Annotated in this window: 328 protein-coding genes, 5 pseudogenes and 1 riboswitch (2 of these 334 only partly in view); of the genes and pseudogenes, 175 read left to right on the top strand and 158 right to left on the bottom strand. The window is 72.4% G+C overall.

The genetic code is table 11. The annotated features are described in order from the left end of the window. On the top strand, positions 1 to 80 hold the final stretch of the coding sequence (locus WMF33_RS07815; protein WP_437336549.1) for a DUF3829 domain-containing protein. Its footprint begins 1,135 nt before the window's first position; only the last 80 of its 1,215 coding nucleotides appear in the window; its start codon lies off the left edge, out of view; the stop codon is at positions 78 to 80. 92 nt (positions 81 to 172) lie between these two features. On the opposite strand, the gene WMF33_RS07810 is transcribed toward WMF33_RS07815, so the two are convergent. Beyond that, a complete protein-coding gene (locus tag WMF33_RS07810; protein WP_437336548.1) occupies positions 173 to 1,852 on the bottom strand; it encodes a glycogen synthase in 1,680 nt (559 codons plus the stop codon). Between the two features lie 29 nt (positions 1,853 to 1,881). Next, entirely contained in the window at positions 1,882 to 2,760 is an 879-nt protein-coding gene (locus WMF33_RS07805) for a shikimate kinase (RefSeq protein WP_437336547.1), read from the bottom strand. Positions 2,761 to 2,848: 88 nt separating this feature from the next. Here WMF33_RS07805 and boxC point away from each other — a divergent pair, with 88 nt between their 5' ends. Next, positions 2,849 to 4,591: a 2,3-epoxybenzoyl-CoA dihydrolase gene (gene boxC, locus WMF33_RS07800; protein ID WP_437336546.1), complete on the top strand. Its 1,743-nt coding sequence runs from the start codon at positions 2,849 to 2,851 to the stop codon at positions 4,589 to 4,591. Continuing rightward, complete coding sequence (gene boxB, locus WMF33_RS07795) at positions 4,588 to 6,027, top strand: benzoyl-CoA 2,3-epoxidase subunit BoxB (RefSeq protein WP_437336545.1); 1,440 nt, start codon at positions 4,588 to 4,590, stop codon at positions 6,025 to 6,027. The genes boxC and boxB overlap by 4 nt, the downstream gene beginning before the upstream one ends. A 60-nt stretch (positions 6,028 to 6,087) precedes the next feature. Here the strand turns inward: boxB and WMF33_RS07790 are convergent, their stop codons facing one another. Then, a complete protein-coding gene (locus WMF33_RS07790; RefSeq protein WP_437336544.1) occupies positions 6,088 to 6,537 on the bottom strand; it encodes a hypothetical protein in 450 nt (149 codons plus the stop codon). A gap of 79 nt (positions 6,538 to 6,616) precedes the next feature. Here WMF33_RS07790 and WMF33_RS07785 point away from each other — a divergent pair, with 79 nt between their 5' ends. Both WMF33_RS07785 and WMF33_RS07780 read left to right on the top strand, forming a co-directional pair. Further along, complete coding sequence (locus WMF33_RS07785; protein WP_437336543.1) at positions 6,617 to 7,693, top strand: AAA family ATPase; 1,077 nt, start codon at positions 6,617 to 6,619, stop codon at positions 7,691 to 7,693. After that, a complete protein-coding gene (locus WMF33_RS07780) occupies positions 7,693 to 8,325 on the top strand; it encodes a hypothetical protein (protein WP_061623349.1) in 633 nt (210 codons plus the stop codon). Before WMF33_RS07785 ends, WMF33_RS07780 begins: the two co-directional genes overlap by 1 nt. 85 nt (positions 8,326 to 8,410) lie before the next feature. Here the strand turns inward: WMF33_RS07780 and WMF33_RS07775 are convergent, their stop codons facing one another. Next, entirely contained in the window at positions 8,411 to 11,053 is a 2,643-nt protein-coding gene (locus tag WMF33_RS07775; RefSeq protein ID WP_437336542.1) for a HEAT repeat domain-containing protein, read from the bottom strand. Positions 11,054 to 11,194: 141 nt separating this feature from the next. Then, positions 11,195 to 12,298, bottom strand: a complete 1,104-nt coding sequence (locus WMF33_RS07770; protein WP_437336541.1) for a hypothetical protein — start codon at positions 12,296 to 12,298, stop codon at positions 11,195 to 11,197. A gap of 295 nt (positions 12,299 to 12,593) precedes the next feature. Between WMF33_RS07770 and WMF33_RS07765 the strand changes: the two genes are divergently transcribed. Together WMF33_RS07765 and WMF33_RS07760 are read left to right on the top strand one after the other, a co-directional pair. Further along, positions 12,594 to 13,508, top strand: coding sequence for a hypothetical protein (locus WMF33_RS07765; protein WP_437336540.1), 915 nt, complete (start codon positions 12,594 to 12,596; stop codon positions 13,506 to 13,508). Positions 13,509 to 13,688: 180 nt separating this feature from the next. After that, complete coding sequence (locus WMF33_RS07760) at positions 13,689 to 14,597, top strand: hypothetical protein (RefSeq protein WP_437336539.1); 909 nt, start codon at positions 13,689 to 13,691, stop codon at positions 14,595 to 14,597. A 34-nt stretch (positions 14,598 to 14,631) separates the two neighbouring features. On the opposite strand, the gene purS is transcribed toward WMF33_RS07760, so the two are convergent. Both purS and WMF33_RS07750 read right to left on the bottom strand, forming a co-directional pair. Next, complete coding sequence (gene purS, locus WMF33_RS07755; protein ID WP_437336538.1) at positions 14,632 to 14,880, bottom strand: phosphoribosylformylglycinamidine synthase subunit PurS; 249 nt, start codon at positions 14,878 to 14,880, stop codon at positions 14,632 to 14,634. A gap of 62 nt (positions 14,881 to 14,942) precedes the next feature. After that, positions 14,943 to 15,905, bottom strand: a complete 963-nt coding sequence (locus WMF33_RS07750) for a phosphoribosylaminoimidazolesuccinocarboxamide synthase (RefSeq protein ID WP_437336537.1) — start codon at positions 15,903 to 15,905, stop codon at positions 14,943 to 14,945. Between the two features lie 130 nt (positions 15,906 to 16,035). On the opposite strand from WMF33_RS07750, the gene mdh reads away from it, so the two are divergent. Then, positions 16,036 to 16,977 carry a malate dehydrogenase gene (gene mdh / locus WMF33_RS07745; RefSeq protein ID WP_437336536.1) on the top strand — a complete coding sequence of 314 codons (942 nt, stop codon included), beginning with the start codon at positions 16,036 to 16,038 and terminating at the stop codon, positions 16,975 to 16,977. A 182-nt stretch (positions 16,978 to 17,159) separates the two neighbouring features. Here the strand turns inward: mdh and WMF33_RS07740 are convergent, their stop codons facing one another. After that, positions 17,160 to 18,092: a hypothetical protein gene (locus tag WMF33_RS07740; RefSeq protein ID WP_437336535.1), complete on the bottom strand. Its 933-nt coding sequence runs from the start codon at positions 18,090 to 18,092 to the stop codon at positions 17,160 to 17,162. A gap of 503 nt (positions 18,093 to 18,595) precedes the next feature. Here WMF33_RS07740 and WMF33_RS07735 point away from each other — a divergent pair. Next, a complete protein-coding gene (locus WMF33_RS07735; protein WP_437336534.1) occupies positions 18,596 to 19,072 on the top strand; it encodes a GNAT family N-acetyltransferase in 477 nt (158 codons plus the stop codon). 242 nt (positions 19,073 to 19,314) lie between these two features. On the opposite strand, the gene WMF33_RS07730 is transcribed toward WMF33_RS07735, so the two are convergent. Further along, positions 19,315 to 19,785, bottom strand: coding sequence for an NUDIX hydrolase (locus tag WMF33_RS07730; RefSeq protein ID WP_437336533.1), 471 nt, complete (start codon positions 19,783 to 19,785; stop codon positions 19,315 to 19,317). Between the two features lie 404 nt (positions 19,786 to 20,189). Between WMF33_RS07730 and WMF33_RS07725 the strand changes: the two genes are divergently transcribed. The 3 genes from WMF33_RS07725 (at position 20,190) to WMF33_RS07715 (ending at position 26,423) form a co-directional block, all read left to right on the top strand. Then, positions 20,190 to 23,489: a S8 family serine peptidase gene (locus tag WMF33_RS07725; protein ID WP_437336532.1), complete on the top strand. Its 3,300-nt coding sequence runs from the start codon at positions 20,190 to 20,192 to the stop codon at positions 23,487 to 23,489. Between the two features lie 755 nt (positions 23,490 to 24,244). Then, positions 24,245 to 25,204: a hypothetical protein gene (locus tag WMF33_RS07720; RefSeq protein ID WP_437336531.1), complete on the top strand. Its 960-nt coding sequence runs from the start codon at positions 24,245 to 24,247 to the stop codon at positions 25,202 to 25,204. A 286-nt stretch (positions 25,205 to 25,490) separates the two neighbouring features. Further along, positions 25,491 to 26,423, top strand: a complete 933-nt coding sequence (locus WMF33_RS07715) for a hypothetical protein (RefSeq protein ID WP_437336530.1) — start codon at positions 25,491 to 25,493, stop codon at positions 26,421 to 26,423. Positions 26,424 to 26,623: 200 nt separating this feature from the next. Here WMF33_RS07715 and WMF33_RS07710 read toward each other — a convergent pair whose 3' ends face one another. Further along, the gene (locus tag WMF33_RS07710; protein ID WP_437336529.1) at positions 26,624 to 28,105 is read right to left on the bottom strand and encodes a hypothetical protein; all 1,482 of its coding nucleotides are present in this window, start codon (positions 28,103 to 28,105) and stop codon (positions 26,624 to 26,626) included. 149 nt (positions 28,106 to 28,254) lie between these two features. Next, positions 28,255 to 29,445 carry a hypothetical protein gene (locus WMF33_RS07705; protein ID WP_437336528.1) on the bottom strand — a complete coding sequence of 397 codons (1,191 nt, stop codon included), beginning with the start codon at positions 29,443 to 29,445 and terminating at the stop codon, positions 28,255 to 28,257. Positions 29,446 to 29,776: 331 nt separating this feature from the next. Here WMF33_RS07705 and WMF33_RS07700 point away from each other — a divergent pair, with 331 nt between their 5' ends. The 5 genes from WMF33_RS07700 (at position 29,777) to WMF33_RS07680 (ending at position 39,170) form a co-directional block, all read left to right on the top strand. Then, entirely contained in the window at positions 29,777 to 30,853 is a 1,077-nt protein-coding gene (locus tag WMF33_RS07700) for a DUF1566 domain-containing protein (RefSeq protein WP_437336527.1), read from the top strand. A gap of 131 nt (positions 30,854 to 30,984) precedes the next feature. Next, a complete protein-coding gene (locus WMF33_RS07695) occupies positions 30,985 to 33,405 on the top strand; it encodes a type VI secretion system Vgr family protein (RefSeq protein ID WP_437336526.1) in 2,421 nt (806 codons plus the stop codon). Between the two features lie 52 nt (positions 33,406 to 33,457). Continuing rightward, positions 33,458 to 34,468, top strand: a complete 1,011-nt coding sequence (locus tag WMF33_RS07690) for a DUF2169 domain-containing protein (RefSeq protein ID WP_437336525.1) — start codon at positions 33,458 to 33,460, stop codon at positions 34,466 to 34,468. An 18-nt stretch (positions 34,469 to 34,486) separates the two neighbouring features. Further along, entirely contained in the window at positions 34,487 to 38,701 is a 4,215-nt protein-coding gene (locus WMF33_RS07685) for a DUF6531 domain-containing protein (protein WP_437336524.1), read from the top strand. A gap of 16 nt (positions 38,702 to 38,717) precedes the next feature. After that, positions 38,718 to 39,170 (top strand): hypothetical protein, encoded by a 453-nt coding sequence (locus tag WMF33_RS07680; protein ID WP_437336523.1) that lies wholly within the window; start codon positions 38,718 to 38,720, stop codon positions 39,168 to 39,170. 79 nt (positions 39,171 to 39,249) lie between these two features. Here WMF33_RS07680 and WMF33_RS07675 read toward each other — a convergent pair whose 3' ends face one another. Continuing rightward, entirely contained in the window at positions 39,250 to 40,413 is a 1,164-nt protein-coding gene (locus tag WMF33_RS07675) for a DUF2169 domain-containing protein (RefSeq protein ID WP_437336522.1), read from the bottom strand. Positions 40,414 to 40,535: 122 nt separating this feature from the next. On the opposite strand from WMF33_RS07675, the gene WMF33_RS07670 reads away from it, so the two are divergent. Continuing rightward, positions 40,536 to 41,210: a hypothetical protein gene (locus WMF33_RS07670; RefSeq protein WP_437336521.1), complete on the top strand. Its 675-nt coding sequence runs from the start codon at positions 40,536 to 40,538 to the stop codon at positions 41,208 to 41,210. Positions 41,211 to 41,219: 9 nt separating this feature from the next. Here WMF33_RS07670 and WMF33_RS07665 read toward each other — a convergent pair whose 3' ends face one another. From WMF33_RS07665 to WMF33_RS07655, 3 genes are all read right to left on the bottom strand, one after another. After that, on the bottom strand, positions 41,220 to 43,379 hold the full coding sequence (locus WMF33_RS07665) for a DUF2169 family type VI secretion system accessory protein (protein ID WP_437336520.1): 2,160 nt from the start codon (positions 43,377 to 43,379) through the stop codon (positions 41,220 to 41,222). Between the two features lie 63 nt (positions 43,380 to 43,442). After that, positions 43,443 to 44,006 (bottom strand): Uma2 family endonuclease, encoded by a 564-nt coding sequence (locus tag WMF33_RS07660; RefSeq protein ID WP_437336519.1) that lies wholly within the window; start codon positions 44,004 to 44,006, stop codon positions 43,443 to 43,445. A gap of 35 nt (positions 44,007 to 44,041) precedes the next feature. Continuing rightward, positions 44,042 to 44,464, bottom strand: coding sequence for a VOC family protein (locus WMF33_RS07655; RefSeq protein ID WP_437336518.1), 423 nt, complete (start codon positions 44,462 to 44,464; stop codon positions 44,042 to 44,044). A 234-nt stretch (positions 44,465 to 44,698) separates the two neighbouring features. Between WMF33_RS07655 and gpmI the strand changes: the two genes are divergently transcribed. Beyond that, positions 44,699 to 46,330, top strand: a complete 1,632-nt coding sequence (gene gpmI / locus WMF33_RS07650) for a 2,3-bisphosphoglycerate-independent phosphoglycerate mutase (RefSeq protein ID WP_437336517.1) — start codon at positions 44,699 to 44,701, stop codon at positions 46,328 to 46,330. Beyond that, entirely contained in the window at positions 46,331 to 47,785 is a 1,455-nt protein-coding gene (locus WMF33_RS07645) for a serine/threonine protein kinase (protein ID WP_437336516.1), read from the top strand. Between the two features lie 117 nt (positions 47,786 to 47,902). On the opposite strand, the gene WMF33_RS07640 is transcribed toward WMF33_RS07645, so the two are convergent. The 3 genes from WMF33_RS07640 to WMF33_RS07630 form a co-directional block, all read right to left on the bottom strand. Further along, complete coding sequence (locus tag WMF33_RS07640; protein ID WP_437336515.1) at positions 47,903 to 53,191, bottom strand: AAA family ATPase; 5,289 nt, start codon at positions 53,189 to 53,191, stop codon at positions 47,903 to 47,905. Positions 53,192 to 53,317: 126 nt separating this feature from the next. Beyond that, positions 53,318 to 53,671 (bottom strand): YkgJ family cysteine cluster protein, encoded by a 354-nt coding sequence (locus WMF33_RS07635; RefSeq protein WP_061623436.1) that lies wholly within the window; start codon positions 53,669 to 53,671, stop codon positions 53,318 to 53,320. A gap of 53 nt (positions 53,672 to 53,724) precedes the next feature. Next, complete coding sequence (locus WMF33_RS07630) at positions 53,725 to 54,741, bottom strand: peptidylprolyl isomerase (RefSeq protein WP_437336514.1); 1,017 nt, start codon at positions 54,739 to 54,741, stop codon at positions 53,725 to 53,727. A 192-nt stretch (positions 54,742 to 54,933) separates the two neighbouring features. Here WMF33_RS07630 and WMF33_RS07625 point away from each other — a divergent pair, with 192 nt between their 5' ends. Next, positions 54,934 to 57,162, top strand: coding sequence for an NADP-dependent isocitrate dehydrogenase (locus tag WMF33_RS07625; protein WP_437336513.1), 2,229 nt, complete (start codon positions 54,934 to 54,936; stop codon positions 57,160 to 57,162). Between the two features lie 9 nt (positions 57,163 to 57,171). On the opposite strand, the gene WMF33_RS07620 is transcribed toward WMF33_RS07625, so the two are convergent. The 3 genes from WMF33_RS07620 to WMF33_RS07610 form a co-directional block, all read right to left on the bottom strand. Next, complete coding sequence (locus WMF33_RS07620) at positions 57,172 to 57,945, bottom strand: ribonuclease HI (RefSeq protein WP_437336512.1); 774 nt, start codon at positions 57,943 to 57,945, stop codon at positions 57,172 to 57,174. 259 nt (positions 57,946 to 58,204) lie between these two features. Next, positions 58,205 to 60,322: a DUF4215 domain-containing protein gene (locus WMF33_RS07615; RefSeq protein ID WP_437336511.1), complete on the bottom strand. Its 2,118-nt coding sequence runs from the start codon at positions 60,320 to 60,322 to the stop codon at positions 58,205 to 58,207. Between the two features lie 256 nt (positions 60,323 to 60,578). After that, positions 60,579 to 61,013 carry a hypothetical protein gene (locus WMF33_RS07610; RefSeq protein ID WP_437336510.1) on the bottom strand — a complete coding sequence of 145 codons (435 nt, stop codon included), beginning with the start codon at positions 61,011 to 61,013 and terminating at the stop codon, positions 60,579 to 60,581. 524 nt (positions 61,014 to 61,537) lie between these two features. Between WMF33_RS07610 and WMF33_RS07605 the strand changes: the two genes are divergently transcribed. Next, positions 61,538 to 62,005: a hypothetical protein gene (locus WMF33_RS07605; RefSeq protein ID WP_437336509.1), complete on the top strand. Its 468-nt coding sequence runs from the start codon at positions 61,538 to 61,540 to the stop codon at positions 62,003 to 62,005. A gap of 49 nt (positions 62,006 to 62,054) precedes the next feature. On the opposite strand, the gene WMF33_RS07600 is transcribed toward WMF33_RS07605, so the two are convergent. From WMF33_RS07600 to WMF33_RS07560, 9 genes are all read right to left on the bottom strand, one after another. Then, the gene (locus WMF33_RS07600; protein ID WP_437336508.1) at positions 62,055 to 62,615 is read right to left on the bottom strand and encodes a lysophospholipid acyltransferase family protein; all 561 of its coding nucleotides are present in this window, start codon (positions 62,613 to 62,615) and stop codon (positions 62,055 to 62,057) included. Between the two features lie 302 nt (positions 62,616 to 62,917). After that, positions 62,918 to 64,366, bottom strand: a complete 1,449-nt coding sequence (locus WMF33_RS07595; RefSeq protein ID WP_437336507.1) for a GuaB1 family IMP dehydrogenase-related protein — start codon at positions 64,364 to 64,366, stop codon at positions 62,918 to 62,920. Positions 64,367 to 64,421: 55 nt separating this feature from the next. Then, positions 64,422 to 65,747 carry a glycosyltransferase gene (locus tag WMF33_RS07590; RefSeq protein ID WP_437336506.1) on the bottom strand — a complete coding sequence of 442 codons (1,326 nt, stop codon included), beginning with the start codon at positions 65,745 to 65,747 and terminating at the stop codon, positions 64,422 to 64,424. Between the two features lie 42 nt (positions 65,748 to 65,789). Then, on the bottom strand, positions 65,790 to 66,986 hold the full coding sequence (locus WMF33_RS07585) for a glycosyltransferase family 4 protein (protein ID WP_437336505.1): 1,197 nt from the start codon (positions 66,984 to 66,986) through the stop codon (positions 65,790 to 65,792). Then, entirely contained in the window at positions 66,983 to 69,619 is a 2,637-nt protein-coding gene (locus WMF33_RS07580) for an efflux RND transporter permease subunit (RefSeq protein ID WP_437336504.1), read from the bottom strand. The genes WMF33_RS07585 and WMF33_RS07580 overlap by 4 nt, the downstream gene beginning before the upstream one ends. Before the next feature lie 110 nt (positions 69,620 to 69,729). Then, entirely contained in the window at positions 69,730 to 71,319 is a 1,590-nt protein-coding gene (locus WMF33_RS07575) for a glycosyltransferase (RefSeq protein ID WP_437336503.1), read from the bottom strand. A gap of 248 nt (positions 71,320 to 71,567) precedes the next feature. Further along, the gene (locus tag WMF33_RS07570; RefSeq protein ID WP_437336502.1) at positions 71,568 to 72,569 is read right to left on the bottom strand and encodes a glycosyltransferase family protein; all 1,002 of its coding nucleotides are present in this window, start codon (positions 72,567 to 72,569) and stop codon (positions 71,568 to 71,570) included. Positions 72,570 to 72,575: 6 nt separating this feature from the next. Further along, the gene (locus WMF33_RS07565) at positions 72,576 to 72,704 is read right to left on the bottom strand and encodes a hypothetical protein (protein WP_437336501.1); all 129 of its coding nucleotides are present in this window, start codon (positions 72,702 to 72,704) and stop codon (positions 72,576 to 72,578) included. Beyond that, entirely contained in the window at positions 72,701 to 73,306 is a 606-nt protein-coding gene (locus WMF33_RS07560) for a DNA-3-methyladenine glycosylase I (protein ID WP_437336500.1), read from the bottom strand. Before WMF33_RS07560 ends, WMF33_RS07565 begins: the two co-directional genes overlap by 4 nt. Positions 73,307 to 73,530: 224 nt before the next feature. Between WMF33_RS07560 and WMF33_RS07555 the strand changes: the two genes are divergently transcribed. Beyond that, entirely contained in the window at positions 73,531 to 75,039 is a 1,509-nt protein-coding gene (locus tag WMF33_RS07555) for a serine/threonine-protein kinase (RefSeq protein WP_437336499.1), read from the top strand. Positions 75,040 to 75,097: 58 nt separating this feature from the next. On the opposite strand, the gene WMF33_RS07550 is transcribed toward WMF33_RS07555, so the two are convergent. The 3 genes from WMF33_RS07550 to WMF33_RS07540 all read right to left on the bottom strand — a co-directional run bounded on the left by WMF33_RS07550 (position 75,098) and on the right by WMF33_RS07540 (position 79,569). Then, positions 75,098 to 76,387 (bottom strand): glycosyltransferase family 4 protein, encoded by a 1,290-nt coding sequence (locus WMF33_RS07550; protein ID WP_437336498.1) that lies wholly within the window; start codon positions 76,385 to 76,387, stop codon positions 75,098 to 75,100. 283 nt (positions 76,388 to 76,670) lie between these two features. Next, complete coding sequence (locus tag WMF33_RS07545) at positions 76,671 to 78,671, bottom strand: nucleotide-binding protein (protein ID WP_437336497.1); 2,001 nt, start codon at positions 78,669 to 78,671, stop codon at positions 76,671 to 76,673. Position 78,672: 1 nt separating this feature from the next. Then, positions 78,673 to 79,569 carry a hypothetical protein gene (locus WMF33_RS07540; protein ID WP_437336496.1) on the bottom strand — a complete coding sequence of 299 codons (897 nt, stop codon included), beginning with the start codon at positions 79,567 to 79,569 and terminating at the stop codon, positions 78,673 to 78,675. Positions 79,570 to 79,911: 342 nt separating this feature from the next. On the opposite strand from WMF33_RS07540, the gene WMF33_RS07535 reads away from it, so the two are divergent. The 5 genes from WMF33_RS07535 to WMF33_RS07515 all read left to right on the top strand — a co-directional run bounded on the left by WMF33_RS07535 (position 79,912) and on the right by WMF33_RS07515 (position 86,995). Beyond that, entirely contained in the window at positions 79,912 to 81,618 is a 1,707-nt protein-coding gene (locus WMF33_RS07535; RefSeq protein ID WP_437336495.1) for a DUF1592 domain-containing protein, read from the top strand. After that, positions 81,618 to 83,003, top strand: coding sequence for a DUF1552 domain-containing protein (locus WMF33_RS07530; RefSeq protein ID WP_061626811.1), 1,386 nt, complete (start codon positions 81,618 to 81,620; stop codon positions 83,001 to 83,003). Before WMF33_RS07535 ends, WMF33_RS07530 begins: the two co-directional genes overlap by 1 nt. A gap of 184 nt (positions 83,004 to 83,187) precedes the next feature. Continuing rightward, positions 83,188 to 84,822 (top strand): hypothetical protein, encoded by a 1,635-nt coding sequence (locus WMF33_RS07525; protein WP_437336494.1) that lies wholly within the window; start codon positions 83,188 to 83,190, stop codon positions 84,820 to 84,822. A gap of 107 nt (positions 84,823 to 84,929) precedes the next feature. After that, the gene (locus WMF33_RS07520; protein WP_437336493.1) at positions 84,930 to 85,535 is read left to right on the top strand and encodes a hypothetical protein; all 606 of its coding nucleotides are present in this window, start codon (positions 84,930 to 84,932) and stop codon (positions 85,533 to 85,535) included. Positions 85,536 to 85,765: 230 nt separating this feature from the next. Next, positions 85,766 to 86,995, top strand: coding sequence for a flavin-dependent oxidoreductase (locus WMF33_RS07515; RefSeq protein WP_437336492.1), 1,230 nt, complete (start codon positions 85,766 to 85,768; stop codon positions 86,993 to 86,995). An 89-nt stretch (positions 86,996 to 87,084) separates the two neighbouring features. On the opposite strand, the gene WMF33_RS07510 is transcribed toward WMF33_RS07515, so the two are convergent. The 5 genes from WMF33_RS07510 to WMF33_RS07490 form a co-directional block, all read right to left on the bottom strand. Next, entirely contained in the window at positions 87,085 to 87,696 is a 612-nt protein-coding gene (locus tag WMF33_RS07510) for an HAD family hydrolase (protein ID WP_437336491.1), read from the bottom strand. Positions 87,697 to 87,792: 96 nt separating this feature from the next. Then, a complete protein-coding gene (locus WMF33_RS07505) occupies positions 87,793 to 88,320 on the bottom strand; it encodes a hypothetical protein (protein WP_437336490.1) in 528 nt (175 codons plus the stop codon). A 156-nt stretch (positions 88,321 to 88,476) separates the two neighbouring features. Next, entirely contained in the window at positions 88,477 to 89,271 is a 795-nt protein-coding gene (locus WMF33_RS07500) for an alpha/beta fold hydrolase (RefSeq protein ID WP_437336489.1), read from the bottom strand. A 213-nt stretch (positions 89,272 to 89,484) separates the two neighbouring features. Further along, complete coding sequence (locus tag WMF33_RS07495; RefSeq protein ID WP_437336488.1) at positions 89,485 to 90,168, bottom strand: YqiA/YcfP family alpha/beta fold hydrolase; 684 nt, start codon at positions 90,166 to 90,168, stop codon at positions 89,485 to 89,487. Positions 90,169 to 90,239: 71 nt separating this feature from the next. Continuing rightward, positions 90,240 to 91,175 carry an NAD-dependent epimerase/dehydratase family protein gene (locus tag WMF33_RS07490; RefSeq protein WP_437336487.1) on the bottom strand — a complete coding sequence of 312 codons (936 nt, stop codon included), beginning with the start codon at positions 91,173 to 91,175 and terminating at the stop codon, positions 90,240 to 90,242. A gap of 352 nt (positions 91,176 to 91,527) precedes the next feature. Here WMF33_RS07490 and WMF33_RS07485 point away from each other — a divergent pair, with 352 nt between their 5' ends. From WMF33_RS07485 to WMF33_RS07475, 3 genes are all read left to right on the top strand, one after another. Continuing rightward, positions 91,528 to 91,998 carry an N-acetyltransferase family protein gene (locus WMF33_RS07485; protein ID WP_437336486.1) on the top strand — a complete coding sequence of 157 codons (471 nt, stop codon included), beginning with the start codon at positions 91,528 to 91,530 and terminating at the stop codon, positions 91,996 to 91,998. Between the two features lie 184 nt (positions 91,999 to 92,182). Beyond that, entirely contained in the window at positions 92,183 to 92,581 is a 399-nt protein-coding gene (locus WMF33_RS07480; RefSeq protein ID WP_437336485.1) for a PAS domain-containing protein, read from the top strand. A 304-nt stretch (positions 92,582 to 92,885) separates the two neighbouring features. Continuing rightward, a complete protein-coding gene (locus WMF33_RS07475; protein ID WP_437336484.1) occupies positions 92,886 to 94,172 on the top strand; it encodes an MFS transporter in 1,287 nt (428 codons plus the stop codon). Between the two features lie 47 nt (positions 94,173 to 94,219). Here the strand turns inward: WMF33_RS07475 and WMF33_RS07470 are convergent, their stop codons facing one another. The 4 genes from WMF33_RS07470 to WMF33_RS07455 are packed head-to-tail and all read right to left on the bottom strand — an operon-like array spanning position 94,220 to position 98,683. Continuing rightward, positions 94,220 to 95,467 carry an ABC transporter permease gene (locus tag WMF33_RS07470; RefSeq protein ID WP_437336483.1) on the bottom strand — a complete coding sequence of 416 codons (1,248 nt, stop codon included), beginning with the start codon at positions 95,465 to 95,467 and terminating at the stop codon, positions 94,220 to 94,222. Next, positions 95,464 to 96,690 carry an ABC transporter permease gene (locus tag WMF33_RS07465; protein ID WP_061626800.1) on the bottom strand — a complete coding sequence of 409 codons (1,227 nt, stop codon included), beginning with the start codon at positions 96,688 to 96,690 and terminating at the stop codon, positions 95,464 to 95,466. Before WMF33_RS07465 ends, WMF33_RS07470 begins: the two co-directional genes overlap by 4 nt. Beyond that, positions 96,687 to 97,808, bottom strand: a complete 1,122-nt coding sequence (locus WMF33_RS07460) for an efflux RND transporter periplasmic adaptor subunit (protein ID WP_437336482.1) — start codon at positions 97,806 to 97,808, stop codon at positions 96,687 to 96,689. The genes WMF33_RS07465 and WMF33_RS07460 overlap by 4 nt, the downstream gene beginning before the upstream one ends. Beyond that, positions 97,805 to 98,683, bottom strand: coding sequence for an ATP-binding cassette domain-containing protein (locus WMF33_RS07455; RefSeq protein ID WP_437336481.1), 879 nt, complete (start codon positions 98,681 to 98,683; stop codon positions 97,805 to 97,807). The genes WMF33_RS07460 and WMF33_RS07455 overlap by 4 nt, the downstream gene beginning before the upstream one ends. A 342-nt stretch (positions 98,684 to 99,025) precedes the next feature. On the opposite strand from WMF33_RS07455, the gene tssI reads away from it, so the two are divergent. The 5 genes from tssI to WMF33_RS07430 all read left to right on the top strand — a co-directional run bounded on the left by tssI (position 99,026) and on the right by WMF33_RS07430 (position 105,352). After that, positions 99,026 to 101,437 (top strand): type VI secretion system tip protein TssI/VgrG, encoded by a 2,412-nt coding sequence (gene tssI, locus WMF33_RS07450; RefSeq protein WP_437336480.1) that lies wholly within the window; start codon positions 99,026 to 99,028, stop codon positions 101,435 to 101,437. Positions 101,438 to 101,460: 23 nt separating this feature from the next. Then, positions 101,461 to 101,889, top strand: a complete 429-nt coding sequence (locus WMF33_RS07445) for a hypothetical protein (protein ID WP_437336479.1) — start codon at positions 101,461 to 101,463, stop codon at positions 101,887 to 101,889. A 27-nt stretch (positions 101,890 to 101,916) separates the two neighbouring features. Then, on the top strand, positions 101,917 to 102,297 hold the full coding sequence (locus WMF33_RS07440; protein WP_437336478.1) for a PAAR domain-containing protein: 381 nt from the start codon (positions 101,917 to 101,919) through the stop codon (positions 102,295 to 102,297). After that, positions 102,290 to 103,204: a DUF4123 domain-containing protein gene (locus tag WMF33_RS07435; protein ID WP_437336477.1), complete on the top strand. Its 915-nt coding sequence runs from the start codon at positions 102,290 to 102,292 to the stop codon at positions 103,202 to 103,204. Before WMF33_RS07440 ends, WMF33_RS07435 begins: the two co-directional genes overlap by 8 nt. Before the next feature lie 270 nt (positions 103,205 to 103,474). Then, positions 103,475 to 105,352: an alkaline phosphatase D family protein gene (locus tag WMF33_RS07430; protein WP_437336476.1), complete on the top strand. Its 1,878-nt coding sequence runs from the start codon at positions 103,475 to 103,477 to the stop codon at positions 105,350 to 105,352. A gap of 373 nt (positions 105,353 to 105,725) precedes the next feature. On the opposite strand, the gene WMF33_RS07425 is transcribed toward WMF33_RS07430, so the two are convergent. The 3 genes from WMF33_RS07425 to WMF33_RS07415 form a co-directional block, all read right to left on the bottom strand. After that, positions 105,726 to 108,074 carry a DUF2169 domain-containing protein gene (locus tag WMF33_RS07425; RefSeq protein WP_437336475.1) on the bottom strand — a complete coding sequence of 783 codons (2,349 nt, stop codon included), beginning with the start codon at positions 108,072 to 108,074 and terminating at the stop codon, positions 105,726 to 105,728. A gap of 274 nt (positions 108,075 to 108,348) precedes the next feature. Beyond that, positions 108,349 to 108,555 (bottom strand): hypothetical protein, encoded by a 207-nt coding sequence (locus WMF33_RS07420; protein ID WP_437336474.1) that lies wholly within the window; start codon positions 108,553 to 108,555, stop codon positions 108,349 to 108,351. A 103-nt stretch (positions 108,556 to 108,658) separates the two neighbouring features. Further along, positions 108,659 to 108,820, bottom strand: coding sequence for a hypothetical protein (locus WMF33_RS07415; protein ID WP_437336473.1), 162 nt, complete (start codon positions 108,818 to 108,820; stop codon positions 108,659 to 108,661). A 340-nt stretch (positions 108,821 to 109,160) separates the two neighbouring features. Between WMF33_RS07415 and WMF33_RS07410 the strand changes: the two genes are divergently transcribed. The 6 genes from WMF33_RS07410 (at position 109,161) to WMF33_RS07385 (ending at position 116,970) form a co-directional block, all read left to right on the top strand. Beyond that, positions 109,161 to 109,478 carry a hypothetical protein gene (locus tag WMF33_RS07410; protein WP_437336472.1) on the top strand — a complete coding sequence of 106 codons (318 nt, stop codon included), beginning with the start codon at positions 109,161 to 109,163 and terminating at the stop codon, positions 109,476 to 109,478. Positions 109,479 to 109,667: 189 nt separating this feature from the next. Continuing rightward, positions 109,668 to 110,477 (top strand): SDR family NAD(P)-dependent oxidoreductase, encoded by an 810-nt coding sequence (locus WMF33_RS07405; RefSeq protein ID WP_437336471.1) that lies wholly within the window; start codon positions 109,668 to 109,670, stop codon positions 110,475 to 110,477. Positions 110,478 to 110,833: 356 nt separating this feature from the next. Beyond that, the gene (locus WMF33_RS07400) at positions 110,834 to 113,347 is read left to right on the top strand and encodes a TIM-barrel domain-containing protein (protein ID WP_437336470.1); all 2,514 of its coding nucleotides are present in this window, start codon (positions 110,834 to 110,836) and stop codon (positions 113,345 to 113,347) included. A 163-nt stretch (positions 113,348 to 113,510) separates the two neighbouring features. After that, positions 113,511 to 114,359, top strand: coding sequence for an SDR family oxidoreductase (locus WMF33_RS07395; protein ID WP_437336469.1), 849 nt, complete (start codon positions 113,511 to 113,513; stop codon positions 114,357 to 114,359). A gap of 11 nt (positions 114,360 to 114,370) precedes the next feature. Beyond that, on the top strand, positions 114,371 to 116,710 hold the full coding sequence (locus WMF33_RS07390; RefSeq protein WP_437336468.1) for a tetratricopeptide repeat protein: 2,340 nt from the start codon (positions 114,371 to 114,373) through the stop codon (positions 116,708 to 116,710). Continuing rightward, on the top strand, positions 116,707 to 116,970 hold the full coding sequence (locus WMF33_RS07385) for a GIY-YIG nuclease family protein (RefSeq protein WP_437336467.1): 264 nt from the start codon (positions 116,707 to 116,709) through the stop codon (positions 116,968 to 116,970). Before WMF33_RS07390 ends, WMF33_RS07385 begins: the two co-directional genes overlap by 4 nt. Before the next feature lie 123 nt (positions 116,971 to 117,093). Here WMF33_RS07385 and WMF33_RS07380 read toward each other — a convergent pair whose 3' ends face one another. Genes WMF33_RS07380 through WMF33_RS07370 form a run of 3 tightly spaced genes read right to left on the bottom strand, consistent with a single transcriptional unit; the run spans position 117,094 to position 120,973 of the window. Next, positions 117,094 to 118,746 carry a response regulator gene (locus tag WMF33_RS07380; protein WP_437336466.1) on the bottom strand — a complete coding sequence of 551 codons (1,653 nt, stop codon included), beginning with the start codon at positions 118,744 to 118,746 and terminating at the stop codon, positions 117,094 to 117,096. Beyond that, complete coding sequence (locus tag WMF33_RS07375) at positions 118,743 to 119,168, bottom strand: response regulator (protein ID WP_437336465.1); 426 nt, start codon at positions 119,166 to 119,168, stop codon at positions 118,743 to 118,745. Before WMF33_RS07375 ends, WMF33_RS07380 begins: the two co-directional genes overlap by 4 nt. Continuing rightward, positions 119,165 to 120,973, bottom strand: a complete 1,809-nt coding sequence (locus tag WMF33_RS07370) for a sensor histidine kinase (protein ID WP_437336464.1) — start codon at positions 120,971 to 120,973, stop codon at positions 119,165 to 119,167. The genes WMF33_RS07375 and WMF33_RS07370 overlap by 4 nt, the downstream gene beginning before the upstream one ends. A 440-nt stretch (positions 120,974 to 121,413) precedes the next feature. Here WMF33_RS07370 and WMF33_RS07365 point away from each other — a divergent pair, with 440 nt between their 5' ends. Continuing rightward, the gene (locus tag WMF33_RS07365; protein ID WP_437336463.1) at positions 121,414 to 122,892 is read left to right on the top strand and encodes a phytoene desaturase family protein; all 1,479 of its coding nucleotides are present in this window, start codon (positions 121,414 to 121,416) and stop codon (positions 122,890 to 122,892) included. Positions 122,893 to 122,940: 48 nt separating this feature from the next. Here WMF33_RS07365 and WMF33_RS07360 read toward each other — a convergent pair whose 3' ends face one another. Next, on the bottom strand, positions 122,941 to 123,513 hold the full coding sequence (locus WMF33_RS07360; RefSeq protein ID WP_437336462.1) for a hypothetical protein: 573 nt from the start codon (positions 123,511 to 123,513) through the stop codon (positions 122,941 to 122,943). 170 nt (positions 123,514 to 123,683) lie between these two features. On the opposite strand from WMF33_RS07360, the gene WMF33_RS07355 reads away from it, so the two are divergent. Further along, positions 123,684 to 124,268 (top strand): PH domain-containing protein, encoded by a 585-nt coding sequence (locus WMF33_RS07355; RefSeq protein WP_437336461.1) that lies wholly within the window; start codon positions 123,684 to 123,686, stop codon positions 124,266 to 124,268. Positions 124,269 to 124,311: 43 nt separating this feature from the next. Further along, positions 124,312 to 124,530, top strand: coding sequence for a hypothetical protein (locus tag WMF33_RS07350; protein ID WP_020733417.1), 219 nt, complete (start codon positions 124,312 to 124,314; stop codon positions 124,528 to 124,530). Between the two features lie 308 nt (positions 124,531 to 124,838). Here WMF33_RS07350 and WMF33_RS07345 read toward each other — a convergent pair whose 3' ends face one another. Next, entirely contained in the window at positions 124,839 to 125,168 is a 330-nt protein-coding gene (locus WMF33_RS07345) for a DUF2325 domain-containing protein (RefSeq protein ID WP_061629657.1), read from the bottom strand. Between the two features lie 512 nt (positions 125,169 to 125,680). Between WMF33_RS07345 and WMF33_RS07340 the strand changes: the two genes are divergently transcribed. From WMF33_RS07340 to WMF33_RS07305, 8 genes are all read left to right on the top strand, one after another. After that, the gene (locus tag WMF33_RS07340; protein ID WP_437336460.1) at positions 125,681 to 126,688 is read left to right on the top strand and encodes a ferritin-like domain-containing protein; all 1,008 of its coding nucleotides are present in this window, start codon (positions 125,681 to 125,683) and stop codon (positions 126,686 to 126,688) included. Then, positions 126,661 to 127,575 carry a hypothetical protein gene (locus WMF33_RS07335; protein WP_437336459.1) on the top strand — a complete coding sequence of 305 codons (915 nt, stop codon included), beginning with the start codon at positions 126,661 to 126,663 and terminating at the stop codon, positions 127,573 to 127,575. The genes WMF33_RS07340 and WMF33_RS07335 overlap by 28 nt, the downstream gene beginning before the upstream one ends. A 776-nt stretch (positions 127,576 to 128,351) precedes the next feature. Then, positions 128,352 to 130,049: a DNRLRE domain-containing protein gene (locus tag WMF33_RS07330; RefSeq protein WP_437336458.1), complete on the top strand. Its 1,698-nt coding sequence runs from the start codon at positions 128,352 to 128,354 to the stop codon at positions 130,047 to 130,049. Between the two features lie 178 nt (positions 130,050 to 130,227). Then, entirely contained in the window at positions 130,228 to 130,914 is a 687-nt protein-coding gene (locus WMF33_RS07325) for a Vgb family protein (protein ID WP_437336457.1), read from the top strand. A 101-nt stretch (positions 130,915 to 131,015) separates the two neighbouring features. Then, on the top strand, positions 131,016 to 131,675 hold the full coding sequence (locus tag WMF33_RS07320) for a glutathione S-transferase family protein (protein WP_437336456.1): 660 nt from the start codon (positions 131,016 to 131,018) through the stop codon (positions 131,673 to 131,675). A 192-nt stretch (positions 131,676 to 131,867) separates the two neighbouring features. Further along, positions 131,868 to 132,611: a dienelactone hydrolase family protein gene (locus tag WMF33_RS07315; protein ID WP_437336455.1), complete on the top strand. Its 744-nt coding sequence runs from the start codon at positions 131,868 to 131,870 to the stop codon at positions 132,609 to 132,611. Positions 132,612 to 132,699: 88 nt separating this feature from the next. After that, on the top strand, positions 132,700 to 134,184 hold the full coding sequence (locus tag WMF33_RS07310) for a DUF5924 family protein (RefSeq protein ID WP_437336454.1): 1,485 nt from the start codon (positions 132,700 to 132,702) through the stop codon (positions 134,182 to 134,184). Next, a complete protein-coding gene (locus tag WMF33_RS07305) occupies positions 134,181 to 135,008 on the top strand; it encodes a hypothetical protein (protein ID WP_437336453.1) in 828 nt (275 codons plus the stop codon). The genes WMF33_RS07310 and WMF33_RS07305 overlap by 4 nt, the downstream gene beginning before the upstream one ends. 114 nt (positions 135,009 to 135,122) lie before the next feature. Here WMF33_RS07305 and WMF33_RS07300 read toward each other — a convergent pair whose 3' ends face one another. From WMF33_RS07300 to WMF33_RS07285, 4 genes are all read right to left on the bottom strand, one after another. Beyond that, entirely contained in the window at positions 135,123 to 135,902 is a 780-nt protein-coding gene (locus WMF33_RS07300) for a DUF4328 domain-containing protein (protein WP_437336452.1), read from the bottom strand. A gap of 284 nt (positions 135,903 to 136,186) precedes the next feature. Next, positions 136,187 to 137,320: a formimidoylglutamate deiminase gene (locus tag WMF33_RS07295; RefSeq protein WP_437336451.1), complete on the bottom strand. Its 1,134-nt coding sequence runs from the start codon at positions 137,318 to 137,320 to the stop codon at positions 136,187 to 136,189. A gap of 61 nt (positions 137,321 to 137,381) precedes the next feature. Beyond that, positions 137,382 to 138,002, bottom strand: coding sequence for a hypothetical protein (locus WMF33_RS07290; protein ID WP_437336450.1), 621 nt, complete (start codon positions 138,000 to 138,002; stop codon positions 137,382 to 137,384). A 175-nt stretch (positions 138,003 to 138,177) separates the two neighbouring features. Beyond that, the gene (locus tag WMF33_RS07285; protein ID WP_437336449.1) at positions 138,178 to 139,155 is read right to left on the bottom strand and encodes a YegS/Rv2252/BmrU family lipid kinase; all 978 of its coding nucleotides are present in this window, start codon (positions 139,153 to 139,155) and stop codon (positions 138,178 to 138,180) included. 278 nt (positions 139,156 to 139,433) lie between these two features. Between WMF33_RS07285 and WMF33_RS07280 the strand changes: the two genes are divergently transcribed. Beyond that, positions 139,434 to 142,502: a PEP/pyruvate-binding domain-containing protein gene (locus WMF33_RS07280; protein WP_437336448.1), complete on the top strand. Its 3,069-nt coding sequence runs from the start codon at positions 139,434 to 139,436 to the stop codon at positions 142,500 to 142,502. Positions 142,503 to 142,743: 241 nt separating this feature from the next. Next, positions 142,744 to 143,259 (top strand): DUF1993 domain-containing protein, encoded by a 516-nt coding sequence (locus tag WMF33_RS07275; protein ID WP_437336447.1) that lies wholly within the window; start codon positions 142,744 to 142,746, stop codon positions 143,257 to 143,259. Positions 143,260 to 143,348: 89 nt separating this feature from the next. Here the strand turns inward: WMF33_RS07275 and WMF33_RS07270 are convergent, their stop codons facing one another. Then, positions 143,349 to 145,301, bottom strand: coding sequence for a sulfatase-like hydrolase/transferase (locus tag WMF33_RS07270; protein ID WP_437336446.1), 1,953 nt, complete (start codon positions 145,299 to 145,301; stop codon positions 143,349 to 143,351). Positions 145,302 to 145,306: 5 nt separating this feature from the next. Next, positions 145,307 to 147,331 carry a sulfatase-like hydrolase/transferase gene (locus WMF33_RS07265; protein WP_437336445.1) on the bottom strand — a complete coding sequence of 675 codons (2,025 nt, stop codon included), beginning with the start codon at positions 147,329 to 147,331 and terminating at the stop codon, positions 145,307 to 145,309. Positions 147,332 to 147,505: 174 nt separating this feature from the next. Here WMF33_RS07265 and WMF33_RS07260 point away from each other — a divergent pair, with 174 nt between their 5' ends. The 13 genes from WMF33_RS07260 to panD all read left to right on the top strand — a co-directional run bounded on the left by WMF33_RS07260 (position 147,506) and on the right by panD (position 162,778). After that, entirely contained in the window at positions 147,506 to 148,789 is a 1,284-nt protein-coding gene (locus WMF33_RS07260) for a SprT-like domain-containing protein (RefSeq protein WP_437336444.1), read from the top strand. A 170-nt stretch (positions 148,790 to 148,959) separates the two neighbouring features. After that, positions 148,960 to 149,424: an SRPBCC family protein gene (locus WMF33_RS07255; protein WP_061621756.1), complete on the top strand. Its 465-nt coding sequence runs from the start codon at positions 148,960 to 148,962 to the stop codon at positions 149,422 to 149,424. Between the two features lie 272 nt (positions 149,425 to 149,696). Next, complete coding sequence (locus WMF33_RS07250) at positions 149,697 to 150,077, top strand: c-type cytochrome (RefSeq protein ID WP_437336443.1); 381 nt, start codon at positions 149,697 to 149,699, stop codon at positions 150,075 to 150,077. A 237-nt stretch (positions 150,078 to 150,314) separates the two neighbouring features. Then, positions 150,315 to 150,815 carry a hypothetical protein gene (locus tag WMF33_RS07245; protein WP_437336442.1) on the top strand — a complete coding sequence of 167 codons (501 nt, stop codon included), beginning with the start codon at positions 150,315 to 150,317 and terminating at the stop codon, positions 150,813 to 150,815. A gap of 70 nt (positions 150,816 to 150,885) precedes the next feature. Continuing rightward, on the top strand, positions 150,886 to 153,579 hold the full coding sequence (locus WMF33_RS07240; protein ID WP_437336441.1) for a transglycosylase SLT domain-containing protein: 2,694 nt from the start codon (positions 150,886 to 150,888) through the stop codon (positions 153,577 to 153,579). A 131-nt stretch (positions 153,580 to 153,710) separates the two neighbouring features. After that, the gene (locus tag WMF33_RS07235) at positions 153,711 to 155,123 is read left to right on the top strand and encodes a serine/threonine-protein kinase (protein WP_437336440.1); all 1,413 of its coding nucleotides are present in this window, start codon (positions 153,711 to 153,713) and stop codon (positions 155,121 to 155,123) included. Then, positions 155,120 to 156,196, top strand: a complete 1,077-nt coding sequence (locus WMF33_RS07230; protein WP_437336439.1) for a dipeptidase — start codon at positions 155,120 to 155,122, stop codon at positions 156,194 to 156,196. The genes WMF33_RS07235 and WMF33_RS07230 overlap by 4 nt, the downstream gene beginning before the upstream one ends. Positions 156,197 to 156,243: 47 nt before the next feature. Further along, positions 156,244 to 157,347, top strand: coding sequence for a hypothetical protein (locus tag WMF33_RS07225; protein ID WP_437336438.1), 1,104 nt, complete (start codon positions 156,244 to 156,246; stop codon positions 157,345 to 157,347). A 324-nt stretch (positions 157,348 to 157,671) separates the two neighbouring features. Continuing rightward, positions 157,672 to 158,481, top strand: coding sequence for a tachylectin-related carbohydrate-binding protein (locus WMF33_RS07220; protein WP_437336437.1), 810 nt, complete (start codon positions 157,672 to 157,674; stop codon positions 158,479 to 158,481). Between the two features lie 340 nt (positions 158,482 to 158,821). Continuing rightward, the gene (locus tag WMF33_RS07215; RefSeq protein ID WP_437336436.1) at positions 158,822 to 159,367 is read left to right on the top strand and encodes a DUF1232 domain-containing protein; all 546 of its coding nucleotides are present in this window, start codon (positions 158,822 to 158,824) and stop codon (positions 159,365 to 159,367) included. Between the two features lie 112 nt (positions 159,368 to 159,479). Beyond that, on the top strand, positions 159,480 to 160,535 hold the full coding sequence (locus WMF33_RS07210) for a metallophosphoesterase (protein ID WP_437336435.1): 1,056 nt from the start codon (positions 159,480 to 159,482) through the stop codon (positions 160,533 to 160,535). Between the two features lie 448 nt (positions 160,536 to 160,983). Continuing rightward, positions 160,984 to 162,174: a hypothetical protein gene (locus WMF33_RS07205; RefSeq protein WP_437336434.1), complete on the top strand. Its 1,191-nt coding sequence runs from the start codon at positions 160,984 to 160,986 to the stop codon at positions 162,172 to 162,174. Positions 162,175 to 162,328: 154 nt separating this feature from the next. Beyond that, positions 162,329 to 162,778 (top strand): aspartate 1-decarboxylase, encoded by a 450-nt coding sequence (gene panD / locus WMF33_RS07200; RefSeq protein ID WP_437336433.1) that lies wholly within the window; start codon positions 162,329 to 162,331, stop codon positions 162,776 to 162,778. A gap of 35 nt (positions 162,779 to 162,813) precedes the next feature. Here the strand turns inward: panD and WMF33_RS07195 are convergent, their stop codons facing one another. The 7 genes from WMF33_RS07195 to WMF33_RS07165 form a co-directional block, all read right to left on the bottom strand. Then, a complete protein-coding gene (locus WMF33_RS07195; protein WP_437336432.1) occupies positions 162,814 to 164,199 on the bottom strand; it encodes an MATE family efflux transporter in 1,386 nt (461 codons plus the stop codon). Positions 164,200 to 164,578: 379 nt separating this feature from the next. Continuing rightward, positions 164,579 to 166,231 carry a hypothetical protein gene (locus WMF33_RS07190; RefSeq protein WP_437336431.1) on the bottom strand — a complete coding sequence of 551 codons (1,653 nt, stop codon included), beginning with the start codon at positions 166,229 to 166,231 and terminating at the stop codon, positions 164,579 to 164,581. Between the two features lie 5 nt (positions 166,232 to 166,236). Next, complete coding sequence (locus WMF33_RS07185) at positions 166,237 to 168,657, bottom strand: alkaline phosphatase PhoX (protein ID WP_437336430.1); 2,421 nt, start codon at positions 168,655 to 168,657, stop codon at positions 166,237 to 166,239. A 233-nt stretch (positions 168,658 to 168,890) separates the two neighbouring features. Then, positions 168,891 to 169,094 (bottom strand): hypothetical protein, encoded by a 204-nt coding sequence (locus tag WMF33_RS07180; protein ID WP_061626777.1) that lies wholly within the window; start codon positions 169,092 to 169,094, stop codon positions 168,891 to 168,893. A 126-nt stretch (positions 169,095 to 169,220) separates the two neighbouring features. After that, the gene (locus WMF33_RS07175) at positions 169,221 to 171,671 is read right to left on the bottom strand and encodes a sodium-translocating pyrophosphatase (protein ID WP_437336429.1); all 2,451 of its coding nucleotides are present in this window, start codon (positions 171,669 to 171,671) and stop codon (positions 169,221 to 169,223) included. 442 nt (positions 171,672 to 172,113) lie between these two features. Then, the gene (locus WMF33_RS07170; RefSeq protein WP_129573523.1) at positions 172,114 to 173,865 is read right to left on the bottom strand and encodes a serine/threonine-protein kinase; all 1,752 of its coding nucleotides are present in this window, start codon (positions 173,863 to 173,865) and stop codon (positions 172,114 to 172,116) included. Between the two features lie 205 nt (positions 173,866 to 174,070). Then, positions 174,071 to 176,554 (bottom strand): ATP-binding protein, encoded by a 2,484-nt coding sequence (locus WMF33_RS07165; RefSeq protein WP_437336428.1) that lies wholly within the window; start codon positions 176,552 to 176,554, stop codon positions 174,071 to 174,073. 131 nt (positions 176,555 to 176,685) lie between these two features. Here WMF33_RS07165 and WMF33_RS07160 point away from each other — a divergent pair, with 131 nt between their 5' ends. Continuing rightward, positions 176,686 to 177,618, top strand: coding sequence for a MerR family transcriptional regulator (locus WMF33_RS07160; RefSeq protein WP_437336427.1), 933 nt, complete (start codon positions 176,686 to 176,688; stop codon positions 177,616 to 177,618). Positions 177,619 to 177,622: 4 nt separating this feature from the next. On the opposite strand, the gene WMF33_RS07155 is transcribed toward WMF33_RS07160, so the two are convergent. The 4 genes from WMF33_RS07155 to WMF33_RS07140 form a co-directional block, all read right to left on the bottom strand. Then, positions 177,623 to 178,324: a DNA-directed RNA polymerase gene (locus WMF33_RS07155; protein WP_437336426.1), complete on the bottom strand. Its 702-nt coding sequence runs from the start codon at positions 178,322 to 178,324 to the stop codon at positions 177,623 to 177,625. 136 nt (positions 178,325 to 178,460) lie between these two features. Beyond that, positions 178,461 to 179,057, bottom strand: coding sequence for a hypothetical protein (locus WMF33_RS07150; RefSeq protein WP_437336425.1), 597 nt, complete (start codon positions 179,055 to 179,057; stop codon positions 178,461 to 178,463). Positions 179,058 to 179,062: 5 nt separating this feature from the next. Further along, a complete protein-coding gene (locus tag WMF33_RS07145; RefSeq protein ID WP_437336424.1) occupies positions 179,063 to 181,924 on the bottom strand; it encodes an N-6 DNA methylase in 2,862 nt (953 codons plus the stop codon). A 138-nt stretch (positions 181,925 to 182,062) separates the two neighbouring features. After that, on the bottom strand, positions 182,063 to 184,186 hold the full coding sequence (locus WMF33_RS07140; protein WP_437336423.1) for a TonB-dependent receptor: 2,124 nt from the start codon (positions 184,184 to 184,186) through the stop codon (positions 182,063 to 182,065). Between the two features lie 233 nt (positions 184,187 to 184,419). After that, a riboswitch (cobalamin riboswitch) is annotated at positions 184,420 to 184,627 on the bottom strand. Between the two features lie 188 nt (positions 184,628 to 184,815). Here WMF33_RS07140 and typA point away from each other — a divergent pair. Beyond that, positions 184,816 to 186,702 (top strand): translational GTPase TypA, encoded by a 1,887-nt coding sequence (gene typA, locus WMF33_RS07135; RefSeq protein WP_437336422.1) that lies wholly within the window; start codon positions 184,816 to 184,818, stop codon positions 186,700 to 186,702. A gap of 88 nt (positions 186,703 to 186,790) precedes the next feature. Beyond that, the gene (locus tag WMF33_RS07130; protein ID WP_061626770.1) at positions 186,791 to 187,318 is read left to right on the top strand and encodes a hypothetical protein; all 528 of its coding nucleotides are present in this window, start codon (positions 186,791 to 186,793) and stop codon (positions 187,316 to 187,318) included. 12 nt (positions 187,319 to 187,330) lie between these two features. On the opposite strand, the gene WMF33_RS07125 is transcribed toward WMF33_RS07130, so the two are convergent. Continuing rightward, positions 187,331 to 187,978: a substrate-binding domain-containing protein gene (locus WMF33_RS07125; protein WP_437339453.1), complete on the bottom strand. Its 648-nt coding sequence runs from the start codon at positions 187,976 to 187,978 to the stop codon at positions 187,331 to 187,333. 59 nt (positions 187,979 to 188,037) lie between these two features. Between WMF33_RS07125 and WMF33_RS07120 the strand changes: the two genes are divergently transcribed. Continuing rightward, entirely contained in the window at positions 188,038 to 188,754 is a 717-nt protein-coding gene (locus WMF33_RS07120) for a haloacid dehalogenase type II (RefSeq protein WP_437336421.1), read from the top strand. Between the two features lie 45 nt (positions 188,755 to 188,799). Here WMF33_RS07120 and WMF33_RS07115 read toward each other — a convergent pair whose 3' ends face one another. Beyond that, a complete protein-coding gene (locus tag WMF33_RS07115; RefSeq protein ID WP_437336420.1) occupies positions 188,800 to 189,537 on the bottom strand; it encodes a DJ-1/PfpI family protein in 738 nt (245 codons plus the stop codon). 292 nt (positions 189,538 to 189,829) lie between these two features. Here WMF33_RS07115 and WMF33_RS07110 point away from each other — a divergent pair, with 292 nt between their 5' ends. Then, complete coding sequence (locus WMF33_RS07110; RefSeq protein WP_437336419.1) at positions 189,830 to 190,789, top strand: GlxA family transcriptional regulator; 960 nt, start codon at positions 189,830 to 189,832, stop codon at positions 190,787 to 190,789. Positions 190,790 to 191,500: 711 nt separating this feature from the next. Further along, complete coding sequence (locus tag WMF33_RS07105; RefSeq protein WP_437336418.1) at positions 191,501 to 193,015, top strand: FAD-dependent oxidoreductase; 1,515 nt, start codon at positions 191,501 to 191,503, stop codon at positions 193,013 to 193,015. 75 nt (positions 193,016 to 193,090) lie between these two features. Here WMF33_RS07105 and WMF33_RS07100 read toward each other — a convergent pair whose 3' ends face one another. Then, positions 193,091 to 193,702: an acyl-CoA-like ligand-binding transcription factor gene (locus tag WMF33_RS07100; RefSeq protein WP_437336417.1), complete on the bottom strand. Its 612-nt coding sequence runs from the start codon at positions 193,700 to 193,702 to the stop codon at positions 193,091 to 193,093. A gap of 369 nt (positions 193,703 to 194,071) precedes the next feature. Between WMF33_RS07100 and WMF33_RS07095 the strand changes: the two genes are divergently transcribed. Then, positions 194,072 to 194,920, top strand: coding sequence for an SDR family NAD(P)-dependent oxidoreductase (locus WMF33_RS07095; protein ID WP_437336416.1), 849 nt, complete (start codon positions 194,072 to 194,074; stop codon positions 194,918 to 194,920). Between the two features lie 65 nt (positions 194,921 to 194,985). On the opposite strand, the gene WMF33_RS07090 is transcribed toward WMF33_RS07095, so the two are convergent. After that, a complete protein-coding gene (locus WMF33_RS07090) occupies positions 194,986 to 196,128 on the bottom strand; it encodes a serpin family protein (protein WP_437336415.1) in 1,143 nt (380 codons plus the stop codon). Positions 196,129 to 196,672: 544 nt separating this feature from the next. Here WMF33_RS07090 and WMF33_RS07085 point away from each other — a divergent pair. Next, positions 196,673 to 198,853 carry an FAD-binding protein gene (locus WMF33_RS07085; protein ID WP_437336414.1) on the top strand — a complete coding sequence of 727 codons (2,181 nt, stop codon included), beginning with the start codon at positions 196,673 to 196,675 and terminating at the stop codon, positions 198,851 to 198,853. Between the two features lie 34 nt (positions 198,854 to 198,887). On the opposite strand, the gene WMF33_RS07080 is transcribed toward WMF33_RS07085, so the two are convergent. After that, complete coding sequence (locus WMF33_RS07080) at positions 198,888 to 200,000, bottom strand: ABC transporter substrate-binding protein (RefSeq protein WP_437336413.1); 1,113 nt, start codon at positions 199,998 to 200,000, stop codon at positions 198,888 to 198,890. 70 nt (positions 200,001 to 200,070) lie between these two features. Beyond that, a complete protein-coding gene (gene gdhA, locus WMF33_RS07075; RefSeq protein WP_437336412.1) occupies positions 200,071 to 201,420 on the bottom strand; it encodes an NADP-specific glutamate dehydrogenase in 1,350 nt (449 codons plus the stop codon). A gap of 403 nt (positions 201,421 to 201,823) precedes the next feature. Between gdhA and WMF33_RS07070 the strand changes: the two genes are divergently transcribed. Together WMF33_RS07070 and WMF33_RS07065 are read left to right on the top strand one after the other, a co-directional pair. Further along, the gene (locus WMF33_RS07070) at positions 201,824 to 203,263 is read left to right on the top strand and encodes a carotenoid oxygenase family protein (protein ID WP_437336411.1); all 1,440 of its coding nucleotides are present in this window, start codon (positions 201,824 to 201,826) and stop codon (positions 203,261 to 203,263) included. A 103-nt stretch (positions 203,264 to 203,366) separates the two neighbouring features. After that, positions 203,367 to 204,221: a PAS domain-containing protein gene (locus tag WMF33_RS07065; RefSeq protein ID WP_437336410.1), complete on the top strand. Its 855-nt coding sequence runs from the start codon at positions 203,367 to 203,369 to the stop codon at positions 204,219 to 204,221. 92 nt (positions 204,222 to 204,313) lie between these two features. On the opposite strand, the gene WMF33_RS07060 is transcribed toward WMF33_RS07065, so the two are convergent. The 3 genes from WMF33_RS07060 to WMF33_RS07050 all read right to left on the bottom strand — a co-directional run bounded on the left by WMF33_RS07060 (position 204,314) and on the right by WMF33_RS07050 (position 208,733). Beyond that, the gene (locus WMF33_RS07060) at positions 204,314 to 204,988 is read right to left on the bottom strand and encodes a hypothetical protein (RefSeq protein ID WP_437336409.1); all 675 of its coding nucleotides are present in this window, start codon (positions 204,986 to 204,988) and stop codon (positions 204,314 to 204,316) included. An 85-nt stretch (positions 204,989 to 205,073) separates the two neighbouring features. After that, the gene (locus tag WMF33_RS07055; protein ID WP_437336408.1) at positions 205,074 to 205,535 is read right to left on the bottom strand and encodes a hypothetical protein; all 462 of its coding nucleotides are present in this window, start codon (positions 205,533 to 205,535) and stop codon (positions 205,074 to 205,076) included. Positions 205,536 to 205,727: 192 nt separating this feature from the next. Continuing rightward, a complete protein-coding gene (locus WMF33_RS07050) occupies positions 205,728 to 208,733 on the bottom strand; it encodes a CHAT domain-containing tetratricopeptide repeat protein (protein WP_437336407.1) in 3,006 nt (1,001 codons plus the stop codon). Positions 208,734 to 208,834: 101 nt separating this feature from the next. Here WMF33_RS07050 and WMF33_RS07045 point away from each other — a divergent pair, with 101 nt between their 5' ends. Both WMF33_RS07045 and WMF33_RS07040 read left to right on the top strand, forming a co-directional pair. Further along, positions 208,835 to 210,226: a sigma 54-interacting transcriptional regulator gene (locus tag WMF33_RS07045; RefSeq protein WP_437336406.1), complete on the top strand. Its 1,392-nt coding sequence runs from the start codon at positions 208,835 to 208,837 to the stop codon at positions 210,224 to 210,226. Between the two features lie 48 nt (positions 210,227 to 210,274). Then, on the top strand, positions 210,275 to 213,898 hold the full coding sequence (locus WMF33_RS07040; protein ID WP_437336405.1) for a serine/threonine-protein kinase: 3,624 nt from the start codon (positions 210,275 to 210,277) through the stop codon (positions 213,896 to 213,898). Between the two features lie 121 nt (positions 213,899 to 214,019). Here the strand turns inward: WMF33_RS07040 and WMF33_RS07035 are convergent, their stop codons facing one another. Continuing rightward, entirely contained in the window at positions 214,020 to 214,409 is a 390-nt protein-coding gene (locus tag WMF33_RS07035) for a hypothetical protein (RefSeq protein WP_437336404.1), read from the bottom strand. A gap of 280 nt (positions 214,410 to 214,689) precedes the next feature. Between WMF33_RS07035 and WMF33_RS07030 the strand changes: the two genes are divergently transcribed. The 3 genes from WMF33_RS07030 (at position 214,690) to WMF33_RS07020 (ending at position 216,359) form a co-directional block, all read left to right on the top strand. Further along, positions 214,690 to 214,962 carry a hypothetical protein gene (locus WMF33_RS07030; protein WP_437336403.1) on the top strand — a complete coding sequence of 91 codons (273 nt, stop codon included), beginning with the start codon at positions 214,690 to 214,692 and terminating at the stop codon, positions 214,960 to 214,962. A gap of 71 nt (positions 214,963 to 215,033) precedes the next feature. Continuing rightward, the gene (locus WMF33_RS07025) at positions 215,034 to 215,666 is read left to right on the top strand and encodes a hypothetical protein (protein WP_437336402.1); all 633 of its coding nucleotides are present in this window, start codon (positions 215,034 to 215,036) and stop codon (positions 215,664 to 215,666) included. A gap of 189 nt (positions 215,667 to 215,855) precedes the next feature. Beyond that, on the top strand, positions 215,856 to 216,359 hold the full coding sequence (locus WMF33_RS07020; RefSeq protein ID WP_437336401.1) for a hypothetical protein: 504 nt from the start codon (positions 215,856 to 215,858) through the stop codon (positions 216,357 to 216,359). Positions 216,360 to 216,829: 470 nt separating this feature from the next. On the opposite strand, the gene WMF33_RS07015 is transcribed toward WMF33_RS07020, so the two are convergent. Next, positions 216,830 to 217,750 (bottom strand): AraC family transcriptional regulator, encoded by a 921-nt coding sequence (locus WMF33_RS07015; RefSeq protein ID WP_437336400.1) that lies wholly within the window; start codon positions 217,748 to 217,750, stop codon positions 216,830 to 216,832. 70 nt (positions 217,751 to 217,820) lie between these two features. Here WMF33_RS07015 and WMF33_RS07010 point away from each other — a divergent pair, with 70 nt between their 5' ends. The 7 genes and pseudogenes from WMF33_RS07010 to WMF33_RS06980 all read left to right on the top strand — a co-directional run bounded on the left by WMF33_RS07010 (position 217,821) and on the right by WMF33_RS06980 (position 226,501). Further along, positions 217,821 to 218,555 carry an SDR family NAD(P)-dependent oxidoreductase gene (locus WMF33_RS07010; RefSeq protein WP_437336399.1) on the top strand — a complete coding sequence of 245 codons (735 nt, stop codon included), beginning with the start codon at positions 217,821 to 217,823 and terminating at the stop codon, positions 218,553 to 218,555. A gap of 13 nt (positions 218,556 to 218,568) precedes the next feature. Further along, positions 218,569 to 218,710 (top strand): annotated as a pseudogene (locus WMF33_RS07005) (transposase zinc-binding domain-containing protein); the annotation flags it as partial. Positions 218,711 to 219,711: 1,001 nt separating this feature from the next. Further along, positions 219,712 to 220,812: an alpha/beta hydrolase family esterase gene (locus WMF33_RS07000; RefSeq protein WP_437336398.1), complete on the top strand. Its 1,101-nt coding sequence runs from the start codon at positions 219,712 to 219,714 to the stop codon at positions 220,810 to 220,812. A gap of 286 nt (positions 220,813 to 221,098) precedes the next feature. Further along, positions 221,099 to 222,109: an SGNH/GDSL hydrolase family protein gene (locus WMF33_RS06995; RefSeq protein WP_437336397.1), complete on the top strand. Its 1,011-nt coding sequence runs from the start codon at positions 221,099 to 221,101 to the stop codon at positions 222,107 to 222,109. Positions 222,110 to 222,452: 343 nt separating this feature from the next. Next, a complete protein-coding gene (locus WMF33_RS06990) occupies positions 222,453 to 223,514 on the top strand; it encodes a BPSS1187 family protein (RefSeq protein WP_437336396.1) in 1,062 nt (353 codons plus the stop codon). Positions 223,515 to 224,121: 607 nt separating this feature from the next. After that, on the top strand, positions 224,122 to 224,739 hold the full coding sequence (locus WMF33_RS06985; RefSeq protein WP_437336395.1) for a CAP domain-containing protein: 618 nt from the start codon (positions 224,122 to 224,124) through the stop codon (positions 224,737 to 224,739). A 613-nt stretch (positions 224,740 to 225,352) separates the two neighbouring features. After that, positions 225,353 to 226,501 carry a DUF3500 domain-containing protein gene (locus WMF33_RS06980; RefSeq protein WP_437336394.1) on the top strand — a complete coding sequence of 383 codons (1,149 nt, stop codon included), beginning with the start codon at positions 225,353 to 225,355 and terminating at the stop codon, positions 226,499 to 226,501. A gap of 139 nt (positions 226,502 to 226,640) precedes the next feature. Here WMF33_RS06980 and WMF33_RS06975 read toward each other — a convergent pair whose 3' ends face one another. Next, the gene (locus WMF33_RS06975; protein ID WP_437336393.1) at positions 226,641 to 227,594 is read right to left on the bottom strand and encodes a zinc-binding dehydrogenase; all 954 of its coding nucleotides are present in this window, start codon (positions 227,592 to 227,594) and stop codon (positions 226,641 to 226,643) included. 75 nt (positions 227,595 to 227,669) lie between these two features. Here WMF33_RS06975 and WMF33_RS06970 point away from each other — a divergent pair, with 75 nt between their 5' ends. Beyond that, positions 227,670 to 228,695 carry a LysR family transcriptional regulator gene (locus WMF33_RS06970; protein ID WP_437336392.1) on the top strand — a complete coding sequence of 342 codons (1,026 nt, stop codon included), beginning with the start codon at positions 227,670 to 227,672 and terminating at the stop codon, positions 228,693 to 228,695. A 114-nt stretch (positions 228,696 to 228,809) separates the two neighbouring features. On the opposite strand, the gene WMF33_RS06965 is transcribed toward WMF33_RS06970, so the two are convergent. Then, positions 228,810 to 229,379 carry a dihydrofolate reductase family protein gene (locus WMF33_RS06965; RefSeq protein ID WP_437336391.1) on the bottom strand — a complete coding sequence of 190 codons (570 nt, stop codon included), beginning with the start codon at positions 229,377 to 229,379 and terminating at the stop codon, positions 228,810 to 228,812. A gap of 86 nt (positions 229,380 to 229,465) precedes the next feature. On the opposite strand from WMF33_RS06965, the gene WMF33_RS06960 reads away from it, so the two are divergent. Further along, complete coding sequence (locus WMF33_RS06960) at positions 229,466 to 230,086, top strand: winged helix-turn-helix transcriptional regulator (RefSeq protein ID WP_437336390.1); 621 nt, start codon at positions 229,466 to 229,468, stop codon at positions 230,084 to 230,086. A gap of 79 nt (positions 230,087 to 230,165) precedes the next feature. Here WMF33_RS06960 and WMF33_RS06955 read toward each other — a convergent pair whose 3' ends face one another. After that, positions 230,166 to 231,545, bottom strand: a complete 1,380-nt coding sequence (locus tag WMF33_RS06955; protein WP_437336389.1) for a cytochrome P450 — start codon at positions 231,543 to 231,545, stop codon at positions 230,166 to 230,168. Between the two features lie 506 nt (positions 231,546 to 232,051). On the opposite strand from WMF33_RS06955, the gene WMF33_RS06950 reads away from it, so the two are divergent. After that, complete coding sequence (locus tag WMF33_RS06950) at positions 232,052 to 234,580, top strand: catalase (RefSeq protein WP_437336388.1); 2,529 nt, start codon at positions 232,052 to 232,054, stop codon at positions 234,578 to 234,580. A 128-nt stretch (positions 234,581 to 234,708) separates the two neighbouring features. Here the strand turns inward: WMF33_RS06950 and WMF33_RS06945 are convergent. Both WMF33_RS06945 and WMF33_RS06940 read right to left on the bottom strand, forming a co-directional pair. Next, positions 234,709 to 235,269: pseudogene (locus WMF33_RS06945) on the bottom strand (MBL fold metallo-hydrolase); the annotation flags it as partial. Between the two features lie 78 nt (positions 235,270 to 235,347). Continuing rightward, positions 235,348 to 236,946: a glycoside hydrolase family 30 protein gene (locus tag WMF33_RS06940; protein WP_437336387.1), complete on the bottom strand. Its 1,599-nt coding sequence runs from the start codon at positions 236,944 to 236,946 to the stop codon at positions 235,348 to 235,350. A 554-nt stretch (positions 236,947 to 237,500) separates the two neighbouring features. Here WMF33_RS06940 and WMF33_RS06935 point away from each other — a divergent pair. The 4 genes from WMF33_RS06935 (at position 237,501) to WMF33_RS06920 (ending at position 243,659) form a co-directional block, all read left to right on the top strand. Beyond that, the gene (locus WMF33_RS06935; protein ID WP_437336386.1) at positions 237,501 to 238,181 is read left to right on the top strand and encodes a hypothetical protein; all 681 of its coding nucleotides are present in this window, start codon (positions 237,501 to 237,503) and stop codon (positions 238,179 to 238,181) included. Between the two features lie 370 nt (positions 238,182 to 238,551). Next, positions 238,552 to 239,991, top strand: a complete 1,440-nt coding sequence (locus tag WMF33_RS06930) for a DUF5050 domain-containing protein (RefSeq protein ID WP_437336385.1) — start codon at positions 238,552 to 238,554, stop codon at positions 239,989 to 239,991. Positions 239,992 to 240,284: 293 nt separating this feature from the next. After that, complete coding sequence (locus WMF33_RS06925; RefSeq protein WP_437336384.1) at positions 240,285 to 242,339, top strand: sodium-translocating pyrophosphatase; 2,055 nt, start codon at positions 240,285 to 240,287, stop codon at positions 242,337 to 242,339. Between the two features lie 156 nt (positions 242,340 to 242,495). Then, positions 242,496 to 243,659 carry a pyridoxal phosphate-dependent aminotransferase gene (locus tag WMF33_RS06920; protein ID WP_437336383.1) on the top strand — a complete coding sequence of 388 codons (1,164 nt, stop codon included), beginning with the start codon at positions 242,496 to 242,498 and terminating at the stop codon, positions 243,657 to 243,659. 69 nt (positions 243,660 to 243,728) lie between these two features. Here WMF33_RS06920 and WMF33_RS06915 read toward each other — a convergent pair whose 3' ends face one another. Next, the gene (locus tag WMF33_RS06915) at positions 243,729 to 244,211 is read right to left on the bottom strand and encodes a hypothetical protein (RefSeq protein ID WP_437336382.1); all 483 of its coding nucleotides are present in this window, start codon (positions 244,209 to 244,211) and stop codon (positions 243,729 to 243,731) included. A gap of 269 nt (positions 244,212 to 244,480) precedes the next feature. Between WMF33_RS06915 and WMF33_RS06910 the strand changes: the two genes are divergently transcribed. The 7 genes from WMF33_RS06910 to WMF33_RS06880 all read left to right on the top strand — a co-directional run bounded on the left by WMF33_RS06910 (position 244,481) and on the right by WMF33_RS06880 (position 250,326). Continuing rightward, positions 244,481 to 244,975 carry an HD domain-containing protein gene (locus WMF33_RS06910; RefSeq protein WP_437336381.1) on the top strand — a complete coding sequence of 165 codons (495 nt, stop codon included), beginning with the start codon at positions 244,481 to 244,483 and terminating at the stop codon, positions 244,973 to 244,975. After that, positions 244,950 to 245,384, top strand: coding sequence for an RNA polymerase sigma factor (locus WMF33_RS06905; protein ID WP_437336380.1), 435 nt, complete (start codon positions 244,950 to 244,952; stop codon positions 245,382 to 245,384). Before WMF33_RS06910 ends, WMF33_RS06905 begins: the two co-directional genes overlap by 26 nt. Further along, complete coding sequence (locus WMF33_RS06900) at positions 245,381 to 246,223, top strand: nucleotide-binding enzyme (RefSeq protein WP_437336379.1); 843 nt, start codon at positions 245,381 to 245,383, stop codon at positions 246,221 to 246,223. The genes WMF33_RS06905 and WMF33_RS06900 overlap by 4 nt, the downstream gene beginning before the upstream one ends. Before the next feature lie 111 nt (positions 246,224 to 246,334). Then, positions 246,335 to 247,033, top strand: coding sequence for a class I SAM-dependent methyltransferase (locus WMF33_RS06895; protein WP_437336378.1), 699 nt, complete (start codon positions 246,335 to 246,337; stop codon positions 247,031 to 247,033). 107 nt (positions 247,034 to 247,140) lie between these two features. Next, positions 247,141 to 247,983 (top strand): helix-turn-helix domain-containing protein, encoded by an 843-nt coding sequence (locus WMF33_RS06890; protein WP_437336377.1) that lies wholly within the window; start codon positions 247,141 to 247,143, stop codon positions 247,981 to 247,983. A gap of 41 nt (positions 247,984 to 248,024) precedes the next feature. Then, a complete protein-coding gene (locus tag WMF33_RS06885; protein ID WP_437336376.1) occupies positions 248,025 to 249,266 on the top strand; it encodes a methylated-DNA--[protein]-cysteine S-methyltransferase in 1,242 nt (413 codons plus the stop codon). Positions 249,267 to 249,603: 337 nt separating this feature from the next. Beyond that, positions 249,604 to 250,326 carry a glutathione peroxidase gene (locus WMF33_RS06880; protein WP_061622110.1) on the top strand — a complete coding sequence of 241 codons (723 nt, stop codon included), beginning with the start codon at positions 249,604 to 249,606 and terminating at the stop codon, positions 250,324 to 250,326. 44 nt (positions 250,327 to 250,370) lie between these two features. Here the strand turns inward: WMF33_RS06880 and WMF33_RS06875 are convergent, their stop codons facing one another. The 3 genes from WMF33_RS06875 to WMF33_RS06865 form a co-directional block, all read right to left on the bottom strand. Further along, a complete protein-coding gene (locus tag WMF33_RS06875; protein ID WP_437336375.1) occupies positions 250,371 to 251,417 on the bottom strand; it encodes a cytochrome-c peroxidase in 1,047 nt (348 codons plus the stop codon). Then, positions 251,414 to 252,397, bottom strand: coding sequence for an MbnP family protein (locus WMF33_RS06870; protein ID WP_437336374.1), 984 nt, complete (start codon positions 252,395 to 252,397; stop codon positions 251,414 to 251,416). The genes WMF33_RS06875 and WMF33_RS06870 overlap by 4 nt, the downstream gene beginning before the upstream one ends. Before the next feature lie 140 nt (positions 252,398 to 252,537). Further along, positions 252,538 to 254,331: an AMP-dependent synthetase/ligase gene (locus WMF33_RS06865; protein WP_437336373.1), complete on the bottom strand. Its 1,794-nt coding sequence runs from the start codon at positions 254,329 to 254,331 to the stop codon at positions 252,538 to 252,540. A 219-nt stretch (positions 254,332 to 254,550) separates the two neighbouring features. On the opposite strand from WMF33_RS06865, the gene WMF33_RS06860 reads away from it, so the two are divergent. Further along, positions 254,551 to 256,227, top strand: coding sequence for a protein kinase domain-containing protein (locus WMF33_RS06860; RefSeq protein ID WP_437336372.1), 1,677 nt, complete (start codon positions 254,551 to 254,553; stop codon positions 256,225 to 256,227). On the opposite strand, the gene WMF33_RS06855 is transcribed toward WMF33_RS06860, so the two are convergent. After that, positions 256,220 to 260,164, bottom strand: coding sequence for a protein kinase domain-containing protein (locus WMF33_RS06855; protein ID WP_437336371.1), 3,945 nt, complete (start codon positions 260,162 to 260,164; stop codon positions 256,220 to 256,222). The genes WMF33_RS06860 and WMF33_RS06855 overlap by 8 nt on opposite strands. Before the next feature lie 111 nt (positions 260,165 to 260,275). On the opposite strand from WMF33_RS06855, the gene WMF33_RS06850 reads away from it, so the two are divergent. From WMF33_RS06850 to WMF33_RS06840, 3 genes are all read left to right on the top strand, one after another. Further along, the gene (locus tag WMF33_RS06850; RefSeq protein ID WP_437336370.1) at positions 260,276 to 262,123 is read left to right on the top strand and encodes a sigma 54-interacting transcriptional regulator; all 1,848 of its coding nucleotides are present in this window, start codon (positions 260,276 to 260,278) and stop codon (positions 262,121 to 262,123) included. A 183-nt stretch (positions 262,124 to 262,306) separates the two neighbouring features. Further along, entirely contained in the window at positions 262,307 to 262,657 is a 351-nt protein-coding gene (locus WMF33_RS06845) for an ArsR/SmtB family transcription factor (protein WP_437336369.1), read from the top strand. Then, entirely contained in the window at positions 262,654 to 263,139 is a 486-nt protein-coding gene (locus WMF33_RS06840; RefSeq protein WP_437336368.1) for an SRPBCC family protein, read from the top strand. The genes WMF33_RS06845 and WMF33_RS06840 overlap by 4 nt, the downstream gene beginning before the upstream one ends. Positions 263,140 to 263,238: 99 nt before the next feature. Here the strand turns inward: WMF33_RS06840 and WMF33_RS06835 are convergent, their stop codons facing one another. Beyond that, positions 263,239 to 265,605, bottom strand: coding sequence for a LamG-like jellyroll fold domain-containing protein (locus WMF33_RS06835; RefSeq protein WP_437336367.1), 2,367 nt, complete (start codon positions 265,603 to 265,605; stop codon positions 263,239 to 263,241). 929 nt (positions 265,606 to 266,534) lie between these two features. Between WMF33_RS06835 and WMF33_RS06830 the strand changes: the two genes are divergently transcribed. Further along, positions 266,535 to 267,320: an RNA polymerase sigma factor gene (locus WMF33_RS06830; protein WP_437336366.1), complete on the top strand. Its 786-nt coding sequence runs from the start codon at positions 266,535 to 266,537 to the stop codon at positions 267,318 to 267,320. A gap of 83 nt (positions 267,321 to 267,403) precedes the next feature. Beyond that, the gene (locus tag WMF33_RS06825) at positions 267,404 to 267,871 is read left to right on the top strand and encodes a hypothetical protein (RefSeq protein ID WP_437336365.1); all 468 of its coding nucleotides are present in this window, start codon (positions 267,404 to 267,406) and stop codon (positions 267,869 to 267,871) included. 91 nt (positions 267,872 to 267,962) lie between these two features. Here WMF33_RS06825 and WMF33_RS06820 read toward each other — a convergent pair whose 3' ends face one another. Next, entirely contained in the window at positions 267,963 to 268,349 is a 387-nt protein-coding gene (locus WMF33_RS06820; RefSeq protein ID WP_061622015.1) for an NFACT RNA binding domain-containing protein, read from the bottom strand. A 16-nt stretch (positions 268,350 to 268,365) separates the two neighbouring features. Further along, on the bottom strand, positions 268,366 to 269,346 hold the full coding sequence (locus WMF33_RS06815) for a lysophospholipase (RefSeq protein ID WP_437336364.1): 981 nt from the start codon (positions 269,344 to 269,346) through the stop codon (positions 268,366 to 268,368). Between the two features lie 118 nt (positions 269,347 to 269,464). On the opposite strand from WMF33_RS06815, the gene lon reads away from it, so the two are divergent. Beyond that, positions 269,465 to 271,876: an endopeptidase La gene (gene lon / locus WMF33_RS06810; protein ID WP_437336363.1), complete on the top strand. Its 2,412-nt coding sequence runs from the start codon at positions 269,465 to 269,467 to the stop codon at positions 271,874 to 271,876. A 21-nt stretch (positions 271,877 to 271,897) separates the two neighbouring features. On the opposite strand, the gene WMF33_RS06805 is transcribed toward lon, so the two are convergent. Genes WMF33_RS06805 through WMF33_RS06790 form a run of 4 tightly spaced genes read right to left on the bottom strand, consistent with a single transcriptional unit; the run spans position 271,898 to position 276,103 of the window. Continuing rightward, entirely contained in the window at positions 271,898 to 272,659 is a 762-nt protein-coding gene (locus WMF33_RS06805) for a hypothetical protein (RefSeq protein WP_437336362.1), read from the bottom strand. 2 nt (positions 272,660 to 272,661) lie between these two features. Next, on the bottom strand, positions 272,662 to 273,987 hold the full coding sequence (locus WMF33_RS06800; protein ID WP_437336361.1) for a PAAR-like domain-containing protein: 1,326 nt from the start codon (positions 273,985 to 273,987) through the stop codon (positions 272,662 to 272,664). Further along, positions 273,984 to 275,099 carry a 3-oxoacyl-ACP synthase gene (locus WMF33_RS06795; RefSeq protein WP_437336360.1) on the bottom strand — a complete coding sequence of 372 codons (1,116 nt, stop codon included), beginning with the start codon at positions 275,097 to 275,099 and terminating at the stop codon, positions 273,984 to 273,986. The genes WMF33_RS06800 and WMF33_RS06795 overlap by 4 nt, the downstream gene beginning before the upstream one ends. After that, entirely contained in the window at positions 275,081 to 276,103 is a 1,023-nt protein-coding gene (locus tag WMF33_RS06790; protein WP_437336359.1) for a DUF2169 family type VI secretion system accessory protein, read from the bottom strand. Before WMF33_RS06790 ends, WMF33_RS06795 begins: the two co-directional genes overlap by 19 nt. A gap of 139 nt (positions 276,104 to 276,242) precedes the next feature. Here WMF33_RS06790 and WMF33_RS06785 point away from each other — a divergent pair, with 139 nt between their 5' ends. From WMF33_RS06785 to WMF33_RS06765, 5 genes are all read left to right on the top strand, one after another. Continuing rightward, positions 276,243 to 278,405, top strand: a complete 2,163-nt coding sequence (locus WMF33_RS06785) for a type VI secretion system Vgr family protein (protein ID WP_437336358.1) — start codon at positions 276,243 to 276,245, stop codon at positions 278,403 to 278,405. Positions 278,406 to 278,487: 82 nt separating this feature from the next. Continuing rightward, on the top strand, positions 278,488 to 279,801 hold the full coding sequence (locus WMF33_RS06780; protein WP_437336357.1) for a TIGR02270 family protein: 1,314 nt from the start codon (positions 278,488 to 278,490) through the stop codon (positions 279,799 to 279,801). A 176-nt stretch (positions 279,802 to 279,977) separates the two neighbouring features. Then, entirely contained in the window at positions 279,978 to 281,129 is a 1,152-nt protein-coding gene (locus WMF33_RS06775; protein WP_437336356.1) for a hypothetical protein, read from the top strand. Continuing rightward, positions 281,126 to 284,929: a caspase family protein gene (locus tag WMF33_RS06770; protein ID WP_437336355.1), complete on the top strand. Its 3,804-nt coding sequence runs from the start codon at positions 281,126 to 281,128 to the stop codon at positions 284,927 to 284,929. Before WMF33_RS06775 ends, WMF33_RS06770 begins: the two co-directional genes overlap by 4 nt. Further along, complete coding sequence (locus WMF33_RS06765) at positions 284,926 to 286,314, top strand: trypsin-like serine peptidase (protein ID WP_437336354.1); 1,389 nt, start codon at positions 284,926 to 284,928, stop codon at positions 286,312 to 286,314. Before WMF33_RS06770 ends, WMF33_RS06765 begins: the two co-directional genes overlap by 4 nt. Positions 286,315 to 286,433: 119 nt before the next feature. On the opposite strand, the gene WMF33_RS06760 is transcribed toward WMF33_RS06765, so the two are convergent. Beyond that, entirely contained in the window at positions 286,434 to 287,291 is an 858-nt protein-coding gene (locus WMF33_RS06760) for an alpha/beta hydrolase family protein (protein WP_437336353.1), read from the bottom strand. Between the two features lie 1,038 nt (positions 287,292 to 288,329). Here WMF33_RS06760 and WMF33_RS06755 point away from each other — a divergent pair. After that, the gene (locus WMF33_RS06755) at positions 288,330 to 290,033 is read left to right on the top strand and encodes a right-handed parallel beta-helix repeat-containing protein (RefSeq protein ID WP_437336352.1); all 1,704 of its coding nucleotides are present in this window, start codon (positions 288,330 to 288,332) and stop codon (positions 290,031 to 290,033) included. Between the two features lie 20 nt (positions 290,034 to 290,053). Here WMF33_RS06755 and WMF33_RS06750 read toward each other — a convergent pair whose 3' ends face one another. Then, the gene (locus WMF33_RS06750) at positions 290,054 to 291,625 is read right to left on the bottom strand and encodes a glycosyl hydrolase 53 family protein (protein WP_437336351.1); all 1,572 of its coding nucleotides are present in this window, start codon (positions 291,623 to 291,625) and stop codon (positions 290,054 to 290,056) included. Positions 291,626 to 292,590: 965 nt separating this feature from the next. Beyond that, the gene (locus WMF33_RS06745; RefSeq protein ID WP_437336350.1) at positions 292,591 to 295,533 is read right to left on the bottom strand and encodes an SBBP repeat-containing protein; all 2,943 of its coding nucleotides are present in this window, start codon (positions 295,531 to 295,533) and stop codon (positions 292,591 to 292,593) included. 883 nt (positions 295,534 to 296,416) lie between these two features. Between WMF33_RS06745 and WMF33_RS06740 the strand changes: the two genes are divergently transcribed. From WMF33_RS06740 to WMF33_RS06725, 4 genes are all read left to right on the top strand, one after another. After that, positions 296,417 to 296,782: a hypothetical protein gene (locus WMF33_RS06740; protein ID WP_437336349.1), complete on the top strand. Its 366-nt coding sequence runs from the start codon at positions 296,417 to 296,419 to the stop codon at positions 296,780 to 296,782. Between the two features lie 247 nt (positions 296,783 to 297,029). Next, positions 297,030 to 298,280, top strand: a complete 1,251-nt coding sequence (locus WMF33_RS06735) for a DUF2169 domain-containing protein (RefSeq protein ID WP_437336348.1) — start codon at positions 297,030 to 297,032, stop codon at positions 298,278 to 298,280. A 100-nt stretch (positions 298,281 to 298,380) separates the two neighbouring features. Continuing rightward, a complete protein-coding gene (locus WMF33_RS06730; protein ID WP_437336347.1) occupies positions 298,381 to 298,944 on the top strand; it encodes a hypothetical protein in 564 nt (187 codons plus the stop codon). Between the two features lie 17 nt (positions 298,945 to 298,961). Further along, on the top strand, positions 298,962 to 299,750 hold the full coding sequence (locus tag WMF33_RS06725) for a TIGR02996 domain-containing protein (protein ID WP_437336346.1): 789 nt from the start codon (positions 298,962 to 298,964) through the stop codon (positions 299,748 to 299,750). Here WMF33_RS06725 and WMF33_RS06720 read toward each other — a convergent pair whose 3' ends face one another. From WMF33_RS06720 to WMF33_RS06705, 4 genes are all read right to left on the bottom strand, one after another. After that, on the bottom strand, positions 299,751 to 302,201 hold the full coding sequence (locus WMF33_RS06720) for a hypothetical protein (RefSeq protein WP_437336345.1): 2,451 nt from the start codon (positions 302,199 to 302,201) through the stop codon (positions 299,751 to 299,753). 13 nt (positions 302,202 to 302,214) lie between these two features. Next, positions 302,215 to 302,850, bottom strand: a complete 636-nt coding sequence (locus tag WMF33_RS06715) for a peptidoglycan-binding domain-containing protein (RefSeq protein WP_437336344.1) — start codon at positions 302,848 to 302,850, stop codon at positions 302,215 to 302,217. Between the two features lie 202 nt (positions 302,851 to 303,052). After that, positions 303,053 to 303,946 carry an N-acetylmuramoyl-L-alanine amidase family protein gene (locus WMF33_RS06710; RefSeq protein ID WP_437336343.1) on the bottom strand — a complete coding sequence of 298 codons (894 nt, stop codon included), beginning with the start codon at positions 303,944 to 303,946 and terminating at the stop codon, positions 303,053 to 303,055. A 177-nt stretch (positions 303,947 to 304,123) separates the two neighbouring features. After that, positions 304,124 to 305,299: a DNRLRE domain-containing protein gene (locus WMF33_RS06705; protein ID WP_437336342.1), complete on the bottom strand. Its 1,176-nt coding sequence runs from the start codon at positions 305,297 to 305,299 to the stop codon at positions 304,124 to 304,126. An 842-nt stretch (positions 305,300 to 306,141) separates the two neighbouring features. On the opposite strand from WMF33_RS06705, the gene WMF33_RS06700 reads away from it, so the two are divergent. After that, positions 306,142 to 307,077 carry an oxidoreductase gene (locus WMF33_RS06700; RefSeq protein ID WP_437336341.1) on the top strand — a complete coding sequence of 312 codons (936 nt, stop codon included), beginning with the start codon at positions 306,142 to 306,144 and terminating at the stop codon, positions 307,075 to 307,077. A 45-nt stretch (positions 307,078 to 307,122) separates the two neighbouring features. Here WMF33_RS06700 and WMF33_RS06695 read toward each other — a convergent pair whose 3' ends face one another. After that, positions 307,123 to 308,346, bottom strand: a complete 1,224-nt coding sequence (locus WMF33_RS06695) for an MFS transporter (protein WP_437336340.1) — start codon at positions 308,344 to 308,346, stop codon at positions 307,123 to 307,125. A gap of 217 nt (positions 308,347 to 308,563) precedes the next feature. Here WMF33_RS06695 and WMF33_RS06690 point away from each other — a divergent pair, with 217 nt between their 5' ends. Beyond that, a complete protein-coding gene (locus WMF33_RS06690) occupies positions 308,564 to 309,424 on the top strand; it encodes an MBL fold metallo-hydrolase (protein WP_437336339.1) in 861 nt (286 codons plus the stop codon). Between the two features lie 141 nt (positions 309,425 to 309,565). Here the strand turns inward: WMF33_RS06690 and WMF33_RS06685 are convergent, their stop codons facing one another. Further along, a complete protein-coding gene (locus tag WMF33_RS06685; protein WP_437336338.1) occupies positions 309,566 to 310,828 on the bottom strand; it encodes an RCC1 domain-containing protein in 1,263 nt (420 codons plus the stop codon). Positions 310,829 to 311,412: 584 nt separating this feature from the next. Here WMF33_RS06685 and WMF33_RS06680 point away from each other — a divergent pair. Together WMF33_RS06680 and nudC are read left to right on the top strand one after the other, a co-directional pair. Next, positions 311,413 to 312,459, top strand: a complete 1,047-nt coding sequence (locus tag WMF33_RS06680) for an ABC transporter substrate-binding protein (RefSeq protein ID WP_437336337.1) — start codon at positions 311,413 to 311,415, stop codon at positions 312,457 to 312,459. 114 nt (positions 312,460 to 312,573) lie between these two features. Then, positions 312,574 to 313,383, top strand: coding sequence for an NAD(+) diphosphatase (gene nudC, locus WMF33_RS06675; RefSeq protein WP_437336336.1), 810 nt, complete (start codon positions 312,574 to 312,576; stop codon positions 313,381 to 313,383). A gap of 49 nt (positions 313,384 to 313,432) precedes the next feature. On the opposite strand, the gene WMF33_RS06670 is transcribed toward nudC, so the two are convergent. After that, on the bottom strand, positions 313,433 to 314,509 hold the full coding sequence (locus WMF33_RS06670) for an ABC transporter substrate-binding protein (RefSeq protein ID WP_437336335.1): 1,077 nt from the start codon (positions 314,507 to 314,509) through the stop codon (positions 313,433 to 313,435). Between the two features lie 51 nt (positions 314,510 to 314,560). Here WMF33_RS06670 and WMF33_RS06665 point away from each other — a divergent pair, with 51 nt between their 5' ends. Next, positions 314,561 to 315,532 carry a D-2-hydroxyacid dehydrogenase family protein gene (locus WMF33_RS06665; RefSeq protein WP_437336334.1) on the top strand — a complete coding sequence of 324 codons (972 nt, stop codon included), beginning with the start codon at positions 314,561 to 314,563 and terminating at the stop codon, positions 315,530 to 315,532. A gap of 87 nt (positions 315,533 to 315,619) precedes the next feature. Here the strand turns inward: WMF33_RS06665 and WMF33_RS06660 are convergent, their stop codons facing one another. Both WMF33_RS06660 and WMF33_RS06655 read right to left on the bottom strand, forming a co-directional pair. Continuing rightward, positions 315,620 to 316,780 (bottom strand): RCC1 domain-containing protein, encoded by a 1,161-nt coding sequence (locus WMF33_RS06660; protein WP_437336333.1) that lies wholly within the window; start codon positions 316,778 to 316,780, stop codon positions 315,620 to 315,622. A gap of 120 nt (positions 316,781 to 316,900) precedes the next feature. Then, the gene (locus WMF33_RS06655; protein WP_437336332.1) at positions 316,901 to 319,312 is read right to left on the bottom strand and encodes a cellulose binding domain-containing protein; all 2,412 of its coding nucleotides are present in this window, start codon (positions 319,310 to 319,312) and stop codon (positions 316,901 to 316,903) included. Between the two features lie 669 nt (positions 319,313 to 319,981). Between WMF33_RS06655 and WMF33_RS06650 the strand changes: the two genes are divergently transcribed. After that, entirely contained in the window at positions 319,982 to 321,040 is a 1,059-nt protein-coding gene (locus WMF33_RS06650; RefSeq protein WP_437336331.1) for a GH12 family glycosyl hydrolase domain-containing protein, read from the top strand. A gap of 453 nt (positions 321,041 to 321,493) precedes the next feature. Continuing rightward, positions 321,494 to 323,080 carry an SNF2-related protein gene (locus WMF33_RS06645; RefSeq protein WP_437336187.1) on the top strand — a complete coding sequence of 529 codons (1,587 nt, stop codon included), beginning with the start codon at positions 321,494 to 321,496 and terminating at the stop codon, positions 323,078 to 323,080. Between the two features lie 97 nt (positions 323,081 to 323,177). Here the strand turns inward: WMF33_RS06645 and WMF33_RS06640 are convergent, their stop codons facing one another. The 3 genes from WMF33_RS06640 to WMF33_RS06630 all read right to left on the bottom strand — a co-directional run bounded on the left by WMF33_RS06640 (position 323,178) and on the right by WMF33_RS06630 (position 328,705). Beyond that, entirely contained in the window at positions 323,178 to 325,769 is a 2,592-nt protein-coding gene (locus WMF33_RS06640) for an RTX toxin (RefSeq protein WP_437336188.1), read from the bottom strand. A gap of 678 nt (positions 325,770 to 326,447) precedes the next feature. Beyond that, complete coding sequence (locus WMF33_RS06635) at positions 326,448 to 327,515, bottom strand: hypothetical protein (RefSeq protein WP_437336189.1); 1,068 nt, start codon at positions 327,513 to 327,515, stop codon at positions 326,448 to 326,450. A 209-nt stretch (positions 327,516 to 327,724) separates the two neighbouring features. Then, the gene (locus WMF33_RS06630; RefSeq protein WP_437336190.1) at positions 327,725 to 328,705 is read right to left on the bottom strand and encodes a hypothetical protein; all 981 of its coding nucleotides are present in this window, start codon (positions 328,703 to 328,705) and stop codon (positions 327,725 to 327,727) included. Between the two features lie 430 nt (positions 328,706 to 329,135). Here WMF33_RS06630 and WMF33_RS06625 point away from each other — a divergent pair, with 430 nt between their 5' ends. From WMF33_RS06625 to WMF33_RS06610, 4 genes are all read left to right on the top strand, one after another. Further along, complete coding sequence (locus WMF33_RS06625) at positions 329,136 to 329,471, top strand: transcriptional regulator (protein WP_437336191.1); 336 nt, start codon at positions 329,136 to 329,138, stop codon at positions 329,469 to 329,471. After that, on the top strand, positions 329,468 to 330,034 hold the full coding sequence (locus tag WMF33_RS06620; RefSeq protein WP_437336192.1) for an RNA polymerase sigma factor: 567 nt from the start codon (positions 329,468 to 329,470) through the stop codon (positions 330,032 to 330,034). The genes WMF33_RS06625 and WMF33_RS06620 overlap by 4 nt, the downstream gene beginning before the upstream one ends. Continuing rightward, entirely contained in the window at positions 330,031 to 330,351 is a 321-nt protein-coding gene (locus WMF33_RS06615; protein ID WP_437336193.1) for a hypothetical protein, read from the top strand. Before WMF33_RS06620 ends, WMF33_RS06615 begins: the two co-directional genes overlap by 4 nt. A 757-nt stretch (positions 330,352 to 331,108) precedes the next feature. Next, positions 331,109 to 332,698, top strand: a complete 1,590-nt coding sequence (locus tag WMF33_RS06610; RefSeq protein WP_437336194.1) for an IS1182 family transposase — start codon at positions 331,109 to 331,111, stop codon at positions 332,696 to 332,698. 10 nt (positions 332,699 to 332,708) lie between these two features. Here WMF33_RS06610 and WMF33_RS06605 read toward each other — a convergent pair whose 3' ends face one another. The 3 genes from WMF33_RS06605 to WMF33_RS06595 form a co-directional block, all read right to left on the bottom strand. Further along, complete coding sequence (locus WMF33_RS06605; RefSeq protein WP_437336330.1) at positions 332,709 to 333,236, bottom strand: ParA family protein; 528 nt, start codon at positions 333,234 to 333,236, stop codon at positions 332,709 to 332,711. A 464-nt stretch (positions 333,237 to 333,700) separates the two neighbouring features. Then, on the bottom strand, positions 333,701 to 333,922 hold the full coding sequence (locus WMF33_RS06600; RefSeq protein WP_437336329.1) for a hypothetical protein: 222 nt from the start codon (positions 333,920 to 333,922) through the stop codon (positions 333,701 to 333,703). 6 nt (positions 333,923 to 333,928) lie between these two features. Then, entirely contained in the window at positions 333,929 to 334,459 is a 531-nt protein-coding gene (locus WMF33_RS06595; RefSeq protein ID WP_437336328.1) for a hypothetical protein, read from the bottom strand. Positions 334,460 to 334,542: 83 nt separating this feature from the next. Between WMF33_RS06595 and WMF33_RS06590 the strand changes: the two genes are divergently transcribed. Beyond that, positions 334,543 to 334,686 carry a hypothetical protein gene (locus WMF33_RS06590; protein WP_437336327.1) on the top strand — a complete coding sequence of 48 codons (144 nt, stop codon included), beginning with the start codon at positions 334,543 to 334,545 and terminating at the stop codon, positions 334,684 to 334,686. Positions 334,687 to 334,767: 81 nt separating this feature from the next. Here the strand turns inward: WMF33_RS06590 and WMF33_RS06585 are convergent, their stop codons facing one another. The 3 genes from WMF33_RS06585 to WMF33_RS06575 all read right to left on the bottom strand — a co-directional run bounded on the left by WMF33_RS06585 (position 334,768) and on the right by WMF33_RS06575 (position 336,953). Then, positions 334,768 to 334,923 (bottom strand): hypothetical protein, encoded by a 156-nt coding sequence (locus WMF33_RS06585; RefSeq protein ID WP_437336326.1) that lies wholly within the window; start codon positions 334,921 to 334,923, stop codon positions 334,768 to 334,770. Positions 334,924 to 335,113: 190 nt separating this feature from the next. After that, a complete protein-coding gene (locus tag WMF33_RS06580; RefSeq protein WP_437336325.1) occupies positions 335,114 to 335,614 on the bottom strand; it encodes a hypothetical protein in 501 nt (166 codons plus the stop codon). A gap of 205 nt (positions 335,615 to 335,819) precedes the next feature. Then, a complete protein-coding gene (locus WMF33_RS06575) occupies positions 335,820 to 336,953 on the bottom strand; it encodes an IS1 family transposase (protein WP_437339452.1) in 1,134 nt (377 codons plus the stop codon). Between the two features lie 293 nt (positions 336,954 to 337,246). On the opposite strand from WMF33_RS06575, the gene WMF33_RS06570 reads away from it, so the two are divergent. The 5 genes from WMF33_RS06570 (at position 337,247) to WMF33_RS06550 (ending at position 341,311) form a co-directional block, all read left to right on the top strand. Continuing rightward, on the top strand, positions 337,247 to 338,137 hold the full coding sequence (locus WMF33_RS06570) for a hypothetical protein (protein ID WP_437336324.1): 891 nt from the start codon (positions 337,247 to 337,249) through the stop codon (positions 338,135 to 338,137). Positions 338,138 to 338,666: 529 nt separating this feature from the next. After that, positions 338,667 to 339,098, top strand: a complete 432-nt coding sequence (locus tag WMF33_RS06565; protein WP_437336323.1) for a hypothetical protein — start codon at positions 338,667 to 338,669, stop codon at positions 339,096 to 339,098. A gap of 472 nt (positions 339,099 to 339,570) precedes the next feature. Next, positions 339,571 to 340,362: an IS630 family transposase gene (locus WMF33_RS06560; RefSeq protein WP_437336322.1), complete on the top strand. Its 792-nt coding sequence runs from the start codon at positions 339,571 to 339,573 to the stop codon at positions 340,360 to 340,362. A gap of 89 nt (positions 340,363 to 340,451) precedes the next feature. Next, positions 340,452 to 340,799: a hypothetical protein gene (locus tag WMF33_RS06555; protein WP_437336321.1), complete on the top strand. Its 348-nt coding sequence runs from the start codon at positions 340,452 to 340,454 to the stop codon at positions 340,797 to 340,799. 8 nt (positions 340,800 to 340,807) lie between these two features. Further along, the gene (locus WMF33_RS06550) at positions 340,808 to 341,311 is read left to right on the top strand and encodes a hypothetical protein (protein ID WP_437336320.1); all 504 of its coding nucleotides are present in this window, start codon (positions 340,808 to 340,810) and stop codon (positions 341,309 to 341,311) included. A 140-nt stretch (positions 341,312 to 341,451) separates the two neighbouring features. Here the strand turns inward: WMF33_RS06550 and WMF33_RS06545 are convergent, their stop codons facing one another. Continuing rightward, positions 341,452 to 343,920, bottom strand: coding sequence for an ATP-dependent helicase (locus WMF33_RS06545; protein WP_437336319.1), 2,469 nt, complete (start codon positions 343,918 to 343,920; stop codon positions 341,452 to 341,454). A 179-nt stretch (positions 343,921 to 344,099) separates the two neighbouring features. On the opposite strand from WMF33_RS06545, the gene WMF33_RS06540 reads away from it, so the two are divergent. Together WMF33_RS06540 and WMF33_RS06535 are read left to right on the top strand one after the other, a co-directional pair. Continuing rightward, positions 344,100 to 346,583: a D-alanine--D-alanine ligase family protein gene (locus WMF33_RS06540; RefSeq protein ID WP_437336318.1), complete on the top strand. Its 2,484-nt coding sequence runs from the start codon at positions 344,100 to 344,102 to the stop codon at positions 346,581 to 346,583. Next, the gene (locus WMF33_RS06535) at positions 346,580 to 347,782 is read left to right on the top strand and encodes a P1 family peptidase (protein WP_437336317.1); all 1,203 of its coding nucleotides are present in this window, start codon (positions 346,580 to 346,582) and stop codon (positions 347,780 to 347,782) included. Before WMF33_RS06540 ends, WMF33_RS06535 begins: the two co-directional genes overlap by 4 nt. Before the next feature lie 160 nt (positions 347,783 to 347,942). Here the strand turns inward: WMF33_RS06535 and WMF33_RS06530 are convergent, their stop codons facing one another. Next, positions 347,943 to 348,320 carry an STAS/SEC14 domain-containing protein gene (locus tag WMF33_RS06530; protein WP_020733235.1) on the bottom strand — a complete coding sequence of 126 codons (378 nt, stop codon included), beginning with the start codon at positions 348,318 to 348,320 and terminating at the stop codon, positions 347,943 to 347,945. Between the two features lie 337 nt (positions 348,321 to 348,657). Continuing rightward, positions 348,658 to 349,899, bottom strand: coding sequence for a glycosyltransferase (locus WMF33_RS06525; RefSeq protein WP_063823602.1), 1,242 nt, complete (start codon positions 349,897 to 349,899; stop codon positions 348,658 to 348,660). A gap of 259 nt (positions 349,900 to 350,158) precedes the next feature. Here WMF33_RS06525 and WMF33_RS06520 point away from each other — a divergent pair, with 259 nt between their 5' ends. From WMF33_RS06520 to WMF33_RS06500, 5 genes are all read left to right on the top strand, one after another. Further along, the gene (locus WMF33_RS06520; protein ID WP_437336316.1) at positions 350,159 to 351,247 is read left to right on the top strand and encodes a Gfo/Idh/MocA family protein; all 1,089 of its coding nucleotides are present in this window, start codon (positions 350,159 to 350,161) and stop codon (positions 351,245 to 351,247) included. Next, positions 351,244 to 352,254 carry an NAD-dependent epimerase/dehydratase family protein gene (locus tag WMF33_RS06515; RefSeq protein WP_437336315.1) on the top strand — a complete coding sequence of 337 codons (1,011 nt, stop codon included), beginning with the start codon at positions 351,244 to 351,246 and terminating at the stop codon, positions 352,252 to 352,254. Before WMF33_RS06520 ends, WMF33_RS06515 begins: the two co-directional genes overlap by 4 nt. Then, the gene (locus tag WMF33_RS06510) at positions 352,251 to 354,776 is read left to right on the top strand and encodes a hypothetical protein (protein WP_437336314.1); all 2,526 of its coding nucleotides are present in this window, start codon (positions 352,251 to 352,253) and stop codon (positions 354,774 to 354,776) included. The genes WMF33_RS06515 and WMF33_RS06510 overlap by 4 nt, the downstream gene beginning before the upstream one ends. A gap of 73 nt (positions 354,777 to 354,849) precedes the next feature. Beyond that, entirely contained in the window at positions 354,850 to 355,815 is a 966-nt protein-coding gene (locus WMF33_RS06505) for a hypothetical protein (RefSeq protein WP_437336313.1), read from the top strand. A 122-nt stretch (positions 355,816 to 355,937) separates the two neighbouring features. After that, complete coding sequence (locus WMF33_RS06500; protein ID WP_437336312.1) at positions 355,938 to 357,314, top strand: O-antigen ligase family protein; 1,377 nt, start codon at positions 355,938 to 355,940, stop codon at positions 357,312 to 357,314. A gap of 62 nt (positions 357,315 to 357,376) precedes the next feature. On the opposite strand, the gene WMF33_RS06495 is transcribed toward WMF33_RS06500, so the two are convergent. Next, the gene (locus WMF33_RS06495; protein ID WP_044985571.1) at positions 357,377 to 358,108 is read right to left on the bottom strand and encodes a sugar transferase; all 732 of its coding nucleotides are present in this window, start codon (positions 358,106 to 358,108) and stop codon (positions 357,377 to 357,379) included. A gap of 65 nt (positions 358,109 to 358,173) precedes the next feature. Between WMF33_RS06495 and WMF33_RS06490 the strand changes: the two genes are divergently transcribed. From WMF33_RS06490 to WMF33_RS06470, 5 genes are all read left to right on the top strand, one after another. Beyond that, entirely contained in the window at positions 358,174 to 358,761 is a 588-nt protein-coding gene (locus tag WMF33_RS06490; protein WP_148313353.1) for an ATP-binding protein, read from the top strand. Then, the gene (locus WMF33_RS06485) at positions 358,758 to 359,057 is read left to right on the top strand and encodes an STAS domain-containing protein (protein ID WP_044985570.1); all 300 of its coding nucleotides are present in this window, start codon (positions 358,758 to 358,760) and stop codon (positions 359,055 to 359,057) included. Before WMF33_RS06490 ends, WMF33_RS06485 begins: the two co-directional genes overlap by 4 nt. 335 nt (positions 359,058 to 359,392) lie before the next feature. Then, positions 359,393 to 360,949 (top strand): GumC family protein, encoded by a 1,557-nt coding sequence (locus WMF33_RS06480; protein ID WP_061621413.1) that lies wholly within the window; start codon positions 359,393 to 359,395, stop codon positions 360,947 to 360,949. Continuing rightward, positions 360,942 to 362,777, top strand: coding sequence for a CpsD/CapB family tyrosine-protein kinase (locus WMF33_RS06475; RefSeq protein WP_437336311.1), 1,836 nt, complete (start codon positions 360,942 to 360,944; stop codon positions 362,775 to 362,777). Before WMF33_RS06480 ends, WMF33_RS06475 begins: the two co-directional genes overlap by 8 nt. Before the next feature lie 88 nt (positions 362,778 to 362,865). Next, positions 362,866 to 364,242 (top strand): hypothetical protein, encoded by a 1,377-nt coding sequence (locus tag WMF33_RS06470; protein WP_437336310.1) that lies wholly within the window; start codon positions 362,866 to 362,868, stop codon positions 364,240 to 364,242. Positions 364,243 to 364,492: 250 nt separating this feature from the next. Here WMF33_RS06470 and WMF33_RS06465 read toward each other — a convergent pair whose 3' ends face one another. The 4 genes from WMF33_RS06465 to WMF33_RS06450 all read right to left on the bottom strand — a co-directional run bounded on the left by WMF33_RS06465 (position 364,493) and on the right by WMF33_RS06450 (position 370,110). Continuing rightward, positions 364,493 to 366,187 (bottom strand): SpoIIE family protein phosphatase, encoded by a 1,695-nt coding sequence (locus tag WMF33_RS06465; RefSeq protein WP_020733221.1) that lies wholly within the window; start codon positions 366,185 to 366,187, stop codon positions 364,493 to 364,495. Between the two features lie 316 nt (positions 366,188 to 366,503). Next, entirely contained in the window at positions 366,504 to 367,838 is a 1,335-nt protein-coding gene (locus WMF33_RS06460) for a nucleotide sugar dehydrogenase (protein WP_437336309.1), read from the bottom strand. A 185-nt stretch (positions 367,839 to 368,023) separates the two neighbouring features. Then, positions 368,024 to 369,505, bottom strand: a complete 1,482-nt coding sequence (locus tag WMF33_RS06455) for an oligosaccharide flippase family protein (protein WP_437336308.1) — start codon at positions 369,503 to 369,505, stop codon at positions 368,024 to 368,026. Between the two features lie 2 nt (positions 369,506 to 369,507). Beyond that, complete coding sequence (locus WMF33_RS06450; RefSeq protein ID WP_236644468.1) at positions 369,508 to 370,110, bottom strand: polysaccharide biosynthesis/export family protein; 603 nt, start codon at positions 370,108 to 370,110, stop codon at positions 369,508 to 369,510. A gap of 254 nt (positions 370,111 to 370,364) precedes the next feature. On the opposite strand from WMF33_RS06450, the gene WMF33_RS06445 reads away from it, so the two are divergent. From WMF33_RS06445 to WMF33_RS06435, 3 genes are read left to right on the top strand one after another with little or no spacing between them, the layout of a single operon-like run. Continuing rightward, positions 370,365 to 371,585 carry a 3-dehydroquinate synthase gene (locus WMF33_RS06445; RefSeq protein ID WP_437336307.1) on the top strand — a complete coding sequence of 407 codons (1,221 nt, stop codon included), beginning with the start codon at positions 370,365 to 370,367 and terminating at the stop codon, positions 371,583 to 371,585. After that, positions 371,582 to 372,952 (top strand): metabolite traffic protein EboE, encoded by a 1,371-nt coding sequence (gene eboE / locus WMF33_RS06440; RefSeq protein WP_437336306.1) that lies wholly within the window; start codon positions 371,582 to 371,584, stop codon positions 372,950 to 372,952. Before WMF33_RS06445 ends, eboE begins: the two co-directional genes overlap by 4 nt. A 2-nt stretch (positions 372,953 to 372,954) precedes the next feature. Continuing rightward, positions 372,955 to 373,836: a UbiA family prenyltransferase gene (locus WMF33_RS06435; RefSeq protein WP_437336305.1), complete on the top strand. Its 882-nt coding sequence runs from the start codon at positions 372,955 to 372,957 to the stop codon at positions 373,834 to 373,836. A gap of 34 nt (positions 373,837 to 373,870) precedes the next feature. On the opposite strand, the gene WMF33_RS06430 is transcribed toward WMF33_RS06435, so the two are convergent. Genes WMF33_RS06430 through WMF33_RS06420 form a run of 3 tightly spaced genes read right to left on the bottom strand, consistent with a single transcriptional unit; the run spans position 373,871 to position 377,006 of the window. After that, positions 373,871 to 375,244, bottom strand: a complete 1,374-nt coding sequence (locus WMF33_RS06430; protein ID WP_437336304.1) for an alkaline phosphatase family protein — start codon at positions 375,242 to 375,244, stop codon at positions 373,871 to 373,873. A gap of 12 nt (positions 375,245 to 375,256) precedes the next feature. Next, a complete protein-coding gene (locus WMF33_RS06425) occupies positions 375,257 to 376,141 on the bottom strand; it encodes a TatD family hydrolase (RefSeq protein WP_437318375.1) in 885 nt (294 codons plus the stop codon). Positions 376,142 to 376,163: 22 nt separating this feature from the next. Beyond that, positions 376,164 to 377,006, bottom strand: coding sequence for an EboA domain-containing protein (locus tag WMF33_RS06420; protein ID WP_437336303.1), 843 nt, complete (start codon positions 377,004 to 377,006; stop codon positions 376,164 to 376,166). Positions 377,007 to 377,417: 411 nt separating this feature from the next. On the opposite strand from WMF33_RS06420, the gene WMF33_RS06415 reads away from it, so the two are divergent. The 3 genes from WMF33_RS06415 (at position 377,418) to WMF33_RS06405 (ending at position 381,369) form a co-directional block, all read left to right on the top strand. Next, positions 377,418 to 378,527 carry a PQQ-dependent sugar dehydrogenase gene (locus tag WMF33_RS06415; RefSeq protein ID WP_437336302.1) on the top strand — a complete coding sequence of 370 codons (1,110 nt, stop codon included), beginning with the start codon at positions 377,418 to 377,420 and terminating at the stop codon, positions 378,525 to 378,527. A gap of 100 nt (positions 378,528 to 378,627) precedes the next feature. Beyond that, positions 378,628 to 380,463 carry an MYXO-CTERM sorting domain-containing protein gene (locus tag WMF33_RS06410; RefSeq protein ID WP_437336301.1) on the top strand — a complete coding sequence of 612 codons (1,836 nt, stop codon included), beginning with the start codon at positions 378,628 to 378,630 and terminating at the stop codon, positions 380,461 to 380,463. 144 nt (positions 380,464 to 380,607) lie between these two features. Next, entirely contained in the window at positions 380,608 to 381,369 is a 762-nt protein-coding gene (locus tag WMF33_RS06405; RefSeq protein ID WP_437336300.1) for a YdcF family protein, read from the top strand. A 12-nt stretch (positions 381,370 to 381,381) separates the two neighbouring features. Here the strand turns inward: WMF33_RS06405 and WMF33_RS06400 are convergent, their stop codons facing one another. The 3 genes from WMF33_RS06400 to WMF33_RS06390 form a co-directional block, all read right to left on the bottom strand. Next, a complete protein-coding gene (locus WMF33_RS06400; protein WP_437336299.1) occupies positions 381,382 to 382,506 on the bottom strand; it encodes a glycosyltransferase family 2 protein in 1,125 nt (374 codons plus the stop codon). Between the two features lie 144 nt (positions 382,507 to 382,650). After that, on the bottom strand, positions 382,651 to 385,089 hold the full coding sequence (locus WMF33_RS06395; RefSeq protein ID WP_437336298.1) for a peptidylprolyl isomerase: 2,439 nt from the start codon (positions 385,087 to 385,089) through the stop codon (positions 382,651 to 382,653). Between the two features lie 2 nt (positions 385,090 to 385,091). Beyond that, positions 385,092 to 385,637: a YdcF family protein gene (locus tag WMF33_RS06390; protein ID WP_437336297.1), complete on the bottom strand. Its 546-nt coding sequence runs from the start codon at positions 385,635 to 385,637 to the stop codon at positions 385,092 to 385,094. 438 nt (positions 385,638 to 386,075) lie between these two features. Here WMF33_RS06390 and WMF33_RS06385 point away from each other — a divergent pair, with 438 nt between their 5' ends. Beyond that, the gene (locus WMF33_RS06385; protein ID WP_020733205.1) at positions 386,076 to 386,909 is read left to right on the top strand and encodes an MBL fold metallo-hydrolase; all 834 of its coding nucleotides are present in this window, start codon (positions 386,076 to 386,078) and stop codon (positions 386,907 to 386,909) included. A 93-nt stretch (positions 386,910 to 387,002) separates the two neighbouring features. On the opposite strand, the gene WMF33_RS06380 is transcribed toward WMF33_RS06385, so the two are convergent. Continuing rightward, entirely contained in the window at positions 387,003 to 387,830 is an 828-nt protein-coding gene (locus WMF33_RS06380) for a sigma-70 family RNA polymerase sigma factor (protein WP_061621450.1), read from the bottom strand. Positions 387,831 to 388,306: 476 nt separating this feature from the next. Between WMF33_RS06380 and WMF33_RS06375 the strand changes: the two genes are divergently transcribed. Next, complete coding sequence (locus tag WMF33_RS06375) at positions 388,307 to 390,190, top strand: S41 family peptidase (RefSeq protein WP_437336296.1); 1,884 nt, start codon at positions 388,307 to 388,309, stop codon at positions 390,188 to 390,190. A 6-nt stretch (positions 390,191 to 390,196) separates the two neighbouring features. Here WMF33_RS06375 and WMF33_RS06370 read toward each other — a convergent pair whose 3' ends face one another. The 5 genes from WMF33_RS06370 to WMF33_RS06350 all read right to left on the bottom strand — a co-directional run bounded on the left by WMF33_RS06370 (position 390,197) and on the right by WMF33_RS06350 (position 403,825). Next, the gene (locus tag WMF33_RS06370; RefSeq protein WP_437336295.1) at positions 390,197 to 394,411 is read right to left on the bottom strand and encodes a DnaJ domain-containing protein; all 4,215 of its coding nucleotides are present in this window, start codon (positions 394,409 to 394,411) and stop codon (positions 390,197 to 390,199) included. Then, entirely contained in the window at positions 394,408 to 397,233 is a 2,826-nt protein-coding gene (locus tag WMF33_RS06365) for a protein kinase domain-containing protein (RefSeq protein ID WP_437336294.1), read from the bottom strand. The genes WMF33_RS06370 and WMF33_RS06365 overlap by 4 nt, the downstream gene beginning before the upstream one ends. Positions 397,234 to 397,422: 189 nt before the next feature. Beyond that, the gene (locus WMF33_RS06360) at positions 397,423 to 398,373 is read right to left on the bottom strand and encodes a 3D domain-containing protein (RefSeq protein WP_437336293.1); all 951 of its coding nucleotides are present in this window, start codon (positions 398,371 to 398,373) and stop codon (positions 397,423 to 397,425) included. Further along, positions 398,370 to 400,121, bottom strand: coding sequence for a hypothetical protein (locus WMF33_RS06355; protein ID WP_437336292.1), 1,752 nt, complete (start codon positions 400,119 to 400,121; stop codon positions 398,370 to 398,372). Before WMF33_RS06355 ends, WMF33_RS06360 begins: the two co-directional genes overlap by 4 nt. Before the next feature lie 92 nt (positions 400,122 to 400,213). Continuing rightward, positions 400,214 to 403,825 carry a protein kinase domain-containing protein gene (locus WMF33_RS06350; RefSeq protein ID WP_437336291.1) on the bottom strand — a complete coding sequence of 1,204 codons (3,612 nt, stop codon included), beginning with the start codon at positions 403,823 to 403,825 and terminating at the stop codon, positions 400,214 to 400,216. 186 nt (positions 403,826 to 404,011) lie between these two features. Between WMF33_RS06350 and WMF33_RS06345 the strand changes: the two genes are divergently transcribed. The 6 genes from WMF33_RS06345 to WMF33_RS06320 all read left to right on the top strand — a co-directional run bounded on the left by WMF33_RS06345 (position 404,012) and on the right by WMF33_RS06320 (position 414,583). After that, positions 404,012 to 405,154: an SDR family oxidoreductase gene (locus WMF33_RS06345; protein WP_437336290.1), complete on the top strand. Its 1,143-nt coding sequence runs from the start codon at positions 404,012 to 404,014 to the stop codon at positions 405,152 to 405,154. Further along, positions 405,151 to 406,527: a GDSL-type esterase/lipase family protein gene (locus WMF33_RS06340; RefSeq protein ID WP_437336289.1), complete on the top strand. Its 1,377-nt coding sequence runs from the start codon at positions 405,151 to 405,153 to the stop codon at positions 406,525 to 406,527. Before WMF33_RS06345 ends, WMF33_RS06340 begins: the two co-directional genes overlap by 4 nt. Positions 406,528 to 406,660: 133 nt before the next feature. Further along, entirely contained in the window at positions 406,661 to 408,106 is a 1,446-nt protein-coding gene (locus WMF33_RS06335) for a serine/threonine-protein kinase (protein WP_437336288.1), read from the top strand. After that, positions 408,106 to 408,726 carry a tetratricopeptide repeat protein gene (locus WMF33_RS06330; RefSeq protein WP_437336287.1) on the top strand — a complete coding sequence of 207 codons (621 nt, stop codon included), beginning with the start codon at positions 408,106 to 408,108 and terminating at the stop codon, positions 408,724 to 408,726. The genes WMF33_RS06335 and WMF33_RS06330 overlap by 1 nt, the downstream gene beginning before the upstream one ends. A gap of 515 nt (positions 408,727 to 409,241) precedes the next feature. After that, complete coding sequence (locus WMF33_RS06325; RefSeq protein WP_437336286.1) at positions 409,242 to 413,534, top strand: protein kinase domain-containing protein; 4,293 nt, start codon at positions 409,242 to 409,244, stop codon at positions 413,532 to 413,534. A 5-nt stretch (positions 413,535 to 413,539) separates the two neighbouring features. Continuing rightward, the gene (locus tag WMF33_RS06320; RefSeq protein WP_437336285.1) at positions 413,540 to 414,583 is read left to right on the top strand and encodes a tetratricopeptide repeat protein; all 1,044 of its coding nucleotides are present in this window, start codon (positions 413,540 to 413,542) and stop codon (positions 414,581 to 414,583) included. A gap of 96 nt (positions 414,584 to 414,679) precedes the next feature. Here the strand turns inward: WMF33_RS06320 and rpsS are convergent, their stop codons facing one another. The 9 genes from rpsS to rpsL all read right to left on the bottom strand — a co-directional run bounded on the left by rpsS (position 414,680) and on the right by rpsL (position 421,613). Next, on the bottom strand, positions 414,680 to 414,976 hold the full coding sequence (gene rpsS, locus WMF33_RS06315; RefSeq protein ID WP_061621683.1) for a 30S ribosomal protein S19: 297 nt from the start codon (positions 414,974 to 414,976) through the stop codon (positions 414,680 to 414,682). A 2-nt stretch (positions 414,977 to 414,978) separates the two neighbouring features. Next, positions 414,979 to 415,809, bottom strand: a complete 831-nt coding sequence (gene rplB / locus WMF33_RS06310) for a 50S ribosomal protein L2 (RefSeq protein ID WP_129573399.1) — start codon at positions 415,807 to 415,809, stop codon at positions 414,979 to 414,981. Positions 415,810 to 415,811: 2 nt separating this feature from the next. Beyond that, positions 415,812 to 416,108, bottom strand: coding sequence for a 50S ribosomal protein L23 (locus WMF33_RS06305; RefSeq protein WP_020733177.1), 297 nt, complete (start codon positions 416,106 to 416,108; stop codon positions 415,812 to 415,814). Between the two features lie 15 nt (positions 416,109 to 416,123). Next, positions 416,124 to 416,747, bottom strand: a complete 624-nt coding sequence (gene rplD / locus WMF33_RS06300) for a 50S ribosomal protein L4 (protein WP_061621681.1) — start codon at positions 416,745 to 416,747, stop codon at positions 416,124 to 416,126. Between the two features lie 13 nt (positions 416,748 to 416,760). After that, entirely contained in the window at positions 416,761 to 417,072 is a 312-nt protein-coding gene (gene rpsJ / locus WMF33_RS06295; protein WP_012233476.1) for a 30S ribosomal protein S10, read from the bottom strand. A gap of 10 nt (positions 417,073 to 417,082) precedes the next feature. After that, a complete protein-coding gene (tuf, locus tag WMF33_RS06290) occupies positions 417,083 to 418,273 on the bottom strand; it encodes an elongation factor Tu (RefSeq protein WP_020733175.1) in 1,191 nt (396 codons plus the stop codon). Positions 418,274 to 418,282: 9 nt separating this feature from the next. Continuing rightward, positions 418,283 to 420,397, bottom strand: coding sequence for an elongation factor G (fusA, locus tag WMF33_RS06285; RefSeq protein WP_437336284.1), 2,115 nt, complete (start codon positions 420,395 to 420,397; stop codon positions 418,283 to 418,285). Between the two features lie 317 nt (positions 420,398 to 420,714). Continuing rightward, positions 420,715 to 421,185, bottom strand: a complete 471-nt coding sequence (gene rpsG, locus WMF33_RS06280) for a 30S ribosomal protein S7 (RefSeq protein ID WP_012233474.1) — start codon at positions 421,183 to 421,185, stop codon at positions 420,715 to 420,717. 29 nt (positions 421,186 to 421,214) lie between these two features. Further along, positions 421,215 to 421,613, bottom strand: coding sequence for a 30S ribosomal protein S12 (gene rpsL / locus WMF33_RS06275; RefSeq protein ID WP_012233473.1), 399 nt, complete (start codon positions 421,611 to 421,613; stop codon positions 421,215 to 421,217). Positions 421,614 to 422,016: 403 nt separating this feature from the next. Here rpsL and WMF33_RS06270 point away from each other — a divergent pair, with 403 nt between their 5' ends. Both WMF33_RS06270 and WMF33_RS06265 read left to right on the top strand, forming a co-directional pair. After that, entirely contained in the window at positions 422,017 to 422,889 is an 873-nt protein-coding gene (locus tag WMF33_RS06270) for a hypothetical protein (RefSeq protein ID WP_437336283.1), read from the top strand. 31 nt (positions 422,890 to 422,920) lie between these two features. After that, entirely contained in the window at positions 422,921 to 423,874 is a 954-nt protein-coding gene (locus WMF33_RS06265; protein ID WP_437336282.1) for a hypothetical protein, read from the top strand. A gap of 99 nt (positions 423,875 to 423,973) precedes the next feature. On the opposite strand, the gene ppk1 is transcribed toward WMF33_RS06265, so the two are convergent. Continuing rightward, on the bottom strand, positions 423,974 to 426,337 hold the full coding sequence (gene ppk1 / locus WMF33_RS06260; RefSeq protein WP_437336281.1) for a polyphosphate kinase 1: 2,364 nt from the start codon (positions 426,335 to 426,337) through the stop codon (positions 423,974 to 423,976). 43 nt (positions 426,338 to 426,380) lie between these two features. Here ppk1 and panC point away from each other — a divergent pair, with 43 nt between their 5' ends. Then, positions 426,381 to 427,265 (top strand): pantoate--beta-alanine ligase, encoded by an 885-nt coding sequence (panC, locus tag WMF33_RS06255; RefSeq protein WP_437336280.1) that lies wholly within the window; start codon positions 426,381 to 426,383, stop codon positions 427,263 to 427,265. After that, positions 427,266 to 427,970 (top strand): dTMP kinase, encoded by a 705-nt coding sequence (tmk, locus tag WMF33_RS06250; protein WP_437336279.1) that lies wholly within the window; start codon positions 427,266 to 427,268, stop codon positions 427,968 to 427,970. Positions 427,971 to 428,079: 109 nt separating this feature from the next. Here tmk and WMF33_RS06245 read toward each other — a convergent pair whose 3' ends face one another. After that, positions 428,080 to 429,435, bottom strand: a complete 1,356-nt coding sequence (locus WMF33_RS06245) for a hypothetical protein (protein ID WP_437336278.1) — start codon at positions 429,433 to 429,435, stop codon at positions 428,080 to 428,082. 651 nt (positions 429,436 to 430,086) lie between these two features. Here WMF33_RS06245 and WMF33_RS06240 point away from each other — a divergent pair. Then, on the top strand, positions 430,087 to 431,217 hold the full coding sequence (locus WMF33_RS06240) for a vWA domain-containing protein (RefSeq protein WP_437336277.1): 1,131 nt from the start codon (positions 430,087 to 430,089) through the stop codon (positions 431,215 to 431,217). Between the two features lie 84 nt (positions 431,218 to 431,301). Here WMF33_RS06240 and WMF33_RS06235 read toward each other — a convergent pair whose 3' ends face one another. Beyond that, on the bottom strand, positions 431,302 to 432,474 hold the full coding sequence (locus WMF33_RS06235; RefSeq protein WP_437336276.1) for a tetratricopeptide repeat protein: 1,173 nt from the start codon (positions 432,472 to 432,474) through the stop codon (positions 431,302 to 431,304). A 335-nt stretch (positions 432,475 to 432,809) separates the two neighbouring features. Here WMF33_RS06235 and WMF33_RS06230 point away from each other — a divergent pair, with 335 nt between their 5' ends. After that, entirely contained in the window at positions 432,810 to 433,031 is a 222-nt protein-coding gene (locus WMF33_RS06230) for a YdcH family protein (RefSeq protein ID WP_020733166.1), read from the top strand. 361 nt (positions 433,032 to 433,392) lie between these two features. Here WMF33_RS06230 and WMF33_RS06225 read toward each other — a convergent pair whose 3' ends face one another. From WMF33_RS06225 to WMF33_RS06205, 5 genes are all read right to left on the bottom strand, one after another. Then, positions 433,393 to 433,905, bottom strand: a complete 513-nt coding sequence (locus WMF33_RS06225) for a hypothetical protein (RefSeq protein WP_437336275.1) — start codon at positions 433,903 to 433,905, stop codon at positions 433,393 to 433,395. Between the two features lie 154 nt (positions 433,906 to 434,059). Beyond that, complete coding sequence (locus tag WMF33_RS06220; RefSeq protein WP_437336274.1) at positions 434,060 to 435,289, bottom strand: serine/threonine-protein kinase; 1,230 nt, start codon at positions 435,287 to 435,289, stop codon at positions 434,060 to 434,062. Positions 435,290 to 435,328: 39 nt separating this feature from the next. After that, positions 435,329 to 436,729 (bottom strand): serine/threonine-protein kinase, encoded by a 1,401-nt coding sequence (locus tag WMF33_RS06215; RefSeq protein WP_437336273.1) that lies wholly within the window; start codon positions 436,727 to 436,729, stop codon positions 435,329 to 435,331. An 86-nt stretch (positions 436,730 to 436,815) separates the two neighbouring features. Next, positions 436,816 to 438,204 (bottom strand): formylglycine-generating enzyme family protein, encoded by a 1,389-nt coding sequence (locus tag WMF33_RS06210; RefSeq protein ID WP_437336272.1) that lies wholly within the window; start codon positions 438,202 to 438,204, stop codon positions 436,816 to 436,818. Continuing rightward, a complete protein-coding gene (locus tag WMF33_RS06205; RefSeq protein WP_437339451.1) occupies positions 438,201 to 439,613 on the bottom strand; it encodes a formylglycine-generating enzyme family protein in 1,413 nt (470 codons plus the stop codon). The genes WMF33_RS06210 and WMF33_RS06205 overlap by 4 nt, the downstream gene beginning before the upstream one ends. Positions 439,614 to 439,853: 240 nt before the next feature. Between WMF33_RS06205 and WMF33_RS06200 the strand changes: the two genes are divergently transcribed. From WMF33_RS06200 to WMF33_RS06185, 4 genes are all read left to right on the top strand, one after another. Further along, positions 439,854 to 440,807, top strand: a complete 954-nt coding sequence (locus WMF33_RS06200) for a hypothetical protein (RefSeq protein WP_437336271.1) — start codon at positions 439,854 to 439,856, stop codon at positions 440,805 to 440,807. A gap of 26 nt (positions 440,808 to 440,833) precedes the next feature. Then, on the top strand, positions 440,834 to 441,868 hold the full coding sequence (locus WMF33_RS06195) for a PEGA domain-containing protein (RefSeq protein WP_437336270.1): 1,035 nt from the start codon (positions 440,834 to 440,836) through the stop codon (positions 441,866 to 441,868). 220 nt (positions 441,869 to 442,088) lie between these two features. Beyond that, positions 442,089 to 443,459 (top strand): AAA family ATPase, encoded by a 1,371-nt coding sequence (locus tag WMF33_RS06190; RefSeq protein ID WP_437336269.1) that lies wholly within the window; start codon positions 442,089 to 442,091, stop codon positions 443,457 to 443,459. Positions 443,460 to 443,807: 348 nt separating this feature from the next. Then, on the top strand, positions 443,808 to 444,104 hold the full coding sequence (locus WMF33_RS06185; protein WP_437336268.1) for a hypothetical protein: 297 nt from the start codon (positions 443,808 to 443,810) through the stop codon (positions 444,102 to 444,104). Between the two features lie 99 nt (positions 444,105 to 444,203). Here the strand turns inward: WMF33_RS06185 and WMF33_RS06180 are convergent, their stop codons facing one another. The 3 genes and pseudogenes from WMF33_RS06180 to WMF33_RS06170 all read right to left on the bottom strand — a co-directional run. Beyond that, positions 444,204 to 452,126, bottom strand: coding sequence for a beta-ketoacyl synthase N-terminal-like domain-containing protein (locus WMF33_RS06180; protein ID WP_437336267.1), 7,923 nt, complete (start codon positions 452,124 to 452,126; stop codon positions 444,204 to 444,206). An 11-nt stretch (positions 452,127 to 452,137) separates the two neighbouring features. Further along, positions 452,138 to 453,070 carry a polyketide synthase dehydratase domain-containing protein gene (locus WMF33_RS06175; protein WP_437339450.1) on the bottom strand — a complete coding sequence of 311 codons (933 nt, stop codon included), beginning with the start codon at positions 453,068 to 453,070 and terminating at the stop codon, positions 452,138 to 452,140. A 93-nt stretch (positions 453,071 to 453,163) separates the two neighbouring features. Next, a pseudogene (locus WMF33_RS06170) lies at positions 453,164 to 456,013 on the bottom strand (SDR family NAD(P)-dependent oxidoreductase); the annotation flags it as partial. Between the two features lie 898 nt (positions 456,014 to 456,911). Here WMF33_RS06170 and WMF33_RS06165 point away from each other — a divergent pair. Continuing rightward, positions 456,912 to 457,121, top strand: a pseudogene (locus WMF33_RS06165) (hypothetical protein); the annotation flags it as partial. A 206-nt stretch (positions 457,122 to 457,327) separates the two neighbouring features. Here the strand turns inward: WMF33_RS06165 and WMF33_RS06160 are convergent. Together WMF33_RS06160 and WMF33_RS06155 are read right to left on the bottom strand one after the other, a co-directional pair. Continuing rightward, positions 457,328 to 459,910: pseudogene (locus tag WMF33_RS06160) on the bottom strand (beta-ketoacyl synthase N-terminal-like domain-containing protein); the annotation flags it as partial. A gap of 27 nt (positions 459,911 to 459,937) precedes the next feature. Then, on the bottom strand, positions 459,938 to 461,373 hold the 3' portion of the coding sequence (locus WMF33_RS06155) for a PfaD family polyunsaturated fatty acid/polyketide biosynthesis protein (RefSeq protein ID WP_437336266.1). Its footprint extends 214 nt past the window's final position; 1,436 of the gene's 1,650 nt are visible here — the last part of the coding sequence; its start codon lies beyond the right edge, outside the window — the gene reads right to left on this strand; its stop codon occupies positions 459,938 to 459,940.

Below are 461,373 nucleotides of genomic sequence, written 5' to 3'. Positions count from 1 at the left end.
AGGCGGCGACGCGCGAGGCCGCCGGGGCCGCGCAGCCGGCGGCGCCCGCCGCGCCCGCGGCCGAGCCGCAGAAGGAGTAGCGCGCCCCGGGCGGCGCTCCCCGGAAGGGAAGCGCCGCGCGGCCGCGCGGCCGCCGATCGCGCCGCGCCTCCTGTCGGGGACGCGGACGCGATCAGAACGGGCGGCCGGTGCGGCGGGAGATGGCGAGGCGGTAGAGGGCCTCGTACTGCCGCGCCGCCTGCGCCCAGCCGGAGTTCTTCTTCATCGCCCGCAGCTGCATCGTCCGGAAGTAGGCCGGGTCGGCGCGGTAGAGGTGCACCGCCCAGGCGACGGTGTTCCCGAGCGCCATCGACGACATCTCCTCGAACTTGAAGCCCGTGACGTTGTTCTCGACGGTGTCGTCGAGGCCGCCGACGGCGCGCACGACCGGCAGCGTCCCGTAGCGCTGGCTGTAGAGCTGGTTCAGGCCGCAGGGCTCGTAGCGCGACGGCATGAGGAAGAGGTCGGCGCCCGCCTCGATGCGGTGGGCGAGCCCCTCGTTCATGCCCACGTAGACGCGGAAGCGGTCGCTCGAGCCGGCGATCCGCGAGAAGAGGTCCTCGGCCCAGCGCTCGCCGGAGCCGAGGACCACGAGCTGGACGTCGAGCGAGAGGATGTGGTCGAGCGCGCCCGCGAGGATGTCGATCCCCTTCTGGGTGGCCAGGCGGCTGATGAGCCCGAGGAGCGGGACGTCGGGGCGCTCCTCGAGGCCCATCTCGCGCTGGAGCGCCGCCTTGCAGAGGCGCTTGCCGCTCAGGTCCTCGGCCGAGTACGTCGCCGCGATGTGAGGGTCGGTCGCGGGGTTCCAGATCGAATCGTCGATGCCGTTGAGGATGCCGATCACGTCGGTGCCGCGATCCCGGAGCACGCCGTCGAGCCCCTCGCCGCCCTCCCACGTCTGGATCTCCTGCGCGTACCTGGGCGAGACCGTGGAGACGAGCGTGGCGTTGTAGATGCCGGCCTTGAGCAGGTTGATGCTGTCGTACGCCTCCAGGCAGAACCTGTGGAACTGATCCCAGCCGAGCCCCGTCGTGGGGAGCTGGTGCTTGTTGAACCAGCCCTGGTACCCGAGGTTGTGGATCGTCAGCACCGACGCGGCGCGCGCGAGCGGCGACCGGTGCTCGAGGACGTTGAGGTAGAGCGGCACCAGGGAGGTCTGCCAGTCGTGGACGTGGACGACGTCCGGCCAGAAGCCGAGCGCGTGGCACAGCTGCAGCGCGCCGCGCGACAGGAGCGCGTAGCGGGCGAGGTTGTCGCCGAACTCGCCGTGCGCGTCCCCGTAGATGCCGTCGCGATCGTAGAGCACGTCGTGCTCGAGCAGGTAAGCGCGCGGCGCGGGCGCGCCGGGGGTCTCGGGATCGAGGCGCGTCTCCCAGACGGCGGTCCACACCTCGCCCGTGCCGAGCGGGATGCCGAGCGGCTCCGGCAGCCGGCGCGGCATGAAGCGCTCCGCCGGCGCCGGCACGTCCCCGCCCTGCGGAGCGGCGAGCGCCGGCGCGTCGGCCGGCGCGGCGGCCGCCGGCGCGGCATTCGCCGGGGGAGCGGCCTCGACAACGTCGGCCGACGAGCCGGCGGCCGCCGCGGCCACCGCCGGCGCGGCGACCGCCGCGCTGCCCGGAGACTGCTGCTCGGCGCGCTCGATCTGACGGGCGAGGTAACGCTTGGCGACCCGGTAGGCCGGCATCACGACGCGCACGTCGTGGCCCGCCGCGGCGAGCGCGATCGGCAGCGCGCCCGCCACGTCGGCGAGACCGCCGGTCTTGCTGAAGGGGACGCATTCGGACACCACGAAGAGAATTTTCATGCGCGGCATGGACATGGGAGGGGGGAACGCGCCCCCGCTCAAGGCGAGCGCGTCGCGTCCCTTCTACCAGCTTCACGAGCGATCTTGACCACGCGATCGACAGAGCGGGCGAGTCCGAGCGCCGACGTGTCCACCACGAAGTCGGCTTGCTCATAGAGCGCGCGCCGCGCCTGGAAGAGCGCCCGGAGCTCCTTCATGGCGTCGGCCCGGTTGGCCATGGGGCGCGCGTCGCCCTGCTCGACCACGCGCAGCCAGTGGTCCTCGGGCTTCGCCCGCAGCCAGACCGTCACCGCGCAGCGCCGCAGCCGCTCGAAGGTCGCCGGATCGGTCACGAGGCCCCCGCCCGTGGCCATGATCCCGCGCGCGCGGGCGTCGGCGAGCCGCGCGAGCTCCTCGCGCTCCAGGCGACGGTAGTAGGCGTTTCCGTGGATCTCGAACAGGGCCGCGAGGCTCATCCCCGCGCGCGCGGCCACGAGCCCGTCGAGCTCGAGGAAGGGCACCCCGAGCCGCGCCGCGGCGCGGCCGCCGATCGTGGTCTTGCCGGCCCCGCGCAGGCCGAGCAGCGCGACGAGGACCCCGCCCGCCCCCGCCTCGCCGGAGGCCGGGCCGCGCGGCGCCTCCTCCGGGGCGAGCTCGCCCTCCGCGAGCAGCGCCGCGGCCGAGGTGCCGAGCGCGCGGCCGATGTCCTCCAGCTTCACCACGGACACGTTCGCCCGCCCGCTCTCGAGCAGGACCAGGAAGCGCTCGCTCACCCCGGCGAGCTCAGCCAGCTCGCGCAGCGTGAGCGCGAGCTCCTGGCGCCGCTGCCGGAGCCGCCCGGCGAGGTGCGCGAGGATCGGCGGCGCGCCGGCGTCGCCCGCGGCGGCCTCCGGGCCCTGCCCGGGGCGCTCCCGAGGCGATGTCTGACGGGGTGGCATCTCGATACTGCAATATATTTCATGATAAGCGGGTCATCAAGAACTATACTGCTTGACGGAAGCCCGTCGCGGTGGTGGGCTCGTCGGTATGGAAGCGACCACCTCTTCTCCTTCCGCGGCGCCGTCGCCGCAGCCCCGAGCCCGGGAAGAGGGCTCGTCCGCCGACGGCTCGCCCGTCCGCTTCGAGGCGGCGCCGGGCCGGTACCGGCACTGGAAGCTCTCGTTCGAGGGGGCGATCGCGCGCGTCGCTATGGACGTCGACGAGGACGCGCCGATGCGGCCCGGCTACCAGCTGAAGCTGAACAGCTACGATCTCGCGGTCGACATCGAGCTCGCGGACGTCGTGCAGCGGCTGCGCTTCGAGCACCCCGAGGTGAAGGCGGTGGTCGTGACCAGCGCGCAGCCGCGGATCTTCTGCGCGGGCGCGAACATCTACATGCTCGGGTCGTCGTCGCACGCGTTCAAGGTCAACTTCTGCAAGTTCACGAACGAGACGCGGCTCGCGCTGGAGGAGGCGTGCTCCGAGAGCGGGCAGCATTACCTCGCGGCGCTGAACGGCGTCGCGTCGGGCGGCGGCTACGAGCTCGCCCTCGCGTGCGAGGAGATCTTCCTCTGCGACGACGGGAGCAGCGCCGTCTCGTTCCCGGAGACGCCGCTGCTCGCCGTGCTCCCGGGCACGGGGGGGCTCACGCGGCTCGTGGACAAGCGCAAGGTGCGGCGCGATCTCGCGGACGTGTTCTCGACGCTGGCCGAGGGGGTGCGCGGCAAGCGCGCGCAGGAGTGGGGGCTCGTCGATCGCGCGATCCCGAGGAGCCGCTTCGATCAGGCGGTGGCCCAGCGCGCCGCGGAGCTCGCGGCGGCGACGCCGGACCGGCCCGGGCCCGGGGTGACGCTCGCGCCGCTCGAGCCGCGGCGTGTCGACGACGGCGACGTGTCGACCTGCGACTACCGCCACGTCTCGCTGAAGGTCGATCGCGCCGCGCGGACGGCGGAGATCCGCGTGCTCGGGCCGGACGGCGAGGGGCCGTCGGACGCCGCCGGGATGCGCCGGGCGGGCGCGGATCTGTGGGCGCTCCGCGCGTTCCGCGAGCTCGACGACGCGCTCCTCGACCTCCGCTTCAACCACCCCACGGTGGGCCTCGTCCTCCTCCGGACGGCCGGCTCGCCGGACGCGGTGCGGGCCGCGGACGAGGCGCTGTGGGCCGCCCGGGACGACTGGTTCGTCAAGGAGGTCCTGCTCCACATGCGGCGCGTGCTCAAGCGGCTCGACCTCACGGCCCGCAGCGTGTTCGCGCTGGTCGAGCCGGGCTCGTGCTTCGCGGGGAGCCTGTTCGAGCTCGCCCTCGCGGCGGACCGGTCCTACATGCTGGACGGGGGAGACGACGACGCGTCGCGCGCGTCTCCCGCGACGGTCGCGCTGGGCTCGCTCAACTTCGGTCCGCTCGCGATGTCGAACGGGCTGACGCGGCTCGCGTCGCGCTTCCTGGGCGCGCCGGAGCGCGTGGCCGCGCTGAAGGAGCGGACGGGCCTCCTGTCCGCCGAGGAGGCGCTGGAGGAGGGCCTCTGCACCTTCGCGCCGGACGCGATGGACTGGGACGACGAGGTGCGGCTCGCGATCGAGGAGCGCGTGAGCCTGTCGCCCGACGCGCTCACCGGGATGGAGGCGAGCCTGCGCTTCTGCGGGCCGGAGACGATGGAGACGAAGATCTTCTCCCGGCTGTCGGCCTGGCAGAACTGGATCTTCCAGCGCCCGAACGCGGTGGGCCAGCGGGGCGCGCTGACCATGTACGGGCGCCCGGAGCGCCCCGAATTCGACTGGAGGCGGACGTGAGCGCGGTCATCAACTCGGAGCGGATCCCGAACAACGTCGACCTCGCGTCGGACAAGAAGCTCCAGCGCGCCCTCGAGGCGTGGCAGCCGAAGTTCCTCGACTGGTGGCGGGAGACGGGGCCCGAGGGCTTCCAGGCGGACGACATCTACCTGCGCACGGCGATCAGCGTCGACCACGAGGGGTGGGCGCACTTCGACTACGTGAAGATGCCCGAGTACCGCTGGGGCATCTTCCTCGCGGATCGGGTGCCGGACCGGAAGATCGGCTTCGGCGATCACCTGGGCGAGCCGGCGTGGCAGGAGGTGCCCGGGGAGCTCCGGAACATGCTGCGCCGCCTGGTGGTGACGCAGGGGGACACGGAGCCGGCGAGCGTGGAGCAGCAGCGGCTGCTCGGCCAGAGCTGCCCGAGCGTCTACGACCTGCGGAACCTGTTCCAGGTGAACGTCGAGGAGGGGCGGCACCTCTGGGCGATGGTGTACCTCCTGCACAGCCACTTCGGCCGCGACGGGCGGGAAGAGGCGGAGGCGCTCCTGGAGCGGCGGAGCGGCGACCCGGACAAGCCGCGGATCCTGGGCGCCTTCAACGAGCCGTGCACGAACTGGCTCTCGTTCTTCATGTTCACCTACTTCACGGATCGCGACGGCAAGTACCAGCTGCTCGCGCTCGCGGAGAGCGGCTTCGATCCGCTGTCGCGCACGACGCGGTTCATGTTGACCGAGGAGGCGCACCACATGTTCGTCGGCGAGACGGGCCTGCTCCGCGTCGTCCAGCGGACGTGCGAGCTGATGAAGCGCAACAAGAACGAGGACGCGCGCGCCGAGGGCGGCGTCGATCTGCCGACGATGCAGAAGTACCTGAACCTCTGGTACTCGCTGTCGCTCGATCTGTTCGGCGGGGAGATCTCCTCGAACGCCGCGTCCTTCTTCGCCTCGAGCGTGAAGGGCCGCGCGAAGGAGGAGTCGTACGAGGATCACCGGGCCATCGACGGCGTGTACCGGCTCGACGTGCCCGTGGCGGCGGCGGGCGGCGCGGTGGCCGGGTGGCGGCGCGAGGAGGTGCCGCTCCGCAACGCGATGAACGAGGTGCTGCGCGACGAGTACGTGAGCGACTCGCAGCGCGGCATCGACAAGATGAACCGGGTGATCGAGGAGGCGGGCGTGCCGTTCAGGCTGAGGCTGCCGAGCCGGCGGTTCCACCGGAGCTCCGGGATCTACGCGGGGCTCCACTTCGACGTCGACGGCAACCCGCTCTCGAAGGAGGCGTGGGAGCGCCAGCGCGACGCGTGGCTGCCGACCGCGAGCGACGAGGCGTACGTGAAGAGCCTGATGGAGAAGCCGGTGTTCGATCCGAAGCAGATGGCAAACTGGATCGCGGCGCCGGCGAAGGGGCTCAAGGGCAAGCCCGTCGACTTCGAGTACGTGCGGCGCAGCGGCTAGGGCGACCTGCCCGGCCCTCAAGGAGGGCCTACGATCTGCGCGGGAGCGGGGACGATGTCATCAGGGCGCCGCGCCCGCGTCCGGGGGCGGCGCGCCCGAGTCGGCGGGCGGCGGCGGCGCCTTCCTCGGCGGATCGCCGTGCTCGGCGGCGAGCTTCTTCACGAGGGCGTCGAGGAGCACCTGCTCGTGGTACTGCGGCATCGCGGGGAGCTGCACGGCGACGTGCACGCCGGCGCGGCCGTTCACGACCTCGATCGCGCCCTGCGTCGCCCTGCCGCCGCTCTCCGGGCTCCTGTACTCGAAGAGCAAGTAGCCGCTCGCGACGTCCTTCTCGACGATCTTGAAGTCGAGATCGACGCGCACGAGGCGCAGCGCCGTGCCGAAGGTCTGCTCGAATGTGTAGGGCGACGCGTAGGCGACGCTGGCGCTGGCGTGCCGCGCGCCGAGGCCGCCGGCCAGGGGCACGGCCAGCGCGACGAGGAGGACCGCGATCGACGGGAGGCGGCGCATGACCGCGGCGTAGAGGGGCCGGCGACGACGGGCCAAGTTTCTTGCCGGCGCGCGCGCGGGTATGCTGGCGTCGACGTCGATGGACCGACCCTACGTCGAGCAGCTCCGTATCCAGGGCTACGGCTGCGTCCAGGATACGACCCTGGAGCTCACGCCGCTGCACGCGCTCATCGGGCCGAACGACAGCGGCAAGAGCACCGTGCTGCGAGCGCTCCGGACCCTCTCGTCCGTGCTCGAGCGGGCGCTCGGGGCGCCGGCGCCGGACCCGCTCGGGCGCGGCGCCCCGGCGAGCAGGGCGCTCGGCGGCGCCGTGTTCGAGGTGTCGGCGGCGACCACGACGTGGCGCGTGGAGCTCGACGCCGCAGGGCGGGTCCGCTCGACGTCGTTCCCCAGGGACCTGGAGCCCCCCTCGCTGCTCGACGACGCGGACGAGGACGACGACGTGAGCGGCGGTCCGAGCCCCGAGCGCCCCGCCCCGGACATCGTCCAGGCCCTGCGCGGCACGCAGATGCTCCGCTTCGACCCGGACGCGCTGCGGGCCCCGCACCCGCTGATCCCCGACGGGCATCCGCTCTGCTTCGCCGACGAGCGCGGCACCGGCCTGCCGGCCCTCTACGACGCCGTCATCAGCCGCGACCTGTCGGCCTACATCGAGCTGAACGCGGAGCTCACCCGCCTCTTTCCCAGCGTGCGCAGCATCCATCTCGCCAACCCGAGCTCCACCACGAAGGCCATCGGGGTGAAGCTCGAGGGCGGCGCCGTCGTGCCGGCGGCGCTGATGAGCGAGGGGATGCTCTACTACCTCGCGTTCGCGGCGCTGCCGCACCTCGATCCGACGCCCCTGCTCCTCGTCGAGGAGCCCGAGCACGGGCTCCACCCCGCGCGCATCGCCGACGTGATGCGCGCGCTGCGGCTCGTCTCCGAGAAGACCCAGGTCCTCCTCGCGACGCACAGCCCGCTCGTCGTGAACGAGCTCCAGCCCGAGGAGGTCACGGTCATCACCCGCGCCGGCGAGCAGGGGATGAGGGCCACGCGCATCCTGCACACGCCGGGCTTCGAGGACCGGGCGCGGGTGTACGCGCTCGGCGAGCTCTGGCTCAGCTACGCCAACGGCGCGGACGAGGCGCCGCTCCTCGGAGGAGGCGCGCGGCCGTGATGAAGCCGCTCGAGAGGACCCGGGTCTTCCTCGTCGGCGAGGGCGAGAACGAGCTCGGCAGCCGCGCCGGAGCCCCGGCCTACCAGTCGGACAAGCACCCCGGCGTGCTCTTCACGCTGCTCTCGCGCGTCCAGCCGAACGGGTGGGTCGTCGGCGGCGCCCGCGAGTGGAAGAGCATCCGGAAGTACCAGGCGCGCGGCGCGGCCCACGAGGACACGCACCACGTGCTCGGCGCGGCCCTCGACGCGAAGGAGGCCGGGTGCGACGTCCTCGCGTTCTCCCGCGACATCGACCGCGATCCGGCGCGGCGCGAGGCGATCGCCGAGGGCATCCGCCGCGTCTCGTCGAGCCTGTCGTCGCCGCCCGAGGTGATCGGCGGCGTGGCCGCGCCGGCGCTCGAGGGCTGGATCCTCGCGCTCCTCGGCGAGAAGGCGACCGAGGAGCTGTCGCCGCTCCGGGCGCAGGCGATGCTCGCGGCGAAAGGGATGATGCCGGACGACGGCGCCGCCATGGTGCGCGTCGCGGAGGACGCCGACCTCGACGCGGTGCCCCCGGACGCCACGTCGCTCGCGGAGTGGCTCGCGCGCGCCCGCGCGGTGCTGCCGCGGCGGGCCGGCCGCGGCGCGCGATGAGGTGAGCTCCGCGCGGGCGGGCGCTCGACGCCCGATCACCCGCGTCGTGGGTCGCGCCGTCGGCCGTGCGCCCGGCCTGATGGCCTCACCGGCGGCACTGCGGCGCCGCGGCGAGCGCGGCCCTCGCCGTCTCGCGCAGGCCGTGGGGCGTGTCCTTGTCGAGCAGCGGCTTGAGGCGCGCGGGCAGATCGGCCGGGTGCACCGCCCCGAGCGCCGCGAGGGCCGCCGAGCCGAGCCGCTGATCGCGCTCGCCGATCGGCGCCTTCGCCCGCAGCGCGATCCGCGTCCACAGGTCGACCGAGCTCGCGTCGCACATCGCCCCGAGCGCGAGGATCGCGCGCGCGCGCACCTCGACGTCCTCCTCCTTGTCCTCCGCCCGATCGCGCACGGCCTCGATGTGCGCGGTGGCCCGGTGCGCGCCGAGGCCGTCGAGCGCGTGCCGGCGCACCTCGGGCGACGGGTCGGCGAGCGCCCCGACGAGCGCCCGGTCGCCCGCCGGCGTCGCCGGCATCGCGCCGATCGCGAGCGCGGCGCCGCCGCGGATGAACGTCCACGGGTCGGAGGCGAGCCGCGCCGCGAGCGCCTCGGCCGCGCCGGCCGGCAGCTTCGCGCCGGCGGAGGCCGCGCGCGAGAGCGCCACGATCGCCGCCTCGCGCACGCGCACGTCCGCATCGGAGGCCGCCGCGAGCAGGTCCGGCGCGAGGGCCGGCACCTCCGCCGCGACCTCGGCGGCGCGCAGGCGCACGTGCGGGTCCGCGTCCTTCCGGAGCGACGCGCGGAGGTACGCCTCCGCCGGCGCCTCGCCGGCGCGGGCGAGCGCCGCGGCCGGCGCCTGGAGCAGGTAGCGCCGCTCGAAGGGCGCGGGCGCCGCGGAGGCGAGCGCCTGGAACGCCGCGCCGCCGCCCTTCACGCGCCCGAGCGCCGGCCCGAGCGCGCGCAGCAGATCGAGCTGCGCGCCCTCCGGGCGGGCGCGGAGCCGATCGAGCTGCACCTCCTCCTCGACCACGGGCGCGGCCCGCTCGCTCCGCGCCGCCAGCGCGAGCGCGGCCCGGAGATCCCGCCGCGTCGCGCCGCGCGCCCCGGCGAGGGCGTCGAGCAGCGCCGGGATGGCCTCGGCCGGCGCCACGAGCGCGAGCTCGCGGGCCGCCGCCACCTTGGCCGTGGCGGCGCCCCCCTTCACGATCTCCGCGAGCGCCGGCGCGGCCGCGCGCCCGCAGCGGCGGATGCGATCGCGCGCGTGGTGGAGCTCCGGATCGGGCTCGGGCGCCTCTGCGCGAGGGGCGCGCCCTGGCGCGGCAGACGTGGACCGCGCGGCGGCCGCGCCGGACGCGGCCGCCGCCGCGCCGGACGCGAGCCGCGCGGTGAAGAACGGGATCTGCACCGCGCACGGCGCCGTGTCGATCACGCCGCGAGCGAGCTGCTTGCCCGCCGCGTCGAGCTTGTCGTAACCGGCGATCGCCGCGTCGACGGCCTCCGGCCCGCTGCGCGCGAGCAGCGCCGCCGCCGCCCTGGATCGCTCGCCGCCGCCCGCGAGCGCGGCCACGAGCGCCCCCGAGCCCTGCCCGTCGAACGCGGTGCGCGCCGTGATCTCGGCGATCGTGACGCGCACCTCCGGCGCGGATGGCGCGCCGCGGTCGCCCGCGCCCCGCGGCGCGTACGCCTCGTCGAGGACGACGGCGAGGCACGAGGCCCTGATCTCCTCGGGGAGCTTCACCTCGTAGCCGGCGGGCTCCTTGAGCCACGCGTCCTCGGGCAGGCTCACCTGGAAGAGCCGATCGGGCGTCGCCACGAAGAGCGTGCGCGGCGCGGCGCCGCCGTCGACGCCGTCCTGCGGCTTGATGCGCAGGCCGAGGCCCGTGATCCCGACCTCGTCGGCCGACGAGAACGACACGAACTCGCCCCGGCCCGCGCCCGCCTTCCCCTCGGACCACGCGGTCTTCGGGTCGCCGTCGGCGATCTCCGCGAAGCGCTTGCCGACCGCGCTCGAGGCCGCGGTCGGGCGCAGCAGCCGGAAGGCGGGCGCCGCCGCGTCGGCCTCGCGGCGCTCCGCGACAAGCTTGCCCGCGGCGCGGCGCTCCTCCGCCGGGAGGTTCTGGAAGCTCGCCCCCTTGAGCAGCGTCATCGTCCGGGGATCGACCTCGCTCGCGCCGACCAGCGCCGGCCGCCCGCAGATCGTCACATCCTCGCGCAGCTGCCCGACGAGCACGCGGCTGCCGCTGCCGAGCGGCTCCACGACCACCGCGTCGCTCCGCCCCTCGCCGTGCTCCCCGGTCGCGACGCCGGTCCAGCCGCTCCAGAGCACGATCGGCTCCGTCCCCTTCCCGGCGAGCGGCGCGGCGACCAGCATCGCCCAGCTGCCGCCCGCGGCGCCCGGCGCGCTCGCGGGAGCCGGCTTTCCCGCGGCCGGCGCCTCGATCTTCGCGAGGTGCTTGCCGTCGGCCAGCGCGATCGGCACGACGCGCGCGCCGCCGAGCAGCGGCGCGACCTCGGGCGGCACGGCGAGGACCTTGCCGCCGTCGGGCGCGCAAGCGGCTTTCGCGGGACAGGCGCGGGCGGTGATGCCGCCGGGATCGACGCGGACGGCGAGCGCTTGCTGGCCCGCCGCGTGCGGGAGCACCACGGGCGCGACCTGCGCCGCGGCGTTGCCGAGGAGGGTCGAAGAGGCTGCGATCACCCCGACGGCGACGCCGACGCGAGGCCGCCGGGAACGAAACGGCGAACGGCTCATGCGCGCCATCCTAGTCGCCTCGGGCGGCCGAGCTCTCGAGAGTTGAGCGCCTTAAGCGGGGCGCCGCAGCGACCCTGACCGCGCTGCGGCGCGTCGTCCGGTCGGGCCCCCCGCGCTCCGCCGCGGGCCCGCGCGCCCTCGCTACTTCGGCGTCTCGGAGGCGGGGATCCAGAAGCCGCCCTCGTCGGGCGGCGTCATCCCGAGCGCCTTCGGGAGCACGTTCGTCCAGCCCGCGACCGTCTCGAGCAGGTAGATCTCCGCGCCGGCCTCGATCTCGCCGACCGGCTTCTCCTTCTCGTCGCGCCGCGCGCGCACCGGGATCGACCGCGTCGCCTTCACGATCGGCGGCGCCTTGTCGAGCGCGAGCTGCGCGCCGGCCACCGCGGTCGTCGGCGGGATGTACTGGTCCATCATCTCGCCCTTCTTCAGCGCCTCCAGGTCCTTGAGGCGCCCCCAGGCGTCGATCGTGAGGTCGCCCCGCGACATCAGGTGGACGAACCCGTTCTTGGCCTCGGTGCTCCAGAAGAGCTGGGCCGTCCCCTCCAGCATCTTCAGCGTGAAGATCACGTCGCCGTTCGGGCGATCGAACAGCTCGATCGTCGACGTCTTCATCAGGTAGCCGCGGGCGCTGCCGGGGACCTCCATCTTGGCGGGGACGCCGCGCTGCAGCGAGAAGGCGTCGCACGAGGCCGAGGCCCTCGCCGTCTGCCCCTCGGACCCGGAGATCGAGAGCTCCGCGCGCAGCGAGTCGCCCGTGGCCGCGACGAGCTTCACCTTCTGCGCGCTCGAGATCCAGATGTGCCCCTGGATGACCGGGATGTCGCGCGTCGTGTAGACCGCGACGTCCGAGGGCGCGACATAGCCGTCGATCCGCAGCGCCGGCCCGCTGTCCGACGTGCTCAGCCGCGCCCGGCCCGAAGGCGGGTCCGCCGGGATCGCGCTCAGCGTCATCGGGACCAGCGCCCCGGTGAAGTTCGCGATCGTCCGGCCGCCGCTCGGCGCGTCGTAGAGCCGGGCGCCCTTGCCCACCGGCGCCGTCCCCTTCAGCTTGCAGGCGGGCCCCGTCACCACCGGCGCGGCCGCCCCCGCCGCCTGCACCGCCGCGCCCGTCGCCTGCGCGGCCGACACCGCCACCTGAGCGGGCTCTGCCCTCGCCTCGGAGACGGCCGGCGCGCCCGGGAGCCCGGCGCCGCAGAGCATCCCCCCAAGAGCCAGAAGACCAAGTCCCAGAACGTCGCTTCTCATCCACTTCCTCCGACGTACACGGGCAGCCCCGCTCGCGGCGATCCCGGGCGCGGTCCCCTCCTGTCGCGTCTGCCTGAGCCGCCAGCCTCCGCGGCGGCGCACTGCGGGAACGCCCGGGAGCGCCGAGCCATCCCTGCCGTTGGTCGGATCATCCTAGCGGATCATTCAGGGCCCGCCCGAGAAAGGTCCTCCGCCGCAGCGCTTACGCCATTTCGGGTGTATGGAGCAAGGCGCCCGACGCGGCTCGCGCCGGGCAGCCCGGCGGGGCGGTGCCCGCCTCCCCGGAAGCGACGCCATGCACGGATTCGACCTCGCCTTCGCCTCCCCCCGCAAGCTCCCCCGCGCCCGCGATCTGCGCGGCAACGTCGCCGTGCTCGACATCGCCTTCGCCTCCGAGGCGGGGGGCAAGAGCTTCGAGACCGTCACGCTCCCCCTCATCCAGGAGCTCGGGCCGCGGCTCGCCGCCTGGGTCGACCACCACGACAGCGCCCACCACGCGCGCTTCGCGGGAGACCCACGCTTCGTCCTGTCGACAAAGGCCGAGCACGGCGCCTGCCCCGAGATGATCACCCCCGAGGTCGTCGCCCGCGCCGGGCGCGTCGACACCCTCGTCTGCCACGTCGACTTCGACGGCCTCGCCAGCGGCGCCAAGTGGATGCGCGGCGGCGTCGAGCCCTACCCCGGCTGCGACGACGACGCCCGCGCCATCGACACCCGCATCGGCGTCCCGGGGCCCGTGGCCACCCGCATGGACCGCGCCCTCCGCGCCCGCCCCCGCGACCAGGCCCTCTTCGGCCTCATCGTCCGGCACCTCGCGTCCGGCCTCTCCGACCCGTCGCTCTGGACCCCCATCGACGCGGCCGGCGCCGAGCTCGCCGTCATGGAAGCCGAGACCCGCCGGATCGCGCTCCGCTACGAGCGCGTCGAGCCGGGCCTGGTCCTCGTCGACGCCTCCCAGCGAGGCGGGCCCTACGACAAGACCCTGCTCCTCCTCATCGGGCAGGAGCGCGCGCCCATCTCCGTCGTCGTCGACAACGACAGCGTCACCTTCGCCGCCCGCTTCGACAGCGGGGTGAACTTCCTCGAGACCTTCAAGATCTCCGGAGGGATGCCGACCCGCATCTCCCTCCAGCGCTCCAAGCTCAAGGACGCGCTCGTGGCGCTCGGGGTCAAGCCCGCCGACGCCGGCCGGCTCGCCGCGGCCGCCTGACCTTTCTCCGCCCCTCCCCTTCCCCCTCCCCCCCGACTCAACGGCCTCGCCGACATCGTTGACGCTGTGGGCCCCGGCTGCTAGGGGGCGTTTCAGATCTGCAATTTGCAATTCTGCAATGACCGCGTGACCTGAGGCATCACGCCTGCGCCGAGCACGAGGGGTATGGCAGCGAGAAACTTGTCTTCGACGTCGAGCAGCGGTGTCGACGAGCTCCTGTTCCGGAACGACGCTGTTTCGCTCTGTCTCCTGGTCAACCGACGGCACCGGACGCTCCGCATCATCGACTTCCGGGCGGGGCCGACGCCGTCGAAGCGGAACTTCGTCCTATCGGCCGCCAAGCGCGAGGGGGTCGAGAAGATCTTCACCCTGGTCGAGCGCGACGAGGTGCCGACCTGGACCCGCCTCGGGTTCGTCCGGGAAGGCTCGATCCCCGGATTCTACAAGCGCAGCGACGCGTGGATCCTCGGGGCGGTCGTGTCGCAGATGTCCTCGCAGCTCCGCGAGGAGAGCGACGACGAGGAGGGCGCCGAGGGCGAGGACACGGCGGGGTCGCCCGCGGTCCTGCTCGCGGAGCGCACCATCGCCCGCGCGAGGCGGCTGCTCCGGGAGGGCGAGGGGCGGCCGATGCCCGCGATCAAGATCGCGCCGGCGAGCGCCGCCGAGCTGCGTCGCGCGGTCGCGGCGGCGCAGCGGGCCGGGCGGGCGCTCACGGGCTTCGAGCCGTTCGGGCGCGACGCCGTGCGGACGGGCTACGCGCTGTCCGCGCGGGGCGGCTTCACCCTCCACGCGGCGTGGGAGATGCAGTCATGCTTCGGGAACTCGTTCCTCGAGCTCCTCACCTCGCCGCGCCACGAGTCGGAGCGGCTCGCCACGACGGCGGCCATCGGCGCCCTGTGCGAGCGCCTCGTCGAGGAGAAGGCCGTGAGCACGTTCACCTTCGCCCCCGCCGACGACCAGGAGCTGTGCGCCGCCCTGCTCGCGAACGGCTTCCGCCGCTCGGCCGTGCTGGCGCGCCACCTCGTCGTCGGCCGCGCCCGCAAGGACGCGATCCTCTGGGCGAAGAAGCTCGTCGCGCCCGAGGCGTGAGCGCCGCCCGCGGCCGCGCCGCGCGGCGGCGGGGCTACGGCGCGAGCGTGACCTCGTAGTCCTCGATGACGGTGTTCGCCAGCATCTCGTCCGCCATCTTCTTCAGCCGCGCCTCGAGATCGGGCGCGCTGCCGAGCGAGGGGTCGAGCTCGATCTCGATGATCTTGCCCACGCGCACGCCCTTCACGCCCGGGAACCCGAGCGAGGCGAGGGCGCGCTTCACGGCGTCGCCCTGGGGATCGAGGACCTCTTTCTTCAGTCGGACGGTGACGACGGCTTTCACTGGCTTTGCTCCAAGCGCTCTCTGCGCGACGCTAGCACGGGCACGGGCGAGGCCGCGCCCACCTACACTCCCAGGTTGCGCGGGATGCGCACGGCCGGGTCCTCGAGGTCGGGGACGAACGCCGCGCCGGTGATCCGCTCGAACGCCTCGATGTAGCGGCGCGACGCCTCGATCCGGACCTCGTCGGGGATCGGCGGGATCGGCCCGTCGCCCTGGAAGCCGCGCGCGGCGAGCCAGCGGCGCACGTACTCCTTGTCGAACGACTCCGGGTCCTGGCCGGCCGCGAAGCGCTCGTCGTAGGACGAGGCGAACCAGAAGCGGGACGAGTCGGGGGTGTGGATCTCGTCGATGACGACGATGTTCCCGCTCCGGTCCTTGCCGAACTCGTACTTGGTGTCGACGAGGATGAGCCCCTGGTCCGCGCAGAAGCGGGCGCCGTGCTCGAAGAGCGCGAGCGCCATCTCGGCGGCGGCGTCGAAGTCGCGCGGCGCGATCGTCCCGAGGGCGAGGATCTCCTCGCGCGAGGCGGAGAGGTCGTGCCCGCCCTTCGGCGCCTTGGTGCTCGGCGTCAGGATGGGCCGCGGCAGGCGCTCGTTCTTGCGGAGGCCGTCGGGGAGCCGGTGGCCGCAGAAGACGCGCTCGCCGCGCGCGTAGTGCGTCCAGATGCTGGTCGAGGTCACGCCCGTCACGTAGGCGCGCACCACCATCTCGACCGGCAGCGGCGTGCACTCGATCGCCTCGAGGACGTTCGGGTCGGGCTGGGAGATCATGTGGTTCGGCGCGACGCCCCGCGTGCGCTCGAACCAGAACGAGGAGAGCCGGTTCAGCACCTGCCCCTTCAGGGGCAGCGTGCCGAGCACGCGGTCGAAGGCGCTGATGCGGTCGGTGACGACGAGCAGGCGCCGGCCGTCCGGCGTCGTGTAGCAGTCCCGCACCTTGCCCTCGTAGCGGGCGAAGGGGCCCTCGAGCGAGGTGCGCTCGAGCACCCGGCCGAGCGCGGTGCGCAGATCGTCCTCGGTGACCATGGGGCGCGGCTTACCCGGCCTCGCGGGCCGAGTCGACAGGTTTCCGAAGACCCCGGCCGAGTTCCTCCCCCCGCGCCCCGGCCGGGACCCCCGTTGGTCTCCGGCCGGGGGGGTGGTAAAGGGGCCGCCCATGGCAAACCGAAAGAAGATCGCCCTCATCGGCGCCGGGAACATCGGCGGGGAGCTCGCGGCCCTCATCGCGCGCAAGGAGCTCGGGGACGTCGTGCTCTTCGACATCCCCCAGAAGACCGACTTCGCGAAAGGCAAGGCGCTCGACCTCGAGCAGAACGGCGCCGTGCTCGGCTACGACGCGTCCATCAAGGGGACCTCGGACTGGGCCGACTGCGCCGGCGCCGACGTCCTCATCATCACGGCCGGCATCCCGCGCAAGCCGGGCCAGAGCCGCGACGACCTCGTCGCGACGAACCTGCCGATCATCCGCAGCGTGGCGGACGGCGCGAAGCAGCACTGCCCGAACGCGCTGGTGATCGTCATCTCGAACCCGATCGACGCGATGGTCTACGAGTTCAAGCGCCGCACGGGCTTCCCGCGCGAGCGCGTGCTCGGCATGGCGGGCGTGCTCGACAGCGCGCGCTTCCAGCTGTTCCTGGCGCACGAGGCGAACGTGTCGGTGAAGGACGTGCGCGCGATGGTCCTCGGCGGCCACGGCGACGACATGGTGCCCATCCCGTCGGCGTGCACGATCAACGGCGTGCGCGCCACCGAGCTCATCAGCAAGGAGAAGCTCGACGCGCTCATCGCGAGGACCCGCAAGGGCGGCGGCGAGATCGTGCAGCTGATGGGGACGAGCGCTTACTACGCGCCCGCGTCGAGCGCCGTCGTGATGGCCGAGAGCTACCTGCTCGACCAGAAGCGGCTGCTCCCGGCCGCGGCGTACCTCGACGGCGAGTACGGCTACAAGGACATCTACATGGGCGTCCCGGTCGTCATCGGCGGCAAGGGCGTCGAGAAGATCGTCGAGCTGCCGCTGACCGCGGAAGAGAAAGAGATGCTCGCGAAGAGCGCGAAGAGCGTCCAGGGCATCACCGACGTGGTGAAGGCCGCGAGCTGACGCCGGGTCCACGGGCGATCACGGGCTCACGAACGAGGAGAAACCGCGGAGAGCGCAGAAGATACGAAGGACATCGATGAGAGAAAAGCTCTCATCTCTCCCTCTGTGTCCTCTGCGCCTCCGTGGCTCCTCTCTTCTCCTCGCTCCGCAGATCTTCTCCTCACATCCGAGATCTCCGCAGCTCACTCCGCGGCGGGAGCCATCGAGAGCTCCGCGCGCCCGCGCGAGACGTCGCCGACGACGTCGGGCGCCGGGAGCTCCGCCGCCGCGCCGCAGCCGCGCTCGGCGATGTCGCTGATGCGCTGGCAGATCAGGTTCATCATCTGCCAACCCTCGATCAGCGCGCCCCGGAGCGGGGCGATGTCCAGGCCGGGGAGGCTCTTCAGGAGCTCGTACCCGAGCCTGAAGTGCTCCGCGTCCACCTCGGCGTGCGTGGCGAAATAGTCCGAGTCGGGGAAGATCTGCTGGGCGGCGCTGAGGAGGATGTCGGCGCAGCGCTCGATGACGAAGTGGATGAGGACGGTCCGCTCCTCGGTGGACGCCGAGCCCATCCGCTCGATGAACCAGGACGACGCCGCGGCGATGCCCCGATCCCAGGACGGCGAGGACGACGGGCCGTGCATCCGGGCGAGCCGCCGGTTGTGACCGACCTCCTCGGCCAGATGACGCTCGGCGATCGTGATCGCGGCGGGGTGCGACTCGAACACGACCCTGGCACACAGGACCTTCTGGAAGGCGTTCGACCAGATCTGGAGCGCGCCGAGCATCCGTCGCTTCACGTCGTCGCCGAGCGCGCGCTCCGATCGGATGAGCTGCATCAGGGGGCTGCCGGCGAACTCCCGCGCGTGGGCCTCGTTCTCCTCGACGAGGCGATCCAGAGGAGACTCCGATCGATCCGGGGGAGCGCCGCCCGGGGCGGCCGTCGCGCACAGGCACGGCGTGTCCCAGCCGGCGTCCTCTCCCTCGAAGTGGATGGATATCGCGGAGAGCCCGTCCGGCGCCGCGCCCATGAGCCCCTGCAGCCCGCCGGGAGGCACCAGCACGACGTCTCCCGCCTGGACCCTCCGGACCGAGCCTCCGATGACCTCGCCCGAACCGTCGGTGATGACGATCATTCCTTTGCCGGGGAGCTGACGAGGCCTGATCGGCTGACCCGGGGCGAGGCGCACCCATCTCAGGGAGAGGCGGCACGCCTCGGGCAGGAAAGCCGAGAGCTCCTCGTGTTTCCGGATATCCCTGAACAGCCCGAGCAGGGTGCGCTCATCCGCCTTGAGAGACTCTATCGCGGGGATGCTGGCTGTGTTGACTACGCGCATCGACACTGTCCTCCGGATGACTTCGTGATGCGGTGACTCTGCACGGCTTGATCGCTCGTGTCCAGACGACACACGGCCACGAAGCGAATCCCATAGACATAGAGAAGAGAGAGAGCCTGTAGTTCGATTCAACGCCACTTTCTCTCCTGCTCGCGTGCTCGCGCGCCGTGGCCGGTCCGCGAGGATGGTTTTACGCGGCGCGTCGCCGAGCTCCTCGCGGCGAGCGCGTCGCGCGGGCGCCGGGAGCGGGCGGGCGCTGCACGGCGCCCAGCGCCGGCGCGGGATGGGGCAGAATGCCGGGCATGAGTCAGCCGCAGCTCGCACCGACCATCCGCCGCGCCACCGAGGCAGACCTGCCGGCGGTCGTCCAGCTCTTCTCGATCCAGGACGAGGGCATCCTGAAGACGGATCACCCCGGTCCACCGCTCGATCCGCGCTACCGCGAGGCGCTCGCGGCCATCGCGGAGGATCCGAACAACGCGCTGCTCGTCGCCGAGGTCGAGGGGCGCGTCGCCGGCGCATTCCAGCTGACCATCATCCAGCACGTGGCGTACCTCGGGGGACGGGTGGCGCAGGTCGAGAACGTGATCGTGGATCCGAGCCTGCGCAGCCGCGGGATCGGCGAGGCGATGATGCGATGGGCCATCGACGAGGCGCGGCGGCGGGGGTGCTTCCGCGTGCAGCTCACGTCGACCAAGGTGCGGCGGCGGGCGCACCGGTTCTACGAGCGGATCGGCTTCGTGGCGAGCCACGAGGGGATGAAGCTGAAGCTCACGTGAGCTCGTCGGTCGAGCTGGCGGCGGATCAGCCCGGAGCTCAAGGAGCGCATGCAGGGCAAGTCGTGCTTCGACTTCACGACGAGAGAGCCCGCGCTCCTCGACGAGCTCGAGGCGCTCACCGGGCGCTGCTTCGAGCAGTGGATCGGGCGCAGGCGCGCCGCCCCGAGGAGCCGCCCCCGCGAGCAACGCGGGCGCTGCGGCAACAGGGGCGCCGGCTCAGCGGCCTGCCGACGCGCGCCCGCTCACCGCCCGCTCACGAGGAGAGGCTCCCCCTCGGCCCCGAGCAGCGACAAAGGGAACACCTGCGCCCCGGCCAGCACGTCGGCGCAGTACGACTCCGCGTCGGGGCCGCGCAGCGGCAAGGCCCGGAGCTCCTTCAGCGTGACCCACCGCGCCTCGAGCGAGTGCTCGTCCGGCTGGCTCTTCGGCGGCGTGCCGTCCGCAGGGCGCGCGAGGAAGATGACCCGGAAGCGCGACTCGTAGCGGCTCGGGCTGTGCTCGACGCGCAGGATGCCCTCCAGCTCCACCGGGACGCCCGTCTCCTCCAGCGCCTCGCGCCGCGCCGCCTCGGCGAACGTCTCCCCGGGCTCGACGCGGCCCGCCGGCAGATACCAGAGCTGGCCGTGCTTGCGCTCGTGCACCAGCAAGAAGCGCTGCTGGAGCCTCACCAGCACGACGGCGAAGCACCAGGTCGGAATGGGCGTGCGGGACATGATCGCTCCGGCCGACAGCTTATCCGGAAAGGCCGCTCGAAATAAGATGCACGCGCCGCGGCGCAGGGCGGCGCGGCCACGGGCCGCTGCCCCGCGGAGGCGCTCGCCCTCGACGCGGATTCCGCGCGAGGCGAGGTTCTCGGCGCCGCCGTCGCGCTGAAGACGGCGGCGGCCGTGAAATCGAGGCACGAGCGGGCGGCACCGCGTTTGCTCCTACCGCCTGTGACGGAGCGATCGGCGCACGGCTCGACGCCGTGCGCGGAGCGCCGCGTCGGACAACGCATCGCGGGAACCGCCGTGTCGACGCGGCGCCGGCCCGCGTCGCCGCCCGTCGCCCTCGCGGACGCCCCAGCGCCTCTCTGCGCTCTCCGCGAATGCCGAGCTCACCGGAGGAGGAGGAATCCATGCTCAAGCGCCCGTGTTTCAGGTGGATGTCGCTGGCGTGCGGGGCCGTCGCGGCCTGCAGCTCCGGAGGCGGCGAGCGCCGCGGCGACGCGCCGAGCCCGCCGAGCGAGGCGACGTTCTCCCAGGTCGAGCGGCCGCCGAGGCTCGCGCTGCGCCTCGACCGCGTCGTGTACGATGCGGGCGACGCGCTGTCGGCGACGCTCGACCCGGGGGGCGTCGACCTCGGCCCCGGGCCGCTGACGATCGCCCTCGCGGCGCCGGAGACGGGCGACGTGGAGCTCCTCGAGCTCGTCGCCTCGCGCGCCGGCTTCGCCTCGACGGCCCCCCTGCGCGTCCAGGCCGACGGGGGCGGCGCGCTCAACGACGGCGTGCTCAGCGCGTGGCCCGGAAAGCTGTTCTATGCGCAGTACTTCGTCGACAAGACGCGGGCGCCGCAGGGCGCGCTCGAGGAGGACGTGGTCTTCGACTTCGCCTTGCTCGCGGACCCCGCGGCGGCAGCGCCGACCGTCGACGCCGGCGTCGCGATGAGCGACGACGAGGGCCGCGCAGGCGCGAAGCCGAACGGCACCCTGCTCCCCAGGGGAGGGCTGCCCGTGCAGATCGCGACGCGGGAGCTCATCCTCTACCCGGCCGACGGCGACGAGCTCGAGGCGTTCCTGAGGGACACGGGCGGGAGCGTCAAGGCGACGCTCGAGAGCGACGAGGAGGGGGGCCGCGACGCGGTGCTCGTCGAGGTCGACCCGAGCCGCGAGCGGGCCTCGGACGCGGCCGCGCTGCGGGCGCTGCTCGGGGAGGACGATCCGCTGTACGCCAGCGACGCGGGCGCGCTGCAGATCGCCTCGCTCGCCATGAAGCTGCAGCTCGACGGCTACCAGGTGGGGGTGAACCCGCGCTTGCAGCTGCAGGGAGCGCCCGTCATCTCGGCGACGGAGGAGGGGCACCTCACGCACTCGATGAAGATGACCCCGGCGCGAGGCAGCCCGCTGCCCTGCGTGCCGGGGGACGCGAGCCGGCCTTGCGTGGAGAACGTGCCGGCGGTGTGGGCGTTCAACGCGCTGTGGGAGATTGACGAGGAGCGGATCAACGTCGCCGTCCTCGATACGGGGTTCGCGCCGACCGACGATCTCCGCTGGCCGGACCGCGGCGATGTCGTCGCGTGCGACATGACCGCGGGTTGGTTCGGCGGCGTCCGCTGCGGGCCCGGAGCCGCGTGGGGGCCGCCGACCGTCGGCAACAGCTTCTTCGGCAAGCGATCGTGGCACGGGACCGGCGTGGTCGCGACGATCGGAGCGAAGGTGAACAACGGCGTCGGCGCGGCGGGCGTGGCGGGCCAGGTCGCCGTCCCGATGCTCTACAAGTACGACGCGGCCGCGTACGCGTTCGAGATCGGGCGCGGCGTCAGGCTCGCCGTGTCCCAGGGGGCCTCGGTCGTGAACATCAGCGGCGGGTACCCGTGCCGGATCCTCACGAACCTCGGCCCCGACGTCGACATCTGCGCGCCGGAAGGCCGCCTCGGGATCTGCGGCGTCGTCCTGGCGGGAGCGCACGCCGCCGCCGCGGCCACGTGCGCGGCGGCCAGCGCGATCCCGATCGTCGGCGCGATCGCGTGCGCCGCCGCGGTGGGCTCGGCCGCCGTCGCCACCGCGGCCTGCGTCGCGACGCTCTCGTTCGGCGACCTGAAGGGCCCGATCAGCGCCGGCGTCCGCAGCGCGGCCGCCGCGGGCGTCCCCGTGGTGACGATCGCCGGCAACGCGCTGTCGCGCCGGTCGCTCCCCGCGGTGGTGCGCGACCTCGTCGACCTGAGCGACCCGAGGACGGAGCGCTGGGGCATCGTCCCGGCCATGATCCCCGAGGCGATCGTGGCGGGCGCCGTCGGCGCGGGGCTCGACAACGCGGAGTTCTACGGAGACCGCGTCGACATCTGGGCCCCCATCCGCACGGCGTACCTCGCGCCCGAGTGCGTCGACGACATCGACGCTCCGCGGGTGCGCCGCGAGCTCGGCGGCACGAGCGCCGCCGCCCCGTTCATCGCCGGCGTCATCGCCAACATGCAGGCGGCGAACCGCCGCCTGAACCCGCGATCCGAGGGCCTGAGCGCGGCGGAGCGCTCCCGGATCGTCGCGCGCATCAAGGAGATCTTGCTGTCGCCGGACAACACGTTCAGCAACGCCGAGCTCGCGGCGCTCGGCTACGCCGACCAGCCCGATCGGCGCCGCAAGCTGGTGAACCCGCTCGCCGCGGTCATGGCCGCGGCCGACGTGCCGGACGTGGCCGCCCTGGGGTTCTCCGATGCGTCGCTGAACTTCAGCGAGCTCCTCGCGCGGAACGACACCGCCGAGACCGCGACGCCGCTGCCCTTCGGGCGATCGGTCAGCGGGACCATCCTGACGTTGCCGACCGACCGACCGATGACCGCGGCCCCCGACGTCGACTTCTACCGGCTGCAGCTGCCGGCCTCCCCGGCCGCGCCGCAGGAGGTCACGGTGACGCTGGAGATGCCCGACGCGACCGCGTACGGTCATGTGACGATCGTCCAGGGCCGGCTGCTGGCGGTCAGCGCTTCGTCGACGCAGCGCACGTACCGCGTCGTCGCCGAGGCGGGAGAGCGCATCGAGTTCGCCGTGGGGGCGGCGATGGGCGAAGACAACGTCTACAAGGTCACCGCCTCCGCGCCGGTCCCGGCGCGGCCGGTCGGGCGCATCACCCAGCCGGCGAGCGCGGTGGAGGTCTGCGCGAACGAGGAGATGACCTTGATGGCCGAGGTCCTGTTTCCGGGGTTCGGCTCGGTGGTCGTGCCGGACGCGCGGATCCGGTGGCGCGCGAACGGCGCGAGCCACGGGACGGGCAGATCGCTCACGACGTCGTTCGCGGAGGGGACCTCTCGCGTGGAGCTCCTCGCTTACGACGACCCGGCGCCGCTCGACAGCGTGCTCATCTCCGCGAGGACCTGCACGGACGAGCCGCCCGCCGCGAGCATCGTGGCGCCCGCCGGAGACCTGGAGCTCGAGCCGTGGGACGGCTACGACAGCGAGCGCTCCAGGTGGTTCAAGGACGTGACGCTGGTCGGCTCGGCGATGGACATCGAGGACGGCCCCCTAAGCGGCGAGAGCCTGGTCTGGACCACGGACCGGACGAACGATCAGCCGGCGGAGCTCGGGAGGGGGAGCAGCGTGGTCGCGCGGCTGTACTCGGGGGAATGCTTCGGCGACACGCACAGGATCACGCTCCAGGCGATCGACTCCGGAGGAAACCGATCCGCGCCGGCGACGCGCACCGTGACGATCTGGCAGGTGTGCTGATAACCGCAGCAACACGGTCGCCGGCCCACGGAGCGCGCGATCAGCGTCATCCACCGTGGACGGGCGAATCTCGAGGTCGTGGATTTCGGCGGCCCCGAGGTCACGTGAGCGGAGCGCGAGGTGGCGCGGCAGAACCTCACCGCGATGCACATCGACGGAGGCCTTCAGGACGTCGGCTTCCCCTTCGCCGCCTCCGGCGCTCACCCAGCGCCGGACAGTCGTCGATCGCAAGCTGCACAGCATAGCACGTGCGTCGCGCCCGCGCTCGACGGGTTCGTGCGCGCGGAGGCGCGCGTCGTCTCGTGTCTCGTGATCGCCTCGCACCTCGCTCTTCTAGCGCTCCTTCTCCATTCCGGCAGGAGCGCACCTCGTCGGCGGTACCCGATCGCATCGCGGCGCTATGCGGCGCTACGCGGCGCGATGAAAGAGCCCCCGCGCGCCCTTTCGAGGTGAAACGGGTAGTCTCGCAAATCTTCGTATGATATTTGCCATGATGGAGATACTTCTTTGGCACACGTGGGAAGCGAGTTGTCCGCAGCCGATGGCGGGATGCTCCGCATATCGGCATCTCATGTAGGAGACTCTCGCCCAGCATCGCCGAGCTGCTTCGATTCGGCGGGGTTGGCCTGGAAAGGTGCCGTCACACGCTGTCTCGGTTCTTTGCCGCGGCAGCTCGCGTCGCGGCCGCGGCGCTTCACGGTGCGGTGCGCGTCGCCAACGTCGTGACTTGTTGATGCATCTCGGAGAGCGGTGTCATGACCCTGAACAGCATGCTGGCTTTTGCGCGGTGGTCCGGCGGGTGCGCCATCGCGGTGCTCGGGCTTGGGTGTGCCCAGCTCTTCGGCTTCGACAAGAGCTACGGGCTCGGGCTCGATGGCGGAGGCGCGGGCGCGGGAGGTGAAGACAGAGGGGCGGGAGGCGACGGCGGCGGGGGCGCGGGAGGCGAAGGCGCGGGCGCCGGAGGCGAGGGCGCGGGCGCCGGAGGCGAGGGCGCGGGAACCGGAGGCGGAGGCGCGGGGACCGGAGGCGGAGGCGGCGGCGCGGGCGGTGACGGCGGCGGCGGCGGCGCGGGAGCTGGTTGCGTAGAAGAGCCGCCGACGGGCGAACCCATGGACCTGTCGCTGATCGACGATATGGAGGACGGCGACGGCACCATCATCTCCATCGACGATGCCGAGAACCCCCGGCGAGGGGCCTGGTTCGTGGGAAGCGATGGACTCGGCACGCAAGAGCCCGGAAGGAACGAGACGTTCTTCATGACGTCCATCGAACCACCGCGCGGCAGCAGCCTGTCCGCCGCGTATTCCGAGGCGGACGACAAGTTCACCGACTGGGGAGCCCTCTTCGGCTTTCGTCTGAACAGCAATGAGACGGAGACAAATCCGGGCGTCTACGACGCCTCCGAGTTCCGTGGCATCACCTTCTTCGCCCGTGCTGACAGCGGCTCCTCGACGAAGGTGCTCGTGGACGTCGTCGATGTGCAGACCTGGAACAAAGGCGGCGTCTGCACCAAGTGCGACGACCATTTCACCAAGATAGTCACGGTGACGCCTTGCTGGACTCGGTACAAGGTAGCCTTCTCCGAGCTCAAGCAGTCAGGGTGGGGCCAGGTGTTCGCGGCGGTGGATCTGACGAAGGTCTGGGGCATCCAGTTTCGCTTCGGAGCGCGCAGCCCATACAAACTCTGGATCGACGACGTGGCGTTCTACAGATAGGAGCGGAGCGGAACGGCCCGGGGTTCGGCCTCGTTCATCGTCACGGCCAGCGGCGATCGCGCTTCAGGTGCTCGCGCAGCGCGCCTAGAGCGGCCTCGTCCATCGCGCCGACCGACGCCGCGCGCTCCGGGGAGAGCGTCGCGCGCCTCCCGCGCCAGCGCAGACATTACGGTCTGCCTCTTCCCGTCGTGCGCAAATCCGCACCTCATCGTTGACATATTTGGGCCATCCCGTCGTGATTTCCCCTGGCTTAGGCCACCGACGCAGACTAGATGTCTCGTGCGTCATGACCGAGCCCGAAACACCTCCGCGGGAGAGGGTCACCGCCTGGCATCCGATGCTGGTCGCCCTGCTCGAGTTCTACTTGCCCAGCGGCTGGCGGTTGTATCCCGAGTTCCTCCTGAACCGCATGCCCCTCCGGGTGGACATCGTTGTCCTGCGCCTGGCCGTTCAACCTGCTGGAGACGCGCGCAAGCTCCACAGCATCTTCGGTCACCTGCGGCAGCACACGCTCATCGAGCACAAAGGTCCCACCGACGATCTGGAGCCCGAGGACGTGCTGGCCTTGCTCGCCTACGGTGCCCTGTACATGCGGCACAACAAGCTGCTCGACCCGGACGAGCTGTGCCTCATGGCCATCGCCGACCGCATCCCCGCGGGTTTCGTCAGGCAGGTCGAGCGCCTCCGCGGGAGCTTCGCGCCGGTGGGCGGGGGTCTCTGGCGGGGCGAGCTCAACGGCCTCTTGCTCCACGGCGTCGAGACACGCGAGGCCTGCCGGCAAAGCCCCACGGAGCATCTGCTCTACATGTTTTCCCGGGCGTACCTGAAGGGAGCGGGGCAGATCCTGCCGCTGGATCCGGAGGAAGCTCGGGTGTACAATACGCTGTACCAGCAAGTCGAACAGTTCCGGAGGCAGCGGGGCACCATGGCCGTGAAGGACTACGAGCTGGCTCGCCAGAGCTACGAAGAGGTGCTGGAGCAGATGCTCGCGCAGCTGCCGCCAGAGAAGCTCCTGGCGAAGCTGACGCCCGAGCAGCGCCTCGAGGGGCTCACGCCCGAGCAGCGCTTCGAGGGGCTCACGCCCGAGCAGCGCTTCGAGGGGCTCACGCCCGAGCAGCGCTTCGAGGGGCTCACGCCCGAGGAGATCCTGCGCGCGATTCCGCCCGAGGTGCGGGAGTTGATCGCGAAGAAGCTGAGCCGCGGAGAGCCGCAGGAGTAGGCGCCTGCACCGCTCACAAAGCGCGACGCTCGCTTCCAGAGCATGCGCACGACCCGGACATGCGCGCGACCTGCGGCGCGTGAGCCGCCGCAGGCATCCATCGCAGCTACCTGCAAAAACTGCTGGCGGGAAGCTGAAGGAGCCTGACTGAGGCGTCGCGGGGGCGCAGCGCCCATCCGCTCGGTTTCCCGGAGCCCGCTTTACGGCCGCACTGGCCACGCCACGGGCGTCGGCACGAGCCGCGGCTCGTTGGTCCCGTCGCCCAGCTCGCCGTTCCGGTTGTCTCCCCAGCAGAGCATCTCGCCCGTGCGCCTGAGCGCGCAGCTGTGGTCCGCCCCGAGCGCCAGCTCGATCACGTCGGTCAGCTCGAGCGGCTGCGGGGTGAAGGCGGGGTCCTGCGTCCCGTTGCCAAGCTGCCCCTTCGTGTTGTCGCCCCACAGCAGCACTTTCCCGTCGGCCAGCACCGCGCCGGAGTGCCTCGCGCCGAGCGAGAGCCGGCTCACGTCCACGAGATCCGGGATCTCGCGCGGCGCCGCCTCGATGTTCACGGTGCCTGTCCCGAGGCGGAACTGCGCGCCCTCGCCCCAGCAGGAGGCCACGCCGGTCGCCGGCGCGGCGCACGTGTGCAAGGCGCCCGCGGTCGTGATCGCGACGCTGGTGAGGCCCCTGATGGTGCGCGGGACGCTCGACGGCTGGAAGTCGCCGGAGCCGAGCTGACCGCTCTCGTTGTGGCCCCAGCAGCTCATCCGGCGCTCGCCCATCCGCTCGATCATGCCCGCGCAGGTGTGCGAGAGGCCGGCGCTCACCGAGGCCACGTCGTCGAGGACCACGGTGGGCTCGAACTGATCGGCCTCGTCCCCGTACCCGAGCTGACCGGAGCTGCCCTCGCCCCAGCACCAGAGACCGTGCGACGTCGTGACCGCGCAGGTGTGGCTCCCGCCGACGGCGACCTGGGTCGCGCCCGCGAGCTCCTTCGCGCGCACGGGGGAGAGGGCGCTCTTCGCCTCGCCGTCGCCGAGCTGCCCGCTGTTGCCGGCGCCCCAGCACGCCACGGCGCCGTCGGTCAGCACCGCGCAGGTGTGCGAGCGCGCCGACGAGATGCTCGTCGCGACCGTGGCGGCTGCGCCGCCGAGGCCGACGACCTGCCTCGGGCTCGGCCGATCCTGCTGCTGCGTGCCGTCGCCGAGGTTGCCCCAGGTGTTCCTGCCCCAGCACCAGACCGAGCCGTCGCTGAGCACCGCGCAGGTGTAATCCGTGCCGGCCGAGATGTGCTTCGGCACGACGCAGGCGCCCCGCACGCACTGGCCGCTGCACGGCTTCTCGCAGCTGCCGCAATGCGCGAGGCTCGTGAGGAGATCCTCCTCGCAGCCGCTCTCGGGGTCCTTGTCGCAGTCGCCGCGGTCCTCCTCGCACGCCGGCGGCTGGCAGACGCCGTCATGGCAGCTCGGCGTACCGCCGACGGCCGAACAGACGACATCGCACGCGCCGCAGTGCTCCGCGTCCGTCCTCGTGTCGACGCACGTGTCGCCGCACACCTCGCCCCCGCCCGGGCACCCGCCGCCGCTGCCGCCGCTCCCGCCGCTCCCGACACTGGACGTGGATGTTTGTCCCCCTGTCGCCGATCCAGGGCCGCCGTACGCGTCCCATTCTGCGCCGATGATCTGCGCACATCCGGCGGCCACAGAAGCCGCAAAGCCTACCAGAGTCACCGTCGCACGCGAAGCCACCAAGCTTCTGTGGGCCATGGAACACAAGCCTCCAGCACGAGCATTTCGTCGTCAAGAATCAAGCCACGGAAACCCGGAACACCTCATCTGGACACGACGCTGCCCTAGCGCCTCGACGAGGCATAAAGCCTCTGCTGCCGGTCCACCGGATCCAGATCGGACGCGACGTAGAGCGTGCACTCGTCTGGCGAGAGCGACGGCGTCATGACGGCGATCTCCGGCTTGAGGTTCGCCAGCAGCATCCTGGCATTCTCCCCGCTCAGAGGCAGCCCGTCGGCTCCGAGCCGCACGTAGAAGCTCCGCAGCACCGACGCCTCCGCGCAATCGCCCCGCGCGTTGTAGGGCGCCTGGAAGAAGAGCACGCTCCCATCCGGCGTCACCCACGGCGCGAGGTCGTCGCCCTGCGCCGGGCACTGGCCGGGCAGGACGATGTCGAGCTCCTGCGCCTCCGTGTCCTCGGCGAGCTTCGTGAGGAGCCGGCTCGTGATCTGCCCGCCCTCCTGGTGCTTGCTCATGAACCAGTACCGGTAGGGCCAAATGCCGTGGGCCACCGCCACCGAGCGGCTCCCCCCGTCCAGGTTGAGCGCGTCGAACGTCTCCGCCTGGCTCGCCTCGAGCCGGTCCGCGACGAACAGCAGCGGCAGGCTGCCCGGCCCCGCGAGGAGGCGATCGAAGAGCAGCGAGCCCTCGGGGAAGTCCGTGTGCGGCGAGCGCGCGTCGACCGGCAGGAGGAGCGGGCCCGATTCCGGCTGCGGCGAATTGACCGCGGCGCTCGCGATCACCTCGCCCGCCGTCCAGGGCCGCCCCGTCGCCGTGGCGATCTGCGTGTCGCTCGATCCGAACGTGGCCACGTAGACGAGCCGCTGCGTCGCCGCGCCCTCGCCCTCGCCGGGCTCCTCGCGCACGCGCGGGAACGCGGGCTTCGATCCCTCGACCTCGATCGCCGTCGGCGCGCCGAACGACAGCACGCCGCCGCGGTCGGCGCAGCGCACGCACGTCTCGCTGGGCGTGCAGAACTCCCCCGCCTTGCACGCCGCGCAGCCGCCCTCGCCTCCCCCGCCCGACACCGCTGTCGACGACGCGCCACCCCCGGAGCCGCCGTCGCCCGGCGCGCCAGCGGCTCCGCCATCGCCGCCGGTCCCCACCATGCCTCCGGTGTTGTCTCCGCCGCCCCCGCGTCTCGCGTACCCGTCCCAGTCTGCACCGATGACCTGCGCACAACCCACGGCCGCGGAGACCGCAAGCCCGACCAACACCACCGTTGCCCACGCGTCCGTCATCGTCTCGCCAGCCATGGCGCCGGAGCCTCCGGCACCGACGCTCCCGCGGCAAGAAAGTCGACGCCGTAACCGCCGCCGGCTGGCCGGAGCTACGATGGAAGCCTCACCGTTGCCAGGCGCGCAGGGGGCGCACGTCACTGCTCGATGTTGAGCAACTGGCCCGGGCGGCCTTGGTCGATCGCGCAGCGATGGACCAGAATCATCGCGGCAGCGCCAGCGTGGGTTGTACACAGTCACCACTCGTGCCCGCTCACGGCGGCCCCATCCCGCTTCTTGACGCCCGGTGCGCATGGGGTTGACGCTCCACGGGATGTCGAGCGGCATGGTTGCGAGGACGTGTGCGGCGATGACTCTGGTCGGGCTGGCGGCTTTCGCCGTCCTCGGGTGCGCGCAGATCATCGACGCGCGCTGGGATGAGTACGCGACCGGAGAAGACGCCGGCGACACGACTGGGACGAGCGTCAGCAACGGTGCCGCGGGCGCGCATGGCGATGGAGGATCGGGCGCCGGGGGAGGAGCCAGCGGAGGGACGCCCACGGTGCCGGTGACGTGGCCGGACTCGCCGACGAGACGCTGCTCCGACGGGACGATCGTGCTCGAGGCGTGCCCGGAACCGTCGGAGCCCGTCTTCGGACAGGATGGCAACTACGAGATCGCCGTTCCCTCCTACACGGAAGACGATGACACCGTAAAAGACTCGGTGACCGGGCTCACGTGGGAAAAGGTGACGGAGGACGGGATGTTCACGCTACAGGGCGCGATGGAGCACTGCACGACGCTCAGCGTCGATCAGGTCGGCGGCATCGCGAAGTGGCGCCTGCCGACGCGGCGCGAGCTCGTCTCCATCCTGGATTTCGGCCACACCACGGCGTTCCCTGACATCTTCTTCACGAGCCCCCAGGACAGCTTCTACTGGTCCGCGACCGACGTCGCCGACGACGACCACTATGCGTGGGGCGTGCTCGCCGCCGACGCGTCCGTGGGGTTCTTCCGGAAGGACATGTCCGGCGCGCGAGCGCTGTGCGTCGGGGGCGAGGGCGGGGTGGAGTCGCCCGATCTTTCGTTCGGCGAGGAGTGGGTGCTCGATCGGCGGACGGGGCTCGTCTGGGAGCGTCACGCCTCCCTGACCCGCTTCGTCTGGAGCGGCGCGCTCGCCCACTGCGAGGAGCTCACCCTCGCCGGCAAGGGCGACTGGCGGCTGCCGAGCGCGAAGGAGCTGCTCTCGATCGTCGACGATCGACGCTCCGGGCCGGCGCTCGACCCGGAGGCCTTCCCGGGGACGCCGCCCGACGTCTTCTGGTCGTCGACGCCCGCCATCGGCAGCGCCGACAAGGCGATCCTCGTCAACTTCACGATCGGCACATCGCAGGACCACTCGGTCCGCGATCGGCGGCTCACGCGCTGCGTCCGCTCCGACGGGTGAACGCCGATCGCGCCGCACCGCTCTCGGGCCGACGTCGGCCCGGCGAGCGGCAACGCCGTGACTTTGCCCCCAGTTCCAGCCGGCGCCCGGACAGGTTAGGGTGACCCCACCTTCAACGGGAGGTCCGCGCCGTGAACGACGTCGATTTCGCCTTCGCCTGGGAGGGCGCCTCGGAAGCAGCTGGGCCCTGGCGACACCTGCAGGTCGTCGAGCTCCGCGGCAGCGAGGCGATCTCGAGCCTGTACCGCTACGAGCTCACGCTCGCCGCCCACGAGCCGGCCCCGGTCGTGGACCCCGAAGAGCTCATCGGGGCCCGGGCGACCCTGCGCCTCACCACGCACTCCGAGCCGGCCTACCGCGTGGTGCACGGCATCATCACCGAGGCGGAAGAGCTCGCGCCGATCTACGACGGCATGCTCTACCGCGTGGTGCTCTCGCCGCCGCTCGCGCGCTCGATGCATCGCACCCGCTGCCGGATCTTCCTCGAGAAGACGACGCGCCAGATCATCGACGCCGTGCTCCAGGGAGACTCGTCGCTGCACCGCGACGACGGCGCCTCGATCGAGCCCGACGGGGGCGACGCGCTCACCTTCCAGACGGCGCGGGAGCTCTATGCATGGCGGGTGACCGACCCCGCCCGCATCGACGACGTGGCCACGCGGCCCTACTGCGTGCAGTACAACGAGAGCGACCTCGCGTTCGTGTCGCGCCTGCTCGAGGAAGAGGGCATCAGCTACCACTTCGAGCACGGCGACAAGGCGTGCCTCCTCGTCCTCGCCGACGCCGACGGCGGCAGGGCGCGCCTCGCCCCGTTCGCCCCGCTCGGCCCGGGGGTGCTCGGCCGCGAGATCGCCACGATGAAGCTCGGGGCGCGCCTCCGGCCCAAGAAGGTGTCGCTCGTCGACTACAACTGGAAGAAGCCCGCGCTCGACATGGCCGTCACCACGACGGGCCAAGCGGACGGCGAAGACCTCGTCGACCACGAGTACCCGGGGCGGTACCCGGACACGCCCGACCAGGGGCGGCCGCTCGCCCAGGCGAAGCTCGATCGGCTGACCGTGGAGGCGAGCTACGCCGTCGGCGAGGGCACGGCGCGGATGCTCGGCGCAGGCAGCGTGTTCGCGCTGGACCACCCGATGGCGCGGTACGACGGGGAGTACCTGGTGACCCGCGTCGAGTCGCGCGGCGAGCAGCAAGGCACGCTGCCGCCGGAGCTCTCGGGGCGCTTCGCGCTGCAGGGCGTGCCGTTCACGGCGCGGTTCGAGTGCGCGCGGCGCGGCAAGAACGGGAGCGTCGCCGAGTCGCGCTTCCGGCCGGCGCGCGTCACGCCGAAGCCGCGCGTGCAGGGGACGCAGACGGCGTTCGTCACCGCGGAGCCGAGCGCGAAGGGCGCGGAGATCCACGTGGGCGGCCCGCCCGGCGCGGAGATCGGCTGCGTGCGGGTCAAGTTCCACTGGGACCAGGACGCCGAGCGGCTCGCGAAGGAGCCGTCCTCGTGCTGGGTGCGCGTGAACCAGGTGTTCGCCGGCGTCGGCGAGGGCGCGGTGTTCCACCCGCGCGTCGGCGTGGAGGTGATCGTCGACTTCGAGGAGGGCGACCCGGACCGGCCGATCGTCGTGGGCCGCGTCTACAACGGCCAGAACCGCCCGCCGGGCGGCGCGCCGACCGTGAGCACCTTCAAGACGATGACGAGCCCCGGCGGCGGCACCCACAACGAGCTGCGCTTCGACGACACCGCCGGCAGCCAGCAGATCCTGCTGCACACGCCGATGAACTGGAACAGCGAGGTCGGCAACGACCGGAGCGAGCAGGTGGCGGCGAACAGCGGCTCATCCGTGGGCAGCAACCGCAACGAGTCGACCGGCGCGAACCGCAGCACCATGGTCGGCGGGAACAACTCGGAGCTCATCGGCGCGAACGAGTCGACCACCGTCGGCGCGAACCAGAACGTGACCATCGGCGCGAACCAGACGGTCTCCGTCGCGGCGAACCAGACCCTCACCGTCACCGGCAACCAGAGCGCGAGCATCACGGGGAACCAGGAAGAGAAGGTCACCGGCAACCGCTCCGGCGACGTCACCGGCAACGACACGCTCACGGTCACCGGGACCCGGAGCGTGACCGTGACCGGGGCGCAGACGACGTCGTACCTGGCCACCCACGAGGTGAGCGTCGCCGCGAGCCAGAAGATCAACGTCGGCGGCGAGCAGACCGTGGCGGCGACCGGGCCTCAGGGGCTGAAGTCCTCGGCGAGCCAGAAGATCGAGGCGCCGTCGCAGGAGATCAAGGCCGACGGGGTGCAGGCGCTCAAGTCGACGACCCTCGCCGTGAACGCGTCGAGCACGATGAAGGTCGACACGTCGCTCTTCGATGTGAACGGCTCGACGCTGGAGCTGAAGGGCGGTCAGATCCTGATCAAGGGCGGCCAGGTGGTCATCGAGGACGGCGAGATCGCCATCAAGGGCGGCAAGGTCACCGTGAACGGCTCGCCGATCGAGATGGACGGGGGCGGGATGGTCCAGGTGACGGCAGGGCTCATCAAGCTGAACTGACGGAACTGACGGAACTACGGAACTGACGGAACCGACGAGACCGACGGCCGCGATGCGCTTCTCGAACGACACGCCGCTGCCCGCGGCGATGCTCCCGAACGCGGAGCAGGACGACCGGGTGACGGCGATCTTCCTGACCGCGATCACGTACCGGATCGCCGGCGGCCGGCTCGCCCTCGCGCCCGCCCAGCGGCCGCTCCTGCTCGACCCGGCGCTTCCGTACCCGCACGACGGGATGCTCCAGAAGAGCGTCGCGTCGGTGTGCGCGACGGGGTTCGTCTACCCGAGGGAGGGGCGCGCGCGCGAGGCCACGGCGGTGCTGCGGGTGGGCGAGCGCGACGCGGCGATCGTGGCGTACGGGCAGCGCGTGTGGCAGCGCTCGGTCGGCGGAGGGCTCGCGCCGAGCGCGCCGCTCGCGTTCGACCGGGTCGAGATGAGCTGGCGGAACGCCTACGGCGGCGTCGTGCAGGAGCCGGCGCGGGTGGTGTCGCTCGGCGACGACGACGGCGGCGGCGAGGCGTTCGTCCCGGAGCACGAGAGCGGGTATCCGCACAACTTCGAGGGCAAGGGGTTCATCACCGACGCGGCGCGCGCGCAGGACCAGCCGCTGCCGCAGCTGGAGCACCCGGAGCAGCTCATCCGGCGCTGGAACGACCGCCCCGAGCCGGTCTGCTTCGCCCCCTACCCGCTCTGGGGCGGCCTGCGCGCGGCGCACGTGTGGCACGACCAGCAGTTCGACCAGAGCGGCGCGAGCAAGCTGGCGAGCCGAGCGGCGCCACGGACGACGTTCGACGCGATCGCGCCCGGGACGCGGATCGCGCTCGGCGGGATGCGGCCCGGCGGGGAGGCGCTGGTGTTCGAGGCGCCGGCGCCGCCCGTCGCGGTGACGGTGGCCGTGGGCGGCGCGTCCGAGCGGCTCGTGCCGGCGCTCGACGCGGTCGACATCGACGCCGAGGCCGCCGAGGTACGGCTGCTCTGGCGCGCCAGCGTGAGCTACGGCCTGGTGCAGCTGGAGCACCGGCGGGCGCGGCTCGAGGCGACCGAGGCCTTCCCGCGCGGATGACGGAGGCGAGGACCGGACGTGGCGCACAACTTCCACGACATCAACGGCTGGCTGATCGTGGGCCTGGAGATGCACCAGGGGTTCCACATCTTCCCGCCGGCGCCGATGAAGTTCTTGAAGCTCGTGCTCCTGCACCCCTTCACGCTGGGGGACAAGCAGAAGCCGACGGTGCTGTTCAACGGCGTGCCCTCGGTGGCGCACCAGCACGAGCCCAAGTTCCTCTGGCCGCACCTCGGGATCGTCCCGGATCCGCTGGACGCGCTGACGCCGCTCCACATCCTGTTCGGCTCGCACAAGTGCTGGCTGCCGCGCGGCGCGGTGGAGATCTGCGGGGAGAAGGCGACCTGCTGCGTGATCGGCGGGCCGGTGTCGCTCAACGCGGACTGCTGGGACATCGGCCGGTGGCCGACCTCGCTGGTGCTCAACCCGGGGACGGTGCAGACGACGCCGACCTTCGGGGACTTCGCGATGGGGGCGGTGACGCTGGCGATCGACCTGGTGCTCGACCTGCTGTTCGAGGGGGCGGCCAAGATCGCGGGCGGGCTGCTGCTGAAGTTCGGCGGCAAGGTGCTGAAGCCGCTGTTCAAGAAGGGGAAGGACCTCGTCGGCAAGGGGCTGCGGGCAGCGACCAAGCAGATGGGGAAGGCGGGGAAGGCCCTCGGGAAGGGGGCGCGCGCGCTCAAGGGCAAGGCGGCGTCGGCGCTGAAGAACGCGAAGTGCTTCTTCACGGGGCACCCGGTGGACGCCACCTCGGGGACGGTCGTGGACCGCAAGGTGGACCTCTCGCTCCCCGGCGCGATCCCGCTCCTCTGGGAGCGTCATTATTCGTCGGCCCGCGCGCTCGAGCGAACATCGCTGGGGCGGGGCGGGTGGACGCACAGCCTCGAGCAATGGATCGAGGCGGACGAGGAGCGCATCACGCTCCGGGACGAGCAGGGGCGCGACGTCTATTTTCCCCGCATCGCCGCGGGAGAGAGCGCGTTCCACCGGCCGGACCGGCTGACGCTGCGCGCCGAGCAGGGCGGCGGCTTCTCGGTCTACAACCATGCGTCGCGCCTCACGCGACGTTTCGCGCCGGCCGCGCCGCAGGGCAGGGCCTGGCTCCGCGCGATCGAGGACGCCCACGGCAACGCGATCACGCTGGAGGTTGCGGGAGAGCGGCTCCACCGCGTCATCGACACGGCGGGCCGCGAGGTCCGCGTCAAGATGAGCCACGGCGGCCGCATCGCCCGGCTCGAGGTCTGGGCCGAGGGCATCCTCGAGCAGTGGGTCGATTACGCCTACACCAGGATGGGCGAGCTCGCGAGCGCGACCGACGCGCTCGGACACGCCGAGCATTACGGCTACGACGAGGATCATCGCATGGTGAAGACCACGCTGAAGAACGGCGTGAGCTTCTATTATGACTACGATCCCGAGACCGGCTGGTGCAGGAAGACCTGGGGCGACGGCGGGCTGCACACGGTCGAGCTCCGGGTCGATCTGGAGCAGCGGATCACGTGGCTGACCGGCAACGAGGAGCCGCGGATCCTGCGCTGGAACGAGGACGGGATCGTCGTGCGCGAGGAGACGCCGGACGGGATCGTCCTCAGGACCTGCGAGGTGGACGAGGACCAGTACGTGGTCGCCGAGGCGAACGGCGCCGGCGAGGCGACGCGGTACGAATACGATGCGCGGGGGAACAAGATCCAGGAGATCGATCCTGCGGGGAATGTGACCCAGTGGGAGCTCGAGGATGATTTGCCGGTCGTGTGCATCGGGCCCGACGGGCTGGCGACGAGGTACGAACACGACGCCAGCGGGTCGCTGACAGGGGTCGTTTATCCGTCGAGGCAGCGCTATGCGCTGAGCTATGACGAGCGCGGACACCTGCGCGCGATCCGAGGCGATGAAGGGGTGCTCGTGTCGTTCGTGGTGGACCGCCGGCACCTCGTCGTCGAAGAGGTCGACGCGCGCGGCTCGAGGAAGCTGTACGGCTACGACCGGCTGGGGCGCGTCGCATCGCGGACCGACGCGCTCGGCAGGACGAGCAGGGTGACCTACGATCGCCTCGGTCGGCCGCTGGTCGTGCGGTATCCGGACGGAACCGAGACGCAGTCGGGTTACGACGCGCTCGGCAACCTCTGCCGCATCGTCGACGCCCTCGGGCAGACCACGGAGCTGGAGCACGCCGGGACGGGCGTGCTCACCCGGTTCGAGCAGCCCGACGGGCGCGCGTGGTCGTTCAAGTACACCGCCCGAGAGAAGCTCCAGCGCATCACGAACCCGAGAGATGAGGCGTACGAGTTCGCCTACGACGCCGCCGGGAGGGTGACGGAGGAGAGGACCTTTGACGGGCGCGTGCTCCGATACAGCTATTCGGCGGGCGGGCGCCTGACCCGGATCGACTACCCGGACGGGAGCTTCCGGTCGTTTTCTCACGACCCGCTCGGCAAGGTCGTACGGGAGGACGCGACGGACGGCTCGATCCAGTTCGATCGCGATTCCACAGGGCGGCTGCTCGGCGCGGCGGTGGAGCAGGGCGGGGAGCGCATCGTGACCCGCTTTGAACGAGACGCGCTCGGACGGGTCGTGTCGGAAACGCAGGGCGGGGGGACGCTGCGCTACGGGTACGACGCGCTCGGGCGCCGCGTCCAGCGCGTCATGCCCGACGGGGTGACGACGCGGTATGCCTACGACGCGCTCAACGATCTCGTCCATGTGGAGCACGACGGCCATGGGCTCGTCATCGAGCGGGACGCGCTCGGCCGGGAGAAGGCGCGGGGCGACGCGGAGGGGCGCGTCTCGATCCGAAGCCAGTACGACGCGATGGACCGCATCATCGAGCAGCGCGCCGACGTCCGCGCGCCCGGAGGGGGCGCGCCCACGGCGGCGGTGCAGCGACTCTGGCGATACGACCCCCTGGGCCGCGTCGAGCAGGTCAGGGACGGCCGCTGGGGGGCGACGAGCTACCGCCACGACGCGATAGGGCAGCTGATCGAGGCTCGGCGTGGGTCACACCGCGACGTCTTCGAGTACGACGCCGCCGGAGCGGTGTCGATGATGCTGGAGGGGCTCGACCAGAGCGCGCCGGACGCACGACGAGCGACGTGGGAGATCGGGCGGGGAGACCTGCTCCTCCGCACCTGCCGGGCGAGGTATGCCTACGACCGGCGAGGGCGGCGGATCATGAAGGTACAGCAGGGGGAAGGGCAGGAGCCCGAGCGGACGGACTATGCTTGGGACTGCCGTGATCGCCTGCGAGAGGTGCGGCTGCCCTCCGGAGAGAGGGTCGTCTTCAGCTACGACGCCTTCGGGCGGCGGACGCGAAAGGAAGTCTTCGACGCGCGCGGCGATCGGCGGCGCGAGGTGCGCTTTCTGTGGGACGGTGACGTGCTGGCGGCCGACATCGACAGCGAGCAGGGATCCCGCTGCTTCGTCCACGCTCCAGGGACGTTCGTGCCTCTGCTCCAGTCCGAGCGGGGGGAGGTGTTCAGCTATCTCAACGATCACGTCGGCGTGCCCAAGGAGCTGCTCGACGCGAACGGGCGGGTGGCATGGTCGGCGGCGCACTCGGCGTGGGGTCGGGAAATCGAGGCGTTCGCTGGACCGGGGCGCGAGGGCGAGGCCGGCCGAGGGGTGGCGTCGCCGTTCCGCCTCCTGGGGCAGTACGCGGACGAGGAGACGGGGCTCTGCCTCACGAGGTTCCGGTACTTCGACCCGGAGGTGGGGAGGTGGTGCAGTCCGGATCCGTTGGGCCTCGCCGGTGGAGGCGACCCGTTCGGCTTCAACGCGGCGCCGACCTGGGCCGTCGACACGCTGGGGCTGGATCCGACCCCTGAGCAGATCGACCACGCCGTGAAGAACATCCCTGGGCTCACGGAAGATCAGGCGCGTCTGATCATGAACGAATCCTTCAAGCGCAACTCGTCCGCGGTCTTCGGGGGAAGCAGGATACGCGGGAACTTCAGGCCGGACAGCGATCTCGACGTGGGCTTCGGCGGGCTGTCCAAGGCCCAGGCAGGCAAGGTCATCGACAAGGCCAACGAGCTCGGCCCGCTGAGCATCGAGACGACGCGCATCGTCCCGGGGAACGGAACCAGCAACATTCCTGTCATCGAGAGCCCAGAGGAGTTCTTCATGCGAGAAGGCGTCCGTTCCGATCCTGGGCGCGTCGGAGAGCGGTTCGTCCCATCCGGGTACATCGCGTATCATCCCGACGGCAGGATCGTGGACGGCAGGATCAGGTGCTGACGCTGGAGGATGTCACATGAAGCTGCGGTGCTTCGTGAACGGAAACCCCACGGCCTCTGGGTCGCTCACCCGCCGCCCGATGAACTTCGGGCAGGGCTGCCCCGGCCTCCCCGCGCACGTGTACCGGATCGAGGCCGAGACCGGCGGATTCCTTGCTGCGATGCGGAGGGAGCTCGCTCAGCTCCGGGAGGAGCTCATCGAGGATCTTCCTTATGACGCGGAGTCGGAGGAGGTCCGCGCTCTCCAGGCGCTCGACTGGCCCGCCCTGGAGGATCTGTTGCGCCTCGACGCAGGGCTCCTGGAACGAGTCTTGTCCAAGTACCTGATCCAGGAAGTCCTCGACACGCTCCTGCCCCATCGAATCGAGGAGCTGGTGGCTCCTGCCTACGCCATCGACAGCGTGTCGACGTTGCAGATCGACCCGGCGCTCCTGCGACTCGAGGGGATCGCCTACCCGCTGGCCGCCTGATCACCGACGCCCCGGACCCAGCGACCTTCGAGGCGCTCGCGGCGACGCCCCCGTCACCTGCACCGTGAGCCGCGGAGGCTCACCACCGCCCCCACGTCACCCCGAGCTTCGTCTCCGCGAGCTGCTCCTCCGCGATCGGCGCGAGCAGCCGGACCGCCCCGCACCACGTCAGCGACACCGTCCGCCGCTCGCCGTCGATGCGAACGGTCTGCAGCACCGCCTCCGGCGTGAAAATCTTCGGCGCGCCCGGCGGCCGCACCGACAGCGCCGGCGCCTCCCCGGGCAGCGCGAACTGCACCTCCGGCTGCCCCTGCACCAGGTACTTCAGGATCACGAGCTCGTCGCCCCGCAGCCGCTCGGTCGCCAGCCCCGGCGCCGCGCCCTGCGCGAACCGCGGCAGCACCTCGTTCTTCCGGAACGGCCCCCCGAGGTCCGCCCCGTCCGCGAACGCCATCTCCCGGATCGGCTTCGCCGGCGGATCGTGCTCCAGGAAGGCGCCGAGCCCCCGCATGATCCGCGGGTACCAGGTGTGCGCCACCCAGCCGAGCCCGCCCGAGGCCGGCGCGTCGAGCCACGCCCGCGGCGCCTGCACGAAGAAGCGCGACGCCGCGAGCGGATCCCCCGGGTCCTCGATCTGCGGCAGGAGCTCGCCGTCGGCCCGATCCCGGTCCACGTCGAGGAAATACCCCCGCCCGACCTTGTTCCGCGGGTAGGCGAAGACGCCCTCCTCGCGCGGCGAGGGCTCGACCCGCCGCCCCTTGCGGCGCTCGGGCGGGTCGAGCTCGTCGTGGGCGTAGGCGTCGTAGCCGCCGTAGGCCAGGTCCCACGACAGCGGCACGCTCTCGAACGGCGCCGGATCCGGGAAGCGCACCTGCCCCTCGAGCGAGACCTCCACCCGGCGCTCGCCGAGCACCCGCAGCACGCGCGCGCTCCGCCCCGCGGCCACGCCGACCATGAGCTCGCGCACCTTGCCCGGCGCGTGCGCCCGGCCGGTCACCACCACGTCGGTGGCCGGCTTCGGCGGGAACAGGTCCATGTCGTCGCGCAGCGTGCGGTAGCGGTCGTGCGGGTCGGTCTCGATGTCGGGGTCGATGACGACCGGCGCCTGCTCGTCCGCGAGCGTCACCCGGCCGCCCGCGAAGGAGTACGTGCGCTTGGCCACGCAGACCATCCACACCTTGCCGTCGTGGCTCTTCGCGCACCGCACGGTCTGGGTCACACGCGGGGAGGCCTCTGCGCTCATCGGGCTCCTTGCAGGGTCGCGTCCGACGGGTATCTCCGCCCACGCGCGCACGCAAGGGCGAGGTCCGGCGCGCGCTCGCGACTCACCGCGCGCGGCGCCCGACCCTGCGCTACGATGCGGCCGTGACGGACGCGCCCGCCCCTCTCCCCCCGCAGCCTCCCTCGCCGCAGGATCCTGCGCCGGAGGGTCCTCTGCCGCAGGCCGGCGCCCTCGCGCCCGCGCCCGGCGCGGAGCTCGCGCCGCCCGCTCGGGTGGTGCCCCTCGCCTCGGGGCGCTCCATCGAGATCGCCGAGGAGGGCGCCGGCGAGCGGATCCAGATCCGCGCCGCGGCCGGGCAGATCCTTGTCTCCATCCGGATGACCGACGACGGGCCGGTGCTGTCGCTCGCGGGCGCGTCGCTGGAGATCGCCGCCGCGAGGACGCTCTCGCTGTCGTGCGACACGCTGCAGATCCAGGCGGCGCAGGACGCCGCCATCGAGGTGGGCGGGAGCCTGCACGAGCGGGTGCGCGGCAGCGCGGTGCGCGAGGCCGGCCGGAGCGCGCGCACCACGGCGCGCGAGGTGAAGGTCGAGGCGTCGCCCGGCGGCGTGGAGATCCGGGCCAACGACGACGTCGACATCGTCGGCGAGCGGGTGCGGCTCAACTCCGAGGATCCGCCGATGCCGCTGTCCTGGGAGGAGTTCCGCGCGCGCCAGGCGCTCGCGGCCGGCGCGCGCGGCCCCGGGCAGCCCGCCGCGCTGGCCGCCGGCGAGGCGGCGCCGCGCGCGCCGGACGACCGCTCCCGCCCCGGGGGGTGAGCGCCGGGCTCACTCGGCCCGCAGCTTGTCCAGGAGCGCCATCAGCTCGGCGGAGAGCGCCATGTTGCCCGCGGCCTTCTTCGTCCACACCCGCACGATCGGCATCAGCGCCGCCCGCTGGATGGCGAGCGCGTCGAGGACCTCGCCGGCCGCGCCGCGCTCCAGCCCCACCGCGATCCGGGCGTACTCCTCCAGGGCGATCGGGCCGCGGAACGTCTCCACGGCCGCCACGTAGGCGGCGTCGTGCGCGGCGCGCAGCCGTCCGCCGGCGCGCGCGTCCTTGTCCAGGAGGGCCCGGCAGCGGCGCTCCACCGCGTCCCAGGCGCGCTCGCCGAGCCCGTGCGCGCGCAGCACCTCCGGCCGCGGCGCGCGCCGCTCGGCGATCTCGGCCGAGATCGCCGCGAAGCGCTCCACCGGCACGTCCTCCGGTCGCACGGCCGGCTCCGGCGCGGGCGCGGGCGCGGGCGCGGCGAGCGGCGACGGGGGCTCCTTCGCGGGGCCGATCGCCGAGCTCGGCGGCGCGGAGGGCGGCGGCGCGGAGGGCGGCGGCGCGTTCGCCTGCGCCGCGGCCGGAGGCGGCAGCGAGCTCGACAGCCGTTGACCGAAGAGCGGGGGCGGAGAAGGCGGCGGCGCGCTCGACAGCCGCTGACCGAAGAGCGGGGGCGGAGGCGGCGGCGCGCTCGACAGCCGCTGACCGAAGAGCGGGGGCGGAGGCGGCGGCGCGATGCCCGGGTCGGGGACAGGCGCCGCCGCGGCGCGCCCTGCCTGGAACGGCAGCGGCTCCGCAGGCACAGGCACGAGGCCCGCGCTCAGGGTGCCCGGCGTCAGCGTGCGCGGCGCCAGGGTGTCTGCACCCTCGTCGAGGGCGCCAGCCGCCGCGCTCGGCCGCGGCGCGGCGGGCGCCGGCGGGAGCGGCGCCGACGGCCGGTCGCTCGGCGCCGCCCCGGAGGGCCGCGCGGGCGCGCCGCTCCCCTCCCCGGCCGCGCCCTGCGCCGCCGGCGCGAAGGGCAGCGCCGACGGCGAAACGAACGGCAGCACGCCGGAGGAGCCCGCCGCGCTCAGATCCGGCACGAGCGTGCTCACCATCGCCGCCGGCAGAGCTCCGCCCGCCGCCCCGGGCGCGGGCGCGACGGCGTCGCCCCGCTCCGGCGCGCTGGCGGCGACCGCCGGCATCAGCGTCTCCGCCAGCTCCGCCTCGGCCTCCGGCCGCTCCGCGGTCACCACCACCGTCACGTCCTCGGCCGCGTGCCGCAGCGGCACCGCCCCGCGCCACGTCAGCGTGCAGATCCCGCGATCCGCGTCGATCCACAGCGTGTCGCAGCGCAGCCGCATCTCCTGCGGCGCGGCGTCGCCGCGGAGCAGCGACGCGCGCGGGATCACGCCCTCCAGCACGGTCGCGAGCTCGGGGTGCTGCGGGTGCAGGTGCGCGAGGACGAGCCGCTCGCCCGCGGGCAGCTGGTCGAGCTGCTGGTCGGGCGGCGCCGCGTTGAAGTAGCCGGGATCGATGTCCTCCGGCAGCGGCCGCTCCGCCCAGGCGTCGTGGCCGAACGTGGCGGCGTGCCGGCGCAGCCTCGCGGCCCGCTCGGGCCACGAGGGTGCGATCGGCCCGAAGCCCGCGGGCGGCAGCGGCTCCGCCGGGCCGCGGAGCTCGGCGCCGGGCGGCAGGAGGCTCGGCGCCGGCCGGAGCCCGCGCGCGTCGGGCGCCGCGTTCGCGGGGATGCCCACCGGGTTCCAGCCGTCGCGCCCGCGCGCCGCGCGCTCCCACCGGAGCGACGCCCTGTCGAACGGCGCGGCCGCCGTGAGCTGCCCGCCCGCCGTCCACGCGCGCTGGCCGTGCACCTCGATCCGCTTGTCGATCGCGCCGATCGCGAGCCGCGCCACGAGCGAGGCCGCGGGCTCGCCGTGGGGCGCGTGGGCGTGGCCGACCACGAGCACGTCCACGCGGCGCTTGAACGGCGCGAGATCGCTCGCGGCCCACAGGCTCGCCCGGGGGTCGTCGCCCCACGGGACGTCCGCCTCCCACGGCGCCTCCTGCGCGGGCGCGAGGCGCGAGCGCCCCGGCTCGAGCGCGAAGGTCGCCTTGCAGACCACGGTGAGCGCGAAGGCCTCGGGGCGAGGCCGCCAGACGAGGGACGCGACGCGGAGCGGGCAGGTCGAGGAGACGCGCACGCCGGAAGCTTATCGCTCCCGGGCGGCCGGTGACGGCGCGATGCGCCCGGCGCCGCGCCGGCGCTACTCCTGCCAGAGGACGCCGAGCTCGATCTCCACGGCGTCGAACGGCGCCGCGCGCACGGTGACGTCGCCCTCCCACGCGCCCATGCGCGCGAACCGCCCGCCGTCGATGCGGAAGACCTCGAGGCTCCGGCGCCGCGGATCGATGAGCCAGTAGTGCGTCACCAGCTCGCGCGCGTAGATCTCCATCTTGTCGCGGCGGTCGACCGCCTCGGTGGACGGCGAGATCACCTCGCACACCCAGTCGGGCGCGAGGAAGATGGCCGCGTTCCGCATCGGGATCTGCGGCATCCGGTCGCGGCGCCACGCGGCGATGTCGGGGATCACGATGTCCGGATCGGTGCCGAGGTGCAGCTCGGGCTCGACCAGGAGCGCCCACCGGCCGGGCCCCTTGATGCCCCGGCGAAACGGGAGGTAGAGCTCGCCGGCCAGGACCGACGTGACGTTGCGGCAGGACAGGGACGGCCGCGGCGTCGCGTGGAGGACGCCGTTCAGGATCTCCGCCACCTGATTGGGGGGCGTGTCAAGGACATCCTGGTACGTGGCGCGACGACCGTCGGACATGGTCGGAACTTAGCACGCACGCCGCGCGCAGCGGCTCACGTCGCGAAGATCTGACGCGCGTCCTGGAACGACTTGAACTCGAGCGCGTGGCCGCTCGGGTCGACGACGAAGAGCGTCGCCTGCTCCCCCGGCTCGCCGACGAAGCGGATGTGCGGCTCGATCAGGAACGCGACCCCGAGCCCGCGCAGCCGCTCGACCAGCGCGTGCCAGGCGCGCCACTCGAGGATGGCGCCGAAGTGGCGCACCGGCACGTCCTTGCCGTCGACCGGGTTCGTGGGGAGCACGGCGCCGGGCTCATCGACGAGGTGGGCCGAGATCTGGTGGCCGAAGAAGTCGAAATCGATCCACCGGTCGGCCTTGCGGCCGACGCGGCACCCGAGCACGTCGACGTAGAAGCGGCGGGTCGCCTCGAGGTCCGAGACCGGGAAGGCGAGGTGGAACGGCGGGGCCTGGGTCATCGAGGTCCTCCCTGTGCGGCGCCCGCCATCGTAGGGGAGGCGGCGGCCTCGGGACAGGCCCGCCGCCGGGCCGGCGCCGCCCGCCGGCCCCTCCGCGCCGCCGGGCGCCGCCTGCGGGCCTGCCGCCGCCCGCCCCTGGACGCCCCCGGGACCCCGGCCGGGGCGCCCCGGCGCGGGTCGAAAATGCCCGAGCAGCCCCCCGATCGCCGCGGCTTCGTTGTAGATTCCGCCGCCATGAGCGAAGCCGCACCCTCTCCCAGTCAACGCCCCCGCCCGCTCGTCCTCTGTATCCTCGACGGATTCGGCGAGCGCGAAGAAAAGGACCAGAACGCGATCGCCCTCGCGAAGATGCCGAACCTCGACGCGATCAAGCGCGACGCGCAGACGACGCTGATCGGGACGAGCGGCCCCGACGTCGGCCTCCCGGTGGGGCAGATGGGCAACAGCGAGGTCGGCCACCTGAACTTCGGCGCGGGGAGGATCGCGCTGATGGACATCTCGCGCATCGACGTCGCGATCGCCGAGAACAAGCTCGGCTCGAACGAGATCATCGACCGCACGTTCCGCATCGCGCAGGACCGCAAGTGCCGGCTGCACCTGTTCGGCCTCGTCTCGGACGGCGGCGTGCACTCGTCGCTCGATCACTTCTTGGCGCTGTTCAAGCTCGCGAAGTTCCACGAGGTGCCCGTGGTCCTGCACGCGTTCCTCGACGGGCGCGACACGCCGCCGAAGAGCGCGTGGGGGTACGTCGAGAAGGTCCAGGAGGCGCTCGAGGGCGTCGGCGTCATCGGCACCGTGTCGGGCCGGTACTACGCCATGGACCGCGACAAGCGCTGGGACCGCGTGACGAAGGCCTACACGGCGATCGTGCGCGGCGACGCGCCGCGGGCCGACACGGCGTTCGACGCGATCCAGCAGTCGTACGCGCTCGGCAAGACGGACGAGTTCGTCGAGCCCGTCCGCATCGGCGACTACAGCGGCATCAAGGGCGACTTCATGGCCGACTTCGCCTCGAAGGAGGCTCGCTGGGAGTGGTTCGGGGAGGAGGTCGGCCTCTCCGTCAACTTCAGGCCGGACCGCATGCGCGAGATCTCGGCGATGCTCACGCGGCGCAACCTGCCGCCCGAGGTCGAGGAGCTCCTCACCGATCGCGGCAAGCCGGTCTACGCCTTCCAGGAGCACTGCTACAGCTGCATGACCGAGTACGACGCGGCCCTGAAGCTGCCGGTCGCGTTCCCGAAGGACGAGGTCACCGACTCGTTCCCCGAGGTGATCTCCCGCGCCGGGCTCACGCAGCTCCGGTGCGCCGAGACCGAGAAGTACGCGCACGTCACGTACTTCTTCAACGGCGGCCGCGAGGAGACGTTCCCGGGCGAGGATCGGAAGCTCGTGCCCTCCCCGCGCGACGTCGCCACCTACGACAAGAAGCCCGAAATGAGCGCGGCCGGCGTCGCGAGCGAGGTCGTGGCCGCGATCAAGAGCGGGAAGTACGACTTCATCCTCGTGAACTTCGCGAACCCGGACATGGTCGGGCACACGGGCATCCTCGAGGCCGCCATCCACGCCGTCGAGGCGGTCGACAAGGGGATCGGCGACATCGCGGACGCCGTGCGCGAGGCCGGCGGCGCGCTGATGATCACCGCGGACCACGGCAACTGCGAGCAGATGAAGGACGATCAGGGCAACCCCCACACCGCCCACACGCTGAACCCGGTGCCGCTCTACTACCTGAACAAGCACGACGCCGGCGTCGTGCTCCGTTCGGGCGGCCGCATCTGCGACGTGGCGCCGACGATGCTCGAGATCCTCGGCATCCCGCAGCCCGCGGCGATGACGGGGCGCTCGCTCCGCGTTCGACAGCGCTAAGTGGGCGCCGCGGAGAGGCAGCTCGGCCCGTACATCCTGCGCGAGGCCGTCTCGTCGCGGGCGCTCACGGTCACGTACCGGGCCGAGCATGTCGAGCTCGGCCGGGCGGCGCTGATCAAGACGCTGAAGCCCACGGTGTCGGCCGCGAGCGCGTTCGCGGCCGGCCTCGAGCGCGAGGCGAAGATCCTCGCGCGCATCCGGCACCCCAACATCATCGACATCCACGATTTCCAGCGCGACGAGGACCGGATCTGGCTGGTGCTCGAGCCGCTCTCGGGCCCGACGCTCGCGGAGCTGTGCGCGCGCGCCGGCCGCCTCGACGAGGGCGCGGCGGCGGCCATCGCGCTGGAGATCGCGCGCGGCCTCGGGCACGCGCACGAGCGCGGGGTCGTGCACCGCGAGCTGCGCCCGGAGCGCGTCATCGTCACGCCGCCCGGCGGCGTGAAGATCCTGGAGTTCGCGGCGGCGTTCGACGGCCGGCTGCCGTCGCTGCCCGAGCCGTTCGAGGGCAGCGACACGTTCGCGCGGCCCGACTACATGGCGCCGGAGCAGATCCTCGGGGCGGAGACCGGGCCGCAGGCCGACGTGTTCGCGCTCGGCGTGGTCCTGTTCGAGATGCTCGCCGGCGCGCGCCCGTTCGACGAGCCGAAGCAGGAGCCGGCGGACGCGGACGCTGCGCCTTCCGCGTCCCGCGCGTCGCGCGCGCCGCGCGAGCGCGAGGAGGACCGGTGGGCCGAGGGCCGGGCCGTCGCGCACCGCATCCGCAGCGCGCCGCCGCAGCCGCTGCGGGCGCTCGCGCCCGACGTGTCGCGCGGCCTGGAGCGGGTGGTGCTCCGGTGCCTCGAGAAGGAGCCGGAGCAGCGCTACGAGAACGGCCGCGCCGTCGCGGACGCCCTGGCCGAGGAGCTCGCCGAGCGCGGTCACGGGCAGCCGAGGGCGCTCATCGGGAGGGCGCTCGCGGCGGCGAAGCTCGGCGGGGACGAGCTCCCGCCCGCGCACGTGCCGTCCGTCCGCCCGGCCGCCGAGCGGCGCCACGCGCCGTCGCTCGCGCCGGACGCGGTCCGGCTGCTCGGCATCTTCGCGCTGGTCGTCGCGGGCGGCGCGCTCATCGAGCTCGGCTTGCGCGAGCACGGCGCGGTCGGCCCGCCCAGCGCCGAGGCCAGGCAGCCCGGCGCGCCGTCGGAGGGGCGCGGCTACCTGAAGGTGCTCGCCAGGCCGTGGGCGGAGGTCGTCGTCGACGGGGAGCTCGTCGACGTGACGCCGATGGCGCGGTCGATCCCGCTCCAGGCGGGGCGGCACTACGTCACGTTCCGCCACCCGAACGCGCCCGAGGAGAAGCGGACGATCACCGTCTCCGCCGGGCAGACGGTCACGCTCGACGTCAGCATGCGGATCGACCGCAGCGCGCTCGACGCGGGCGCGCCGCCGGTGGAGGACAGGGACGCCTCGCCCTGAGGCGCGGCGCCCGGCGCCCTCGCCGGCGCGGCGCCGGGGGAACCGCCGCGCGGCGCCGGATCGCTCCGGCGCTCGAGCCCGTCGGTCGACCCGCGCTCCTTGCATCGGCGGGAGGCGTCAGCCCGTGCGCTCTTCGGCGCGGCCGTGATGCGCGCTCGACGAGGCTTGCCCGCCGGGCGGCGCGCTCGGGACCTGCCCACGGGCCTCCCGAGGGGGCTCGCGCGGCAGCTCCACGATGAACGTGGCGCCCGCGCCGGGCTCGCTGTCGATCCGGATGCTCCCGCCGAGCGCGTCGACGATGCGCCGCGCGATCCATAGCCCGAGGCCGAGCCCCCCGAAATGGCGCTCCGACACGCCGCGCTCGAACCGCCCGAAGAGGCGCGCCTGCGTCGCGCGGGCGATGCCGGCGCCGCGGTCGCGCACGACGAGCCGGGCCCGGCCGCCGTCGCCCTCGACCCGGACATCGATGGGCTTGCCCTCACCGAACTTGACGGCGTTCGACAGCAGCTTGTCCGCCACCTGCACGAGGCACACGCGATCCCAGAGGCCCACGACCCCGGGCTCCGCGTCGAGGGACAGCGCCGAGCCCGCGTGCTCGAGCGCCGCCGCGTGCTTCGCGGCGACGTCGCGGACCAAGAGCGACAGATCCACCGGCTCCATCAGCATCTCCGGCTCGCCCGCGGCGAGGCGCGCGACGTCGAGGAGATCGTTCGCGAGCCGCTCGAGGCGCCCGATCTGGCGCCCAGCGCGCTCCAGCTTCCTGGCCGCGCGATCGGCCCCCTCGGCCCTCATCCGGCCGGCGCGCGCGTCCCGGAGCAAGGTCTGGACTTCCATCTGGAGCGGCGTGAGCGGCGTCCTCAGCTCGTGCGCGGCGAGCGTGAGGAACGTGTCGCGCGCCCGCACCCCCTCTTCGGCCTGCGCGAGCAGGCGCGTCCGCTCCTCCAGCAGGCGCGTCCGCTCCTCCAGCAGGCGCTCGAGGTCGCCGTAGAGGAACGCGTTCTCCAGCGCGACGGCGGCCTGGGCCGACAGGATCGCCACCACCTCCACGCGCTCGGCCGTGAACGCGCCCGTCACGAGGTCGTTCTCGAGGTACAGCACGCCGCGCAGCGCGCTCCCCGAGAGGACCGGCGCGCACAGCACGGAGCGGGACTGCCGCGACGCCACGTAAGGATCGTCGCGGGTCGCCGGAGACGTGCGCGCGTCCTCGAGGACCACCGGCGCCCGGGTCCGCGCCACCGTGCGCACCACGGACAGGCACGCGCGATCGCCGGCGAGCTCGACGGGCGCGCCCCCCGCGCGGACGGCCCCGCGGGACGGGTCGCCGGCCGCCTCCAGGACGAGCGCGCCCTCCCGCTCGACGAAGAGCGCCCCTCGCTGCGCGCCGGCGTTCTCCATGGCGACGGCGAGGAAGAGCGTCGGGAGCTCGTGGAGCGCCAGGCTGCTCGCGATCGCGCGCGACGCCTTGAAGAGCGACGCCGCGTCGAGCAGGACGGCCGGCGCCTGCGACGTCGTGATCAGCGCGCCCATGGGGGTGTGCATCGGCAGGAGCGTCGCGTGCTGCTGCTCGAGCTGCGCGACCTTGGCCACGGCGCCCCACCGCGCGTAGAGCCGCCGCGCTCGCTCCAGGTAGGCGCGCGCCAGGAAGTCCCTGCCAGCGGCCAGCCAGAAGCGCCCGGCGAGCTCGCACGCGAACGCGGCGTCCTGCACGAACCCGTGCGCCTCCGCCCCGGTGACGGCCTCGTCGTAGAGCCTGGCCGTCGCCCAGGGGTGCTCGCCCTGGATCCCGGACCGCACGGCCTCGATGAGCGCGACGAGGTGCCCGAAGTTCATCGGGGCGTGCCGCGCCGCCTGCCGCAGCCCGGCGAGGATGCCGTCGGCGCGCGCGACGAGCGCGCCGCGCCGCTCCCCCGCCTCTTCCGCGGCGACCATCAGGCAGGCCAGCGCCTCCGGGACCTGCATCCGGGTGAACAGGACGAGCCCGGGCACGGCCGCGAGGTGCGGCTCGATCCACGCGATCTCCTCGAGGACGCCGCGGAAATCGCCGAAGAGGCTGAGCAGGAAGGTGCGATGGAAGGCGATGTAGAACAGGGAGAACGAGTCGCCGGCGGCCTCCAGGCCGGGGCGCGCCGCCTCCGCGTCGAACGCCTCGCCCTTCAGGACCGTCGGCTGCCCGCCCGCCCCCAGGAGGTTCAGCGTGGCCTGCTGGAGGACCCTCAGGTACCGCGCGGTGCGCTCCTGGTGGAGCGGCGCGAAGGAGCGGCGCAGCTCCTCGATCTCCTGCAGGAGCCCGCGGAGCGGCGCGCCGCTGATGTAGCCGTGGATGCAATACCCCATGCCGCAGTGGCTCGCCCACTCGAAATCGCCGTGCGAGAGCCCCTCCTGGTGGCCGAGGCGCAGCGGCGCGAGCGTGTCGCGGAAGTGCGCCGTGCGCGGGTGGATCATGCACTCGAAGAGGTTGACGATCATGGCCGAGAGCTCGCGAGCTCGCAGCCGCGCCATCACCTCCATCGCGAGCCGGCCGAAGCGCGCGCCCCCCTCGGCGTCGCCCTCCAGGACGACGAGGAGGTTGCCGAAAAATACGTACGACTGCGGGGACGACGGCGCGTTGCCGTGCTCGATGGAGAGCCGCACGCCCTCGGTGACGAGGAGCGGGTAATGCGCCGGCGCCACCTGAAAGGCCAGGCCCACGACCTGGCGGATGAGCTGCATGGCGGCGAGGGCGCATGGATCGCGCATGGGTGGCAGCTTCGCGAGCTCCTCCACGCCCTCGCCCGCGAGCCGCTCGCGGATGGCGGAGATGGCGCGCAGCACGTCCTCGACCGCGGGCTTCTCGGGGAATGTGAGCCCGAGCCGCCCGAGCGCGCGGAGGCCCAGGCGCAGGGCTTCCCTGCTCCGGTCCTGCGCTTGCGCGCTGCGGATGCGGAGCCCGTCGACCTCGACCTCCTCGAGGACCGAGGCCGCGTGGGAGGAGAGCGCGGAGACGAGCCGCTCGACGCCGCCGAAATCTCCGATGAGGCAGGCCGCGAGCGCCGTCGCCCGGTACAGCGAGACCGCGAGCTCGCGCGCCCGCGCGAAGCCCTCCTCGCCCAGCACCCGGACGCCCGCGCCGAGCAGGCTCGCGGCCACCTCGAACGACGCCGCGCCGAGGGCCCGCTGGCCGCCGCGCAGGAACAGCCCGGCCACCTCGAGCCGCTCCCCTTCGTCCGCGAGCAGCGCCTCTCCGGCCTTGAGCTGGTCCAGGATCACGAACAGGCGCTCGTCCAGGCGCTCGGCCGGCGTCATGGCGATGAGCCGCCGTCCGAGCTCGAGGTGCACGGCAGGTCGCTCCCGCTCCTCGATGAGCGCGTAGGCCGCCTCCCGGATCCGATCGTGCGCGAACGCGAACGTCGCGCCCGAGGGGTGGCCGGCGGGCGCCCGGAGGCGGAGCGGGATCAGCATCCCGGCCTCCACCGGCTCCCGCAGGTCCGAGAGCGTGTCCTCCGCGGAGGCGCGGCAGACGGCCGCGAGCGTGGCCGCGTCGAACGTATCGCCGAGGCACGCGCCCACGCGCAGCGCGCTCCTCGCGGCCGGCGAGAGCTCGCCGAGCCGCGCGCGGAGCAGCTCGGCGGCGCTCTCCGCCATCGGCGCGGCCTCGACGCGGGCATCGTCCCACGTGAAGGAGGCGGCGGCCGGGTCGAACGTGATGACGCCGTCGCGGAGCAGCCGCTCCAGGAGCTGGCCGATGACGAACGGGTTGCCCCCCGTCTTCCGCGCCACGATCGACGCGAGGGTCCCCACGCGCGAGACCGGGACCCGCAGCGCGTCGGCGACGAGCGCCGCGACGGCGCGCTCGCGGAGCGGCGAGGGCGCGATCGAGGTGACCCTCGCGGCGCCGAGGCGCATGCGCTCCATCGCCGCGGGCAGGGGGTGCCCCGCGGCGAGGTCGTTGTCGCGGTACGCGAGGATCACGCAACAGAAGCGCAGCTCCGGATCGGCGGCGAGCTCGCAGAGCAGGTCGAGCGTCGCGGCGTCCGCCCACTGGAGGTCGTCGAGGAACAGGACCAGCGGACGGCCGTCCCGACACAGCGCGCGCACGAAGTTGCGGAGCACCATCGTCGCGCGGTTGCGCGCCTCCACGGGATCGAGCTCCCGCAGCGGCGGCTGCGGCCCGATCAGCAGCGTCAGCTCGGGCACGAGCGCCGTGACCAGGGCGCCGTTCTCGCCCAGCGCGGACAGGAGCTCCTGCCGCCACGCCGCGACGGCGTCCGGCTCGGCCCCGAGCAGGTGCCGTACGACGCCCTGCAGCGCCTTGGCGAGGACGTCGAACGGCGTCGCGCGCTGGGACCTGTCGCACTTGCCCGCGCCGAACATCCCGCGCTTGCCCGTGATGGGACGCAGCAGCTCGTGGGCCAGCGCCGACTTGCCGATGCCCGGGGGTCCGCCGACGAGGATGACCTCCGCGCGCCCCTCGGCGGTGGCGCGCTCCAAGGCGAGCGCGACGGCCTCGATCTCGTCGTCGCGACCGTACAGCCGGCGGGGGATCGCCAGCCGATCGGGGATGTCGCGCCGGCCGAGCGGGAAGGGCTCGATCCGGTGCGCGCTGCGCCGCGAGTCGACGCACCGGCGGAGGTCCGCCTCGACGCCCCACCCCGTCTGGTAGCGGTCCTGCGGCTCCTTGGCCATCAGGCGGACCACGAGGTCGGACACGACCTCGGGGATCGCGGGGTCGACCTCGCGGGGCGCGACGGGGGCGCACGCCAGGTGGCAATACACGAGCTCGAGCGGGTCGCTCCGCTCGAACGGCCGGCGGCCCGTGAGCATCTCATAGAGCGTCACGCCGAGCGCGTAGAGATCGGCGCGGGCGTCGAGCGGCCGGTTCATGCGCCCCGTCTGCTCGGGCGCCATGTACGCGAGCGTCCCCTCGATCTCGGACGGCTGCGCGAGCTCGGCTTGCTCCAGCGGCAGCTCGCTCGCGACGCCGAAATCGATCAGCTGAACGGCGCCCGTGCGCTCGTTCCACACGACGTTCGACGGATTGACATCCTTGTGAATGACGTGTCGGCGGTGCACCTCGGTCAGCTCGCCCGCGACTGCAGCGCCGATCGCGAGCGCCTCGTCGATCGCGAGCCGCCGCCGAGCGCAGACGCTGGCGACGGAGACGCCGCCGATGTCCGGCATCTCCAGGCACCGCTTGCCGTCGAAGCTGAGGAGCTGAAAGGCGCGCCCCAGGCGGCGGAGCACCGCGGCCTCGTGGTCGGGGCCCTCGCTCTCATCGCTGTAGATCTTGAGGATCACGGAGCGGGCGGCGCGCCCGTCCGTCGGCGCGACCGCACGGAACACGTCGCCCGACCTCGTGCGGGCGACCGCCTCGATCTGCCGGTAGCCGGCGGAATTCAAGGCTTTGACGATCTGAGCTGCGACGTCCATGGCCCACATCCAGGTCGCCCGTCTCGCGCGCGGAGCGCCCTTGCGAGCGGCTGGCGCTCGGCGCGCGAGGGACCTGCGAAGAGGATAGCGACATCGTGGCACCGCGCTGGGCGCCCGCGGCAGGGGCTAGCCGTCCCGTCCGCCGCGCGGCGCAGCGGCGCGCCGCAGCCGATCGAGCGCGATCAGCGGCCGTTCCCGCTTCTCGTGGAGCTCGCCGATGCACGCGCCGCTGCCGCGCTCGAGCGCGCGGCAGCAGTCGGGCCGCACCTCGTAGATCGAGCACAGGAAGCGGCCGCGCTCCGCGTCCAGCGTGAGCGCGGCGCAGCGGCCGTCCTCGACGTGCATGTAGCAGCGGTTGCCGATGAACCGCGTGAGCGCCCGCGCGCGATCGTCCATGCGGTCGTAGTCGCAGCCGAAGACCCGGACGTACTCGGGCAGGGTCGAGAAGCAGCAGGTGCCGCACGCGGTGCACTCGGGCACGCCCGCCTCGCCGCGGCCGCCCGCGCCCGCCGCGCCGCGCGCGCCGCCGCCCGTCAGAGCCGGACCTCCACGTGCGTCCCGCGCTTCAGCTCGTCGAGCCACTTCTGCTTGGCCTTCTGCAGGATCTCTGCCTGCAGCCGCTGGAGGATCTCCGGCCGGGCGGCGTCGAGCGTCGTGAAGCGCGACGGCTGGCGGCTGAGGAGCTTCATCACCACGAACGCGTCGCCCGCGCGCATCGGCCCGACCACGCCGCCCGGCTCGACCGCCATCAGCGCCGCCTCGAGCTCCGGGGCCATCACCTCGCGCTGGCCGCTCGCCGCGGCCTGCGTCCCCTGCGGCGCGCGGACCCCGAGGTCGCCGCCCTCGTCGCGGGTCGCGGTGTCGTCCGAGAACTGCCGCGCGAGCGCCGCGAAGTCCTCGCCCCGCCGCGCGCGGTCGGCGAGCGCCGCCGCGAGCGCGCGCCGCTCCTCGAGCGCCTCGGCGCTCGAGCCGGGCAGGATGCGCAGGACGATCCACGCCGGGTGGTACTCGCGCCGCCGGCGCTCCTCGCGCACCATCCGGTCGTAAGCGGACAGCACGTCCTGCTCGGTGATGCGCACCCGGCCCTTCACCCGTAGCTGCAGCATCTTCCCCTCGAGGATCTGCCGGCGGATCTCGTCGCGGTACTCCTGCTCGGTGAGCCCGGAGCTCGCCCGCGCCATCCGGAACAGCTCCTCGACCGTCGTCTGCTCCGCGGCGGCGATGTTCCGGAAGGCGTTCTCGATCTCGTCGGAGGTGACGCGGATATTGGCCTTCTCGGCGGCCTGGCTCTCGAGCTCCTCTTCCACCATCTTCTGGACGAGCTCGCGAAAGACCTGCGACTCGGCCGCCGCCTGCTGCGGGCCCGGCGGGACCCGGGCCTGGATCTGCAGGAGGAAGGGGCGGGCCCGCTGCCGCAGATCCGAGAGCAGGATGGCGCGATCGCCGACGACCGCGACGATCCGCTCGCTCACGACCGCGTGGGCGAGCGGCGAGGCGAGGGCGGCGGCGGTGATGAGCCCGGCGAGGGCGAGGCGGAGCGGGGCGCGCATCGCGCGGCTCTACCATTTGACCCCGGCCGGTTCCACGCGTTTCCGGCTCGGCGCGGCCCGACATGACGCGCCGCGCCTCGCTCCGGAGCGCGCCGCGAGCGCGCCGCGCCGCGGCTGTCCAGCCTGTTGCCGCAGCGATCCCGGCGCGGTAAGCGGCCGTCAATCCGGGCCCTTTCAACCCTCGAGGAACAAGTGGAAACGCAAAACTCTACCATCATCTACACGAAGACAGACGAGGCGCCGGCCTTGGCCACGTATTCGCTCCTCCCGATCGTCGAGGCGTTCACGAAGGCCGCCGGGGTCCGGGTCGAGACGCGCGACATCTCCCTGGCGGGCCGCATCCTCGCCAACTTCCCGGAGCGCCTGACGGACAAGCAGAAGCTCGGCGACCACCTGGCAGAGCTCGGCGAGCTGGCCAAGACGCCAAACGCCAACATCATCAAACTGCCCAACATCAGCGCCTCCATCCCGCAGCTCGTGGCCGCCATCAAGGAGCTGCAGCAGCAGGGCTACGCCGTGCCGGACTATCCCTCCGAGCCGAAGACGGAGGAGGAGAAGGCGATCAAGGCACGTTACGCCAAGGTGCTCGGCAGCGCCGTGAACCCCGTCCTGCGCGAGGGCAACAGCGATCGCCGCGCCTCGCCCGCCGTCAAGGACTACGCCAAGAAGCACCCGCACTCGATGGGCGCGTGGAGCCGCGACTCGAAGAGCCACGTCGCGCACATGTCGGGCGGCGACTTCTACGGCAGCGAGAGGTCGGTCGTGGTGGACAAGGCGCAGGAGCTGAAGATCGAGCTCGTCGCCGGCGGCAAGACGACCGTGCTCAAGCCGAGCGTCAAGGTGCAGGCGGGCGAGGTCGTCGACGCCAGCGTGATGAGCGCCAAGGCCCTGCGCGCGTTCTACGCCGATCAGGTGGAGGACGCGAAGAAGCAGGGTGTGCTGTTCTCCCTGCACCTCAAGGCCACGATGATGAAGGTCAGCGACCCGATCCTCTTCGGGCACGCCGTCAGCGTGTTTTATGCCGAGGCGCTCGACAAGCACGCGGCCACGCTGGCCAAGGTCGGCTTCGACCCGAACAACGGCATCGGCGACCTGTACAACAAGATCCAGGGCTTGCCGGCAGACGAGAAGGCGAAGATCGAGGCGGACATCAAGGCCGTCTACGAGCGACGCCCGACGCTGGCCATGGTCGACTCCGACCGCGGCATCACCAACCTGCACGTGCCCTCGGACGTGATCATCGACGCCTCGATGCCGGCGGCCATCCGCTCCAGCGGCAAGATGTACGGCACGGACGGCAAGCTCTACGACGCCAAGTTCACGATCCCCGATCGCTCCTACGCCGGCATCTACCAGGCCACGATCGATTTCCACAAGCAGCACGGGGCGTTCGACCCGCGCACGATGGGCAGCTCGCCGAACGTGGGGCTCATGGCGCAGGCGGCGGAGGAGTACGGCTCACACGACAAGACCTTCAAGATCCCCGAGAGCGGCACGGTGCGCGTCGTCGACGCCTCCGGCAACGCCCTGCTGGAGCAGAAGGTCGAAGCTGGCGACATCTTCCGCGCCTGCCAGACGAAGGACATCGCGATCAAGGATTGGGTCAAGCTGGCCGTCGCCCGCGCGCGCGCCACGGGCGCCCCGGCGGTGTTCTGGCTCGACGAGAACCGCGCCCACGACAAGAACCTGATCGCCAAGGTCAAGGCCTACCTGCCCGAGCACGACACCAATGGCCTGGAGCTCCCGATCATGAGCCCGGTGGAGGCGATGAAGTTCACGCTCGGCCGCATGAAGGACGGCAAGGACACCATCAGCGTCACCGGCAACGTGCTGCGCGACTACCTGACGGACCTGTTCCCCATCCTGGAGCTGGGCACCAGCGCCAAGATGCTCTCCATCGTGCCGCTCCTGGCCGGCGGCGGCCTCTACGAGACCGGCGCCGGCGGTTCGGCGCCGAAGCACGTCCAGCAGCTGCAGAAAGAGAACTACCTGCGCTGGGACTCGCTCGGTGAGTTCCTGGCGCTGCAGGTCTCGATCGAGGACCTCGCGAGCAAGACCAACAACGCCAAGGCCAAGGTGCTCGCCAAGGCGCTGGACACGGCGATCGGCCTGTTCCTCGAGAATAACAAGAGCCCGGCGCGCAAGGTCGGCGAGATCGACAACCGCGGCAGCCACTTCTACCTCGCGCTCTACTGGGCGCAGTCCCTCGCCAAGCAGACCGAGGACAAGGAGCTGGCGGCCAAGTTCGGAAAGCTCGCCGCGACGCTGACGGACAACGAGTCCAAGATCAACGACGAGCTGCTCGGCGCGCAGGGTAAACCCGTCGATCTCGGCGGCTACTACCACTTCGACGATCAGAAGACGTTCGCCGCGATGCGGCCCAGCGCCACGCTGAACGCGGCCATCGACGGCTTCTCCTGAGCCGCGCGCTCAGCCAGAGCCGGCAGCGCCGGGGTACACCGTCCGCCGGGACGCGCGCTCGCGGACGGCCTCGCGCGCGAGCGCGTCGGCGCGCTCGTTGAGCAGCACGCCCGCGTGCCCTGGAACGTAAACAAGGCGCGCGCGCGGCCGCGCCGCGAGCGCGTCGCGCAGCGAGGCGATGAGCTCGGCGTTCGCCTTGGCCTTCCACCCCTTCTGGAGCACGCCGATCGAGTACTGGCTGTCGGTGTGGATGACGATGGGCCGCTCCGGCTGGTCCACCTCCTCGAGCGACCGGAGGATCGCGGTCAGCTCCGCGATGTTGTTGGTCGCGGTGCCGAGGTACTCGCTGCGCTCGATCCGCCGGCCGCCGTCGATGATCACCACGCCGAGGCCCGCGGGCCCAGGGTTCCCCGAGCACGCGCCGTCGGCGTAGACGATGACGGCCCCCTCCGGGACAGGCGCCGCGGCGGTCGCCCCTCGCGCCGGCGCCTTGCGCTGCCCGCGCGCCGCCCCGGCCGGCGCCGGAGCGCCTGCGCCCCCTGCCCCGTCGGGCTGTTCGCCGGCGCGCGCCTTCACGACCGCCTCGGCCGGACCGCAGGTGTCGTCGGGCAGCACCTTCGGGTCGACGATGGTCAGGTTGTCCAGGCGGGCCTTGTACCTGCGGCCGTCGTTCGGCTTGTAGCGGATCTCGACGCCGCCCCCTTCCTCCGCGGTCAGGGCGCCGGCGGCATCGGCGCGGGCGTAGACGGTTTGACCTCGAAGCGATGCGCGAACCCAGGGCACGCGCGCACCCTGGCATGAATCGCGGGCCGGCGGTACGGGAGACCCGGCCAGCCGAGCGCGGACGATCGGACCGGACGGGCGAGGCCGGGCGCGGCCGGGCGCGGCCGGGCAACCAACGGCTGCAGCGCGGTGCGAGCCACGCGGCGATCCGCGCGAGCAGCAGCTTCGTGCAGACGGTCCACGCGTCGATCAGCCGGAATAGTTAATATGCCTAACTAAATTTATTGAGCGGGTCCTCGATGCGCTCGCCGCGGCATGGTCACCGCTCGATGCAGAGGGCGATGGACCACGAGTTCAGCCTGCCGGAGTCGGACCCGGCGTCGTCCCCGACCCGGAGCGTCCACGTGCCGCTCGCCGGCCGGGACAGGAACGCCGCGAACGAGGCCTCCGGGCGGAAGCACCCGCGGAACGGCGCCACGCCCGCCGTGACCGGGGTCCTGCACCCCATGTCGAAGAGGGTCCCGCGGTAGTCGTCGCCGGAGCCCCCGTTGTCGCTCGAGACATCGACCCTCGTCCCCGCCGGAGAGGCGAGCGAGATGTCGACGTCCGCGTCGAACGAGTGCGCGATATCGACCTCGAGCGTCACGCGCCGCACCGCGCCGCTCGCGCCGACCGCAAGGACGCTGGCGGCGACCGCGCGATCCGTGACCGTCTTGGGCACGTCCGTGGACGACTCCACCCACAGCACCTGCCCCGGCGAGCAGCCGCCCACGCCGCCATCGCAGCCGGTCGCGCAGTCCGGGTCGTCGCAATCCGTCTCGCCGTCGAGGTCGTTGTCCTCCGCGTCCCCGCAGTTGCGCTCGCTCGAGTAGGTACACACGCTCGGCGTGCCCCGGCACGTGTACCTCGCCTCCACGACGCAGCTCGCGCTGCATCCGTCGCCGCTCGCCGTGTTGGCGTCGTCGCAGCCCTCGACGCCGGCCCGCACGAACCCGTCGCCGCACCGCGCGACGCGGCACGTGATGGGGCAGCCGTCGGTGCTGTCGGTGTCGCCGTCGTCGCACTCCTCGCCGGACCGGATCGCGCCGTCGCCGCACCCTTCGCGGAGGCACCCGGGGCTGCACCCGTCGCCGGCGTTCCGGTTGCCGTCGTCGCACGCCTCGACGCCGGTGCGCACGAACCCGTCGCCGCACGCGGCCGCCGCGCAGCCGGCCGGGCAGGCGTCGGTGTCGCTGGCGTTGGCGTCGTCGCACGCCTCGACGCCGGCCTGCACGAACCCGTCGCCGCACGAGGCCGCCTCGCACGTCGTGAGGCACGCGTCGGTGTTGCTCGCGTTGCCGTCGTCGCACGCCTCGCCGGCGGCGTTGACGACCCCGTCGCCGCACGCGGGCGGCGCGCACGTCCCCGCCGCGCTGCAGACGTGGCTCAGGCAATCGCGCCCGATCGCGCAGCGCATGCCGGCGGCGCACCCGACGCACGCCGGCCCGCCGCAGTCGATGTCCGTCTCCGCGCCGTTCCGCGCGACGTCGGTGCACGACGGGAGGCACGTCGTCCCCGAGCACCGGCCGCCGAGGCAATCGCCGTCCGCCGCGCACGCCTTGCCGGTGGCGCACGGCGGGCACGCCGACCCGCCGCAGTCGACGTCGGTCTCCGCCCCGTTCGTCGCGCCGTCGGTGCACGAGGACGCCCTGCAGCTCCCGTCCCTGCAGATCCCGCTCCGACAGTCCGCGTCGGCGAGGCACGCCGCCGCGTCCGGGCACGGCACGCACGCGGAGCCCCCGCAGTCGACGTCGGTCTCCGCCCCGTTCGTCGCGCCGTCGCCGCAATCGGGCGCCACGCACCTGTTCCCGACGCAGACGTTGCTCAGGCAATCGCCCGGGGCGAGGCACTCGACGCAGGCGCCATTTCCGTCGCAATAGCGCCCTCCGGACGGATCGGCCCCGCCGCACACCGTGGTGGCCGGGGCCGGCGGGTTCTCCGGCGCGCCGGCGACGCAGACGTCGGCCGAGCACGGGTCTCCATCGGAGAAGACGTCCTGCTCGTCCTCGATCTCGATCACGGCGCCCTGCCCGTCGCAGACGCTCTTCTTGCAGTCGCCCGGCACCTGCTCGGCCACGGGCTTTCCCCGCGGCGCCGGGTCGAGGCCGCACCGGCCGCCCTCGCAGGTGCGCCGCCGACACGCGCCGTCGACCCCGGGGCAATCCGCCGCCACGCTGCACGGCGCCCCGCCCGCTCCGCTTTCGCCGCCCGCTCCGCTTTCGCCGCCCTCGCCGCTTCCGCCGGCCCCGCCGCCCTCGCCGCTCCCGCCGCCGGCCCCCGAGCCCGACGGCTCCCGGGGCTGATCGCAGCCGGCGGCCGTGATGGCAGCGGCGATGACGAGCGGCGGCAGGACCCTCGTGAACGGAGCGCTTCTGAAGAGGTCCGCTGGCACTGGCACCTCGATCTCCTCCGCGGCTCGCGGGAACGGCGATGTCCCTTCAAGGCCCGATCCGAGCCTGACGGACTCGCGCGGTCGATCGTCAGCGCACTAGACTGATATGGAATCGAGAGGACGCCAGCGGCCAGACGGCTCAGGAGAGGCCTTATCCAGGGACGTCGCCCGGGACGTCGCATCGGGGGTCCGCGCGGCGCGCGGCGCTCCACTCCCGTCGCGATCCGCGCGGGCGCCAGGCGGCGCCCGTCGAGGGAGATCGCTAGTACTCGACGTCCTGCTTGAAGACGAGCTCCGAAGAGGGCGATTCGGGATTGGGGTTCTGCTCGAGGCTGATGACGAGCTCGAACCGGGTGAGCGGCACGCTCACGTCCTTGAGCTTGCCGGTGCGGGCATCGGCGTCGAAGTTGAGCGCGCCGACCCGCTGCCAGGGGGAGTCGCTGTCCGGGCGCGCCCAGACGACGTAGGCGGAGCTGCTCGAATCGAGGCGCTCGGGCGGCGGGAGGTTCTTCGCGCTGATGTCGAGGCGGGTCATGGCCGCGTCGAAATTGACGTCGGCCACGATCACGGCGTCGGCGCCCGGCGCTTTCCCTATGCCCTGCGGCGTGTAGCGCAGCGGGCCGCCGCAGCCCGCCATCATCGCGCACGCAAACGCCACGACAGCGAGCCGCAGCACCTTGGAAACATATCCTCTCATCTCGGTCGCTCCTCCTTCGTCGCTCTTTTGCGGGCGAAGACGCCTCGCGAGCCGCCGGCACCGGCCGGCGGCCGAGACCGCGGCGGCATCATAGCCGCTTTCGACGGCACCGACGGCGCTCGCCGATGCATCTCGGCGGCCGGACGCGCTGGACGAGCCGGCGGACCCGCTGCGCGGAGCCCCTGGCTCCGCCGCCGCGCCCCCCTGGCTCCGCTCCGCCGCCGCGCGCGCTTCGTCCGCGGCCCCGCCGCCGCGCGCGCTTCGTCCGCGGCCCCGCCGCCGCGCGCGCTTCGTCCGCGGCCCCGCCGCCGCGCGCGCTTCGTCCGCGGCCCCGCCGCCGCGCGCGCCCCGCGGACCCCTCGCGCTCCGCCGGGCCCACCGCGACCGCGGGGCCCGCCCGCCGGGCAGGCGGCGCTCGGCCGCGAGCACGACGCCGGCGGCCGATCCCCGGGATCGGCGAGCGGCGCGGTGCGGACGGATCGCATGGCGAAGCGCCGGCTATCGACTAAAGTCTCGAATTCGAGATGGATTTGGCACACACGCGGCTCGGAGCGCGGGGCGATCGCTGGTCGACCTCGAGGGGGGTCCTGGACATCCGCACGCCCGCGTCCGACGTCGTGACGCGGCGTTTCGAGGGGTACGCGACGCTCGATCTCATCGAGCCGGCGGTCAGGCACCTGGAGACCCTGATCGACTCGGGCCTGCACCCGATCGTGTTCGACGATTTCGAGCTCGGCGCCGGCTACGACAGCGACGTCCGGGCCAAGCTCACGGCGTGGCACCTGCGGAACCCCGGCAAGCTGAAGGAGGTCCACGTCCTCGTGAAGCCGGGGCTCGTCGCCATGGGCGTCACGGTCGCCAACCTCGCCACGGGCGGCCGCTTCAACGTCTACACCGACCGCTCGGCGTTCGAGTGGGCGCTCGCGGGCGTGCTGACCGCGAGGATCACGTCGGGGCCCGCCTCGTCGGCGCGCGTGCCGTCCCTGCGCTGACGAGCGCCCCCGGCGGCGCGCGAACGACCCGCGCGCCGCCGACCCGCGCTCACGGGTGCTGCGCGACCCCGTTCGCCGGGACGTTCCGCGGGCCGAGCGTGATCTCGCTCATCCGGCTCGCGTGCTTTCCCTCGATGCCCTCATAGTACCGGCGAATCGCCGCGATATCGGCCTCGATGTCGCCCGTCGGGTAGAAGACGTGGAGGATCCCGCCGCGCTTCCTGGGGAAATCGAGGTATCCGAGGATGATCGGCACGCCGGCGCCGAGCGCCACATAATAGAAGCCCGTCTTCCAGCGCTTCGTGCGCGAGCGCGTCCCCTCGGGCGCGATGATCAGCTTGAGCTCGTCGTGCTGCTTCAGCACGTCGACCACGGCCGCGACGAGGTTGTTGCGGTCGCGGCGGTCGACGGGGATGCCGCCGAGCCACCGGAAGAAAGGGCCGAACGGCGGCTCGAAGAGCGTGTGCTTGCCGAGCCAGGAGAACTCGAGGTCGAGCACGTAGCTCACCGCGAGCGTGAACGGGAAATCCCAGTTCGAGGTGTGGGGCCAGGCGATCAGCACCGCCTTCGGCGGCAGATCCGTCACGCCCTCGACGCGCCAGCCGAACACGGACAGCCATGTGTGGCCGATGAACCGGCGAATGGCGCGGCGGGTGGCTGAAAGACGCGGTGCAGCGGCGCTCGGCATGGACGACCTCGACGGTAAGCAGCCGGAGATTCGTCGCGAGCCGGGTGGAAGTCACGTCACGCTTCCGTCATCCCGCGCCGCGTGCATCCCGCGCTGCGCCGCGCCGCTCGCATGTGCAGCGCGGCGCGCGCACGGCGCTACGCGCCTCTACGACCGTGACGGAGCGCCGCGCGCGGCGCGCTCATCGCCGCGCGCGGCGCGCTCACCGCCGCTCATCCGCGCGCTCACCGCCGCTCTAGCCCGTGCGGCTTGCCCTCGCCGTAGCCGGCCAGCGTCTGCACGCCGATGACGGCCTTGTCGTGGAGCTCGTCGAGGTTCGCCGCGCCGGCGTAGGTGCACGCCGACTGCACGCCGGTGATCATCTCGATGAGGATGGCGCCGACGCTCTCGCGGCCCTCGTGGATGTAGATGCGCGACGTCGAGATGCCCTCGCGGAAGAAGACCTTCTTGGCGCGCTCGAACGGGTCGAGATCGGCGGTGCGCTCGCTGACGGCGCGGGCGCTCGCCATGCCGTAGTTCTCCTTGTAGAGCAGCCCCTCGCGGTCCTCCATCACGTCGCCCGGGCTCTCGTAGGTGCCGGCGAGGGTCGTCCCGACCATGACGCGCGAGGCGCCGGCGGCGAGGTAGAGCGCCACGTCGCGCGGGTGGCGGACGCCGCCGTCGGCCCAGACGCGCTTGCCGTGGCGGCTGGCCTCGCGGGCGCACACGAGCACCGAGGAGAACGTCGGCCGGCCGGCGCCGGTCTGCATGCGCGTCGTGCACATGGCGCCGGGGCCGACGTTCACCTTCACGATGTCGGCGCCCGCCTCGATGAGGTCGCGCGTGCCCTCCGCCGTGCAGACGTTGCCGGCCACGAGCGGGACGGCGTCGCCGATCGTCCTCCGCACCGCGCGGACCGCCTCGATCATGCGCCGCTGGTGGCCGTGCGCGGTGTCGAGCACGATCGCGGAGACGCCGATCTCGAGCAGACGCGCGGCGCTCTGGGCCGCCTGCGCGGAGATGCCGATCGCCGCCGCGACCATGAGCTCGCCGCGGGCGTCGAGCGTCGGCCGGAGCAGCTCCAGGCGCACGGCGTCGTCGCGGGTCAGCACGCCGTGGAGCCGGCCCTCCTGGTCGAGCACGGGCACCGCCTTCACGCGCGCGTCCTCCATCAGGAGGAACGCCGTGCGGTTCGGCGTGCCCGCCGGGATGGTGATGAGGCGCGACGACATGAGCGCGGACGCGGGCGTGTACTGGTCGCGGTCGCGCAGGTCGGCGTGGGTGACGATGCCGATGGGGCGGCGCTCGTCATCGACCACGACCACCATGTCGTGCGACCGCTTCCGGATGATGCCGTGCACGTCGCGGAGCGTCGCCCGCGGCGAGACCGAGAGCGGCGTGTCGTACCGCGGGTCGGCGCGCTTGATGTGGCCGACGATGCGCTCGACCGTGTCGAGATCCATGTCCTGCGGGAGCACGCCGAGGCCGCCGAAGCGGGCCATCGTCTCGGCCATCCGCTTGCCGGTGACCGCGTTCATGTTCGCCGAGACGATCGGGTGCGAGCCGCCGGGGAAGTCCGTGGGGCGGAGGTCGGTGTCGAGGCGGGAGCCGCCGGCGAAGTACCCGGGGGTCAGGAACACGTCTTCGAGGGCGAGCTCCAGCGACTCGTCACGCTCGGGGTGGAGAAAGCGCATGCACAGCTCCGATCCAGGGTGATGGCGCCGCGAAGGCGGCGCGGCGCGCCGCAGTCTAGTGCTTGCCGGCGGCGCGAGGCGCGTCGGCGAGGACGCGGTCGAGGATCGCGGCGATCCGGGCGGCCGCGGCCTCGGACGAGAGGTCCGGGGGCGGCGGGGCGGGCTCCGGGAGGGCGCCCGTCTCGCGGAAGCGCGCGAGGTGGCGCGCGAGCGCCGCGGCGAGGCCGTCGACGTCGTCGGGCGGCACGCGCGCGTTGTCGCTCCGGTGCGCGAGCAGCTCGTCGATCTCGGGGTTCGCCGCGGCGCTGACGATCGGCATGCCCGACGCGGCGTAGTCGTAGGTCTTCGCGGCGATCCGCAGCACGACGCGCGGGCCCACCAGGGTGAGCAGCACGTGCGCCCGCCGCAGCTCGGCCATCACGTCGCGCTGCGGGATCGGCGGCAGGATCTCGATGTACGGGGTGAGCCCGAGCCGCTCGAAGCGGTCGCGATCGTAGGCGGACGTCCGGCCGATCTGCCGCAGGACGACGTCGCCAGGGGCGAGCCGCTCGCGATCGATCAGCCGCCGCAGCGCGGCCCCGATCGCGTCGGCCGAGGTCTCCTCGCGCAGCGTGCCGAGGTGGAGGATGACGAAAGAGCGCGGCGGCTCCGGCGCGGGGGCCGGCGCGTACAGCGCGAGATCGAAGTGGTTGCGCACGAACGACGACTTCGTCGCGAGCTCGGGGAACCGCGCGCGGTAGGCCTCGAGCGCGTTCCTCGTGTTGAGGATCACGTGGTCGGCGCCCGCGAGCCAGCGGCGCTCGAGGCGCGGCACGAGGGCGCGCCGCGCCCGCTCGGCCAGGCCGGACGGGGGGCCGTTGCCGGTCTCGTGCAGCGACCACGGATCGCGCAGGTCGAAGATGAGCGGCACGCCGAGCGCGCGCTTCACGTGGAGGCCCACCGGGCACGCGGAGAACGGGCCGGCGCTCACCACGACGGCCTGCGCGCCGGCGCGGCGGGCGAGCGCGACGGCCACACGCGCGGCGTGGGGCGCGTGCGGGGTGCAGCGATCGGTGAGCGCCCGGAACGGGCGGAGCCCCACGAGCGGGCCCCCGGGCCCCGGCCGGCGCGGCAAGCGCGCGCGCAGGGCGGCGAACGCGGCCTCCGCGGCGAGCATGGCCGGGTCGAGGAACGCATCGGCGACCTCCACCTCGGGCGGCAGCGCCGCGAGGAGGCCGTCGTCGCGCGCGTCCCCGGGGAAGGTCCCGGACAGGACCACGGGGCGGAAGCCGTGGCGCGGCAGGTGCCGCGCGAGCTTCACCCAGCGGAACGCGCCCACGCTCGTCTGGGGCGCGAAATAGGGCGAGATCAACAGGAACGGGCGCACGGTCGCGGGCTCCATCGCAACGATCCAGGCGCTCGGGCGCTCCGGCGCTCCGGCCGCTCAGCCATCGCGCCCGCCGCCGGCGCGCCCGCCCTGGCCGCGGCCGAGCAGGTCCGCGTACAGCGCGAAGAGCGCGTCGAAGTGCTCGTCGCTCGCGGGCAGCCGCTCGCCCGCGGCGCGGGCCGCCGCGGCGCGCTCGGCCCGGGGGCGCTCCAGCACCCGCTCGATCGCGGCGGCGACCTCGGCGGCCGGGGCGCGCGGCGGGTACGCCTCCGCGGCGCCGGGGCTCACGAAGTCCATGGCCGCGCCGGCCGCGGGGACGACCAGCGGCAGGCCCGAGCAGAGCGCCTCGCCCAGCACGAAGCCGAACGTCTCGGCGGCGCCCCCGTGGACGAACACGTCGGCGCTGGCGAGCAGCGCCGCGTACGTGGCGCGGTCCTTCGCGAAGCCGAGGAAGCTCACCTGCGGCAGGCCGGCCGCGCGCCGCTCGAGCCGCGCCCGCTCGGGCCCGTCGCCCAGCACCGCCAGCGCCACCGGGCGCCGCGCCGCGAGCTCCCGCGCGGCGTCGATCACGAGCGCGACCCGCTTCTCGACGGCGAGCCGGCACGCGACGAGCAGCAGCGCCGCCGAGGGGTCGTCCGCGAACCGCCCGAGCAGGCTCCTCCGCAGCGCGGCGTCGGCGCGCGAGGGGTCGAACGACTCGCGGCGCACGCCGAACGTGACGCGGTGGACGCGCTCGCAGCCGTGCGCGCGGAGCTGTTCGGCGATGAACGTCCCCGGCGCGATCGTCGCGTCGAACCGCCGCGACAGGGCCCGCGGCCAGGCGAACAGCGCGCCCTCCAGGGCGCGGGCGACCGCGCGCGGGCGCAGCCGGTCGAGCAGCGGCGCGGCGTACGTGCTGATCTGGTCGGAGTGGTACACGAACGTGCGGAGCGGGATCCCGCGCGCGGTCGCCGCGACGAGCGCGGCCGTGTACGGCGCGCTCGCCTGCAGCACGTCGGGCGCCTCGCGGCGGATGATCGCGCGGACCGCGCCGAGCCGGAGGAGGGCGTGGTACGTCGGGTCGTAGGGCATCGGCGGGCCGGCCACCCGCACGATGCGCCCCTGCTCGAGCGGCACCACCTCGTCGCGCGGCCCGGGCGCCACGACGACCACCTCGTGGCCGCGCCGGCTCCCCTGGCGCACGAGCTCCTCGAGGTACGACCGCACGCCGCCCCCGCGTGACGAGAAGAACTCCGCGACGTCGAGGATCTTCACGAGTGGTGGCTCCCTCTCCAGAGCAGGCCGCCCTTCCAGGCGCGCTTGAGCGCCCCGGCGCGGTTCATCACGTGGAGCAGCGCCGGCAGGACCAGGAGCGCGGTCGCCACGCACGCGATCTCGCCGCTCACCGCGACCCAGCCGAACGAGTTCAGTGCCTGGTTGTCGGCGAAGACGAGCGACCCGTAGCCCAGCACGGTCGTGTAGCTGCAGAGCGCCACCGGCCCGGCCGAGCGCTTCAGCGCGAGCGCCACGTCGCCGCCGAGCAGGCGCGCGCGATCGAAGACGTTGAACGGGTACTCGCAGCCGATGCCGAAGGTGATCGGGAGCGCGATGAAGTTCAGGAAGTTGATCTTCACGTCGAGCATGGCCATCGCGACCGCCGTCGCGAGCACGCCGAGCACGAGGGCCGACAGCACCGAGAACGCGCCCATCAGGCTGCCGGTCGCGAGCACCACGACGAAGGTGACGGCCAGGAACGACGCCGCCGTCGCCAGCGGGCCGTCGCGCTCCATCGACCGGATCATCTCGGCGAAGACCGTCGGCCGGCTCGCCGTGACCACGTGCGTCCCGTCGGGGAGGACCACGTTGCCGGTCGTGTTCGCCATCCGGAGGAGGTTCTTGCCGTTCGAGAACGAGACGTTGTTCTTGTACTTCACGTAGAACACCGTACCCACGACCCCGTTGTTCTCCTCGAACCGCCGCCGGATGAGGTCGGGCAGATCGTGGGGCGTGATCACGCGCAGGGACTCCGGCGGCCGCATGCTCTGGACGCGCTCCCGATCCTCCGGGGACAGCGACTTCAGCACGCGCGGGGTCAGCCGGTCGCGGATCCGCCCCAGGATCTCGAGCTTCTGGCGCTGCTCCTCGGGCGAGCCGGGCAGGACGTCCGCGATGGTCGCGACGTCGGCCACGAGCTTGCCCTCCGGGTCCTTCGCGTCGTTCGCCAGGATCTGCGCCTTGATGGCCGGCACCTGCTCGGGGGTGTCCGCCAGCATCATCGCGCCCGCGACGTTCATCTTGCCGCCGAACACCTCGGACGCCTTGAGCGACCAGCTCCCCGCGCCCTTCTCCCGCGAGCTCTTCGAGCCGAGGCGCGCGAAGTTGTACTCCCACGGGTCCTTCACGTACGCGGGGAGCTTCCACGCCGAGAGGATCAGGATGAGCGGCGCCACGGCGAGGATCACGACCGGCCAGCGCCTCGTGACCCGGGCGAGCAGCCGCGCCCCGGGCCCGGCGGTGCCCTCGTCCGAGACGCGCGGCGCCGGATCGCGCAGCCAGCGCGGGAGCCTCGCCTGGATGCGCTCGATGGCGACGAGCGTCGCCGGCACGAGCGGCACGATGGACGCCCAGACCATGAGCATCCCGACGAAGCCGATCGTGCCGAACTGGCTGAACCCCCGGAAGTGCGTGATCGTGAGCGAGCCGTACGCGATCGCCGCCACGCACGCCCCGACGAGCTCGGCCCGGAACGCGTTGACGACCGCCTCGCGCCGCGCCTCGTCCGCCGCCATGCCGCGCGCGCGGAAGTCGCGGTACCGGGACAGGAGCACGATCGGGTAGTTGACGCCGTTGCCGACGATGATCGCCCCGAGGAACGCGCCGACCGTGTTCACGTAGCCGTACGTCGCCGTCGCGAACGCGTACCCGGCGCTCGCGCCGAACGCCGTGGGCAGGGCGATCACGATCAGCGACCAGGGCGAGCGGTAATAGAGCGCCACGCCGCCGAGGATCAGCGCGAGGGCGATGACCGTGGCCCACACCGCCTCGCTCACGAGCGACTTCTGCTCGGCGATCGCGTTCGGGATGTCGCCGGCGTACCCGACCTGCATGGCCGGGTGGAACTTCGCCGGCTCGAGGCGCCCGACGAGCGCGGTCACCTCGTCGAAGAGCTGGGCCGCGCTGCGATCGCCCATCCCGGCGCTCCGCGAGACGATGCGGATCGCGACCATGCGCCCGTCGGGCGTGGAGAAGTAGCCGCTCGGGAACTCGTCGATCTTCTTGAGCCGCCGCTGGAGCTCCGCCCACGTGTCGTCGAGCGACAGGCCCTTCTTCGCCGGCGCGCCCGCCGCCTGGCCCTGGCTGGCGGCGCCGCTCGCGCCGCCGCCCTCGCCCGCGTCGAGGTCGTCGATGAGGCCGCTGCGGAGCGCGATCTCGAGCTCGATCGCCTCGTCCGCCTGCTCGAGCTCCCGGACGCCCGCGTAGAGCCACTTGTTCTCGTCGAAGAAGCGGCGCACGTCCTTGGTGCCGGTCTCCACGTAGCGGATGAGCGACGCGGACCCGCACGCGCTCCGGCACGCGTCGTCCGCGCACGCCGCGAGGCAGGCCGCGCGCCGCCGGAGCGGCTCCTCCAGCTGCTCCGAGAGCGCGTCGATGAACCGCTCGTTCGCGCCGCGATCCGGCGACTCGGCGATCACGATGAGCTGCGCGCCGCCGTCCACGCGCTTGGCCTGGCGCTCGTAGGCCATGAACGCCGGGCTGTCGCTCGGCAGGAGCTCGCGGAGCTCCGTGCGCAGCTCGAGCCGCGAAGCGTAACCCCATAGCCCTGCCATGGCGGCGATCGCCAGGCCGATCACGAGCCAGGGACGGCGCCCGCTGAAGTCGACGAGCGCCCCGATCATCCTGAGGAGCATGCGAAAGACACCTCGAGCCGGCGCCGCGCGGAGGGCGGCGCCGGGCCGGTCTTACCACGCGCGCGAGGCGCGCACGGCGGCCAATGGCGAGAACGACCTCACGCGCAGAATCACGCGCAGAACGACGGCTGGATGCCCTTCGGCCGCGGCGCCGCGGCCGGGCGCAGGTGACCGAAGGCGAACAGGCCGCCGGTGAAGCCCACCCACGAGCGGAAGTGCCGGAAAGTCTCCCACCACTGGAGCGCCTTCGGCCCCTCGACGAGCGGCCGGATCCCGGCCTCCCGGGCGTGCTCGCGCGCGTTCACGAAGGCGTTCGCGAGCATCCGCTGCACCACGATCGGCGAGGACCGCTCGCGCGCGCGCTGCGCCGCCGCGCTCCCGAGCCGCGCGGCGGCCTGCGGATCGCGCGCGAGCGCGAGCGCGGCGTTGCCGAACGCGGCGTTCGCCCTGTCCTCCGCGAGCGCCCCGCGGCCGGGATCGAGCAGCAGGCCGTTGTAGCCGCTCTGGATCTGCGAGCTCACGCCCATGCCGTCGGCGAACGCCACCGTCGGGGAGCCGCACCAGAGCGCCTCGCTGAGCACGTTGCCGAACGTCTCGCTCAGCGACGCGTGCAGGAAGGCGGTCGCGTGCCGGTAGTAGTCCGAGATGCGGCTGTACGGCACCTCGCCCGTCATGATGACCCGCCGGGCGACGCCGAGCTCCCGCGCGAGCGCCGCGTACGCCGCGCTGTCGGGCCCGTCGCCGACCAGCGTGAGCGTCGCCTGCGGGTGGTGCGGGGCGATGTGCTCGGCGAAGATGCGGATCAGGCGGTGCTGCGACTTCTCGCGCGTGTGGCGCCCGGCGCAGACGAAGCGCGGGCCGCGCACGTCGAGCCCGCGCTCCTCGAGCAGCGGCGCGTACGGGTCGGGGCCGAGCGGGCGATCGAACACGTCCTCCGGGACCATCCGCGGGATGACGTGGATGGGCACCGCCACCCCCCGTTCGCGCCAGTAGTCGCGCAGGCCCTCGCTCAGCACGACGAGCCCGTCGCCCTGGTTGTAGAGGTCCACGAAGAGCCGCTCCATCGGGGCGCGCAGCGTCTTGTGGAGCACCGTGTGGACCGCGCCGATCCGGGACACGCGCTCGGGCAGGAGCACGTCGTACGCGGCCGCGAGGTGCGTCGTGTTCACGCAGAGCAGCGGGATGCCGCGCATCTTGCGCAGCCAGATGCCGAACTCGACAAGGAGCGTCGTGGTCTGGGCGAAGCAGATGTCGAAATCCCACCGCATCGGATCGAACACGAAGGACTCCAGGGGCATCGGCAGGTGCACCCCCGGATAGGTGCGCAGCGGCAGGCTGGGCAGGGCGACGGTGCCGGGGGGCATCTCGTCGGCCGAGGCGTCCGGATCCCGGGGTCCGATCAGTGTTGCCTGGTGACCACAGGTGTTGAGCGCGCGATACAGGGCCCGCGTCTGGAAGACCGCCCCGTTCGCGTAAGGAATGCGCGTGAAGTCGCTGAGGATGGCGACCTTGAGCGGCCGCCCGTTGGCTCCGGAGAGGGCAGCGAAGGGATTTTCAGGAACAGCCGCCTGCGCCCGGGCGGGGGAATGCCCTCCCCGCGCCGGTCCCGTCGATGGAGTGTGGCGCACCGACGCGATCGCCTCGTGCTGTGCGCGATCGATGCGGTGCTCACCCAGCGGCCGAATTGCATCCATGGTCATCTTCGTTGCTCCTTCGAGAAGCGGCGCAGCCCTTCGTCAACGGCCGACGCGCGCGGCGCGACGGGCGATATGACGTTCGTGTCGCGCTCCTGGCAGCCGTGTCGTCCTGCGCCCGCGAGCGCAGCCTGCTGCTCGCCACAGCAGCGATTCCTCGCCCTCGTCACTCCGAATCGACGGGGACGTTTAGCAAACCTCGTGCCTATCTCACCACCTGCCATCGTCGCGCGAGTGCGAACACGGCGATGCACCTAGGCCATTCGGCGCGCCTCATCAAGCATGGCGAGCACGGCCGAGGGTGCGTCCGGCAGCGAGCCCGCGAGGTCGACGCGCGCGAAGTCGCCTGCGCGGACGCGATCGAAGAAGCGCGCCACGCAGCGCGACGAGAGCGACGCGAACGAGCTCGCGACGGCGACCCCCGCGGCCGCGGCCAGGCTCGCGTTGAGCGCCTGCTCGTGATCGCGCGCTTCGTGGAGGGCGAGCACCGGCTTGCCCGCGAGGACGCACTCGGCGAGCAGGTTGCTCCCGGCCGAGGCCACGACGGCGGACGCGGCGGCGAGGTGGGCGAGGAAATCGCGGCTGTCGAACGGCATCGCCCGCACGCCGGGCACGCGGAGGTCCGGGTCGCCGAACGCGATCACGCGCCGCCCGCCGGCCGCGACGAGCTCGATCGCCGCGCGCGCGTTGCGATCGCGGAAGTAGCAGACGACGGCGCCGGGCTCGACATCCTGCCCCGCGCCCGCGGGCGGCCGCCGCGGCGCCGGGCGCGCGACGATCGTGCGCGGCATCGCCGGCTCGGCGGGCAGGAAATGGACGGCGACCGCGTAGGTCCGCCGGGTGACGGCCCACGTGGTCCGGCGGCAGGCGAGCACCCCGAGGCGCGGCAGCTCCTCGGGCAGGTGGCAGCGCTTGAAGAGGAGGTCGTGGCCGAGCGCGACCGCGGGGATCCCGAGCGCGCGGGCGGCGAGCAGCGAGGGCACGTCGCCGTCGCTCAGGATGGCGTCGGGCCGGAAGTCCGCCTGCTCGACGAGCTCCCTGGCGAGGCGGCGCGGGAGCTCGATCGCGCCCCCGAGGCCGGGGTAGATGGGCCGGACGAGGCGGTGCTCCGGGAGGGCGCCGAGCAGATCCGCCGCCTGGCCGCCGCCGTAGATCCTGAGCTCGTGGCCGCGCTCGCGGAGCGCTCCCGCGATCGCCAGCGCGCGGCTCGCGTGCCCGCGCCCGCGGCCGTGGACGTAGTAGCCGATCTTCGCCACGGGCCCTCAGGGCTCGCGCGGCGCGGCGCCGCGATCGCGCGGGTGATCGCCCATCCGGACGCCGGAGCCGCCCGGCGCCCGGTCGCCATGGTCGTGCTGCCCCTCGGGGACGACGCGCGCGCGCCCCTGCTTCATCGCCGCTTCTTCCCCGCGCCGGCCCGAGCGCCGGCGATGGCCTTCACCTGCTCGTACCGGAAGCAGCTCACGAGGTGATCGTTGACCATCCCGGTCGCCTGCATGAGCGCGTAGCAGATGGTCGAGCCGACGAACTTGAAGCCGCGGCGCGCGAGATCCTTGCTGAGCGCGTCCGAGATCTCCGTCTTCGCCGGGACCTCCGCGAGGGCGCGGAACGCGTTGACCACGGGCGCGCCGCCGACGAAGCCCCAGAGGTACGCGTCGAAGCTGCCGTGCTCGCGCTGCACCTCGAGGAAGCGCTGCGCGTTGACGACGGCCGACGCGACCTTGAGCCGGTTGCGCACGATCCCGGGGTTCGCGAGGAGCTTCTCGACGCGCGCGGGCGTGAAGCGGGCCACGCGGGCCGGGTCGAAGCCCGCGAACGCCTCGCGGTACGCCGCGCGCTTGCGCAGCACGGTGAGCCAGCTGAGCCCCGCCTGCGCGCCCTCGAGGATCAGCATCTCGAAGAGCGCCTGGTCGTCGTGCAGCGGCACGCCCCACTGCTCGTCGTGGTAGGCGACATACTCGGGATCCGCGGTCACCCACGGGCATCGCTCCGGCATCGCGCGGCACTGTAGCAGCTTCCTCTCCGCGCGATTCCGCGCAATCTTGCGCGATCACGCGCGCCGCTCCGCGGGGGCGACGTGCGCTTTGACTCCCCGCCAGCGCGGCGCTCCAATGCGGCCTGCACCCTGGGCCGCGCCGCACCATGAACGCCTCGAGCAGCTCTCATCCGACGGGATCCCAGGGAGCCTCCGGCCCGAGCTCGACGGAGGAGCGCCGCGCGATGGCGCGGGGGCTCCCCACCGCGCTGGTGACCTGGCCCACCTTCGCGGCGCTCGACGTGTTCGTCGTGCTGGCGGTGTTTCCGAGCGCCTCCGTCGCGCGGCTGCTGCTCTACCGGCTGTTCGGCGAGATCATCCTGCTCTGGCTCTACCTGCTCGCGCGGCGCGGGCAGACCTCGGCCGAGCTCCTCGACGCCGCCCACGTGTTCGCGGTCTGGAGCACGGGGGGGCTGATCTCGGTGATGGCGCTGGAGTTCGGGGATCTCACCTGGAACTACATGCACGGGCTGTCGATCGTGATGCTCGTCGACGCGACGATCCTGCCGACGCACTTCACGCGCTCGCTGCGGATGACGCTCCCCGTGGCGCTCAGCTTCCCGATCATCATGGGCGCGGGGGCGTCGCTCGACCCATCGCTCGCGGCGCAGTGGACGTCGCCGCGGTCGCTCGTCGTCTTCGCCTGCAACTACATCTTCGTGCTCGCCACCGCGATCCTCGTGTCGGCGGCGAGCCACGGCCTCTGGTCGGCGCGCCAGCAGGTCTACGAGGCGCGCAAGCTCGGCCGCTACCGGCTCGTGGCGCCGGTCGGCCGGGGCGGGCAGAACGAGGTGTGGCTCGCGTGGGACGAGTCGCTCCGCCGCGACGTGGCGCTGAAGCTGCTCCGCAGCGAGAGCAAGTCCGAGGGCGACGTGCGCAGCTTCGAGCGCGAGGCGCGCGCGACGAGCCGGCTCACGTCGCCGCACACCATCCGGATCTTCGATTTCGGGGCGAGCAGCGACGGCATCTTCTACATCGCGATGGAGCACCTGGCCGGCGCCGACCTGGCCACCCTGGTGCGCGATCACGGCCCGATGCCCCCCTCGCGCGTCGTGCACTTCGCGCGGCAGATCTGCCTCTCGCTGGCGGAGGCGCACGACGCGGGCGTCATCCACCGCGACATCAAGCCGCACAACCTCTACATCACGCGCGTCGGCGACGAGCACGACGTGCTCAAGGTGCTCGACTTCGGGATCGCGAAGCAGGTGACCCTGGAAGGGGACGCGAGCATGACGGACGTCGGCGTGATCAAGGGAACGCCGACCTACATGTCCCCGGAGATGATCTCGGCCGGCGCGGTCGACGCGCGCAGCGACATCTACTCGCTCGGGGTCACGCTCTATTACCTGCTGACGGGGGTGGCCCCGTTCGAGGGCCGGAGCTTCGGCAAGCTCGTCTACTCCCACATGACGATGCCGCCGATCCCGCCGTCGCTGCGCGCGCCGTGGCCGCTCTCGTCGGAGCTGGAGGAGGTGGTGATGCGGTGCCTCGCCAAGCGGCCCGGCGACCGTTACCAGAGCGCGCGCGAGCTGCTCGCGGCGCTCGAGGCGTGCGCGCCGGAGCCGCCCTGGACGCCGGAGGACGCGAGGAGCTTCTGGGCCGCGCGCGCCGCGATGCCTCGCGCCGAGCCGCCGCCCCCGGATCCGGGCCCCACCGTGCGCCTTCGGCCGGACAAGGCCGTGCCGGTGACCTGAGGCGGGCCCGCGCCGAGGCGGGCCCGGCCGCGCGGCCTCCTCGCGCAGCGCGGCCTCCTCAGGCCTGGCTGACCGCGACCTCGGGGAACCGCCGCGAGGCGGGCGGCGGCGCCCAGCGCGTGGACGGAGGGTGCTGCCCGTCGAGCTGGAGCGCCGGGCGCTTCTCGACGATCGCCGGCAGCGGCCGCTCGCCCCGCGCGGCGAGGATCGAGTTGTAGAAGGCGCGGGCGCTCTCGTCCCACCCCTTGCACCCCGAGATCGCCGCGATCCGCTCGGGATCGTACGGCGCGTGCGCCGCGCGCACCATCGCCTGGGCCAGCGCGCGCAGATCGCCGGGCGAGACGAGCTCGCCGAGCTCGGGGCTGCTCAGCACGTCGGGGATGCCCCCGACCCGCGTCGCCACCACGCGGCGGCCGGAGGCGATCGACTCGATCACGACGTTCGGCGTGCCCTCGTGGTGGCTCGGCAGCACCAGCGCATCGCAGGCGGCGACCCAGCGCGCCACCTGGTCGTGCGGCAGGCGCCCCGTCAAGAGGACGCGGTCGCCGAGCCGCTCCGCCGCCGCGCGGCAGGCTTGCTCGTCGGCGCCGCTCCCGACCAGCACGAGGTCGATGTCCGGGTGCGCCGCGGCGATCCGCTCGAAGGCGGCGATCGCGTCGAGCGCGCCCTTGTCGCGGAGCAGGTGGCCGACGTAGAGCAGCATCCGGCGGTCCGCGGCGCGGCCCAGCGCGGCGCGGGCCTCGCCCCGGTCGCGCGGCCGGAACATGGCGCGATCGACGCCGTTCATGACGACATCGATGCGATCGCGCGGGACGCCGAGCGCGTGGACCCCCTCGGCGAGCTGCTTGCTCACGGCGACGACGCGCGTCGCGCGCCGGAGCCCCCACTCCAGCGCGGGCCGCACCGCCGGCTGCTGGGAGAGCACGTCGATGTCCGAGCCGTGCACCTTGACGACGGCCGGGACGCCGAGCAGCTCCGCCAGGCACACCGCGGCGAAGCCGTCCGGGTAGGCGAACGATCCGACGATCACGTCCGGCGCCGGGTGGTGCCGCGCGAGCTCGAAGAGCATCGAGGCCGCGTAGAGCGGGCCGTTGAGGTACGGCGCGACCTTCGGCAGGTACAGGAACCGCGGGTGGCGCACCGGCAATCCCTCGATCACCTCCTCGCGAGGCGCGTTGTCCGCGATTGACCACCTGGAGAACCTGGAGGCCCCCGGAAACCAGGGGATGGTGGCGAAGACGTCGATGTCACAATAACGCGACAGCGCGGCGAACTGCCGCCGGTTGAACGGCGCCTGGCCGGGGTTCATCGCGTTCGGGAAGACCTTGGTGATAAGCAGGATGCGCATACCTCTGCTCCTCCGGACTCGCCCGCAGGCTCGACAGGAGTCCTCCAAATAGGGGGGTGCGCGGCTCGCGCGCGGTCGAGCCACGGTCAGCAGAGAACATGCCACCTCGGAGAAGCTGGAAACGAGGCCGGAATGGCAGCGGCAGGCCCGCGCCAGCGACGAGCGAGCATCCAGCCTGCCTCAGGCGAGGCAATTTTGCACAGGACCGGCTGGGGTCGCCTGCGTGAGACAGTTCAGCAGACACCGGGTTTGTACATCAGGGCGCCAATTTTACAACCCTGGGCTACAGGGAAAGCTTCGTCAGAAACGCATCCCCCTGGCCCGCGCCCGAGAGCGCCCCGTGACCGAAGTTGATCTTTCCGTAGAAGCGGCCGGCGAGCAGCACGCTCGCTCCTGAGCCCGCCGCGACATCCAGGCCGACCTGCGTCTGACCGTCCCCGAACAGCGAGCTGAACAGGTGATCGCCCGCGGGGCCGAGCTTGACCAGGTAAACGTCGGTCTTGCCCCGGCTCGTCAGCAGCCCGCCGCCGAAGTCCGCCGCGCCGAAGAGCGGCCCCGCGAGCATGATGTTGCCGGCGGCGTCCACGTCGGCGCTCGCGCGCGCGCCCGTCTCGAAGTCGGTGAGCAGCTGGTCCTCCGCGTCGCCGAAGCGCCGGCTCAGGACGTGCGCGCCGTCGCTGGAGAGCCGGGCGACGTACAGGTCCCGCCCGCCGGCCGTCGTCAGCCGCCCGCCGCCGAAGTCGATGGTCGACGCGAACGTGCCCGTGAGCACCACGTCGCCCGTCGCCTCGTGAACCGCGACGTCGTGGGCCTCGTCGGCCTCGGCGCCGCCGAACCGGGCGCTCCAGAGGTGGTCGCCCGAGGGGCTGAGCTTGGCCACGAAGACGTCCGAGAGCCCCGCGCTCGCGAGCGGCGCCCCGCCGAGATCGATCGAGCCCGAGAAATGGCCCGCGACGAGCAGGTTGCCGTCCGCGTCGGCCGCGATCGCGTGGGCGTAGTCGTCGCCCTCGTCGCCGGCGCGCAGGGCGAGCAGCGTGCGGCCGTCCCCCGGGGCGAGCCGCAGCACGAAGGCGTCGCGCAGGCCCGCGCTCGTGAGCACGGCGCCGTCGACGTCGACCGCGCCGTGGAAGCCGCCCGCCACGAGGACGTTGCCCGCCGGATCGACGGCGACGCGATCGCAGCGATCCGCGCCGGATCCGCCGATCATCCGGCTCCAGACGTGCTCGCCGCCCGCGTCGAGCTTGACGACGAACACGTCGTCGCCCCCGTGCGACACGAGCACGCCGCCGCCGAGGTCGACGCTGCCGAACGCGCGGCCCGCCACGACGACGTCGCCGGCCGGGTCGACCGCGAGCGCCATCGCGAACTGGTTGCCGTCGCCCGCGAAGCGCTTGCTCCAGAGGTGCGTGCCGAACCTGTCGAACTTCGCCACGTACGCGTCGGCGCCCGTGGCCGTGAGCGGCCCGCCGCCGAAGTCGACCGTGCCCTCCATCTGGCCGGCCACGAACACGTTCCCGTCCGCGTCGACGGCCACGGCGCGGGCGTACTGGCCGTTCGCGTCGCCGAAGGCGCGGCTCCACACCTCCTCGCAGGCGGGCGCGCGCCCGTCGCAGTCCTCGTCCTCGGGCGTGTCGCACGCGTCGAACGCGGGCAGGACCTCGCCCGTGCACGGGCCCCACGACGTGCCCTCGGCGTTGCAGGTGCGGGTGCCGTCCGCGCAGCGCCCGACGCCGCGCGTGTCCTCCGCGCCGGAGTAGCACGCCTCCTGCGCGCCGGGCGCGCACACGCACCCGGGGCAGCCGCAGTCGGGGCCGCTGCACGCGGCCGGCGCGAGCTCCGCGATCCACGCGGCCACGCACGCGAGCTCCTCGGACGAGTACGGCGCCCCGCCGAGCGGCATGCGCGCGCCGCAGGACGGCGCGTCCGTGAGCTTCGCGTAGAGCACGCTCTCCTCCGGCCGGTCGGGGTCGGCGAGCACGCCCGCGCAGCTCTGGGCCGGGCGCCCGGCGACGCGATCGCCGACGCCGAGCGTGACGAGGTCGAGGGCGGCCGCGGGCTCGCCCGGACCGTGGCAGCTCGCGCCGCCGCAGCGCTCGGCGAACACCGAGGGCACGTCGGCGCAGTCGGCCGGCGGGCGGTCGTCGGGCGTCTCGAACCGCGCCTTGTCGTCGATCCTGCCGGGACACCCCGCGAGCAGCGGCAAGGCCGGCGCGGCGAGCGCGGCCGCCGTCCAGAAGCCGCGGCCGAGGCCGGACGCGCCGCGCGCCGCGCGCGCTCCGCGCACCTCAGTACCCATAATAAGCGACCCCCAGGTGAGCGGCGAAGAGCTGATCGAGCGCCCCACCGGCGATGTACGGGTCCCCGGGCTCGGCGTCGAAGTCGTAGAAGAACCGCGCGTACGACGCCCCGGCGCGCGCCTCGAGCCCCGGCGCGAACGGGACGGCGACCGCGACGCGGAGGTCGACGCCGCCGGCGCTGGGCTCGCGGAAATACGACGCGAGCGCGCCCATCGAGAGCGGCGCCTGGTAGCCCGCGCCGGCCTCCAGCGCGACCGGGCCGACAGGGAGGCGGCCGTCCGCGCCGAGGCGCAGGGCGACGTAAGACACCGCCGCCGCGTCGCGCGACGGGTCGCCGGTCGGCGCGACATCGAAGTCGGTCCAGCAGAGTCCGCCGCTCGCGAACAGGACCGGACCAGCCTGCCCGGCCGGGCGGTAACGGCCCTTGAGCCCGGCGTGCAGCCGGCTCAAGGAGGTCGATACGCTCGCTCCCCCGGCGCCCTCCGAGTCGAGGCCGACGGCGCGGGCGTACGAGAGGGCGATCCCGAGATCGCGGAGCACCGGCAAGGCGCTGCGCGCGAGCGGGTACAGCTCCGCTCGGAGCGACGGCATGGGCACGCCGAGCACCTCGTAGGTGCGGAGGTTCTCGGAGAGCAGGTCCGTATAGGACAGCGTACGACCCGCGATCTCGAGATCGACTCCAGCGCTGAAGAGCTCGGTGCCCACGGCGGCCCCCTCGGCGGGTAGAGCGCGCCCCTCGTCGCGCTCCGCCGCCTCGGGGCGGAGCGCCGCCGCGGCCTCGGTGGCGCGCGCGGAAGACGGCGCGGCGAGCGCCGCGAGCGCCGCGCCGAGCAGCGCGGCCGCATGGGAGCGGCGCGCGCGGCGCCGCGATTGCGCGGGAAACACAGGACAGGCGCGCGTTCGCCTCGTTGGCATCGAGCGCGAGCATAGTCGCTCTTCACGTCGCGGGTCGAGCGTCGCTTTCGAGATACCGAGTCGGCGACGCCCCGCGGAGATCCGGGGCAATCCGCCGCGAACCGCGGCGAACCGAGCCCGCGGTAAGGCGAGCGCGCATGGGAGGATCGCATCGGCCCCAAGCTCCCACTTGATTCGCCCCCTCCTCGCGCGGCGCCTATCCTGGAGGAGTGGATTGCCATAGGCTCCCTGGAAGATGGCGAGAGGGCGCGCGCGGCACGGCGGCGCGCGATCCCGCCGTCGGCTCCTCTCCGCGCTCGCTGACGAGGCATCATGGCTGAACCACGAAGTCTCCGCTGGCCCATCGGCCTGCTCCTCCTCGCCTCCTGCACCGGTCAGTACGGCGATTTGCCCGCGCACGACGGCGACGGCGAGGCGACGGCCCCGCTGTGCACCGCGATCGAGCCCGGCGAGTCGCCGCTCCGGCGGATGACCCGCGCGGAGTACGACAACACGATCTTCGATCTCCTCGGCGACGACAGCCGCCCTGCGAGGGACTTCGTGCCTGAAGAGGAGTCGCTCGGCTTCAACAACCAGGCGGCGGCGCTCGTGGTGAGCCCGCTGCTCGCCGAGCAGTACATGACGGCGGCCGAGGGCGTCGCGGCGCGCGCGGTGGGCAAGCTCGTCCGCGAGGCGCCCGCGTGCCTCGAGGCCGCGGCGGGCGAGGCGTGCCGCGGCGAGGTCGCGGCGCTCGTCGCGTCGTTCGGCAAGCGGGCGTTCCGGCGGCCCCTCGCCGACGACGAGATCGCCGACTTCGTCGCGCTCTTCCGGCGCGGCATCGCCCTCGGGGACACCCCCGACGACGCGTCGACCGGCCTCGCGCTGGTCCTCCAGGCGATGCTGCAGTCGCCGCACTTCCTCTACCGGGTCGAGCTCGGCATGCCGGATCCGGTGGAGGACGACGTCGTGCCGCTCACGTCCTACGAGATCGCCTCGCGGCTCTCCTACCTGCTCTGGGGCACGATGCCCGACGGCGCGCTCTTCGCCGCCGCCGAGCGGGGGGCGCTCGGCACCGCCGCGGAGATCGAGGCGCAGGCGCGGCGCATGCTGGAGGACCCGCGGGCGCGCGAGGCCGTGAAGAGCTTCCACCGCCAGTGGCTCGGGCTCGCCAAGATCGACGAGATCGCCGCGGGCGGGAAGGATCCGAAGCTCTACCCCGAGTACAAGGACGAGCTCTTGCCGCTCTTCCAGGCCGAGACCGAGGCGTTCCTGGACCACGCGATCTTCGAGCAGGACGCGAGCGTGAGCGCGCTGTTCACGGCGCCGTACTCGATGATGAACCGGGAGCTCGCCGCGTTCTACGGCGTCGAGGGCGGCCCGAAGGGCGACGCGTTCGAGCGGGTCGAGCTCGATCCGTCGCAGCGCGCCGGCTTCGTGACGCACGCCGGGCTGCTCGCGCTCTACGCGAAGCCGAACCGGTCCTCGCCGGTCCACCGCGGCCGGTTCGTGCGCCAGAGCCTGCTCTGCCAGATCCCGCCGCCGCCGCCGGACGTGGTGCCGGAGCCGCCCATGGTAGACGCGACGAAGACGACCCGCGAGCAGTTCGCCCAGCACGTCTCGGATCCGGGGTGCAAGAGCTGCCACACGCTGCTCGACCCGATCGGGTTCGGCTTCGAGCACTACGACGCGCTCGGCCGCTGGCGCGACGCCGAGAACGGCATCCCCGTCGACGCGAGCGGCGAGCTCACGCAGACCGACATCGACGGCCCGTTCGACGGGGCGGTCGAGCTCGCGCACCGGCTCGCAGAGAGCGAGCAGGTGCGCGCGTGCGTGGTGAAGCAGTGGTTCCGCTTCGGCTACGGCCGCGCCGAGCAGAGCGAGGACAGCTGCAGCCTCGCGCAGGCGACGCAGGCGTTCGAGGCGTCCGGGTACAACATCCGGGCGCTGCTCGTGGCGCTCACCCAGACCGACGCGTTCCGCTACCGGCGCATGATCCGCGCAGCAGGCGCCGCAGAGGGCGGCGCAGAAGGAGAGCCGTGATGAAGCCGTTCCGACTCAGCCGCCGCGCCGTGCTCCGGGGCCTCGGCGGCGCGGCGCTCGCGCTGCCGTTCCTCGAGGTGATGGGCTGCTCGAAGCGGCTCGCCCCCGCGTCGGAGCAGACCGGGCGGGCCGCGTTCGGGGCCGAGTTCCCGAAGCGCTTCGTCGTCATCTACACGCCGAACGGCACCGTCCCGCCGGACTTCTGGCCGACGTCGTCGCAGCTCAAGAACGGCGAGGAGCTGTCGCCCATCCTGGCGCCGCTCAAGGACCACAATGAGGATCTGCTGGTCCTCGGCAACGTGAGCGCGCTGTCGGCCCTCGTGGGGCCGGGCGACGCGCACCAGAAGGGCACGGGGCAGTGCCTGACCGCGCGCCCGATGCAGGAGGGCGATTTCCCCGGCGACGCCGGGCTGTCGTGCGGCTGGGCCGACGGCATCTCGGTCGACCAGGAGATCGCGAACCACATCGGCACGAGGACCAAGTTCCTGTCGCTGGAGCTCGGCGTGCTCGTCTACGGCGCGAACGTGGGCGCGCGCATCGCCTACCGCGGCCCGGCGCAGCCGCTGCCGCCGGAGAACAGCCCTTACGCCGCGTTCGACCGCCTCTTCTCCGATCTGGCGGTCACGCCCGAGACGGCGACCCAGAAGACCGAGCAGCGCAGGGCGGTGCTCGACAAGGTGGCCGCCGACTACAAGCGGCTGCAGAGGCGCCTCGGCGCGGCGGATCAGGAGAAGCTCGCCGGGCACCTCGCGTCGGTGGAGGACATCGCGTCGCGCCTCGACCGCGGCGTGGCGCCGACCTCCGCGGCGTGCGCGCAGCCGGAGCTGACGCCGGACGTCGACCCGGACAAGGTCGCGAGCATGCCCGAGGTCACGAGGCTCCAGCTCGATCTCATGGCGATGGCCCTCGCCTGCGATCTGACGCGCGTGGCGAGCCTCCAGTTCACGAACTCCGCGACGACGAAGGTGCTGAGCTTCCTCGGCCCGGACATCAGCGAGGGCCACCACCCGATGGCGCACAACGGCTACGCCGACCCGGTGAACCGCCAGCGCCTCACGAAGATCAGCCGCTTCTACGCCGAGCAGCTCGCGTACCTCATCGCGAAGCTGAAGAGCATGCCGGAAGGGAACGGCTCGGTCTTCGACAACACGGTGATCTTCTGGACGAACGAGCACGCCGACGGCAATCACCTGCGCCAGAACATCCCTTATGTGCTCGCCGGGAGCGCGGCCGGTCACTTCAAGACGGGCCGCTTCGTCTCCCAGGCGAAGCAGGTCGGGCACAACGACCTGCTCGTGTCGCTGCTCCAGGCGATGGGGGTCGACACCGAGTCGTTCGGCGACCCGAACTACTGCACCGGGCCCCTGAAGGGGCTGACCAGCTGAGGGGCAGAGGCGACGGCGCGCGGAGGGCGCGCGATCCAGGCCCATCTCCCCGGGTCGGTGCGCAGGGACGTCCTGACGGCACGCCGCGAAGCAGGAAGCGGTACGGCGTACGCGCTCGCGCCGCGCGAGGGCTGCTGATATTCGTGGAGGGCTCCCCACCGCGCCGCTCGAAGGAGGCCTCACCTTGTATTGGTCGACACGCACCGGCCGGAAATCCCGGTGGTCGCTCTTCGAGAGCTCCGGGCGTGAAGCGAGCTTCGGGGACTGGTTCGCCGTGTGCTGCGTGCTCGGCTTTCTCGTGCCCGTCGGGGCCGGCCTGGGTTTCGGCTGGTGGGGTGTCCAGGCGATGGCTGCGGCGGTGGATCCCCGCGACCCGGTCCACGCGCTCCGGCGAATCACGCCGGAAGGCGACGGCCATCCGGATCGGGTCTATCTCTCCGGGACGATCGCCAGCGGCGCGGCGGATCCGTTCGCGCTCTGCCTCGCCGTCCGTGAGCGCCCCGACGCGCGGGGGAGCCTCGTCGAGGACTACCGCGGGACGGCCAACGCTGGGGCATCGCTCGTCGCCCATGGCCGCGCCACGCGGATCCTCGGGCCAGTCACCTTCGATCCGATGCACCTGCAGCGCACGCCCGATGCCCCACGTCTGCGGGAGATGCTCTGCGAGATGCCCAGAGGCGGCCGCGTGCTCGCGCAGTGCGTCTCCGCCGGAGATCTCGTCTTCGCGGAGGGGTGCATCGAGGCGTCGCCCGACGGAACAGAGGCCCTGAAGGGATGCGGCGGCGAGCCGGTGATCCTGACGCCGGGGGACGGTACGCCGGCGCCGCGCATCGTTCAGAGGATATTCCATCTCGCAGGGCGCATCTTCGGCTTCTGCGCCGCATGCATCCTGCTGCTCGCCTATGGATGGCGCGTGGTGAGGGCGAGCCCGCTCTTGAAGGCGATGGCGGGCTACGCCGGTCACCGATCGAGCAGCCGCCCCTGGGCCCTTGTCGGGCCTGACCTGCTCGGCGCAACGTCGCTGGGCGTCGGGGTCGTTTGGATGCTCGGGGCGGTCATCGATGGGTCCATGGCCCTTCGACATGGCCTCGTCTGCTCCGCCGTGCTCGCGACCGTCGCTGTCTTCATCGCCTCGGCGAGCGAGCGGCGCCGCGCGCTCCGCGCCGCGGACGCGCTGCTGTCGTCGTCCGCGCGAGCTCCGCTGGTTCAAGCGACCGGCGGCGTCATCTCGCTGGACGTCAACGTCAGAGGCGATCACGCGGTCGAAGCAGGGCTGCTCACCGGCGAGCCCCGCGCCTTCTCGCAGGTCAAGGTCTGCGAGGTCGCTCGATCGAGGACCCGCGCCGGCGCTCGCCTGGCGTGGAGCCAAGCGACGCCGCGCACCGTCGCCTTCGTGCACGCGTCGGGCGAGGGGACGCTGGAGATGGCGGGAGCGGAGGTGGATCTGCGCGCGCTGCGCGGCATCAAGCCGGGCAGGGACGCGCACCGTTCCGGTTGGCCTCGATGTTTCCCGTCCGTCGACCCATCGTCCCGTTACGAGGTCGAGGAGAGCTACATGGAACCGGGAGAGCCGCTCTTCGTCGTCGGCGCGGTGAAGAAGACGGTTCCTTCGGCGCAGGGGGCTGGCTACCGGAAGCACGCCGTTGCTCCCGTCATCGGCCAGGGTGAGGGCGCGCCGCTCCTCGTGTTCGCCGGCACCGGAGCCGACCTGCGCCGCGAGCTGCTCCTGGAAGCGCGGTACCTGAAGGCCGCGATGGCCGTCGCGCTCGTCGCGGGGCTCATCGCCGCTTCGCAGATGTGCTGGCTCGTGCTGCCATGACGGAAGAACCACCCCGCTGCCCTCGGGCAGAGAGAACCCAGGCGGCGGAGCGTCCGCTCGCAGACGCTGTTCCCCCAGCGCTCGCCGGATGGCGATACGATGCGGCGATGACGCTCTCACCTCGACACATTTCCTGGGCGATAGGGACGGTCGCGCTGCTCGTTCACGCCGGGTGCGGCGGCGCGGTGATCATGGACGGCGGCGGAGACGGCGCTGGCGGAGCCGGCGGCGCGGGCTCGACGACGACCGCCTCCGTCGGCCCTTCGCCGACCCCCCACCCGCCGACGCCCGATCCTCCGCCGACGACCTCCGGCAGCCCGGCGCCGGAGGTGAGCGCGATCGTCTACGGCGACGCGACCGTGACCATCCGCATCGCCACCCTCGCCCTGTCTTGCAGCGATCCCGACGCGCGCCCCACGTTCTCGCCCTGCAGCGACTGGTGGAACCTGGAGCTCAGCATGCCCGCGTCGATGCTCGCCGTCGGCGAGGTGGATACGGCGAGCGGCGATTTCACGCTCTACGGGATGTCGTCTCGCGCGGACTGCAGCAGCACCGGGGCAGCCACCGGCGGCGGCGACGTGGGCTTCGGCAGGCTCACCATCACGGCGATCGAGCCGACGTCGGTCACCTTCGATCTCGACGGCGTGAGCGCGCTGTTCGTCGACCAGGACCCGAACGGCCGGTACGTCGCGGCCCGCTGCCCCGCGCGCTAGCGGACGCCAGGACTGCGTCGGCGCGAGCAAGCGCGGCGCGCGCAACACCGTCCCGATCACCGGGGGCACGGTCGCCGGTGGAACGCTCGTCAGCGGCCCGTCGGGTTCGGTGCTCCCCGGGGTGAGAGGACCACCAGCTCCTGGGATCGCGCACGGAGCTGGACGCCGGGTGCGTGCTGTCCTCGAGCGACGGCGAGGTCATCGTGGTAAGAAATCCTACTGGAGGACATATGCAGGTGATCGTTGTGGGCGCCGGCATCGGCGGCCTGGCCGCGGCTCTGGCGCTGCACGCCTCGGGTCATGAGGTGACGGTGTTCGAGTCCACGCCCACCATCCTGCCGCTCGGGGTCGGCATCAACCTCCTGCCCAACGCCGTCGAGGTGCTGGGCGAGCTGGGCCTTGTCGAGGCCCTGTTGGCCCACGGGGTGGCGACCCGCGAGATGCTCTATTTCAACCGCTTCGGCCAGCGCATCTGGGGCGAGCCGCGCGGCCGCTTCGCCGGGCATGCCGCGCCGCAGATCTCCCTGCACCGCGGCGCCCTGCAGGGCGTGCTGTTCGACGCCGTCGTCGAGCGGCTGGGCCCTGACCGGGTGATCTGCGACCGGCGCTTCATCGACCACGAGGAGGGCGGAGGCCGCATCGCGGCGCGCTTCCTCGATCGTGCGGGCGCGGCGTGGGAGGTCCCCGCCGATCTCCTGATCTGCGCCGACGGCATCCACTCTGCGGCGCGCGCCCGCCTCTATCCGGACGAGGGGCCGCCGATCTACGGCGGTCACATCCTGTGGCGGGGGACCAGCCTGGCGGCGCCCTTCCTCACCGGCGCCAGCATGGTCATTGCCGGGCATCGGGACCAGAAGTTCGTCATCTATCCGATTTCCCCACCGGGGCCGGACGGCCGTCAGAGGATCAACTGGGCCGCCGATCTCGCGGTCGCCAAGAACCTGCGACGGGAGGACTGGAACCGGCCGGGCGACCCTGCCGAGTTCCTGCCCAAGTTCGAGGCCTGGCGCTTTGGCTGGCTGGATGTGCCCGGCCTGGTCCGGGACGCCGAGGCGATCTACGAGTTCCCGCTGGTCGACCGCGACCCGGTGCCGCGCTGGAGCCACGGGCGCATGACGCTGCTGGGCGACGCCGCCCATCCCATGTATCCGAACGGCTCCAATGGGGCGAGCCAGGCCATCCTGGACGCCCGCGCCCTGGTCCGCGCGCTCGCAGCCCACGCCGATCCGGTGGAAGCGCTGGCCGCCTACGAGGCCGAGCGCCTGCCCGCCACCGCCGCCATCGTCGCGGCCAATCGCCGCGACGGTCCGGAGCAGTGCCTGCAGATCGCCTATGAGCGCGCGCCCGACGGCTTCGACCGTATCGAGGACGTCTTCGCCCCCGGCGAGCTGGAGGACATCGCCGCCCGCTACAGGGTGCTCACCGGCTTGAAGAGCGCCTCGGAGCCCCTCGTGCGCTGACGAGAGCCCCCGGCGCGCTCGCGGCTCTGGCGGGATTTCTGACCCGAGCTGCTATTGACCGAGAGCCGGTCTCCGAGCGCGCGCATGGATCAAGGATCCGACCGCCCGGCGCGGAGCGCCCGGGGATCGACGAGGACCCACTGCATGCCCGCGGCCCGCGCGGACTCGATCCCGAGCACGGCGTCCTCGAAGACCAGGCATTGCGCCGGCTCGACGCCGAGGCGCGTCGCCGCCGTGAGGAACGGTTCGGGCGACGGCTTGGCCCGCGCATAGTCCTCCGCCGCGACGATCTCGTCGACGTAGCCGCGGAGCCCCAGGAACGCGAGCGTCTTCTCCACCGACACGCGCGGGCTCCCCGAGACGACGGCGCGCTTCGTGCGCGGGGGAGCGTCGCGGAGCGCGGTCACGACCTCGGGCACGCCGCGCACGGCCGGCAGCAGCCGGTGGTACGCCGCTTCCTTCGCCTCGAAGACCTCGGTCACCGGCATCCGTAGCCCGTACTTGCTGTTCAGGCGCTCGACGATCCGCTCGGTCGTCATCCCCGCCCAGCCGTAGAAGTCCTCGTCGGTGAACTCGCATCCATGCGGGGCGAGCGCCTCGAGCCAAGCCTGATGGTGAATCGGCATCGAGTCCGCGATCGTCCCATCGCAATCGAAGAGGTAGGCAGCGAACGACCCGGAGGGGAACACGAGCCCAGGCATGGGTCGCCACCCTACCTCATCAACCTTCTTCTTGCTACTACCATGAGGACGGATCCGACGGCGTTCTTTCTATGATCCGCCTGACCAAACCCTGGTTCAGCTGAAGCGCGCCCGGATCGGCGCGGGGCTCTCGCAGATCGGGCACGCGTCCGTGCGCTCGGCGATCTTGCCGCAGTCCTTGCAGTCGACGCGATAGCCGTGGAACCCGGGGTCGTGCAGCTCGACGCTCGTCTGCGCCTTGTCCGCGCGTTTCCCCTCGTACTTCACGCGCGCCGGCACGAGCGCGATGAAGCGCACCTCGATGTGCTCGCAGCGCGGGCACCGCTCCGGCACGGCGTACGTGTTGGTCGTCGTGAGCCCGCGCGCGAGGCCGCCTTCGGCGTGGCATCGCGGGCAGCGGTCGTCCGTGAACAGGACGTGCCGGCACGCGCCGCACGCGATCTCGTACAGCCCGTCGACGAACATCTCCCCCTTGTAGACCCACTTGACCGGGCCGACAGGCTCGCCCTCCATGAGCGGCACGAGCCCGTCGACATACGAGCGCAGGTTGAGCTGCCGTCCCCCGCACGCGGGACACCCCGCCTCGACCATCTCGGCAAACGCGCGCTCGGAGATCCTGCTCATATGGGCCCCCTTCTAGCACGCCTCGGCGGCGCGCGACCCCGGGGAACGCGTGGCGCCTCGGAGGCGCTCTCCCGGCCGCGTCACGGGCGGCGCCCCCCGCCGGCGAGGCCGCGCGGGCGCCGCCGGCGCTCTCGAATTCCCTGGCTCGCCGTGGCGCTACGGCCGGACGGCCGCCTGCTCGCCCGGCTCGCCGCGCAGGAAGGCCAGCGCCGCGCGGGCGAACGGCTCCTTCCATTCGCCGAAGATGGGCCCGTGTCCGCCGTTCGGCACGACCCACAGGCAGGAGCGCGGGATGGCGCGGAACATCTCCAGGGCGATCTCGGCGGGATAGAGGGGATCGCTGTCGCCGCTCACGATCATCGTCCGCGCGGCAATCGTCGACAGGTAAGGAGGCGTGAAATTCATGTCGTCGTAGCTCTCGGCAAAGCGCCTCGGCTGGCGCCACAGCGCCCGGATCTGCGCGTCGCCGAGCTTGTGGCGGCCCCGCATCTCCTCCCATTCCGCCTCCGATCGGCCCTCGTCAGAGACCTGCCGCATGATCGCCCTGGCCTGCTCGGGGAAGTAGGGAGTTGCGGACACGAGCACCATCGATGCTACGCGTCCCGGCTGCTGCGTGGCCAGGTGCAGCAGGGCTTTGGCGCCGAGGCTGAGGCCCACGGCCCGGAACGTCGTCACCCCGAGGTGGTCGAGGAGGGCGAAGACGTCGAGGGCGCACTGGCGGATGGTCAGAGCGCCGTCCGGGTTTGTCGACCGGCCGTGCCCGCGCAGATCGGGGACGATGACGCGGTGATCGCGCCCCAGCTCGGCGAGGTCGAACACGTGGCCCCAGTCGCCGCCCACCCCGGTGAAGCCGTGGAGCAGCACGAGCGGCAGCCCCTCGCCGCGAAGCTCGTAGTACATGTCGATGCCGTTGACGGACGCGGTCCGCCCGATGGCCTGCGCAGTCTCCATTCGCTCCTCCGATCGCTCGGCCGCGGTCAATCCGCAGCCGGATGCACCGGAGGGATAGGCGAAGCACGCCGCTCTTGATAGCTGTGCCCTTTGCGCATACAATGCGACTCGCCTGACGAGGAAACCGGCGGATCACGCGACGGCGCGATTGGCTGAGCAGACGTTCAGCGCTCCGCGTGACCCGAAGCTGAGATGCCGGGAGGAGCGCGCTCGTCAGCCCTCGAGAAAGCAGCGCAGGAACTCGTCCGCCTCGCTGAGGATGCGCGGAATCGACGCCACGAGCTCGTGGCCGTCGTCCACCTCGACGAGCCGGACATGCCGCTTCCCCGCCGCGAACGTCCGCGAGAGCTCGATGTCCACCACGTCGTCGTTCCGGCCGTGGACGATCAGCGTCGGGACCCGCACGTCGGGCCAGCCGCCCGAGCGGTCATCCACCTCGGCCGCGTCGAGGGCAAACCCATAATCCACCCGGGCTCGCCGCTTCTCGGCGTAATCGTCGACCTCGAGCCACCCCCGCTCCTCCCAGGCCCGATAGGCCTCCTCGCCGAGCCGCCGCCGCCATCGCTCCATGATCCGGAACGCCGGCGCGAGCAGCACCAGCGCGCACACCCGCGCGTCCTCCTCGGCGACGCGGCACGCGGTGAGACCCCCGAGGCTCGATCCCATCACCACCGCCCGCTCGCGCGCTCCGCCGAGCGCCTGCCTCACGGCGTCGATCATCGCGCGGAGGCGCAGGCGCTCGAGCGAGGGCACCCGCAGGTCGAGCCGCTCGACGGCGACCCCGCGCCGCGCGTAGTGCGCGGCGATCTGGACGCCCTTGGTCGAGCTCGGGCCCGAGGCGAAGCCGTGCAGGTAAAGCCAGCGCGGGCCGACGGCGGAGGGCGGTGTCGTGCTCATCGAGGTGCGGAGAGCCTAGGACGGGCGCGCGGCGAGCGGCAAGCCGCGCCGCGCCCTCACGCGCGGGCGCGTCAGAGCCGCGGCAGGTCGAGCGCCCGGATGCCCTCGCGGATGCGAGGGTACTTGAGCTCGAACCCGAGGCGCTTCAGGCGCGTGTTCCTGTGAACCATGTTCGCGCTGAGCTGCCCGGAATAGAACGGCGGGAGGAGCTCCCGGAGCGCGTCCTCGGACAAAAGGCTCACCGTCGGCGGCTTTCCGACCGCCTCGCTCATGTAGTCGACGAAGCGGCTCATCGGGGCGGGCTCGTCGTCCGCCAGGATGACCTCGCGGCCGAGCGCGTCGAGCCGGGCGCCGTCGACCGCCATCAGGAACTCGAGCGCCCTCACGCAATCCTCGATGTGGAGGTAAGGCCAGATGGCGGGCGGATCGCGCAGGACGATCGGCTCGGCCGCCTGGATCGCGCGAAGGCAGTGCTCAACAAACCATGTACCGCGGCCATAGACGCCGCCCGGGAAGGCCGCGACCCAGTCGAGGTCCTGGCCGAGGCCCCGCAGCGCCTGGACCCCGAGCGCATAGGAGGCGCCAAGGCCGGTCGGCCGCCTCGTCGGCACGGTCTCGTCGAGCGAGCCGCCCTCCTCGGTCCGGCCATAATACGAGGAGCCGAACACCACGAGAACCCGCCGCAGCCGGCGCGCGTCGAGCGCGCGGAGGAGGCAACGGTCCATGGCCGAGCGCTCCGACGGGCGGCTGCCGATCGACGGCTGAGCGCAGTGGACGACGTACGCCGCCCGGGCGGCCGCCTCCCGCCAGGCGCCGACCTCGTCGAGGAGATCGCCAAACACCGGCTCACCGCCCGCCGCCCTCACCCGCGCCGCCCCCTCCGCGCTCCGCACCAGCCCTCGCACCGGGCCCCAGGGGCTCCCGGGGCGCGTGAGGTGCTTGATGAGGTTCGAGCCGATAAAGCCGCTGCCCCCGCACACGAACACGCCGTCAGAGCCAGTGGTCATCTCTCCCCCTGAGATGCGGGCGCCGGCGGGGCTCCGAGGCCCGGCGCGCTGCCCATGTGATGCGAAATTACACGGATAGTGGCGGTGGACGCAAGCCGCTCACACGGCGAGGATCGGTGAGGGAGAGGCGGAGAGAAAGGCGAGTGTTCTCCGGTTTATCCAACTCCCTTTCCCAACGTCGAGGCCGGCGCCCACGCCCGGAGCTCGTCATTTTCGTGCGATATATGGCTACCGCCGCGCGCAACCGACGTACAACGGACGCACGATGGCGGCGACGGCCCGGCGACCCCATCGGCGCCGCGCAGCCCTTCCGCTCCGGCGGGGCGATGCGGTATGACGCGCCGGAGACGCCATGATCCGCCCCGCCACCGCCGCCGACGTCCCCACCATCGCCCGCCTCATCCGGATGCTCGCCGAGTACGAGCGGCTCGCGCACGAGGTCGTCTTCGACGAGAAGGCGCTCGCGGCGCACCTCTTCGGCCCGAGGCCCGCGGCGGAGGTCGTCCTGGCCGAGGCGGAGGGGGTCGCGGTCGGCTTCGCCCTCTTCTTCCAGAGCTTCTCCACCTTCCTCGGCAAGCCGGGGATCTACCTCGAAGACCTCTTCGTGCTCCCCGAGCACCGCGGAGCAGGCCACGGCAAGGCCCTCCTCGTGCACCTGGCGAGGCTCGCGGTCGAGCGCGGCTGCGGGCGGTTCGAGTGGTCCGTGCTCGACTGGAACGAGCCCGCCATCGGCTTCTACCGGAAGCTCGGCGCCAGGCCCATGGACGACTGGACCGTCTACCGCCTCACGGGCGAGGCGCTCGCCCAGCTCGCCCAGGGCTGAAGAGCTCGCCGCCCGCCCAGCCCGCCGCGGCGCAGCGACGCTGGACCTCCACGGCCGACGCTCGACCGGGCGCCCCCCTACCCGCCCGACGGAACGATGCGGTCGCGCCGGATGGGCGCGCTCTGCCGTCCCCCCTACGATGGCGAGCATCTGTCGGGGGCAGCGCACGTCGGGAGGTTGTCTGATGCAGTCGCAGGAGGAGTCCGCGTCCGGTGGTGAGTTCGAGTTCGATATCGGAGTGTTCAACCTGGATGAACGCGGCCTCGACGAGCAGCCCTTCGGGATCATCCGACTGAACCGCGAGGGCACGGTGCTCTCCTACAACCTCTACGAGGAACGCCAGGCCCGCCGGAAGCGGCAGGATGTGGTCGGGAAGAACTTCTTCACCGACATCGCCCCCTGCAGCCGGGTCAAGAAGTTCCACGGCCGGTTCCTGGTCGGGGTGGAGCAGCGCGAGCTCAACGCCACCTTCGGCTTCGTGTTCCACTTCCCGCACAAGACACGGCACGTCGACGTCTCGCTGTTCTACAAGGCGGCCGCTCGCCAAGAGGGCGATACGGTCTGGGTCATCATCCGCGGTTGAGCGGCGCGGGCGCGGTTGAGCGGCGCGGCCGCGGTTGAGCGGTGCGGCGCCGGGAGCTGCTCGTGGGGGCGCAGCGGAGCAGCAGCGGCTGCTGCCGGGGCAGCAGCGGCGGCGGAGCCTCGCGTCGATCGCGGCCTGATCGCGCGCACGGCCCTCGAGGCGCGCGCCGTGGCGCGGGTGTTGCTGGAGCGGCGCGTGCTGGTGTCGGTGGCGCGGCTCCCGGGCTCGGTCGCGACATGCGCTGTTGCTCATCGAGCGTGAGCGTGAGTCCCCACGGCCCATCGAGGGTCGCCGCAGGCGTCGAATGTCCTCCAACCAACTCACCGGGCTCGGCGTGCTGCGCCACCGGAGCTTCTCGTTCTACCTCGCGTCGAGGCTGCTCTCCGCGATCGCGGTGCAGATGCAGAGCGTCGCGATCGGCTGGCAGGTCTACGCGCTCACCGGCGACGTCTTCGATCTCGGCCTCATCGGCCTCGCCCAGTTCGCGCCGTTCTTCGCCCTGATCCTCGTCGCCGGGCAGGCGGCGGACCGGTTCGACCGGCGCCGCATCATCACGGTCGGCCTCGGGGTGGAGCTCTTCTGCTCCGTGCTGCTGCTCGCGTTCACGCTGTCGGGCCTCACGGTGGTGTGGCCCGTGTTCGCGGTGCTGGTGCTGTTCGGCAGCGCGCGCGCCTTCATGATGCCGGCGCAGCAGGCGATCCTGATGAACCTGGTGCCGGCCGACAGCTTCGGGAAGGCGGTCGCGATCAGCTCGTCGAGCTTCCATGTCGCCGTCATCGTCGGGCCGACGCTGGGCGGGCTCCTCTACCTCGCCGGGTCGACGATCGTGTACGCGATCGTGGCGGCGCTGCTCCTCGCCTCCCTCCTGCTCATGGGCCTCGCGCGCGCGACCCAGCAGGCCAGGCGGAGCGAGCCGGCGTCGCTCGGCGCGGTGCTGGAGGGGCTGCGCTTCGTGTGGTCGAGGCCGGCCGTGCTCGGCGCGATCTCGCTCGACCTGTTCGCCGTGCTGTTCGGCGGCGCGGTCGCGCTCCTGCCCGCGTACGCGCGCGACGTGCTCCACGCCGGGCCGACCGGCCTCGGCATGCTCCGCACCGCGCCGGCCGTCGGCGCCGCGCTCACCGCGGGCGTCCTCGCCTTCCGGCCGATCACGCGGCACGTCGGCCGCTGGATGTTCGGCGGCGTCGCGGTGTTCGGGCTCGCCACGATCGGCCTCGGGCAGACGCACAGCTTCCCCGCCGCGCTCGTCGCCCTGTTCCTCGTCGGCGCTGGCGACATGGTGAGCGTCTATATCCGCCACATCCTCGTGCAGTTCGAGACGCCGGACGCGATCCGCGGGCGGGTGAGCGCGGTCAACGCGGTGTTCATCGGCGCCTCGAACGAGCTCGGAGAGTTCGAGTCCGGCCTCACCGCCGGCTGGCTCGGCCTGCTCCCCGCCATCCTCCTCGGCGGCGGCGCCACCGTCGTGGTCGCGGCGCTGTGGGCCCTCGGCTTCCCCGTGCTGAGCCGCATGGACCGCTTCCCGCACGCGAAGCGGGATCCCGAGGAGAGCGAAGGCCGGGCCGGGGAGCCGGAGGCCGCCGCGGCGGCGTGAGGGCGGCCGCGGCGCCGCGCGCCTCACGCGTCACCGGGGGGCGAGCGCTACTCCGCGCGGAGCGCCTCGATCGGATCGAGGCGCGCGGCGCGGTAGGCCGGGTAGAAGCCGAACACCACGCCGATCGTGGCCGAGAGGCCGAGGCCGAGGGCGATCGACCAGAGCTCCACGTGGAAGGCCCAGCGGCCGACCACCTGCGCGAGCAGCGCGCCGGCGAGCCACGACAGGCCCACGCCCGAGAGCACGCCGAGCGCGCCCCCGAGCAGCGAGACGGCCGCCGCCTCGCACAGGAACTGCAGCAGGATCGCGCGGGGCGAGGCGCCGACCGCGCGGCGGATGCCGATCTCCCGCGTCCGCTCGGTCACGGTCACCAGCATGATGTTCATGATGTTGATGCCCCCGACGATCAGCGCGACGACGCCGGTGCTGAGCAGCAGCATCTTGATGATGTCGAGGACGAGCGTCTCCTGGGCGTGGCTGTCCTTGTCCTCGATCTTGAAGTTCTTCACCCCGTGGTGGCGGCGCAGGAGCGTCGCGTCGATGACGCCGCGGAGCGCGGCGAGCGGCGAGCGGAAGGCCGCGAGCGGATCCTGCCGCACGTAGATGCGGCCGGTCGTGTGCGCCGGCGCGTACAGCGCGTCGTAGGTCGTCTCCGGGACGAGGACCTTGCGGTTCCAGATGTTCGTGTCGTCCGTGGAGCCGACGATCGGCCGGTCCTCGAGCACGCCGACCACCGTCCACACGTGGCCGTCGGCCGTCATGTGGACCGGCTCGGCCTGCGCGACCCGCGCGGGCGGGCCGCCGAAGAGCTCGGCCCAGACCTCGTGGCCGACGACGCACACGCGCCGCCGCGCCGCGAGATCCGCCTCGCCGAGGAACCGGCCCGCCGCGAGCTCGAGGTCGTAGAGCGCGGGCGCCGCCGGCGCCGCGCTGACGAGCGTGACGCGCTTCTTCTTGCGGCCGGCGCGCGCCTCGGTGGGGCGCGCCGACTCGCTCAGGGCCGAGGCGCCGCCGAGGGCGCGCGACCCGGCGAGCGCGCGGGCGTCGTCCCGCGAGAGGTCGCGCCGGGTGCGCCGCCGGTCCTTGACGCTCACCTCGGCGGGGTGGACCTGGATGAGGTCGGCCTCCACGGCCTGCTGGCTCGCCCGGAGCAGCGCCTCCTCGCCGCCCGCGAGGAGCGAGGCGAGCAGCACGATCGAGCCGGTGCCGATGATGATGCCGAGCAGCGTGAGCGCGGCGCGGGTGCGGTCGGCCACGACCGCGCGCGTCGAGTGGAGGAGGTCGGCGAGCCTCATCGCCGCATCGCCGCCACCGGGTCGAGCCGGCCCGCGCGCCGGGCCGGCAGCCACCCGAACGCCACGCCCACGCCGGAGGAGACGAGGAGCGCCGCGATCACCGCCGTCGTCGAGATCGCGCCGACCCACGCCGGCGTGAAGCGGCGGATGATCGACGAGGCGAGCCCGGCCGCGAGCGCGCCGCCGGCGACCCCGAGCAGGCCGCCCGCGCCCGAGAGCAGCGCCGCCTCGCACAGGAACTGCGCGCTGATGTCGCCCGGCGCCGCCCCGAGCGCCTTGCGGATGCCGATCTCGCGCACGCGCTCGGAGACGCTGACGAGCATCATGTTCATCACGCCCACGCCGCCGATGAGCAGCGCGACGCCGGCGATGAGGCCGACGATCGCCTTCATCGTGGCGAACACCGCCTCGAACTGCTCCATGATGCTGCTGAAATCGTAGAGGGTGAAGTCGTCGACGCCGTGGTGGCGCTCGACGAGGAGCGCGTTGACGATGCGCTTCACCGGGTCGTTGTTGCGGACATCGTCGGTCTTGAGGACGAGGAGCGCCGAGGAGCGCACGTCCTTCTCGACGTCCGCCGCGGTGTCGATGGGCGCGACGAGCAGGTCGTCCCAGCTGAAGCCGAAGTTGAAGCCCATCCGCTCGCTCGCGGCCAGGACGCCGATGACGCGGCAGCGCAGGGCCCCGACCGTGACCCACCGGCCGATCGGGTCGCCGCGCCAGAGCCGCGCGGCGAGCTTGGGGCCGGCGACGCAGACGCGGGCGCGGCGGCGGTCCTCCTCGTCGGAGAAGGCGCGGCCGCGGCCGATGGGCATCCGGAAGGCGTCGAGGAAGCCGCTGTCGGCCGCGACGAGATCGGTGCGGTCCTCGGCGCCCTCGTCGGAGGTGACGTCGCGCGAGCCGAGCATGGCGTAGAGCGTGTGCTCGGCGACGTGGGGGATGCCGCGCGCGAGGTGGTCGCGGTCCTTGCGGGTGAAGCCGGTGACGTACATCGCCTTCTTGCGCTCGGCGCGCACCGGCTCCTTCGGCGCGATGAGGATGAGCCGCGCCCCGCCGAGCTGCTCGATGCCGCGGCTCAGCGTGAGCAGGCCGCCCTCGGCGAGCGAGGTCATGAGCACGATCGCGAAGGCGCCGAGGGTGATGCTGAGGACGGTGAGCATCGACCGCAGCTTGTGCGCCGAGAGCGCCTTCGCGGCGATCGCGAGGTAGACGGCCCACCTCACATCTTGGTCTCGTTCTCGGCCGCGGAGGGCGGGTTGATGAGCACGCGGGCCCCCTCCGGGACGCCGCTCAGGATCTCGACCTCGCGGTCGTTGCGCGCGCCGAGCGCGACCTCGACCTGCTCGGTGGTCGGCTTGCCGTCGGGCCCGTCGACCACGCGCGTGACGAGCTGCTTGCCGCCGTCGGCGGAGACGGCCTCGATCGGCAGGGAGACCACGCCTGGCCGATGGTCGAGCCGGATGCGCACGTCGGCGGTCATGCCGGGCTTGATGAGGCCGTCGACCTGGGAGAGCTCGGCCTCGACCGGGAAGACGTCGACCTCGCGCCCCTCGAGCTTCACCGAGGCGGGCGCGATCTTGGTGACCTTGGCCGCGTACGTCTTGCCGGGCAGGGCGTCGAGCGTCAGGGTCGCCGGCTGTCCTGGGGCGACCTTGGCGACGTCGATCTGGTTGAGGTCCACCTTGACCACGAGCGTCGAGAGGTCGGCCACGGTGAGCAGCGCCTTGCCCTCGAAGGTCGACTGCACCCCCGGGGTGACGACCTCGCCGGGCTCGATGTTGCGCTGGATCACGGTGCCGTCGAGGGGCGAGTAGATCTTCGTGTACCGGAGCTGGTCGCGCGCGGCGCTGAGCGCGACCTCGGCGAGCCGGACGGCGATGGTCTTCTCGGCGAGCTCGTGCTTGGCGAGGTCGAGGTCCTCCGAGGGGGTGACGCTGGCCTCGACGCCGGCGGTCCGCCGCTCGACGACGCGCTTGGCGAAGGCCGCGGCGGCCCTGGCCCGGGCGAGCTCGGCCTCGGCGCGGGCGACCTCGCGCGCGTTGTCGGTCGGGTCGAGCACGAGCAGGAGCTGGTCCTTGGCGATGCGGGCGCCCTCGTCCGCGAGCACCTCGGCGACCTGGCCGGCGACCTTGGATTTGATCTCGACCTTCTCGCGGGCCTCGATGCGGCCGGTCTCGAGGATCTCGACGGCGAGGTCGCCGCGCTTCGCGGTCACGACGAGCGCGGGGTCGATGGGCGGGGGGCCGCCGCTGGCCTTGGCGACGACGACGGCGCCGATCCCGGCGAGCGCCAGGGCGGCGATGAGCCACGGCCAGAGGCGCCGCCGCCGCCGGGCGCTCACGAGGAGCCTCCGGGCGGCGACGAACGTCCAGGAACCGATGACGCCGGTCCAGGAACCGATGACGCCGGTCCAGGAACCGACGACCCCGGTCCAGGAACCGATGACGCCGGTCCAGGAACCGATGACGCCGGTCCAGGAACCGACGACCCCGGTCCAGGAACCGACGACGCCGGGACGTCCACGCGCCGGCCGCGGGGGCCGGTGTCCTCGACGATGGCGCCGTCCCGGAACGTGACGACCCGGGTGGCGTACGCGGCGATCGAGGGGTCGTGGGTGACGACGACGACCGTCATGCCCTGCCCGTGCAGGGCGCAGAAGAGCTCCATGACCTGCTGGGTGGTGGCGGAGTCGAGCGCGCCGGTCGGCTCGTCCGCGAGGAGGAGCGGCGGCTCGTTGACGATGGCGCGGGCGATGGCCACGCGCTGCTGCTGGCCGCCGGAGAGCTGGTTCGGCAGGTGGTGCGACCGGTCCGCGAGCCCGACGCGCGCGAGGGCGCGCGCGGCCCGCTCCCGCCGATCGGCCGGGCGGACGCCGGCGTAGACCATGGGCAGCTCGACGTTGGCGAGGGCGCTGTCGCGCGGCAGGAGGTTGAACGACTGGAAGACGAACCCGATCTTGCGGTTGCGGAGCCGCGCGAGCTCGACCTCGTCGAGCTCCTCGACCGGCTCGTCATCGAGGAGGTACCGGCCGGCGGTCGGCCGGTCGAGCGTGCCGATGACGTTCAGCGTGGTCGACTTGCCCGACCCCGAGGCGCCCATGATGGCGACCATCTCGCCCCGGGAGAGCTCCAGGGAGACGCCGCGGAGCGCCTGCACCTCCACCTCGCCCATCCAGTAGACCTTGGTGATCGCGTCGAGCTTCACGAGTGGAGACATGGGGGTTCTCGGAGGCGGCCGGCGCGACCGTCCCTAGCGGTCGCGGCAGCTCAGCCCGCCTGCGTACGCCTGAGCTTCTACGTCGTGCCGGTCTTGTTGTCTTCCTTCGCAGGCCGCCGCACCGGCGGACGCACCGTGACGTAGGCGAGGGGGAGCAGCGACGCAACCGTGGCGCACCGTGGCGACGCTCGGCCGCCTCGAGGCCACGCCTGCCAGGTACCGTCCCTTGCTTCGCCGGAGGAGGAGCCGGAGGACCGCGCGGGACTGCGATCAGAACGCGCTCGCATCGCGCGATTTCTGGACTCCCACCGGGTTGCGTTTGTGCATAGCATTACGGCTCACATGCTCGAGCTCTCCTTCGAATCGGGCGAGGACTCGCTCTCCGTGCGTCGCTTCGCCGTACGCGAAGCGCTGTCCACGTTGTTCTCCGTGTCGATCGAAGCCTGCTCTCCGAGCGAGGATCTCGATTTCGAAGGAATCGTGGGCAAGGGCGCGTCCTTCAGGATGCGCGATCGTGTTCTGGATGCCGAGGGCGGTCGCCTGTTTCGCGGGATCTGCGCCTCGATGGAGCTGCTGCGGGTCGAGCCGAACGGCCTCTCAACGTACGCGCTGACGATCGTGCCCGCGCTCTGGCTGCTCTCGCAGCGCCGCAATTACCGCGTCTTCCAGCACCGGAGCGTCCCGGAAATCATCAAGGCGATCCTCGCGGAGTGGAACATCGAGGCGGATTGGCGAGTCGATGCGACCCAGCATCCGAAGCTCGAGTACCGCGTCCAGTACGGCGAGAGCGATCTCGACTTCCTGAGCCGACTGAGCGAGGAGGCCGGCATTACCTTCCTCTTCGCCGGGCACAGGGAGCGGAAGGAAGGGCCGCAGCTCGTGTTTTCGGACGATTTGCGCGCGCTCGCGTTGTACGAGCGGAGGACGGTGCCGTTCATGGACGACCCGAGCACGGCCGCGGGAGCGCCGTTCGTCACCGAGGTCCGGCTCAACCAGCAGGTGCGTCCTGGCCGCTTCACCATCCGCGACTTCGACTTCCGGAGGAGCCCCGAGTACCAGCTCTTCGCGGGAGCGGCGAGCGGGACGCCGGAGGCTCGGCTCGAGCAGTATCACTACCTCCCCGGCTCCTTCATGGTAGAGACGGCGGCGCGCGGCGGAAGCACGCCCGTTGCGGATGGCGCGGGTGCGGCGCGTCACGACGAGCGTGCCGGGAAGATCCGCGCCGAGCGCGCGCTGGGGCAGGAGCGGATCTCGCGGCGCGCAGTCACGTTCCGCACCAATGTCGACCTTTCGCCGGGCGAGACCTTCTCGCTGGTGGGCCATCCGAGGGCGGACCTCGCGGCGGACAAGCGGTTGCTCGTTGTCGAGATGTCGATGGAAGGGACCCACGACGGCGAGTGGGTGCGCGCTGGTCGTGCGGTCTTCGTCGGACCGGAGCAGCCTTTCCTCCCGCCGCTCCGGGCGACGAAGCCGCGGATCCACAGCGTGCAGAGCGCGGTGGTGGTCGGGCCCAAGGGGCAAGAGATCCACACGGATGAGTTCGGCCGCGTGCGCGTGCAGTTCCACTGGGATCGCGAGGGGCGCTTCGACGAGCACAGCTCGTGCTGGATCCGCGTCAGCCAGGGCTGGGCTGGCGGCGCGTACGGAATGATGGCCCTCCCCCGCGTCGGGCAGGAGGTGCTGGTCGGGTTCATCGAGGGCGATCCGGATCAGCCGATCGTGGTGGGCCGAGTGTACAACAACACGGCGCGTGTTCCGTACAAGCTGCCCGAGAGCAAGACGGTCAGCACCTGGAAGAGCAGCTCCTCGCCGGGGCTCGAGGGCTCGAACGAGATCATGTTCGAGGACGCGAAGGGCGCGGAGCTCGTCTACATGCAGGCCGAGCGGAACCTCGAGAAGCTGGTCAAGGTGGATGAGGCGGTCACGATCGGCAACAACCGCAGCAAGGTGGTGAAGGCCAATGAGACGATCGCCGTTGGGGGGAGCCGCACGGCGACAATCGGAAATGTGGATGAGGCGGATGTCGGGGTGAGGCATGCGGTCGCCATCTCGGGCGGAGCCGGGGCGACCGGGGTCGAGATGGTCGACCGGCGGATCTCGTGGACGACCGGGGAGGCGACGATCACCCTGGAAGGGCCGAACATCACGCTGGAGGCGGCGGCTGGCATCCTGCTGAAGGCGGCGAGCGATATCGCGCTGGAGGCGGACGCGAACATCACGGCGAGCGCGACCGTGAACCTGACGCTGAAGTCCGGGTCGAAGCTCGTCGTGAGGTCCGAGGGCGGCGACGTGGTGATCCAGGGCGGGCCGATCGTGCGGATCAACCCGGAGGTGGGCGGCAAGCCGTTGCGGGGCGAGGATGGGGTGCCGATCTCGGTGGAGGTGCCGCCCGGGGTCGATCTGGAGGAGGAGATCGAGAAGGCCGAGGAGCACGCTCGCTTCGATCGCGATGCTCCCGCGTGGTTCGCCGAGATGACCAAGCCGGGGGGCGAGTGGGATTACGGCAGGCTCGGCGAGCGGTATGCGGGGTTCAGCAATTTCCACTACGGCGTTATAGGGAAGGCGATGGGACTCCCCGAGGGGGCGCTGCTCCGGCACGCGGGGATGCGCCGGAAGGCGCGCGGCGACGCGAAGCCGGAGTGGGGTGATCCTGGCAACGGCGTGTGGGGCGGCACGTATCCGTATGGGGCCCCGGCCGAGGACCAGGAGATGGTGAAAAAAGGGTTCAAGTACTACGACAACAACTACGCGTAGATTGCACGCGGAAGGGCGAAGAGATGGGGGAGAGCGAAGACAACGAAGAGGACAGGGTGGTCGCGGAGCGCCTTCCCGACCTGGGCGCGTGGGAGTTCTATACGCTCGCGTTCGAGCGCAGCGGCGATACCGTCTGCAAGGTGGCGCTCCGGGCGGGAGCGTTGGAAGGCGTGGAGTACGGTGTTTTCCGCGGCGAGAACGGCGAGCCCAGCGCCACGGGCGCGATCGCGCAGCCGGGGAGTTGGTCGGATGAGGCGCGCGAAGACGCTCTCAAAGAGGTCCTCACCATCTACTCGGGTCAGCTCCCGGAGTTGCGTGGCGGCGTGGTGTTCGACTTCTACGTGGAGCGGGAAGATTACTATGCCATCGGGGACGGCGATGACAACGACGATAATGATGACGACGACGACGACGACGATGATGATGATGACGGCGATGGCGGGGATGCATAACGAACGAATCAGTCCAAGGAGGCGCTAATGCCGGCCGCAGCCCGCGTTGGAGATCAGCACGTCTGTCGCAAGACCGCGCCGGTGGTTCACAAGGGGGGCGAGATCCTCGAGCCGGGCAGCCGGACCGTCTTCATCGGCGAAGCAAACGCCGCCTGCGTCGGTGATAAAGCCTGGTGTGAGGGGGGCGTCTACGACGTCATCGTCACCGGCGAGCCCACCGTGCTCATAGGCGAGCGCGCCGCCGCCCGCCTCGGAGACGCGACCGAGGGCGGCCACGTCACGAGCGGCTGCACCACGGTTCTGATCGGCCCACACCCGATGGTGGAGGTGCTCCGGGAGGCGGCGCGCTCCGGTACCCCATTCTGCGAAAAGATCGTCCGCGTCCGCCTGGAAGAGCGCGATGGTTAACGAGGCCAGCGGGAGCACGATGCGCTTTTCGTCCAAGGACGAGCTCGCGCTTTTGCTTCAACGCCACGAGCCCCTCTATGCGGTTCTCGACGCCGCGCGGAGTCCGCACGTTTTGAAGCTTGTGCACGCTTCCAGCGACGAGGCTAGATCGCTCTACAACGGTCGACGAGGTGAGCAACTCGCTGCAGTGGCGCCGTACCTCGTACGCATGTCGACAGGCTCGCGACAGTTGGAGGAGCTGCTACGGGAAGGCTGGGGGCAAAGCTGGGGTGTGCTCGTCGCATGTGACTCACCCTTCGATGATTTGCGCAGGCATCTTCGGCGCTTCCTTGTGGTGCAGACAGAAGAGAGGCAGGCGCTCTGTTTTCGCTTCTACGATCCGCGCATACTCGCGCCCTTTCTCAACACCGCGACGGAGGAGGAGCGGCGCGCCTTCTTCGGACCGGTGTCTGCGTTTCTGATGGAGGGGCGGAGCGAGGGAACTGTGCTACGGTGGCTACCGGCCGGAGCTCCCACGATGCAGCCGAACGCACCGTGGGAGTTGGCAACGATCCGTGACGCTCAGATGATGGTGTTCTCGCAGAGTCTGTTCGAACGATTCATTGATCGAATGGAAAAGACGATCCAGCTTCGTCTGAAGGCTAGCAGTAATCGGGCGGTCATCTGCGAACAAATCGAGCGCGCGCGCCGCTACGGGATCGTGTCCGAGCGCGGGGTGGAACGCTACCTCATGATTGCATCGATCCTCGGATCGCGATTCGACGTGCGGGTCCCCTGGGCGCGCGCAGTACTGCTGCACGAGGGCACCGATGAGCGACGGAAGCTATGGCGGCTTGAGTGTCGTCTGCGGCGCGCCGACAGTCGAGCCCCATTTCTCGCTGACCACGCGAAGCCCAAGGGCTCGTAGCACGACTGCATCCTGCAGGTATGCAGACAGCGTTCTCTCGTACAACTGATCCAACAACCCCACAACCAACACCGATGCGGCGCAGACAAGCACAACTCATCGATGAAAATCGATAAAGAAACATTGAGCACACTGGGAAATCCGAAAACTAACGCTCCGCGGACAACCCTTCAGCTACGTCTAGGCGCTCATGGTTTTCCGACCCAAAGCTCTGCACCGGGGAGCCCGACGCGCCCAGATGCTTCTAACTGGGCGTTCCCGGCCGGCGTCATGGCTGGAGACGCAGAGCCCCACGGCGTAGTACTGTGGACAAAGTACAGGGGCGCCGGGGCTCTTGAAGTGCGCCTATGGCGCATATGCAGAGACGAACAGGGGAACCCCTGGCAAGAGCCTGTAAGCAATGCAACGACAAATTTCCCTCCAAGGCCTGAGAAAGACAAGCTAAAACATAAAAGCAAATTCGTCCATGTCGAAATAGGCGGACTCGAACCAGGAACGGATTACAAATACATGTTCATCGAGCGCCATGGCAGCGGGCGCACCGTTTCCAGCCCCATCGGTCACTTCCGCACCGCAATCGAACACTCGTCCAATCAGGCCCAACCGGAGCCGGTGACGTTCGGCGGCACATCGTGCACGAGTCAAGTCATGCCGCATGTCCAAAATACGAACCGGAATCTGGAAGCCGCGTACAAGAAGCGCGACGAGTGGAAGATCAGCTTCTTCGTCCACGCTGGCGATCAACTCTACTGCGACGCCCGAACTGAGCCCCCGCCGGACGACATCGCTGATTACCACAAAAGGTACGAGGAGGCATTCTCCAACAACCATGGACGAAAGAGCAGGTCATCCCCAAAGGGCCTCAACGCACTACACAGAGAATTCGGAATGTACACCACGTGGGATGACCACGAGGTAGTCGACAATTGGCAAGGAAAGCATCGGTTCCCTAAAAAGATCGAGAGTATCGCAAAACAACGAGCAATCAACATCGAATCAGCCAACAGATCAATCACCGATGCCGGAAAGGCATCTTTCTTTCAACACCAGCCAATTCGAAACAATCAAGCCAACAACAATCATCAGACACATACACATCGACCGTCTTGCAAGTGTCCCACAGGCGGCAATCAGTCACCAGCAAGAAGCCGGAACAAAAAGAAGATATGGGGGAGCTTTCGCTGGGGAAACACGCTAGAACTCTTCATTCTCGACTGTCGCTCCGAGCGGCGGGTCATAAGAAGCGACAGCGACGAGATAGTTAAAGGGAGATACATCTCAAAGAAACAGATGGAATGGCTAATCAACGGACTCCACAACTCACCAGCCGTCTTCAAGTTCATTCTCAATTCATCACCAATAGGAATATTTCCAAACCGGCGACAGGGAGAGCTTCTACAAAAGGTACTGAATCAGGAGAAATCTCTCCAAAGGGCATTAAAACGGAAGAATCCAGCATCACAAGATCTCAAACGCCTAATCAAACGCCTAATGGCTCCGATTAAAAAAAAGAAAGAGATTCTCTTAAGAAAGAAACTTCTGCCCAAGCGAGAGCAACGACTGCTGCAATTGCTCAACATAGAGCATCGGCGCCTTCGCAAACAGCTGAAGCAACAGCTGTCGTTGCAGGATATGAAGCTGTTACAACAGCAAGCAAAACTGCTGCGGAAGCAGACAAATCTGCTTAGGAAGCGGGCGAGAACACCTGAGAAGTCCGCAAAGGGCGGTGATTACCGCTGGGATGCACCTTGGCTTCGGCGCCAGCGTGAGCGGATCCTTTCAGCAGCGCAGTGCGTTGGCGGAGTCTGTTGGCTTTCAGGCGATCTTCACTATGGGTCCGTCGGAGGGCTCGGCCTGGATTCCGGCCAGTATCCCAATGTGTGCGAGGTGCTGATGGGTCCCGGAGGCCAGGGCATAAGGAAGCGCAAACGGAGGAGACACATCCGCAGCTTTGAGAAACTATGGAGCAACCATTGGAGATTTTCAACACCGAAGGACAATTACGTCATCATTCGAGCCGTCCCAGACCTTATAAATAGAGACAACTCCACGCTCGAGATCCGCTTCTTTCGAAGACACCGCCAGTTATACGGAGAGAAACGTGGATATAATATGAAATTCAAAGAAGAACTTCCACCCCCGCAATAACCGCTCAGGCCACGTTCCAATTATTACAACTCTCTTCGAAGCTGACCACTGACGGCTGTAACATAAGCAGCTCTGAAGTGCCCCAGGCTTCGTATATTACGAATCGCACGCGCTTCGACGCACATAGATCGATCAGTGCTCGATCTTCCGCCCCGCCCCACCTCTGGCGAGCCACCGCGACTTCGTCTCGCCTCGATTTGTGCCGCAGTCAGTGCAATTGATGCCTTGTTACGCAGTTCTATCTAATCACAAAACTGTGGAGGTTCGCTTCGGACGTATGCGCGCGGTTTCTGCTCAAACACGATCGAGCCAGGCTGCTCGCATTCCAACATAAACAGAGACCTGACGCTGCTCCAACGCCGTACCGAGAGCGTCACCTTCGCCCCGGCCTACCGACGACCCGCCCAAGCGCCACCGCCCGCAGCGCGCTCGGGTGCACCTCGAACTGATCAAGCTGCAGCCTCACCTCCACCACCGCCCGCGCCCTGAACCGCTGGAACATCGGCAGCTCCTTCGCGAGCCGCTCCGGCAGGTAGGTCGGAATCGCCTCCCCCGCTCCGGCCCCTCCGCCCCCACCGCCGGGCGTGAGCAGCGCCCGGATCCACGCCTGCCCCAGCACAGTCCGCTTCTGGTAGTGCCGCTGCTCCAGGAGCAGCCGCTCGGTATGCGCCTCCAGGTACCCCGGCGGCAGCCCCCGCGCGGTCTGCACGAACGCCTCCCGGAGCCGCGTCGTGTACCCCTCGAGCCCGGCGCTCCCCTTCTCCAGCCACGGCGACTTGAGCAGCTCGCCGATCGTGTCGCTCTGCTCCTTGAGCCGCTTGTCCCCCGCGGTGAAGGGCGCGACGAGCGCCATCGTCGCCTCCAGCGTCTGCTTCTCGTCGAAGGGGAACTCGAGCGCGCCGTCCACAAGCACGAGCGGCGGCGCGAAGGTGCCGTCCTCCATCGCCGCCGCGAGCTCCTCGGCGAGGCCCGCCACGCCGGCAGGATCGCCACCTCGGAGCACGGCGAGCACGTCGCGGCGGTCCTTCGCCTCCTGCCGCTTCTCGCGTGGCTCTGCGTCGTTGACCTCCTCGTCGCGGGCGCGCGCCTTGACGTCGGCGATGAGCTTCTTCCAGGCTGGGTGCTTGCGGATCCGCGCGACCTGCTCGGGATCGTACCAGAGCAGCTCGATGACGTCCGCCCCCTGCGAGGACGCCTCCGGGCGCGAGGGCGCAGGCGCTGGGATGGCTGCAGGCGCACGGCCCTCGCCTCCCGCAGCCTCTCTCTTCGAGGCACCGCCCCCCCTGCCGGCAGCCGCATCAGCGCCGATCTCCGGCGCGCTCCCCGGAGGCACCCAGGCGCCTATCTTCGGCTTCGGCTTCGGAGCCGCTGGCAGCACAGGCTCGAACGGCCCGAGATCCGGCGCCGCCGGCTGCGCGCTCGCCACGAGCGGTGCAGCTACGGCTTTGCCGAGCACCGCGGCCTCGCCCCACGAGAGCCGTGGCGCCGAGGCCTCCAGGCCGGCGTTGCCCAACGGCACCATCCCTGGCGGCTGAACCGGAGGTGGCGGGAGCAGGGGTGTCGCCTCGGGCTGTGACGGGGCGGGCGGCCGCGCGAAGGGCAGCGGCGAATGCCCGGCGCTCCGCGCAGCCATGCTCTGCGACCTCGGTTCCAGCCGGTGAGCGCCCCACTCGTCCCGTAGATCGACCGTCCCCGTGCCGTCCTTGATCGCGTCGGGCACATAGCGCTTGAGGTCCGCCCATTCGACCGAACGCCCGCGTTCCACGGTCGCAACGAGGATCCTCCCAGGCTGCTCGGGATGTTGCAGCGGGACGACGCCGCGCCAGGTCAGCGTGTAGACCGCGCGATCCGTGTCGATCCAGAGCGTGTCGCAGACCATCTGGATCTCGCGCGCCTCGCTTCCGTCGCCGCGCTCCACGCAGGCGCGCGCGCGAAGGCCAGCCAGCGCGGTCTCGAGCCGCGCATGCTCGCGGTGCAGGTTCTCGAGGACAAGGCGCTCGTCGCCGCGGAGCACCTGGATCTGCTGGTCTGCGGGAGCTGCATTGAACCAGCTGGTGTCGAGATCCTCCGGCATCGGCCGCCGATGCCAGTCCCTCTCTGACCAGGCCGTGCGGTTGACGAGCTTCCTTGCGCGCTCAGGCCAGCTCGGCGCGATGGGCCCGAAACCTACCGGCGGGATCCGCGTGCTCCGATCGCCGAGCCGGAAGCCACGCGGCTGGAGGTTCGGGACCCGCACCAAGCCCTGGGCGTCGAGACGTCCAGGATGACCCACGCCCACTGGGTTCCACGTCTCCGGGCCGCCTGCAGCGCGCTCGTAGCGCAGAGGCATCGAGCTGAACCGCGGGCCCTCGTGGAGCTTGCCCTCCGCGGTCCAGGCACGGTCGCAGTAGATCTCGATCGATTTGTCAACGCTCCCGATGGCGAGCCGCGCGACGAGCGCGTGGACCGGCTCCTTGCGCGGCGCGAACGCGCTGCCGACAAGGAGCACGTCGGCACGAGGCTTGAACGGGACGAGATCGCTCGGCGAATGGAGGCTACGTGCAGGATCGCCGTCCCAGTGCTTGTCGTTGTCGTTCGGGCGCTCCTGCTCGCCCGCGAGCGGAGAGACATCCGGAAGCAGGCTGAACGTGGCCTTGCAGATGACGGTCTGCGCCCAGTCGCCGCGAGAGCGGCGCCAGAGGAGCGAGGCGGTGCAGAGGGGCCCGAGGGCAACGACGTCCATGCGCGGTCCAGAAAGCATCATACTGCCACGGCCGCAGGACCGCGCGCCCATTCTCCGCGCGCCGCGCCGGCGCCGGCCACGCGCTCAACATCGCGCGAATCTCGCCACCGCGCCCTGTCCATCTACCCGACTTGCGTCTACCGCGGTGCATCGCCACGCACCTCACGCTGGACTGCTTCGATGATAAAATTCGGGCAGCTGATGTCTCAGCACCCTTCGGGTCACGCCGGAGGACACCAGCGGCGCTTCGGTGGATCGTGAGCGGACCGCGAGATCACCGCTGCAGCCCCGACGTCTCGACCGGCGCCAGCACGACGGCCCCGACGCCGTACGAGATTTCGCCGAGCTCGACCTCGGCGTGGTCGTCGAGCCGGCCGGCCGTCGTGGGGCCGGCGATGCCGGGGACGACCGGCCGCCCCGACGCGTCCTCCTCGATGCGCGAGCGCACGCCCGCCATGGCGCGCTCGATCGCGCGGCGCACCGAGGCGTCGAGGAGCCCGCGGCGGAAGCCGCGCGCGAGCCAGGCGGCTAACAGGCCGTGGTGCTCTCCTCCAGGTAGATCTCGCCGGGCCGGTTCATGATCGTCACCAGAGGCCGGTCTCCGGATCCTGCGCGTCCAGGATCGAGGCGACCTGCCGCTCGAGCGACGTCGCCACGGCCTCGTCGCGCTCGCCGGCGCGGATGAGCACGTTGCTGAACACGAACAGCGAGTCGATCCAGAGCGTGCGCTCGAACCGCAGCGACACGCCGGTCGCCGCGGCAGCGGTGCCCCCCAGGGGCGCCGTCGAGGAGCCCCCGCATCCCCGAGCGATCCGCGCAGCGAGCACATCGAGCGAGCTGTGCAGAGCCTGTCGCCGCGCACCGGCGCAGGCTGCGTCGAGCGCGCCCGCAGCGGCCTCAGCGTGAGGAACGCGATCGCCGAGTGGTGCAATCCTGCGCGAGCGTCCGCCTGCTGTGGCGGAACGCAACGCGCAGCGAAGAGCGATCGCGCCGGCGGCGGCGAATCCTCGCTGCTGCACGCTTTCCGCTGGGCGGCCTCCCGATTGCATTGCCCCGGCCGCGCTGGGGGGAATCGAGGAGGTTGGAATGGCGAACGAGCAGAAGCAGGGAGTCGGCGCGCAGGGACAGCAGGGCTCGGGCACCCAGGAAGGCCGCACCGAGAGCAGCGTTGTTCCCGACAAGGACTACAACCTGGTCAGCGTGCTCTACCATGCTCTCCAGGGCGCGGAGACCTATTCGAAGTACGTTCAGGACGCGCAGAAGCAGGGTGATCAGGAGCTCGCCTCCTTCTTCAGCGAGGTGCGGCAGGAGGAGCTGCGGCTCGCGGAGCGCGCGAAGCACCTGCTCGGCCAGCGGCTGAGCGGCGGGCGCTCGGGCCAGGGCGGCGCGCGCGGCAGCGCCTGACGCGATCCAGCGGTCGAATCGACGAGGCGCCAAGGACGCTCGGGGAGCACGGTCTTCCTCGGGCGTTCTCGGCGCCTTGTTTTGTCGTCGAATCGTCGAAGCGCGGGAGACGAGCCGTGGCGGGCGCCCGCTCGCAGCGCGCGCCGGAAGCTCGCGCGTGGGAGAGCCTCCGTGGTATGCGCCTGCGCCATGCCCCTCCCCAAGCACCCCCGCGCCGTCATCACCGGCGCCGCCTCGGGCCTCGGCCGCGCGCTCGCCGTCGAGCTCGCGGGCCGTCAGGCGAAGCTGCTCCTCGCCGACCTCAACGAGGAAGGCTCCCGGGAAACGGCGCGCCTCGTCGCCAGCGCCGGAGGCGAGGCGCACGTGGTCCACTGCGACGTGAGCCGCAGCGACGATGTCGCCGCGCTCGTGGGCGAGGCCGATCGCGCCCTCGGCGGCGTCGATCTCGTCGTGAACAACGCGGGTGTGTCCGCGGGCGGGCAGGTCGGCGAGACCCCCCTCGAGGACTGGGCGTGGGTCATGGGCGTCAACCTCTGGGGCGTCATCCACGGCTGCCACGCGTTCGCGCCGCGCTTCAAGGAGCAGAGGAGCGGGCACTTCCTGAACGTCGCCTCCGCCGCCGGCTTCCTCTCCGTGCCAGGCGCCGCCTCGTACTGCGTGACCAAGGCCGGGGTCGTCGCCCTCTCCGAGACGCTGCGGCTCGAGCTCGCCCCGTACGGCGCCGGCGTGACGGTCCTCTGCCCGACCTTCTTCCTGACGAAGATCGTCGAGAGCGGGCGCGGGTTCGATCAAGCCACCCGGGACGCCGTCGTGAAGCTCATGGGGCGCAAGGGCGTCCAGGCCGACTACGTGGCGCGGCGCGCCATCGAGGCGGTCGACGCCGGCCGCCTCTACGCCGTGCCGCACCGCGACGGCCGCTGGTTCTGGCGGCTGAAGCGCGCCGTCCCCGAGCTGCTCCAGGACGTCATCATGCCCCGGCTGGCGCGCAAGGGGCACTGATCCGGAGCGCGCCGGCCACGGCGGGTCGACAAGGCGCAGGTCGGCGAGATCCCGTTCGCGCCGGACCGAGCGCGCATGACGTCGGTGCGACGGTGCTCTGTCCTACCTTCTCCAGGCTCTCGGGGCGAACCGCACGATGGGAGAGCTCGGGGTTTCGAAAATCGATGTGATCCAACTCATGAGATCACCTCGTCTTCCGGAGAACAGGTAAGCGAGAGCGAGCTCGCTCGATAAGCCTTTTCTTCAAGCAATACGGGCGAACACCGGGCGTCGTGGAGCGGCGCTCGCCTCATCGCGCCTCCGGGTCGTCGCGTGTGCGTCGGACCGCGCCGACCTCTGGTATCGTGGCATCTCCTATGCGTTCGCCGCTCCCTCCGCCCCTCGCCCTCATCGCCCTGCTCCTGCCCGCGTGCAGCTCCACGGCGCCTCCGGGGCCCGAGGACAGGCTGCTCCGGTTCGAGTCCCCCGACGCCGCGGTCGAGATCAACACCGCGCCGTTCGCGCTGCGCATCCTCGACGCCGAGGGCAACACCGTGCTCGAGACCGTGAAGGGGGCCGGAGACGGCGCCTACGGCGGCCCCGCGGCCACGACGGACGAGGCCGTCCACCGCACGGGCTTCCTGCCCGGCTGGGACGAGTTCACGCCCATCGAGGGCCCCTGGCGGCGCGCCCCCCACGCGACGGTCCGCGCGGAGCGGAGCGACGGCGCCACGCTCGAGCTCGCGCGCGACGGGCTCTCCCTGACGCTCGACGTGTCGCTGGACGGCCCGCGCGTCCGCCTCGCGCTCGACGCCAGCGAGGCCGAAGCCCAGGCGGAGCCCGGCGCGCTGAACAAGACGAGCCTCTCGTTCGCGCTCCGCCAGGACGAGCACTTCTACGGCCTCGGCGAGCGCTTCGCGACCGTCGATCACCGGGGCCAATCGCTCTACGCGTGGGCCGAGGAGGGCGGCCTCGGCCAGGGCGAAGACGCGCCCGCAGGGCCGGGCAATCCGTATCCGAACGGCCCGTCGATGACCTATTTCCCCGTCCCGTTCTTCCTCTCGAGCCAGGGCTACGGCGTCTACCTCGACACCACGTTCCGGAGCGAGGTCCACCTCGGCAGCGAGGCGAGCGACACGTGGCGGATGGCCGTCGACGCGCCCTCGTTCGCGACCACCATCTACGTGCGATCCGAGCCGCTCGCGGCGATCGCCGATTACACCGAGGACACCGGGCGCCCCCCCGTGCCCGCGCCGTGGGTGTTCGGCCCGCGACGGCGCGTCAACCGAGGATCGATGATCGACGGGGTCGACGAATACCTCCTCATGCGCCAGCGCGACATCCCGATCACCGGGATCGACGACGCCCTCCATTTCCTCCCCGCGCTCTCGCACCTCGGCGTCGAAGACGAGGTCGCGCAATGGACGAGCGACCTGCACGCCGCCGGCTACAAGGTCATGGCCTACAACAACCCGTACATCGCCGAGAACGCGCCGAACGCCGAGGCCGATTACACCTACGCAAAGGACCATGGCTTCCTCGTGAAGGGCCCAGACGGCGAGCCCTCGCTCACCACCTTCATCTCCGGCCAGCTCCTCACGGTGGCCGCGGTCGATCTCACGAACCCCGACGCGGTGGCCTGGTACAAGGACCTCCTGCGCCGCACGCTCGACCTCGGCTACGACGGCTGGATGCACGATTTCGGCGAGTACACGGCGCACGACGCCGTGTTCCACGACGGCCGCCGCGGCGACGAGGTCCACAACGAGTTCCCGGTCCTCTCGGCGCGCGCGGCGCACGAGCTCCTGGAGGAGGAGCGCCCCGGCGATTACCTCTTCTTCGTGCGCTCGGGCTACAGCGGGACCCAGGCCCTCGTGCCCGCCGTCTGGGGCGGCGACGCCGAGGCGACCTTCGACGAGACCCAGGGGCTCCCGTCGGCGGTGCGCGGCGGCCTCAACCTGTCCATGTCGGGCGTGCCCTACTGGGGCAGCGACGTGACCGGATTCAAGTGCATCACCAGCGCCCCCAACGACAAGGAGGTCTTCCTCCGGTGGGTCCAGCTCGGCGCCGCGTCGCCGATCATGATGGAACAGGACGCGTGCTCCAATCCGGTCACGAAGAAGACGAAATGGAAGCTCTGGAACGACCAGGAGACGCAGGACGTCTATGCGAAATACGCCCGCCTGCACACGCGCCTCCTGCCGTATTTCATGACGCTGGCCGAGGAGGCGGCGAACAGCGGTAAGCCGCTCTCGATGCACCCGTTCCTGCTGCACCCGCGCGACCCGGCGGCGTGGTCGATCGACGACGCGTACTACCTGGGCCCGGCCCTCTACGTGGCGCCGGTGGTGCGGCGCGGCGAGACCTCGAGGAAGGCGTGGCTGCCGCCCGGCGCCCAGTATGTCGATCTCGACGATCTCACGGCGTACGCGGGCGGCAGCGAGCAGGTGATCCCGGCGCCGCTCGAGAAGCTGCCGCTCCTGCTCGTCTCGGAGCAGATCCTCCCGCTGCTCGACCCGAGCATCGACACGCTGGCGCCCGCGACCGACCCGTCGGTGGTGACGCTCGAGCAGGTGAGCGACCGGCTCGACGTCCTGGTGGCGCTCCCGCCTGGCGGGCGGGCGCGCCTGACGCTCGCCGACGGCACCACGCTCGAGGCGGCGCGCGGGGCGGAGCAGGGCAACCCGGGCGCCCTCGAGGAGGCGAGCGCGGCCACCATCGAGGCGTGCGCGTCGTGCTTCCTCGCGACCAGCGAGGGCGGCGTGGAGCGCCTCCGCGCGACCTCGAAGCTCGCCGAGAGCTCGGAGATCGCGCTCGAGGACGTCACGCTCACCGCCAAGGGCGGCCCCGCGCGCCGCGTGCGCTGGGACGTGCTCCGGCTCCGGCCGTGAGCGCGCGCGGGGGCGCGCTCGGGGGCGCCGCCGGCCGCGCCGCCGTTCTGCCTGGAACGCCGGGGAACCCCGGGGGAACGCCGGGGAACCCCGGGGGAACGCCGGGGAACCCCGGGACCGCCAGCTTGTGGCGCCGCCCGCTGACCCGTTGTAAACGCGGGGCGTGACCCAGGCGCGCTCGATCTTCGCCCCAGGACTCTTCGCCGATCAGGTCGCCCTCGTCACGGGCGGGGGCAGCGGGATCGGCCTCGCGTGCGCGCGCGAGCTCGCGTCCCTCGGCGCCAGGGTCGCGATCTGCGGCCGCAAGCCCGACAAGCTCGAGGCGGCCGCCAAGGCGCTCGCCGAGGACGGCGTCGCCGAGGCCGACGTGCTCGCCGCGCCCTGCGACATCCGCGAGCCGGAGCAGATCGCCGCCTTCGTCGGCCAGGTCCTCGGGCGCTTCGGCCGGATCGACGTCCTCGTGAACAACGCCGGGGGCCAGTTCCCGAGCCCGGCCATCGACATGACCCCGAAGGGCTGGGAGGCGGTCGTCCGCAACAACCTGAACGGCACCTTCTTCATGACCCGCGAGGTCGCGCAGCGGGCGATGTTCCCGGCCCGGCGCGGCCGCATCGTGAACGTCACCGCGTCGGTGAGCCGCGGCTTCCCGGGCATGGCCCACACCGGCGCCGCGCGCGCCGGCGTCGAGAACCTCACCCGCTCGCTCGCCGTCGAGTGGGCGGCGCACGGCATCCGCATCAACGCCGTCGCCCCCGGCAGCAACATCCGATCGAGCGGCACGTCGCAGTACGGCGACGAGCTCCTCGAGCTCGCGCGGCGCGCCACCCCGCTCAAGCGCCTCGCCACCCCGGAGGAGGTCTCGAGGCTCATCGTCTTCCTCGCGAGCGACCAGAACGACTTCATCACCGGCGCGGTCTACGGGATCGACGGCGGGCAGCCGCTCTGGGGCGACATCTGGTCCATCCCCGAGCCGGGGGGCGCGCCGGGCGCTCCGCCGGACGGCAAAGGCTGAAGGGGCGCGGCGTGACCTACCCGCCCCCGTCCGCCGCCGGCCAGGCCGCACCGGAGCCCACCTCCGGCGCGCTCTCCGACGCCCTGGCGCCGCCGTTCGGGCCGCCGCCGTCCGCGCCCCCCTCCTCCGCGCCGCCGTCGTCCGCGCAGCCGCCGGCCGAGCCGACCACCCTGCTCGGGCGCGTCGCCCGGCGCGTGCGCGACTACTTCCTCGCGCTCGACCCGACCTTCCTGTCCGCGGTCGCGCCGCTCGCCGTGATCGCGGTCATCCTCTTCACGCGCGCCCCGTCGACGAACTACATCTTCGACGAGCAGGAGGCGCTCCTCGCCAACCCGTACGTGAACGCGAAGGGCGGGCTCCGCTTCATCGACGCGATCCACCGCGATTTCTGGGGCCTGCCGCCCGACCGGAGCGTCGGCTCCTACCGCCCGCTGCCGAACTTCCTCTGGCGCACCGTCTGGGCCGTCACCAAGCAGCCGTTCTTCCACCACTTTTACAACGTCCTCTTCCACGCGGCGAACGCCGCGCTGCTCACGTGCGTCACGTTCTGGCTCACGCGCAGGCGCGGGCTCGCCTACCTCGCCGGGCTCATCTTCGTCGGCTGCGCGGTGCTCACCGAGGCGGTGAGCGGCATCGTGGGCATCGCCGACGTGCTCGGGGGCCTCGGCGCGATCGCCGCCCTCGCCGCCCTGGCGCTGCCCGCGTGGGCGATGCCGTTCGGCGTCTTCGCGGCCGTGCTCTTCGGCCTCTTCTCCAAGGAGAGCGCGCTCGTCTGCGTGCCGCTGATCCCGTTCGCCGCCCTGATCGCGGCGCCGCTCACGCACCCGACGCGGCCGGCGCGGCTCGTCCGGTCGCTCCTCGCGCTGCTCGCCGCGGGCGCGGCGTTCGTGCTGTACGTCGAGCTCCGGCGGCGCTGGTTCCCGGCGCCCATGCCGGCCGAGCTCGCGACGCCGCTCCCGGAAGGGACGCCGCTCGCGAAGCGCGCGCTGCACGACCTGCTCGTCTGGTTCCACCAGGCGCCCCTGCCGCGCGATCCGCTCAACAACCCGCTCAGCACCGCGGACACCCCGCACCGGATCGCCGGCGCGCTGCGCGTCTACTGGCGCGGCCTCACCCAGGTCGTGTTCCCGTGGACGCTCAGCGGCGACTACTCGTACCCGCAGGAGCCGGCGCCCGACCGGCTGGTCTTCTTCGGCAGCGTCGCCGGCGCCGCGATGATGGCGCTGCCCCCGCTCGGCTCGCTCGCCCTCTGGATCGCGGCCCTCCGCCGCGAGCACCTCGAGCGGCGCGAGCGGCGCTCGGTGCGCGCCGCCTTCCTTGTCGACGGCGGCCCGGCGACGTCGCGCCGGTGGTCGCTGCTCCTCGCCGGGGCCTTGCTCGCGGGCGCGGCGGCCGCGCTCGCCGCGTACGACTGGCACGTGCTCCGCCCGGCGGGGCGCGTCGCGCCGCTCCGGGCGCTGCCGCTCGTGCTCTGGCCGCTGCCGTTCCTGCCCGCGCTGCTCCTCGGCCTCGGGCTGCTCGTCGAGGGCGGGCGCCCCCTGCCCTGCCCCGCGACCGCGGACCGGAGCGCCTGGGTGCCGCTGCGCCGCGGCTACGCGGGGCTGTGCCTTTTGGCGATCGGGCTGACCTGGGTCGTGGTCAGCTACTTCCCGCACTCGAACATCCCGGTCGTCCTGCCGACGGTGCGCGCCGAGCGCTTCTGGTACTTCCCGGCCATCGGCTCGTCGCTGGTCCTCGCGGTCGCGTTCTCGTGGCTGCACGAGGCGCTCGCGGGCTCGACCCTCGCGCCGCGCAGGCGCTGGTCGTGGCGGGCGTGGCTGACGCCGGCGCTGTTCGCGCTCTTCTTCGGCTTCCAGTGCGCGCAGGCCTACCGGCACGCGATGGACTACCGCAACGATCTCGACTTCTGGGCGGCGACGAAGAAGGCCGTCCCGAACAGCGCCAAGGCGCACCTCAACTACTCGGTCATGAAGGGCGCCCGCGGCGACCTCCCGGCCCGGCTCGCCGAGAGCAAGATCGCGGTGGAGCTCGCCCCGACGTGGCCGATGGCCCACGTGTACACGGGCGACACGCTCTGCCGCATGCACCGCGCCGACGAGGCCTTCCCGCACTACCAGCGCGGCATGGAGCTCGGCCCGAACGAGCTGAGCCTGATCGCGCTCGCGCTGCAGTGCCTGCACGACGAGCAGCGCCTCGCGGCGCACGAGGCGGAGCTCCGGCAGCTCGCGGAGGAGCACCCGGGGACGTGGCTCGCGTACCTCGCGGTCGACACGCTCGACAACGGCGCGAAGCACGGGGGCGTGGACCCGAAATACCGGCCGCGCGGCTACAACGAGGGGCCGAAGGAGTGACCGCGGCCTGGCACGTGTACATCCTGCGCTGCGGCGACGGGTCGCTGTACACGGGCATCGCGCGCGACGTTGCGGCGCGGCTGGCCCAGCACGAGGCCGGGCGCGGGGCGCGGTACACGCGCGGCCGGGGGCCGCTCGCGCTGGTCCACGTGGAGACCGCGGCCGACAAGGGCGAGGCGCTGCGGCGGGAGGCGGCCATCCGGAGGCTCGGGCGCGCGGGGAAAGAGGCGCTCGCGAGGGCGGCGGCCGGTCGAGGCTGAGCCCGCCCGAGACGAGCGGATCTCGAGCCGCCAAGGCGCGAGGGGCGCCAGGAAGAAGACCATCTCTCGGCGCCCTTCGCGTCGTGGCGGCCCATCCCTCGCGCGATCGACGCGATCGGCGTTCTACTCGTCGCCGAGGTCCACCGCGGCGCCGGGGGAGCGCGGACCGGGCGCGGCGCCGTTCCCCTCGGCCTCCACGCGCCAGCCGGACAGATCAGCGACGATGCTCAGGAGGCGCGACGCCGAGACCGGCTTCGGCAGGTGCATCTGATAGCCCTCCAGCATGGCCCGACGGGCGTCCTCGACGCTCGCGTAGGCCGTCAGCGCGATCGCCGGGACGACCCCGCCCTCCTCGGGCGGCAGCTCGCGGATGCGCCGGATGAGCTCGTATCCGTCCATCCCGGGCATCCCGATGTCGCTGAGGAGGAGGCGAGGCCGCGACGCGCGGAGCGCGCGCAGCGCTTCCTCCCCGGACTCGGCGAGGACGACCTCGGCGCCGTGATCCTCCAGGATGTAGCGCACGAGCTCGCGCGCGTCGTCGTCGTCGTCCACGACGAGGACGCGAACACCGTCGAGCTGCACCGCGCCCCCCGCCCGACCTCGCGCGCCGTCGCGCGACGGCGCCTGGCGAAGGGGCAGCGCCACCGTGAAGGTCGCCCCGTTGCCCTCGCCGCCGCTCTCGGCGCTCACCGTCCCTCCATGCAGCTCCACGAGCTGGCGCACGAGCGACAGCCCGAGCCCCAGGCCCCCGTGGACGCGGCGGATGCTGTTGTCCTCCTGTCGAAACCGGTCGAAGACATAGGGGAGAAAGCCGGCGGAGATCCCCTTGCCCGTGTCGCGGACCTGGAGCTGCGCCGCGTTGCCCTCGCGCCTCAGCGTGACCTCCACGCGCCCGCCGGCCGGGGTGAACCGGACCGCGTTGGAGAGCAGGTTCCAGGCGACCTGCTGGAGCCGCGCCGGGTCGCCGGCGATCGCCCCGGTCCGCGGGTCGAGGTGGACGTGAAGCGCGATCTGCCGCGCCAACGCGGCGGGGCGGATGGCGTCGACCGCCGCCTCGACGACGGGCCCCAGATCGACGTCTCTCACGTGCAGCACGAGCTTGCCGGAGCTGAGGTGCGAGACGTCGAGCAGATCCTCGATGAGCTGCGCCTGGGCCCTCGCGTTGCGCTCGATCACCTCGAAGGCTCGCCTCTGGAGCGAGGGCGCGACGCTCTGCGAGCAGAGGAGCTGCGCCCAGCCCAGGATCGCGTTGAGCGGCGTCCGCAGCTCATGCGACAGGGTGGCGAGGAACTCGTCCTTGATCCGGTTGGCCGCCTCGGCCTCGGCCCGCGCCTTCCGCTCCTTGTCGAGCAGCGCGTCGCGCTCCCGCTCGAGCGCGCGCCGCGCGTCCCGCTGCCGTCGCTCGGCCAGCTCCCGCTCGATCGCGGGGACGAGGCGCACCAGGTTCTCCTTGCGAAAATAGTCGTGCGCGCCCGCCTTCATCATCTCGACCGCGATGTCCTCGCCGATGCTGCCCGAGACCACGATGAAGGGGATGTCTCTGCCGCTCCGCTTCACCATCTCCAGCGCGTTCCGCGCGGTGAAGCTCGGGAGGCGGTAATCGGAGAGGATCACGTCCCAGTCCTCCTCCAGCGCGGCGGCGAGCTCTCCTGCGCTCTGGACGCGCCGGAAGGGCTCGCCCGCGTAGCCCCCGCGCAGGAGCTCGGCGCGCACGAGCCGCGCGTCGTCGTCCGAGTCTTCGATGATCAGGACACGAATACGCTTGCGCTCGCTCACGTGGGAGGCTCCTCGTTGAGCGTGAGCCAGTACAGGCCCAGGCTCCGCACCACCTCATGGAAGTCCTCGATATCCATGGGCTTGCAGATGTAGCTGCTCACGCCGGCGTCATAGCAGCGCTCCAGATCGCGCCGCTCCCGCGAGGAGCTCAGGACGACGACCGGCAGGCGCCGCGTCCGCGGGCTCGTGCGGATGCGCTGCAGCACCTGCGCGCCGTCGACCTTGGGCAGCTTGAGGTCGAGGAGGACGACCGCGGGCAGCGCTGGAGGATCGCCCTGCTGCGGGAACAGGTAACGGAGCGCCGCTTCACCGTCCCACACATGGACGATCGGCCTCGTGATCCCGGCCTTGCGGAGCGCGCGCTGGGTCAGGTGCGCGTCGTCCGGATCGTCTTCCACGAGGAGGATAGAGCCATGGCTCATGCGTCACCCGAGCTCGAGGTGCCGAGCGTGAAATAGAGCGTCGCGCCGCGTCCGACCGCGGCGTCGAACCATGCGCGCCCCCCGTGCTTCGCGATCACGCGTTGCACGATCGCCAGGCCGATCCCCGTCCCCTCGAACTCCGACGCGGCGTGGAGCCGCTGGAACGCCCCGAAGAGCTTGTCGGCGTACTCCATGTCGAAGCCCGCGCCGTTGTCGCGGACGAAGTAGGCTCTCCCCGCCCCCGCGCGCTGGGTCACGCCGAACGCTATCTCCGCGCGCGCGGTCTTCGAGGTGAATTTCCACGCGTTCCCCAGGAGGTTCTCGAGCGCCACGCGGATGAGCCTCGGATCGCACAGGTCGACGAGGCCGTCCTCGATCCGCACGTCGACGTCCCTCGTGGGATGGCGGTGGCGCAGCTCGCCGATCACGCCGCGCGCGAGCTCGCTCAGGTCGACCCGCTCGCGGCGGAGCTCCGCCCGGGTGAGGCGCGACAGCGCGAGCAGGTCGTCGATGAGCTGCCCCATCCGCCGCGCCGCGGCGAGGGCGCGCGCCAGGGTGTCGCGCCCCTCCTCGTCGAAGGCGCCGGCGTACTCCTCGTCGAGGATGCGGCAGTAGCCGGCCACCGCGCGCACCGGGGCGCGGAGATCGTGAGAGACCGAATAGCTGAACGCCTCCAGCTCCGAGTTCGCCTGCTGGAGCGCCGTCGTCCGGTCGGCGACGCGCGTCTCCAGCTCGGCGTTGAGGCGCGCGAGCGCGTCGTTGGCCTGGGCCAGCGCGCGCTCCGCCTGCCTCTTCTCGGTCATGTCCTTGGCCACGACGACGCCGAAGCGGACCTCCCCTGCGGGGCCATGCACGGGCGCGGCGCTCGCCAGCATCCAGACCTCGCCGCCGTTGCTCGACGTCGTCACCATCTCCTCGTCGGGGACGACCTCGCCGCGGAGGGCGCGCGAGAGCGGCAGCTCGTCCGGCCGGTAAAGCTGGCCATCGGCGCGGCGGAGCGCGCCGGGCCGCCCTCCGGCGGACGCCTGGCCGGTGAGCCAACCGAGCTCGCCCGTGAGCCCCTTCATGCTCTGGTTGGCGTACACGATCGCCCCCGTCCGGGGCTCCGCGAGCGCGACGCCCACGGGCAGCTGCGCGAGCACCTCGTCGCGCTCGGCGTCGGAGCGGCGCCGCTGCACCGACGTCCTCCACGCCGCGGCGCCGACCGCGAGCGCCAGCCCGAGCGCCGCGCCCGAGCTGCTCACGAGGAACACGGTGACGCGATCGCCCCGGTCCGCCGCGCGCCGCCGGCGCGCGAGCAGCGCCTCCTCCGCGTCGAGGATCTCGCCGACGCGGACGCGGATCTCGTCCATGGTCTGCTTGCCCAGACGGCTGCGCTCGAGGTCGAGCGCGTCCTTTACCCGCCCTTGCCGTCGGAGCTCGATGAGCCTGGCCAGGTTCGCAAACCACCGATCGGTCAGGGCGTCCAGATCGACGAGCGACCGCAGCCGGCCCCCGTCGTGAGCCAGGAGCTCACGGAGGCGGCTCAGCCGGCTCTCCGCCTCGTGAACGCCGGCATGGTATGGCTCCAGGAACTCCTCCTCACCGCTCAACAGATAGCCGCGTTGGCCCGTCTCGGCGTTGACCAGCGAGGTGAGGAGCCTCTGGAGCTCCACCTGGACGTCGGCGGTCCTGCGCACGAGCGCGGTCGATCGAGAGAAGCTGCGAAACGAGAAGAGCGACGAGCACACGAGCACCGCAGCGGCGAGGACGACGACGAGCAGCCAGGGCGTCCTGGCGCTGGAGCGTGAGATCGGTGAGGTCATCGGAAGGTCGGTTTTCCCGCCAAGCGCGCCCGGCTGCGCGCGGTGCTGCCGTCCGAGCCCCGCGTCGCGCCGACCTACCGTCTAGCACCGGATCCGGAGCTCTGGCACCGAGCGAGCCGCACGGAATGCGCAGGGCCCGGCCGGCAGGCTCGGCCGATATCCGGAGTGAAAGGCGCGGTATGGCGAGCTCGACCGTCGGTGAGCGGGCCTGCGGGTGAGCTCGCCAGGGCGTTCTCCTGCGGGTCGCAGGATGGATGAGACAGCATCTCTGCGGTGCGCCAGAGTGGGACGCGCATGGCCGATCCGATCAGGATGGAGGGCTCCGCGCGCCGGAGGGGGCGCGGCCCGAGCGCCTCGGCCGTTCCATGGCCTTTTTCGTTCCCCTTCAGGCCGCGATCGGGTAGCCCACGACCGGCGATGGCGGCCGCGGACTTCGGGTCATGGATGCCGTCGTGATCGGCGCGGGCCCGAACGGGCTCGCCGCGGCCGTCGCGCTGGCCGGGGCCGGCCTCTCGGTGCGCGTCGTCGAGGCGCGCGACACCATCGGCGGGGGCGCGCGCACGGCCGAGCTCACGGGCCCCGGCTTCCGGCACGACGTCTGCTCCGCCATCCACCCCACGGCGGTGATCTCGCCGTTCTTCCGGACGCTGCCGCTCGCGGAGCACGGCGTCGCCTGGATCTACCCCGAGGCGGCGCTCGCCCACCCGCTGCCCGACGGGAGGGCCGCCCTCCTCCACCCCGATCTCGACCGCATGGCGGAGACGCTCGGCGAGGAGGACGCGGCGTCCTGGCGCGGCCTGTTCGCGCCGCTGCTCGCGCACGGCGACGCGCTGTTCGCCGAGCTGCTCCGCCCGCTGCGCATCCCGCCGCGCCACCCGCTCCTGCTCGCGCGGTTCGGCCTCTCCGCCGTCCGCTCCGCGGCGGGGCTCGCGCGCGACACGTTCCGCGGCGACGCGGCGCGCGGGCTGTTCGGCGGCTGCGCGGCGCACGCGTTCCTGCCGCTCGAGGCGCTGTTCTCGGCGTCCTTCGGCCTCGTGCTCGCGCTCGCGGCGCACGCGGCGGGCTGGCCGATGGTGCGCACCGGCTCGCAGGCGCTCATGGACGCGCTGGCCGCCCTCCTGCGCGCGCGCGGCGGCGAGATCGAGACGGGCCGCGCGGTCGCGTCGCTCGACGAGCTGCCCGCGGCGCGCGCCTACCTCTTCGACACGACGCCGGCGGCCATGGCGCGCATCGCGGGCGACCGGCTCCCGGCGGGCTACCGGCGCCGCCTCGAGCGCTTCCGCCACGGCCCCGGCGTGTTCAAGGTCGACTACGCGCTCGACGGCCCCATCCCGTGGAAGGCGGCCGCGGCGGCGCGCGCGGCGACGGTGCACGTGGGCGGCACGCTCGACGAGGTGGCGGCCTCGGAGCGGGCGCTCGCCGGCGACGCGCCCGCGGAGCGCCCCTTCTGCCTCGTGGCGCAGCAGAGCCTGTTCGACGGCACGCGCGCCCCCGCCGGCAAGCACACCGCCTGGGTCTACTGCCACGTGCCGCCCGGCTGCACGGTCGACATGACGGCGCGCATCGAGGCCCAGCTGGAGCGCTTCGCTCCCGGCTTCCGCGATCTCGTGCGCGCGCGCGCCGTCCACACCCCGGCCGCCTTCCAGCGGTACAACGAGAACTACGTCGGCGGCGACATCGCCGGCGGGGCCAACGACTGGATCCAGATCTTCGCGCGCCCCGTCGCGAGCCTCGACCCCTACGCGACGCCCAACCCCGCGATCTACCTCTGCTCCAGCTCGACGCCGCCCGGCGGCGGCGTCCACGGCATGTGCGGCTACCACGCCGCCGCGGCCGCCCTCCGGCGCGTGTTCCAGAGGCCGGCGCCCGCCCTCGCCGCGCCGGCGCCGCAGGCCGCGCTGCCGCCGCGCGGCGGCTGAGGCGCGCCGGACGGGCCGCGCCCGAGCGAGCGCGCCCTCGCGGCGCGGTCACCCCCACGACACGTCGAACTCGCAGGCCTTGGCGCCGCGAAAGCGGCAACGGGTGTGCAGGCAGCGGCCCTCCCGGGCGCCCATGTGGGACATGAGCCGCTCCTGCCATACCGGGATGCCGACCGAGCAGGTGATCGGCCCGGGGCCGCGGTCCGGGAGCCGCGACGCGGTGAGGCGGACCGTGTAGCGCTTCGGGGCGACCTCGCTCGCCTCCATCGTGCCCTCGTCGAAGTAGCGCTCCCAGAGCGAGGCGGACCTGCGCAGCACCGTGGCGGGGGACGCGGCCTTGAGCAGCACGGTAAAGAACCGTTGCAGGTCCTCCTCGGCGATGGCGGCGGCGATGGGCCGGAAGCACTGCGGATGGCCGCCGCCGAACAGCGTCAGGTAGCGGTCGGTGAGGCGGTTCCAGAGGCCTACCGGGTACCAGCCGTGCGGCAGGATGATGCCGCCGACCTGCGCGGCCTCCTGCGGGCTCAGGCCTTCCAGCCACTGTTCCACGCCGGCGGCGCCGTGCTGCGCGGCCACGAAGTTCTTGAACCCCCCCAGCGCGTTGCCCTTGACGTTGCTCATCGAGTCGCTCCACCGGGCGGCCATCGCCAGGCCCGTCGCGTGCCGGGTGCCGCGGATCCTGACGAGGGTCCCGGGCAGATGCAATCGCGTCGGTCGGGCGCTCCGCGGAACCGGCGGGCGTGGTCGTCGGCGCGCTGTCCGCCGGCGGGCGCCGTACTACAATCGCCGGCGTGAAACCGTGCCCCTTCTGCGCGGAGCAGATCCAGGACGCCGCGATCAAGTGCCGCTTCTGCGGCAGCATGCTCGAAGAACGAGCGCCCGCGGCGGCCACGGCCCTGGCCGCGCCGCTCGCCCCCGCGCCGGGCGCGCTCTCCCCTGCGCCCGGCGCGCTCGCCGCGCCGGGCGGGGCGCGCGTCCTCTTCGAGGGGACGCCGAGCTGGAAGGCGTGGTTCTGGTCCTACGTGGCCGCGAGCGTGCTCTCGCTCGTGCTGGTGGGCCTCGTGTGGCTCGGCATCCTGCACTGGAAGCGCAAGAGCCTCCGCTACAAGATCACCGACCGCACGATCGACTATGAGGCCGGCCTGCTCACGCGGCGGGTCGAGACGCTCCAGCTCTGGCGGGTGCACGACCTCGACCTCCGCCAGACGTTCATGGAGCGGCTGCTCGACATCGCCGAGATCCGCGTGTTCACGAAGGACGCGAGCGATCCCGAGCTCGTGATCCGGGGCCTGCCGGCGTCGCGCGAGCTGTTCGAGGCGCTCAAGAACGCGGCGGAGCTCGCGCGCCAGCAGCGCGTGCTCGGGGTCGTGCAGTAGCGCGGCCTTCGCGCGGCGGCGCAGGCCTGATAGGAGCCCATCCATGTCCCCCAGGCGATCCCCGCTCGACGATCTCCCGGATGTGCGCGACGGCCTGACCCGCGCCGAGCGCATCATCCTCTGGAAGCTCTCCGAGCTCGAGCGGGAGTTCGGCGGCCGCAACGTCCCCACGGCCACGCTCTACGGCCGCGTCGTCGAGCACATCGATCTCTCGGTTCCCGAGTTCCAGCGCCTCATGCAGCGCCTCGTCGGCGTGCGCTGAGGGCGCCCCGGAGCGGCTCGGGCCCTTTGTCACCGTGACATGAGAGCTCCCGTGGAAGGCGGGGAGAGCATGCCTCTTGTCTGCCCGCCTCGTGATCGAACCCGACCACATCCACGGGGCGGCCCGGGACAGACATCCACGGGGCGGCCCGGAACAGGCATCCACGGGGCGGCCCGGAACAGGCATCCACGGGGCGGCCCGGAACAGACATGCTGGGGCTCGTCGGGAGGAGACGTGGACAGGGGGAGAGGCGCGCCGCCGGCTCCGCGGCAGAGGGCCGCTGCTCGCCGCGGCGGATCGACGTCGTGTCAGGCGGTCCGCTGCTCGAGGGCGGCGCGCAGCGCGGAGACCGAGGCGCTGCGCAGATAGACGACGGGAGCGCCGTCCGCCGCGAGGGTCTGCATCTGCTCGCGCAGCGCATGCGAGACCATCGTCACCATGATCACGATGAGCGCGATCCTCCCCACGCCGTGGCGCGCCCCCGGGGGCACGCGGTTCTCATAATGGCGCAGTGACCAGCCGTGCTTCTCGACCACATCGCGGTAGCGGCTGGACATGCCGCCGCTGCCCCCGATGACCAGCACCGTCTGCTCCTCGCGCTTCCTGTCGACCGCCTGGGAACGCCTCTGCGCCTTCATGCGATCCCCTGGAGCAAGGCGTAAGCCACGCTCCTCGAGCGGGCATTTCCGCGCAAAACTCACGGTACGGGTCTATTCCCCGGCAAAATGTCGCCGCATCGCGGAGGGCTATGTCATCGTGACATGGCGCGCGCGACGACCGGACGCTGCCCCGCAGTCGCGAGCATCGGGGAATATTCCCGTTCACGGCAGCCCCCCGCCGGCGCGGCCAACGAGGATCCGGAAGACAGGGGACGACCGCGGGCGCCCGCCGAAGCTCCACAGCGCCGCAAGGGCGTCCCTCGGCACAGGACCACCCCACGAGCACCGCGACAGACCTACATACCGTCCCGGTTGCGCGCGGCGGAGGCACCGGCGGGGGGTGGCCAGGCTCGACGGGAAAGATGGCGCAACATGATTAGTTTGTGACACTAACAATCTGCACGCGGGCGCGCTGCGGACACACGCCACGGCGACCCGCCGGCGACCTCGAGCTGTGGTAGGGAGCAGCGCCCCCCCTGCCCTGCCGTGCCATGATGTCTCCCGTCCCGCCCAGCGCCCCGCCTCTGCCTCCGCCGGGCGCCGTCGAGCCGCCTCCGCCGGGCGCCGTCGAGCCGCCTCCGCCGGGCGCCGTCGAGCCGCCTCCGCCGGGCACCGTCCAACGCTGGGCCTGGGATTACGTCCTCGCGACCGATCTCGCGCACAAGCTCGAGCCGCCGCCCGTGCCCTCGGTCTGGGAGCCCGACCCCACGACGCCGCGCCGCATCGCTCGCCCGGGCCGACCCGCCGAGCTGCGCATCTCCGCGCGCGCGTCGAAGAGCCCCGGGCCCGAGGCGCTGCGCAACCCGACGCGACGCGCGCAGCTCTTCCACGCGTTCATGCACCACGAGCTCCAGGCCGCAGAGCTGATGGCCTGGGCGCTGCTCGCCTTCCCGGAGACGCCGCGCGCGTTCCGCGGCGGCCTCGTCCGGATCGCCCTCGACGAGGTGCGCCACATGCGGCTCTACGCGGCCTACCTCGCCGCGATCGGCCACCGCTTCGGCGACTTCCCGGTGCGCGACTGGTTCTGGTCGCGGGTGCCCGCCGCCGCGTCGCCCGCGCAGTTCGTGGCGGTGATGGGGATGGGCCTCGAGGGGGGCAACCTCGACCACACCGCGCGCTTCGCCGAGCGCTTCCGCGCCATCGGCGACGACGAGGGCGCGGCGCTCACCGAGCGGGTCTGCGCCGAGGAGATCCCGCACGTGCGCTTCGGGGTCCGCTGGTTCCGCCGCTTCACCCAGGCGCCGAGCGGCGCCTCGCCCCACGCGCCGGGCGGCGCCTCGCCCAACGCGCCGGTCGGCGCCTCGCCCAACGCGCCGGTCGGCGCCCCGCCCCACCCGCCCGGCGACTTCGAGACGTGGGTCCGCCACATCCCGCCGCCCCTCTCGCCGCTACTCATGCGGGGCGAGCCGATGAACCGCCGCGACCGGAGCCGGTCCGGCCTCTCCGAGCCGTTCCTCGACGCGCTGGCCGCATGGACCGAGCGAGCGCCTGGGTCCTGAACTTCGACGCCGACGAGGAGCTCGCCCGCCCCGCGGGGTACACCCCTCGCGCCGCGGTCGCCGGCCGGGCCCCGGAGCTCGCCGGCCGGGTCGCGGCCCTGCTGCGCCCCGGCGACGTCGTGCTCAGCCCCGACCTCCCCGCGCCGCTGGTGCCGCCTGCGCCGCCCGGCGCCGCGCTCGTCGGCCGCGCGTGGTGCCCCACGCCCCGCGCCCGGCGCCTCCTCGGCCGCGCCGGCGTCCCCCTCGCGGACGCGCCGCCGCTCGAGGTGCTCCGCCGCGTCAACCACCGGAGGTTCTGCGCCGACCTCGGCCAGACGCTGCCCGGCGCGCGCCACGTTGTCACCCTGGCCGAGCTCGAGGCCGCGATCGCCGCGCCCACGCCGACCGGCCACTGGCTGCTCAAGCGGCCGTTCGGCTTCGCCGGGCGCGGCCGCCGCCGGGTCGCCCGCGGCCCCCTGCCGCCCGACGCGCGGCCCTGGGCGGCCGCGTCGCTCGATCCCGCCTCCCCGGACAGCGGCCTGCAGGTCGAGCCCTGGGTCGAGCGCCGCGGCGACTTCTCGCTGCACGGCCACGTCGCCCGCGGCGGCGCGGTCCGCCTCGGCGCCCCGTGCGTCCAGCGCTGCGACGACCGCGGGGCCTACCTCGGCGCCGCGCTCGCCGGCGAGGGCGACCTCGACGGCGACGAGCGCCGGCGGCTCGTCCAGGCCGCGCTCGAGGCGGGCGAGGCGCTCGCCGGCGCGGGCTATTTCGGGCCCTTCGGGATCGACGCCTTCCGCTGGGAGGACGAGCGCGGGCGCCTGCGCTGGAACCCCCGCTGCGAGATCAACGCGCGGTACACGATGGCGTGGGCGATCGGCATGGGCAGCGCCCGGCCCGACCTCGAGTGACCGGCGCGACGGACACGCCGCGCGGAGGCCGCGCCCCGATCCCGACACCGACTCGTTGCACAAGAGGCTGGCCGCTTCCTCTATAGCGGTGCTCCGACGACGAGACGAACCGTCGAGACGCCAAGCGGCGAATCCGGACGGCGGGGCGCCGGCCTCCGCGCGCGACCCCAGCGCCCGGCCGATGATCGCGCGAGAGGAGGGATCGACATGAGTCTTCCGGCAAGGACAGGAGCGCAGCGGCAAGCGCGGCGTCGCGCGAGGAGTGCGGCGGCGCCGCGCCGCCAGGGACGATCGCCTGCGGCAGCTACTTCTGCGACGCGGCGTCCGAATACTGCCAGAGCGTCGAGGATCCTCACGACGAGCTCTTCAAGATGCCGACGCGGAGGACCTGTGAGGAGATACCGACCCCCTGCATGGCAGCGCCGTCCTGCGACTGCCTGGCCGCCCCCGCCGCCGACCCCCGCGAGGGCGATTGCTCCAGCGCGCCGGCCTGCACACGAGGCGAGTCGGGGAGCTTCGCCGTCCGGTGTACAGGAGATCTGTATTGACACGCCGCCGCGCCGAGCACCACGTGCCGGCCTGGCGAGGGTGTCCCACGGGGGCTGGACAGACGTCCTCGGCGGCGCCCTCATGCCACATCGAGCGCCACGCCACATCACGAAAAGGACACCGAATCACCACCAAAACGTTGAGGCTTTATCGAGAGGTCTTCCCGTAATTTGCTCGCGCAACGCCCACATCGAGGCTCGAATCCAGAAGAAGGAAGGCACGCATTCATGCAGAATCCGCGCGCGCGAGATGAATTCCCCGGACACAAGCGAATGACGGCGAGCTGGTCTCGGCTGTCGAAGGGCGTCCTCTGCGCCGCCCTCCCCGTGATCGCGATCGTCAATGCCTGCGGAGCCGAGGGCGAGATCGAGGAGATCTCGGAGGCGCGACAGGCGCTGACCACCGTCTCCTTCCAGCAGGGGTCGCTCCCGAGCTCGTCGTACGCGGGCTCGACCGACGCGACGATCCGGCAGGCCGCCGCCACCACGAATTACGGCGGGGCGACCACGTGCGAGGCCGACGGCGACGACGGCTCGGGCGTGGACAAGTCCTGCCTGCTGAAGTGGACCCTCTCCGGCATCCCCGCGGGGAGCACCGTCCAGTCGGCGTCGATCACCCTCCAGGTCACCGACGGCTCCTCGAATACCTACAACGTCCACGAGGTGAAGCGCTCGTGGGACGAGGCGCAGGTCACCTGGAACAACGCGACCTCCACGACGGCGTGGGCCGCCGCGGGCGCGCTGGGCTCGACCGATCGCGGCAGCCTCGTGGGCAGCGTCACCGGCAGCGCCGGATCGAGGACCATCACCCTGAACGCGGCCGGCGTGGCGCTCGTGCAGGCGTGGGTCGACGGGGCGTCCAACAACGGTATCGCCATCGCGAGCTCGTCGAACACGGACGGCATCGACTTCGCCTCCTCGGAGCACGCCACCGCGGCGCAGCGGCCCAAGCTCACGATCACCTACGGAACGTCGAGCGGCACCGGAAGCTCGACCGACCCGGAGCTCCTCATCGCCTTCATCGGCGACCAGGGGAACAACGGCAACGCGGACGCGGTGCTCCAGCTCATCGAGGACGAGGGCGCCGCGGCGACCATCCACAACGGCGACTTCGACTACGCCGACAACCCGGCGGCGTGGGAGAACCGGATCAACAGCGTCCTCGGCCCGAACTATCCTTATTTCGCCATCATCGGCAACCACGACGCCGCGGCGTGGGGCGGCAGCAGCGGGTACGCCAGCTACATCCAGGCCCGCCACGCGCGCGTGCCGGACATGAACTGCACGGGCGAGCTCGGCGTCAAGGCGACGTGCAACTTCCGCGGGCTGTTCATCGTGCAGTCCTGCATCGGCACCGGCGAGCTCCGCTCGACCTGCGCCGCCAACGCGGCCGATCAGGTGAGCTTCATCCAGGACGCGCTCGCCAATGACAGCTCGATCTGGTCGGTGTGCGCCTGGCACAAGAACCAGCACGACATGCAGGTCGGCGGCAAATCGAACGAGGTGGGCTGGAGCGCCTACCAGGCGTGCATGAACGCCGGCGCGATCGTCGCGACGGGGCACGAGCACTCCTACTCGCGCACGCTGACCCTCACCGACGTCGGCAACGCCTCGACCGGCCACGGCAAGACGGGCGCCTTCAACCTGGTCGAGCTCGGCCCGAACCGGAATTTCGTGTTCGTGTCGGGCCTCGGCGGCGTGGGGATCCGCGATTACGAGGCGGCGAGCCACGACGACGACACGTGGTGGTCGTCGTACTACGCGAGCAACAAGTGGGTGAAGAACGGAACGCTGATGTCCGGCACCGCCGATTACGGCGCCCTGTTCATCCGCTTCAACGTGGGCGGGGACCCGAAGCGCGCGACCGCGTACTTCAAGGACGTGGACGGCCGCCTCGCCGACGAGTTCACGATCCAGGTCCAGTAAGGCGCGGCGCGCCGCGCGCCGGAGCGGCGCCTGCTCGCCGAGGTCGCGGTGCTCGCGCCGCCGCTCGCCAGATTCGCGACAACCTTGTTGCTCCCACGGGCGCTGCCGCTGCGTTAAACCTCTCGTTGCCGGCGGACGGCGCGCGAGCACGCGCCGCGCGGGCGAGGGAGATCCCAGCATGAAGACCACGGAGAACAGGGCGGGCCGGGGGGCGCGCAAGAGCCCGAAGCGCGCGGAGATCGTGCGCGAGTACGGCCCCTTCCCGGGCACGCCGCGCATCCACGGCGTCACCTACGACGGCCAGAACGTCTGGTTCGCCAGGACCGAGAAGCTCGCCGCGATCGACCCGGCGAGCGGAGCGGTCGTGCGCGAGCTCGACGTCGCTGCCCACGCAGGGACCGCCTTCGACGGCGAACATCTCTGGCAGCTCGTCGAAGACCGGATCCAGAAGGTGGACCCGAAGACGGGGCGCGTCGTCGGTAGCATCCCCGCGCCTGCGCAGGGGCGCGACTCGGGCCTGACGTGGGCGGAGGGGACGCTCTGGGTGGGCGAGTACCGGGCGCGCAAGATCCACCAGATCGACGCGAAGACAGGCGCGATCCTGCGGACCATCGAGTCGGATCGGTTCGTCACCGGCGTCTCGTGGGTCGACGGGGAGCTCTGGCACGGCGCCCAGGAGGGCGAAGAGAGCGAGATCCGGCGGGTCGATCCCGGGAGCGGCGAGGTGCTGGACCGGCTGGAGATGCCCGAGGGGGTCGCCGTGACGGGGCTCGAGGGCGATCGCAAGGATCTCTTCTTCTGCGGCGGCGGGACGAGCGGCAAGGTGCGCGCCGTGCGCAGGCCGACCGCCCGCGCCCAGCGCTGACGAGGCTCGTCCTGGGCCCAGCCTGCCCCGCGTCGTTCGGCGCGCGCGTCGCCGCCGGCGCCATCGCCAAGGGACACAACTTCACAGAGGGAAAGAAGCAGATGAACAAGATCACCGTCACGGGATTTCGATGGGCCCCGCCGTTCGCCCAAGGGCTCGTTCGCGACTTGCGCGTGCGCTGGGCGCTGGAGGAGGCAGGGCTTCCCTATGAGGTCAGGCTGATCGACCGCGGGGATCTGAGCTCGCAGGCCTACCGTCAGAAGCACCCCTTCGGGATGGTGCCGGCCTTCGAGGCGGAGGGTCGGTGGCTGTTCGAGTCGGGCGCCATCGTGCATCACATCGCCGCGGAGTCCGAGGCGCTGATGCCCGCCGATCGGGACGGCCGCGCCAACACGGTCACCTGGATGTTCGCCGCGCTCAACACGGTCGAGCCGCCGATCCAGAACCTCTTCGTGATGGACGTGCTGAAGAGCGATGAACCGTGGGCGAAGCTGCGGCGCCCCGGCGCCGTGGATGAGGTGAAAGCTCGGCTGGACGCGCTCTCCGCCTGGCTCGATGGGCGCGACTATCTGGTCGATCGCTTCACCGCGGCCGACGTCCTGATGACGACCGTGCTGAGGCTCATCCGGCACACAGACCTGGTGGCCGGATTTCCCGTGCTCGACGCCTACGTCAAGCGCTGTGAGGCGCGGCCGGCCTTCCAGCTGGCCTTGCGCGAGCAAATGGCGGACTACGCTCGAAACGCTCCGGTCGCGGCCTGAGGCTGCGCGCTGCGCTCGGCCTCGGAGCGCGCGAGCAGCGCCCGCCGGTCCCTGGCGAGCCGCTGGTGCCGCCCCGGCGACCTGCCCACGGCCGGATGCGGGCCGCGGGCTTCCTGACCTGGCGGCGACGGGCGCATCCGGGCTAGAACGCTGGCTCGCTCGAGCTCGCAAGGGACAAGGACAATGCCGCCCATGCCACCCCCGCACATCCACACCGAACGCCTCGATTACACCGAGGGTGAGACGGTCTGCGAGGCGTACGTCGCGCACGACGCCTCGAGCGCCGCGAAGCGGCCCTGCGTCCTCATCGCCCACGCGTGGGCAGGGCTGAACGAGGCCATGCACGAGAAGGCCGTGGAGCTGGCCGGCCTGGGCTACGTCGGCTTCGCGCTCGACGTCTACGGCAAGGGCGTCCGCGGCGGCGAGATGGAGGACAACTCGCGGCTCATGGCGCCCTTCATGGAGGACCGCGGCCTGCTCCGCAGGCGCCTCGAGGCAGGCATCGCGGCGGCCAGACGGCACCCGCTCGCCGACCCCGACCGCATCGCGGCGATCGGATACTGCTTCGGAGGGCTGTGCGCCCTCGACCTGGCGCGGAGCGCGCCGCCGGGCCTGAAGGGCGTGGTGAGCTTCCACGGGCTGCTGCACCCGCCGAACCTGGGACCGCAGGCGCCCATCACGGCCAGCGTGCTCGTGCTCCACGGCTGGGAAGACCCGATGGCGCCGCCCGCCGACGTGCTCGCCCTCGCGCGCGAGCTCACCGAGGCGAAGGCCGACTGGCAGATCCACGCCCACGGCCACGCGATGCACGCGTTCACCTACCCGGGCGCGAACCTCCCGCAGGCAGGCCTCCAGTACGACGCCGCGGCCGCCCGGCGATCGTGGGCGGCGATGCGGAGCTTCCTCGAGGAGGTCCTCGAGCGCCGGTCAGGCTGAGTCGGGCCCGGCGGCCGGCCCCGCGTCGGGCCATGCCTCCCGAGGCGCTCGATGGCAGAGCACCCGTCGGGTACGCTGCGCACCGGACATGAAACAGCCCGCGCCGCGCTCCCCCGACGCCTCGGCCCCCGAGGCCCACGCGAACGCGCCCTCGCGGCCCGCGCCGCCGTCCTCCAACGCCACGACCCTGGTCCAGAAGCCGCGCGTGCCCGACGCCTTCGGGGAGGCGCCGACCATCGTGTACATGCCGAGCGACGAGCCCGGCCGCGCGCCCGACGACGCCGCGCCGCGCGCGCCCGGGGGCGCCGGGGCCGCCGCCGCGCCCGGCGGCCGGGAGCGCGGCGCCATCGACGACGTCACCCTGCGCATGCCGCCCAAGGCCGGCGCCCCGGGCGGGGACCACGACGACCGCACGCTCAAGATGCCCGCGCGGCCGGCACGGGCCACCGCGGAGGACGACGCGCCGACCGTCAAGGCCGAGCCCAAGGCGTCCTTCGTCGACCTCGACGCCGAGGCGCAGGAGGAGGGCCGGCCTCAGGACCTCAAGTCGGCCGCCCGCGCCTTCTTCAAGCGCCACCACAAGAAGCTCTGGTGGCTGCACACCGCCTATGCGCTCAGCCTCGGCGCCTTCGTGGTCGCCTTCGCGCAGAAGGGGTTCCAGCACGCCCGCTTCCTCGCGATCTCGGTCAGCGTCGCCTGGCTGCTCGTGCTCCTGTTCTTCCGGCTCTTCGGCACCGGCGCCCGCCAGGACTTCGCGACCGCGTGGCGCGGCGCCCGGCTGCGCTTCCTCGTGATGACCTATGTCCTGAAGAACCTCTATCAGGGCATGCTCTTCTTCCTCCTCCCGTTCTACTGGAAGAGCGCCAGCCTGGACGCGCCGAACCGGTGGTTCGTCCTCCTCCTCGGCGCCTGCGCGGTGCTCTCGACGCTCGATCTCGTCTTCGACCGCGTGCTCATGCGCTGGAAGACGCTCGCCTCGGTGTTCTACGGGGTGACGCTGTTCGCCTGCCTGAACCTCGTCATCCCCGCGCTCCTCCCCAACACCCGGACGCTCTACACGCTGCTGTCGGCCGCCCTCGTGTCCGTGCTCGGCTTCTGCACGCTTCACCTGCCGTTCGGGGCGCTGTGGAGCCGGGTGGGCCTGGTGTTCCTGGTCATCGCGTCGGCCGCCGGGGTCGGGCTCGCCTACGGCACGCGGGAGATCATCCCGCCGGTGCCGATGCACCTGTCCTCCGCGGCCGTGGGCCCCTCGGTGCTCCCGGACGGCCGCCTGGCCATGTCCGTGAAATCGCTGCACTTTTCCGTGATTCGAGAGCTGCGCGCGGTGACCGACGTGGTGGTGCCGGGCGGCGACGGGGACCGCCTCGTCCACGTGTGGCGGCACGAGGGGCGCGAGATCCTCCGCGCGCCGGAGGAGACGCTGCGGGTGCCTGGCCCGGAGGGCGCGGTGCGGCTCAAGTCGCAGCTCGTGGGCGGGAGCCTGCCGCGGCGCCTGGCCGGGCACTGGACCGTGGATGTCGAGACCGAGGACGGCCAGCTCGTCGGCCGCACCGCGTTCGAGGTGACCGAATGAAGGCGCCGCTCCAGGGCGACCGGGCCGGCGCCGCGCAGCGCGCGCGCTGGGTCGACGTCGGCAACATGGCGAACGGGTTCCTCGTGTTCGGCAACGTCGTCACGGGCTTCATCGCGATCGGCAACGTCGCGCGCGGGTTCATCGCGATCGGCAACGTCGCCGTCGGCGTCATCGCCATCGGCAACGTCGCGTTCGGCGTCGTCGGCGGGTTCGGCGCGACGATCGCGGTCGGCGCCTTCGCCGCCGCGGGCGTGCTCTCCTTCCCGGTGCTCGACGGCGCGGCGGGCGTGGCCAGCGCGACCGATCTGCACCTCATCCTGTCGGTGTTCCCGATCGTGCTCTGGTTCGTCGCGGCGCGCCTCTTCCCGGGGCGACGCGCGCCCCGCCTGGGCCCGAGCCCCGAGCTGACGCCGCTCCGCGCGCTGCTCCGCGGCGAGCGCCCCGACGGCTGGGTCCGCGCGCGCGTCGAGCGTGCCGGCGCGGGCGCGCTCCGGCTCGCGCAGGGCGGCGCGCGGCTCGAGCTGCCGGCGACGCCGGAGGCGCTCGGCGCGGGCGGGGCGCTGCTCCCGGAGGGCGGGAGCGCGCGGCTGTTCGCGTACGTGCGGGCGGAGGAGCACGTGCGCGGCGGCGAGGGCGGCTACCGCGAGGCGCAGCGGCGGGAGCGGGTGCTCACCGTCGCGGATCTGGTGGCGCCGCCGGCGTGGGTCCCGCCGTGGCTCGACGGCGGCGAGGCGCAGTGGTGGCTCTCGCGCGCGTGGAAGGTGGGGGCGATCGCGGCGGCGGTCCTGAGGGCGGCGCAGCTCGTGGCGGGCGCGATGGGGTGAGCGCCCGCCGCCTCGACGCGCGCCGGGCCAGCGCGCCTCGAGCGCACCTGGTCTGCCTGCCGGACGCCCGGCCGTCGCGTGGGCGCGCCAGATCTCAGCCGGGAGGCGCTGGTCCTACGCGGGATCGCCGAAGTCGGTGATCTTCGCCAATTCCCGCCGCAACAGGAGATCGCGCTCCACGAGGAGGCGGTCGAGCTCCTCGTCGGAAGCATACGCCAACCTTCGATGGCGCTCCGCGACCCGGCTGTCGATCGCCCGGACCATGCGCACCGCGAGCCACGCAGCAGCGATCGACGCCACGTCGGACGCAATGAACGCATACCGGGACCGGATGAACTCCGCCACGGTCAGCTGCGGCATGACAGAGGCCAGCCACCCGAGGCCGCGGCTCGCGAGGTAGAGCCCCCACCACGCGCCGAGGGCGGCATGGTGCACCGCGCCCGCCCGCGGGGCGTGCGCCATCTCGACGCGCCGGTAACCACCCTCGCCGTCCAGGAGAGGGCGCGGCGCAGGCTCGGGCACGCCCGCCGGAGCAAGGCCGTCGTGGAGATCCCGCAGCACCCTGTACGGCTGCACCAGGTTCACGACGGGAATGAGGAATGCCACGACCGACTCGGACGGCGTCCAGGAAAAACCCCGCACGGGATCCAGCTCGCCAGCCAGCGCGACAGCCCTGGCGAGCCAGCGCAGGAACAACACGCCCGCAACGATCCCGAACCCCAGCTCGAGCAACCCCCCGGCCTCGCGGAGCGCGTTGGCAAGCTGCCACGTCGACGCCGAGACCTCCGTCGAGCCGAGCAGCACAATGTGCCATGCCCCGACCAGCGCCGTGAACGCCGCCACAGCTCCCATCAAGAGCAGCCCGGCAACCGCCGCACGAGCGCGCCGGCGCACGACGCGGACGTCGCGGCCCCACCCCTCCCGCGCTTCGGCCCAACCGCTCACGATGAGCGAGGCTATCAGCGGAATGCGCCGCATCGCAATGCAAGCGCTGCCTTACGGCAGGCCCTACCCGGCACCCCCTGCCGCCCAGCGAGGTTTGCCGGGCGCGCTCCCGCGCGCCCGCGCGACGGATGCCCGGGAATGGAGCCGATTCGCTCCTCGCGCCGCGTGGCACCAATCCCACACACCTGCATCCGCGTCCCGTCGGCAAACGCGAGCTTCCGTGCCTGCCGACGTCAATCGTCCACGATCGCCGGGCTCCCGCTGTACACCACCGCGTCGAGGAGCCGCTCCTCCCGCACCAGCGCGAGCGCCGGCGCGTCCCGGCGGATCGAGATGCTGCCGCCCGCGTCCGCGAACCCGCACGCCTCCGCCCCGCGCCGCGAGCCGATCTCCCAGAGCGCCTCGGCCGGCGTCCCCTCGCCCTCGCCCCGCAGCGTCACGCGCTTGCCCGTCCGCAGCCGCTCGCCGAGCTCCACGCCCCGCAGGTCCTCGAACGGATCGGTGATCACGTGGCTGTCGATCCCCACGCACAGCCGCACCCCCGCCCCGCGCAGCGCCCCCACGTCGGGCAGCCCGTCGCCGAGGTCGCGCTCGGTCGTGGGGCACAGGCACGCGAACGCCCGCGCCGCGCCGAGGAGCGCCGGCTCGTGCGGCGCGAGGTGCGTCGCGTGCACCGCCACGAAGCGCTCGCTCAGGAGCCCGCGCTCGGCCAGGAGCTCCACGGGGCGCCGGCCCGTCTCGGCGAGGCACGCCTCGATCTCGGCCGGCTGCTCGGCCACGTGCATGTGCACCATGAGCCCGCGCTCCGCGGCGTACCGCGCGATCTCGCCGAGCCACGCCGGGGGCACGGCGCGGACGCTGTGCGGCGCCACCCCGACGCGCACGTCGTCGCAGCCCGCGTAGCGCGCCCGGAGCGCCTCGACGTCCGCGAGCGCGGCGTCGAGCGAGCCGTCCGAGAACCGCCGCTGCGCCCCCTCGGGCGCCCGGCCCGCGCCGGCGCGCGCGTAGACGACCCGGAGGAGCGCGATCCGGAGGCCCTCCGCGCGCGCGGCCTCGATCACCGCGTCCGCGAGCACGGTGCGATCCGCGTAGGGCGCGCCGTCCGGCTGGTGGTGCACGTAGTGGAACTCGCCCACCGTGCGGACGCCCGCGGCGCGGAGCTCGCGATAGGCCACCTTCGAGATCGCGTGAATGGACTCGGGCGTGAGCGACGCCGCGAGCGCGTACATGGCGGTCCGCCACGACCAGAAGTCGTCCGACCCCGACGGCCCCGGCCGCTGCGCCTCCCCGCGCATCCCGCGCTGGAACGCATGGGAGTGGGCGCTCGCCAGCGCCGGCAGCTCGATGGCCCCCGCCGTCAGCCTCATCGCCGCTCGACCTACCACGCCGGGGAGGCCGGCGGAAGGCGCGGCGCCGTCGGGCTGCCGGTCACTCCTCCGGTACCGTGATGAGCGTCAGGCAGTCGAGGCTGAGCTTGCCGCAGGCCGCCATGACCGCATCGGTGTCCCGTTCCTGGTCGTACCACGCCACGGTGAGCGCGCTGCACGCGGGGAGCACGTTGCGAGAGTACTCGCTCATCGCGGCGGCGCACGCGTCGATCTCCGCGATGGTCGCCGTGCACTGCGTGGGCGCGACACAGGGTTGCTCCTCCAGCGCCGCGACGACCTGCGCGACGAGCTGCTCTGCCTGCCGTGGGTCGGCCATGCAGCCCTCGTACTGCTCGGCGCACCTCGCCCGCACCCCGGCGTCGTCGGTCCCGGGATCGTCCCCGAACATCGCGCCCATCACGCCGATCATGCGGCACACGTACTCGACGTCCACGTCGTCGGCGCTGCACTTGCGGTATCCCCTGCACGCCTGCTCGGCCTCCTCGGGCGTGAGCTCATCGACCACCGTCGACGGGTCGAACCCCGAGCACGAGCCCTCGCCGGTCCGCTCACCGCCCGTCGGTTCCTCCGGCGCCGGAGCCCCGTCATCCCCGCAGCCGAGGCCCGAGAGACCACAGGCCAGACACACCCCCACCACCCCCGCCCAGAACGTCGATCGCATGCTTCCAAGCTCCCTTGTAAGGAATCAGGATCAAGCTCCGCCCCACCGGCGAAACCACCTTTCCTTACGCAGGGCCGCTGTCGCTTTCCCCTCGTGTTCCGCGTCACAATGCTGCTGTCGCCGCCGCGGCGGGCGCGCGCGTCGCGACGGCCGCCGCGCCGGCCGCGCGGTCGCCTCAGGCCTTCGGCTCGACCTCGAGCTCGGGCAGCCCTTCCAGCTTCACCTCGACCTCGGCGGCGGGCGGCGGCGCGGGGACCTCCTCGCGGCGGGCGGCCATGACCGTCAGGGCGCGCGGGAAGCACTCGACCGCGAGGGGCGTGGTCCCGACCTCCTCGCCGTCGATGAGCACGCGCTGCGGCGGATCGGTGCTGATGAGGACCCGCCGGGCGGCGAAGAACCCGACGTTGTCGCGCTCGGCCGGCTCGCCGTCGATCGCGGTCCGGAGGAGGTGCAGGCCCGTCGCGACCGCCTCGACCAGCGTCGTCGCCGACACGATGGTGACGTCGAGCCGCCCGTCCTCCGGCGACACGACCGGCGGCCCCTGCGCCAGCACCGTGCGCGCAGGCGCCATGTTCGCGACCGTCACCGCCACCGCCCGGCAGTGGATCCGCTGGTCGTCGGTCACGATCTCGACCCCGAACGGCTCCAGGCTCATCAGCTTCTTCAGCCCGGTGCCGATGTACGCGAGCACCCCCCAGCGCTGCTTGGCGTCCTGCGGGGTCTCGCCCACGGTGTCGGCGTGGAGCCCGACCGCTGACAGCAGGATCATGGTCCGCCCGTTCGCGCGGGCGGCGTCGATGCGCGTCGGCTCGCCGCGGACGAGGACCTCGATGGCCCCCTCCAGGTCGGCCGGGATGCCCAGCGTGAGCGCGATCGAGTTCGCCGTGCCGAGCGGCAGGATGCCCAGGCACGTGTCCGTTCCGAGGAGCGCGGACGCGACGCTCGAGATCGTCCCGTCGCCGCCCGCCGCGATGACCAGGGGGGCGCCCTCCCGGCGCGCCGCCTCGGCGCACGCGGCGGCGCTGCGGTCCGCGCTCGTCTCGTAGACGCTCAGCGCGAACTCGCGCTGGAGCCGCGAAGGAAGCGACTCGACCGCATCCCCGGCGTGGCCAGCAGCAGGGTTGAAGATCAGCGCCGCTCTCCGCTCGGTCATCGCCGTATCCTAGAACGCCGAAGCGGTTGAAACCCCAAGAAAATTCGTCATGGAGCCCGCGGGCCGCCGCGCCGGCGCCGGCGGGGCCGAGGGCGGCGCCGGCGCGCATCGACGCGCCGCCCGCCCGCCCGCTCGGGCGCGCTCCCGGCGGTTGTGCCTGCGTGCGCCATGCGCGCGACACGAACGCCCCGCCGCGCGGCGCGAAGGCGCTCTCGGCAGCACGGTGGCACGACGATTGTACATCGGCGTCTCCCATGAGGTTTCAACGAATCGGTCGAATGGCTTGCCTTGCGCTGGCGCTCCTCGGCGCAGGCACGCTCACCGCGTGCGACGACGGCTCCTCGGGTGGCTCCGGGGGCAGCGGCGCCGCGGGCGGCGGGGACGCCACCGGCGGAGCAGGTGGTACGGGCGGCGAAGGCGGTGACGGCGGTGACGGCGGCGAGGGTGGCGGTGACGGCTACGAGTGGCCCGTCGAGACCTACCCGATCGACATCACCCCGTCCGAGCTCTGGAAGAACCAGATCGAGATCCCCTTCGACCCCTTCGCGGCGTACTCGTCGTACGACGGGCCGACCTGGGTGAAGTTCACCGTGCTGATGCACGACCCCACCAAGGTCTATTACCAGAACAGCAACGAGTACCCGTTTCACGCCGAGTTCGCCACGGAGCGGCTCGACCCGTTCGTCGAGATGACGCTGGACGAGTTCGACCAGGTGTCGCTCTACGAAGAGGGGCAGAAGGCCATCCTCGGCGCGGTGCTCATCTCGCCCTTCGCGGCCACCGAGCCGGAGTACGGCGTCCAGCTGGTCCGTCAGGACGCCTACGATCCCGAGATGGCGCGCGTCGTCCTCGATCTCGTGAAGGACAGCATCGTCGCGCCCGAGGGGACGAAGCCCTTCTATTTCCCGACCTACGAGCAGGCCGAGTCGGCCGCGGCGAACAGCGCGTTCTTCGCGGAGAGCGGGTTCCCCGTGAGCTCGGTCGAGCGATGGTTGAACGGCGACGCGTGCTACTCGACCGGCTGGGCCGTGGGCCGGCTCCGCTATGTCCCGCCGGACATGATCGACGCGGCCTACGCGAGCGGCGATCTCCGGGCCGAGGACATCCTCCTCACCGACTCCGTTCCCGCGGAGGTGCCTTATGTGGCGGGCATCATCTCGCTGTCGCCGTCGACCCCGAACGCGCACACCGCGCTCCTGGCGACGTCGTTCGGCATCCCGTTCGTGTACGTCGGGGACCCGGCCACGGCCGAGCAGGCGAAGGCGCTCGACGGCAAGGAGGTCGCGCTGCGCGCCTCGCTGGAGTGGGGGGTCGTGTGCCGGGCCGCGCTCTTCGACGCTGACGGGAAGCTCGCTCCGGCGGACAAGGAGCAGCTCCTCTCGCTGAAGCGGCCGGGCGATCTCGGGATCCAGCCCAAGGAGCCGCTCGGGGCCTACTCGGGCTCCACCGAGGATCTCGGCCCCGCGGACATCGTCCATTTCGGCGGCAAGGCCGCGAACTTCGGCCTCTTGCGGGACGCCATCCCCGAGAGCTCCGATGTCGCTGTCGCGCTGTCGTTCGATCTCTGGGACGATTTCCTCGATCAGGTCATGCCCGGCGGCAGCACGCTGCGCGCCGAGATCGCCGAGCGCCTCGGCGGCTACACGTATCCGCCCGACACGCGGGCGCTCAAGGTCGATCTCGCGGCGATCCGCGATCGGATCACCAAGGACACCGCCTTCTCCGCGGGGCAGCGGCAGGCGATCGAGGCGGCGATCGCGGACTTCTCCCCCACGAGGAAGATCCGGTTCCGGAGCTCGACCAACGTGGAGGACAGCGCGGTCTTCACGGGCGCGGGCCTCTACGACAGCTACAGCGGCTGCCTGGCCGACGACCAGGACGCCGACGAGGTGGGGCCGAGCCACTGCGAGGCCGGCGAGGACGAGGAGCGCGGCGTGTTCCGCGCGATCCGCAAGGTGTACGCGAGCTTCTACAACGACAACGCCTTCCTCGCCCGGCTCCTGTACGGCGTGGACGAGGCCGAGGTCGGCATGGGCGTCCTCGTGCACTACTCCTATCCTGACGAGGACGAGATGGCGAACGGCGTCGCCACGCTCTCGCGCGGGATCCCGCCCACGGACGAGATCAAGATCGTGACGCAGCTCGGGGCGACGTCCGTCACCAACCCGGAAGGGGGAGCGCTGCCGGAGGTCGTGAGCGTGATCAGCGATTTCGGCGAGACGTACGTGCAGCTCCGCGCCGGCTCGACGCTCGTCCCGCTCGGGGACCACGTGATGAAGTGGGAGGACGACTACCGCGCGCTCGCCTCCCTGCTCGGCCGGGTCGAGGAGCGGTTCAGGGAGGTGCACCCGAGCAAGACGGCGTTCCTGCTCGACTACGAGTTCAAGAAGATGAAGCCCGGGGAGCTCGTGGTGAAGCAGGTGCGCGAGGTCTCGGTCCCGAGCACGACGCCGAGCCTCACGCCGTTCCTGCTCCCCGAAGCGCAGGAGCTCTGCACGTTCCAGGGCGAGTTCGGCGACGTGTTCGCGAACCACCGGCTCAAGGTGCGCGCGCGCCTCTCGCCGAAGAGCGCGTTCCTCACGCCGGAGGCCCTCGGCGCGACCCTCTTCGAGGACGCGACGCTCGACTACCTCTCTTCCGGCTCGGTGGCGACGCTGACGGGGAGCCCCGCGGCGTGGCCGGGCGCGACGCACACGTACGCCGACCAGACGGCCACGGACGCGTTCGTGGACGGCGACGGGGCCTCGGCGGTCACCTTCGCGCTCGCCACCTCGGCCGTGCCCGAGCTGCTGCCGCCGTCGGTGGGGCCGCTCGTCGCGCTGCGCGATTTCGGGCTCGAGGTCCGCGCCGAGTACGCCACGCCGGTGTCGTCGCTCGACTGGGACGGCACGCCGCTCAGCGTGTCGACGGAGGCGGTGCGGCTCGGCGCCTGCCCCGCGGAGGGTCCGCCCGTGGAGGGCGCGCTGCTCCAGGAGCGCTCGCTCGCGTCGGCGTCGTCCAGCGTCCAGGTGGAGACGTCGTTCTACTGGCCGCCTTCCCCGAAGGGCCCGACGGCCGGGTACACGGCGCCTCTCCACAAATGGGTGGAGACGCGCATCACGGGGCTGACGAGCAGCCCGATCGTGCTCAAGGGCTACAACGCGCAGACGTACCGCCCGGCGCACCACAACTTCTCGGAGGATTTCGTCTTCGAGCCCCGGCTCGAGCCCGGCCTCGACCCGGCGCTCCTCGCCGAGCTCGACGACAAGGGCATCCGGTGGATCTACGTCCGCACCTCCGACATCGAGGGGATGCCTCCGCAGGTGTGGACCGCCGACGCGGCGGGCGAGTTCACCCAGATCGACTGAGCGCCTCGCGGGCGGCCCGCGGAGCCCCGGCCCGCCGCGCGGCCGCCCGGGGCTCCGCCGGGGCCGTCACTCGTCCTCCGCCCGCCATATTGTGAAGCAATTTCAACAGATTACGGCCTAGCTCGGCCGCTGCTCCGGGTCACCGCGCGCCGTGGACCGAGGCCGGCGCGCGCGGGGTTGACGCGCGCAGGCTGCGGATGGACCAGAGGCGCCGGTTCATACCGTCGACGAGGAGAAGATCATGAGCCTTTATGACAGCTCGTTCCCGCAGATGGCTCGCATGCTCGGTCAGGTGCTGGTCTGGCTCGACAAGGCCCAGGCCTACGCCGAGCAGAAGAAGTTCAACCCGGAGGAGCTCCTCACCGCGCGCCTCGCGCCCGACCAGTGGAACCTCCGGCGTCAGATCCAGACCGTCGCGCACTGGCCGGTGCGGCTGGCCGCGCTCCTCACCGGCGAGGAGGCGCCGGCGCGCGAGGACGCCGAGCAGGAGACGATCGCGGAGCTGCGCGCCCGCATCGGGAAGGCGATCGAGCAGGTGAAGGCACTGAAGCCGGAGCAGCTGAAGGGCGCGGAAGAGCGCACGATCCCGCTGTTCTTTTTGCCGGGCAAGGGCATGAAGGCGGCGGACTTCGTGTTCCAGTTCTCGCTGCCCAACTTCTACTTCCACGCCACCACGGCGTACTCGATCCTGCGGCACAACGGGATCGACGTCGGCAAGGGCGACTTCATCGGCGCGCTCGACCTCCGCGACCTGTGACCGCGGCGGCGTCCCCCGCCCCACGAGCCCGCGGCGCCGGCCCTCCCCTCGGATGAGCGGTGGGGCGGCGCCGGGCCGCCCCGACAGGCTCAACCGCCCCAGTCGACCTTCGGCCTCCCCGGCGGCGTCACGTTCGGCATCTCGTGGAAGAGCGCGCGCCCGAGATCGGGCAGCGGCGCGCACGCCTGCTCTCCCAGGTTGGTCAGCTCGAGCGGATCCTCCAGCACGTTGAAGCAGTGGAACTCGCCGTCCCACTCGCGCGCCTCGATCTTCAGCGGCCCCTGCATCATCCCCCAGTTGCGGAAGGAACACCCCCACACCCACGTGCAGTTCGTGAGCGGCACCGGCGCGACCGTGCGCTCCGGCCGCGTCAACGGGTGCCCCATCATCCGGCCGCGGAACCGCGCGAGCCGCGGCTCGTCCCAGAGGCCCATCAGATCGAGGAACGTCGGCGCGAGATCGAGGTGCCACACGAAATCGTCCCGCGCGCCCGCGATGCTCGCCCGCTCCTCCGGGGTCAGCGTCCCCTCCGGCGCGTCGATCCACGCGGGGACGAGGATCTCCTCGTCCCACAGCGAGCTCGTGTGGCCGAGCTGCCAGTGCTCCCGGAACGACTCGCCATGATCCGAGGTGTACACGATCACCGTGCGCTCGCCGCTCGGCGTCCCCCGGATGTGCTCGATGAGCCGGCCGACCGCCATGTCCGACAGGTAAACGACGTTGCGATAGTAGTTCTTGAAATGCTCGTTCTTGTCGGGCGCCTTGCTCAGCTCGCTGGGCTGAAAGGGCGCATGCATCGGATCGCTCACGTACGGGAAGTGGATGTTCGAGTAATGCACGACCGCGAAGAACGGCTCGGCGAGCTCGCCCCACTCCTCGATCACGCGATCCGTGAGCTGCCGGTCATAGGCGCCGTAATCGAGGTCGGCGCCCGGATCGAGCTGCGTCGCGACGACCCGGTGCGAGACCGGGATGTCCTGCACATAGAGCCGGGCGTTCCCGAACATGAGGTTCTGGCTCGTCCAGTACGCCGTGTCCCACCCGGCCGCGTGGGCGTAATCCCAGAGCAGCGGGGCCGAGCTGAGCGCCGCGAGGCTCTCCGTCGGGGAGACGCCGGACCAGATGTTCGAGATGGAGATGGCCGTCGTCGAGTCGTGCGCCCGCATCTGCAAGAGCGGCATGCGCGCCGGCGCGGCGGCGTTGGAGAACGGCGTCGCCAGCGCGCAGTCCGGGTCGTACTCGACGCACGTCACGTCCGCCCGCTGGCTCTCCTGCAGGATGAGCACGACGTTCCGCGGCCGCGCAGGCCGCGCGGCGAGCGGCGGCACGCGCTCCGGGTCGCGGCGCTGCACCCGCAGATCCGGCGAGTCGTCGGTGATGCCGAGGTGCTCTTTGACCACGGCGGTGATGCCGTGGAAGTAGATCATGTCGGCCGACGACGACTGGATCACCCGGTAGCTCACCGGGATCCTCGTCACGCCGATCAGCGCGAGCGGCACGAGCGCCGCGGCGACGCGCCGCCGGAGCCGCCGCGGGCGCACGAACCGGCGGGAGAGCCGGAGCGCCGCAAGGGCGAGCCCGAGCGCGACGGCGAAGTGGGCGAGCACGCGCGGGTGCCCGAGCGGGAGCGTGCCCACGATCGACCAGGGGATCGACTGGGAGTGGATCTGCGAGTCGATCGAGCAGTAGATGTTGTAGAGGGCGTGGAAGCCGCCCTGGACGCCGCACGCGAGCGTGAAGAGCGCGACGAACAGGCCGCCCGTCACGCCGCGCAGGGCGCCGCGGCGGCCCGAGGCGACGTAGAGCAGGACGCCCCAGAACCCCAGCGACACGGCGACGGTCGCGGCGTACCCGGCCGCGTGGAGCCGATCGAACGTGGTCATGTGGCGGGCCCGCCGCAGCACGTCGACGACGAGGAACCAGAGCGCCGGCGACGCGAGCAGGGCGAGGCCGAGGAGGCGGCGCCGGCGGCGCGCGGCCCGGCGCGCGGCGCGCGGGCGAGCGGCGGGCGCGGCGCCCTGTCGATCGAGGTCCTGCGCCATCCGGATCAGTCGCGGCGAGGCGCCGCCGCGAGGCCGCGGAGGTGGGCCGGGACGTCGACGCTGCCGGCAGGGCCGCCGTAGATCGCGTCGGCGAGCCGGGGCAGGTCGCCGCAGGCGGCGGGCCCGAGGTCGCGCTGCTCGCGGGGGTCGGCGAGCACGTCGTAGCAGTGCCACGCGGTGTCCCACGCGCGGGATTCGAGCTTCATGTTGCCGCGCATCATCCCCCAGTTCTTGAACGCGCAGCCCCAGATCCCGGTGCAGTTCGTGAGCGCCAGCGTCGCCGGCCCCGGCGACGGCCGGAGCAGGCTGCGGCCGACCATCGCCGCCCGGTAGCCCGCGAGCGCCGGCTCCTCCCACAGGCCCATGAGGTCGAGCAACGTCGGCGTCACGTCCGTGTGGAAGACGAGCTCGTCCCGCGCGGCGCGCAGCGCGGACTCCTCCGCGGCCGTCAGCGTGCCCGGCGGCGCGTCGATCCAGCCGGGCACCCGGATCTCCTCGTCGAGGATGGATCCTGTGTGGCCGAGCTGGCCGTGCTCGCGGAACGCCTCGCCGTGATCCGAGGTGAAGACGATCACCGTGCGCTCGCCGACCGGAGAGCGCCGGACGAAGTCGATGAGCTCGGCGATCGCCGCGTCCTGCCGGTAGACCGCGTTCCTGTAGAAGTTGCGGTACGCCTCGTTGTCGTCCGGCGCCTTGCTCTCGAGGGCCGGCTGGAACGGCGCGTCCTCCGGGTCGACAAGGTACGGGACGTGGGTGTTGCCGAAGTGGGCGACCGCGAGGAACGGCTCGCGCAGCGAGAGCAGCTCGGACCGCGCGCGCGCCGACAGCTTCCGGTCGTCGGCCCCGAGATCGATGTCGGCGAGCGGATCGAGCTCGGTCGCGCCGCACTGGTGCGAGACCGGCAGGTCCTGCACGTAGAGGCGCGAGTTCGCGAACATCATGTGGTGGCTCGTCCAGTAGGCGCCGTCGAAGCCGGCGGCGTCCGCGTAATCGAAGACGAGCGGCGCGGTGTGGAGCTCCTCGCGCGTGGCGATCGGCTGGAGGCCGGACCAGAGCACCGCGAGCCCGATCGCCGTCGTCGAGGCGTTCGAGCGCATCTGCGTGAGCGGCAGCCGGCCGGGCGCCGCCGCGTCGATGCGCGGCGTGCCGGGGCACCCGGAGGGCGCCGCGCCGGCGGCCGCGGGCGCCGAGCACGTGACGTCGGCGCGCACGCTCTCGGTCAGGATGAAGAGCACGTTGCGCCGCGGGCCGGGCTTCGGGGTCAGCGGCGGCAGCGCGGGCGGCGTGCGGAGGCCGGGGCGCACCTGCGCCGTGGTCTGGACGCCGACGAGCTCCTTGATGAGGCCGCCGATCGCGTGGAAGTAGATGACGTCGGGCGTGGACGCCTGCACCGTGCGGTACGAGCAGGGCAGCACGAGGGCGGCCACCACGCCCGCGGGCGCGGCGAGGCGCGCGGCGCGGGCCCACGCCGTGCGCCCGGGGCGCACGATCCGCCGGCCGAGCCAGACGAGCGCGACCGCGAGCAGGAGCGGCGGGAGGACCGAGCGGAGGAAGTTCTCCCCGTCGGCCCGGAGCTGGCCGAAGAGGCTCGCGGAGAGCGAGGTCCCGAAGAGCGTGGCGTCGAGGTTGAGGTACGTGGCGTACTGGCGGTGGAAATAGAGCTGGCCGCCGAGCGAGAGCGTCGCGAGCGTCACGAACAGCAGGGCCGCGATCCACCGCGACGCGCCCCGCCGCGACGAGGCCGCGAAGAGCAGGAGCCCCCAGAGCGCGGCGCTCTCGACCATCGCGCCGAGGTAGCTCGCCGCGTGCTTGGCGCTCAGGTCGAGCAGGCGATCGCCGCGGATGCGGACGTCCGCGAGCACGACGAGGAGCAGCGGGAGCGCGAGGAACAGGCGGCCATAGCGGCGGCGGGCGCGGGCGAGGGAGCGCAGCCGCGCGCGCGCCGCCGCGCGATCCGGGCCGAGATCGCGGGCGAGGCCGCGGGACGAGCGGCTGGCGGCGTCGGCGTCGGCCGCCGGAGGATCGTTCAACGGCTGGAACGGGTGCACGGGTCGCGCGCGAGTGTAGCCAGGGCGTGGCGACTCGGGAACGTTTCTGCGGCGGGTCGGTGGCGCCCCGATGATGGTTCAGGCTAGCCGGGGGGGCGGACGGGCGGAGAAAACCCTTCGACAGCCGCCCGAGGCGTGCCATGAGAGGCGTCCGACATGGCGGAGCAGCTCTTCCTGAACGGGTTGCGCGGCGCTCAGCAGGCCCGAGAGGCCGCCGCGCCGCCGGCCGAACCGTCCTCGTCCCCCGCAGCCGGCGCGCCGCCCCCCGCAGCCGGCGCGCCGCCCGAGCCGCGACCGTCCCCTGGCGCGCCGGCGCCCGAGCCGCCGCGCCAGACGGCGGCGAGGCTCAGCGCCGAGCTCGAGGCGGCGCTCGTGCGCGAGCTGATGGCGGCGTACCAGAGCCTCAACTACACGCATTTCCGGCGGAAGCTGCGCCCTCCGTCGATCGAGCTGTCCGACGCCGCGAGCCGGCTCGGGCGCTGGATGTCCGAGGCGCGGGCGATCGAGATCTCGCGGCCGCTCGTGCTGACGCAGCCGTGGGGGGTCGTGATCGAGGTGCTCAAGCACGAGATGGCGCACCAGTACGTGCACGAGGTGCTGGGCGTCACGGACGAGGCGGCGCACGGGCCGGCGTTCCGCGAGGTGTGCGAGCGCCTGGGCATCGACGCGACGGCGTCCGGGATGCCGTCGGCGGATGCGGGCGGGGCGGCGCGCGGCGACGGGAGCGTGGACAGCGCGGACGCCCGGATCCTCGACCGCATCGCGCGGCTGCTCGCGCTCGCGGACAGCCCGAACGCGAACGAGGCGCAGGCGGCGATGAGCGCCGCGCAGCGGCTGATGCTGAAGTACAACCTCGACGTCGCGAAGGCGCGCGCCGCGCGGCAGTACGGCTTCCGCCACCTCGGCGCGCCGAGCGGGCGCGTGGGCGAGAGCGAGCGGATCGTCGGGGGGATCCTTGGGAAGCATTTCTTCGTCGAGGCGATCTGGGTGCCGGTCTACGCGCCGCTCGAGGGCAAGCGGGGCAGCGTCCTCGAGATCTGCGGGACGCCGGCGAACCTCGAGATGGCGGCCTACGTGCACGCGTTCCTGCACCACACGGCCGAGCAGCTGTGGAACGAGCACAAGCGGACGCACGCCGTGAAGGGCAACAAGGACCGTCGGACCTACCAGGCCGGCGTGATGCTCGGGTTCCTCGAGAAGCTGAACGCGGAGCGGAAGGTGTCCGCGGAGCAGGGGCTCGTCTGGGTGAGGGACGCCGACCTGGACGGCTACTACCGGACGCGCCACCCGCACGTGCAGCACCTGCGTCACGCGGGCAACCAGCGGACGGCGGCGCACGCGCACGGGCGCGAGGCGGGACGGAAGATCGTGCTGCACCGCCCGATGCAGGGGGCGACCGGCGAGCGGGGCATGCTGCTGCCGCCGGGCAAGAAGGGCTGATCGTCGCGGTCGCCGGCGTCGCCCCGGGCCGCGCGCGGCCCGGGCGGACGTCGGCGACGACGCGCGGCCCGCATCTGGACGGCGACGCGCGCTCGACGGGCGCGTTGACGGGGATGGAGCGGTTCCGGCACGATGGCCCGGTGCGCGGGCCAACCTAGGAGAAGAACGAGATGCCGCTCCGGTTCACCATTGAAGAGCGATTCGATGCGTCGCCCGAGGATGTCTTCCGGCTCGCGACCGACATCGACTCCTTCGGCGACTGGATGCCGAATTTCGTGCGGGTGGAGAAGCTCACGGGCGACGTCGCCGGCAAGGGTACGATGTGGCGTGAGACCCGCAAGATGTTCGGCAAGGAGTCGACCGAGCTGTTCGAGGTCACGGCGGCAGAGCCCGGCAAGAGCCTGGACCTCTTCGTCGACGGGAAGAAGGGCACGACGGGGCGCGGGGAATACCGCTTTCGCTACGTCTTCGAGCCCCAGGGCGCCGGGACGCTGCTCCGGATGGATGGCGAGATCGCCGGGATGGGGTGGTTCATGGAGACGCTCGGGCGGCTGTTCATCGGCAGCTTCAAGAAGGCCGTGCACGGGGATCTCAAGGCGATGAAGACGCACCTGGAGCGGCGGCGGGCGAGCTAGAAGCGCGGCGCGGCGCGGCGCGTCGCGAGGACGAGAGCGCGCGTCGAGCCGCTCGGCCCGGCGAGGGAGGCCGTGGGCGGCACGGCGCGGGCGCTCCGCGCGGCGGCGCGCGCCGACCGGAATCGCATCTCCCCCGCATCGAGCCCGTCCGTCTTTGTTGACCCGGTGCGCGGCGCCAGGCACCATCCCGCGCGGCGCCCGGCTAGCCTGCATGGCTGGAGGCTCGAACCCGGCTCGCCACCGTTCCTCTAACAAGCTGTTGAGGTGCTTTGATGCGCGTTCGTACGATTTTCCTGCTCTGCCTTGCGCCCTTCGTCATCGGCTCGCTCCAGGGCTGCGGCGGCGATGACCCCGACCCGAAAGGCGAGGAAGGACCGCTCGGCGCGTGCCCGCCCGACTCCGCGGCGGAGCAGGCGGCGGGCCTGGATGCGCTGATGGGCAACTGCAGTATCTGTCACTCGACGACGAAGGTGGGGGCGGCGGCCCGCGCCAACGCGCCCGAGGGCGCCAACGTCGACGATCCGACGTATGTCAGCGAGCACGCGGAGAAGATCTACGAGGAGGTCGACGAGGGCGCGATGCCCCCGACCGGCCGGCTCCAGGACGCCACGGTCGAGTCGATCCGGATCTATCTCGCCTGCGAAACGCAGTAGTCGCCCCCCATCTCTCACGCCTCGTCTGAACGCCAGCGCGCCGTCTCGCGAGACGGCGCGCTGGCGACCCAGCCCAAAGCCGCCCGGCCCGCTTGCAGGCCCCGCCAGAGCAGCGATACCGTGGCCGCGGCGCACGCGGCACCCCCCGAGACACCCCACCTCGGAAGCACGACGGCTCCCTTCGACATGAGACCTGACCCGATGCGTTTACAGCGGAGCTTCAGCTTTGTTGTAGCGTTGACAATTGCCCTCTCGGCCTTCGGGTGCTCCGACGACGTCCCCGGGGGCGAGGGCGCCGGCGGACAGGCGGGGCACGGGAGCACCACGACGAGCGGCGCCGGCGGAGACGGCGGCAGCGCCGGGGGCGGCGGCGGCGGCGGCGGCGGGGACGGCGGCAGCGCCGGCGGCGGGGGCATGGACGCAGCGCCGGACTTCGCGCTGTTCATCGTCCCCGCCACCATCGACATCCCCTATGACGGGCTGACGTCCGTCGATCTCTCGATCCGTCGATTCAACGGCTTCGACGAGCCGATCGAGATCATCGTCAACGCACCTCCCGCCGGGCTCGTGTACACGCCGCTCACGCTGCCGCCCGACGCCGCGTCCGGCGCGCTGGAGGTCGGAGCCTCGGGCGAGCTCACGGCGGGCACGACCTTCAACCTCGAGCTCGTGGCCCGCGCGGAGGACCTCCTGCGCTTCGCCGCGGTCGCCGCCACCGTGGTGACCGCCTCGCCCTGATCGCCTCGGGCCCCGGCGCGCCGCTGCCTCGAGCGCTGTGCGACTGCGCGATCCGGAGTATGGTGCAGGCATGTTCAGGCTGGATGCCCGCTCCGGGGCCGCGCTCGCGCTGGCCTCCGCGCTCGCGCTGACCGCCGCGCTCGGCGCCTCCTGCGCCGGCGCGCCCCCCGCGCAGCGCGGGACCGCGGCCTGCCCGCCGCGCTGCCCGCAGCCGACGGCGCCGCCGCCCCCAGCGCCGCCGGGGCCCGTCGTGCCGGGCACGGCGGGCGAGGCCCCGGTGTTCGACCCCGAGCGCCTCACGCTCGTGCTGGACGACCCGCGGCTCGCGCCGGTGCAGAAGCTCGTCGCCCAGGAGTCGTACGCGAGCGCGGCCGCCGCCATGGCCCAGGCGCTCTCCGCGCCCCTGCCGCCCGCGGAAGCAGCGGCGTTCCGCTACCAGCTCGGTCGGCTGCGCGCGCTCGCGGGCGACCCGCTGGGCGCCGCGAGGGAGTACGACGCGGCGGCGGCCGCCGGCGGGCCGCTCGCCGATTACGCGCGGTTCGCGGCGGCCGATCTCCTCGCCAGGGCGGGGCAGCCGGACGCGGCGATCGAGCGCGCGCGCGCCGTCGCCTCGGACGTCGCGATCGCCGACGAGCTCGATCGCGTGATCGCCCATGCGCTCGCCGAGAAGGGCGACATCGGGGCCGCCGCCGCGAGCTGGCAGGCGTACCTCGCCCGGAGCTGGCCGGCGTCGACGTGGGTGCCCGAGGCGCTCCGCTTCGCCCGCGCGCTGCTCCGCCACCCGAAAGAAGACCACGCCGAGGAGGCGATCCGGCTCGCCCGGCGCGTCCTCGACGAGGCGCCCGGCGGCGCGGGCGCGGGCGAGGCGAAGGAGATCCTGGAGCAGGCCCTGTCGACGCTGCCGTTCGCGCGGCGCAAGCCGTTCCTCGACCCCGGCCCCGCCGACCTGCTCGCCCGCGCGCGCGCCCTGCTCGCCTCGCGCCAGGACAAGGAGGCGCTCGCCGTCACAGAGGCGCTGATCGCCCTGCCCGAGGCGCAGGCGCCCTCGGCCTTCGCCTGCGACGCGTTCGCCGCGCGCGGCGAGGCGCTCGGGCGCGTCCGGCGGCGGGCCGAGGCCGCCGACATCTACGGCACGGCGATCGAGCGCTGCGGGCCGGCCGCGCCCGCGGCCGCCGCATCGGCGAGCGCGCCCGCGGTGGCCGCCGTCGCGAGCGCCCCGGCCGCCGTCGCGAGCGCCCTCGCCGCCACCGCGAACGCCCCCGCCGCCGCCGCGAGCGCCCCCGCCGCCGCGAGCGCCCCCGCCGCCGCCGCCGCGAGCGCCCCCGCGGCGCCCGCGGCGGCAGGAGCAGGCGCGCCCGCCCCCCGGCGGCCCGAGACGCTCTACAACGCCGCGCGCGCGTCGTTCCGCGTCGATCGGCACGCCGAGGCCGCCGCGCGCTTCGCGCTGCTCGAGAAGGAGTACCCGGATCACCGGCTCGCGGACGACGCGCGCTACCTCGGCGCGCGCGCCCTGCTCGCGCTCGGCGATCAGGCGCAGTTCGTCCAGATGCTCACCGCCATGCCCGACGACTACCCGTCGGGCGACATGGTCGCCGACGGCCTGTTCGAGCTCGCGCTCTTCGAGATGGAGCGCGACGGCTGGTCCGGCGCGGTCAGGCCGCTCGAGCTCGGGCTCGCGCGCTTCCCCCACGAGCGCGCGTACCACGCCGCCGGCAGGTTCCCCTACTACCTCGGGCGCGCCCACATCGAGACCGGCTCGCCCGACAAGGGAAAGGCGCTGCTCGAGCAGGTGATCCGCGATTACCCGCTCTCGTTCTACATGGCCCTCGCCCACGCCCGGCTCGCCGACGCCGATCCCGCGGCCGCCCAGCGGGCCCTGTCCGCGGCCCTCGAGCGCGACGCGAGCGCGCCGTACGCCGAGCTCCGGAGCCCCCTGTTCGCGCGCCCGGCGTTCACCCGCGCGGTCGAGCTCGCGCGCCAAGGCGAGGCGAAGCTCGCGCGCCGCGAGCTCGACGCGCTCGGCGTGGGGAGCCGCACGGCGCCGCGCGAGGTGATGTGGGCCTCGGCGTTCCTGCTCGCGCGCGCGGGCGCGCTGCCGCAGTCGTACAGCATCCTGCGCACGGCGATGGCGGCGCCGTCGGCGGACGACGGCCGCGTCGAGCTCGCGGGCGACTGGATCGACCACTACCCGGCCGGGCGCTGGCGCAGCGCGTGGGAGCTCGCCTACCCGCGCCCGTTCGCCGCCCTCGTCGCCGCGGAGGCGAAGCGCAGCGGGATCCCCGAGGCCCTCGCCTACGCGATCATGCGCGAGGAGTCGGCCTTCGACCCGAAGGTGGCCTCTCCCGCGCAGGCCTACGGGCTCATGCAGCTCATCGTGCCGACCGCGAAGCGCATGGCCAAGCCGCTCGGGCTGCCGTCGAGCGCCGAGGCGCTGAGGCGGCCCGAGGTCAACATCGCGCTCGGCTGCCGGTACCTCTCGGTGCTGCGCGGCCAGTTCTCGGACAACCCGCTGCTCGCGATCCCCGCCTACAACGCGGGCGGCGGCGCGCCGAAGCGGTGGATCGCGGAGCGCCCCTCACAGAGCTTCGACCTGTGGGTCGAGCGCATCCCGTACGAGGAGACGCGGCTCTACACGAAGCGCGTGCTCACGAGCCTCGCCGTCTACGAGCTCCTCTACGCCGGCGATCAGCCGAGCGAGGCCCTGCGCACCCCGCTGCCCGCGAGCCCGGCGGCGCGCTCGGCCGTGGCGAACGCCGCGCCCTGACGCGCCCCGGGGCCCGCCGCGCGCGCGGCGGGCCCAGCGCGCCCCGGCGCCCCGTGTCGACGGCCTGCTCGCGCGCACCGCGCCGAGGTTTCGGCGAGCGGGCGGCGCGGAAGCTTTGGTAGAGTCCGCGCGTGGTCGACCCCTCGAGCCCCTCCCACCAGCTCGTGGGCGCCGTGCTGAACGGGCGCTTCCGGATCGTGCGTCTCCTCGGCGAGGGCGGCATGGGCGCCGTCTACGAGGCCGACGGGCTGCGCGGCGAGGGCAAGCGCGCCATCAAGGTGCTGCACCCCGAGTTCACGCAGGAAGAGCAGGTCCTGCAGCGCTTCTTCGCCGAGGCGGAGGCGACGAAGGGGTTCGTCCACCAGAACATCGCCTCGGTCTTCGAGGCGGCCCGCGCCGAGGACGGCACGCCCTACCTCGTCATGGAGCTCCTGCAGGGCGTCCCGCTCGCCGCGTACATCGACACGGGCAACCCCATCCCGCCGGCGCAGGCCGTGCCGATCATCCACGAGGTGCTCCAGGCCCTCATGGCGGCGCACAGCCACAGGGTGATCCACCGCGATCTGAAGCCGGAGAACCTGTTCCTCGTGCGCGATCCGCGCGGCGGCTTCCGCGTGAAGGTGCTCGATTTCGGCATCGCGAAGGTGATGGACGCGGCCGGCGGCATGGGCCTCAAGACCCGCGCCGGCACGCTCCTCGGCACCCCCGGCTACATGAGCCCCGAGCAGATCAAGAACGCGCAGGGCGTCGACGCGCGCACCGACCTCTGGAGCGTCGGCGTGATCTTCTACGAGATGCTCACCGCGACGCAGCCGTTCCCCGCCGAGAACGAGTTCGCGCGGCTCACCGCCGTGCTCGCCAAGGAGGTGCGCCCGATCGAGCAGGTCGCGCCGCACCTCGCCGCCTGGGGCCTCTTCTTCCAGCGCGCCCTCTCCAAGGACGTGAACGGGCGCTTCCAGACGGCCGAGGAGATGGCGCAGACGCTGAGCGCCGTCGCGCACCGCACCGGCATCGCGACGCCCGGCGCGTGGGCCGATCCGCAGGCGTCGCTCCCGCCGCCGCACCACCTGCCCTCGCTGCCGCCGCCGGCGCAGCCGCACCCGCAACCGCACGCGTCGCAGCTGCACGCGTCGCAGCCGCAAGCGGGGCAGCCGCCGTCGCAGCTGTACGCGCCGCAGCCGCCGTCGCAGCTGCCCCCGCCGCCGCACGGGCGGGGCGCGACGACGAGCATGCCGGTCATGCCGAGGCCGGAGTCGGCGCCCCCGCCGCGCCCGACCGCGCCGCCGCCCCAGACGACCTCGCAGGTGGCGCCCACGGCGGCGTTCGCGGCGCCCCCGGTGCCCGCCGGGCCGACCCACGTCAGCGCGCAGCGGCCGACGGGCGTGCCGACGCTCACGGGCGGCCACTACGACGTGCGGGTCGTGGAGGTCCCCCTCCCCGCCGAGACGGCGCCCCCGGAGGGCGCCGCCTGGTGGCTCGTCGCGGTCATCGGCCTCGTGTGCCTCGGCGTCGGCTTCGCGCTCGGCGTGCTGGTGAGCGGATGAGCGCCGGAGGCCGCGTCCGCGCCCTGCTCGCCGCCGCGTGCGCCGCCTCCGCCCTGGGCGCGCCGCGGCCCACGCGCGGCGACCCGCCGGCCGGCGGCGGCCGCGAGCCCCCCGTGCACGTCGTCGACCTGCACGTCGACGTGCCCTGGCAGGTCCACTTCAAGGGGCGCGACCCTCGCCTGGGCGAGGGCCACGCCCGCAGCGACACGCTCGCCGCCGGCAACTACCTCGGCATCGTGCTGCCGATCTACCTGCCCGACCGGGCGCGGCCCGAGGGCCCGCAGATCGAGGACGCCAGCGCGGTCCTCGCGACGATCGAGGCGATCATCGCCGCGAGCCCCGTGCTCCTGCCGCTCGGCGCGGCGCGGGCCGAGCCGGGGAAGATCAGCACCTTCCTCTCGATCGAGGGGGCCGGCGCGTTCGCGGAGGACATCGCGCAGATCGACCGGTTCATCGCGCGCGGCGTGCGGCTCATCAGCCCGAACCACGCGAAGAACACGCGGCTCTCGTCGTCGGCGACCGGCGAGCCGGCCGCGTTCGGGCTGACGGAGCTCGGCAAGCGGTTCTGCGAGCGCGTCTACGCGCAGGGCGCGCTCATCGACGTCTCGCACATCTCGGACGCCGCGTTCGCGGACCTCGTGCCGATCGCGGCCGCGCACGGCGCGCCGATCGTGGCGACCCACTCGAACGCGCGCGCCGTGGCGAACCGGCCGCGCAACCTGACCGACGAGCAGCTGCGGCTCATCGGGCGGAGCGGCGGGGTCGCGGGGCTCAACTTCCACGCGCCGTTCGTGAACGGCACGAGCGAGGCGGACCTCGACGACGTGCTCGCGCAGGTCGACCACATGGTCCGGGTGGCCGGCGTCGATCACGTCGCGATCGGGTCGGATTTCGACGGCGGCATCATCCCGACGAAGGGGCTCGACGACGCGTCGGCGCTGCCGGCGCTGGCCGCGCGGCTCCGGCAGCGCGGGATGTCGCGCGAGGACGTGGTGAAGATCTTCTCGCAGAACGCGCTGCGCATCCTCGGCTGGCGGCCGGCGGGCGCGAGCGGGGGGCAGCCGCCCAGGTAGGCGTCGACCGGCCGCGCGCCGCCGGTGCGGTCGTGGTAAGGGCACGCATGCGCACGGAAGTCGCTCGGTCGCCGCGGGGGCTCCTCGCCCTCGCGGTCGTGGCGTGCATCCCGGGCCTGAGCTGCGCGGAGCTCGGCCACATCGAGGGCGTCGGCGAGGCCGTCTGCCCCGAGCTGCGCGGGCCGGGCGACGTCCTCGGCGCCCAGTTCTCCGCGGACGCGCGGGCGAACGCCAAGGTGCGGACGTTCGTGCAGGCGGCCAAGGACATGGGCGCCGTGTCCGCGGCGATCGAGGCGCAGGTGGCCGACGCCTGCCGCCGGATCGGCGCGGACCTCGGGATCCCGCCCGCGCAGATGGCGCCGCGCGACGAGGCGGGGGGCCAGGCGAGCGGCGCCTGCGGCCCGGTCTCGGCGGCGATCGACGCCATCCTGCGCCAGGGCGCCGGGGTGCAGGTGGCGGTGACGCCGCCGGCCTGCCAGGCGAACGCCCAGGCCGGGGCGCGCTGCAGCGGCGCGTGCGACGTCCAGCTGGATCCGGGGCAGATCGTGGCGCAGTGCGAGCCCGCGCGGCTCTCCGGCTACTGCCAGGGCCGCTGCGCGGGGCGGTGCGAGGGGCGCTGCACGGGGCAGTGCCGGGGGCAGTGCTCGGCGTACGACGCGCAGGGGCGCTGCGTGGGGTTCTGCAACGGCGAGTGCGACGGCGGCTGCGACGCGACCTGCCACGCGCGGTGCGAGGGCACCTGGCAGGCGCCGCAGTGCGCCGGGATGGTGCGGCCCCCAAGCGCCGACGCCGAGTGCGAGGCGAGCTGCCGCGCGCACGCCGACGTCTACGCCGCGTGCACGCCGGCGCTCGTGCAGGTGCGCGCGTCGTACGGCGCCGAGATGGCCGCGCGGCTCGCGGCGACGCTGCAGGCCAACCTGCCGGCGCTGCTGCACGCCGAGGTGGCGCTCGGGCGCAGGCTCCTCGGCGACGCCCAGACCGTGGTCCAGGTCGGCGCCGCGCTGCCGCGGATCGTGGGCGACGCGGGCGCGCGCGCGCTCGCGTGCGTCGCCGGCGCGGCCGAGGCCTCGACGAGCGCGTCGGTGCGCATCCAGGTGAGCGTGCGCGCGAGCGCGAGCGTCACGGGGCGGGTCGGGGCGACGGGCGGCTGATCCAGCGCGGGTTGAAACCCCGAGAAATCAACCACAGAGCCACAGAGGCGCAGAGGAAGAGAGAAGAGGTAGCTCGGAATCTCTTCTTCATCCCTTCTTCATCCCTCTGTGCCCTCTGTGCCTCTGCGGTTGCAATCTCTTCATTCTCGGGCGTTTCAAGCTGATCGGCGCTCTAGCCGTCACCTCGGCCGCCGGTTCGCGCCCGCGGCTTCGCGGCCAGGCGCCGACCACCGAGGCTTCCCGCCGCGCCATGCGGCTTCATGAGATCCGGGGACGGAGCGCGCGCGACGAGGCGCCGAGCTCATGCGAGACGAGGGGGAAGCGATGATACGAAGGGCATTCATCAGGGCGGTCGCTGCAGCCGCGGGGCTCTTGTCCCTCGCTGCGATCCAGGGAGCCGCCGCCCAGGAGAGCGTGTTCTCCGCTGGCAACGGCGTCATCTATGGCACCCGGCAGAACGGGAGCCTCCAGTGGTATCTCCACCGGGGCTGGCAGGAGGGAAAGGCGAGCTGGGCCGGCCCGCAGAGCGTCGGGACCGGCTGGGGCTCGTTCACACGTGTGGTTCCGGGAGAAAACGGCGTCATCTACGGCATCCTGCCGAACGGGGACCTCCGCTGGCATCGCCACGACGGCTGGCAAACCGGGACCGTCGACTGGGCCGACGCGCGGACCGTCGGGACCGGCTGGAACGCGTTCACGCGCGTCTTCTCCGCAGGGCGCGGCGTCATCTACGGCGTCCTCCCGAACGGGGATCTCCACTGGTATCGCCACAACGGCTGGCAGACGGGGGCCGTCGACTGGACCGGTCCGCAGAAGGTCGGCAATGGCTGGAACGCGTTCACGAACGTCTTCTCCGGCGGGCGCGGCGTCGTCTACGGCATCCTCCCGAACGGGGATCTCCACTGGTATCGCCACAACGGCTGGCAGACGGGGGTCGTCGACTGGACCGGCCCGCAGAGGGTCGGCACGGTCTGGAACTCGTTCGCGCACGTCTTCTCGGGAGGGCGCGGCGTCATCTACGGCATCCTGCCGAACGGGGATCTCCACTGGTATCGCCACAACGGCTGGCAGACGGGGGCCGTCGACTGGACCGGTCCACAGAAGGTCGGTGCTGGCTGGAACGCGTTCCTCTGAAGCGCTCGCGCGAGGGTGGTGGCCCAATCACCCCGGAGTGATTCCCATGAAGGCGGGAAGACAGGAAGATCATCAATCTTTCTTCCCGCCTTCCCGCCTTCATGTTCAAATCCGGCCACCCCCGCGCGAGCCTGGCTCACCGAGCGATCTTGAAGAGCACGAGCTCGGCGTCCCGTCCTCGACGGAGCGCCACGAGGCGGGTCGTGCCCCTCATGGCCGGCGCCTCACGGCGGCCGCGCGCCGGGCGCGCCAGCAGGCGCCGCGCGCCGGCGTCCGCATCGACGGCATGGACGGCGCCGCGCCGGTCGGACTACCCTCCCGCTCCCGCCGGGAGGATCCCATGACCGATCTCGACGACCGCTGTCTCGACACGTTCCCCGAGTGGCTGCGCAGCCTCGCCTCCGACGCCACGGACCTGGCGGGCCTGCTCGCCTCGCCGGACAGCCCGGAGGCGGCGCGCCGCTCGCTCGCAGCCGGCCTGAACTACCTCTTCAAGTCGCTCGACCTCATCCCGGACGGCATCGAGGATCTCGGCTTCCTCGACGACGCCTTCGTGCTGCGCGTCGCGGCCTCCTTCGCCGCGGCCGAGAGCCAGGAGCTGCGCGACCAGGCGCCGGCCCTCGCGCGGCTCGCGCGCGACGCGGATCTCATCGCCGAGCTGCTCGGCGGCGACTACGCGCGGCTCAAGGGCTACGTGCGCTCGCTGGAGAAGGGCGCCGCGCGCGGCCGCACCGTGGACGACATCCTCGGCGACGAGCAGGTCCGCGCCTCGTTCATGCACGAGATCGCCGGCTGGGCATCGAGCTACACCGCCCCGACCTTCAGCCGCGACGCGAAGAACCTGATCAAGCTGAAATCGTTCCTCGCCGCCAAGCTCCCGGCCTGACCGCCCGCGGGCGGCGCGCCGCCGCGAGGCGAGCCGCTGCGGGCGCGCCGTCGCTGCGGCACGCCCACCCCCGCGTAGTACATAACGCCCACCCCCCGGAGGACCGCGTCCGATGTCAGCCGCTCCCTGCCTCTCCGCGCTGCTCGCCGCGCTGCTCGCCGCGGGCTGCGACGCCGATCGCCCCGCCTCGACGGCGCAGCGGCCCGCGCCCGCCGCCACCTCGGCCGCGCCCGCCCGCGCCGCCGCCTCGCCCGCGCCGCCGCCCGACACGGATCGCTCCTACGCCTACCCGGCCGCCGAGCGCGTCGTGGCCATCGGCGACGTCCACGGCGACCTCGCGGCCACGCGCGCGGCCCTGCGGATCGCGGGCGCGATCGACGGCTCGGATCGCTGGATCGGCGGCAAGCTCGTGCTCGTCCAGACGGGCGACGAGATCGACCGCGGCGACGGCGAGCAGGCGATCGTCGACCTGTTCGACCGCCTCGCCGTCGAGGCGCGCGCGGCCGGCGGCGCCGTGTACGCGCTGAACGGCAACCACGAGGTCATGAACGTCCAGCTGGACTTCCGCTACGTCACCGAGGGCGGCTTCAAGGACTTCGAGGACGTGCCCGGGCTCGACGCCTCGTCGCCGCGCCTCGCGCCGGTGCCGCCCCCCGCGCGCGCCCGCGCCGCCGCGTTCTTCCCTGGCGGCGTCTACGCCAAGAAGCTCGCGGCGCGCGACGTGATCATCGCCGTCGGCGACACGGTCTTCGCGCACGGCGGCGTGCTCCCGTCGCACACGCGCTACGGCATCGCGCGGATCAACCGCGAGGTGCGCGCGTGGATGGAGGGGAAGAGCCCGTCCGCGCCGGCCATGATCGCGGCCGAGGACAGCCCGGTGTGGGCGCGCCTCTACTCCAGCGATCCGGCGCCGACCCCGGGCTCGAGCCCCTGCGCGGCGCTCGACCAGACCCTCGCGGCCATGTCCGCGAAGCGCATGGTCGTCGGCCACACGGTCCAGAGGAACGGCGTCACCTCGGCCTGCGGCGACAAGGTCTGGCGGATCGACGTCGGCATGGCCGCGCACTACGGCGGAAAGCCAGCGGCGCTGGAGATTGCCGGCGACACCGTGCGGATCTTGACGGGCGAGGCGGCGGGCGCGAGCAGCGCGAGCGGCGAGAAAAAGTAGACGATCTCGTGAGAAGCTCTCGTCGCCGTTTGCAACACGTTCTCGCGCGCGAGCTGCAGCGAGCGCAGCAGGGGGCGCAACCGACGCAACCGGCGCAACCGACGCAACCGACGCGACCGACGCGAGCGACGCGAACGGCGCACGCGGCGAGAACAGCGCGGACAGCGCGAGAAGCGCCGCGGCGCCCGTCTGCTCCATTGACGGGCGCCGCGCGGACCGGATAACGTCGATGGCAAACTGGGGCTCTTCGATCCCCAGGGGAAGGGAATCAGATGCCTGAGCGTCCGCTCGCGCTGATCCACGAGGCGAATCGGAGCAACGGGGAGCCCCCCCTGGCGTCCGGCGAGCAGCGCCTCCCCCTCCCGGCTCCTCGTGTCGCATCCGCGCTGCTGCGCCGGTGTCGGCCGCCCGAGCGCCGCACAGCGCGGCGCGACGCGGGGAGCGGCTGATGGACGACGACGAGCTGCTGCGCACCTTGAAGCGCATCGCGCAGCAGGATCCGCCGGGCGATCCGCGCCGGCGGAAGCTCGGCGAGGCGGCGCGCCCGGACGACGCGCAGAGCGCGCAGCGAGGCGCCGCGGACGCCTCGGGGCCCGCGGACCCCGCGAAGACCGCGGGCGCCGAGGCGCCCACCTCGGGCGCAGGGCGCGAGGAGCGCGGGGCGCGAGTGCCCCTCGACGACGAGACCCGCGCCCGGCTCTCCGACGAGCTGATCGCCCAGCTGCGGGACACGCGCGGCGACGCGCCCGCGCCGCCGTCGCTGTCGCGCCCGATGGTCGACCGGAAGTCCGGGATCCGCTTCCGGAGCCCCCACGAGTGGGACGGCGACGCGGACGAGCCGGGCGACGCGGCGGACGCGCCGCCGCTCGGCGCCGACGCCGACTCGCTCAGCGGGACGAGCTCGCCGTCCACCACGGATGCGCCCGTCTGCCGCGCGATCGGCGGCGAATCGGTGCCGCCTGAGCCCTCGGAGCCGCCCCGCGACGCGCGCCCGAGCCCGGCGCCGGCGCCGCCCGCCCAGCGCGCGCCGGACGGGGCGGACGCCGGCGCCCTGGCGCCGCGCCCGGGGCCGCTGGTCCCCGAGCTTGTCGTCGAGCGGCGGAGCGCTCCGCGGGCGAAGATGGGGGCGCGGGTGCGGACCGCCGTAGGCGTGGCCGGCTGGGTCGTGTCGGCGGCGCTCGTGTCGCTGCTCGCGCTGCGCCCTGCGCCGTTCGCGCCCGGCGCCGCCCCGCTCCCCGACTACACGATCGCGACGACCCTCGTCGGCGGCGCGCTGCAGGGCGATCGCGATCCGAGCGCCCCGCGCCGCGTCGGCCGGGGCGCCCGGATCACGATCGCGCTCTCGCCCGGCGCGCGCGTGCCGTCGCCGGTCGCCGTGAGCGCCTTTCTGGTGCAGGGCGGGAAGGCGCGCCCGTGGCCCGTCGACATCGAGCTCGACGGCAGCGGCGGCGCGCGCGTGTCGGGCACGCGCGAGGCGCTCTTCCGGGACGCCGCGGCGGGCCCGTGCGAGGTCGTCTTCGTGATCGGCCAGCCCGGGTCGCCGGCGGTCGACGTCGACGACGTCGAGGCGCCGCCCGACCAGGCCGCCGTCCAGCTCGCGGGCGGCCGGCTCCTCCGGCAGCGATTGTTCCTTGACTGACCGCCACTTGGACTAAGGAGAAAGGCTGTCCTTCCCGGCGGCCCTCGCGGAGCTCGTGACCGCGCGCGCCTCGCTCGCGGACCGACGCCGCGCGCGCGCGGTCGACAGCGCGCGCGGCGCCGGCCCGAGCCGGGAGGAGCAGAGGTCAGCACGCATGAATCGACGGATGTTCAAGAGCAAGATCCACCGCGCGACCGTGACCCACGCGGATCTGCACTACGAGGGCAGCGTCACGATCGACGTGGACCTCCTGGAGGCCGCCGACATCCTGCCCTACGAGGCGGTCGACATCTGGAACGTGACGCGCGGCTCCCGGCTGACGACCTACGCGCTCGAGGGGGCGCGCGGCTCCGGCGTCGTGTGCATCAACGGCGCCGCGGCGCACCTCAATCAGCCCGGCGATCTCGTCATCATCGCCACGTTCGCGGACATGGACGACGCCGAGGCGCGGCGGCACGCGCCGCGCGTGCTCCGCGTCGACGGGCAGAACCGGCCGCTCGCCGACCAGCCGCCCGAGGCGCCGGGGCCGCTCGCGCCGGCGGCGCCGCTCGCGGGCCAGCCGGGCCCCTCGCCCGAGGCGCCGGCCCCACGCGCGCCGAACTGAGCGCGCCGAACTGAGCGCGCCGACCTGAGCGCGCGTCACCCGGCGTGCGGCAGCACCCGCGCCACCGGCGCGCGGGCCAGCCGGACGAAGCGCATCGAGAGCACCCCCGCGACGGCGATGAGCCCCGCGGTGAGCCCGAACCAGAGGCCGCGGACGCCGAGGTCGAGCCCGAAGGCGAGCCCGATCGACAGCGGCAGGCCGAAGCCCCAGTGGGCCACGAGGTTGGCCCAGAAGGGGAACCGCACGTCGCCCGCGCCGCGCAGCGCCCCGGCGGCGACCGCCTGGATGCCGTCGAAGAGCTGGAAGAGCGCCGCGATGCGGAGCAGCGAGACGCCGATGGCGATGACCTGCGCGTCCGGGGTGAACGCGCCGATGAGGGCGCGGGGGAACGCGGCGTACGTCGAGGCGCTCACGCACATGATGCCGGCGCCGAGCAGGAGGCCGAGCAGACCGGGGCGCAGCGGCGGCCGGCCCGCGCCGACGGCGTGCCCCACGCGGACGGCGGTCGCCCCGCCGACGCCGGCCGCGCCCATGAACGCGAAGGCGGCGAGCCCGATCGCGACCTGGTGCGCCGAGACGACGGTGGCGCCGAGCCGGCCGGCGAGCAGCGCCGTCATCCCGAACACGCCGATCTCGGCGAGCAGCTGCAGCCCGATCGGGACGCCGAGCCGGTAGATCACCGCGACCGGCACGGCGGCCGCGTCCTCCGTGGACGGCCCGCGGCGGCGCCGCGCGGACCAGAGCACGATCGACGAGAGCACGGCGGTGGCGAGGCTCGCGGCGAGCCCCGCGCCGAGCGCGCCGAGCTGCGGCAAGCCGATCGGCGGCAGGCCCACCCAGCGCAGCGCCTCGTCGCCGCGGACCATCAGGTTGCAGGCCACGAGGTTGACGAGGTTCGCCACGATCACGCCGACGAGCGCGGGCCGCGTCGCGCCGTGGGCCTGGAGGAAGCTCTTGCTGGCGAGGAAGACGGGCCACAGGAAGATCCACAGCGCGTGGCCGAGGATGTACCGACGCACGCCCGGGACCAGCGCGGGGTCGACGCCCATGGGGGCGAGCGCGAAGGTCGCGGCGAGCGCGGCCCCGAACGCGACGACGCTGACGAGCAGGCTCGCGCGCAGGGTCGCGCGCAGCGCCGCCCAGGCCTGCCCCGGGCGGCCCGCGCCGATCGCCTGCGACGCGAGCGGCTCGACGGCGGCCGAGACGCCGACCCCGACCGCGTTCGACATGTGGACGATCGTCCTGCCCATGGCGCAGGCGGCGAGCTCGTTGACCGAGACGCGCCCCACGATCGCCACGTCGACGAGCGACATCGCGACGAGCCCCGCCTGCGCGACCGCGATCGGCAGCGCGAGGCGCGCGAGCACGCGCAGCTCGGACCGCGCGCTGTCGGCGGCGAGCGAGGAGGAAGCGGGGTTCACGAGAGCACCGGGGGCGAAAAGGGGCGCCACCATAGCGCGCCGGCGGGGGAGCGCTCGCCGGAGGTGGGGTGAGCGCACAAAAATCTAACGATTGCGAGAACTTATCGAAACACGGACGAGCCAACTCGAGAGTAGAAGAAGAGAAAAAAACGCAAAGGCGCAAAGGCGCAAAGGCGCAAGGGCGCAAGGGAGAGAGATAGAACCTCTCCCAGCGCCGGGCGTCGTCTTGGGTAGACAGAACATCTCCGAGCTCCGGCCGCCGTGCGCTCAGCAGCGCCCAAGCATTCCTCTCTCTTTTTTGCGCCTTTGCGCCTTTGCGTTTTTTCTTCTCGTTCCCGCCGCGCGTCGCTCCGCCCTCTCCGCGCCCGCGCCCCAGGCATCACCAGGCGAGGTGCGCCCGCCCGTCGAGGTACACGCGCTCCGCCTCCGCGAGCCCCGTCGACTCGCCCTCCACGACGCGCAGGATCCCCGTCGCGGGCCCGAGCACGACGTCGCGCCCCGCCTCGAACCGCTGCGCCCGGACCAGGGCGCGGTAGGCCTTGTCGAGCAGCAGCGCTCGCTCGCGCGACGGCGCGACGAGGTACGCGAGATCGCGGTCGCCGCCGGGCGCGCCGCGCCGCACCTCCGCCTCGTCGAGCGCGCCGCCGGGGAAGAAGCGCGCGAGCATCTCCGCGTTCCCGCGGTAGTCGTCGGCGCCGCGGGCGCGGCGCAGGTAGGTCAGGACCTCCGGCTCCGCGTGGCCAGCCTGCGGCACGTCGGGCATGCCGCGCAGGTCCTGGTGCCGCCAGCCGGCCGCGCCGGGCACCTTGCGCGCCAGCGAGAAGGTGTGGTCCACCGTGACGCCCACCGCGCCGTGGCAGCCCATGCACGCGCGGTGCTCCTCCGCCGTCTGCAGCCGCAGCCGGCCCCGCTCGTCCTCGATGAACGCCTGGATCTGCCAGCCGAACGCGTTCCGAAGGCCGACCTCGGGCCCGCCGGCGTGGAACGGCGGCTGCCCCTCCGCCTTCTCCTCGGCCTCGCGCTCGTACGCGCGCGCGATCGCCCAGTCGTCCGGCGCCTCGACCTTGCGCGCATAGCGCAGCTCCTTCATCCGCGCCGACAGCAGCGCCGGGCGGTCCGGATCGAGGTACCGCACCGAATGCAAGAGCTCCGCCCCGCGCGGGTAGAGCCACGCGCGAACGGGGACGCCGGCCGCCCCGCCGGCGTACCGCGCGGGCAGGCGAGCGACGCGGGTCACCGCCGGCTCGAGCGCGCCGTCGCCGTCCAGATCGAAGCCTGCGAGGAGCTCGCTCACCGGCTCGACCTCCCGCCCGGCGGGCGCCTCCGCGGGCGGCGCCGCGCCCCCCACGGGAAGCGGCGACGGCGACGCGATCGCCGCCTCGAGCAGCGCGAGGTTCAGCTTGTAGACCTCGCGCGACGGCGCGCCGGAGGCGTCCTCGCGGAACGCGGCCGGCAGCCGGACGAACACGTCGCCGGCGCTGCCGTTCGTGGGCCAGAAGCTCCCCGGGAACGGCTTGTACCGCACCGCCCGGAAGCCGCTCCCGTCGCGCGCGAAGCCCTCGTCGTCGAAGCCGGCCTCGAGGTCGAGATCCGGCACGTAACCCGGGTAATCCGGGCGCGCGGCGAGCGCCTCGCGCAGCGGCGCGTAGTTGTCCTCCCGGATGTACTCGAGGATCTCCGCGTCGCTCGTCCGGGCGGCGGACGCCGAGAGGTCCTCGAGCAGGTTGGTCCAGGGGTTCTTCCGCGCCGCGTCCGAGAAGCTGTACGCGCGCTGGAGGTCGTGATCGGCGAGCGTGTTCGGGCCGCGCCCGATCGTGTGGCACGTCCAGCAGCCGTTCGCGCCGCCGGCCGTCGCCGCGTAACACATCGGCGGGATCGACGCCTCCGGGTTGCCCGCGTGCCCGGCGCGCGCCGCCGCGGCGGCGAGCGGATCGTAACCGCCCCCGCCGCAGCGCGCGGCCGCGACGAGGACGGCTGAGATCGCCGCGATGGCCAGGGGCACGGACAGCGGGCGTTCGCGGCGAGCACCCACGGAGATCACTCGGGCAGGAAGGTGACCGCGATCACGCTCGACAGGGCGCCGTCGCCCTTCGGCCAGGTGCTGTAGGCGTTCTCGCCGGGGTGCTGCACGGACATGAAGATCGTGCCCATGTCGGGCGTGAACGACGGCCCGGTCGCCTCCGCGTCGCTCGGCAGGGCCACCACGCGGAACGCCTTGCCGAAGCTCGGCTGGGTCACGCCCGGCTGGCCCTCGCGGTGGGTGGGGTCGAGATCGAGGTAGTAGAACGCGTCCGCGTGCGAGGCGACCCCGAAGTTGCCGTCGGTGCCGAACCACACGCCGCCCTCGCGGTCGAGGAGCAGGTTGTCCGGGCAGGAGGCGTCGAAGTCGCCCTGCGTCTTGGCGCCGTGCCACACCTCGAAGTACCGGAACGAGACCGACGCGCCCGGGTTCGCGGGGTCGGCCTCCTCCAGGGCGAAGATCGAGCCCACGGCGTCCGCGCGCTTCGGGGACGTCGTCGCGTGCGTGGCCGGATCGTAGAGCTTGCCGCCCTGATCGAGCGCCGTCTGCCCCGTGTGGTTGGTGAACGCCACGTAGACCCGCGGCGTGCCGCTCGGGTCGCGCGGGTTCCACTCGATGTCCTCGGGCCGGTTCAGCTCCAGGATCCCGACCTTGTTGCTCGCCGTGAACAGCGCGCGCCACACGTCGTGGTCCGTCGCGAAGCCGCCGAGGCCGTTCCAGCTCGCGTCGCGCAGCGCGGCGCCGACGGTCCTCGTCGCGTCGCCGAGCGCGGCCGCGTTCGGCGCGACGGCGGCGCTGTCCACCGAGAGCTCGATCCACTGCCCCTCGCCGGGGGCCGCCTCGGTCGGGGCCGCGCCGGTCGCGAGCAGCGTGTTGCCGGTCGTGTTGTCGAGCCCCGCGAGGTGCGCCGCGTAGAGCTTGCCCTCGTCGAGCAGCCCGCGGATCTCCGCCCGCGTCATCCCGGCCGTGTAGCTGCCGGCCGTCACGTACTTGTAGATGCGGCCGCCGCGGCGATCGTCGGTCCCGTAGACCACGATCGGCCGGCCCGGCAGGAGCTTCCAGTCGCCGTCGACGGCGAACGTCGCGGCCTCCCAGCGGGCGCGGCCCATGAAGCCGAACTTCTTATGGCCCGTGCCCGCCGCCGTCTTGCCGTCGTACTCGTCCGCGGGCTTCCCGGGGTCGATCTCGGTGAGGTACCCGTAGTGATCGCGGGGCTGCCTGCCGTTCGGGTCCGATATGCGCCCGAACTCCGCGCTGGTGCTCGCCTCGAAGGTCGGGCTCACCGGCGCGCCCGGGTCGAAGCCCCGGCCGGTGAGGAGCTTCTGATCGCCCGACCAGTTCGCCTCGAGATCGCCGTAGTAGTCCTGCACGTTCTCCTCGGCGGTGATCACCGTGCCCCAGGGCGTCTGCCCGCCGGCGCAATCGCCCATGATGCCGGCCACGATCCCCTCGGGGAGCGGCGCGCCCGTCAGGTCGTCCTTGCCCGGGCCCGAGAGCTCGTGCCCCGCGATCCGGCTCAGCGTCTTGCTCGTCGCGTCGTAGCGAACGGCGCGCGCGCTCCGGTCCACCGACCACGCGCCCGTCGCCGGGTCCTGCACGATCCGGAGCCAGGAGCCGCCGACCTCCTTCTTTTCCCAGCGGATGTACGTGTCGACGTCCTCCTGCGCCCAGACGTTCGCCTCGACGTCGTTGGCGAGGACGCCGAGCTTCTTCAGGTGCCGCGCCAGCGTGAGGTGCTGCCCGGTCGGCGCGGAGCTGGCCGTCGGGCTCTTTCCGGAGACGTACTCGTGGTTGACCCAGAGCCAGCCCGCGGTGCCGGAGCCGTTCCATTGCGGCGCGTTGCCCGCGGCGGCGGACCACCCCTCGCCGAAGAAGGCGGTGTAATCGTTGTTGGCGCCGAACCGGGGCGCGTCCGGCGCGGTGCTGAAGGTCAGCGGATCGAGCCAGGTCACCACGATGTCCGAGCGCACCCCGGCGAGCGTCCGGATGGTGTCGGTCGCGGCCGCGTGGAGCGGGAACTGCTCGCCCGCGGGCAAGGCGCCCGCGGCGAACATCTCCACGCGCTCCTTCACGTAGCCCGCGATGCTCGCGGCGCTGGTCCACGGGACCGCGTCCTCGCCGTCCTCGCCCTTGGGCCCGGGCGGCCCGTCCTGGCCCGGCGCCCCGTCCTCGCCGTCCTCCCCGTCCTGGCCCGGCGCCCCGTCCTGGCCCGGCGCTCCGTCCTGACCCGGCGCGCCGTCTTCGCCTTCCTGCCCGTCCTCGCCGTCCTGGCCCGGCGCGCCGTCTTCGCCGTCCTGCCCGTCCTTGCCATCCAGCCCCGGCGCGCCGTCCTTGCCGGGCGGGCCCTGCTTCCCATCCTCACCGCAACCGCCTGCGCTCGCGGCAAGGCCGCTCGCGAGCACCAGAAGCAACGCTGTCCTCAGGGTCCGCCTCGTCATCATCGCATCTTCTCCGCCGGGGATTTGGCCGGAGACGATGCCTGCCCACCGTGGCGCCCCGATGCGACGATGGCGACGAGTTCTTGTCAGCGCTCGCGCGGATCGCGGGGCGCAGCGGCGCGCGCTCCGCCGCGCGGCGCTAACAGCGCGAGATCACGGCGGGCATGGGGGGCGAGCTCACCCTCGGAGGCGCCGCGCTACTCGTCGGCGCGGCGCTACTCGTCGGCGCGGCGCTACTCGTCGTCGTCGTCGGGCACGACGACGTCTTGATCGAAGCGCGCGCGCGCCTCGAGCAGCTCCTTGTCGGAGATCCAGGTGCGCTCGCAGCCCTGGAGCGGCGCGACCTGGTAGACGTCCTTGCGCTGCTCGCCGTGCCCGTCGTCAAGGACCCGGACTACCTCGTGGTGGAGGCCGCAGGAGGGGCAGAGCGCTCGCATGAGGGGTCACTATAGTGCGGCCGCGCTGGGTGCAAGACCCTCCCCCGGCGCGCCCGTGGACGGGCGGCGGGGGAGGTCAGCGCGGGAGAGAGGGGGCGCGGGGGCCCGGGAGGAGGGACGCCCGGCTCAGGCCGTGGCGTTGGCGCGGACGGCGGCGGTCTTCTCGGCGTCCGACTTGATGCGCATCCCGTAGAAGGAGCGGTACACGAACACCGTCGAGAGCACGAAGAAGATGGCCGCGAGCACGAGGCTCGTCGTGCGGTCGATCTCGATCGCCAGCTCGACCGCGAGGAGGCCGAACAGGGTCGTGAACTTGATGATGGGGTTCATCGCGACCGACGAGGTGTCCTTGAAGGGGTCGCCCACGGTGTCGCCGACGACCGTCGCCGCGTGGAGCGGCGTGCCCTTCTCCTTGAGCTCCACCTCGACGAGCTTCTTCGCGTTGTCCCAGGCGCCGCCGGCGTTCGCCATGAAGATCGCCTGGTAGAGCCCGAAGAGCGCGATGCTGATGAGGTAGCCGATGAAGAAGAACGGCTCGAGGCAGGCGAAGGCGAGCGTCGAGAAGAAGACGCCGAGGAAGATGTTGAACATCCCCCGCTGCGCGTACTGCGTGCAGATCTCGACGACCTTCTTGCTGTCGGTGATCGAGGCCTTCTCCACGCCCTCGAGGCGGATGTTCGCCTTGATGAACTCGACCGCGCGGTAGGCGCCCGTCGAGACCGCCTGGGTCGACGCGCCGGTGAACCAGTAGATGACCGCGCCGCCGGTCACGAGCCCGAGCAGGAACGGCGGGTGGAGCAGCGAGAGCTTGTCCACGTTCGTCGTCAGCTTGTTCGTGAGCACGACGATGATCGAGAAGATCAGCGTCGTCGCGCCGACGACCGCCGTCCCGATGAGCACCGGCTTCGCCGTCGCCTTGAACGTGTTGCCCGCGCCGTCGTTCTCCTCGAGGTAGTGCTTGGCCTTGTCGAAGTTCGGGGTGAAGCCGAAGTCCTTCTTCAGCTCGGCCTCGACGTTCGGGACGTTCTCGATGAGCGAGAGCTCATAGACCGACTGCGCGTTGTCGGTCACCGGGCCGTAGGAGTCGACCGCGATGGTCACCGGGCCCATGCCGAGGAAGCCGAACGCCACGAGGCCGAAGGCGAAGACGCTCTCGGCGATCATGAGCCGATCGAGGCCCTGGGCCGAGAAGAAGTACGAGATGCCCATCAGCACGACAAGGACGATGCCCATCCAGTACGCGCTGAAGTTGCCGGCGGTCAGGCCCGACAGCACGTTCAGCGAGGCGCCGCCCTCGCGCGACGCGGTCACGACCTCGCGGACGTGGCGCGACTCGGTCGAGGTGAAGATCTTGATCATCTCCGGGATGATGGCGCCCGCCAGGGTGCCGCAGGTGATGATCGACGAGAGCTTCCACCAGAGCGTCGTGTCGCCGCCGAGGTTCGGGATCATGAACGCCGAGACGGCGTAGGTGAGCGCGACCGACACGATCGAGGTCAGCCAGACGAGGCGCGTCAGCGGGGCCTCGAAGTTCATCTTGTCGGCCTCGGCGTAGGACGCCTTCGCGATCGCCTCGTTGAGGAGGTACGAGCCGATGCTCGCGAGGACCATCACGATGCGCATCACGAAGATCCAGACGAGCAGCTGGACCTGGACGGCCGTGTCGGGGACGGCGAGGAGGATGAACGAGATGAGCGCGACGCCGGTCACGCCGTAGGTCTCGAAGCCGTCCGCGCTCGGGCCGACCGAGTCGCCGGCGTTGTCGCCGGTGCAGTCGGCGATGACGCCCGGGTTGCGCGCGTCGTCTTCCTTGATGTTGAAGACGATCTTCATGAGATCGGAGCCGATGTCGGCGATCTTCGTGAAGATGCCGCCCGCGATGCGGAGCGCGGAGGCGCCGAGCGACTCGCCGATGGCGAAGCCGATGAAGCACGGGCCGGCGTAGTCGCCGGGGATGAAGAGCAGGATCACCAGCATGAGCATGAGCTCGGTGCTGATGAGGACCGCGCCGATGCTCATGCCCGCCTTGAGCGGGATGGCGTACGTCGGGAACGGCTTGCCCTTGAGGCTCGCGAACGCGGCGCGCGAGTTGGCGAACGTGTTGATGCGCATGCCGAACCACGCGACGCCGCAGCTGCCGGCGATGCCGACCAGGCTGCTCAGCAGGATGACCACGACCTTCGTGGCATCCATGTGCCGCAGCACCCCGAAGTAGAGGACCATGACCGCGCCGATCAGGACCTCGAGGACCAGGATGAACTTGAACTGCGTGACGAGGTACGTCTTGCAGGTCTCGTAGATGAGCTCCGAGATCTCCCGCATCGCGCGGTGCACGGGGAGCTTGTTCAGCTGCGAGAAGATGACGATCCCGAACACGAACCCGAGCGCGCAGACGCCGATGCCGCCGAAGAGGAGCGTGCGGCCGTCGATGCCGCCGAACGACTGGGTGCCTAGGTCGGGGAGGACCAGGTCGGATTCACTTGCGCTGGCGAGCCCGCCGCTGAGCAGCAGGGCGAGCGCAGCGAGCCCGGCCAGCAGCGGTGCGAGCCAGGCCTTTTGAGACCGGATGACGTTCATGGACGGTGTGCCTCCATCGCAAAATCCGAGGCAGAGGACGGCGCTATCGCCGCCCGCAGCTTCGTGGTTCCGAGGGGTTGGCCGCCTGCGTAAAGGGGAAGGACCGGCGCGCTGCCGGAGGGATCTTGCTCTAACGCCGACGCTTCAGCACAGCCTCGTCCCTCAGCGGCCGGTGGTGGCGGGGCGCCCAGAGAGTTTCCTCGCAAGCCCCCCGCCTCGACCGGGAACGCCGAGGCGCGCGCTAGCTACCATGTGTGGCAGACGCCGTCGAGAGGGTGCGATGCGCGCGCACGACGAGAGCGCTTGTCAGCGCCGCGATGTCAGGAGATCACGTAGGGAGATTGCGTAGGAGGATGGCGCGGAGCGCGGGGAGATCGCGGTGGAGGATGGAGCGGAGCGCGCATTGGCGCGCTCCTTCACCGATTGTCGCGTTCAGCCCTGTTCAGTTGCGCTCGGTCGCGTTGTTCAGCCTCCGGTCCGAGCCGGAGAGCCGCTGATCCGAGCCGGAGTCCGCGTTGGGGCTGGCGTGGGAGGTGAGGAGCTCGGCCACGAGGTCCCGGCATTCCGGCTTGTTGCGGAGGTGGCTGAGGAGCAGGTTCGAGGCCTCGCTGAACGACTTCTCGTAGGCGAGCCCCTCGCGCGTGCGCGCCGCGACGCGCTCGCGCCCCTGCGCGAGGTCCTCCTCAAGCGCCTCGGCGTAGCGGGCGAGCTGGGCGCGGAGCTCGTCGATCTGGCGGCGCAGGTCGCGCGCGTTCGCCTCGCGCGCGTTCTTCTTGTGCTCGTAGCGCCCGAGCTGCTCGCGCTTCGCCTGCGCGGTCGCGCCGGCGGCGCCCGCGCGCTCGTAGACGAGCGGATCGTGGTTGCCCTGGCGGGCCGCCGCGTCCGCGAGCTGGCGGGCGGACAGCGCGAGCTTCTCGGCGGCGGCGAGCTCGACGCGGACCTTCTCGACGTCCTCGCCGTCGGCCATCGCCTCGCGCATCACGCGCGACTCCTCGTGCGCGAGCTCCTCGACCTTGCGGCCGATCTCGGCGCGCAGCGCGCGGCCGCGGCGCTCGAGCGCCTCGAGCTTGCGGGTGAGGCTCGCGACCTCGCCCTCGAGCTTGTTGGCGCGCGCGGCGAGGTCCCAGGCCTGCGCGAGGCCGTTCTGGACCTCCTGCGGCACCTGCCCGGACGGGTAGGCGCGGGAGACCATGCGCGAGAAGAGGGCCGCGCGGCTCGCCCACTCGATGACGCCGGCGCTCTGCGGCGGCGGCGGCGGCGGGGGCACCGGGACGCCGTCGCCGCCCTCGACCTCCCACGCGTGGGCCGGGAGCCCGCGCTGGAGCGCCTTCAGCTCCTCCTGGAGGTGGTGGGCGTCGCGGTAGCGCTTGCGGATGTCCTTCTCGAGCAGGCGCAGCACGATCGCCTCGCCCTGCGCGTGCGCGTCGGGGCGGATCGAGCGGGGGCGCGGCGGCGCGTGGGTCCGCTGCATCTCCAGCAGGGTGTCGCGGTCGTTCGCGCGGAAGGGGAGCTGCCCGGTGAGCATCTCGAAGAAGAGCACGCCGAGCGCGTAGAGGTCCGACTGCGCCGTCGCCTCCTCGCCGCGGGCCTGCTCGGGCGACATGTACTCGGGCGTCCCGAACACCGCGCCCTTCGGGGCGAGGCGCGGGTCGCGCGCGATGGCGGCGAGGCCGAAGTCGAGGATCTTGACGAAGTCCTTCCGGCCGCCGCGGTGGGTGAGCAGGATGTTGTCGCTCTTGAGATCGCGGTGCACGACGCCGAGGTCGTGGGCGCGCGCGAGCGCGGCGCACATCTGCTCGAGGATGTCCACCGACCGCGCGATCGGCATCGGGCCGCGCGCGAGCTCCGCCGAGAGCGGCGTGCCGACGAGGTACTCCATGACGAGGTAGAGCTCGCCCTCCTCGGTCTCGCCGATGTCGTGGATATCGATGATGTGGGCGTGATCAACGCGGTTTGCGGCGCGCGCCTCGCGCAGCATCCACGCGCGGAGATGGGTCTCTCCGCGGAGATCGGGCCGGATGAGCTTCAGGGCGACGACCCGGTCGATCAGCACGTGACGGGCGCGGTAAACGACGCCCATGCCGCCTTCGCCAAGCCGTGCCTCGAGCCGGTACCGGCCGGCCACGACCTTACCGATCAACGGATCGGTGCTCGAAGCCTTGGGACCTGCCGGTCGCTGAATCGCGCGCTCCATGGTGCCTTCGTTTCTCCTCAGCGCTCCCCGGAGAGCCGTTCGCGTCTCTCAGGGGCCTTATTGCGCTGTGCGGTGAGTCGGATCGCTCGCTGAACGTATCCGGTTTGAAACAGCCGGTCTACGGGGCCGCGGTCGGGTGCGGAGGAATCTGGAGCGCGCTCCGCGTGGAGGTGGGGTGGGAGACCGGCGCCGATTGCGCGCTGGTTCAAGCCTCCGCTGTCCGCGGAGCGGGGCGCGCCTCCGCCGTCCGCGGGGCCGGGCCGCCGTCGGAAGACGGCCGTGCAGGCGGGGGCGCATCGCCTTGCGGGCGGGCGCTCCCCGGGCGAGGATCGAGGGGCAGGCGACAGACGAAGCGCGCCCCGGCGGGCGCGCCGCAGCGCAGATCTCCAGCGCGGCCGTCCGCGGGGGCGAGGGCGAGCGTGCCGCCGTGCCGCCGGACGATGTCCGTCGAGATGGAGAGCCCGAGGCCCGTCCCCTGCCCTCGCGGCTTCGTGGTGAAGAACGGATCGAAGATGCGCTGCGCGAGGTCGGGCGGCACGCCTGGGCCGCTGTCGGAGATGGCGACGGCCGCCATGTCCTCGTCGATCCAGGTCTCGACGCAGATGACCGGCGCGCCGGGCGGGCCCTTCGCCGCGCCGCCGGCGCCCTCCGCCTCCTCCGCGCCGGCCGGCGCGGCCGGCGCGGCGCTCGCCTCCTCCAGCGCCTGGATGGCGTTGACGAGGAGGTTCATGAAGACCTGGTTGATCTCTCCGCTCCGGCAGGTGACGGGCGGCAGCTCGCCGTAGCGCCGGACCACCTCGATGCGCGCCTGGCGGAGCCGCGGGCCGAGCAGGAGCAGCGTCTCCTCGAGCCCGGCGTGCAGGTCGACGGGCAGCGCCTCGCCGGAGACGCGCGAGAAGCTCTTCAGGTTGGTGACGATGCGGACGCTGCGCTCGACCGCGCGGTGGACGAGGGTGGAGATGCCGACGAGGTCGTCGAGCGCCGCCTCGGTCTGGAGCTGCTCGCGGAGCGCCTCGATGGCGCGGCGGCGGTCGTCCGGGAGCTCGCGCTCGGCGGCGCGGTAGGCGTCGAGGACGGCGCGGAGCTCCGCGGCGAGCTCCTCGATCGGCTGGGCGGCGCCGGCGATGGCGTTCAGGGGGTTATAGATCTCGTGCGCGACGCCGGCGACGAGCTCGCCGATGGAGGCGAGCCGCTCGCCCTGGATGAGCGCGGCCTGCGTCCGCTTCAGCTCGGAGAGGGCGCGCGTGAGCTCCGCGGTGCGCGCGGCGACGTTCTCCTCGAGGCCGGCGCGCTCGCCCTCGAGCTCGGCGATCGTTCGGGACAGCGCCTGCCGCATGCGCTCGACGCTCTCGCCGAGGCCCACGACCTCCTTCGGCCCGGACAGCCGCGGCACGGCGGCGCCGAGCTCGCCGCGCGCGACCTCGTCGGCGGCGCGGGCGAGCTGCGCCATCGGCCGCGAGAGCTCGCGCGCCGCCCGCGCGACGACGCCGAGGGCGGCGAGCACGAGGAGGGAGAACGAGGCGAAGAGCGCGGTGATCGCGTTGAAATCCTCGTTGAACGACGAGCGGGTCGCGAGCGCGCGGTAGAGGCCGATGGAGGAGAAGAGCGAGAGGAGCCCGGTGAACAGGAGCGGCAGCCCGAAGTCGCGGAGCATGCGCCGCCGGAGGGGCGTCGGGGGCGCGCCGCCGCGCTCGGGGGCGCCGGTCCACGCACGCAGGAGGTCGACGGCCCGCGCGACGGAGTCCCTGTGCCACGCGCGCTGGTAGAACGAGACGCCGAAGGCGAAGAGCGCGCCGAAGCCGAGCTGCATGAGCGCGTCGGCGGCGCTGAAGGGGGCGCCGGGGCGGAAGGTGGCGCCGGGGCGCACGTAGGCGATGCCGATCGCGGTGCACCCGAGCCAGAGCGCGAAGTTCAGGGAGGCGAGGACGTCGGGGAGCCGCTCGGCGCGGGCGAGGCCGCGGGCGAGCAGGGCGCGGTCGCCGGACGGGCCGGCGCGGAGGGCGGCGACGATCGCGCCCGTGGCGGGGCGCACGGCGAGGGTGAAGCCGAGGGTGCCGGAGAGCGCGAGGAGGGGGACGACCTCGAACCACGCCTGGAACACGACCTGGCTCTGGGTGCGGAGGAACGCGACGCAGAAGAGCAGCATGACGTGGCCGCCGACGATGCCGGCGGCCGTCGCGGACTCGGCGAGGCGCGGCCGGAGCGCCGCGGCGAGGGCGCGCGCGGAGGCGGCCTCGGAGGCGCCGCCGTCGGCCGCGTCGGCGCGGAGCAGGCTGCGGTAGATGGCGAGGCGCATGCCGCCGGCCATGACGCCGAAGGCGACGGCCGTGACCAGGAGGCCGAGCCACGACGGCGGCGTCGCGTGGCCGATCCCGAGCGGCCCGGGCCAGGAGGCGGGCGCCGCGGGGGCGCCGCGGAGGGCGAGCGGCGAGACGGCGAGCGGCCACGAGAGGGTGCGGATCGCCGCGGCGATGGCGAAGCCGCGGTCGCCGCGGCGGGCGAGCAGGCCCGAGAGCGCAGCGGAGAGGGCCATCGAGGCGAGCAGGAGGATCGCCGGCCACGGCGTGGTGAGGGCCGCGGGGACGACGGCGGAGAGGAACAGGAGGGCCGAGAACAGCTCCCAGCCGGTCGCGACGAGCTCGGCGCGGACGCGCGGCGCGCGGAGCTTGGGGGGCGGCGGGGTGCTCACGGGGCCGGCGGCATGGAAGCCCAGGGCGCGCGGCTTCGCAACGGCGGCCGGCGGCGCGGGCGCGGCGCAGGCGGAGGATCGTGGGTGCTGGCGCTTGACTCTCCAGCCGCTGGAGACCTCAGGGTGGGGTCGTGGCGAAGGAGCGGCTCACCATCGGCGCGCTGTCGCGCCGGACGGGGATTCCGGTAAAAACGCTCCGCTTCTACTCCGACGAGGGGCTCCTGCCGCCGTCGGCGCGGTCGCGGAGCGGTTACCGGCTCTATGCCGAGCGCGACGTCGTCCGGCTCGATCTGATCCGCACCCTGCGCGAGGCGGGGCTGGGGCTGCAGGCGATCCGGGCGGTGCTCTCCCGCGACATGTCGCTGGGCGACGCGCTCCGGCTGCGCCTCACCGCGGTGGAGGCGCAGATGGCGGCCTTGCGCCGCGTGGCCGCCGCGCTCCGCGCCGCGCTGCGCTCGGAGCCCACCGAGCAGGAAATCGGGAGGTTATGCGCCGTGACTCGGTTATCGCATGAGCAGAGGAGAGCCACCGTCGAGCGCTTCTTCGCGCGCGTGTCGGACGGGATTGCCATCGACGAGCAGTGGGTGCGCGGGATGATCGAGGCGAGCACGCCGGAGCTGCCGGACGAACCCACGCCCGCGCAGCTCGACGCGTGGATAGAGCTCTCCGGGATCCTGTCGGATCCGACGTTCGTCGAGGGCATGCGCGCGGCGGCCGCGAGCACGTGGGACGGGGGCTTCGATCTCGCGGCCTACAAGCGGGCGAACGACGAGGCGGCCCGGGCCGCGCGCGACGCCAGCGCTCGCGGCGTCGCGCCGTCGTCCGCCGCGGCGGCGCCGATCGTCGAGGCCTTCGTCTCGGGGCTCGCCGCGGCGGCCGGCAAGCCGGCGGACGGGGCGTTCCGCGCCTCGCTGCTCGACCGGTACCGCAGGCACGACCCGCGCGCGTCGCGGTACTGGGAGCTCGTCGCGATCATGAACGGACAGCCCGCCCAGGCGGGGCGGGCGCCGGAGTGGGACTGGCTGACGGAGGCGATGAAGCACCACCTCGCGGCGCCGGCGTGACGTGTCACCGGCCGGAGAGGCGCACGCCGGGGAGGACCTTGCGGCGCTCGACGACCTCCTCGAGGGCGTCGGCGTCGATGAGGAGGTGGGCCCGCAGGCTGTCCTCGATCGCCGAGAACGCCTTGCCCTGGTAGCGGACCTCGCCGCCCGGTCCGGCCGCGAGCCAGTAGTTGCCGCCGAGGGTCGTAGCATCGCCCGCCGCGCTCGGGATCGCGAGGAGCGGCGCGGCGTTGCCGGGGAACGGATCGGGCGGGGTCGCGAAGCCGGGGAACGGCGTCGGGGGCGCGGCGGGCTCGGGCTCGGGGGCGGCGGAGAACGTGAGCGACGCGCCGGGCTCGAAGCTCACCGAGAGCACGCCGCCGCGCGCGCCGACGACGACGCCGGGGGTGCGCTCCTCGACGACGACCTCCTCGATGACCTTGCCGGAGACGAGCAGGAGCGTGTGGCTGCTCGTGATCCGCGAGCTCTCGGCCGTGAGCTCGCGGCGCAGCGCGATCTCGTGCGAGACGTAGAACTGGAGGCCCTTCACGTCGCTGTCGGAGAGGCCGTGCTGGACGCGGAGCTCGTGCGTGAACGGGACGAGGCGGGGGGCGCAGCCGGCGAGGAACGTGAGGAAGACAGCGGTGAGCGCGAGGAGCGGGGCGAGCGGCGCGGCGGTCGCCGGGCGCCGCCGCGCGGTGTGGATCGGGCGGACACGGAACAGCATGGAAGCCCTCGTGGAAGCGCCGCGGCACGAGAGCCGCGGGCGCACCTCCTCGCAACGGGGCGACCGGGCGGACCTTACAGCGTGAGCTCATCGGCGGCGCGCGGTCTGCCGCTCGGGCAAGGACAGCGCGGCCAGCTCAGCGATCCGGAAGGGGCATGCCCGAGATGGTTGCCAGCGCGCGGACGAGCTTGTCGAAGCTGTCGGAGCGACTGCGGACGAGGGCGATGTTGATCTTCCGTGTCTCGCTCAGCTGATGCGTGGTCGGCAGGTAGTCCGGGACGAGCCTCCTCAGCACCTCCTTGGCGCCGCGCTTGCTCTCCACCATGGGAGCTCCAGCCCGCCGCAGCTCTTCCTGCGCGTGATTGAGGAGCAGCCACGTCTCGTACTCGCGAACCGCCATCACGGCGTCGCCTGGCATGAGCACCTGGATGGCGCGCGCGGCGTCGGGGCCCCACGTCGCGGGGCAATCGTCATCCGCATCGCACAGGGCGAGCACGGCCTGAGCGCCCCGGGACCGCGCGAGCTGCACGGCGCGGCCCAGGCCATCGGCATGACAGCGGCGCAGCGGGCTCCTGTCCCTCTCGTTTACCAGCTGGCTGCGAGGATGCCGGATCGGATGCTGGTCGACGATCCACGCCATATCCAGGAGGTACTGGCGCAGGATCCGCATGCAGAGGTTCGGGATCGCGCCGACCTCGCCCCTGCCCTCGACGATGCAGACGAGGCGCTTCATGAGGCTCAGAGCTGGACGCTCTCGGGCTCTTCCCCCTCGATTCGCAGCGGCTCGGAGCGCATCAGCTCGGCGACGGAGAACAGCCCCTGTCGTACGACCTCGCGCTGCGCCGAGGAGAGCGGACCGATCTGCGTCACGCCGTCACGATACGAGCACACGAGGATCTCCTCCTCGCGCGCGGCGTCGAGCAGATCGGCGCTGTGTGTCGTGATCAGCAGGGAGCCCCTGGTCGACGCGTCCTTGAGCACGTCGAAGAGCAGCTGGGCCGCTCCGACGTGGATCGCGACCTCAGGCTCCTCGATGATCAGGAGCTCGTCTCCGGTCATCTGCTGAGCTGCGACGAGGATGCCGAGCGCACGCAGGGCGCCCTCCGACATCTCGCTCGCCGAGAACCGCGCCACGTGTCCTCCAGGCTGGCGCTGCTCGAACTTGAGGAGCAGGAACCGGTCGAACGCCTCCACGGCGATGCTCAAGAGCCCCGGGACGATCCGCTGCATGGCAGCGAGGACGCGCGCCTGTCCTTCGGCGTCGAGGCTCCGGAGCGCCACGGCGATGTTGCTCCCCGACTCGTCCAGGCGGGTGAACTCGGTCGCGATCTGCGGCTGACGCATCACCTCGGCGTTCAGCCGGATCCGCGTAACGCTCCGGAGCGCCGTGACCCTGGCCATGTCGAAGAGCTGGCGCGTGAGCATCATGGCGCTCGCTGTTTCGCTGAGCTTGGGGACGCTGACGCCTGAGGTCGTGCGCCGCCCTGGCTCGAGCTCCACATCCAGCCCCTCGGGCGTCCGCTCGACCCAGCTCACCGGGGCGCCTCGGACAAAGAGCTCGATGGTCTCGCTGCGGAACGCCCAGGCTCCGTTGCCCTTCGCGCGGATCGTGAACTGGTGGCGCAGGTAATCGGTCTCCAGGCCCACGCGCGACATCGCGGCGCGGATGTCGACCACAACGTCGGCCGGCTCGCCCTCCTCCGGCTGCCAGCGCCTGATGCTGGCGATGCCGCCGCGCCGTTCGACCGCGGTCGCGGCGTCGATCGCGGCCTCGCTCGCAAACACGAGCGCATCGGCGAAGTTGGACTTGCCGCTGCCGTTCGGGCCGACGAGCACCGTGAAAGGCGCCAGATCGACGCTGGCCTCCGCGATGCTCCGGTAGTTCCTGAGCTCGATGCGCCTCCACATCTGCGCGGGCGCTTCGCCGATTGTCGGAGCGCCGGCGTCGACATACCGGCGCACCGCGAGGCTGAACCCGCTCGTCGCGATCTCGTCGACGTCGACGAGCCGCGCATACCCAGGAACGTCGCTGGCCGATCGGAAAGCTTCCGCGATCCTGGCCACGTCCTTGGGCCCGAGCCGGTTGTTCACGCGCCCCTCCTGGAACCCTCGCGAGGCATCGACGAAGAGCACCTTTCGCTCCCTCGACGCCGGTTTGTCGCGGCTCAAGACGAGGATCGCCGTGGGGACACGCGTGGACGGGAGCAGGTTGGCAGGCAGCCCGATCACCGCGTCGAACAGGCCATCCTCCAGCATTCTCCTTCGGATCTCCCCCTCGGATCCTCCCCGAAACAGCATGCCTTCGGGCGCCAGCATCACCATCCGCCCGGTAGGATGGAGGCTGGCGAGCATGTGCTGCAGGAACGCGAAGTCACCGCGGTTCGCGGGAGGTACTCCGTATCGAAAACGATGATGGGGATCGTGCTCCGCCATGTCATGCCCCCACCACATCAGCCCGAACGGCGGAACGCAGAGGACACGGTCATGACGCACGAGATGGCCACCCTCGGTGCTACGCGGATCGCGGAGCGTGTCGCCCTTCTCGATCTGCGCGTTCGGCAGACCGTTCAGGAGCATGTTGATCCTGGCGAGCGTCCAGGCATCGACGCTCTTCTCCTGACCATGGATCGAGAGGCTCCGCCTGTCTCCACCCCGGCGCTCGACGTATGTCGCGCACGCGACCAGCAAGGTGCCGGAGTTGCACGCCGGATCGTGGATACGCATCCCCTCGGAGGGATCGAGCAGCTCCGCCATCAGCTCGGCGATCGCGATCGTGGGGAGGCGCTCACCGGCGCCCGCGCGGTCCCGGAGGGCCACCTCTTCAAGGAACATCATGAACGCGCGCCCTAGCGTGTCGGGCGTGGCCAGATCCCCGTCACGAAGCGGCAGTCCCGAGAAGATCCGGACGAGCTCGTGGAGGAGAGGAGCACGGTCGGCATGGCCCCCGAAGTGTCGCTCGTCCGTGAAATCGACCGAGGAAAGCACGCCATCGAGAGCGGGGTTGAGCTCCTCGATCGCCGCGCAGGCGACGTTCAACGCCACATCGACCATCGTCGGGGCAGCCTCGATCCTCGCCCATCGCGCCCGAGCAGGTACCGAGATATCGTACGTGGAGGGCTCCGCATCGTTCAGACGCTTCAGGAGGAGCAGGACGGCGATGACCGTCCGATGCTGCCCGCTTTGGCCATGCGTGTGCCGAAGGAGCCTGGCAGCCTCGAGGAGGCAGCTCACGAGCCGTTCTTTCGTCAGCCGACCCTCGCGCGCCTCGCTCCCCGGGCCGAGCCTGGCCGCCGCGCCCCCCTGCGTCCCCGCGGCGCCGCGCGCCGCGATCTCCGGCGAGGGCTCCTCGATCAGACGCTCGACGAGGACGGCCTTGTCACGCCCACGCGCGTCGAGGCCGAGCGCACGGCACAGATTTCTCAGCTCATCGATGCGCAAAGCGCGCAGCACCTCATCAAGCTGCAGCCCCGGCGTCGAGAGGATCGCGTCGAGGATCGCCGCCTTCTTCCGCCGGTCAGGCAGGTCGACCCCGAAGCGATCGGCCAGGGCGGAGAGATCTGCCCGGGAGAGCAGCTGCAAGACGTCGTGGGGCGTCGGCATGGCTGCGCGAACGATACACGCGCGCACCGCGGGTCGCGAGCCTGCCTCCTTCCCGTCGCCGCTTCCACCAACGTCATTCCTTCGCCCCGGCGCACGCCACGGTCGCGCGCTCGGGCACGGGCTAGAGCGCAGCGTCCCTCACTCCCAGTACAGCGTCGCCCGCCCGATCGCCGTGAACGGCCACCCCGGCGAGTAGTGGATCCCCGTGACCGCGGCCGGCTCGTACGGCAGCCTCGAGTCGCTCGCGAACTGCACCTCGCGCCACGTCGCGTCGAAGAGGTTCTGGATGTCCACGGCCGCCTCGACGTTCCTCCACCGGAGCCCCGCGTTCGCGTCGACCACCGTGAACCCCTCGGCGGTGAGCGACTCGTCCTCGGTCGCGGGCCGCGCGCCGATCGCCTTCACCCGGAGCGCCGCGAACGGCGTGAGCGCGCCGAACGCCCTGCGCACCCCGATGCCCGCGGTCAGCGTCCGCGTCGGCGCGAGCGCGACCGCGCTCCCGTTGCCGGCGTTCGCGCGGAAGCGCGCGCGGGTGAAGGTCGCGTCCACGTCGGCGAAGAGCCAGCTCCCGAGCCGGTAACGCGCGCCGACCTCGATCCCGTAGCGCCGCGTCTCCCCCGACGCCTCGGTCACGCCGGCGTCGCCGCTCCAGACCAGCTCGGAGTCGAGGTCGAGCAGGAACCCGGCCGCGCTCAGCGAGAGGCCGCGCACGGGCGCGACCCTCGCGCCGACCTCGTAGCCCTTCGCCGGGGTGATCAGCGTCGCCGCCCCCCGGCCCAGCACCGCGCCCCGCGCGTCGTTCGAGTGGAAGCCGCGCCCGTAGTGGGCGAAGAGATCGAGCCCGCCCACCGGCGAGACGACCGCCGAGAGCTTCGGGAGCAGCTGCATCTGCCCCCGCGCGCCGCTCGACTTGCTCCCCATCCCCTCCAGGTCCTCGCGCAGATCGTCCACGTTGACGTCGATCCACTGCCCGCGCACGCCGAGCACGAGGCGGAGCCAGCGCCGGAGCCGGGCGTCCTGCTCGACGTACACGCCGATCTGGCCCTCGTCGACGTGGGTCCGATCCCGCTCCTCGAGCCGCTCGCGCGCCTCGTCGTGGTGGAGCGACTTGTCGATCGCGTCCGCGCGGACCTGCGCGCCGAGCGAGGTCGTGAACCTCGCCCCGCGGTGCTCGATCTGCTTGCGGAACCGGAGGTCGGCGCCCAGCACGGTGCGGTCGTCGTTCTGCTCGATCGCATCGCCGTGCACCGGATCCTCGGCGAAGAACGTGAAGTTCGAGTACAGCGTGAAGCGATAGCGCAGGAAGTAAGCCATCGCGCTCAGGTCGGCGTCCCGCCACGCGGTCGAGGCGGAGACCGACGCCATGTGCCGCGCGGTCGCCCCGCCCTCGGTCGGATCGACCGCGCCGAAGTGGTCGATGCACGGCTGTCCGAAGGCGGAGGGCGGCGGGTTCAGGCCGCCCTGCTCCCCCTCCCCGCACACGGCGCGCGCCGGGATCTGGCCGGAGCCGTACCAGGTCGAGCCGTAGGACATCCACGTCGCCTGGACCTTGCCGGTGCTGCCGAGGTCGCGCGTCGCCCTCAGGTAGACGTTGAACCGCTTGAGCCGCTCCGGGCTCTGGAACGGCCCGTCGTTCCGGTAGACCTCCGCCGCGGCCACCGCGCGCCAGTCGTCGCCGAGCTCCGGCGAGGCGATCACGAGGCCGCGCAGGATGCCGTACTGCCCCACGCTGAGCTGCGCGGAGCTCTCGTCGAGCGTCTCGGCGAAGCGGAGGTTGACGGCACCCGCGGTGCCGAAATCGCCGATGCTCGCGTAGTAGGGCCCCTTGTAGCCGTCGAGCCCGATCACGAGCTCCGGGATCATGAAGTAGAGGTCGGTGAAGCCGTGCCCGTGGCCGTGGCTGACCAGGTTGACGGGCACCCCGTCGACGAAGAACGCGACGTCCGTCCCGTGGTCGGCGTCGAAGCCGCGCAGGAAGTACTGGTTCGCCTTGCCGCCGCCGGCGTGCTGCACGGCGAAGAGCCCGGGGACCGACTCGAGGAGGTCGCCCGGCCGGAGCCTCGGCCGGAGCTCGAGCTCGCGGTGCCCGACCGAGACGCGCGAGGCGGCCTCGCTCCCCGGCTTCTCCGCGTGCACCGTGACCTCGATGGGCTCTCCCTGGGCCCGCGCTGGCCGCGCGGCGGACAGCAGGATCGCCAGCGCGGCGATCCGAGGGAGTCGATGGCGGTGTCCGTGGCCCTTGGTGACGTTCTCGCGCAGCATTCATGTCCTCCTTCGCGCAATCGCGCGGAGCGGCGCCGGGCCGCTCGCATCGAGCTCCACGAGGAGGAAAAAGGCCGCCCACGGCGCGGTGCCCTGGACCGACCTCTCGCCCCCGCGGGCGACCGAAAGGCAACGCGGGGGCGGCTCGGGATCCGGGACGTGCGCAGGGCTGCACCGGCTCGGACCTCGCCGCCTCCCTCGAGGCTCCCAGGTCGAACCGGCGTCGGATGTGTCCCCGTCGCCGGGCGCGGGCAGGTCTTCGGGCTCGCGAGCGCTCCGGCCGGGCCGGCTTCCTACTGTCCACCGCTTCCCAGCCCTCATCGGGCCAGTGCATGGGGTGGAGGTCGTTCTCGCTTACCGCTGCGGGGCAGCCCCGGAATCTCACCGGGTTCCCTATTCAGCCTGAGCGAGCGCCCAGGCACCAGCGCGGCGCGCACCCTAGGAGGATGCGCCTCCGGCTGTCAATCGCTCCCGCTCACCTCGCCCGCTCCGCGCGCGTCCCTCGCCACGCGCCCGCCTCGCGCGGGCTCCTGTCCGCGCTCGCGCCCGCCTCGCGCGCGCGCCACCTGAACGCGAGCGCTCGCCGCGCGACGTCCACGCGCGGGCCGAACGTTCGGGCTCTGGCGAGGATGGGCTCGCTCCTCCGTGGGTCGCGTGCTACACGGCCGCCGCCGTATATGCCGCGTAACGACCTCCGCAACATCGCCATCGTCGCCCACGTCGACCACGGGAAGACGACCCTCGTCGATCACATGCTCCGCCAGTCGGGCGCCTTCCGAGAGAACGAGGTCGTGGCCGAGCGGGTCATGGACTCGAACGACCTCGAGCGGGAGCGCGGCATCACCATCCTCGCGAAGAACACCAGCATCCGGTACCGCGGGGTCAAGATCAACATCGTCGACACGCCCGGCCACTCCGACTTCGGCGGCGAGGTCGAGCGCACCCTGATGATGGCCGACGGGGCGCTGCTCCTCGTCGACGCCGCCGAGGGCCCGCTGCCGCAGACGCGGTTCGTGCTCTCGAAGTGCCTCCAGCGCGGCTTCCCGGTCATCGTGGTCATCAACAAGATCGACCGGAGCGACGCGCGCGCCCACGAGGTGCTCTCCGAGGTGTTCGACCTCTTCTGCGATCTCGAGGCGAGCGACGCGCAGATGGACTTCTCGACGCTCTACGCGATCGCGAAGTTCGGCCAGGCGAAGCGCGAGCTCGAGCACGAGGCCAAGGACCTGGAGCCGCTCTTCGAGACCATCCTCGAGCGGGTGCCCGGCCCCTCCGGCGACCCCGAAGGGCCGCTCCAGGTCATCGTCTGCAACACGACCCACGACGACTACGTGGGCCGGCTCGCGGTCGGCCGCGTGGTCCGGGGCACCGCCCGGTCCGGCGCCGACGTCGCGCTCCTCGGCGAGGGCGGCCAGTCGCGCGGCTACGTGAAGATGCTCTACGCCTACGAGGGGCTGAAGCGGGTCCCGGTCGAGAGCGCCGCCGCGGGCGAGGTGATCGCCATCGCGGGGCTCGAGTCGGTCACGATCGGCGACACGATCGCGGACCCTGCGACCCCCGAGGCGCTGCCGCGGATCGTGGTCGAGGAGCCGACGATCAAGATGAGGATCGGCGTCAACACGTCGACGTTCGCCGGCAAGAGCAAGCAGTCGAAGTACCTGACGAGCCGTCACCTGAAGGAGCGGCTCGAGCGCGAGGCGATGAAGAACCTCGCGATCCGGGTGGAGCCGACCGAGGTGCCCGACACGTTCGTGGTGCTCGGCCGCGGCGAGCTCCAGCTCGCGATCCTCGTGGAGACGATGCGGCGCGAGGGGTACGAGATGCAGCTCTCGAACCCCGAGGTCGTGACGCGCGAGATCAACGGCGAGGTGATGGAGCCGATCGAGCTCGTGGTCGTCGACGTGCCCGACACCTACGTCGGCGTGGTGACCGAGCGCCTCAGCACCCGGCGCGGCCGGATGGTGAAGATGACGAACCCCGGCTTCGGGCGCGCCCGCCTCGAGTTCCGGGTGCCGTCGCGCGGGCTCATCGGCTTCCGGGGCGAGTTCCTGACGGCGACGCGCGGGACGGGCCTGCTCAACACGATGTTCGACGGCTGGGCGCCCTGGGGGGGCCCGATGATGCGCCGCCCGACCGGCGCCATCGTCGCCGATCGCGCCGGCGTGGCGACCCCGTACGCGCTGCACCACCTCCAGCCGCGCGGCATGTTCTTCATCGTCCCCGGCGTCGAGGTCTACGAGGGGATGATCATCGGCGAGCACAACCGGCCGAACGACACCGACGTCAACGTGATCAAGGAGAAGAAGCTGTCGAACGTGCGCAACCACGGCAAGGACGAGAACGTCCTCCTGGCCAGCCCGCGGCTGCTCACGATCGAGACGGCGATGGAGTGGATCGACGGCGACGAGCTCGTCGAGGTCACGCCCGACGCGGTGCGCGTCCGCAAGAAGGTGCTCGCGTGCAACCGCCGGGAGCGCCGCGAGGACGCGATCGAGCAGGCGCAGGCCGTGGAGTGAGCGGCGAGCGCGCGCCACGCGAGCGCGCGCCCGGCGAGCGACCCCCGCCCCTGCCCGCGCCGGCGTGGACCGGTGTAGACTCCCGGGCATGAGAACGACGCTGCATTCGGCGCTCCTCGCCTCGCTCATCGCGCTCGCGGGGGCGAGCGCTTGCGGCGGGGCCGTCGTGGTCGACGGCGCCCCGGGGGGCGACGACGGCTCCGGGGGCGCCGGCGCGAGCGCGACGTCGAGCGGGCGCGCGAGCGTCGGCGCGGGCCCGCAGTCGTCGAGCTCCAGCGCGGCGGGCTCGGGCGGCGGAGCGCGGGCCTCGTGCGATTTCTTCTGCGCCCTCTTCGACGGCACCGCCTGCCCGGACCCCGGCTGTCGCGACGCCTGCGCCGAGCTGCTCTCGGTGCCGCGCCCTTGCAACGACCTGACCGCGCCGTTCTTCGACTGCATGGGCAGGATGGTCCAGATCCCGTCGGTCACGCGCTGCGAGCAGATCTCGGCGTGGCTCGATCCGCTGTTCGCGTGCATGCCCTCCAGCGACCCGGCGTGCGATCCCGACTTCATTTACGTGGACTGCGCGCCGTTTTACGAAGATCAGCGGGCCTGCCAGCTCAGCGAGGGCCGGTAGCGGCGTCGCGCGTCACCGGCCGGGGCGCGGCCGCGCGCCCGGCCGGAGGGCGCCTCGCAGCGGCCCGAGGGCGTCGGTGACGAACGCGACGAGCGCCTTCACGCGCGGCACCCCGCGCGTGTCGCGGTGCACCCCGAGCCAGAGCGCGCGCTCGGGCGGCGGCGACGGCGGCGAGAGCAGGCGCAGGCCCGCCGTCGCGTCGCCCAGGTAGCGCGGCAGGCAGACGAGCCCGACCCCGGCGGCCCCCATCGTCGCCTGGGCCTCGCGGCCGTTGGTGCGGGCGGCGACGCGGGCCTTCGCGGCGACGGCGCGCAGCCACGCGAGGTCGGCGACCGCCGGCGGATCGTCGCTCATCGTGACGAGGGCGTGGCCCTCGCACTGCCGGTCGAAGTCCGGCGGGCCGCGCTCGGCGAGGTAGGCCTCCGACGCGTAGAGGCCGAACCCGATGCGCGCGACCTCGCGCTGGAAGACCTCGCGGTGCTCGAACGCGGCGGGGCGGAAGGCGATGTCGGCCTCCCGCCGCGGGAGGCTCAGCCAGCGCGCATCCGCGACGAGCTCGACGGAGATGCCGGGGTGACGCGCGAGGAACGGGGCGAGCAGCGGCCCGAGGACACGGGCGGCGAGCCACTCGGACGCGGTGACGCGGAGGTGGCCTGCCAGGCCGGCGTCGCGTCCGGCGGCGGCGCGCTCGGCGGCGAGCGCGCTCGGCCCCGCCGGCCGTGACCGCCTCGTGCGCCGCGGAGCGCGGGCCCGCGCCGGGCCGGAAGATCAAGGCCATCGCCTTCGACGCCTCTCCGATCTTCGATCCGCGGCCGATCGCCGCGCTGGCGGAGGAGCTCTGTCCGGGCAAGGGCGCCTCGCTGAGCGACGCCTGGCGCACCCGTCAATTCGAGTACACGTGGCTCCGGGTCGCGGCCCGCGAGTACGCCGATTTCTGGCAGGTGACGGCGGACGCGCTGGCGTTCGCCGAGCGGGCGCTGCGGCTCGATCTCGGCGAGGAGAGGCGGGCGCGGCTCCTCGGGGCGTACCTCGAGCTCGAGGCGTGGCCCGACGCGCTCCCCGCCCTCGCGTCGCTGAGGCGCGCGGGCCTCCGGCTCTCGTTCCTGTCCAACTTCACGCCGAGGATGCTCGGCGCCGCGATCGAGCGCTCTGGCCTGGGAGGCCTGTTCGATCGCGTGCTCAGCACCGATCTGGCGAGGACCTACAAGCCGGATCCGCGCGCCTACCGGATGGCGCTCGACGCGCTCGACCTCGAGCGCGAGGAGATCCTGTTCGTCCCGTTCGCCGGCTGGGACGCCGCGGGCGCCCGCTGGTTCGGCTATCCCACGTTCTGGGTCAACCGCCTGGGCCTGCCGGCCGAGGAGCTGGGCGTGAGCGCCGACGCCGCGGGAGCGAGCCTGAACGATCTGGTCGAGTTCGTCGCGGCGGGGGCGTGACCGCCGCCGGGCGCGACGGCGGAGGGGCGCGACCCGGAGCGCCGCTCAGGCGATCTCCAGCCGCCGGGAGGCGCGGATGCCCACCTGGCGCATCTCCTCGATCAGCGGCGCCATCCTCTGGAGCGACCGCGCCGTCCGCTCCGGCCCGGCGAGCTCGGGGCTGCCCGTGCCGTAGGGCGGCTCCGGCGCATACTCCATCTCCAGCTCGCACTCCCTGGCGAGCTCGTCTCCGCACAGGCGCCCGATCAGGCGCAGCGCCAGATCGAACCCGCCGGACACCGGCCCTGAGGTGAGCCGATTCCGGTCTTCCACCACGTTCCCCTGGGTCGGGATGGCGCCGTAGTAGGGGAGCTGATCGTGCAGGTGAAAGTTCGTGGTGGCCCGGTACCCCTTGAGCAGGCCCGCGGCGCCCAGCATCAGGGCGCCCGCGCAGACGCCGGACAGCCACGCCGCGCGGCCGCCGTACTCTGCGAGGAACGCGAGCGACTCCTTGTCCTCCATGACGTGGGGCGGAATCGCCGGCACATGGAGGACGTCGAGCGCCTTCGGGCATTCGGCGAAGGTGGTGGTGGCCCGCGTCGTGAAGCGCGGGACGCCCGCGATCTCGTCCCTGTTCTTCCAGACGAGGTGGAGGTCCACGTTGGGCAGGACCCCGAACACCGTCTGCAGGCCGATGTTGTCGGGCAAGAAGAAGCCGGGGCAGACGAAGAGCGCCACCTGGAGCTTGCGCTCGACGGGGAGGCTCAGGGGCAAGGTGAACGAGGCATCGTCGTGAACGCTCATCGAGGAATCCTTTCTGGCTCCGCGCGAGGACGCGAAGGAGGCGCGCGTGAGCATGCGCCCCGCGCGGGGAGCCGAAGGGACAGAGCACCTGCGTTTCCTGCCACGCGTCGGGTCCGCGGCGCGGCGGCGCCCTCGGCGCCGACCTCGGGAGACCTGGCAGGAAATGCGGGTGCTTTGTCGTTGCGGTCAGGTGCGCGGCGGGTACCGTCGTCGCGTGAGTCGGCCCCGTCCCTCGAAGCGCGCTCCGCGAAGCTCGCCGAGCGCGAGCCCTCACGCGCCGACGCGCAGGATCGTGGTCGTGGCGTACGACGGCGCGGGCGCCATCGACGTGATGGGGCCCGTCGATGTCTTCGCCTTGGCATCGGAGTGCGCCGTCCCGAGGTGCCCTGGGGCTCCCCCGGCGTACGCCGTCGAGATCGCCTCGGTGTCGGGCGGCGTGATCCGGACGCTCTCCGGGGCGCAGATCGTCGCCCACAAGGCGCTCGAGGGCGTGGCCCCCGGCGCCGATACGGTGCTCGTCGCGGGCGGCGATCCTCGCGAGGCGATGCGAGACGCCCGGCTGCTCGGCTGGCTGCGCGCGGCGACGCCCGAGGTGCGGCGCATGGGCGCCGTCTGCACGGGCACCTTCATCCTCGCCGCCGCGGGGCTGCTCGCGGGGCACCGCGCCGCCACGCACTGGCGCGAGGCGGCCGCGCTCGCGCGCCAGTTTCCCGCCATCGAGGTCGATCCCGACGCGATCTTCGTGCGGTCCGGGAAGATCTACACATCCGCGGGCACGACCGCGAGCATCGATCTCGCGCTCTCGCTGGTGGAGGAGGATCTCGGCTACGACGTGGCGCTCGAGGTAGCGCGCGGCATGGTGGTGTTCCTCAAGCGCCCTGGCGGACAGTCGCAGTTCAGCCGCCCGCTCCGCGCGCAGGAGGCCGCCGCGGGGCCGCTCGGGCGCGTGATCGCGTGGGCCCTGCGGCACCTCGACGCCGACCTGCGCGTCGAGGTGCTGGCCGAGAGAGCCGGGATGAGCCCCCGCAATTTCGCGCGGACCTTCGCGAGGGCGCTGCAGACGACGCCCGCGAAGTTCGTCGAGGCGGCGCGGCTGGAGCAGGCGCGCTCGTGTCTGGAGGGGGGGCGCGCGTCGATCAAGCAGCTCGCGCGCGACTGCGGCTTCGGCACGGACGAGCGGATGCGGCGCGCATTCCAGCGCACGCTCCAGGTCACGCCCGAGGAGTACCGGCGGCGCTTCGGGCGCTCGTGAGCCGGCGCCGCGGGGAGCGGCGGACTCGAGGGCAAGAGGCGTGGCCGGGCGCGATTTGCGCGCAGCGGCCTCGGCTGAGCCTGCATGCATTCATGTGGAGGTACGCCGGCGGCGGCGACGACGTGAAAAATCGATTTCTTCGACATCGATGGATCAACATAGTTCTTAACAATTCATTGAACGATACGGGTGGCCGGGGGACGGCGGATCGATAAGCTGCCCGGAGCGCCTCCTCGTTCTGGGCCTTGCCCGGCGAGGCGCGAGCGAAAGGAGCTCACGATGATGAGGATCGTTCGACGGGCTTTGGCCTCCGTGATTTTGCTTTCCGGCGTGGGCCTCTGGGTGTGCGCCGCCGGCGCTCCTGCGGCGGCGGCCACGGAGGCCCCCGCGGCGGAAGAGGCGCAGCCCGCGGCATGTTGGGAGTGCGTCAAGGACAGCGATTGCGACGCCAGATGCGACGGCCCGGGCACCGGTGTCTGCCGGTGGTCCGGCTGCACGCGCTGCCTCTGTACCCAGTAGCCGATCCCCGCGTCTGGCTGTCCGTGGGTCAGACGCCTGGCCGTCCGCCGCTTCGTTTGCCCCGGACGGCCCCTTTCGGCATCCCTCGAGATCCTCATCAATCCCCAGGACGGCCGACGCCCGGAGGATCCGAGGGACACCTTGCCTCGCCCGCCGGAAAGCCTACGCTGCCTCGCGGGGGGCTCCGACGACATGCAGTCGACGTCGCGCAGGGGTGCGGGCCAGCGCCATGTGGTCGTGATCGGCGGCGGGCTCGCGGGGACCGCGGCCGCCGTGCTCCTCGCCGAGCGGGGCGTCGCGGTGACGCTCGTCGAGCGCGAGGCGTACCTCGGGGGCCGCGCCGGGGCGTGGACCGAGCGCCTGCGGGACGGGACGACCTTCGAGATGGAACGAGGCTTTCACGCCTTCTTCCGGCACTACGCCAACGTGCGGGCGCTGCTCGGGCGCATCGATCCCGACCTCTCGCTCCTCACGCCGCTCTCCGACTATCCGCTGCTCGGCCCCGGCGGCGCGGTCGAGTCGTTCTCCGGCCTCCCCACGCGCACGCCGCTCAACGTCGCGGCGCTGCTCCTCCGCTCTCCCAGCGTGCGCCTCTCGGACCTCCTCCGGATCGACGTGCGCGGCGCGCTCACGATGTTCACCTTCGATCCGGAGCAAACGTACCTCGATCTCGACGCGACGACCGCGAAGGAATACCTCGACGGGCTGCGCCTCGCCCCGGGGGCGCGGCAGATGCTGTTCGATGTGTTCGCGCATTCGTTCTTCAATCCAGACAGCGACTATTCGGCGGCCGAGCTCCTCGCGATGTTCCATTTCTACTTCCTGGGCAACCGGGAGGGGCTCGTGTTCGACGTCGTGAAGGAGCCCTTCAGCACCGCGGTGTGGCGGCCGATGGAGCGTTATCTCCGCGCCCGGGGCGTCGCGATCGCCTCCAGGCGGGAGGCCAGGGCCGTCGAGCGGGAGGAGGGGCGCTTCGCGGTGCGGCTCGACGCCGGCGAGCGGATCGCGTGTGATGCGGTCGTCCTCGCGGTCACCGTCCCGGCCGTGCGGCAGCTCGTCGCCGCCTCGCCCGCCCTCGCCGCGCTGGAGGGCGGCGTGGGCAGCCTGGAGGTCGCCCCGCCGTTCGCCGTGTGGCGGCTCTTCCTCGATCGCCCGTGCGCGCCCGAGCGGGCGCCGTTCGCGGGCACGACGGGGCTCGGCCTGCTCGACAACATCTCGCTCTATGAGCGCTTCGAGGGGGAGAGCCGGCGCATCGCCGGGGCCACGGGCGGGTCCGTGGTCGAGCTCCACGGCTACGCGCTGCCCGAGGCCATGGATGAGGGCGAGATCCGCGCCGACCTGCTGTCGAGCCTCCACCGCGCGTACCCCGAGACGGCCGCGGCGCGCGTCCTCGACGAGCGCTTCCTCCTCCGGCGCGACTGCCCGGCCTTTCGCCCCGGCTCCCACGCGCGCCGCCCCGGCGTCCGCACGCCCCTGCCCGCCGTCGTCCTCGCCGGCGATTACGTGAAGCTCCCTTTCCCGAGCGGCTTGATGGAGCGCGCGACGGCGAGCGGCTTCCTCGCCGCGAACGCCCTGCTCGAGCGCTTCGGGCTGCCGGTCGGCGAGGTCGCCCACGGGCCGATTCGCGGCCTCCTGACCGCGCGGCTCGCGCGGCTGCTGCGCCCCTCGCGGACGGCGCCCGCGCGGCCTGTCCCTTCCGCGGCGTGAGCCCCCTCCCTCGCGCTCCGGCGGCCATCCGGCCCGCGGCCGGCGTCGGCCCCGGACGCCGCCGCCGCGCCGGCCCTACCGGGCGCGCTCGTGCTCGAGCGCGAGCGCCCGGAAGCCCTCGTCCACGAGCTCGAGGAGATCCTCCGTCGCGCCGCGCGCGAGCCACGCGTCGATCGCGCACCCCATGATGGCGACCGCGCAGCTCGCCAGCACCCGCGGCGCGAGGTCGCGCCGCGGATCCAGGCCCATGCGCGCGGCCAGCGGCTCGCTGATGGCCTCCGCGCAATGGCCGAGCCGCTCGCTCTGCCTCGCGCGGATCGCCGGCGTCTTCGCGACGAACTGCTGCACCGCGACGAAGCGCGGCAGGTTCCCCTCGTAGAGCCGGCCAAGGGTATCCCGGACCGCGTTGCGGGTCGCGACGAGCGGCGGCTCGCTCCGAGGGCGCGCGCGGAGCGACGCGCACGCCACCTCGATGAGCTGGTCCATCCAGGCGATGAGCAGGTCTTCCTTCGACTCGAAGTAGCGGAAGAACGTCCTCCGCGAGATCTCGACCGCTCCGAGCACCTCGTCGAGCGTCGTCTGCTCGTAGCCATGTTTCAGGAAGAGGTCGATCGCGGTCTCGATGATCTGCGCGCGCGTCCGCTCCTTCTTGCGCTCTCGGAGCCCCGGGGCCTGGCCCTCCGCCATGGCGCCAGCCTACCACACGCAGGATCCGGGTGCCTCTCCTTGACAAATGCTACTCAGTCGCACATTCTTTCCCCTGTCGCGGCGCCCCGCCGACTTCGAGCGATCTCGGGCGGTTTCGGGCGAGGGTGCGCGCGTCCACGGGTCCACGGGTACGGAGTCCATCCATCGCCGCCGCCCTGAGCGGCGCCGAGGCCTCGGCGCGATCGCCGCGCGCCTGGGTCCTCGCGCGCGGGCGCACCGCCGGACGCCGCTTTGCTGCGGACACCGACATTTCTGTTGTACGCGCGCTGGTCGGCTCGGGCGACCGGCGCGCCCACGGCCGTCGTCCGCCGGAGGACGCGCGGAGAGGCGGCCCTCACAGGAGCCACGATGATCACCAAGGGACACGACAAGGTCGCGCTCATCACGGGCGCAAACCACGGTATCGGACTCGAGCTCACGCGCCGCCTGCTGTCGGAGGGCTTTCAGGTCATCGCGCTGAACCGCTCGGGGTTCCCCGAGGACGATCCCCTGATCCGGGAGAGCATCGAGCGCCGCAGGCTCCGTGTCCACCGGGCGGATCTGTCCGATTTCGAGAGCCTCAGACGCGCGCTCGGCGCGATCAGGGCGAGCGAAGAGAGGATCGATGTGCTGTTCAACAACGCCGGCGGCAGCGTCCCTGAGCTGACCTTCTCCAGGCAAGGCCGCGAGCTGCACTTCGAGCTCCAGACGGTGGCGCCGTACGTCATCGCGATGGAGCTCAGGGAGCTGCTGCGGAGGGGGTCCTTGAAGACGGTCGTGAACACCTCCTCGAACGCGTTCGACATGACGAGGCGCTTCGACCCCGACGCCCTGGAGCGCCCGGCGTCGTTCAAGCAGCTCTTCGGCCCGTACGCGACGTCCAAGCTCGCGCTCTCCCTCTGGACGCGTGAGGTGGCGCCGCTGCTCGAGAAGGACGGGATCAAGATCCGGAGCGTGGATCCAGGGGGCAACAACACGCTGAGGGAGGGGAAGCGGTCGGGGCTGCCGTTCTTCGTGAAGACGCTGATGAGGCTCTTCTTCCCGCCCCCGACCCAGGGCGCCTCGCGGCTGTACGAGGGGGCGTTCGGCGCGCACCGGGAGCTCTCGGGCGTCTACTTGAGGAAGGATCGCGCGATGGACCTCCCGTTCCGGGAGCATGGTCCGAGGGTGCTGGAGAAGGTGCGCTCCATCCACGAGCGGGAGTTCGCCGCCAGCTGATCGCCCGCTTCCTCGGGGCGGCGGCGCCCTGGCAGCGGCCTCGCTCCCCGGCGGGCTCGGAGCTCCTACTTGGACGGGTCGGCCACGCGGCCCACGAAGAGGATCGTGCGGGCGTCGTTGTCCCGGATGAAGAAGACGAACGGCCGATCGAAGCGGATGGTCGCGGCCGGGGACGCGCGCTCGTCGATCGCCACCGCCGTCGCCGCCGCGGCCTCGGTGCCGGCCTCGTTCACGTCGACGAACGCCTTGTGGACCACGGCGCTGATGGCCAGGTTTCGCGACCCGTCGATGCCCGAGAAATCCGCGTTGGAGAACGGGGCGGTCATCCCCAGCTCCTTGAGGGGCGGGATGAGATCGAACCGCGACTCCACCCTGAACTTCGGCAACGTGATGGTGACGTCCCGCGTCTCCTGGAAGACGAGGAGGGTGCTGAGCGCCGAGAAATCGAGGCCCGCCTCGAACTCGCCGAGGTCCGATGGCAGCACGAGCACCATCGACAGGCGGTCTTCCTGGTACGGCACCTCGACCGCCTGGTACCCGTCGTCCTCGTGATACCGCATGGGCGCCTTGTTGGTCATCATCGGCACGGACGCCTTGGACCCGTCCGCCAGCGTGAAGTCGCCGGGGGCCGTCGCGTCCTCGTCGAAGGGGAACTTCCAGGCCGCGTTGAAATAGATCGCGTTCGTCAACACGAGCCGCGTGGTGCTCTGGATATCGTTCTGCTGGAGGAGATCCTTGATCCGGTCCTCGGTGCGCTCGGCCACCCAGTCATTGATGACCTTCCGCGACGCCTCGGCCGCCCCGGCGAAATCGAGGAGGGTCATCCCCGCCCCGTAATGCTCCGCGAGCACGTCGAGGAACGAAGGTAGGAACGGATGGCCGTTCTGGCCCCAGAGCGCATTGGCGATGTTGAGCTGGAACTTGCCGCCGCCCGCCCCGCTCGCCCCCTCGCCGCGGCTCTCGAGCACACGATTGAGGACGTTGAACGTCGGGTGCAGCCGCTCCTGGGACAGCGTCGTGAAGTGCAGCGTGCTCGCCATCTGCTCTTCCGTCTCCGTGCGCGCCCCTGCGTACGTCATCGCCAGCGCGCTCGAGATGCTGTAGGGCGAGTAGAAGAGGTTGCCCGGCTCGGCGCCGAGCTCGTGGTAGAGGTCGAGCGCGAACCTCGTGTTCCCGTCGGCGAGGTCGTCGCGCTCGACGTCCGACACCTGAGGGTCGAGGATCCGCTCTTTGTCGGAGGCGACGACGCACGGCGGCGCGCCTCCGTCGCTGCACGCTGACTGTGGATTCGGTTCGGTTGTGTCGGAGACGCAGCCGGCGAAGATCAGGGATAGTGGGAGGAGGGCTGAAAGGACCTGGAGCTTGCGCATGCGCCCCGGCAGAGCAGGTGTCGTGCCAGGGCGGCGCGAGGAGCGTCGCGGCCCGTGGCGCCCCGCTCTCCGCCGACCCAGGGCGCCTGCCGATAATGACGCTCCGCTGGCCAGCAGCGCGGCGGCGGCCGCGATCGATGAGGCAGAGTTGGCCCACTGTGGCGCAGCTCCCGCGGTGCTCCTTGCGGGACGCCGGGCGACGTGATCCCCTCGGCGCGCCGCCCCGCCAGCGCGGCCGTGGAGGCGCGCATCGTGCTCCCGGCGGCCGCGGGAGAGGACGCGGAGCTCGCTCGGGCGGGGCGATGTGCTGGCGGGGCCGTCGGTCTTCCCGCCTCCCCGCCTTCATGTTCCAATCGGGCCACCACCCGAACGAGGAGGTCAGATGTCACCGCCGATTTCCATGGGCTCCGACGGTTATTATCACCCTTCGACCGAGGCCGAGCTCGCCGCGCTCGTGAGATGGGCGCACGACACGAACCGCCAGGTGCGCGTCCGCGGCTCGACCCATACCTTCCCCCATCGCGCCATTTTCACCGATCGAGATCCAGGCAAGGTCAGGCTCGAGATCAACATCATGCTCGACCGATACCGCGCCGTTCGCTGGGTCGATGAGGTCCAGGGTATCGTCGAGGTCGAGGCGGGGTGCAACCTGTCGATCAACCCGTACGATCCGACGGGCACGTCCACCGTCAAGAACGGCCTCCTTTATCAGCTGCAGCAGAAGGGGTGGGCGCTCTCGGACCTCGGTGGCATCTCCCATCAGACGGTCTCCGGGTTTCTCGCCACGGGATCCTCGGGCGGGTCGCTCAAGTTCGGGATCGACGAGAACATCCTGAAGCTCCGCTTGATCGACGGCACGGGTCAGATCCATGAGGTCTCGCGCGACCAGGACCCTGACCTCTTTCACGCGGCCGGCGTCTCGATGGGCCTCCTCGGGGTCATCTCATCGGTCACCTTCCAGTGCGTTCCCACGTACAACATCAAAGGATCCGAGTCGACCACCACGACCCACGACTGCGAGATCGATCTCTTCGGCCCCGGCACGGACGACAAGCCGAGCTTCGAGCAATTCCTCCGCGAGACCGACTATAGCCGCCTGATGTGGTGGCCTCAGCGAGGGTTGGACCGCATGGTGGTCTGGAAGGCGCGCCGGATCCCGGCATCACCCGGCTTCGTCCCGAAGCCCTACGAGGAGATGGGGCGTTACCCGGAGGGGTCCGAGGTGCTGGCGGGGTTGCTCCTGAGCATCCTCGGCAACCTCGACGATCTGCGCCTCCTGCCGCAGAAGGTCGAGCCGATCTTCAGCCAGCTCGACGCCACGCTGCTGGAGGACATCGAAAAGATGGGTTTCGAGCCGAGGGTGGCGGAAGCGCTCTCCACGGTCGTCGCGGCTCTCCTGGAGGCCGGGGTGGACGGCCTGCTCGAGTTCCCGGGCATCGAGCTCGCGGGGCGCCTCTTGAAGGAGGCCCTGCCGTCCATCGTGCCGGTGATCTACAAGGAGTTCGTCCCCCTCGACGGCGAGAAGCAGCCCCCGGGGCCGCAGGAGTTCTGTGACTACTGGTGGACCGGCCTGCCGATGGACAACGGGATGGATGACATCCTGATGCCCACGTGGTTCACGGAGATATGGATCCCCGTATCGAAGACGCAGGCCGTCATGACCACGCTGCGCGATTTCTTCGCGGCCGGCGGTCTGAAGGCGACCGGGACCTACTCCTTCGAGCTGTACGGCACGAAAGCGAGCCCGTTCTGGATGAGCGCGTCGTCGGACGGCGAGCCGGTGGTGCGCGTGGACGTGTTCTGGTTCGGCTACAACGCGGGGGACCCCGCGATCGATTTTTATCCGCAGTTCTGGGAGCTGCTCAAGCCGTTCGGGTTCAAGCTGCACTGGGGCAAGTTCCTGCCGAACGACCCGCCTCCGGCGAAGGTGTGGTCGAAGTACCTGGCGAAGCAGTTCAAGCGCTGGAACGACTTCATGGCCTTGCGGGCGCGGCTCGACCCGAAGAACATCTTCCTCACGGCCTACTGGCGGGAGCACCTCGGGCTGGAGGACGCGATGCCGAAGCGGCCTATCCCCGCGCCGCTCCCCAAGCCTGACCCGTTCGCGACCGAGGCCTGGGCCTCGGCGGAGCGCGCGGTCACGCTGTACTCGTGGCTCATCCTGGTGGCCGTGGTTTACGGGCTCCTCGCCGCGCATATCCCGTTCTTGATCGGACATCCGTGGACGACCTGCAAGCCGTACGCGGATCCGCTCGGGTGCGTGATCACGTTCCATTTCTGGGAGGTGCCGATCGTGCTCTACCAGATCGCGTTCGCCGTTTATGGCCTGCGCGGGCTCAAGGCGCACGCGGCCCGATACGCCTCGCTCGTCGCGTTCACGGCGGCGCTGCTCGCGATCTTCGCGCTGTTCGAGGTGCTGCTCATCCTGGACAGCTTCCAGCGAGGCGCGCCGGCGTGGGAGATCGCGGCGCTCTTCTCGGTCGCGACGATGCTGATGGCGGGCGTCGCGCTCGGGCTCTACACCCGCCTGAAGCTCGCCAGCGCGCTCTCGCCCAAGCGCTGACCCGCGGGCCGGGCGGTCGGACCTCTGCGCTCGCTCAGCCGGCGCGAAGGATCCGGAGGCGACCGGGTTCCGCCGGATCTCGATCGACGACTTGGACCGGCGGCCAAGCCCATTGCCAGACGTTGACGCCCGGCGTGCGGGAGAACCGGATCTGCCCGCGGGTGCCTTCGACGGCGACGCGCGCCCAGGATCCGGCGACGCGCGCCCGGTCCGCGCCGTGAGAACGCAGCACATCGGCGAGGACCGCGACCGTGTCGTAGCCCTCGAAGGCGACGAAGGAGGGCGCTTCGGCCAGCCGCTCGCGCAGGGCCGTCTCGACTCGAGCGCCGAGTGGGCTGAGGCGCTCGGGCAGGTAGCGCAAGAACGGGATCGCGGCGCCGTCGCCGCCCAGCAACGTCGCCCATTCGGCGAACTCCGGTTGCCCGGCCGGAGCACCCATCATGATCCCGGCGAGGCGCCGGTCGCGGCGGACGGACTTGACGATCGACACCGCCGGCTCCGGGTAGCCGACGAGAAGAAGGAGGGCTGTCGCGCGATGGTCGACGAGCGCGTCGCACACGGCCGCGGGGGCGCGCGCGCGCATGTCGAGCTCGATGACGCTGCCGCCGCGTGGAGCGAGGTAGTCCCGCAGGACGCGGGCCCCAGACGCCCAGTAGACGCTCGGATCGGCGGCTACGGCGATGCGCCTGTGGCCCGCGTCGAGGAGGAAGCTCGCGTAGATCCGCCAGCCGTGGGACTGCGCCGGGGCGAGGCGCGCGACCCATTCCGTCGGCTGCTCGGTGAGCGCGTCGAGGACCGCTGACGAGCAGAGGAACGGCAGGCCGAGGGCGTCGGCCCTGGCGGCAGCCGCGCGAGCGACGACGCTGTGATACTCCCCCGCCAGGGCAGCGACGCCCAGGCGAGCCAGCTCATCGACCGCCGCCGCGGCCCTCTCTGGATCGGCCGCGGTGTCTCGGACCACCAGCTCGAGCGGCCTTCCGGCGATCCCGCCGGCGTCATTGACCTCGCGGGCGGCCAGCTCGAGCCCAGCGAGCAAGTGCCGACCTGCCTCGACCCAGCCGGGCCGAGTCAGCGGAACGAGAGCGCCGATCTGGATGGATGAGCCGTCATCCCGCTCCTCTCCAGGCAGCGACAGCGGCGTATCCATGCGTCGGCGTCTCCCCTGCGACGATTTCTTGTCGCCGCGTGCGCGGTTTTCTGTCCCTCGCGGCCAGCCGTCAGATCACGCCGAGCGCGATCATGGCGCGTGCGACCCGCAGGAACCCCGCGACGTTCGCGCCAACCACATAGTTGCCCGACACGCCGAGCTCCTCTGCCGTGTCGTAGCACGTGCGATGAATGTTCGTCATGATCTCGGCGAGCCGCTTCTCGGTGTGCTCGAACGACCACGAGTCGCGGCTCGCGTTCTGCTGCATCTCGAGCGCCGAGGTCGCCACGCCGCCGGCGTTCGCCGCCTTGCCGGGGCCGAACGCGACCCCCGACTCGAGGAAGACGCGCACGCCCTCGGGCGTGGTGGGCATGTTCGCGCCCTCGGCGACGGCGCGACAGCCGTTCTTCACCAGCGTCGCCGCGTCGCGCGCGGTCAGCTCGTTCTGCGTCGCGCAGGGGAGGGCGATCTGGCACGGCACCTCCCAGACGTTGCCGCCCGGCGCGAAGCGCGAGCGCCGGCCGCGCCGCGTCGCGTACTCGCTGATGCGAGCGCGTTCGACCTCCTTCACCTGCTTGAGCAGCGCGAGATCGATGCCGTCGGGGTCGTGCACGTAACCGCTCGAGTCCGAGCACGCGATGACGCGGGCCCCGAGCTGCTCCAGCTTCTGGATGGCGTAGATCGCGACGTTGCCCGAGCCCGACACCACGCACGTCTTGTCCGCGAGCTTCTCGCCGCGCGCCCGCAGCATGTCGGCGACGAAGTAGACGGCGCCGTAGCCGGTCGCCTCCTTGCGCACCAGCGAGCCGCCCCACGCGAGGCCCTTGCCGGTGAGCACGCCCGACTCGTAGCGGTTCGTCAGGCGCTTGTACTGCCCGAACATGTACCCGAGCTCGCGCTCGCCCACGCCGATGTCGCCCGCCGGCACGTCGGTGTACTCGCCGAGGTGGCGGTGGAGCTCGGTCATGAAGCTCTGGCAGAAGCGCATGATCTCGCCTTCGGACTTCCCCTTCGGGTCGAAGTCCGCGCCGCCCTTGGCGCCGCCGATCGGCATCCCGGTGAGCGCGTTCTTGAAGACCTGCTCGAACCCGAGGAACTTGATGGTCCCGAGGTAGACCGTCGGGTGGAAGCGGATGCCGCCCTTGTAAGGACCGAGCGCGCTGTTCACCTGCACACGGAAGCCGCGGTTCAGCTGCACCTCGCCGCGGTCGTCGACCCACGGCACGCGGAAGATCACCTGGCGCTCGGGCTCACAGATGCGCTCGATGATCTTCTGCCGCGTCAGCTCGGGGTGCTTCGAGAGCACCGGGCCGAGGGACTCCAGGACCTCACGGACCGCCTGGTGGAACTCCGATTCGCCGGGGTTGCGGCGAACGATTTGCGCGAAAAGGGGCTCAACTTTCTCGTCCAAATGCACCATGTCGCGGGTGGTATACACCGGCTCAGCGCGCGGTGCAGTCGTCGTCGCCATCGCACCTGTTGATTCGGAATATGCAGCCCGCCCAGAGGGGTAGTATCGGCGCCAAATTGTTGATACGGTGTAACTTCCAGGAGGAAGGCGGCAGACTGCGCGACGCGTTGAATGGATTCTTAGGACAGTAGTGATCTAGATCACTAATTGGATCCTCGTTCGGCGCCGCTCCGGGGCCGGGCCATCGAGGCTGCGCGCCTCGCCGGCAGGCAGCGCCTGCTGGCCGGTGTGGCCGTGGGCCTGAACGACAGCGAGCGCCGACCCCGGAGAAAACCGCTTGACCCTCTCGCAGCCATCGCACGACTCGACGCCACATCGACCTCCTGAATGAATTGAACCCCGAAGGCCTCACGTGAACGCAAAAACGCAGAAGAATCCTCATTTCTTTACCGGCAACTACGCGCCGCTCCGCGAGGAGCACGACATCGCGGCGCTCGAGATCGAGGGCACCCTGCCGCCCGGGCTGGAAGGGAGCCTGTACCGTGTCGGCCCGAACCCGCAGTACACGCCGCGCGACGACAACTACCACTGGTTCTCCGGCGACGGTATGGTGCATGCGTTCCACGTCGGCGCCGGCAAGGTGTCGTACCGCAACCGCTGGGCGCGCACGCCGAAGTGGCAGCTCGAGCACGAAGCCGGGCGCGCGCTCTTCGGCACCTTCGGAAACCCCGCCACCACCGACCCGCTGGCGCAGGGCCGCAACGGCGGCACGGCCAACACCAGCATGCTTTGGCACGGCGATCGGCTGTTCGCGCTCGAAGAGTCGCATCAGCCCTTCGAGCTCGACCCCGGCACGCTGGCTTCCAAGGGTCACCAGAGCTTCGGCGGCCGCGTGACCTCGCGCTTCACCGCGCACCCCAAGATCGACCCCGAGCGCGGCGAGGTGCACTTTTTCGCGTACTCGCCCGACGGCCCCTGCTCGCCGAGCATGCTCTATGGCGTGATGGACGCGCGCTGCGAGGTCACGCAGCTTCAGTCGTTCACAGCGCCGTATGCCAGCATGGTGCACGACTTCATGGTGACGCGCGGGCATGTGCTCTTTCCCGTCACGCCGCTGACGCTCAGCGTGGAACGCGCCATGCGCGGCAAGCCGCTGCTGGCCTGGGACGCGAGCTTGCGGACCCACGTCGGCGTGATGCAGCGCGGGAACGCGGCCGGCGCGCCGCGCTGGTTCCACACCGACGCCTGCCACATGTTCCATGTGATGAATGCCTGGGACGACGGCGACACCATCGTGGCCTACGTCATGCAATCGGAGGCTGCGCCCGGCCTGCCCGACGCCGAGGGCCGCCCCGGCGACCCCGAGGCGATGGCCGCGCGCCTGTGCCGCTGGACCTTCCACCTGGCGGACGCAGGCGCCGGGTTCCGTCGTGACTACCTCGACGATCTCGTGGCGGAGTTTCCACGGATCGACGAGCGCTACACGGGGCGGCGCAACCGCTACGGCTTCTACACCTGCCATGCCACCGCGCGCGCGCGAGGCGACTCGGAGAGCGTGCTCTACGACAGCCTCGCCCGATTCGACTTCGACACCGGCGAGCGCAGCATTCACACGCTGCCGCCCGGCGACGTGGTGTCCGAACCGGTGTTCGTGCCGCGCGCGAAGGACGCGGCCGAGGGCGACGGCTGGCTGCTCGCCGTGGCCTGGCGTGAGCGGGAGAAGCGCAGCGACTTGCTGGTGTTCGATGCAATGGGCCTCACCGCTGGACCCGTCGCGGTCGCCCGCTTGCCGCACCGCGTGCCATTCGGGTTCCACGGCACCTGGCGGCCCAGCCCCCCTCGAGCGCGGTGAGCGCGACGCCGGAGTTGCCGGGCGGCCGGAGCAGCCCTTGAGCCGCCGGGCGTTCCTTGGTATGAAGGAAGCGGATGTTTCCAGCGGGGGTGCGCGAGTTGCAATGACCAGCCTCCCTGTCGATCCCTTCACCTGGCACCGCGTCGAGTTGCTCCAGCGCATCATCGATACCCTGCCCGATCCGATCTTCGTCAAGAACCGGGCGCATCGCTGGGTCGCCGTCAACGAGGGGTATTGCAAGCTCATCGGGCACCCGCGGGACGAGCTCATCGGCAAGGACGACACGGGGTTCTGGCCCGCCGAGCAGGTCGCCGTCTTCTGGGAGCACGACGATCTCGTCGTGAACACGGGCGAGCCCGACGAGAACCAGGAGGTGGTCACCGGCGGCGACCGCGTCGAGCGGACGATGTGGACGCGCAAGTACCCCGTGCGCGACGACACCGGGCAGGTGGTCGGGCTCTGCGGCATCATCACGGACATCACGAACATAAAGGGCAAGCTCGTCGCGGCCGAGCGGCTCGAGGCTGAAAATCGCGCGCAGCTCGGGATCATCGAGGCCCAGCGCACGCTGCTCGAAAAGCTCGCGGTGCCGGTCGTGCGCATCTGGCAGGGCGTCTTGCTCCTGCCGCTCGTCGGCGCGCTGAACCAGGAGCGGGCCGCGCAGGTCACCGAGAGCGTCCTCGCCGCGATCAGCGACGCTTCCGCGCGCTTCGTGATCATCGACGTGACGGGCGTCCCGCTCGTCGACACCATGGCCGCCGAGGCCCTGCTGCGCACCGTGCAGGCCGCGGCATTGCTCGGCTGCGAGAGCGTGCTCGTGGGCATGGGGCCCGCCGCGGCGCAGACCCTGGTCGGGCTCGACGTCGACCTCGGACGCATCACGACGCGCGGCAGCCTCGAGCGCGGGCTCGAGTATGCCCTCCGCCGCCTGTCCTACCGGATCGTCGCAGCGAGATAAGGTGGCCCCCCCCGGGGAGCGGTGATGTCGCGGGCCCGTCCGCGCCCGGCCGGCGAGCAGGGTCCGGCACGTGGCGGGGGGCGCCGGTCGGATCACAGCGGCATCGGCAGCGCCTCGTCCTCGCGCGCGAGGTAGGACACGACCACCACCTTGCCGGTGTCCGGATCGCTCACGGGCATCGCGAAGAACCCGCCGTTCCAGGGCCTCTTCTGCGGATCCATGAACGCCTCCTGCATGAACTGCTGCATCTGCGCCATGTCGTCGTGCTCCGTCTCGATGCGGCACATCGAGCTGCGGCACTCCAGCGTGCGCAGCGACGACCGCTCGGGGAGGGCCGAGCTCAGCTTCTCGCGCGCCGTCTGGCTCGCGCGCGCGGTCCATTGCGCGTCGGTCCCCTGCTGCGCGAATGCGTCCTGGATCCGCGCGCTCACCGCGGCCATATCGACCGGGCGCGGCTCGGCCGGCGCGGGGCTCTCGCCCTCCTCGTCGTCGGGCTGCCCCGACGTTTCGGCCTCCTCCCCGGACGCAGGCCGCGGCGCGGCGCTCGGCCGGGCGGCGGCCTCCAGACGGCGCTCCAGCCGCCGCACCGACTCGGCGCTCGCGGTGCCGCCGCGCGCCTCCTCCAGGTCGCGCGAGAGCTCGCCCATCTCGGCGCGCATGCGCGCGAGCTCGGCCTCCTGGGCCTTTTGGCGCCGCCGCTCGACGCCGAACATCGTCACGGCGCCGATCACCGCGAGCGCGGTGAGAACCTGCCCTATCCGCTTCATGCCCATGACTCCCTCCTTTGCGCGGCCAGCCGGCCCGAGCAGAGCCGCGGGAGCCCCCCCGCTCCCGCGGCGCACGCCGTCGATCTCAGTAGCGGACCTGGTTCACCTGCCCGCCGGGGCCGACGTAGCATCCGACATAGGCCGCGCCGTCGGGGTAGAAGAACGCGCCGGGCAGCACGATGTCCTGCCGCGAGCCGAACGCGGGCAGGTTCTGGTATTGGCCTCCCCAGTAATACCCTGTCGGCCTGTCGATCCCGAACGACGCGCACTGCACAAGCCCGGTCGAGTTGGCCGCGTACGCGGTGACGGTCGCGTTCAAGTAGTTGTTGAAGGGCCCCGGATCCATGGTCACCGGGATGATCAGGAGCTTCGTGGTGCTGCAGTTGTTGACCGTGCTGCCGAAGATCTCGCCGAAGCACCCCGCGTCGGCGGGGTTCTGGGCGCGCCCGAGGAAACCGACGGAGCTGCGGGCCGCGGCGGGCAGCGTGATGGCGCCGAGGGCGAGGGCGGAGGCGACGACGAGGGTGCTTTTCACGAGAAGGTTCATGGCGAATCCCCTTTGATGGTTGTCGAGCCCGTCGCAATGTCGCGACGCCGGACTCGCCAGACTCTTCAGCACGCGCCGGGCCAAGGGCGCAGTCCGCCCATTTCCGCGGTATTCGCAGGGCGGTGCGACAGCTCGGGGGCACCCCGCGCCCCGCCGTCCCCCGTCGGCGCGACAGCGCGGGGGCACCAGGGCTCACCCGGCTTGCGCGGAGCGCCTCGCCGCCCTCGAGCCGGCGCGTCGCCGACGTGCGGCCGCGGCGAGGCCGGCGGCGAGGCCAGCGGCGAGGCCGAGCCGCGGCGCGCCGCCGGCCGCTCCGCCCTGGACCTCGCAGGCGCACCCCCTCGGTCCCGGCCGCACCGGCTCCACCGGGTCGGTCTGCGGCTTCGGGGCCGCGCGGAGGAGCGGGCCTCCGCGGAGCGGGCCACCGTTCCCGGACACGATGAACGCTGCCCAGTAGAACGGGTGCGCGGTGTCCGGTTGCCCCTTCAGCGACAGCTGGGCCTCGCGCAGGGCGCCGCTGCGCGCTCGCCCGGAGGCCAGCCGGTCGTAATAGGCCGTCATCAGGTGGCGCGTGGCCTGGTCGCCGATGCGCCAGAGGCTCATCACCTGGGTCTCCGCCCCCGCGATGACCAGCGCGCGCCGTAGCCCTTGCACCCCTTCGCCGTGGCTCGGCTCACCGACGCCCGTGTCGCACGCGGAGAGCACGACGAGCTGCGTACCGGACAGGTCGAGCCCGGAGACCTCGGCCGCCGTCAGCACGCCGTCGTCGCCGCCGCTCTCGCGGAGGTTTGCGCCCGCGAACGCCAGCCCCGAGCGCAGGAGGGCGCTGTCCACCTCGGACACGGACGCGGCCACGGCCGCGCGAGCGACCGCATCGAGCCCATGGCGGGCCGGCGCCTGCGCCGGGGCAGAGGCCGCGGGCAGGAAGAAGCCGTGGGTCGCGATGTGGAGGATGCGCGGCCTGGCGAGGCCCTTCACGGCGCCCTCGGTCGCGCTCGCGCCCGTGAGCACCCGCGCGCCCGGGAGCTTCGCGCCGACCTCGGCCGCCTCCTTCGCGGTGCCCGGGAGCGGCAGGAACCTGAGCCTCGACAGATCGACGCCGCGCTGCGCCTGGCAATCCCAGCTGCAGGGCTCCTTGCCGGAACGCGGCGCCGGCGCGCCGCCGTCGAAGGCCGGATCGGCGATCACGACGAGGTCCTGCCCCGGCTCGGCAGGCGCCGTGAGCCGGAGGAGATCGCGTCCGGTGGTGAGGTACGTGATCTCGTAGCGCTCCAGCAGGGATCTCTGGTCCTCGTCGATGAGCGCGCCGAAGGGCAGCAGGCTCAGCGCGCCGTCGGGGCTGATCAGGAGCTTCCGGGCTGGGCCAAGGAGCGGGCGCACCTTGGCCATGAGCTGGGCGTCCAGGCCGCGCGCGAGGCGCGTGGGGTCGCGCGACGGGTCGGACAGGGCGCGGCGCAGCTCCTCCACGGCCGCGTCGATCGGCTTCACCTCGCCGAGGTCGGCGAAGGCGGGCCCCCCCTTCCGTCGAAGGACGTAGGCGACGTAACGGGGCTCGCCCAGCCGGTCGCGTTGCGTGGCCCGGGGCTGGTAGGGCCGGTAGGCGAAGAGCTCGATCAGCGCCGCGTCCTCCGGGATCGCCGCCTGCACCTCGGCGAGGAGCACGGGGCGCTGCTCCGCCCGGAAGGCGGCGCTCCGCCGGCTCACCTCGGCCTCGACGCCCTCGCGCTCCTCCTCGAGCGCCTGCACGCGCGCGCGCTGCCCGGCGGGGTCGCGGTATGCGCGGGCGCTCAGCTCGGCGTCGATCGCACCGAGCCGGTCGAGCAGGGCCTGATCCTGCCTGGTCATGCTCCTGCGCAGGCTGGCCAGGCTGTCCGCCATCGCGTCGAGGGCGCGCGCCTTGCGGCGGAGGACGGTCGTGAGCGCGAGCGCCGCCGCTTCGGCGTTCTTCGGGGCGGAGATCGCGTGGAGCGAGATCGCCGCGCTCGTCGAGGGCTCGAGCCTCCCGAGGAAGGCGCGCTTCTCTCGCTCGGCGCCGCTGGTGAGCAGGCGCGTGAGGTGCCGATCCTCGGCGGAGACGGCGGCGAGCCGCAGGGTCAGGGCCTCCCGCAGCTTGCCCTGGGCGAGGGCGAGCCCCTCGAGGGCGCCCTCGCACTCGGCGACGCGCGGGTGCTCGGGTCCCAGGGCCTGCTGGAGGAGGGAGAGCGCGCGCCGGAACGTCGCTTCGGCGCGGCCGTACTGCTTCCTGTCCCGGTACAGCGCGGCGAGGTGCGCCAGGGGCTCGGCGACGTCGGGGTGCGTCGGCCCGAGCTCCTTCTCACGGATCGCGAGCGCCCGCTGGAAGAGCGGCTCGGCGCGCGCGTCGTCCCCCATGTCCTGGTAGAGGAGCGCCTGGTGGTCGAGGCACGTGGCCAGGGAGAGCTCCGGCCCGCCGCTCCATCTCTCCAGGATGCTCACGGCGCGCCGAAAGAGCGCTTCGGCTCTGGGATGGAACCCCTGGAGCCGGTAGACCTCCGCGAGGTTGTCCAGCGCGGCGCCGAGCTCGTGGCTGTCGAGCTTCGCCCCTTCGCTCCTGTTCCTGGCGTTCTCCTTCTCTTGTGCCGCGAGGAGGCGCTCGTAGAGCAACGCGGCCCTGTCGAGATCCCCCTGGGCCTTGGCCAGGGCTGCCAGCCCACGGAGCGCGTCGTCGCCGCTGCCCCCCACCAGCGCGTGCTCGGCCAGGAGGCGCCGGTAGAGCGCTTCCGCGCGCCGGAAGTCGCCCATCTCGCGGTACACGAGCGCGAGGGCCCCCACCTCGGCGAAGAGCAGATCGCCCGGGATGCGCTCCCGCTCCAGGAGGGCGAGGACGCGCTCCAGCAGGGACGCTGCCTTGTGGTACTCCGCGACCCTCCGGGAATGGCTCGCCGCCCAGATCGCGGCGAGCGCGGTCTGCAGGTGCTCCGGCCCGAGCGCGCGCTGGCGCAGCTCGAGGAGCCGCTCGGCGGCGGAGAGCGCCTCGAAGTACCTCCCCTGCGCCGTCAGCTCCCAGAGCTCGTGGTCCAGGGCGCCGTCCAGCCGCTCGTCCTCGGGCGACGGCAGCGCCGTCCTCGGCGGGACCCACAGGGGCTGGGACTGCGCCTCGACCGGGGCCGGGGCCACTACCGCCGTGCAGAGCGCGGCGAGCGCGCCGCGGAGCCACGGTGTCCATCGCGTCCTGGCCATGAGGCTGCGGAGGATAACCCGGTGCCCGCGATCGCGTCGCGGCCGCGGGGGCCGCGGGCGATCCCCAGGCTGGGGATGCGCTTCCCGCCTATACTCGCGCCGTGGCACAGGAGCTCACCCAGCCGCTGGAGCGCGACGGCAGCGCGTTCAGGCTCGCCTCACGCAAGATCCGCGTCGAGGTCGTGCACGGTCCGGATCGGGGGCTCGTCGCGGAGCTCCCGGGGCCGGAGGCGCGCGTCGGCCTCGGCCGGGAATGCGATCTCGTCCTCAAGGACCCCACGGTCAGCCGCCTGCACCTCGTCGTGCGCGTCGAGGACGAGCGCATCCGCGTGATCGACGCCGGCAGCCGCAACGGCACGGCGGTCGACGGCGTGGAGGTGCGGGACGCCTACGCCCGCCCCGACGCGGCGATCTCGATCGGCGGCACCACGATGCGGCTGCGCATGCTGAGCGACGTCGTCGAGCTGCCGCTCTCCCAGCGCGAGCGCTTCGGCGGCATGCTCGGGCGCAGCGTGGCCATGCGCCGGCTGTTCGCGGTGCTGGAGCGGGTCGCGGCCACGGACGCCACCGTGCTCGTCGAGGGCGAGACCGGCACGGGCAAGGAGCTCGTCGCCGAGGCGGTGCACGAGGAGAGCCCGCGCCAGGGCGGAGCGTTCGTGGTCTTCGACTGCTCGGCGGTGAGCGCCACCCTGATCGAGAGCGAGCTGTTCGGCCACGTGCGGGGCGCGTTCACGGGCGCGTTCGCCGATCGCCCCGGCGCCTTCGAGGCGGCGGACGGCGGCACCCTGTTCCTCGACGAGATCGGCGAGCTGCCGCTCGATCTCCAGCCCAAGCTCCTGCGCGCCCTCGAGCGCCGCGAGGTGAGGCGGGTGGGGGCGAACGTGCCGCGGCGGGTGGACGTGCGCATCGTCGCCGCCACGAACCGGAACCTCGCCCGCGAGGTGGAGCGCGGGAAGTTCCGCGAGGATCTCTACTACCGCCTCGCGGTCATCCAGGTCGCGCTGCCGCCGCTCCGCGAGCGGCAGGGCGACATCCCGCAGCTCGTGCGCCACTTCGAGCAGGAGCTGCGCCCCCGCTCCGGGTCGCCCCCGCCGCTCTCCGAGGAGGTGGTGGCGGGGCTCGCGTCGCGCTCGTGGCCTGGCAACGTCCGCGAGCTGCGCAACGCGGTGGCTCGGGCGCTCTCGCTGGGTTCCGCCGGCGGCGCGGGCGGTCGTCCGGCGCACGCGGCGGCGCTCGATTCATCGCTCGATTCACGCGCGCCGGGCGAGCCCGCGGTGGACCTGAACGAGCCGCTGCTCGCGGGCCGCGAGCGCGTGGCCGAGGCGTACGAGAAGGCGTACCTGGACGCCGCGCTCCGGCAGACGGGCGGCAACGTGTCGCGCGCGGCGGAGCTCGCGCGGGTGAACCGCAAATTCATCCAGCGCGCCATGAAGCGCCACGGCCTGCGCGGGGACGCAGAGGGGAGCGGCGAGGGCGGGGACGCGGCCGGGTAGGGGCGCCCGCGGACGGCTCGACTCGCGCTAGCATTGCACCCGGCCCGGATGCCGTCCTCCGCCTCCTCCGCCGCGTCCGTTTACCTCCAGCGCCCCGACGCGGAGCGCTGGCTCGGACCCTTCCGGCTGATCCGCCAGCTGGGGCGCGGCGGCTTCGCCCCCGTGTGGCTGGCCGAGGAGATCTACGACGGCCGCACGCTCCGCGACGCCGCGGTCAAGCTCTTCTTCCTGCCGGACGGCATCGCCCCCGCCTCGCCCGCGGCCACGTCCTGGCGCGACGCCATCCTCGACGAGGCGCGCGCCCTCTGCCGGGTCGAGCACCCCAACATCGTCCGCTTCTACGCCCTGCACCGCGACGACGCCTGGGGCGCGGTCGGGCTCGCCATGGAGCACGTCGCCGGCCTCAGCCTCGATCGCCGCCTGGAGCAGGCCGGGTGCCTGAGCCCTCGAGACGCCGCCGAGGCCGCGCTGGCCGTCGCCTGGGCGCTCTCCGCCGTCCACGACGCTGGCCTCGTGCACCACGACGTCAAGCCGAGCAACATCGTCGAGCGCGCGGCGGCGCCGGAGCCGCCGTCCGCGGGCCGAGGCTCCGCGGCGCGCCCCGCGTACAAGCTCATCGACTTCGGCATCGTCGTCGACGACCCCTCCGTCGTGCCCGCGGGCGCGGCCGAGCGGCCGCTCTTCGGCTCCCCCGGTTACATGGCGCCGGAGCGGCTCCTCGGGGGCGCCGCCTCGCCCGGCACCGACCTCTACGCCCTCGGCGCCACGCTCTTCCGCCTGTGCACCGGCATGCTCCCGGTCGACGCCGTGGGCGGGCTGGAGGCCCTCCTCGACCAGCGGCGCCCGCCCCGGCTCGACGCGCTCTTGCCGCCCGGCGCGCCCGTGCTCGAGCCGCTCGCGCGCCTCACCGCGCTCCTGCTCGAGCCGGATCCCGGCGCGCGCCCGCGCCACGCCGAGTGGGTCGCGCGCGAGCTCGAGCGGGCGCTCGCCCTCTCCACGAGCGAGCGCCCGCCGCCGACGATCCGCGTCGAGCGCGGCTCCCCGGGCGCGGAGCCCGCACGGCGCGACCTGCCGACCGCCGACCTGCCGCACGACGTCACCCTCCCCGCCGCGCCGGGCGCCATCCGGACGAGCGAGGCCGGAGGCCCGCCCGAGCCCTGCACGCACGCCGCGCTGGTCGGCCGCAGCGACGCCCTCGAGGTGCTCGCCCGCCTCGCCGCGGAGGTGCAGGAGGGCGCCGTCCGCGCCGCGGTGATCACAGGCCCGCTCGGCATCGGCCGTACCCGGCTGCTCGCCGCTGCAGTCGAGCGCGCCGGCATCGGCGACGCCCGCGTGCTCCGCGCCGCCTGCTCACCGGAGCGGAAGAGCCCCCTCCGGCCGCTGCTCCGCGCCCTGGAGGCGCTCCCGCCCGAGGCCGCCTCCGCGTTCGGCCTGCTGCAGGACACCATCGAGCGGGCGCTGTCGCCGAGCGTGCTCCCGGGCGCGCCGGACGCGGCCGCCGCGATGGAAGCCGTCGAGGACGCCTTGCTCTGGGCGAGCGTCGAGGCGCCGCTGCTGCTCGCCATCGACGACCTGCAATGGGCCGACGCGCCCACCCTCATCCTGCTGCGGCTCGTGCTCGAGCGCGTCGGCGCGCGCGCAGGCGCGGCGAGCGCCCGCCCCGGCGCGTCGCCGCGCCTCCTCGTCCTCGCGGCCGCGCGCGACGAGCCGAACCCTCCGCCGCCGCTGCGCGCCCTGCTCGCCGAGCTGCGCGGGCGCACCCGCCCCGGCGCCCGGCACGTCGCCCTGGGCCCGCTCGGCGACGAGGACGCCGCCCGCCTCGTCCAGGCCACGCTCCCCGTCGCGCCCGCGCTCGAGCGCGCGGTGGTGCGCGGCGCGGGCGGCGTGCCCTTCTTCATCGTTCACGCGCTCGTCGCCTGGCGCGAGACGGGCGCGCTCGTCCACCGCTCCGGCGCCTGGGACGTCGCGGCGCCGGACGCCCTCGACCGCGGCGTCCCCGGCGTCGCCGACCTCGTGTCCGCGCGCCTCGCCGGCTACCTCGATCCGGCGAGCGACGCCGGGCGGCTCGCCCTGCGCGCGCTGGCCGCGGTCGCGCTCTATGGCGGCGGCCTCGGCGCCGACGTGCTCGCCGAGGTGATCGACAGCGACGATGACGCGCTGGAGGTCGCGTTGCTCGCCCTCGTCGACGCGGGCATCCTCGTCGCCGCGAGCGACGGGCAGGGGCACGGCTTCGCGCAGGAGATGGTGCGCCAGGCCGTGCTCAACCTCGCGCGGCCGCGGCCCTGGCTGCGCCGCCTGCACCGCGCGCTGCTCGACGCCATCGCGCGCGGCCCCACCGCCGCCGCGGACGCCGCGTTCCTCGCCACGGGCTACGAGCGCCTGGGCGCGGCCCCGGAGGCGCGGCGCTGGCTCGGCCGGGCCATGGAGGCCGCGCTGGCCTCGGGCCTGTTCGTCGAGGCGGTGGAGTTCGGCGACCGCCTCGCCGCGCTCGCCGAGGACCCGGACGAGCGCGCTGCCTTCGAGATCGAGGCGGTGCGCGCCCTCCTGCGCGGCAGGAAGCTCGAGGAGGCCCGGCGGCGGCTCGACGCGCTCGACGCGCGCGCGGCCGTGTTCCCCGCGCGCTGCGCGGCGGTGTCGCTGCGCCGCCGGCTCTGCCGGCTGGAGGTGGCGCGGGGGCTGCGGGAGGAGGGCTACGACGATCCGGTGCTGCTCGCCGACGCCGACGCCCAGCCCGACCTGGCGCTCCGCTGCGAGGCGCGCATGGCGCTCGCCGGCGTCGCCGCGCCGGAGCGGGCCCTCGCGCTCGCGGGCGAGGCGGTGGCGCTCGCGTCGCGCGCCGGCGCCGCGCTGGAGTTCGGGGCGCGCGTGCTGCGCTTCGAGCTGAACTACGCCTCGAACCACCGCGACCTCGCGCTGGCCGAGGAGGACCTCACGCGCGCGCTCACCATCGCGACCGCGCTCGGGTCGAGCTGGCACCGGCTGCACATCGAGGCCGATCTCGCGGTGCTCGAGGCGGAGCGCGGCCGGCTCGGCGCCGCGATCGACCGGCTTGGCCGCCTCGCCGCGCGGGCCGAGGCGGAGGGCATGCGCGGCCAGCTCCGCCTCGTGCTCACGAACCTCGCCGCCTTCCTGCTGCGGGAGGGTCGCGCGGCCGAGGCGGCGGAGACGGCCGGCCGCACGGCCGAGCTCGCGGCCGAGGCGGGGGATCCGGCGCTGCGCGCGAGCGCGCTGTCGCTGCGCGCGGACGCGCTCCGCCGCACCGGCGATCTCGCTGGCGCGCTCTCCGCCGCCGACGAGGCCGAGGCGCTGCAGCGCGCCCACCGCGACCGTCGCCAGGCGCTCACGCTGCTGCGGCGCGCGGAGATCCTGGCCCTGGCCGGCCGCTCCGCCGAGGCGCTCGCCGACGCCCGGGCGGCCCGCGAGGTCGCCGAGGCGCGAGGCGACCGCGACCTCGCCCTCGGGGCGCGGCTCTGGGAGCTGCTCTTCGTGGCGCGGCGGGGCCAGGTCGGGGCCGAGGCCATCGAGGCGGCGCTCGCGGAGGCGGCTGGATCGGGCGTGACGTTGCGCCCGCTCACGCTGGGGCTGATGGACGAGGCGCGCGCGTGGGTCGCTGCGGCGCGGAGGGTGCTGGAGCCGACGCTCCCGTCCGAGCCGGCGCCGGCGTCGGGGTGAGGCCGCGGCGCGCCGCCCTCGGCGCCCGACCTCTCCAGCCCCTGCGCTCGCGGTCCCAGGAGCCGTCGTTCGCCGGCGCGGCGGACGGCGCCGATCTCGGCCTGCCCGGGGCGCGCGCGGGTCACTTCGGCGGCGTCGACGCTGGCGGCTGGATCGACGTCGGCGCTGGCTTCGGGACCAACGTCGGCGCGGGGCGCGGGTCGCGCACCGGCTCTTCCGGGCGCTGGTCGACGATCACGCCGCGATCCTGGATGCACTTCTGCCTGGGGCCGCTCCAGATGCAGCCTGGCGGGCAGACCGGCGGGTCGCCTGTCGGCTGCTGGTCCGAGCAGAGATCGTCCTCCTCGGAGGCCTCGCGGGAGCTCGGCACGGCCTCCGGCCCCGCATTCCGGGGCGCCTCGGCGGACGATGTCCCCGTCGGGGTCTCGACGGGCTGTGGCGGTGTGCTCGAACAAGCGGCGGCCGCGAGGGCGAGGGACGAGAGGAGCATCGGGATCAGGCTTCGGCGCATGAGATCTCTCCGCGGATAAGCAGGTGGAAGGCTGCCCGCGGCCGGGGCTCCGGCGCGGGTGGTGTCGCCGTTGTGTCGCACCAGGCACCCTCCTGGCAACGGGCATTCCACCGCCCGACGTGGCACCGGGCATCCCGCGCCGCCGCCCCGACGCGAGGAGAGGCCGCGGGCGAGGCGGGAGGCATCACGCCAGCGAGGCGTCCGCGACGTCGGCCCTGCGGGTCCCCGCGCCTGAGAGGCGCCCTCCGGCGGCGACGTAGCTTTCCGGTGACGTGTCGACGTGGCCGGCGCGATCGCCTTCGATTCGGTGGAGCTTTCTTCGCGTCGAGCCATTGCGAAGGTCATTCACCGGACACTCGCGCTCGCGACCCATCCGGCGCGCATCATCGCCAACAACCCGCCGCCCCGTGGATGGATTCCCAAGGCAGACGACAACAAGGTCAAAGGCTCCCTTTATCCCGACGAGGATAGGCGCCTCATCCAGGCGGTGACTCTTCCATCGGGCAACCTGCCCGACGACGTCGGGGTGGTGCTCGGCGAGCGCGTCGGCTAACCTGCCGCTGCTACCGACGACGCTTCGCGGCGCTGCAGAACGGCAGTCGTTATACCGGCCGAGGTGGTTCGATGCTGACGGAACAGTACACCGCTGACGCGATCTGCAATGCGATGGGGCTCCCTGCGTTCATCGAGCGAGGCTTGCCCCTCCCAGCCCTCCGGCTGCTGCTCATGCCGTCGTTTGATCCCGAGGTGTGTATCACGCTCACCGGCGCTGCCGGTGACGAGCGCCTATCGGTCGTGGCGCTGACCGAGTCGTTATGGCGGCAAGCGGCCCCTTGCCGTTTGTCCGCGTGGAGAGAGCATGTCAAAATATCCACGGACGCGGTCGTCCATGGTTTCGCTGATTTCGGGGCCGCCGTGGCTGCCGACCGCGAAGTGACTGGTCGGCTCGTGTGCATCGACGGCATGCCCGTGGAGGGCTGCTCCATCACGGAAACCGGCGTTGAGCGAATCGCATGTCACCCCTACCGCCCCGCCGTCTCCGGGTTCGTGTCGAAGCTCATCCGGCTGGCCTGGGAGTCGTGCTCTGGACCGGGTGTTCGCAACGGCTTGGCTGCTTGCGCTCGCTGCGTCGGCGTGAAGCTCCCTCCAGAAGCGACGCCGCCCGCCGTCGCGAGGTCGCGGGTGTTGATTCTCGGCAGCTCGGACGATCGAGCCGACTTGCTGGAACAGCTTGCGAGGCGCGGTGAGCCGGTCTAACACCCCCGTGCGGCTGACCATGCGGGCAGCCTCGCTCCGCTCGGCAGTCCACCCGGCAGCAAACCGGGCAGCCGTCAGCCACACATGACCATGCTCCCCGAAGACTTGAACCCACGCACGGCCTTTGAACGATCGCGCGCAGTGCTACGCGGTGCCGTCCATGCGGTGGACGTTCCCGAGGTGCGGAAGATGGCCACGATCATCTTGATGCCAGCGCAGGCCGACGTGAGCATCTCCCAAGGCGGCTTCGTGGTGGACTTCGGACTCAGTCGAGGACCGCTGTCGTACTGGCCGAAGCTCGCCGCACCTACGCTGTACGCTTTGTGCCGCTCTCATCTTGGCTCGCCGTCCGCGCGCTTCTCTCTGAACACCGAGCAGCTCAGGAAGATCCGGATCGGGGAGAGTAGGTCCGACCGCTGGCTCTGGCTCTTCGAAGAGCCTCGGCGCATCCTCGTGTTCTGCAGAGAGGCGACCCAGGATGTCCAACCCGAGAACCCAGGTCAGCTCGAACGGTGGGTGTCGGCGAGAAAGGTGTGGGCGGTGTTCGAGCAGCCCATGGCCTGTCCGCACTGTGGCGTCAGCGCGGCGCGCTTCCGTGCCGTGGAAGGAGCTCTCGTCTGCCAGGCATGTGGACGCTCGTGGCGCGTGGATCGCGGCGTTCTGGAGGGCGCGGTCCTTGAGACAGCTGGCTAATTCGTTCAGCCCCGAACACCCGCATCGAAGGGCCCGGCAACGGGGCGGGGCGGCGTCCCTCGGGGATGAGGTGACGGCCCGGGTCGTTCATGGGGCGAGCGGTCGGCTGCTCGGGCTGCCGGTGGCACTGGACGGGCGAGCACGGTCGCGCCGACAGTAGCATGCCGCAGAGATGAGGCGTCCGGGTAGGACAGACGCCAAGAGCCGCGGGGGTCGAGCCATGTCGGCACGGTCCGCTTGGTCCTGGATCTGCCGCGGGCTGGGTGCCGCCGATCCCCGGCAGCGCAGCGGGCCGACGAGGCGCCGCGCTCGATCACCGACCTGGCGAGGTCCGAGAAATCCTGCGACCGGGACCACGCATGCAGCGCCGCGTTTGCACGGATTACCTATGAACGTGCCAACCGCATGCTCTACCTCCACAAGGACTACAACGTCTCCGGTGGTGTGCTCGCCAGGAAGCAGCGCGCTGCTCAAGCGACGCTCCGTGGCGGATATCCGAACGTGCGCTTGAACGCATGGGCGAAGGCGCTCTGCGAGCTATAGCCGACCTCGGCCGCCACGCTCGCGATGGGGTCCCGCCCTTCGCTCAGCAATCGTCGCGCCAGCACCATGCGCCAATGAGTGAGATAATCGAGCGGCGGCCGGCCAACGCGCGCCACGAAGCGGGCCGAGAAGGCGGAGCGCGACATGCCGACACGCGCTGCCAGCCTGGCCACCGTCCAGGGCTCGGCCACCTCGCTATGCATGAGCCGGAGCGCCGCGCCGACCTGCCGATCTGCCAGGGCGCCGATCCAGCTGACGCGATCCTCGGCACCCATCGCGATATAAGCACGGATCGCCTCGACCAGGAGGATTTCCGCCAGGCGGTCGGTGATGAGCGAGGCCCCCGGCCGGTCCTCGCCGATCTCCGCCTCCAGGCACGCCAACGTCCGCGCGACGGCTCCCGCCCCGGGCGAGGCACGATCGACCCGGAGGAACGCGGGCAGCGCCTCCAGGATGAAGGCCGCATCGCCATCGGCGAAGTCGACGCTCCCGCCCAGAAGCCCTGTCTGGAGGCCGTCGCCCAGGCGCAAGACGTCATGGTCCGGCTGCGCGTAGAGCGACGCGCCGTCCACAGGCTCGATCGCAGGGTCGCTCGCTACCGTATAGGGAGTATCGCCGATCAGGAACACGTCGCCCTCGGTCAGCGCCTCCGGCGGGTGGTCGGGCAGGAGCATCCAGCACCGCCCGCGCAGGAGGGCGACGAACTTCAGCCTCGCCTTGCCGGGAAAGGCGAGCGCCCAGTCGCCCGACGCCTCGAACCGCGTGGACCTGACGCTGCGCACGCCCAGGGCTGACAGCACATGGGAAAATGGATCCAGCGTCTCTCTGGACGATCGCGACAAAATCATGGCCGAACAATCATAGATCGACCGGCCTCGCCCGACTAGCCTTATTCGAACACAAACCAGGAGGCATCTCATGACCATCGAGGGCAAGGTCGTCGCGATCACGGGCGGCGGCAGAGGGATTGGCCGGGCCACAGCAATTCTTCTGGCCTCGCGCGGCGCGCGGATCGTGATCGGCGCCCGGCGCGAGGCGGAGATCGCGGCGGCAGCGGGAGAGATCGAGGCGGCCGGGGGGCGTGCGATTTATCGAATCACCGACGTCACCAAGCGATCGGACCTTCAGGCGCTGGTGGACTTCGCCTGCGACCGGTTTGGACGGCTCGACGTCCTCGTCAACAACGCGGGCATCGCCCCGATCTCGCGCTTCGACGCGCTGCACGTCCATGATTGGGACGCAATGATCGACGTGAACCTCAAGGGCGTTCTTTACGGCATTGCCGCCGCGCTGCCCGTCTTCGGTCGGCAGAAGAGCGGCCACATCGTCAATGTCATCTCCGTCGCCGGCCTCAAGGTCGTGCCCACGATGGGCGTGTACGGCGCCACCAAGAACGCGGTCCGCACGATTACAGAGGCGCTGCGCCAGGAGTCCGGGCCGAACCTGCGCGTCACCGAGATCTCTCCCGGCATGATCGCGACGGACTTCGCGGACACGATCACCGACGAGGCGACGCGGAGCGCGATCCGGTCGACCGCCGATTCAGTCGCGATCCCGGCGGACTCGATCGCCCGCGCCATTGCCTTCGCGATCGAGCAGCCGCCCGAGGTCAATGTCGGCAGCGTCGTTGTGTGGCCTACGGCGCAGGGCTGAGGACAGGGCGAGGGCCTTCAGCTGTAAAGGACGCGGTTTCTGCCCGTCGTGTCTGGGCCGACGCATGTGTGCCACGGCGGCGAACCTGATCGAGGACGTCCTGCCCGAGGTGGCGTTCCGGCCGTGGGTGTTGACGTTTCCGTTTCCGTGGCGGCGCAGGCTCGCCAGGACGGGGCGTTGTTCGGGGTGCTGACCCGCCTCTTCGTCGAGAGCGAGGAGCGGTTCTACGAAGAGCGCGCCGCGCGCCGAGGCGCGTGCGGCGCGGTCAAGAGCGGCGCGGTGACCGTCGTGCAACGCACGTCCGGCGACATGCGGCTCAATCCGCATCTGCACGTGGTCTTCCTCGACTGGGCTTATCACGAAGACGGCACCGAGATCGTGTGGAACGAACTCGGTCATCTTCCAACTCGCGCGGTCGGTCAGGTCATAGAGCACGCCGTCGGGCGGATGCTCCGTTACTTCCGGCGGCACGGGCATCTCGAGAGCGAGCACGACGTCGAGGAGGACGACGAGCCCGAGGCAGCGCTCTGCGCCTCCGCCGTCTCGGGACGAGAGCCGCGCCACACGTCGTCGCCCCGCAATGGCTCCGCGGGCTCTCGCCGTCCTCTCCGAGCGCGGTCGCGTACGACAAGCCGCTGTGCGCTTCGTCCGCTTCCTCTCCGCGCTCGGCGAGCCGACCGATGTTCCAGCACGCTCTCCCAGCGTCCACGCGGCGGCCACCGTACTGGAAAAGCACCGCTCTGCGCCGCAAGGCGCTCGGTGACGCCGTATAGCGTCTCGCGCCGCGCCTCCCGGGCCAGACCAACGCCCGGACGGACACGTGTGCCCACGGCACGCCGATGCGCCCCCGCAGCGCGCTCGACGCCGCCCGGACCACGCTCTTTCGACCCAGGACCGAGCCATCACGACGCTCGCGGTCCCACCCTTTCGGTTTACTGCGTTACGCTTCTTCGCGCTGCGCTCCGGCTTCTTCTACCTACGCGCCCGGCCTCTTTTACCTACGCGCCGAACGATACGGTCGCGGCCGGTATGGTGACGCGCCAATTTTGAGCTGTTGCTTCACAACTGAACCGGCGCGCCTCAATCCATTGCTGGTCGGGAGGCCATGAGCTAGGGTCGAGTCCCAGTCGCGCCCTCCGCGCGCGCGGAGTTACCGATGACAAGCGCCCGTTGCACCTCCCTGGTCCTCGCCCTGTTCTCATTCTCGGGTGTTGCTTGTTCGTCGAGCAGCACCCCTCCGTCGGAAGAACCGGGGGTCGCAGGCGCGGGCGGCCAAGCGCAGGCGGGCGCCGGTGGTAACGCCGAGAGCGCGGGCAGCACCCCGGGCGGTGGCCAGCCCGGCTCCGCGGGCGCGGGCGGAGCGGCCGCAGGCGGCGCCGGCGCCGCGTCGGGTGGCTCCGATCCCGGCGGTGCCAGCGGCGGCGCGGGCGGCAGCGGCGGCAGCGGCGGCAGCGCAGGCGGCGCGACCGAGACGGACGCGGTCAAGAGCGCTGGCTGCGGCAAAGCGAAGACTCTGCAAAACGGCACGATCGACATCTCGTTCGGCGGCGCCTCTCGCAAGTACATCCTTCGCGTGCCGAGCGATTACGACAAGGACAAGCCGTATCGGCTCGTGTTCGCCTTCGCGGAGTCCGGCTCCTCCGCCATGTCGGTGGCGAACCGGAACTACTTCACGATGGCGACGCTCGACACTGGAGCTACCACCATCTTCGTCGCGCCGGACGCCGCGAACGGCGCCGGTTCCTGGAGCAAGTCGGACGTGGAGCTGACGGACGCGATCCTGGAGGAGCTCGAGGGAGATCTCTGCATCGACAAAACTCGGATCTTCGCCACCGGCTTCAGCTTCGGGGGAGCGATGTCGTTGGCTCTCGCCTGCACCCGCGCGGACGTGTTCCGAGGCGTCGCCTTCTTTTCGGGGGCAGATCTCACGGGCTCCTGCACGGCGACGTTGACCAAGCCGATCGCCTACTACGCGTCGCAAGCCAGCGGTGACAGCAGCGGCCCCCCCCAGCCGACCAGCGGTCGCGTCAAACAAGCCGAGTTCGCGAAGGTCAACGGCTGCATGGAGGAGCCGTCGGCGACCACCTTCCCGGCAGCTGGCCAGCCCCACACGTGTACCGAGTACAAGGGCTGCTCCGCAGGTCACCCCACCAAGTACTGCGTGTTCGACGGCCCGCACGGCTGGGAGCCGAAGGACCCCGGGCAATCGACGAGCTGGAACGCCCCCGAGGCGTGGAAATTCATCACGCAATTCTGATTTCGAGTCGAGGACTGCGTCGGGCGCAACGACGATGGGGAGGCGGTCGCCGGGCGACGCCGTCAAAGCTCGCAGTTGGCGGCGGAGTCGGCGGCCTCTACGAGGCACACGTCGCCGTCGCCCTAATGCGTCCGTTGGGCGAGCGAAGCTGCAGTTCTCGGTGCCGGGCACCGGATGGGCGACCGTCGTCGCGCCGTGAGATCGCCATAGGCTGCCCGATCGTCGATTCCGACTGCCGTCGTTTCAGTTGACAACGCCGTAGCCTTCGGCATTACCATCCTCCGGCATGAAGCCGATCACATCTTGGCCGGTCGTGGCCGGGCTCGTCGTCATCGCTCTCGGCTGCAGCGGCGGCAGCGCGGGCGCCGGCGGAGCGGGCGAAGCGGGCGGCGGCGCAGGCGGAACGAGCGACGGCGGCGGCACGGACAGCGCTGCCGCGGGCACCGGCGGAACGACCTCTGCGGCCGGCAGCGGTGGATCGCTCGCGGGAACGGGCGGTGGCGGGGATGGCGGCGGCGCGGCGGCCGGCGGTAGCGGCGGCGCGGCGGCCGGCGGTAGCGGCGGCGACTCGGGCGCGCAGGGTGGCGCCGGCGGCAGCGCGGGCTCGACCTATCGGCCCTGCCCGACCGACGGTACGGCATGCAAGATCATGCCGTTCGGCGACTCTATCACCGACGGATACAACGGGGACACGCCGGGCGGCTATCGCGTCGAGCTGTTCCGGCTCGCGCACGCGGCGGGCAAGAACATCACGTTCGTCGGTTCGGGATCGAACGGACCGAACACCGTTGGCGGCGTGGCGTTCCCGCACAACCACGAGGGCCACAGCGGCTGGACGATCGCCCCCGCCGGCGGAAGGAGCGGCATCTCGACGCTGGTGTCGACCGTCATGCCGCAATACAAGCCCGACATCGTGCTCTTGATGATTGGAACCAACGACGCAATCGACAACTACGACATGCCCAACGCCCCCAAACGTCTGGGCGCGTTGATTGACAGCATCTACGCGCAGCTCCCCGATGTTCTCATCGTGGTGGCCGCGCCCGTCCCGTCGCGCGGCGATGCGAGCAAGGGCGACGACACCGCGCTCAGCGCGCGCATCAAGACCTACGACGACGCCATTCCGGCGGTGGTGAAGGCCCGCGCGGACGCAGGCCGACACATCATCTCCGTCGACATGTACACGCCCTTCAATCCGAACAAGGCCACGTTGCTCGAAGATCAGTGGCACCCCAACCTCCAGGGCTACGTGCTGCTGGGCGAGCAGTGGTACGCGGCGTTGCAGCCTCTGCTCTGACGGCGCGGTCGCTCCTCCCGCCCGAGGAGCTCGAGGGAGGCGCCGCGCCTTCGAGGCCGCGGGATGCGCGATGGCGGGCGGCGTCTGCCTGCCGGCGGGCAGCTGCGTGCCGGAAGGGGGCACGGTCGCGTCCGGAGGGACGGGCGGCTACCGGTTCGACGATGGTCCCGCGGAGTGCTGGCTCGCAATTTCGAGCGTGCCCGCGCCGCCGGACCGGCAGCCTTCTACCCGCGCGGGAAAATGACGGCCACGCGCGCCCGCACCGCGCTGCGCGACCGAGAGAATCGGGAGATCCGGCTCGTCCACCGCGTGGCGCCGGCGGTGATCTGGTAACGTTTCGAGCATGCGGCTCACGGCGTGGATCGGTTGCGCCTCGTGGGCGCTCGGGTGCGTGGCGTGCGGCGGCTCGTCGAGCGACGGCGACCCCCCGGGCGCTGGCGGCGGAGCAGCCACGGGCACCGCGACTACCGGGACCGGCGGCGCCGCCGCGACCTCCGGAGTCGGTGACTCTGCGGGCGGCGCGAACGGCGCGGGCGGCGCGGGCGGCGCGGGCGGCGCGCCGCGCGAGTTGCACGTGGACACGAACTCGCCCGAGCTCAGCGAGATCCGGTTCAAGCCCAGCGAGCTCGATCCAGAGGTCTCCGACCGCGACCTGGAGCAGGTGGCGCTCCTCGACACTCGGGTCGCGCGGTTCGCGGGCAAGCTCGTCGTCACGCTGTCGGGGAGCAGCCAGCCTCCCGGCCCGCTCGACCTCACCCGCTTCGTCGCCGCGCGCGGCTTTCACGCGTTCGCGGTCGCCTACAAGAACGACTACAACATCGTTCAAAATGATCCGGACACGTTCGGCGACGCGCGGCTTGAGGCGTTCGACGGTCAGGACCACACCGCGCTCATCGAGGTGGCAAGGGCCGACAGCATCGAAGCGCGGCTGGCGAGGGCGCTCGCGCACCTGAAAGAGGTCCATCCGCGAGGCGACTGGGGCTACTTCCTCGAAGACGACGGGAGCCCGCGCTGGTCGGTCATCATCTTCAGCGGCCACTCGCACGGCGCGAGCTCGGCCGCCCGCATCGGCAAGGTTGTCCGGCTCGACCGGGTGGTGTCGCTGGCCGGGCCGCGCGACACGAACCCGGTGAGCGCCATCTGGCTCTCGGAGCCGTCGGCGACGCCCGTGGATCGCATGTTCGGATTGACCGGCGAGCGCGATGAGCAGCACCCGGATCACCTCAAGGCGTTCGACCTCATCGGCCTGCCCGGAGAGCTCGTCGAGGTGGACGTCCCGGGCGCGGCGCCGCCGTACGGCGGGTCGCACCGGCTCGCGCTCAAGGACGGCGACCACGGAGCCGCCGGCAATTGCGCCGCGCACGTCGCCGTCTGCGAGACGATGTTCGGCTTGCCGATGCCGTGATGTCGCACTCCCCGTCGAGTGAGGCTGCCGCGAGGACCCGTTAGCGCTCGCCGGCCCATGCACTCCGCTGCTCAGTCAAGAGCCGCGCGGCGCCGACGATCCCGACGCTACGCGCGCGTCAGCGCGACGACGAACTCCAAGAAGGCGCGAACCTTGGCCGACATGAGCTGAGCGGCAGGGCAAGATACGCCGTTCACCAGACTTTACCGTGAACCGCTCGTCGCAATCTGGACTCTGCGTGGCGTGGACCACGCGGCGTCGGTCGACATCGAGAGCTGTCCGTAACGAAGCGAGCGGTTGGAAGCGAGTCTCGTCCAAACGCAGCGGAATTTTTCGAACACCTCACGTCATCCTTCTTTTTACTTGATCGGTTAGTCGCAGCAGCTCCACAGTTGCAGGTATGCGTATCGCTTCCTTCAGCGTGCTCGCGTTCACATTCGCCTGCTCCAGCTCGCCAGACGATCCCGGCGGCTCGGGAGGCGCAGGGGGCGCCGCCGCGGGCGCCCCGGGCACGAGCGGCACTGGCGGCGTCACCCAACCAAACGGAGGCGCGACGAGCGCCGGCGGCAATGCGACGAATGGCGGCGCAACGACAGGAGGAGCCGCGATGGGCGGAGCGTCGACGGGCGGCGAGCCAGCCGGCGGCTCCTCGGGAAGCGCGGGCACAGCGAGCGGCGGAGCGTCGGCAGGAGCTGGCGAAGCGATGGGCGGAGCCGGCGGGGCGAGTGGCGGAGCCGGCGGAGCGAGCGGCGGAACCGGCGGCGGCGAGGCCTGCGTCAAGAACCTCGCCTGCAAGCTGGACCCACCGCCGAGCACCGGCGACCTCGCGCAAGACTGCGTCGATCGCATCAACCAGTTCCTCACGCAGTGCGCTTGCCTGCCGCCGCTCAAGCGCCGCAAAGACGGCGAAGCCTGCGCCAACGAGATGGCGAAATACGACGCCGATCACAACATGGCTCACGCCGGCATCCGAGCAAAAATCTGTGAGCCCGGCGGCTCGCAAAACTCCTGCCCTGGCTACTCCTCCAACAAGCAAGTCATCGGCCTGTGCATGCAACAGATGTGGGACGAAGGCCCGCCACCCACCGCAGACTGCACCGGCGACTGCTACGAAATGCACGGCCACTTCATCAACATGACCGACGACTCCGTCACCCAAGTCGCCTGCGGCTTCTACACGACGAGCAGCGGCAAAGTCTGGGCCGTCCAAAACTTCACGCGCTGAGAGCGCGGGTGGGCCCCGCGCTCGAGATCGAGGGCGGCGTCCTGCCCCGCGACGGGTTGGTGCCGATCGGCGCCTTCTCCAGGGGCCTGTGCTTCATGGCCTCCGACGGCGCGATCCTCCGCGGACGAACCTGCGGAGATCGAGCAGGCGCTCATATGGGCCCAGGCGAACCATCCTGAGCAGAGCATCGAGCGGAGCGAGGCTGCGCGCTGATCGAGCGCCGGCACCGGCGGCCCAGCCTGTTCCTGCCGCCGCAGACTGTGGAGTGAACGCGGCCCCTTTGACGACGCGGAGGCGGAGGGAGCCCCGTTGGGCCACATCGGAGCCGCCCTGGGCGGGGAGATGGGCGGAAACCATGGGAATCGCTGCCGTTTCCGGCGACTGCTCGGTATCGACCGGTGTTCCTGGCGGCATTTCCGCCACGCCGAAGTAGGCTACGCGCATGCGGAGCATCGCCGGGCGCGCCGCGGGCGCGGACGCAGCGGGACATCGCCTCGCCAGCCCAGGCGACGGCACGATCGCGCGCACCGCTGCGCCTCCGCGCGCGCTCCGGTCGCGCTACCCCCGCCTATCCGGGCCGGGCTCGCGGATCGCGGCTACCCTCATGCTGGCGATGACGACCTCCTGCAACAGCATGCGACCCCAGGAAGCCCCGCCCGGCGAGCCCGCGGCCGCGCCGGCCAGCCCGTCCGCGCCGGCCCAGCAGGCCGCCGAGCCGGGCCCCCTGCCCGCCCCGCCCTCCCCGCCCGCGCCCGCGGGGCCTCCCGGCGCCGCGCCTCCGCCGGGCGGCGCCGCGGGGCGCGCCACGGCCGGGGCGATCGCGGCCTCCGCGCGCGCCTTCGTGGACGGCCTCGACGGCGAGGCGCGCGGCCGGGCGCTGCTCGCGTTCCAGAGCCGCGAGCGCGAGGACTGGCACTACGTCCCGCGCCGCCGCGCCGGCCTCGCGCTCGGCGACATGGACGGCGGCGAGCGCGGCGCGGCGCACGCGCTGCTCCGGGCCGGCCTCAGCCCGGAGGGATACCGCAAGGTGGAGGGCGTCCTGCTGCTCGAGGGCATCCTCGGGGGCATCGAGGGCAACCCGGCGTTCCGCGACCCGGGCCGTTACCACCTCGCCCTCTTCGGCCAGCCCGGGCCCGAGGCCCCGTGGGGCTTTCGCTTCGAGGGACACCACGTCTCGCTCAACTTCACCTCCGCGGGAGGCGGCGTGGCCACCACCCCGGCGTTCCTGGGCGCCAACCCGGCCGAGGTGCCCTCGGGGCCCCGGAAGGGCCTGCGCGTGCTCGCGGCCGAGGAGGATCTCGGCCGCGCCTTCCTGGCCTCCCTCACCCCCGCGCAGCGCCAGCGCGCCGTGATCGCCGCCACGGCGCCGCCGGACCTCGTGACCGAGGCCTCCCGCCGGGCCGCGCTGGCCAGCGTCGAGGGCCTGCCCGCGGCCGAGATGACCCCGGCCCAGCGCGCCGCGCTGCTGCGCCTGCTGGAGGCCTACGCCCGCAACTTCCCCGCCGACGTCGCCGACGGGCACCTCGACCGCATCGCGCGCGCCGGCGTGGAGCGCCTGCACTTCGCCTGGGCGGGCAGCGCCTCGCCGAAGCAGTCGCATTATTACCGGATCCACGGCCCCACCCACCTCATCGAGTACGACAACCGCGGCGGCGACCACATCCACACCGTGTTCCGCGACCTGCAGGACGATTTCGGCGACAGCCTGCTCGCGCGGCACCTCCAGGAGGGCCACGGCGCCCCCGCCCGCGGTCGGCCCTAGCGCTCTGACTCGATTCTGTTGAACCCGTCGGACCCGACGATCCCCAGATGATCTTGCGGCGAGCGCGGTCCGCGGCGGCATTCCGCTGCCGGACGCGGGCCCGGAGCTCCGCGAGCGTCACGCAGGCGGATGGTCGACCTCAAGTCTTCGCGTTCGGCAGGAGAAGGCACCGCACGTCCGGCTCCTCGTTCCAGGCATCGGTCACAGCGCTGAGCGGCAGACCTCTGAACGGCGCACGAAAGCCGGCCGCCGGGGCCGCCGCCAACAGCTCGCCGGCCCCGGCCACGAGCTCCTTCACGGCAACGCTCCCGATACCGCTGCCGATCAGCTCGAGCCCCGTGCTGCGCAGCATGTCACCTCGGATCGGAACCTCGTCGCCAGCCACGGTACCCAGCTGAACGAAGCGCAGGCGCGGCTCGCCAGCCCTGGACCCACGGTCCTTCGTCGCTGCCCGGAGGACGCGGACAGCCGGCTCGCCCCACACGAAGTCGAGCACGACGTCGACGCCTCGATCGAATTGCTCCCGCAAGGATCGATCCGCGTCATCGTCAAGGGCAATGTTCACGTCGGCGTCGAGTCGGTCGAGCTTCACCTTGTTACGACCGACAGCGATCACCTTGCGCGCTCCGAAGTGACGGGCGGTTTGGATCGCCATGCCCCCTGCCGCGCCCGTCGCGCCGTTCACGAGCACCGTGGCGCCCTTGTGGAGGGGCGCCCGGCGCGACAGCGCGATCCAGGAGGCGAGCCCCGCGGTCGCGATCGCTGCGGCCTGCTCATCGGAGAGCATGTCGGGGACCGGCACGATCATGCTGTCCATGGCGAGCGCCCTCTCGGCCATCGAGCCGAAGGGCGCCTTTGGGAACAGGAAGTAGACACGCCTCCCCGCAGCGTCCGTGCCGACGCCATCGACGCCTGGGACGAAGCCGCCGCTCTTTCCGCTCGCATAGTGCCTGCCCGAGGCGAGGCCTTTGACGATGGGACTGAGCGGAGCGGCATGCACCGTCACCACGGTCTCACCGTCGCCGGGCTCCGGCTCACGGAAGTCGCCATAGGACGGCGGGGCACCAAGCGCATTGACGACTGCAGCCTTCATCCTGAATCCTCCAAGCGGTGATCGCGGCCGCGCCGTGTCGGCGACGACCGAGCCCGTGTCCTCCGGAGCCCCGCGATGACGTCGTCCGCGCGCGTGCTCCTCGTCCTTCACGGCGAACGCGCCGTCGACGCGGAGAAGATGCGCCCGCTCGGCACATCGGTCCACTGCATGCTAGACATGCTCATCATGCCTGCCGTTCATGATGTGGCCACGGTCGATCTCAACCTCGTGCGGGTGCTCGGCGCGCTCCTCGACGAGCGGCACCTCACGCGCGCGGGCAAGCGGCTCGGCCTCACCCAGTCGGCGACGAGCCACGCGCTCGGCCGGCTCCGGCGCCTCTTCGGCGATCCGCTCTTCGTCCGCACCTCGCGCGGCCTCGACCCGACGGCGCGCGCCCAGGAGCTGGCGGAGCCGGTGCGCGAGGCGATGCGCGCCCTCGATCGCTGCTTCCGCGCCGAGGAGCCGTTCGTCGCCGCGAGCGCCGCCCGCAGCTTCAGCGTCGCCGCCGCCGACTACGGCTCCTTCGTCATCGCGCCGAAGCTCCTCGATCGGCTCGGGCGCGAGGCGCCGAACGTCGATCTCTGGCTCCGCCCGGTCGACGCCTCCTTCGCGGAGCAGCTCGCCCGCGGCGACGCCGACGTGGTGGTGGCCCCGGCGCGCGGCGACGAGCTCCCCGCTGGCATCCGCTCACGCCCGCTCTACCGCGAGCGCTTCGTCTGCCTCGCGCGCGAGGGGCACCCGCTGGTGAAGAAGGGCATCGACCTCGCCTCCTGGACGTCGATGCGCCACGTCCTCATCGCCCCGCGCGGCACGCCCGGCGGCGTCGTCGACGAGACGCTGGCGCAGCTCGGGAAGCGCCGTCGCGTGGCGCTGGCGGTGCCGCACTTCCTCCTCGCGCCGCACGTGGTCGCCGGCTCCGACCTGGTCGTCACCGTCGGCGCGCGCGTGGCCGAGGCCTTCGCGGAGATCCTCCCCTTGCGGGTGGTCGATCCGCCGGTGAAGCTCCCCGGCTTCGAGGTGCGCATGTACTGGCACGAGCGCCACCACCGCGATCCGGCGCAGCGGTGGTTCCGCGATGCGGTGCGCGAGGCGGCCGGCTGACCGCGCGCTCGTCGAGCGCAGCGCGCGGGGGACCGGCGCCCCGGGCGCGGCGCCGATGGCGGTCGAAATGCCGAGTCGCCGCGCCGCGGCGCGCGCGATCGTCCAGCCCGCGCGTCACCTCGGCTCGTACGTCGCGACGATGTTGCCGTTCTGGAAGGTGCGCTCGGAGACGCGGCGGAGCGCGAGGGGGCGGTCGAGGCCCTCGAAGAGGGTGCGGCCAGCGCCGAGCAGGATCGGCACGATGACGAACGTGTAGCCGTCGATGAGCCCGGCCCGCGCGAGCTGCGCCACGATCGTGCCGCTCCCCATCACCAGGATCGGCTCGCCGCTGCCCTGCTTCATCGCGGCGATCCGCTCGACCAGGTCGCCGCGGAGCAGGGAGGCGTTCGTCCAGCCGACCTGCTCGAGCGTGCGCGAGACGACGAGCTTCTCCAGCCGGGACATGCCCTCGGCGACCTCGGGCATCTGCTGGCGCGCGGCCTCGGTGGTCCAGAAGCCCGCCATGAGCTCGTAGGTCTTGCGGCCAAAGAGCAGCGTGCCCCGGCCGCCCTTCGCGTTCTCGGCGGAGAAGCGCGCCCACTCGGGATCCCCCGCGGAGGACGCGTGAGCCCAGCTCATGTCGCCTCGCGCATCGACGAAGTAGCCGTCCAGCGAGACGTTCTCGAACACCGTCAGCCTTCTCATCGCAACCTCCTCGCGCGACCTCGTTGGAAGATCTTAGTCCTAAATTAGGACTGGACGGTCCTGAAGTCAAACTCCATCGTGTACGTATGCGTAGCTACCAGGATCCGTGCGGGATCGCGCGCGCGCTCGACCGCGTGGGGGAGCGGTGGGCGCTCCTCGTCGTGCGCGAGCTGCTCCTCGGCCCGCGGCGCTTCACCGATCTGCGCGCCGGGCTCCCTTCCGCCAGCCCCAACGTGCTGTCGCAGCGGCTGCGGGAGCTGGAGGACGCCGGCGTGGTGCAGCGGCGCGCGCTCCCGCCGCCCGTCGCGGCGACGGTCTACGAGCTCACGCCGCGGGGGCGCGAGCTCGAGGCGGTGCTCGTGTCGCTGGCCCGCTGGGGGAGTCGGGCGGTCCCTCGGCCGCAGGGCGAGCTCAGCCCGAGCGCGCTGATGATCGCGCTCCGCACCACGTTCGACCCCGGCGCGCTCTCACGCGGGAGGCTCGCGGTCGTCCTCGACGGCGAGCCGTTCTCGGTCGAGATCGCGTGCGGCGCCCTGTCGGTGGCGCGCGGCGAGCCGGAGGCGCCCGACGCGACGATCACCGCGACCGCGCGCGCGCTCCGCGCCGTCGTCTTCGCTGGACACGAGCCGCGCGGGGTCGAGATCGCCGGCGACGCCGCCCTCGCGACGCGCTTCCTCGGCGCGTTCGCGCGCCCCGCGCCCGCCTGAGCGCGCGCCGGCGATTTCGGCGTTGTTCGTCGCGCTCGCTCGCGGGGCGCGCGCTCCGTTACAGGCGGTCCACGCCGCTTCAGCCGTCGAAGCGGACGCGCGTGCCCGCCGCGGGCCGGAGCACCGGGAGGTAGCGCGAGGCCGGGAATCCGCCCTGGAGCCTCGGGCCCGAGGCCGGGAGCGCCCGCCCGAGCGCGACGAGGAACTGGACGATCTCCATCCAGGCGAGGTGATACCCGAGGCAGAAGTGCGCGCCGCCGCCGAACTGGGCGATCTCGAGCGGCGATATCGCCTCCTTGCGGTCGAGCCAGCGCTCTGGGCGGTAGCTGTCCGGATCCGGGTAGAGCTCGGGATCGCGCGAGAGCAGGACCAGCGGGATCGCCACGTTGGTCCCTCGGGGGACGGTGCGGCCTTCGAGCTCGAAATCGGCGACGGCGCGGCGGGCGTCGTGGGGCACCGGCGGGTGGAGGCGGAGCGCCTCGCGGAACACGGCCTCTGCGAAGGGGAAGCGGCGGAGCTCCGCGGGCGAGCGTGGGAGATCCGGCGCGCTCGACGCCTCCTCGCGGAGCGCGCGCCAGATCGCGGGGCTCTCGGCGAGGTGGGCGACGCACCAGGCCATGGTCGAGGCCGAGGTCTCGTGGCCGGCGAGGAGGAGCAGGCGGAGGTTGCCCACCAGATCGTCCTCCGAGAGCGGCTCGCCGTCCTCGTCGCGCGCCGCCAGCAGCGCGGGCAGGAGCCCCTTCGCCTCGCCGCGGGCGCGCACGTCGGCGAGGATCCGGCGGATGCGCGCGTCGAGCCAGCCGCGGGCGTGGAGGCCGCGGCGCCTCGGCGAGCCTGGCACGTCGAAGGGCAGGTTGAGGATGAGGAGCATCAGATCCTCGTAGTGGCGGCGCCACTCGGGGAGCTCGTCGTCCTCGACGCCGGTGATCTTGAACATCACCTCCAGGGCCAGCTCGCGGGTCTCGCGCAGCACCAGGACGTCGCGCCGGCCGACCCAGGAGCGGACCTTGCGCTCGACGCTGGTCGCGACGATCGCGCCGACCTCCGCGGCGTCGAGCCCCTTGGGCGAGAAGGGACCGTTCATGGCGGTGCGGATGTGGCGGTGGGAGGCGCCGTCGTGGGCCATCAGCGATTGGCCGAAGAGGTGGCCGACCCCGCCTTCGGTCAGATACGAGGAGTCGACGGTCTTGCTCTTGAAGAGCGAGAAGGCCTCGTTCGAGGCGTAGATGAGCTGCCAGGCCTGGAAGCCGTGGGTCCAGAAGAACAGGGAGCCGAAGCGGCGCTGGCCCTCGCGGAGCAGGCCGAGCTCGTCGACGGCGATCGCCGGCATGTGGCCCACGACCGGGAAGCCGCCGGGGAGGACGGGGAAGCCATGCCGGGTCTGGACGCGGCGGGCGACGGGGTTGCGGCCCCGCAGGAGCGGGAGGGCGGTGGAGGAGAGGAGGCGGGGGGTGCTCATGGCGGGTGTGGGGTCGTGTTGTAGCATCGCGCTGGCGCGGATTGGGCGCCGGAATCGCGGGGAGGAGCGCGCGCCGGGAGCGAGGGGGGCAGACCGAGGAAGAGAGACGTAGCGTGGTTTTCGCATCGGGTTTGATGCGGATGGTGCTCGTCTCTCGTGCTCGTCTCTCGTGCTCATCTCTCGTGCTCGTCTCTCGTGCTCGTCTCTCGTGCTCGTCTCTCGTGCTCGTCTCTCGTCTCTCGTGCTCGTCCTTCGTGCGCGTGCGCGTGCGCGATTCCCCGGTCCGGCTTCTCCCGCCCTGCTCCCTCCCCTCCCCGCTCGTCTCGTGAGTCGCCCGCCCGGCCGTCGCCGCGGCCGGCGGCACGTCAACGCCCTGCGAATCCGTGGCGGGCCAACCGAAGCGCCGCCACGGCCCCGGCCGCGCGTCGGGCGACCGCACGGCGGCCCCAAGCTCGACCGTTGGTGCGCTCCTTGCTGAAGCCCCGGTCCCCCCAGGAGGCCATCTCATGACCGATCGCAAAGACCCTGCGAAGTCATCATCCAAAGATCCGGCGCCGGCCGAAAAAGGCGCCGGCAGCGCGAAACAATCGATGGGCGGCCCGTCCGCGAAGCCGCGGGCGGCGCGGCCCAAACGCAGCCTCCTCGAGCGCGCGGCGACCGCGCTCGGCAGCGGGACCAGCAGCGACGACGCCGGGGTGCGCAACCTCGCGGCCGCAGACCGCCTCGACGCGAAGGTCGACGCCACCGAGGCGCTCGTCGCCGCGATCCCCGAGAACGTGAACAAACCCGCCGAGTACGCGCTACGCGGCAAAGTGCCACAGCCGCCGCAAGGTGCCACAGCGAAGCCCGAGAACCTCGACGCGACCGCGAGCACGATCACCGAAAGCAACGAGTCCGAGAAGAACGGCGCCAAGGCGGCGCCCGGCGAGAACCTGAACCAGGGGCCGCTGCAGAAGCACCGGGCCGACTCGCTCGGCCGGGCCCTGACGACGAACCAGGGCGTGCCCGTCGGCGACAACCAGAACTCGCTGCGCGCGGGGCTGCGCGGCCCGACGCTGCTCGAGGACTTCATCCTGCGCGAGAAGATCACGCACTTCGACCACGAGCGCATCCCCGAGCGCGTGGTGCACGCGCGCGGCTCGGGCGCGCACGGCTACTTCGAGTGCACCGAGGACATCACCGCGCTCACCAAGGCCGCGCCCTTCGCGAAGGTCGGCAAGCGGACTCCGGTGTTCGTGCGCTTCTCGACCGTGGCGGGCGAGCGCGGCAGCGCCGACACCGTGCGCGACACGCGCGGCTTCGCCGTGAAGTTCTACACCGACGAGGGCAACTGGGACCTGGTCGGCAACAACATGCCGGTCTTCTTCATCCAGGACCCGATGAAGTTCCCCGACGTGGTTCACGCCGTGAAGCCCGAGCCGCACCACCAGATGCCGCAGGCCTCGAGCGCGCACGACACCTTCTGGGACTTCATCTCGCTCATGCCCGAGTCGACGCACCACATCATGTGGCAGATGAGCGACCGGGCGATCCCGCGCAGCTACCGCACGATGCAGGGCTTCGGCGTGCACACCTTCCGGCTCGTCAACGAGGCCGGCCAGGCGACGCTCGTGAAATTCCACTGGACGCCCGTGCTCGGCACGCACTCGCTCGACTGGGACGAGGCGGTGAAGATCGCGGGCGCCGACCCCGACTTCCACCGCCGCGACCTCTGGGAGGCCATCGAGGGCGGCGCGTTCCCCGAGTACCTCTTGCAGATCCAGACGTTCACCGAGGAAGAGGCGGAGAAGTGGAGCTTCGACGTGCTCGACCCGACCAAGATCGTGCCGGAGGAGCTCGTGCCCCTGCGCACCGTCGGCCGGCTCGTCCTGAACCGCAACCCCGACAACTTCTTCGCCGAGACCGAGCAGGTCGCGTTCTGCACACAGCACGTCGTCCCCGGCATCGACTTCACGAACGACCCCCTGCTGCAGGGGCGCAACTTCTCGTACCTCGACACGCAGCTCTCGCGCCTCGGCGGGCCGAACTTCCACGAGATCCCGATCAACACGCCGGTCGCCCAGGTTCATAACAACCAGCGCGACGGGTTCCACCGCCAGACGATCAACCGCGGCCGCGTGAACTACGAGCCCAACTCGCTCGCCGGCGGCTGCCCCTTCCAGGCCGGCGCGCGCGGCTTCGCCTCGGTCGCCGAGCGGCTCCTGGCGCAGCAGGCCGCGACCGCGCCGACGAAGCTGCGCGGCAAGCCCGAGAAGTTCGCCGACCACTACACGCAGGCGCGCCTCTTCTGGGCGAGCCAGACGCCCGTCGAGCGCGAGCACATCGCGCGCGCCTTCCGCTTCGAGCTGACGCGCGTGCAGACGCAGGCCGTCCGCGAGCGCGTGGTCCGGATGATTCGGAACGTCGACGAGGCGCTGGCCGCGCGCGTCGCGGCCGACCTCGGCATGCCGCTCCCCGAGCCGCTCCCGGTGGCGGTGCCGCCCGTCAAGAACCCCGAGGTCGCGGTGTCGCCGCCCCTGTCGCTGCTCGCCCGGCCGGGCGACGGCCGCATCCTCGGCCGCCGCGTCGCGCTCCTCGTCGCCGACGGCGTGAGCGGCGCGGCGGCGGGCGCCCTCTACGACGCGCTGCTGACGGCGGGCGCGGTGCCCCGCTACGTCGGCGAGCGCCTCGGCGTGGTACGCACCGCCGAGGGCGACGAGCTGCCGGTCGAGGTCACGTTCGAGACCGCCCCGAGCGTCCTCTTCGACGCGGCGGCGCTGCCGACCGGCGCGAACGCGGCGGCGCTGGCGCGCGACGGGCTCGCGGTCGAGTTCGTCCAGCTCCAGTACCGCCACTGCAAGCCCCTGCTCGTGCCCGCGTCGGCCGCGAAGCTCGCCGCGGCCGCGGGCGTGAAGGCCGCCGCGGCCGGCGCGGACAACGACCCGGGCCTGCTCGTCCTGCCCGACGACGCGGTGGCCGAGGCGGCCCCGGCGTTCATCAAGGCGATCGCCATCCACCGCGCGTGGCAACGCCAGACCGAGCCGCCGGCGGTCTGACCCCGGCACGCCCGCGCCGAGAACACCCTCGGCGCCCCCCACGTATCGTGGAAAGATAGCGTGGTCGACGGCTGCCCCGCCTTGTCAAGAGACCAGCGCAGGACCGTGCGCGCGCCGCAGGACCGCGCTCACCGCGGCTGGGGCATCCGCTGCAGGTGGGGCACGCCCGCGACGGAGCCTGCCAGCGCGCGGGCGTGCCGCCGCACCTCGCCGGCGCCGAGCGGCCCTCCGTGACCCAGGTGGAAGGTCTGCACCCCCTCGTCGACCAGCCGCTCCAGCGCGACGCCGACGGCGCGCGGGTCCAGCTCGAAGGGGGACCGGATCGCATGGCCCAGCCGCGCCAGCCCGCCCAGCATCACCCCCGAGGCGACAAGATCCCCGACAAGCGCCTCGCGCGACTCGAGGACGACCGAGAGCGAGCCCCGGGTGTGCCCGGGCGTGTGGCGCACGCTGCCTGCGACCCCGTAGGGAGCCAGGTCGAGCGTCTCGTCGCCGGACAGCACGAGGTCGGGCGCGACGGGGGCGTAGCGCTCGTGCACGAGCGGGGCACGGACGAACACGCGACCGAACCAACCCGTCGGGCAGAAGGTCATCGGGGCACGCCCGTTGAGGTGCTCGACCTCGGCCTCGTGGGCGACGACGAGCGCTCCGGATCGCTCGCGCAGGGCGGCGGCGCTCCCGGCGTGGTCGACGTGGGCGTGCGCGGCCTACCGGCGCGCGGCGCAGGAGCGGCCGGGCGACGCGCGGCCGGGGGCGATGCGGCCCCATCAAGGCATCGGGATGACCAAGGTGGTGACGGAGAAGGCGGGGGCCGTGACCACCAAGCGATAGTCTTCGATCGCGATGTCGGGGAGCCGCTCGAGGTCCTCCGTGCGCGAGGTGCGGTGCGCTTCCGCCGCGGGGCCGACCGTGGGGAGCCGCGTGAGATCGAGCGTGTAGCCGCGGCTCGCGTCGCGATCGCCGTTGCGGACCACGAGCGTGAGAGCGCGCCCGTCGGCGCTGACCGCGGCCACCATGTCCTCGCTGTCGACCTCGACGAAGGTCGCGCCGGGCCGGATGTACCGGCTGAAGCCGGCGTGCATGTAAAAGCGCTTGATGGGCGCGTAGGACTGCTCACGGTCGTTCAGCGTGAAGCTCGCCCAGCTGCGCGACGGATCGCCCGACTGCCAATCCACCCAGGCCTCCGGCTGCAGCTCGCGCAGATCCCGGATGATGCGCTCCGCCATGAACAGCGCCGCGTCGGTGTCGTCGCTCAGGTTCTGCCCGAGGGGCCCCGACTCCGATTGCCACAGACGCTTGCCGAGCCGGGTCGCCAGCTGCCGGAGCTCCTTGCGCTGGCTGCCCGCGTAGGAGTGGACGTTGATCTGCTGGAGAGCGGCGAGCGTCTCCGCGCCGAACGCGCCGAGGTTCCGGACGGCATCATCCATGCTGTTCTCGTCCGATGCGCTGACCACCGTCTCGTCGAGGCCCTTGCTGGCGAGCTGCGCGGCCACCTCCCGGATGATCTTCTCCTGGCTCGCCCGGTCGAAGTGGCAACCTTCCTGGGAGCCGTCCGACTTCCACCAGTTTGCGTAAGGCTCGTTCAGCGGCTCCAGCGTGCGAAAGGCGATCCCGTGCTCGTCCCTGTAATGACGCACGACCTCGGTGAGGTAGTGGGCGAAGTCGTCGTAGTGATCGGCCTTGAGGTTGTCTCCGCCGCTCCTGCTGCCCGAGGCGCAGCCGCTGCTCGTCATCCAGTACGGGGGCGAGTTGGAGAACGCCTCGAAGATCAGGTCCGCTCCGCGCTCCGCGATGCGCAGGAGGATGGCGCGCTGGTTCTCGTCGTTCTCCCACGTGAAGGTCCCGTCGGCGCCCTGGAACCCCGGCATCTCGCGGTGCTCCTTCATGTGCTCGTGGGACGGGTTCTCCCCGCCACCGATGTTGTAGCGGAAGATGTTGTAGCCGAGCCCGCTCACCGGATCGACGACCGCTTCGACGACCGCATTGCGCTTGGCTTCCTCCCATCCGCCCACGTGATGGGCCCACCAGCACAAGCTCGTGCCCCAGCCCTCGAACGATTGGTGGAGCACTTCCGTGTCGATCCTGACGAGCTCCGTGCCCGGAGCGGCGGTCACCGTGGGGCGTGGCTCGCTCGGTGAGCCCCCGCTCCCGCCCACGGCCCCCGTGCCGCCGGTGCTGCTCGGCGATCCGCCCCCCGAGCCCGCGGTCGATCCGCCACCCGAGCCCGCGGTCGCGCTGCCTGCGCTCCCCCCCTGGCCGCCGCTCCCCGCTGCCGCGGCGTCCACGGACGGGCCCGGATCGCTCGGGGAGCACGACACGGCCACGGTGAGCGCGGCGAACGACGCGACGATAGCTTGAAGTTTCATGGAGGTGCGTGCGGTTGCGGTGAGCGCTGTCTCGCTCACGACGGCGTGATGCCACTTCAGGGAGGCGCGGGCGGATCCCCACGGCCTCAGGAGCTTCTCATGAGCGAGTCTCGTCGAACGGGCAGCGTCTTTGCACTCGAAAAGTGCCTTCTGCAGAGAGGGCATGGCGCTCGGGGCGCAAGATTGCAACGAGCTTTCACCGAGTCGTACGCCGCGTGGCAGCGCTGCCAGCGCGCCGCTCCGGTCAGCGCCTCCGCCCCCTCGCGATCGACCCGCCGCTTCGCGGGCCCGGCGGGCCGCGCCCGCCCCCGCCCACGTGCACGGGAGCGGGGAGCTCGCCGAGGTGAAGGCGCGAGCCTCCATCGCCCTGCCGATGGAGGAGGCTGCCGCCTCCACCGCCTGGCGAGCGGCGATCAGCCCATGGCCCGCGTCGCAAACTTGCGCCGCGAGATCGTTGAACACGCAGGAGCGCTCGGCGGGATCGCCGTAGGCATGCTCCCTGCTCCTTGGTCGGGCGCGGTCTGACAGGCAGGCATACCAAGGGGAGTCGCACCATGAAGATTGCTGCGTATCATGTCGGTCTCGGTCTCATCACCTTCTCGAGCGTCATGGGCTGCGTGGCGGCGGAGGACGGCAGCTTCGGCGAGGAAGACACGGCGGAGAGCGCCGAGGCGCTCGGAGGAAACCCTGACCCCTGCGCGATGGGGCTCGACCCGAACTTCACCAGCCCGCAGCTCACCGCGGTCGGAGCAAGCGAGGATTACGTCCGCTCCTACCAGTGGATCGACAGCATCTGTCCGGCCGGCGGGCTGGATCGAGCGACGACGATCGTGGATTTCCCCGTGCCCAACTACTACCAGCACCAGTCCCCGGAGACGTACCGCTTCGACGTGGAGCCGACCTTCTGGGGCTCCTCCTCCACCTCGTGGAGCAACGCTTCGCAGGCGATGACCGACTGCGCGAACACCAAGATGGCGACGCGCATGCAGCGCTGGGACTGGGCCACGAACAAGTTCGTGGAGCTCACGTACAAGGAGCAGGCGGGCGCGTGGGTCTGGGACGACCCGCTGGCCGGCCGCGGGCACTGCTCGACTCCGACGTTCACCTACTACCACGAGAACTACGGGACTGCGCAGCAGGTCGCCACGAGCAAGTACCGCGTCCGCACCTGGGCCAAGCAGTCCGACGGCTCCCACGCGACCGTCTGGATCACGGGGACGCACACCGCCCTGTAGCCCTACGGCGCGGCTGCTCCGGCCGGGCCCGAGCAGGACGCCGCCGCCCCGCCCCGCCGATCCATGAGCGGCCGGCGGCGCGCGGTGCGGCTGCACACATGGGGCCCCCTGACGGGCAAAGACCATGGCAACTGCACAGATGGGGTTAACCCTGACGTGTAAAGACTGCAGCGACTGCACGCGTGGGAAAACCCTGACGGGTAAACACCGTACGTTGTCTCGTGGTCCAGCTCAGCTCGCCAGCCGCAATTCAGGCGCTACGCTGTTGCTTGGATCAATGGTGATGCCGCAGCCGCGCCGATGGCGAGCTCAGCAGAACCATGGCCTTCCATGACATGGCGGCGACGGCCGCCCGCGGAGGAGCAAAGCGATGACAACGAACTTGGTGTTGGTGTTGGCGTGCGCGGCTGCCGCGCTGAGCAGCGCGTCGTGCGGTGGGACGGACAAGGGCGACGAGGGTACCGACAGAAGCGATACGGGCGGCGGCGAGACCGGCGGCGGCGACACGTCGGAGACCGGCGCGCAGCCGGCGTCCGGCCAGTTCTCCGTCGACGCGCAGGGCGGGACCTTCACCGCGGAGGACGGCTTCACGATCGAGGTGCCGGCGGGCGCGGTGCGCGAGGAGACGGTGATCTCCGTCGAGCGCGTCGAGGACGCCCCCGAGGGCGCGGTGGGGCCCCTGTACGTCCTCGGCCCGGAGGGCCAGACGTTCGACAAGCCGATCACGCTCACGCTGCCGATCACCGTCGCGCTCAAGGCCGAGCTGGGCGAAGACACGGTCCTCGGCGCCTATGGCTTCACCGCGCAGGAGGGCTCGAACGCGTTCGCGCCGCTCGCGCGACACGACGTCTCCAGGGACAGCGTCATCACGGAGACCGACCGCCTCTCCAGCGTTTACCCGGGGATGCCCCTGCCGACCGCGATGGCGAGCCAGCACCGCTACCCGAGCGCGCTCGCCGCCGACGGGTCCTTCCTCTACTTCGCGAGCGGCGGCACCGAGGACGTCGCCACCGGGGACAACAACGACGGCTTCATCTACCGCGCGAAGCCGGGCGCCGACGCGGCGGAGGCGATGATCCCCGCCGATCCGGATCCCAAGTCGCTGTGGGTCAACGACTCCCACGTGTACTGGGCGAGCGGCGGCGACGATGATCCGGTGATCCCCTCCGCGCTCCGGCGCGTCGACAAGGCGAGCCAGGAGGTGGAGACCCTCGTCGAGGTCGGCTATGTCGTGAGCGTCATCGGCGACGCGTCGGCCCTCTACTTCGGCGACGGCTTCGGCGAGAAGATCTACACGATGCCGCTCGACGGCGGCGAGCCCGTCGTCCTCGCGGAAGGCGCCGGGAATCCCGAGCACCTCGCGCAGGACGCAGAGAACATCTACTGGACCGGCGGCTCCGCGACCAACAAGGTCTACAAGGTGGCGAAGTCGGGCGGGGAGGTGACCGTCATCGCCGAGAACGAGGCCGAGCCGACCGGGATCGCGGTGGACGCCGCGTTCGTCTACTGGGCGAATGTCGGCGACGGCGGCGTGTTCAAGGCGCCCATCGGCGGTGGGCAGAAGACGCTGGTCTATCAGGGGGTCTCGATGGCGGGGCTCGCCCTCCGGGGCTCGACGCTGTTCTCGACGGACACTGGCGGGAACCGCAGCGTCAACGCGCACGATCTCGAGAGCCACCGGACCGTCGTGCTCGCGCTCGGACAGCCCGTCGCCTGGCGCGTCCTCGCCCCGGAAGGCCAGGGCGTGTTCTGGTCCAACGCCGGCGATTACCGCTACCAGGGTCAAGTCGTGTCCTATCACGCCCCTTGATCGCCCCCGTCCGGACGGCGACCGCGAGCGCGCGCCAGCAGGGGCGACCCCGACGTACGCGTCTCGCGCATCATTCCTGCCTGTAATATTCCAACACCACGGTCACCGTCGGCAGGCGCGGGCCCCGACACGACGACGCCGCGGACGCCACGTTCCGCTGACGCTATCCCCGATTTCGCCCAGAGCGGCCCGGGGAACCGCAGCACCGCCATTTCCTACTTGATCCGCCGTCATGGACGGAAGAGGGAGCCGGCGCTCGCTCCGGCCGGGAGCGATCGAGAGGACCATCACCCGTGGATGCATTGTCGTATCAGTCGCTCCTAACGGGCGCCGTCGCGCTCGTGGTCGCACGCACCTTCTACGTGCGTGTCAAGAAGGCCCCCGAAGGCAACGAGACGATGGCGCGCATCGCGCGCTACGTCCGCGAGGGGGCGATGGCCTTCCTCGCGCGCGAGTACAAGGTGCTCGCCGTCTACGCCGCCGTCGTCTTCGCGCTCCTGGCCGCGACGCTCGGGCTCCTCGCCGCGGGCGCCTTCGCCGCCGGCGCGTTCCTGTCGCTCATCGCCGGCTTCTTCGGCATGAAGGCCGCGACGTACGCCAACGTCCGCACGGCCGAGGCCGCCCGCGCGCACGGCAAGCCCACCGCGCTCGTCACCGCGCTCGACGGCGGCGCCGTCATGGGCCTCTGCGTCGCGGGGCTCGGCCTCATCGGCCTCGGCGGCATCTACGCCCTGTTCCGCAACCACGAGCACCTCGCGACCATCGTCCACTCGTTCGCGGTCGGGGCGAGCTCGATCGCGCTCTTCGCCCGCATCGGCGGCGGCATCTACACGAAGGCCGCCGACGTCGGCGCCGACATCGTCGGCAAGGTCGAGGCGAACATCCCCGAGGACGACCCGCGCAACCCGGGCGTCATCGCCGACAACGTCGGCGACAACGTCGGCGACATCGCGGGCATGGGCGCCGACATCTACGAGAGCTACGTGGCCGCGGTCGTCGCCGCGATCGCGCTCGGCCTCACGATGCCGATCGCCAAGCTGCAGCAGCTCGCGCCGTCGGCGGGCGAGGTGGAGCTCCGCGCCATGGCCGTGTCGCTGCCGCTGCTCCTCGCGACGATCGGCCTCGCGGTCTCGGTCGTCGGCATCTTCATCACGCGCGCGCTCAAGAACCTGCCCCCGGCCCGGGTGCTGCGCCTCGCGCTCATCGTCCCGCCGTTCCTCGTCGTGCTCGCGGCGGCCGCCATCCTCCCGGGGCTCGGCTTCAGCTCCGGCGCCGTCGTCACCCTCGCGGCCGGCGCGGCGGGCGGCGCCATCGTCGGCCTCGTGACCGACTACTACACGTCGATGGGCCCCATCCACAAGGTGGCCCAGAGCTCGCTCACCGGCCCCGGCACCAACGTCATCCGCGGCATCGCGGTCGGCCTCGAGAGCGTCGCGATCCCGCTCGTGACCCTCGTCGCCGTGGGCTGGATCTCGAACCACTACCTCGGCCTCTACGGCATCGCGCTCGCCGCGGTCGGCATGCTCGCGGGCACCGCGATCGTCATGACCGTCGACGCGTACGGCCCGATCGCCGACAACGGCGGCGGCATCTCCGAGATGGCCGGCCTCGGCAAGGAGGTCCGCGCGATCACCGACGAGCTCGACGCGGTCGGCAACACCACCGCGGCCGTCGGCAAGGGCTTCGCGATCGGCTCGGCGGTGCTCACCGTCGTCGCGCTGTTCGCCGCGTTCAACATGGAGGTCGACGCGGTCCGTCGCGCGAAGGGGCTCCCGGAGCTCGTGCTCTACCTGACGGACGCGAAGGTCCTCATGGGGCTCCTCTTCGGCGCCCTCCTCCCCTGCCTCGTCGGCTCGCTGACGATGACCGCCGTCGGCCGCGCGGCCGGCTCGATCGTCGAGGAGATCCGCCGTCAGTTCCGCGAGATCCCCGGCCTGCTCGAGGGCAAGCCGGGCGTCGACCCGCAGCCGAAGGTCATCGTCGACATCGCCACGTCGGCCGCCATCCGCGAGATGATCGCGCCCGGCGCCATCGCGGTGCTCGCGCCGGTCGTCGTCGGCTTCGTGGCCGGCCCCGAGGTCCTCGCGGGCACGCTGGCCGGCGCGCTCGTCGTCGGCGCGGTGCTCTCGCTGATGATGGCGAACGGCGGCGGCGCCTGGGACAACGCCAAGAAGCACATCGAGAAGGGCGGCCTCGACGGCCACGCGAAGGGCTCCGACGCCCACAAGGCCGCCGTCGTCGGCGACACCGTCGGCGATCCCTTCAAGGACACGTCCGGCCCCGGCATCTCGATCCTCATCAAGGTGATGGGCGTCGTGTCGCTCCTCATCGCCCCGCTCATCGCCTGAGCGGACCCGCCGTCGCGACGCTCCTATCCGCGTCGTCCTCGCCCCGCCTCACGGGCCGAATCTCCTCGGCCGACGACATCGCTTCAGCGCTGCAGATGGCCGTTGAGCCGCTCGGGGTGATGGCGTAAACGTCATCATCCCGACTCGACAGGTCTCATGAGGATCAGCCGCCGTTCGCAGGTGCCGCCGTTCGCGGTGATGGAGGTGCTCGCCGCCGCCAACGCGCGGCGCGCGGCGGGCGAGCCGGTGATCAGCCTGTGCGCGGGCCAGCCGGGCTCCGGGGCGCCCGCCGTCGTGCGCGCGCGGGCGGCCGCGCTCCTCGCGGACGGCGACCTCGGGTACACCGAGGCGCTCGGCATCCCGGCGCTGCGCCGCGCGCTCGCGGAGCACTACGGCCGCTGGTACGGCGTGGACCTCGACCCGTCGCGCGTCGCCCTCACCACCGGGTCGTCGGGCGGGTTCCTGCTCGCGTTCCTCGCGGCGTTCGAGCCGGGCGACCGCGTGGCGCTCGCGCGCCCGGGCTACCCGGCGTACCGGAACATCCTCCGCTCCCTCGGGGTGGAGGCGGTCGAGCTGCCGTGCGGCCCGGAGAGCCGCTTCCAGCCGACCACGTCGCAGCTCGCGGCCGCGCACGACGGCGGGAAGCTCGACGGCCTGATCCTGGCGAGCCCGGCGAACCCGACGGGCACGATGATCGACGCCGCGGAGCTCGACGCGATCGCGCGCTGGTGCGCGGAGCATGGCGTCCGGCTGGTGAGCGACGAGATCTATCACGGCCTCACGTACGGCGCGTGGGCCGGGCGCCAGGCGACGGCGGCGCGCTACGGCGACGCGGGCGCCGTCGTCGTCTCGAGCTTCTCGAAGTACTGGGCCATGACGGGGTGGCGCCTGGGGTGGCTCGTGCTCCCGCCGAAGCTCGTCGCGCCGGTCGACGCGCTGGCGGGGAACCTCGCGCTGTGCCCGCCCGCCCTGGCGCAGCACGCGGCGCTCGCGGCCCTGACCCCGGAGGCGTACGCCGAGGCGGACCGGCTGGTGGACGGCTACGCGGCGGCGCGCGACCTGCTGCTGCGGCGGCTGCCCGAGCTCGGCTGGAAGGTCGCGCCGCCCGACGGCGCCTTCTACCTGTACGCCGACGTCGGCACGGACGACTCGGTCGCGTGGTGCGAGCGGCTGCTCGCCGATACGGGCGTGGCGCTCACGCCGGGCACGGACTTCGACGGGGTCGACGGCGCGCGGCATGTCCGGCTGTCCTTCGCGGCGCCGGTCGAGCAGGTCGACGAGGCGGTGACGCGGATCGTCGCCTGGCAGCGCGCGCGGTGACTCCTGCTCTCTGTGCCTCCGTGGCTCCAATCCCTCACGGAACCAGCAACGCACCTCGGCGGCGCGGCGTCAGCAGCCCGGCACGGAGACATCGACGTCGAGCAGCACGTCCGCGGCGACGGTCGTCTCCTCGTCGGGACGGCCGCTCGCGCGGGCCTCGGTCGTGATCCTCATGCTCGGCGCCACGACATAGGGCTTGAGATCCACGCCCTCGATCACGTCCATCGACAGCTCGCGCGCCCCGGGAGGGACCTCGTCCAGCTTCGCGATGAGCACCCGCGGCTGCCCTTCGGCCTCGGCGAAGAACGACGCGGAGCGCAGGAAATCGAAGCTCCCGTCGGCCGGGCTCTCGACCCGCAGCGTGAAGTGGACGAGGTGCACCTCGTCGACGTCGTCCTTGGTGACACCCTGGTTCTCGAACTCCGCCGAGAGGTCGATCCGCTGGAAGGCGTCGAAATCCAGCAAGCCAAGGACGTCGTCGAGGATCGTGCCCGCCGGGACGACCGCCGTGGCGCCGACCTCCACGTCGATGTTGTCGAGCGAATCGCACATCGGAAGCGCGCACAGGCCGAGGACGCCGGCCGCGCGAGCGAGCGCTGCGCCGAGGGAGCGCGGTCGGCCGCGCCCAGGAGATCGCGGCCCCGTGCGAGCGGGACAGGGCGAGTGGGTCATGGGATCAGTCTACCGCGCCACCTCGCGCCGCGCGCCGCGCTATGCTTCCCCTGCCCCGGCCAGGGCGGCTCCCGGTGGGTGTGGCCGCGCCCCAGGGTGAAGGGCACCGCTCGCCCGCGCCCCGCGGGCGGCCCAACCGCCCTCCCCCGATGCACAAGGACCTCCTCGATCTCCTCCTCGCCCTCGACCGCGTGCCGCAGGATCCGCGCTGGCACCCCGAGGGAGACGCGCTCTTCCACTCCCTGCAGGTCTTCGACCTGGCCCGCCGCGAGACCGCGGATCGCTCGCTCTGGGCCGCGGCCCTGCTCCACGACGTCGGCAAGGCGTTCGCCCCCGCCGATCACGCCGAGGACGGGGCCGACGCGCTCGCGGAGCTCGTCTGCCCGCGGGTGGTCTGGCTCGTGCGGCACCACCTGCACCTCTTGCGCGCGCCCGGTCCGACGAAGCGGCGCCTCCGGCGCACGACGGCCCTCGCCGACCTCGCGCGGCTCCGCCGGTGGGACCTCGGCGGCCGCTCGCCGGCCGCGACCGTGCTGAGCCCCGAGGCCGCCGTGGAGCTCCTGCTCGACGGCGCGGACCTCTCCCTGCTCTCGATCGGCGGCGAGCCCGCCCCCGCCCATGATCTGCGAAAGGAGCTCGCGTGAGCGCAAGGCGCGCCGGGAGGTCCTCTGCGGCGACGTGGATCGCTGGGGCGACGATCGCCGGCTCTGGGGCGACGAGGCCGGGTCGCCGGGGCGAGACCGGCTCTGCGCCGCGGTGCGGGATGCGGTCGAGACCGCGCTGACGGCGAAGCAGCGCGAGGTCGTCGAGGCCTATTTCTTCGACGGGCTGTCGCAGGGCGAGATCGCGCGCCGCCTCGGGGTGGCGCAGCAGGTCGTGCAGAAGCGCCTGTTCGGGGCGCCGCGGGGCGGCCGGCTGGTCGGCGGCGCGATGCTCCGGCTGCGGCAGGCCCTCGGGCAGGCGCTCGCCGCGGCGCCGGCAGGGCGCGGCGCGGCGGCAGGGCGCGGCGCGGCGGCAGCGCCAGCTGCGCGCGCGGCGCGGGTGAGCCGATGAGCGCCGAGCGATCCGGCGGGCTGCGGGCCCGCATCGCCGCCGAGGCCGCGCGCCTCATGTACGAGGAAGGCGTGGACCAGTACTTCACCGCCAAGCGCATGGCCGCGAAGCGGATCCTCGGCCAGGTCGAGGGGCGGCGGGCGCGGTACCGGCCCGCGGACCTGCCCTCGAACGGGGAGATCCGCGAGGCGCTGCTCCTCTTCGCCGAGCGCGCCGAGGGGAGCCAGCGCACGCGCCGGCTGTTCGCGCTGCGCATCGTGGCGCTGGAGGCCATGCGCGCGCTCGCGCCGTTCTCGCCCCGGCTGATCGGCTCGGTCTCCACCGGCCATATCCGCCGCGGCAGCGACGTCGATCTGCACGTCTTCCCCGCCGACGAAGAGGCGCTGGAGCGGCACGCGCGGGCGCTCGGCTGGACCTTCGAGCGCGAGCGCGTGACGATCCAGAAGGGCGGAGAGCTCCGGGAGTACGTGCACTATCACGTGGCGGACGTGGCGCCCCTCGAGCTCACGGTGTACGCCCCGCGCGAGCTGAGGGCGCGGCCCCGCAGCAGCACCGACGGGAAGCCGATCGTGCGCCTGGGCATCGCCGCCCTCTCGGCGCTCTGCGCCCGGGACCACCCAACGGCGTGGGAGCGCTACCTCGCGACCGGCGAGGTGGAGGGGATGGACGCGCTGCTCGAGGCGGACGAGGACGAGCCGCTCCCGGGTCCGTTCGATGGGTTGCTCGGCGACACCGGCGGCACCGGAGCCGACGACGAGCCGGTCTGCGCCGAGCCCGGCGAGGAGGACGACCCCGATCAGGCGTACGATCCGCTGCCCGGCTTCGAGGGGACGGCCTGACCGTCACGGCCGGGCTTCGTGGGCCGGCGCGGGCGCACGCGCGGCCCGGCAGGTGTAATGAGCTCGCGGCCGGTGCGTCGTCCCCCGGCGAGACCCCAAGGAGGAGACGCCATGCAGACGAACGTTCGATACGTCCACGCCCTCGGCCCCGCCGCCCTGACGCGCTTCTACGACCCGGCGATCCGGCTGCTCTTCCGCGAGGAGGCCTTCCGGAGCCAGCTCGTCGCGAATCTGGAGCTGGCCCCCGGCCAGCGGGTGCTCGACGTGGGCTGTGGCACCGGCACGCTCGCGGTGCTCGCGCAGCAGCGCTGCCCCGGGGTGGAGGTGCACGCGGTCGACGGCGACGCCGAGGTCCTCGCCCTCGCCCGCGCCAAGGCCGCGCGCGTCGGCGCGGGCGTGCGCTTCGAGCGGGCCATGGCGTGGGCGCTGCCGTATCCGGACGGGACCTTCGATCGCGTGGTGTCGAGCCTCATGTTCCACCACCTCGCCGCCGACGACAAACGGCGGACGGCGGAGGAGATCCTCCGCGTGCTCCGCCCGGGCGGCGCGCTGCTCCTCGCCGACTTCGGGTCGCCGCGCAGCGCGCCGGGCCGGGCGGCCGTGCGGGCGCTCCGCTGGTTCGACCGCATCGCGCACCGCCACGACGACGCCCTCGCGCGCCGCTTCGACGACAACCTCGCAGACCGGCTCCCCGAGGTGCTCACCGGCGCCGGGTTCCGTGACGTGGCCGAGATCGACCGGATCGGCACCGCGATCATGCCGATCGCGACGGTCAGGGGCCACAAGCGCGCCGACGCCCCGCAGGCCTGAGCGGCGCACGGGCGCGCGACGAGGTCGACGAGCGCCGCCGCGGCCGCGCGAGGCGGCGCGGGGCGCGCGTTGCTCCGCCTCTCCGCCGCGGGTACAGTCGGCGGGGCATGCTCGTCACGACGGTGCTGGCGCGCGAGGCCATCTCGGTGCTCGACTACCGGTGCAGCGCCGGCCCCGCCGACGCGCCCTTCATCGAGCAACACCGCGGCTTCTCGCTCTCCTACGTGCGCAAGGGCAGCTTCGGTTACCGGGTCCGGGGGGCGTCGTTCGAGCTCGTCGCCGGGTCGCTCCTCATCGGCCACCCCGGCGACGAGTACATGTGCACGCACGAGCACGTCCGCGGCGACGAGTGCCTGTCCATCCACCTCGCGCCGCCGCTGCTCGACGCGCTCGGCGCCCCGACCGAGGCCTTCCGGACCGGCGGCGTGCCGCCCCTGCCCGAGCTGATGGTGCTCGGCGAGCTCGCCCAGGCGGCCGCCGACGGCAGGAGCGACATCGGCGTCGACGAGGCGGGAATGCTCTTCGCCGCCCGCTTCGTCGAGGTCGCCTCCGGGCGGGAGCAGCGGCCGCCCGAGGCCCTCGCGCGCGACCGCCGCCGCGCCGTGGAGGCGGCGATCTGGCTCGACGAGCACGCGCACGAGCCGGTCGATCTCGAGGGCGCCGCGCGCGAGGTCGGGCTCAGCCCGTTCCACTTCCTGCGGCTGTTCGCGCGGGTGGTCGGCGTGACCCCGCACCAGTACCTGGTCCGCGCCCGCCTGCGCCGCGCGGCGCGCCTCCTGGCCGACAGCGCCCGGTCGATCACCGACATCGCGCTCGACGTCGGGTTCGGCGACCTCTCCAACTTCGTCCGCACCTTCCACCGCGCCGCCGGCGTCTCCCCCCGCGGCTTCCGCCGGGCGGCGCGCGGGGATCGCAAGATCTTCCAAGACCGGCTCGCCGGGCGCTCCTAGGATTGCCGCCGGACGCGGGCGCTCGGCCCGCGCCGCCCCTCATGACGGCACACGGTTTCCTCCTCTTCGATACGGCGATCGGCCGGTGCGGCATCGCGTGGGGCGCGCGCGGCGTCGCCCTCCTGCAGCTCCCGGAGGGGCGCGAGGAGGGCACGCGCGCGCGCCTGCTGGAGCGCATGCCGGGCGCGCTCGAGGCGCCGCCCCCGCCCGACGTGCAGCGCGCCATCGACGGCATCGCCGCGCTCCTCCGCGGCGAGGCGAGCGATCTGTCCGGCGTCCCGCTCGACATGGAGCGCGTGCCGCCGTTCCACCGCCGCGTCTACGAGGTCGCGCGCACCATCCCGCCGGGCGCCACGCTGACCTACGGCGACATCGCGGCGCGGCTCGGGTCGATCGGCGCGGCGCGCGCCGTGGGGCAGGCGCTCGGGCGCAACCCGTTCGCGATCCTCGTGCCGTGCCACCGCGTGCTCGCGGCCGGCGGCAAGGTCGGCGGCTTCTCCGCCGACGGCGGCGTCACGACCAAGCTCCGCCTCCTCGAGATCGAGCGCGCCCGGCCGGCCGGCGCGCCTCAGGCCGGCGGCGGGGCGGCCGGCGCGCCTCAGGCCGACGGCGCGGCGGCCAGCGCGGCTCAGCCCGGCGACGGCGGCGCGTACGGCTTCGATCCGGCCGTCGCCGTCGAGCGCCTGCGCGCGTCCGACGCGGCCCTCGGGCGGCTCATCGATCGGGTCGGGCCGTTCGGCATGCGGCTCGACCGGACGTCGAGCCTCTTCCTCGCGCTCGCCGAGTCGATCGTCTACCAGCAGCTCACCGGCAAGGCCGCGGCGACCATCTTCGCGCGCGTGCGCGCGCTCTTCCCCCCGGCGCACGAGGGCTTCACGCCCGAGCAGCTCCTGCGCGCCTCGGACGAGGAGCTCCGCGCGGCCGGCCTCTCGCGCGCGAAGCTGCTCGCGCTGCGCGACCTCGCGCGGAGGACGAAGGACGGCGAGCTCCCCACGCTCGCCGAGGTCCACGGCATGGACGACGAGGCGATCATCGAGCGCCTCACGCAGGTGCGCGGCATCGGCCGGTGGACGGCGGAGATGCTCCTCATGTTCCGGCTCGGCCGCCCCGACGTGCTGCCCGTGGACGACTACGGCATCCGCAAAGGTTTCGCGTTCGCGTTCAAGCAGCGCGACCTGCCGGGGCGCAAGGACCTCGAGCGGCGCGGGGCGCGCTGGAAGCCGTACCGCACGGTGGCGAGCTGGTACCTGTGGCGCGCGGCGGAGCTGGCGCGGGAAGACTGACCTCGCGCTCCCGCGGCGGCCGGGGCTGTCCCCGCGCCGCGCCCGAGGCGGCGCGGCTGTCGGCCGGCCCTGGCCTTGAAGCGCGGCCTGCGCAGGGGTCGCCTGTCAGGCACGCTCTGACGTTGGCGGTTGCAGAAACGCCACAGCGGGCTGTGCCGCATGGCGCGCGGCCGCGCGCACGACCTCCGGAGCACGCGCGACGGCTGGCCGGCGTCGATGCGCGGGGTTAAGTTCTCGCCGGCCACAGAGCGAAAGCGCCGCGTGGAGCGCCGCACGACGTTGGACAAGGGTCGCCGTCCCGACGGCGCCAGAAGAGCACTGGAGGAGCACGACAGTCATGCTGAAGAACCTCGAAGGGCAGCGCGTTCCGGATGTCACGTTTCGCACGCGTGTCGACGGTCAGTGGAAGGACGTGACCACGAAGGACGTGTTCGCGGGCAAGAAGGTGGTGGTGTTCGCGCTGCCGGGCGCCTTCACGCCCACCTGCTCGAGCAGCCATGTGCCGCGCTACAACGAGCTCGCGGCAGAGTTCAAGCGGCGCGGGGTCGACACGATCGCGTGCATCTCGGTGAACGACGCGTTCGTGATGGATGAGTGGTGCAAGGCGCAGGAGGCGGACAAGGTCCTGTTCCTGCCCGACGGGAACGGGGAGTTCACCGAGAAGATGGGGATGCTCGTCGACAAGGCGAACCTCGGGTTCGGCAAGCGCTCGTGGCGCTACTCGATGCTCGTCGAGGATGGCGTCATCAAGAAGATGTTCATCGAGCCCGAGAAGGACGGCGATCCCTTCGAGGTGTCGGACGCGGACACGATGCTGAAGCACCTGGATCCGTCGTCGAAGGCGCCGAACGACGTGCTGATGTTCACGAAGCCGGGGTGTGGCTACTGCGCGAAGGCGAAGCGGCTCCTGGAGGAGCGGGGCCTGGCGTACGAGGAGGTGGCGGCCTCGCCGCGCCGGCTGCGGGCGGTGAGCGGGAAGTCGTCGACGCCGCAGGTCTTCATCGACGGGAAGTACATCGGCGGGGCCGACGAGCTCGAGGCGTACTTCGCGAAGGCCTGATTGACGGAGGCCTGGCTCCTCGTGGCCAGGTCTCTCCCTCTCGCTCAGGGGCGGTACCGCGGATCGTCGAGGAAGGCGGGATCGGTCAGCGACCGCAGGAACGCCGCCAGATCGGCCTTCTCGTCCGGCGAGAGCCCCAGCTCCTCGATCTGCGGATCGGTGGAGACATGGCCCAGACCGCCGCGATCGTAATGGTCGACGACGTCCTCCAGCGTCGCCAGCGATCCATCGTGCATGTAGGGGGCGCTCGCCGCAATGTTCCGCAGGCCGGGCACCTTGAATTTCCCGAGGTCTCCCGTCCGCCCGGTGATCCTTTGCCGCCCGACGTCGCCGCCGTCGAGGTAGGTGCCGTTGTTGAAGAAGCCCTCGTTGGTGAGCCTGCCGGCCGGGTGGCAATGGAAGCAGCCAGCTCGCTCGCTCAGGAACAGCGCCTCGCCGCGGCGCTCGGCGTCTCCGAAGCTCGTGTCGTCCCCGCGCAGGTGCCGGTCGTAAGGGCTGTCGGCGCTGACGATCGAACGGACGAAGCTGGCGATGGCCTGGCGCAAGGGCTCCTCGCCGGGCGGCCCGCCATAGGCATCCGCGAACGCCCCGACGTACGCGTCATCGCCGGCGACGCGAGCGACGGCCTCGGCGAGCGATAGACCCATCTCGTCGGGGTGCTCGATGGGCATCCCCGCCTGCTCTTCCAGGGTGGCCGCGCGGCCGTCCCACAGGAAGCTCTCGCCCCACGCCAGGTTCACAAGCGCGGGCGCGTTGCGCTGTCCCAGGTGGCCGTCGACCCCCCGGGAGACGGGGTCCGGCTCGGCGAAGGCGTGCTCCTGGCGGTGGCAGCTCGCGCACGCCACCTCGCCGGTGCGAGAGAGGCGCTCGTCGAAGAAGAGCCGCTTGCCGAGCTGCGCCCTCGCCTCGGTGAGCGCGTTTTCGGCCGGCGCCCTGGCCGCCGCGGCGCGCGCCGGAAACCCGGCGGGGATGGCGTCCGTGACGAGCGGCGGCACAGGTCCGGAGCCCACAGGCCCGCCGTCGCCGCATCCGCCCGCGAGGAGCAGCGCCGCCAGGCCGACGGCGCCTCCGCGGCTCGAGCTCGGCGTCACGGACCGAAGGCGAACACCGTCAGGTCGGGGAGGCTGCGCCGCAGGCGCTCGCCCGCGAGGAGCTCGTCGCCCACGGGCCCGGGCGGCCCCATGTACCCGGTCAGGTCGACGTCCGCCGTGGCGCCCGCGAAGACCTCGTCCATGGCGACCCGGACGACCTTGCCCGTCGAGCCGCTCTCGGGCACGGCCACGGCGCCTCGCACCTCGACCCTGGGGACGAGATCCATGACCAGGTTGCCTCCCATGTGGACCGCCGGCGGGACCGTCCCGTCGTCCGGATCGACGGGCTCACCTCCGGCCGGCGGATCCACCCTGCCCTCGTAGCGCAGCCAGAGGTAGCCGGTGTGCGGCCACGTCATCTGGGAGGCATCCGACAGCGGCGCGACGTTTTGCGCGGGCTGGGAGACATTGCAGGCCTGGTGCAAGCCCCAGACGAAGCTGACGCCTTCATAGCTGCCAGCCGGAGCGCGCAGCCGGAGCGTGGCCGAGCCCGGGTCCTCGGCGTTGTAGAAGTGGACCCCGTGAGGGGCGGGGGCGCCATCCGGGCCGACGATATCGACGGGCACGAGATCGCCGCCCGCCTGGATCAGCGCCGCGTGCGAGACGTAGAAGCGGGCGTTGAGCGGCGTGACGGTGCTTCCGTCCGGCGCGGCGTTCGGCTCGCCGAACACGAACGGCTCGTCGCCGAGGGCGAGCTCGAACGCGAGCTCGACGATGGCACCCTCGGTCCGGATGGGCGCCGGCTGCTGTGCGCAGCCGGCCGGCCACGTGGCCTCGGCCTCGCCGCCAGCGCCGCCCGCACCACCCGCGCCGCCGTCGCCGGGTGCTCCACCCGTGTCGCTCGCTCCGCCGGTCTTGTCGGGCTCGCTGCCGCCCGCGCCGCCGGTCCCGGAGGCCGTCTGCTGAGGCGAGGGCGCGCCGCAAGCGGCTGCCACGCCCAGGAGCACCCCGATGAAGCCGAACAAGCTAGGAGATTTCATGGCGGGCTCGATTGTACGCGAGGACGCCCCCCACGGGAACCGGTGACGCATCTCAGGGATGGGCGAGAGGACGCGATGTGTCCTCTCCCTGGCGCGGCGTTTTCTTGCTCGGCGTATTCGGCCTACTCGGTTTACTCGGCTTACTCGGCGTACATCTGGTCGATCACGCCGCGGAAGCGCTGCTCGATCACGTTGCGCTTCATCTTGAGCGTCGGCGTCATCTCGCCGTCCTGCACCGAGAACTCGCGGCCGAGGACCGTGAACCGCTTGATCTGCTCGAAGCTCGCGAGCCCCGCGTTCAGGGCGTCGATGTGCGCCTTCACCTGGCCGACCACCTCGGGGGTGGTGATCGCGGCGTCGCCGTTCAGGGCGCCACGGCCCTTCAGCTCGGCGAGCTTCGCCTCGGTCAGGGTGATCAGCGCCGAGAGGTACTTGCGGCCGTCGCCCACCATGCACACCTGACTGATGATCTCCGCCGCCTTGAGCTTCTCCTCGATCGGCAGCGGCGCGATCATCTTGCCGCCAGAGGTCTTGAGGATCTCCTTCTTGCGGCCGCGGATCTTGAGCTGCCCGCGCTCGTTCCACTCGCCGAGATCGCCCGTGTGCAGCCAGCCGTCCTCGAGCGCGGCCGCGGTCGCCGCCTCGTCCTTGTAATAGCCGACGAACACGTGCCGGCCGCGCGTCAGGATCTCGCCGTCGTCGGCCAGCTTGAACTCCACGCCGGGCACGGGCTTGCCCACGGTCCCCGCGCTCTCGACGCCAGGCTCGGTCATGCAGATGACGCCCGTCGACTCGGTCTGGCCGAAATCCTCGAGGATCTCCAGGCCGAGCGCGCGGAACCACGTCGAGATGTGCGGCGCGAGCGCCGCCGCGCCCGAGGCCAGCATCTCGGCCTTGCCCAGGCCGAGGGCGGCGCGCACCTTGCCGAGCACGAGCTTCTCCGCGAGCTTGAGCTGCAAGGCGTCGAGCGGGCTCGGCGCCCGCTTCGCATACTTCGCCTCGGCCACGCGCGCGCCGACCGAGAGCGCCCACTCGGCGAGCTTCTTCTTCGCGCCCTTGCCGCCGCGCACCTTCGCCATCACGCCTTCCATCATCTTCTCCCAGAGGCGCGGCACGCAGAGCAGCAGCGTGGGCTGCACCTCGGGGAGCTCGACCGAGACGTTCTCGAACTTCGAGCAGAAATTGACGGCATAGCGCTGGGTGATGCCGACCCCCACGTTCTGCAGCTTCTCGGCGATATGACAGAGCGGGAGGAACGAGAACATCGTGCCGCGCGCGAACGGCAGGCCCCAGTACTTCACCACCATGTCGGACGTGTAGGCCAGGTTGTCGTGCGAGATCATCGCCCCCTTGGGGTTGCCCGTCGTGCCCGAGGTGTAGATCAAGAACGCGCCGGCCCTGGGATCGATCGTCGCCAGGTAATCGGCGTACGTCTTCGCGCCCGGCCGCTGCGCGAGCGCGCGGCCCTCGGCCAGCGCCGATTCGTACGAGATCGCCTTCGGAGAGATCGACGTGTCGCCGTCGAAGACGAGGATCCATCGCACGCTGTCAGGGGCGGCGGATTCGCCCTTCTCCCCGGAGATCTTCTGGAAGTATTCCCGGTTTTGCACCGCGAGCAGCGTCGCCTCGGTATGCGTCAGGATGTAGTGGATGTCCTTCGCCGTGGAGTTCGGATAGAGCCCCGCCGACTTGCCCCCGACGAGCAGCGCCGCGAGATCGACGTGCACCCATTGCGGGCAGTTGTACGAGAGAATCGCGCCGATCTGGCTCGCGTCGAACCCCCTCGACTCGAGGAACAGCGCCAGGTGGTGGACCCGGTCGCGAACGTCTCGCGCCGTCAGCGTCGTCCATTCGCCCCCGGATTTGTAACGCTGGGCCGGCGCGTACGGGGATTCGTTGGCCCACTGATCCAGACGGTGGAGAACGGTGCTCATGGCATCTTCCTGCGGCCTCGGGGCCTCGGGTGGGTGATCGGAGCCCAGGATGCGGGAGCCGCCAGGGCATTGTCAATCAGCCTCGAAAGCGCGCTCGCGCGCCGGTCCACCACCGGAGGCTTCGGAGGCTCCGGAGCCTCCGGCCGCGCTCGACGCTGGCCGCCGAGCGCCACGACCTGATACGGTCGCTCCACAGGGACCTCACCTCGCGTAGCCGCCATGCCGCATGTCCCCGAGCGCTTTCAGATCGTCCGGCGGCTCGGGGCAGGCGGCTTCGGGATCGTGTACGAGGCGCTCGATCGCGCGCGCGGCGAGCGCGTCGCCCTGAAGACCCTCGCGCGCGTGAGCGCGCCGGCGCTGTACCGCTTCAAGCGGGAATTCCGGGCGCTGGCCGACATCGCGCACGACAACCTGGTCCGGCTCCACGATCTCATCGGCAGCGGAGACGAGTGGCTCTTCACCATGGAGCTCATCCACGGTGTGGACTGGCTCACCTACGTGCGCGGGCAGGGCGCCGCAGGCGGCGCCGCGCCAACCACGGCCCCCGCCCCGGCCCCGGAGACCCATCTCCCGAGCACGGCGCCCCCGGACGAGGGAATCGATCTCGACGCCACGCAGGAAGAAGCCGTCGTGCGCTGGCCCGCATCGCCCACGTCGATCGATGTCGGCGCGGACCATCGCCCGGAGGCGCGCGCCGACGTCGCGCGGGTGCGGTCGTCGCTCGTCCAGGTCGCCCGGGCGCTGCTGGCCGTGCACGAGGCGCGGCTCGTCCACCGCGACCTCAAGCCCTCGAACGTGCTCGTCACGCCCGAGGGGCGCGCCGTCGTGCTCGATTTCGGCATCGCCTCGCGCCTATCGCACAGCGGGCAGAGCGCGACCGACGCCGAGCAGCTCGTGGGGACGCCGCGGTACATGGCGCCGGAGCAGGTGAGCGCGCGCGCCGTCACGCCGAGCGCCGACTGGTACGCCCTCGGCGTGATGCTCTTCGAGGCGCTCGCAGGAGAGCCGCCCTTCGCGGGGACGCCCCTCGAGATCCTCGCCGAGAAGCAGCGCGCCGCGCCCCGCCGGCTCCAGGACGTCGCGCCGTGGGCGCCGGACGACCTCGCCAGCCTCGCCGACGATCTCCTGTGCACGGCGCCGGAGCGGCGCCCCTCCGGCCCCGAGGTGATCCGGCGCCTCGGCGGTGCGGGCAGCCCGGCGGCCCCGGCGCAGGGCGGCTGCGGCGCGCGCGCGGCGCGCCCGCCGCCCGGGCCGGAGCTCGACGCGCTCGCCGGCGCGCTCGCGCGGGCGCGCGGGGGGCAGCCCTGCCTGGTCCTCGTCCACGGCGCCGCCTGGGCGGAGCCGGGCGCGCGCGTGCGCGCCTTCCTCGACGGATGGGCCGAGGACGCGCTCGTCCTCGAGGGCCGGTGCCACGAGCGCGAGCAGGTGCCGTTCAAGGCGCTCGACGGCGCGATCGACGCGCTCAGCCGCCACCTCGTGCGGGCCCCGCCCGAGCAGGCCGCCGCGCTCATGCCCCGCGGCGCCGCCGCGCTCGCCCGCGTCTTTCCCGTGCTCGCGCGCGTCCCGGCCGTGCGCGCCTCGCCGCGGGGCCCCGCCGACGACGAGGGCGAGCCGCGCCTCCGGGCGCGCGCGTCGGCCGCGCTCCGCGACCTGCTCGGGCGGCTCTCCGATCGCCGCCCGGTGATCGTGTTCATCGACGACGCCCACTGGGGCGACGCGGACAGCGCCGCGCTGCTCGCGGAGATCCTGGCCCCGCCCGACCCGGCCGCGCTCCTGCTGATCGTCGCCCACCGGGCCGAGGGCGACGATCGGCAGGAGCGCGGCCCGCTGCTCGCGGCGCTCCGCGCCTCGCCGGCGATGGCCGCGGTGCACACCGTCGAGATCGACCTCAGCTGAACCCCGGCGCGAAGATCGCCGCGATGCGGGCCGGGTTCCGGATGCCCTGGCCCGCCATCCACGCGTCCGCGGCCTCGATCAGGGCGCGGCCCTCCTCCCCGCCGAGGAGCTGGCCGCGGCGGCGGCGGGCGCAGGCGGCGAACAGGGCCATCTCGCTCCCGTCGAACGCCGCCGCCGCCGCCTCGAGGAGCGAGAGCGCCTGGGCGGCCTCACCCCGCTGCGCCGCGATCGCGGCGCGCAGCGACGTCGCCATCGGCGCGACCCACGGCGCGCCCTCGCGCGAGAGCCGCCGCGCGTCCCGCTCCGCCTCGCCGAGCAGGCGCCGCGCGAGCCGGGCGTCGCCGGAGGCCGCGCGCGCGGCGGCCTCGAGCGCCGCCGAGGCGCGCAAATGATGAATCAATACGCGGTAGTACTGGAACCTCGGCAGGAACGACCAGGCGATCTTGCGCCAGCGGTCCCGGATCCGCCGCCGCGCCGCGAGCGGCGCCCCGGCGTAGAGATCGATGCGCCCGAGCGCCACGGTCTCCAGGCAGTCGAGGTGGTCGAACGAGCGGCGCGGCCACCGCGCCATGGCGGCCAGCACCTCGTCGCGCGCGGCGTCCGGCCGGTCCGCGGCGAGCGGCACGATGTACGTGAGCCCCACCCGGAAGAAGCTCGCGGCGTAGAGGTCGCCGCGCGCGTCGGCGTCGGCGATGCGCGGGGCCGCGAGCCGGGCCAGCGCGTCGAGCTCCCCGCGGTGGTAGTGGGCCACCATCATGAACCGGCTGCTCGTGCCGAGCTCCCACGCGACGCCGGCGCACCGCGCGCGCAGGAGATCCTCGGCCTCGCGGCAGAGCGCGAGGCCCTCGGCCCAGCGCCCGGAGAGGCACTCGACGACCCCGAGCATGCACTTGTTGACCGCGACGAGGTACGGATCGCCGACCTTCTCCGCGAGCGCCGCGGCCGTCGCGTAGCGCCGGTGCGCGAGGCGGCGCCCCACGACGTGATCGGTGCCGAGGTGCCCGATCTCGGTGGCGATGGCGCGGGCGAGGCGGTAGGGCTCGCCCGCGCGGAGCGCGAGGTAGAGGTGCCGCGCCTGGAGCGCGGCGCCCTGGAGGACGTCGGCCATCGCGAGCCCGACCGAGGCCGACCAGCAGATGTCGAGGCGCGTCAGGGTCTCGACCGGCAGCGCGCGCGCGTCGCGCTCCCGGAAGCGGAACCCGCGCAGGCGCAGGAGGATCCGCCAAAACAGGAGCGAGAGCAGGACCGCCCACCGGCGCTCGGCGAGCCGCATCCCCACCGAGGCGAGCACGCCCGCGAGCGCGCGCTTGCCCTCCTCGATGTGGCCGCTCACGAGCAGCTGCTCGGCGGCGCAGCGCCGCAGATCGAGGCTCTCCCGCGGCGCCGCGCCCTCGGCCGCGGCGGCGTACGCGCGGGCCGCCTCGGCGCCGCGGCCGGCGTTGCGCAGGGCGTGGGCGAGCTTGATCCGGAGCGCGCGCGCGTCGTCCGCGCCGGCCGCGCCGCCCGCGCCCGCCGGCGCCACCTCGAGCGCGGCGGCGTAGTGCTCCGCGGCGCGATCGAACGCGAGCGCCTCGGCCGCGCGATCGCCCGCCTTCACCGCGTAGTGCGCCGCCTTGTCGGCGCGCCCGCCGCGCCGGAAGTGCATCGCGAGCACGTCCGCCTCGGCCCGCCCCGACGCCTCCAGGACGGCGGCGAGCGCGAGGTGGACCTCCGCGAGCTCCGCCGCGCCGAGCTGCGCGAGCGCCGCCTCGCGGATGCGGTCGTGGAACGTCTCGAGCTCCTGCTCGTCGCGCTGGCCCCGCGTGCGGATCGCGCTCCCGGCCCGGAGCGCCGCGAGCGCGGCCTGCTCCTCGTCGGGGGTGAGCCCCGCGGCCTCCCGGGCGTCGCGGCGGCCGAGCGGCTTGCCCGACACGGCGACCACCTCGAGCAGGCGCCGCGCCGCCGCGGGCAGGCGCAGGAGGCGGCCCGCGAGCACCGACCCGAGCCGGACGCCGGCGCCGCGCGACGACTCGGGCGCGGCGCGCCCCTCGACCTCGCGCGAGAGCTCGAGCACGAAGAACGGGTTCCCCTCGGCCTCCTCCGCGATCGCGTCGGCCTGCGCGGCGGCCCGGTCGCTGCCGCCGAGGAGGGCCAGGGCGAGGGCGCGCCCCTCCTCGGGCGAGAGCGCGCCGACGGCGAGGGCGCGGACGTCGCCCGCGTCCGCGCCGGCCGCGTCGGGCGGGAGCAGCCGCGCCACGAGCTCGCTCCGCGCGGCGTCCTCGCTCCGGTAGCAGAGGAGCAAGAGGAGCGCGGGCGCGTCGGGCTCGCGCAGGAGGTCGGTGAGGAGCGCGGCGCTGTCGGCGTCGCCCCACTGCAGGTCGTCGATGAACAGGACGAGCGGCCGCCGGTCCGCGATCCGCGCGAGGATCTCGCGGAGGGCGGCGAACCCGCGCCGGCGGAGCTCCCGGGCGTCCGGGGGCTCGACCTCGCGCCGCGGCGCCCGGGCGATCGCGTCGACCTGCCCGAGCACGGGGAAGAGCCGCACGACCGCGTGCACGTCGCGCGGCATGAGCTCGGCGGCGTCCAGGCGGGGGAGGCGCGCGAGGTGGCGGCTGAGCGCGTCGATGAGGCTGTCGACGGCCTTGTACGGGACGGACTCCCGCTCGTAGCAGCGGCCTTCGAGGACGACCGCCTCGCCCGCGGCCGAGAGCTCGTCGAGGAAGCGGCGGACGAGGGCGGTCTTGCCCGCGCCCGAGGTCCCGTGGATGTGCACGGTGGTCGCCCTGCCGCCCCTCGCGCGCGCGAAGGCGCCGCGCAGCGCCTCGAGGTGCCCCTCTCGCCCGACGAACGGCGCGCCCGGGGCCGGCGCGCTGCTCCGGGCCCGGGGCCGCTCGGGCGCGCCGGCCTCGCCGCGGGCGCGGCCCTCCGCCTCGCCGTCCGGCGGCGAGAGCCGCCGGAGCACCTCGTGCGCCGGGGGCCGCTCGCCGGGCTCGGGCCGCAGGAGCTCGGCGCAGAGCGCGTCGAGGTCCCCCGGGATCCCGTCCGCCAGCTCGCTCGGCGGGGGCGGCCGGTCCCGCTGCTTCTGCACGATGACCTCGAGCGCCCCGCCCTCGAACGGCCGCCGGCCCGTGAGCGCCTCGTAGAGCATGACGCCCACCGCGTACCAGTCGCAGGCGGGCGACAGCGTCCCGCGCCTCGCCTGCTCCGGCGCCATGTAGGCCGGCGTCCCCGCGATGTGGCTGCCGCTCTGGTCGATCGAGCCCGTCGAGAGCTCCGTGACGAGGCCGAAGTCGAGGATGACGACCCGGCCCTCGGGCGTCACGAGCACGTTCGACGGCTTCAGGTCGCGGTGGAGCTTGCCGGCCGCGTGGAGCGCGGCGAGGCCCTGGGCGAGCTGCAAGAGCGCGCTCCGGAGCGGCCCCCAGCGCGGCGGCGGGGCGGCGGCCGGCGCGCGCGCGGCGCCGCCCAGGCCGCGCGCGGCGTCGTCCAAGCCGCGCGCGGCGTCGTCCAAGCCGCGCGCGGCGTCGTCCAAGCCGCGCGCGGCGCCGGAGGCGACCGGCTCGGGCCACGTCGACGAGACGACCGGCGCCGTCTCGTCCGGATCGCCGCCGGCGGGGGCGCGCATCGAGGCGCTCTGCGCCGGGGCGCGCTGCGCGGAGGGGCCGCGCACGGCGGAGAGGAAATCGGCGCCCTCGATGAGGTCCATCGTGAAAAACCACCGATCGTCCTCGGAAAACAGCTCGTGAAGCGCGACCAGGTTCGGGTGGACGACCTCGGACAGCGCCCGGAATTCGCGCTTGAACCGATAGAGCGCCACCGGGTCGAGGCGGTGGAGCGACTTCATTGCGACGCGCGCGCCTCGCTCGCGGTCGTGCGCCTCGTAGACGACGCCGAACGCGCCCTCGCCGAGGCGGCGGCCGATCGTGAATCGCGCTGTGCTGGAGAGCGGCCCCTGCATTCAATCGCTCTGCAATCCCGGCCTGCGGGCGGCGAGCCTACCATGCGGCGTGTCGCGGTTCCTGCATGTGCAAGCGGTCGCCGGCGCCCGCCGCTAGCCTTGCGCGCGCTGGTGCCGAATGAGAGAGTCGGCCGCGAGGGGATGAGCGAGGCCACGGCGTCCTGGGGTCCGACCCGAACAGATGACGCGCCCCGCGGGGCCGGCGAGGGCGGCTCGTACCTGCTCGTCGTGCAGGGGAGCTCCTCGTCGGTGCTCCGCCTCCCGCGCAGCGGCGTGGTGCTCCTCGGCCGCGGGCCCCGGGCCGACGTGCGCCTCCGCAACACCTCGGCGTCGCGCGAGCACGCGAAGATCGTGCTGCTCGACGGGCGCGCGCAGCTCGTGGATCTCGGCAGCCGGAACGGCACCCTGCTGAACGGCGTCCCCGTCGACGGCGCGAGGCCGCTCGGCTCGGGCGACGTCGTGTCGATCGGCGACACGGTGGTGGTGATGCGGTGCCCCCGCCCCGCGAGGAGCCGGCAGATCCTCGAGCTCGCCGAGCTGCGGCGCCGGATCGAGGCGGAGATCGACCGGGCGCTGCGCCACGATCGGCCGGCGGCGGTGATCGCCGTCCAGCTCGGGGCGGCCGCCGCCCGCGAGGCCGTCGCCGGCGCGCTGGAGCGCGAGCTCGCGGTGACCGATTTCGCGGGCTTCGAGGCCGACGACCGGCTGCTCGTGCTCCTGCCGGAGGCGGACGCCGCGGCGGCGGGCCACGTCGTGCAGCGGCTGCTCGACGCGGCGCGCGCCGCGGGCGACGCCTCGCCGGCGCGCGCGGCGCCGAGGGCCGGCGTGGCGACGGCGCCCGCGGACGGGTGCGACGCGGACACCCTGGTCGCGTCGGCGCGCGCCGCGGCGGAGGTCGCCCTGCCCGGGCAGGCGGCGGCCGCCGCGGAGGCGGTGACCACGCTGGAGATCGGCGGGCAGCGCACGGTGCTCGCCGACGCGGCCACGGTGCGCGTGTTCGACCTGATCCGGCGCCTCGCGGCGACGGACCTCCCGGTGCTCGTGACCGGCGAGACGGGCGTCGGCAAGGAGAGCGCGGCGCGCGCGCTGCACGAGTGGTCGCCGAGGGCGAAGCGGCCGCTCGTCACGCTCAACTGCGCCGCGATGCCCGAGAGCCTGGTCGAGAGCGAGCTGTTCGGCTACGAGCGCGGCGCGTTCTCCGGGGCGGCGGGCCCGAAGCCCGGCCTGCTGGAGCACGGCAGCGGCGGGACGGTCTTCCTCGACGAGATCGGCGATCTCTCGGCGAGCGCGCAGGCGAAGATCCTGCGCGCGATCGAGGCCAAGAAGATCCTCCGGCTGGGCGACGTGCGCGAGCGCGAAGTCGACATCCGCCTCGTCGCCGCGACGCACAAGGATCTTCAGGGAGAGGTGAAGGCGGGCCGCTTCCGGCAGGATCTCTATTACCGCCTCGGCGCGGCCACCGTGATCTTGCCCCCGCTCCGGGAGCGCCCTCGGGAGATCCTCGCGCTCTCGCGGGCGTTTTTGGCCGACGCGTGCGCGCGGGCGGGGCGCGAGGAGATGGTCCTGTCGACCGAGGCGACGGAGCTCTTCGCGACCCATGCGTGGCCGGGCAACGTGCGCGAGCTGAAGAACGTGATCGAGTACATCGCGGCGACGGTCAGCGCGCGCATCGTCGAGCGGGGGCACCTGCCCGCGCCGCTCGCGCCGGCCCCGCCGCGCGCCGAGAGCGCGCCGCCCTCCGTGGCGCCGGCGGGCGCCGCGGCCCCCGCCTCGGGGGGGCCCGGCCGGAGCTTCCGGCCGCTCGCCGAGGAGGTGCGGGAGCTCGAGCGCACGCGCATCGCCGAGGCGCTCGCCGCGGCGGGCGGGGTGCAGACGAAGGCGGCGGAGGCGCTCCACATGCCGCTCCGGACCTTCGTGCTGAAGATGAACCGCTACGGGCTGGCGAAGCGCAGGCGGTGACGCGCCGCCGGGCGCGGCTCCGAGCTGAGCGGGCGTGTCTCGGGGCCGCGGGCCCCCCCCTTCCGGCGCTCCGTCGGCGGGGCCGCGCTCGAGAGCAGAGGGCCCTCGCCGAGGGGACGAGGCGCCCGCCGCGCGATCAAATATTTACTTGCATGTATATATACCAGTGCGTATGTTTAGCCCATGCCCAGCTCGGAATTGTTCGAAGTGCTGGCCGACCCGACGCGGCGTCTGATCCTGGAGGCGCTGCTCGACGGCGAGCGCGCGGTCGGTGAGCTCGTCGAGCTCGTCTCGATTCAGCAGTCCGGCGTCTCGCGCCACCTGCGCATCCTCGGGGAGGCCGGGTTCGTGGAGGTGCGGGCGGAGGGCACCCGGCGGCTCTATTCGCTGCGCCCGGAGCCTTTCCGAGAGCTCGACGACTGGGTGGGGCGCTACCGGTCGCTCTGGGAGAAGCGCCTGGATCGGTTTGGCCAGGCGCTCGAAGCGAGACGAACGGCGCGAAACGGCGGGACCAAGAAAGGACGAAGTGAATGAACGCGACAGCCGAAAAAGCCACCATCCTCATCGAACGCACCTATCCGGCGTCGGTCTCCGAGCTCTGGGAGCTCTGGGCGACCAAGGATGGATTCGAGTCCTGGTGGGGTCCGGAGGGGTTCCGGGTCGAGGTCCACGCGCTCGAGCCGAAGGAGAACGGGCTCCTTCATTACACGATGATCGCCGACGACCCGAAGGTGATCGAGGCCATGAAGCGCGGCGGGCAGCCGACGTCCACGGAGGTGCGCGCCCGCTTCAGCGCCTTCTCGCCGCAGAAGGCCCTCACCATCGCGAGCGTCATCGACTTTCTCCCGGGCGTCGAGGCGTACGAGAGCCGCATCGACGTCCTCTTCACCCCGCTGGCGCACGGCGCTCACATGGCCGTGACGCTCCACGCGATGCACGACGCGCAGACCACGGAGATGCAGAGGGGCGGCTTCACGAGCCAGCTCGGAAAGCTCGACAAGCGCTATACGAAGTGAGGGTCCCCTCGCGGGGCGCTCCCGGCTCCGGCGGCTTTCCCGCGGCCGTTGCCCCGGCGGGCGCGGCCGAGTCGCCGCGCCCGCTAGGGCTGCCGCGGATCAGTGAACGCGCCCGATGCCGCGGCGGATGAACGCCGAGCGGCTCGCGGCCGCGCCGGGCCGCTCCGCGGTCGCGGCGGCTGCGAAGCCCGGGACGGGCGCGCAGACCAGCGCCCTCAGATCCTGGTTGCGGCGCGCGAGGTCGTTCAGCGTGCGCGGCGCGCCGGTCACGGGATCGGGGACCTCGATGCCGGTCATGAAGCCGGACAGCGTCCCCTCGTTCCCGGGCGCCCTCACGTTCACGTGCAGGAACGGCGTCCCGGTCTCGGCCGCCCCGTGGCACCCGTTGCAGGTGTTGAGCGAGAACTTGTGCCGCGCCTCGTTGTCGAGGATGCCCGGGGCCATCCACGCCGTGAGGTTGTTCAACGACGAGCCGGCGAGGAACGGGCTCCCCTGGAACGTGTCGGGCACCGTGTGCTGCTCCAAGAGGATCGCGGCCTCGTTCTGGTTCACGTAGGCCGCGAGCGTGGCCGAGCCGTCGAAGCCGATGTCCGGCGTCAGCTTGACGGTCGCCGGGCGCAGGAAGCCCGTCTCGGGCGAGAGGACGAACTCGCGCAGCTCCCACGGGTCCGAGAGCGCGATCTCGTTCGTGCGGAGCTGGCCGAGCGCGCTCCCGTTCGGCCTGCCGGGCGCGGCGTTCCGGCCCGCGAAGCGCGTGGTGATCGCCTGGAGGGCGGCGTTGTACTCCTCCGAGGGGAAGGGCAGGCTGCCGAGGGCGTGCCAGTCGTTCGCCCAGTCGAGCACGTCGGCCTCGGTCGACGCGGGGAGCTTGTACTCCAGGATGAGGGTGAACTGCTGCGCGAAACCTTGGCTGAAGACGCCGAACACGAACCGCCCCTCGCCCGCGTGCCCCTCGGCGAGGTTCCGCACGTCGATCCTGTTGACGATGCCGAGCAGCATCAGCGGGGCCTGCCGGAGGTCGAGCGACCCGTCAGGGCTCCTCGGCCACTCGTCGAACACGACCTGTTGAATGGCCGGGCGCGCCGGCACCGTGAAGCCGTTCACGGCCTGATCGGTCAGCCAGGTATCGAACATCTGCTCGACCATGGCCGGCGCGTCGGCCGGCGTGGGCGCCATGTCCTCCATGAGCCGCGCGAACGTCCACGCGCCCGTCCGGGGATCGCCGGCCGGCCCGTTGAACGTGGTGCGGATGGGATCTTCGACGACGCTGAGGTGCTTCACGAAGATCTCGCGGTTCGTCCGGACGAAGCAGCCCGCCGGCGCGATCATCTCGTAGGTGAGGTTCCCTGACGCGACGAAGAAGGAATCGGGCGAGTCGGGGTTGATCACGTCGTACGTAAGCTGATAGACGCCCGGGTCCACGGCCTCGGTGCCGGTCACGGTGACCGAGAACGTCGCCGTGCTCCCGGGCCCGACGTCGGGGATGCTCCCGGGGCTCACGGTGGAGAGGATCCCCGGCCGGCCGAAGAGGTTGAGGCCGTACTTCCGGGGGCTGCACTCCGCCTCATCGTTGTTGGTGACCGCGATCTGGTACGTCACAGGCGTGCCCGGGGGGCCGCTGCTCTCCGGCGTCGCGACGACCGTGCCGGGGTGCCTGATGCAGGTGAGCTGGGTGATGTCGTCGTCGGTCAGCGGGTTGGCGGAGACCCAGACCTCGTCGATGAGGCCCGCGAAGCGCTGCCGCTGCGGGTTGTTGCCGATCTGGATGGGCGCGTTGATATCGCGGATCGCGCCCGTGGCGCTGGCCTGGGCGGCCTGCTGGCCGTTGAGGAAGAGCCGCACGAGGCTGCCGTCGTAGATGCCCGCGACGTGCGTCCACACGTTGGCCTGGATCGGGGCGCGGGAGGTGACCGTCCGCCCGTTGGCCAGGGTGACGGCGAACCTCGCCTCGTTGTTCTGGACGACCAGCGAGAAGCTCGATCCGCTGTTGTTCCGCTCCTGCGCGATCGTCCGCACCGTCGACCCCGACACCGAGGTCGGGTTGACCCACGCGGCGACCGCGAGGTTCTGCCCGAACGTGAAGCGGGGATCGTCGGCGATCGTGACGGTGTCGTTGCTGTCGTCGAAGGAGATACCGAGGCCGCTCTTGCCCTGCGCGCAGGCCGCTCCGGCCGAGCGGGTGGCCGTCGCGCCGTTGCCCGACGCGTCGGACAGCTCTGTCGTCGAGCTGTCGCAATCGTCGAACCGCCAGAAGCCGACCGCCGACCGGGGCGCCGAGAGCGGCGCGATCGCCGAGCCGACCGGCACGTCGGCCTGATCGAGCGCGAGATCTGCATCACCGGATGAGCCTTCGCCGACATCATGGCTTCCGCATGCGGCGGCGCCCAGGGCGATGAGGGCGAGGACCGCGGCGGCGCTGGTTTTGGTCGCAAGAGGATGGGCGAAGCCGAAGGAGAGGTTCCGCATTGACGTTCTCGTTGGGTGAAAGTTGACCGCACGGGCTCCGACCGAGCGCGGAGCGCTGCAGCGGGAGTCCGTCTGACTCGACCGGGCTGTTCGGGTTTGGCGCTCGCGCGAGCCGTGGTCTCCAAGAGTCACCACGACCGCGCTGGCATCGAGCGCTTCCACCTGGCAGCTCGCGCTCCAGGCGACCGACGACCGGCCGATTCCTTAGCGAGCGGAGCTGCTCAATTCAATGCTCCAGCGCTGCTGAAGCAAGAACCTGACATCGTTAACGTATCTTTACATATCCCCGGTCCGGCGAGCCAATGTCTAACCGCGAAGCGGTCCCCTCGCAACTCATCGCCATCATGTGCCTCATGCAATCAATTCATCGTCCGGGCAGCGCCCGCGGCGGGCGCGGGCGGGGCATCGCGCCGGGATGGCATCTCTCCGCCGACGCCGCGCTGGCGACTGAGGCGGGCGCAACGCGGCGGCGGCCGGGCGGCCCGGCCCGCGCGGCAAGCGGCGCGCCGAGAGGCTCGCCCCGCGCAGGAGGCCGCGCGCGACCGGGGGAGCCGCCGGGTGCAGGAGTTACCGGGATCAGGCAAGAGTTACATGGCCCGGTCGTGCAAGAGTTGCACGAGCCCGGCCGGAAGGCGCGTCCTGCCCGGGAGAGCGCGCCGCGCCCGCGGCGACGGCTCAGGCACACGGGCTGCTAAGACGAAAGACGAACGACGAACGACGACAGGGCCCGAGCTCCTCGCAGGACGCTCGCGCCACCGATGACGCATCAGGGCGTCGCGCGGGTCACGTCCGCCTCCTCGGCCTCTCGCCTCATGTCGCCTTCCTTCCTTGCGCGCGCGTACGCGCGCGGGCGCAGGCGAGGACGGCCTGCGAGCGGCGAGACGAGAGAGGAGAGGACGCTCCCCGCCGGCAGCCCCAAGGAGATCTGCTTGCCCGACACCCCTCTGACGACATCCGTTCTCACCTCCGCGCTCGGCGGAGAGATCCAGTCACTCCGATCCGTGATCGCCGCGCTCACGCCGGTGATCCACGCGCGCGTCGGCCGGGCGCTCCACCGGCGCTTCGCCCGCTCCGCGGGCGGGGCGGACGATCGCCTGGACGACCTCGTGCAAGACGTGTTCGTCGAGCTGTTCCGCGACGGCAGCCGGGCGCTCCGCGCCTGGGATCCGGCCCGCGGGCTGAGCCTCGCCAACTGGGTGGGCCTCATCGCCGACCAGCGCGTGGCCGCGGCCCTCCGCCGCTGGCGGCGGCACCCGGAGGCCGCCGCGCTGCCGCTCGACGACGCGCCGGAGGAGGGCGCGCGGTCCGACGACGATCCGGAGGCACGGGTGCTCGCCCGCGACGCGCTGGAGCGCCCCCTCGGCCTGCTCCGCGCGGAGCTCAGCCCCCTCGGGCGGGAGCTCTTCGAGGCGCTCCTCATCGAGGAGGAGCCCATCGCCGCGGTGTGCGCGCGGACGGGGATGAGCACCGCCGCGGTGCAGGCCTGGAGCAGCCGCCTCAAGCGGCGGCTCGCGGAGCTCGCCGCCGGGGGCGGCCAGCGCGCGCCGAGCGCGCCCGGAGGACGGCGCAGGGCGATGGCGGCCGACGACAGCGGGACATCGCTCGACCCCGCGCGATCCCACGGCGCGCCACGAACCGCAGGCCGGGTCGCGCCGGGGCAGCGCACCAGGAAGAAGTCGGCGTCGGATGTCAGCCGCGTAGAGCATCGCTCCTAAACCCTCATCGACAACGAGAGGCGCCGGCCCCCCGCGGGCGGGAGCGGCAGAGCGCCTCTCATCGCAGGAAGGAAGAAGAACTCATGTCTCTTCAGAAGGCAGTGTTGCGCTCGGCCCACGGAGATCTCGTCTCGTTTTCGGCGCTCGCCGCGATGATGGCGCTCGCGGCGCTCCTCCCCGCGTGCGGCGCCCCGCCCGCGGACGACCTCGAGCTCGGCGAGGCGGCGGCCCTCTCCGCGCAGGCCACCGCGGTCGTGGGGCCCGTGAAGGGCCGCGACGCCTGCGCCGGCGTCCGCTGCAAGGACGGCTTCGTCTGCGAAGCGCAGAACGGGAGCCCCGCGTGCGTGGCCGCCCCGCCGCCGGAGTGCCAGACCGACGACGATTGCAGCCTCCTCGCCAGCTATTGCGGGGACTGCACCTGCAGCGCCGTCCCGTCAGGCGAGGTCGAGCCCAAGTGCGTGGAAGGCGAGGTGGCGTGCGCGGTCTGGCCCTGTCTCGGCCTCACCGCCTCCTGCCAGGCCGGCATGTGCGTGCTCGCGGGCGAGCTGTGATCGGCAGTCCGGGGCAGGCGCGCTGGCCGGCGGCGGCCGGCGCGCCGCCCCGGCCCCGCGCCTCGCGGCGGCCGGTCCGCCGCCGCCCCGCTCACCCCGGCTCGCGCCCCGGGATCTCCGGCCGCACGCGCACGCTCTTCCACCGCGCGAGCTGCACGAGCCCGGCCGGGGCGCCGCGCGGCTTGCTCACGTCGGCGACGCGGCAGACGTGGACCTCCACCTTGGCCGCGCCCCGCGCCTTCGAGTACCACGCGGCCGCCGCGGCGGCGCGCTCGACCACCTCGCGCGGGACCTCCCCGCGCCCCGGGTTGCGCACGATCACGTGGCTGCCCGGCGTGCCGCCGGCCACGTGCAGCCAGAGGTCGTGCGGCTCGGCGATCTCGAAGGTGAGCGCGTCGTTGTCGTCGTCGCCGCGGCCGACGAGCACCTCGAAGCCGTCGAACGAGAGCGTGCGGTACGGCCGCCCCTTGCTGCCCATCCCCAGCCCCCCGCCGTCAGCCGGCCGCGGCGCCGGCGCTCGCCCGCGCGGGCCGCGCGGGCGCCGCCTCGGTCTTCACCTCGACGTCGAGCCACGCGAGCAGGTCCCGCACGACCTCCTCGCGGTTGATCTCGTTCAGCATCTCGTGGCGCCCGCCGGGGTAGATCCGCTGGGTCACCCGGCGGAGGCCGGCGGCGCGGTACGCCTCGATCATCTGCGTCACGCCCCGGAGCGGGCCGCCGACCGGGTCGCGCGAGCCGGAGAAGACGTAGACCGGCAGATCCTTCGGGATCCGCGCCTGCCGCTCGGGCCGCGCGATGTCCACCATCGCGTCGAGCAGGTCGATCCACAGCGAGACGGTCGCGGGGAAGCCGCAGCGGGGATCGGCGATGTACCCGTCGACCTCGGCGCGATCGCGAGAGAGCCAGTCGAAGGGCGTGCGCGCCGGCGCGAACAGCTTGTTGAAGCTGTCGAAGCTCATCGACTGGAGCAGCTGGCTCTTGCCCCGCTCGCCCAGGCGCCGCCGCTCCGCGCGCGCCACGAGCCGGCCCGCGTCGACGAGCGGGCTCGGCTTGCCCGAGGAGCCCGAGAGCACCGCGCCCTGGATCGAGCCGCCGCGCTCGATCAGGTACTCCTGCACGAGCGAGGAGCCCATGCTGTGGCCGAAGAGCACGACCGGCAGGCCCGGGTGCTCCTCCTGCTCGCGGGCGATGAGCGCCGCGAGATCGCGCACGACCCGCTGGAAGCCGCCCTGGCTCGCGAAGAAGCCGAGCTCGCCGCGCTCGCGCGCCGTCCTGCCGTGGCCGCGGTGGTCGTTCGCGTAGACGGCCCACCCGGCGGCAGAGAGCGCGTGCGCGAGGCGCGCGTAGCGGCCCGCGTGCTCGGACATGCCGTGGGCGATGTGGAAGATGCCGCGCGCCCCGTCGTCCGGGAGCCAGCGGTACACGAAGAGCTCTCGACCGTCGTCCGCCTGAAACGTGAAGGTGTCCGCGGGCATCGGGAGAGGACCCTACCACCGCTCCGCGCGCGACTGACCACGATTCTCGATGCTTCCGCGCCGAAAGGACTTTTCGGTACGGTCCTCCGTGGCATGAGGTTCGCACGACGACGCGGCCATGCCCGAGCGCCGATCGTTGCCCGTGCTGTCGTTGCGCGACACCGTGCTCTTCCCTGGGATAGCGACGCCCATCACGGTCGGACGGCTGAAGACGCTCCGCGCGGTGGAGGCCGCCCTCCGGATGGAGGGAGAAGACAAGCGCATCTTCGCGGTCGCCCAGCGCGACGCCGCCGAGGAGCCCACCACGGGCGGCCTCTTCTCGATCGGCGTGATCGCCCGCATCACCCAGGTGCAGCGGTTCGGCTCAGGCCTCCAGCTCGTGCTGTACTGCGAGCGGCGAGCGGCCGCGCCCCGCTACACCGAGGTCGATGGCGTGATCCGCGCCCCGGTCATCGAGCTGGCCGATCTCCCCCTCCGTCCAGAGGAGGACAGCGCCCTGGAGGCGCTCGCCCGCGAGGTGCGCGAGCGCGCCGTCGAGTACGGCCGTCACCGCGGCGCGCCCGAGGACGTGCTCAAGCAGTTCGTCGGCAGCATGTACGGGCCCGCCGAGCTCGTGAACCACATCGCCTTCTACCTGGACCTCCCGACCCCCGAGAAGCAGGCGCTGCTCGAGATCCTCTCGACGGAAGAGCGGATGCGCAGCCTCGCGCTCCACCTCTACCGGCAGATCGGGATCGTGGAGACCCAGGAGAAGATCCGGACGACCGTCGAGGAGGAGCTCGGCGAGCGGCAGCGGGAGCTCTACCTCCGCGAGCAGCTGCGCGCGATCCAGAAGGAGCTCGGCGAGGAGGACGACGAGAACGCCGCGGCACGTCTGGAGCACAAGCTGCAGCGGGCGGGCCTCCCGGCCGACGCGCTGCAGGAGGCCCGGCGCGACCTCTCGCGGCTCAAGCGCATGGGACGGGAGACATCGCCCGAGGCGCAGGTGCTGATGACCTGGCTCGAGTGGGTGGCCGATCTGCCCTGGAGCCAGCGCACCGACGACCACGTCGATCTCGATCGGGCCCGGGCGATCCTCGACGAGGATCACCACGGCCTCGGCGACGTGAAGGACCGGGTGCTCGAGTTCCTGGCGGTCCGCAAGCTGCGCGTCGAGCAGGCGCGGGGCGAGGGCGAGCGGAGCCGCGCGGTCTCCCGCGGCCCGATCCTGCTCTTCCTCGGTCCGCCCGGGACCGGCAAGACGTCCATCGCGGAGTCGATCGCGCGGGCGCTCGGGCGCAAGTACGTCCGCGTCTCGCTGGGCGGGGCGCGCGACGAGGCGGACATCCGGGGACATCGTCGCACCTACGTGGGCGCGATGCCGGGCCGCATCCTCCAGGGGATCAAGCGGGTGGGCTCGAAGAACCCCGTGATCGTCCTCGACGAGGTCGACAAGCTCGGCGCCTCGTTCCAGGGCGATCCGGGCGCGGCGCTGCTGGAGGTGCTCGATCCGGCGCAGAACGAGGGCTTCGTCGATCACTACCTCGGCCTGCCGTTCGACCTGTCCGAGGTGCTGTTCATCTGCACGGCGAACTTCCGGGAGACGATCCCCGCGCCGCTGTTCGACCGGATGGAGACCGCGCTGTTCGCCGGATACACGGAGCAGGAGAAGCACGAGATCGCCCGGAGGTACCTGCTCCCCCGGCAGCGGCGGGAGTGCGGGCTGATCGAGGATCAGCTGCGCGTGACGGGCGCGGCGCTCGGCGAGATCATCAGCGGCTACACGCGCGAGGCGGGCGTACGTCAGCTCGAACGGACGCTCGGCGCCCTGGCGAGAAAGGCCGCGCGCCGGATCGCGGGCGGCGAGATCGAGCGGGCCGTGGTGAGCGCGGGAGAGGACGTGAAGGAATTGCTCGGTCGCGCGAAGATGCGCCTGGAGCGGAGGCTGCAGCACGATCTGCCGGGCGTCGCGACCGGCATGTATTACACGCAGATGGGTGGCGACATCATGCACGTCGAGGCGAGCGTGATGCCCGGCAAGGGCGATTTCGTCCTGACGGGGCAGCTCGGCGAGGTCATGAAGGAGAGCGGCCGCGCGGCGCTGAGCTACGCGCGCGCGCACGCGGCGGAGCTCGGCGTGCCGCTCGATCGGCTGCTGCGGCGCGACGTGCACGTCCACGTTCCGGCGGGGGCGGTGCCCAAGGACGGCCCGAGCGCGGGCGTGACGATCGCGGTGGCGCTGGTGAGCGCCCTGTCGGGCAGGCCGGTGCGGAGCGACATCGCGATGACCGGGGAGATCACGCTGCGCGGCACGGTCCTGCCGATCGGGGGCCTCAAGGAGAAGGTGCTGGGGGCCCACCGGGCGGGGATCTTCGAGATCCTGATCCCGGCGGACAACGAGGCGGATCTCGACGATCTGCCGGCGGAGGTGCGCCGCTCGCTGGAGTTCACCCTGGTGAGCACGCTCGACGAGGCGATCGCGGTCTGCCTGCGGCTCCGGCCGATCCGCCTGGAGGCGCCGGAGGAGATGCCGCACGCGCGGGCGTCCTGAGGCGCGCGCTCCGGGACGGCCTCAGCGGCCCTCGGCGCTGCCGGTGTCGACGGACGCGGCCCCGCGCCACTCGGTCAACCCGGCGGAATCCTCGACGATCGCCTGGAAGCTCCGCAGCTTCGCGGCGTCGCGCATCCCCACGCGGATGGAGAAGCCCGGCTCGTCCGGGCGCCGGTAGAGCAGGATGGCCGCGTCCTGCCGCTCGAACAGGAGGCAGCGCCGCGGGTACGGGAGCCGCGTGAACCCGAGCCGCTCGAAGACCACGGCCGCGTCCTCGGCGCGCGGAGGCGCGCCCGCCGGCCCGTCCGCGGAGAGGTGCTCGGCGCGGTGAGGGAAGGTCGGGAGGTGGACATTCCTCATCGCCAGCACGAACAGCATCTCCCGGAAGCTCGCGAACCGCCGGGTGAGCCGCGTCTTCCACGTCTGCTCGCCGAACGGAAAGCGGACCACCTGGCAGTCCTCGGCCTCGGACGGGGCGTCGAGATCGAGGAAGTAGTGCTGCCCGTCCGGGGAAGCGTCGCCGAAGACGTAGAGGAAGCGGCGCGGCGGCATCCACGGGGCAAGCTCGTAGAGCTCTGCGATCTTGGAAGGATGGTACTCGTGGAGGCCGTCGAGCAGCGGCCCGCCCTCGGCGCCCATCGCCGCCGCGAAGGCTCGGTAGAAGCCCGGGCAAGGGCGGCCGAAGCGCTCCTCGAGCTCGTCGAGCCGCCAGCCGTAGACGCCCTGGATCCGGCCGCGGTACCCCGGCGCGTAGCGGTCCAGCAGCGCGAGGAGCTCTTCCATGATCAGGGACACTCCGCGTGGTTGTCACAGAGCATCTCCGGGACGAGCTCCTGGCAGGTCTCGCACGAAGGCACCGACTCTCCGTGCTGGAACTTCTCCAGTCCCCTCGAGCTCTCTCCGTCTTTCGTCTTCGTGTACGTGACCTTGACGGCCTTGCCGAGGGGCGAGTACCACTTCTCCGACATGGTCTTGACCTTGTGTCCGCCCGCGCCTCCTGCCTTGAGGAGCTTGGGAGCGGCGCAGTCCCAGACATTCCGGTTCATCGTCTCGAGGGCGCTCTTCTGCCGTTCGCTCTGCGCGAAGCCGTCGACGAGCGCGAACGTCCCGGTGGCGTCCACGGCGTCGCTGAAGCCGGGCGTGACCTCGCCGGAGGCGGCCGCGAGCCTCTTGGGGTTCTGGGCGCACTTACAGATGCACGCCCCGATCATATAGGGCTTGGTGTACGTGCCGGTCCCCTCGCTCGCGCCGAGGACAGGGCGCATCGCCCCGAGCTCGTCGTTGATCTCGCGGAGCTCCTGCGTGAAGGCCTGGGTCGCGACATCCATCTCTCGCCTGAGGGCCTTGATCTCGCCCTCCTTCGCCATGGCCTCCCTTTTGGCGTCGTTGTATTTCTTGCCGAGCTCGGCCTTGCGCTCCTTGCTCGCCTCGTCGAGCTCCGCCTTCGCAGATGCCACGTCCCGCTCCAGCTTCTCCAAGCTCGCGCTCTCCTCATCGATCTTGCGCTCGAACACGGCCCGCTTCTCCCGCCGTTGCTCCAGGAGGTCGAGATACCTGCGCAGGTGCGCCTCTTGCTCGCGGAACCTGTCCCGGAGCTCCTTGAAGAGGTCGAGCAGGGTCGCCACCACCTCGCCCGTCTCGTGAACCCGGTGGTTGCCGACCGGCTGCTCGCACACCCCGCACGGCGCGTCGTCGCCGTAGGCCAGCCCCGTCTGCCCGTTCGAGATGAACGCCGTGTTGAACGTGTTGCCGTTCTGCAGGGTCGGGTCGAGGAACCGGGCCACGCCCTTGCCCTCCACCTTCACATCCATGCTCGACCCGCCCCAGGTCAGCTTGCCCTTGATCTTCGACGAGATGACGCCCCCCGCCGCCCCCGGCTCGTCGCCCGTGCTCGTGCTGAGCTCCGAGCTCGCGAGGGCCACGGGGTTGCCCGCGATGCTCGTCTGTTTGCTGCCCTTGGCCAGCATCGCGTCCTGCGCCGTGTTCACGAACGGCGTGGGCACCGGGCCGGCCGGCGTGGGCACCTTGCAGACGTCCGGCGGCGCCGCGACGTGCGTGAGGCCGTCGCCCTGATGCAGGACCAGCCGGCCGTTCGCGAAGACGTTGCTCATCGCCCCTCTCCTCCGCCGGCGCCCCCGACGGCCGCTTCCACGACGCAGGCGCCCACGCGCCCCCCGCGGCCCCGCGCGCCGTCCGCGCTGCCGTACACGAGCGCGCGCGGCGCCCGCCCCGCCGCCCGCGCCGCCTGCGCCCGCCTCCGCCGCCGGTGGAGCGCCGCGGCCAGCATCACCGGCGCGGCGCCCGCGCCCGCGTCGCCCAGCCACTCGCCCGCCGCGCGCAGCGCGAGCGGCTCCGGCATCCACGCGGCGTTGCGCAGGTACGCGCGCGAGAGCTCCGTCGCCCAGAACGACTCGCCCGGCTGGCAGCTCATCACCTCGTCCACGCGCCGCGCCCCCGCCGCCTCGTCCCCCCGGAGCGCGCGGAACACGCCCGTGAGCCCGTCGGCCGCGCTCGGCACCCGCGACGCGAACGGCGCGGGCTCGGCCCCGAGCGCGACGCCCAGCACGACGCCCAGCGCCTCGAGGCCCATCCCCGCCGCGGCCCCGGGCCGCGCCACGACGACGAAGCCCGCCGCCTCCCCCGGGATGCGCCCGTCGCGGTTCTGCGGGGAGAGGTGCAGCCGCGCCGCCGAGAGCGCCGCGAGCGAGTCCGCGTCGCAGAGCGAGTCGACCGCGCCCACCACCGCCATGGAACCGACCCGGCCCGCGCGCAGGTCCCCGATCGCCGCGGAGAGCGCCTCGAAGAAGGCCGCGCGCCCGCCCTCGAACGCCCCGACCAGCGCGAGCGCGCCCCCCGCCTGGCCCGGCGGCGCGGAGAGGAGCGCGCCGAGGAGCGACTCGCGCGCCACCGGCGCCCCCAGCGACGGCTCCGGCAGCCCCAGGTAAAGCGGCACCCGCCCCATCGGAGAGGCCTTGAGCCGCTCCCGCACGCCGTCCAGCGCGGCGCGGCCGAGCGCGATCATCCGCTCCGTGCGGGTGGACGACGGATCGAGCGTCGCGAGCCGCGACGCGCGCACCGGCTCGCCCGCGCCCGGCGCCGCGGCCTCGGCGAAGCGGGCGAGCCCCGCCCGCATCGACGCGAGCGTCATCTCCTCGGTCGTCCCGATCGGCGTGCACAGCCCGAGGCCCACGACGCGCTCGCCGCTCACGGCGCGTTCTCCCACGGCTCCAGCAGGCGGACGGTGGTGACCTCGTGCCCGGCGAGCTCGCCGTGGGCCGCGAACGTCGCCCGGTAGACGAGCGAGACGCGCCGCTCGTCCGGCTCCAGGTAGACCGCGTCGAGCGTCATGAGCCGCCGCTCCACGCGCCGCCCGAGGGCGCACTTCGCGACCACCCGGCACACGGGCAGCGAGAACGCGATCGGGCCGTCCGGCGACACGCCGTCGAGGAGCACGGGCTCGCCGCCGCGCAGGTGCGGCGAGGCGGCGAGGCGCCGCGGCGCCGCCTGGAAGAAGCGCTCGTCGAAATCGGCGGGCCAGAGCGGGGCGCGCCGCTCGACCCACGCCGCGTCGTACGTGCCCGCGAGCCCGAGGCGCGGCTGCCAGCTCCGGGCCACCGGGCCGAAGCCGCACGGCGGAGGCCGGTCCGACCAGCCCTCGATGAGCGCGTCGGGGTCCTCGATGAACGGCAGGGGGCGGCCCTGCGCCTCGCGCTCGCTCGCGTAGAGGCCCATGCCCACCGGGTTGCGCGCGTCGTACGCGCCGGCCGCCGCCCCGCCGAAGCTCTGCTCGTAGCGGAGCGGCATCGACCGGAAGGCCTCCGGGCTCGAGGGGGAGAGCCCCGCCCTGCCCCGCTGCCAGACGCGCGCGCCGAAGACCAGCGCCCGCTTCTCGACCCGGCCCACCCGGACCGCGACCGAGGCCGTGGTCGCCCGCCGCCCGCCGGCGGTCCACGCGTGGCCGTGGAGCAGCACGTCCGTCATCGGGCGCGTGTACGCGGCCTCCGATTCATAGCGAAGGCTCGACGCCCCGGGCTCGCCCCAGTACGCGTCGGCCGCGCGCGGCGCGGGCTGCTCGTCGCAGAGGCGCAGCGGCCCCGCGGCGGGCCGCCCCGGCGCCGGCAGGACGAAGCTGCCGGCGGCGACGACGACGAGGCATTCCACGCCGTCGCGCGTGAGCGAGGGGAAATCGGCCGCCGCGAGCGGGGTGAGGTTGTCGAGGGCGGGCATCCGGCCGGTGAGCGAGGATGGTTTCAGACTCGCTGGCCCGCGACAAGCCGCTCGACACCGCCCGGCGCGGAGCATGTAGTATCGGGGCGAGCTCGCGCGCGCGCTCCCGTGCGCTCGCCTCTCGGGAGGAGCGGGATCCGTGCACACATTCCAGATCGAAGGGGTCGGCGGAGATCTCCGGGTCGTCCATTTCGAGGGGCAGGAGGCGATCTCCGAGCTCTTCCGGTTCGATATCACGCTCGTGAGCCTCGCCGGCGATCTCGCCCTCGGCGCCGCGATCGGGAAGCGCGCGTCGCTCGGCTTCCGGGTCGGCGAGGACGTCCGCCGCGTCCACGGGATCATCGCCCATTTCGAGCTCGGCGAAGAGGGGAAGAAGCTGACCACCTACAGGGCGGTGCTGGTGCCCGACGTCTTTCGCCTGCTCCACCGGCGCGACAGCCGCATCTTCCAGGAGCTCGCGGTCCCCGACATCCTGAAGAAGGTCTTCGAGGCGGCCGGCGTCGCCCCGGGCGACTGCCGCTTCGCGCTCCGGGGGCGCTACGCGCCCCGCGAGTATTGCGTGCAGTACCGCGAGACCGACTGGGCATTTGCCAGCCGGCTGATGGAGGAAGAGGGCATCGCCTACTGGTTCGATCACGACGCGGACGCGCACACGCTCGTGCTCTGCGACGACCCCTCGGCCCACCCCCCGATCGACGGCGAGGCGGCGCTCGTGTTCCGCCCGCCGCTCGGCGCGCTCATCAGCGGCGAGCACGTCTCCCGCTTCCGCTACGCCGAGCAGGTCCAGCCCGGCAAGGTCACGCTGCGCGATTACAATTTCAAGAAGCCGGCGCTCTCGCTGGAGAGCTCCGAGCAGGGCGAGCGCGACGACAATCTCGAGATCTACGACCACCCCGGCGATTACGACGCGCCGGGCGCGGGGCGCGAGCGCGCGCGCGTCCGCCTGGAGGAGCTCGCGGCGAGGCGCCGCATCGCCGAGGGCGAGGCCGCTTGCCCGCGCATGCTCGCCGGCCGCACGTTCTCGCTCGCCGAGCACCCGCGCGACGACGTGAACCAGGCTTACCTCCTCGTCCGCGTCGAGCACAGCGGCCACGAGCCCGCCATGGAATCCGTGGTGAACGAGGGCAAGCCGCCCTGTGAAACGCGGTTCCAGGCCATCCCCGCCGGCGTCCCGTTCCGCCCGCCGCTCGTCACGCAGAAGCCCTCGATCAAGGGCGTCCAGACCGCGATCGTGACCGGCCCCGCGGGCGAGGAGATCTACACGGACGAGCACGGGCGCATCAAGGTGCAGTTCCACTGGGACCGGCAGGGCAAGCGGGACGAGCGCAGCTCGTGCTGGATCCGGGTGAGCCAGGTGTGGGCCGGCAGCGCGTGGGGCGCGGTCGTCCTGCCGCGCATCGGCCACGAGGTCGTGGTCGATTTCATCGAGGGCGACCCGGATCGCCCGCTCGTGGTCGGCAGCGTCTACCACGGCGCCAACGTGCCGCCGTACGCGCTGCCCGCCGAGAAGACGAAGAGCGCCTTCAAATCGAACAGCTCGTCCGGCGGCGAGGGCTACAACGAGCTCCGCTTCGAGGACCGGAAGGGCTCCGAGGAGGTCTTCCTCCACGCCCAGAAGGACTGGAACACCGTCGTTCGCAACGACAGGACCCAGGACGTCGGCCGCGACGAGGCGCTCCACGTCGCCCGCGACCGGACCAAGCGCGTGGACAACGATCAGCGCGAGGTCGTCGGCGGCCACAAGGCCATCGAGGTCACGAAGACGCACACGGAGAGCATCGGGCAGGACGAGCGCCTCGACGTCGGCGGCGACCGGACGGTCGCGGTGTCGGGCAGCCACGCCGAGTCGGTCGGCAAGGACCAGTCGATCGACGTGGGCGGCGGCCAGAGCGTCTCGATCGGCGCGTCGGCGACGCTCTCGATCGGCAAGAGCAAGACCGAATCCGTCGGCGAGGCGAGCGACGAGACCGTCGGCAAGAGCAAGTCGGTGAGCGTGGACGAGGCCTACGCCATCACGGTCGGCAAGGACATGACCGTCACGGTCAGCAAGAGCGCGCGGGACGAGATCGGCGAGAACAAGGCCGTCATCGTGGGCAAAGCGCTCACCATCCAGGTCGGCGACGCGCAGATCCTGATCAAGCAGAGCGGCGAGGTCGTGCTGCAGGGAAAGCAGCTCGTCGTGAAGGCCGACGGCCCGATCCAGGTGGAAGGGCAGAAGCTCGCGGTGAAGTCCGGCGGCGACGTGAGCGTGCAAGCCTCGGGCAACGTGAGCGTCAAGGGCGGCAAGATCGGGATGAACTGACGGCGAGTCCGATCGAGGCCACGGATGGATCGAGCGGAGGAGGGCGCATGGCGAGGCGGGCGAGCGGGGGCGGAGCGGCGGCGTGCACCGGATCCGGGGCGGCTCGGCGCAGGTCGACGGAGCGCGCGGGCGAGCGGGGATGAGCGCGACCCTGCAAGCCTCGCTGTGCGAGGAGCACGCCGATCAGGCGGCGTTCCTGTGGCTCCTCCGGGATCGCGCCGCCCGGAGCGCGGCCTACGGCCTCGAGGACCTGGCCGAGCTCGACGACCGGATCGAGGCGCACCTCGACGGGCTCAGGCTGGCGGGGGACGCGGGCTGGGAGGCGTGCCGCGCGCTGCTCCAGCAGGCCGAGGGGGGCGAGGTGTTCGGCGCGGCGATCGTGGCGGTGCATCGCTGGGACCTGCGGGGGCTCGCGCGGGTCCTCGACGTGGGCGGCGGGGCGCCGGACGTGTCGCGGGGCATCGCGTCGGCGCTCGGGTGGACGCCGCTCGAGCGCGTGCGGCGCCTCCTGCCCGGGCTCCTCTCGGGCCGGTCCCCGCCGGCGCTGCAATGGCTCGGGATCGCGGCGTGCGCGGCGCACGGCGAGGACCCCGGCGCGCCGCTCGGCTACGCGCTGCTCGCGCGCGACCCGCGGCTGCGCGCGCGGGCGCTGCGGGCCGCGGGGCAGCTCGGGCGGGTCGACCTGCTCCCCGAGGTGCGCGCGTCGTTCCGCGCCGACGACGAGGCGTGCCGCTTCTGGGCGGCGTGGTCGGCGGCGCTGCTCGGCGAGGGCGCGTCCGCGCTGGTGCTCCGGGAGCTCGCGAACGGCGGCGGGCCGTTCGCGGCCGAGTCCGCGAGCATGGCGATGCGGCGGATGGCGCCGGCGGTCGCGTCCACCTGGCTGCGCGCGCTGGAGCGGTCAGCGCGCGATCCGCGGGTGCCGGTATCGGCGGCGTGGGCGCTGGGCGACCCGGCGGCCGTGCCGTGGCTCCTGGAGGTCGCGGGGGATCCGGCCCTCGCGCGCCTTTCGGGCCAGGCGATCTCGCTGATCACGGGGCTCGATCTGGCGGCGGAGCAGCTCGCGCGGCGGGCGCCGAGCGGGCTCCGCGCGGGGCCGACGGACGACCCGAGCGATCATGACGTGGCGATGGATCCGGACGGGGATCTTCCCTTTCCCGACGTCGCGGGCGTCTCGGCCTGGTGGCGCCGTCGCGCGGCGGAGTACCGGCCGGGGACGCGGTACCTGCTCGGCCGGGCGATGACGCGCGAGGGGCTGGAGCACGCGCTGCGGGAGGGCCACCAGATCGCGCGCGGGGCCGCGGCGGTGGAGCTGAGCTTGCGGGAGCGAGGGCGGGCGGTGTTCGAGGTGCGGGGGCCGGGCTTCGCGCAGCAAGAGGCGCTCGGGCGACTCGGCTAGCTCCGCCCGCCAGGAGTCGGCCAGGGATCCGGAGAGAGAGCTCGATGCAACGGCGCAAAGGCGCAAAGGCGCAAAGAGAATCATTCATGCATGGCGTCGAAAAAGGCGCGTTGTCCTCCGCAAGCGCCCCTGCGATCGTTGACCGCACGACGAACGATCCGCGAGCAGTCGATGCAATGCGGCGCGCGAAGCAGACGGTCGTACGTTGCGCGCGGGCCCTGGCCTCCGTCGTGCTCGTCATGAGCTGCGCTTGCGGCGAGCTGCCGGTCGCCCCGCTCGCGGCGGGACCGCCCGCGCCGGAACCGCCCGCGGCGACGTCGCTGCCTCCGTCGGCCTCTCCATCCCCGCCCCCGGCTCGACTACCGTCCGTTCCGCCGGACGTCGAGGTCGCCTTCCAGTCTTCACCGGGGACCTGGACGGCCCTCGACGCGCGTGCGGTGAAGATCGGCGCGACGCGCACGGTCCTCGCCAACGACGAGGATCTGCTCGCCGTGCTGGAGAAGGCAGGCATCCAACCCGACGGCGAATCGCTCGGTCTGCTCTACGAGCTCAACAGCGCCCAGCTCACCTCCACGCTGCCGAAGGGGTTTGCCATCGTGCTGCCCACGGTCGACGCAGCCGACGGCGCGACACCGCTCCCGAGCGGTCGTCTCCGCCTCACGCGCGCGACGCCCGTGAAGAAGAGGATCGAAGACAACGCCGTGCTGCTTCAGCAGCACGCCGCGCTAGTCGAGCGGCAGCTCCCCAAGCTCAAGGCACCCGCTTCCAAGGACATGAGGCGCGCGGCGCGATTCCGCGAGCTGACCGGACCACTGGTCGATCAATTCGATCTGATCCGGCTCGCCGTCCTCAGCCGGCGGCTGGCGCTGAACACCGAGGCGCTGGAGCAGATCGCCCTCGCGAGCGATCGGTTCGTGTCGCTCCTGCGCGACATCCGACGGCGGGGTCTGAACAGCGCGGATCTCGACTGGCTGAAGACCCTCGCCGACGACATGGGCGTCTGGATGCTGGCGTTCAAGGAGACCAAGGCGCCGGGGGAGCTCCCCGACCGCTCGCGCCTCGTGAACGTCCGCGTTCGCACCGTCCGAATGAGCGGGGGCGCGAAGGTCGAGGTGCCCGGGCTCCGCGTCCACTACGCGCCCGAGGCGCTGGCCTCCCAAGGCATCGGCGTCCGGCAATTCGCGCGCTTGACGTCGCCCGCGGAGCAACCGTTGCCCGAGGCGAATTATCGGATCTGGACGGGCGACGGCCCGCCGAACGCGAGCTCGGTCCGCGCGGAGGTGCGCATGGCCTTCGGTGAGCACGAGGTGGAGCTCCTCGTGCCGTGAAGCCGACACCGCGACAGTCGATCTCCGGGCTGCTCCTCCTCGTGGCAGCGAGCGCCTCCGCCGCGCTGCCGTCCTGCCATCCCGAAGCGCCGTTCGTCGCGTCGGTCAGGCACGATATCGTCGCGTACAGCCCCGACAAGCGCGAGTTCATCGCTCGTCCGAGCCCCGACAGCGGCATCGTCACGCTCTACGACGCCATGACGTCCAGACCGATCCAGACGTACCGGGGCGGCGACCCCTTCACGGATTTCCAGTTCTCGAGCGACGGCCGCTACATCCTCGGAGTCAGCTCGATGAACGGGAGCGCCTGGCTCTGGGACCGCAGAACGGCGCGCGTCGTGGTCCATCGCGACGACGGCGTCACCGCGGGCGAGCTGTCGCCGAGAGGCGACCACGTGCTCTTGCGGCACGGCACGCTCGACACGAGCTTCTCGCTGCTGACCGCCGCCGACGGCGCGCAGCGGATGACGCTCCGGGGAAAGGCGGTGCGGTTCGCGGACGGCGGGAGGACGCTCGTCTCCGAAACGGAGGTCGCCATCGACACGTGGGAGCTGGGCTCGATGGCCCACAGCTCCAGGCCCAAGTCGTCGAGCCCGCCGACGTTGGTGCCCAATCGAGGGCACCCCCAGGGCGCGCGCGTCGTCGCCTTCTCGCCGGACGGACGGGAGATCGCGACCGGCGGGGCCGACGGCACCGTTCGCTTCTGGAGCTTCGATGGACGCGAGACGCGCCGCCTCATCCTCGAGGGCACCGTCGACCGGCTCGAGTATTCACCGGACGGCCACCTCGTCCTGACGAGCGGCAGCTTAGGTGTGACCCTCTGGGATCGCGGCGGTGCCGCGCTCCGGAGATGGAACGTCGACGCCGCGCAGCTCGCCGCCGATGGTCGACAGGTTCTCCTGGGTGGCACCCTCTTCCATGGCGTGCCCAGGATCTACGACGTCGCTGCCGGGGCCGACGTCCTTTGGCTCGGAGAGCGCGTATCGAAGCCGTCGTACTCTCCGCGCCAGGGCTTCATCATCGGTCGAGGCGAATCGCACGCTCGGGTCTTTCGCAGCTCGTCCGCCGAGCCGCTGGCCTGGCTCAACGACCTGCGTCTCCCGAGCGATGCGTTCGCGTTCTCCGATGACGATCGTTCGGTCCTCGTCTTCGCCGGGGATGTCGTCACGAGCAGGGCGGCCGCGAACGGCGCCGAGAGCTGGCGCGTCGCGATTCCGGGACCGCACGACGAGAGGATCGTCCGCTGGGTCACCGGCAATCGGTTCTTCGTCACGAGCTCGTGGTTTCGTCCGCCCTCCGGCGGGCTCTCGAGGGCCACGCCGCCCCGGGTCTGGGACGCAGACGCCCGAACCGAACGCGCTTGGCTCGCCGCGCTCCAGGCGAGCTCGTGGGACATCGCCGTCCCCCCCATCGCCGATCAGCTCCTGATTCGAGAAGGCTCGCTGCAGCTGCGAGACGCCGCCACGGGCGCCGTCCTCGTGCGGTTCGAAGGCCCTGCGCCGCCTCCGGAGGAGGTGAAGTTCTCTCGCGACGGTCGCTACGCGGTCGCGCCGGGGGGGCCCGGGTTCCTCCTCTGGGACGCGCGGACGGGGGCGCTCCTCCAGCAGAGCAAGCGCGCGCCCGACATCTCCCGGATCGCGTTCTCGAAGAACCGTCGCCTCCTCGCCTTCACCGCGGGCGACGAGGCGTTCTTTTGGGATCTCGAGGTAGGTAGAGAGGTCGCACGGGTCACCGCCGCGGGCGTGAGGAGCGGCCATCTCGCGGTCAGCGACGACGGGATGCACGTCGCCTTGAGCACCCGTTACAAGATCACCGTCTATTCGCGCTCGGGCCAGCTGAAAGCGGTAATCCCCTACGACTTCATCACTGGATTCAGGTTCTCCCAGGATGGGCGGTTTCTCTTCGCGAACTCCGGAGAGGAGCTATGGTCGTTCTGCTTCGACCTCGCGATGCGTCGACCGTGCAACGGTCGCACGCGGTCGCCAGGAGATCTGATGGTCCTGTCGCCCGCCGGCGACCGGCTGCTCTTCCACGATTCCTTCGCCGGACTGAGCGCGGTCTTCGATCCGCGCACGCAACGCCGCATCGCCGGGTTCAAGGTTCCCTTCGAGCCCGCCTTCGGGCGCTTCGCGTCGGCGAGCTCGCGCTTCTTCGCGTTGTCCAGCCGCTCCGGCGCCGTCACGCAGTGGTACGAGACGGCGACGGGGAAGCCGGTCACGGCGGACGTCGCAGGAGAGGCAGGGGAGCCCGTGACCCGTCGGGCCGCTCCGCAATATCCCAGCGACCTGACGGAGCGCATCGAGATCGGTTCGTCGGCCGGGATGTTGACGCTGAGGCAGACGAAGCCGGAGCGGAGGGTGCTCGCTCACCTCGGCTCCTTCCGCGACGGCGCGTGGGCCGTGACGGATCCGAGCGGCCGCTTCGACATCGATCTCGACCGAGCGAGCCTGCTGTCGTGGCAAGTGGAAGGCAACGCCGCTCCCCTGCCGGTCGAGGTCTACAGCCGTGCGTACTTCGAGCCACGACTCCTCCCGCGGATCCTCGCGGGCGAGCCGTTGCCGGCGATCGCGCCGGTCACGCACCTCAGCACCGTTCGTCCCCGCGTCGAGATCACCTCCGTACGGCCGGTGCAGCGCGATCTCGTCGAGGTCTCGATCCAGCTCGCCCCTGAGAGCGCGTCCGAGCCGCTCGGACCGGTGCACGACGTGCGGCTGTTCCGCGACGGCCAGCTGGTCGCTCGGCACCCGGCCCCCCAGCAGCGGCCAGCCTGCCGGCAGAGCGACGCCGTGGAGCGGTGGCGCTGCGAGACGCTCGTCCCCGAAGCCGAGAAGACGCGCCCCATCACGTTCCGCGTCCGGGTGTCGGTGCGCGACGACATCGAGGACGTCGACTTCGCCGCGTACGCCTTCAATCGAGACCGGATCAAGTCGCCTACGGCCCGCGCGCCGTTCCAGCGACCGAAGGAGTGGGCCCGCAGGCCGGAGCGGCGCGCGCACGTGCTCGCCATCGGCGTCGGGTCGAACGACAACCTGGTCCATTTCGGGCTGACCCACCCCGAGAAGGACGCCCGTGATCTCGTCACGGCGCTCGAGGGCCGACTCACCGGCTTCACCGGCCCGAAGGACGTCGTCCTCCTCACCGACCCGAACGGGCCGACCCCCGTGAACGGCGCGCCGACGAAGCGCGCCATCCAATCGGAGATCGTGAAGCTCGCCCGAAGGGCGGCGGCCGAGGATCTCGTCGTCATCTATTTCTCCGGCCACGGCGTGCGCGACGAGCGGGGCGAATTCTATCTCGTCCCCTCCGACATGCCGGCCGGCGATCCGAAGAGCGGCCTCGATCGGTTCCTCCCCCACGCCATCTCGTCGACCGAGCTCACCGGCTGGCTGGGCGACATCGACGCCGCGCGCGTCGTCTTGATCATCGATGCGTGTCACTCCGGCGCGCTCACGGAGGGCAGCGGGTTCAAGCCGGGCCCGATGGGCGACGCTTCGTTCGGACAGCTCGCGTTCGACAAGTCGATCCAGGTGCTCGCGGCGACGCAGCCGCAGTCTCTGGCGACGACCGCGAACCGCGGGCGGAGCCTGCTCACCGACGTCTTGATCCACGATTGCCTGTCGAGCTCGAAGACGCTCAGCCTGGCGCTGGCGTGCGCCGCGAAGGCCGTGCCGGAGCGCCAGCAGCGCGAGGAGCGAGCGTCGGCGGAGGGGTCGGAGCGGCAGGTGCCCGCCCTCTTCGATTCTGGACGCGTCGCCCTCGAAGTGCCGCTCAAGGCCGAGGCGGGGGGACGGACGCGATGAGCCCGGCGCGGAGAGAGCTCGTCGCGCGGCTCGCGCAACCCGCGGCCTTCGCCCTCGCGATCGGGGCGCCGCGCCTGTTGTGGACGGTGCCGCGAGAAGCGGACGCGTGGCTCGTCTCGGCCGCGAGCTCGCTCGCTGCCTTCGGCCTGTTCTTCGTCGCTCGGCGAGCGCGGTCCGCGACCGAGCGGCGGCGCCTGTGGACGGCGACCCTCGTGCTCGCGTCCGCGGGGGTCGTCCTCGCCGCGATCCTCTACGACAGGCACCTTTCGCAGCTCACGTTCTTCTGGCCGCCCGAGCTCCCGACGGAGCGACGCGTGTGCGGGGCCCGGCTGACGGCGCTCGCCCAGGCGTGGCGCGACGCAAATCCGACGCTCGGTCTCTCCTCGGTGGTCGCCGACTACGGCGGGCTGGACAACACACACCTCGTGTGCCCCGCGGACGGCGTCGCGCGGGCGAGCCGCCTGCTCACCTTCGAGCTCGCCGGGTTGAGCGTCTCGCTCGGCGTCGCGCTCGCGACGGCGGCGACGCTGCTCGCGACCGACGAGCCGATCCAGCCCCGCAGCACGAGCGCCAACCTCGAGAAGATCGTCCGGCAGCGCGCCGTGTTCGTCGACGTGCAGACCTGGAGGAGGGAGCTCTCGCGGTGCGAATCGACCGTGTGCCGCGTCGAGGTCCGGAGGAACGGCCAGTGGACGCCCGCCGGCACCGGATTCCTCGTCGGCGCCGATCTGGTGATGACAAACCATCACGTGGTGGCCCTCGTGCTCGGCGAGGGCGCAGCGGCCGACGCGCTTCGCTTTCGATTCGACTTCTTCGCCGTCGCCGGAGGGGCGGCTTCCGGCGGCGTCGTCTTCGAGCCCGTCGACGCGGACATGACGGTCGCCATCGTCGCGCAGTCGCCGCCGAGCCGGGCCGACGAGCTGCCCGACGGCGCGGCGCCCCCGCCCACCGACGACGAGCTCGACTTCGCCGTCGTGAGGCTCGCGAAGCCCGCGGGGGCCCTCGCGATCGCGAGCGAGGATCCCGCGGTCCCAGGCCGCGCCCGCGGCTGGCTCCACGTCCGCGAGGACAGCGCGGGGTTGCTCGTCGACAAGGGGACGGATCTCTTCGTGCTCCAGCACCCGAGCGGGGAGCCGCTGAAGCTCACGTTCGGCCAAGCCCTGGCCGTGCTCGAACGACGCGTGCGCTACTCCACCAACACCCTCGAGGGCTCTTCGGGCTCGCCCTGCCTCGACGCGAAGCTCCAGGTCGTCGCGCTCCATCATGCCGGCGATCCCGGGTATGGGCACCTCCAGCGTCCGGAGTACAACCAGGGGATTCCGATCTGGCGCATCGCCGCCGCATGCAGACGGCAGGGGCTGACATTCGCGCCGCCGCCAGCCTGACGCCGGTCGCTCCCGGGTCAGCCGCGCAGCTCGGAGGGCATGCGTCGATTGGCCCGCGGGGCCTCCGTCGGCCGAGCCGCCCTGCTCCTCGGAGCAAGGCGGTTCGAGACCCATCGACGCTAGGGCAGATTGGCAGACGAGATATTCCAGCTTCTGTCGCTGCAGAAGCGGCAGCTCGCGCCGACGAGCGCGCCCTTGCCGGTGGCCGTCTCGTCGCCCTTGAGCCACCAGTTGAGCCACGCCAGGTTGACCTGCGTGAACTCGCCGCCGTTCCGAGCCCACAGATCGCCGCCATGGTCCGCGCCGACCTTGGCGAACATCATGACCGGGATATTGCCCAAGGCGGAGATGTTCTGGAAGTCTCTCGCGCCGTTCTCGTGCGCGCCCAGGCTATCCGCGGTGCCGGTGACGATCAACACGGGCGTGTGAATCGAGTTGTAGAAGGCCGGATCTGGCGAGAAAGTGCCGCTGCTCGTGTGTCCCCAGGTCGTCATCCTGGGATCCGCGGCGGTCCCCGCCGCCATCAAGCCGCCGCAGGAGAAGCCGTTCGCGCCGACCTTCGTGGTCTCGATGCTGTGGTAGTAGGCGCTGCAAGGCTTCTCGTTCTCGGCGATCACCCAATCGACGTAGGCGAGCAGCACGTCGCCTCCGCCCCCGAGATCACGGTTGGGCTCCTTGCCTCCCGGTGTCCCGTCCGCCACCACGAAGTAGCCGTGCGAGGCAATTTCGGCCATGGCCGCTTCCGTCGAGAGCCCGTCCCGCGAACATCCGCCCTGCCCCCAGACGAAGATCGGATACTTGGCGCCCCCACCGAGATCCGCCGGACGGAAGATGGTGCCCTCGTTGATGCCCGGGTCTGAGTTCGTCTCGACGACCACCTGATGAGGGCCGCTCCCCGACACCCTTCGATCGGTCGGTCGTGACTCGGTGCACGTGCCGGTAAAGGCGCCGCCCGAGCCTCCGTTCCCGCCGGCCATGTCCCCGCCGCCGGCAGGCGACCCTCCGCCCGCGGCGCCCGAGCCGGAGGGCTCAGCCCCTCCGGCCGTGCTTTGTGAGCCGCCCGAGCCCGCAGGCTGAGGCCCTCCGGAGGAGCTCGCCTGCTCGCCACCCGAGCTGCTCGCGCTCCCTCCCGTGCCCGCCGCGGCTCCGCCGCTTCCCCCAGCGTTGCCGTCGTCACTCGAGCCGCTGCAAGCGGCGAGAATCATGCCCAGCGCGGCCCAGGTGAAAGCCCAAGTCGATTTGGTATTCATAGCTACTCCATATCACATCGATCGAGCGAAGAGAGGGGACCCATTCGCGTCTCTCCCGCGAACCGCCGGCAAAGGTCGTGCGCGCCATCGGTCGGCGCCATGGAACGTTTGGATATCTATCTGATCTTGCATCCGCCCGTGGTGTTCACGGGGCACATGTACACGGGTCTTCAGGCGCCCCACGGACCCCGGTGGCACGCCGTCGATCCACGATCGTCGATCGTCGATCGTCGATCGTCGATCGTTGATCGTCGAAGCAAAAGGATGACTTTCCCGGATATTGTGAGCGTTCACATTTCCGATGTCAATTCCAATCGCCAGGCCCCGGACCTGGGGAGCTCGCCGTGACCGCTCCGTCGCCTCGAGCAGCTGTGGTCGCCTCGCTCGCCAGCACTCCGCGCCCGGCGCGCGCAGGCGGCGCTCGCCGCGCCGCCCGCGCAGGCGAGCCCCCCAGGCGCCCGCGACCGGGTGTGAGCCATGGCACCCTCTCTCGACGCAAACTTACCATCCGAGGGGAACTCTTCGAGCCCTCGATGACAAAGTCGGGCGACCCGTGATTGATCGAGAGCGCGCCGGGACACGGGGAGAGAGGGACGATGCGCTCCCGATCTCCGTCGCCGCGACCCCCGGACCACGCCCGGCGATCCGCGGCACCGCACCGGGCCGCTCACGAACCTGACATAGCCGCTCGAACGAGACGCGATAACTGGCAATGGAATCGGACGCTTCTCGTCGGCGACCCCACTTCCTCGCGAGGCTACACCGATGAGCATGAATCGAAAGCAGTCTTTGGCGGCGACCTCGACGACCGCGGGCCTCTGCGTGCTCCTGGCGACCGGATACGCGCGCGCGGCGGAGCACTATGTGGCCCCGGACGGCAGCGACTCAAACCGCGGGACCAAGGACGAGCCGTTCGCCACCCTCGCCAAGGCGAACAGCGCCGCCGCCGCCGGCGACACCATCTGGGTGCGCGGCGGCACCTACACCATCACGACCCAGCTCGTCCTCTCGAGGAGCGGCACCTCGGAGACGAGCCGCACCAAGATCTGGGCCTACCCAGGTGAGAAGCCGGTGCTCGACGCGTCGAGGTATGTCACCAGCAACCCGGCCGTCGACGTGCCGGTGGTCCTGGTGACCGGAAGCTGGATGCACCTTCGAGGGCTCGAGATCGGCAACGCCAAGGTGGGCAGGAGCGGAGATCACTCGTACTCGCTGCTCCGCACCAAGGGCTCCAGCGACAACATCTTCGAGCTGCTCGACCTCCATCATGGCTTCGGGTCCGGCCTGTTCATCGACAAAGGCAACGGCGGCAACCTGGTCCTCAACTGCGATTCGCACGACAACTACGACCAGAACGGCAGCCAGGGCGACGGCCAGAACGGGGACGGCTTCGGGGTCCATTACCAAACGACGGGCCCCAGCACGATCATCCGGGGGTGCCGCGCTTGGAACAACTCGGACGACGGCTACGACTACATCTCGCAGGAGGTGCCGGTCATCACCGAGGGCAGCTTCGCCATGTCGAACGGTCGGGGCAGCGAGGGCAACGGCAACGGGTTCAAGGTCGGCAGCAGCAAGACGGGCATCCGGCACATCGTGCAGAACAACGTGGCCTGGAAGAACAAGGCCGCGGGCTTCTACGCGAACCATTCGTCGGGCGGCAACACCTGGCTCAACAACACCGCGTACAAGAATGGAACCCAATACAACATGCTGGCGAGCCCGCCCGACGACAGCAGCCAGACGATCATCTTGACCGGAGCGCTCGCGCACAAGATGCGGAACAACATCGGCTTCCCGAACAAGAACTCGAACATGGGGGGCGTCGACACCGCGTTCAACACGTGGGACCTGAGCATCACGGAGGCGAGCGCGGCCTTCGAGAGCACGTCGGACGCCGGCTGCACCGGCCCCCGCGAGGCCGACGGCCGCATCCCCTCCGCGTGCGCGTTCATGAAGCTCACGGCCGAAAGCGCCTTGATCGACGAAGGCACGGACGTGGGGCTCCCGTTCGTCGGATCGGCGCCGGACCTCGGCGCTTACGAGTTCGGCGCCGAGCCGACCGAAGGGACGGGCGGCGGCTCGGGCGCCGCTGGCGGCGGCATGGGCGGCACGGCGGCCCAGGGGAGCGGTGGCGACGGGTCCGGTGGCACGGTCGGCGCCAGCGGTGGAACGGGCGCAGCGGGTGGCGCTGGCCAGGGTGGCGCGCCGGGGGTCGGCGGCTCCCCGGAGACCGTCGGCGCCACGGGCGGCGCCGACGGTGAATCGACAGGCCGCGCCGGAGGCGCAGGGACCTCGGAAGACGAGAGCTCCGCGGCGGGTTGCGCTTGCGCCGTCGCTTCCGAGGACGCCACCGCCGGGATGGGCGGGTTCGCGTTCCTCGCGCTCGCCTCGGCGTTCGCCGCGCGCTCCCGCGATCGGAGGACAACGCGACGCGAGGGCGGCCGGCGCGGTCCGCGAGCTACTTGACAGGCCCCTCGACAGCACGGCTACTGGCACGTCGTTCCCTGGAGCTCCTCGGCGGGGGTCGACGGCACGGGGAGTCCATAGGACTGGGCCAGACGTGCGTACGCGTCCATGTTGGCGTTGGTCGTATACATATTGCCGCTGAGGTCGAACAGCGTACGATCACCATACGCCGTCGGCTCCCAGAGGAATGAACCCCGGCCCATTTGGTTCGGGAAGTCGCGCATGACGGAGTTGACGAGATCCCTGCGGCTATCGGTGTACTCGCAGCTCATCACGGGCAGTTTGTATTTGTTGATGACGTACCCGAATTCGTCCCTCCAGTCCTGGCCATTGTTGGTGGTCCCGTACGTCGATCCGCAGATTCCATCCACGTCGATGGGCGGATTGTTGGTCAAGTACGCGTCCACCCAGGGGCGGAAGCCGCCGTCGGGCCGCGGTCGGCCGTGCTGCGCCCACACGACGATGTTCGGGTCGGTCTCGCGCACCGCGCGGATGCCGGCGTTGACGAGGCCGGAGAAGTTGGCCCAGTTGCTCATGGACACGCCCGACATGCGTGAGTTGGTCTCGTTTCCGACCTGGACCATATCCGGCTTCACGCCAGCGGCCACCATTTGATCGAGCACGCCTTTTACGTGATCGTAAGCGGCCCTCTGCATCTGAGAGGGGCTCATCCCAGCCCAGGCGGACGGCACGTTCTGGTGACCGATGGACGCCCAGGTGTCGCTCATGTGAAAGTCGAGGAACAGGCCCATCCCGCAGGCCTTGACCCGCTTCGCCATGGCGATGGTGTGCGCGGTGTCGCCGAAGGCCTCCGTCGGGCGAGCGCCCGAATAGAGCTCCGAGGTATAACCTCCCGGACAATCCGGACACACGAAGGTCCGGAGTCGAACGAAGTTGAACCCGTGGTCGACCAGGATCCTCTCGATGGATTTGGTCTGGCCCTGGTCTCGGTAGCGCCGGCCGATCGACTCCTGTTCGAGGGTCCATGTGATATCGGCGCCCAGGATATACGGAGGGTTGAAGATCTCGCCGGTGCCCGAGCTCACGCGCGTGACTCGGAACTGCTGGTTGGTCCCGCCGGTCCATGGCCATTGAATCAAGGCGGTGCCGTCCGCGGTGCCGCCGCCGTTGACGTCCAGGGCCTTGCCGCTCTGGCGCGCGGTGAGGCGCACGACGCCGCTGGAGACGTCCGTGAACGACCACTGCTGGTTCTGCCCGCTCGAGCAGGAGTATTGCTGGATGCGGGCGCCGTCGCTGGTGGAGGCGCCCGTGACGTCCATGCAGCGGTTGCTGTTGACGTTGCGGACGCGATAGTAGCCGCCGCCCGCCGATTCCATGCGGAACTGCTGCCGGGTCGAGCCGTTGCAGCCGGCGAGCTGCAGCCCCGCTCCGTCAGCGGTGCTGCCCCCGGCCACCTCGACACACTTCCCGCTCTGGACGCCGACGATCGTGTAGGTCGCCGCGGTATCGATGGCGATGCCCTCGGCTGCGTCGTCGAGCTCGTAGCTGGATCCATCGAGCTCCTCTGCGGGGAGGCAGGCGCCGAGCGCGAGCGTCGCCAGCAGGGGCCATCGTTCAAAGCGCGTTCTCATGAGGTTCTCCCGTGCCCGAATGGGCATGTTGCAGTTTGTGTCAGCTCATCGCACGCCGCCCAGCGAGGACGTCGGTATAGAAGCTCCGAAGGCCGAACGTCGTCGCGTTGACGTGGCGTCTCGTTCGACGGGCGATCTCCGGCTCGTGAGCTGCGCGGTGCAGCGCCGCGGGCGCGGGTCGCCGTGAGCACGAGCGCTCGCGCCCAGCGCTGCTGAGGCGCGAGCGCAATGTCCGCGGGTTCACCGTACTCGCGTCCGTGACGACCGAGCGGACGAGATCGGTGCCGAGATCGATCGGCCGACGAAGGTCTCGGGGCGCATGAGCGCCCCTCCACAACGAAGCAAGAGACCACCAACAGGTCTCAATGTGAGCGCTCACAACTCCGACGCGAGCTCATGCAGAGCGACGAGCGGCTCGCGCGAGAAGAGCTCGTCGTCCGCACGCGCGCTCTCGAGCCGAAAGCTGCGTAGTCCGCCATGTTCTCGACCGTAGCGGCTCGACCACCGTCGCATTTCCAACTTACTCTCTCGCAATGGTACTATGGAATGGACACGAGGCGACCGCCGACCATCGCGTGCAGCGTCACGTCCGATCCCAAGGTGGATCGAGCCGCCCGCAACCAATCACGACTCGATCGCGAAATCTCGAGGGCGGCGAAGATCGCGCCAGGAGGTACTTTTAAGTCACGGGGAGAACGGCAGACCGGCCGGACCGAGCTGTTCCTTCAGGAGGCGCTGGGGTGTTCGCTGAAGGCGGAGTCGTCGTGTCGGACTGCAGGGGATTCGAGGGCGCATCCTGGCGGGAGGGTACGCGCGCCGGGCGCGGGATCGACGGACGTCACGAGGCTTGCGTGCCCGTGCGCCTCGACGGGGAGCCTGTCGGCGCTTCCTTGCGAGCGACGCGGCAGGAGAGAGCATGGAGAGGCCCGCCCGCCGAGGTCAGTTCACGGCCAGCTCGGGGAGCGTCAGCGCCCCTGGACCTCGATGTTGGTCACGCCCCAGCCCTCATCGAAGAGGCCGGTCAGCCCGGTCGCGGACAGGTCGAGCGCGAGGTCGGGCGCGGAGTGCGGGAAGACCAGCTTCATGCGGTATACAGAGTCGCCGTACGGATAGGCGAGGGTGTTCACCTCGCGCGCGCCCGACCCGGCCAGGCTCCCGTCCAGCGGATAGCTCTGGGAGCTCAGGGTGTTGGAGAAGGTCTCGCTGAGCAGCTCGACGCCGTCCGCGGAGGCGGTCCAGACGCTGGGACCCAAGGGCCCATCGCCGTCCCAGGCGTTGATGAGGTAGAGGTCGAAGCTCACGGTCAGCTCGGTGTGGGGGGCGAGCTCGTCCAGCGTCAGGTGCGCCGTCTCGTTGCCGAACTGCCCCAGGAAGGTGCGGTCTCCGAGCGGGGTGACGCTGGTGACGATCGACTCCCACTCCGGGCCGATGGATCCGGTGAAGTTGTTGAAGTAGACGCTGCGGGGGCTGTCGATGACCGGCCCGCCCTGCCCGTGGCTCGCGAGATCCGTCGCGGCCTCCTGGGCCGAGTGCGCGAAGCTCGCGTCGCCGGTGAGGCCCACGTCGAGGATGCACGTCCGCTTGATCACCTCGTCGGCGATGCCGGCGCAGGCCAGCTCGCCCGCGGCCCTCTGCGCGGGGGTCAGGTCGTTGAGCCACACCGGCTGCCCGGGACCGGCCGGACCGCCGCACGGGGTGCCCTGCTGGATGAGCGCGACGTCGCCCGGGGCGGCGCCCACCCGCCAGACGTCCGTGTAGCTGTTCGTGTCCTGGTACATCTCGAAGAACGTCAGCGCGCTGCTCAGCGCGCTGCCGTCCCGGGCCATCATGAACTCGTTGGTGGGGTCGTCATCGGCGTTCCCGAAGAGGCCGACCATCTTGCCCACGCTGGCCGGCGGGACGAGGAAGAGCGTGTCCAGGTACAGGCCGAGGGAATAGCTCCTTGGACGCATCGCCAGCCGCTCTCCCGTCGGCCAGGCCAGCACGGTCCTGCCGCTCGCGGACGCGTAGACGCTCCCGCCGCCGGCGAGCGCGAGCGCGCCGCTCGACGGCACCGTCGTCGGCTGCCCGTTCACGTAGAGCGCGCCGTTCGCATGATACTCCACGAGATCGCCCGCGATGCGCGCGCCCACGGCCCGGCCGGTCGAGACGCCCGGCGACACGGGGCACTGCCGGATCTGGATCTCCAGATCGGGCGTGGCCATGCTGGTCGCCAGCACGAAGTCGCCCTCCCCCTGGAAGTCGAACGCGACACGATCGAAGCTGACGTAATGGGGGTCTCCGTTGCACGTGGCGGGCTTGCAGGACGGCTCCGGGGTGTCCACGCGGCACCCCCTCATGACCTTGACGAGGAGGGCGTCGCTGCCACCGCCGCCGAACGAGTGGCCGCAGAACGGCGCGTCCGTCCTGCCCGTCAGGAAGACGTTGCCCCTCGGATCGACGGCGACGCCTTGTCCTGCCTCGGTCGCGTTCGTGCCGATGTACTCGGTGCGCAGGTGTGCCCCCGCCGCGCTGTACTCGCGCAGGTACATGTCCGCGCTCCCGAGGGGCGCGTCGGAGTCGAGGTCGCGGGAGGTCTGGCCGGTCAACACGACGGATCCACCGACGACGGCCACCGACGTCGCGGAGACGTTCTCGCTCGCCGATGTCTGCCGGATCCATTGCGTGGTGAGGCTCGCGTCCAGCTTGGCGAGGAAGGCGTCATACGTCGTCGAAGACGTATACGAAGGGAAGTTCCCGTTCGTCGTGCCGGAGACGTAGACGACGGTCTGACCCGACTCCACGGCGGTGGTCAGGCTGAACGCCTGGTCCTGGAGGTTCGTGCCGAGGAGAGCCACCCCGCCCAGAGCACCGCTGTCGCTGTAGCGGGCGACAAACGCGTCAGCGCTGCCGCCCGCGTACGGTTCGCCCGCCAGCGCGCCGGTGGTGTAACCGGCGACGTAGACCTGCCCATCGGCGCCGACGGAGACGCTGCGCGCGATGGTCGTCCTGTTGTTCACGCCGAGCTGCCTTGTCCAGACAGGATCGCCGCTCGGCGAATACTTCGCCACGAACAGCGACGTGGTGCCGCTCGTCGGCGGCGGGCTCACCCCGGCGAGGTTCCCGCCCGTGGAGCCCACCACGTAGACGCTGCCGTCAGGCGCGTGGGCCACGGACCACGCTTGATCCACCGCAGCCGTACCGAGCTGGCGCCGCCAGGCCTCGGTCCCGTTTGCGTTCAGCTTGACGAGGAAGGCGTCCGAAGATCCCTTGTGCTGGCCGGCCTCGATCGCGCCGCTCGTGTGGCCGACCACGTAGAGCGACGCGTTGCCGCTCGCGGGGCACTGGGCCGAGGAGACGGCGACGCCCGTCGCCTGGTCGCTCGCCGACGTGCCGATCTGCGCGCCCCACACGAGGTCCCCGTCCTGACCGACCTTGCGGACGAAGGCGTCGCTCCCGCCGCTGTTCACCTCGCCCGAGATGGCCCCGGTCGTGGACCCGACCTGGTAGACGGCATCGCAGGACGCGGCGACCGCGTTCCCGAGGTCCGCGCCGGCCGTGGGCGTCTCGTCATGCCACGTGAATCCCTCGAAGCTCGGGCAGGTCACGTTCTGCAAGGGGAGCGGGCGGCCTTTCGCGCGATCTCCCCCCATCGGGTCGAACGGGAGGGTGGACAGGGGGGAGTCATCCTCCTTGGGCCTCAGCTCCTCCTCGGTCGCGCTCGTATCGTCGTTCAGCGCTCCGCCGAGCGCGGGATCCTCCCCCTCCGCTCCGGCGCCGTCGTCCTCGGAGGAGATCGGCGCAGCCCGGTCGGGCTGGGGGCCTCTCGCCGAGCCCACCGGCAGAGGATCGCCGGTCGAGCCGCTGCAAGCGGCGACGCCTGCTGCCAGGATGCACACGGAGAGCGTCTCACCATGAAATCGTTTCATGCTCGAACCTCGCAGGAATGATGTCGATTCGAAATGGCCTGAGGCTGGGAGAAACCGATGTTTCATTCTCTTTGTCGGGTCCCCCGAGCCATCCAGCCGCCAGGGGGCCGCGAGCCCGGCCTCGACGCCGCCGGTCCTCGACGAGCGCGCGCTCCTCGTCACCGAGAGCTCAGAGCTCCCGGACAGCCCCTCATCGCGCTTCGATTCTCGCGGGGGCCACAAGCAACGAGAGTGCCAGACCTTTCAAGCTTCAGATCTGCACCGCCTGGCCGCAGGCCAGCTCCTCGGCCGGGCCCGTGGCGCGCGCAGGCGAGCGCCGCTCCGAGGACGGGATCGTTCCGCCTCGGCGCAGGGGGCGCACGCGGCAGCGTGCTCGTCACCCGGGGACGCAGCGCTTCATCCAGGGACGCAGCCCCTTCACGATGGCCTTTGCCGCCGCGTCGAGCGGCAGGCGATCGCGGCTGTCTCCTACCTTGCGCAAACGATGTGTGGCGACATTTAAGCGTGTAAAGCATGCGTGAAGATGCATGAACAAGGCGCGTCGCCGGATGCGTTCCGCCACGGAGTCCTTCAAGCTCGTCCCCGGGTACGGCGAGCGTCGCGGTCGTTTGCGTAGCTCACGCGTGCCCTGTCGCTCGAGCGCTCACGTGAGCCTCGAATGACGAACGTAGATAGCTGGTCATCCGTTCGAGGGCGCTGGGAGGGCGGCGCGAGGCGGCTCTGCCGCTCCAGCTCCGGACTCCTGTGGCCCTCGGCGGATGGACGTCGTTCGCGGCGCGCAGCGCATCAGCGCGTCGGGGCGGCCTGCCGGCATTCCGTGGTGCAGGCGTGGCGACCTCCGGGTCGCCCGGATTCGTGAAAGGCAAGGAAGACGATGAACTTCATGCGGTTTGGTGTTGGCGGAGCTCTGATCGCTGGCGCGGCCCTCCTGCTGCCTGCGTGCGCGGCCGAGTCGGACGACGGCGAGTCCTCCGAGATCGCGAGGATTTTCGTGGAGGGCGACGACCCGGCGGAGCTCGAGGGCGAGCAAGAGCTCCTTCGGTCGTCGTCGGAAGCGCTGACGTCCTACTCGTTCCTCGCGTCGTGCGTCGACGTGACGATCGCGGAGTACTCGGATGGCTCCGTGCTCGTGGCCCACGCGTATTGCAGGAAGCGAGACGGCTCCTGGCACCACAGCTCGTGGGGCCGCGGGTACTGCGGCGGCGATCTGGCGAACTGCGACGGGAGCGTCGTCTGCGGGAGTTGCTGACAGCGCCTCCCGACCCCAGCGGCCGCGGCCGTGCCCGCGCCGATCGCGCGATGCCGGGGTAGCGCCCGGGTAGCCTCCGGCGCGCCCGCGCTCCAGGTGAGCTCGACGCGCCGTGGATACCTGCCGGCGCTCGCCCCGGCGATCCCCGCCCCACCATGCCTTTCGGGTATGCCGAGGACGCCCCTCACCCGCAGAGCTGCGCGTCGCCCTCGCCTCGGGGTGACGCGCCGTGGTACTGCCATGGACCGTGCGCTCCGCTCGATGGCCTGTCGCGATAACGCCGCTCGGCCGCGCCTCGGCCGCGACGCTGGTCTGGCGGCTGCGGGGGCAGCGGTACGTGACCGCGGTCGTCAAAGCGACGTTCGGGCTCGTGGCCGAGGGCACGATGACGCTCGGTGGGCCGGACCCGATCGTGCCCGACGAGGTGCCGGATCCCTCCGGCGTGGGGCTGCGCTCGGCGGGGGATCTGGCGCCGTACCTGCGCGAGGTGGACGTGCTGCTGACCGGACACGCAGGCGTGGCTCCGACGGTCGCGGGGGAGATCCAGGTCCGGCTGGCCGTGGTGCAGGAGGGCGCCCTGCGGCTCGACCGTTGCGTGACGCTCGACGGGAGCGCGCAGGGGAGCGGGGGCCAGCGGCGCGTGCGGGTGGACGGGATGGGGCCGCTGTCCCGCCGCTGGCCGCGGCGCGAGGCGCTGCTCGGGGCGGCGGATCCCGGGCGGCTCGAGGGCGTGGCGCTGGAGGTGCCCGACGGGCTCGACTGGGGGTACTTCCAGGCGGCGCCGGCCGAGCAGCGGCTGGAGCGGCTGCTCGGCGACGAGTGGGTGGTGCTGGGGGGCATCGTCGCGCAGCGCCCGCGGCTGCGGACGCAGCTCGCGGGCGCGCGGGGCGTCGCGCGGCTCTACCGGCGCGAGGAGCGGGCGCCGCGCGAGGGAGCGGCGCTGTCCCTGCGGGCCGACACCCTGCAGATCGACGCGGATCGGCGGTGCTGCTCGGTCGTGTGGCGAGGGTACGCGGCCGTGGGCGAGGAGGATCTCGAGGCGCTCCGGGTCGTGGCCGGCGTGGAGCTGCCGGGCGAGGCGCTGCCGTGGGTCGACCCCTTCGCGCAGGAGGCGCGGGAGGCGGGGCGAACGGCGCCGCTTCCGGCAGCGCCCTCGCGCGCCACGCTGCCGCTGCCGGCCCAGGCGGCGCCGGTGGTGACGAACGTCGAGGATCATCCGCTCGAAGGCACCGTGGAGCCGCTGAGCGCGCACGTGCGCAGGCCAGCGACGCCGTTCGAGGCTCGGCCCGAGCGCCCTCCCGCCGCGCCGCTCACGTCGCCCGCGCCTGCGCCGCTCCTCTCGCCCCCGCCCGCGCCGCTCACGTCGCCCGCGCCCGCTGCCCCCTCGGGGCCCATCGCCGCGGCCCCGCCGCTGCTGGACGCGGAGCTCTCCGCCGATCCCGCGGGCCTCGGCGACGCGTTCCTCTCCGCCATGACCGAAGCGGGCGCCTTCCCCTGACGATCGCGCGCCCGGCCGCGGATCGCCCCTCGCCTCGGGGCCTTCCTTGCGCGAGGGCGGGCTGATACGCTCGCGCGAGCCCGGGAAGGAGCATGGTGCTTTGAAGCGGCTGCTATCGCTGGGTCCGCGGCGCTTCGCGATCGAGCTCGCCGAGGGCCGTGAGGGCGTCGCCGACCGGCGCGGCGATCGCGCGAGGGAGGCCGCGTGGCTGCGCCAGCTCTACGCGGAGCCGCAGAACCGCCCGGCGCTCCGGCGGCTGCTCGACGATGTCGCGCCGGCCAGCGCCGTCCGCAGCCTGGCCGACGCGGACGTGCTCGGCGCGCTGGGCCGGCTGCTGCTGACCGGCCGCGTGCGGCTCCGCGAGGCTCCCCTCCCCTGGCTGCCGTCCTACGGCGGCGACGAGGCCAGCGCCGAGGACCAAGCGCCCGCCGACGCCGCCCCGCGCGCGCCCAGGACCGAGGTCACCTGGATCGAGATCCGCCTCATCGGCGAGGACGACAAGCCCATCCCGCACGAGCGCTACCGGGTGGAGCTGCCCGACGGCTCGGTCCGGGAAGGCGCGCTCGACCAGGAGGGCCGCGCCCGGCTCGACGGCATCGACCCGGGCACGTGCCTCGTCACCTTCCCGGCGCTCGACCAGGAGGCCTGGGAGCGCGTGGGTTGACCGCGTAGACTCGGGCGGTGGCCACCGAAGCCGACCTCCTCCGCGATGTCCTCGCCGCGCCGGACGCCGACGCGCCGCGGCTCGCGTACGCCGCCTGGTGCGACGACCAGGACGACCCGGCCGTCGAGGCGCGGGGCAGCTTCATCCGCGCGCAGATCGCGCTGCTCGCGACCGACGAGGCCGCCGAGCCGGATCGCCACTTCCGCCTCTCGTGCCAGGCCCGCGACCTCGAGGAGGCCCACCGCGCCGCGTGGATCGCGGCGTTGCCGCCGGAGGCGCGCGATCCCGTCTTCGACCGCGGCTTCGTCGAGCTCGTCACCCTCGACGCCCGCGCCTTCCTGCAGCGCGCGGGCGCGCTCCTCGCGCTCGCGCCGATCCGCCACCTGACGATCGACGCGCTCGGCGGCGCGGCCGAGGAGCTCTTCGCGTCGCCGCACCTGGCCGGCGTCCGCTCGCTCCGGCTCGACCGGGTGGGCCTCACCGACGACGACGTGGAGCGGCTCGCGGCGTCGCCGCACCTCGCCGGGCTGCGCTGGCTCTGGATCGGCAACAACCGCGTCACGCGCCGCGGCGCGGAGGCGCTCGCGGCGTCGCGGCGCCTCCCCGCGCTCGGCTACGTGGGCTTCGTCAACAACCCCTTCGACCCCTCGGAGCACCAGGGCCACGATCAGGGCGTCATCGTCGACCGCTGGCTCCCGCCCGAGGGCCGCGCGCTGGAGGCGAAGTTCGGCGCGCTGCGCTGGCTCCACACCGAGGCGCGCACGCTGCTCGAGGTGGTGCCGGACCGGCTGCGCATGCCCGGCTGATCAGTACACGAGCTCGTCCGCCGGCCGGTACTGGGCGGTGAGCTTCGCGATCGGCGCGTCCCAGGACGGCTTCCAGCCCGTCCGCGCGAACTCGGCCACCTTCGTGAGCTCGCCCTTGATCTTCGCCTTGAGCGCCTCGCGGTTCTTCCAGACATCGTCGAAGAGCGCGCGGTCGGTTCGCCTCACCGCCTCTCGCGCCTCCACGATCTTTCCGGCCAGGACCTCGTCGTCGCCCACCTGCTTCGCGATGTTGTGGGGCTGTTTGTTCAGCGTCTTGTCGAAGCTCTTCCAGCCGTCGTACTTGCGCTCCCACCCCTCGGGCAGCGGCTCCGCCTGGCCGAGCGCGTGGCGAACGAGCGCCGTCTTCAGCTCGGCGATCGTCACGTACCCGCTCTGCGTCTTCTTCCGGACCTCGATGATCCTCCGCGCCAGATCGACGTCCCCGAGGAGGGCCTCGAGCTCCTTCTGGGACATGGTGTTCACGTTCGTGTTCGGGGCCTTGCCGTTGCCAGGATCGAAGTAGTGATTGGCCTCCGCCACGTTGAGGGCGGAGAAGACGAACCCCACGAAGATGATCCTCCCCTGCGCCGGGAGCGTCTCGTGGTACGCGCGCATCTTCTGGACCGCGACGTCCTCGGCGCTCACCAGCGCGGCGTTGCCGGTGGCGGCGGCGCCGAGCACGCGCACGGACTCGTCCTTGGTCTGGAGCCCGACCATCCGGCCGTCGGCGGGGGACACGAGGGGGACGAGCTCCAGCATGGCCGCGATCTTCTCGGCTTGCCCCACCTCGCGGATGTCCTGCCCCGCGCAGCGGATCACCCGATCGTAGCTCCTGGGGTCCTGGATCGCCTGCGGGCGCGCATAGCTGTCGTAGAACTTGAAGGCGCCGCCCTCGAGGTCGGACACCTGCTCGTCGTGATCGCGGATCAGCGCGGGGATGGGCTGCTTGCTCATCTGGGGCGCGCTCGGCACCTTGTCGTACTTCGCGTCGGGGCTCTGCTTGAAGGTGACCCGGAGCCGCGGCGCGGCCTCCTCGACCCGGTCGAGATCGCACCCCTGGCCGAAGCGCCACTTTCGCCCCGCGGGCAGGATGACCGCGAGCTGATCGTTGCGCCCATAGGCGAAATCATCCATCCGCATCGGCTGGCCGCGCCGCTCGCTCGCGCTGGCGGCCGGGTGCTTGAGCAGGATGTCGTTGCGGCCGATGGGGAACGACTCGTGCAGCGTCTTCGTCGCGAGCCAGTCGATCCACTTGTCCGTCTCCTCGGCGCGCTCCACCATGTTGACGCCGACCCCACCCCCGCCCATCACGCAGTAGCGCTCGCCGACGCTCCAGTCGGTCTCTCGATAGAGCCCCTCGGTCCCGGAGAGGATCGCCCGCCGCTTCTTCGCGTCGTCCCAGCGCTCGACCGGCTCCCAGAGCCGGGTGCGCACCGCCTCGTAGAGCTCCGACGTGACCATCGTCTCGTCCACGGCGCGCGGCTTGCCGGCGCCGGTGCAGATATCGATCTTGTCGGCGTAGAGCCAGTGGAGGCTCGCCGTCGTGTCGGCGAGGAGCAGCCGGTAGCGCGGGAAATGGTCCGGGTGCGCCAAGAGGAGCATGTCATTGAGCTCGTCCTCGTCGATGCCCTCCCGGAGGATGGCGCCTCGGGCGCTGTCGTGGAGGGCCGTCGTCCCGCGCGGCACGATGGCGAGGACGCTCATGGCGAGGCGCAGCAGCTCCAGCGGGCGCACCGCCGGCCCGTAGGCGGTCGCGATCAACAGCCGCTTGTTCGCGCGCACGTGCTCCGCGAGCCGCGCCCGCTCGGCCCGCGTGTCCGCGGCGAACCTCGTCGAGTCGCGCGGCCCGGTGACGTCCTCTTTCCCGTCCTCGTTCGGCCCGCCGAGCGCGGGCCGCTGCGCGAGGCCCGGCAGGCCGAGCAGCTGGGGGAACTGCCCCATCTTGTGCTGGTTGTAATGGCTCCAGGGGTCCTCGAACCCGACGTGCAGGATCTCCGCCGGGGCGACCCGGGCCTTGCCCCACGCGCTCTGCCGCAGCGTCGTGTGGTTGACCGTCGCGGCCGTGCCGTCGCCGATGATCACATAAGGCGGGATCGGCCTGCGCAGCGCGTTCTGCCCCTCCCGCTCGGCGTGGGCCTCCGCCTTGTAACGGTCGTAGATCTCGGTGACGCGCTTGACGCTGCGGCTCTCCTTGTAGACGAACCGCCAGTTCTTGCCGAGCCCCGCGGCGATCGACCGGAGGACGATGAGCAGCAGCTCGCTGCTCACGGTCTTGCCGTGATAGATGACGCTCGCGGGCTTCGTCTCGCCGTCCCCTCCGACGATCAGCAGGCCCTTGTGGTCGCGCGGCCTCGACAGCTCGGTGCTGACCTTGTTCCTGGCCTCGTTGCCGACGACGGAGGTGCCCGCGTCGGCGTCGGTGATCGTGATCTCGGTCCAGTAGATGTGCACGGCGCGCCCCTCCTCACTCCTCGTGCCTGCGCTCGATCTCCTGGAAGGTGTCGTCCTCCGGCAGCGACTCGTCGAGATCGTGCGCGGCCCGGAAGCGGGCCAGCGCGTCGGCGAAGGCGGGGCTCCGATGCCCGTCGACCTCACCGTGATAAAAGCCCAGGTTGGCGAGGCGAGACTGGATGCCGCGGATCTCGTCCGAGGGCTGGAGGTAGCCGAGCGCGATCGTGACGACCTCCTCTCCGCCGGACAGGAAGAGCCGCGCCTGCCTGGCGTCGTTGGGGATGAACTCCTCGATGCGCCCGTCGCCGTCGGCCTTCTTGTCGTTCGGGCGGAGCTCGCCGTCGACCTCGAGGAAGTACTCCTCGTTCGCGCGGGGCCTGCCCTCGTGATCGAGGAGCCGGATCCTGAGCTTGGCCGGGACCCCGCGCCGCCGGAAGGTGTGCACCTTCGCGGTCTGGCAGCTCTCCTCCCTGGGCCGCGGATCCGGCACGACCACCTTGTCGGCGCCGGGGACCAGCGTGAACGGGTCCCTCCGGAGCTCGCGGAGCGCCCGGTTCTCCGGGTGATCCCAAAGCGTCTGCCAGAAGAACCCGTTCTCGTAAGCGATGCTGGTGAAGCAGTCGCCCGCGCGGACGCGATGGGCCTTCATCCCCGCCTCCACGCAGCAGGGAGCGTCGCCGGGCGGCGCCCGGGCTCAGCGCCGCCCGCCACGCCCGCGCCTCGCCCACGGCCCATTCCCATCAAAAGACCAAAGGGCCCCCGGGAAGTCAAGCGCCCGGCCCGCTCGACGGCCGGCGCCGGCGGCGCGCTCGCCACGCGCATTGCCCCCGTTCGCGCCGCGCCGGCGCGCTTCAGGTCGGCGGGTGCGACGCCAGCGCGCCCTCGCCGCCGAGCGCGTCGGCCAGCGCGGCGGCGGCGGCCGCGGCGAAGGCGTCGAGCGTGGCGGGCTCGGTCCAGCGGGTGGCCTCGCGGGCGTCGAGCGCGTGGTGGGTCTCGATGAGGATGGAGGGCATGGAGGGGCGGCGCAGGACGAAGATCCGCTGGTCCTGGGGCCGCCGGTCCACGAAGACGCCCGGCTGAGCGGCGTCCGGCGCGTACAGGCCGCTGTACGCGGCGCCGCCGTAGGGCAGCAGGCCGGCTTCCTCCATGCGCCGCGCGAAGGCGCGCGCGAGGGCGAGCCGGCGGGCGCCGAGGGCCGGGTCCCCCTCGTCGGACCAGAGCACGGCGAACCCCGGCGCGGCGAGGCTGAGCGGGCACGCGCGGCCTTCTGCGGGCGACCACGTGTCGATCCTGCCGCGCACGTCCGAGTGCAGGCTGACGAACGCGTCGGCGCCCCACCGGGCGGCGTCCTCGACGCGCTCCGCGTAGGGCAGCGGCCGGTCGCCGGTCCTGCCCACGCGCGCCTCGAAGCGCCGGGTGGCGTTGAGCCGCTCGGCGAGCGCGCGCGCCGCGGAGAGCGTGAACTCCTGCTCCTCGACGCAGAAGCAGGAGACGTTGCCGGTGTTGCCCGGGGCGCCGTGGCCCGCGTCGAGGTAGATGCGGCGGACCCCGAAGCCGGGCGGGAACACGGCGGCGGGGGCGACGACGCGGGCGCCCGGGAAGGGCCACCCGCTCGGCGCGATCGGGAGCTTGAGGGCGCGCCGCGCCGCGGTGTCGCGCGGGAGTCCGGGGGCGAGCGCCCGTGACAGGGCGGCGGCGCCGGCGGCGCCTGCGAGACCGAGGACGAGCTTCCTGCGCGAGATCACCGCGGCCCCGCTTGCTACCAAAGGCGGGGCGCGGCGTCAGGTTCTCGGCAAACCAGCCCGGAGGAGGTGGCCGGGCTCGCCGCGACGAGCGACATCCCGGGATCGCCCGGGACGTCGGGATCGCGACCCGGCGCGGCCCTCCGCGCCTCGTCCGGAGACCCCGAGTCGGCGACTGCGCTACTGGGCCGACGTGTAGCAGACCTCGAGCTTCGGCCGGACGGCGACGTTCGCTTGCTCGCTCGACCGGATGTCGGTCCGGCCGTTCACGTCGTGGAGCGCGATGCCGTGGTTCGGCTGGGCGCCATCCACCCAGGTCTGGACGAGGGCCGCCACGTCGGCGGTCGCGACGGCGTCCGCGGCGACCGTGGAGAGGGTGGCCTCGACGGCCGCGTTGTACCCGGGGAAGTTGCCTGCGTGGACGGTCGACTCCTGCCAGGGGCCGTTCACGCGGTGCAGCTCGATGGTGCCGGCGCTCGCCTTCCACGCGTGGGAGAGCGAGAGGGTCGCGGAATCGACGTCGGCTCCCGCCGGGATGAACGACAGATCGAAGGCCAGCAGGCCCACCTGCGGGCCCTCCGGGAGCGTGTTCAGGACGACGTACGGGTAATCGCCGTACGGCCACGAGACGCCGGGCTGGACATGCGCGTCCGCCACGCTCCCGTTGGTGCCGCGCTGCACGACGACGCACTGCGACTGGACCGGGGGCTCGCAGGCGTTGCCGATGCCGTCGTTGTCGGCGTCGGCCTGGGAGGGGTTGGGCACCGCCGGGCAGTTGTCGCACGAGTCGAAGACCCCGTCTTGATCCGTGTCGGCGGCGACCACGGTCACCCGATCGAGGAGCGTCCCCTGGCCGTTCGAGAGGCCCAGATCGTTGAACTGGAGGCGCGTCGTCGCGCCGGAGGCCACGAGGGTATAGGTATAGTAGACCCACGCGGAGCTGGCGGTCGTGAGCGTGGCGACCTGCTGGCCGCCCCAGACGACGCCGAGCACGTTCTGGTTCGCGCTGGTGCCGGGGCGCGCGGCGAAGGCGAACCGGAGCTGGTACGTCGCGCCCGGGACGGTGGTGAGATCCTGGTAGATGCCGCTCGAGTTGCTGGCGTCCAGCTCGACGTGCTGCTCGCCGTGCGCGGGGCTCATGCCGCTCGCGTGGTCATGGATCTGAATCTGTCCATAGGCGGCCTGCCAGCCGTTGATCGAGCTGTAAATGGCCGAGTTGTTGCGCGTCACGTTCGGCTCTTCGAAGCTGCCGTTCCTGACGATGTCGCCGGAGGGCAGCACCGAGCAGGAGACGAGCGCCGCCGCGCCCTCGCCGACGGCTTCGTCGTTGTCCTCATGCGGCTCGGCGGCCGCCATGCAGCCGGAGATCATCGAGGCGAGCGCGAGGACAGAGACAGAGACAGAGACAGAGACAGAGACAGAGACAGAGACAGAGATCGACGGATAGGTGGTTCTCATGGGAGAGCTCCTCGTTGCGGCGCCGGCATGGCGGCGCCGCGCCGTGCGGCGAGCTGCCGCACGCTATGGATTGAAAAACGTATTTACAAAGTATGAGCGATGCTGATAAACTGTTGGGTTTGCCGCGAAGGCGGACCGACGAAGGTCGTTATTCGTCCATCAGCGCGCGCGGCACGACGGCACGACGGGACGGCCGTTGCGAGGCGCTCGCCTCGCGCATCGTGCGCCGACCTCGAGCTTCCTCGACCGAGGAGGCCCGCGTCCCCCTGGAGGAGGACCACCGGCCTGCGATCGATGGACGGAGTCGGACGAGCGCGATCACGAGCGTTTCTTGCAACTGCCAGCCGAGGCGCTGTCTTCGTTATATCATGAAATGGGCGAACGGATCACCATCATTCGCACCCGGTGTGCAAATCGAGAGATGGAACCACAGAGGCACAGAGGGCACAGAGGGAAGAGGAGAGAGAACAAATTTGAGAGAGATAAAATTTTCCAATCTCTCCTCTGTGCCCTCTGTGCCCTCTGTGGTTCCATTGTCTCCCCATCACGGGACCAGGGGCGGCGGGATCCGCGGCCGCGGCGAGCGCGTCGCCCAGCGCCTTTCGCGAGCCCCGCCTCGCCCGCGCCGGCGAAGCAGCCGAAGAACGCCGCGTCGACGCGTCGACGCGTTGACGAACCGCGCGCGCGTTCCGATCGTCGAAACCGGAACGGCCGTCCCGGTTTTGTGCGAGGAGAGGGCGATGGACCAAGGAAGAGACTCTCGCGCGCGGTGGACCGAGGCTGACATCCCCAGCCAGGCGGGCCGAGTCGCGGTCATCACGGGCGGAAACACCGGCATCGGCCTCGAGACGGCCCGGGCGCTGGCGGAGCGCGGGGCCACGGTCGTGCTCGCGTGTCGCGACCTGGAGAGGGCCGGCGCCGCGGTGGCGCAGATCGAGGCCCGCGCCCCGGGCGCGACCGTGCGCGCCGTGCGCCTCGATCTCGGCGCGCTCGCGTCGGTCCGCGAGGCCGCCGGCGAGCTCCGAGCCGCGTACGACCGCATCGACCTGCTCATCAACAACGCCGGCGTGCTGTCCTTCAAGCGCGAGGTCACCGCCGACGGCTTCGAGCTCCAGCTCGGCGTGAACCACCTCGGCCACTTCGCCCTCACCGGCCTCCTGCTCGATCGGCTGCGCGACGTGCCGGGCTCGCGCATCGTGACGGTGTCCAGCATGGCGCACCATCGCGGCGACATCGACTTCGGCGACCTGCAGGGGGAGCGGGCGTTCCGCGGGTTCCCCGCGTACGGGCGGTCCAAGCTCGCGAACCTGCTGTTCACCTACGAGCTCCAGCGCCGGCTCGCCGCGGCCGGCGCGAAGACGATCGCGCTCGCCGCGCACCCCGGCGGCTCGAACACCTCGATCGCCCGCAGCGGGCCCGGCTGGATGCACGTCCTCGGCAAGATCGCCAAGCGCTTCGAGCTCGGGCAGAGCGTGCCGATGGCCGCCCTCGCGTCGCTCCGCTGCGCCGTCGATCCGGGCGCGCGGGGCGGCGAGTACTACGGGCCCCCGGGCCGCTTCGGGATGACCGGCTTCCCCGAGCGCCTCGAGTCGAGCGCCCGCTCCCACGACGAGGTCACGCAGCGCCGCCTCTGGGAGGAGTCCGAGCGGCTCACCGGCGTGACGTACGCCCTCTGACGACGGGGCCCCGTCGCCCGACGGGTGGGGCGCGGCGAGGCCCGCTCACGCCTCGCCCGCGCTCCGCTCCCGGAGCGGCACCAGCAGCCCGAGGAAGGCGATCGAGAGCGCGGTCCCGAGGGCGAACAGCCCCGCGTAGCCGAGCCGCTGGGCGAGGGTGCCCGACAGCCACACCGCGGGCGATTTCCCGAGCACCTCGACGCTCGCCAGCAGCGTGTAGTGCGTCGCGCCGACCGAGCGCCGGACGCGCGACATCATGAAGGCGAACACCGCGGTCGTGAGGGCGCCGCCGAAGAGGTGCTCGGCCACGGTGACCGCGATGACGGCCCCGGCGGTGGGCGGGCCGGCCGCGGCGAGAGTCCACTCGCCGGCCATCGCGGCGGACCGGAGCGCCGAGGTCACGCCGACGGCGGCGAGCAGCGGCACGCGCTGCGCGAGGAGGCCGCCCGCGAGCGAGCCGGCGATCGAGGCGACCAGGCCGTACGTGCCCACCCAGAGGCCGATCTGGTGCGGCGGGAAGCCGGCGTCGACGAGGAAGGGCTTGAACATCATGTCGACCATCGCCTCGCCGAGCTTGTAGGTCCCGAGGAACGCGACGACCCAGAGCGCGCCCGGCGCCCGCAGGGCGACGGCGACCGTCGCGAGCACCTCGCGCAGCGAGCGGCGCGCGCGCGCCTCGACCTCGCTCGCGGGGGGCTCGCGCAGCGCGAGCGAGGCGAGCACCGAGGCGAGGACGAGCGCGGCCATCGCGCCGAACTGGCCGCGCCAGCCGATCCACGCGCTCGCCCAGACGAGGAGCCCGCCGGCGGCGAGCATGCCGACCTTGTAGCCGACCACCTGCGCCGCGTTCGCGAGGCCGAGCTCGCCGCGCCCGAGCAGGTCGATCGCGAGCCCGTCGACCGCGATGTCCTGCGTGGCCGCGAGCAGGTTCATGAGGAAGACGAGCGCGAGCAGGGCGCCGAGGTGGCGCGACGGCGGGACGAACGCCGCGGCCGCGCACGTGAGCGAGAGCAGCACCCCGAGCGGCAGGATCCACGAGCGGCGCCGGCCGAGCCGCTCCCACCCGAAGCGGTCGACGAGCGGCGCCCAGAGCGCCTTGGCGACCCAGGGGACCGCGAGCGCGCCCGCGAAGCCCACGCCGGCGAGGGAGACGCCGCTCGCGCGCAGGAAGACGGGCAGCGCCGTCGCCTGGAAGCCGAACGGGATGCCCTGAGCGAAGTAGAGCGCGGCGAGGGCGGCGATCTTGCCGGCGGACGTTCGGTCTGCCACGACCGACAATCGTAACCGAGCGGACGAGCTTTGGTCGCGCCAAACACGGATGCTGGCGTGGATCTCGACTCGGCCGCGGGCGCGGCGCGACCTCGATGAGCGCGCCGCACCGACCTCGATGAGCACGCCGCACCGACCTCGATGAGCACGCCGCACCGACCTCGATGAGCACGCCGCACCGACACACGAGGTTTGCCGACCGGGCGAGCCCGCGCCGATGATCGCCGACACGTTCTCCCCGCGATCGCTCGCGCCGGCGGGCACGGTCCGGGTCAGGTGGCTGGGCACGGCGGGGTTCGCGATCGAGCACGCGGGCGCGGTGGTGCTCATCGATCCCTACCTCACGCGCGCCTCGCTCCGCCGCTGCGTGCTCGGCCGGCTCGCCCCCGACGCGGCCGCCGTCGCGCGCCACGCGCCGCGCGCCGACGCCGTCGTCGCCGGCCACACCCATTTCGATCACGCGCTCGACATCCCGGAGATCGCGCTCCGCACGGGGGCGACGGTCTTCGGCTCGCGCTCCGCGGTGGCGCTCTGCCGCGCGTCCGGCGTCCCCGCGGCGCGCGTGCGCGACGTCGAGCGCGCGCCGGGCGGCCAGCCGGTCGTCGCCGAGGTCGGCCCGTTCGAGCTGCGCTTCCTCCCGAGCGCCCATTCGCGCCTGCTGCTCGGCCGGGTCCCCTTCCCCGGCGACATCTCCGATTGCGACGAGGTCCCGCTCCGGGCCGAGCGCTACCGGTGCGGCGCCGTCTTCGCGGTGGAGATCCGGGTCGCGGGCCGGCGCATCGTCCACCTGGGCAGCGCGGAGCTCGTCGAGGCGGGCCTCGATTGCAGGGAGCCCGACCTGCTCCTGCTCTGCGTCGCCGGCTGGACCGCCTCGCGCGGCTTCCCCGAGCGCGTCGCGCGCGCCCTGTCGCCGCGCGCGGTGCTCTTCTCGCACTGGGACAACTTCTTTCTGCCCCTCGATCGCCCCGCCGTGGCGCTGCCCGCGATGCAGGGAGAGCGCCTGGCAGAGCGCCTCGGCCGGGCGGCGCGCGACGTGCAGATGGGCGTGCTGCCGCTCCTCGGGGAGGTGTGGATCTAGCGCCGGTGGCACGGAGCCCGGCCGCTCGCCGTCACATCGAGTCAAGCCCTGCGACGTAATTCTGGGACGAGGTGCTGAGCGCGCAGGGTGCACCGCGACCTGCGATCCGGTCGCTTCGACGCGCCGGCTGGGGCGCTGAGGCTACAGCCCGAACACCCTGACATCGCTGCGGCTGCTGGCGTGGTGGGGCCAGCAGGCGATCTCGCCGCTCGCGAGGGCGGCGCAGGCCTCTTCGTAGCCGACGGAGACGTGAACGGCCTCGCCGATGTCGATCTCCGACAGGGTTGCATTCGCGGAGGCCCACCAGCAGACGACCCTGCCGCCCTGCCGGAGCGCGCAGGTCCGGTTGTACCCGGCGCTCACCTGAATCGCATCGTCGAGCCCGGGCACCTGTTGCGGCCCACGGGCGCCGTCGTCCCGCTGGTAGCGATTGCTCCAGCAGAGGACCTCGCCCGATGCGAGGCGGGCGCAGTCGTGCGCAGAGCCGGCCGAGATCTCGACGGCGCCTTCGACGCCCTCGACGCCCACGGCCGTCACCGCCTCCCCACCGGAGGTGAGCCACCCCCAGCACGCCACCTCTCCGGTGGCCCGCAGCGCGCAGGTGTGATCGATGTTCGCCGCGACCTGCACGGCGTCGTCGACGCCGGTGACGGTGACCGGAACCTGCGTCACGCCGATGCCATAGACGTCGTCGACGTGCTCGACGCCGAGCACCGGCGCGGGGGACGGGCCGCCCCAGCAGACGACCTTGCCCGAGCCGAGGACGCCGCAGACGTGGTGATGACCCGAGGAGAGCTGGACGATGCCCTCGACCCCCGGAAGCTCGAGGGGCTCCGCGCTGGATCCCCCGACGGGAACGGCCTGCCCGAGCTGCCCGTAGTGGCTGAGGCCGAGGCAGGAGACGCGCCCGCCAGCATGGAGGAAGCACATCGCCTCGAGCAGGCCAGACGCAGCGACGATATCGTCGAGGCCCGGCAGCTCGACCGGGGCGGCCAGGCGGGTCCCCAGCACGAATCCGTCCCACCAGCAGAAGGCCTTTCCGGAGGCGGAGGCGGCGCATTTCGGAGCGCCCTCGGCGATGCGCACGGCGCACTCCGCCGCAGAGCAGGAGGGAGCCGGCGTCGGGTCGGGTGGTGCGCCGCCCGCGCCAGTCGAGGCAGCGTACTCGCCGCCGGCACCGGCGCCGCCGGTCTCCGGGACGGCAGGACCGCCGCCGGTCTCCGGGACGGCAGGACCGCCGCCGGTCTCCGGGACGGCAGGACCGCCGCCGGTCTCCGGGACGGCAGGACCGCCGCCGGTACCGCCCGAGGTGTCGTGCGGGACGATCTCGACGTAGCCGCAGGCGGCGAGGGCGGCGGGGAGAACAACGATATAGAGGAGAGGGGTGACGATGGCGCGGCGCATGGGGTCCTCCGTCGGCGGGCGTCTTTGCCGGACGGAGGGACTATGGAAGCGGACGGCGGCGGTGCTCCTTAATGGGGCCTTAAAGCAGCTCCGGGCGTGCCGGGCGTGGCATTGACGACGCGCTCGGCGCGCGGAGCCCGGCGCTCCCCGGCGCGGCCTCGATCGGGGCCACGGCGCGCCGCCGTCGACTCACGGAGCGAGCGCCGTCCTGTCGACGAGACCCTTCGCCAACTCGGGCGGCGACGCCCCCCGAGGAGCCCCGAAAGCGGAGCCCCGGCCTCTCGAGCTCACGCCCGTCGTGCCACGCCCGTGTGGCCTCTGCTTTGCTAGGAGCGCCTGTCACAATGACGAGGCGCGCCGAGACGATCGCCAGCGCACCTGACGATGCGGGAGGGCTTGTCGCGCCGCTGCACGGATCCGAGCAGCTTTGCGCCGCCGCTGCTGCTGGAGCAGCAGCTTGACCCGCAGGCTCGCCGCCGGCGTCACCGCGCGATATCCATTTTCGCTCGGCAACCGTGTCCATGTTCGTAGACATGCCGTCGCTCGATAGCTTGCGAGGGACGCCAACCGGAAGGGAACGTTGCATGAAGTCCTTGTTGAGATTGCTCGCCCTCGTGCTCGCGCCGCTCGCCATCGCGCTGAGCGCCCGGGCCGCCGAAAAGCCCAGCGAGATCCGCGTCTCCAACCCCGGCGTGGGCGTCGGCAATCGCCCGGTGGTGGGGGGCTCGGCCTGGGCGCTGCTCAACCTGCGGGGCGCGCTCGAGAGCGAGTTCAAGAGCGACGGCTTCCCGGTGCGCTGGAACTTCCTGCGCGGCGCCGGGCCGGCCGTGAACGAGACGTACGCCAACGGGCTGACCGACTTCTCGCTGCTCGGCGATCTGCCGTCGATCATCGGCCGCGCCGGCGGCCTGAAGACCCGCATCCTCGCGAGCGGGCCGAAGACCAACCTGTACATCGCCGTGCCCGCGGACTCGCCGATCCAGAGCGTCAAGGATCTCAAGGGCAAGCGCTTCGCGGTGTTCAAGGGCACCTGCCTGCAGCTCTCGGCGGCGCGCATCCTCGAGGCCCACGGGCTCAGCGAGCGCGACGTCCGCGCCATCAACATGGACAACGCGACCACCAAGGCGGCCCTGGCCACCAAGGACGTCGACGCCGCCATCGGGCTCAATGACCTGCTCGCCCAGCGCGATCAAGGCCTCGTGCGCGTCATCTACTCGACCAAGGGCGACCCCCGCTACACCTGCAACAGCACCATCATCGGCTCGGACGATTTCATCCGGAAGTACCCCGAGGTCACCAAGCGCGTGGTGCGGCAGTACGTCCTGGCGGCCAAGTGGCTGGCGGATCAGGACAAGGACCTGAGCGAGGCGTACCGCCTCTGGGCGCGCTCCGGCACGCCGTTCGCGTCGTTCAAGGAAGACTGGGCCGGCGAGTCCGCGCGCGAGAAAGACAGCCCGCTCGTGGACGCGTACGTGGTCGCCCGCTACAAGACGAGCATCGCGGACGCCAAGCGCCTGGGCTTGATCCGCGCGACGTTCGACTTCGAGCCGTGGGTCGATCGCAGCTTCCTCGATCAAGTCCTGAAAGAGGAGAAGCTCGAAGGTTTCTGGAAGCCCCGCCCGGCGCCCTGACGGCGCCTGGAGCCCGGAGCGAAGCTGCCGGGTGAGGCAGACCGAATCGCCGCTGCCAGCTGTCGCGCGCGGCGCTGGCGGCGCTCGGCGAACGGCGTACACTGGCGCTCCGAGATGACGACCAACGACGATGTCGTGGTGATCGTGCGCGAGCTGGACGTCGTGGTGGAGCGCGCCGGCGGGCTGTTCCTCGGCCGGCGCGACGTCCTCCCGGCGTTCGCCGATGCGCCGGTGTTCCTCGGCAGGTTCGAGGATCGCGGCTGGTACGCGGCTCGCGCTCGGCCCGACGTCGCGCTCCCGGCCGAGCTCGCGTTCGCGTCGGTCCGCTCCCTGTTCTCCGAGCTGCCCGAGCCCACGCTGAACATCCTGGGGCGCGCGCTCGCTGGCGTCGAGTTCGCCGAGACGCACCGCCACTGCGGGCGCTGCGGGACAGCCACCGAGCCGGGGCCGGCGGCGTCGGACGCGCGCGAGCCCAGCGCCGGGGAGCAGACGCGGCGCTGCCCGAGCTGCGGCTTGAGCGTGCACCCGCGGATCGCGCCCGCGGTGATCGTGCTGGTGGAGCGCGAGGACCGCGTGCTCCTGGCGCGCAGCGCGCGCTTTCCGCCCGGGCGCTTCAGCGCGGTGGCAGGCTTCGTGGAGATCGGCGAGTCGCTCGAGCAGGCGGCCGCGCGCGAGGTCGGCGAGGAGGTCGGCGTTCGGATCCGCGATCTGAGGTATTTCGGCAGCCAGCCGTGGCCGTTCGGCCGCTCGCTGATGATCGGCTTCTCGGCCACGTACGCCGGCGGCACGCTCACGCCGGACGGCGTCGAGATCGTCGAGGCCGACTGGTTCTCGCGCGACCAGCTGCCCGACCTCCCGCCCAAGGTCAGCATCGCGCGCCGCCTGATCGACGCCTTCGTCCAGCGCCCCACGCCGCGGTCTTGAGCGACGCCCGCGCGGCGCGCCGACGGGACAGCGCCGCTTCCGGCGCTCCCTATTTCACGGCCTGCTCGTTCGCGTAGGGGTTGAACTCGTTCGTGTAGAGGCGGCTCAGGGCGATCTCGCCCGGCTTGAGCTCGCCGCTCTTCACCATCCAATCGAGCCAGATCTGGAAATCGCGATCCGCGATCGAGCCGCCCTTGCCGGCGACGCCGTAGCTGCGCCAGAACCGGATGGCCGCGTCCTCCTCGTTGCGACCGCGCTTCTTCATCAGCGCGATGAAGCGCGCCACCACCGTCTCGCGCGGGGTGCTCCGGGCCCACTCGATGGCCTTGGCCGTCGCCTCGACGAAGCGCCGTACGGTCCTGGGGTTTTCCTTGATGAAGCTGGTCTTCATCACATAGCTGCCCGCGGTGAACTTGCCGTAGAGCTCGTAATCCGAGAACAGCGAGCGGATGCCGCCGCGCTCGAGCGCGCGATCCCGGTAGATATCGCCGAGCGACGCCACGTCGACCTGCTTCTCGCGGAGCAGCTGCTCGCCGTTCACGGGGGGAACGACGAGCAGCGTGATGCGCCGGGCCTCCTCCAGCGTGATCTGGTTTCGCGACAGGAACTCCTTGACCATGAACTCGCTGTGAGCGCCGAGCGTGTTCATGGAGATCGACTTGTCCAGGAGGTCGCGCGCGGCGCGCAGCGGGCTGTCGTTCAGCACGTAGAAGCCGCTCTGGCGCTGCTCGTCGACGCCGTAGTAGCCGGCGACGGCGATGATGGGCGCCTTGGCCGCGATCAGCTTGATGATGGCGCCGTTGAAGGCGCCGCCGAAGTCGGTGTCCCCGGTGACCACCGCCTGCACGCTCTGCGGGCCGCTCACCGTGCTGCCGATGAAGTTCAGGCGGATCGGCGCGAGGTAGCCGAGATCCTCCGCGAGCTCGATCGGCGACACCGTGCCGTTGTTGCCCTGATACCGGAGCTCGAGCGTCTCGAATTCACCCTCCGGTCCGGCGGCGGAGCCGCGCGACGCGCCGTCGCGCGAGCAGCCCGCCGCGCCGCACAGCGCCAGCAGGACGAGCAGGAAGATCACAGGCGACGCGGCGCGGAGCAGGCCAGGCCGGACGGGACGCGAAGGAGCCACGTCCGCAATATTGGACAACCATCCGCTGAAATGCAAGCATCCCCGGCAAGCATGTCCTCCAGCACCTCGCCTGCCTCGTTCCGTGTTGCCGTGCTCGACGACTACCAGCGCGTGGCGCGCTCGCTCGCGCCGTGGGGCTCGCTGGGCGCGGGCGTCGAGGTCGAGTTCTTTCACGATCACGTGGCCGACGCGCGAGCGCTCGTGAGCCGGCTTTCGCCGTTCGATGCCATCGTGGCGATGCGCGAGCGGACGCCGTTCCCGCGCGCCGTGCTCGCCGAGCTCCCCAGGCTGCGCTTGCTGGTCACCACCGGCGCGCGCAACGCCGCCATCGACGTGGCCGCCGCGCGCGAGCTCGGCGTGGTCGTGTCCGGCACCGGGGGCCTGCCCTACCCCACGGCCGAGCTCACCTGGGGCCTGCTGCTCGCGCTGGCGCGGAACATCCCGCGCGAAGATCGCGCGGTGCGCGCCGGCGAATGGCAGACGAGCCTGGGAATCGGCCTGTCCGGCAAGACGCTCGGGCTGCTCGGCCTCGGCCGCCTCGGCGCGCAGGTCGCCCGCGTCGCGCTCGCGTTCGGCATGCGCGTGACCGCCTACAGCCAGAACCTCACGCGCGAGCGCGCCGCCGAGCACGGCGCGGCGCTCCTCCCGCTCGACGAGCTCTTGGCGGGCGCCGACGTGGTCAGCATCCACCTGGTGCTCTCCGAGCGGACGCGCGGGCTGCTCGGGGCGCGCGAGCTCAACCTGCTCAAGCCCGGCGCGCTGCTCGTGAACACCTCGCGCGGGCCGATCGTCGACGAGCGCGCGCTGATCGACGCGCTCACGAGCGGTCGGCTCGCCGGCGCGGCGCTCGACGTGTTCGACACCGAGCCGCTGCCCGCGGAGCACCCCTTGCGCCGGCTGCCGAACACCGTGCTCACCCCGCACCTCGGGTACGTCACCGAGGAGACGTACCGTATCTTCTACCGCGACGCGCTCGAGGACATCGCCGCGTTCCGCGCCAACCAGCCGGTGCGCGTGCTCTGATCCTGCGAGCGCTCGTCTACGGCGATTACGGCGATCTCGAGCGGTGGCTCGATATCCGCGCACGCCTGTTCCAAAGCGACGCCGAGGCTACAGCCCGAACACGCGGACATCGCCTCCGTCGCGCCAGGACCAGCAGGCGATCTCCCCGCTCGCGAGGGCGGCGCAGGTCTCGTCGTAGCCGACGGAGACGTGAACGACCTCCCCGGGTTCGACTTCCTGCGGTGTCGCCGTCGAGGAGGCATCCCAGCAGACGAGCCTGCCGCCCTGCCGCACCGCGCAGGTCCGGTTGTACCCGGCGCTCACCTGAATGGCATCGTCGATCCCGAGCACGTGGAGCGGCCCGCGGGCGCCGTCGTCTCCCTGGTAGTCGCCGCCCCAGCAGACCACCCTGCCCGACGCGAGGCGGGCGCAGTCGTGCGTCCACCCGGCCGTGATCTCGACGGCGCCCTCGACACCCTCGACCTTCACGGCCGTCACCGCCTCCTCACCGGTGGTGAGCCATCCCCAGCACGCCACCTCTCCGGTGGCCCGCAGCGCGCAGGTGTGATCGATGTTCGCGGCGACCTGCACCGCGTCGTCGAGGCCGGTGACCGCGACCGGGGCCTGCGTCTGCCCGACGCCCTCGACGCCGAGCACCGGCGCGGGGGACGGGCCGCCCCAGCAGATGACCTTGCCCAAGCTGCGGACTCCGCAGACGTGGTGATGACCCGAGGACAGCTGAACGACGTCCTTGACGTCCCGCAGCATGAGCGGCTCCGCGCTGGACACGCCGACGGGAACGGCCTGCCCGAGCTGCCCTTCGTGGCTGAAGCCCTGGCAGGAGACGCGCCTGGTTGCGTGGAGGAAGCACATCTGCTCGGCCAGGCCGGATGCAGCGACGATATCGTCGAGGCCCGGCCGCTCGACCGGACCGCCGGTCAGGCGCTCTTCCAGCGTGACGCCGCCCCACCAGCAAAAGACCTTTCCGGAGGCGGCGACGGCGCATTTCGGCGCGCCCGCCGCGATGCGCACGGCGCACTCCGCGGCGACGCAGGAGGGCGCAGGCACCGGGTCGGGAGGAGCGCCGCCCGAGCCGGTCGGGGACGCGCCCTCGCCGCCGGCACCGGAGCCGCCGGTGCCCACGACGGCAGGACCGCCGCCGGTGGCGCCAGAGGTGTCGTACGGGACGATCTCGACGGAGCCGCAGGCGGCCAGGGCGGCGGGGAGCGCGACGGTAGAGAAGAGAGGAGCGACGATGGAGCGGGGCATGGGATCCTCCGTTCGGCGGGCGTCTTCGCCGAACGGAGGAACTATGGAAGCGGCCGGCGGGGGCGCTCCTTAAGGAGACCTTAAAGCGATGCCGGCCCCGGCGTGCCTATCGCCGCCGGCTCACGGAGCGAGCGCCGTCTTGTCGAGGCGACCGAAGTCCCAGACCACGGAGGAGCCAGGACCGTAGTCGACCGTCACCGGCTCGTGCGCGGCGAGGCGGTCGAAGGCGGCGCGCGGGAGCACGAACTGGACGGTGTGGAGATCGCCGTTCGGATGGCGCGCTCGGATGCTCCGCTCGGCGCCGACGGTGAGCACCAGGCTCGTGGCGCGGAGGTCGAAGAACTCGGCGCTGGTGAGCGTGAGCTCGACGGCGTCGGGGCCGCTGATCTTCAGGCTCTTGATCGCGTTGCCGGCCGTGATCCGCCGCGGCGCGGGGGCGGTCGCCTCGGCGGCGCGGGCGATGGACACGGGCGGCGCCGCGCTCGACAGGGCGGGGGCGAGCCGCGCCGCGGCCGCCGGCGCTTCGGTGGTGGCGCGCGTCGCGCGGATGTTCGCCACGAACACGCTGTTTCCGTTGAGCGGGGTGGTGAAGGTCAGCCGAGCCCCGCGCACCGAATCGAGCGTGGCGCCGGTGAACAAGGACAGCGGGATGCGCGCGGTCGGCAGGGTGCTGCCGCCACGCGGCGGCGGGCCGAGCTCCAGGTAGTCGCCGATGGCGACGGCGCTCGATCGGCTATCGTCGGCGTTCACGAGCTCCACAAGGAACGACGCCTCGGCCGGGTCGGAGCCCCAGCTGCGGTCGGCGCGGAGATCGAGGGTTTCGTACCCCGTGAGATCGAAGCCCGTGCCCACGGGGGACCAGTTCGATTGGAAGAACGTCGAGCTGCCCTCGACCACGTCGTGGATCCAGGCGCCCGAGTGCGAAGGATCGTGTCCGCTCAGGGAGATGTGCTCCACCGTGATGGTGCCGCCGGTGGTGTTCGGCAGGCCGTAGGAGCTCGTGCCGGTCGGGCTGATGAAGTCCTCGAGCAACAGGCTGTCGGCGGAGTCGCCGCCCGGGTGATAGCCGCGGCGAACGCGGAAGGGGACGTTCGGGAACGGGAAGGCGGGGTCGAACAGGGCGTTCGCGGCCTCGTCGCGGTCCACGCCCACGTTGGCGGTGAAGAAGGAGACGGCCGCGAGGCGCCCCGTCTCGCGCTGCGCCGGCGACCCGTACTCCGTCGGGTCGAAGAGCGCCTCGTGATCGATGCAGCCCGTGATCCCGCCGCCGTTCGCGTCCGCGAGCTGCCACTCGCTGTTGTAGTAATTGTGGTTGGCGCCCCACACATGATAGAAGGACTTGAAGTAGGGCTCCGGCTCGGGGATGCTCATCATGCGATCGAACGGGCGCAACCCGGGCAGGTCGCTCAGGTCCCAGTCGCAGGCCGGCAGGATCACGTTCCAGGCCGTCTGGTCAGCGTTCAGGCGCTGGCCGTTCTGGCCCTGATCGGTCGGGCCGATCTCGAAGATCCCGCGGAAGCTCACCGGGCTCTCGATCAGCGCGGGCCACGGGCTGCCGCTCCGGCGGTATTCGTTGTAGGCGAACCGCACGGCCTCGCCGCCGCGCGAGTGCCCCATCAGCCCGACCTGGTCGAAGTCGATGCGATCGTGCAGATCCACGCCGAGCGCCGTGGGGGTCGGCTCGGCGCCGCTGTCCCAGCGGCTCAGCCGCTCGAGGTGGCGGAGCAGCAGGCGCCCGCGCGGCCCGATGACCAGCTCGTCGCTCGGCGAGCTCGAGGCGGCGTGGATGCCGCGGTTCGTGTTGATGGACACCACGAAGTAGCCGCGCGCGGCGAGGTCCGTGGCGATGTAGTCGTAGCCGCGGTGGTTGGGGACGACGACGTAGTTCGCCGGGCAGGTCCCCGTCGCGGCATACTGGTTGTTGTTGTCCACCCGCGGGTTCTGGCCCGTGCCGCAGGTGGGGTGGTTTCCGTGCATGAACACGAGCAGCGGATACTGCCGGCCTGCCTCGAGGCTCGCCGGGCGGTAGAAGGACGCCCAGAGCTCGGTCGCGTAATCAGGGCTGACCATCGCGTCGACCGCGGCCGGGAACTTGTACTCTGCGATCGCCACGCCGTTGCCCATCGGGGGCAGGTCGCTGCTCACCGACAGGAGGACCGGCTGGATCCCCGGGCTCGGGATGTTGGCGCAGAAGCCGAGCTGGACGTTGCCCGACGCGGGGATCGCCGCGTTGTTGCCCTGAGGGGTGACCGTGATCTGACCCGTGCTTCCGCTGAACGTGCCGTTCCAGCTCGAGAAGATGGCGCCCGAGCCGACGTCGAGCCCGACGCTCCATGTCCCCGTCGTGGCGGTCGCGTGCTGGTTGCTCACGGTGACGCTCGCGCAGTACCCCTGACCCCACTGCGAGTCGATCACGAGGTTGGCGCTGATCCCGTTCGCGCCCTGCAGCGCGGCCTGGGATGTGCCGATCGGCTCCGTCGAGCCGTCGCCGCACGCCGGCACGAGCGCCAGCGCTGCAGCGGCTACCCACATGTCCCATCTGCTCTCGAGGTTGTGCATAGATCTTACCCAAGTTGATGGCAAAGCGCCCCATCGTCGCGCCCTGGTTCGGCAGGGCCACGACGCGGCTGGCCCTCGGCCTTGCGAGGGAGGCATCCAGCGAGCGCGGACACGGAAACGACGATGCCCTCATCACGAGGGCACAGGAACGATAAGCCCGCCGAACCGGTCACCCGTGTTGTTAGACGCGAATTTTCGTCTCGTCAATGGGCGCGCTACGTCGTATTCCCGGCATTCGCCATCACGGCCTGCGCGCGCGCGACGCTCGAAGGCATCGTGTGAAGTATCGTAAAGAACCATGAAGTTGACTCATGGCTTCCTCACGAGAGCTCCCTGCGCCGTCGGCGACTCTGGTGGATGGTTCGACGGGTCGAGCAGCAGGCTCGGCGGCTGCCGTCCGGCCTTCGCGCGAGCGCCGCGCCGTGGCGCGCGGCGCTGCTCCCACGCGAGGACGCAGAGCGTCAACGTCGACGGAGCGACGTCAGGTTCGCGAAGCTGCTGGTTCGATACACGCCACACTTTTGGAGCCGCGCGGTGGCGCCGTCGCTGTTGCTGAAAATGTTCAAGCCTCGCGCTGCTTTCTGGTGAAACGGCGCCTCCGCGCGCCGCCGTGCGCCGGTATTCAGGTGTATGTTCCGCCGCATGCAAGCGCTTACCCTGGCCAAGTCTTTCAGATTGCTCACGCTGACGGCGACCCTCGTCGCGGGTTGCTCTGGCTCTTCTGACCCCGGAGGTGACGGCGGAGCGACGGGCTCCGGCGGGCTGCCGACCGCGAGCGGCTCGACGAGCGGCGGCGCGGGCAGCGGCGACGGCTCGACCACGGGCGGCACCGGCGGCACGAGCGTCGGCACCGGCGGTACCGGCGGCGCGGGCAGCAGCGTCGGCACCACGGCGGGGACGGGCGGCGGCGGAGCGGCAGGTACGGGTGGCGGCGGCGCGGGCGACAGCACCGGCACGGGCGGCACCGCGAACCCGGGCTCGGAGCTCGGCACCGGCACCATGGAAGGCTCGGGCAGGTCGAGCGAGCGGTACGAGACGGGCCTGGTCTCCCGCGATGGAAGGCCGTACGTGCTCATCACCAACGGCTGGGGCCCCGGGTTCGACAGCCACACCGTCTCGTGGGAGGGCACGTCGTTCACGGTGGAGAGCATGAGCGGCTCTGCTGGCTCGATGGGGCAGCCCGCCTCGTATCCGACCGTCTTTTGCGGCCGCTACTCGGTGCGGGAGGTGCCCGATTGCGGGTTGCCGGCGCCGAGCGCCTCGATCACGAGCCTGCGCACCGGCTGGCGCTGGGCCAAGAACGGGAACGAGGGCCAGTACAACGCCGCGTACGACATCTGGATGGGCAACGGCACGCAGCTCCAGGGCTACCTCATGGTGTGGCTGCGCGATCCGACGCGCTTTCAGCCCGCCGGGCAGCCGAACCCCGCGCACCAGGGCGTGACGGTCGCGAACGTCCCCGGCACGTGGAACATCTGGAACGGCATGGTGAACGGCCTGCCGATCACGAACTGGGTGCGCGCCGAGGGCAACGACAGCTACGAGATCGAGTTCGACGTGATGGACTTCGTGCGCGACGCGCAGACGCGCGGGCTGAGCGTGCCCGGCAACCAGGTGAACGCGGTCGCCGTCGGGTTCGAGATCTGGGAGGGGCCGATCACGAACCTGAAGAGCGTCGATTTCTACGTCGACGTGAACTGAGGTGGACCTAGAACAACGATCACGTTGATCGACCGAGAAATTAACCGCCAAGGACGCCAAGAAGAGAACAAAATCTTGGCGTCCTTGGCGCCTTGGCGGTTCGAATTTCTGCTCTTTCGAGCGGTTTCAACCCGTTTGTCGCTCTAGCAAGCTCCCCCTCGGCGCTGGCTCGCAGCGGCGTCCGCCCACCGTACCCGCGCTGGTCCCGAGCGGGTTCCTCCAGGGGCGTTCGCGGGGGCCACCCGTGGCGGCCGGCCGGCCCAGCGCGCTGGCTGGGGAAGGCTCGACCCCTCGCCATGAAGGCCGATTCCTGCGCAATCGCGCGGCCGCGCTGGTATCAGGGCCGTCATGACGACGATGCGCGCCAAGCGAACGGTCTCGGCCCCTCGTAGAGCCCCCGGCGCGGCCGCTCCAGCGGTCGCTGCTCCGCGTACGGCGCCGGAGCGAGCCCATGTGCTCGACGTCCCGTTCGCGATGCGCGCGGTCGCGTCCGCGAGCGGCGCGCGCTGGGACGCGGCGCACGGCGTGTTCGTCGCTCGCGCAGAGACGCTCCCGCCGGCCCTCGCGCCGTTCCGCGCCGCGCCATACTCGTGGGAGCGACGCATCGAGCGCGAGCTCAACGACGACCCAGCGCCCGCGCCGGCCGCCCCCACGGGGGCGATCGTCCTCCGCCCGCACCAGCTGGACGGCGTGCGGGCCATCGCCGCCGCGAAGGGCGAGAGGCGCGCCGGGTTCCTCCTCGCCGACGACGTCGGCCTCGGCAAGACGATCACCGCCTGGGCCGCGGTCCTCCGGATGCCGGACGTCGCGACGGTGCTGATCGTTTGCCCGCTCGCCGTCGTCGCGCACTGGCGCCGCACGGTCGAGGCGATGGGCGACGCAGGCAAAGAGATCGTCATCATCAATTATGATCGGCTCGGCAAGCTCTTCGAGGTGACCCCGGAGGCGCGGCGAAGGATCCGATCGAAGAAGGGCCTCGCGCGCGCCGGCAGCGCCGCGGAGTTCGACGTGGTGATCTGGGACGAGAGCCACCGCTGCAAGAACCCGGCGGCGGCGCGCTCCAAGCTCGCGGTGAAGCTCAACGCACGCGCAGGGTTCGTGCTTTGGCTCTCGGCCACCGCGGGGCAGAACCCGCTGGAGCTATCGTATCTCGCGCCGCTCTTGGCGAGCGCGACCGGGAGCCGCTCCGCGGATCTCAAGGACTTCGAGCAGTGGTGCGAAGGCCAGGGGCTCGGGGTCACGCGCGGCGCGTTCGGCAGGTGGGACTGGCGCGGCGATCCGGCGGACTGCGAGAAGGTGCGCGCGCTCCTGTTCGACGGCCGCCCCGCGGTGGGGATGCGGCGTCGCCCGGAGGACGTGGCCGGCTGGCCCGAGATCAACCGCATCCTCACCCCCATCGAGCTCGACGCCTCCGCGCGCGAGCTCTACGCGCGCGCGTGGACCGCGTTCCGCCGGGAGATGGAGCTCGTGCCGAAGGGCGCGAACCCGAGGTCGGCCCTCGCCGCGACGCTGCGCCTGCGGCAGAAGAGCTCGCTCATCCGCGTGGCGGGCACCGTGGAGCTCGTGCGTGAGCTGCTCGACAACGGGCATCAGGTCGCGGTCTCCGTCGCCTTCCTGGAGACGCTCGAGGCCGTGCAGGCCGCGCTGGCCCGCGAGCGCGTCCCGTGCGCGCTGATCCACGGCGCGATGCCGGCCGGCGAGAAGGAGGCCGAGCGCCTCCGCTTCCAGCGCGGCGAGCCGCGCGTCGCGCTCTTCACCGTGGAAGAAGGGATCTCGCTCCACCAGGGAGAGCACAACGAGGTCCCGCGCTCGGAGGTGATCCACGATCTGCGGTGGTCGGCGATCCAGATGGCGCAGATCGAGGGCCGCTGTCACCGCGATGGACGTTTCGCGCAGGTCTACTGGGCCTATGCCGACGGCACCGTCGAAGAGAAGATCGCCGCGATCGTGTGCCGCAGGATCCAGTCGATGAAGGCGCTGGTCGGCGACGACGTCGAGACGATGCACGAGATCGAGCGGCTGCTCGCCGGAGCCGATTGAGGCGCGCCCTGCAGTGGAGCCGACGACTTCGCGCTCGAGGCGATGAGCAAGGAGCTCGGCGCGCCTCGCCCACCCTCGTCAACGCCCTCTGCGGTCCTCACTCCGGGAGGGGGGGCACGATCTGGTAATACGAGTTGGCGCCCCAGCACTGGACCATGCCGTTCGTCCTCAGCGCGCAGGCGTGGTCGGCGCCGACGGCGATCTGGGTGAAGCTGCCGGACGGAGCGCTCGCGGTAGCACCATAGATGTGCCCCCAGCAGGTCACCGTGTTGTTCGACCTCAGCCCGCAGGAGAAGTAGTTGCCGACGCCCACCTGGGTGAACGTGCCCGACGGCGGCGTGGCCCGGCCGTACAGATCGATCCCCCAGCACTTGATCGTGCCATCTGCCTTCAGCGCGCAGCTATGCGCGTAGCGCGTGCTGACCTGGGTAAACGAGCCCGTGGTCTGGTCGGCGCTCTGACCGGAATAGTTCTCTCCCCAGCAGTTGATCGTGCCGTCCGCCATCACCGCGCAGGCGTTCAACAACCCCGCGCTGATCTGGGCGACCGTGCCGGAGGGAGTATCGACCGTCTGGCCATGGTCGTGGTAGGGGTCCTGCCAGCAGTGCGCCGTGTGGTCGGTCCTGATCCCGCAGGTGTGGGAGCCGCCCGCGCTGACCTGAAGGAATTGGCCGCTGGGCACGGTGAGCGTATCGGCTTCGAGCGATCCCTGGCACGCCACCGTGCCGTCCACCTTCACGCCGCACGTGTGGGTCTGGCCGGCGCTGATCTGGGTGAACGTGTGCGGGCTCTCGTCGCTCCGGCCGTCCCAGTTGGCGCCCCAGCATTTCAGCTTCTCATCGGCCTTCAAGCCGCACGTATGATCCCTGCCCGCGGTGATCTGGGTGAACACGTCGGTGGGTGGCACGGTCCGGTCCGACATTTCCCATCCCCAGCAGTGCACCCCCATGTGGATATCTACGCCGCACGTATGATCCCTGCCCGCGCTGATCTGAACGAACTTGCCGACCGGCTCCGAGGTCTGGTTGTGCGTGTTGTTCCCCCAGCAACGTACGTTCCCGGAATCGGTGATTGCGCAGCTATGTCCCATCCCTGAGGTGACCTGCCTGAACGTGCCGGTCGGCGTCGAGGACTCCACGTCGTCCGCGCCCCAGCAAACCACTGTACCGTTCGGCCTCACGCCGCAGCTATGGTTGCCCCCGGCGCTGACCTGGATGAACGAGCCGACCTGCTGGGCGGACTGGCCCTCGCTGTTTGCGCCCCAGCAAACCACCAGGCCGCTCGTCCTCAGCGCGCACGAATGGCTGCCGCCCGCGCTGACCTGCGTGAACGTCCCGGTGGGCGGCGCCAATTCTAGAGAGGAGTCGATGCCCCAGCAAGACAGCGTGCCGTCGGTCTTCACCCCGCAGCTATGGTTGCTGCCCACGCTGACCTGCGTGAACGTCCCGGTGGGCGGCGTCGACTTATCGAAGAGGTCGCTGCCCCAGCAGGACACCGTGCCGTCGGTCCTCACGCCGCAGTTGTGACTGTCGCCCGCGCTGATCTGGGTGAACGTCCCGGCGGGCGGCGTCGCTTGTAGAGAGGAGTCGCTGCCCCAGCAGAGCACCTCGCCGTTCGGCCGCAGCACGCAGGAGTGCCAGCCGCCCGACGAGACGATGTTCCGCCCGAAGGTGTCGCTGGGAGGGTTCGTCACCCCGGCATCCACGCCCCAGCAGACCATCGCGCCGTCAGTCCGCGTGGCGCAGTTGTTCCCGTACTGCACGCTGATTTCGGTGAACGTGCCCGTGGGGGGCAACACTGAGACATCGTACACAGAGCTGTTGCCCGAGCACGCGATCTCTCCGTTCGTCTTCAGCCCGCACACGTGGTTATCTCCCACGCCGACCTGGGTGAACGTGCCGGAAGGGGGCGAAAACAACGACGACCCCCAGCAAGCGATCGTGCCGGTCATCGTGACGCCGCAGCCGCGGCCACCGCCGACGCTGATCTGGCTGAACCTCGAGGAGAGCGACAAGGAATTCCCGGTGTACCCTTGCCCCCAGCACACCACATCGCCGTCCGCCTTCAGCCCGCACGAGAAGTGGAGCCCCGCGTCGACCTGGACGAAGGTGACGCCAACGGGCGGCGAGGCTTTGTCGAGCGTGTCATCTCCCCAGCACACCGCCGTGCCGTCCACTTTCAGGCCGCAGGTGTGGAAGCGGCCTGCGTCGACCTGCACGAACTCCTCGTTGGGCGCGTCGAGCTGACCTTCGTTGTTGCGCCCCTTGCAGTATACTGTGCCATACTCGTACAGCGTGCACGTGTGATACCTGTCTACGCTCACCTGATAGACATTCTCGTCAGACCATGTAGACTGGCCCTGAGCATTGCCCCCCCAGCAGGCGAGCGTGGCGTCCGGCTTCACCGCGCAAGCATGGGCATAGCCCACGCTCAAGCGAGGCTTGCGGGCGCGGATGTCGAGCGGCGTGTCGTCCGACACGAGCGCCTGCGGGGCCGCGATGAGCTCGGAGTCGTCCGCGGCGAGCTGCCCGGGCTCGTCTCCATGGCACCCGAGCACGGACAGCGCGACCGCCGCGAGCGCCAGCCAGACAGAGGGCCTCCGCGCGGATGCATCGCGCGGGGGCGGGGTGAAGGGATCGCCGTCGCGCGAGCGTACGGCGAAAGAATCGTTATCTGCTTCGAGGGACATGAGGGAAAGCACCTCCAGGCCGGTCCGGAGCGCCAGACCGGCACGAAGCGACGGACGTAGAGGGAGCGGCCCCGGCGGGCCCGGGTCCGCGGCTGCCCGGCGTCGCGCCGTGGTTCGGACCGGCGCCGGGCGCGCGCCCGTTTTGCCGTTATACAAGCGGCGTGCCAGTCCGCCGCAGGCGCGTCGCCCTCGCCTCCAGGCGCTCCTCGGCGCGCGGCGCCTGCCACGGCCAGGAGCGCGCCGCCCGGGAGGCGCTCCGTCTCGATGACGCCGCGCCGCGTCCCGGGGGGACGTGTCACGCTGTGTCCCGTGACATGTCCTGGTCCCAACGTGACATGTCACGCTGGGGGCCCCTGGGCTCGACGAGCCGAGCGCGCCCCGCGGCGCAGCGGCGCAGCGGCGCCCGGGCGGGCGCGCCGCAGACAGCCGATTCCGCCATCGGTAAGGTCGGATTCATCCGGCGGCAACCTGACGCGAGACTTGCTGGTATCATGTCTCGCTTGGATGATGCGCTGATTCGGGAGCGCGCTTTCTGTCGCACGTCGACTGGTCATGGCCCGAGAGCATCGACCGCGACCGGAGCGAGTCCGCGCTTCGCCTGTCCTTCGTCGATGGCGCGCGCAACATCGTGCTCGAGGTCCCCCTACTTTGGTACAGCGCGGGGACGCGGCCGACCGCTCACCCCGGACAGGCCGCGTCGCACCCCTTGCCGCCGCAGTCCACGCCGAGCTCGTCGCCGTTCTCCACGCCGTCCTTGCAGCTCGGCTCCTCGCACGCGCCGGCCCAGCAGACGCCGCTCGCGCAGTCATCTCCCGACGTGCAGCCGCCGCCGTCCGGGCAGCGGCGGGGGCATGAACCGCTGCAGTCCACGCCGGTTTCGTCGCCGTTCTTCACGCCGTCGTCGCACGTCGGCGCCTTGCAATGCGCCATCGCGCAGACCTTTGATTGACAGTCCGTACCGGCGTCGCATGGATCCCCGTTCCTGCACGGTTTGCACGCTCCACCGCAGTCCTGGGCCGTCTCTCCGCGCCCAGCATCGAACACCATGTTGACGCAGTGGGCCGGCACGCAGAACACGCCATCACACGCCAGCCCGACCGCGCAGTGCAGCGTGGGATCCTCATCGAGGCACTCGACGCACCGCCCCTCATGGCACCGACCCGAGCCCGAGATCGGGCAGATCACCCCGTCGAGCAGCGCGTTGAGCGGCCGGTCATAATCGCAGAGATCGTTCGTGCACTGGTTGCCGTCGTTGTACACGTCGTACGCCGGCACGCTGACCACGCGCCCCTCCTCCGTGCACTCGTCCTGCTTGCAGTCGCCGCGGAGCTGCGAGGCGAGCCGACCCGGCTTGATCTCGAGCTCGCATTTCCCCTCGACGCAGCGCCCCGCGCCGCACCGCGGATCCGGCGGACCAGGGCACTCCGCGTCGGTCTCGCACTGCGCCGACGGGTCGATCACGCCAGAGCACTCCGCCGTCCCCTCCGCGCACTCGTCGCAGGGCCGGCACATCAGGAAGCAGCCTGGCTCCTCCTCGCCGCGCGCGCAGCAGACCACCTTGCCCGGCTCGGCGCACGTGCAGCGCTCGTTGATGCACACCGTCCCCGGCGCGCTCTGCCCCTCGGACAGGCAATCGTCCGTGGTCGCGCAGTCGCCCCCCACGTACGGCTCGTCACCACATGCAAAAGAAAGCGCCACACCTGTGAGAAATAAAAAGCCACCGATACAAAGCTTGACAGAGCTCATCGTACGTCCAGTCCTCCGGCACAAGGCTGGGCAGCCGGCAGCCCCGGCGGCCCCAATCCGCCGGGAGAGTCGTTGGCCTGATCCTCGAACGGGCTCACTATGCCGCGCTCGGCGTGCGGCCGTCACGCAAGTTTTCGCCAGCGAGCGGCGCGCGGACGCCGCCGTCCGGTCACGCGCGGGTCAGGCCAGGATCGATGTCGAATCCGTGGTTAGAAGACGCCGCTGATCGTAAAGCCATCCGCGGACACCCGCACATCGGCCTGAGCGCGCGGGTAGAACGTGTATCCGAGCGTGACCGCCAGGACCGCGCCTCCGGTGATGAGCCCGGCCACCCCGAGTTGCCGGAAGGTGCGCATCTCGCCGTGGGCCGCGGCGGCCTGCTGGCACATCGGCCAGCGCACGCGGAAGCAGCCGTTCGGCCCCGCGGCGCGGGCGGCGGCGAGGACCGCCTCCTCGCGCTTCTCGGCGCCGATGAGCAGCACGCCGCCGGCCGCCGCGAGGGTGGCGGACAGGCCGAGGCCGCCCGTGACGAGGGTGCCGTCGGGCCGGGGCCACGCTGGCGGAGGCGGCGGGGGGCTGGTCAGCGCCGCGCGCGCGCCTTCGGGGGGCGGCGATTCGGCCGGCGGCGGGGGGAAGGTGAGCCTCACCTCCCGCGTCTCGCCGCGCGGGACGTCGACCTCGGTTGAGGCCGTCTTGCCGTCCAGCGCCGCGCGCACGACGCGGCGCCCGGGCTCGACGGGGACGGGCGCGTCGCCCTCGATCTCGGCCGGCGCGCCGTCGATGGTGACCGTCGCGCCCGCGGGCGCGAGGATGCGGAGCTCGCCGGCGAGCTGGCGCGCGCGGGCGAGGTCGACGAGCCGCGACTCGTAGAGCGCGCGCTCGTCGGGGGTCCGCGGCGCGCGCATGATCTCCTTGCAGAGCGACAGCCAGCGCACGGCGGCCGGCATGTCGCCGATCCGGAACGACAGCGCGCCGATGTTGCAGGCCGCCACCTGGGAGCGCTCGAGCTTCCACACGGCCATCCACAGCTCGCGCGCGTCGGCGAGCCGCCCCTCGTCGACCGCGGTGTGCGCCTGCGCCACAAGCCGGTCGCGGGCGCCGGACGGCGGCGCGGCCGCGGCGCCTGCCGAGGCGGAGAGGAGCGCGGCGGCAGCCGCCGACGCGACGGCACGACGGATGTTCCTGGGCATGGAGACGACCCTCCTTGCGCCTGGCTCGACGTCGCGCGAGCGCCGCGGAGCCGGCAGCCAGGGCGCGCAGGGGCTCACGTACCAGAGGGACGGCGGCCGTGGAAGCAGCAGCGGCACACGGAGGGGGTCGCCCCCCTTCGGACCTGGCCGTGCAGGGGTGGGAGCGGCGGTCGAGCCCCGCCAGATCTGGCCTTATGCCTGCTCGAGGGGGGGTCGACCCCCCCCTCATGCCTGGCCGGACATCTACTCGAGGGGGGGTTCGAACCCCCTCACGCCGGGCCTTCCGGTAGTGGTCGCGTTTGACCCCTCCGCCTGATTGAGGTGGTCGCAGTTGGATCCCGGGCCGTAGGCTCCGGCCAGAAGAGTGCTGCCCGCGTGCGCGCCAACGCACCGGGCAGCGTGGCCGAACCCCGAATCCCCGGAGTCCGACATGCTGACCGTAGTCCGTTCGCCTTCGGGCGAGCAAGGCGGAGGTGCGCCCGCGCGCCGCCGCCGTGCCGCACCTTGTCTTTCCTTGACCCCCACGCAGCGCAAGCGGCTGCGTGCAGCTCTGCGCAACCTCCGCGCCGCGTACGGCACGTGGGGCTGCTTGGCCGTCGTCATGGGCGTCTCGCGCGACAGCCTGCGCCGCATCGCCCGCGGGCGCGACAACGGCTCCCCTGCGACCGCGCAACGTGCCGCGAAGGCGGCCGGCGTCACCGTCGAGCAGCTGCTCGGCGGGCTCGTTGCGGCTGACCGCTGCCCCTCATGCGGGAGGAGCGCATGAAGCGCCCGCGGAAGGGGGCTCGCCGCCCGCCTGCCGCGCGACATCCCCGGAAGAGGCCGACGATGCAGGCGATCCTCGCCGAGCGCGGCGTCATCGTCGCCGTGCTCATCTCCAGCGGCGTGCCGCAGCGCGACCGCGACGACGTTGCGCAGGACATCCTGCTCGGCGCCTGGCGCTCGGTGAAGCGCGGCATGTACCAGCCGGATCCCCGCGTCGAGCCACGCAAGGCGCTCCGCGCGTGGCTGTACGGCATCGCGTGGCGCAAGGCCGGGCACTACCTGAACAGCGCGTGGGTGCGGCGGGCAGTGCTTCACGCGCAGCCATTCGGCAGGCTCCGCGAGCCCGTCGGCACAGACCTCCACGCCCAGATCGAGGCGCGCGAGGTCCTGGAGGCGCTCGCCGAGCTGCCCGACTGGCAGCGGGAGGCGCTGCTCTCCGTGGACGACCCGGAGAGCCTCGTTGCGTACGCCCGACGGCGCGGGATGAGCCCGGGCACCGCGGCGTCCAGGCTCAGGATCGCTCGGGAAGCGCTGACCCTACGGCTTCGGAGGTGGCGCCGATGAAGCCGCGCAGCCCGACGCGGCGCTACCAGATCACCGTCGCCGCGCGCCCCGTGACCGGCAAGATCTCGCCCGCGGACATCGAGCGCTTCCTCGTGGCTCGGGGGTACCACCCCGAGCACAAGAAGCGCCGCGGATGGCCAGCCAGCGTGCCGACCAACTACCGACGGCGGATCTACGAGTACATCCCGTCCCCCAGGGACACGTTCTTCACGCTGGCGCGGGTCATCGAAGCCATCGCCCTCCACGAGGGCTGCTTCCCGGGCGACGTCCTGCGCGAGATCTCCGTCATGGCCCAGATGGCCGAGGATGGCGGGTAGGGCGCCAGCGGCCGCATATGACACAAACGGCGCGCTCGACGGTTTAGTTGGACCGCACACATTCGCGTGGGCAGATCTGGACGATGAGCAGCGCGCCACCTGCGATGTACACGGCGCCGCTCACAGTCGCGCTAGGCGCGCTATAGTATTGGCCAACTGTGTGAACACGGCAGCAAACTCGTTCCTGCTAGCTCTCATTGTTTCCAGCACCATGCCCGTCTGGCCGATTTGCTGATCCGTCAGAGCAAACGCCGGAGTGTTGTGCTCGTGCGACATCGCTATGAGACTGTTAAAGTCGGCAACGTTGGCCAAGTTATAAGGCGTGTCCGCAGCCCCGGACTGAACAAACTCGTCCTCGCTCACAACCATATGCTGCTGCGCCAGGCTCGGAACCAGGACATTCCGAACCTCGGCCTTAATGCGGTTTATCCATCCTTGGAACGACGCAGCCGGCACGCCTGACCGAGGTCTGTACCTCTGAGACACGATCCCCATGAACTTGGGGCCATTATCAGGGAGAGGATACGCCAGACCTGGCGATGTGCCGCGCAGGTGCGACACCGACGAGTTCCATCGTGGAAGCACTTTTGCCAATGAACTTATTGCGAGATAGCAAAAGTAGTCCGGGCTTGTTGGCACGAAGAAATAATCACTAGAGGACCGATCAGGTTGATTTTGTGATAATCCAGGGCGCTTCGATGGAAGGCTCGACCGTCTCGCCCGGACCATGATCTCGTCCGCGTCCGGAGGTTCACGGATGGAACGATGGTCGCCGCCGGTGGAGCTGTCGCGGCAGGAGCAGGCGCTGATGAAACGGCTGACACGCGTGAGAGCACTGTTCGGCTTTCTCAGGCTGCACCGGCACGAGCTGTTCGATGAGACCTTCCAGGAGCAGCTGGAGGGCATGTACCGGACGACGGGGGCAGGTGAGCCGCCGCATCCGCCGGCGCTGATGTGCATGGTTACGCTGCTCCAAGGCTACGTCGGCGCATCGGATGCCGAGGCGGTGGAGCTGGCCGTAGTTGACCTGCGCTGGCAGATGGTGCTCGGCTGCCTGGGTGCGGCCACGCCGCCGTTCTCGCAGGGCGCGCTACAGGCGTTCCGAGAGCGGATGGTCGCGCACGAGATGGACCGGGTGCTGCTGGAGCGGACCGTGGCGCTCGTTCGGTCCGGCGCGATGACGGAGGGCGAGAGGCGCGCGGTATCCAAAGCGCTGCGGGTAGCCATCGATAGCCGCCCTTTAGCGGGGGCCGGGCGGGTTGAAGACACGATCAACCTGCTCGGCCATGCTGCACGCAGCATCGTCCGCGTCGTGTCAAAGATCACGGAGCGTCCGCGTGAGGAGATCTGCCGCAAGGCGGGCATCCCGCTGCTTCTGGCTCCCAGCATCAAGGCCGGGCTCGATCTCGACTGGAGCGACCCGAAACAGAAGGCAGCGGCGATTCAGATCCTGGAGCGGCAGGTCTCGTCACTGCAGCAATGGGTCGACCGCCATCTGGACGACGTCGTCGAGCAGCCGCTGCGCATGTATCTGGATGCGCTCACACAGGTGGGAGACCAGGACCTGGAAACCGCCGAGGACGGGACCGTTCGCATCCGGCAAGGGGTTGCGCCCGACCGCCGTGTCTCGATTGAGGACGCCGAGATGCGCCACGGCCGCAAGAGTCGCTCGAAGCGGTTCGACGGCTACAAGGAACACATCGCACGCGATCTTGACCTTCCCGTCATTGTCGCCTGCGCGGTCACGCCTGCAAATCGGCCCGAAGAAGAGGGTGCCGCACCGATCGCCGAGGACGTCCAGCGTCAGCGGCTGCGCCTCGTCGAGCTCCACATTGATCGCGCCTACGTAAACAGTCCCGTCGTCGACGACGTGATCCGCGCGGGTGGCCAGGTGTTCTCGAAGCCTTGGGGCCAGCGGGCTCGAAGCCCCGATTTGTTCAGCAAGCGCGATTTCAAGATCGACCTGCGCGCCAAGACAATCACGTGTCCAGCGGGACAGGTCGAGGTGTTCGAGCCGGGCGACACGGTCGAGTTCGATCCCGAGGAGTGCGGCGCGTGCCCCCTTCGAGCCAAGTGCACGCAAGCTGCCTCGGGGCGAGGGCGGACCGTGTCCATCGCCGAGGACGAAGCTCTGCAGGGCAAGTTCCGGAAGTTGCAGCAGACCGGGCCAGGACGCGCCGTGCTCCGGCAGCGGACAGCTGTGGAGCATGCGCTTGCCCACATCGCGGCACGCAAAGGACACAGCGCGCGCTACATCGGCGCCAGGAGAAACCTGTTCGACCTCCGGCGCGCCGCAGCGATCCAGAATCTCGAGGCGGCTCAGCGGCTGATCCAGGAGGCTGCGTAACATATTGGAATTAGATGATTTTCAACATGTTCGGCGTTCTAGACAGGAACAAGCTTTGATTTAGTGCTCCTATGCTAGGGCTCATGTCGACCAGAACAACGTCCGCCCCGTGCTCCGAGGCAGTCATTCGCAGCAGGCGTCCGACTGCGCCTGGAAGGTTCTTGAGTGCCGGAAGCGCGACCCCGGTGCTAAATGCAACAGCTAACTGAGCTTCGTACTCGGCAAGCTCGATATGTCCAGCCAATATCGACAGTCCCTGCTTCTTCGTGGCCTCGACGGTTGCAGACGCTATTGCCTCAGGACGACCGGTAAATGCTGGCTGCAGTGTAGAGAATAGGTTCGCGTGAGGGACCCTGGTGTAGAAATCCTCGAAGTCTTCGTGCCCGGAGAAATTGAGCACAGTGCCAGTCAGGTTGCACTGAGGGTCGCCGTCGACCAGCAGAACTCTGAAGCCAAGGTCAGTCAATGCCCAGCCCAAGTTGAACGTAGTAGTGGTTTTGCTTACGCCACCCTTGTGGTTGAACAGGCTGATGATCACAGGGGACTTCGCCCCGCCCTGGGTTCGCTTATGCGCCATGCATGCCATCTAACCGGAATTTCAGGCACTTGGGAAGCCTGGATCTAGCTGCGAACCGGGGGGGACGTAGCGCGAGCGGTACCGCGGGACTGGCCGGCTCGCCTCTACAATGCGCGCCCTAGTCGTCAAACAGGCTCAGCTGCACCATGCAGCCTCGGCCCGGCGCTGGCGGCGGCTCTTCGTCCGGCGGCGCTCCGCCGGTGGCCCCGGCTGCGGCTCGTCGGCGCTCGCCAGCCGGTGGTGAGGAGGTCTCGCTCGAGGTGCGGGTGACGGGCCGGCCGCTCGACGTGGTGGAGCTCCGGCTTGCCCAGTCGCACAGGTGCCGCCTGCGCGTCTGGGGCGTGCGGGCGCTACCCAGGGCGCACGTCGTCCGCCGGCTCGCGGGCCGCCGAGCTCGCCGCGTCGTGCCCCGGAGAGTTGCGCGCCTACTCCTCGTCCCCGAGCCCTCGGGCGCGCCTCTCGCGGGCACGGCCCTCGTCTATCGCGAAGTTCACCAGGCAGTAGATCGCCACGGGGAGCGCGAAGTGCAGCAGATCGACCACGCCGAAGTGATTCCCCCGGGGGACGCTCAGGTAGGACATGACGTTCGCGGCCACGATCGCGCCGCCGGAGACGAGCATGCCGAGCGCCCTGAACTGCGACCGCATGCCCCCTCAGATGAACATGCAGAGCACGCCGAGCCCGGTGAACCCGCCTGACGTCAGGATGTCACAGTTCCTCTTGTCGTGCGGGTTCCTGGCGCGCGGGCACAGCGCGAAGGTAGACCAGAGGCCAGAGCCCAGCGTGAGTACGCCGCAGGCCAGCCCCACTGGGCTCCACGGCTGCTGAGCCACCGCGATCGGCTCGCCGCTCTCCTCGGCGGCAGGCGCGCTGCTCGCCGCGACCTCGCGGCCGAGCATCGAGGAGCAGGGCACGTCCGCGAAGGCGCCCGCGTCGAGCGGGTTCAAGATGCGGACTGCCGCGTCTGGGCGGTCGGCGCACGCCGCGGCGAGCTCGTGCCGCCCGGCCGCCACGATCTGCGGGATCGCGGGCTCCTCAGGGTCGAGACTCAGCTCGAACCGACGCGGCGGAAGGCCGGCCTCCTCCGCACCGCCCTCCTCTCCCGCCGCGTTCGGTTCGTCTGCTGTTCCACAGGCCGGTGCTCCGATGAGCGCGGCCATGGCCAGGCCGATCCTGGTGTGCATGGTCCACCTCCACGCGACGCATTCCGTCGCGCACGGGACTTTGTTGCCAGCGGCATGCCAGGGCCGCATGAACCAGCGCGCGCGTGAGCTCAGGGCAGGGTGAAGTCGTCGAGCTCGTCCCGTTGGTCGAGGCCATCGCGACCATCGCCAAGAACGAAGGGCGCGCCCCGAGCGCCGTCCTGCGGGAGATCGCCGCCATGGCGATGGCGGCCGAGGATGGCGGGTAGGCACAGGAGCCCATAAAATGCGAAGCCCGGCGCTAGGCCGGGCCCCTGCATGCCGGATGTCAGCGCTCCGGCTACGCGGCGCTACTCGCGCACGTGGAAGGCGACCCGCCTACCGTCCTCCAGCGTCCTGATGCGGACCCGGCGGTCGCAGTGGCAACCCCGGATCAGGCACGGGTACGTGCGGAGATCGCTGTGGATGGACGACAGGCTGGGCCTGCATTTGCTGGATTTTCGCATGATTGCGCGATCCTTCTAGGTCGAGAAGGCGCGCCCCGCGCTTGACCGGACAGGGGTCCGCATGGGACACTGTCCGTGGGTGTTCGAGCGAGGAGCTGCCTGGGTTTCCAGATAGTTCACGAATCGGACAGGAGGAGGTTCATCGGCGCCAACCGATGACCTCCTTTTTTTTCTTGACGCACCTCCTTGTTCATGCCTCGGGCACCTCATTTGCCCTGAGGAGCGGCCCAGCCTGGTACCGGATCACCCTGCTGGGACCCGTCCCTTTTTCGCTGCGCCGGTACAAGCTCTTGAGCTCGATCCTGGCCTTCTTCGCCTGCCGCTGGATGCTGGTCAGGAAGCCTGAGACGGAGTTGACCGTGTCGGCTTCGAGCTCCGTCCGCAGGTCCTCCAGCGTGATGTCGCCGCGGCGTCTGATGGCGCCCAGCGCTGCCCGCTGCTTCGGGCCTAGCTGATCCACGAACTGCTCCCAAGCCCCAGGGGGCTGCCCGTCGGGTTGCGGCACCGTGCCGTTCGCCTTGGGTTTCTCTGTCTGCTGCGGCGCCGGTCGCTCAGGAGCATCCGCCCTCTCCACTGCGCCAACAGCGGACGCACCCTGCGCCCTCTGGCTCTGAAGGGCCTGGTATCGAACCAGGTCCTCGACCTCGTCGAACTCCATCGTCCCGTCGGGACGCATCCTCACCGCACCCATCACGACCTCCGTGATACTGCTCGCATGACGGGGCAGGCGCGTCAAGGGCGGGACGCCGCAATTTGGGTCATACGCGAGGCAACTGAGCAGCGGTGCTCATTCGCATCAGTAAGCCATCGAATTTACTGCGCTTTGTGAGCCATAGATGGGGCATACGGCCGGCCGTATGCCTGTGCCTCCACCGGGGGAGGCTAGCCACAGGTGGCTACTCGGCGTCGCGCTGCCAGTCGCCGAACAGCGAGAGCTGCACCATGCGCCTCGGCTCCGGCGCGGGCGGCGGCTTTGACGGCGGCGGTGGTTCCAGTTCCGAGGGAGCCGCGACGGGCGCCACGGGCGGCGGCTGCGGGCCAGCGGGAGCGGACGGCCCGGAGCCGCCTGAGACGAGCCGGAGCCACCCCTTGCCGCCGGGGAGCTGCCGAACCGGCCCGGTCTGCCCGGGCAGGGTGAGCGCCTGCGGGACGGGCGGCGCGGCCGCGGGCTCCGCCAGCGCTGCCCGGACCATATCCTCGACGGACCAGAGCTCGGCGACGATCCCCGCAGCCATCGCGGGCGACACGCGGAGCGAGGCGTGGACGCGCGTCAGGTTGTACGTCGCGACCGAGAGCGCCACGGCGGCGCGATGGCTGCGCAAGCTCTTGCTGAACGACAGCGCGAGCCGGCGCTTGCGCCCGTTGATGTGCCGCGCCGTGAGGTGGTAGCGCTCCACCCCCGACGTACTCATCCGCTTCGGATCGGGCGCGCCGAACACCGCCGTCTTCCGGATGAAGTTAGCGTCGCGCGCAGGCTCGTACCGGTGATCGGGGCTCTTGTTGTGCCCGTACTGCTTGATGACCATGGCGTAGTCCGCGCAGCCGCGGAACGACGCCTCGACGGCGGGCACGTACAGCGCGAGGCCGTCGCTCGTGATCTGCGGGACGACGAGCACGCGGGCGCGCAGGTCAGCCAGGAACGCGTCGGTCGTCGCCTGGTCACGCTTCCCCACGGCGTACGAGATCACCAGCTTCGAGCGCTTCGCGAACGCGGTGTAGGTGAAGACGTCGCCGTACTCCGCCGGGTCCTCGGCCGTCACGCGCTTGTCCTTCTTCGCGATGAAGGACCACTGCTCATCGAGCTCGATCTCGGGCTCGCACAGGCCCTGCACGAGCCGGTTGTGCAGGCGCGCGCAGCCTTCCCCGAGCTCGACGGCGAAGCGCAGAATCGTGCTCTTCGCCACCCCGATCATGCGCTCGACGGCGCGCACGCTCGTCCCTTCGACCAGCGCGGACGCGATGCGCACGCGCGTCTCCATCGGAAGCACGTTCGGCACGGGCCCCTTGCCTCTCCCCGAACGGGGGCCCATCATGCGCGTGCGACGTGCGCAGGGCGGCCCTACCGCTCGGCGTTCCGCAGCCTCCTTCCGGGTACCAGCCGGAGGGAGGCGCCTTGCTTAGGACCTAAAATAGCACCGCAAGCCTATGTTTCCCGGCTTTTCTGCGAGGCTGGGACATCCCGTGTCATAGCCGGTGCGCGCGATTACAGCCGTTTTGAAGGGTCCTTCGCGCAGACGCGCGCGAGCGCTGACAGGACGCCCGGGGCCCGTGGTAGCCTCTCCGCATGCGAGTGAGGCTTACTCTGGAACACGGGGGTCATCCCATGTCCAAGCTCGTGGAGCTGGACGCGGCGCCCTCCGTTGGGGAGCGGGTCAAGGCTGACCGAGAGCGGCAGGTCGACGGCGTGCGTTTTGACGCCGAGCGCGACGAGCATGTGGTCACGCTGGCCGAAGACGATACAGACCGTGGCATCTACGACGACCCGGAGGTGCACATGGCGCACCTGGACGCGATGACGGCCGACGGCTGGCAGATCGAAGCCGAGAGAGCGCTGCGGGTGTATTTGGTGACTTCCTTCACGCCGAAGCCAGCCACCGTCGAGGACGCGCTCCGTGATGCCGCCGCCGTCGCGGAGCGTGTTGCGTTGTTCTGGTCTGACGCTGCAGGCTGGGCTCCTCAAGAAACCATCGACGTGCTGGCGGACGCTCGCCTCGATTGGATGTCATCACTGGCGCGCGGGCTTGCTCGGCGCGTCGAGGAAATCCGGCTTAACCCGGACGATCCGGGGGCTCGGATCGTGGCCTGGGTGCACCTGCGCTCTCTGACGGAGGGGTACATCCGGCTCTTCTTCACCGTGTACATAACAGACTACCTGGCGGACCCGAAGATGCGCAGGAAGGCCGTCCTGCATCCGAAGGACGATCTGACGCTGGACCAACTCAAAAGGCTTCTGGAAGAAAAAGATATCTTGAAGCGACACCTGAAGTTCATCGACTCGGTGCGCGTGCGCGGCAACGCGATTCATCCGTTCTTGCACCGTGACATCGGCACCGTCGAAGACTTCGAAGACCACGTGCGTGCTTTCGTTCCGTTTCTTCGCGAACTCGCCGGAGCGCTGCCCATGCCCCATCACGACGAGGTGATCTCTCCGCGTCCAGATGTGGGCTGCTGGTCTACACGTCCAATTTCAGAGCGCCCACCATGGGATCGATGAGGTTAGGTTTGGCGCAGGCCGCATGTGCGTCCGTGCAGGACGGGCCAGGTCCTTGCCATGAGGTGGTCGCAGTTGGATCGGGGTGGTCGCGTTTCAGGCAAACGCGACCACTACCGCCCGGCACCTGCTCGCCGGGGGGTTCGACCCCCCGCCGGCCTGACCTGCGCACCGGCTGGGGGCGCATTGACGGCGGCGGTGCGCCATGTAACTCCGGACTTCCGGAAGGAGGGGCGATGTCCGGCAAGCCAGGTCCGGCGCTGTCTGCCGTCCTGCTGGCGGCAATAGTGGGATACATTACGGTTCCGGGGTGTACGATCACGATCCGACCTGGGCACGGCGACCCCGCCGAGGAGGGGAGCACGGCGGGCGAGGCCCCAGAGGAGCCGGGGGGCGAGACGACCCCCGAGGCGCCGGGCGAGCCGGAGGAGCCGGCCGAGCCGGAGGAGCCAGCGTTCGAGGACATGGATCCCAGGAGCGGGCGCTCGCCTCGGCGAGGGCCGGGTTCGCCGCGTACTACCTGACGGGAACCGTGGAGTCGCTCGGCCTCGATCCCGCCACGCTCGACGAGGCGACGCTCGCGCAGCTCGTCGAGCAGTACCTCCCCGTGGCGGTGGCCGAGGCGGACAGGTGGCTTGCGACCCTCGATCCCGCCACACTGCCGCTGGCCGTGATTCCGAGGACCGAATGCCTGGAGGAGTTCGGCTGCCCCTACCGCACGCCATGTTCGCTTTTTGGTCCGCCCGTCAATCACCAGTGCTACGTGACCGACTGTGCTGATGCGAAGTGCCGCCAGTGTCCCGAGATCTTCGGCGAGCTCGTGTCGCATCTCGTCTACAAGTCTTGGTGCTCGTATGTTTGTGTACAAACTGGAACCTCTCCGCCCAAGGAGGTCGCTATCGGCATCGGCGTCATCACCTACTTCGGCGGCCAATTCGCCGGGCCCTGGTGCCTGCCGCCGTGAGGTTTCGCCATGACCAAGCGCGACGAGCAAGCCGCTCACGAGCTGGCGAACGAGGTGTACGAGAGCTTCGAGGCCCTAGTGGAGCGTTCTATAAGTCTTTCAACATAGTCCCGGCGGGTCTGCTAGACCTCGCGGATGCGAAGGCGCCCGCCCCGCGCGATCGATCTGTCCCCGGACGATGCCGTCTACCTTGAGCAGCTCGTCCGTGATGGGCGTACCGAGCAGCGGGTGGCTCGGCGAGCCCGAATACTACTGGCCATGGCGGACCCAGCGACGGTCGTGCAGGATCTGGCAGACCGTCTCGAGGTGGAGCGAACCACGATCTGGCACCTCTGTCGGCGGTACGAGGCGTCGGGGGTGCACGTCGTCCACGACGCTCCCCGGGAGGGCCGGCCGCGGACGTTTCGTCCCCCTGCAGCGCGTTGGCATTGAGAAGCTTGCCTGCTGTGATCCTGCGGGGCTCGGCCTGCACATGACTCACTGGTCGACCCGCACCCTCGCTCAGGTCGCAGCGGAGCGCGGCATCGTGCCGAAGATCTCGCACTCGACCGTCGCGTTGATCCTGCGCGAAGCCGACCTTCAGCCTCACCGGTCGCGGTACTGGAAGACGCCGAACCTCGACGCCGCGTTCATCAAGCGCACCGCCCAGATCCTCTGGTGCTACGAGAACGCCGCGGATCTCGCCAAAAAGCATGAGGTCGTGCTCTGCCTCGACGAGAAGCCGAACATCCAGGTGCTTGAGCGCCGATGTCCGACCTTGCCCATGCGTACAGGCGAAATTGAGCGCCGTGAGTTCGAGTACATCCGGCACGGAACGGTGAACTTCATGGTCGTGCTCGTCGTTCACACGGGCAAGATGCAGGGCTGGTGCCTCGAGAAGAACGACGGCGAGCATCTTCGCGCCGTCCTACCCGAAGTACTTCACGAGCATCGGCACGCACGGCGCGTGCACCTGATCTGGGACGGCGGATCGTCGCACATCGCGTGTGAGACACGGGCATGGCTGCGCCTCCACGCCCCGCGCGTGCGTACGCTCGTCACGCCGCCGCACGCCTCATGGCTCAATCAAGCGGAGCTGTTGCTACGGGGGTTCACCGAGCGCTACCTCAAGCGCGGCGCGTGGAAGAGCCGCCAGCAGCTCATCGAGCACCTCGATGCGAGCTGGCGGGAGTACAATGAACGCTTCGCACATCCGATTACCTGGTCGTGGACGCGGCCGACGCTGCGCCGATGGGCGGCTCGATATGCTCCGCGACTATGTTGAAAAATTTATAGGACAGTCCACTAGATCCCGCCTACGCAACGCCACGGGTTAGAGCCGGGCTCCAGGAGGCCTGTAAGCATTTGTTGCTCATGGCGACCGTCGAGCTGGTCATAGGCGTCCTAGCCGCGCGACGCTTCCGTGAGAAATTCGCCCTGAAAGCACCGACGCGAGAGGAGCTCCTCGAGCTCCTCGACAGGTATCTTGCTGCGATCTCTACGGTCAACATGGCGCCGACCGCACCCGCGCTGCGTACCACCGAGCCCACGCGCAAGTTGCGCGCCCTGCTGGAGACGTGGGAGTTCAGCCTCGATGTCCCCGAGCCGATCGTGAGGCTCGCCCGCGCATGGCTCGCGGCCAACGGAATCGACGAGCCGCCCGAAGGCTGGGACGACTGGCCCGGTCCAGACGACGCGCCGCTTCGATCGCCTTCTCGGTAGCTCTCCCGATGTGCAAGTGCAATGCGCAGTCCCAGCAGGAGATGGCGGACGCGATCTACGAGAGCTTCAAGGCTCAGGATCCCGCCAACGCGACGCCGCAGCTCAGAGCTGGGATCGACGAGGTCATCAAATTCGCGACGCTCATCGGGAGCGTCCAGCTCCTCATGGGGATCTTGGCCGCCCCACGTTTCCGGGAGAAGGTCTTCCCGAAAGCACCAAACCGAGAAGCGGTCCTCGATCTCCTCGACAGGTATACTGCTGCGATCTCTACGGCCAACATAGCGCCAGACGCCCCCGACCTGCGCACCATCGAGCCCACGCGCCAGATGCGCGCCCTGCTGGAGACGTGGGAGCTCAGCCTCGACGTCCCCGAGCCGATCGTGAGCGTCGCGCGCGCCTGGCTCGCGGCCCACGAGACCTCCGAGCCACCCGAAGGCTGGGACGAGTGGCCTGGCCCCGAAGACATGCCTCAATTCGAGATCCCCGCGCAGCCCTCGCGAGACGGCCCATAGGCCCCGACCGGCGCCGTTTCGTACGCCGGCACCGGGCATTCATCCCCTCTTTCTGCACCCACGGTAGTCCCCCGGCACGGGAGCACCCCCACCCCACCGGAACGAGCCTCACCAGCGCGCTACCGGCTCCCCTCCCCCGTTCACGACCCCGCCCGCAAGAACGCCGCCTTGATCCGCTTCTTCCCCCACCCCGAGAACTTCACCGTCGCGATCGGATCCGCCCCCGGGTCCACGCTCTCCACCACGCCCGGCCCGAACCGCTCGTGGAACACCCGCATCCCGCGCCGCAGCGCCACCCCCTCGCCGCCCTCGCCCCCCGCGTCGACCGCCTCCCGCTCGACGTACCGCTCGCCCGGCGCCCGCTCGACCCGGTCCACCCCGCGCGCCGCCGGCGCCCTCGCCGCCTCGCCGTCCCGGGCGAACCGCGACCACGCGAGCCGCTCCTCGGGCTGCGCCGCGGGCCTGCGGCCCTCCCACGAGCCCCGGCCCTCCCACGCGCGCTCCCCGGAGCCGCCGAACCTCCCCCCGGACGCCGCGTACCCGCCGCCCCCGACGTCGACCCGCCGCTGCGCCATCATCGACGTCGGCGTCGCCATCGGGCGCACCGACGCCGGCGGGAGATCCGCGAGGAACCGGCTCGGCAGGCAGTAACGCGTCTGGCCGAAGATCGCCCGCCGCGCCGCGTGCGTGATCCAGAGCCGCTGCCGCGCCCGCGTGATCGCCACGTACGCGAGCCGGCGCTCCTCCTCGATGTCGCCCTTGCGGTTCGGATCCTGGCTCCGGAACGGGAACAGGTCCTCCTCCATGCCGGTCAGGAACACCGCGTGGAACTCCAGCCCCTTCGCCGCGTGGATCGTCATCATCGCGACCTTCGGCATGTCCACGAGCGCGTCGACGTCCGACACCAGGCTCACCCGCTCGAGATAGCCCTCGAGCGTCGCGTCCTCGCCGGCGGCGATCGCCTCCTGCTCGTAGTCCACGATCGACTGCACGAGCTCGCGCAGGTTCTGGAGCCGCGCCTCGGACTCGACGCTGTCGTCCTGCTCGAGCATCCGCGCGTAGCCCGACCGCGCGAGCACCTCCTCCGCGAGCGCGCTCGGCGACGCGCCCCTCGCCTCGGTCATGAGCCCCTGGATCAGATCGCGGAAGCCGAGCAGGCTGCGCTTCGCCGCCGTGGCGAGCGGCTCGAGCTTGGCCCCCGGCATCGCCGACGGCGGCACCCGCCCCTCGATGATCGGATCGATCGCCTCGAAGAGCGACACGCCGAGCAGATCCGCCGCCTGGATGAGCTTGTCCACCGTGCTCTGGCCGATCTTGCGCGCCGGCACGTTGATGATGCGGTTGAGATCCACGTCGCTGCGGGGGTTGGCCACGACGCGCAGGTACGAGAGCAGGTTCTTCACCTCCGCCCGCTCGAAGAAGCGCGTGCCGCCGATGATCTGGTACGGGATGCGCGCCTCGCGCAGCACCTCCTCGAGCACGCGCGACTGCGCGTGGATCCGGTAGAACACCGCGATCTCGTTCGGCGACACCCCCTGCGCGATGAGCTCCTTGACGCACTCGACCACCCACGCGGCCTCGTCGTGCTCGCTGTCGGCCGCGACCACGTCGATCTGCGGGCCGTCCGCGTTCGCCGTCCAGAGCTCCTTCGGCTCGCGGTCCGACGCGTGGCGGATCACGCCGAGCGCGCCGCGCACGACGTGCCCGACCGAGCGGTAGTTCTGCTCGAGCTTCACCACCGTCGCGTGCGGGAAATCGCGCCGGAAGCCGCGGACGATGCGCACGTCCGCGCCGCGCCAGCGGTAGATGCTCTGGTCGTCGTCGCCGACCACGCAGAGGTTGTCGTGGGCCTTGCAGAACGCCCGGACGAGCCGGTACTGCACCTGGTTCACGTCCTGGAACTCGTCGACGAGCACGTGGCGGAAGCGCGCCCGGAGCTCCTCGCCGGCCAGGCTCGTCGGGTCCTCCGCGATGCGGAGCACGGAGAGCAAGAGGTCGTCGAAGTCGACCGCGTTCGCCGCCTTGAGGTGCCGCTCGTACGCCTCGAAGCACCGCGCGATCGCGTCGTCGAAATAGCCGTTCCGCTCGAACTCGCCGGGCCCCCGCCCCTCCTGCTTCTCGGCGTGGATGCGCGAGAGCACCTGGCGCGGCGGATAGCGCCGCTCGTCGAGGTTGAGCTCCTTCAGCACGCGGTTCATGACGGCGCGCTGGTCGTCGTCGTCGTAGATGACGAAGTTCTTCTCGAGCCCGGCCGCTTCGTGGTGCCGGCGCAGGAGGCGCGCGCACACGGCGTGGAACGTGCCGACCCAGAGGTCCTTCACGATGTCGGGCCCGATGAGCCCCTCCAGCCGGCGCTTCATCTCGGTCGCCGCCTTGTTCGTGAACGTCACCGCGAGGATCCGGTAGGGCGGGACACGGTGCGTCACGATGAGGTTCGCGATGCGGTACACGATGACGCGCGTCTTGCCGCTCCCCGCGCCCGCGAAGATGAGCAGCGGCCCCGCCGCGTGGCGGGCCGCCTGCGCCTGCGGCTCGTTCAGCTCCTCGTGGGGGAGGCCAGGCTCGGGCGGCGGAGAGCGGTCGGCGTCGGGTGCGGCAATACGATCCACACGGGGTCGCTAGCACGACCATCGCGCGAGCGGGAGCCCGGCCAGGCCCCTCGACCGCCGCGCCGCTGCCCCGTTTTTTCCGCCGCAAAAAAGGCGCGCTCGCCGTAATCTGCCCCGCGCGTGCGCCGCCGACAGGGCACAGGAACGACGCGGCCCGGACGAGCGGCCCAGGAGAGATCATGCGCATCGCGCTCACGCACAACCTGAAGATCACGGGGTCCGCCGAGGAAGCGGAGTTCGACAGCCCGGAGACGATCGCCGCCATCGCCGGCGCGCTCGAGCGGGCCGGGCACGAGGTGGAGCGGATCGAGGTCAGCGGGCCGGCCTCCCGGGTCCTGGCGCGGCTCGAGGCGCTCCAGCCGGACCTCATCTTCAACACGGCCGAGGGCCACAAGGGCAAGACGCGCGAGGCGTTCTACCCGTCGCTCTTCGACGAGCTCGGCATCCCGTACACCGGCTCCGACGCGTACACGCTGAACGTCGCGCTCGACAAGTCGCTCACCAAGCGCGTCCTCGCGAGCTACGGCGTCACGACCCCGCGCGCCCGCCTCGTCAACCGGACCACCCTGGAGAGCGGCGCCCTCGACGACGTGAGCTTCCCGGTCATCGTGAAGCCGAACTTCGAGGGCTCCTCGAAGGGGATCCACCGGGAGTGGAGCGTCTGCGAGGACGCGCACCACCTCGCCGAGGTGGTCGAGCGGCAGCTCGCGCGCTTCGAGGCGGGGCTGCTCGTCGAGCACTACATCGCCGGCATCGACGTCGCGTGCGCCTTCGTCGACGGCCTCAAGGAGGCGAACGGCGCGCGGCCGAGCGCCGCGGGCGTCCCCGAGGGGGTCCTCACGCCCATCGAGTTCGTGATCGATCCCCAGGTGGCGGGCAGGCACAACGTGTACGACTTCAACCTGAAGCACGCGAAGCCCGAGCACGTCACGCGCCGGCCCGCGCAGCTGCCCCCGGCGACGATCGAGCGCATCCGGTCGCTCACCGCGCGCATCGTGCGCGCCCTCGACCTCAAGGACCACGCGCGCTGCGAGTTCCGGGTCACGCCGTCGTCGGCGCGCGGCCTGGAGCACGACGTGCACTTCCTCGAGGTCGACGGGCTGCCCACGCTCCAGCCGGGCGCCAGCGTCTTCGTGGCCGCAGCGCAGCGCGGCGTCGACTTCGACGGCGTGATCCGGGCCATCGTGAGGAGCGCCTGCAAGCGGCGCGGGCTGCTGCCGCTCCTGGAGAGCAACCCGCCGCGCCGGGCGAAGCGGACCGCGCTCCGCGTCGGCTTCACCTTCAACATGAAGCGGAGCGACACGGCCGCGACCGACGGGGGCCCCGGCAAGGGGGGCGGGAGCGCGGCGAACGACTCCGAGGCCGAGTTCGACTCGCCGCGCACCATCCAGGCGATCGCCAGCGCCATCGAGAGCTACGGCCACACCGTGGTCCCGCTCGAGGCGACCCCGGATCTGCCGCGCGCGCTCGGCGCCTCCGGGGTCGACGTCGTCTTCAACATCGCCGAGGGGCTCCGCGGCCGCGGCCGGGAGGCGCAGGTCCCGGCGCTCTGCGAGCTGCTCGGCATCCCGTACAGCGGCTCGGACGCGACCACGCTCTCGCTGGCCCTCGACAAGGGGCTCACGAAGCAGATCCTGCGGGCCGCCGGCATCGAGACGGCCGAGTGGCAGGTGGTCACGACCGGGCGCGAGAAGCTGAAGCCGTTCCGCTACCCGGTGATCGTGAAGCCCAACGCCGAGGGGACCTCGAAGGGGATCACCTCCGCGTCCGTGGTCAAGGACGAGGCCGCCGCGCGCGCCGCGGCGAAGCAGCTGGTCGATCGCTACCACCAGCCGGCGCTCATCGAGGAGTACATCACGGGGCGCGAGTTCACCGTGGGCCTGCTCGGGGAGCGGCGGCCGAAGGTGCTGCCGCCGATGGAGGTCGTCTTCGTCGACCCGCCCTCGTACCCCGTCTACGGCTACGACGAGAAGCAGTCGGACACGCCGCGGGTGCGCTTCGAGTGCCCCGCGCAGCTCACGCCGTCCGAGCTCCGCCGCATCGAGAAGGTCGTGCGCGACACGTTCGCGGCCCTCGCCTGCCGCGACGTGGCCCGGGTCGACCTGCGCATGACCAAGGACGGCCGGGTGTACGTCATCGAGATCAACCCGCTGCCCGGCCTGACCCCCGACTTCAGCGATCTCTGCGTGATCGCGAAGGTGGCGGGGATGGATTACCGCATGCTCATCGGCGAGATCATGGCCGGCTGCCTCAAGCGCTACCGGGACGCCCGCGCCGTGGCGCCGCAGGCCGCGGGCGCCCTCGCCGCGGCGCCGCAAGCCGCGGGCGCCGCGGCGCCGCAGGCCACGCCGGCGTCGCAGGCCGAGCCGGCCCCGCAGGCCGCGCCGGCCTCGCAGGCCACGCCGGCCTCGCAGCCTGCGCCGGCACCGCAGCCCGCGCCGGCGCCGCAGCCCGCGTCGGCCTCGCAGCCCGCGTCGGCCTCGCAGCCCGCGTCGGCCTCGCAGCCCGCGTCGGCCTCGCAGCCCGCGTCGGCCTCGCAGCCCGCGTCGGCCTCGCAGCCCGCGTCCGGCCCTGCGCTCGCCGGGCCGGCGCCGCTCGCGGCGGAGCCTGCGCCACCGTCGTCCGCGGCCTCGGTCATGGAGCGCGAGGTCGCCGGCCCGTGAGCGCGCCCTCGATCTCGATCAGGCGCCCTCGGCTGCGCGATCTCGGCGTCGCGATCGGCCGCTTTCCCACCGGTCCCGAGAACGCGATCACGGACGTCGCCGGCGTCCGGGTCCACCACGTGACCAAGGTCGAGGGCGGCGGCGAGCTCCTCCCCGGCATCGGCCCGGTGCGCACGGGCGTCACCGCGGTCATGCCCGCCGACGGCGACATCTTCCTGGATCGGGTCTTCTCCGCCAGCTACGTGCTGAACGGCGCCGGCGAGGTGACCGGCCTCGCGCAGATCAACGAGTGGGGCCTCTGCGAGACGCCGATCCTGCTCTGCAGCACGCTCTGCGTCGGCCGCGTCCTCGACGCGACCGTCGCGTGGCTCTCGCAGCGCCATCCGAAGATCGGCAAGGAGTACGACGTCGTGATCCCGGTCGTCGCCGAGTGCGACGACAGCTACCTCAACGACGCGGTGGGGCGGCACGTGACGCAGGCCGACGTCGACGAGGCGCTCTCCAACGTTCGCGGCGGTCCGGTGGCCGAGGGGTGCGTCGGCGCCGGCACGGGCATGCAGACCTTCCATTTCGCGGGCGGGATCGGCACCTCCAGCCGCTCGGTCCCGGTCGGCGGGGTCGACTCGATGGTCGGCGCGCTCGTGCTCTCGAACTTCGGCGATCGCGAGCTGCTCCGGGTCGATGGCGTCCCGGTGGGCCGGCTCATCAGCGATCGCTTCACGCACGTCCCGCGGCGGGGCCCTGCCGGCTCCATCATCGTGCTCGTGGCCACGGACGCCCCGCTCATCCACCGCCAGCTCGCGCGCCTCGCGCGTCGCGCCGCGCTCGCGATCGGCCGGACGGGCGGGTACGCGGCCAACAACTCGGGGGAGATCGTCCTCGCGTGGAGCACCGCGAACCGGGTGCCTCGCGTCGCCACCGAGCAATGGAGCGCCCCGCGGTCGAGCCGCTCGCTCAGCGTTCACCCCCTCGCGCCCGGGCGGCACATGGCCGAGCTGGTCCTCGACACCGAGCTCGACGGCCTCTACGAGGCCACGGTCGACGTGGTGGAGGAGGCGATCCTCAACGCCATGTGCGCGGGCGTGGACATGACCGGCCACAGCGGTCACCACGCGCCCGCGTTGCCGCTCGACGCCGTGGCCGAGGTCCTCGCGCGCTACCGGCCGCCGCACCCCTGCGACCCCCCGCCCCTGCGCTAGCGCGCCGCTCCCCCCGCCGCTCGTTCCCGGCTCACAGAGCTGCGGTCACCCGCACAGGAGACGGGCCCAGATCGGCGTTTTCGGCGCGGAAGCGCACTCCGGTGCGCTGAGCACCGAAAACGTCGAGGTGGGCCTGTATCCGAAGCGGGTGGCCGCAGCTCTATTCAGGGTCGCCGTGGAGCAGCCACTCGTGCGCGGCGTCCTCGTCCCAGAAGCGCCGGAGCACCTTGTCCGTGCCGCTCTCGCGCGCGACGCGGTTGAGCTGGAGCGCGACGATGTCGCTCTCGATGATCTCGGCCACGCGCATCACCCCGAGCTCCAGCCCGAACTCCTGGACCGCGCGGATCTTCTCCGCCACTTCCGGGGACATCGGCCGGAAGCCCCGCACATCGGCCTTGATCTTGATCTCCCGCCCCTGGAGGCCCTCGCACGCCTTCCTCAGCTCGCTGACGAAGTTCTCCATCTCTTCGAGGCGGACGCGCCCCTCGAGGACGAAATCCACGATGGAGTGGATCCGGTCGACTTTGATCTCGAACACGTTGGGGGACCTCCTGCCGGTTCCCGAAGGGGCGGGATGGGGCCGCGTAATCATACTCCGGATCGCGCTGGGCGAGCCCCGGGATCGCGCCGCGCGCGCGGCGGCGATGCTGGCGGTCGGCCGTGGGGAGAACGCCGGGAGCGCGGACGGCGCCGCTCCGGCGCGGCGCGGACGGCGTGGTTTTCCTGGAAAGGCGCCGCGCGCCGCACGCCGCGCGCCGCGCCGGAGGGCCTGAACGGCCCGCGGCGCGCCGTGCGGGGCTCACGCGCGGCGGGAGCGCGCCGGGCGCCGCGCCTCCCGGGCGCCGGCGCGCGGCGCGCTCCCGCCGCGCGGCGGCTCACGCCGCGCGCGCCTCGCCGGCGGGCGACTTGCCCCGCCCGCGCCGCGCGGCGATCGCCTGCTCGTAGATGGCCGGGTACCGCGAGAGCAGCGTGGGCCACTGCCGCTCCTTGAGGATCCACTCCCGCGCGTTCTTGCCGACCCGATCGAGGCGCTCCGGATCCTTGAGCGCCTCGACGCAGCGCCGCGTGAGGTCGGCGCTGTCGCCCGCCTTGAAGACGAACCCGGTCTCGCCGTAGCGCACGAGCTCCCCCATCGCCGGCACGTCGCTGACCATCACCGGCCGGGCCATGGACATCGCCTCGAGCGGCTTCAGCGGCGTCGTGAGCGCGGTCGTCCGGGTCCGGATGCGCGGATACACGAGCAGGCTCGCCATCGCGTAGATGTTGAACACCTCGTCGTGCGGCACCCGCCCCGTGAACGTCACCTTGGACTCCACGCCTCTCTCGCGGGCGAACGCCTTGAGCTCCATCTCCTGGCCGCCGGCCCCCGTGATCACGACGTGCGCGTCCGGGATCTCCCGCGCGATGTCGCCGATCGCCGCGATGAGCGTCTGGAGCCCCTCGTACGGCTGGAACGTGCCGACATACCCGATGAGCCTCTTCCCGGCGAGCCCGAAGCGCTCCCAGGCGCCGGGCGGGGCCTCCCGCGGCGCGAACTTGTCCGAGTCGACGCCGTTGCCCACCACGTAGAGCGCGTCCGTGCTGCGCACCCGCGGCGCGACGGCGTTCTTCAGGCTCTCGCAGATCGTCACCGTCGCGTCGGCGTACTTGTAGACCACCGTCTCGAGGCCGGCCGCGATCTTGTAGGGCACCGAGTCCTCGGCGAACTTGCCCCGGTCGACGGAGGCGTTCTCCCAGAGGTCGCGCACCTCGTAGACGAGCGGCAGCCCGAAGCGGCGCGCCGCCGCGAGCGCCGGCAGCCCGACCAGCATCGGCGAGTGCGCGTGCACGACGTCGGGCTGGAACTCCCGAATCGCGTCCTCGACGCGCGCCTCGAGCGCCCGCACGAGCGAGAGCTCCCGGACGAGCGGCAGCTTCTTGCCGGAAGGCTCGCGCGTCCGCCAGTAGGAGATGCCGCCGATCTCCTCCTTCAGCGTGTCCCCGGACCCCTGCTGCGCCGACGTCACCACCGCCGGACGCATCCCGTGCTCGGCCTGATGCTTGACGATGTAGTCGCTGCGGATCGTGTACCCCGCAATCACCGGCAGCGACGTATGAAGAACATGAAGCACGCGCACGAACCACCACCCTTCTTTATGATGATGCGCCGCGCAGCCTACCCGAGGCCGCCGCGACCGTCACGAGGCTCGTCCACGCCGCGCCGCGCGCGCGGAGGCGCGGGCGCGGCGCGCTCGACGCGGGCGCGCGACCTCGACGTCGCCTCCTCGCCCGGCGGCCCCGCGCGTTGGGTGGTGCCGGCCACCCCCGCGCGCGGGGTGGCGACAAACCCGAGAGCCTAGCTCTCGCCTGCCCCGTTGCGGTACGCTCCGCCGCCCCATGACCCTCAAAATCGCGATCGTCGGCTGCGGCAAGATCGCCGACGGCCACATAGAAGAGATCCAGAAGATGCCGGAGCGGGCTCGGGTCGTCGCCGTATGCGACCTGGAGCTCCTGATGGCCGAGCAGATCGCGGTGCGCTACGGCATCCCGAGCCACTACGACTCGTTCGACCGGATGCTCGACGCCGAGAAGCCCGACGTCGTCCACATCACCACCCCTCCGCAGTCGCACCTGTTCCTCGCGCGGCGGGCCATCGAGGCCGGCGCCCACGTCTACGTGGAGAAGCCGATTGCGCTGAACCTCTCGGACGTGCGGCGCCTCATCGAGCTCTGTACCGCCGCCGGGAAGAAGATGACCGTCGGCTGGGAGTACAACTTCGATCCGCCGGCCATCGAGATGCGGCGGCTCATCGGCGACGGCGTGCTCGGCGAGCCCGTCCACGTGGAGAGCTGCTTCGGCTACAACCTCTCCGGCCCCTTCGGCGCGGCGCTCCTCGGCGACGGCTCGCACTGGGTCCATCGCCTCCCGGGCAAGCTGTTTCACAACAACATCGATCACCTGCTGAACAAGATCGTCGAGTTCGTGGACGACGAGCAGCCGAAGGTGACCGCCACGGCCTACGCGCTCCGGGAGAAGCGGTTTGGCGACGCCCGCGACGACATGCTCGACGAGCTCCGCGTCACGGTGCAGGGCGCGCGCGTCAGCGCCTACGGGACCTTCTCGTCGCACGCGCGGCCGCCCGGGCACTTCCTCCGCGTCTACGGCACGAAGAACACGCTCCACGTCGACTACACGAGCCGCACGGTCACGCTCGACGCGTCGCCGAAGCTCCCGAGCGCCATCGGGCGCGTCGTCCCCGCCTTCGATCAGGCCCTCTCGTACCTGCGCGAAGGGGGCAAGAACGTGGCGCGGTTCGCCCGCAGCGACTTCCACTTCTTCTCGGGGATGAACCGCCTGTTCGGGCTCTTCTACGACAGCATCACGCGGGGCGCCGAGCTGCCCATCTCGTACCGGGACATGATCCGGGTCGCGTGGATGATGGATGAGATCTTCCGGCAGGTCCCGCAGGAGAAGGCGCGCACATGAAAGTCCTTGTCACCGGCTCCAACGGCTTCCTTGGGTCGGCCCTCGTCGACCGGCTGCTCGCCCACGGCGAGACCGACCTCCGCTGCCTCGTCCGCCCCGCGAGCAACCGCGCGCGGCTCGAGGAGATCGAGCAGCGCCGCGGCGTCCCCCTCGAGGTCGTCGTGGGCTCCCTCGCCACGAAGGAGGCCGCCGAGCGCGCGGTCGAGGGCGTCGACGTCGTCTACCACGTCGCCGCGGCCATGGGCGGCGCGCCCGCCGACATGTTCCTGAACACCGTGGTCGCCTCGAAGAACCTGCTCGAGGCGCTGGTCCACACCGGGAGGTCGCCGCGCGTCGTCCTCATCAGCTCCTTCGGCGTCTACGGCGTGGCCGACCTCCCGCGGGGGTACATCGTCGACGAGAACACGCCCCTCGAGGCGAAGCCCGCGCAGCGGGATCTCTACTCGCAGGCGAAGCTCCGGCAGGAGAAGCTCTTCTGGGAGTACCAGGCGCGCTACGGCTTCCCGCTCACGGTGCTCCGCCCCGGCGTCATCTACGGCCCGGGCGGCAACGCCTTCTCCAGCCGCGTCGGGATGAGCCTGTTCGGCGTGTTCCTGCACCTCGGCGGCAGCAACATCCTGCCGCTCACGTACGTCGACAACTGCGCCGAGGCGATCGCCGTCGCCGGCCGGAGCGAGGTCGCGAAGGGGCAGGTCTACAACGTCCACGACGACGACCTGCCCACGGCCGACGTCTACCTCGCCCGCTACAAGCGCGAGGTGAAGCCGATCCGCTCGCTCACGGTGCCGTATTTCGCCCTCGCCCGGATATCGAAGCTCGTCGAGCGCTACCACGCCTACTCGAAGGGGCAGCTGCCGGCGATCTTCACGCCCTACAAGGCCGCGACCTCGTGGAAGGGGAACCGGTTCGACAACACGAAGCTGAAGGCGCTCGGCTGGAAGCAGCTCGTCTCCACGGAGGAGGGCCTGCAGCGGACGTTCGCCTATCTCCGGGACCGCGCGACATGACGCGTCGGCGGTGGTTTGCGTCGTGCGCGCCCCTCGCGCCGCTCGCGCCGGTCACGCTAGCGCTCGGCCTCGCGGGCCTCTCCGCCGGCTGCGACCGGCGGATGACCCCGGGGCCCCCCGCGGTCCACAGCGGCGCGGACCCGCAGACGCAAGCCGCCGCCGCGGCCGTGCAGGCGGCGGCGCCGGGCGTCGCGGCGCCGCGCTTCGAGGCGCCGCCGGCCCCGCCCGCCGCGCCGGTCACGGGGCACCCGCGGCTCTGGGTGCGCGCGGCCGACCTGCCGAAGCTCCGGGCGCGCGCCACGCCGGCGAACCCGATGTTCAAGGAGCTCGCCGCCGTCGCCGCCGAGGCCGCGGCCGCGATGGACAAGGGCAGCATCCCCTCCGAGGGCGACTGCGAGTTCAGCCGCGTCTACTGCGAGGCGCACGCCGAGCTCTTCGCCTTCATGTCGCTCGTCTCGAGCGACGAGGCGGCCCGCAACGACTACGCCGCCCGCGCGCGGAAGATCCTCCTCTACATCGTCGACCGCGTGAACAAGGCGGATCCGAAGGATCCCTTCAACCACCCCAAGTTCTCGACCGGCGACCGCGCCCGCTGGGCCGGCGAGTCGTTCGGCCTCACGGTCGACTGGATCTACGGGTACCTCTCGCCCCAGGACAAGGCGGCGATACGGCCCGTCTTCCTGCGCTGGGCGGAGGCCCAGCTGACCTCGTCGACGACGAGCCACGACCACCCCGAGCCGGCGGGCAAGCTGAACGACCCGGCCCTGCTGAAGGAGCCGCGGAAGCGCAGGTACGCCGTGAACAACTACTTCACGTCGCACATGCGCAACCTCGCGCTGATGTCGCTCGCGTTCGACGAGGCCGACGATCCGCCGGCCCCGAACCACAAGGGCACCTACCCGCGGCTCAGGGACTACTTCGCCAACGTCACCGGGGCGTGGCTCTACATGACCGACAGCGTCCTCCGGAACGACGCGCGGGGCGGCACGCCGCCGGAGGGCTTCCAGTACGGCCCCGCGACGCTCGCCTACGTGACCCAGACGCTGCTCGCCATCCAGACGGCCGGCGAGGCCGACCCGGCGAAGTGGGGCCCGCAGGTGCACCTCGACGGCAACCCCTTCTGGCACGAGTTCATCCCGGCCCACCTCCACAGCCTGAGCCCCGCCGCGCCGGCGGGGCGGATCGGGCCGACCCACGAAGCCGCGTGGACGGGCGACGGCCAGCGCTACGAGTACACCGATCACATCGATCCGTTCGCGGCGCTCGGCCTCCACGCCCAGAACAGCGGCAACGCCGAGCGCCTCAACGCGCTGCGCTGGATGGCCGTCCACGCGGGCCCGGGCGGCGCCGCCGGCCTCGCGCGGCGCGCCCGCTCGCAGCTCGGCCAGGTCCACAAGCGCCACTCGATCCTGTACTTCCTGCTGATCGACCCGGCGGTCACCCCGACCGATCCGCGCCCCTCCGTCCCGCTCACGCACTACGGCCCCGGCATGGGCCAGGTGTTCGCGAGGACGAGCTGGGGCCCCGAGGCGGCGTGGTTCCAGTTCCAGCTCGGCTGGGAGCACATCGACCACCAGCACGGCGACGGCCTGAGCTTCGGCTTCTACCGCGGCGGCGAGTGGCTCACGAAGGAGCGCATCGGCTACGGCGCCTTCTTCGGCAACTCCGAGCAGCACAACACCCTCGCCGTCGAGAACGACAGGAACCGCCGCCACGACGACCCGAACCGCGGCGGCCTGTGGCAGCGCGGGTCCCAGTGGCCGCTCGTGCACACGCACGATCCCCGGGTGCTCGCGAAGAGCTTCGCCGAGGACTACGTCTACGTCCTCGGCGACGCGACCGCGCTCTACAACTCCGACTACGAGGACATCCACGACGTCACGCACGTCAGCCGCTCGCTCGTGTGGCTCAAGCCGGACCACCTCGTCATCTACGATCGCGCCGCGACGGGCAAGGCGGGGCGGTTCAAGCGGTTCTTCCTGCAGACGCCGAGCGCCGCGCAGATCGCGGGGAAGCTCGCGACCGTCACGACGCCCAAGGGGCAGAAGCTCTTCGTGACCGCGCTGCTGCCGGAGAGCGCCGTCCTCGTGGCCGAGCCGTACAAGCCGACCGGCACCTGGGACACCAAGCCGGCCGAGTTCGAGCCGATGCTCGCGACCCTGAGGACCGAGCCGCCGGCGCCGATGCCGAAGGACGCGCGCTTCCTCCACGTGATCGAGGGGGCCGCCGCGGGCGCCGCGGCGCAGCCGGCGACGCTCGTGCGCACGAAGCAGGGCACGCCGTACGCGGGCGCGGCGGTGAAGGGCACCCTGGTCCTGTTCCCGGTCGCGCTGGGCGCCGTGTCCCAGGTGCAGTTCACCTCGCTGCCCGGCGTCACGAGGCACCTCGTCACGGGGCTCACCCCCGGCGCCTCGTACGACGTGATCAGGAAGCCGGCGAGCGGCGGGGACGAGATCACGATCCGCCCCGGCTCCGGCGCGAACGCTGCCAAAGCCGACGAGGGCGGCGTCCTCGCGCTCTGAGCCGGCGGCTTGTCCTCGGCGCGCCGCGCTGCGATAATTTAGCTTCCCTGCCCACGTCCTCCACGGAGATGCCATGAGCAAGAAGCACCTCGTGTCTGCCGGCGCATTCCTCGTCGCGCTGGGCGCCCTGTTCATCCCCATCGAGGGCAAGGCCCCCGCCGCCACCGGCCCCATCGCGAAGGCCGGCTCGCTCGACCTGTCGGGCTTCTCGAGCGCCCCGCCCGGCGCCCCGCTGGATCTGCTGTTCATCCACCACTCCGTCGGCGGCCAGCTGCTCGCGGACCCGGGCCCCGAGAAGGAGAAGGCGTCGTGCGTCTACGAGACGCACCCGAACGGCGGCGGCCTCAAGAAGCGGCTCATCGAGCAGGGCTACCGCGTCCACGAGGCCTCCTACGGCAGCGCGATCGGCGAGGACACCGACCTCTTCCACTGGGCGCCCAAGTTCCGCGACAGGATGGACAGCGTGCTCCGGGTCGCGCTCAACGACCAGAAGCACCCGGACGGCGTGGTCAACCGGATCGTCGTCTTCAAGTCCTGTTATCCGAACAACCGCTTCGTCGGCGAGGGCGCCGCCCCCGGCAACCCGGCCGGCCCGGAGCTGACCGTCTGGAACGCGAAGGCCACGCTCTCGTCGCTCCTGCCCGAGCTCGCGAAGCGCAAGGACACGCTGTTCGTCTACATGACCGCCCCGGCCAACATCCTCAAGCGCTCGAAGGAGCCCGCCTGGAAGTGGACCGCGAAGAAGATCCTCGGCAAGCCGTCGGAGGCCGAGGTCGCGCAGCGCCAGGCCGACCTCGCCCGCTCGTTCAACAACTGGGTCAAATCGCCCGAAGGCTGGCTCAGCGGTTATCCCGAGAAGAACGTGGTCGTCTTCGACTACTACGACGTGCTCACGAACAAGGGCGAGTCCAACTTCTCGCAGCACGGCTCGGAGGGGAACACCGACAACCACCCCTCGCGCGAGGGCAACGAGAGGGCCGCGGACGAGTTCGTTCCGTTCCTGAACCAGGCCGTGCGCCGCATGGGCCTCACCACGTAGCGTCGCGCGCGCGGCGACGGCGATCGCTCCGGGAGGCGCCGGCGCAAGCCGCTTGACGCGGGCCGCGATCCTCCGGAACGTCCCCCTCCACCCGAACCGCGTCTTCGCTGAGGACCCTCGTCATGCTCGCGCTCCCCGGGGTCATCCTTCTCATCATCTTCATCTACGGCAGGCCCCAGGAGTGGGACGAGCGCTTCGAGAGCCTGCCGTTCCTGTACCTCTGGCTCGCCCTCGCCTTCATGGGCATGGGCCTCGACCTCGCCCTGGGCAAGGTCAGGCTGAGGGCGACCCCGCAGCTGCGCTGGGCGATCGTCGTCTACTTCTGGTGCGTGCTCACGCTCGGCCTGCGGAACCCCGCCGAGTTCTCCGAGGGCTTCGTCTCGATCAGCGTGACGTTCGTCCTCTTCTTCCTGATCGGGCACAGCCCCGAGGGCTTCAAGGGCTTCCAGAAGCTCGCCGGCACGGTGCTCATCATGGGCCTCTTCGTGGCGGGCGTCGCGGTGCACCAGGGGTTCTCGTCGTTCCAGTGCCTCGCGATGACGCAGACCATCGGCGGCTCGCGCGGCGAGGCCGGCATCCCCGACGGCCGGCCCTGCGAGATGCGCGTGGACTGCCGCGAGGGCCCCGGCGCCGATCCCGAGGCCGAGTACCTGTGCGAGCGCGTCGGCCTCTTCAAGACGTCGACGATCAACGGCCGGGTGCGCTGGCGCGGCGTGCTCCAGGATCCGAACGAGCTCGCGCTCACGTCGGGCATCGTCCTGCCGTTCAGCTTCGCCCTGTTCGAGCAGAAGCGCTCGTTCACGCGCGCGCTCCTGGTCCTCGTCTCGCTCCTCGTGATCGCGACCGCGATCATCCTCACGCAGTCGCGCGGCGGCCAGCTCGTCTTCGCGACGGTGCTGGGCGTCTACTTCGTCAAGAAGTACGGCGTCCGCGGCGCGATCTTCGGCGCGGTCTTCGCGGCGCCGCTCATGCTCTTCGGCGGCCGCGGCGGCGGCGAGGCGGACGAATCGGCGAACGAGCGCACGGAGATCCTGGCCGAGGGCCTGCTCATCTACCGGGCGTTCCCGCTGATGGGCGCGGGCTTCCGCCAGTTCACGGAGCACCACTGGCTCACCGCGCACAACGCGTACCTCCTCGCGCTCTCGGAGCTCGGTCCGCTCGGGATGTTCGCGTGGACGGCGATGATCTACCTCACGCTGAAGATCTCGCTGGTCGCGCTCAAGCGGTACGAGCACGGCGCCCAGTTCGCGACGATCCGCGCCTGGGCCATGGCGGTCATGGCCGGGTTCTGCGGGATGATGGTCGGGATCTTCTTCCTCTCGTTCACCTACCACTACGTGCTCTGGATCTACTTCGGCCTCGCGGGGGCGCTGTACTGCGCCATCCGGAGCGTCGATCCGAACTTCTCGATCCGGCTCGAGAAGCGCGACGTCTACCGGCTCATCCTGGCCGACCTCGCCATCGTGCTGGTGATCTTCGTGCTCAGCAAGCGAGCGTAGCTCCGCCCGCCGGCGATCCCGCCGGGGATCGCTGGCGCGCGGAGCTGGGGCGGCCGCGCCGGTCAGCGCCCGAGGCCGAGGACCATCACGAGCGGCGTCTTCAGGATGATCGAGAGCTCCATCGACAGGAACGTCGAGAGCTTCTCGAGCGACGCGGCGTACGCGAGGTCGAACAGCAGCTTCATCCGCATGTCGTCGGCCTCGGCCCCCTCCGCCTCCTCGAGGCCGAACGGGTTCGTCAGCGTCGCCTCGAACGCGGCGACCTCGCTCTCAGCCGGGGCGCGGCCGGTGTAGCCCAGCGACACCTGCGCGAGCCCCGTGATGCCCGGCTTGATGTCGCGCATCCGCTCCTCGAAGAACGGGATGGCGAGCGCCAGGTTGACGAGCAGCTCCGGCCGCTCGGGGCGCGGCCCCACGATGCTCATGTCGCCCATGAGCACGCTCCAGAACTGCGGGATCTCGTCGAGGCGCGTCTTGCGCAGGAAGCGCCCGACGCGCGTGATGCGCGGGTCGTCCTGCTGCGCGAGCACGGGCCCGGTCATCTTCTCGGCATCCACGCGCATGGAACGGAACTTGCGCATATGGAATTCGACGAACCGCGGGTAGCTCACGCCATCCCGCACTTCCGTGCCGATCAGCATGCCCGCGCGGCGCTGCATGTAGAAGATCGGCCCGGGCGACTCGAGGTAGATGGCCGCGCCGATGATCGGGTAGAGCGGGAGGGTCAGCGTGAGACCCACGAGCGAGCCCGCGATGTCGATCGCACGTTTCGCTACACGAACGCCAGGTGTCACTGTTTACCTTGTGGCTCCCATAGTCGAGAACGTGGTAGGGTACAAGCTCGGATGGAGGTTTGGGCGTGATCCGACTCCGCGTACCAGGTTCGTTGACCTATCGCCACCTCGCCCTCCGCGTGGTGGCGGCCGCATGCAAGATGGCCGCGCCTGGGAGGGTCGAAGGCGGATCGCCCGGCCTGACCCAGGAAGACTTCGAGGACCAGACAGTCTCGGCGTTCGGGGAGGCGTTCAACAACATCGCGATTCATGGATACCGGGCTGGCCCGCCCGGCGACGTGGACATCGAGATCGAGTCCGACGCGGACGGCATCATCATCCGCCTGATGGACACGGGATGCAGCTTCGACCCCGCGGCCATCGACAACCCTCCCATCGACGACCTCCCCGAGTCCGGCATGGGGCTCTTCATCATCAAGTCGTTCATGGATGAGGTCGATTACTGTCCCGGCAGCCCGAATGTCCTCCGCCTCGTGAAGCGGCGGGAGGGCAGCTCGTGCGTCGCCGGCGACGGCAGTGAAGGCAGCAGCGAACAAGAGCATTCCGATGCCGATTTCGCCGAGGCGACGGGGCATCGGACGAGCAGTTTCCGAATGCGGAGCGTCTCCCGCTTGGGCGCAGCCCGCGCCGCTGGGGGAATCAAAATCCAATGAGCTATACGCGGACCGATAACGGCAATGAGACGGTTGTGCAGTTCGAGGGGACCCTCGACGCGGTGACCGCACCGGAGTTCAGGACGTTGGTGGACGAGCTGGTGGCCGAGAACCGGCAGAACATCACGCTCGAGCTCTCGTCCCTCCGGCTGATCGACAGCTCCGGCGTCGGCGTCATCGTCTCGCTGTTCAAGCGGGTGCGAGCCAACGGCGGTCAGGTGCGCATCGTGGGCCTCCGGGATCAGCCGCGCGCCATCTTCCGCCTGCTGCGCCTCGATCGGGTGTTCCCCACGTGACGCTCCGGGGCGGCGCGCTCGCCGCCGGCCCCGCGGCAGCGGCCGGTGCCGCGCGCGGGGCGGGGGCGCGCGGGGGCGGGGGTGCGCGGGCGGGGGCGCGCGGGGACGAGGGCGCGTGGGGACAAGGGCGCGCCGCGCGCCGTGATCCTGGCCACGCCGCCTCACGCTTGTGCCGGGGGCGTGATGGGCTCGGGGCCGCGTGCGGCGAGCGCGGGCCGCGTGCAACAAGCTGGCGCTCGGGCGGCGCACGTCTACGATAGGCAGCCGTCCGCCGGACGTAGGTGCGCGTTCTCCGGGTCGGGCGGAGCAAGGGCAACCTTCGAGGAGCGCGAACAATGGACAAGAAGATGAACCAGCAGACCTCCGGGCCTCTCCCGCCCCAGGAGGCGCTCGGGGCGCTTCCCGTCGATGCGACGGCGCGACCTGCGGGTCCGCAGCCGCCCAGCATCAGCGCGATGATCAACCGGACCCTGGCGCACTGGTACGTGGCCGTGCTCGTGGCGCTCGCGGGGATCGCCTTCACGGTGCTCGTCGTGCAGTCGAGGAAGCCCGCGTACCGCTCCGAGACGGTGATCTTCTACCGGGAGGGCGTGAAGGCGACGTACCTCGGGCCGGACGGGCCCGACCCGCTCCGCACCCTCTCCGCGCGGCTGAAGGAGACGCTGCTCGCGCGCTCCAACCTCGAGAAGGTCGTGACCGAGTTCAACCTCTTCCCCGACGTCCTCGAGAAGCGGGGCATGGTCGACGCGGTCGACCGGCTCCGCATGAAGATCACCTTCAAGGCCCGCTCGACCGACACCTTCGCGATCTCGGCCGAGGGGGAGACGCGCGAGCAGGCGCAGGAGGTGACGCAGCGGCTCGCCGACATCCTCGTCGAGGAGACGACGCGCATGCGCAGGTCGCAGGCGAAGCTGACCAACGAGTTCCTCGACGCCGAGCTGAAGCGCGCCGAGCAGGACGTCGAGAAGGCGGAGACCGAGCTCGCGGCGTTCCTGGCCGAGCACCCCGAGTTCGCCGCCGAGCAGGCCGCGCCGGGCGGCGCGCAGACCGGCGCCGCCATCCGCGCGCAGGAGCGCCGCTCGACCACCACGGACCCGACGCTGGAGGCGCTCGAGCGGCAGGCGCCCCGCCTGCGGGCCCGGCTCACCGGCAAGCCGGAGCAGGCGGCGCCGAGCGTCGGGGGGGCGCCCTCCCCCGTGCTGGTCCGCCAGAGGGATCAGGCCGAGCAGGAGCTCGCGACCGCGCGGCGGGACCTGGCCGACAAGCAGTCCCGGTTCACCGAGCAGCACCCGGACGTCCGGGCCGCGGCCGCCCGCGTGAGCAACGCCGAGGCGGCGCTGCGGCGCGCCGAGGAGGCGCTGATCATGCCGCCCGCGCCGGTCGTGGAGGTCGCCGCGACCGACGAGGCCGAGAAGGCGAAGATCAAGGCCCAGCTCGCGAAGATCGAGCGGGAGATCGCCGCGCGCAGGAGCGCGAAGATGGGGAACCCGGCCGACGCGAGCGAGACGGCCAAGGCGATCATCAACACCGAGACCGAGTGGTCGCGGCTCAGCCGCGAGAAGGCGCGCGCGCAGCAGCGGCTCGCCGACCTCGAGGGCAAGTCGTTCCGCGCGGAGATGGCCGCGAGCTCGGAGCAGGGCGGCTACTCGGCGCAGATCGAGGTGCTCGACCCGGCGTACAGGCCGAGCGCGCCCTCGAGCCCGTCGCGGCTGATCCTCGCCATCGCGGGGCTCTTCGTGTCCGTCGCGGCCGGGATCGCCGCCGCGGCGGCGCGTGGCATCGTGCTCGACGATCGGGTTTACGACATGGAAGATATCGATCGAATGGCGCTCGCTCCGGTGCTCGTCGTCGTACCGGCCAACGCGCGCGGGCCCCGAGGACGCCGTGGCTGAAACAGGCGGAGCTGAGCCGGGGAAGCCCCCGCCGGTCGCGTCTCTGGAGCGGGCGCTCGATCAGGTCTGCGACTTCCTGAGTCGCGCGGAGCAGACCGCGCGGGTCCGCGCCCTCGTCATCGAGGCGCGCCGGCTCCGCAACGTGGTCGGCAACTGGCGCTCGATCGCGCCGGATCCGGACGTGCGCGAGGAGATGATCGCCCGCGTCCTGCGCCTCGCCAACGACGCCGAGGACGTGGTCTCGGCGGAGCGCCCGAGCCAGGACGACTCGGGCGCCGCGTTCGACTCGCCGACCATCCGCCATGACCTGCCGCACGCGGGGCAGCACGGGATGGGGCTGCGCCTCGGCCCCGGGCCGGCGGCGGCCGGCGGTCATCCCGGCATGCAGGCGCCGCTCCGGTCGCCGCCCCAGGCGGCGGCGATGTTCCTGGCGGGGCTGTCCGGGGAGCACGGGGAGCACGGCGCGCCTCACGGCCACGCGGCGATGCACGGCGTGCCCGCGCCCGCGCTGCCGCCCGGCCCCGAGCGGCCCTACGCGGCCCCGGTGGTGACGCGCGTCGTCGACCTGAGCGCCACGCTGAGCAGCCCCGGGCTCGCGCCGAGCGGCCCGGGCGCGCCGGCGATGCCGGTGCCGATCGAGCGGGTCATCGCGCCGCCGGCGCGCGACGTGGGCGTCCGCGAAGCGGCGCCGCACGCCGCGGGCGCGCCGCACCTGGAGCGCTCGTTCAGCGGGACGTTCCCCTCGCCCCCGTCGCTCGTCTTCGACCGCGTGGTGCCGGGCGCCGCGCGCGAGGTGACGGTGCGCGAGGTGCCGCCGCCGCAGCCGCAGCAGCCGCCGCCGCCCGAGAGACCGCTGGAGCGCTCGGGCACCGCCACGTTCTCGTCGCCGCCGTCGCTCATCTTCAACCGCGTGGTGTCGACCCCGGCGCAGCAGGCCGTGGACGCGAAGCTGCAGTCGCTGGATCCGACGTTCGAGGAGCCGCCGTCGCTGCACATCGAGCACATGCGCTCGCTGCCGAGCGGCCCGGAGAACGCCGGGCTGCTCCCGGAGGAGGGCCTGGGCGGCTTCGGCGAGGTCACCGTGCGCCCGCTGCCGCTGCCGGACGCCGTGGCTCCGAGCATCGTGATGATCCACGCGCCGTACTCGCCGCAGGCGGACGCCTACCGGACGCTCCGGCGCAAGCTGCCGTCGGCCGTCGGGACCACGATCGCCGTGACGAGCGCCGGGCCGGGCGAGGGCAAGACGTCGTGCGCCATCAACCTGGCGCTCGCCCTGCGCGAGACCGTCCGCGGGAAGATCCTCCTCGTCGAGGCGAACATCCGCCAGCCCGGCATCGCGAAGGCGCTGCGGTTCGATCCCCCGAGCTGCTTCAGCGAGCAGCTCCAGCGCCACGCCGCCGATCGGTTCGCCCCCTGGGTCGTGGTCGACCAGGCGGCGCCGGCGCCCGCCGTGGCGCCCGGCGACGACGGCCTCGACTCGTCGGACAGGAACGCGGCGCCGGCGGGCGGCAGGTCGCCGGACCCGAGGCTCTCCCTCCAGACGCCGGTCCACATCCTGGCCGTCGACCCGCGCACGGAGCGGCCGCCGATCCTCGACGCGGTGGCGTTCTCGAGCGCGATCGAGAGCCTCAAGCGCGCGGGTTACTCGTACATCATCATCGACACGCCCCCCGTGCTCGGCAGCATGGACATGAACGTGATCGGCGACTCGGTGGACGGTGTGATCCTGACGTCGCAGGTCAAGAAGTCGACCCGCAAGGCGATCCGCCAGGCCATCGAGCAGCTCCGGCCGGCGCCCATCCTCGGTGTCGTCCTGCTCGACGCCTGAGGGCATGGCGCGCGGCCCGCGGCTTCCCTGCTCGAAAGGTCGGGGAGGCGTAGCCGAGCGCCGGCTCCATTGTTACCTTGCGGCCCTCATGCGCTCCGGACGAGGCATTGCGGTCGCGGCCTTCGGCTGCGCGATCCTCACCCACGACGACGCTCGAGCGCAGGACGCGTATCTCCAGGGCGTCTTCACGGGCTCGATCGGCGTCACCGACAACGTGAGCTCGGCGGCCGAGCCCCCGGCCGGGCCCGGCCCCGACGCCGACGGCTTCGGGACCGTGAGCCCCGGCCTGATCTTCACCTACACGACGCCGCGGACCTCGCAGACGCTGTCGTACACGTTCTCGGCGAGCTTCTTCTTCCGGCACTGGGAAGCGAGCTCGTACTCGAACATGGCCATGTGGTCCGGCCGCTTCGTCACGTCGCCGAGGACCACGCTGACGCTCGGCGCGGCCGGGTCGCAGGGCCAGCTCAACACCTTCCAGCTCGAGCAGACGCCGGGGACCACGACGATCCAGGGCACCGCGGGCGGGACGACGAACTTCGTGCAGGCGTCGTTCAACGAGGGGTTCTCGTTCCAGCCGTCGCCGGTCTGGGCGCTCGGGCAGGGGGCGACGTTCCTCGTCTACAACCCGCTCCAGGATCTCCCGCAGCGCACGTTCACCGTGTCGAACACGCTGAGCGCGCAGCGCATCTTCCGCCACGACACCGTGTCCGGCGCGCTCTCGGTCGGCTACACCCACTTCGACAACGTCCCGGTGACCGCGGACACGGTCGAGGATCGCGATCAGCTCCTGACCACGCTCGTGGCGAGCTGGCAGCACGACCTCGGCCGCCGCTTCTCGAGCCAGCTCGACGTCGGCGGGGTGGTCGCGACGGACCTGACCGGCGGCGCCGATTCGCTCGTGCGGCCGGCGGGGCTCGCGGCGCTGCGCTACACGCACGACCGTGGCGAGGCCGAGCTCGCGTACGCCTACACGGCCACGCCCAACGTCTTTTTGCAGCAGATCCAGCTCTCGCACCAGCTGACGCTCCGCGCCGCCGCGCCCCTCCGCCCGGCCTGGCACCTGTCGGTCGAGGGCTCGGCCGGCGGTCAGATCGCGCAGCCGCTCGAGGCGAACGCGGCCGGGGAGCTCGTGACGGGGCCGACCACGATCGCGGTGCTCACCGACGTGGCCTTGCTCTGGAGCCCCGTCGTCGTCATCCCGGATTTCGCGCTCGCGCTCCGGTACCAGCACACGAACCAGCGCACCGAGGCGAGGACGTCGGCGCTCCCCGAGCGCATCGTCCGGAACGCGGTCCTCGTGTCCGTGTCGGGCGCGTTCCCGCGGCGGATGGAGCCCGGCTCGCGCATCACGATGACCCAGCCGTTCGGCTCCGCGGGCCCCGTGGGGCCGCCTCACCGCGATCCCACGCCGATCGAGCCGCCCGAGGGCACGGAGCCGTCGGCCAGCGACGCCGCGCCCTAGTTCCGCCCGCCAGGGATCCGGAGAGAGAGTTCAACGCAAAGGCGCAAAGACGCAAAGACGCAAAAAAGATTTGTAGTTTTGCGCCTTTGCGCCTTTGCGCCCTTGCGTTTGTTTCTCTTCGCTCGCGAGGCAGATCCCTGGCGGGAGTTCTGACCCGCGGTACTAGCACCGCGTCGCCGACGCTCGTCCCGGCCCCGCGCCCACCGTAGGCCCCCTCCCCCGGGGCCGGGCAGCTCGGCAAGACCTCGGGTCAGGTACGCCGCGCGAGCAGGAACGCCCTATCGTCCTCGGGCAGCTGGTCCCCGCGGAACTCCTCGAGCATCTGCGTGAGCTTGTCGGCGATCGACGCCACCGGCCGCCCCGCGCTCGCCGCGCACAGCTTGGCGAAGCCGGTCCCGAGCGCGTGCAGCCCGAGCATCTGCTTCGACGAGTTCCGCAGCTCGGTGAGCCCGTCCGTGTACATCGCGAGCACCTCGCCCGGCGCGAGCACGCTCTGGTGCGCCTCCATGGGCACCGGCCCGATGCCGAGCGCCGGGTTGACCGCCGCCTGGAGGTGCCGCAGGCCGCCCTCCGCGGTCGCCACCAGCGCCGGCGGGTGCCCCGCGTTGACGCACTCCATGCGGCCCGTCGCCGGGTCCAGGGCGACCGCCACCATCGTCACGAACGACTGCTCCGGCAGGTACTCGCAGAGGTAGGCGTTCAGCCGGTCCATCATGCCCGTGATGCCGCGGCCCGCGTCGACCGTCGCCCGCACCATCGTGTGCACGCTCGACCCGATGAGCGCGGCCTGGAGCCCCTTGCCGCAGACGTCCGCCACCGCCAGCATCAGCCGGCCGTCGGGCATCGGGACGATGTCCACGTAGTCGCCGCCGACCCACCGGCACGGCTCGAAGCCGAGCGCCACGTCGAGCGCCTTGAACTCCAGCCGCTTCGGGACGAACGTCCGCTGGATCTGGTGCGCCATCTCGAGCTCGCGCTCGATCGCCGCGTGCGCCTGCGCGTGGCGCCGCGCCTCCCACGCCGACTCGGCCTGCTGGTAGACCTCCGCCGCGAGCGCGATGAGCCCGAGCCACTCGACGCTGCCGAAGTCGGGCGGCAGGGTCACGTAGAGCAGGTTCATCAGCTGCTCCTCGACGCGCAGCGGACAGGCGACGACCCAGAGCGCCATGACGTCGCGCGACATCGTGAGCTCGACCGTGGCGCTGTCGCTCACCAGGTTGCCGGCGAGCACCGGCTCGCGCGTGTCCTGCACGGCCGCGAGCACGCGGCGCGAGATGTACGGCGGGGCGACCGAGTCCTCGCGCCGGAGCGACTGGAACGGGCGGTGCGGCCCGGACAGGATCGTGAGCGCGCCGTTCTGCCGGAGCCGCAGCGCGAGCGCCATGCTGCCGTGGAAGTCCTCCCGGACCATCAGCTGGCAGAGCGCGTCGAACCGGTCCGTGGCGTCCTCGATGCTGAGGAGCCGCCGCGACAGGTCCATCAGGGTGAACAGGTGCTTCGCGGCGATCCGCGGCGGGTCGAGCTCGCCGAGCTTGCGGATCGCGGTCGGTTTGTCCTCCTCGAAATGGAGCCCGCCCGGGTCGAGCGGCACGCGGGGGGCGCGCGCCGTGAGCTGGAACTCGAGGATGTAGTCGCCGATCCCGATGCGATCTCCCGGCTTCAGCACCTTCTCGTTGATCCGCTCGTCGTTGACGAGCGTGCCGTTGGTGCTGCCGAGGTCGCGGATCCACCACCGGCCGAACGGATCGCAGAAGAGCTCCGCGTGGCGCCGCGAGACCGTGTAGTGGTCGAGCGTGAGCTGCACGCCCGGCGCCCTGCCGATGACGATGTGCGACTCGGTCAGCGGCCGCCGCGTCCCCGGGAGATCGCCGAGCCGGATCTCCAGGTGCCCCTTCCAATCCGAGCTCGACGGCGCAGGGCCCAGGTTCTCATCTGCAGGCGACATCGTTCGACCTGGCCCGACCATGGGCGGCGGCGTGGACATGGACCGTCTTCGATGGGTACCGAACCGGCGCCCTGACATCAAGGGGATGCTCGCGATTTCGCGAGCGCAGCGAGATCCGCGTACGTAAAGGCCGTTGTTCAGGCGTTCGCAGGCGCTCGCGGGCGCCCGCGAGCGTTTCCGCGCCGCGGCGCCCACAGCGCGGGCGCTTTGCGACACGCCGCGGCGCGGGCGGGCGAGGCGGCGAGGACGTCGCCGATGGGTGCCCGGTCACCAAACCGCCGCACCCGCCGGCGCGTGCCGCTCGGGGCGTCCTCGGCTAGGCCTTGATCACCTTGGGGTGCACGTTGCGGTACACGCCGCGGGCGTCGACGATCAGGGCGGCGTGGTTGAGCACGAAGTCGTAATCGACCACGGAGTGATCGGTGACGACCATGACCGCGTCGTGGCTCTTGAGGGTGGCCTCGTTGAGGGGCACCGACGAGAGCTCCGGCAGGTGCGGCCAGGTGCGCATGCGCGGCAGCTTGGGCACGTGCGGGTCGTGGTAGCTGAGCACGGCGCCGAGGCGGCGCAGGAGCTCGATGATCTCGAACGCGGGGCTCTCGCGCGGATCGTCGATGTCCTTCTTGTAGGCGACGCCGAGGAGCAGGACCTTCGTGCCCTTCATCGGCTTGCCGCGCTCGTTCAGCCCGAGCTGGAGCTTGTTGACGACGTAGTGCGGCATCTCGACGTTCACCTCGCCCGCGAGCTCGATGAACTTCGTGGACACGCCGAACTCGCGTGCCTTCCAGGCGAGGTAGAACGGATCGAGCGGGATGCAGTGGCCGCCCCAGCCCGGGCCCGGGTTGAACCGCATGAAGCCGAACGGCTTGGTCGAGGCGGCGTCGAGCACCTCCCAGACGTCGATGCCCATGGCGTCGTAGACGACCTTGAGCTCGTTCACGAGGGCGATGTTGATGGCCCGAAAGATGTTCTCGGTGAGCTTCGCCGCCTCGGCCGCGCGCGCCGACGACACGGCCACGGTGCGCGCGATCGCCTGGGAGTACAGCGCCTGCGAGAGGACCAGCGACGCGCGATCGACGCCGCCGACGACCTTCGGGATGGTCGCGGTGCTGTGATCGCGGTTGCCCGGGTCCTCGCGCTCGGGCGAGAAGGCAAGGTAGAAATCCTCGCCCATGCGGAGGCCTGATTGCTCGAGGATGCCCTTGACCAGCTCGTCGGTGGTGCCGGGGTACGTGGTCGACTCGAGGACGACGAGCTGCCCCTTCCGCAGCCGCTCCTTGATCTTCTGGGCCGAAATGACGACGTAGCTCATATCGGGCTCCCGCTGGGCGGTCAGCGGGGTGGGGACGCAGATGAGGATGGCGTCGGGCTCGTTGAGCCGGCCGAAGTCCGCCGTCGCCTCGAACCGACCCGTCTTGGATGCCGCCGCGACGCGCGAGGGATCGAGGTGCTTGATGTAGCTCTTCCCCTCGCTGAGCGCGGTGACCTTCTCGGGGTCGACGTCGAAGCCCAGCACGCGGAAGCCCTTCTCGATGAACGTGAGCGCCAGCGGCAGGCCGACATAGCCCATGCCGATGATGCCCACCTGGGCTTCGCGCGAGTTGATCTTCGCCAGGAGGCTCTCGACCGCGGCGGGATGCGTCTCTGCCATTTCCTTTGATCTCCAGTGGTGGAGGGGAGCCGCCACGCGGATCCCGACCCATGTTGAAGAGAGGGGCCCGACGCTACCACAGGCCCCCAAATTTCGCTCGATTGTCGAAAGGGGTCCCACGGTCGACCGTGAAGCGCCAGCGGCCGGCAGCCGTCAGCCGTCAGCCAGCAACCGCGCGTCACACGTCAGCGACGGCGGCGCACCGCCTCGCGGGCGAGCTGGAGGAAGTCGCGCGACGCCTGCCGCGCGATGATCAGCGCGGAGCCGGCGAAGACCAGCGCGCCCGCGAGGACCTCGGCGCCGAGGCGGAAGCCGCGGGGCAGCTCGCCGAGCGGCCGTATGGCGTAACGGACGGCGAGCACAGCAATGACCATGGGCACGCACGCGACCAGCGGGCGGACCAGCGGGCGCAGCAGCCGCATGTACGGCACGCCGTCGGCGCGCTTCACCACCCAGAGGCTCCCGAGGGCGTGCACCCCGAACGCGACGCCCACCCCGGCGCACGCCCAGAGGACGCCGCCGATCGTGCCGAGCAGCGCGATGCCGCTGACGATCGCGACCACCTTGAGCCACTCCAGGACCATGATCGCCCGCGTCCGGCCATAGACCTGCATGTACGAGGACATGACCCAGCCGATCGGGCGGGTGACGCCGAGCGCCGACAGCACGGCGAGGAGCGGGCCGGCCGGCTCCCAGGCGTCGTTGAAGAACGTGTCGTTGAGGATCGTCGGGGCGACCGCGCCGAGGCCGACGGCGAGCGGGAAGATGAGCAGCGAGAGCAGCGTGAGCGCGCGGACCAGGGCGACCTTGCGCTGCTCCGGCTCGAGCTTCGAGAACGACGGGACGAGCACGTCGCCGATGCGCTCGCCGACCTGCGAGGCCGGGATGTCGGCGAGGTTCCACGCGAGGTTGTAGAGCCCGCCGACGTGCTCGCCGAACAGCCGGATCATGACGAGGTTGTCCCACTTCGAGGCCCCGAAGTTCGCCAGCGACCCGAAGTTGAGCGGGATGCCGAAGGCGAACAGGTCGCGCGCCTTCTCGCGCGACAGCGGGCTCGGCGTCAGCCACTCGGCGAGGCTCACCGCCGGGACCGTGGTGACGACGCGGACGAGGGCGCGCAGGAGCGTCGCGACCACGATGGCGTTGCCCCCCCAGCCGCGCACGGCGAGGAGGACCGACGCCGCGGTGTAGGTGAGCTCGCCGGCCGCGTTGCGGAGGCTGACGCTGCGGAAGCGCATCTCGCGGATGAGCAGGCGATCGGGGACGTACCAGATCCGATCGATGAGCATCGCGACGATGAGCCCGGGCATGAACTCGAGCATCCCGGGCGCGCCGACGAGGTGCACCGCGATCGGCTCCCGGAGGAGATAGATGACGCCGATGGCGAGCAGCCCCGCCGCGTGGAAATAGACTGTGGCGTTGAAGACGGTCTGGCGGTCGAGCTGCGGCTGCGACGCGATGTACTGGCCGATGCCGAGGCTCGACACGAAGTGCGCCGTCATGATGACGACGGACGCGGCCGAGACCTCGCCGTACACGTCCGGCGCGATGAACCGGGTGAGGACGAGGGTGCCAATCAGCCCGATGACGCGCGAGCCGAGCCCGGTCGCGATCGTCCAGACCGCGCCGAGGACGGCCTTGCGGGCGAGCGCGGAGGAGCCGGCCACGATCAGGGCACGAAGACGGTATCGCCCGCCTTGAGCACGAGATCCTGCTCGGGCCGCTTGCGTGAGGCGATATCGTCGTAGTTGATGGGGATGTGCCGGTATTTGCCCGGGCTATCCATGCGGATGAGCAGGATCTGATCGGTCGAGGCGAACTGGTTCGGGCCGCCGGCCATCGCGAGCGCCTCGGAGACGGAGACGAAGTAGTTCGCGTTGAAGATGCCGGCGCGCGCGACGTTGCCGCTGACCACGAACCGGTAGCTGTTGATCCCGGTAACGGCGACGGTGATCACGGCCGTCTCGTCCTTCACGAACTCGGAGAGCCGCTTTTTCAGCTCCTCGCGCACCTGGGTCGGCGTCCTGCCGGAGACGTAGACGTCGCCGATGAGCGGCATCGTGATGTACCCGTCGGCCCTGACCAGCGCCTCGCTCGACAGGTCGGCCATGCGCCACACGTTGACCCGGATCTGGTCACCCACGCCGATCACGTACTCGTGCTTGCGCGGATCGTACTCCTTCGCGTAGTTCGCCGGGTTGTAGACGTACGTGGGCGCGCACCCGGCCGAGAGCGCGGCGAGCGCGAGGGCTGCCGCCGCTGTCAAAAGCACTCCTCTCATGAAGGACCGTTTCGTGGGACGGGTTGTGCCTTCCATGGGCGTCTGCATTGAGGAGGATGTCAGGCAGTACAGGGTTGCGATCACGAGGCGATCGCGGCCGTAGGGCCGCGCAGCTCACGAGCGGGGCCAGCATTGCAGGAAGGCCGTCCGCCGCCAAGGGGAAGTTTTCATCCTGCGGCAGGGCGCGGGATCCTCGCGCGGAACGAGCTTGACGGCCCGATGGCCGCTCTCAAAGCTCGGCTCTGATGCTGCTTCACGTCCAACGGATCGCCGTCCCCTTCGAGTACCCCGTCTACCTCACGGACGGCGTCTTTTCGCCGAGCAACGGCGATCTCGCGTCCGCCATCGCCTCGAAGGAGCCGCGCCGGCGCCACCGCGTGCTGCCGGTGATCGACGGCGGCGTCGCCGCGGCGTGGCCGTCGCTCGCGGAGGACATCGCGCGGTACGTGGGCGCGCACGCGGACAGGCTCGCGCTCGCGGCCGATCCGATCGTGGTGCCCGGCGGCGAGGCGGCGAAGAACGACGCCGCGGCGACGGCGGCGCTGCAGGCGAGGCTCGACGCGCTCGGGATGGATCGGCAGTCGTTCGTGATGATCGTCGGCGGGGGCGCGGTGCTCGACATGGCCGGCTACGCGGCGGCGACGGTGCACCGCGGCGTGCGGGTCGTGCGCGTCCCGACCACGGTGCTCGCGCAGGCCGACTCCGGCGTCGGCGTGAAGAACGGCGTCAACGCGTTCGGGAAGAAGAACCTGCTCGGCACGTTCGCCCCGCCGTTCGCGGTGATGATCGACCCGCGCTTCCTGGAGACGCTGCCCCTGCGCGACAAGGTGGCCGGGATGGCCGAGGCGGTGAAGGTCGCGCTGATCCGGGACGCGCGGCTGTTCTCGTGGCTGTCGGAGCACGCCCCCGCGCTCGCGTCGGGCGCGCTCGCGCCGCTCGCGGAGCTCGTGCGCCGCTCGGCGGAGATCCACCTCCAGCACATCGCGACCGCGGGCGATCCGTTCGAGCTCGGGAGCGCGCGGCCGCTCGATTTCGGGCACTGGGCCGCGCACAAGCTCGAGTCGCTCACGAGGCACCGGCTCCGTCACGGCGAGGCGGTCGCCATCGGCATCGCGATCGACACGCTGTACGCGGAGCTCGCCGGCCTCTGCGGCGAGGCGACGTCGGCCGCGGTGGTCTCGACGCTCGAGGCGCTCGGCTTCGCGCTGTGGGACGACGCGCTGGCGCTCGCCCGGCCGGGCGGCGAGCGGGGCGAGCGGCTCTGCGTGCTCGATGGGCTGGACGAGTTCCGCGAGCACCTCGGCGGCGAGCTCACGGTGACGCTCCTCGAGGACGTGGGGCGCGCGCGCGAGGTGCACGCGATGGACGAGCGGCACATCGTCGCGGCGATCGCGCGGCTCCGCGAGCGCGCCGGGCGGCGGGGCGCGCTCACGGCGGCCGGCGCGGCCGGGGCGGCGCGGTCGTGAGGCTCGCGTGCGCGGGGGCGCCGCACCTCACCTACTGCACGAACATCCACCCGGGCGAGACGTGGCCCGAGGTGAAGCGGAGCCTGGAGACGCACCTGCTCGAGATCTGGTCGCGCGCGGCGCGAGGGCGGGAGGGCGCGCCGGAGGGCAGAGGCGCGGAGCGCGCGGGGACCGCCGAGCGCCGCCGCTACGGTGTGGGTCTGCGGCTCTCGGCGCGGGCGGCGGCGGAGCTCGCGGCGCCGGCGGAGCTCGAGGCGTTCCGCGACTTTCTCGAGCGGAACGGGCTCTACGTGTTCACGCTGAACGGGTTCCCTTACGGCCGCTTCCACGGCGGGCCCGTGAAGGAGCGCGTGTACCTGCCGGACTGGCTCTCCGACGAGCGCCTCGCGTACAGCGATCTCCTGGCGACGCTCCTCGCCGCGCTCTTGCCGGCCGAGGAGGGCCTGATGGGCAGCGTCAGCACCGTGCCCGGCGCGTTCCGGCCGCGGGTGCGCGGGCGGGACGACGCGGAGGCGATGGCGCGGCGGCTGGTCCAGCACGCGGCGCACCTCGTCGAGATCCGCCGCCGCACGGGCAAGCGCGTCGCGCTGGCGCTCGAGCCGGAGCCGCGCTGCTTCCTCGAGACGACGCCCGAGGCGATCGGCTTCTTCACCGAGCACGTGTTCGCGCGGGAGCGGGCGCGGGAGCTCGCGGCGCTCTCCGGGATGAGCCTCTCGGCCGCGGAGGAGGCGCTCCGCGAGCACCTCGGCCTCTGCTTCGACGCGTGCCACATGGCGGTCGAGTTCGAGGACGCGCCGGCGTCGCTCGCGGCGCTCCGCGCGGCGGGCGTCGGCGTGCACAAGGTGCAGATCAGCGCCGGGCTGCGCGCGCGCGTGGCGGAGCGCGATCCGGCGACGATGGCGCGGCTGCGCGCGTACGCGGAGGACGTCGTCTACCTGCACCAGGTGGTCGAGCGCCGCGGCGGCGCGGCCGGGGGCGAGCTCGTCCGCTACCTGGATCTGCCCGAGGCGCTGTCCGCGCTCGAGGGCGCCGGCGCGGCGCCGCCGGAGGCGCGGCCGGAGGAGTGGCGCATCCACTTCCACATGCCGATCTTCCGGGGGTTCGAGGGCGCGCTCGCGACGACGCAGCCCGACCTCGCGGCGCTGCTGTCGCACCTCGGGGAGGTGCCCGCGACGCAGCACCTCGAGGTGGAGACCTATACCTGGGATGTCCTGCCGGAGGATCAGCGGCGCGGCGGCGTGGTCGAGGCGGTGGCGCGGGAGCTCCGCTGGGTGGAGGAGCGGATGGTGGCGGAAGGGAGCGGCGGCGCCGGAGCCGGAGCCGGCGATGACGGCGTCCTCGGCGCCGGCAGCGGAGAGAGGGTGTGACGATGAGCTCACGCGCGCGGGTGTATCTGCGGCTTGGCCGCGTCTCGAACTTGCCGACGGTCTGGACGAACGTGCTGTGCGGCATGGCGCTGTCCGGGGCCGGGGTGCGGGCGCCCGAGGTGGCGCTGGTGGGGTTCGCGGTGTCGCTGATGTACGTGGGCGGCATGTTCCTGAACGACGCGTTCGATCGGGAGATCGACGCGCGCGAGCGGCCCGAGCGGCCGATCCCGTCCGGCCTGGTGAGCGCCCGCGAGGTGTTCGCGGTGGGGTACGGCCTGCTCGGCGCGGGGGTGCTGCTCGTGGGCGGCCACGCGCACCTCGCGGGCCGGGGCGCGGCGCCGGCCGTGGCGAGCGCGCTGCTCGCGGGGGCGATCGTGCTGTACGACGCCTGGCACAAGGGGAACCCGCTGAGCCCGGCGCTCATGGGGCTGTGCCGCGTGCTGGTCTACGGGACGGCGGCGCTCGCGGCGGGGGGGCAGCTCGGGAGCGCGGTGCTCGGCGGGGGGATGGCGCTGCTCTTCTACCTGATCGGGCTGACGGCGATCGCGAAGCAGGAGAACTTGCTGGCCGTGCGCAGCCTGTGGGCGCTCGGCTTCATGGCGGTGCCGTTCCTCTACTCGCTCGGGGCGCCGCTCACGGGGCTCGTGGGGACGATCGCGTACGGCGCGCTCGCGGGCTGCGTGATCCACGCGGTGAGGCTCTTGCGGGGGACGCGGAGGGACCGGATCCCGCGCGCCGTGGTGACGCTCATCGCCGGGATATCGCTGCTCGACGCGGTGCTCATCGCGCGGACCGGGGCGCCGGGCGCCGGCGGCGCGGCGGCGCTGTCGCTGCTGGGATTCCCGCTGACGCTGGCGATGCAGCGGGTGGTGCGGGGGACGTGAGGCAGCGGGGGGCGAGGGCCCCCCGCCCCGCCGATCAATCGAACAGGTGGCTCAAGACGACCTTGCCGACGTCGGTGGCGTGGACGCTCTCCCCCGGCGGCAGCGAACCGCAGCTGGACATGAGCAGGGGTCCCCGCCCGGGCCCCTCGAGCAGCCGCCCGTGCGATCCCCGGACGAGCCCGGCGTCGAGCGGGATCACATCCATCAGGTACCGGAACCCGAGCTTCTTCTTGAGCAGCCTCCACGCGACGCTGGCCGGCAGGGCGCGCAGCGCGGGATCGGCGAACAGCTCGACGGGGTCGTAGCCGGGCTTGCGGTGGATATCGACGGTCCTCGCGTACTCGGGCGCCTTCTCGTCATCGAGCCAGTAGTAGTAGCTGAACCATCGATCCTCGCGTGAGACGGCGACGAGCTCGCCGGACCTCGGATGATCCAGGCCGGCGGCGCGCTTGCCCTCCTCGTCGAGGACGACGTCCACGCCGGGCAGCGCCTCGAGCAGCGCCTTCACCTCGGCGACGCGCTCCGGGCGGCGCACGTAGACGTGCGCGACCTGGTGGTCCGCCACCGCGAACGCCTCGGACGCGCCGGCGTCGAGCTTCTCGAGCCCGCGCTCGACCCGGACGCGCACGAGGCCCTGCTCCCGGAGCGCCCGGTTGATGTGCACGACCCCGGACACCCGCGTGATGCCGTATTCGGACAGGACGATCACCCGCGCGCCGTCCTTGCGCACGTGGTCGATCAGCTCGCCGCAGACGGCGTCCACGGCGCGTAGATCGTCCTGGATGGCGGGATCGTCCGGCCCGAGCCGCTGGAGGTTGTAATCGAGGTGCGGGAGATAGACGAGCGTCAGCGTCGGCCGCCGCGTGTCGTACACGTGGCGCGCGCACCGCGCGATCCACGCCGTCGACCGGATATCCGCGTTCGGGCCCCAGAAGTTGAAGAGCGGAAACTCGCCCAGCCGGAAGACGAGCTCATCGCGCAGCGACGCCGGCTCGGTGTAGATGTCCGGCAGCTTGAGCCCGTCCGCCCAGTAGATCGGCCTCGGCGTCACCGCGTAGTCGGCCGAGCTGTACATGTTGTACCACCAGAACAGCTTGGCGCAGGTGAAGGTCGGATCGCGGCGGCGCGCCGCCTCCCAGATCTTCTCCCCCGCCACGAGCTGGTTCGCCTGGCGCCACAGGTTCACCTCGGCGATGTCGCGGAAGTACCAGCCGTTGGCGACGCAGCCGTGCCCGCGCGGGAGGAGGCCTGTCGTGAAGGTCGACTGGACCGCGCACGTGACCGCGGGCAGCACGGTCTCCAGCGGGCGCATCGCCCCTTCGCGCGCGAGCCGCTGCAGGTTCGGCGTGGCGTCGCCGAGGAGATCGCCGGTGAGCCCGACGACGTTGAGGACGACGGTGCGGTGCATGGGCGCGCTCGGTCAGCCCTGCACGACAGGGGTTTGCCCGCGTAGGACCGAGTTGCCCTCGAACAGCGCGCGCTGGTCCACGGCGGGCGCCTCTCCGAACTCCGCGAGATCGAGCCGGCCGCTCTGGGCGAAGAAGGCGAGCGGGTTCTTCCAGACGATCCGCTGGATCACCTCGTCCGCGATCCCGTTCTCGCGCATCCGCGCCGCCGTCTTCGGCACCTTCAGGGGATCGCTCACGCCCCAGTCCGCCGCGCTGTTGATCAGGATCCGCTCCGCGCCGTATTTCTTGACCAGCGCGACCATCCGGTCCTCGTCCATCTTCGTGTTCGGATAGATCGAGTGGCCGGCCCAGCAGCCGGTCGCGAGCACGAGCGGCAGCGTCTCCTCGTTGTTGTGATCGACGAGCACGCGCTCTTCCGGGAACTTGAGCTCCCGCACCAGGGCGAGCGTCCGCTCGGTCCCCCGCTTCTTGTCGCGGTGAGGCGTGTGCACGAGGATGGGAAGATCGTGCGCGCGCGCGAGCTCGACCTGCAGGGCGAAGTACTTCTCTTCCTCGGGCGTCATGTCGTCGAACCCGATCTCGCCGACCGCGACCACGCCCTCCTTGTCGAGGTAGCGCGGCAAGAGATCGATGACGCCCTGCGCGACGCGCGGGTTGTTGGCCTCCTTGGGGTTGAGCGCCAGCGTGCAGAGGTGGCGGACGCCGAACTGGCTGGCCCGGAAGCGCTCCCAGCCGAGCAGGGACGCGAAATAGTCCTCGAACGTGCCGACGTGCGTCCTCGGCTGACCGAGCCAGAACGCGGGCTCGAGGACGGCGGCGATGCCGGCGTCGGCCATCGCCTGGTAGTCGTCCGTGGTCCGCGATGTCATGTGGATATGGGGATCGAATAGCTTCACTTGTCCCTCCGCCTCGCGTGCTTCACTCGGGGATGCGCGTCGCGCGCTCGTGCTCGTGCTCGTGCTTCGGCGTGAGCAGGCCGATGTCCGCCGGGACGCTCCGGCCGGCCGCCCTCCGCTCGCTCGCGAAGTCCTCTGCCATCCTGGCGAGCTCGCTCGTTCGCCGCCGCTCCAGCCCGACGATCCGCGCGAGCGCGACGCCCATGAACATGGCCTTGAGGACCATCTGGTTGAAATTGAGGTCCGGAAAATACGCCGCCGGGTAACGGTTCTCGCAGGCGATCGCCTCGAACACGGGCAGCTCGTTCGTGCGGCACGCGTCGACCGCGAGCGGCAGAGAGCGCTCCGCGCCGGTCACGAACGGCAGGGCCCGCAGGAGCGCTTGCCGTTCCCGGCTATCGCCCTGCTGATAGCAAGTCCAGAGCAGCGACTCGACCTCGATTTCGGGCAGGCGCCTCGACACGAGCGCGAGCAGGGTCACCCGGCCCAGCTCGTCCAGCCGCCAGTCCTCCGCCGCCCTGGACCCCAACGCCGCTTCCAGCGCGTCGCGCTCGTCTGCCTGAAGCGCGAGCGGCGCCTTGCCGAGCGCGCGCGCAGCGGCGGTGAACGTCGACAGGAACTGGTCGCGATCGAACCAGGTGGACGTCTCGCCGGCCACCGCACCAGGCGCCTCGCGCACGAGCCGGGCGCGCGCACCAATCCCGGTCACCTGCTCGACGCGTTTTCGCCAGGAGCCGGCCGCAGACGGAATCCGGCGTGACAGGATTTCGAGCAGCAGTAGGGAAGCGTCTTGCATTGTAGTTGCGTTCACCGTTCCCGGGTGGATGCGGAATCGCGACGTGCGACGTGCGAGATGCGGCGCCATGAGGTGGAAATTTATACCAATGGGCGCGTTGTTCGGATAGTCTCCTACGGCATGATGGACCAGAAGCGTTTCCTTTTGTCTTTCATGCCCATCGCGGCCGCCGTCGTCGGTCTGAGCTTCACCTTGAATGGGTGCGGGAGCGATGAAAATAGCGGATCAGGGGGCAGCGGAGGGGCCGGTCCTGGCGGAACCGGCACGGGCGGCGGCGCCACCACGGGGCCGGGCTCGGGGCCGGGCTCGGGCACGGGCTCGGGCACGGGCGCCACGACGGGCACGGACGCTTCCGCGACGGGCAGCGGAGGCGGTCCGGCGGCGACGACGAGCGGGACGGGGGGGTCGGGCGCCGGCGCGACGACCGGAACCGGCGCGGGCGGGAGTGGGACGATCGAGTGCGACGAGCCGGGCGGGACCGTGCCGCCGCTCAAGCTCACCGAGGTGGCGAGCGGCCTGCGTAGTCCCGTGTTCGTGACGAGCGAGCCCGAAGATGCCAGCCGGCTTTACGTGGTGGAGCAGGGCGGGACCATCCGGATCATCAGCGGAGGCGTGGTGCAGAGCACCCCGTTCCTCGATATCACCGCGCAGGTCCAGCAGATCCAGTACGACGAGGATGAGCGAGGTCTCCTCGGGCTCGCGTTCCACCCTGACTACGCGACCAACGGGCGGTTCTTCGTCTACCACAACACGAGGTCGAGGACGCTGGCCCTCCGCGAGTTCAAGCGTTCGGCGTCCAATCCGGACCAGGCGGACGCGGCGCAGGTCCGCGAGCTCTTCTCGTTCCCGGTGCTGGTCGGCAACCACAACGGCGGGATGCTCGCGTTCGGTCCCGATGGAATGCTCTACGTGGGCGTCGGCGACGGCGGCGGCGACACCTCGAATCCGGACCCGGACAACAACGGGCAGAACATCGAGGTGAAGTACGCGAAGATCCTCCGCGTCGACGTCGACAACCACCCGACGCCGCCGGCCGGCAACGTCGCCGGCGGAGACCCGTTCGTGTGGAATTACGGGCTGCGCAACCCGTGGCGCTTCAGCTTCGACCGCTGCCGGGGCGATCTCTACATCGGAGACGTCGGCGGCCGCCTGTTCGAGGAGATCAACGTCCAGCCGCGCGGCGAGGGCCACAAGAACTTCGGTTGGAGCGTCACCGAGGGAGACGTCTGCCTCCAGAGCGACCAGGGAATTCCGTGCACCTCGCCGATGATCACGCCGCCCGTCAAGCGCTATGATCACGACAACGGCGACGGCTCGGTCACCGGCGGCTACGTCTACCGCGGCAGCAAGATCCCGGCGCTCCGGGGCAAGTACCTGTACGGGGACTTCGCGTCGGACCGGGTGTGGATGTTCACCTGGCGGGACGGCGTCGCCACGCCCTCGAGCCCGACCGATCTCGGCACCCAGCTCAGCCAGGACCTCAACTCCGTGAGCACCATCGAGGGCCTCGCCTCGTTCGGCGAGGACGCCGCGGGCGAGCTCTACATCGTCTCTTACGGCGGCAAGATCTTCCGGATCGATCCGGAATAGGTCGTCCCGCGCCGCGAGGCCATCACGCCGTTCATCGTCGGTTCACGCTGTCCGAAGAGCAGCTTGCCAGATCTGGATCCGCGCTATGCAGAAGAAGTCGATGTTGGGGGTTGGTTGGGTGCTCGCGCTCGGGCTGCTGAGCGGCGGAGCAGCAGCCGGAATCGATGATCTCCAGGGGACCAAGGCGGGCGCGATGCCGCAGCCGAACAACCTCGGCACCGCCGAGCGCTGCGCTGGATGCCACCGCGCGGAAGGCCAGGACCCGCTGGATTACATGCCCACGGACACGTGGGCAGGCACCATGATGGCCAACGCGTGGCGCGATCCGGTCTTCAAGGCGTCGCTCACGATCGCCAACCAGGACGTGCCGGGGATCGGCACGTTCTGCTTGCGCTGCCACACGCCGGTCGGCTTCGTGAACGGGAGGGCGACGCCGCCGGACGGCTCCGGGCTCGACCCGAACGCCGCGTCCGACGGGAAGATCGTCGATGGCCAGGGCGTCAGCTGCAACGTGTGCCACCGCGCGAAGCCGACCCTCGGCGAGGACGATAAGCCGTCGTACCACCTCGGCAACGCGCAGCTCGTGTTCGACACCACGCCGGAGGCCGCCGGGTTCACCAGCACGCCCGTGATGTACGGGCCCTACGAGAACGTGGAGTCGAACTCCCACGTCGGCGAGCGGGACCCCATGCTCGCCGGCTCGCAGTTCTGCGGGCAATGCCACCAGGTCACGAACCCGGAGGTCATGCTCAGGAACGCGGACGGCACCGAGACGACGATCGAGTTTCCGCTCGATACGACCTTCGAGGAGTGGGCCTCCAGCGACTTCCGCGACGGCGGCGCGGACCCTCGGAGCTGCGTCGACTGCCACATGAAGAGGAAGACCGGGGAGCTGGCCGTGGCCGATCTCGGCCCGCTCCGCACCGATCCGCGCGACCACGTCATCGTCGGCGGCAACCACTGGGGCATCCAGGCGGTCATGGCGGCCGAGAAGGAGTACGTCGCGGAGCGCGAAGCGTCCTTCCAGCTCGCGCTCGACCGGACCCTCGAGAGCCTCGCGTCGGCCGCCTCGGTCACGCTCGTCGAGGCCCCCGGGGAAGCGAGGCCCGGCGACGAGATCACCGTCGCCGTCCGCGTCGAGAACCTCACCGGCCACAAGTTCCCGACCGGCTACGCCGAGAGCCGGCGCGCCTGGATCGCCGTGTTCCTCGTCGGCGAGGACGGCGTCGAGCGGCCGCTGCTCGGCGGCTACGACGCGGACACCGGCGAGATCCAGCACGAGCCGCCCACCCACGAGTACCGGGCCGTGCACGGGCGCTGGGACGGCGACGCGGGCGCGGGGGAGAAAGAGGAGCACCTCGCGCTCCACGACATGATCATCTCCGACACCCGCATCCCGCCGAAGGGCTTCGTGCCGTCGCAGAAGACCCAACCGACGCCGGAGATCGACTTCGGCGACGGGAACGGCGGATACCGCAACTACGACGAGGCGCGCTTCACGCTCACCGTCCCCGCCGGCGCCTTCGGCGCCCAGACGCTCTCGGCGCGCGTCTACTACCAGTCGATGACGAAGGAGTACATCGAGTTCCTGCGCTCCGAGAACGTCACGGACGACCTGGGAGAGCGGCTCCACGCCATCTACGAGGAGACCGGCGAGGCGCCGCCGATCCTCGTCGCGAGCGCCGACGCGTCGATCGATCTGGGGGAGGCGCCCGACAACACCGGCGGCGGCGACGCGAGCGGCGGCGGGGACGCCAGCGGCGGCGGCGGCGACAGCTCGACCGGCAGCGGCGGCCCGGACGGCGCCCGCGAGGCGGGCGGGTGCGGTTGCCGGACGCCCGAGGGCGGCCACGGCGGGTGGCTCCCCGCGGGCCTCGCCGGGCTCGCCCTCGCCTCCGCCGCAGCCCGGCGGCGGCGCGCGCACCGGCGGCGCTGAGCGCCGTCCGTCGCGAGCAGCAGCGCCGGGGCGGGCGCGTCGCGCGCGCCCGTCCCCCACCTTCGCGGCGCGCCCTTTTCGCTCGCCTCGCCCCCCGACGACAGCATAGATAAAGCGCCGAGCGCCTCCTCGGCGAGCCTCGCCGTGTCCATCTCCCGCCTCGTCGATCCGCTCCTCGTGCTCCTCGTCGTCGGGGGCATCGGCCTCGCGCTCTCCGGCGGCGGCTTTCCGTACCGCGCGCGCTGGTCGAAGGTCGGGCGGGCGCTCGCGTGGAGCGCCTGGCTCGCGCTGTGGCTCCTCTCGTTGCCCGCGGTCTCCAGCGCGATCTCGCGCCGGATGAGCACGGCGCCGCGGGACCTGCGGCCGGAGCTCGCCCAGAGCTCGCCCGAGCGGCGGGTCCTGATCGTCCTCACCGCCGGGATCGACGCCGACGAGTTCGGCACGCCCGCCCTGGAACGGCAGACGGCGGACGGCATCGAGCGCGGCCTCGGCGCCGCGCGGGTCTACCGCACCTACGGCTTCGGCCACGTCATCGTCTCGGGGCGGGACCTGCGGCGCGCGCCCACCGAGCTCGCCGGCGCGATGGCCGACCTGCTCGTCGAGCTGGGCGTGCCGAGGAAGAAGATCATCCTGGAGACCGAGTCGCGCGACACCCGGGAGAACGCGCTCCACTCCGCCCGGATCGCGCGCAGCCTCTCGCCCGACGCCGTGGTGCTCGTGACGAGCGCGCTCCACATGCCGCGCTCGCTCCGCATGTTCGAGCGCGCGGGCCTCGACGTCCTCCCGGCGCCGGTCAGGTTCCAGGCGCCGCCGCACGAGGGGCTGGGGCGGCTGCTCCCGTCGTCGCTCGCCCTCCTGCGATCGCACCGCGCCGCCCACGAGCTCGTGGGCCTGCTCGAGCCGTAGCCCGCGCCCGCGCTACCAGGTGACCTTCTGCGAGCCGCGGACGAAGCGCCAGAGGCCGACCACGGCCGCCGCGTTGAGGACCACGAACGTGCGCGCGAGCGCGCCGAGCTTGCCCGCGGCGCCCCCGAGCGCCGCGAGCAGGTAGAACGCCGCCTGGCCGCCGAACAGCGCGCGCGCCGCGTAGAGCGTCCACGACGCGTCGCCGCTCGCCTCGGCGCCGACCCAGGCGGCCGTCGACGTGAGCAGCAGCGCGACGAGCGCCCAGGGGCACACGAGGCGAAGCAGCTTGTGAGAGAAGATCTCGAACCAGGACGGGTTCCGGAACGGGACGAGCAGCGCCGGGAGCAGCGAGAAGAGCTGGTAGTTGCCGGCCAGCGTGCGCACCTTGCGGCCGAACTCGCGCTCGTCGCCGAAGGCGTCGTCGTACGCGATCGCGTCCTCTGCGAAGAGGATCGAGCGGCCCTCGAGCCGGAGCCGCATCGGCACCCACATGTCGTCGAGGATGACGCCCTCCGGGAGCTGGCTCATGTCGGCGCGGCGGATGGCGTAGATGGGGCCGGTCACCCCGACCATGCTCCTGAACCGCCCCTCCTGGAGGCGGATCCAGTTCTCGTAACGCCAGTACGCCCCCGAGCCCGCCGAGCCTTTCAGCACCAGGTTGCCGGAGACGCAGCCCGCGCCGGGATCGGCCAGGAGCCGCACGAGCGCGCGCAGCGCCCCGGGCACGAGCGGCTGGCGGACGTCCGTCATGAGCAGCACCTCGCCCGTCGCGACCCCGAGCATCGTGTTCACGCCGATCGGCTTGCCGCGCCGCGCCTCGCTGACGATCACCTTCACCCGGGGGTCGCGCTCCGAGAGCTGCTGGGCCACGCGCACCGTGTCGTCGGTCGACCCGTCCGAGTAGAGCAGGACCTCGAGCTTGTCCCTGGGATAGTCGAGCGCGAAGAGGCTCTCGACCTTCGCCGGCAGATACGACGCCGCGTTGTAGACGGGAATGCACGCCGTCACCGTGGGGACGTAGCTCGGGTCATCCTTCCGCTGCGCGGGCCAGAGGCGCGCCAGGATGCCGATAACGATCGGGTACCCGAAGTACGTGTACACGAGCACCGCGACGGCCAGGAAGGAGGCGATGACCACGCTACACTGTAAAGCGTCGGTCGGGGGCGCTTGTCAATTGACATGGAGGGACGCCGCCGAGCCCCAGCGGTTTGCGTTGCTCGCGCGTCGCACGCCGCTCGTCGCGTCGTCGCGCGTCGCGAGCGGGGCGCGCGCCGCGCGCGATCAGTCGCGCACCTTCACGCTCCGGATGACGTCCCCGTCCACGAGCGCAGCCCACGGCCCGGCGGCGACGCCGACCGCCGCGTACTGGCCGTCGAGGTGCGGCGCGCGCGCGTGCATGACGAAGAGCTGGCTCGATCCGGTGTCGCGGCCGGCGAGGGCCACGCCGACGCGCAGCGGCTCGAACGGGACCGGCGACGTCTCGCAGCGGAGCGCCGGCCTGCCGGGCGGACCTCCGGCGCCGTCGCCGAACGGAGCGCCGAACTGGGTGACGAAGCCCGGCACCACGCGGTGAACGATCTTGCCGTCGTAATAGCCGGAACGCGCGAGATCCACGAAGCGGGTCACCGCGACGGGCGCGAGCGCGGGGTCGAGCGTCATCGTGAGCTCGCCGGCGTCCGTGTCGAAGGTCAGCGCCGCCGGCGCGCGCGCGAGCGCGGCGGCCTCCGCCGGCAGCTCGCCGGTCGGCGGCGCGGCGGCCGGCCGCCCGGCGTCGCCCGGCGGCCCGGCGTCGCACGCGATCTTGCGGCCGCGGAGCACGCCGAGCGCCGTCCCCGCGCGCGCCCGCGTCGTGGGGTAGCTCGAGCGGCAGAGCTCCTCGAGCCGCGCCTCGGCCTGCTTGAGCGAGAGCGCCCCCGCCGCGTCGATGACCGCGCCGATCAGCTCCGGATCGTCGCGCACGCCGGGGCGGTCGAGGAGCGAGAGCAGCGCGCCCTCGATCGCGGGCGACGTGACCGCGGCGGGCGCGCCCTTGTCGTCGAGCCGCCGCTTGCGCTTCCGCTTCCCCTGCGCCGGCGCCTCCGACGCGCGCTGGGGCTGCCGCGCGATGACCTCCGCCGCGGCGGCGACGAGGCCCGGCTCCTCCGCGGCGAGCGCCTTCGCGAGCAGGTCGGGCGCGCCGTCGATCTCCTCGTGCGAGGCGATGAGGTCGATCGCGGCCTCCCGCGCGCGCAGATCGCCCGACCCGGCGTAGGCGCGGTACGCGGCGAGCCGCGCGCCCGTGATCGCCTCGCGGCCGATCACCTCGACGACCGCCCGGGCGCCGATCGAGCCGCGCACCGGCGCGGCGGCGTCCGGCTTGCTCCCCGGATCCGGCGGCGCCGTGACGTCGCAGCCGAGGAGCAGCGGATCGCGGTGGTTCGCGCCGGCGAGGAGCTTGGCCGCGCCGCAGCGGAGCCACGCGAGGCGGCGGAGGATCGCCGCGGGCGCGCTCGGCGGCGGCGGCAGGGCGGCGAGCTCGCGGAGCGGCTTGCGCGCGGCGCCCGCGGATCCGAGCGCGTCGAGGGCGGTGAGCAGCACGCCGAGGTCCTCGCCCACGAGGCCGGTGAGCGCGATGGGATCCGCGCTCGGGACGAGCGCGGGGAGCGCGTCGGCGAGGGCGCGCTGGCCGGGCGCGCCGAGCCGCTTGAGCGCGCGCGCGGCCTCGGCGCGCTCGCTCGGGGCGAACACGCCCTTCGTGCCGAGCACGCGCGCGAGCTCGGGGGCGGCCGCCTCCCCTGCCCGGCCGAGCGCGCGCACCGCGAAGAGCCGCGCGTCGCCCGCCTCCGCGAGCCGCGCGGCGGCGACGTCGCGGATGCGGGGGATGACCGTGAGCGGGACGTGCTCGAGCCGCCCGATCGGGTAGAGCGCCTCCGGGACCGGCGGGCTGGCCGCGCTGCCCGCGGCGAGGTTGAGCAGCGCGACGAGCGTCTCCTCGCGCAGCTTGAGCTTGCTCGCGGCGAGATCCCCGAGCGCGTACGCCGCGTGGATCGCGCGCTCGCGCGGCCCCTCGAGCCACGCGACGAGCGTCGGCTCCGACGCCTCGGCGCCGCACCGCCCGATGGCCCGGGCGAGCGCGCCGCCCGCGTCGAGCCGCGGCGCTCCCGCGGACGCGCCGGCGCTCGCGGACGCGCCGGCGTTCGCGGACGCGCCGGCGTTCGCGGACGCGGCGCCGCTCGCCGACGCGGCGGCGCTCGCGGACGCGGCGCTCGCGGACGCGGCGCCGCTCGCCGACGCGGCGGCGCCCGGCGCGGCCGCCTGAGCCGGGCGGGCGTCGCCGGCGAGCGCGCGCGCGACGAGCGCGGAGACCGTCTCCGCCTCGTGGCCCTTGCACGAGAACCCGAGGCCGTAGGCGGCCCACGCGACCACCTCGTCATCCTCGTCGGCGAGCGCGCGCGCGAGCCCGGGCAGCGCCGCGTCGCCGCCGATGCGCGCGAGCGCCCGCGCGGCGGCGCGCCGCACGTCGACGTCGCGGCTCTGCTGATCGGCGGCGCTCACCTCCAGGGCGGCGCGGCGCTGCTCCGCGGCGAGGAGGGCGTCGAGCCGCGCCTTCGCGCTGGCGCTCGGGGCCGGCGCCGCCGCGGAGCTCCCGGCGTCCGGCGCGGGGCCGGGCGCGGGCTGCTCGGTGCAGGCGGCGAGCGAGAGGAGCAGAGCGAGGAGCGGGGAGGGTCGCCTTCTCGGCATGATCACGTCTCACCCCGGCGCGCGCCGTCGAGCAGCCAGTCGGCGCTCTCGCAGAGGATCTGCCGGCGGCGCATCGCGCGCGCGTCGAGCCACATCGAGACCACCTCGTGACCGCGCAGCCACGCGCGCGCAACCATCGGAGCGCGCACGTGCGGCGATGGCAGCGCGCAGGCGTCGATCCCGACCTCGCGGAAGTTCTGGAGAGCCCTCGCCATGTGCCAGGGGCAGGTGACGATCGCCGCGCGCCGCGCGCCCATGCGGCGCAGGAGGGCCGCGCTGAAGATCGCGTTCTCGTGCGTCGTCAACGACCAGAGGTCCTGCAGGATGGCGCGGGCCGGGACGCCGGCGCGCAGCAGCTCGGCGGAGAGCACGCGCGCCTCGATCTGCGCGCCCCAGCGCCGCCCGCCGCTGGCGATCACCCACGGCGCGACGCCGTCGCGGTAGGCCTGCGCCGCGCGCGCCGCGCGGCGCGCGCCGGGGGCCGCCGGGCGCCCGGACGGGAGCATCCTGCAGCCGAGGACGACGATGGCGTCCGCGTGGAGCGGCATGCGCCCGACCATAGCCCATCGGCCGTGGCCGTCGCGCGTCTGCTGCGCGGGGCGTGCCCTGCCCTCCGGCCGCCAGGACGCCGCCGCGGCCTCCCGCCCCGCCGCGGCCTCCCGCCCCGCCGCGGCCTCCCGCCCCGCCGCCCGCGCCGCGGCCTCCCCCCGGCGCCGCCGCCGCCGCGGCCTCCCCCGCCCCGCCTGCGAGCCCCCGCGCCGCGGGCTCCATGCCGAGACGTGGCCGGCTTCCTGGCGCTTTTGCGGCCCGTCGCTGGGCTGCCGCCTACCCTGCAACTACATTGGCGCCGTGCCCCTGCTCCCCCGGCCAGGTCTCCACGTCTGCGACCTTCCTTGCTCCCGGTGCACCTGCCGGCTTGACGCTGCCCGCGCTCGGAATCTAATAGCTCTACCTTGAAACGGGCGGGGTTCAGCGAGCGAGGCAGGATGCGGATCAAGATGTGGGGGGTTCGCGGAAGCATCCCCACGCCCGGTGCAGGCACGGTCGAAGTCGGCGGCAACACGAGCTGCTACGAGATTCGTGCCGGCGAGACGCTGGTCATCCTCGATGGCGGGACGGGGCTCCGTCTCCTCGGCCAGGAGCTGGTCAAGGAGATGCCCTTCGAAGCCTGGATGTTCTTCAGTCACGTGCACTGGGATCACATCCAGGGCTTCCCGTTCTTCACGCCCGCGTTCGTGCGCGGGAACAAGATCCATCTCTACGGCGGCCTCAACGTCTCGCGGACGCTCGAGGAGACGCTCGCCGGGCAGATGGACTACCCGAGCTTCCCGGTGCACCTCACGGAGATGGGCGCGGCGATGACGTTCCGCGATCTCTACGAGGGCGAGGTGGTCACGATCGGCCCGAACGACGACGTGCGCGTGACCAACGCGCGCGGCAACCACCCGAACGGCGTCTACGCGTACCGCGTCGAGCACGAGGGGAAGGTCGTCGTGTACATCACCGACTCCGAGCACTACGCCATCGTGGATCCGAAGCTGAAGAAGCTCGCGATGGGCGCCGACGTGCTGATCTTCGACGCGATGTACACGCCCGAGGAGTACGCGGGCGAGGTGGGCGGCGGCCCGAAGACGGGCTGGGGTCACGCCACGTTCGTCGCGGGCTGCGAGCTCGCGAAGGCGGCGGGCGCCAAGCAGCTCGTCCTGCACCACCACGACCCCAACCAGACCGACGCGATGGTGCGCGAGAAGGAAATGCGCGCCCGCGAGCTCTTCCCGAACACCATCGCCGCGCGCGAAGGCACCGTCATCGAGATCTAGCGCGCCGCCCCGCCGGCCGTGGGGCGGGCGCCGCTCGGCGCTCTGGAGGAGGCGGCGTCGCTCGCCGCCCACCCCGAGCGCGCGCTCTCCGGATCACGCGCTCTTGGCCATCGGCTCGCGGGTGATCTCCTCGATGCGCGCGCGCATCCGCTTCTTCGCGCGCTCCTCGATCTGCCGCACGCGCTCCTTGCTGACGCCGAAGTCGGCGCCGAGCTGCTCGAGCGTCACGGGGCTGTCGGTCAGCCAGCGCTGGCTCATGATGCGGCGCTCGCGGGGCGACAGCTCGCTCACGACCTTCTGCAGCGCGCGCGAGAGCTGCTCGCGCTCGTCGGCGGCGCAGGCCTCCTCCTCGGGCGTGTGCGAGCTCGACGCGAGCCGCTCCATCGGGGCCACGCCGTCGTCGCTCGGAGAGCGCTCCAGGCTCACGTCGCGCGCCATGAGCAGCGGCAAGAGCTCGGCCGCCCGCTCCTCCGACAGGCCGCTCAGCTCCGCCAGCACCGCCGGGTCCTTCTCGTGCGTCTTGCGGTAGATGCGCAGCGCGCGGCGCTCGCTCTTCGACGAGCCGAGGCGCACGATCCGGTACCCGCGCGCCACGTGCTCGCGGATCTCCGCCCGGATCCAGTAGGCCGCGTAGGTCGCCAGGCGGCAGCCGCGGTCCGGATCGAAGCGCTCCGCCGCCTTCAGGAGACCGATGTTCCCCTCCTGGACGATGTCCTCCATCGGGAGCCCCCACCGGCGGTACTCGAGCGCGATCGTCATGACGAACGGCAGGCACGCCTCGATGAGGCGCCGGCCCGCGTCCCGGTCACCAGCGCGCCAGCGGAGCGCGAGCTCCCGCTCGGCCTCCGGGCTCAGGGTGGCGTAGTTCGCGAGCTCTGTACGATAAGCCGAGAATGCCGCACGATCCCAGGTGGTGCTCATGGTCTCTTTGTTCTCCGCCGCGCGCCGATCAAGGAGGACGCGGGTCGAGAGACCCTGCGAGCCGGTGGGCGGCACCAGGCCAGATGCAGGCGCGATGCCGGGATAAACCCTACGAAATCGCCTTTTTTTGCGCTGGAATGCGCAACGTGTTCGGATCCCCGGAGGGACGCGAAAGCTTTGCGGGAAAGCGGAGGAGCACGGATGCGCGGCGTTGAGCGCAGATCCACGGCGCGCGAGCGGCGAATGAGAACGGGATGTTGCGTCCAGGTTTCGGGCGCGGACCGGGCCGCCCGCGCGGAGGGCGTGGGCAGCGCCCGCAGGGCCGTCCGCGCGACGCGCGCGCCGATGACCGCGGTCGCCCCTGCCCACGCGACGCGCGCGCCGATGACCGCGGTCGCCCCTGCCCGCGCGGCCCGCGCGCCGATGACCGCGGTCGCCCCTGCCCGCGCGGCCCGCGTCGTGATATCCGGAGAGCAGTGAGGACACGCGTCGCGAGCTCCGTCGCGTGCATCGCCGCCTGCCTGGCGACGCTCGCCTTGCTCTCGCGCGAGGCGGAGACGCCCGCGGCGAAGGCGCGGCGCGGGCTCTCGCGGCCCCTGCTCCACGCCCTCGCGCCGGACGACGAGGAGATCGACGGCGTCGGCTGCGACCCGAACGCCCTCGACCGCGGCATCGCGGTGCCCACCGGGGCGCCGACCTCGCTCGGCTGCGAGCAGGCGCGCGCCATCGTCGCCCAGGCCCGCACCACGCTGGCCGCCCCGCCGCTCCGCATCGATCCCGCAAAGTTTGCCGAGGCGACGTCCGACTGGCTCGATCCGCACGGGCTGTGGTCGGTCGCGCCCGACGCGCCCGTGGGGGCGTCGCTGCGGCGGGAGGCCGCCGCGCTCCTCGCCGATCTGCAGGCGCCCGTGGGCAGCGGGCCGTGCTCGGCGGCGCTGCGCGTGGGCCAGGAGCTGTCCCGGTGGTCGCGCGAGCTCGACGGGGTCTTCGACGAGGGCTTCCGCCGCGGGCTGGCCCGCCCGCCCGCGACGGCCGCCGAGGCGTGGGCGCTGATCTCCGCGGCGCCGTTCGAGGACGGCGAGGTGACGCGGAGCGCCCGGGATCTCGCGCGCGAGCTCGGCCGGGAGGTCGGCGCGCTGCGCGCGCACTTCGGGGAGCCGCTCGCCCGCTACGCCGACGCCGTGCGCGAGCGCGCGGCGCCCTCGATGAGCGACGAGGGCTGGGCGCGCACGGTGATCGCGGCCGCGGTGCGCGCCTACGTGCCCCAGCTGGACGCCCACGGCGCCTGGGCGCCGCTCGAGGAGGAGGTCTCCATCTACGACCTCGATCTCGAGGCGCACCCGCCGGCCCGGCTCTGGCAGGAGATGACGCGCACCGCGATCGGGGTGCGCATCGATCGCGGCGCGCTCGCGCCGCTCGCGGACGGGGACGTGGTGATCCGGATCCAGGATCTTCCGATCTCCGGGATGAGCGTCGAGCAGGCCGAGCAGCTCGCCGTGCTTGCCGACGTGCGCCCCGGGACGACCGCGCGCGTGGCGCTGCTCCGGCGCGGCGCCGCGGCGCCGCTCGAGCTGAGCGTGGCGCCGCACCCGATCGGGCCGCAGCCCGCGGAGGCCGCGCCGGCGGAGCTGCCGCTCGATCTGGTGCGGTTCGGCGACGGCAAGGTCGCGGTGATCAGCATCCCCGACGTCCCCGACGACCTCGGGGACCGGGTCGCGGCGGCGCTCCACCGCGCGCGCGCGCAGGGCGACACGAGGGGCGTGATGCTCGACGTGCGCGCGAACGGCGGCGGCTCGACCGACGGGGCGATCGCCGCGCTGGGGCTGTTCCTGCCGGGCGTGCCGCTGTTCCCGATGCGGCGCCGCGACGGCGGCGTCGAGGTGGAGCGCTCGCCCGACGTGCCCACGGAGCGCGGGTGGAGCGGGCCGCTCGCGGTGCTCGTCGACGGCGACTCCGCGAGCGCGGCCGAGATGATCGCCGGCGCGCTCGGCAGCTACCGGCGCGGCGTGGTCATCGGCGATCGCACCTACGGCAAGGGGTGCGCCCAGGAGTACCTCGACGACGACGCCCACGTCGGCGTCCTGCGCCTCACCACGCTGCTCTACGCGCTGCCGGACGGCGCGCCGGTGCAGAAGGTCGGCATCGTGCCGCAGGTGCAGCTCTCGCTGCCGGCGACGAACGAGCGGGAGGCGCGCGTGGACCGGGCGCTCGGCCCGTGGCGCGGCCCCGACGTGCGCGATCTGCACCGCGTGCGCGAGGTGCCCTGGCCGGCGCACGCGGGGCGGGTGGGGCCCTGCCGCGACGAGACGATCTGCCGCGCGCTGCGGTCGCTCGGCGCCGCGCCGGCGGCGGCGCGCTGACGCGCGTCAGCGCTTCCAGAACTTGCCGAGGAGGCCGCCGGCGGGCGTCGGGTCGTTGGTCGTGCGGCTGCGCATCTCCTGCACGCGCACCTCGCGGATCGCGTCGAGGTTCTTCGGGTTGATCTCGGCCGCGAGGCGGAAATCGCGGATCGCGCGGTCGATCCGGCCCGAGCGCTTGAGGAGCATGCCGCGGTAGAAGAGCGCCCGCTCGTAGCGGGGCTCCTTCCGCAGGACGACGTCCAGCGTCTGGATCAGGTCGTCGTAGTGCGCGCTCGTGGCCCCCTCCGCGAGCGCGGGCGGCTCGCCGCGCCGCTGCGCCTGGATCCAGACGAGCAGCGTCATGTACTCCGGCTGCTCCGGGTCGGCGTTCAGCGCGCGGCGCGCGCGGAGCTCGGCGCCGGCGAGGTCGTTCTTCTTGAGCAGGATCTCGGCCTTCTGGAACTCGAGCGCGGCGTCGACGACGCGGGCGATCTTCTCCTCGTCCTCCGCGGGGGGCGCGGCCTCCTTCGGCCCCTGCAGGTACTCGGCGCGCCGCTTGGGGTCGCTCAGCGTCTGGTAGGCCTCGCTGATGCGGGCGAACACGCGCGCGACGAGCGGCTTGACGTCCTGGAGCTCCGGCGGCGTCCGGTCGGGGTGCCACTGCTTGGCGAGCGCGAAATAGGCGCTCTGCACGCGCTCCGGGGGGACGTCGTCCGCGACGCCGAGCATCTGGAAGAAGCTCTCGCCGTCGATCGCGGCGGCGCGCGCCTCGATCTCGGCGCGGCGCGCGGCCAGCTCGGGGCTCAGCGCGGCGCGCGGCGGCGGCGGGAGATCGGAGGCAGGCGCGGCGCCCGCCTGCGGCCTCGCGGGCTCCGGCGCGCGCGGGGGCGGGAGCGGCGACGCCGCCTCGGTCCGCCCCGCCCGCGCGGCCCGGCCCTCCGCGCCGACGGCCGCCATCTTGACGGTGGGCGCCTGCTGCATCGGCGGCTGCGCGCGCGCCCCGGCGAACGACGGCGCGAGGGGCTGCTTCGGGACCCTCGGCTCGGCGCCGCGGGGCGCGCCGCCCGGATCGCCGCCGGCCGCGCGCGGATCGAAGGGCGCCGCCGGGCCCGGGAGCGGCGCGCCGCGGCCGTCCGGCGCGCCGGACGGGGGCGGCACGGTCGACCGGCGCGGGGCGATCGGCTCGGCGAACGGCGACCCCGACCGCCTGCTGGACGGCGCCGGGGCGTCGTCGGGCTGCCGCGGCGACGCGCGGCCGTCGGCCTCGCCGCGCGCCGCGCGCGCCGCGGGCGCCGTCGAGCCCGAGGTGGGGCGCGGCGACCGCGCCGCCGCGCCGGCCGGCTCGCGCTGGGCCTGGCCCGCGTCGGCCGGGGCGGCGCTGGCGGACCGCTCCCGGCCGGAGCCGGCGGGCGCGCCGAGCCCGACGGGGCGCCGGCCCGGCGCGCCGAGATCGAGGTGCCGCGTGATCGCGAGCGCGTAGATCGTCAGCCGCACGACGCGCTCCTGCGCGACGCCGGCCCCGACGAGCTCGGCGAGCGTCATGCGCCGCGTGCGCAGGAGGTCGACGACGGCCGCCTCGTCGCGGTGGAGCTGGAACCGCTTCATCTCGGCCTCGACGTGGAGGCCGAGCTGCCGGCTCTGGATCCGGTCGAGGGTCGCGTCGATCAGCGGATCGTCGGCGTGGAGCCGGACGCCCGCCATGATCACCGCGAGCGGCTCGCACCCGATGAGCTCCGGGCCGCCGTAGGACGACAGCAGGTTCTGGCCGTCGTAGTAGGCGTAGCGCGTCTCGGGCGGGAGATCGTAGAGCGCGACGAGCTTGCGCACGAGCTGCTCGCGCAGCACGCCGAAGACCGTCTCCCGGTCGAGCAGGCCCCGGGAGACGAGCAGCCGGCCGTGCAGCACCCGCCGCTTCGTGATGTCCCGGAGCGTCTCCCGGAGGGTCGCCTCGTCGAGGAGGCCGAGCTCGAGGATCACCCGGTCGAGCGGGGCGACGATCGTCCCGGTCCAGATCTTCGCCGGCACGCCGTCGCTGAAGAAGATGCCGTGGCGGACGCCCTGGGGGTCGATGAAGCACGCGGTGCCGGTGAGGCGCCGGTCGAGCATGTACACGAGCAGGTGGACGAGCGGCGTGCGCGCGAGCGCGCCCTCCGCGGTCGGCGGCTCGCCCGGCAGCGACAGCACGGCGATGGGGCCGGCCATCGCCGAGGGCGGCAGCTCCGACACCGGATCGCGCTCGCGCCGCGATGGCTGCTCTCCCCAGCCGCGGGCGCGCAGCGCGGCCGGCCGCGCGCTCTCCTCAGGGACCTCGTCCGGATGATCGCTGTCTGTCTGCACCGACCACGACTCCTCTCCGTGAGCGCCCTTCGGGGGCGGGTACGGGTCCGCCGGCGCGGCGGGCTCCTGCGGCTGCGGTGGATCCGGCCAGCGCGCGGTGGTGCGCCCGGGCCGCAACGTGGGCGAGAGCCTGCCGGACGGCGCCGGCGGCAGATCCGCGAGCATCCTGGCCTCCGCGCCGCCGTCGTCGACCGGCGCCGGCGGCGCGGCCTCGGGCGGCGAGGCGGGCCCGCGGCCGGCGTCGCCGGGCCGCGGCTGCGTCCTCCGGCTCGCCGGCGAGCTGGTCATCGGCAGCGTCGGCGACGAGGGCCGCGTGATCGGCTGCGGCGGCGGCATGCGCAGGCTGGCGAGGGGCGACGCCGGCGCCTGCGCCGAGCGGACGGGCGGCTCTGCAGGGATCGTCGGCGTCCTCAGCGACACCTGCGGCGCCTCCTGGACGGCCGCGTGGGCGCGCATCGACGCGGCGGCGGGGTCGTCGCTGGTCGCGACGATCCGGCGGATGTGCCGCGTCGGCTCGCCCTGGCGAGGCCGCTCGGCGAGATCGACCTCGAGCGCGCGCCCGATCGGCCCGCCGGAGGCGTCGAGGACCAGCCGCACGCGCGGCTGCGAGTAGCGGGCCGGGTGCGCCGGCGTCTGCACCACCAGCGCGACCTCGCCGGTCGAGAGCTCCACGAGCGTGCCGGTCGGAAAGATGCCGAGCGCGCCGACGAGCAGCCGCAGCACCGCGCGGTCCGCCGGATCGGTCGCCTCCTGCTCGAGCTTGGCGATCGCCTCGTCGGCGGAGAGCGGCGCCTCGCCCGGCGCGGGCGTCAGGAGGTCGTTGAAGGCGCGGGCGGTCGCGAGGATGCGCGCCTGCAGCGTCGGCTGGCGGAGGCCGCGGTAGACCGGGCCGAGCGCGGCCTGGCGGCGGACCCAGTGCGCCTCGTAGGCGACCACGGTGCGCGTGACGCTGGGCTCGTTGACGAGGCCGAGCGCGGTCAGCACGACCGCCGTGCCGGCCGGGACGTCCGCGTCCTGCTGCTCGCTCAGCTGCGGGACGAGCCCGCCGCCGCCGCTCCGCGCGACGCCGGTGAGCCGCGGCCGCGCGATGTCGAAGAGCAGCGCCGCCATCGAGAGCCGCTGCAGGAGCACGACGTCGCCCGTGATCTGCCGGGCCATGGCGAGGCTCAGGATCGCGGTGTTCACCGCGCGCCCGGCGTCGTCGTGGTTCTGGTTGCGGAGCGCGGTGACGCCGAGGAACGCCGGCGTCTCGTTCGCGGAGAGATCGACGAGGCGCTGCGTGATGCGCTTGACGCCCTGCCGCAGGGCGTAGCGGCCCTGCCGCAGGTCGTCGTAGAACCGGCGGAGGATCACGATCGCCGTCGCGTAGGTCCGCACGATCGCCGACGTCTCGTCGCCCTCGCGATCGACCGCCACCTCGCGGCGGAGCACCTCCTCGTCCACGGCGCGCAGGCGGACGCGCGGCGCCGGGCGGTCCGCGAGCGCCGGCCTCGCGCTCCGGAGGGCCTCCGCGAGCGCGGAGGCGAGCGCGTAGAGGTCGCTCGCGCGGACGTCCTTCGCGATCCCGATCTCGGAGTAGCCGCAGCGGCCCAGGATGTCGCCGAGCTCGAGCGCGCCCTCGTAGACGGCGCGGTTCGCCTTGAGGAGCTGCCCGGAGACGAAGACCGAGCCGCGGGTGAACAGGATGGAGACGTTGTGGCCGGAGCGCTGGCCGAAGTCCTGGACCAGCGAGACCGTCTCCTCGACCTGCCGCACCATGGCCTGGTTGTCGATGGCGTGCAGCGTCGAGAGCTTCACCAGCCGGAAGAGCGCCTGCACGACGCTGGCGGCGAGATCGCGCGCCTGCTCGCGCCGGATGTTCTCGGACACGTTCTGGCTGATGACGTCGACCTGGGGAGCCGTCACGGGAGATCTCCGACCGTCGAGATCCGCTTGCCGAGGCGGCCGGCGATCGCCTCGGCGGCGGCGCTCGCGGCGTCGCGCAGCGCCTGGCTGTTCCAGGGCCGCCGCTTCGAGGCCGCGAGCGCGGCGTCGAGCGCCTCTTGGGAGCGCGCCTCGCGGCCGAGCAGCTCGGCCGAGAGGCAGCGGGTCTGCTCCGCGGCGTCGTCCGCCAGCAGGCCGTGCCGCTGGAGCAGCTCGACGGCGACCGACTCGCCGCGCGCCGGGTTCAGGGTGTAGAGCGCGCCGAGGAACTCGCGCCGCTCGTCGAGCGTGAGCTGGTGGAACGAGCTGTCCTGCACGCGGCGGACGAGCAGCGGGCCGGCCGCGCGGACCTGGTGGTGCGCCAGCGTGCGGAGCGCCGCGACGCGCACCTCCGGGGGCGCCGACTCGGCGAGCGAGAGCAGCTCGTCCCGGATCTGCTCGGGGCTCGTCGCGAGGTGGGCGATCGCCTCGCAGCGGAGCGCCGCGTTCGCGCACCCGGAGAGGCGCTTCAGCGCGCCGAGGGCGCCCTGCGTCCGCGACGCGGCGAACATCTTGAGGATCGGGCGGGCGACGTCGAGATCCAGGGTCATGAGCGCGTCGACGACCCCCTCCTCGTGCCCGGGCAGCGTGCGCTCGAGGTGGCCGAGGAGCGCGCGGCGCAGGGGCTCGTGGCCGACGTGCCCGACGACCTCCATGGCGACCGGCAGGGTCTCGCTGCCGAGCTTGTGCAGGATGGGCGCGAGGCGCTGCGCGACGAGATCGAGGTCCACGGGCGCGGGCGGCGCCGCGGCGCCGGGGGCGCCCGACGCGACGACGCGCGTCGCCTCGCGGAGGAGCAGCCGCATCGTGTCGGGCGGGAACATGCCCCGGGCGAGCTCCGTCGCGAGCGCGCCGCCCTGCTGCCTCGGCGCGAGCGCGTCGAGCGCCTTCTCCAGCGCGTCGTGCATGCCGAAGAGCACGTCGAAGCGGCGCGCGAGGATGAGATCGCGCGCCGAGGCGGCCATCGGCTCGGTGACGAGCTCGACGTCCTGGTAGCGCTTCGCGTTCAGGAAGGCGTCCGCCACGATCTCGACGAAGCGCTCGCTCCAGCGATCCGGGCTGAGCACGAGCTGCGTGCCGAGCGCGCGCTGCGCGACCGGGTCGAGCGCGAGCGCGCTCGCGGCGCGGCGCGCCGCCCGCAGCGCGGCCGCGTCGGTGTCGATCACCATCGCGGCCGCCTCGGCGCGGTTCGCCCGCTCCTCGGCGGCGCGCCGGGCCATGCTCTCGACGTCGTCGGCCTCGTGCCAGAACTGCTCGCGATCGGCGGCGTCCCCCTCGGCGAAGACGCTCACGACGTCGTAGCGCACGTGCTCGAGGCGGCGCTCCCACAGGGCCGCCGCGACGTCGTCCTCGGGGGCGAGGTCGCGCAGCGGATCGAGCAGCAGCACCTCGCAGAAGGCGCGCAGCTCTTCCTCGGTGATGCCCGGGAGCAGCTGCACGCGCCGCACGCCGGCCGCGAAGAGGTTGTACGGGACGAGATCGAGCGGGTGCTGCGGCTCCCACACGGTCCGCCGGCGGTGCTCGAAGGCGTACGGCGAGAGCGCCCAGTGGACGAGGCCCCCGTCCGCGCGCAGCGCCTCCACGATCGCCTGGAAGGTCGCGCGGAGCTTGTTGTCGGCGTCCGGGTGGGTCCAGCCGTAGTGGCGCACCGCCGGGAGCAGCCGCTCCATGCGGCGGAACACCTCGGCGAGGCGCGTGACCGCGGGGTCGTCCGGCTCCGCGTCCCCCGGCTCTTCCTGGGGCGCGGGCTCCGCCGGCGGCCGCATCCCGACGGCCGTGGGGGACTCGTCCGGCGGGGGGCGCCCCGTGCTCGGCGGCGCGGGGCGGCGCGGGACGGACGCGCCGAGCTCCTCGAGGACGCGCAGCACCTCCTGCCGCATCTGCGCGGCCGAGTCGAAGCGGTTGCGCCGATCCCAGGCGAGCGCCTTGTCGACGAGGCCGATGACCGAGGCGGGCAGCTCGGGCGCGATCCGCGCGAGCGACGGGGCCGGCGTCGTCGCGGCGAGGATGAACGCCTCGTTGTCCGAGCGGCCCTGGTGCAGGCGCTGCCCGCTGAGCACGGCGTACAGGGTCGCGCCGATCGAGAAGAGGTCCGCCCGCCCGTCGACCCCCTCGGTCAGCCCCATCGCCTGCTCCGGCGCCATGAACGACGGGGTCCCGAGCGCCGTGCCCGCCTTGGTCTTGTCGCCGGGCGCGCCGCGCAGCCTGGCCACGCCGAAGTCGAGCAGCTTCACCACGTTGTCCTTCGTGATGAAGATGTTCGCGGGCTTCAGGTCGCGGTGGACGATGCCCTCGGCGTGGAAGCTCTCCAGCGTCTTGAGCACCTCCCCGGCGATCCAGAGCGCCTCGGCGACGGGGAGCTTCCGGCTCTTGCGCTTCCAGAGCTGCTGCACGGTCTCGCCGTCGAGCAGCTCCATGACGAGGAACGGCTCGTCCTGCTCGGTGATGTCGTCGTCGAGGATCGCGACCCGGCCGGGGTGATCGATCTTGTTGGCGACGTACCCCTCGCGCAAAAAGCGGTCGCGGATGCCGACGTCCCGCGCGAACTCGGCGTGCAGGATCTTCAGCGCGGCGCGCGAGCCGTTCCGATGGGTGGCGGCGTACACCGACGCCATGCCGCCCACGCCGAGGAGGGCGTCGATCCGCCACTTGTTCTTGAGGGTCATCCCGACGCGGGCGCGCGCCCGCTGCTTCTCGTCCGGGGCGTCCGAGACCTCCGAGGGAGGAGGGATGACGGACTCGGGGATGACGCCACGTGAGGTCATTCGGCCACCGGAAGGCGGGAAATCGTATCACCTCCGCGCCCTTGCCAGGTTCCGGATTTCACCCGGGAGCGCGGCCCGCCTCACGGCCGTCGCGCGCCGTCCCTCGACGTCGCTCGACCTCCTCGGCTCGCCGGCATTTCCGCGCATTTCCGCGCATTTCCGCGCACTTCCGCGGGGGTGGACCGCCGGTCAGGACGGCCCGGGCGCGGCGACGACCGCGCGACATCGCGCGTCATCGAGCACGAGGCGCACGCCGCGGTTCGACGGGAAGAGCGCGTTGAGCCGCGCGGTGACCGCGGGATCGCCGGTGAAGACGTCGATCTGCCGCCCGACGACCTTGATGCCGCGATCCTCGGCGACGAAGCAGCCGTCGTGGCGGCCCCCGCCAGGGAGCGGCAGGCCGACGAGCTCGGGCACGTAGAGGGCCGTGCCGAGCGGAATGACGCTCGAGTCGACCGCGACCGTGCGCAGCGGCGTGATGGGGCGCCCGGTCGCGCCGCGGCCGTACGGGAAGCGCCGCGGGTCGAGCCGCTCGAAGCAGACCTGCTGGTCGGTGCGCGGGCAGACGTCGGCGCACGCGCACCCGCGCCGCGCGAAGCTCACCGTGTCGCCCGACGCGAGCCGGCCGCTCCCCTGGACGCAGACCTGGTCGTGGAACGCGCGCGGGACGCTCGCGAGCGGCGCGCACGCGGCGTCGTAGAGCACCGCGTCCTTCGGCCCGCCGCCCTCGGTCGGGAAGTCGTAGTAGGTGTTCCGGAACAGCCCGGGCGCGAGCCCCGGCGCCGCGGCCGCGGCCGCGCGCGCCGCGCCGTCCGCGCGCGCGGGCCGGCCGTGCTCGCGGACGAGGATCGCGGGCTCGTCCTCCGCGGGAGCCGCGCCCGCGGCGCCGCGCGGGTCGGCGCGCGCCGCGTCGGCCGCCTCGCCCGGCGCGGCGGCGTCGCGGCCGACGGCGCCGGCGCCCGGGGCGCGATCGCCTTCGCCCGGCGGCGGCGCATGGAGCCAGCCGCCGCCGCCGCGCGCGATCCGCGGATCGCTCGCGCCGTCCTGGACCCAGTCCGCGCCGCCCTTCGCCGCGCACCCCGCGGCGAGCGCGAGGAGCAGCGCGCCGAGCCCGCGCACGGCGGGCGCCGCGCTCGTCAAAAGGCGGCTCCGAAACGCGCGAGCTCCCGGATCGCCGCGGCGGCGACGTCGGCGCGCGCCCAGAGCGCGGCGGGGGCGCCGGCGCCGGCCGGCGCGGCGCCGGCGGCGATCACCACGGGCGCCGGATCGCCCGCGCCCGGCTGGCCGAGGCGGTTCGCGACGAGCCGCAGCGGCTCGAGCACCAGCGCGAACGCGATGTCCGCGCCGAGCGGAGCCAGCGCGGCCTTCATGGCCGGGACGTCGCCGAGGCTCTCCCCCTGGATCGCGGCGACGGCGCTGCGGAGCCCCGCGCTCGGATCGTTGCCGACCGACGCGAAGAGGCCGTCGTCGCGGATCAGGTAGTGCAGCTCGATCGCGGGCGGCGGCCCCGCGCCCGGCGCCCCCTTGCGCGCCGGCGGCGCGCCCGCGCCGCCGGGCTGGCCGGCCGCGGCGGTCTGCTCGATGCGCACGCGCCGCACCTCGCCGCCCTGCTGCGCGACCTCGGCCTTGCCCGCGGAGACCCGGAACCCCTCCCGCTTGAGCGCCGCCTGGATCGGCGGGAGCTCGGCGGTCCCGACGAGGTCCTGGATCGCGGCCTCGAGCTTGGCCCGGTCGGCCACCGCGGCGCGCACGAACGCCGTGGGGCCCGCGCCGTCGAAGCGGACGCCGCCGGCGAACCACTCGCCGCGCGCGTCCGATGTCGCGCGGATCGCGGCGCCGATCCGCTCCCGCTCGGCGGGCGGGAGGCCGCCCTCGACGAGCCCCGAGACGGCGTCGACGAGCTTGGGCACGTTCTCGGCGCGCGACGCGGCCCGGTCGCGGACCAGGATCCCGACGAGCGCGTCGGCGGGCAGATCGAGCAGCGGCGTCACGTCGCCGACCGCGAGATCGGCCGACGCCTTGGACGCCGGGCCGCCCCCGGGCTTCGGCGTCCCGGAGGCGCGCAGGTGCGCGCTCTCGTCGAGCGTGAGCGTGAGGCGCGCGCGCTCGAGATCGCCGAGCACCGCGAGCGCGCCCTCGACCATCGGGGCGAGCGGGACCGCGGTGGCGGCCGGCGCGCCGTCCGGCCCGCGCGCCCTGTCCCAGGCGCTCCGCGCCGCCCTGAGCACCGGGCCCTCGAGCGCGTGGCGCGGGAGCTCGATCGCGAGATCCTCCTTCGGCACCTGCGCCTGCGGCATCGTCCGCGCGACGTAGGGGCCCAGGGCGGTCAGGTCGCCCGGGGTCTCCGCGACGAGCAGGTAGTTGCCGAGGACGCCGAGGGCCACCGGGCTCGCCCCCTGCAGCGGCTCGAGCAGGGCGATCGAGGTCGCCGCGTCGGGCGTCGCGCGGAAGCGCGCCCCCTCGCCCCGCGTGAGCTGATCGATCAGGCGCGCGCCGTCCTTCACGTGGAGGCCGAGCGCGGCCCGGGGGCGCGGCCGGTCGGGGGCGTCCACGGCCACGCCGAGCGCCGGGACGTTGCCGTCGATCTCGGACGCGACGGCGATGGGCAGGCCGAGCAGCGACGCGGCGAGGGCGCCGACGCTGCCCGGGAGGAGCGCCGCCGAGCCGCCGAGGAGGGCGCGCACCTTGGCCCAGGTGGCGTCGGGCGTCGGCAGGAACGCCTCGGCGATGAGCCCGGCCGGCGCGGGCACGGGGCTCGGGCCCTGGACGCCGGCGTCGTCCGGCGCGCCCCGCGATTTGCAGCCGAGGGCGCCCGCGCTCAGGCCGAGGAGGAGGGCCAGGAGCGCGGCGGCGCGCCGGGACATGGCGGAGGTCGATCGTACGCTCACGCCCGAACCGTAGCGCCTTCCTGCCGCGGTCGACCATGAACCTGCAAAACCGCCGCGCGCTGCGGCGCGGCGCGGGGGCGCGTCAGGGCCTCTCAGGACCTCGTGGGGCGGCGGGCCGCGGCGACCCCGGCGGACTCCCCGAGGCAGATGCGCGCGAGCGAGAGCAGCATCGCGTTCTCGCGGACGCGGTGCAGGAAGCTCTCGCGCAGGGCGGGCTCCGGGATCTCCGCGGCCCGGGCGAGGAGCCGGTCGCGGCCCCGGGCCGCGGCGGCGCGGGCGCCCTCGGCGTCGCCCGCGGCGCGCGCCGCCTCGACGACGGCCACGAGGACGAGCGACTCGAACTCCTCGATGCCGCCGTAGCGCGCGAGGATGCCCTCGGCCTCGCGCGCCGACGAGAGCGCGGCGTCGGCGCGCCCCTGGGCGGAGAGGGCGCGCGCGAGCGCGGCGAGCGCGCCGGCGCGGGCGGGGGGCACGACCTGGAGGAGCTCCGCGGCGTCGCGGGCGTCGGACTCGGCCGCGGCGAAGTCCCCGGCCGCGTGGGCGATGAGGGCGGCGTAGATGCGGGAGCCGCCCTCGGAGCGCAGGTTGCCCTGCGCGCGGGCCTCCAGGATGACCTGCCGCGAGAGCGCGAGCGCGTCGTCGAGCCGGCCGCTGGCCGCGAGCACGCGGCCGAGGTTCTGCCGGGCGCGCGTGGCGACGGTGCGCAGCCCCATGCGCTCGGCCGCCGCGAGCGCGGCGGTGAGCTCCTCGCCGGCCCGCTCGAAGTCGCCGAGCTCGAGGAGCGCGAAGCCGAGGCTGACGCGCGCGTTGCACGCGTCGCGGACGTCGCCGGCCCGCTCGAACGCGTCGACGGCGGCGGCGTAGCCCGCCACGTCGCCCGCGGGATCGCCGAGGTGCCGCGCCCGCGCGCCGCGCAGCCGGTGCACCTCGGCCGCGGCGCGCGGCGCGAGGGTCGCGAGATCCCCCGCGAGGGCGCGGACCCGCGCGATCAGCGCGTCGGCCTCGGCGTAGCGCCCCGCGGGGAAGAGCTGGCGCGCCGCCGAGCACAGGGCGATGACGCGCGCCGATCGGATGTCCGCGGCGATGCGGGCCCCGGCCGGCGCGCTGCCTGCCGGCGCGCTTCCACGCGGCGCGCTCTCGGCCGGCGCGCTCCCCGGCGCCCCCGCGTCGCCGGGGGCGCCCTCCGCGGCCGCGGCGCCGCCGCACGCGGCGACCTCCTTCGCCCAGGAGGTCGTGAGCACGTAGTCGCCCCTCCGGCCGCTCGCGCTCATCAGCTCGTCGGCGGCGCGGAACCAGAGCGGCGCGCCGCGGGGCAGGCGCCGCGCCGCCTGGGCCGCGCAGCGCTGGGCCTGCTCGAACTCGCCGCGCCAGCGGTGCGCCTCCGCCTGGACCAGGCGCAGCGCGCTCAGCGTGTCGCCTTCGCGCGCGCCGCTCGGGCCGGCCGGGGCGCCCTGGTCCCCGGCGGGCTCCTCGCCCGCGAGCCGATCGCAGAGGTCGCCGTGCCGCGCCCCCCGCTCCGCGAGCGCGATCGCCGCGGCGAGATCGCCGCGCTCGAGCGCCTGCTCGGCGCCACGCAGGAACCACTGCATCGCCCGGCCGTGCTCTCCGCCGTGGTCGAAGTGCTCCGCGAGCGCGATCGCGTCGCGCTCCCCGGCCTCCTCGAGCCACGCGCCCGCGAGCCGGTGGCCGAGGAGCCGGTCGCCCCGGGTGAGCGTCGCGTAGGCGGCCTCGCGGAGGCGCGCGTGCCGGAACGCGTACTCCTCCTCGCCCGGGAACCTGCACGCGGGCCGCCGCTCGATGAGCGCGCGCGCGGCGAGCTCGAGGAGCCACCTGTCCAGGTCCTGCGCGCCCTGCGCCCCGCCGAGCAGGGCGGCCACGCCGCCGCGCCAGAACGCCTCGCCGAAGATGCTCGCCGCGCGGAGGATGCGGCGCACCGCCGGGTGCAGATCGTCGAGGCGGGCGTGCGCCATCGCGAGCACCGTCTCGGGCGAGCCCTCGGCGTCGCCGCGGGCGACCGACCGGATCAGCTCCTCGAGGTAGAACGCGCGCACCGGCGCGCGGCCGTCGGCGCGCGCCTCCGCCGCAGCGCCCGGCCCGAGCGCCTCGCGGGCGAGCTGCCCCGGGGCGCCGGGAGAGCGCTCGCCGGGCCGAGGCTCGGCGGGGCCCGCGCCGGCGCAGAGCTCCGGGAAGAGGCGCTCCATCTCGCCGCGGCCGAGCGCGAGCAGGCCGGCCGTCACGTCGTCGATCAGCACGCCGCCGCGCGGCGGGGCGCCGTCGCTCCCGTCGCTCCCGCCGGCCGCCGCGCGCTCGCCGCCGGCGCGCGGGCGGGCGCCGAGCAGCGCCGCGGCGCGATCGATGACCTGCCGCGCCGGCCAGCGGCCGGAGGCGACGTCCTGGCCCGTCGCGAGCGCGATGGAGACGTCCGCGGGCAGCAGCGCGCGCAGCGCCAGCGCGCAACGCGCCGCATGCGCCGCCTGGTCCGTCGGCGCCCTCGCCTGCGCCCCGGCGGGGCGCGGCGGCTCCGCCAGCAGATCCGCCTCGCCCGGGATCGTGACGAGGAGCCACCTGGCGGCGAGCCGGTCGACGCGCCCCCCGAACGGCGCGACCGCGGCCCGGACCGCCGCCTCGGTCGCGGCCCTCGGCGCGGATTCCTGGAGCTGCTGCGGCGGCGGCCGAGCGGCGCCCGGCGCGCCGGGCCCGGCGCCCGCGCCGTCGCCCGGGAGCGCGCCGTGGATGAGCACCACGCTGATGAGCCGCGGCTCGCCCGCGGCGCTCTCGGCCAGCGCCCGGGGCCTCGTGCTCGGCGTGCCGCTCTCGCCGGGATCCCTGGCCTGCTCGCGGGCGACGCGGAGCTGCGCCGCGCTCGCGAGCACCTCGTTCCCGTCCCGCGGGCGGCCGTCCGGGTCCTTCTCGAGCATCCACGCGACCAGCTCGTCGAGCGCGGCGGGCACGTCGGGTCGCAGCTCCGAGAGCCGGCGCGGGCCCACGAGAGCGGCCTTGGCCAGGATCGCCATCACCTGGTCCCCGGCGAAGGGCGGCCGGCCGGTGAGGCAGTTCCAGATCACGCACCCGAGCGAGAACACGTCCGCGCGGGCGTCCACGTGCGCGTCGCCGCGCGCCTGCTCGGGCGCCATGTACCCCGGCGTCCCGAGCGTCACCCCGTTGCGCCCGCCCTCGCCTTCCCGGAGGACGCCGCCGTCGTGCCCGCGCGCGGGCAGCCCCGCGCCCGCGCCGGCGCGGGCGATGCCGAAATCGACGATCTTGGCGCCCTCCAGCGCGCCGCCCGGCAGGAAGATGTTCCCGGGCGTGACGTCGCGGTGGACGATGCCCCGTTCGTGCGCCGCGCCGAGCGCGCCCGCGAGGCGCTCCAGCAGCGTCACCGCGCCGTCCACGCTGAGCCGCGCGCGCGCCACGCGCGCGGCGAGATCCTCGCCGTCGAGCCACTCGAGCGCGAGGTATCGCTGCTGATCCGCGGTGACCCCATGCGCGACGTAGCGGACGATCCCCGGATGGCGCAGCCCGGCGAGCAGCTGCGCCTCGCGCTCGAGCCGCCGCTCCTGATGCTCGTCCCCGCGGTGCAGGATCTTCAGCGCGACCGGGCTGTCGTCGGTCAGGTCGGTGGCCCGGTACACCGAGCCCATCCCGCCCGATCCCGCCAGGCCCTCGATCCTGAAACGGTCCGCGACCGTGACTCCCGGGCGCATCAACCGGGCGATTATACGTGGGGCCGCGGTCGGGGATAGGGGAAGCCCTCGGCGCCGCGGCGGCGCGCGACCCCGGCCGGCGCCGGCGCGCGCCGCCGCCATACGCCCCCGTCGCTCCGCGCGCGTCCGAGGCGGCGTCAGCGGAAAGCTGCGGAGCAGGCGCACCGCTGCGGTAAGCTCTGGTCGATGCCTCGCCCCGGCTACGACAGCGTGGTGCTCATCACCGGCTTCCCCTCGTTCATCGCGCGGAAGATGCTGCAGCACGTCCTCGCGGCGGAGCCGCGCGCGCTCGTGTATGCCGTGGTGCTCGCGAAGTCGTCGGCGCAGGCGAGCGCGGAGCGCGACGCGCTCGCGCCGGCGGATCGCGAGCGCGTCGTGCTGATCGAGGGGGACGTCGCGGCGATGGATCTCGGGCTGTCGGGCGCCGAGTTCCGGCAGCTCGCGCGCGAGGTCGACCGGATCCACCACCTCGCGCACGTGGGCCACGCCGGCGCCGACCGGAGCACCGCCCACGCCCAGAACGTCGTCGGGACCGCCGAGGTGCTCGAGCTCGCCCGGGCCTGCACCTCGCTCCAGTGCCTCGTGCACCAGTCGACCGCGTTCGTGGCCGGAGATCGCACCGGTACGGTGTACGAGGATGATCTCGAGGCGGGTCAGGCGTTCCGCAACCCCGTGGAGGAGACGCGGATGCGCGCGGAGGTGCTCGTGCGGCGGGCGATGCGCCACGTGCCGGCGGCGGTGGTCCGGCCGACCACGGTGGTGGGCGACTCGGCGACCGGGGAGATCGACCGGCTCGACGGGCTGTACCTCGTCGTGCTGCTCATCATGGCGGCGCCGGCCGACATGGCGATCCCGATGCCCGGCCGCGGGGACGTGGCGCTCAACATCGTCCCCATCGACTTCGTGGTCCGCGCGACGCACGCGATCGGCCTGCACCGGCTCGCGCCGCGCCGCACGTTCCACATCGCCGACCCGCACCCGCTGTCGGCGCGGCGGGTCTTCGACCTCATCGCGCGGGCGAGCGGCCGCCGCGCCGCGCGCGGCCACATCCCGTCGAACCTCGCCAAGGCGCTGCTCCGCACGCCCGGGATCGAGCGCTTCGTCCGCAGCCCGCGCGCCTTCGTCGAGCAGCTGATGACCCCGGTGCGCTACGACGCCCGGAACGCCGACCTCGCGCTCGGCGGCGCCGGGATCGCCTGCCCCCCCTTCGAGTCGTACGTCGACGTGCTCGTCGGCGCCGTGCAGGAGCGCGTCCGCGAGCGGCGCGAGCGCCAGGAGCTCGAGGCCAGCGCGGACGCCGAGCTCGACATCGAGGATCCGCTGTCGTGAGCGGCGCAGCCTGCGCCGCGGCCCGCGCGGACGTCCCGGAGCGCCTCCGCGCCGCGCCGCCTCGCCGCCTCGCCGCGGCGCTGCTCGCGGCCGCGGCGCTGGCGCTCGGCTGCAGCTCGACGCGCGAGCACGTCGCGCCGCCGTCGCCCGAGGTGGGGGCCGCGCCGCCCGCGCCCGCGGCGCCCCCGCCCCGCCCGGCGGAGGCCGCCGCCCCCGCGCCCGCCGCGCCGCGCGTCGGCGACGCCCCGCTGGCGCGCCCGCCGGAGCTGGAGCTCCTGCGCCCGGAGGACGGGCCCTACGCCCACTTCTTCGCGGCGCTCCGCGCCCTCGAGCAGGGGCGCCGCAAGGACCACGTGCGCATCGCCTGGCTCGGCGACTCGCACGCAGCGGCGGACTTCTGGAGCGGCGCGGTCCGCGCGGCGCTCCAGCGGCGCTTCGGCGACGGCGGCGTCGGCTTCGTGCACCTCGGCTACGCCGCCTACCGCCACGACGGCGCGCGGCTCACGGCCGACGGCAAGTGGCGGACCCGCCCGAAGACGCCGGGCGGCTCCACGCCGGTCGACGACGGCGTCTTCGGGCTCGGGGGGATCCTCTTCAGCGCGCATCAGGGCCCGGCGCGGGCGGAGATCACGGTGACCGGGGCCGGGCCGTCCACGCGGCTGCTCTGGGACGTGTGCTTCCGGTCCAGCGCGCCGACCGACGAGCTCGCGGTGACGATCGAGGGCGGCCCGAGCGAGATCCTCCGCGGCGCCGCGGGCGACGACCCCGGGGCGCTGCAGCACGCGAAGCTCGCGAGCGTCGGCGCGACGAAGCTCGGCGTCGTGCCGTCGGGCGCGCCCGAGCTGTGCGGGCTCGTCGTCGAGGCCGATCCGGCGGCGAAGCCCGGGGTGGTGCTCGACACGCTCGGCATCAACGGCGCCCGCCTGGCGACGCCGCTGCGGTGGAACGAGCTCGCCTGGGCCGCGGAGCTCGGGCGGCGCTCGCCGGAGCTCGTGGTGCTGGAGTACGGCACGAACGAGGCGGGCGACGTCACCACGGATCCGTCCCTCTATGCAAAGCAGCTCGCCGAGCTGCTCGCGCGCACGCGCAGGGTCGAGCCGGACGCAGACTGCCTCGTCCTCGCGCCCACGGACCGGAGGGACGCGCCCGAGCGCACGCCCGTCGTCCGGGACGTGCTGCGCGACGCCGCCCGGGAGGGCGGCTGCGCGTTCTGGGACACCTACGAGGCGATGGGCGGGCGGGGCTCGATCGAGACCTGGTACCGCGAGCGCCCGCCGCGCGCGTCGCGCGACGGCGTCCACCTGACCTTCCGCGGCTACCGCGAGCTCGGCGTGAAGCTCTCGAACGAGATCCTCGAGCGCTACCGCCCCTGACGCGCGCGTCCGCGGGGCGGCGCCGTCCGACGGCGACGGCGGATCGAGGGGCCCGTGGCCTTGCTCGTGCCTTTCGGCTCTCGGTGCCCGATCGGCGTGAAGGCTTCTCACGCGCGATGGGCGAAGGGGGCACATGCTGCATGCCGGGGACGTCGCAGGAGGTCGCTTCCGACTGATTCGGCCGATCGGCTCGGGCGGGATGGCGAGCGTCTGGTGGGCGCGCCACGAGCTCATCGGCCGGGACGTCGCGCTCAAGCTGTCCCCGGCGCTCCGGGACGACCAGGTCGTCGCGCGGTTCATCCGCGAGGCGAAGATCATCGGCAAGTTCCAGCACCGGAACATCGTCGGCGTGGTCGACGCCGGGGAGCTGCCGGACGAGGGCTACCTCTTCCTCGCCCTGGAGCTCCTGCGGGGCTCGCCGTTCGCGGATCGCCTCGTCCCGAGCCGGCCGCTGCCGCCCGAGGAGGTCGTGCCCGTCCTCATCGAGGTCTGCTGCGGGCTCTCGGCCGCCCACGCCGAGGGCGTCGTGCACCGCGACATCAAGCCGGAGAACATCGTGATGGCCATGGTCCCCGGCGAGGGGATCGTGCCGAAGATCGTCGACTTCGGCATCAGCCAGCTCACGGACGCGGGCGACGCGATCACCGTCGACGGGCAGCTGCTCGGGACGCCCTCGTACATGAGCCCGGAGCAGGCCCTGGGCAAGCGCACCATCGACGCGCGCGCCGACATCTGGGCGGTCGGCGTGATGCTGTACGAGGCGCTCAGCGGCGCGCAGCCGTTCCGGGGGGGCAACCACCACGCGGTCCTGCGGCGCATCCTCGAGACCGACCCCGCGCCGCTCCCGCCCTCCGTCCCGCAGCGGCTCCGGAAGATCGCCGCCCGCTGCCTCGAGAAGGACCCGGCGCGGCGCTACCCGGACGCGGCCTCGCTGCGCGCCGATCTGACGGCCGCGCTCGACGACCTCGGCGCGAGCGCGCCCGCGCCGATCGTGATCCTCTCGCCGGCGTCCGTGGGTCGGCGGTCGCTCGAGACGACGCGCCCCCGCGGCGCGCTCGCCGCGCCCCCGCGGCTCGCCCTCCGCGCCCTCGGGCGGCTCTGGACCTCGGGCGCGCGGGCGCCCCAGTGGCGCGAGGCGACGACGCTCGGGAGCGCGCCGCGCGCCGCGCCGCCGGACGCGCCGCGGCGCGCGCGGGCGATCACGGCGCTCCGGGTCGCGGGCGCGGCGGTGCTCGCGGCGGCGGCGCTCAGCTCGGCCGCGCTGCGCGCGCCGACGGACGAGGAGGCCGGGAGCGCGGCGCGCGAGAGCCTCCGCCCCGTGCTGGCCGCGGCCTTCGCCGAGAGCGGCGCGTGGCGGCGCGGCGCGGGCGCGACCGGGGCGGCGGGGGGCGACGCGCCGCACGCGCCGGGCGCGCCCGCCGGCAAGGCGGCGGGCCGCGGCGGCGCGATGGGCTCGCCCGAGCTCGCCTCGGCGGACCCGGGCGGCCCCGAGATCACGGCGGCGCCCGAGGACAAGCCCCCGCGCTCGCAGGCGCCGCGCGGCGCCTCGAGATCCCGCATCACGAGCCCCGGGTTCTGATGAGCGGCGCCGCACGGATCCCCGCTCTGCGCGCGCGCCCCCGCCGGCGCGCCGCCGCGCTCGGGCTCGCTGCCTGGGCGCTGCTCTCGGCGCCCTGGGTCCGCGCCCAGGACGACGGCGCGACGCGCGCGCTGCGGCTCCAGTTCGCGCAGGGGCTGACGCTCGAGGGCGCCGGACGCTGGGCCGACGCGCTCGCTCGGTTCGAGGCGATCGCCCGCCATCGGCCCACGGCGAACGTGGCGTTCCACATCGGCCTCTGCCACGAGCGGCTCGGCCGGCTGCGGACGGCCGAGCGGACGTACCAGGACGCGCGCGCCACGGCGCGGGCCGCGGCGCCCGCGGTGCTCGCCGAGATCGACGCGCGCCTCCAGGACCTCGAGGGGCGGATGCCCCGCATCGTGCTGAACCTCGCCGGCGCGACCGAGGGCGTGACGCTGCTGCTCGACGGCGAGGTGGCGCAGCCATCGCGCGCGATCCGGGTCGATCCGGGCCCGCACGTGGCCGTGGCGCTGCGGCACGGGATCCCCGTCGCCGCGAGCGCGTTCTCGAGCCACGAGCGCCGCACGCGGTTCGTGACGCTGACCGTTCACCCCGTCGCGATCGGCGCGCCGCGCCCCTGAGCTGGCCGGGCCGCCGGCCTCGCTCGCCCGCGCGCCCGCGCTCCCAGGCGGGGTCTCTGCCGCGTGGAGCGCGCGCGGCGCGCGGCGCGCCGCGCGCCGCGCGCCTCGCCGGCCGATCGCCGGCGCGCCGCGCTCCGCCTCGCGCGGCGCCGACCGGGACGGCCCACGCCGGCCCCCCCACACCCGAGCACTTGTGTGCGCGCGGAGGTGCCGCACCCCTCGCCGCGAGCGCAGGCGCGCCGCGGCCACGCTCGCAGCAAGAGCGATCGCGTCGCGCGGCTTAGCGCTCGTCGCGGTCATGTCAAGCCGCGAGCGCGGCGGCGGCGCGCCGTCGAGAACGCGCCGATTTGAAGGCTTTTCGCGGCGCGCGCGGCGCTGGCCAGCGGCGCCAGGCGCCCGCGCGGACCGCGCTCTAGGTTCGCCTGACAGGGAGCTCCGGACACGGCCAAGCTCGCCAAGTCCTCGGCCATGAACGCTGGATCCAGCTTCTGACGTCCTGATAGCATGCAAGTCCCATGGCGCTCGACAGGCCGCCCGGTGCGGGCTCTGCTTCGCGACTCGGCAATTATGAGCTGCTGAAAGAGCTCTCCGGCGGCGGGATCGGGTCCACGTGGCTCGCGCGGGCGGCGTCCGACGACGGTGTGGCGACGAGCGCCTCGCCGGTCACGATCCTGCGCATCTACCGGCACCTCACGAAGAAGCCCGAGACCGCGGACGGCATCCTCCGCGAGGCCGGGATGGCGCAGCAGGTCCGCTTCCCCAACGTGCTCTCGGTGGTCGACGCGCGCGTCGCCGACGGCGAGGTCTTCATCGTCTCGGAGTACGTGGAGGGCGAGCCGCTCGGCGCGCTCGTCTCGGCGGCCGGCGCCGAGGGGCTGCCGCTCCCGGTCGCGCTCCGGATCGGGGTCGACGTGCTGCGCGCGCTCGCGTCCGCGCACGCGACCGAGCCGGCGCCGCTCGTGCATGGCGAGCTGAACCCGACCCACGTCACCGTCGGCATCGACGGGATCGCGCGGGTGAGCGGGCTCGGCGTCGCGCGGGCCATCGCCGGGCTCGCGCCCATGGGGACGAGGAACCCCGATCGCCTGGCCTATGCCGCGCCGGAGCGGGTCAAGGCGATGGCGGCGCACGCGGAGGCCCCGCTCGCTCCGCCCGCCGATCTCTTCTCGGTCGGCGTGATCCTCTGGGAGCTGCTCGCGCGGCAGCGGCTGTTCTCGTCGAAGCTGGAGTCCGCGGTCATCCAGAAGGTGCAGAACGCGCCCATCCCGCCGCTCGCGGCCGGCGCCGTCCCGGCCGAGGTCGCCGAGGTCGTCCGGACCGCGCTCGAGCGCGATCCGGCGCGGCGGTTCGAGAGCGCGTCGGCGATGCTCGCGGCGCTGGAGGCCGCGGGCGCGGGGCGGATCGCCGCGGCGGAGGACGTCGCCGCGACGGTGAGCCGGCTGGCCGGCAAGACGATCGAGCCGCGCAGGACGATGATCGCGGCGGCGATGGCCGGCGCCGCCGGCGCGATCGGATCGCCGCTGTCGCCGCCGCCGCCGCGCGCGCGCGGCGCGACGCTGGTGGGCGTGGCGATCCCCGGCGTCGAGAGCGCGCTCTCCCCGCGCGGCGATGGCCCGCGTCACGCGATCACCGCGCCGTCTCCGCGCCCGCGTGGGACGCCAGGCCCGCCGGCGGTCGCGGGCGCCGCGGTCGCCGCGAGCCAGCTCCGCCCGTCGGGCGGCGCGACCGCGCCGAAGGAGGCCGCGGCGCTGAAGAACGGCCTCGCGGCCAAGGCAGGGGCCGGCGCGTCGAACGGCGCCGGGCCGGCGGCGCACGCCGACGTGGACGTGGACGTCGACTGGGGCTCGCCGGACGACGTCGCCGGCCGCGGCTTGCCCGCGCCGCGGCCCCCCGCGGCGACGCTGCCGCGGATCGAGCTGTCGAGCGAGAGGACGGAGAGCCGCGACGCCGCCGTGGCGAGGCCCGAGGTCCCCGCGCCGACGGCCGCGCGGAAGGAGCAGCCGCCTGCGCGGCCGGGCGTGCCGCGGCCCGGCGATCCGGGCGACGGCCTCGTTGCGGCGCGGATGACGCCGACGCCGGCCGAGGGCACGGTGCCGAAGCGGCCGACGCCCGTTCCGGCCGCGCCGCTCGCGAGGCCGCCGCGCCCGCCGGCCCCACGAGGGGTGCCGTCGCCGCCTGCGGCGCCCGCGGCTTCCGGCGCTGCGGCGCCCGCGGCCGCCGGGCCTGCGACCGCGGCGAGCCCGGTGACGCCGCGCGTGCCCGTGCCGCCCGCGGCGCCGCCGGCTCCTGCCGCGCCGCGCGTCCCGGTGGTGCCCGCCGTGCCGCCGGCGCCGCGCGCCGCCGGCGCGCCCGCGGCATCGCCGGCGCCGGCCACGCCGCGCGCGCCGGTGGTGCCCGCGGCGCCCGTGGCGCCGGTCATGCCGCGGTCCCCCGCCGCGCCCGCGCCAGCCGCAGCGCCCGCCGCGGCGCCCGCCGCGCCGGCGACCCCCGCGCCCGCCGCGGCGCCTGCGCCTCTCCAGGCGCCGCCCGCTCCTGGGCCGGCGTCGTCCACCTCGCCGGCCAGCCCTGCCGCGCTGAAGGCTCCGCCCGCGCCGGTGTTCGCCCCGCCAGGCGGCGGCGCGGCTGCGCCGGCGACAGCGGCGCAGGAGATCGCGATCGTCGGCGAGCCGGCGCCGACCTCCGGCAGGACGCTCCACACGCCGACGGGAGCCCAGGGCCCGACGAAGCTGTGGGGTCGCGCCGCGTCGGCGGTCGACCGCCTCGGGCCGGGGAGCACCCTCGGCCGGTACGAGATCCTCATGCCGGTCGCCAAGGGAGGCATGGCGGCCGTCTGGGCCGCGCGCCTGCAGGGCACCCGCGGCTTCCGGAAGATCGTCGCGATCAAGACGATGCTGCCCGACGTCTCCGACGACCCCGACTTCGAGTCGATGTTCCTCGACGAGGCGCGGGTCGCGGCGCGCATCCGGCACCCCAACGTGGTCGAGATCCTCGACCTCGGCGAGGAGGACGACGTCCTCTACATCGTCATGGAGTGGGTCGACGGCGAGACGGCCGGCACGCTGCAGAAGGCCGCCAAGCGGCTCGGCGGCATCCCGCAGCGCATCGTGCTCCGCATCGCGTCCCAGATCTGCGCGGGCCTCCACAACGCGCACGAGCTCCGCGACGACAGCGGCGCGCTGCTCGACCTGGTCCACCGCGACATCTCGCCGGCGAACGTGCTCATCTCGACCGCCGGCTTCGTGAAGATCGTCGACTTCGGCGTGGCGAAGTCAAAGGGGCGCCTGCACGTCACGCGCGCCGGCGGCATCATCAAGGGGAAGACGCCGTACCTGTCGCCCGAGCAGCTCGGCGGGCTCCCCATCGATCGCCGGAGCGACATCTTCTCGCTCGGCGCGCTGCTGTACGTGCTCACGACGGGCCTGCACCCGTTCCGCGCCGAGACCGAGCTCTCGACCGTCGAGAACATCACGATCAAGAACCCGCTCCCCCCGCGCGAGCTGAACGGCGCGATCCACCCAGAGCTCGAGCGGATCATCCTCAAGGCGCTCGAGAAGGATCGCGAGAACCGCTTCTCGACGTGCGCCGAGATGCAGCGGGCGATCGATCAGGTGGCGTCGACGCTCGGCGAGCCCACGACCGACGAGGACGTCGCGGCCTTCGTGCGGCAGGCGATCGGCGAGATCCAGGCGAAGCGCGCGCAGGAGCTCCGCGACGCGATCGCCGCCGTCGACGCCGGCGCGGCCCTGAACTCGGAGCCGCGCTCCAACGCATCGCCGGATCTCCACGCCGCCCCGCCCGACCCGGGCCCCGGCGCGCGCGAGGGCGCGGCCGCCGCCGGCGCGGCGGCCCCCGCGACGGCGGTGCCGGCCGGCGCCGACGCGGCCTCGAGCGCCGCGGCGGCGCCCCCGGCAGCAGCGCAGGAAGAGGAGAGCCCCGTCAGCCTGGAGCCGATCTCGTTCGAGGAGATCGCCGCGCCGGCGAAGCCCGCCGAGGCCCCGCCGCGGCTCATCATCGCGCCCGCGCTGCAGGCCGACATCTCGCCCGCCGAGCCGGCCGAGCCGTCGAGCCCGCGGCCCTCCTCGCGCGACGGCAAGCCGCTCGGCTCGTCCGTGCCGCGGGTCCTCCCGGCGGCCGGCATGCCCGCCACGAAGGTGCTCGCGGCGGCGGACCCGCCCGCCTCCAGGGCGGCGGCGCTCGGCGCGCGCTTCACGAGGGGCGGCTCCCGCAGCCTGGCCAACGACATCGGCGAGGTCACGGCCGTCGACCGGTCGTTCGAGACCGGGCAGCGACGCAAGCGGCTCCAGCTCATCGTGGCCGGCGCGGCGCTGTTCTGCGTGGCGATCGGCGCCGTGGCGCTGGTCGTGCGCGGCGGCGACGAGCGCACGACCTCGGAGAGCGGCAAGGCGCGCGTCGACGCGCTGCCCGCGCCCGAGACCACGGCTTCCGCCGCGCCCGCGGGCGCGACCACGAGCGCGGCGGAGGCCGTGCCGGCCGCGCCGCCCGCGACCGCGGAGCCTCCGCAGGCAGCGCCGGCGCCTCCCGAGGAGGCGCCGGCCCCTGCCGCCGCGCCTCCTGACGAGCCGCCGGCGCCTGCCGCCGCACCTCCGGACGAGGCGCCGCCACCGGCGGCCAAGGCGCCCCCGGCGCCGGCGCCCGCGGCGACGCAGGCCGCGCGCCCCACGTCGACCGCGCGCCCCACGTCGACCGCGCGGCCTCGGCCGACGTCCACCTCGACGAAGCCTGCGCCCAAGCCGGCATCGACGGCCAAATCGACCACCAAAAAGAAGTACAACCCCTCGGGTATCTGACCACCGTGCGACCTCGACCCTGGCTCCGTGCGCTGCTCTTCGGTGCGGCCTCTTGCCTCTGCCTGTGCACGCTCCCCGCGCCCGCAGCGGGCGCGGACGCCCCTGCGGCCACGCCGTCGCCGGACGCGGTGGAGAAGGCGCAGAGCCTGTTCAAGAAGGGCGCGGCCCTCTACGAGAGCAAGCGCTACGCGCTCGCGCTGGAGCAGTTCCGGGCCTCGTACGCCGCGGTGGCGAGCCCGAACTCACGCCTCTACATCGCGCGCTGCCTCGCGGACCTCGGCGAGCACACCGAGGCGTACCTCGAGTTCGACCAGGTCGCGGCGGAGGCCGCGGCCCGCGCGGCGACCGAGGCGCGCTACGCCCAGACAGAGCAGACGGCGCAGGTCGAGCGCGACGAGCTCGCGCGCAAGATCGCGCTCGTGACGGTCTCGGTGGCGCGCCCGGACGCCGCGATCTCCGTCTCGATCGCCGGCAAGGACGTCCCGCGCGAGCGGTGGGGCAAGCCGTTCCCGGTCAAGCCCGGCAAGGCCGAGGTCGTCCTGCGCACGAGGACCACCGCGATCCCGCAGACCCTGGATCTCTCGGCGGGTGAAGCGAAGACCGTCAAGCTCGACCCGGAGGAGCCCGGCCAGGCCGGCGCTGCGGAGGGCGGTACGGCGCTCCTCGACGAGGGGCCGAGCTTGCCCGAGGAGGTGCCCTCGGCGCGGGCGTACCTGCGCCCTTACGCCTATGCCGCCGGCGGCGTGGGCGTGGCGGGGCTCGCGGTGTTCACGGTCGCCGGCTTGATGGCGAACAGCACCTACAGCGATCTCGCCGAGAGCTGCCGGGGCCCCTGCCCCGCCGAGCGGAAGGACGACGTCGACGCGGGCAAGGCCCAGCAGACGGTCGCGAACGTCGGGGTCGTGGTCGGCGCGATCGGGCTCGTCGCGGGCACCACGCTGCTGGTCCTGAGCTTCACGGGCGGCAGCGCCGGCGAGCCGCAGCGCAACACCGCCTCGACGCAGCTGCTCGTCGGGCCCGGCTTCGCCGGCGTGCGCGGCGCGTTCTAGCCCCGCCCGCCCGAGCTCGGCTGCAAAACGAACGGGCGGGATCGCTGCCGCGACCCCGCCCGCCTGCCGTCGATCGCTCTCGTTACCGCCGAGCGATCAGCGACCGCCACCGCCCTTGGCGACCTTGGCCTTCTTGTCCCCGGAGTGGCCGTGGAACGTGCGCGTCGGCGCGAACTCGCCCAGCTTGTGGCCGACCATGTTCTCCGTCACGAACACGGGAACGAACTTCCTCCCGTTGTGCACGGCGAAGGTCAGGCCGACCGACTCGGGCAGGATCGTCGAGCGGCGCGACCACGTCTTGATCACCTTCTTGGCGTTGGTCGCCTGGGCCGCCTGGATCTTCTCCAGCAGGTGACCGTCGATGAAGGGCCCCTTCTTAATGCTCCTCGGCATGACTAACCCTTGGTCCCGCGCCGACGGACGATCATCGTGTCGGTGCGCTTGTTGTTCCGCGTCTTGAGGCCCTTGGCGAGCTGACCCCACGGCGAGCACGGGTGGCGCCCGCCGCTCGTCCGGCCCTCACCGCCGCCCATCGGATGGTCGACGGGGTTCATCGTCACGCCGCGGTTGTGCGGCCGGCGACCGAGCCAGCGGGATCGCCCCGCCTTGCCGAGGCTGATGTTCGCGTGCTCGGCGTTCGACACCTGCCCGATCGTGGCGCGGCAGTCGAGGTGCACCTTGCGGATCTCGCCGCTCGGGAGGCGGACCTGCGCGTAATCGCCGTCCTTCGCCATGAGCTGCGCGGCGACGCCGGCCGAGCGGACGAGCTGGCCGCCCTTGCCCTTCTTGACCTCCACGTTGTGGATGGAGGTGCCGGGCGGGATGAAGCGGAGCGTCAGGCTGTTGCCCGGCTTGATGTCCGCGTTCCGGCTCGCGAGCAGCGTCGCCCCGACCGCGAGGCCGTCGGGCGCCAGGATGTAGCGCTTCTCGCCGTCCACGTAGTGCAGGAGCGCGATGCGCGCCGTCCGGTTCGGGTCGTACTCGATGGCGGCGACCTTCGCCGGGACGCCGATCTTGTCGCGCCGGAAATCGATGATCCGGTAGCGCTGCTTGTGACCGCCGCCGCGGAACCGCGACGTGATGCGGCCGTTGTTGTTCCGGCCGCCGGTGGACGTCTGCTGCTCGAGCAACGACCGCTCGGGCTCGACCTTCGTGATGTCCTTGAAGTCGCTGACCGAGTAGTAGCGCCGCGCCGGCGAGGTCGGCTTAAAGGATCTGATTCCCATGGCTATTCCGCCTTCTCGTCGAAGAACTGGATCTCGTCGCCCTCTTTGAGGGTGACGATCGCCTTCTTCCAATTGCGCAGCTTCGCGTAGCCGCGCCCCATGCGCTTTTCCTTGCCGCGCATGATCATGGTGTTGACGTCCACCACGCCCACCTTGAAGAGCGTCTGGATGGCGTCCTTGATCTGGATCTTGTTCGCCTCGCGGCGGACCTCAAAGATGACCTTGTTGCCTTGGTCGCGGAGCCGGCTCGACTTCTCCGTGAGGATGATGGGCCGGCGGATGATCTGCTCGGGCTGCATGGCGGACTCCCCTGACTAGCGAAGGCAACGCGCCTCGAGCGCCTTGGCGGCGTCCCTCGAGACGATGAGGTGGTCGTGCCTGAGGAGGTCGTAGACGTTGACCCCCTCCGGCGGCAGATACTGGTGGTTCTCCAGGTTGCGGAGGCTCTTCACCAGCTTCTCGTTCCCGGCCGTGTCGACGACCAGCGACTTCTTGTCCGCCTGCAGCGTCGTGAGCGTGGCCGCGATCGCCTTGGTCTTGACCTCGGGGACCTCCAGGCTGTCGAGCACGATGAGCCGGCCCTCCTTCGCGAAGAGGGAGAGCGCGCTCTTCAGGGCGCCGATGCGCACCTTGCGGGGCGGACGGTACGACCAGTCCTTCGGCTCCAGGGCGTGCGCCATGCCGCCGCCCGCGTGGTGCGGCGCGCGGATCGAGCCCTGGCGAGCGCGGCCGGTGCCCTTCTGGCGGTAGAGCTTCTTCGTGGAGCCGGCGACCGCGCTCCGCTCCTTGGTGGCCTTGGTGCCCGAGCGGCGAGAGGCGAGCTGCGCCTTCACGACCTCGTAGAAGAGGTGCTCTTTCACCTCGGTCCCGAAGACCTCGTCCGAGAGGTCGAGCTCGCCGACCTGCTCCCGCTTGAGGTTGTAGACGGTAACCTTCATGGTACCTGGACTCCTAGCTCTTGATCTCGACGTCGACGCCGGCCGAAAGGTCGAGCTTCATCAGCGCGTCGAGGGTCTGCTGAGTCGGCTCGATGATGTCGAGAAGCCGCTTGTGCGTCCGGATCTCGAACTGCTCGCGCGACTTCTTGTCGACGTGGGGCCCCCGGAGCACCGTGTAGCGGCGGATCTCGGTGGGCAGCGGGATGGGTCCCGCGACGTGGGCGCCGGTCCGCTTCGCCGTCTCGACGATATCGCTCGTCGACTTGTCGAGCAGCTGGTGGTCGAACGCCTTGAGGCGAATCCGGATCTTCGTTGTATCAGCCATGGTGCTCTTCCTACGCGAGGATCTTGGTGACGACGCCGGCGCCCACCGTCTTGCCGCCCTCGCGGATGGCGAAGCGCATCTGCTCCTCCAGCGCGACCGGGGCGATGAGCTCGATCGTCATCGTGATGTTGTCGCCCGGCATCACCATCTTCACCCCCTCGGGGAGGTTCACCGTGCCGGTCACGTCCGTCGTCCGGATGTAGAACTGCGGCCGGTAGTTGGTGAAGAACGGCGTGTGGCGCCCGCCCTCCTCCTTCTTGAGGACGTACACCTCACCGGTGAACTTCGTGTGCGGCGTGATCGACCCGGGCTTCGCGAGCACCTGGCCGCGCTCGATCTCTTCCTTCTCCACGCCGCGGAGCAGACACCCGACGTTGTCGCCCGCCTGCCCCTGGTCGAGCAGCTTCCGGAACATCTCGACGCCGGTCACGACCGACTTCTTCGTGTCCTTGAAGCCGATGATCTGCACCTCGTCGCCGACCTTGATCACGCCGCGCTCGATGCGGCCCGTGGCCACCGTGCCGCGGCCCTTGATCGAGAACACGTCCTCGATCGCCATCAGGAACGGCTTGTCGATGTCGCGCACCGGCTCGGGGATGTAGCTGTCGAGCGCGTTGAGCAGCTGCTGGATCGTCTCCTCCCACTTCGGGTCGCCCTGCAGCGCCGGCAGCGACGCGCCCCGGACGACCGGCGCGTTGTCGCCGTCGAACTTGTACTTCGACAGGAGCTCGCGGACCTCCATCTCGACCAGGTCCAGCATCTCCGGGTCGTCCACGGCGTCGCACTTGTTCAGGAACACGACGATGTGGTTCAGGCCGACCTGCCGGGCGAGCAGCACGTGCTCGCGCGTCTGCGGCATCACGCTGTCGAGCGACGACACGACGAGGATCGCCCCGTCCATCTGCGCCGCGCCCGTGATCATGTTCTTGATGTAGTCGGCGTGCCCGGGGCAGTCGACGTGCGCGTAGTGGCGCTTCTCGGACTCGTACTCGACGTGCGCGGCCGCGATGGTCACCGTCTTGGTCTCGTCACGGACCGTCCCGCCCTTCGCGATGTCGGCGTACGAGATCGCCTTCGCCAGCTGGCGCTTCGACTGCACCTTGACGAGCGCGGCCGTGAGCGTGGTCTTGCCGTGGTCGATGTGACCGATGGTGCCCACGTTCACGTGCGGCTTCGTACGAGTGAATTTCTCCTTGGCCATGGCGTCTTCTTAACCTCGCTGCTTGGCGACGATCTCTTCCTGGATCGCGGCCGGAACCGGTGCGTAATGAGAGAACTGCATCGAATGAGTCGCGCGGCCCTGCGTCTTGGAACGGACGTCGGTCGCGTAACCGAACATGGTGGCGAGCGGGACCTCCGCGCGGATCACCCGGGTGTTCGCGCGTTGCCCCATATCGATGATGCGGCCACGTCGCGAGTTGAGGTCGCCGATGACGTCCCCGAGGTAATTCTCGGGAGACACGACCTCGACGGCCATCATCGGTTCGAGGAGGACGAGGCCCGCCCTCTTCGCGCCGTCCTGGAAGGCCATCGACGCGGCGACCTCGAACGCGGGCCCCGAGGAGTCGACCTCGTGGTAGCTGCCGAAGTGGAGCCGCACCTTGATGTCGACGACCGGGTAGCCCGCGAGCACGCCGCGGCCCATCGCGTCCCGGATGCCCTTCTCGATCGAGGGGATGAACTCCTTCGGGATGATGCCGCCGACGATGGCGTTCTCGAACACGAAGCCCGCGCCGCGCTCGGCCGGCTCGATGTCGATCCGCACGTGGCCGAACTGGCCGTGCCCGCCCGACTGCCGGACGAAGCGCCCCTCGACGTCCGTCGCCTTCTTCGAGATGGTCTCGCGGTAGGCGACCTCGGGCTTGCCGACGTTGGCGTCGACCTTGAACTCGCGCTTCAGGCGGTCGACGATGATCTCCAGGTGGAGCTCGCCCATCCCGGCGATGATCGTCTGCCCCGTGTCCTCGTTCGTGTAGGTGCGGAACGAGGGATCTTCGTACGCTAGCTTCTGCAGGCTGAGCCCGAGCTTGTCGAGATCGACCTTGGTCTTCGGCTCGATGGCGATCGAGATCACCGGGTCGGGGAACTCCATCCGCTCCAGCACGATCGGGTGCTTCTCGTCGCAGAGCGTGTCCCCGGTGCGGGTGTCGCGTAGCCCGACGGCGGCGTAGATGTTGCCGGCGTAGCAGACGTCGATCTCCTCGCGCTTGTTCGCGTGCATCCGGAGGATGCGCCCGAACCGCTCCCGCTTGCCGCGGGTCGAGTTGAGCACGCTGACGCCGCTCTTCGTCGTGCCGGAGTAGACGCGGAAGAAGGTGAGGTTGCCGAACTGGTCGTTCATGATCTTGAACGCCAGGGCGGCGAACGGCTCGTCGTCGCCCGCCTTGCGCGCGACGACCTTGTCCTTCTTGTCGGGCAGCGTCCCCTCGACGGCCGGGATGTCGACCGGCGACGGCAGGTAGTTCACCACGCCGTCGAGCAGCAGCTGAACGCCCTTGTTCTTGAACGCCGAGCCGCACAGGACCGGGACGAACTTGAAGCCGAGGGTGCCCGCGCGGAGCGCCGCGTGGATCTCCTCCTCGGTGATCTGGTCGAAGTCGCCGGCGATGAACTTCTCCATCACCTTGTCGCTCGCGTCGGCGCACGCCTCGATGAGCTTCTCCCGGAGCTCCTTGCACCGCGGCAAGAGGTCGGCCGGGATCTCCTGCCACTCGTAGCGCTGGCCCTTCGTCTCCTCGTCGAAGACGGCGGCCCGGAGGGTCACGAGGTCGATGACGCCGCGGAACGAGTCCTCCGCGCCGAGCGGGTAGTGGATCGCCACCGGGGTCGCGCCGAGGCGCTCGCGGATCGAGTCGACGCACATCTCGAAGTCGGCGCCGACCTTGTCCATCTTGTTGATGAACGCGATGCGGGGGACGCCGTACTTGTCCGCCTGCCGCCAGACGGTCTCGCTCTGCGGCTCGACGCCGTTGCCGCCGTCGAACACCGCGACCGCGCCGTCGAGCACGCGGAGGCTGCGCTCGACCTCGATCGTGAAGTCGACGTGACCGGGGGTGTCGATGATGTTGATCCGGTGAGAGACGCCCTTCTGGGGCCCCTGCTCCGGCGACCAGAAGCAGTTCGTCGCGGCGGACGTGATGGTGATGCCGCGCTCCTGCTCCTGGACCATCCAGTCCATCGTGGCGGCGCCCTCGTGGACCTCGCCGATCTTGTAGTTGACACCCGAGTAATAAAGGATGCGCTCGGTGACCGTCGTCTTGCCCGCGTCGATGTGGGCCATGATCCCGATGTTGCGCGTCCGTTCCAGGCTGTACTCGCGTGCCACTTTTCCTTCTCCGTCGTGTGATGCGTGGGGTGAGGGTTCCGGACTCAGGATGCAAAACACCCTCTCCAGCCCGTCCCGCCTCCGTTGTGGCGGGCACTTGAACCTGGAGAGGGTGTCGGGGTACAGCAGCAGCTTTTCTAGGTCTCCGGGCGGCGAGCGCTGTCGCGCTCCCTCGAGAAGACCGGCTCTGTAACCCGATCCTTATGTCGACTGTGCCATCTCGCTCTACGCGTCTCCTCGCCTGGGAATGCGACGTGACGAATCATCAAATGGCGAACCAGCGCAGATCCGGGATCCGCGCTGGCCGCCTCGGTGACCTACCACCGGTAGTGGGCGAACGCCTTGTTGGCCTCCGCCATCTTGTGCGTGTCGTCCCGCTTCTTGACCGCGTTGCCGCGGTTCTGCGCCGCGTCGACGAGCTCGGCGGCGAGCCGCTCGCGCATCGTCTTCTCGCCGCGGCCGCGGGAGTAGGTCACGAGCCACCGCATCGCCAGCGCGACGCGCCGCTCCGGGCGGACCTCGACGGGGACCTGGTAGGTCGCGCCGCCGACGCGCCGGCTCTTCACCTCGAGCTTCGGCTTCACGTTGTCGAGCGCCTTCCGGAAGACGTCGATCGGCTCCTCCTTGAAGCGGTCGCGCACGATGTCGAACGCGCCGTAGAGGATCCCCTCGGCCGTCGCCTTCTTGCCCGACTGCATCAGGGAGTTCGTGAACTTGGCGACGAGCTTGTCCTTGTACTTCGGGTCCGGAATGATCTTCCGCTTCGGGACTTCGCGACGACGGGGCATCTTCGTTCCTCTGCTCGGCTATCGCCCGGTCAGGCCTTCGGGCGCTTCACGCCGTACTTCGAGCGCTTGCGGTTGCGGGTGGCTTTGTTGGTGGAGCTCGGCCCGGCGGCGCCGGACGCGTCGAGCGTGCCGCGGACGACGTGGTAGCGCACGCCCGGCAGGTCCTTCACGCGGCCGCCACGGATGAGGACGACCGAGTGCTCCTGCAGGTTGTGGCCTTCGCCCGGGATGTAGCTCGTCACTTCCATCTGGTTGCTCAGCCTGACACGGCAGACCTTGCGGAGCGCCGAGTTGGGCTTCTTCGGCGTCGTGGTATAAACACGTACGCACACGCCTCGCCGCTGCGGGCAGGACTTGAGCGCAGGAGAGGCCGTCTTGTAGCGGGCGGCCTCGCGGCCTTGGCGGATGAGCTGGCTGATGGTCGGCATAGAGACGCGGATTTCCACCTGTGGGATGGGGACGCGCAGGATACCCAGGAGCCGAACCATGTCAAGCGGTACGACGCCCGTTCCTGCTGGATGCGTCCGCGCGCTGGTTTTCGGCGGATCTTTGGCGCTTCTTCGGCGTGGGTGCGGTGCGCGGGCGCGTCCTCGACGCGGTTGATCGGCGCGCGACCCGCGCGCTCTGGGGGCGCGGCGCGCTCGGGAGGAGCGCTGCGCAGGGCGCTGGCGCGCGGCACGAAGCGGACGCCGACGCGCGCCCGCGGCTCTTGGCGGCCCGGCTGCTGTTCGGTACGGTCGCTGCGTGGCGAAAAAGCTTTCACGCGCTCAGCGTAAAGAAAGCCGGCGGAGGGCGCCGCAGAGCGGCGCCACGTCAGGGGCTGCGTCCCGCGTGGACGCGAGGATCGCGGGACCGCCGTCGCGCAGCGACCCGGTCGACGGCGCGGCGGATCGAGCACGGGCCGATCCCGCGACGGGCCGCGAGGGACGCGCGGGCGACGACGCGCGCCGCGCGCGAGCGCGCGGCGCCGCCGCCGCGAAGGCCGCGGAGCCCGCGCGAGCGCGCGGCGCCGCCGCCGCGAAGGCCGCGGAGCCCGCGCGGGCCCGCGGCGGCGGGGCGCGCTCGAAGGCGGGGAGAGATCGCGTGCTCCTCGTCTTTCTGGGCGTCGTGGCGCTCGCCGCGGTGATCGTGTTCGCCGCGCAGTCGCCCCGCGCGCCGGAGCGCGCCAGGGCAGAGCCCGCGAGCGCCGCTCGCCCGCCGCAGGAGCCCGCTGCGCCGGAGGCCTCCAGCGCGCCTCCTGCTGCGCCGGCGGAGGCGAGCGAGCCGCCGGCGCGGCCTCCCGTCGACTCGTCGCCGCCGACCGTCGTGACGGCCGAAGCGACCGCAGCGGCGCCGGCGAGCGCTGCAGCCTTGCAGCGCGCTGCGACCAGCGCCGCCCCGCAGGCGGAAACGGCGGGCGCGGCGTCGGCGGCGGCAGCGCCGCCGAAGAAGCGCGCGAGCGCGGCGAAGCCAGCCGCCGTGCCGGCCGGAGCCACGCCGCAGGCCTCGGCAACGCAGGCAGCGGGCACGACGGCGCCGGCCGGCGCCACGGCGCCGGCCGGAGCCACACCGCCGGCCGGAGCCACGCCGCCGGCCGGCGCCACGCCGCCGGCCGGCGCCACGCCGCCGGCCGGCGCCACGCCGCCGGCCGGCGCCACGCCGCCGGCCGGCGCCACGCCGCGACCGGAGCCAGCGCCGCGGCCCGCCGACGCTCCGTACGATTGACCGAAACCGCTGCGATGAAAGGACGCCCGAGATGCTTCGCTTGAATGCTTCGCCCGACGCCTCCCGAACGCCGCGCCGATCGCCGCTCTCCTGCGGGCGGACGCTCGCCGTGCCGCTCGGCGTCGCGCTGTCCGGCCTCCTCATCGCGACGACCTCGGCCGCGCAACCGGCGCCGCAACGGCAGCCTCTTGGGGCGCCGCCGGCCCATCCAGGGGCCGCTCCACGGCAGCCCGGCGCGGCCGCTGCGCCGCCGGTCACGGCGCAGCCGGGCGCGGCGCCGCCGGCCGCTGCGTCGCCCGCTGCGCCGCAGCCCGGCAGCGCTCCCCCCGCGGCGACGGACGCTGCGACGCCGGCTCCCGTTGCGCCCGGCGGCGGCGCGCCGCCCGGCGCCGCGCCGCCCTCCCCTGCGGCCCCGTACCCCGCGGCGCCATACCCCGCGCCGCCGCAGCAGCAGGTCCCTCCGCCCGCGCCGGGAGCATCGCCCGGCTACCCGCCGCCCGGCTACCCGCCGCCGCCCGGCTACCCGCCGCCCGGCTACCCCGGCGGCTACGCGCCCTACGGCGGCGCCTACCCGCCGCTCCCGCCGGGCTACCCGTCGCGCGCCGAGGACATGCCGCCTGCGCCGCCGCCGGTCCCGATGCGCCGGAACAGCCCGGGCTTGATGCTGGGCGGCATCGCGCTCACCGCCGGCGGCACGATCGCGTTCTTCGCCGGCACCGGCCTGCTCGCCTCGGCGAGCGAGCGCTACGAGATCTATTGCGATCGCGACGGCTTCATCGGCATCTGCAACACGCGCACCGACGGCCCCCGCCAGGTCGCCGGCGCGCTCGTCGCGATCGGAGGCGGCATCATGCTCGCCGTGGGCATCCCGCTCTGGGTCATCGGCGGCAAGAAGGTGCCGGCCAACGCCGAGGCGCCCGAGGAGCCCGCCCAGACGACGCTCTCGTTCGGCCCGGGGTCCGCCGCGCTGCGGACGCGGTTCTGACGCCGCTCGCTCGCCCGCACCCCGCCCGCGCACCGCGGTTCTGACGCCGCTCCCTCGCTCGCACCCGGCCGGCGCAAGGCCGCCCGGGCGCGCCGTCGGTCAGGACAGGCCCTTCTTCTTCTTGCCGCCCTTGCGGTGCCGCGACTCCCCGTCCGGCGCGCTCGCGGGCACGCGGAGGATGTGGAAGCGCCCGCCGCCGCGCGCCAGCGGATCGCTGAGCTTCACCCGCTCGCGCGCGAGCTCGATGAAGCGCTGCTGCGACCGCAGCGGCGGGGCGCCGCTCGGCACCTGGAGCTTGTGGTAGCTGCCGTCGCTCGCGAGCTCCCAGGTCTTCGCCGTGTCCGAGGTCACGGTGTTCAGCATGTCGTCGACGCGCGAGCGGATGGCCGGCTCGATGATCGGGACCATCAGCTCCACCCGGCGGTGGAAATTGCGCGGCATCCAGTCGGCGCTCGACATGTAGACCTCCTCGTTGCCGCCGTTCGCGAACCGGAACAGCCGCTTGTGCTCGAGGAAGCGATCGACGATCGCGCGCACCTGGATCCGCTCCGAGAGGCCCGGGATCCCCGGCCGAAGGCAGCAGATGCCGCGCACCGCGAGCTTGATGTCGACCCCGGCCTGCGACGCCGCGTAGAGCGCGTCGATGACGTCGACGTCCACGAGCGCGTTCATCTGCGCCACGATCTCCGCCTTGCGCCCGGCCCGCGCGTGCGCCGCCTCGCGCGCGATGAGCCCCAGCACCGCCTCGTGCAGGCCGAGCGGCGCCACGATGAGGCGGTTCCACTTGGGCGGCGCGCTGTAGCCGGTCAGCAGGTTGAAGAGCGACGTCATGTCCTCGCCGATCTCCCGGTTCGCGGTGAACAGGCCGATGTCGGTGTAGAGCCGCGCGGTCTGCGGGTTGTAGTTGCCCGTCGACAGGTGCACGTAGCGGCGCAGCTTGTCCTTCTCGCGCCGCACGACCAGCAGCGCCTTCGCGTGCGTCTTCAGCCCGAGCAGGCCGTAGATCACCTGCACGCCGCTCTGCTCGAGCGTCCTCGCCCACTGGATGTTGCTCGCCTCGTCGAAGCGCGCCTTCAGCTCGACGATGGCCGTCACCTGCTTGCCGCTCTCGGCCGCGCGCGCGAGCGCCTTCAAGATCGGCGAGTCGCCGCCGGTCCGGTAGAGCGTCTGCTTGATCGCGAGGACGTTCGGATCGTCCGCCGCGCGGGAGACGAACTCGGCGATCGGATCGAACGACTCGTACGGGTGGTGCAGGAGCACGTCCTGCTCCCGGATGACGGCGAAGATGTCCTCGACGTCGCGGAAGAGCGGCGGGACCTGCGGCGAGAACGGCTCGTCGCGGTACTCGCGGCGCTCGTCGTCCGCGACGATGCCCATGAGATCGGCGATGTGGAGCGGCCCAGGCACCCGGTAGACGGCGAGCGACGCGTCGACCTTGAGGGCGCGGCAGAGCCGCTGGACCGAGGTGCCGGCGCCCTCGCCGATGCCGATCTCCAGCCGCACGGCGTTGCCGCGGTCGCGCCGGCGGAGCTCGGCCTGGATGGTCTCGAGGAGGTCCTCGCCCTCCTCCTCGTCGATCTCGAGGTCCCAGTTCCGGGTGACGCGGAAGGGGTATGTGCCGCGCAGCCTGCCGGAGGGGAAGAAATCCTTCACGTGGCGGGCGATCACGTCCTCGAGCAGGACGAAGGCGCGCGTCGCGCCCTCCACGCGGACCTTCATCAGCCGGCTCAGCATCGGCGGCACCTGGATGACCGCGAAGCCGGGCTCCTGCGCCTCGTGCTCCCGGGAGAACATGATCCCGAGGTTGATCATCTTGTTGCGCAGGTGCGGGAACGGGTGCCCCGGGTCGATCGCGATCGGCGTCAGGATCGGGAAGATGTCCGTGCGGAACCGATCGTCGAGCGCGCTGAGCTCGGTCGGGCCGAGCTCGTCCGGCTTGACGATCACGATGCCGGCGCGCTGGAGCGCCGGGATGAGGTCCGAGTTCCACAGCTGGTAGGCGTCGTCGACGAGCGCGTGGACCCGCGCGCCGATCGCCACGAGCTGCTCGTGCGGCGTGAGCCCGTCCGGCGGGACCTCCGCGATCGTGCGCAGCGTCTGCGCCTGGAGCCCGGCGACGCGCACCATGAAGAACTCGTCGAGGTTGGAGAAGAAGATGCTCAGGAATTTGAGGCGCTCGAACAGCGGCACCTCGTGCGATCTCGCCTCCGCCAGCACCCGCGCGTTGAACTCGAGCCACGAGAGCTCCCGGTTCAAGTAATGATTCGGGTCCCCCTCGATCGGGATCGGCCCCGACGCGGCAGGGATCGACACCGGGCCGCTCGCCGGGGCGGCGCTCGACCCCGACCTCGCGCCGGCCGAGTCGCCGGAGCCCGCGGCGGGCCGGTCGGCCTGAGCGGTATCCGAGTCGCCGCCTGGGCCGGAGGCGAAGGTGGTGTCGCTGGAAGAGGGCAGGTCGATCATGGTCGAAGCTCCGAATTTAGCCCAGGTCTGGTAGGGTCCGCCCATGGAATTCTGGCGACATCCGGACGAGCTGAGGCGCGCTTGCGAGCGGGCGCGCGCGGCGGGGCGCCGCGTCGGCCTCGTTCCGACGATGGGCGCGCTCCACGCAGGCCACCTCGCGCTGATCGCCGAAGCGCGGCGGAGAGCGGACTTCGTGGCGGTGACCATCTTCGTCAACCCGACGCAGTTCGGCGCGGGCGAGGACCTCGCGCGCTACCCGCGGACGCTCGAGCGCGACCGTTCCGCCTGCACCGAGGCCGGCGCCGCCGGCGTGTTCGCGCCGGACGTCGACGCGATGTACCCGCCCGGCGAGGAGACGCGCGTGCGCGTCGGCGCGACGGCGGCCCCGCTCTGCGGCGTCCATCGACCCGGGCACTTCGAGGGCGTCGCCACCGTGGTCGCGAAGCTGTTCGCGCTCGCCGGCCCGTGCGTCGCCGTCTTCGGCCGGAAGGACTACCAGCAGCTCCAGGTGATCCGGCGGCTCGTCGCCGACCTGTTCCTGCCCGTCGAGGTCGTGGGCTCGACGACGGTGCGCGAGCCCGACGGCCTCGCCATGTCGTCGCGCAACGCGTACCTCTCGCCCGAGCAGCGGAGCGCGGCGCGCGCCATCCCGCGCGCGCTGGCCGAGGCATGCCGCGCCTTCTCCCGCGGCGAGCGGCGCCCCGCCGCGCTCCTCGAGCCGGCGCGCGCGCGCCTCGCGGCCGTGGCGACGAGCATCGATTACGTCGACCTCGCCGACCCGGAGTCCCTCGCGATCCGGAGCGAGGAGGCCGCGGTCGGCGACCGGGCGCTGCTCGCGGTCGCCGTCCGCCTCGGGACGGCGCGCCTCATCGACAACGTCGTCCTCGGGGAGGACGCGCCGCCCGTCGCGGTCGAGGAGATCGGGTAGATGATGGCGAGGACGAGCGCCGAGCAGGAGGGCCCCGCCCCGTCCCCGCGCCCGGCCGGACAGGCCGGCCGCGGTGTCTTCCTCGTCTTCGAGGGCATCGACGGCGCCGGCACGAGCACGCAGGCCGAGCGCTACGCGGCGCACCTCAGGGCCGCGCGACGCCTCGTCCACGTCACCCGCGAGCCGAGCGCCGGGCCGGTGGGCGCGCTGCTCCGGCAGGTGCTCACCCACCGGATCTCGCTGCCCAGCGCCCGCCAGGCCGAGGTGATGGCGCTCCTCTTCTCGGCCGACCGCCTCGATCACCTCGGCGCGGAGGTCGAGCCGCTCCTCCGCGACGGGTACGTCGTGATCTCGGATCGCTACGACCTCTCGAGCCTCGCCTACCAGTCCACGACGGCGGCCGGCGGCGGGGAGCCCGCGGATATCCTCGAATGGATCCGGACGCTGAACCGTTACGCACGGCGGCCCGACGCCACGGTGGTGATCGACGTCGCGCCGGAGATCGCCGAGCAGCGGCGCCGCCGCCGCGGGGGGGCGGAGGAGCTGTTCGAGAAGACCGAGCTGCAGGCGCGGCTCGCGGAGGCCTACCGCCGGGCGGAGGAGCTCGTGCCGGGGGACCGCGTCATCCACATCGACGGGGGTGGCGCGGTCGAGGAGGTCTCCCGCGCGATCGCCGCCGCGCTCGCGCCGGTCGTGGAGCGGTGAGCCGGGGCGGCGGCGCCTCGATCCGCCGCGAGGAGCCGCGGAGCGCGCAGCGCCCCTGTGCCGCCGCGCGCCCTCCGCGCCTCGCTGGCCCGAGCCTCCGAGTCGCGCGCTACGGGCAAGCCGCGTTCGCGATCTCCACGTCGTCGATATTCCAGCTCGATACGGTGTCGACGAAGGAGTCCCGCCCGATCTCGTAGCCGAACCGGATCCGCAGGCGCGCGCTTTTGTGGGGGGTCAGGTCGTAACGGATCTTCGTCCAGGCCGGGTCGCGGACGCCTGGGTAGGTCCCCGACTCGAAGAGCACATGCCACCGGACGCCGTCGTAGACCTCGACCCGGTTCGTCATGTGGGGCGCCTCATCGCTGTTCAGGAGGCGCCAGAAGGTCAGATACACGCCGCCCTCGACATCGGCGTCGATCACCGGGCTCGTCAGATAGAAATACGGGTGAACGCCGGGAGGCGCGTTCCCTCCGATGACCACGCCGGCCACCCCGTTGTCCGGCGTCTCCGTATGATCGAGCGCCGGATCGGCGTGCCCGTAGGTCTGCCCGGTGGACGCCGCCGCCGGGCCGATCTGCCAGGTCGGACCGAGCTCCCACCCGGCCGCGTTGCTCTCGAACGTATCCCGGAAATAGACGGCCGGCGTCGCCGCGGCGCCGCCGCCCTGGCAGACGCCGGCCAGGCAGGACTCCCCCACGGTGCACCAGTCGCTGTCGACGCAGACGCCCCCGTCGGGGACCGAGCGCGCCGTGCACACCCCGGCGTCGCTGCAGACGCCGCGCGTGCAGCCGACCGTCTGTGAGGAGCACGAGGCCCCGGGGGTAGGCATGGAAATACAGGCGCCGTGCTCGTCGCAGACGCCACGATTGCACTCGTCGGTCCCGGAGAGGCAGGCGCCGCCCGGCGCGATCGGCTCAGCATAGCAATTGCCAGAGCCCGGATCACAGGCGCCATCGTTGCACCCGGCGCTCAGCGCGCTGCAGTCCTTGGGGACGCCTCCCTCGCAGCGGCCGCTCTGGCAGGTCTTGCCGACCATGCACAGGTCGCCGGAGTCCGCGCACGGCGCGCCCTCGTTCCCGGGGACCGCCTCGCACGCACCGGTGGCCGGGTTGCACTCGCCCACATGACAGGAGTCCGGCACTTGGAAGAAGAAGCAATCCCGCTGGGTCCCGACGCACGCGCCGTCCGCGCACGCGGCGTTGAGGACGCAGCGATCTTCCGTCGCGCACGGCGCCCCGTCCTCCTTCGGCTCCACCCCGCAGCGGGGCTCGCCGCGCGCGTCGACGCACGTGACGACATGACAGCTGTCCGGCTCGATGCCGCAGTCCTCCTGCGCGCCGCCCTGACAGGCGCCGTCCGCGCACGCCTCGCCGACCGTGCAGGCGTCCCGGTCGTCGCAGGGCTCCCCGCCCGCGCTGGGGACGAGCTCGCACTTGCGCGTCGCCTCGTTGCACACGGCCGCCATGCACTGCGGCGTCGGGACGAGCGAACAGTCGATCTCGCACGGAGCGCCGGCCCCGCCCCCGCCGCCCCCGCTCGCGCCCGCCGCGCCGGCAGCGCCGCCGTCACCCGCCGCGCCCGAGCTGCCAGCGGACGTCGCGGTCGAACAGCCGAGATCCGTCAGGGCGACAGCGGAAATTACCCATGGAATCCACCTAGTCATGTTCGCCTCTCTCGAGCAATCGTGACGCACCTCGTGGGAATTACGCGTCCTTCGCGGCTGCGCAAGGAAACATGATGTTCCGGCGCGCGAGCACCCGGAACGGTCCGCGCGCGCCGCGGCCACCGGCGGCCGCGGCGCGCGCCGAACGCGGAACGCGGAACGCGGCGCGCGGCGCGCGGGGAGCAGCGCGCGGCGTCGACGAGCACACGAGGCCTCTCGCGCCGCGAGAGGCCGTGAGGAGCCACGAAAGCAAAGACAGCGACGAGAGCAAAGACATCACGTCGCCAAGAAGGCCCACAAACCGGAGAGCCCCTATCGCCCCTCCCTCGAGAGTTGCAGTATGCTGACGAGATCGTCTCGGAGCTCGGCCACCCCTCGATAGACAGACCACTTCGCGCGTGGAGCCCTCGCGACCGCGAGCCACGTCGCATCAATTTGAAGAGGAGCGCAGAGATGTCCTTCCGACGTCATTTGGTGTTTGCCCCTTTCCTCGTCGCCGCCGGGCTGGCCGCGCCATCGGGCGGCTGCGCGGCCACCGACGAGAGGAGGCCCGCGCGCGTCGACCCGCCGGAGGACGGCGGGGACGGCGGCGGCACCTTCGGAGCGAGCGCCACGGGCGGAGGCGCGTCGCTCGGCTCGGGAGGGTTCGGCGCGACCGGCGAGGGCGGCTTCGACGAGGGGTCCTCCTGCGCCCAGACGAGCGCGGCGGCCGCGCTCATGCCGCTCGATATGCTCATTCTGCTCGATCGCTCCGGGAGCATGCTCGGCGAGAAATGGAGGGGCGTCACGAGCGCGCTCTCCACGTTCGTGAACGACGCCGCCTCCGCCGGGATGAACGTGGGGCTGACCTACTTCCCGCGCGGCAACAACGGAACGAACGACTGCGAGCACACGGCCTATGACGAGCTCGCGGTCTCCATCGGCGAGCTGCCGCTGCACACGCCGGAGATCTGCGCCTCCATCCAGGGCACCGCGCCGGGCGGGGGGACGCCCATGCGCCCGGCCCTCCAGGGGGTGCTCTCGAACGCGACCGCCTACAAGGACGAAAACCCGTCCCACAAGGTCATCGTCGTGCTCGCGACCGACGGCGATCCCTCCGGGTGCGCCGACAACACCGTCGCGAGCACCGCGCAGATCGCGCAGCGGGCGCTCAACTACAACGGCGTCCAGACCTACGTCGTCGCCGTGGAAGGCTCGACCGTGGCCAACCTGGATCAGATCGCCGCCGCGGGCGGGACGGCGCGGGCGTTCGACGTCACCGCGGACGTCGCCGCGTTCTCGGCGAAGATGGCCGAGATCCGCGCGTCGGCGCTGCCGTGCGAGCTCCTCATCCCCGCCCCGCCCGCGGGCGCGACGCTGGACACGAGCCGGGTCGCGGTGAAGTTCGCGACGGCGAGCGCCAGCGCGCTGGAGATCCCGAAGGCGGACGGCGAGGACGACTGCGGCGCGGGGCCAGGGTGGTATTACGACGACGAGCTGCTCCCGAAGAAGATCGTCCTCTGCCCCGCGTCCTGCAGGGCGGTGCAAGGCGAGGTGCATGCGAAGCTCGACGTGCTCTTCGGGTGCGAGCCGACGCTGAACTGAGCGCCGCGCGCCCGGCCGCCGCCGCCCGCGCATGGCCCAGGGCCGCCGCCCGCGCGCGGCGCTCGGGCCGCCGCCCGCGCGGGATCACGGCCGCCGCGGCGCCTCGGTCTTCAGGGCGTCGAGCGCGGCCAGGAGCTCGGCCTCGGTGAACGGGAGCCGCGCCAGGGCCGCCTGCTCGTCGGCGAGCGAGAGCTCGATCTCGCGCTGCGCGTCGCGGGCCCGGAGCACCCACGAAGGCGCCTCCCCGGTGCGATCGCCGAGGCGGACGGTGCCCGCCAGCATCTTCTGCCCCTTCTCCAGGAGCACGCGGTAGCGCAGGCGCATCGCCCCCTCGAAGAGCTGCTTCTTCCTCGGGGTGTCGGCGCTCGGCGGCGGCGGGACCTGCATCACGTCGCGGTGGAGCTCCTTGTAGAGCTGCCCGATGCGGTAGCCGGCCATCGCCGACCAGTGGGCGTCGAGGCTCCGCATGGCCTCGGTGTAGGCGCTCTGCGCGTCGAGCAGCCCCTGGCAGCGCCGCTCCAGCGCCTCGGCGAAGTTCGCCGGCACCGGCGCGAAGGTGATCGCCTCGCTCCGGCGCCGCCGCACCTCGCCGAGCGCGAAGCTCACCTGCGCGAGCTCGAGCGGCGGCTTGCCCGCCTCGCCCAGCCGGTGCGCCTCGATGAGATCGCGCGCGAGCCCGACCTGACGCGCCGCCTCATCCACGAGATCCTGCTCGACGAGGCCGAGCGCGAGGGCGCCGCGCGCCTCGATCGCCTCGAGGACGCTCAGATCGCCGAGGCCGAGCAGGCGGCGCGCGACCTCGACGAGCTCGGGCCACCGCTCGAGGGCGGCCGCCGCGCGCGCGAGCCGGAAGAGGGCGCCGCGCGCGACCGCGTGGTCCGGGAAGCGCCGCGCGACCTCGCGGTAGCGCTCGGCCGCGAGCGCGCGATCGCCGAGCGCCTCGTGCGCGAGCCCGGCGTTGAACAGGCTGGGCGGCGCGACCTCGCCGTCCGGCGCGAGGCGGACCAGCCGATCGAACAGGGGCGCCGCCTCGCGCGCCTTGTCGGCCAGGAGCAGCGCGCGCGCCCGCTCGAACTCCGCCGCGAGCTCCGCGTCCGAGTAGGGCGAGACGACGACCGGCGCGAGCTCGACCGGCGACCGCGCCGAGGCCGCCTGCGGGGACCGCGCCGGGGCCGGCGCCGTGGCCTGGGAGGTGCATCCCACCAGGGCGACCACTGCGGTCAGGACGGCGAGCGGGGCGATGCGTGGAAGCGGCATGGCCTGGGAAGAATAGCCCCACGGTCGAGGTTGTCCCTCTCGCGCGGACGGAGACGGAGATGCCAGCCTGGCCGTCCGGAACGAAGGTGTACTGCTGTGCGCCTGTAGGGCAATCCCTGGTTTCAGCTGATGATCCGGGATGTTACAGAGGGTACCCCCCGACAAAAAGCCTGCATCGAGCCGCCATGATGCGGTAATCTCGCTTCGTTCAACAGGCCGCTGTTCGCTCATAGCTCGCGGCGGCGATCTCCTCTCCAGCGACGATCGGAACGAGGGCTTCTGCTGTGGGCTCTCGAAGGCATCACGGCCCTCTTGTGGGCCTTGGAGGTGGGTACATGAAGCATCAGATCATCTCTCCTCGCGCGGTGACGGCAGTCGGCCCGGAGCAGCGGCTGAGTATGGCGGAAGCGCGTCATCGCGAGCTCGATTCGCGGCTCAGGCAGCTGGGTCGACGGGCCTTCTTAACACCGGGGGAGAGGATGGAGGCAGCCCAGCTCAAGAAACACAAGCTCGCAGCGAAGGACGAGATCGAGTCGCTGCGCCGGCGGATGTCGTAGCGCGACCCGGCTGACCAGCGATCCCACAGCGCCGCGCACGGCGCCCCGCCCTACGTCTCCTCTCGCAGTTCCTGTCCAGGCCATCCAGCGCGCCCACACGGTGGGACGCTCGCACGAAGCGCACGACGAGCGCGCGGTGCAGTACCGGTGCGCGACGCGGGCGCGGAACGATGCAGGCGCCCGGAACGACGCGGAAGCGCGGAACGACGCGGGCGCCCGGAACGACGCGGGCGCCCGGAACGATGCGCGGGCGCGGAACGACGCGGGCGCCCGGAACGATGCGCGAGCGCGGAACGACGCAGGCGCACGGGCGCCGGTGACGCGCAGGGGCGCGAGCACCGCGGACGCGGGCGCGCTGCGGTCAGAGCGTGGGCGCCGAGGGCTCCGGCGATTCGGCGGGCGATGCAGGCGCAGCGTCGGGCTGCGCCGCGGCTCCGGGTGCGGCGCCCTCCGGCAGCGTCTCGGCGCCGCCGTACACGTCGCGGTTGAGATCCGCGAGCGTCTCGGTGAGCCGGCCCTTCTGCTCGCTCGTGATGCCGCCGGGGGTCTGCTTCTCGATCGCCGCGGCGAGCCCGAGCCAGTGGCGCGCGTTGTCGCGGTAGCCCTTGCGCGGATCGGCGACACCGGTGCCCTGCGGCGCAAGATCGGCCAGGCGGTAGTCCGTCATGCCCCGGAGGTAGGCGTACTGCGCCCGCTCCGGGACCGAGAACGAGTCCATGTCGTGCTCGAGCACGCGGAACAGCGCCAGCGCCTGCTCGAACCGGTTCGCCTCGTAGTGGCTGCGGGCACGATCGAGATCCTGATTGTAGGTCGCGCAACCCGGCGCGAGGGCGAACGACGAGAGGAGAAGGACGCACGAGACCAGGCGGCGCATGCGCGGAGGGTATCTCCCGCGTCGCGGCGCGATCAAGCGGGAAGGCAGCGCGCCGCGCGACACGGCGACGGGGGCCGCGATCGGAGCGGAGCGTCGAGGCGCCGCGCCCGAGGGTCGGGGGCCCGCCCGCGCGCCGCGAGACCGCCGGCGCCGCTCACCGCAGGAGGGTCGCCGCGAGCACGCCGCCCACCGCGAGGAGCGCGATCCCGAGCACGACGACCGCCCAGATCAGGCCGCGCACCGACGGCGGCGCCGCCGCGACCGCGCCAGGCGCCGCCGCCGAGGCCAGGGGGGCCGCCGGGGCGCGCGGCGCGGCGGGGACCGACGGCGCGACGGCCGGCGGCGTCACGGCGGCGACCGCCAGCGTCGCGGCCCCGGCCGGCAGCGTCGCGGCGGCGGCGGGCGGGGCGGCGTCGTTCGAGGCCAGGGCGACGGTGTCGGCCGCGTCCCACGCCTCGGCCCGGGAGCCCGCGGCCGACGGCGACCGCGCGCCCGGGAGGCCCGCCGAGGGGCCGCGCTCCATCGAGTCGGCCGTGCCCGACGCCACCATGAACGCCTCCGCGAGCTCCCTGGCCGAGGCGAAGCGCGCGTCCGGATCGACGGCGAGCGCCTTGCGCATCCAGGCCTCGACCTCCGCGGGGATGCGCGCGGAAGGCGCCGCCGCCGACAGCGCGGGCGCGGGCGTCCCCAGGATCTTCGCGATGAGCGGGCCGAGGGCCGGGGCCGTGAAGGGGCGCTGGCCGGTGAGGCACTCGAAGACCACGATTCCCAGGGACCACAGGTCAGACCGGTAATCGACGCTCTTCAGGCCTTTCGCCTGCTCCGGGCTCATGTAGTAAGGCGTCCCGAGGAGCGCGCCGGTGCGCGTGGGATCCATCCCTGCGATGGAGAGCGCGTCCGTCGCCTTCGCCACCCCGAAATCGAGGATCTTGACGATCTCGCCGTCATCCTCGCGCGCCATGAAGATGTTCTCGGGCTTGATGTCGCGGTGCACGAGCCCGGCCTCGTGGGCGCGCGCGAGGGCGCGGCACACGTGAGATACGATCTTCGCCGTCTCCGACAGCGTGATTCGCCCGCGCGCGGAGAGCCGGTCGCGCAGCGTCTCGCCCGCGAGGCACTCCATCGCGATGTAAGGCAATCCATGGTCGGTCATGCCATGGTCGAGCACCTTGACCACATGGGCGCTGCGGATCCGCGCGGCGAGCTGCGCCTCGCGATCGAAGCGCGCGCGGGCGCTCGCGTTCTTCGCGACCTCGACGTCGATGAGCTTGATGGCCACCGGCGTGCGGAGCGACAGGTGCTCTGCCAGCCACACCGAGCCCATTCCGCCCTTGCCGAGGAGCCGGGCAAGGCGGTACTTCCCGGCGATACATTGACCTTCCATGGCGTGCGCTCACGGTAACGCGGAGCGCGCCGGTCGTCATCAGTACGGGAGTTGGTCGACGATCCCCCTCGCCGGCTGGCTCGGCGCCGGGGGCGTCACAGGCGGCGTCGCCGAGGGCGCCGCCGCCGTACCGGAGGGCGCCTTGGACGAAGGCCGCCTCGCAGAAGGCACGGCGGACGGCGCGGCGGCCTCCGCAGCGCGATCGTCTCGGGCGAGGGCGGCCGGGGGCGCCGCGCTCGGCGCGGGGGACGGAGGGGGCGCCGGGACGGACGCGCGCGCGCCCGCCGCTTCGGCCGACGTGGACGCCGGAGGCGCGGGCGCGCCCTCCGCTTCGGCCGGCGTGGAGACCAGCGGGGCGGGCGCGTCCGCCGCAGGGCGGAGCGCCGCGAACGCCGCGACGCCGATCGCCGCGAGGAACGCGGCGCCTGCGCCCGCCCGCCTCAGCGACCTCGCGGGGCCGCCTCGATCCGAGACGGCGGCGGGCGCGGCGGAGCGCGGGGGCGCGGCGAGCGGCGCGAGCGCGCCGACCACCTTGCCGCCCGCGAGCGCGCCCGGCGACGCCGGGTCGGCGTGGCGGCCGAGGACCTCGACGAGGGGCCCGAGATCGGCGAGCCGATCCTCGCGCCGCTTCCGCAGGCAGCGGTCGAGCACGTCGGCGACGTCCGCGGGCAGGTCGGGGACGGCCGACCGGATCGACGGCACCTCGCGCTGCAGGAACGCCGTGTACATCTCGCCGAGGGTCTCGAACTCGAGCGGCCTCCGGCCGGCGAGCGCCTCGAAGAGGATGACGCCCATGGCCCAGATGTCCGCCCGATGATCGATGTCCTTCTCGCTCATCGCCTGTTCGAAGGACATGTAATGCGGCGTCCCGAGGATCGAGCCAGTGCTGGTGTTGGCTCCATGGGTCTCCGCGCTGATGGAGGTCGGGTCGAGCACCTTGGCGATGCCGAAGTCGAGCACCTTGGGCACGCACCCGCCGGCCTGGGGCTCGGAGAGGAAGATGTTGTCCGGCTTGAGATCGCGGTGGACGATCCCCTTGTCGTGCGCGGCGCGGAGCGCGGCGGCGACCGGCGCGAGGAGCCGCGCCGCCTCGTGGAGGTGCAGGGCGCCCCTGCGTCTGCGCAGCGCGGAGAGCGGCTCGCCGCGGAGCAGCTCCATGACCATCACGGGCGTGTGATCGTCGCCCTCGAAGACGTCGAGCACCTCGATCACGTTCGGGTGCTGGATCGCGGTCGCCGCCCTGGCCTCGCGGAGGAAGCGCCGAGTCTGCGCGGCGTCGGCGACGCCGCGGACCACCTTGAGCGCCACGTCGCGCCCGGTGCCGAGGTTCCTGGCCGCGTACACCTCGCCCATCCCCCCGCGGCCGATGAGGCGCTCGATCCGGAAGTGCCCGGCGACGACCTTGCCGGCCGGGAAGGAGCCCTGGAGATCGTCCGACACGAGCGCAGCGTACCGTGGTTCCCGGCCGGACCCAATCCTCGGCGGCGCGGTCACATCGGTCACATCGGTCTCATCGGTCACATCGATTACATGGATTGCGCGCACCGGAAGCCCGTCGCCTGATTGAACGTCGACGGCCCGTCATGGCTGCGCGCGGTGGCCTGCGCCGAGAGCTTGTAACCCGCCCAGGAGCTCCCGCGATAGGAGAAGGCCTGCGCCGCGCCGGGCGCCGGCGCGCGGCACACCGGATCGACGAGGAGCGCTCCGCCCGGCCGCCAGCACGGCGCCGTGTAGGGGGCGAAGGTGTCGGCCACCCACTCGGACATGCTGCCCGCGAGGTTCCGGACGCCGAGGGCGGTCACGTCGCCCGGCGCGCCTCCGGCGACCGGCCCCCAGGGCACCGTCCCGCCGAGCGGGCGACAGCCGGCGTTCTCGAACACGCCCGCGTCGGCTTCCATCGGGTGCCGGCCCCTGCCGAGCAGGGCCGTCGCGCAGAGGTCGCCGGCGTTGCCCCACGGATAGGCCGTCTCGTCGGCGAGGTTGCCGGCCGTATACTCCCACTCGGCCTCGGTCGGGAGCCGCTTCCCCAGCGCGGAACAGACCTCCTCCGCCTGCGCGTGCGTGACGCAGTTGACCGATAAGGCGTCGTCGTCGCGAACCTCGGCGCCGAGGTACGTGCACGCGCCCCGGCCGGACCCCGGCGCGTCGAGGTCTCGGACGCGGGGCTCGGACCGGAGCTGCCCTGTCGCCACGAGCTCCCGGACCGCGCCCACGGTCACCTCGTCCACGTCGATGGCGAAGGCGCCGAGCTGCACGAGGTGCTCGGGCTGGCTCAGCTCGTCGAGGTCGACGGCGAAGCCCGGTCGAGGCGCGCCGAGCAGGAAGACCCCCCCGGGCACGCACACCATGCCGGCGGGCGCCGGCCCCGCGCAGGGCACCAGGGCCGCGCCCGGCCAGGAGCCGGGCCGGGGCTGGGGCTCGACGTCGGAGAGCAGCGGGAGCACCGGCTCCGGCGCGAGCGCGCCCGTCTCCGGGTCGCAGGTCGCGCCCTCCCCGGGGGCGCTCGGGACGCCGAAGCAGCGCATGGACAGGTCGAGGGCCACGCGCGTCTCGCCCTCGATCAGCGGCGGGAGCACGGCGACGGCGTCGATCAGCGCCGCGGCGTCGGGCAGGCCGTCCGGGCCCGCCTGCTCGGCCCGGTAGAGCCGCGCGCGGACCCGCACGGCGGCGCCCTCGCTCCGCGGGACCACACCGAAGCTGACCGGGAGGCTGTCCGGCCCGTCCACCCCGATGAGCCGCATGCACCCGGTGCAGCTCGCGTCGGTGCCCATCACCTCGAGCAGCAGGTGATCGCCGAACCGGGGCACCGGCGCGTCCGTCGAGACGCTGACGAGCCACTGGCGAGGCTCCGCTCCGCACCCGGAGAGCAGGAGCCCCGCGGCCGCGAGCGCCCCCAGGGAGCGCCGGGCCGTCACGGCGCCCCTCCCGCGTAGACGCACCGGAAGCCGTGCAGCGCGTCCAGCACATCGCCCCTCCGGAACGCAGCGCGGGTGTTCGCGGGGCCGCTGGCCCAGTCTCCCCCGCGCGCAGCGCGCGACCTCGTGGTGTCGTCGTCGCACCGGGGATCGACGAAGATCCCGGGAGCGCCCCAGCAGCCCTCTCCGTAAGGAACAAGCCTGTCGGCGCACAGCTCGCTCAGGTTCCCGCCGAGATCCAGGACGCCGTCCCTGGACACGTCGCCGAGGCCGCCGCACGCCGCCGACGGCGGATGGGCGCCGACCTCCTCCGGCCCCGTCCCGCCGGGGCACAGCGTCCCGCGCCCAGCGCTCGCCGTGCAGCACGCGGGCGACGCGTCGCCCCAGGGATAGACGCGCCCCTGCCCTCGACCTCGCGCGGCGTGCTCCCACTGCGCCTCGGTCGGCAGCTCGCCGCCGCTCGCCCTGCACGCCTCCCGCGCCAGCTTCCACGAGAGGCAGTTGAGGGGGTGATCGTCGTTCGCGCCGTCCGCGGCGCCGAGCCAGCGGCAGCCCGCGAGCGCGCCCCTGTCCGGATCGGGCCCGCTGGGGAGCTCGCCCGCCGCGCCGAGGAGGCCGTCGTTCAGCAGATCGCGGAAGCGGCCGACCGTGAACTCCGTTCGATCCATGAAGAAGGGGCTCACGTAGACCGGCCGCGGCGGCGCGGCGGCGGCGTCGCTCTGCTCGTCGACGCCGGCGAGCTCGGCCTGGCCGAGGAAGCCGAGCCCGCCCGGGATGCAGACGGCGTCGGCGCCCTGCGGCGCGGCCCCGCAGGGCACCTCGCGCGCGCGGGGCCACGTGCCGGCCCGCGTCGCGGAGGCCGGGCCGACGACGAGGCCCTCGGCGGGGGCCGCCGCGCGCCGGGAGCCGTCGAGGCACGTGCGCGGCGGATCGCGCAGCGACACGGGCACGCCGAGGCAGTCGGCGGAGAGCACGAGCTCGATTGTCTCCACGCCGGACGCGGGGAGCGCGACCTCGAGCAGCCGGTCGATCGCGGCCTCGGGCGGAGGATCGATGGTCGAGAACGCCCTGCCCTCGACAGCGTCCTTGCCTCTCGTGGCGACGGCGCCGCGGAACGCCCGGATGCGCAGGCGGAGCACGGCGCTGCCCGCCTCGGGCGTGGCCACCCCGAAGGAGAACGGCCAGGACGACGGATCCGGCAACACGAAGTTGGCCGTGCAGTCGACGTCGTCGATGCAGCTCGGGCGCCACGCGTCGTCGAACCTGTCGAACCGCACCGTATCGACGACCGCCTCCGGAGAGATCGACGGATCGGCGAGGAGCTGCGCGGCGACCGGCGCGTCGGTGTCCACGACGACGAGGAGCTGCGGTCGCTCTCGCCCGCCGCAGGCGCCCGAGTGCACAGCCATGCTGATCACGGCGAGACTCGAGAGCGCGCGCCTCGGTTCCACCACGTTCCGCCTTTCTCGTTGCCGTTCGACCTGCGCCAGGGGTAGCATTCACTGCTACCACCCAGGAGAGGCAGAGCCAAGAAAGATCGAAGGAAGATCGAGTACGAAGATCGAGTACGAAGATCGAGTACGAAGATCGATTGCCGCTCTCGCCGACCGACGAACGCCAAACGCTGCTACCGCTCGCGAGGAGATTGTATGTCGTGGGTAACCCGGCCCGTGCTCGCCGTGCTCTCTCTCTCCCTCGCGGCGGCGCTCTCCCCGGCGTGCGACGGGGGCCCCCTACCCGCGAGCGCGGGGACGTCGGCGAGCACGGGATCGGGGACCGGCGGAGGCGCCGGCGGAGGCGCCGGCGGAGGCGAGGTCACCTACCGGACGAGCGCGTGCGGCGCGTGCGTCGTGGAGACAGCGTGCGTGTCCCAGGTGAACGCCTGCGCGGCCGATCCGGGCTGCGCCGCCTACCTCGACTGCCTCGACGCGTGCCCGCTGGGCCCGAACGGGGACGCGGACGTCGCGTGCGAGAGGGCATGTCCGCCCGTCTCCGGCTCCGCTGGCCAGAGCGCGCAGCAGGCCTTCATCGACTGCCGCGCCTCGGGTCCGGGCGCGCGGTGCGCCGGCTGCGGCCAGGTCCCCGCCGCGACCGACCCGGACTTCCACCAGACGTGCCCGCCGTCGATGGAAGAGAACGAGTGTTACAAGTGCGAAGACGAGCGCTGCTGCGAGACCTACCAGGCGTGCAAAGACGACCAGGACTGCCAGGATCTCGTCGCGTGCATCAAGGCTTGTCCCGGGGGCGCGGACTACCCGCCCTGTGAGGGCCAGTGCTACCAGGATCACGCCGCCGGCTACGAGCGCTACGGTCACCGGGTCGCCTGCATGGAGCACTTCTGCTTCGACGACGACGCCTGCGGCGAGGAGCCGCTCCACCCTTGTGTCGAGTGCCAGATCTCGCACTGCGCCGACGAGATGGCGGCTTGCCATCACGATCTCCAGTGCGCGTTGCTGGAGAGCTGCCAGGTCCAGTGCGAATCCGGGGACCAGGCGTGCCTCACGGCGTGCGAGGAGATGTTCCCGACCGCGGTGGAGACGCACAACGCTCGCCTCGGCTGCGCGCTCGCCCACTGCTTGCCCTCCTGCGGCGGGACCGAATGACGAGGCCGTCGGCGGAGAGCGGCGCGATGCGGACGCGATGGATCCTGGGTGGCCTGGTCGTGGCGGGGTTCGCGCTCTTGGCCGAGGGGCGCGCGAGCGCCGAGGAGCCGAGCGGGCCCGCGGCTCCGGCGGAGGCGACGGCGGCGGACGAGCGCACCGCGCGCGGCAGGGCGGCGTTCCTGCTCGGCGTGCAGCGGTCGAAGGACGCGCAGTGGGGCGAGGCGCTCGCCGCCTTCGAGGAGGCGGCGGCGGCGCGGGACGCGCCGATCGTGCAGTACAACATCGGCTTCTGCGAGCGCGCGCTGGGCCGCTACGTCGCGGCGCGCCGCACCTTCCGCCGCGTGCTCGCGAGCGCGGACGGCCTCGCGCCCGCGCAGCTCGACGACGCCAGGGCGTTCGTCGCCGAGCTGGACGAGCTCGTCGTCCGCGTGGCGGTGACGCTGGATCCTGCGGGGACGCCGCTGACCGTGGACGGGCGCCCGCTCCGCCTGGACACCGAAGGCGGAACCAGGGTCTTCGTCGCGCTCCCGGGGCCGGCGGGGCGCGCGGAGGCGCCGGCGGAGAAGACCTTCACGGTGGAGCTCGATCCCGGCGTCCACCTCTTCCGGGCGGCGCGGCCGGGGCGACAGGATGCGTTCGTCCAGAAGACCTACCGGCCCGGGGAGAGGGCCACGCTCGACCTCCGGCTGGACCTCCTACCCGCGCGCGTCGCGGTGCGCGCCGAGCCGGCGCAGGCGCTCGTCCGCGTGGACGGCCGCGAGGCCGGGCTCGCGCCCATCGACATCGAGCGGCCGCCGGGGAAGTACCGGATCGAGGTGGTGCGCGACGGCTTCGAGACGTACGCGGCGACGCTCGATCTGCACGCGGGGCAGCGGGCGGATCTGACGGCCAAGCTGGTCCCGGTGCGGCCATCGGTGCTGAAGACGTGGTGGTTCTGGACGGGCGCGGCGGCCGTGCTGGCGGGGGGCGCGGCGCTGACGTACGCGCTGACGCGACCGCCGCCGCCCTACGACGGGGGGAGCCTGAACTGGGTCGCGGAGCCGACGGCGATCCGGTGGTGAGGAGAGCCTCGCGGCGCGGGGCCGGCAGGGCCGCGGTGCGGCGCGAGTGCCGGCGCGTGCATGCGACCGAGCTGCGCGGGTCAAGCCGCGAGCCGCCTCCCGATGGGCCTCGCCGCCGATCGACCGCCCGCGGCGGAGCAGCGCGGTCGATCCGGCCGAGCCACGAGGAGCAAGGAGGTGGGCAAGCCGCGGGGCAGCGCGGGCATGGTAGGCTCGAGCGATGATCACGCGGTTCGAGGTCGATGGCTTCAAATCGCTGCGGGATTTCGCGGTCGATCTGGAGCCGCTGACGGTGTTCGTCGGGCCGAACGGGGCGGGAAAGTCGAACCTGCTGGAGGCGATCGGACTGCTGGGGCGGCTCGCATCCATGCCGCTCGAGGAGGCGTTCAAGCTCGGACGGGGGCGGGTGGTCGATCAGTTCAGCCGCTCGGGGGGAGAGGCGGGGAAGACGATCCGCTTCGCAGCCGAGGTGTTGCTGCGAAGCACGCCAGCGCCGTTTCAAGACGGTGAGCCACCGCTGCCGGTCCGTTATCGGTACGAGCTCGTCATAGAGCGTCGGGCGCGTCCGTCAGGCGTCGAGGAGCTCGTGGTCTCCGGAGAATGCTTTCGCGCGCTCGCCGACAAGGAGGGACATCCTCGACGAGAGATCATCCTGCGCCACGAGGACGAAGACGGACGCGAGCGGCGCGTGCTCATCGCGCCCGAATACGAGAGCTGGGCGGGACTGAACTATCACTGTCCACGAACACACGCCGCGCTTGCGGCGCTCAAGACAGGAGCTGGAACCTACCGTATCAACCTCGACTTCCCGAAGGAATTGACCGCTGAGCGTGCTGCCCTCTTCAAGGAGTACGCCGACTTCCGGAACACAAACTCGGAGAGGGGATGGAGGGCGGTCATCAACATCATCACCGACGAGCTCTCCCGTTTCAGCCTCCTCCAGCTCGACGCCGCGCGCCTGCGCGACTCGAGCGAGCGCACCGACTCGGTCGCGCTCGCTCCCGACGCATCGAACCTCCCCACCATCCTTGCCGATCTGCCGGCACCGACGCTCGGAGAGATCCGCGCGGATCTGGTCTCCCTCATCCCGGGGCTCGCCGGCTTCAATGTCGTGCCCGACGACGACAACCTGCGCATCGAGTTCAAGCTCTCCGGCGGCGAGCGCCTCCCGGCTCGACTCGCCTCTGATGGCACGCTGCGCGGCCTAGCGTTGCTCACAGCGCTCCGCGTCGAGCCTCGTCCATCCATCGTTGGCGTAGAGGAGCCTGAGAACGGCATTTACCCAGGCCGCCTGCGCACGCTGCTCTCGCTGCTACGCGAGATAACGACTCGAGGAGACGAAGCCTCTCCTGACTCAGCTCAACCCGCGACGCAGCTCCTCCTCACCAGCCACTCGCCGGTCGTCCTCGCCGCGTTCCGGGACAGACCCGAGCATCTGCGCTTCATGGATCTCGTGCGACGCGACGGCCAGCTCGTAACGCGCGCGCGTGCGGTGGGGCAGCTGAACGCGCCGGGCGACGGCGCGCACATCGTGCCGCTGCGCGAGGTCGACGCGCTCCTCCAGGCGGCAGCCAGCGAGGCCGCCGAATGAGCAGAAAGCGGCTCTATCTCCGCGCAGGACTCTATGCGGAAGGCCGGAGCGACTACGACTTCCTCTTGCCGCTCCTGGATCGCTTGCTGCCAGCGCTCGCGGCGCCGCTGTTCCCAGGGACGAACGAGGTCGACGCGAGCCTCGGGATCGATGCGCCGCCCCCGGCGCAAGGCGAGCGTGCCGAGCGGATCGCAGCTGCCATCGCCGACCGCTGGGCGGAGTGCACGCTGTTCGTGATCCACGCTGACGGCGCAGGCGACCCAGCATCTGCGCGGCGGAGCTCGATTGACCCGGGCATCGAGGCGGCCCGGCGCGCGCACCCGAACGTCGGCGGTTCCGTGCGTTCCAGTGCGCGAGACCGAGGCATGGATGCTGGTCGATGGTCAGGTCTTCCGGACGTTGCTCGGCAGCGGAGCGCAGCCAGCCCTCCCCGCCGAGCCGGAGCGCGAGGCCGATCCCAAGCTGACGCTGGGGCGCGTCATGAAAGAGGGTGGAATGAGGCGAAGACCCGAGCGCCTCTACCGCTTGTTCGGCGAAGAAGTCAGCCTGGAGGCGCTGCGAAGGCTGCCGGCGTTCGAGCTCTTCGAAGCGGAGCTCGCAGAGGCGATCCGCGCCGTGGCGCGCTCACAGGATTGGTCGGGCTGACCCGATCCCAGGGACAGGAACCCGTGAGATCTCGCTCTCCCGAGCGCAGCTCGGCATTCGACGAAATGTAGGTGTGAGCGCGGGCAGAGGCTGCTCTGCTCACCCCACGAGCCGCCTCCCCAGGAGCCGCGCCGCCAGCTTCCGCAGCCAGTCGGCCCGCCGCGCGTCGGGCGGCGCGAGCCGCCCCGTGCGCGCGGCCTCCACGATCGCGGCCGTCTCGGGCGTCGGGTCGGCGCACGCCTCCAGCACCCGGAAGACCGTCGCGTCCTCGTGCCCGACCCCCGCCTCCGCCACCCACGCGTCCACCGACGCCGCGAACGCAGGGTCGCCGGGGAACGGCTGCTCGACCTCGTTGCTCGGCCCGAGCCCGTTGATGCCGGCGATCACGAGGTCCTTGCGCTCCTTGTAGGTCAGCCCCGCGAGCTCCTCGGGCAGCAGCGGGCGGCCGATCCAGATGTCCTGCACGCCCATGCCCAGCGGGAACTCGAGCCGCTTCTCGAGCGGCTCCGGCGGCAGCGCGCCGGCGAAGCGCACCGGCACCACCGGGACGCCCACCGCGAGCGCCATGTCGATGAACGCGCCGCTCATCTTCCGCACCGGCGTGCGGCACTCGAGCGACCTCGTGCCCTCGACGTGCACCATCACCCCCTTGCCCGAGCCCTGCATCTCCGCCCCGAGCTCCGCGATGATGCCCCCGAGCGACGCCTTGTCCTCGCGATCGAAGTACGTGATCACCTTCGGATCGCGCGCGCCCGGGTACGCGAAGCAGTGCGCGAGCATCGTGCCGAGCCACGTGGTCCGGTGCTCGGCCTTGGCCAGCGTCACCGTGGAGACCTCCGTGAGCCCGGAGACGGCGATGCCGAACAAGAGCGACTCGACGCCGACCTGGTGGTTGCCCAGGTAGAGCAGGCTCCGGCCCTTCACCGCGCGGAACGCGGCGGGATCGGCGACGTGCACCCGGCGGATGAACCGCTCGATGAGGCCAAAGTACAGGTCCTCCGCGGGCCACCGGCCGAGGCCCATGGCCGCGCCCCAGTAGCGGCGCACCGGCGCGATGTCGATCGCGGGCGGGCCCGCGTCGCGGACCACGACCTCGGAGCCCTCGCGCGCCACCGCGAACGGCCAGCGCGTCAGCGGCTGCGCCGAGGAGACCCCGGCGAGCGAGACCGTCGACGGGTGCACGCCGGCGCGCCGCGCGACGTGATCCTTCACGGCCACCGACTCGACGAGATCGCCCGACGCGTCGTACAGGTGCGCCACCGTGCCCGGCATCCAGTCCATCGTGCGCACGTCGGCCGGGCTGCAGCGCGCCTCGCCCGACGCCGCGTCGACCCGCGACACGCCGAGGTCGACCGGCGCGCGGTCGCGCAGGAACGCCCGGCGGATCCCGGGCGGCGCGCCGCCCACCGACCCCTGCGGGAGCAGCACCTCGACGAGGCGGAGCTCCAGCCAGACGCGCTCGCCGGTGGCCTCCGCCCCGGCGCCCGCGATGGCCTGCACCCGGAACGAGACGAAGCGATCGTCGCGACCCTCGTAGCGCACCTCGACGCGCACCGGCGCCTCGGGGATTGGCCCGTAGAGGCGCAGCGACGGGATGCGCGACGGGAACGCGATGTGCGCGGGCGGGCTCGCCGGATCCCACAGGAACAGCCGGTCGTGCGGGATGGTGTGGGTCAGCGCGTCGAGCATGCCCTGGTGCAGCGTCCCGGGAGGCACCGAGCCCTTGCCGGGATCGAGCACCGCCGAGGAGCCGCGCGCGCCGAGCCGGAGCGAGGTCAGGTACTGGAACGCGGGGCCGTGGAACAGCGTGCCCGCCGCGTAGGGATCGTCGGCCTCGGGCGCGTCGAGCGCCGGCTCCGGCGCGGGCGCGGGCGGGTACGCGCCGGCCACCCGCACGCGGCCGGTGCACACGGGCTCGAACCGCGAGAGCGCCGGGTTCGAGGCCTCGCGCCACGCGAGGAGCCGCACGTCGAGGACATCGCCGGTCCCGGTGGCCTCGGCCTTGATGCGCACCGGCCCCGGCACGGTCAGCCAGCGGAGCACCACCACGTCCTCCACGGCCACGACCACGCTCCCCGGGCGCGCCCGCAAGGCGGCGCCGGCGAGCCGGTCGACCATGCTCATCCCCGGGAGCGCCGGGACCGTCCAGGTGGGGCAGTGGTCCGCCACCCAGCCGCCCGGATCCAGCACCTCCTCGGCGCCCTCGGCCTCCGGCGGCGCGGCGCGCCCCGCGAGCGCTCGCGGGCTCTGGCCCTCGGCCGCCGGCGGCGCGGCGCGCCCCGCGGCCTGCTCGTTCGGGCGGGATCCCTGGCTCCGGAGCACGGCGCCCGGGAGCGAGGCGAGGTGGCGCGCGCCGCCGCGCGGGTCGAAGCCGACGTCGCGGCGCGGGCGGGGCGGCGGAGCGCCGTCGACGATGCGCACGCCGAGCGTCGCGCCGTAGATGCGGAGGCCGTCCACCCAGAGGTAGGACTCGGCGACGACGTACGGCCCGCGATCGTCGCGGCCGACCTCGAGGATGTCGGTCTCGACCGTCACCCGCCGGCTGCTCGGCAGCACCTGGCCGCGGTAGCGCCAGCTGTGCTCGTGCCCCGTCATCACCGGCTCGAACCGCGGGTCGCGGAGGCCCGCGTGGAGGTCGTGGTGCAGCATCCAGAACTGGATCGTCTGCAGCATCGCCTCGATGCCGAGCGAGCCGGGTTGCACCGGATCGCCCAGGAAATGGGCCTTGAAGAACCACTCCGACGGCTGGACGTCCCGCCGCGCGCGCAGCCGGCCGAGCCCCTTCCGGCCGCCGCCCTGCCACAGGCCGTCGATGCGGTCGATCATCAGCAGCGACGGCCGCGCGAGCCCGAGCTTGCCCCCGCAGTACCGCTCGGGGCGCGCGCGGAGATCGACCTCGACATCGGACGGGGCCTCCAGCGCGGCGACCTCCTCGGGCTTCGGCGGGATGCCGATCTGCGTCGCGAGCGCGGCCTTCGGGAAGAAGCCGAACACCGTCTCGAGGTCGTACACCCGGGTGGCGCCGACGCTGCACTCGACCCGGAACGCCAGGATGATCATGCCGCCCGAGCGCGAGATGTTCGTGAGCTGCGACGTCGTGCGCAGCGCGCCCGCGTCCGGCAGCACCTCGGCGCGCACCGTGCCCTTGCCGTCGAGGTTGCGGAAGTACAGCGCGCCGTCGCTCGAGAGCGCGCAGCCGGCGTAGCTCGCGAGCCAGCCGCACGTCTGGAGCGCGGCCTCGAGCACCACCGCGAACGGCATGGTGAGGCTCGCGTTCTCGTCGAAGTACCAGGCGTCCGCCGGGACGTCGTACTCGACCTCGACCTTCGCGCCGGCCTTCATCGCCGCCATGGGGCTCGAGACCGACAGGACCCGGCTCATGAAGTGGTACGGCGGGCCCGGGAGCCGCGCGACGTGCCGGCCCTCGTCGAACCTACGGTAGAGCGGGCCGAACGCGTCCGACGGCCTGCCCCAGGCGCACGAGAGCAGGCTCTTGTAGTCGAACGGGAACCCGCCGGCGTCCACGGCGCCGCCGGCGGGCGGCGCGCCGAGCTCGGACCAGGGGACCCGCGCGACCGGCTTCGGCTCGACGTGGCCGTCGAGCAGCTCGGGGGAGCTCGAGAGCGGCCAGTCCGGCCGGAGGCGCAGGCCGACGCGGCGGGCGTGGAACGCCTTGAGGCCGTCGACCGTGCAGAGGAAGTCGGCGAACACGGTCGGCTGGGGGCCGTCGTGGACCTCCTCGACGAAGACCTCGTACGTGAGCAGCCGGCTCTGCGGGACCACCTGGCCGCGGCAGCGGAGCAGGTAGGGGATCTCGGGCACGGGCTCGAAGCGGAAGCCGTCCGCGTCCACCGTGAAGCCCATGGCCGCCATGTAGAACGCGAGCGCCTGGAAGCAGCCCTCGAACATGAGCGTGCCCGGCATGCACGGGTCGTCCTTGAAGTGGCCCTCGAAGTACCAGCCGTCCTTCGTGATCGGCAGCGTGGCCCTGAGGTAGCCGCGCTTCCACGGGCCGCCCGCCGGGTCGAACGCGTCGACGCGATCGAAGAACAGCATGGGCGGCGCGCTGATCCGCGGCGTCCGGACGTGGGTGCTCAGGCGCTCGAAGCCGGGGCCGAACGCCGCCGCGCCGTCGCCGGCCGCGAACGCGAGGAGATCGGCGCGGTCGAAGGCGGATTTCTGGCAGGCGATGCGCGGCGGATCGAGGCGGGCGGTCGCCGCGTGCTCGGCGGAGTCCGCGTCCCAGAGGACGCCGCCCGAGTTCGCGAGCTCCTCGTCGGTGAAGAAGCCGGCCTGGCCCTTGCGCGTCTTCAGGCGCAGCTCGCCGTTGATGCGGCAGTCGTAGTGGAAGAAGAAGAGGCGGACGTCGCCGTGCTTCGCGTGCCCGTCGACGTGGATGTCGTAGACGAGCGTGTCGCCCGGGCGCGGCAGCCCGCCGTAGAAGGTGAGCTCGCAGCCGAGCAGCCGGTAGACGCGCTCGCCCTTGTTCTCGAAGTCCGCGCCGAGCCAGCTGATGAGCAGGAGGTCGGCCTGGCCGCTCTCGATCATGATGCCGGCCGGCATCGCGCCGTCGTGCAGGTACCAGGAGTCCCACCGCACGTCGGTCTCGGTCCACATCGTGCCGAGCTTCATCGAGCCGGGCTCGGCGTCGATCCCGGTGACCCGATCGGCGAGCAGCAGCGGCGGCATGGGCATGCGCACCTGGCGGCGGTAGCCGTCCTGCCGGGCGAAGAGCGGGCCGAACACGTCGGAGATCCGGCCCGAGGCGAGGTGCTCGAGCTGCTCGCGGCTGAACCGGGGACCGCGCGGCGCGAGGGCAGCCGCCGCGGGGAGGTCCGGCGCGGCGGCGGGGCGCGGCGGAGGCGGCGGCGCCGCGGCGGAGGCACGCGGCGGAGGCGGCGGCGCGGCGGGGGGGCGCGGCGGCTCGATCGACCGCGGCGGCTCGACGGGGCGCGGCGACTCGGCGCGGGGCGGGCGCGGCGGCTCGACGGGGCGCGGCGCCTCGGCGCGGGGCGGGCGCGGCGGCTCGACGGGGCGCGGCGCCTCGGCTCGGATCAGGCGCGGCGCCTCAGACGGCCGCGGCGCCTCGGCGCGGACCCACGCGACGGGGACGACCTGCGCCGAAGGCGCCGCGTGCACCGCCGCAGCCGCGCCGGACGACGCCTCGACGAGCGCGTCCAGCGCGCGCTGCCGCATCTGCAGGAACCGGCGGTGGACCTGGGCCTGCTGCTCCGCCCACGCCTTGTGGATCTGCGCCATCTGGACGGTGAACGCCGCGGCGCCGGCGATCACGTCGCCGGGGATGTCCACGGCCGCGGCCTCGACGAACGCCGGCGCCATCGGCGGCGGCTCGACCGCGATGTCCACGGCCGCGGCCTCGACGAACGCCGGCGCGACCTGCAGCGGCTCGGCCGCGAGGTCCGCCGCCGCGGCCTCGACGAGCGCCAGCGCCATCGGCGGCGGCTCGTCCCAGGACGGCGGCGAGGCCGCGTCGGCGGCAGAGAACCCCGTGGGCCCGGGGTACAGCGGCGGCAGGTCGTCGAGGGCGGACGGCAGAGGCGGCGCAGGTTCCATCGAGTCTCCAGGGGATGAGCGGGGGGCCGCGCCGGGCACGACGATCGCCGGCGGGTGGGCGGGGAGCGTGAGCGCCGGCCCCGCCGAAGGTCGCGGCGGCGGGAGCGGCGCGGCCGGACCGCCGGCCCCGATGCGGACCGACAGCGAGCCCCCGCCGAGGCCGGCGCAGCGGACCTCGGCGACGCGGACGTCGTCGGTCCACGGCGCTCCGTCGGGCTTCCGGGCATGACGGCAGGCGAGCACCGCGGCGGCGACGTGCAGCAGGCCGGAGGCGGCGTGCGCATGGCCGAACCGCGGCGCGAGATCCGTGGCCGACAGCACGAGGCCCGGCTCGGTCGGCTCGTCCACGACCACGGCCAGGACCGGGTGCCGCTCCCGGACGGCGTCGTCGAGCCGCTCGAGCACGAGCACGACCGCGGCGTCGCCGGGAGGCAGGTGGACGCCGAGCGCCTCGAGCGCGGCCGCGTGGGCGGGCTCGCACGAGAGGTCCACGGCGCCGACGATCGCCGCGTCCACGGCGCGGGCGCGCAGGGCGCGGGACGCGACCCGCAGCGCCCAGGGCCCGGAGAGCTCCTCGGCCGCGATCGTGAACGACGGCCCGCCGACGTCGAGGTGGCTGTTCAGCCGGTTCGCCGGGATGTTGGGCATGTTCCCGACGACGCCCGCCGCCCGGAGGGGCGCGATGATCGCGTCCTTGAGCGCGTCGACGTCGACCGACGGGCCGAGCCGCGCCGGCGCCGACTCGGCGAGCCGCCAGCGCGCCATGTACCGGCACACCTCGGTGTCGGCGCCCATGCCGATGAGCACGGCGGTGCGATCGCGCGGCAGCGCGAGCCCCTCGGTCGCCTCGATCGCCGCCTCGAGCAGCAGCGTCTGCTGGGCGAGCGCCTGCTCCAGATCGCGCGGCGGGAACCGGAGGCGATCCGCGGGGAGCGCCACGGTCGCGCGGCGGGGATCCGCGCCGCCGCCCGAGAGGAGCGGCTCGGCGAAGGCGCGGACGCCGCTGAGCTCACCGACGCACACGCCCATCGCCACCACGGCCAGGTGGCCCGCCGGGGCGGGGCGCGCCGCCGGGGCGGCCGGCGCGGCGGGCGCGGCGCGGCCCTTCGGCGCGGCGGGCTCGTACGCCTCCACGAGCAGGTGCGCGTTGTTCCCGCCGAACCCGAACGCCGACAGGCCCGCGAGCCGCCGGCCCTCCCAGGGCTCGGCCCGCTGGAGCACCCGGAACGGGCTCGCCGCCACCGCGTCGCTCAGCGGATCGGCGTGCAACGTGGGCGGGCGGATCCCCGCCGCCATGGCGCCGAGCAGCTTGAGGAGCCCGGCCGCGCCGGCCGTCGTGACGAGGTGGCCGAGGTTCGACTTGAGCGAGCCGAGCGGGACCTCGCGGCGGCCGAACACCTCGGTGAGGGTCGCGATCTCGGTCGCGTCGCCGAGGGGCGTGCCCGTCGCGTGGCACTCGAGGAGCGAGACCTCGCCGGGATCGACGCCGGCCATGGCGTACGCGGCCCGCATCGCGCGCAGCTGGCCCTCGACCGCCGGCGCGAGCAGGCCGCGGCCGCGGCCGTCGTTCGACAGGCCGATCCCGCGGATCACGCCGAGGATGGGCCTCTGCGCGGCCTCCGCGTCGGCCAGGCGCTCGAGGACCACGAACGCCGCGCCCTCGGCCGGGACCAGGCCGTCGGCCGCCGACGAGAACGGGCGGCTGCGCCCGGTGCGGCTCAGGGCCGACAGCGCGCAGAACCCGATGTGCATGAAGAGGTCGTCCGACCGGCACACCGCGCCGGCGAGCATCCGGTCGACCTCGCGGTCCTGCAGGCGCTCGCAGGCGAGCGCGATCGCGTAGAGCGACGACGCGCACGCGGCGTCGAGCGCGAACGCCCCGGCCCCGAGGCCGAGCGCGTCGGCGAGCAGGTGGGCGGGCAGGCCCGACATGAACCGGTTGCGCGGATCGGGCCGCGCGACGCCGGCGAGATCGCCGAGCCACGTCGCCTCGGCCCACGCCGACATCGCCGACGAGGGGAACGAGAGGTTGCCGAGCACCGCGCCCGCGCGGTCGGACCTGCCCTCGTGGCCGGCCTCGCGCAGCGCCTCGCGGCCCGCGTAGAGCACCCACTGGAAGAGCGGGTCGAGCGCGAGCAGCGACTCGGGCGGACCGCTCCTCCGGGGGAACGGGTCCCGGGCGAGCACGCGGCGGAAGTGCTCGTCGAACCCGGCGACGTAGCCGCCGCGGTCGCTCCACGCGCGGTCCTTCGCGTCGCGCACGTCGCGCGCGCCGCGCCCGTCGCCGTGGCCGGAGGCGAGCGCGCGCTCGCGCGACAGGCGCCAGCGGCCGTCGGGGGCGGCGGACAGGAGGTCCCTGCCCGCGAGCACGTTGTCCCAGAGGGCCGCGGGGTGGAGCGCGCCGGGCAGGACGCACCCGCGGCCGACGATGGCGATGGGCTCGAACACGCTGGCCTCGATCACGCCTGGCCGCGCGCCGTGTCGGGGCGGAGCACGTATTGCACGTCGCGCAGCTCGGCGACCAGCGCGCCCGTCTGGTCGACGAACGCGATGTCCGCCTTCGTGCGGTCGCGGGCCACGATCTGCCCGCGCACCACCGCGCGCAGCGGGCCGTCGGACGGCCCCTCGGCGAAGGTGTGCAGCGCGCCCACGGACATCGGGAGCGCCGCGCCGCCGAGCACGTGCTGCGTCCACAGCGTCGCGAGCTGCAGCCCGCCGTCGAGCGCCGCCGGGTCGGTCTTCCACGGCTGCGCCACCCAGCCGGCCTCGCGCAGGCCCACGACCGTCCCCGCGATCCCGTCGCGGCTCACGCCCTCGAGCTGCCGGATCACCTGGAAGTCGCGGCCGTGGAACAGCGTGCGGCCGTCGTACAGGTCGCCGCCGGAGGGCCACGGGCCGAGCGACGGCACGGCCGGGCCCTTCGGGGCCGCGCGCCCCTCGGGCTGCGCCATCTCGATGGTCGCCGCGTAGTGCAGCGCCCCCTGGGGCCCGCGCAGCTCGGCCGCGAGCACCGCGCCGTGGCCGTTGCTCACCTCGCGGCAGTCCACGCGGAACACCTCGCCGCCCGACTCGTACGCCGCGAGCTTGATCCCGCGCAGCACCCGCACGTCGCGGAGCTCGGTCACGACGAGATCCGGCCGGCAGGCGCGCGCGGCCCGGGCGAACCACTCGAGGGCGATCACCACCGGCACCACGGGCACGCCGTTGATGGCGTGATCGCCGAGGTAGGGGTGCGTCGCGCGGTCCGCGCGGACGGCCAGCGCGACCCGGCGGCCGTGGCCCTGGGCCGCGAGCGTCGTCGGCTCGGCGCCGAGCACGAGCTCGACCGCGCCGGGCGCGGCGGAGCCCGCGCCGCGGTCGCCCGAGCCGTCGCAGAGCTCGTCGAGCAGCATCCTCGCGCCCACGTCGAGCGGGATGAGCGGCACGCCGAGCTGCGCGAAGTGCGCCTCGAGCGCCGCGTTCACCATGCCGCCCTGCCAGGGCCCCCAGCCGAGCGACCTCACGCGGCAACCCGGGCGTCGGGCGGCCTCGGCGGCGGCGACCTTGTTCAGGACCTCGTTCGCCATCGCGTAGTCGCACTGCCCCTTGTTGCCGCTGCGCGCCGCGATGGAGCTGAAGAGCACGATCGCCTTGAGCGGGTCGCCCTCGGTCGCGCCGAGCAGGGCCCGGAGGCCGTCGACCTTCGTGCGGAACACGCGCTCGAGCTGCTCGACCGTCTTCTCGGCGATGAGCTTGTCGGCGAGCACGCCCGCGCCGTGGACGATCGCGGTGACGGGGCCGAAGGCGCCGCGCACCTGGTCGAGCGCCGCGGCCACGGCGCGCGGGTCGTTCACGTCGACCGGCACGTAGAGGGCCTCGCCGCCGGCCGCGCGGATCGCGTCGAGCGTCGCGCGGACCTCGCGGCTCGCGAGGATCTTCGCGACCTGGCGGCCGATCTCCGCCGGCGTCGCCTTGTGGCCCGCGGAGGCCGCGGCCTTGACGAGCGCCGCCTTGAGCGCGGCCTCGCCGCCGACGCCGCGACACACGGCCGGATCCTCCTCGAGCGCGGAGCGGCCGAGCAGCGCGAACCGCGCGCGGCTGGCCTTCGCGAGCGCGATCAGCGTCGCCGCGGTCACGCCGCGGGCGCCGCCGCTCGCCACGACCACGTCGGACGGCCCGAGGGGGAGCGGCCCGGGCTGCGCGTCCTGCCGGACGCTGCGCAGCGTGGTGCGGCGGCCGTCCGCGCGCAGGCCGATCTCGAGCTCGACGCCGCCGGACAGGAGCTCCGCGGCGATCGCCTCGGCGAGCTCGGCGGCGGGCCGGCCGCTCCGCTCGAGGTCGATCGCGCGGCACGACGCCTCGGCCCACTCCAGGGCCGCGGTCTTCACGAGGCCCGGCAGCCCGCCCACCCAGGCGCGGTCCGAGCCGGCGAGGCCGAAGTCGCCGCCCGTGTCCTGGACCGTGACGAACAGCGCCGGCTGCGCCGCGATCGCCTGGGCCGCGAGGAACGCCTCGCGGTGAACGGCGAGCGCCTCGTCGGCCGTGGCGGCGTCGCGCAGGCCGCCGAGGAACACGGCGCCGCGGGCCCCGCGGGGCACGGCGGCGGCGTACTCGGCGGCGATCCCGCGCGCCGCGAGGGCGGCGGCGAGCGCGGGGCCGACCGCGTCGTCGCCGGTGACCACCACGGCGCCGGCGTCGAAGAGGCCGGGCATCGCCATGCCGGCGGCGGGCGCCGGCACCTCGACGAGCGTCCACCGGCCGAGGTGCGCGGCGGCGGGGTCGTCGGCGGGCTTCGCGGGGGCGTCGTCGCCGGCGGCGGACCCGAGGCGCGCGCGGAGGTGGTCGACCACCTGGCCGAGCGTGCGCAGCTGCGCCAGCGCCGAGGCGTCCACCTCCGACAGCCCGGGCGTCCGGTCCCGCACCGCCGACAGGATCTCCACCCGCTTGATGCTGTCGATCCCGAGGTCGCTCTCCAGCTCCATCTGCAATCCGAGCATCTCGGCCGGGTAGCCGGTCGTCTCGGCCACCACCGCCATCACCACCCGCTCGACCTCGGCGGCACCGGGCGTCGCCGCGGAAGCGCTGGCCGGCGCGGGGGCGGGCAGCGAGGCGCGGAGGTGATCGACCACCTGGCCGAGCGTGCGCAGCTGCGCCAGCGCCGAGGCGTCCACCTCCGACAGCCCGGGCGTCCGGTCCCGCACCGCCGACAGGATCTCCACCCGCTTGATGCTGTCGATCCCGAGATCGCTCTCCAGCTCCATCTGCAGCCCGAGCATCTCGGCCGGGTAGCCCGTCGTCTCGGCCACCACGGCCATCACCACCCGCTCGACGTCGGACGCCGCGGGCGACGCCGCCGCGGGAGCGGCGGCCGGCGCGGCCGGCGTGGCCGCGGCGGACGCCGTCGCGGCGGAGGGGGCGGCAGCCGGCCTGACGGCGGCCGCGGGCGCGGCGGCGGGCAGCGAGGCGCGGAGGTGGTCGACCACCTGGCCGAGCGTGCGCAGCTGCGCCAGCGCCGAGGCGTCCACCTCCGACAGCCCGGGCGTCCGGTCCCGCACCGCCGACAGGATCTCCACCCGCTTGATGCTGTCGATCCCGAGATCGCTCTCCAGCTCCATCTGCAGCCCGAGCATCTCGGCCGGGTAGCCCGTCGTCTCGGCCACCACCGCCATCACGATCCGCTCGACGTCGGCTGCCGCGGGCGACGCCGCCGCGGCGGCCGGTGCGGCCGCAGCAGGAGCGGCGGGCGCCGTCGCCGCGGCGGGCGGGGCGGCAGCCGGTCTGACGGCGGCCGCGGGCGCGGCGGGCAGCGAGGCGCGGAGGTGATCGACCACCTGGCCGAGCGTGCGCAGCTGCGCCAGCGCCGAGGCGTCCACCTCCGACAGCCCGGGCGTCCGGTCCCGCACCGCCGACAGGATCTCCACCCGCTTGATGCTGTCGATCCCGAGGTCGCTCTCCAGCTCCATCTGCAGCCCGAGCATCTCGGCCGGGTACCCCGTCGTCTCGGCCACCACCGCCATCACGATCCGCTCGACCTCCGCGGATGCCGCGGGCGCCGCCGCGGCTGCGCTTGCCGGCGCTGCTGCTGCGGGCGCCGCTGCGGCGGCGGGGGCGGCGACGGCCGGCGTTGCGCCGACCGACGGCGCGGCGGCGGGCATCGAGGCGCGGAGGTGGTCGACCACCTGGCCGAGCGTGCGCAGCTGCGCCAAGGCCGAGGCGTCCACCTCCGACAGCCCGGGCGTCCGATCCCGGACCGAGGAGAGGATCTCCACCCGCTTGATGCTGTCGATCCCGAGATCGCTCTCCAGCTCCATCTGCAGCCCGAGCATGGAGACGGGGTATCCGGTCTTGTCCGCGACCACCTCGAGGACCATCCGCTCGAGATCGACCCCCGGCGCGGCGGCGCCTGCCGCCTGCGTTGCCGCTGCGGGCGACGCGACCGCCGGCTTCGCTGCCGCGGTGGGGGCGGTGGACGGCGGCGCGACCGCCGGCTTCGCCGTCGCGACGGGCGCCGCAGCCGCCGGCGCTGCCGCGGCGGGCGCCGCCTGCACGGGCGGCGCGACCGCCGGCTTCGCCACCGCGACGGGCGCCGCAGCCGCCGGCGCTGCGAGCGCCGCGTGGTGCTCCCCGCCCGCGCCGTTCAGGCCGTCCTGGATCGCGTGGCTCCTGCCTCCGCCGATGAGCAGCGCCGGCGCCCCTGCGGGCCCCAGCGACGCCTCCGAGACCGGCCCACGATGGACCGGCGCGAGGATCGTGGGCGAGATCCGCGCCTCGGGCGCCGCCGAGACCGGGTACGGAGCGCCGGTCGCGAGCGCGGCGAGCCCTGCGAAGGAGGCCTCGGCCGCCTGCAGGAAGGCGATGTGGGTCTCGGCCATGGCGCGCTGGTACACGCTGTGGGCTTCCGCCGTGGCGCGCTGCGCCTCCTGGTAGGCGGCGAGCCACGACGCGCTCGCTGCCGGCGCCGGCGGACGCACCACCGGCGCAGACGCGCTCACCACCGGCGTCGACGCGCGCACCACGGCCGGCGACGATGCGCTCACGGCCGACGACGACGCGCTCACCACCGGCGACGATGCGCTCACCGCCGGCGACGATGCGCTCACCGCCGGCGACGATGCGCTCACCGCCGGCGACGATGCGCTCACCACGGGCGCAGACGCGCTCGCAACCGGCGCAGACGCGCGCACTACCGGCGCAGACGCGCTCGCCACCGGCGTCGACGCGCTCGCAACCGGCGCCAGCGCGCTCGCAACCGGCGCCGGCGCGCTCGCAACCGGCGCAGATGCCCTCGCAACCGGCGCCGCCGGCCTCACCGCCGCCGGCGCGCTCGCAACCGGCGCCGCCGGCCTCACCGCCGCCGGCGCCCGCGCCGCCTCGAGCGCCGGCCTCACCGCGCTCGCCGCGCTCGCCGCGCTCGCCTTCGGCGGCTCCTTCGCCCCGCCCTGCGGCGGGTACGGCTTGCCGTAATTGCTCCCGTTGATCGCCAGCGACAGCTTCGGCTTCGGCAGCGCCCGCGGATCGGCCGGCGCCGCGACCCCGTCCCAGAGCACCCGCGCGTCGAGCGGGACCCCCGCCACGGCGAGCCGCGCCACCGCCTCGAACAGGCTCGTCACCCCGTGCTTGCCCTTGCGGTCGAGCGCCACGGCGCGGTGCGGCCGCCCGCTCAGGATGTCGCCGACCAGGTTCGTGAGCACCGAGCCCGGCCCGACCTCCACGAACGTGCGCACCCCGGCCGCGTACATCCGCTCGATCTCCTCCACGAACCGCACCGGCTCCGCCAGCTGGCGCGCCAGCCGGTCGCGCACCGCGTCGCCGCCGCCCGGATACGGCTCGACCTCCGCGTTGCTGTACACCGGCGCCCCCGGCGCCTGCACCGCGATGCCCCCCAGGAACTCGCGGAACGGCGCGCTCGCCTCCGCCACGAGCGGCGAGTGGAACGCCGCCGCCACGTCGAGGCGCCGCGCCTGGATCCCCATGCCCGCGAGCCGCTTCTCCGCCGCCTCGATCGCCGCGACCGACCCGGACAGGACCACCTGCTTCGGGCCGTTGTGGTTCGCGACCACCACGTCGCCGAGCCCGAGCCCCCGCACCTCCTCGATCGCCCGCGGGACCGCGATCATCGCGCCCCGCTCGGACGACGCCGCGCCCATCAGCTCGCCGCGCCGCCGGGCCACGCGCAGGAGGTCCGCCGCGGACAGCGCGCCCGCCGCGTGCAGCGCCGCGATCTCGCCGAAGCTGTGGCCCGCGAACGCGTCGGCCCGCACCCCGAGCGCCCCGAGCAGCGCGAGGTGCGCGAGGCTCGTCGCGCCGATCGCCGGCTGCGCCCACCGCGTCTCGCGGAGCCGCGCGTCCTGCGCCGCGCGGTCCTCGTCCGAGAACACCGGCCGCGGGAACACCACCTCGTGCAGCGCCGCGTCCGCGAGCGGGACGCTCGCCGCCGCGTCCCACGCCTCGCGGGCCGCGTCGAACGTCATCAGCACGTCGGCGCCCATCGCCAGGTACTGGCTCCCCTGCCCCGGGAACAGGAACGCCACCTGCCCCGGCGCCTCCCCGTTCGCGTAATGCACGAGCGGCGCGGCGAGCGCCTGCTCGGGCTTCGACCCGAGGTGCGCCGCGACCTGCTCGAGCTTCTTCCGGAGATCCGCCTCGTCCGTGGCGCACAGCCCGAGCCGCGCGGGCCGCGACCCGTCGAACGAGAGCACCGACTCCCGCGCGAGGAAGCGCAGGCTCTCCGGGGTCTCCGCCGCCTTCGCCGTCGCCCGGACGCGGTCCGCCAGCGCCGCCGGCGTGTCCGCCGACAGGAGGACGAGCTCCGCCGGGACCGACCGCACCCGGTGCGCCCGCGGCGCCGGGCCCGTGTACTCCTCCAGCGCCACGTGGAAGTTCGAGCCGCCGAAGCCGAACGAGCTCACCGACGCCCGCCGCGGGTGGCCCGCCGGCCGGATCCACGGCCGCGCCTCGGTGTTGAGGTAGAACGCGGTCTTCTCGATCTCGAGCTTGGGGTTCGGCTTGTCGACCTTGATGGTCGGCGGCAGCACCTTGTGGTGCAGCGCCATGATCGCCTTGAACAGGCCCGCCGCGCCCGCGGCCGCCTTGGTGTGGCCGATCTGCGACTTCACGCTGCCGAGCGCGCACCACTGCCGGTCCTGCCGCCCCGACTCGTCGAACATCGCGCGCAGGCCCTCGAACTCGGCCGCGTCGCCGGCCTTGGTCCCGGTGCCGTGGGCCTCCATCAGCTCCACGGTCTCCGCGCCGTACCCGGCGGCGGCGTAGGTCCGGCGCAGCGCCTTGGCCTGCCCTTCCGGCACCGGCGCGTACACGCTCTTGCTCCGCCCGTCCGACGACGAGCCGATCCCGCGGATCACCGCGTACACCCGGTCTCCGTCGCGCTCGGCGTCCTCGAGCCGCTTGAGCGCCACCATCGCGATGCCCTCGCCGAGCAGCGTGCCGTCGGCCTTGTCCGAGAACGGGCGGCAGTCGCCCGACCGCGACAGGGCCGGCGTCTTGCTGAAGCACATGTACATGAAGGCGTCGTTCATCGTGTCGCAGCCGCCCGCGATCACGAGGTCGGACTGGCCGAGCGCGAGCTCGTTGATCGCCATCGACATCGCCGACAGCGACGACGCGCACGCCGCGTCGGTCACGCAGTTGGTCCCGCCGAGGTCGAGCCGGTTCGCGATGCGCCCGGCCACCACGTTGCCGAGCAGGCCCGGGAAGCTCGACTCCTGCCAGGGCACGTAGCTGCCCGCGATCCGGTCGCAGGCGCGCTTCACCTCGTCCTCCGGATACCCGAGGTCCCGGAGCGCGTTGGCCCAGACCGGCCGCTGGATCCGGCTCACCATCGAGGCGAGGAGCTCCTGCGCCGAGGTGACGCCGAGGATCACGCTGATCCGCTCGCGGTTCATCGCCTCGAACTGCCCCTGCGCCGCGTCCTCCAGCACGCGCTTCGCCACGATCAGCGCGAGCAGCTGCGTCGTGTCCGTCGCCGGCACGATCGACGGCGGGACGCCCCACTCCAGCGGATCGAACGGCACATTCTTCAGGAAGGCGCCGCGCTTCGCGTAGGTCTTGTCCGGAGCGGACGGATCGGGATCGTAGTAGTCCTCGACGAGCCAGTGGGTGCTCGGAACGTCGGTGATGAGGTCGGTTCCAGCGAGGATGTCGCGCCAGAAGCCGTGAGCGTCGAGCGAGCCGGGGAAGATGGCGCTCACGCCGACGACGGCGATGGCCGGAGTACGCGGGGATGAAGGGTGCATGACGGACCTCAGCAGGTGTTCGGGCGCTCAGGCGAGCGGGCGAGGGGTGAAATGGAAGGCGGCGCTCGGCACGGGGACGCCGTATGTCCGCAGCTGCTGCGCGCGCGTGACGACGGCCGCGCCCTCGAGCAGGTTGCGCGCGACCTGGACCACGGTGCGGTTCGCGGGGTCCTCGAGGAACGACCCCTTGACCCAGCGGTTGAAGGCGCCCATGGCCGGGCCACACCAGATCTGATAATCGGCGCGGCGCTTCGGATCCCCGGCGATCGCCCACTTGCTGGACATGCCGAGATACCACCGGAAGATCAGCGCCATCTTGTGCTTCGGATCGCGGGCGGCGCGCTCGAGCTCGGCCGGGTCGCGCTCGGCGAAGAACCGCTCGCAGCCGGCCCACACCTCGTCGCACGACATCTGGAACTGCTCCCGCTCGACGCGCGCGCGCACGTCGGCGGGCAGCGACTCGATGGACGCGTGGGCGACGTACAGGTCGTAGAGCCGCTGCGCGCGGACGCCGAACATCGTGCCGCGCTTGAGCACCTGGACCTGCACGCCGAGCTCGAACATGTCGGCGGCCGGGGTCATGGTCACGTCCGGCAGGTCGGCCTGGGCCAGCATCTTCTTGCCCTCCTCGGACAGGCCCGACTCGACGCATGCCTGGTTGACCGAGCCCGTGAGCACGTACGCGGCCCCGAGCGCGAACGCCGCGGCCACCGTGGACGGCGTGGAGAGGCCGCCGGCGGCGCCGACGCGGATCGGGCGCTGATACCCGTGCTTGGCCGCGAGCTCGTCGCGGACGCCGAGGATGACCGGGAACAGCGCGACGAGCGGCTGGTTGTCGGTGTGCCCGCCGGAGTCGGCCTCCACCGTGATGTCCTCGGCCACCGGCAGGGACCGCGCGAGCTCCGCCTCTTCCCGGGTGAGCCACCCGTTGCGAACGCACGTATCGAGGATCTCGGCCGGCGCGGGCGACAGGAAGCGCGCGGCGACCTCCGGGCGCGAGATCTTCGCGAACAGGTGGTTCTGCCGGTCGATGCGGCCGTCGGGCAGGCGCCGGATGCCGCTGTAGGCGAACCGCACGACCATCGGGTTCAGGCCCATGTAGGCCGCGGCCTCGGCCCGCCGGACTCCCTTCCTCAGGTAGAGCTCCACCGTGTCGCTCTCCAGCCGCGGCTGGTTCGGAGCGTGGATGAGGTTGCAGCCCCAGGTGGGGCCTTCCGTGCCGAGCGCGGCGACGATCTCGTCGACCGCCTGCTCGATCCGGTGGAGCCCGAGGCCGGCGGCGCCGAAGAACCCCATCATCCCTGCCCTGGCCATCTCGATGGTGAGCCGCGTGGTGTGGATACCGTTCGCCATCGCGCCGGCCACGTAGGGGAAGCGCAGGCGGTGGACCTCGAGGAAGGAGCGGTCCCCGAGCCACTCCGGATACAGCGCCGGCAGCGTGCCGAGGAGCGGGAACGTGGGGA

Source organism: Sorangium sp. So ce394, from assembly GCF_051474665.1.
Classification (GTDB): domain Bacteria; phylum Myxococcota_A; class Polyangia; order Polyangiales; family Polyangiaceae; genus Sorangium; species Sorangium cellulosum_D.
This window is presented reverse-complemented; position numbering and strand designations above follow the sequence as displayed.

Coding starts and splice junctions, on each gene's coding strand:
- WMF33_RS07580 (WP_437336504.1), bottom strand. CDS start 69,619: ATGCTCCTCAGGATGATCGGGGCGCTCGTCGACTTCAGCGGGCGCCGT.
- WMF33_RS06995 (WP_437336397.1), top strand. CDS start 221,099: ATGAAGCCGATCACATCTTGGCCGGTCGTGGCCGGGCTCGTCGTCATC.
- WMF33_RS07255 (WP_061621756.1), top strand. CDS start 148,960: ATGCCGCTCCGGTTCACCATTGAAGAGCGATTCGATGCGTCGCCCGAG.
- WMF33_RS06765 (WP_437336354.1), top strand. CDS start 284,926: ATGAGCCCGGCGCGGAGAGAGCTCGTCGCGCGGCTCGCGCAACCCGCG.
- WMF33_RS06200 (WP_437336271.1), top strand. CDS start 439,854: ATGTCGTGGGTAACCCGGCCCGTGCTCGCCGTGCTCTCTCTCTCCCTC.
- WMF33_RS06240 (WP_437336277.1), top strand. CDS start 430,087: ATGTCCTTCCGACGTCATTTGGTGTTTGCCCCTTTCCTCGTCGCCGCC.
- WMF33_RS07105 (WP_437336418.1), top strand. CDS start 191,501: ATGCAGTCGACGTCGCGCAGGGGTGCGGGCCAGCGCCATGTGGTCGTG.
- WMF33_RS07400 (WP_437336470.1), top strand. CDS start 110,834: ATGCGTTCGCCGCTCCCTCCGCCCCTCGCCCTCATCGCCCTGCTCCTG.
- WMF33_RS06225 (WP_437336275.1), bottom strand. CDS start 433,905: ATGCGCCGCCTGGTCTCGTGCGTCCTTCTCCTCTCGTCGTTCGCCCTC.
- rpsL (WP_012233473.1), bottom strand. CDS start 421,613: ATGCCGACCATCAGCCAGCTCATCCGCCAAGGCCGCGAGGCCGCCCGC.
- WMF33_RS06740 (WP_437336349.1), top strand. CDS start 296,417: ATGCGGTTTGGTGTTGGCGGAGCTCTGATCGCTGGCGCGGCCCTCCTG.
- WMF33_RS06485 (WP_044985570.1), top strand. CDS start 358,758: ATGAGCTATACGCGGACCGATAACGGCAATGAGACGGTTGTGCAGTTC.
- WMF33_RS07080 (WP_437336413.1), bottom strand. CDS start 200,000: ATGGATACGCCGCTGTCGCTGCCTGGAGAGGAGCGGGATGACGGCTCA.
- WMF33_RS06395 (WP_437336298.1), bottom strand. CDS start 385,089: ATGCCGAGAAGGCGACCCTCCCCGCTCCTCGCTCTGCTCCTCTCGCTC.
- WMF33_RS07520 (WP_437336493.1), top strand. CDS start 84,930: ATGACGCTCTCACCTCGACACATTTCCTGGGCGATAGGGACGGTCGCG.
- WMF33_RS06635 (WP_437336189.1), bottom strand. CDS start 327,515: ATGAGCTCTGTCAAGCTTTGTATCGGTGGCTTTTTATTTCTCACAGGT.
- WMF33_RS07605 (WP_437336509.1), top strand. CDS start 61,538: ATGGATTTGGCACACACGCGGCTCGGAGCGCGGGGCGATCGCTGGTCG.
- WMF33_RS07740 (WP_437336535.1), bottom strand. CDS start 18,092: ATGATCGTCATCACCGACGGTTCGGGCGAGGTCATCGGAGGCTCGGTC.
- WMF33_RS06380 (WP_061621450.1), bottom strand. CDS start 387,830: ATGAGCACCACCTGGGATCGTGCGGCATTCTCGGCTTATCGTACAGAG.
- WMF33_RS07735 (WP_437336534.1), top strand. CDS start 18,596: ATGAGTCAGCCGCAGCTCGCACCGACCATCCGCCGCGCCACCGAGGCA.
- WMF33_RS07565 (WP_437336501.1), bottom strand. CDS start 72,704: ATGAAGCAGGGGCGCGCGCGCGTCGTCCCCGAGGGGCAGCACGACCAT.
- WMF33_RS06585 (WP_437336326.1), bottom strand. CDS start 334,923: ATGCGAAAATCCAGCAAATGCAGGCCCAGCCTGTCGTCCATCCACAGC.
- WMF33_RS07770 (WP_437336541.1), bottom strand. CDS start 12,298: ATGAGAAGCGACGTTCTGGGACTTGGTCTTCTGGCTCTTGGGGGGATG.
- WMF33_RS07220 (WP_437336437.1), top strand. CDS start 157,672: ATGATACGAAGGGCATTCATCAGGGCGGTCGCTGCAGCCGCGGGGCTC.
- WMF33_RS06870 (WP_437336374.1), bottom strand. CDS start 252,397: ATGAAATCTCCTAGCTTGTTCGGCTTCATCGGGGTGCTCCTGGGCGTG.
- WMF33_RS07340 (WP_437336460.1), top strand. CDS start 125,681: ATGATGTCTCCCGTCCCGCCCAGCGCCCCGCCTCTGCCTCCGCCGGGC.
- WMF33_RS07010 (WP_437336399.1), top strand. CDS start 217,821: ATGACCATCGAGGGCAAGGTCGTCGCGATCACGGGCGGCGGCAGAGGG.
- ppk1 (WP_437336281.1), bottom strand. CDS start 426,337: ATGATCGACCTGCCCTCTTCCAGCGACACCACCTTCGCCTCCGGCCCA.
- WMF33_RS06895 (WP_437336378.1), top strand. CDS start 246,335: ATGCAGACGAACGTTCGATACGTCCACGCCCTCGGCCCCGCCGCCCTG.
- WMF33_RS06640 (WP_437336188.1), bottom strand. CDS start 325,769: ATGTCCCTCGAAGCAGATAACGATTCTTTCGCCGTACGCTCGCGCGAC.
- WMF33_RS06235 (WP_437336276.1), bottom strand. CDS start 432,474: ATGCCGCTTCCACGCATCGCCCCGCTCGCCGTCCTGACCGCAGTGGTC.
- WMF33_RS06775 (WP_437336356.1), top strand. CDS start 279,978: ATGCGGCGCGCGAAGCAGACGGTCGTACGTTGCGCGCGGGCCCTGGCC.
- WMF33_RS06430 (WP_437336304.1), bottom strand. CDS start 375,244: ATGCACCGCACCGTCGTCCTCAACGTCGTCGGGCTCACCGGCGATCTC.
- WMF33_RS07100 (WP_437336417.1), bottom strand. CDS start 193,702: ATGGCGGAGGGCCAGGCCCCGGGGCTCCGAGAGCGCAAGAAGGAGCGG.
- WMF33_RS07550 (WP_437336498.1), bottom strand. CDS start 76,387: ATGCGCATCCTGCTTATCACCAAGGTCTTCCCGAACGCGATGAACCCC.
- WMF33_RS07810 (WP_437336548.1), bottom strand. CDS start 1,852: ATGCCGCGCATGAAAATTCTCTTCGTGGTGTCCGAATGCGTCCCCTTC.
- rpsG (WP_012233474.1), bottom strand. CDS start 421,185: ATGCCCCGTCGTCGCGAAGTCCCGAAGCGGAAGATCATTCCGGACCCG.
- WMF33_RS06905 (WP_437336380.1), top strand. CDS start 244,950: ATGATCTGCGAAAGGAGCTCGCGTGAGCGCAAGGCGCGCCGGGAGGTC.
- WMF33_RS07785 (WP_437336543.1), top strand. CDS start 6,617: ATGGACCGACCCTACGTCGAGCAGCTCCGTATCCAGGGCTACGGCTGC.
- WMF33_RS06220 (WP_437336274.1), bottom strand. CDS start 435,289: ATGGAAGGTCAATGTATCGCCGGGAAGTACCGCCTTGCCCGGCTCCTC.
- WMF33_RS07225 (WP_437336438.1), top strand. CDS start 156,244: ATGCGCACGGAAGTCGCTCGGTCGCCGCGGGGGCTCCTCGCCCTCGCG.
- WMF33_RS06825 (WP_437336365.1), top strand. CDS start 267,404: ATGTCTCTTCAGAAGGCAGTGTTGCGCTCGGCCCACGGAGATCTCGTC.
- WMF33_RS06935 (WP_437336386.1), top strand. CDS start 237,501: ATGAAGATTGCTGCGTATCATGTCGGTCTCGGTCTCATCACCTTCTCG.
- WMF33_RS06435 (WP_437336305.1), top strand. CDS start 372,955: ATGAGCTCACGCGCGCGGGTGTATCTGCGGCTTGGCCGCGTCTCGAAC.
- WMF33_RS07015 (WP_437336400.1), bottom strand. CDS start 217,750: ATGATTTTGTCGCGATCGTCCAGAGAGACGCTGGATCCATTTTCCCAT.
- WMF33_RS06325 (WP_437336286.1), top strand. CDS start 409,242: ATGGCGCTCGACAGGCCGCCCGGTGCGGGCTCTGCTTCGCGACTCGGC.
- WMF33_RS07085 (WP_437336414.1), top strand. CDS start 196,673: ATGTCACCGCCGATTTCCATGGGCTCCGACGGTTATTATCACCCTTCG.
- WMF33_RS07330 (WP_437336458.1), top strand. CDS start 128,352: ATGCAGAATCCGCGCGCGCGAGATGAATTCCCCGGACACAAGCGAATG.
- WMF33_RS07660 (WP_437336519.1), bottom strand. CDS start 44,006: ATGTCCGACGGTCGTCGCGCCACGTACCAGGATGTCCTTGACACGCCC.
- WMF33_RS07495 (WP_437336488.1), bottom strand. CDS start 90,168: ATGAGCACGACACCGCCCTCCGCCGTCGGCCCGCGCTGGCTTTACCTG.
- WMF33_RS06890 (WP_437336377.1), top strand. CDS start 247,141: ATGCTCGTCACGACGGTGCTGGCGCGCGAGGCCATCTCGGTGCTCGAC.
- WMF33_RS07405 (WP_437336471.1), top strand. CDS start 109,668: ATGCCCCTCCCCAAGCACCCCCGCGCCGTCATCACCGGCGCCGCCTCG.
- WMF33_RS07360 (WP_437336462.1), bottom strand. CDS start 123,513: ATGAGCAACGTCAAGGGCAACGCGCTGGGGGGGTTCAAGAACTTCGTG.
- tuf (WP_020733175.1), bottom strand. CDS start 418,273: ATGGCCAAGGAGAAATTCACTCGTACGAAGCCGCACGTGAACGTGGGC.
- WMF33_RS06175 (WP_437339450.1), bottom strand. CDS start 453,070: ATGCTGCTCGACGAGCTCTGCGACGGCTCGGGCGACCGCGGCGCGGGC.
- WMF33_RS06445 (WP_437336307.1), top strand. CDS start 370,365: ATGCTGCTTCACGTCCAACGGATCGCCGTCCCCTTCGAGTACCCCGTC.
- WMF33_RS07430 (WP_437336476.1), top strand. CDS start 103,475: ATGGCTGGAGACGCAGAGCCCCACGGCGTAGTACTGTGGACAAAGTAC.
- WMF33_RS06970 (WP_437336392.1), top strand. CDS start 227,670: ATGACGTCGTCCGCGCGCGTGCTCCTCGTCCTTCACGGCGAACGCGCC.
- WMF33_RS06205 (WP_437339451.1), bottom strand. CDS start 439,613: ATGGCTGTGCACTCGGGCGCCTGCGGCGGGCGAGAGCGACCGCAGCTC.
- WMF33_RS07515 (WP_437336492.1), top strand. CDS start 85,766: ATGCAGGTGATCGTTGTGGGCGCCGGCATCGGCGGCCTGGCCGCGGCT.
- WMF33_RS06465 (WP_020733221.1), bottom strand. CDS start 366,187: ATGTCGCCTGCAGATGAGAACCTGGGCCCTGCGCCGTCGAGCTCGGAT.
- WMF33_RS07445 (WP_437336479.1), top strand. CDS start 101,461: ATGGGGGAGAGCGAAGACAACGAAGAGGACAGGGTGGTCGCGGAGCGC.
- tssI (WP_437336480.1), top strand. CDS start 99,026: ATGCTCGAGCTCTCCTTCGAATCGGGCGAGGACTCGCTCTCCGTGCGT.
- WMF33_RS06420 (WP_437336303.1), bottom strand. CDS start 377,006: ATGGCGCCGCATCTCGCACGTCGCACGTCGCGATTCCGCATCCACCCG.
- WMF33_RS06930 (WP_437336385.1), top strand. CDS start 238,552: ATGACAACGAACTTGGTGTTGGTGTTGGCGTGCGCGGCTGCCGCGCTG.
- WMF33_RS06610 (WP_437336194.1), top strand. CDS start 331,109: ATGGAACGATGGTCGCCGCCGGTGGAGCTGTCGCGGCAGGAGCAGGCG.
- WMF33_RS06955 (WP_437336389.1), bottom strand. CDS start 231,545: ATGAGCACCCCCCGCCTCCTCTCCTCCACCGCCCTCCCGCTCCTGCGG.
- WMF33_RS07175 (WP_437336429.1), bottom strand. CDS start 171,671: ATGAACGTCATCCGGTCTCAAAAGGCCTGGCTCGCACCGCTGCTGGCC.
- WMF33_RS07000 (WP_437336398.1), top strand. CDS start 219,712: ATGACAAGCGCCCGTTGCACCTCCCTGGTCCTCGCCCTGTTCTCATTC.
- WMF33_RS07485 (WP_437336486.1), top strand. CDS start 91,528: ATGATCCGCCCCGCCACCGCCGCCGACGTCCCCACCATCGCCCGCCTC.
- WMF33_RS07275 (WP_437336447.1), top strand. CDS start 142,744: ATGAGCCTTTATGACAGCTCGTTCCCGCAGATGGCTCGCATGCTCGGT.
- WMF33_RS06805 (WP_437336362.1), bottom strand. CDS start 272,659: ATGGAAGAGCTCCTCGCGCTGCTGGACCGCTACGCGCCGGGGTACCGC.
- boxC (WP_437336546.1), top strand. CDS start 2,849: ATGGAAGCGACCACCTCTTCTCCTTCCGCGGCGCCGTCGCCGCAGCCC.
- WMF33_RS07655 (WP_437336518.1), bottom strand. CDS start 44,464: ATGACCCAGGCCCCGCCGTTCCACCTCGCCTTCCCGGTCTCGGACCTC.
- WMF33_RS06705 (WP_437336342.1), bottom strand. CDS start 305,299: ATGGCGGCCGCCGAGCCGCATGAGGACAACGACGAAGCCGTCGGCGAG.
- WMF33_RS07590 (WP_437336506.1), bottom strand. CDS start 65,747: ATGGAGCCCGCGACCGTGCGCCCGTTCCTGTTGATCTCGCCCTATTTC.
- WMF33_RS07780 (WP_061623349.1), top strand. CDS start 7,693: ATGAAGCCGCTCGAGAGGACCCGGGTCTTCCTCGTCGGCGAGGGCGAG.
- WMF33_RS06630 (WP_437336190.1), bottom strand. CDS start 328,705: ATGCCCAGGAACATCCGTCGTGCCGTCGCGTCGGCGGCTGCCGCCGCG.
- rpsS (WP_061621683.1), bottom strand. CDS start 414,976: ATGCCGAGGAGCATTAAGAAGGGGCCCTTCATCGACGGTCACCTGCTG.
- WMF33_RS07095 (WP_437336416.1), top strand. CDS start 194,072: ATGATCACCAAGGGACACGACAAGGTCGCGCTCATCACGGGCGCAAAC.
- WMF33_RS06575 (WP_437339452.1), bottom strand. CDS start 336,953: ATGGGCCCCCGTTCGGGGAGAGGCAAGGGGCCCGTGCCGAACGTGCTT.
- WMF33_RS07410 (WP_437336472.1), top strand. CDS start 109,161: ATGGCGAACGAGCAGAAGCAGGGAGTCGGCGCGCAGGGACAGCAGGGC.
- WMF33_RS07680 (WP_437336523.1), top strand. CDS start 38,718: ATGAAGCTGCGGTGCTTCGTGAACGGAAACCCCACGGCCTCTGGGTCG.
- rplB (WP_129573399.1), bottom strand. CDS start 415,809: ATGGGAATCAGATCCTTTAAGCCGACCTCGCCGGCGCGGCGCTACTAC.
- WMF33_RS06700 (WP_437336341.1), top strand. CDS start 306,142: ATGGACCAAGGAAGAGACTCTCGCGCGCGGTGGACCGAGGCTGACATC.
- WMF33_RS06500 (WP_437336312.1), top strand. CDS start 355,938: ATGCTCGCGCTCCCCGGGGTCATCCTTCTCATCATCTTCATCTACGGC.
- WMF33_RS07510 (WP_437336491.1), bottom strand. CDS start 87,696: ATGCCTGGGCTCGTGTTCCCCTCCGGGTCGTTCGCTGCCTACCTCTTC.
- WMF33_RS06790 (WP_437336359.1), bottom strand. CDS start 276,103: ATGCCCGCCCTCGACAACCTCACCCCGCTCGCGGCGGCCGATTTCCCC.
- lon (WP_437336363.1), top strand. CDS start 269,465: ATGCCCGAGCGCCGATCGTTGCCCGTGCTGTCGTTGCGCGACACCGTG.
- WMF33_RS07560 (WP_437336500.1), bottom strand. CDS start 73,306: ATGCCGGAGCGATGCCCGTGGGTGACCGCGGATCCCGAGTATGTCGCC.
- WMF33_RS07115 (WP_437336420.1), bottom strand. CDS start 189,537: ATGAGCGTTCACGACGATGCCTCGTTCACCTTGCCCCTGAGCCTCCCC.
- mdh (WP_437336536.1), top strand. CDS start 16,036: ATGGCAAACCGAAAGAAGATCGCCCTCATCGGCGCCGGGAACATCGGC.
- WMF33_RS06680 (WP_437336337.1), top strand. CDS start 311,413: ATGAAGTCCTTGTTGAGATTGCTCGCCCTCGTGCTCGCGCCGCTCGCC.
- WMF33_RS07240 (WP_437336441.1), top strand. CDS start 150,886: ATGTTCAGGCTGGATGCCCGCTCCGGGGCCGCGCTCGCGCTGGCCTCC.
- WMF33_RS06410 (WP_437336301.1), top strand. CDS start 378,628: ATGTTGGGGGTTGGTTGGGTGCTCGCGCTCGGGCTGCTGAGCGGCGGA.
- WMF33_RS07630 (WP_437336514.1), bottom strand. CDS start 54,741: ATGCGCGCCCCGCTCCGCCTCGCCCTCGCCGGGCTCATCACCGCCGCC.
- WMF33_RS07025 (WP_437336402.1), top strand. CDS start 215,034: ATGCTGACGGAACAGTACACCGCTGACGCGATCTGCAATGCGATGGGG.
- WMF33_RS07335 (WP_437336459.1), top strand. CDS start 126,661: ATGGACCGAGCGAGCGCCTGGGTCCTGAACTTCGACGCCGACGAGGAG.
- WMF33_RS07230 (WP_437336439.1), top strand. CDS start 155,120: ATGAGCGCCGGAGGCCGCGTCCGCGCCCTGCTCGCCGCCGCGTGCGCC.
- WMF33_RS07765 (WP_437336540.1), top strand. CDS start 12,594: ATGCACGGATTCGACCTCGCCTTCGCCTCCCCCCGCAAGCTCCCCCGC.
- WMF33_RS06690 (WP_437336339.1), top strand. CDS start 308,564: ATGATCGCCGACACGTTCTCCCCGCGATCGCTCGCGCCGGCGGGCACG.
- WMF33_RS06330 (WP_437336287.1), top strand. CDS start 408,106: ATGAGCGGCGCCGCACGGATCCCCGCTCTGCGCGCGCGCCCCCGCCGG.
- nudC (WP_437336336.1), top strand. CDS start 312,574: ATGACGACCAACGACGATGTCGTGGTGATCGTGCGCGAGCTGGACGTC.
- WMF33_RS06335 (WP_437336288.1), top strand. CDS start 406,661: ATGCTGCATGCCGGGGACGTCGCAGGAGGTCGCTTCCGACTGATTCGG.
- WMF33_RS06365 (WP_437336294.1), bottom strand. CDS start 397,233: ATGACCTCACGTGGCGTCATCCCCGAGTCCGTCATCCCTCCTCCCTCG.
- WMF33_RS07050 (WP_437336407.1), bottom strand. CDS start 208,733: ATGGCCAGGACGCGATGGACACCGTGGCTCCGCGGCGCGCTCGCCGCG.
- WMF33_RS07325 (WP_437336457.1), top strand. CDS start 130,228: ATGAAGACCACGGAGAACAGGGCGGGCCGGGGGGCGCGCAAGAGCCCG.
- WMF33_RS06885 (WP_437336376.1), top strand. CDS start 248,025: ATGACGGCACACGGTTTCCTCCTCTTCGATACGGCGATCGGCCGGTGC.
- WMF33_RS07500 (WP_437336489.1), bottom strand. CDS start 89,271: ATGGAGACTGCGCAGGCCATCGGGCGGACCGCGTCCGTCAACGGCATC.
- gdhA (WP_437336412.1), bottom strand. CDS start 201,420: ATGGTGCATTTGGACGAGAAAGTTGAGCCCCTTTTCGCGCAAATCGTT.
- WMF33_RS07675 (WP_437336522.1), bottom strand. CDS start 40,413: ATGAGCGCAGAGGCCTCCCCGCGTGTGACCCAGACCGTGCGGTGCGCG.
- WMF33_RS07470 (WP_437336483.1), bottom strand. CDS start 95,467: ATGAGGCTCGCCGACCTCCTCCACTCGACGCGCGCGGTCGTGGCCGAC.
- WMF33_RS06595 (WP_437336328.1), bottom strand. CDS start 334,459: ATGCACACCAGGATCGGCCTGGCCATGGCCGCGCTCATCGGAGCACCG.
- WMF33_RS07440 (WP_437336478.1), top strand. CDS start 101,917: ATGCCGGCCGCAGCCCGCGTTGGAGATCAGCACGTCTGTCGCAAGACC.
- WMF33_RS06715 (WP_437336344.1), bottom strand. CDS start 302,850: ATGAAGGCCCATCGCGTCCGCGCGGGCGACTGCTTCACCAGCATCGCT.
- WMF33_RS06265 (WP_437336282.1), top strand. CDS start 422,921: ATGCTTCGCTTGAATGCTTCGCCCGACGCCTCCCGAACGCCGCGCCGA.
- WMF33_RS06510 (WP_437336314.1), top strand. CDS start 352,251: ATGACGCGTCGGCGGTGGTTTGCGTCGTGCGCGCCCCTCGCGCCGCTC.
- WMF33_RS07480 (WP_437336485.1), top strand. CDS start 92,183: ATGCAGTCGCAGGAGGAGTCCGCGTCCGGTGGTGAGTTCGAGTTCGAT.
- WMF33_RS07305 (WP_437336453.1), top strand. CDS start 134,181: ATGAAGGCGCCGCTCCAGGGCGACCGGGCCGGCGCCGCGCAGCGCGCG.
- WMF33_RS06745 (WP_437336350.1), bottom strand. CDS start 295,533: ATGAAACGATTTCATGGTGAGACGCTCTCCGTGTGCATCCTGGCAGCA.
- WMF33_RS06940 (WP_437336387.1), bottom strand. CDS start 236,946: ATGAAACTTCAAGCTATCGTCGCGTCGTTCGCCGCGCTCACCGTGGCC.
- WMF33_RS06230 (WP_020733166.1), top strand. CDS start 432,810: ATGAAGCATCAGATCATCTCTCCTCGCGCGGTGACGGCAGTCGGCCCG.
- WMF33_RS07475 (WP_437336484.1), top strand. CDS start 92,886: ATGTCCTCCAACCAACTCACCGGGCTCGGCGTGCTGCGCCACCGGAGC.
- WMF33_RS07375 (WP_437336465.1), bottom strand. CDS start 119,168: ATGAGCCATGGCTCTATCCTCCTCGTGGAAGACGATCCGGACGACGCG.
- WMF33_RS06840 (WP_437336368.1), top strand. CDS start 262,654: ATGAACGCGACAGCCGAAAAAGCCACCATCCTCATCGAACGCACCTAT.
- panC (WP_437336280.1), top strand. CDS start 426,381: ATGGAATTCTGGCGACATCCGGACGAGCTGAGGCGCGCTTGCGAGCGG.
- WMF33_RS07435 (WP_437336477.1), top strand. CDS start 102,290: ATGGTTAACGAGGCCAGCGGGAGCACGATGCGCTTTTCGTCCAAGGAC.
- WMF33_RS07040 (WP_437336405.1), top strand. CDS start 210,275: ATGCCGTCCTCCGCCTCCTCCGCCGCGTCCGTTTACCTCCAGCGCCCC.
- WMF33_RS07490 (WP_437336487.1), bottom strand. CDS start 91,175: ATGACCACTGGCTCTGACGGCGTGTTCGTGTGCGGGGGCAGCGGCTTT.
- panD (WP_437336433.1), top strand. CDS start 162,329: ATGAATCGACGGATGTTCAAGAGCAAGATCCACCGCGCGACCGTGACC.
- WMF33_RS06860 (WP_437336372.1), top strand. CDS start 254,551: ATGCCGCATGTCCCCGAGCGCTTTCAGATCGTCCGGCGGCTCGGGGCA.
- WMF33_RS06245 (WP_437336278.1), bottom strand. CDS start 429,435: ATGGCGGCCGTGTGCAACGAGGCGACGCGCAAGTGCGAGCTCGTCCCC.
- WMF33_RS06195 (WP_437336270.1), top strand. CDS start 440,834: ATGCGGACGCGATGGATCCTGGGTGGCCTGGTCGTGGCGGGGTTCGCG.
- WMF33_RS07690 (WP_437336525.1), top strand. CDS start 33,458: ATGCGCTTCTCGAACGACACGCCGCTGCCCGCGGCGATGCTCCCGAAC.
- WMF33_RS07790 (WP_437336544.1), bottom strand. CDS start 6,537: ATGCGCCGCCTCCCGTCGATCGCGGTCCTCCTCGTCGCGCTGGCCGTG.
- WMF33_RS06345 (WP_437336290.1), top strand. CDS start 404,012: ATGCCTCGCCCCGGCTACGACAGCGTGGTGCTCATCACCGGCTTCCCC.
- WMF33_RS06570 (WP_437336324.1), top strand. CDS start 337,247: ATGTCCAAGCTCGTGGAGCTGGACGCGGCGCCCTCCGTTGGGGAGCGG.
- WMF33_RS06515 (WP_437336315.1), top strand. CDS start 351,244: ATGAAAGTCCTTGTCACCGGCTCCAACGGCTTCCTTGGGTCGGCCCTC.
- WMF33_RS07595 (WP_437336507.1), bottom strand. CDS start 64,366: ATGCGCTTTCTCCACCCCGAGCGTGACGAGTCGCTGGAGCTCGCCCTC.
- WMF33_RS06985 (WP_437336395.1), top strand. CDS start 224,122: ATGGGCGGAGCGTCGACGGGCGGCGAGCCAGCCGGCGGCTCCTCGGGA.
- WMF33_RS07640 (WP_437336515.1), bottom strand. CDS start 53,191: ATGGACGTCGCAGCTCAGATCGTCAAAGCCTTGAATTCCGCCGGCTAC.
- WMF33_RS07455 (WP_437336481.1), bottom strand. CDS start 98,683: ATGTCTCCACTCGTGAAGCTCGACGCGATCACCAAGGTCTACTGGATG.
- WMF33_RS07350 (WP_020733417.1), top strand. CDS start 124,312: ATGTCCCCCAGGCGATCCCCGCTCGACGATCTCCCGGATGTGCGCGAC.
- WMF33_RS07345 (WP_061629657.1), bottom strand. CDS start 125,168: ATGAAGGCGCAGAGGCGTTCCCAGGCGGTCGACAGGAAGCGCGAGGAG.
- WMF33_RS06950 (WP_437336388.1), top strand. CDS start 232,052: ATGACCGATCGCAAAGACCCTGCGAAGTCATCATCCAAAGATCCGGCG.
- WMF33_RS07705 (WP_437336528.1), bottom strand. CDS start 29,445: ATGGCTGGCGAGACGATGACGGACGCGTGGGCAACGGTGGTGTTGGTC.
- WMF33_RS06800 (WP_437336361.1), bottom strand. CDS start 273,987: ATGAGCAACGTCTTCGCGAACGGCCGGCTGGTCCTGCATCAGGGCGAC.
- WMF33_RS06460 (WP_437336309.1), bottom strand. CDS start 367,838: ATGGCAGAGACGCATCCCGCCGCGGTCGAGAGCCTCCTGGCGAAGATC.
- WMF33_RS06480 (WP_061621413.1), top strand. CDS start 359,393: ATGGACAAGAAGATGAACCAGCAGACCTCCGGGCCTCTCCCGCCCCAG.
- WMF33_RS06655 (WP_437336332.1), bottom strand. CDS start 319,312: ATGTGGGTAGCCGCTGCAGCGCTGGCGCTCGTGCCGGCGTGCGGCGAC.
- WMF33_RS06385 (WP_020733205.1), top strand. CDS start 386,076: ATGCGGATCAAGATGTGGGGGGTTCGCGGAAGCATCCCCACGCCCGGT.
- WMF33_RS07145 (WP_437336424.1), bottom strand. CDS start 181,924: ATGCCGACGCCCCACGACGTCTTGCAGCTGCTCTCCCGGGCAGATCTC.
- WMF33_RS07060 (WP_437336409.1), bottom strand. CDS start 204,988: ATGAAGCGGATAGGGCAGGTTCTCACCGCGCTCGCGGTGATCGGCGCC.
- WMF33_RS06750 (WP_437336351.1), bottom strand. CDS start 291,625: ATGAGAACGCGCTTTGAACGATGGCCCCTGCTGGCGACGCTCGCGCTC.
- WMF33_RS06390 (WP_437336297.1), bottom strand. CDS start 385,637: ATGCCGCTCCACGCGGACGCCATCGTCGTCCTCGGCTGCAGGATGCTC.
- WMF33_RS06560 (WP_437336322.1), top strand. CDS start 339,571: ATGACTCACTGGTCGACCCGCACCCTCGCTCAGGTCGCAGCGGAGCGC.
- WMF33_RS06600 (WP_437336329.1), bottom strand. CDS start 333,922: ATGCGGTCGCAGTTCAGGGCGCTCGGCATGCTCGTCTCCGGCGGCGCG.
- WMF33_RS07320 (WP_437336456.1), top strand. CDS start 131,016: ATGAACAAGATCACCGTCACGGGATTTCGATGGGCCCCGCCGTTCGCC.
- rpsJ (WP_012233476.1), bottom strand. CDS start 417,072: ATGGCTGATACAACGAAGATCCGGATTCGCCTCAAGGCGTTCGACCAC.
- WMF33_RS07775 (WP_437336542.1), bottom strand. CDS start 11,053: ATGAGCCGTTCGCCGTTTCGTTCCCGGCGGCCTCGCGTCGGCGTCGCC.
- WMF33_RS06880 (WP_061622110.1), top strand. CDS start 249,604: ATGCTGAAGAACCTCGAAGGGCAGCGCGTTCCGGATGTCACGTTTCGC.
- WMF33_RS06650 (WP_437336331.1), top strand. CDS start 319,982: ATGCAAGCGCTTACCCTGGCCAAGTCTTTCAGATTGCTCACGCTGACG.
- WMF33_RS07210 (WP_437336435.1), top strand. CDS start 159,480: ATGTCAGCCGCTCCCTGCCTCTCCGCGCTGCTCGCCGCGCTGCTCGCC.
- WMF33_RS06920 (WP_437336383.1), top strand. CDS start 242,496: ATGAGGATCAGCCGCCGTTCGCAGGTGCCGCCGTTCGCGGTGATGGAG.
- WMF33_RS07530 (WP_061626811.1), top strand. CDS start 81,618: ATGAAGCCGTTCCGACTCAGCCGCCGCGCCGTGCTCCGGGGCCTCGGC.
- WMF33_RS06555 (WP_437336321.1), top strand. CDS start 340,452: ATGGCGACCGTCGAGCTGGTCATAGGCGTCCTAGCCGCGCGACGCTTC.
- WMF33_RS06665 (WP_437336334.1), top strand. CDS start 314,561: ATGTCCTCCAGCACCTCGCCTGCCTCGTTCCGTGTTGCCGTGCTCGAC.
- WMF33_RS07610 (WP_437336510.1), bottom strand. CDS start 61,013: ATGAGAGGATATGTTTCCAAGGTGCTGCGGCTCGCTGTCGTGGCGTTT.
- WMF33_RS06760 (WP_437336353.1), bottom strand. CDS start 287,291: ATGGCCGGCGGGAACGGAGGCTCGGGCGGCGCCTTTACCGGCACGTGC.
- WMF33_RS06350 (WP_437336291.1), bottom strand. CDS start 403,825: ATGCGCCCGGGAGTCACGGTCGCGGACCGTTTCAGGATCGAGGGCCTG.
- WMF33_RS07055 (WP_437336408.1), bottom strand. CDS start 205,535: ATGAACCTTCTCGTGAAAAGCACCCTCGTCGTCGCCTCCGCCCTCGCC.
- WMF33_RS07370 (WP_437336464.1), bottom strand. CDS start 120,973: ATGACCTCACCGATCTCACGCTCCAGCGCCAGGACGCCCTGGCTGCTC.
- WMF33_RS07425 (WP_437336475.1), bottom strand. CDS start 108,074: ATGGACGTCGTTGCCCTCGGGCCCCTCTGCACCGCCTCGCTCCTCTGG.
- WMF33_RS06990 (WP_437336396.1), top strand. CDS start 222,453: ATGCGGCTCACGGCGTGGATCGGTTGCGCCTCGTGGGCGCTCGGGTGC.
- WMF33_RS07035 (WP_437336404.1), bottom strand. CDS start 214,409: ATGCGCCGAAGCCTGATCCCGATGCTCCTCTCGTCCCTCGCCCTCGCG.
- WMF33_RS06835 (WP_437336367.1), bottom strand. CDS start 265,605: ATGCGGAACCTCTCCTTCGGCTTCGCCCATCCTCTTGCGACCAAAACC.
- WMF33_RS06625 (WP_437336191.1), top strand. CDS start 329,136: ATGCTGACCGTAGTCCGTTCGCCTTCGGGCGAGCAAGGCGGAGGTGCG.
- WMF33_RS07180 (WP_061626777.1), bottom strand. CDS start 169,094: ATGCGAGCGCTCTGCCCCTCCTGCGGCCTCCACCACGAGGTAGTCCGG.
- WMF33_RS07270 (WP_437336446.1), bottom strand. CDS start 145,301: ATGGCGCAGGACCTCGATCGACAGGGCGCCGCGCCCGCCGCTCGCCCG.
- WMF33_RS07140 (WP_437336423.1), bottom strand. CDS start 184,186: ATGCTGCGCGAGAACGTCACCAAGGGCCACGGACACCGCCATCGACTC.
- WMF33_RS07365 (WP_437336463.1), top strand. CDS start 121,414: ATGGATGCCGTCGTGATCGGCGCGGGCCCGAACGGGCTCGCCGCGGCC.
- WMF33_RS06845 (WP_437336369.1), top strand. CDS start 262,307: ATGCCCAGCTCGGAATTGTTCGAAGTGCTGGCCGACCCGACGCGGCGT.
- WMF33_RS07155 (WP_437336426.1), bottom strand. CDS start 178,324: ATGCTGTTCCGTGTCCGCCCGATCCACACCGCGCGGCGGCGCCCGGCG.
- WMF33_RS06900 (WP_437336379.1), top strand. CDS start 245,381: ATGAGCGCCGAGCGATCCGGCGGGCTGCGGGCCCGCATCGCCGCCGAG.
- WMF33_RS06190 (WP_437336269.1), top strand. CDS start 442,089: ATGATCACGCGGTTCGAGGTCGATGGCTTCAAATCGCTGCGGGATTTC.
- WMF33_RS06960 (WP_437336390.1), top strand. CDS start 229,466: ATGCGTAGCTACCAGGATCCGTGCGGGATCGCGCGCGCGCTCGACCGC.
- WMF33_RS06820 (WP_061622015.1), bottom strand. CDS start 268,349: ATGGGCAGCAAGGGGCGGCCGTACCGCACGCTCTCGTTCGACGGCTTC.
- WMF33_RS06620 (WP_437336192.1), top strand. CDS start 329,468: ATGAAGCGCCCGCGGAAGGGGGCTCGCCGCCCGCCTGCCGCGCGACAT.
- WMF33_RS07730 (WP_437336533.1), bottom strand. CDS start 19,785: ATGTCCCGCACGCCCATTCCGACCTGGTGCTTCGCCGTCGTGCTGGTG.
- tmk (WP_437336279.1), top strand. CDS start 427,266: ATGATGGCGAGGACGAGCGCCGAGCAGGAGGGCCCCGCCCCGTCCCCG.
- WMF33_RS06685 (WP_437336338.1), bottom strand. CDS start 310,828: ATGCGCCGCGCCATCGTCACCCCTCTCCTCTATATCGTTGTTCTCCCC.
- WMF33_RS07700 (WP_437336527.1), top strand. CDS start 29,777: ATGACTCTGGTCGGGCTGGCGGCTTTCGCCGTCCTCGGGTGCGCGCAG.
- gpmI (WP_437336517.1), top strand. CDS start 44,699: ATGAGCGAAGCCGCACCCTCTCCCAGTCAACGCCCCCGCCCGCTCGTC.
- WMF33_RS07805 (WP_437336547.1), bottom strand. CDS start 2,760: ATGCCACCCCGTCAGACATCGCCTCGGGAGCGCCCCGGGCAGGGCCCG.
- WMF33_RS07295 (WP_437336451.1), bottom strand. CDS start 137,320: ATGAGGCTGACGGCGGGGGCCATCGAGCTGCCGGCGCTGGCGAGCGCC.
- WMF33_RS07150 (WP_437336425.1), bottom strand. CDS start 179,057: ATGAAGCGCCTCGTCTGCATCGTCGAGGGCAGGGGCGAGGTCGGCGCG.
- WMF33_RS07215 (WP_437336436.1), top strand. CDS start 158,822: ATGACCGATCTCGACGACCGCTGTCTCGACACGTTCCCCGAGTGGCTG.
- WMF33_RS07130 (WP_061626770.1), top strand. CDS start 186,791: ATGAGAACGACGCTGCATTCGGCGCTCCTCGCCTCGCTCATCGCGCTC.
- WMF33_RS07720 (WP_437336531.1), top strand. CDS start 24,245: ATGACCCTGAACAGCATGCTGGCTTTTGCGCGGTGGTCCGGCGGGTGC.
- WMF33_RS07260 (WP_437336444.1), top strand. CDS start 147,506: ATGGCGGAGCAGCTCTTCCTGAACGGGTTGCGCGGCGCTCAGCAGGCC.
- WMF33_RS07575 (WP_437336503.1), bottom strand. CDS start 71,319: ATGACCATGGATGCAATTCGGCCGCTGGGTGAGCACCGCATCGATCGC.
- WMF33_RS06305 (WP_020733177.1), bottom strand. CDS start 416,108: ATGCAGCCCGAGCAGATCATCCGCCGGCCCATCATCCTCACGGAGAAG.
- WMF33_RS07555 (WP_437336499.1), top strand. CDS start 73,531: ATGGCGCGGGGGCTCCCCACCGCGCTGGTGACCTGGCCCACCTTCGCG.
- WMF33_RS06755 (WP_437336352.1), top strand. CDS start 288,330: ATGAGCATGAATCGAAAGCAGTCTTTGGCGGCGACCTCGACGACCGCG.
- WMF33_RS06615 (WP_437336193.1), top strand. CDS start 330,031: ATGAAGCCGCGCAGCCCGACGCGGCGCTACCAGATCACCGTCGCCGCG.
- WMF33_RS07315 (WP_437336455.1), top strand. CDS start 131,868: ATGCCACCCCCGCACATCCACACCGAACGCCTCGATTACACCGAGGGT.
- WMF33_RS07310 (WP_437336454.1), top strand. CDS start 132,700: ATGAAACAGCCCGCGCCGCGCTCCCCCGACGCCTCGGCCCCCGAGGCC.
- WMF33_RS07535 (WP_437336495.1), top strand. CDS start 79,912: ATGGCTGAACCACGAAGTCTCCGCTGGCCCATCGGCCTGCTCCTCCTC.
- WMF33_RS06975 (WP_437336393.1), bottom strand. CDS start 227,594: ATGAAGGCTGCAGTCGTCAATGCGCTTGGTGCCCCGCCGTCCTATGGC.
- WMF33_RS06550 (WP_437336320.1), top strand. CDS start 340,808: ATGTGCAAGTGCAATGCGCAGTCCCAGCAGGAGATGGCGGACGCGATC.
- WMF33_RS06965 (WP_437336391.1), bottom strand. CDS start 229,379: ATGAGAAGGCTGACGGTGTTCGAGAACGTCTCGCTGGACGGCTACTTC.
- WMF33_RS07290 (WP_437336450.1), bottom strand. CDS start 138,002: ATGCGATCGACGTTCTGGGCGGGGGTGGTGGGGGTGTGTCTGGCCTGT.
- WMF33_RS07505 (WP_437336490.1), bottom strand. CDS start 88,320: ATGAGCAGGATCTCCGAGCGCGCGTTTGCCGAGATGGTCGAGGCGGGG.
- WMF33_RS07205 (WP_437336434.1), top strand. CDS start 160,984: ATGGACGACGACGAGCTGCTGCGCACCTTGAAGCGCATCGCGCAGCAG.
- WMF33_RS06815 (WP_437336364.1), bottom strand. CDS start 269,346: ATGCCCGCGGACACCTTCACGTTTCAGGCGGACGACGGTCGAGAGCTC.
- WMF33_RS07250 (WP_437336443.1), top strand. CDS start 149,697: ATGCGCGTTCGTACGATTTTCCTGCTCTGCCTTGCGCCCTTCGTCATC.
- WMF33_RS06540 (WP_437336318.1), top strand. CDS start 344,100: ATGCGCATCGCGCTCACGCACAACCTGAAGATCACGGGGTCCGCCGAG.
- WMF33_RS06505 (WP_437336313.1), top strand. CDS start 354,850: ATGAGCAAGAAGCACCTCGTGTCTGCCGGCGCATTCCTCGTCGCGCTG.
- WMF33_RS07285 (WP_437336449.1), bottom strand. CDS start 139,155: ATGACCGAGCGGAGAGCGGCGCTGATCTTCAACCCTGCTGCTGGCCAC.
- WMF33_RS07715 (WP_437336530.1), top strand. CDS start 25,491: ATGACCGAGCCCGAAACACCTCCGCGGGAGAGGGTCACCGCCTGGCAT.
- WMF33_RS06865 (WP_437336373.1), bottom strand. CDS start 254,331: ATGAGCACCGTTCTCCACCGTCTGGATCAGTGGGCCAACGAATCCCCG.
- WMF33_RS06520 (WP_437336316.1), top strand. CDS start 350,159: ATGACCCTCAAAATCGCGATCGTCGGCTGCGGCAAGATCGCCGACGGC.
- WMF33_RS06980 (WP_437336394.1), top strand. CDS start 225,353: ATGACGACCTCCTGCAACAGCATGCGACCCCAGGAAGCCCCGCCCGGC.
- WMF33_RS07185 (WP_437336430.1), bottom strand. CDS start 168,657: ATGACGAGGCGGACCCTGAGGACAGCGTTGCTTCTGGTGCTCGCGAGC.
- WMF33_RS06470 (WP_437336310.1), top strand. CDS start 362,866: ATGCGCTCCGGACGAGGCATTGCGGTCGCGGCCTTCGGCTGCGCGATC.
- WMF33_RS07020 (WP_437336401.1), top strand. CDS start 215,856: ATGGCCACGATCATCTTGATGCCAGCGCAGGCCGACGTGAGCATCTCC.
- WMF33_RS06855 (WP_437336371.1), bottom strand. CDS start 260,164: ATGCAGGGGCCGCTCTCCAGCACAGCGCGATTCACGATCGGCCGCCGC.
- WMF33_RS06580 (WP_437336325.1), bottom strand. CDS start 335,614: ATGGGTGCGGTGAGGATGCGTCCCGACGGGACGATGGAGTTCGACGAG.
- WMF33_RS07170 (WP_129573523.1), bottom strand. CDS start 173,865: ATGGAGCGCGCGATTCAGCGACCGGCAGGTCCCAAGGCTTCGAGCACC.
- WMF33_RS06910 (WP_437336381.1), top strand. CDS start 244,481: ATGCACAAGGACCTCCTCGATCTCCTCCTCGCCCTCGACCGCGTGCCG.
- WMF33_RS06660 (WP_437336333.1), bottom strand. CDS start 316,780: ATGCCCCGCTCCATCGTCGCTCCTCTCTTCTCTACCGTCGCGCTCCCC.
- typA (WP_437336422.1), top strand. CDS start 184,816: ATGGGCTCGCTCCTCCGTGGGTCGCGTGCTACACGGCCGCCGCCGTAT.
- WMF33_RS07725 (WP_437336532.1), top strand. CDS start 20,190: ATGCTCAAGCGCCCGTGTTTCAGGTGGATGTCGCTGGCGTGCGGGGCC.
- WMF33_RS07750 (WP_437336537.1), bottom strand. CDS start 15,905: ATGGTCACCGAGGACGATCTGCGCACCGCGCTCGGCCGGGTGCTCGAG.
- rplD (WP_061621681.1), bottom strand. CDS start 416,747: ATGAAGGTTACCGTCTACAACCTCAAGCGGGAGCAGGTCGGCGAGCTC.
- WMF33_RS07065 (WP_437336410.1), top strand. CDS start 203,367: ATGACCAGCCTCCCTGTCGATCCCTTCACCTGGCACCGCGTCGAGTTG.
- WMF33_RS07280 (WP_437336448.1), top strand. CDS start 139,434: ATGGCTTGCCTTGCGCTGGCGCTCCTCGGCGCAGGCACGCTCACCGCG.
- WMF33_RS06915 (WP_437336382.1), bottom strand. CDS start 244,211: ATGTGCGATTCGCTCGACAACATCGACGTGGAGGTCGGCGCCACGGCG.